This is a genomic window from Klebsiella aerogenes, from assembly GCA_029027985.1.
GTDB classification, from domain to species: Bacteria; Pseudomonadota; Gammaproteobacteria; order Enterobacterales; family Enterobacteriaceae; genus Klebsiella; species Klebsiella aerogenes_A.
This window is the reverse complement of the sequence record CP119076.1, coordinates 4264396-4725768: the sequence shown is the minus strand read 5'-3', so window position 1 is coordinate 4725768 and position 461373 is coordinate 4264396. Positions and strand designations below refer to the sequence as shown.

Below are 461373 nucleotides of genomic sequence, written 5' to 3'. Positions count from 1 at the left end.
CAACAGGCAATCCAGCGCCTGGCGCGGGGTTTTGAAGCTGGCGGCCAGCACTTTGCTGTCCGGCGCGTGCATTTCCAGCAGGGATTGCAGCTCTTGCACCATGCGGATGCCGTCGCCGCCCTGAGCATCGACGCGGTTGACGTATGGCGCGACGTATTTCGCCCCGGCCAGCGCCGCCAGCAGGCCCTGTGAGGCGCTGTAGACGGCGGTGCCGAGCGTCGGGATACCTTCTTTTTTCAGCAATTTGATGGCGGCGAGGCCTTCGGCGGTTACCGGAATTTTAACCACAATACCCGGCACGGCGTTGCTCAGGCGTTTGGCTTCTTCCACCATGCCTTGCGCATCGCGGCTCATGGTCTGAGCGAACAGAATCCCTTCCGGGCCGACGGCGTTTTGCAGGCGCGGTAGCACCTCCCAAACCGGGGTTTTGCCAGCAGCGATAATGCTCGGGTTGGTGGTGACGCCAGCCAGCGGATAAATACGGGCCAGACGTTCAACTTCAGCGACATTCGCGGTATCCAGATAGAGTTCCATAACCATTCCTCGATGTGTCATTCAGTGATGTTGAGGGAAGGATACGGCTTTCGTTTGCCCGCTCGCCAGATGACAAATTTGCCAAAAACTGGATAAATGTACGCATTACGGTTAAGGATGATTTAGATCACGTTTGTCCGTGTGCTGGAACATCCAGGCTGAAACAGCATGAAAGCAGAAAACAGGTACTTACAAAAATCTAGTTTTATGGCGCAGGGGATTTTTCTGTCAACTGGCTGTGGTACTGGCGGCGGTATTCGGAGGGGGAACGCTCGGTATTCTTGCGAAACAGGCGGCAGAAGTAATTGCTGTCGGCGAAGCCGCAGGCGTGGGCGATGTCTTTGACTTTCATATCATGGCCCTTCAGCAACATGCGGGCCTGTTCGAGACGGACATGATTGAGGTATTCGTTAAAGCCCATGGGCCCGCATTTCTGGAACAGGTGCGAGAGATAGTTAGGGGAGAGATAAAACGCCTGGGCGACAGATTCCCGGCTTAAGGGTTCAGCAAAATGGGTGTCGATGTGCTGACGGATCGCGTCAAACAGCGCCTGGCTGCGCGATGAGGTTTGCGCCTGGCTGCCGAGCAGATCGGCGCAGTGGCTGAGCAGGCTAATGACAATGCTGCGGGCGGTGTGTTGCTCCTGCGGCTGCATCCGTATTTCGTTGAGCGCCTGCAGCAGAAATGAACCAACCCGCGGCCCGCGACGCGGCACCTGCAGCTTTTCGACCACCGTGGCGGTTTCGCCATCCCAGCGCTGCAGCGCGAACTCCAGTTGCTGTTTGCCGAACAGGATGCCTAACAGCAGGCCGGGCGTTTGCCACTGCGGCCAGTTCCAGCTATCGGCTGGGATATACAACACGTCGCGCGCGCAAAGCGGAGCGGCGTTATCGCCGAGCGCACGATCGCGAAGTTGCCCGTCGATGAGGATCGCCAGGCGCGGGGAATCAGCCTGCACTGTCTGTTCAGCAGACAAACGCGGCTTGTCGGCAAAATGAACCTGACCGATGCCATTCTGTTTTTTTAGCAATAAATCAATAAATTGGCTGATGTTATTATCCATTGCCACCCCGCGAAATGCGCCATGGGTTTCATCATACCGGACATTTTTCCAGGAACAAAAGCGCTTGCTTACCGCTATTGCCTTGTTTTATTGTTATGTTATATCGTAACAAATTGTCGCAATTGATATCGAACTCAGGAGAGAGTGATGACCCGAAAGATCCCCATGTTAGCGTTTGGCTTCGGCATGGCGCTAGCCAGCGCCCAGACTTTCGCCCACGGCAACCATAGCCATGGCCCGGCGTTGACTGAAATAGAGCGTAAAGCCAGCGAAGGTATTTTTGCCGACAATGATGTGAAGGACCGCGCGTTAAGCGATTGGGATGGCATCTGGCAGTCGGTGAACCCTTATCTACTGAACGGCGATCTCGATCCGGTGCTGGAGCAGAAAGCGAAAAAGCCAGGCGCTAAAAGTGTGGAAGCGTACCGCGCTTATTATAAGAAGGGCTACGCCACTGATGTGGAACAGATTGGTATTGAAGATAACGTGATGGAGTTCCACGTCGGCGAAACCGTTAATCGCTGCCAATATACCTATTCAGGCTACAAAATCCTGCATTACGCCTCCGGCAAGAAGGGCGTCCGCTACCTGTTTGAGTGCCAGCAGGGCGATGCCAACGCGCCGAAATTCGTCCAGTTCAGCGACCATATTATTGGCCCGCGCAAATCGCAGCATTTCCATATTTTTATGGGTAATGAATCACAGGAGGCACTGCTAAAGGAGATGGATAACTGGCCGACCTATTACCCGTATGCGCTGCATAAAGAGCAGATCGTGGATGAGATGCTGCACCACTAATCTGTTTTAGCTATGGTGCGCGAATTTTTGCCGGGTGGCGGCTAGCGCCTGACCCGGCCTACAAAATCTGCCGTTTACGGACTGGTAGCCCGGACAGACGCAACGCGCCGCCTCCGGGGATAGCGCCGGGCTACCGGTTTCTCAAAGCAAATTAGCCGGTATTACGCATACCTGCCGCGACGCCGGCGATGGTTACCATCAGCGCTTGTTCAACGCGCGGATCGGGTTCCTTGCCTTCCACTTCGGCCTGACGCGAGCGGTGCAGCAGCTCGGCCTGCAGGACGTTCAGCGGGTCGGTGTAGATGTTACGCAACTGGATAGACTCGGCAATCCACGGCAGGTCGGCCATCAGATGGGAATCGTTAGCGATGGCCAGCACCACGGTGATATCGGCGGTCAGCAACTTACGCAGCTCTTCGCCGAGCTTCCACAGTTCTGGTTTCACCAGTCGCTGATCGTAATACTCCGCCAGCCACAGGTCAGCTTTCGAGTAGACCATCTCCAGCATGCCCAGACGGGTAGAGAAGAACGGCCAGTCGCGGCACATGCTTTCCAGCTCGCTCTGCTTACCACCCTCGACCACTTTCTGTAGTGCGGCGCCAGCGCCCAGCCAGGCGGGCAGCATCAGGCGGTTCTGGGTCCAGGCGAAGATCCACGGGATAGCGCGCAGGGACTCGACGCCGCCGGTCGGGCGACGTTTCGCCGGGCGTGAGCCAAGCGGCAGTTTGCCCAGTTCCTGTTCCGGGGTAGCGGAGCGGAAATAGGGGACGAAGTCTTTGTTTTCACGCACATAGCCGCGGTACATCTTGCAGGAGACATCGGACAACTCGGCCATGATCTCGCGCCACTGTGGTTTTGGTTCCGGCGGCGGTAGCAGGTTGGCTTCCAGAATCGCGCTGGTGTATAGCGACAGGCTGCTGATGGTCACTTCCGGCAGGCCGTACTTGAAGCGGATCATCTCGCCCTGTTCGGTGACGCGCAGGCCGCCTTTCAGGCTCCCCGGCGGTTGCGAGAGCAGCGCCGCGTGCGCAGGAGCGCCGCCGCGGCCAATTGAACCGCCGCGGCCGTGGAACAGTGTCAGTTCGATGCCTGCTTTTTCGCAGGTTTTAATCAGCGCGTCCTGGGCTTGATACTGCGCCCAGGAGGCGGCCATCACGCCAGCATCTTTGGCCGAGTCGGAGTAGCCGATCATGACCATCTGTTTGCCCTGAATAAAGCCGCGATACCAGTCGATATTCAGCAGTTGGCTCATGACGTCATTGGCGTTGTTGAGGTCGTCCAGCGTTTCAAACAGTGGCGCGACCGGCAGCGCAAAGCCGATGCCGGCTTCTTTCAGCAGTAGATGAACGGCGAGCACGTCGGACGGTGTTTTCGCCATCGAGATCACGTAGGCGGCGATCGATCCGCGCGGCGCTTCGGCGATCACTTTGCAGGTGTCGAGGACTTCGCGGGTCTCTTCGCTTGGCTCCCATTGACGCGGCAGCAGCGGGCGTTTGGAATTCAGTTCGCGGATCAGGAAGGCCTGCTTGTCGGCTTCCGACCAGCTTTCGTAATCACCGATCCCGAGGTAGCGGGTCATTTCACCCAGCGCTTCAGTGTGGCGGGTGCTTTCCTGACGAATATCGATACGTACCAGCGGTACGCCGAAAGACTTCACCCGGCGTAGGGTATCGAGCAGCTCGCCGTTGGCGATGATGCCCATTCCGCAGGCCTGCAGCGATTGATAACAGGCGTAAAGCGGTTCCCACAGCTGTTCATTTTGCGTAATCAGCCCCGCCGGTTTCGGCAGTTTCTGGCCTTTCAGGCGCGCTTCCAGCCAAGCCTGGGTTTCCATCAACTGGGTACGCAGTTTTTTCATCAGGTAGCGATACGGCTCTTGTGCGCCTTCCGCGCCAGCCAGATCGCGCAGCTCGTCGGTGCATTCGACCATCGACAGCTCAGAGATCAGGACGTGTACGTCTTTGAGGAACAGGTCGGTCGCTTTCCAGCGGCTGAGCAGCAATACGTGGCGAGTGATATCGGCGGTGACGTTCGGGTTGCCGTCACGGTCGCCGCCCATCCATGAGGTGAAGCGTACCGGCACGAAATCAACCGGCAGCTGATAGCCGAGATTGGCTTCCAGCTGTTCGTTCAGCTCGCGCAGATAGCCAGGCACGCCTTCCCACAGGCTATTTTCTACGACGGCGAAGCCCCATTTTGCTTCATCGACCGGAGAAGGGCGATGCTTACGAATTTCATCGGTATGCCAGGACTGCGCGATCAGCTGGCGCAGGCGGCGCATGAACTGATGGCGTTCATAGTCAGCAATATCGTTGTTATCGAGCTGCTTCAGGCAGTTGTTGATTTCACCCATCTTGTGGATCAGCGTACGACGCGTGATTTCGGTCGGGTGCGCGGTCAGCACTAGTTCCAGAGACAGGGATTCAACTGCTTGTTTAATAATTGTTTCGTTGAGATTGGGTTGGTCTTTGAGCTTTCTCAGGGTGCGGGCAATCACTTCAGGATTACTGGCCGCTTCGCCTTTTGGCGAAATGCTGTGGTATTGCTCTGCGGTATTCGCCAGGTTCAGAAACTGGCTAAAGGCGCGCGCCACCGGCAGCAGCTCGTCGTTGGACAAGTTTTGCAGCGTGGTGAGCAGTTCCTGGCGGTTGGCTTCATTGCCTGCGCGAGAAGATTTGGACAACTTACGGATAGTTTCGACACGATCAAGAATGTTTTCTCCTAGCGCATCCTTGATGGTGTCGCCCAGCACCTTACCGAGCATACTGACATTACTACGCAAAGCGGAATATTGTTCGTTCATGTTACCCCAGACACCCCCATCTCATTTTATTTTGTTATATCCGGCGCTCCGTAATTTGAGCAGTGGATAAGCAACCCGTCTTTTATAAAGCCACGTAAATATCCCCACGTCAATTGCTGCGAAATCGCTTCAGCAAACGAGTAAATGGCGATAATTTGCGAAATTTAACTCAGCGGTCGGCGGATAAGCATTGCTTATGGAAGTGTGACGATCGTCACCCTCCCGCCTCCTGATGCGGAGGCGGGAAAAATATGGCGTTTAATGCCAGCAGAAGTGATGGACAACCTGGGTTATCAGTTCGCGCGTCGGCTTAATAAACCGGGTCTCCAGATATTCATCTGGCTGATGGGCCTGATTGATAGAGCCCGGGCCTAATACCAGTGTTGGGCACAGCGTCTGGATAAACGGCGCTTCGGTGCAATAGTTGACGACCTCGGTCTGCGCGCCGAGCAGTTTTTCAACGACGGCGACCAGTTTGTGATCCGGCGGGCATTCATAGCCGGGGATTGGCGGATGCAGCTCGGAGACGGTCAGGCGACCTGGCCAGCGTTCGCTGACTGGCGCCAGCGCTTCATCCAGCAGACCGTTCAGGTCATTAAGCGTCATGCCCGGCAGCGGGCGAATATCCATATGCAGCTCACAGCAGGCGCAGATGCGGTTGGACGCGTCGCCGCCGTGGATCGCGCCAAGGTTGAGCGTTGGATAAGGCACGGTAAAGGCCTCGTAGTGATAGCGCTCTTTTAAAGTATCGCGCAGCTGCATGATGCGGCCGATGGCGTCGTGCATCAGTTCGATGGCGTTAACGCCGCGCGCCGGGTCGCTGGAGTGGCCGGACTGACCCAGTACGCGCACCGCCGTCGAAATGTGGCCTTTATGCGCCCGTACCGGCTGCAGTGAGGTCGGTTCGCCGATGATGGCACAATCCGGACGCAGCTGAGTGGTTTCGGCAAAGTAGCGCGCCCCGGCCATGCTGGTTTCTTCGTCGGCGGTGGCCAGAATATACAGCGGCTTTTTCAATGTGCTGACGTCAACGTCACGCAGGGCGTCGAGGATAAAGGCGAAGAAGCCTTTCATGTCGGCGGTGCCAAGCCCGTAAAGTTTGTTGTCGTGCTCGGTGAGGGTGAATGGGTCGCGGGTCCAGCGACCATCGTCGAACGGCACGGTATCGGTATGCCCGGCGAGCAACAGGCCGCCAGCGCCATGGCCGGTACTGGCCAACATATTGAATTTGTTACGCGTCTCCGGTACTGGTTGGATCTCGACATTAAAGCCCAGATCGCGGAACCAGCCGGCAAGCAAATTGATTAAAGACTCATTGCTTTGATCCAGCGCTTCTTCGGTCGCGCTGATGGAAGGTGTGGCGATCAATGCGCGGTAAATCTCGATAAAGGGCGGTAAATTGTTTTTCATTGTTGACACACCTCTGGTCATGATAGTATCAATATTCATGCAGTATTTGTGAATAAAAATACATTATCGTTGAGCGCAAGAAAACCCATCGAATGTAAGGAGATGCTCTTCCAATGCTAAATACGCTGATCGTGGGGGCCAGCGGCTATGCCGGCGCAGAGCTGGTGGCCTATGTAAATCGCCATCCTCATATGAACATAACCGCTTTGACCGTCTCCGCGCAAAGCAATGATGCAGGAAAGTTAATTTCCGATTTACATCCGCAGTTGAAAGGCATTGTCGACCTGCCGCTGCAACCGATGTCCGATATCAGTGAATTTAGCGCTGGCGTGGATGTGGTTTTCCTCGCGACCGCGCATGAAGTCAGCCACGATCTGGCGCCGCAGTTTTTGGCCGCGGGCTGCGTGGTGTTCGATCTATCCGGTGCGTTTCGCGTCAACGATGGCGCGTTCTACGAACAGTACTACGGCTTTACTCATCAACATCCTGAACTACTCGAACAGGCGGTGTATGGTCTGGCGGAGTGGAGCGCCGGAGCGCTGAAAGAGGCGAATTTGATTGCGGTGCCGGGCTGCTATCCGACGGCGGCGCAGCTGTCGCTCAAACCGCTGATCGATGCCGGCCTGCTGGATCTTAATCAGTGGCCGGTGATCAATGCGACTAGCGGCGTTAGCGGCGCCGGGCGTAAGGCGGCGATAAGCAACAGCTTCTGTGAAGTCAGCCTGCAGCCGTACGGCGTTTTTAATCATCGTCACCATCCGGAAATTTCCGTCCATCTGGGCGCTGAGGTGATCTTCACCCCGCATCTGGGTAATTTTAAGCGCGGTATTCTGGAAACCATTACCTGCCGTCTGCAACCGGGCGTCAGTCAAGAACAGGTCGCGGAGGTTTTCCAACAGGCGTATGCCGATAAACCTCTCGTCCGTTTATACGATAAAGGCATGCCGGCGCTGAAAAGCGTGGTTGGGCTGCCATTCTGCGATATCGGTTTTGCCGTCCAGGATGCGCATATCATCGTGGTGGCCGCGGAAGATAACCTGCTGAAAGGTGCAGCGGCACAGGCAGTACAGTGCGCGAACATTCGTTTCGGCTTCGCTGAGACGCAATCTCTTATTTAAGGTGTGATGATGAACAATCCATTGATTATCAAACTGGGCGGCGTGTTGCTGGATAGTGAAGAAGCGCTGGAGCGTCTGTTTACCGCGCTGGTTAATTATCGTGAAACACACCAACGTCCGCTGGTTATCGTTCACGGGGGCGGCTGCGTCGTGGATGAGCTGATGAAGCAGCTTAATCTGCCGGTGAACAAGAAAAACGGCCTGCGTGTGACGCCTGCCGATCAGATTGACATTATTACCGGCGCGCTGGCGGGAACCGCCAACAAAACGCTGCTGGCATGGGCGAAAAAGCACGGGATTTCCTCGGTAGGCCTGTTCCTCGGCGACGGGGATAGCGTGAAGGTGACTCAGTTAGATGAAGCACTGGGTCACGTCGGGAAAGCCCAGGCCGGTTCGCCGACGCTGATGAATACGCTGCTGGCGGGCGGTTATCTGCCGGTCGTCAGTTCTATCGGCGTCACTGACGACGGTCAACTGATGAACGTCAATGCCGACCAGGCGGCGACGGCGCTGGCGGCAACGCTGGGCGCGGACCTGATTTTACTGTCCGACGTCAGCGGTATTCTGGATGGCAAAGGCCAGCGGATTGCGGAAATGACCGCCGCTAAGGCTGAGCAGCTGATCGAACAGGGTATTATCACCGACGGTATGATCGTCAAAGTGAATGCGGCGCTGGACGCGGCGCGCGAGCTGGGCCGCCCGGTGGATATCGCCTCCTGGCGTCATGCCGAGCAGCTGCCGGCATTATTTAACGGTACGCCGATCGGTACGCGTATTTTGGCTTAAGATTTATTGCCCGGCGGCGTCTTGCTTGCCGGGCTGACGAGACTGTAGGCCGGGTAAGCGCAGCGCAACCCGGCGGAACTAACGAATAAAGGAAGCATGTTATGGCACTTTGGGGCGGGCGTTTTACACAGGCAGCGGATCAGCGGTTCAAACAATTCAACGACTCTTTGCGCTTCGACTACCGCCTGGCGGAGCAGGATATCGTGGGCTCCGTCGCCTGGTCCAAAGCGCTGGTCACCGTGGGCGTGTTGACCGCCGATGAACAGCTGAAGCTGGAAGAGGCACTCAATGCGCTGCTGGAAGAGGTGCGGGCGAATCCGCAGCAAATCCTCGAAAGCGATGCTGAAGATATCCATAGCTGGGTGGAAGGCAAACTCATTGATAAAGTCGGTCAGTTGGGCAAGAAACTGCATACCGGACGGAGCCGTAACGACCAGGTGGCGACCGATCTTAAGCTGTGGTGTAAAGAGACCATCGCCGAGCTGCTGTCGGCCACGCGTCAGTTGCAGAGCGCGCTGGTGGAAACCGCGAGCCATAATCAGGATGCGGTGATGCCGGGTTATACCCATCTGCAGCGTGCGCAGCCAGTGACATTTGCGCACTGGTGCCTGGCCTATGTCGAAATGCTGGCACGTGATGAAAGTCGTCTGCAGGATGCGCTCAAGCGCCTCGATGTCAGCCCGCTGGGCTGCGGCGCGCTGGCGGGAACCGCATATGAAATCGACCGTGAACAGCTGGCGGGTTGGTTAGGCTTCGCATCGGCAACCCGCAACAGTCTCGACAGCGTGTCCGATCGCGACCATGTGCTGGAACTGCTCTCCGATGCGTCTATCGGTATGGTTCACCTGTCACGTTTTGCTGAAGATCTGATTTTCTTCAATACCGGCGAGGCGGGGTTTGTTGAGTTGTCTGACCGCGTCACCTCCGGCTCGTCGCTGATGCCGCAGAAGAAAAACCCGGATGCACTTGAACTGATCCGCGGTAAATGCGGCCGTGTGCAGGGCGCGCTGACCGGCATGATGATGACGCTGAAAGGCCTGCCGCTGGCGTACAATAAAGATATGCAGGAAGACAAAGAAGGGCTGTTCGACTCGCTGGATACCTGGCTCGACTGCCTGCACATGGCGGCGCTGGTACTGGACGGTATTCAGGTGAAACGTCCGCGTTGTGCGGAAGCGGCGCAGCAAGGCTATGCGAATGCAACCGAACTGGCGGATTACCTGGTGGCGAAAGGGGTTCCGTTCCGTGAAGCGCATCATATTGTCGGTGAAGCGGTGGTTGAAGCGATTGCTCAAGGGAAAGCGCTGGAAGATCTGCCGCTCAGCGATCTACAAAAATTCAGCGACGTTATCGGTGATGATGTCTACCCCATCCTGTCGCTGCAGTCTTGCCTGGATAAGCGTGCCGCCAAAGGCGGCGTATCCCCGCAGCAGGTTGCGCAGGCGATTGCCGACGCCAAACAGCGTCTGGTGTAAGACATTTCACTGACGGTGAACCAGCCTGGGCTTCGCCCGGGCTTTTTTACGCAAAAAAAAAGCGGACACGAGGTCCGCAAAAGTTCACGTTGGCTTTAGTTGTTCGGGTAGGGAAACGGTGAGGCGACTCAACCATTTTCAGATGTTCACCTCGTTTCTGGACTTATTATTGAACAGAAAACTTGATAGGGATAATCGTTCGTTGCTATGCTATCTATCGCCATGGACTATCGTGGCGATGGAGGATGAATAATGAATATTCGCGATCTTGAATACCTGGTAGCGCTGGCTGAACATCGCCATTTTCGACGTGCGGCAGATTCCTGCCACGTCAGTCAGCCCACGCTCAGCGGACAAATTCGCAAGCTGGAAGATGAACTTGGGGTGATGTTGCTGGAACGCACCAGCCGTAAAGTTCTGTTCACCCAGGCGGGTTTGCTGCTGGTGGATCAGGCGCGTACTGTGCTACGCGAAGTAAAAGTGCTCAAGGAGATGGCAAGCCAGCAAGGGGAAACCATGTCCGGGCCGCTGCATATCGGCCTGATCCCGACGGTGGGGCCTTACCTGCTGCCGCACATAATCCCGATGCTGCATCAGACCTTCCCGAAACTGGAAATGTATCTGCATGAAGCGCAAACCCATCAGCTGCTGGCGCAGCTCGATAGCGGTAAGCTCGACTGCGCGATCCTCGCGCTGGTCAAAGAGAGCGAAGCCTTTATCGAAGTGCCGCTGTTCGATGAGCCGATGATGCTGGCTATCTACGAAGACCATCCGTGGGCGGAACGCGATCGCGTACCAATGTCGGATTTAGCCGGTGAAAAACTGCTGATGCTGGAAGATGGCCACTGTTTGCGCGATCAGGCGATGGGCTTCTGTTTTGAAGCGGGTGCGGATGAAGATACGCACTTCCGGGCGACCAGCCTTGAAACGCTGCGCAACATGGTTGCCGCCGGAAGTGGTATTACGCTGCTGCCAGCGCTCGCTGTGCCGCAGGAGAGAAAACGCGATGGCGTGGTCTACATCCCGTGCATTAAGCCGGAACCGCGACGCACCATCGGGCTGGTTTACCGTCCGGGTTCGCCGCTGCGTAGCCGCTATGAGCATCTGGCGGAGGCCATCCGCAGTACCATGGATGGCCATTTTGACAAAGCGTTAAAAGAGGCGGTTTAGGCCATTTAACGCGGCTACCCGATAGGCTTCCGCCATGGTCGGGTAGTTAAAGGTGGTGTTAACGAAGTACTCAATGGTGTTACCGCCACCTTTCTGCTCCATAATCGCCTGGCCGATATGAATAATTTCGGCTGCGCGCTCGCCAAAGCAGTGGATGCCGAGGATCTCTTTCGTCTCGCGATGGAACAGAATTTTCAGCGTACCCACGCTCATCCCGACGATTTGCGCCCGCGCCAGATGTTTAAACTGCGCGCGACCCACCTCGTAAGGCACCTTCATGGCGGTAAGTTGCTGCTCGGTTTTACCCACAGAGCTGATTTCCGGAATGGTGTAGATGCCGGTTGGAATATCCTCAATCAGATGCGCGGAGGCTTCGCCTTTGATCAGCGCCTGCGCGGCGATGCGCCCCTGATCGTAAGCCGCTGACGCCAGGCTCGGATAGCCGATAACGTCGCCGACGGCATAAACGTGCGGCAGGGCGGTCTGGTACATGCTGTTCACCTTCAGCTGTCCGCGGCTATCGGTTTGCAGGCCGATGTTCTCCAGCGCCAGCGTATCGGTGTTACCGGTACGGCCATTAGCGTACAGCAGACAGTCTGCTTTCAGCTTCTTGCCGGACTTCAGGTGCATGATCACGCCGTCATCCACACCTTCGATCTTCTCGTACTCTTCGTTGTGGCGGATAACCACGCCGCTGTTCCAGAAGTGATAGGAGAGCGAGTCGGACATCTCCTGATCGAGGAACGCCAACAGACGATCGCGGGTGTTGATCAGATCCACCTTGACCTCCATACCGCGGAAGATCGACGCGTACTCGCAGCCGATCACCCCAGCGCCGTAAATGATCACGTGGCGCGGTTCATGGTGCAGGCTAAGAATGGAATCGCTGTCGTAAATGCGCGGGTGGTGGAAATCGACGTCGGTCGGGTGGTACGGGCGCGAACCGCAAGCGATAACGAATTTCTCAGCGGTGACCGTTTCTACGGTGCCATCGTGACATTCCAGCGCGAGAGTATGCTCATCAATAAAGTGCGCGTTGCCCTGCAGAATTTCGCAGTGGTTGCGCTCATAGAAACCCTGACGCATATGGGTTTGCTGGTTGATGACGCTGTCGGCATGGTTGAGGATGTCGGCGAAGGAAGAACGGAGAAGACGGGAATGGTCGCTGTAAAGGGGGTTTTGGTTAAACTCGATAATACGGCTGACGGCATGGCGAAGCGCTTTTGACGGGATGGTTCCCCAGTGGGTACAACCACCGCCGACGTTATGGTAGCGCTCGATAACGGCAACGCGAGCTCCCTGTTTCACCAGTCCCATAGCGGCGCCTTCGCCGCCAGGACCGGAACCAATCACTATTGCATCATAATCCCAAGAATGTGACATGGCATTACTCACCTGTTTTATACACTAAATAAACACGATGATAACATTTGGCGCGCTTTAACCCAATTATCGTTGTGCTTTTTTGCGGCATAAAAGCAGAAACGGCTCATAAACAATCATTCACAATCCAGTACAAACCGATTAGTTTTAATCTCTGGTATAGTGCCAACAGGGCTATTGGAAGGATTCATACATCGTGATGGGCGTAAGAGCACAACAAAAAGAAAAAACCCGCCGTTCGCTGGTGGAAGCGGCATTTAGCCAACTTAGCGCTGAGCGAAGCTTCGCCAGCCTGAGCTTGCGCGAAGTTGCGCGGGAAGCAGGGATCGCGCCGACGTCTTTTTATCGTCATTTTCGCGATGTCGATGAGTTAGGCCTGACGATGGTAGATGAGAGCGGACTGATGCTGCGCCAACTGATGCGCCAGGCGCGTCAGCGCATTGCCAAAGGCGGCAGCGTGATCCGTACTTCCGTCTCCACCTTTATGGAGTTTATTGGTAACAACCCGAACGCCTTCCGCTTGTTGTTGCGCGAACGTTCTGGAACATCCGCGGCGTTTCGAGCCGCTGTAGCGCGGGAGATTCAGCATTTTATCGCGGAACTTGCCGACTATTTAGAGCTCGAAAACCATATGCCGCGCGCCTTTACTGAAGCGCAGGCTGAAGCTATGGTCACCATCGTATTCAATGCCGGTGCGGAAGCGCTGGACGTCAGTCCGGAGCAACGCCGACAGCTGGAAGAGCGGCTGGTGCTGCAGCTAAGAATGATTTCAAAAGGCGCGTATTACTGGTATCGCCGTGAACAAGAAAAAATGTCACATCATTCCGAATAACGTGAAGGACGAGCAATGAAACACTCAGTTCAAGATAAAGGTACGCTGCTGCTGGCGCTGATCGCGGGTCTGTCCATTAATGGAACCTTCGCCGCGCTGTTCAGTTCAATCGTTCCCTTTTCCATCTTCCCGGTTCTGTCGCTGCTGTTGACGGTTTACTGCCTGCACCAGCGCTACCAGAATCGCAGTATGCCGGTTGGCCTGCCGGGGCTCTCTGCCGCTTGCTTTATTCTCGGCGTCTTGCTGTATAGCACCGTGGTGCGCGCGGAGTATCCGGATATCGGCTCTAACTTCTTCCCGGCCGTGCTGTCCGTCGCCATGGTGTTCTGGATCGGCTACAAGGTGCGTAACCGTAAAGATACCGCGGCGGAATAATCCGCCAGACAATAACCCGGCAACGCTGCGTTCGCCGGGTTTTTTTACGCTTATTTCCGCGTCAACAGCACGCCGCATTCCATATGGTGGGTATACGGGAACTGATCGAAGAGCGCCAGACGGGCGACGTTGTGAGTCTGAGTGAGAGTTTCCAGGTTCTGGCACAGCGTGTCCGGGTTGCAGGAGATGTACAGAATGTGCGGGTACGCCTGCACCATTTTCTCCGTTTCGCTATCCAGCCCGCTGCGCGGTGGGTCGACAAAAATGGTCTCGCACTGATAGCTCTTCAGGTCGATGCCCTGCAGACGGTTAAATTCCCGCACGCCATTCATCGCCTGGGTAAATTCTTCTGCCGCCATACGAATGATTTGCACGTTATCGATATGGTTGGCGGCAATATTGTATTGCGCGGAGGCGACCGATGGTTTGGCGATTTCCGTCGCCAGTACGCGATCGAAGTTGCGCGCCAGCGCCAACGAGAAGTTGCCGTTGCCGCAGTACAGCTCCAGCAGATCGCCGGTGGATTCTTTGGTGACGTCCAGTGCCCACTCCAGCATCTGAATATTCATCGCCGCGTTCGGCTGGGTAAAACTGTTTTCTACCTGACGATAGATCATTTCGCGCCCGCCAACCGGCAGGCGTTCATCGACGTAATCCCTATCAAGCTCGATTTTGGTCTTAGTGGCGCGGCCAATTAGCTGCACGTTAAGGTTCTGCGCGCGCAGAGCGTCGCGCAGGGCTTCCGCCTGCTGGCGCCACTCGTCATCGAGCTTCTTGTGATACAGCAGTGAGACGATCGCCTGGTTGCTCATGGTCGTCAGATAATCAATCTGGAACAGCTTGTGACGCAGAACCGGGTTATTGCGCACGCCGTCGAGTATCGCCGGCATCAGCTGGTTGATCAGTTCGCTGGCCGCCGGGAAGGTATCGACGCGAATGCGCGATTTAGTCTGCTGGTCGAAAATGATGTGATACAGATCGTCGCCGTCGTGCCACAGGCGAAACTCAGCGCGCATCCGGTAGTGGCTGACCGGCGAACGAAACACCTCCGGAACCGGCGCGGCGAAAGGGGCCATCATTTTTTGCAAACGGACGACTTTTTCTGCCAGTTGCGCTTCGTATTGCTCGGTAGGAAGGTGTTCGGGGGTCATGATGCATCCTGAATAAAATAAGTACGCGGGGATTGTAGGGAAAGCATTGGGGATGTCCAGCCCTGGTTGCGGATGAAATATCGCTATAGCAGTCTGGACATCTATATGTTTCTAATTGTAGCATCTTGCAACCGGTCCTCTGAGTTAATAGGGAATCCAGTGCAAATCTGGAGCTGACGCGCAGCGGTAAGGAAAGGTGGGATAAGCGCATTATGCAAGACACTGCTGATAGTGAGCGGGAAGTCCTTGTCCATAACACACCCCGAGCCCGAAGACCTGCCGGATACGTCGCATTTGGTTTCTATCATCGCGAGCTATTGATAGAGCCGGCGGCATCCTCTCTATATTACGGATGCTTTTACAATGATTAAAAAAGCTTCGCTGATGACGGCACTCTCCGTCACGGCATTTTCCGGCTGGGCGCAGGACAGCAATTCAGACACGTTAGTGGTGACAGCAAACCGCGTAGAGCAACCCATCGAAACCGTTCTGGCTCCGGTCAGTGTGGTCACCCGCCAGGATATCGATCGCTGGCAGTCAACGTCCCTTACCGATGTGATGCGCCGCCTACCGGGCGTGGACATCGCGCAAAATGGCGGCATGGGGCAGCAAAGTTCCCTCTTCGTGCGCGGCACCAACTCCAGCCATGTTTTAATCCTGGTGGACGGTGTGCGCCTGAATCAGGCGGGCGTCAGCGGCTCTTCCGACTTAAGCCAGTTCCCCATTGCACTGGTGCAGCGTATTGAATACGTTCGCGGCCCGCGCTCGGCGGTGTATGGTTCGGATGCGATTGGCGGGGTGGTGAACATTATTACCACCCGCGACCAGGACGGAACGACGCTGAATGCCGGGGTTGGTTCAAATGGCTATCAAAATTACGGCGGTAGCACTCAGCAGACCTTTGGTGGTAATACCCGCGTTACCCTGGCGGGAGACTACACCTATACCAAAGGTTTTGATGTCGTGGCTGAAGGCAATACCGGCGGCGTCCGCCAGCCGGATCGCGATGGCTTCATGAGCAAAACGATTTACGGCGCGCTGGAGCACAGCTTCTCCAATGAGTGGAGCGGTTTCGTGCGCGGCTACGGCTACGACAACCGGACGGCCTATGACGGATCGCCATATGGCGGCGTATTAGTCGACACCCGCCAGCTGTATAGCCAGACCTGGGATGCCGGCCTGCGCTTTAATCACGATATCTTCCATTCACAGTTGACCTCCAGCTATAGCCACAGTAAAGACTACAACTACGATCCGCGACTGGGGCGCTATGACTCCTCGGCGACCCTGGACGAAGTGAAGCAGTATAATGTGCAGTGGGCGAATGCCGTGGATGTCGGCCAGGGTAACGTCGGCGCCGGTGTTGACTGGCAGAAGCAAACCACCGAGCCTGGCACCAGCTACGTCACCGATGGTTATGAGATTCGTAATACCGGCCTGTTTATCACCGGGTTGCAAAAGTTGGGTGATTTCACCCTGGAAGGGGCGGCACGCAGCGACGATAACTCGCAGTTTGGCCAACACGGTACCTGGCAGAGCAGTGCCGCGTGGGAGTTTATCGACGGCTACCGCTTTATTGCCTCTTATGGCACCGCCTATAAAGCGCCGAATCTCGGTCAGCTGTATGGTTTCTATGGTAATCAGAATCTCGACCCGGAAGAGAGCAAGCAGTGGGAAGGCGCGTTCGAAGGCTTAACTTCAGGCGTAACCTGGCGTCTGTCGGGATATCGTAATGATATCGATAACCTGATCGACTACGACTCGCAGTTGATGAAATATTACAACGTCGGTAAAGCGCGTATTAAAGGTATTGAGGCGACAGCGTCGTTTGATACCGGGCCGCTGGCGCACAACATCAGCTATGACTATGTCGATGCCCGTGATGCGAAAACTAACGAACTGCTGGTGCGCCGGGCAAAACAGCAGGTGAAGTACCAGTTGGACTGGCAGGTTTACGACTTCGACTGGAGCGTAACCTATCATTACCTGGGCACCCGTTATGACAACACCTACGATCCGGTAACCTATGCGCCGCAGAACGTTAAGTTGGGTGGTGTGAGTCTGTGGGATCTCGCCGTTTCGTATCCAGTCACCTCACATCTCACAGTTCGTGGTAAAATAGCCAACCTGTTCGATAAAGATTACGAGACAGTTTATGGCTACCAAACTGCAGGACGGGAATATACCTTGTCTGGCAGCTACACCTTCTGATCCACGTTCCACCGTGCTGGTGTTTGATTCCGGCGTCGGTGGGTTGTCGGTATATAATGAGATTCGGCAGTTGCTGCCGAATCTGCATTACATTTATGCTTTCGATAATGTCGCCTTCCCTTATGGTGAGAAGAGCGAAGAGTTTATCGTCGAGCGTGTTCTGGACATCGTCACTGCCGTTCAGCAGCGCTACCCTCTGGCGCTGGCGGTCATTGCCTGCAATACCGCCAGTACCGTTTCTCTTCCTGCGCTGCGTGAAAAATTCGCCTTCCCGGTTGTCGGCGTGGTACCAGCGATTAAACCTGCCGCGCGCTTAACGGCGAACGGTATTGTCGGCTTGTTGGCGACACGCGGAACCGTCAAGCGACCTTATACTCGTGAACTCATTGATCGTTTCGCGAATGAATGCCGCATCGAAATGCTCGGTTCCGCTGAGCTGGTGGAGCTGGCGGAAGCGAAACTGCACGGTGAAGTGGTACCGCTGGATGAGTTGCGTCGAATTCTGCGCCCGTGGCTACGAATGCAGGAACCGCCGGATACGGTGGTACTAGGGTGTACACACTTCCCGTTGCTTGCGGAAGAGCTACAGCAGGTGATGCCGGAAGGGACGCGGCTTATCGATTCCGGTGCGGCGATTGCTCGTCGCACTGCCTGGCTGCTGGAACATGAAGCGCCGGATGCGAAATCGAACGACGCTAATATCGCTTACTGCATGGCGATCACGCCCGACGCTGAACAACTTTTACCCGTTTTACAGCGTTACGGCTTTGAAACGCTGGAAAAACTACCGCTTTAACGGTGTTTTGCGCAAAAAAAAGACGGTTAAAAAGTTTTTTGAAAACAGGGCTTGTCAACGTCTCAGAACTCCCTATAATGCGCCTCCACTGACACGGAACAACGGCAAACAAGCCGCCGGGTCAGCGGGGTTCCACTGAGAACCTCGCAGAGAAAAGCAAAAATAAATGCTTGACTCTGAAGCGGGAAAGCGTAATATGCACACCCCGCGCCGCAGCGAAAAACGAAGCGGCACTGCTCTTTAACAATTTATCAGACAATCTGTGTGGGCACTCAAAGTGACATGGATTCTTAACGTCCTCGGACGAAAAATGAATACCAAGTCTCTGAGTGAACATACGTAATTCATTACGAAGTTTAATTCACGAGCATCAAACTTAAATTGAAGAGTTTGATCATGGCTCAGATTGAACGCTGGCGGCAGGCCTAACACATGCAAGTCGAGCGGTAGCACAGAGAGCTTGCTCTCGGGTGACGAGCGGCGGACGGGTGAGTAATGTCTGGGAAACTGCCTGATGGAGGGGGATAACTACTGGAAACGGTAGCTAATACCGCATAACGTCGCAAGACCAAAGTGGGGGACCTTCGGGCCTCATGCCATCAGATGTGCCCAGATGGGATTAGCTAGTAGGTGGGGTAATGGCTCACCTAGGCGACGATCCCTAGCTGGTCTGAGAGGATGACCAGCCACACTGGAACTGAGACACGGTCCAGACTCCTACGGGAGGCAGCAGTGGGGAATATTGCACAATGGGCGCAAGCCTGATGCAGCCATGCCGCGTGTATGAAGAAGGCCTTCGGGTTGTAAAGTACTTTCAGCGAGGAGGAAGGCGCTGAGGTTAATAACCTCAGCGATTGACGTTACTCGCAGAAGAAGCACCGGCTAACTCCGTGCCAGCAGCCGCGGTAATACGGAGGGTGCAAGCGTTAATCGGAATTACTGGGCGTAAAGCGCACGCAGGCGGTCTGTCAAGTCGGATGTGAAATCCCCGGGCTCAACCTGGGAACTGCATTCGAAACTGGCAGGCTAGAGTCTTGTAGAGGGGGGTAGAATTCCAGGTGTAGCGGTGAAATGCGTAGAGATCTGGAGGAATACCGGTGGCGAAGGCGGCCCCCTGGACAAAGACTGACGCTCAGGTGCGAAAGCGTGGGGAGCAAACAGGATTAGATACCCTGGTAGTCCACGCCGTAAACGATGTCGACTTGGAGGTTGTGCCCTTGAGGCGTGGCTTCCGGAGCTAACGCGTTAAGTCGACCGCCTGGGGAGTACGGCCGCAAGGTTAAAACTCAAATGAATTGACGGGGGCCCGCACAAGCGGTGGAGCATGTGGTTTAATTCGATGCAACGCGAAGAACCTTACCTACTCTTGACATCCAGAGAACTTAGCAGAGATGCTTTGGTGCCTTCGGGAACTCTGAGACAGGTGCTGCATGGCTGTCGTCAGCTCGTGTTGTGAAATGTTGGGTTAAGTCCCGCAACGAGCGCAACCCTTATCCTTTGTTGCCAGCGGTCCGGCCGGGAACTCAAAGGAGACTGCCAGTGATAAACTGGAGGAAGGTGGGGATGACGTCAAGTCATCATGGCCCTTACGAGTAGGGCTACACACGTGCTACAATGGCATATACAAAGAGAAGCGACCTCGCGAGAGCAAGCGGACCTCATAAAGTATGTCGTAGTCCGGATTGGAGTCTGCAACTCGACTCCATGAAGTCGGAATCGCTAGTAATCGTAGATCAGAATGCTACGGTGAATACGTTCCCGGGCCTTGTACACACCGCCCGTCACACCATGGGAGTGGGTTGCAAAAGAAGTAGGTAGCTTAACCTTCGGGAGGGCGCTTACCACTTTGTGATTCATGACTGGGGTGAAGTCGTAACAAGGTAACCGTAGGGGAACCTGCGGTTGGATCACCTCCTTACCTGAAAGAACCTGCCTTTGTAGTGCTCACACAGATTGTCTGATGAAATAACAGCAGTAAGTAATCTCTGCAGGCTTGTAGCTCAGGTGGTTAGAGCGCACCCCTGATAAGGGTGAGGTCGGTGGTTCAAGTCCACTCAGGCCTACCAAATTCTTCCTGATACCGCGTTGTGAAACGACTCGCATACCCAAGTATGCTTCGCCGCTCCACGCCTTGTCTCAGAAAGAATTAAGGTGAATGAGATAACTACGATGGGGCTATAGCTCAGCTGGGAGAGCGCCTGCTTTGCACGCAGGAGGTCTGCGGTTCGATCCCGCATAGCTCCACCATCCTTACTGCACACAACAAGAAAACTTCAGAGTGTACCTGAAAAGGTTCACTGCGAAGTTTTGCTCTTTAAAAATCTGGATCAAGCTGAAAATTGAAACGACACATCTTAAATGGTGTGTTCGAGTCTCTCAAATTTTCGCAATCAGAAGTGAAACATCTTCGGGTTGTGAGGTTAAGCGACTAAGCGTACACGGTGGATGCCCTGGCAGTCAGAGGCGATGAAGGACGTGCTAATCTGCGAAAAGCGTCGGTAAGGTGATATGAACCGTTATAACCGGCGATGTCCGAATGGGGAAACCCAGTGCAATTCGTTGCACTATCGTTAACTGAATACATAGGTTAACGAGGCGAACCGGGGGAACTGAAACATCTAAGTACCCCGAGGAAAAGAAATCAACCGAGATTCCCCCAGTAGCGGCGAGCGAACGGGGAGCAGCCCAGAGTCTGAATCAGCTTGTGTGTTAGTGGAACGGTCTGGAAAGTCCGACGGTACAGGGTGATAGTCCCGTACACCAAAATGCACAGGCTGTGAACTCGATGAGTAGGGCGGGACACGTGGTATCCTGTCTGAATATGGGGGGACCATCCTCCAAGGCTAAATACTCCTGACTGACCGATAGTGAACCAGTACCGTGAGGGAAAGGCGAAAAGAACCCCGGCGAGGGGAGTGAAAAAGAACCTGAAACCGTGTACGTACAAGCAGTGGGAGCACCTTCGGGTGTGACTGCGTACCTTTTGTATAATGGGTCAGCGACTTATATTCTGTAGCAAGGTTAACCGTATAGGGGAGCCGCAGGGAAACCGAGTCTTAACTGGGCGTTAAGTTGCAGGGTATAGACCCGAAACCCGGTGATCTAGCCATGGGCAGGTTGAAGGTTGGGTAACACTAACTGGAGGACCGAACCGACTAATGTTGAAAAATTAGCGGATGACCTGTGGCTGGGGGTGAAAGGCCAATCAAACCGGGAGATAGCTGGTTCTCCCCGAAAGCTATTTAGGTAGCGCCTCGTGAACTCATCTTCGGGGGTAGAGCACTGTTTCGGCTAGGGGGTCATCCCGACTTACCAACCCGATGCAAACTACGAATACCGAAGAATGTTATCACGGGAGACACACGGCGGGTGCTAACGTCCGTCGTGAAGAGGGAAACAACCCAGACCGCCAGCTAAGGTCCCAAAGTCATGGTTAAGTGGGAAACGATGTGGGAAGGCACAGACAGCCAGGATGTTGGCTTAGAAGCAGCCATCATTTAAAGAAAGCGTAATAGCTCACTGGTCGAGTCGGCCTGCGCGGAAGATGTAACGGGGCTAAACCATGCACCGAAGCTGCGGCAGCGACACTATGTGTTGTTGGGTAGGGGAGCGTTCTGTAAGCCTGCGAAGGTGGCCTGTGAGGGTTGCTGGAGGTATCAGAAGTGCGAATGCTGACATAAGTAACGATAATGCGGGTGAAAAGCCCGCACGCCGGAAGACCAAGGGTTCCTGTCCAACGTTAATCGGGGCAGGGTGAGTCGACCCCTAAGGCGAGGCCGAAAGGCGTAGTCGATGGGAAACAGGTTAATATTCCTGTACTGGGTGTTACTGCGAAGGGGGGACGGAGAAGGCTATGTTAGCCGGGCGACGGTTGTCCCGGTTTAAGCATGTAGGCGGGTGTTCCAGGTAAATCCGGAACGCTGTTAACGCTGAGGTGTGATGACGAGGCACTACGGTGCTGAAGTAACAAATGCCCTGCTTCCAGGAAAAGCCTCTAAGCATCAGGTAACATCAAATCGTACCCCAAACCGACACAGGTGGTCAGGTAGAGAATACCAAGGCGCTTGAGAGAACTCGGGTGAAGGAACTAGGCAAAATGGTGCCGTAACTTCGGGAGAAGGCACGCTGATATGTAGGTGAAGCCCCTGCGGGTGGAGCTGAAATCAGTCGAAGATACCAGCTGGCTGCAACTGTTTATTAAAAACACAGCACTGTGCAAACACGAAAGTGGACGTATACGGTGTGACGCCTGCCCGGTGCCGGAAGGTTAATTGATGGGGTTATCCGTAAGGAGAAGCTCTTGATCGAAGCCCCGGTAAACGGCGGCCGTAACTATAACGGTCCTAAGGTAGCGAAATTCCTTGTCGGGTAAGTTCCGACCTGCACGAATGGCGTAATGATGGCCAGGCTGTCTCCACCCGAGACTCAGTGAAATTGAACTCGCTGTGAAGATGCAGTGTACCCGCGGCAAGACGGAAAGACCCCGTGAACCTTTACTATAGCTTGACACTGAACATTGAGCCTTGATGTGTAGGATAGGTGGGAGGCTTTGAAGCGTGGACGCCAGTCTGCGTGGAGCCGACCTTGAAATACCACCCTTTAATGTTTGATGTTCTAACCTGGCGCCGTAATCCGGCGTGGGGACAGTGTCTGGTGGGTAGTTTGACTGGGGCGGTCTCCTCCCAAAGAGTAACGGAGGAGCACGAAGGTTAGCTAATCCTGGTCGGACATCAGGAGGTTAGTGCAATGGCATAAGCTAGCTTGACTGCGAGCGTGACGGCGCGAGCAGGTGCGAAAGCAGGTCATAGTGATCCGGTGGTTCTGAATGGAAGGGCCATCGCTCAACGGATAAAAGGTACTCCGGGGATAACAGGCTGATACCGCCCAAGAGTTCATATCGACGGCGGTGTTTGGCACCTCGATGTCGGCTCATCACATCCTGGGGCTGAAGTAGGTCCCAAGGGTATGGCTGTTCGCCATTTAAAGTGGTACGCGAGCTGGGTTTAGAACGTCGTGAGACAGTTCGGTCCCTATCTGCCGTGGGCGCTGGAGAATTGAGGGGGGCTGCTCCTAGTACGAGAGGACCGGAGTGGACGCATCACTGGTGTTCGGGTTGTCATGCCAATGGCATTGCCCGGTAGCTAAATGCGGAAAAGATAAGTGCTGAAAGCATCTAAGCACGAAACTTGCCCCGAGATGAGTTCTCCCTGAGACTTAGAGTCTCCTGAAGGAACGTTAAAGACGATGACGTTGATAGGTCGGGTGTGTAAGCGTAGCGATACGTTGAGCTAACCGATACTAATGAACCGTGAGGCTTAACCTTACAACGCCGAAGGTGTTTTGGCGGAATTGAGAAGATTTTCAGCGTGATACAGATTACATCGATGCGTCCCGGAGACGTGTTGATAACAGAATTTGCCTGGCGGCGATAGCGCGGTGGTCCCACCTGACCCCATGCCGAACTCAGAAGTGAAACGCCGTAGCGCCGATGGTAGTGTGGGGTCTCCCCATGTGAGAGTAGGGAACTGCCAGGCATCAAATAAAGCAAAAGGCCCGGTCGAAAGACTGGGCCTTTTGTTTTATCTGTTGTCTGTCGGTGAGCGCTCTCCTGAGGAGGACAAATCCGCCGGGAGCGGATTTGAACGTTGCGCAGCAACGGCCCGGAGGGTGGCGGGCAGGACGCCCGCCATAAACTGCCAGGCATCAAACAAAGCAAAAGGCCCGGTCGGAAGACCGGGTTTTTTGTCGTCTGCATTTTGCCGCTATGGCCGCCGCCACCTCCCCGGTGGCGCTGCGCTTACCGGGGCTACGGCTTTGATACCGGTACTCCCTCCGGGGAAAACGCCACCATACCGATCGCCCAGACATTCAGGCAAGCCTTCCCACGTTAGATACGGTAAACTAATGCTGATTTTGCATCAGGAAGCCACTATGAACCATTCCCTCAAACCCTGGAATACCTTTGGCATTAATCGTTCTGCCAAAGTAATTGTACTTGCCGAAAACGAACAACAGCTACTGGCTGCCTGGCAAGCTGCCGTTGCAGAACGTCAGCCTGCTTTGATCCTTGGCGAAGGAAGCAATGTTCTGTTCCTGAAAGACTATTCCGGTACGGTGATCATCAACCGCATCATGGGTATCGAGGTGAGCGAAACGGCTGAAGCCTGGCGTTTACACGTCGGTGCTGGCGAAAACTGGCATCAACTGGTGCAATTCGCGCTGGAAAAGGAAATGCCGGGGCTGGAAAATCTGGCCTTAATTCCCGGCTGTGCAGGATCTTCACCGATCCAAAACATTGGCGCCTATGGTGTCGAATTACAGCGAGTATGTGAATATGTTGACTGTATCGAGCTGGAAACGGGTCGCAAACAACGTCTTTCTGCCGCAGAGTGTCGTTTCGGCTATCGAGATAGCATTTTCAAACATGAATACCAGGATCGTTACGCGATAGTCGCCGTTGGGCTATCGTTGGCAAAAGCGTGGCAGCCCATTCTGACCTACGGCGATTTGACTCGTCTCGATCCGCAGACCGTCACACCGCGCCAGGTATTTGATTCCGTCTGTCATATGCGTATGACCAAGTTGCCGGATCCGAAGGTTAATGGTAATGCCGGAAGCTTCTTTAAAAACCCTGTTGTCAGCGCCCCGATCGCCGAGGCACTACTGGTCAGCTTCCCGAGCGCGCCACATTACCCACAAGCGGACGGCAGCGTTAAGCTGGCTGCAGGCTGGCTTATCGACCAATGCCAGCTGAAAGGCAAAACTATCGGCGGGGCCGCGGTTCATCGCCAGCAGGCGTTGGTGCTGATTAATGATAACCAGGCGACCAGCGATGATGTTGTCAGGTTAGCGCATTACGTCCGCCAGCAGGTAGGCGAGAAATTTAACGTCTGGCTACAGCCGGAAGTACGCTTCATCGGAGAGAACGGTGAAGTGAACGCGGAAGAGGTGATTGCATGAAAGACAATACGGTACCCCTGACGCTTATCTCTATTCTGGCAGACGGTGAGTTTCACTCCGGTGAACAACTGGGTGAGCGGCTGGGAATGAGTCGTGCGGCAATTAACAAGCATATGCAGACGCTCCGGGATTGGGGAGTGGATGTTTTTACCGTGCCAGGGAAGGGTTATAGCCTCCCTGAACCCATTGAGCTATTAGATGAGCAGAAGATTGCCAGCCAGGTTGCACAAGGGCGGGTAACAGTATTGCCGGTCATTGACTCTACTAACCAGTATCTGCTGGATCGCCTGAGCGAACTGGAGTCTGGCGATGCCTGTGTGGCCGAATACCAGCAGGCTGGGCGTGGTCGTCGCGGGCGTAAGTGGTTCTCGCCATTCGGTGCCAACCTCTACCTCTCGATGTACTGGCGACTGGAGCAAGGGCCTGCGGCCGCTATAGGCCTGAGCCTGGTAATTGGCATCGTGATTGCCGAAGTGTTGCAGAGCCTGGGGGCTGATAAAGTCCGGGTGAAATGGCCGAATGATATCTATCTGCAGGACCGCAAGCTGTCTGGTATCCTGGTTGAACTTACCGGAAAAACCGGCGATGCTGCGCAGATCGTCAGTGGTGCTGGTATCAACCTGGTTATGCGCCGCGTTGAGCCCGATGTTGTCAATCAGGGATGGATTAGCCTTCAGGAAGCGGGAGTTTCTATTGACCGTAACACGCTGACGGCGCGGTTAGTGAAAGAACTACGCACTGGTTTGCAGCTTTTTGAACAGGAAGGTTTAACACCTTACCTTCCACGATGGGAAAAACTGGATAACTTTATTAATCGCCCAGTGAAATTAATTATTGGCGATAAAGAAATATTTGGTATTTCACGTGGTATTGATGCACAAGGCGCGTTATTGCTCGATCAGGATGGGGTCATTAAACCCTGGGTCGGTGGCGAAATATCGTTGCGTAGCGCAGAATAAAAAAAGGGAGCCAACGCTCCCTTTTTTTATTTTCGTAAGCGGACCTGATCGACCGAATGATTCGCGCTTTTAGTCATGATTAGGCTGGCGCGTTCGCGAGTAGGTAGTATATTTTCTTTAAGATTCAGAAGGTTGATTTCATTCCATAATGAGGTGGCAATGTTTACCGCTTCCTCTTTTGAAAGTTTGGCGTAATTATGGAAATAAGAATCAGGGTCAGTAAAGGCCCCTTCACGGAATTTCAGAAAACGATTGATATACCATGTCTTTAATAGATCTTCTGGCGCATCGACATAAATAGAAAAGTCGACGAAGTCAGAAACAAATACATGATGTGGGTCGTGTGGGTAGTCCATCCCGCTTTGCAGAACGTTCAAACCTTCCAGAATAAGAATATCTGGTTGGGCGACAGTTTTATCGCCGTCAGGAATAACATCATAAATCAGATGGGAATAAACCGGAGCGGTGGCATTAGGTATGCCAGATTTCAGATCTGAAACAAACTTCACCAGTCGATGCATATCGTAAGACTGCGGAAAGCCCTTTTTCTTCATCAGACCACGTTCTTTTAATACCGAGTTAGGATGCAAGAATCCGTCGGTAGTAATCAGTTCCACATGCCGATGTTCCGGCCATCGGCTGAGCAGCGCCTGTAAAACTCGAGCGGTGGTGCTTTTACCTACCGCAACGCTTCCGGCAATACTGATGATGTAAGGAATACGCTGGCCATTCGTCCCCAGGAATTGCTCAAGTACCGCCTGGCGGCGCAGGTTGGAACTGATATAGAAATTGAGCAAACGTGACAGCGGCAAATAGATCTCGGCGACTTCTTCCAGTGAAAGATCTTCGTTGATGCCTTTTAACCGCGTGATTTCTTCCTCTGTCAGCGTCATCGGAACGGAATCACGAAGTGCAGCCCATTGGTTGCGGTTAAATTGTAGATAGGGTGTCATTAACGTCTGCTCTTTTTTGCTCATAAGCATGTTCTTACTATCACCGCAAAAGAGGTAGCGGTGATGCTTCACACTAGTTAATCAGGACAATGGGCAGGAGGGTAACACCAGAATGGTGGGAATAATAAGAAAAAAACTCATCGAATGGCGCTTTCTCGTAGAAGCATCACAAGTGATGAATAAGGAGAAAGAGGGGAGAAAGGCCGTCTGCTATCTTTGCAGGTTAGCGATCGCCCCCTCATCAGAACCAAATAAGAGTAAAGACAGCCCGCTGTCCCAGTAAAACAGCAACGGAAAACAAATTTTGCGTAGCGGAATGCGCTTTTTTTACTCTCCATTGTTTGAAATTACACCGTTTTTTCGCGTAAGAGCACAAAATGTGAGCAAGAGAACGTTTTATGCAAATTTTTAGTTGCATGAACTCGCAGGTCTCCCTAGAATGCGCGCTACTTGATGCCGACTTAGCTCAGTAGGTAGAGCAACTGACTTGTAATCAGTAGGTCACCAGTTCGATTCCGGTAGTCGGCACCATTAACAATTTGGGTGGGGTTCCCGAGCGGCCAAAGGGAGCAGACTGTAAATCTGCCGTCATCGACTTCGAAGGTTCGAATCCTTCCCCCACCACCACTTTCGGGCAACGTTTTGCGTCGCCGGAGTTGGTTGGGTAAACTAATCAGCTCAACATCAAAGAGAGTAATCTCTTTTTTGTTACAGAAAGAACTGGGTAGCCGAGTTTCAGGATGCGGGCATCGTATAATGGCTATTACCTCAGCCTTCCAAGCTGATGATGCGGGTTCGATTCCCGCTGCCCGCTCCAGACGTGCTGATATGGCTCAGTTGGTAGAGCGCACCCTTGGTAAGGGTGAGGTCCCCAGTTCGACTCTGGGTATCAGCACCACTTCTTTATCTCTCCTTCCCTGTTTCTCTCTGTTTATTGCATTCAACAAGTCGGGCATGTTGCCTGGTTGATGTGGTGATATCACCGATTTATCCGTGTCTTAGAGGGACAATCGATGTCTAAAGAAAAGTTTGAACGTACAAAACCGCACGTTAACGTCGGTACTATCGGCCACGTTGACCATGGTAAAACAACGCTGACCGCTGCAATCACTACCGTACTGGCTAAAACCTACGGCGGTGCCGCTCGTGCATTCGACCAGATCGATAACGCACCGGAAGAAAAAGCTCGTGGTATCACCATCAACACTTCCCACGTTGAATATGACACCCCGACTCGCCACTACGCACACGTAGACTGCCCGGGCCACGCCGACTATGTTAAAAACATGATCACCGGTGCTGCTCAGATGGATGGCGCGATCCTGGTTGTTGCTGCGACTGACGGCCCGATGCCGCAGACTCGTGAGCACATCCTGCTGGGTCGTCAGGTAGGCGTTCCGTACATCATCGTGTTCCTGAACAAATGCGACATGGTTGATGACGAAGAGCTGCTGGAACTGGTAGAGATGGAAGTTCGTGAACTGCTGTCTCAGTACGATTTCCCGGGCGACGACACGCCGATCGTTCGTGGTTCTGCTCTGAAAGCGCTGGAAGGCGAAGCAGAGTGGGAAGCGAAAATCATCGAACTGGCTGGCTTCCTGGATTCTTACATCCCGGAACCAGAGCGTGCGATTGACAAGCCGTTCCTGCTGCCGATCGAAGACGTATTCTCCATCTCCGGTCGTGGTACCGTTGTTACCGGTCGTGTAGAGCGCGGTATCATCAAAGTGGGTGAAGAAGTTGAAATCGTTGGTATCAAAGAAACCGCGAAAACCACCTGTACTGGCGTTGAAATGTTCCGCAAACTGCTGGACGAAGGCCGTGCTGGTGAGAACGTTGGTGTTCTGCTGCGTGGTATCAAACGTGAAGAAATCGAACGTGGTCAGGTACTGGCTAAGCCGGGCAGCATCAACCCGCACACCAAGTTCGAATCTGAAGTGTACATCCTGTCCAAAGACGAAGGCGGCCGTCATACTCCGTTCTTCAAAGGCTACCGTCCGCAGTTCTACTTCCGTACAACTGACGTGACTGGTACCATCGAACTGCCGGAAGGTGTAGAGATGGTAATGCCGGGCGACAACATCAAAATGGTTGTTACCCTGATTCACCCGATCGCGATGGACGACGGTCTGCGTTTCGCAATCCGTGAAGGCGGCCGTACCGTTGGCGCGGGCGTGGTTGCTAAAGTTCTCGGCTAATCGCTGATAACATTTGACGCAATGCGCAATAAAAGGGCATCATTTGATGCCCTTTTTGCACGCTTTCACACCAGAACCTGGCTCATCAGTGATTTTTTTTGTCATAATCATTGCTGAGACAGGCTCTGAAGAGGGCGTTAAGTCCGAAACGCAGCAGAGCATTTCGGTTTGGTCGCCTCGCATTTAATGCGGGGCGAAGATGTTTGTCTGAATTCTTGTGACAGGTTGGTTTATGAGTGCGAATACCGAAGCTCAAGGGAGCGGGCGCGGCCTGGAAGCGTTGAAATGGGTTATCGTTGCCGTGCTGCTGATTGTAGCCATCGTCGGCAACTTCCTTTATCGCGACATTATGCTGGCGATTCGTGCGCTGGCCGTGGTGATTCTTATCGCTGCTGCAGGTGGCGTCGCTCTGTTAACGACGAAAGGTAAGGCGACCGTCGCCTTTGCCCGCGAAGCGAGAACCGAAGTCCGCAAAGTGATCTGGCCGACCCGCCAGGAAACGCTGCACACCACGCTGATTGTTGCTGCCGTAACTGCAGTAATGTCACTGATCCTGTGGGGACTGGATGGTATTCTGGTTCGCCTGGTATCCTTTATCACTGGCCTGAGGTTCTGAGATGTCTGAAGCTCCTAAAAAGCGCTGGTACGTCGTTCAGGCGTTTTCCGGTTTTGAAGGTCGCGTAGCTACTTCGCTGCGTGAACATATCAAATTACACAACATGGAAGAGTTGTTTGGCGACGTCATGGTCCCGACCGAAGAAGTGGTTGAGATCCGTGGCGGCCAGCGTCGCAAAAGCGAACGCAAATTCTTCCCGGGCTACGTTCTGGTCCAGATGGTGATGAACGACGCGAGCTGGCACCTGGTGCGCAGTGTACCGCGTGTGATGGGGTTCATCGGCGGTACTTCTGACCGTCCTGCGCCGATCAGCGACAAAGAAGTCGATGCCATCATGAACCGTCTGCAGCAGGTTGGCGATAAGCCGCGTCCGAAAACGCTGTTCGAGCCGGGTGAAATGGTTCGCGTCAACGACGGTCCGTTTGCTGACTTTAACGGTGTGGTTGAAGAAGTGGACTACGAAAAGTCCCGTCTGAAAGTTTCCGTTTCTATCTTCGGTCGTGCGACCCCGGTAGAGCTGGACTTTGGTCAGGTTGAAAAAGCGTAAGCCGGCGATCAAAAAAGCAGCAATTTAATCGTTGCATAGGGCGTGAAATTGGAATACAATTTCGCGCCTTTTGTTTTTATGGGCCGAGTCCCGTAAAACGTATTTACCACGGGGAGCCTCTTCGAGGCGCTATAACCCAATTTGAGGATTTAAAGAATGGCTAAGAAAGTACAAGCCTATGTCAAGCTGCAGGTTGCAGCTGGTATGGCAAACCCGAGTCCGCCGGTTGGTCCAGCACTGGGTCAGCAGGGCGTTAACATCATGGAATTCTGCAAAGCGTTCAACGCGAAGACTGAATCCATGGAAAAAGGTCTGCCAATCCCGGTTGTTATCACCGTTTACGCTGACCGTTCTTTCACTTTCGTTACCAAAACTCCGCCGGCAGCAGTTCTGCTGAAAAAAGCGGCTGGTATCAAGTCCGGTTCTGGTAAGCCGAACAAAGATAAAGTTGGTAAAATTTCCCGCGCTCAGCTGCAGGAAATCGCGCAGACCAAAGCTGCCGACATGACTGGCGCCGACATTGAAGCGATGACTCGCTCCATTGAAGGTACTGCACGTTCCATGGGCCTGGTAGTGGAGGACTAAGAAATGGCTAAACTGACCAAGCGCATGTCCGTGATCCGTGACAAAGTTGATGCAACTAAACAGTACGACATCAACGAAGCCATTGCTCTGCTGAAAGAACTGGCGACCGCTAAGTTCGTTGAAAGCGTTGACGTTGCTGTAAACCTGGGCATCGACGCTCGTAAATCTGACCAGAACGTACGTGGTGCAACTGTACTGCCGCACGGTACTGGCCGTTCTGTTCGCGTTGCCGTATTTGCACAGGGCCCGAACGCTGAAGCTGCTAAAGCTGCAGGCGCCGAGCTGGTAGGTATGGAAGATCTGGCTGACCAGATCAAGAAAGGCGAAATGAACTTTGACGTTGTTATTGCTTCCCCGGATGCAATGCGCGTTGTTGGCCAGCTGGGCCAGGTTCTGGGCCCGCGCGGCCTGATGCCGAACCCGAAAGTGGGTACCGTAACTCCTAACGTTGCTGAAGCGGTTAAGAACGCTAAAGCGGGTCAGGTTCGTTATCGTAACGACAAAAACGGCATCATCCATACCACCATCGGTAAAGTGGACTTCGACGCTGACAAACTGAAAGAAAACCTGGAATCTCTGCTGGTTGCGCTGAAAAAAGCAAAACCGACTCAGGCTAAAGGCGTGTACATCAAGAAAGTTAGCATCTCCACCACCATGGGTGCAGGTGTTGCAGTAGATCAGGCTGGCCTGAACGCTTCTGCAAACTAATGCCTTTACGTGGGCGGTGATTTTGTCTACAATCTTACCCCCACGTTTCTGTTGAAATATACAGACACTATGCGAGTCATTCGAATTTGCAGCAAGGCGGCAAACGAGTGAATCACCAGGAGCATGGTTAACTATATGACTGGTGTGAACGAGAGCAGCCAACGCAGCGGCGGTTCGAAGGACGAAGACATAGACAAGATTTGTTCGTTGGAGCCTGGCCTATCCAGGCCTCCGTCGAAGACCGCAGGTGTTTCGCAAGAAACTTAATCCCCTGCGTAGACGGTGACAGAACGCTAAGATTATTTTTGGATACTCTGGCTTGTTTCTGCTCACCGTATTTAGACGCTCTATTCGTTGAATAGAGTGAAGTGAGTTCCAGGGCATAAGCCCTGGCAAACATCCAGGAGCAAAGCTAATGGCTTTAAATCTTCAAGACAAACAAGCGATTGTTGCTGAAGTCAGCGAAGTAGCCAAAGGCGCGCTGTCTGCAGTAGTTGCGGATTCCCGTGGCGTGACTGTAGATAAAATGACTGAACTGCGTAAAGCAGGTCGTGAAGCTGGCGTATACATGCGTGTTGTTCGTAACACCCTGCTGCGCCGCGTCGTTGAAGGTACTCAGTTCGAGTGCCTGAAAGACACGTTTGTTGGTCCGACCCTGATTGCATACTCTATGGAACACCCGGGCGCTGCTGCTCGTCTGTTCAAAGAGTTCGCGAAAGCGAATGCAAAATTTGAGGTCAAAGCCGCTGCCTTTGAAGGTGAGCTGATCCCGGCGTCGCAGATCGACCGCCTGGCAACTCTGCCGACCTACGAAGAAGCAATTGCACGCCTGATGGCAACCATGAAAGAAGCTTCGGCTGGCAAACTGGTTCGTACTCTGGCTGCTGTACGCGATGCGAAAGAAGCTGCTTAATCGCAGTTATCTTTGTAAAGCACTCGCTTACGTATAAACTTATTCTGATATTCAGGAACAATTTAAATGTCTATCACTAAAGATCAAATCATTGAAGCAGTATCCGCTATGTCCGTAATGGACGTTGTTGAGCTGATCTCTGCAATGGAAGAAAAATTCGGTGTTTCCGCTGCTGCTGCTGTAGCTGTAGCTGCTGGCCCGGCTGAAGCTGCTGAAGAAAAAACTGAATTCGACGTAATTCTGAAAGCTGCTGGCGCTAACAAAGTTGCTGTTATCAAAGCAGTACGTGGCGCGACTGGCCTGGGTCTGAAAGAAGCTAAAGACCTGGTAGAATCTGCACCGGCTGCACTGAAAGAAGGCATCAGCAAAGACGACGCTGAAGCTCTGAAAAAATCTCTGGAAGAAGCTGGCGCTGAAGTTGAAGTTAAATAAGCCAACCCTTCCGGTTGCAGCCTAAGAAATTAGGCTGAGGCTGGTGACTTTTTAGTCACCAGCCTTTTTGCGCTGTAAGGCGCCAGTAGCATTTCACACTGTTTGACTGCTGGTTTGCCTCACAATGCTTGTTTCTATCGACGACTTAATATACTGCGACAGGTTAGGGTTCCTGGGCTGTGTAAATCGCAATGAAATGGTTTAAGCGTGATAGCAACAGGCATTGCGGAAAGTGTTCCATTTTCCGGTCAACAAAATAGTGTTGCATAAAAAACTGCCCTGTCCGGGCAGATGGGTCGACTTGTCAGCGAGCTGAGGAACCCTATGGTTTACTCCTATACCGAGAAAAAACGTATTCGTAAGGATTTTGGTAAACGTCCACAAGTTCTGGATGTACCTTATCTCCTTTCTATCCAGCTTGACTCGTTCCAGAAGTTTATCGAGCAAGATCCTGAAGGGCAGTATGGTCTGGAAGCAGCCTTCCGTTCCGTATTCCCGATTCAGAGCTACAGCGGTAATTCAGAGCTGCAATACGTCAGCTACCGTCTGGGCGAACCTGTTTTTGATGTTAAAGAATGTCAGATCCGTGGCGTGACGTATTCCGCACCGCTGCGCGTAAAACTGCGTCTGGTGATCTACGAGCGCGAAGCGCCGGAAGGCACCGTTAAAGACATTAAAGAACAAGAAGTCTACATGGGCGAAATTCCGCTCATGACCGACAACGGTACCTTTGTTATCAACGGTACCGAGCGTGTTATCGTTTCTCAGCTGCACCGTAGCCCGGGCGTCTTCTTTGACAGTGACAAAGGTAAGACTCACTCTTCCGGTAAGGTCCTGTATAACGCACGTATCATCCCTTACCGTGGTTCCTGGCTGGACTTCGAATTCGACCCGAAAGACAACCTGTTCGTTCGTATCGACCGTCGTCGTAAACTGCCTGCAACCATCATTCTGCGCGCGCTGAATTATACCACTGAGCAGATCCTTGACCTGTTCTTCGAGAAAGTGGTCTTTGAAATTCGCGATAACAAGCTGCAGATGGAATTGGTACCGGAGCGTCTGCGCGGTGAAACCGCCTCCTTCGATATCGAAGCCGACGGTAAAGTGTACGTTGAGAAAGGCCGCCGTATTACTGCGCGCCACATCCGCCAGCTGGAAAAAGACGATATCAAACATATCGAAGTTCCGGTTGAGTACATTGCGGGCAAAGTCGCTTCTAAAGACTACGTTGACGAATCTACCGGTGAGCTGATCTGCGCGGCGAACATGGAGCTGAGCCTGGATCTGCTGGCGAAGTTGAGCCAGTCCGGCCACAAGCGTATCGAAACGCTGTTCACCAACGACCTGGACCACGGCCCGTATATTTCTGAAACGGTACGCGTCGACCCGACTAACGATCGTCTGAGCGCGCTGGTAGAAATCTACCGCATGATGCGCCCGGGTGAGCCGCCGACTCGCGAAGCAGCGGAAAGCCTGTTCGAGAACCTGTTCTTCTCCGAAGACCGCTACGATCTGTCTGCGGTTGGTCGTATGAAGTTCAACCGTTCTCTGCTGCGTGACGAAATCGAAGGTTCCGGTATCCTGAGCAAAGACGACATCATCGAAGTGATGAAGAAGCTCATCGATATCCGTAACGGTAAAGGCGAAGTCGATGATATCGACCACCTCGGCAACCGTCGTATCCGTTCCGTTGGCGAAATGGCGGAAAACCAATTCCGCGTTGGCCTGGTGCGTGTAGAGCGTGCGGTGAAAGAGCGTCTGTCTCTGGGCGATCTGGATACCCTGATGCCTCAGGATATGATCAACGCCAAGCCGATTTCCGCAGCAGTGAAAGAGTTCTTCGGTTCCAGCCAGCTGTCTCAGTTTATGGACCAGAACAACCCGCTGTCTGAGATTACGCACAAACGTCGTATCTCCGCACTCGGCCCAGGCGGTCTGACCCGTGAACGCGCAGGCTTCGAAGTTCGAGACGTACACCCGACTCACTACGGTCGCGTATGTCCAATCGAAACGCCTGAAGGTCCGAACATCGGTCTGATCAACTCCCTGTCCGTGTACGCACAGACTAACGAATATGGCTTCCTTGAGACGCCGTATCGTAAAGTGACTGACGGTGTTGTAACCGACGAAATTCATTACCTGTCTGCTATCGAAGAAGGTAACTACGTCATCGCTCAGGCGAACTCCAACCTGGATGACGAAGGCCACTTTGTTGAAGATCTGGTTACCTGCCGTAGCAAAGGCGAATCCAGCTTGTTCAGCCGCGACCAGGTTGACTACATGGACGTATCCACCCAGCAGGTGGTATCCGTCGGTGCGTCCCTGATCCCGTTCCTGGAACACGATGACGCCAACCGTGCATTGATGGGTGCGAACATGCAACGTCAGGCGGTTCCGACTCTGCGCGCTGATAAGCCACTGGTTGGTACCGGTATGGAACGTGCTGTTGCCGTTGACTCCGGTGTAACTGCGGTTGCTAAACGTGGCGGTACCGTTCAGTACGTGGATGCTTCCCGTATCGTTATCAAAGTTAACGAAGACGAGATGTATCCGGGCGAAGCGGGTATCGACATCTACAACCTGACTAAGTACACCCGTTCTAACCAGAACACCTGCATCAACCAGATGCCTTGCGTGTCCCTGGGCGAACCGATTGAACGCGGCGACGTACTGGCCGACGGCCCGTCCACCGACCTCGGTGAACTGGCGCTGGGTCAGAACATGCGCGTAGCGTTCATGCCGTGGAACGGCTACAACTTCGAAGACTCCATCCTCGTATCCGAGCGAGTGGTCCAGGAAGACCGTTTCACCACCATCCACATTCAGGAACTGGCGTGCGTGTCTCGTGACACCAAGCTGGGGCCGGAAGAGATCACCGCTGATATCCCGAACGTGGGTGAAGCTGCGCTCTCCAAACTGGATGAATCCGGTATCGTTTACATCGGTGCGGAAGTGACCGGCGGCGATATCCTGGTTGGTAAGGTAACGCCGAAAGGTGAAACCCAGCTGACTCCGGAAGAGAAACTGCTGCGTGCGATCTTCGGTGAGAAAGCGTCTGACGTTAAAGACTCTTCTCTGCGCGTACCGAACGGTGTCTCTGGTACCGTTATCGACGTTCAGGTCTTTACCCGTGACGGCGTAGAAAAAGACAAGCGTGCTCTGGAAATCGAAGAGATGCAGCTGAAGCAGGCTAAGAAAGACCTGTCTGAAGAACTGCAGATCCTCGAAGCGGGTCTGTTCAGCCGTATCTACGCGGTGCTGGTTGCCGGCGGCGTTGAAGCTGACAAGCTCGACAAACTGCCGCGCGATCGCTGGCTGGAACTGGGCCTGACCGACGAAGAGAAGCAAAATCAGCTGGAACAACTGGCTGAGCAGTATGACGAACTGAAACACGAGTTCGAGAAAAAACTCGAAGCGAAACGCCGTAAAATCACCCAAGGCGACGATCTGGCACCGGGCGTGCTGAAGATTGTTAAGGTATACCTGGCCGTTAAACGCCGTATCCAGCCTGGTGATAAGATGGCAGGTCGTCACGGTAACAAGGGTGTTATCTCTAAGATCAACCCGATCGAAGATATGCCGCACGATGCTAACGGTACGCCGGTAGATATCGTACTGAACCCGCTGGGCGTACCGTCTCGTATGAACATCGGTCAGATCCTGGAAACTCACCTGGGTATGGCTGCGAAAGGCATCGGCGATAAGATCAACGCCATGCTGAAACAGCAGCAAGAAGTCGCGAAACTGCGCGAGTTCATCCAGCGTGCTTACGATCTGGGTACCGACGTTCGTCAGAAAGTCGACCTGAATACCTTCAGCGATGAAGAAGTGCTGCGTCTGGCTGAAAACCTGAAGAAAGGTATGCCAATCGCAACGCCAGTATTCGACGGTGCAAAAGAAGCGGAAATTAAAGAACTGCTGCAACTGGGCGGTCTGCCATCTTCTGGTCAGATTACCCTGTTCGACGGCCGTACCGGTGAACAGTTCGAGCGTCAGGTAACCGTAGGTTACATGTACATGCTGAAACTGAACCACCTGGTCGACGACAAGATGCACGCTCGTTCTACCGGTTCTTACAGCCTGGTTACTCAGCAGCCGCTGGGTGGTAAGGCGCAGTTCGGTGGTCAGCGCTTCGGTGAGATGGAAGTGTGGGCGCTGGAAGCATACGGCGCGGCCTACACCCTGCAGGAAATGCTCACCGTTAAGTCTGATGACGTGAACGGTCGTACCAAGATGTATAAAAACATCGTGGACGGCAACCACCAGATGGAACCGGGCATGCCGGAATCCTTCAACGTACTGTTGAAAGAAATCCGCTCGCTGGGCATCAACATCGAACTGGAAGACGAGTAACTCTCGCTCAAACAGGTCACTGGTGCCGGGGTTAAACCCGGCGCCAGATTGTGCTAACTCCGACGGGAGCAAATCCGTGAAAGACTTATTAAAGTTTCTGAAAGCGCAAACTAAAACCGAAGAGTTTGATGCGATCAAAATTGCTCTGGCATCGCCAGACATGATCCGTTCATGGTCTTTCGGTGAAGTTAAAAAGCCGGAAACCATTAACTACCGTACGTTCAAACCAGAACGTGACGGTCTGTTCTGCGCTCGTATTTTCGGGCCAGTGAAAGACTATGAGTGCCTGTGCGGTAAGTACAAGCGCCTGAAACACCGTGGTGTTATCTGTGAGAAGTGCGGCGTTGAAGTGACCCAGACCAAAGTGCGTCGTGAGCGCATGGGCCACATCGAGCTGGCGTCTCCGACTGCCCACATCTGGTTCCTGAAGTCTCTGCCGTCCCGTATCGGTCTGCTGCTGGATATGCCGCTGCGCGATATCGAACGCGTACTGTACTTTGAATCTTATGTTGTTATCGAAGGTGGCATGACCAACCTCGAACGCAACCAGATTCTGACTGAAGAGCAGTACCTGGACGCGCTGGAAGAGTTCGGTGACGAATTCGACGCGAAGATGGGCGCCGAAGCTATTCAGGCCCTGCTGAAGAGCATGGATCTGGAGCAAGAGTGCGAGCAGCTGCGTGAAGAGCTGAACGAAACCAACTCCGAAACCAAGCGTAAAAAGCTGACCAAGCGCATCAAGCTGCTGGAAGCGTTCGTGCAGTCTGGCAACAAGCCGGAGTGGATGATCCTGACCGTTCTGCCGGTTCTGCCGCCAGATCTGCGTCCGCTGGTTCCGCTGGATGGCGGTCGTTTTGCGACTTCTGACCTGAACGATCTGTATCGTCGCGTCATTAACCGTAACAACCGTCTGAAACGTCTGCTGGATCTGGCTGCGCCGGACATCATCGTACGCAACGAAAAACGTATGCTGCAGGAAGCGGTTGACGCCCTGCTGGATAACGGTCGTCGCGGTCGTGCGATCACCGGTTCTAACAAACGTCCTCTGAAATCTTTGGCCGATATGATCAAAGGTAAACAGGGTCGTTTCCGTCAGAACCTGCTCGGTAAGCGTGTTGACTACTCCGGTCGTTCTGTTATCACCGTAGGTCCATACCTGCGTCTGCATCAGTGCGGCCTGCCGAAGAAAATGGCGCTGGAGCTGTTCAAACCGTTCATTTACGGCAAGCTGGAACTGCGTGGCCTCGCCACCACCATCAAAGCCGCGAAGAAAATGGTTGAGCGTGAAGAAGCTGTCGTTTGGGATATCCTGGACGAAGTTATCCGCGAACACCCGGTACTGCTGAACCGTGCGCCAACACTGCACCGTTTGGGTATCCAGGCATTCGAACCGGTTCTGATCGAAGGTAAAGCCATCCAGCTGCACCCGCTGGTTTGTGCGGCTTATAACGCCGACTTCGATGGTGACCAGATGGCTGTTCACGTACCGCTGACGCTGGAAGCTCAGCTGGAAGCGCGTGCGCTGATGATGTCTACTAACAACATTCTGTCCCCGGCGAACGGCGAACCGATCATCGTTCCGTCTCAGGACGTTGTATTGGGTCTGTACTACATGACCCGCGACTGTGTTAACGCCAAAGGCGAAGGCATGGTGCTGACTGGCCCGAAAGAAGCTGAGCGTATTTATCGCGCCGGCCTGGCCTCTCTGCATGCGCGCGTTAAAGTGCGTATCACTGAATACGAAAAAGATGAAAACGGCGAATTCGTCGCGAAGACCAGCCTGAAAGACACGACCGTCGGCCGTGCCATTCTGTGGATGATCGTACCAAAAGGTCTGCCGTTCTCTATCGTGAACCAGGCGCTCGGTAAGAAAGCGATCTCCAAGATGCTGAACACCTGTTACCGTATTCTGGGCCTGAAACCGACCGTTATTTTTGCGGACCAGACGATGTACACCGGCTTTGCTTATGCAGCGCGTTCAGGTGCATCCGTTGGTATCGATGACATGGTCATCCCGGAGAAAAAATACGAAATCATCAGCGAAGCGGAAGCGGAAGTTGCTGAGATTCAGGAACAGTTCCAGTCTGGTCTGGTAACAGCGGGCGAACGCTACAACAAAGTTATCGATATCTGGGCTGCGGCGAACGATCGTGTATCCAAAGCGATGATGGATAACCTACAAACCGAAACCGTGATTAACCGTGACGGCCAGGAAGAGCAGCAGGTTTCCTTCAACAGCATCTACATGATGGCCGACTCCGGTGCGCGTGGTTCTGCGGCACAGATTCGTCAGCTGGCGGGTATGCGTGGTCTGATGGCGAAGCCGGATGGCTCCATCATCGAAACGCCGATCACCGCGAACTTCCGTGAAGGTCTGAACGTACTCCAGTACTTCATCTCCACTCACGGTGCTCGTAAAGGTCTGGCGGATACCGCACTGAAGACAGCGAACTCCGGTTACCTGACTCGTCGTCTGGTTGACGTTGCACAGGACCTGGTCGTGACTGAAGACGACTGTGGCACCCTGGAAGGCATCACCATGACGCCGGTTATCGAAGGTGGCGACGTTAAAGAGCCGCTGCGCGACCGCGTACTGGGTCGTGTGACTGCTGAAGACGTACTGAAGCCGGGTACCGCGGACATTCTGGTTCCACGCAACACGCTGCTGCACGAGCACTGGTGTGACCTGTTGGAAGAGAACTCCGTTGACTCCGTTAAAGTCCGTTCCGTTGTATCCTGTGACACCGACTTTGGTGTATGTGCGCACTGCTACGGTCGTGACCTGGCGCGTGGCCACATCATCAACAAAGGTGAGGCTATCGGCGTTATCGCGGCACAGTCCATCGGTGAGCCGGGTACACAGCTGACGATGCGTACGTTCCACATCGGTGGTGCGGCATCTCGTGCGGCTGCTGAATCCAGCATCCAGGTGAAAAACAAAGGTAGCATCCGTCTGAGCAACGCGAAGTCGGTTGTGAACTCCAGCGGTAAACTGGTTATCACCTCTCGTAACACCGAGCTGAAGCTGATCGACGAATTCGGTCGTACTAAAGAAAGCTATAAAGTGCCTTACGGCTCCGTTATGGCTAAAGGCGACGGCGAGCAGGTTGCTGGCGGCGAAACCGTAGCAAACTGGGATCCGCACACCATGCCGGTTATCACCGAGGTGAGTGGTTTCGTCCGCTTCACCGACATGATCGACGGCCAGACCATTACTCGTCAGACCGACGAGCTGACCGGTCTGTCCTCGCTGGTGGTTCTGGATTCTGCAGAACGTACCGCAGGTGGTAAAGATCTGCGTCCGGCGCTGAAAATTGTTGACGCTCAGGGCAACGACGTTCTGATCCCAGGCACTGATATGCCTGCTCAGTACTTCCTGCCGGGTAAAGCGATTGTTCAGCTGGAAGATGGCGTACAGATCAGTTCTGGTGACACCCTGGCGCGTGTACCGCAGGAATCCGGCGGTACCAAGGATATCACCGGTGGTCTGCCGCGCGTTGCGGACCTGTTCGAAGCACGTCGTCCGAAAGAGCCGGCAATCCTGGCTGAAATCAGCGGCATCATTTCCTTCGGTAAAGAAACCAAAGGGAAACGTCGTCTGGTTATCACCCCGGTAGACGGTAGCGATCCGTACGAAGAGATGATTCCGAAGTGGCGTCAGCTGAACGTGTTCGAAGGTGAACGTGTAGAACGTGGTGACGTGGTTTCCGACGGTCCGGAAGCGCCGCACGACATTCTGCGTCTTCGTGGCGTACACGCGGTAACGCGTTACATCACCAACGAAGTCCAGGACGTTTACCGTCTGCAAGGCGTTAAGATTAACGATAAGCACATTGAAGTTATCGTTCGTCAGATGCTGCGTAAAGCGACCATCGAAAGTGCTGGTAGCTCCGACTTCCTGGAAGGCGAGCAGGTTGAATACTCTCGCGTGAAGATTGCTAACCGCGATCTGGAAGCGAACGGCAAAGTGGCGGCGACGTATTCCCGCGACCTGCTGGGTATCACCAAAGCGTCTCTGGCAACCGAGTCCTTCATCTCCGCGGCATCGTTCCAGGAGACGACTCGCGTGCTGACCGAAGCAGCCGTTGCGGGCAAACGCGACGAACTGCGCGGCCTGAAAGAGAACGTCATCGTTGGTCGTCTGATCCCGGCGGGTACCGGTTATGCGTACCACCAGGATCGTATGCGCCGTCGCGCTGCGGGCGAACAGCCAGCTGCGCCGCAGGTGAGCGTTGAAGAAGCCTCTGCCAACCTGGCAGAACTGCTGAACGCAGGCTTGGGCGGTTCCGACAACGATTAATCGTTGATTCGCTAAGCGCTTAAAAAGCCAGTCAGATTTCCTGACTGGCTTTTTTATTGTCTGTTGAACACTCCCGTCTATTTTTAATTACATTTATTTAATGTAATTACCGCAATTAATTAGCAAATAAAACATGTCTGATAATTATCTATTTGCTATTTCTTTACGCCGTCGCTAATTGATGGATAAAAACTCTACGTATATCAAAAAATAAGCTCTGCAAACTCTATATAGTCAAAAAACTCAAAGAATCATGTGATTACTTTTCCACATTCTTTTCGGTTTACCGCAACTGAGGGGATCACTACGTCTGTCAGCAGGCGATGGAGGAGGCGAGCAAATAAAAATAAAGCGGAGAGCATGGTCATTATTTAATGGATAGCTTCTGGGGGATACATGGAATTTGCTATACAACTTATCATTATCTTAATTTGTCTGTTCTATGGCGCGAAAAAGGGCGGTATTGCGCTCGGTCTGTTAGGCGGCATTGGGTTAGTTATCTTAGTTTTTGTCTTTCATCTTAAACCGGGAAAACCGCCCGTTGATGTCATGCTGGTGATTATTGCCGTGGTGGCCGCCTCGGCGACCCTACAGGCCTCCGGTGGTTTGGATGTTATGTTGCAGATTGCCGAGAAGCTCCTGCGGCGTAATCCTAAATATGTCTCGATCGTGGCGCCGTTCGTCACCTGTACGCTGACGATTTTGTGCGGCACCGGCCATGTGGTGTATACGATCCTGCCGATTATTTACGACGTGGCGATTAAAAATAACATTCGCCCGGAACGACCGATGGCCGCGAGTTCCATTGGTGCCCAAATGGGGATCATCGCCAGCCCGGTCTCGGTAGCGGTCGTCTCGCTGGTGGCCATGCTTGGTAATTTTACCTTTAACGGTAAGCACCTTGAGTTTCTCGATCTGTTGGCAATAACCATCCCATCAACGCTACTGGGGATCCTGGCGATTGGTATCTTCAGTTGGTTCCGCGGCAAAGATCTCGACAAAGACGAGACCTTCCAGGCTTTTATTGCCGTACCGGAAAACCGTCATTACGTTTATGGCGATACGGCCACACTGTTAGATAAAAAGCTGCCAACCAGTAACTGGATTGCGATGTGGATTTTCCTTGCCTCGATCGCAGTGGTCGCTTTGCTTGGCGCTTTCTCCGAACTGCGCCCGACATTCGACGGCAAGCCGCTGTCGATGGTGCTGGTGATCCAGATGTTTATGCTGCTCTCCGGGGCGCTCATCATCATCATTACCAAAACCAATCCCGCATCGATTTCCAGGAATGAGGTTTTCCGTTCGGGGATGATCGCTATCGTCGCGGTGTATGGTATCGCGTGGATGGCAGAGACCATGTTCGGTGCGCACATGACCGAGATTAAAGGTGTGCTCGGGGAGATGGTGAAGGAGTACCCGTGGGCTTATGCCATCGTTCTGTTGCTGGTGTCGAAGTTTGTTAACTCCCAGGCGGCGGCACTGGCGGCGATTGTGCCAGTGGCGCTGGCGATTGGCGTCGATCCGGCCTATATCGTTGCTTCCGCACCTGCCTGCTATGGCTATTATATTCTGCCGACCTATCCGAGCGATCTGGCGGCGATTCAGTTTGACCGTTCAGGCACCACGCATATCGGCCGCTTTGTCATTAACCACAGCTTTATCCTGCCGGGCTTAATTGGCGTCAGCGTATCCTGCGTGTTTGGCTGGGTATTCGCGGCGATGTATGGTTTTCTGTAAGTGAGGGCAGGCGCCGCTGGCGGCGCCTGTGTCATCATCGACATTATTGTGCGGGCGGCAGGCGGCGATAGAGCTCAATCATATCGGTTGCCAGATCCTGAATCACCATCGCATTCATCAGGTGATCCTGTGAGTGGACGGTAATCAGATTGACCGGCAGCTTACCGCTGCCTTCATCCAGACCAATAAGCTGGGTCTGGATTTTATGCGCATGTTTCACGAACTCATGAGACTCGGCCATGGCTTGTTCGGCCGCAGTGAAATCGCCTTTACGCGCCAGTTGCAGGGCGGTAAGAGCAGAACTACGCGCGGAGCCGGCGTTAACCAGCAGTTCCATGATAATCGTTTCTAAATCTTCCATGCCTTACTCCATTAACTTCAGGGCTTTTTCAAGGACGGCATCACCTTTCATCATGCCGTAATCCATCATATCGATAACAGCGACTTTCTTACCGACCGGGTCGGCTAGCGCCTGTAGTTTAGCTTGTTCATATTTCACCTGCGGACCGAGCAGAATAATATCCGCAGTCGCCAGGTTATCGTTGAACTCCGCTACCGGGACAGCCTTGATCGAGACCTCGACGCCTTTCTTTTGAGCGGCATCTTTCATGCGTTGCACCAGCATGCTGGTGGACATTCCTGCGGCACAGCATAAAACGATATTCTTCATAGTTTCATCGCCCTTATGTATGTTCCTTGATACGTCATCTTTATCGCGGGCGGCGATGTGGCACAACTGCTTCACCATGATTGTGTGTAAAGCATCACAAAAAATGAAACCGGTTTCAATTTTGCTACAATCGAGAAAAAAGCCCGTAGAAGCTGGCTATCAGGGGATTGTGTTCAGGCGCGAACGATTCGGTTCTTGCCCTGCTGTTTGGCCTTATACAACGCTTCGTCTACGCTAACGACCAGTTTTTCCAGCGGCTCCATATTCCATTCCCCGAGCCCTGCGCTAAAGGTGACGGTTAATCCCTCTTCGCGCCAGGTACGGCGGGCGACGTTAAGGCGCCAGTCTTCCAGAATGGCGCGGGCCTTATCGATATATTCAGCAGGAAAGATGACGGCAAACTCTTCACCGCCGTAACGATAAAGTGAAATCGCCTGCGGCTGCAGGATTTGTAGCCCTTCACGCGCGACGTTACGCAGCACGATGTCGCCATTGAGATGGCCCCAGGTATCATTAATCAATTTAAAGTTATCGATATCGACCAGCGCGAGGGCAAAGGGCTGGTGATCGTTCATCAGCGCGGCAATATCGCTATCAAAGGCTCGGCGGTTTTTACAGCCGGTCAGGGCATCGATGGTCGCCTGGCGGACATAGGTGAGCTCGCGTTGCTTATTGCTCTCAATCGCTTTGCTGAGCATGGCTTCCAGCCGCGGCGCGCGCTTGACGTCGCCGGTCTTAATGGCGTTGATGATGTTCATCAGCACGGTACGTGAAGCGTGGCGCAGATACAGCCCGAACAGAATGATGACGATGGCGGCGAGGACGAAGCCCCAGGCGACAATATCGGTTTCGTAGCGCGTCAGGTCGGCCAGGGTGGCGTCGGTCACGCGGAAAATAACAAACCAGTCAGGGTTGGTGAAGGAGTAGTAGTAATACCAGACCTCCTGTTCCGTATCGTAGAGCTGGCCTTCCGCACTGGTCATTTTGTCCATCAGCCCGGCGCTCACGTAGGGTTTAAACAGTGCGCCGGTATCGGGATGGAGCACTACTTTTCCGTCGCGCTGGACGACAAAAAACTCCCCCTGTACCGGGGAGACGATCTGCCGCAGTGCGAAGCCCATCGATGTCAGGTCCATATGGAACGCCAGACTACCTTTGAGCCGACCCTGTGGTGAAATGACCGGCCGGTAGACGGTGACGGTGGGGCGATGGGTGAAGTAATCCATGTAGGGACTGGTATAGAGACTAAAAGTGCTGGCTTCCGCCTGACGAATAAACCAGGGGCGCGTTTTGGGATCAAAGGCGCGGCTCTCTTCGCCCTCCAGTACCTCAGGGGCACGCAGATAGCGGCCGCGGGTATCGGCCAGCGAAATAGAGGAGACTGTCGGCATCAGCTCCTGCAGACGCATCAGGTCGTCCAACCCTTTTTGCGGATCGAGGTTAACGGCGTTATTGAGCGCGTCATCGCGAGCGAAGTATTTCGTTGCGCGCGCCAGAATGTAGTCATTCTCGCGCAGCAGCGATTCGGTGTAATTCACCGCAAGGTTGTGGGTAAAGTTGCGGTTAATATGATGATAGTCTTCAAGAAAATTTTTCTTTTGCGTCGCGATAACAAAGATCGCAATCAGCAAAAAACTGAGCAAAATCCCCGCAAACCCCACGACGATCGGCGTAGTAAAAGAGAGCTTTCTGTTGTGGCGTGCCATGAGTTGTTAATCGTCCAGGATCTATATACCCGTCATACTTCAAGTTGTTGTCGTTCAATTATAACGCTGAGCGCGCTTAGTATTGCGATTTATATTCGGTGGCAATATGTTCGCGGCAGTGCGGGCGAAAGAGGCAGGGCGAAAGTGAGGAAGGGATAATCCGCCCTGGTCAGCGTCCGCTGCTGACCCTGGCAGAATAGAAAAATGGCGGCGGTCGGGCGACCCTCCGTTTTTCATCTCTCGTGCAGGCACGCAAAATAATCAGGTGCTTGCAGCAGGTTTCATGATGATTGCGAGGCGCGTCCCAGCCAGCTATCCCAGTCTTTCCACACCGGCTGCAGCCCGCGGGCAGCCAGCGCGCTGGCAACCTCTTCGGGACGACGGTCGTCGTGCGGCGCGAATTGCTCGAGCTCCGGATGATCGTCAGCGTAACCGCCGGGCTGAGTTTTGGAGAACGCGCTGACGTTATTAATCGCCAGCGGGATCACCCGGTCGCGGAACCACGGTGATTCGCGGGTCGATAACGACAGTTCCACTTCCGGCGCCAACAGGCGGAAGGCGCAAATGGTTTGCACCAACTGACGCTCGTCCATGAGCGAAGCTGGTTCAATACCGCCGGCGCAGGGGCGCAGACGCGGGAAGGAGATTGAGTAGCGGCTGCGCCAGTAGCGTTGCTGCAGCCACAGCAGATGCTCAGCAACCATAAAACAATCCACCCGCCAGCTGTCGGAAAGGCCAATCAGCGCGCCGAGGCCGATCTTGTCGATCCCCGCCTCGCCTAAGCGATCCGGTGTATCCAGTCGCCAGAAGAAATCCTGTTTTTTGCCTTTCAGGTGGTGCTGGGCATACATGCTCTCATGGTAAGTTTCCTGATAGACCATGACGCCGTCGAGCCCCAGCGTTTTCAGTTCGGCATACTCTTCGGTCGCCAGCGGCTGTACTTCCATATGTAGCGAGGCAAACTGGCTACGGATGGCTGGCAGGTGCTGGCGGAAATAATCCATCCCGACTTTGCTCTGATGCTCGCCGGTGACCAGCAACAAATGTTCAAAACCCAGATCGCGGATAGCGGCGCATTCACGGGCAATCTCGACTTCATCAAGAGTCTTGCGTTTAATGCGGTTGCTCATTGAGAAACCGCAGTAGGTGCAGTCGTTAGCGCACAGGTTGGACAGATACAGCGGCACGTAAAAGCTAACGGTGTTGCCGAAACGCTGACGGGTGAGCCGTTGCGCGCGTTGCGCCAGCGGTTCAAGATACGCGGCGGCCGCGGGCGAAAGCAGGGCCATCATGTCGTCGCGGGTGAGCGGTTTCGCCACCAATGCTCGTTCGACGTCGGCGGCGGTTTTGCTGTTGATACGCAGGCGGATGTCATCCCACTCCAGCTGCCGCCAACGATCGCTGAAGGTCTTCATGCCAGCGCCTCCAGGAATCCAGTCAGCGGGCTGGTGGCCTGCGCCTGGCGACTGCGCGCGCCGGGTCCTGCCTGACGCGCCAGTAATCCGGCATCGACCGCCATGCGGAAAGCGCGAGCCATGACGACAGGATCGTCGGCTACGGCGATGGCGGTATTGACCAGCACCGCGTCAGCGCCCATCTCCAGCGCTTGCGCCGCATGGCTCGGTACGCCAATCCCGGCATCGACCACGACCGGTACCGTCGCCTGCTCAATAATAATCTCCAGCATCGCTTTGGTTTCCAGCCCCTGGTTGGAACCGATTGGCGCGCCCAGCGGCATCACCGCCGCGCAACCGACCTCTTCCAGCCGTTTGCACAGTACCGGGTCGGCGCCGCAATAGGGCAGAACGACGAACCCTTCACGGACCAGCAGCTCCGCCGCTTTTAAGGTTTCAATCGGATCGGGCAGCAGCCAGCGGGCGTCCGGGTGAATTTCCAGCTTCAGCCAGTGAGTGCCTAAGGCTTCCCGCGCCAGGCGGGCGGCAAATACCGCTTCTTCCGCCGTCTTCGCCCCTGAGGTATTCGGCAGCAGACTGACGCCCGCTGCCAGCAGTGGCGCGAGAATGGCGTCATTGTGTTGACGCAAATCGACGCGTTTCATCGCCAGCGTCACCAGCTGGCTTCCCGAGGCGCGAATCGCCTCGACCATCATCTCCGGGGCGGCGAATTTGCCGGTTCCGGTAAAAAGATGGGATTCAAATGTCTTATCGGCAATACGTAACATGTCAGCCTCCGGCGATGACCTGAAAAAGCAGGACCCGATCGCCTTCCTGCAGCAGATGATGTTGCCACCGCTCGCGCGGCAGAATGTGTTGGTTGAGCGCCAGTGCGACGCCCGGTTGTTGTTGTTCCAGTTGGGCGAGCAGAGCGCTTACGCTGAGATTGTCCGCGCACTCCAGCGGTTCGTCGTTAAACCAGATCTGCATCATGCCCTCCGCAAACCGGGCAGCCCTGGGCTTTTTGCAGCGCAAGATTGCGCCAGTTGCTGGTGCGGGCGTCGAACAGTCGCAGGGTGTTACGCGGCGTCGCCATGCCGCTGAGTAGCTTAATGGCCTCCAACGCCTGCAGCGTGCCCATCATGCCGACCACCGGGCCGACAATCCCGGCGGTGCGGCAGTTACGTTGCGGCTCAGCGGTATCCGGCCACAGGCAGCGATAGCAGCCCTGTGTCCAGGGAGGGGTTAGCACCATTAACTGACCACCGAAGCCGACGGCGCTGGCGGTCACCAACGGCGTTTCAAGAGCCACGCAGACGGCGTTGATCGCCTGACGGGTGACCATATTATCGGTACAGTCCAGCACCACGTCCGCTTTCGCCACTTCGACGCGCAATGCCTCGCCGCTTAAACGCCGTTGCAGCGCGACGAGATTGATTTGCGGATTCAACTGGGCGAGCCGTATTTTTGCCGCCGCCGCTTTGGGTTGGTCGATATCGTCGCTGGTGAACAGAATTTGCCGCTGTAGGTTGCTGAGATGCACGGCGTCGTCATCGGCCAGCGTCAGCGTACCGACGCCAGCCCCTGCCAGATACAGCGCTGCCGGGGAACCCAATCCGCCAAGGCCGATAATCAGCACCCGGCTGGCTAACAGTTTCTGCTGCCCCTCGATGGCGATATCCTCCAGCAGCAGCTGGCGGCTATAGCGCATGAAGTCGTGATCATTCATCGCCTGCTCCCGCCAGTTCCAGCAGCTGCGCGGTGGCCGCGCGCCAGTCTGCTGCCTGGGTAATGGCGCTGACTACCGCGATGCTGCCGACGCCGGTTGCCAGCACGCCCGGCGCTTTTTCCAGACTAATGCCGCCGATCGCCACCGTCGGGTAATCGGCCAGGCGCTGAATATGTCCGGCAAGCTGCTCAAGGCCTTGCGGCGCTGAAGGCATCTGTTTGGTTTGCGTCGGAAAGACATGGCCCAGTGCGACATAGGAAGGGCGTGCCGCCAGCGCGACGTCGATTTCCATATCATCATGGGTGGAGACGCCAAGGCGCAGCCCGGCTTTACGGATAGCGCTCAGATCGGTGGTTTCCAGATCTTCTTGTCCCAGGTGTACACCGTACGCCTGGTGCTTAATCGCCAGTTGCCAGTAATCGTTGATAAACAGACGCGCCTGATACTGACGACCTAACGCGATGGCGGCGATCACATCGTCCTCGACGTCGTTGTCGCACTTATCTTTGATACGCAGCTGAAGGGTGCGCACGCCCGCTTCCAGCAGGCGCTCAATCCACGCCACGCTGTCAACGACCGGATAAAGCCCGAGGCGAAACGGCACGGGCGGGAAGTCAGGTTGGTACATTAGGCATTTTCCTTTTTCAGGTAAATTTCGCCGCCGCGGGCGCGGAAGTTATTCGACATATCGGCCATACCGGCGGCGATCTCTTGCTTCGCCGCGTAGTCGCGGACTTCCTGGGTGATTTTCATCGAGCAGAATTTCGGCCCGCACATTGAGCAAAAATGAGCGACTTTGCCGGATTCCTGCGGCAGCGTTTCATCGTGATAGGCCCGCGCGGTAAACGGGTCGAGCGCGAGGTTGAACTGATCTTCCCAGCGGAATTCGAAGCGCGCTTTTGACATGGCGTTATCGCGGATCTGCGCGCCGGGGTGGCCTTTCGCGAGGTCAGCGGCGTGGGCGGCGATTTTGTAGGTAATCAGCCCCTGCTTCACATCCTCTTTATTGGGTAAACCGAGGTGTTCTTTCGGCGTGACGTAGCACAGCATGGCGCAGCCAAACCAGCCGATCATCGCCGCGCCGATACCGGAGGTGAAGTGATCATAGCCCGGCGCGATATCGGTGGTGAGCGGCCCCAAAGTGTAGAACGGCGCTTCGTGGCAGTGCTCCAGCTCTTCGGTCATATTGCGGCGGATCATCTGCATCGGCACATGACCGGGGCCTTCGATCATCACCTGCACGTCATACTCCCAGGCGATTTTGGTCAGCTCGCCCAGCGTGTGCAGTTCAGCGAACTGCGCCTCGTCGTTAGCATCCTGAATAGAGCCCGGGCGCAGTCCGTCGCCGAGCGAGAGTGAAACGTCATAGGCGGCGCAGATTTCGCAGATTTCGCGGAAATGTTGGTAGAGGAAGTTTTCCTGATGGTGCGACAAGCACCATTTAGCCATGATCGAGCCGCCGCGGGAGACGATACCGGTCAGGCGCTTTGCGGTCATCGGCACGTAGCGTAGCAGTACCCCGGCATGAATCGTGAAGTAGTCGACGCCTTGTTCGGCCTGTTCCAGCAGGGTATCGCGGAAGGCTTCCCAGGTCAGGTTTTCGGCGATGCCGTTCACTTTCTCCAGCGCCTGATAAACAGGGACGGTGCCGATCGGTACCGGGCTATTGCGCAGGATCCATTCGCGGGTTTCATGAATATAGCGACCGGTGGAGAGGTCCATCACCGTGTCGGCGCCCCAGCGGGTTGACCAGACCAGCTTTTCCACTTCTTCTTCGATAGAGGAGGTGACCGCCGAGTTGCCAATATTGGCATTCACTTTCACCAGGAAATTGCGGCCGATAATCATCGGCTCAGATTCCGGGTGGTTAATGTTAGCGGGGATGATCGCTCGCCCGGCGGCGACTTCATCGCGGACGAATTCGGCGGTAATGTTTTCCGGTAGGCGGGCGCCGAAGCCTTCTCCAGCATGCTGTTGGCGTAGAACCTCGCCGCGAATGCGCTCGCGACCCATATTTTCGCGAATAGCGATGAACTCCATCTCCGGGGTGATGATCCCCTGACGGGCGTAGTGCAGTTGAGTGACGCATTTTCCGGCCACGGCGCGCTTTGGCGTCAGCAGGCCGCTGAAGCGTAGTTCATCAAGACCGTCGTCAGCCAACCGCGCTTTGGTGTAAGCCGAGCTGCGTTCGCTGAGCGGGGCGCAGTCGTTACGCGCGTCGATCCATGGCTGGCGTAGCTTTGCCAACCCCTGGCGGACGTCGATGATGATGCCCGGATCGCCATAGGGCCCGGAGGTGTCATACACCGGAATCGGTTCGTTGGCTTCATATTGAGGATTGGCGCTATCGCCGCCGATGAGCGTCGGGCTAAGCTGGATTTCGCGCATCGGAACGCGAATATCCGCCTGTGAGCCGTGAATGTAGATGCGGTGTGAATTGGGAAAAGCGGTACCTTCCAGCGTATCGATGAATCGCTGCGCGTGTTCGCGTTGTTCCCGACGGGTCAGTTTGGTATTGGTAGTAGACATAGCGCATTCCAGATAAAAGGAGATGGCTTGTCAGACGACGGATGGAGTAACAGATGCGACCAATCCATTATGGACAGGTGCAACCAGCAGTTTACTCTTGTTCCCTTCGCAGGTATTAGCCTGATCAGGTTCCGCGGATCCCGAATAAACGGTCTCAGCCTTTTCCACTTCAGCCTTCGCATGGAAAATAGGCACTCCGACAAGATGAAATCCCTCCGCAGAGGGATAATGTATGTAAATTACTCGTTAACGGTTCACAACTCAAGCTGTCGGCGCGATATTGTCGCCGATGTTGTTTTTCTGCTCATGGGCGACGGCGAGGGCGAACAGCTTGTCCTCAAGCGCGAAGCGCGCCTCCAGCGATTCGCCGATATCCGACAGCGCCTGCTGAAATTCGAGATAGTTATCGTGGTCGATGGCGTTTTCGAGGCAGGAATCGTAGTAGTCCATCATCTGCTGGGTATTGGCTTCCAGCAATGGGTAGATTTTGGTGGCGGCTAAAAGAGGAGTACTCCCTTCCATTTCTCCGATAATGCGTTCATAAATATTAAAATGACCGGATGAGAGGTAATCCACCAGGCTTTGGCAAAAGTTATCCAGCGCCTTTTCATTAAGCCGCATAAATGACTCTTTGCCAGGTTTCAGTCCAACCAGGTTGTAGTAAGCGACGAGCAAATGCTTACGAACAAGCAGCCAGCGATCGACCAGTTTGTTATTGCCTCCAACGCGTTCCGTTAGGTTTTCCAGCTGGTTTAACATGATTGACTCCGCAAGATTAAGAAATAACGTTGCTCACCAAATGTAAATATAATGTTAAAAGTGCCAGTAAAACGAAGGTAGTGCAATAGATATGGATCGTATTATTGAAAAATTAGATCGCGGCTGGTGGATCGTCAGTCACGAACAAAAATTATGGCTTCCCGCTGGGGAATTACCACATGGCGAAGCGGTAAATTTTGATCTTGTCGGCGAGCGCGCGCTGCACCTCGGCGAATGGCAAGGCGAAGCGGTATGGCTGGTCCGTCAGGAGCGTCGGCAGGACATGGGATCGCTGCGCCAGGTATTGGATCAGGATCCAGGTCTCTTCCAACTGGCGGGGCGCGGGATCCAATTGGCCGAGTTTTATCGATCGCATCAATTCTGCGGATACTGCGGCCACCCGATGCATGCCAGCAAAACCGAGTGGGCGATGCTGTGCAGCCACTGTCGCGAACGCTATTACCCGCAAATCGCCCCCTGCATTATTGTTGCGATCCGTCGCGACGATTCCATTCTACTGGCGCAGCATACCCGCCACCGCAACGGCGTGCATACGGTGCTGGCCGGGTTTGTTGAGGTTGGTGAAACCCTAGAGCAGGCGGTGGCTCGTGAAGTGATGGAAGAGAGCGGTATTACAGTGAAGAACCTGCGCTATGTCACTTCGCAGCCATGGCCATTCCCGCAATCGCTGATGACGGCCTTTATGGCTGAATACGACAGCGGCGATATCGTGGTTGATAAAAAAGAGCTGCTGAACGCGGACTGGTACCGCTATGACGATCTTCCGCTTCTGCCGCCGCCGGGCACCGTGGCGCGTCGCCTGATTGAAGATACGGTGGCGATGTGTCGGGCAGAGTACGAGTGACATGTTACACTGGGCGCATCAACGCTAAAGGAATATAAAAATGACCGAACTGAAAAACGATCGTTACCTGCGCGCGCTGCTGCGCCAGCCGGTTGATGTCACCCCGGTGTGGATGATGCGCCAGGCGGGCCGCTATCTACCGGAATACAAAGCCACCCGCGCGCAAGCGGGCGACTTCATGTCACTGTGTAAAAACGCCGAGCTGGCCTGTGAAGTCACGCTGCAGCCGCTGCGTCGCTACCCGCTGGATGCGGCGATCCTCTTTTCGGACATCCTGACGATCCCGGATGCAATGGGATTGGGGCTGTACTTTGAAGCCGGCGAAGGCCCGCGCTTCACCTCGCCGGTGACATGTAAAGCCGACGTCGACAAGTTGCCGATTCCGGATCCGGAACAAGAATTAGGCTACGTGATGAACGCCGTGCGTACTATTCGCCGTGAACTGAAAGGCGACGTGCCGCTGATTGGTTTTTCCGGCAGTCCGTGGACGCTGGCGACTTATATGGTGGAAGGCGGCAGCAGCAAGGCCTTCACTGTCATCAAAAAGATGATGTATGCCGAACCGCAGGCGTTGCACGCGCTGCTGGATAAGCTGGCGAAAAGTGTCACCCTGTACCTGAACGCGCAGATTAAAGCGGGCGCGCAGTCGGTGATGATTTTCGACACCTGGGGCGGCGTGCTGACCGGCCGCGACTACCAGCAATTCTCGCTCTACTATATGCATAAAATCGTTGATGGCCTGCTGCGTGAAAACGAAGGCCGCCGCGTTCCGGTTACCCTGTTCACCAAAGGCGGCGGGCAGTGGCTGGAAGCGATGGCGGAGACCGGCTGCGACGCGCTGGGTCTCGACTGGACCACCGATATCGCCGACGCTCGTCGCCGTGTAGGCCACAAAGTGGCGCTGCAGGGCAATATGGATCCGTCCATGCTTTACGCGCCTGCCGCGCGCATTGAAGACGAAGTTGCGACAATCCTCGCAGGCTTTGGCCGGGGTGATGGTCATGTCTTTAACCTCGGTCACGGTATCCATCAGGACGTTGATCCGCAGCATGCGGGAGTCTTTGTTGAGGCGGTGCACCGCCTCTCTGCGCAATATCACCAATAGGAGATAAATCGTGATGGATTTAGCCGCGCTACGTACCCAACAGCAAAGTTTAGCCGCGTCGGTAGAACGCGCGGATCGACTGGATCGCGATCCACCGATGCTGATCGGCGGCGCGGATGTCGGGTTTGAGCAGGAAGGGGAAGTGACCCGGGCTGCAATGGTGCTGCTGAAGTATCCGACGCTTGAGCTGGTGGAGTATCAGGTGGCGCGTGTCGCCACCACGATGCCATATATTCCCGGCTTTCTCTCCTTTCGCGAGACACCCGCGCTGCTGGCAGCGTGGGAACAGCTATCGCAAAAGCCCGATCTGCTGTTTGTTGACGGCCACGGGATTTCACACCCCCGGCGGTTGGGCGTCGCCAGCCATTTCGGCCTGATGGTCGATGTACCGACTATTGGAGTGGCGAAAAAACGCCTGTGCGGCAAGTTTGAACCGCTCGGTCCCGAGCCGGGCGCGCTGGCGCCATTAAGCGATAAAGGCGAGCTGCTGGCGTGGGTCTGGCGCAGCAAAGCGCGCTGTAACCCGTTGTTTATCAGTACCGGTCACCGTGTGGGCATGGATAGCGCGTTAATGTGGGTGGAACGCTGCATGCAGGGGTATCGGCTACCCGAGCCGACGCGCTGGGCCGATGCTGTAGCTTCCCGCCGTCCGGCGTTTGTGCGTTGGCAAGCAAATCACGGCTGATTCAGGTACACTGCGCCTAATTTCTGACTTCGAGAATTCATCATGTTACAAAACCCGATTCACCTACGCCTGGAGAAGCTGGAAAGCTGGCAGCACGTCACCTTTATGGCCTGTCTGTGCGAGCGTATGTATCCCAACTACGCCATGTTCTGCAAGCAAACCGAGTTTGGCGATGGCCAGCTGTATCGTCGTATCCTTGACCTGATCTGGGAAACGCTGACGGTAAAAGATGCGAAGGTGAATTTCGACAGTCAGTTGGAAAAGCTGGAAGAGGCGATCCCATCGGCGGACGACTACGACATGTATGGCGTATATCCGGCCATTGATGCCTGCGTCGCGTTGAGCGAGTTAATTCACTCTCGCCTGAGTGGTGAAACGCTGGAACATGCCATCGAAGTCAGTAAGACATCGATTACTACCGTGGCGATGCTGGAAATGACTCAGGAAGGTCGCGAAATGACCGATGAAGAGCTCAAAGAGAACCCGGCGGTAGAACAAGAATGGGACATCCAGTGGGAGATTTTCCGCCTGTTGGCCGACTGCGAAGAGCGCGACCTTGAGCTGATCAAAGGGCTGCGAGCAGACCTGCGAGAGGCCGGTGAGAGCAATATTGGTATAAATTTTCAGCAATGAGACCACAAAACGTGATTTACCGCCTGAATTGTAGCGTCTGAACACTTCCATTCCGCCCCCTGTCTGGTCTACATTTGGGGGGCGAAAAAAAGTGGCTATCGGTGCGTGTATGCAGGAGAGTGCTTTTCTGGCATTTCCGTCGCACTCGATGCTTAGCAAGCGATAAACACATTGTAAGGATAACTTATGAACAAGACTCAACTGATTGATGTAATTGCGGACAAAGCTGACCTGTCTAAAGCACAGGCAAAAGCTGCCCTGGAATCCACCCTGGCTGCAATTACCGAGTCTCTGAAAGAAGGTGATGCTGTTCAACTGGTTGGTTTCGGTACCTTCAAAGTGAACCACCGTGCTGAGCGTACTGGCCGCAATCCGCAGACCGGTAAAGAAATCAAAATCGCTGCAGCTAACGTGCCAGCATTTGTTTCTGGCAAAGCGCTGAAAGACGCAGTTAAGTAAGACTGCGTGGCAGTGTCCAGTTTTAACGAAGGGGCTTTTAAGCCCCTTTTGTCTAACTGGCGTCGCACGCTGACGCTGGCAGGAGCGCTATTGCTTACTGCCTGCAGTCACAATTCCTCCCCTCCGCCTTTTACCGCCAGCGGTTATGCCGATAACCAGGGCGCAATGCGCATCTGGCGTAAAGATACCGGCGATGACGTGCATCTGCTTGCTGTCTTCAGTCCGTGGCACCATGGCGATACCTCGACCAGCGAATACCGCTGGCAAGATGGTCAGCTGACATTGATTGAGCTTAACGTTTACGGTAAACCGCCGGAACATATTCGCGTCCGCTTCGATGCGCAGGGCGAATTGAGCTTTATGCAGCGTGAAGTGGATGGCGAAAAACAGCAGCTTTCTAACGATCAGGTTGCGTTGTACCGCTATCGCGCACGGCAAATCCGCGAAACCAGCGATGCGTTGCGTCAGGGGCGGGTGGTATTACGTCAGGGGCGCTGGCATGCCGATCATACGGTGACTACCTGCGAAGGCCAGACCGTGAAGCCTGACCTTGATGAGCGGGCATTAGCGCATATTGCTCGCCGTCAGAATCACTCGTCCGTTGAGGTGAGTGTGGCGTGGCTGGAAGCTTCTGAAGGATCTCAGCTGCTGCTGGTGGCCAATGAAAACTTCTGTACCTGGCAACCGACCGAAAAATCCTTCTGAGCCTTACCAGTGGTTCATGCCCATATGACCGCCGCCATTACCGCGGCAACCGCCGAACCCCATTCCCTGGCCGCGAGGAATGCCTGCTTCAGCTAAGGCAATATCAAACTTCACCCGCTGCTGATCTAGCTTCTGGCTTAATGATTCCATCTCCTGAGCGATAGCCTCAATTTTCCCGCTTTCCGGCTTCTGCGCGGTCAGTAGCGCATTGTACTCATAACGTTTGGACTGCAGCTGCTGGCGCAGGGCGCGGGTTTGCGCGTAGTAATCGTCATGCAGCTTCTGCGCGGTCGCCTGTTGTTCCTGAGTGAGCTGGCTGTAACCCTGCGGGCCCATCCCATTGTTATCGCCCCAGTGATGTCCAGCCCACACGGCGCTACTGCCAAATGTCAGCGCGGCAAGAGCAACGAGGGCGAGAGGTAAAGTCGGGTTCCGTTTCATCGTGTTATCTCCAGTGTGGTTTCTCCCTGTATTGCATCTTCCATGCCAGCCTGAAAACGTGCGTGAAGACTGGCATGCCTGCAGCTGGCATCCGCCAGGCGAGTAAAAATGACCCGCTATGGCTGAGTCCGGTGAGTCATTTTTACTCGCTAAACTGTCGTCTCTATGTCTAAGGACAGGTTTGACGGTGTGGAAAAATGGCATGATTTCTGCTGATGGATCCTGCAGATAGCGAAAAAGAAATGACAAGGACCCGCTCATGCACCGCATTACACTTTTATCCCGGGACGCCGCGGCAGGCGCTCTGAGTTGGCTGCTGACCAGCACGATTGTGCTGTTGGTTATCCTGTTCTCCGCGATGATCGTTCGCGACTATGGCCGGGAAACGGCCGCCGCCCGACAAACTATCGCGGAAAAGGGGAGCGTGCTGATCCGCGCGCTGGAATCCGGCACACGTGTCGGCATGGGGATGCGTATGCATCACGCTCAGCTCCAGACGCTGCTGGAAGAGATGGCCTGGCAGCCCGGCGTACTGTGGTTCGCCGTCACCGATGAAAACGGTAAAACCATCGCCCATAGCGATCCGCGGCAGGTGGATAAAGCGCTGTACACTCCGGCGCAGATGCGTGAACTCGGGGTTGGCGAACAGGAACGTTGGCGCCGGCTTGCCGTACCGCAGCCAGCGCTGGAGATCTATCGTCAATTCCGCCCACTCAATCCTACCCGCTGCCATCATATGGGTATGATGCAGCGCTGTCGCAGCGTGCTGGCTCAGCCCAACGTCCCGCAGGTGATTTTTATCGCTTTTGATAGTCGTGTGCTGGATGCGGCGCAGGCCCGTGGACAGCGGAACATGGTGATCATGCTTGGCGCCGCCGCGCTGGTGGTGGCGGCGACGATCCTCGCCCAGTTCTGGTTCCGCCGTTACCGCCGCTCGCGCAAGCAATTGCTGGAGGCGATGGCGCGCAAAGAGAAACTCGTGGCGCTTGGGCATCTGGCGGCGGGGGTGGCGCATGAGATTCGCAATCCACTCTCTTCCATCAAAGGACTGGCGAAGTATTTTGCCGAGCGCACGCCGCCCGGCGGCGAAGCGCAGCAATTAGCACAGGTGATGGCAAAAGAGGCCGACCGCCTGAACCGGGTAGTCAGCGAGCTGCTGGAACTGGTTCGCCCCGCCCATCTGCATTACCAGCCGATCGATCTCAACGAACTGATCCGTCATTCATTGCAGTTGGTGAGTCAGGATGCGCAGAGCCGCGACATCGAACTGCAGTTTACCGCGCGTCCTGAACTAACCCGGATTGAAGCCGATGCCGACCGCCTGAACCAGGTGCTGTTGAACCTGTATCTGAATGCGATGCAGGCCATTGGCCGTGGGGGCGTCATCAGCGTGTCGGTAAGCGAAGCCGATCGTCAGCGGGTGAAAATCGTCGTCGCGGATAGCGGCAAAGGGATGACTGCTGAAGAGTTGCAGGCCATCTTCACCCCGTATTTCACCACTAAAGCGGATGGTACCGGGCTGGGGCTGGCGGTGGTGCAGAATATTATCGAACAGCATGGTGGTACGATCCGCGCCGAAAGTCAGCCGGGGGCCGGTGCGATATTTACGCTTTGGCTGCCGGTGGATGCTCAACGGAGGGAAGAGGAAGCATGAGCCTTGATAAGGTAGAGATCCTGGTTGTCGATGATGACATCAGCCACTGCACGATTCTGCAGGCGTTGCTGCGCGGTTGGGGTTATCAGGTGTCGTTAGCCCACACGGGTCTCCAGGCGTTGGAACAGATTCATCAGCAGGTCTTCGACCTGGTGCTGTGCGATATCCGTATGGCGGAGATGGACGGTATTGCAACGTTAAAGGGGATTAAAGCCTATAACCCGGCGATACCGGTGCTGATCATGACGGCGTTCTCCAGCGTCGGTACGGCAGTGGAAGCGATTAAGTCAGGGGCGCTGGATTATCTGGTTAAGCCGCTGGACTTTGATACCCTGCAGGAGACGCTCGCCCGGGCATTGGCACACACCTGGCAGAGCGAGCTAACCGCCGCGGCAGATTCGCGCTGGGGCATGATTGGCGATAGCCCGGCGATGCAGACGCTTATCAACAATATTACGCTGGTGGCGCCCTCGGATGCGACGGTACTGATCTGCGGGGAATCGGGAACCGGCAAGGAACTGGTGGCGCGCGCGATCCACGCCTGCAGCGAGCGCCGCGAAAAGCCGCTGGTGACGCTGAACTGCGCGGCGCTGAATGAATCGCTGCTGGAGTCTGAGCTCTTCGGCCATGAAAAGGGGGCGTTTACCGGCGCGGATCGGCGGCGGGAAGGGCGCTTTGTCGAAGCGGATGGTGGCACGCTATTCCTGGATGAGATTGGCGATATTTCACCGTTGATGCAGGTGCGCCTGCTGCGGGCGATTCAGGAACGTGAAGTGCAGCGCGTTGGCAGTAACCAGACGCTTGTCGTCGATGTGCGGTTGATTGCCGCCACCCACCGCAACCTGGCGGAAGAGGTGAGCGCCGGGCGCTTTCGCCAGGATCTCTATTATCGTCTGAACGTGGTTGCCATTGATATGCCGCCGCTGCGTCGGCGACGTGAAGATATTCCTCAATTGGCGCAGTATTTTCTCAAACGTTATGCCAAACGCAATCGCAAGGCGGTGCAGGGGTTTACGCCACAGGCGATGGATCTGCTGATCCACTATGCCTGGCCGGGCAATATCCGGGAACTGGAAAACGCAGTGGAACGGGCGGTGGTTCTGCTCACCGGAGACTATATCTCCGAACGCGAACTGCCGTTGGCGATAGCGGGCACGCCGTTGCCGAACAGCGGGAGCGAGGACGCATTGATTCAGCCGTTAGTGGCCGTCGAAAAAGAGGTGATTATGGCGGCGCTGGAAAAAACGGGCGGCAACAAAACCGAAGCCGCCCGTCAGTTAGGGATTACGCGTAAAACGCTGCTGGCAAAACTCAGCCGTTAGTTCTGTTCACGCTTGATGGCGCGCCAGCCGATATCGTTACGGCTAAAGCTGCCGTCCCAGTGAATATCGGTCAGCAGCTCATAAGCGCGCTGCTGCGCCTGGGCCACGGAATCGCCCAGCGCGGTCACGCACAGCACGCGCCCGCCGTTGGTGACGACGCGCTGGTCGTCAGACAGTTTGGTTCCGGCGTGGAAGACTTTGCCGTCAGCGGCTTCCTGCTGCGGCAGGCCGAAAATTTCGTCGCCGCTATTGTAGTTGCCAGGGTAACCGCCCGCCGCGACGACCACGCCCAGCGAGGCGCGCGGGTCCCACTCGGAGGTTTTCTCGTCCAGCTTGCCCGCGCAGGCGGCGAGGCACAGGTCTACCAGATCGGATTTCATGCGCAGCATGATCGGCTGGGTTTCCGGGTCGCCAAAGCGGCAGTTGAACTCAATCACCTTCGGGTTGCCCTGTTTGTCGATCATCAGACCGGCGTACAGGAAACCAGTATAGGTATTGCCCTCTGCGGCCATGCCTTTAACCGTTGGCCAGATAACCCGTTCCATGGTGCGTTGATAGACTTCATCAGTCACCACCGGCGCCGGAGAGTATGCCCCCATGCCGCCGGTATTCGGTCCAGTATCGCCGTTGCCGACGCGCTTGTGATCCTGACTGGTGGCCATCGGCAGCACGTGCTCGCCGTCGACCATCACGATAAAGCTGGCCTCTTCGCCATCGAGGAACTCTTCAATCACGATGCGGTGCCCCGCATCGCCAAAGGCGTTGCCGGCCAGCATGTCTTTGACCGCTGCTTCGGCTTCCTCAAGGGTCATCGCCACGATAACGCCTTTACCTGCCGCCAGGCCGTCGGCTTTGATGACGATCGGCGCGCCTTTTTCGCGCAGGTATGCCAGCGCAGGCTCAACTTCGGTGAAGTTCTGGTATTCCGCGGTTGGGATATGATGGCGTGCGAGGAAATCTTTGGTGAAGGCTTTTGAGCCTTCCAGCTGCGCGGCGCCTTCGGTTGGCCCAAAGATGGTTAACCCAGCGGCGCGGAACGCGTCGACTACGCCAATGACCAGTGGCGCTTCCGGGCCAACGATGGTCAGATCGATTTTCTCATCCTGGGCGAAGCGTAGCAGCGCCGGAATATCGGTGACGCCGATAGCGACGTTTTTCAGCGCAGGCTCCAGTGCGGTGCCCGCGTTGCCCGGCGCGACGTAGACGGTATCAACCAGCGGCGATTGGGCCGCTTTCCAGGCCAGCGCGTGTTCGCGCCCGCCGTTGCCGATTACTAATACTTTCATCTGCTGCTCCGTGAATTAATGGCGGAAGTGGCGCATGTCGGTGAAGATCATGGCGATACCATGTTCATCAGCGGCGGCAATCACTTCTTCGTCGCGGATAGAGCCGCCCGGTTGGATAACGCAGGTGATGCCTACGGCCGCTGCGGCATCAATACCGTCGCGGAACGGGAAGAAGGCGTCAGAGGCCATGGCGGAACCTTTTACTTCCAGCCCTTCGTCACCGGCTTTAATCCCGGCAATTTTCGCCGAGTAGACGCGGCTCATCTGGCCTGCGCCTATACCGATGGTCATATTGTCTTTGGCATAAACGATAGCGTTGGATTTGACGAACTTCGCGACTTTCCAGCAGAACAGCGCATCGCGTAGCTCTTGCTCGCTCGGCTGACGTTTGGTCACTACGCGCAGTTCACCGGCAGTCACCATGCCGAGATCGCGGTCCTGAACCAGCAGGCCGCCGTTCACGCGTTTGAAATCGAGACCGGCGACGCGAGCATCCCATTGACCGCAGATCAGCACGCGGACGTTTTGTTTAGCGGCGGTGATTTTCAGCGCTTCTTCGCTGGCGGACGGGGCGATGATCACTTCGACGAACTGGCGGGAGATGATGGCCTGCGCGGTTTCCGCATCCAGCTCGCGGTTAAAGGCGATGATGCCGCCGAACGCGGAGGTCGGGTCGGTTTTGTAAGCGCGATCGTAAGCGTCGAGGATCGAGTTGCTGACGGCAACACCGCATGGGTTTGCGTGCTTAACGATAACGCAGGCCGGTTCATTGAACTCTTTCACGCACTCCAGAGCCGCATCGGTATCGGCAATGTTGTTATAAGAGAGCGCTTTGCCCTGCAGCTGGGTTGCGGTAGCCACGGAGGCTTCTTTTACATTCTCTTCTATATAGAAGGCAGCCTGCTGGTGGCTGTTTTCGCCGTAGCGCATATCCTGCTTCTTAATGAAGTTCAGATTCAGGGTACGCGGGAAGCGACCTGCGGCTTCTTTGCTTTCGCCGTGATAGGCCGGAACCATGCTGCCGAAGTAGTTAGCGATCATGCTGTCGTAAGCAGCGGTGTGTTCGAAGGCTTTAATCGCGAGATCGAAACGCGTGTCGAGGGTCAGAGAACCGTCGTTGGCATCCATCTCTTTAATAATGGCGTCGTAGTCGCTGCTCTTTACAACGATAGCTACGTCTTTATGGTTCTTCGCCGCTGAGCGCACCATAGTCGGGCCGCCGATATCAATATTTTCCACCGCGTCTTCCAGCGAGCATCCTTCACGAGCGACGGTCTGGGCAAATGGGTAGAGGTTAACGACGACCATATCGATAGGCGCGATGCCGTGCTGCTGCATGATGCCGTCATCCTGACCACGACGACCGAGGATGCCGCCGTGTACTTTTGGATGCAGGGTTTTCACGCGTCCATCCATCATTTCCGGGAAACCGGTGTAGTCAGAGACTTCGGTTACCGGCAGGCCCTTATCTGCCAGCAGGCGAGCGGTGCCGCCGGTGGACAGTAGCTCAACACCACGAGCGGAAAGCGCCTGCGCGAATTCGACGATACCGGCCTTGTCAGAAACACTGAGCAGGGCGCGGCGGACTGGACGACGTTGTTGCATGGTATTAAATCCCCAGGATTTGAACATTACAGAGAGCGTTAGGTGAGTTTTTGCCTAAAAACTCACCTAACGCACCCAACCGGGCATCCGTGTCATAGCGCGGCATTGTAACGAAAACGTTTGCGCAACGCTCGCGAATTTTTATCTTTCTCTTTCAACCGGTCTTTCTCTCCTTATATAGCAGCTGATCCACCGGGCTTTTACCTGTGTTTTGCTGTGTTCCTGTGGATAATTCTGTGTGTAAAAGGGTATAAAGCGGGGTTTTGCTGTGGAATTCAGCAGTCAGTCATTTTTCTGCAATTTTTCTATTGCAGGCGCTCGAGAACTCCCTATAATGCGCCTCCATCGACACGGCAGATGTGAATCACTTCACACAAACAGCCGGTTCGGTTGAAGAGAAAAATTCTGAAATTCAGGGTTGACTCTGAAAGAGGAAAGCGTAATATACGCCACCTCGTGACAGAGCGCTAAAGCGCGTCGCACCTGCTCTTTAACAATTTATCAGACAATCTGTGTGGGCACTCAAAGTGACATGGATTCTTAACGTCCTCGGACGAAAAATGAATACCAAGTCTCAGTGAGTGAACATACGTAATTCATTACGAAGTTTAATTCATGAGCATCAAACTTAAATTGAAGAGTTTGATCATGGCTCAGATTGAACGCTGGCGGCAGGCCTAACACATGCAAGTCGAGCGGTAGCACAGAGAGCTTGCTCTCGGGTGACGAGCGGCGGACGGGTGAGTAATGTCTGGGAAACTGCCTGATGGAGGGGGATAACTACTGGAAACGGTAGCTAATACCGCATAACGTCGCAAGACCAAAGTGGGGGACCTTCGGGCCTCATGCCATCAGATGTGCCCAGATGGGATTAGCTAGTAGGTGGGGTAATGGCTCACCTAGGCGACGATCCCTAGCTGGTCTGAGAGGATGACCAGCCACACTGGAACTGAGACACGGTCCAGACTCCTACGGGAGGCAGCAGTGGGGAATATTGCACAATGGGCGCAAGCCTGATGCAGCCATGCCGCGTGTATGAAGAAGGCCTTCGGGTTGTAAAGTACTTTCAGCGAGGAGGAAGGCGCTGAGGTTAATAACCTCAGCGATTGACGTTACTCGCAGAAGAAGCACCGGCTAACTCCGTGCCAGCAGCCGCGGTAATACGGAGGGTGCAAGCGTTAATCGGAATTACTGGGCGTAAAGCGCACGCAGGCGGTCTGTCAAGTCGGATGTGAAATCCCCGGGCTCAACCTGGGAACTGCATTCGAAACTGGCAGGCTAGAGTCTTGTAGAGGGGGGTAGAATTCCAGGTGTAGCGGTGAAATGCGTAGAGATCTGGAGGAATACCGGTGGCGAAGGCGGCCCCCTGGACAAAGACTGACGCTCAGGTGCGAAAGCGTGGGGAGCAAACAGGATTAGATACCCTGGTAGTCCACGCCGTAAACGATGTCGACTTGGAGGTTGTGCCCTTGAGGCGTGGCTTCCGGAGCTAACGCGTTAAGTCGACCGCCTGGGGAGTACGGCCGCAAGGTTAAAACTCAAATGAATTGACGGGGGCCCGCACAAGCGGTGGAGCATGTGGTTTAATTCGATGCAACGCGAAGAACCTTACCTACTCTTGACATCCAGAGAACTTAGCAGAGATGCTTTGGTGCCTTCGGGAACTCTGAGACAGGTGCTGCATGGCTGTCGTCAGCTCGTGTTGTGAAATGTTGGGTTAAGTCCCGCAACGAGCGCAACCCTTATCCTTTGTTGCCAGCGGTCCGGCCGGGAACTCAAAGGAGACTGCCAGTGATAAACTGGAGGAAGGTGGGGATGACGTCAAGTCATCATGGCCCTTACGAGTAGGGCTACACACGTGCTACAATGGCATATACAAAGAGAAGCGACCTCGCGAGAGCAAGCGGACCTCATAAAGTATGTCGTAGTCCGGATTGGAGTCTGCAACTCGACTCCATGAAGTCGGAATCGCTAGTAATCGTAGATCAGAATGCTACGGTGAATACGTTCCCGGGCCTTGTACACACCGCCCGTCACACCATGGGAGTGGGTTGCAAAAGAAGTAGGTAGCTTAACCTTCGGGAGGGCGCTTACCACTTTGTGATTCATGACTGGGGTGAAGTCGTAACAAGGTAACCGTAGGGGAACCTGCGGTTGGATCACCTCCTTACCTGAAAGAACCTGCCTTTGTAGTGCTCACACAGATTGTCTGATGAAAAGTAAATAGCAAGGCGTCTTGCGATTGAGACTTACACGTCCCCTTCGTCTAGAGGCCCAGGACACCGCCCTTTCACGGCGGTAACAGGGGTTCGAATCCCCTAGGGGACGCCACTTGCTGGTTTGTGAGTGAAAGTCGCCGACCTCAGTATCTCAAAACTTACCTTCGGGTGACGTTTGAGATATTTGCTCTTTAAAAATCTGGATCAAGCTGAAAATTGAAACGACACACCGTTAATGGTGTGTTCGAGTCTCTCAAATTTTCGCAATCAGAAGTGAAACATCTTCGGGTTGTGAGGTTAAGCGACTAAGCGTACACGGTGGATGCCCTGGCAGTCAGAGGCGATGAAGGACGTGCTAATCTGCGAAAAGCGTCGGTAAGGTGATATGAACCGTTATAGCCGGCGATGTCCGAATGGGGAAACCCAGTGCAATTCGTTGCACTATCGTTAACTGAATACATAGGTTAACGAGGCGAACCGGGGGAACTGAAACATCTAAGTACCCCGAGGAAAAGAAATCAACCGAGATTCCCCCAGTAGCGGCGAGCGAACGGGGAGCAGCCCAGAGTCTGAATCAGCTTGTGTGTTAGTGGAACGGTCTGGAAAGTCCGACGGTACAGGGTGATAGTCCCGTACACCAAAATGCACAGGCTGTGAACTCGATGAGTAGGGCGGGACACGTGGTATCCTGTCTGAATATGGGGGGACCATCCTCCAAGGCTAAATACTCCTGACTGACCGATAGTGAACCAGTACCGTGAGGGAAAGGCGAAAAGAACCCCGGCGAGGGGAGTGAAAAAGAACCTGAAACCGTGTACGTACAAGCAGTGGGAGCACCTTCGGGTGTGACTGCGTACCTTTTGTATAATGGGTCAGCGACTTATATTCTGTAGCAAGGTTAACCGTATAGGGGAGCCGCAGGGAAACCGAGTCTTAACTGGGCGTTAAGTTGCAGGGTATAGACCCGAAACCCGGTGATCTAGCCATGGGCAGGTTGAAGGTTGGGTAACACTAACTGGAGGACCGAACCGACTAATGTTGAAAAATTAGCGGATGACCTGTGGCTGGGGGTGAAAGGCCAATCAAACCGGGAGATAGCTGGTTCTCCCCGAAAGCTATTTAGGTAGCGCCTCGTGAACTCATCTTCGGGGGTAGAGCACTGTTTCGGCTAGGGGGTCATCCCGACTTACCAACCCGATGCAAACTACGAATACCGAAGAATGTTATCACGGGAGACACACGGCGGGTGCTAACGTCCGTCGTGAAGAGGGAAACAACCCAGACCGCCAGCTAAGGTCCCAAAGTCATGGTTAAGTGGGAAACGATGTGGGAAGGCACAGACAGCCAGGATGTTGGCTTAGAAGCAGCCATCATTTAAAGAAAGCGTAATAGCTCACTGGTCGAGTCGGCCTGCGCGGAAGATGTAACGGGGCTAAACCATGCACCGAAGCTGCGGCAGCGACACTATGTGTTGTTGGGTAGGGGAGCGTTCTGTAAGCCTGCGAAGGTGGCCTGTGAGGGTTGCTGGAGGTATCAGAAGTGCGAATGCTGACATAAGTAACGATAATGCGGGTGAAAAGCCCGCACGCCGGAAGACCAAGGGTTCCTGTCCAACGTTAATCGGGGCAGGGTGAGTCGACCCCTAAGGCGAGGCCGAAAGGCGTAGTCGATGGGAAACAGGTTAATATTCCTGTACTGGGTGTTACTGCGAAGGGGGGACGGAGAAGGCTATGTTAGCCGGGCGACGGTTGTCCCGGTTTAAGCATGTAGGCGGGTGTTCCAGGTAAATCCGGAACGCTGTTAACGCTGAGGTGTGATGACGAGGCACTACGGTGCTGAAGTAACAAATGCCCTGCTTCCAGGAAAAGCCTCTAAGCATCAGGTAACATCAAATCGTACCCCAAACCGACACAGGTGGTCAGGTAGAGAATACCAAGGCGCTTGAGAGAACTCGGGTGAAGGAACTAGGCAAAATGGTGCCGTAACTTCGGGAGAAGGCACGCTGATATGTAGGTGAAGCCCCTGCGGGTGGAGCTGAAATCAGTCGAAGATACCAGCTGGCTGCAACTGTTTATTAAAAACACAGCACTGTGCAAACACGAAAGTGGACGTATACGGTGTGACGCCTGCCCGGTGCCGGAAGGTTAATTGATGGGGTTATCCGTAAGGAGAAGCTCTTGATCGAAGCCCCGGTAAACGGCGGCCGTAACTATAACGGTCCTAAGGTAGCGAAATTCCTTGTCGGGTAAGTTCCGACCTGCACGAATGGCGTAATGATGGCCAGGCTGTCTCCACCCGAGACTCAGTGAAATTGAACTCGCTGTGAAGATGCAGTGTACCCGCGGCAAGACGGAAAGACCCCGTGAACCTTTACTATAGCTTGACACTGAACATTGAGCCTTGATGTGTAGGATAGGTGGGAGGCTTTGAAGCGTGGACGCCAGTCTGCGTGGAGCCGACCTTGAAATACCACCCTTTAATGTTTGATGTTCTAACCTGGCGCCGTAATCCGGCGTGGGGACAGTGTCTGGTGGGTAGTTTGACTGGGGCGGTCTCCTCCCAAAGAGTAACGGAGGAGCACGAAGGTTAGCTAATCCTGGTCGGACATCAGGAGGTTAGTGCAATGGCATAAGCTAGCTTGACTGCGAGCGTGACGGCGCGAGCAGGTGCGAAAGCAGGTCATAGTGATCCGGTGGTTCTGAATGGAAGGGCCATCGCTCAACGGATAAAAGGTACTCCGGGGATAACAGGCTGATACCGCCCAAGAGTTCATATCGACGGCGGTGTTTGGCACCTCGATGTCGGCTCATCACATCCTGGGGCTGAAGTAGGTCCCAAGGGTATGGCTGTTCGCCATTTAAAGTGGTACGCGAGCTGGGTTTAGAACGTCGTGAGACAGTTCGGTCCCTATCTGCCGTGGGCGCTGGAGAATTGAGGGGGGCTGCTCCTAGTACGAGAGGACCGGAGTGGACGCATCACTGGTGTTCGGGTTGTCATGCCAATGGCATTGCCCGGTAGCTAAATGCGGAAAAGATAAGTGCTGAAAGCATCTAAGCACGAAACTTGCCCCGAGATGAGTTCTCCCTGAGACTTAGAGTCTCCTGAAGGAACGTTAAAGACGATGACGTTGATAGGTCGGGTGTGTAAGCGTAGCGATACGTTGAGCTAACCGATACTAATGAACCGTGAGGCTTAACCTTACAACGCCGAAGGTGTTTTGGCGGAATTGAGAAGATTTTCAGCGTGATACAGATTACATCGATGCGTCCCGGAGACGTGTTGATAACAGAATTTGCCTGGCGGCGATAGCGCGGTGGTCCCACCTGACCCCATGCCGAACTCAGAAGTGAAACGCCGTAGCGCCGATGGTAGTGTGGGGTCTCCCCATGTGAGAGTAGGGAACTGCCAGGCATCAAATAAAGCAAAAGGCCCGGTCGAAAGACTGGGCCTTTTGTTTTATCTGTTGTCTGTCGGTGAGCGCTCTCCTGAGGAGGACAAATCCGCCGGGAGCGGATTTGAACGTTGCGCAGCAACGGCCCGGAGGGTGGCGGGCAGGACGCCCGCCATAAACTGCCAGGCATCAAATAAAGCAAAAGGCTCAGTCGAAAGACTGAGCCTTTTGCTTTTGTATTTTTTGGACAACTGCGCCGCCACCTCCCCGGTGGCGCTGCGCTTACCGGGGCTACGGGCCCTGTAGCCCGGACAAGGTGCGCAGCACCGCCTCCGGGGAAAACTGTTCCTCACTAAACCTCGCCCAATTCCGAAACCCGACGTCGAACGTCTAAACCTGTCTTTCAGCTGTTATGATCCCTCCAGATCTTGCTGAAACAGGAAAGGATTCGTGACCACCTTATATATCTCTTTGTATAAAAACCGAATGACCGTGCGCAATCTCGATAATGGCCGTGAATTTAGCGGCAGCGGCGGATTTAGCAATCAACGTCTGCTCGTGGCGCAGTTTTTTGCCGCGCGTGACGTCTTATCCGCCCTGCTCCAACAACAAAAACCCGAAAATTGGCTAACGCGCGTGCTAAGGAAAAGACGTTTTCGCATTCTGGTTGATGCCATGGAACTAAATGAAGGCGGGCTATCGCAGGTAGAAGAGCGCGCGATAATGGAAATGGTCGCCGTTGCGGTATCGATGCGCTACCGTCAGTTGGAGGTTCGCTGCAGTAGCCATGTGCGCAGCGATGTTGAAGTTCATGCCCTGTTAGCTAATGGTGCAGCTTAGCGGCAACGGACGATATTGAAACTTTCTCACCTTCCGCTCGCAGACTCGACATTTTGCTTATTCCTGGTTATTGTCAGCTATCTGGATGTCTAAACGTTTATATGTATGTAATGAGGTAATACAGTTATGCCAATTCGGGTGCAGGACGAGCTACCGGCCGTCAATTTTTTGCGTGATGAAAACGTCTTCGTTATGACGGCAACGCGCGCGACGACTCAGGAAATCCGCCCGCTGAAGGTGTTAATCCTCAATCTGATGCCCAAGAAGATCGAGACGGAAAACCAGTTTCTTCGTCTGTTATCGAACTCGCCGCTGCAGGTTGATATTCAGCTGCTGCGCATCGACGCGCGTGAATCGCGCAATACGCCGACGGAGCACCTGAATAACTTTTACTGCAACTTTGATGATATCCGCGAGCAGAATTTTGATGGCCTGATTGTCACCGGCGCCCCGCTGGGTCTGGTCGAATTTAACGATGTCGCCTACTGGCCGCAGATCAAACAGGTACTGGAGTGGGCCAAGGATCACGTTACCTCAACGTTATTTGTCTGTTGGGCGGTACAGGCTGCGCTGAATATCCTCTATGGCATCCCTAAGCAGACCCGTACCGAAAAAATCGCCGGCGTTTATGAACATCATATTTTGCATCCGCATGCGCTACTGACTCGCGGATTTGATGATACCTTCCTGGCGCCTCACTCACGTTATGCCGACTTCCCGGCAGGGCTGATTCGCGACTATACCGATCTGGAAATTTTGGCCGAGACAGAAGATGGCGACGCCTATCTATTCGCCAGTAAAGATAAACGTATCGCCTTTGTCACTGGCCATCCTGAATATGATGCCAATACCCTGGCTAGCGAATTCTTCCGCGATCTGGAGGCCGGATTAGATCCGCAACTCCCGGACAATTACTTCCCCAATAACGACCCAAACAACAAACCGCGGGCGAGCTGGCGCAGCCACGGTAATTTGCTATTCGCTAACTGGCTTAACTATTACGTCTACCAGATCACGCCATACGATCTGCGCCATATGAATCCGACGCTGGATTAATCCTCCAGACTGTTCGATCCTAAAGCGTTTCAGCATCTCGTCTCAGGCACCCTCGGGTGCTTTTTTTATTTCCGAAAACCACTTCATCTTCCGTTTAAACTTTAATTTCATTGTTATCAATATGTTGTATGCATATTAAATTAAAAATGGAAATTGTTTTTGATTTTGGAAATTTCTTGAGTAGTCTTAATTGTGTTGAACGAAAAACAGACAACGATCTTTCGTTCGCGCCACTGGGATCAATCAAGAGGAGCTGCACAATGACGCAACAGGCGACAATGATCGATGAACTGGCCTTTAGCCAGCCTTATGGCGAGCAGGAGAAGCAAATTCTGACTCCTGAAGCGGTAGAATTCCTGACCGAACTGGTGAGCCGCTTTACGCCTGAGCGTAATCAACTGCTGGCCGCGCGTGTCCAGCAACAGCAAGCCATTGATGACGGCAAGCTCCCGGGTTTTATTTCGGAAACAGCTTCCATTCGTAATGGAGACTGGAAAATACGCGGTATTCCGGCGGATTTACAGGATCGTCGCGTTGAAATCACCGGCCCGGTTGAGCGCAAAATGGTAATTAACGCTCTGAATGCTAACGTCAAAGTCTTTATGGCGGATTTCGAAGACTCGCTGGCGCCGGATTGGCACAAAGTCATTGATGGGCAAATTAACCTGCGCGATGCGGTCAACGGCACCATCAGCTATACCAACGAAGCCGGGAAAATCTATCAACTGCAGCCTGATCCAGCGGTACTGGTCTGTCGCGTTCGCGGTCTGCATCTGCCGGAAAAACACGTCAGCTGGCGTAATGAGGCGATCCCCGGCAGCCTGTTCGATTTTGCGCTCTATTTCTTCCACAACTATCAGGCGCTGCTGGCGAAAGGAAGCGGCCCTTATTTCTATCTGCCGAAAACTCAAGCCTGGCAAGAAGCGGCGTGGTGGGGCGAAGTCTTCAGCTTCACCGAGGATCGTTTCGCGCTGCCGCGCGGCACCATTAAAGCCACGCTGCTGATTGAAACGCTGCCGGCGGTGTTCCAGATGGATGAGATCCTGCATGCGCTGCGCGACCATATCGTTGGCCTGAACTGTGGGCGCTGGGACTACATCTTCAGCTATATCAAAACATTGAAAAATCACCCCGATCGCGTCCTGCCGGACCGTCAGGTGGTGACGATGGATAAACCGTTCCTCAGCGCCTATTCGCGGCTGTTGATTAAGACCTGTCATAAACGCGGCGCCTTCGCGATGGGCGGTATGGCGGCGTTTATTCCGAGCAAAGATGCCGAACGTAATCGCCAGGTGTTGAATAAAGTCACTGCCGATAAAGAGCTGGAGGCGAACAACGGCCACGACGGCACCTGGATTGCCCATCCGGGCCTGGCGGACACCGCCATGGACATCTTTAACCGGGTGCTGGGCGAACATCCTAACCAACTTTTTGTCACTCGCCATGACGATGCGCCGATGACCGCCGAGCAGCTGCTGGCGCCCTGCGAGGGCGAGCGTACCGAAGCCGGCATGCGCGCCAACATTCGCGTCGCGGTGCAGTACATCGAAGCCTGGATTTCCGGCAACGGTTGTGTGCCGATTTACGGTCTGATGGAAGATGCGGCGACCGCCGAGATTTCGCGAACCTCCATTTGGCAATGGATCCACCACCAGAAAACCCTTAACGACGGCACCCCGGTGACGAAGGCGCTGTTCCGCCAGTGGTTAGCTGAAGAGTTGATGGTGATTCAGGAGGAACTGGGAGAACACCGCTTCAGCCATGGTCGCTTTGACGATGCGGCGCGCCTGATGGAGCAAATCACCACTTCCGATGAGTTGATTGATTTTCTGACATTACCGGGCTACCGCCTGCTGGCTTAATCGCCAGATTGTGTTGTTCGCCATTTAGTCCTTCACCAATGACGCCTGGGAAGCCAGGAAATTATATGGAGCATCTGCACATGAAAACTCGTACCCAACAAATCGAAGAATTAAACAAAGAGTGGACGAACCCGCGCTGGGAAGGCATTACCCGCCCGTACAGTGCGGAAGAGGTGGTGAAGTTACGCGGCTCGGTGAACCCGGAGTGCACGCTGGCGCAGCTTGGCGCGGCGAAAATGTGGCGTCTGCTGCACGGCGAAGCGAAAAAAGGCTACATCAACAGCCTCGGCGCGCTGACCGGCGGCCAAGCGCTGCAACAGGCGAAGGCGGGTATTGAAGCCATCTATTTATCCGGGTGGCAGGTCGCCGCTGACGCCAATCTGGCTTCCAGCATGTACCCGGATCAATCGCTCTATCCGGCCAACTCCGTACCGTCAGTGGTCGATCGGATCAACAATACGTTCCGTCGCGCCGATCAGATCCAGTGGTCGGCTGGGATTGAGCCGAACGATCCGCGCTTTACCGACTATTTCCTGCCGATCGTCGCCGATGCCGAGGCTGGCTTCGGCGGCGTGCTGAACGCGTTTGAACTGATGAAATCGATGATTGCGGCCGGTGCAGCGGCCGTTCACTTCGAAGATCAGCTGGCGTCGGTGAAGAAGTGCGGACATATGGGCGGTAAAGTGCTGGTACCGACGCAAGAGGCGATTCAGAAGCTGGTCGCCGCGCGCCTGGCGGCGGATGTGATGGGCGTGCCGACGTTGCTTATCGCGCGTACCGATGCCGATGCGGCTGACCTGATTACCTCGGATTGCGATCCTTACGATCGCGAGTTTATCTCCGGCGATCGCACCAGCGAAGGTTTCTACCGTACCCATGCCGGTATCGAGCAGGCGATCAGCCGCGGCCTGGCTTACGCGCCTTATGCCGACCTGGTGTGGTGCGAAACATCAAAACCCGACATCGAGCAGGCGCGCCGCTTTGCCGAGGCGATTCACGCCCGTTTCCCGGGCAAACTGCTGGCCTATAACTGTTCGCCATCGTTTAACTGGAAGAAAAACCTCGACGACAAGACCATCGCCAGCTTCCAGCAGCAGTTGTCGGATATGGGTTACAAATTCCAGTTCATCACCCTGGCGGGTATCCACAGTATGTGGTTCAACATGTTTGACCTTGCCCACGCCTACGCCCAGGGAGAAGGTATGCGCCATTATGTTGAGAAAGTGCAGCAGCCGGAGTTCGCCGCCGGGCCGGAAGGGTATACCTTCGTCTCGCACCAGCAGGAAGTGGGGACGGGATATTTCGATAAAGTCACCACCATTATCCAGGGCGGCGCCTCTTCGGTCACGGCGTTAACCGGGTCAACGGAAGAAGAGCAGTTTTGAGTAATGCCCGGTAGCGTCGCGCTTACCGGGCCTACGAAGTGATGTAGGCCGGATAAGCGAACGCGCCATCCGGCATGGCGTTGTGCCGGATGGGAGAAAGCGATGACACGTGGCCTGGAATTACTGATTGCCCAAACCATTTTGCAGGGGTTCGACGCCCAATACGGGCGCTTTCTGGAAGTGACTTCCGGCGCCCAGCAGCGCTTTGAACAGGCTGACTGGCACGCCGTGCAGCAGGCGATGAAACAGCGTATCCACCTCTACGATCACCACGTTGGTCTGGTGGTGGAACAGCTGCGCTGCATTACCGAAGGGAAAAGTACCGACGTTGATTTTCTCCTGCGGGTGAAAGAGCAGTACACCCGATTATTACCGGATTACCCTCGCTTTGAAATTGCGGAGAGCTTTTTCAATTCGGTCTACTGCCGACTGTTCGACCACCGCTCGCTGACTCCCGAGCGGCTCTTTATTTTCAGTTCTCAGCCGGAACGCCGCTTCCGCGCGATTTCTCGCCCGCTGGCGAAGGATTTCTTCCCCGAACGCGGTTGGGAATACCTGATGCATAATCTGCTTTCCGACCTGCCGCTACGCCTGCCGTGGCAAAACAAAGGGCGCGATATCGGTTATATCGTCAGTAGTTTACGTGAAGCGCTCGGCGGCGAGCTACTGTCACAATCGCATCTGCAGGTGGCGAATGAGCTGTTTTATCGCAATAAAGCCGCCTGGCTGGTTGGTAAACTGGTCACGCCGATGGCGACGTTGCCGTTTCTGTTGCCGATACATCGCACTGAGGAGGGCGAGCTGTTTGTCGATGCTTGCCTGACGACCCACGCCGAAGCGAGCATCGTTTTTGGTTTCGCCCGTTCCTATTTTATGGTTTATGCGCCGCTGCCTGCCGCACTGGTCGAGTGGCTGCGCGAGATTCTGCCGGGAAAAACCACCGCTGAACTCTATATGGCGATTGGCTGCCAGAAGCATGCGAAAACCGAAAGCTATCGTGAATATCTGCATTACATCGCCCGCAGCGATGAACAGTTTATTGAAGCGCCGGGCATCCGCGGTATGGTGATGCTGGTCTTCACCTTGCCGGGGTTCGATCGGGTCTTTAAGGTGATCAAAGACCGTTTCGCGCCGCAAAAAGAGATGACTGCCGCCCATGTTCGCGCCTGCTATCAACTGGTGAAAGAGCATGACCGCGTAGGGCGGATGGCGGATACCCAGGAGTTCGAAAATTTCGTCCTGGATAAGCGACAAATAGCGCCAGCGGTGATGGCGCTGCTACAGGCGGAAGCGGGGAACAAACTGACCGACCTCGGCGATCGCATCGTTATCAGCCACTTGTATATTGAACGGCGGATGGTGCCGCTCAATATCTGGCTGGAGCAGGTAGAGGGCCAGGCGCTGCGCGATGCGGTTGAGGAGTACGGCAATGCGATTCGCCAACTGGCGGCCGCCAATATTTTCCCCGGCGACATGCTATTTAAAAACTTCGGCGTGACCCGCCATGGCCGGGTCGTGTTCTACGATTACGATGAAATTTGCTATATGACCGAGGTGAATTTCCGCGCGATTCCGCCGCCGCGTTATCCCGAGGATGAGCTGGCAAGCGAACCCTGGTACAGCGTTTCGCCCGGTGATGTTTTCCCGGAAGAGTTTCGCCACTGGCTGTGCGCCGACCCGCGGATTGGGCCGCTACTCGAAGAGATGCACGCCGATCTACTGCGCGCCGATTACTGGCGCGAACTGCAGACGCGCATTAAAAACGGACATGTGGAGGATGTGTATGCTTACCGCCGCCGCCAGCGTTTCAGCGTGCGCTATGGCTGATGTAGCCCGGCCGAGCGGAGCGACGCCGGGCTACTTAATCTTTCTTTATTTAACCCCGCCGTAAGCTAATGTCACTTCCTTTGCGGCTTTAATCACCAGCGCGCCAAGCTCGGTAACCCGATCGTCGGTCATACGTGAAATCGGCCCGGAAATGGAGATGGCGGCAAACGGCTCGTGGTGTTCATCGTAAATGCAGGAGGCGATGCAGCGCAGCCCCAACGCGTGCTCTTCATCATCGAATGAATAGCCGCGCTTGCGCGTCTGAGCTAAATCTTCTTTCAGATGTACCGGCGAGACCAGGGTCGCGTGGGTGTAGGCATGCAGGCCTTTGCGATGCAGCAGCGTGGTGACCTCCTCCTCGCTCAGTTGCGACAGGAACGCTTTCCCCGCCCCCGAGGCGTGCATTGGCAGCTTGCCGCCAATCGGCGCCGACATGCGCATCAGCTGCGTACATTGCACCTGGTCGATAATAATCGCCTGGTGATCGCTTTTATCCAGCACCGCAAGGTTGACCGTTTCACCGGAATCTTCCATTAGCTGGCGCAGGATAGGATGGACGATGGCCAGCAGGTTGCGGCTTTGCAGGAAACTGCTGCCGACGACAAAAGCGTGCGCGCCGATCGCCCAGTGCCCCAGCTCGCCGACCTGGCGGACAAAGCCGAGCTGCTGCATGGTGGTCAGCAGGCGATGGGTGGTGGAGTTAGGCAGACCTGCCTGCTGAGCCAGTTCGGTAAGCGCGACGCTGCTATGAGATTCAGAAATCCATTCAAGCAGTTTCAGACCGCGGGTGAGCGACTGAACTTGCCCGCTGGCCTGCGCGGCGGGGGCGGCGGCAGCGGGTTTTCTGCCGCGTTTTGCGGGAACCGGGGTAGCCATGATGAACTCCTTTTTTCTGTATCGTGGAAATAATTTTCGTTTTATTTGGCGATAATGCAATCACAACCAGACTGATCGGAGGAGTGAAGTTGAACTTGTCTCATGTTGCAGCGGGTTTCCTTTTCCAGCAGGTCGGTTTATGCCAGTATGGTTTGTTGGCTTTTTGGCCTGAGTTGAGCGCTGTCGGGAGTCTGTGTGAGTAACAAAGTAGAGCAATTACATCAGCAGTTAAGAGAACGAATTCTGGTTCTGGATGGGGGCATGGGCACCATGATCCAGGGCTATCGTCTGAGCGAGCAGGATTTCCGCGGCGAACGCTTCGCTGACTGGCCGTGCGATCTGAAAGGCAATAACGACCTGCTGGTGCTCAGCAAACCCGAGGTCATTCGCGAGATCCACGACGCCTATTTCGCCGCCGGCGCGGACATCATCGAAACCAACACCTTCAACTCGACGACCATTGCGATGGCGGATTACCAGATGGAATCCCTGTCGGCGGAAATCAACTTTGCCGCCGCGAAGCTGGCCCGCGCCAGTGCCGACGCGTGGACTGCGCGTACGCCGGAAAAACCGCGCTACGTGGCGGGCGTGCTCGGGCCGACCAACCGCACCGCGTCTATCTCACCGGACGTCAACGATCCGGCATTCCGCAATATCACCTTCGATCAGCTGGTGGCTGCCTATCGCGAATCAACCAAAGCGTTGGTGGAAGGTGGTTCAGACCTGATCCTGATTGAAACGGTGTTCGATACCCTTAACGCCAAAGCGGCGATTTTCGCGGTGAAAGAAGAATTTGACGCACTGGGCGTCGAGCTGCCGATTATGATTTCCGGCACCATCACCGATGCGTCCGGCCGTACATTATCCGGCCAGACCACTGAAGCCTTCTATAACTCGCTGCGCCATGCTGATGCGCTGACCTTCGGCCTGAACTGCGCGCTGGGGCCGGATGAGCTGCGCCAGTACGTGCAGGAGCTGTCGCGTATCGCCGAATGCTATGTCACCGCGCACCCGAACGCCGGCCTGCCGAACGCTTTCGGCGAATATGATCTGGATGCCGACACCATGGCGGCGCAAATCCGCGAGTGGGCGCAGGCGGGTTTCCTCAACATTGTCGGCGGTTGTTGCGGTACGACCCCGGAACATATTGCCGCCATGAGCCGCGCGGTCGCGGATTTGCCGCCGCGTCAACTGCCAGAGTTGCCGGTCGCCTGTCGCCTGTCGGGCCTTGAGCCGCTGAACATCGGCGACGATAGCCTGTTTGTGAACGTCGGCGAACGTACCAACGTGACCGGCTCCGCTAAATTTAAGCGTTTGATCAAAGAAGAAAAGTACAGCGAAGCGCTGGACGTGGCGCGCCAGCAAGTGGAAAGCGGCGCGCAGATTATCGATATCAACATGGATGAGGGGATGCTCGACGCCGAAGCGGCGATGGTACGTTTCCTCAACCTGATTGCTGGCGAGCCGGATATCGCCCGCGTGCCGATTATGATCGACTCCTCCAAGTGGGAGGTTATCGAAAAAGGGCTTAAGTGCATCCAGGGCAAGGGCATCGTTAACTCCATCTCAATGAAAGAGGGGGTCGAGCTCTTTACCCATCACGCTAAGCTGGTACGCCGCTACGGCGCGGCGATGGTGGTGATGGCCTTTGATGAAGTCGGCCAGGCCGATACCCGCGAGCGCAAAATTGAAATTTGCCGTCGCGCCTACAAAATTCTTACCGAAGACGTTGGCTTCCCGCCGGAAGACATTATCTTCGACCCGAACATCTTTGCCGTCGCGACCGGCATTGAAGAGCACAATAACTATGCTCAGGACTTTATTGGCGCCTGCGAAGACATAAAACGCGAACTGCCGCATGCGCTGATTTCCGGCGGTGTCTCTAACGTCTCGTTCTCCTTCCGCGGTAATGACCCGGTACGTGAAGCTATCCACGCGGTGTTCCTCTACTACGCCATCCGCAATGGCATGGACATGGGGATCGTCAACGCGGGTCAGTTGGCGATTTATGATGACCTGCCGGGCGAGCTGCGCGATGCGGTTGAAGATGTGATCCTCAACCGCCGCGATGACAGCACCGAAAGAATGCTTGAGCTGGCGGAAAAATACCGCGGCAGTAAAGCGGACGACAGCGCCAACGCTCAACAGGCGGAGTGGCGCAGTTGGGAAGTGAAAAAACGCCTCGAATACTCGTTGGTGAAAGGCATTACCGAATTTATCGAGCAGGATACCGAAGAGGCGCGTCAGCAGGCCGACCGTCCGATCGAGGTCATTGAAGGGCCGCTGATGGACGGCATGAACGTGGTCGGTGACCTGTTCGGCGAAGGCAAGATGTTCCTGCCGCAGGTGGTGAAATCGGCCCGCGTGATGAAACAGGCGGTGGCCTACCTTGAGCCGTTCATTGAAGCCAGCAAAGAAAAAGGCTCCAGTAACGGCAAGATGGTGATCGCCACCGTGAAGGGCGATGTCCATGACATCGGTAAGAACATCGTCGGCGTGGTGCTGCAGTGCAACAACTACGAAATTATCGACCTTGGTGTCATGGTGCCAGCGGAAAAAATCCTCAAGACCGCGCGTGAAGAGAACGCCGACCTGATTGGCCTTTCCGGGTTGATCACGCCATCGCTGGACGAGATGGTGAACGTGGCAAAAGAGATGGAGCGTCAGGGCTTTACTATCCCGTTGCTGATTGGCGGGGCGACGACTTCAAAAGCCCACACGGCGGTGAAAATCGAGCAGAATTACAGCGGGCCAACCGTTTATGTACAGAACGCCTCGCGCACCGTCGGGGTGGTTTCATCGTTGCTTTCAGCGACTCAGCACGATGATTTCGTGGCCCGCACGCGTAAAGAGTATGAAACCGTGCGTATCCAGCACGGGCGTAAGAAACCGCGTACGCCGCCGGTTAGCCTCGAGGCGGCGCGGGAAAACGATCTGGCATTCGATTGGGAAAGCTATACCCCGCCGGTCGCCCATCGCCTGGGCGTGCAGGACGTTGAAGCCAGTATCGAAACGCTGCGTAATTACATCGACTGGACACCGTTCTTTATGACCTGGTCGCTGGCGGGTAAATATCCGCGCATTCTGGAAGATGAAGTGGTAGGGGAAGAGGCCCAGCGCCTGTTCAAAGATGCCAACGATCTGCTGGATAAACTCAGCGCCGAGCAAACGCTGAACCCGCGCGGCGTGGTCGGGTTGTTCCCGGCCAACCGTGTTGGCGACGACGTGGAAATTTATCGTGATGAAACCCGCACCCATGTGCTGACGGTCGGCCATCACCTGCGCCAGCAAACCGAAAAGGTTGGCTTCGCTAACTACTGCCTCGCTGATTTTGTCGCGCCGAAGCTGAGCGGCAAGGCGGACTACATCGGCGCCTTTGCGGTGACTGGCGGGCTGGAAGAAGATGCGCTGGCGGAGGCCTATGAGGCGCAGCACGACGACTATAACAAGATCATGGTGAAAGCCATCGCCGACCGTCTGGCGGAAGCCTTCGCCGAGTATCTGCACGAAAAAGTGCGTAAGGTCTACTGGGGTTATGCGGCCAATGAGAACCTCAGTAACGAAGAGTTGATCCGCGAAAATTATCAGGGGATCCGTCCGGCGCCGGGTTATCCGGCCTGCCCGGAACATACCGAGAAGGCGACGATCTGGGAACTGCTGGATGTGGAAAAGCACACCGGCATGAAGCTCACCGAGTCCTATGCGATGTGGCCGGGCGCGTCGGTTTCCGGCTGGTACTTCAGCCATCCGGACAGCAAGTACTTCGCTGTGGCGCAGATCCAGCGCGACCAGGTCGAAGATTACGCGCAACGGAAGGGCATGACGCCTGCGGAAATCGAACGTTGGTTAGCCTCTAACCTTGGCTATGACGCTGACTAAGCCGTGAAAAAATAGCGTTAGCGGTTATCTTTCGTTACAACAAACAAGGCGCACTTTGGGCGCCTTGTCTCTTTATTGAAGTTAACCCCTTATACTGAGGAAAGGTTCAAACCTCAGGAACACCTATAACGATAAGGAGACGCTGATTCTGTGTTAACTCTGCTACACCTACTTTCTGCCGTGGCTCTCTTGGTGTGGGGCACCCATATTGTGCGTACCGGCGTGATGCGCGTCTTTGGCGCGCGCCTGCGTACCGTTCTTAGCAGCAGCGTGGAGAAAAAACCACTCGCCTTCTGCGCGGGGATTGGCGTAACCGCGTTGGTGCAGAGCAGCAACGCCACCACCATGCTGGTGACCTCGTTTGTCGCCCAGGACCTGGTTGCGCTCGCGCCGGCGCTGGTGATGGTGCTGGGCGCGGATGTGGGTACCGCGCTGATGGCGAGGGTGCTGACCTTCGACCTCTCCTGGCTGTCACCGTTACTGATTTTTATTGGCGTGATTTTTTTCCTCGGACGTAAACAGACGCGTGCGGGCCAACTTGGGCGCGTGGGTATCGGCCTTGGGCTTATCTTGTTGGCGCTGGAGCTTATCGTTCAGGCTGTACACCCCATTACCCAGGCCAATGGCGTACAGGTGATTTTCGCCTCGTTGACCGGCGATATCATGCTCGATGCGCTGATTGGCGCGGTGTTCGCCATTGTCAGCTACTCCAGTCTGGCGGCGGTGTTGCTGACTGCGACCTTAACCGGCACTGGGGTGATCTCCTTCCCGGTGGCATTGTGTCTGGTGATCGGCGCCAACCTTGGCTCCGGGTTACTGGCGATGCTCAACAACAGCGGCGCCAACGCGGCGGCGCGGCGGGTTGCGCTTGGTAGCCTGCTGTTTAAGCTGGTGGGCAGCCTGATTATTTTACCGTTCGTGCATGTACTGGCGAATCTCATGCTCAAGTTGCCGCTGGAAGAATCGGAACTGGTTATCTATTTCCACGTCTTCTACAACCTGCTCCGCTGCGTGGCGATGGTGCCATTTGCTGAGCCAATGGCAAACCTGTGTAAGCGCCTGATCCGCGACGAACCGGAGCTGGATAATCACCTGAAGCCGAAGCATCTGGATACCTCGGCGCTGGATACGCCTGCGCTGGCGTTGGCTAATGCCGCTCGTGAAACCCTGCGCATCGGCGATGCCATGGAGCAGATGCTGGAAAGCCTGCGCAAGGTGATGCACGGCGAGCCGCGTGAAGAGAAAGAGCTGCGGCGGATGGCGGACGATATCAACGTGCTTTATACCGCGATCAAACTGTATCTGGCGCGAATGCCGAAAGACGAGCTGGCGGAGGAGGAGTCCCGCCGTTGGGCGGAGATTATCGAAATGTCGCTGAACCTTGAGCAGGCATCCGATATCGTCGAACGGATGGGCAGCGAGATCGCCGATAAATCGCTGGCGGCGCGGCGGGCATTTTCTGTCGAAGGGCTAAAAGAGCTGGATGCGCTATATGCGTTGTTGCTTAGCAACCTGCAGCTGGCGATGTCGGTCTTTTTCTCCAGCGACGTGCCAAGCGCCCGCCGTCTGCGGCGCAATAAGCATCGTTTCCGGATCCTCAACCGCCGTTACTCGCATGCGCACGTTGACCGTTTGCATCAGCAAAACGTACAGAGTATTGAAACCAGTACCCTACATCTGGCGCTGCTGGGCGATATGAAGCGTCTGAACTCGTTATTCTGCGCCGTCGCCTATAGTGTGATGGAGCAGCCGGACGAAGACGACGAGCGGGATGATTATTGAGCCATTCCCGGAGTGGCCTGGCGTTGGGTAACCCGGATAAGGCGCGAGGCGCCGCCATCCGGGAAACGCTCGTCAAACTCGCTTAGAAACGGTGGCCCGCTTCCAGGGTTACCGCTTCTTCCCCCGCTTTAAACAGCAGCGTCGGATTCGGGCCGCCGAGCGTGGCGTGGCCATTGGCGACCTGAATCCAGTTCCCCTCCGGCAAGCCAATGACCGTCAATTCCGGCGCAACGACCAGCAGTTCGCGAATACGTTGTTCGCGAGTCTCGCCCTGATGCCCGGTCGGCAACGCGTTGGTGAAATGCGGGTTAATTTGCAGCGGGAACAGCCCTAAGGCGTCAAAACCCTGCGGATCGACGATCGGCATATCGTTGGTGGTGCGAATGGTCGGGCAAGCGAGGTTAGAACCTGCGCTCCAGCCGATATACAACGCCCCACGTTTGACGACGTCGACAATCGGCGCCAGCAGCCCACGGCTACGGCATTCTTTCAGAAGCTGGAACGTGTTCCCACCGCCGACGATCACCATCTCGGTGCTTTCAATTGCGGCGATAGGGTCAGCGACGCTGTGGATCCCCGTCACGCTCACGCCCATCGGCGCCATGACCGCGGCGGCTTTGGCCGTGTAGTCATCCCAGGTTTGCGTCACCCCGGCGAAGGGGATAAACACCGCCGAGCGGCGGCCATTGATCTGGCTGGCAATCAGCGGCAGCGCGTGTTCCATCCAGGCTTTGCCCGGCAGCGTAGAGTTACTCAGTAGTAGCAGTTCCATCTTTTTTTCCCGTTAATAATAGCATTTGATGTCTGAATTCTATCATCAGCCCGATGTTGAGGCGCTGATATGGCTCACGGTGCAGGTAAGCTGAATGCTATCATCGCGATCAGGAAGCGTAGATGCTAATAACCCCCGGAGACGACCTATGAATAATGAAATACCGCTAAAATATTATGACATCGTGGATGAGTATTCGACGGAATGCGCCGACGCGGTGAAAGAGTCCGAGCGTGATTGTCTGGCGCATTACTTCCAACTGCTGATTACACGTTTAATGAATAACGAGGAGATCAGCGAAGAAGCGCAGCAAGAGATGGCCCGTGAAGCGGGGATTGCCGAATCGCGTATCGACGATATCGCCAATTTCCTCAATCAGTGGGGTAATGAATAGCGCCATCCTTATTTTTTATCGCCAGTAAGGTGAGGTATATTTCGCTGTCAAAGGAGAAACTATGCTGACCGACTCATCTACTCGATTAAATAAATACATCAGCGAAAGCGGGATTTGCTCGCGTCGCGAAGCGGACCGCTTTATTGAACAAGGCAACGTTTTTATCAATGGCAAGCGCGCCACCATTGGCGATCAGGTGAAGCCGGGCGACGTTGTGAAAGTAAACGGTCAGTTGATTGAGCCGCGAGAAGCCGATGACCTGGTGCTGATTGCGTTGAATAAGCCGGTGGGTATTGTCAGCACCACCGAAGATGGCGAGCGCGATAACATTGTGGATTTCGTTAACCACAGCAAGCGTATCTTCCCGATTGGCCGTCTGGATAAAGACTCTCAGGGCTTAATCTTCCTGACCAATCATGGCGATCTGGTGAACAAAATCCTGCGTGCCGGCAACGACCATGAGAAAGAATATCTGGTCACGGTCGATAAGCCGGTCACAGATGAATTCATTCGCGGAATGGGCGCGGGCGTACCGATTCTGGGTACGGTGACGAAGAAGTGTAAGGTGAAGAAAGAGGCGCCGTTCGTCTTCCGTATTACCCTGGTGCAGGGCTTAAACCGTCAGATTCGCCGCATGTGCGAGCACTTCGGTTTCGAAGTCACCAAGCTTGAGCGTACGCGCATTATGAACGTCAGCCTGACGGGTATTCCGCTGGGCGAGTGGCGCGATTTAACCGATGATGAGCTGATCGACCTGTTCAAGCTGATTGAAAACTCGTCTTCCGAAGCGAAACCGAAAGCCAAACCGAAGGCGAAAGCGGCGAGCGCTGGGATCAAGCGCCCGGTAGTGAAGATGGAAAAAACCAGCGATAAAGGCCGCCCGGCCTCGAACGGTAAACGTTTCACCCAGCCGGGGCGTAAAAAGAAAGGCCGCTAACGCCTGCCGCGAGTCGGCGTATTCGCCGACCAGGAAAACGTCGCTTCCTTGTCTACTTTATAAGCCTGCTGCTTTTTCACCTGGCGGGCTTTTTTCGCTTCCGCCTCACGCAGCGCCATCAGCTTATCGATATATTCCTTCTTCACGCTATTGGCTTCCGCATTGCTCAGCGGGCGGCCGTGCGCAATCCGCGCGCGGTCGAGCAGCGTTTTCAGTTCGCGCTGTTCGCGCTCGGTCATCTCTTTTTGTGTAATGCGGGGGAGTGCCATGGTGGTGCCCTCAGTTAGCCGATGACTTCAGTGTACGGTATTGGGATGGGGGTCTTACAGCAATTTCATCACCCGGCAAAATCCCGGAGGCGGTGCTTTGCACCTGTCCGGGCTACCAGACCGCAAACGGCTGTGGATCTGTAGCCCGGTCAGCGCAGCGCCACCGGGAGATTTTCATCAAAGTTACGTTTTATCTGCTCTTTTTTCCTGCCTTACGCAATTCATCCGCAATAACTTTCCCGGACCAGTAACCTGCCAGCAGCGAGCCGGAAAGGTTATGCCAGACCGAGAACAGCGCGCCAGGTAGCGCGGCCAGCGGGCCAAAGTAGATTTTCCCGAGAGCGGCAGCCAGACCGGAGTTCTGCATCCCCACTTCAATCGCCAGCGTGCGGCAGGTAGATTCATCAAAACCGAACAGCCGTCCGCCCCAGTAGCCGCCGAGCAGACCGATGGCGTTATGCAGAATCACCGCCACGATGACCACCAGGCCTACCGACGCGATATGCGATGCGGAACCGGCGACCACGGCGCTGATAATCGCCAGAATGCACAGCATGGAGAACGCGGGCAGGAAGGGTTCTACCGCCTTCACCACTTTTGGTAACAGATGGTGGACAATCAGCCCGAACCCGATAGGGATCACCACGATTTGCAGGATGCTCAGCAGCATACCCATCACATCGACCTGAATGTGCGCATCAACGTACAGGCGCGTCAGCAGCGGGGTTGCGATCACGCCAACCAGCGTGGAGACGGAAGAGATGGTCACCGACAGCGCGACATCGCCTTTCGCCAGATAAATCATGACATTGGATGCCGTGCCGCTGGCGACGCTGCCGACCAGCACCATCCCGGCGGACAGCTCCGGCGGCATATGGAAAAGCAGTGCCAGCAGCCAGGCGGCAAGCGGCATCACCAGGTAGTGCAGAAAAATCCCCGCCGCCACCGGCGCCGGGCGCGACAGTACGCGCTTAAAATCTTCCAGTTTCAGATGGACGCCCATGCCGAACATAATCAGCATCAGCAGGGTGGTGACCCACGGGCCGATGGGGGTAAAGGTGGTTGGCGTGTAATAAGCCAAAACGGAGAGCAGCAGCGCCCAGAGCGGGAACAGCCGGGTGATGACGGAGAGCATGTTGTATTCCTTGCGATGTATGTGTTTTTTGTTGTAGTTAGCCGGGTTCAAGCCCCGATCTATATCTATTGTTTATCGTGTGTAGTGAATGAATTCAAACAAATTATGCTCATGATCCGATGCGTGGGTACATTTCCGATTTTCTTGTGATGCTGATATCCCTCACAAAACGCAGCATTAAGTGTGCTGATGATTAAAGCAAAGTCACTGTATAGGGAATATATGATGAAGTGCGGTAACCGGGCGATCTCCTTTCTTTCTGGCGCTGTTTTATTTTCTTTGTTAGTGGCGTCTGTGCCACTACGAGCGGAACCCATGACAAACGCGCGATATGCGTATTCATTCAAGACGAATCGTAGCGCCTGCATGGCCAGAATAAATAATGTACCGCTGTTAGATAATTTTTCAGCCGGAAGCGGTATGACCACTGCGGGAGGGGATATCACAAGCTTTTCGGCAAATGGAAAAAATATGCTTGAACTGGTAATGGGGGCAATTGATCCGGATAATCCTGAAACGCTATATAAAGAGTCGTGGTGCGAGATAGTCGTGACAAAGGAGACCCGCAATGCCAGTGAAGCGGTTTCCACCATCCGGCTTACCGTTGATAGTGAGAAAAAAGTTGTTGCGTCATCCTCTTCTCACCCTGACGGGGCGGAAAACGAGAGTGCGGTCAGCGAGGTACAATCGCCGGGCGATAAGATCAACGGCCTGGTCGGCGCAGGGCGTCAGATTACGGTTAGTGATATTCCCACGTGGGCCTGGGAACAGGCGCGCCCCGTTACGCCGCAGGATATGTCAGCAATTAAAACCGCATACACAACAATATGGCAGGCAATGAATAATAAAGAAGTAGCGGTATTAAAATCGCTGGCGCAGATTTCGACAAAGGAATTTGGCATAGCGACCGGTTTCCCGCCAGATTTTATTTTTGAAACACTTGGTTTGGCGGAAAAAGTGCAGGACGCCGATCTGACGATGGCACCGCTGGATTGGGAGGGAAAAGAGTTAATTACCTATTGTGACGGCCGTATATTCCGTTTAGCTGCCGGTGTTTATCAAAACTCGCCATTAAAGATGAAGAATAAAGCGGGAAAAATCAAATTTACCTATAACCCCTATTTCGCCATTATTGATGGCAATGTGGTGATTGCCCGCTGAAAGGAAATACCCGGTGAGCATAAATCTCGCCGGGTGAAGACGAATTATTCAAATAAATTCTGATGCAGCTTTTGGACAACCTGCTCAGCATCGGCGCCCGGTACCAGGAAGCACAGATTGTGGCTGGACGCGCCGTAGCAAATCATGCGGATATTGAACGGCTCCAGTACGCCGAATACCTCTTTGCCGACGCCGCAGGCTTTCGATAGCTCGTTGCCGATCAATGCGACCAGCGCCAGGTTTTCTTCCACTTCCACGCGGCACAGCGAAGAGAGTTCGGTCAGCAGCGCCTGAGTCAACAGGCTATCGCCGGCGGAGGTGGAACCGGTGGTGTCCATGGTCAGCGCAATACTCACTTCCGACGTAGTGATCAGGTCGACGGAAATATTATGCCGCGCCAGAATACCGAACACTTCCGCGAGGAAGCCGCGGGAATGCAACATATGCAGGCTGTGCAGGGTCAGCAGTGTCTGACGACGACGCAGCGCTAGCGCGCGGAACAGCGGCGGATTTTCGGTCTTATGACAGACCATTGTGCCGCCGGCCTTAGGTTCTTTACTGGAACCGACAAAGACCGGAATATCGCTACGCACGGCTGGCAGCAACGTTGCCGGATGCAGCACTTTCGCCCCGAAGGTAGCCATCTCCGCCGCTTCGGCGAAGGCGATGACGTCGATACGTTTCGCCGCCGGCGCAACGCGCGGGTCGGTGGTGTAGATCCCCGGTACATCGGTCCAGATATCCACGCGGCTGGCGTTTAGGGCTTCGCCGAGCAGTGCCGCGGTGTAGTCGCTGCCGCCGCGGCCAAGCGTCGTCGTGCGGCCTTTGGCTTCGCTGCCGATAAAGCCCTGGGTAATCACCAGGCCTTCTTCCAGGCGCGGCGCCAGCTGTTGTTGCGTCAGTTCCGCCAGGGCGGCGATATCCGGTTCGGCGCGACCGAAACGATCGCTGGTGCGCATCACTTTGCGTACGTCGAACCACTGCGCCGCGATACCGCGCTCGCGCAGAATCTCAACGAACAGCAATGTGGACATCAGTTCACCGTGGCTCACCAGTTCGTCGGTCAGCGCTTCAGAGCTGGCCAGAGAGGCGGCTTCCGCCAGGGTGGTGATATTTTCCAGCAGGCGTTCGATCTCATCGCGGATAACGTTGGGATAGCGTAAACGCTCCAGAATATTGAACTGGATTTGGCGCATTTCATCGAGCTTAGCGAAACGTTCGGTGGGTTCCAGCCCTGCCGCTAAAGCAACTAAGATATTGGTAACGCCAGCCGATGCGGATAACACCACTACGCGGGTATTCGCATCCAGCAGCGCGACGTCGACGCTACGGTTCATGGCGTCGAAATCGGCCACGCTGGTGCCGCCGAACTTAGCAACAACTAAATCTGTCATAACAACCTCGTGTCAGGGGGCCTGACTTATTAAAACGATTCCTGGAAAACCGCTCCTGGTTCGGGCTGGAAATAACCGGAGCGCGACAAAATGTCTTAATAAGCCAGGCCAAATTAACTCAGCCATGGCACAAGGGAAGAGCGAAAAGTAGGGTGGGCGCAGAGCGATAAACAAACTACGATGTCACCCAGAAGTGCTCCACCTTGTAGACCCGTTTGCCGATGACGCGCATCGGTTCGCGAGTATGAAACGCCCGACTGCGAACGTTTCTGGTGACAACCCAGGGGATTCAGCCCCTGTGGCCGGCGACAGGCTTAACCAGACACCTGTGCGCCTCGGCGTTGCTCCCCCTCACGTATTTTCCCCGGACTGGTTCCTCCAATACGGTTACCTGGGCAACGCACCTCTTCTGGCAATTACTGACGTCTTTCACTATGCCTGGGGGGAGACTGGTCATTATACCCCCCAACGATACCCTTCGCTGTAGCGTGAAATGCGCGAGCAATACATACCTACAATTCCGTAGGCAGCCCAGCTATATAAAGGCTTCCGGGCAGGTATGTCAACGACAGGGTTATGCGGATTTTTCATGCGTCGGCGGATAACAGAAAAAAGCCTAATGATAGCTATAATATGGGAGCGCTTTAGCCTATTCCTGACTCCCGTCATGGGTACAACACAAAAATCATCACAATTTTCTGCCGCTGACGCTACAATCGACCGAAGTCACATTTTTCAAATCAGAAGAGTATTGCTAATGAAAAATATCAACCCAACGCAGACCGCTGCATGGCAGGCATTACAGAAACACTTCGATGAAATGAAAGACGTCACTATCAGCGAGCTTTTCGCCAAAGATAGCGATCGTTTCTCTAAATTCTCCGCCACCTTTGACGATCTGATGCTGGTGGATTTCTCCAAGAACCGCATCACTGAAGAGACGCTGTCTAAGCTGCAGGATCTGGCGAAAGAGACCGATCTGGCAAGCGCGATTAAGTCGATGTTCTCCGGCGAAAAAATTAACCGCACTGAAGACCGCGCGGTCCTGCATGTCGCGCTGCGTAATCGCAGCAACACGCCGATTGTGGTGGATGGCAAAGACGTCATGCCAGAAGTCAACGCGGTGCTGGAAAAGATGAAAGCGTTCTCGGAAGCGATTATCTCCGGCAGCTGGAAAGGCTATACCGGTAAACCGATTACTGACGTGGTGAACATCGGTATCGGCGGCTCTGACCTCGGCCCATTCATGGTGACCGAAGCGCTGCGCCCATACAAAAACCACCTCAACATGCACTTCGTTTCTAACGTTGACGGTACCCACATCGCGGAAGTGTTGAAAGCGGTCAACCCGGAAACCACGCTGTTCCTGGTCGCCTCCAAGACTTTCACCACCCAGGAAACCATGACTAACGCCCACAGCGCGCGCGACTGGTTCCTGGCGACCGCTGGCGACGAGAAACACGTGGCGAAACACTTCGCGGCGCTCTCCACCAACGGTAAAGCGGTCGGCGAATTCGGTATCGACACCGCCAACATGTTCGAATTCTGGGACTGGGTCGGCGGCCGTTACTCCCTGTGGTCCGCCATCGGCCTGTCTATCATTCTGTCCGTCGGCTTCGACAACTTCGTACAGCTGCTGTCCGGCGCTCACGCGATGGATAAACACTTCTCCACCACGCCGGCCGAGAAGAACCTGCCGGTACTGCTGGCGCTGATTGGTATCTGGTACAACGATTTCTTCGGCGCGGAAACCGAAGCGATTCTGCCGTACGATCAGTACATGCACCGCTTTGCCGCTTACTTCCAGCAGGGCAACATGGAATCCAACGGTAAGTATGTTGACCGTAACGGCAACGTCGTGGATTACCAGACTGGCCCGATCATCTGGGGCGAGCCGGGTACGAACGGCCAGCATGCGTTCTATCAGCTGATCCACCAGGGCACCAAAATGGTACCGTGCGATTTCATCGCCCCGGCTATCACTCATAACCCGCTGTCTGATCATCATCCGAAGCTGCTGTCTAACTTCTTCGCCCAGACTGAGGCGCTGGCCTTTGGTAAATCCCGTGAAGTGGTTGAGCAGGAATATCTCGATCAGGGTAAAGATCCGGCGCAGCTTGAGCACGTCGTGCCGTTCAAAGTGTTTGAAGGCAACCGTCCGACCAACTCCATCCTGCTGCGTGAAATCACCCCGTTCAGCCTGGGCGCATTGATCGCGCTGTACGAGCACAAAATCTTCACCCAGGGCGCGATCCTTAACATCTTCACCTTTGACCAGTGGGGCGTTGAGCTGGGTAAACAGCTGGCTAACCGTATCCTGCCGGAACTGAAAGATGGCGCGGATGTGAGCAGCCACGACAGCTCCACCAACGGTCTGATTAACCGTTATAAAGCCTGGCGCGCATAAGTATTAGCGCAGCGAAGCCTGAATGCCGACCGTTTGGTCGGCATTTCTATTTATAATCGCCGCAGCAGTCGGCGCAAACAATATCGTTATTGGCGGCTGCGCCCATGGCAGCGGTTGAGGCGGCACAGAGTGCAGGAAGGTGCGTATAACGAGAATGAACTGAGATTTTATTGAGATAGAATTGAGATAAAATTCGCGCTAACTAATAAGGTCTGCAGAAAAATATTATCTTCTGACGGTTTTAGAGACACAACTGTGTTAAATGGTTAATTCATTGAACTGCATTGGTTTAATCTTAAAATCTTTATATATAAGTTGGGATTTGGTTAACCTGCTCACTGCTTTTTTAGAAGTATAATTTTCTCTTTTTCGTATTTAATGCGTTGAAGCCTCTGTTGAGACACAAAGCTTAAGTAGATCTGGGTCACACTTTTGCGCTATACAGATCAATAACGTTTCTGCATTAGAGGTATCACTATGCCGTCGGTATATCGTCCGCTGGTTAATTTTATCGCGAAGGCCATGCAGGCTGTGCTGAACCTGGCGCTGCTGTGTCTGGGGATTATTCTGGTGGTCTTCCTGGGAAAGGAAACTCTGGATCTGGCGCATGTGCTGTTTACGCCAGATCCGGTCAGTAAGTACAAACTGGTTGAGGGACTGGTGGTCTATTTTCTCTACTTTGAGTTTATCGCACTGATCGTGAAGTATTTTGAGTCAGGCTTCCACTTCCCGCTACGCTATTTTGTCTATATCGGTATCACCGCGATAGTGCGTTTGATTATCGTCGATCACGAGTCGCCGATGGCGGTACTGATCTACTCTGCGGCGATCCTCATTCTGGTGATCACCTTGTGGCTGTGTAATTCCAACCGTCTGAAACGCGAATAAAAAAAGCGGCCTCCAGGGCCGCTTGACCGACAGTCACAAATTAAATTTATGTAGGGTCCAGTAGAGGATTGCAGTGGCATTTGCCCTACTTTTTCAGGGAGAGGCGGGGTGCCGTACCCGGTTGGGGTCGTGTACCGCATCCCACCCTCGCTGAAATTTGGGGCTGATAAAACAAGGGTATAACGTGATGAAACTTAACCTTTCACCCCGCCTGCCGTCAGTCCATTGACCAACCAGCGCTGAGCCAGCAGGAAGACCACGGTAATCGGAATCGCCGACAGCACCGCCGCGGCGGCAAAGTCGCCCCACAGGTAGTTCTGCGGGTTGAGATACTGCTGCATCCCGACCGCCAGGGTATAGCTGTTCACATCGCGCAACAGCAGCGAGGCTACCGGTACTTCGGTAATCGCGGCGATGAACGACAGAATAAACACCACCGCCAGAATCGGTACCGACAACGGCAGCAGCACCAGACGGAAAGCCTGCCACGGCGTGGCGCCATCCAGCGCGGCCGCTTCTTCCAGCGAACCATCGATGGTTTCGAAATAGCCTTTAATCGTCCATACATGCAGCGCAATGCCGCCCATGTAGGCGAAGATCACCCCGCCGTGGGTGTTAAGACCGACGAACGGAATATACTGACCGAGACGATCAAACAAGGCATACAGCGCCACCAGCGACAGCACCGCCGGGAACATCTGGAAAATCAGCATCCCTTTGAGCAGCGTCGCTTTACCCGGGAAGCGCATACGGGCGAAAGCATAAGCGCAGGTGGTGGAGAGGGCGACGATCCCGATCGCGGTAATCCCGGCGACCTTAATCGAGTTCCACAGCCACAGCAGGACCGGGAACGGCGGCGGCGTCACGCGGCCATCCGCATGTTCGACGCTGAAGCCTAAAGCCAACCGCCAGTGCTCCCAGGAGATGGTATCCGGGATCAGACTGCCGGTCGCGAAGTTACCCTCGCGCAGCGAGATGGCGATAACCATCAGCAGCGGGAACATAATCGCGGCGATGAAAATCAGCAGCAGCAGGTGCGTAGTGAAGAGACGCAGCTTCTGCGATTTGGGTTGGACCATAGCCATAATCGTTATCTCCCTTAATCAAACTTCATGCGCGTGGCTTTCAGGTTCACAATCGCTAACGCGCCAACCAGCAGGAAGATAAGCGTCGCGATAGCCGCCGCCAGGCCGAAGTCCTGACCGCCGCCGCCTTCAAAGGCGATGCGATAGGTGTAGCTCACCAGCAAGTCGGTATAACCGGCTGGGGTGGTGGTGCCGAGGCGATCCGGGCCGCCGTTGGTCAACAGCTGAATCAGCACGAAGTTGTTAAAGTTAAAGGCGAAACTGGCGATCATCAGCGGCGTGAGCGGTTTGATCAGCAGCGGCAACGTAATCTTAAAGAAGTTCTGGAATGGACCGGCGCCATCCATCGCCGACGCTTCGTACAGATCGTCAGGAATTGCCTTCAGCAGACCCATGCACAGGATCATCATGTACGGATAGCCCAGCCAGGTGTTGACGATGATAATCATCGTGCGCGCGGTGGTCGGGTCGCTAAACCAGGCTGGCTTAATGCCGAACAGCGCGCTCAACATCATGTTGATCTCGCCAAAACTCTGGTTAAACAGCCCTTTGAAAATCAGTATTGAGATAAACGACGGCACCGCATATGGCAGAATCAACAGCACGCGGTAAATCGCTTTACCCTTCAGCGCTTCCCACTGTACCAGGCATGCCAGCACCATTCCCACGGCGACGGTCAAAATCACCGTCAGTATCGAGAAGACTACGGTCCAGACGAAAATGGCGAAGAACGGTTTCTGAATGCCTTCGTCCTGGAAGACGCGGGTGAAGTTATCCCAGCCGATGGTCACGGTATAACCCGGACTCAACTTCTCATTGCCCCAGCTGCCGTCGGCATTAACGGATTGATAAAAGCCGACGTCGGCGTTCGGACGATATTTCACGCCGCTTTGGTTATTGGTGAGCGTGCCGTCGTTGGCCAGCGCGTACAGCGGCTGGGTGCCGGAGAACTGGCGCAGCGAACTCATGATTACTTTGCTTTCATCCGGCAGTATGGCGGTGAGTTGGTTCAGCGCGGCGCGGTTCTGGGTGATAACGCGTAAATTCGCGCGTTCGCCTGCCGGCAGGGCATCCGCCTCTTTTAACGCCAGTTTCTGCTCGCCGCCAAACTGGAAGGCATCAGAAAGATAGTTTTTGCCGCTCTCGCCGTCGGTCAGCGCTAGTTTCCACTCATTGCCCGCCGGATAGAGCGAGAAGTTATAGGATTTTCCGGCCTGGAAAGAACGGTCCATCAGCACCTGCTGCGCACGCTCGAAGGTCAGCTGGTTGGTGCTGCTGTAGTTGGTGAAGGCGATAGCGATGGTGCAGATCAGTGGGAACAGAACAAACAGTCCCATTCCGGCGAGACCCGGATAAACATAGCGCCAGGCATAAGCCTTGCGGTTAGAAAAAATATACAGGCCAACTGAGCTTAAAATCAGCGTCATGATGGCAAACAGGTACTCCCCCTGGGCGTACATTAAAACAACAAGGTAACCCACCAGCAGGCACAGCAAACCCATCACAGACCATGTGAGTGGCGGGCTTTGCCACCAGTGTTTCTTTTTAACGGCATCCATGGGGATCTTCCTCTTTACACTTTATCCTTCGCGCTACCTCTTTGTTGGCTGCGGATGCGCACCCCAGTCACTTACTTATGTAAGCTCCTGGGGATTTGCATCCTTGCCGCCTCGATGTAACGCGAATGATTCGTGTAACAACGTATTCAATAAACCTTATTTCCTAAGAAATAAGGGAAACCGTATTACTTGGTAATACGTCCCTGCGCATCCTTCAGCGCGGCGTCGACGGTTTGACGGCCGCTAGCGGCGTTGATAACCGCGGTACGAACGGCATACCAGAACGCAGACATTTGCGGGATATTCGGCATGATTTCACCTTTCTGCGCGTTTGCCATGGTGGCGGCAATGCGCGGATCTTTCTCCAGTTTCTCCTGGAAGGATTTCAGTGCAACGGCGCCCAGCGGCTTATCGTTGTTGACTGACTCCAGGCCCTGATCGGTCATCAGGTAGTTTTCGAGGAACTCTTTCGCCAGTTCTTTATTCGGGCTGGCGGCGTTAATACCGGCGCTCAGTACGCCAACGAACGGCTTAGATGGTTTGCCTTTGAAGCTTGGCAACAGAGTGACACCGTAGTTGATCTTGCTTTTATCAATGTTCGACCACGCCCACGGACCGTTGATGGTCATCGCAGTTTCGCCTTTGTTGAACGCAGCTTCCGCGATGGAGTAGTCGGTGTCGGCGTTCATGTGTTTATTCTTGATAAGGTCGACCAGGAAGCTCAGACCGGCTTTCGCCCCGGCGTTATCGACGCCGACGTTTTTCACGTCGTATTTGCCATTTTCAAACTTGAACGCGTAGCCGCCGTCTGCCGCGATCAGCGGCCAGGTGAAGTACGGTTCTTGCAGGTTGAACATCAGCGCGCTCTTACCTTTCGCCTTCAGCGTCTTATCCAGCGCCGGGATCTCTTCCCAGGTTTTCGGCGGGTTCGGTAACAAATCTTTGTTATAAATCAGCGACAGCGCTTCAACCGCGACCGGGTAGGCGATCAGCTTACCGTTGTAGCGTACGGCGTCCCAGGTGAACGGATAGAGTTTGTCCTGGAAGGCTTTATCCGGGGTAATTTCCGCCAGCAAGCCGGACTGTGCATAGCCGCCGAAACGGTCATGCGCCCAGAAGATGATATCCGGGCCGTCGCCGGTCGCCGCAACCTGCGGGAACTTCTCTTCCAGCTTATCCGGGTGCTCTACGGAAACTTTAATGCCGGTATCTTTTTCAAACTTTTTACCCACTTCAGCGAGGCCGTTATAGCCTTTGTCGCCGTTAATCCAGATAACCAGCTTACCTTCTTCAATCTTTGCGAGGGCAGAGGCGGAAAACATCATCGTCGTCAATGCAGACAGCGCGAGGATGCGAGCGCCAGTTTTGATTTTCATATACCCGTCCTATTTGGTGATGTGCTCGTGGATACACTTGAGTGGTTTAACGCTGATGAGTTTCCTTTTTTAACAACCTCTTTCCATCCTCCCCATGTCTACGCCCCAGCCGCCGTTTGTGTGATCTGCTTTGCAGAAACGCCAGTAATGGGCCCTGGAGCACATAAAAAAGCCGCCGATTTTGCCGCCTCGATCACGAAACGGCGTTTTGCCAGGGTGCCCCGGCGGCGAGAGCCAATCTCTCATCCTCCCGTCTCCTCCCCCATGAAAAAGCCGGGGGGCGGAGGATTTGCCCGCGTAATGAATGCCGCATAGTCAGCCCATCTTGAATGTGTCTTTACGTGACAGGTTGTAACGAAGGGAGAAGGGCATGGCGAGCGTACAGCTGCGAAATGTAACGAAAGCCTGGGGCGACGTGGTGGTATCGAAAGATATCAATCTCGACATCCAGGATGGGGAGTTCGTCGTGTTTGTCGGACCATCAGGCTGTGGCAAATCCACCCTGCTGCGAATGATTGCCGGACTGGAAACGGTCACCAGTGGCGATCTGTTTATTGGCGATACCCGGATGAATGACGTGCCGCCCGCCGAGCGCGGCATCGGCATGGTATTCCAGTCTTATGCGCTCTATCCCCACCTTTCCGTTGCCGAGAACATGTCTTTTGGCCTCAAGCTGGCCGGGGCGAAAAAAGAGGTGATTAACCAGCGCGTCACCCAGGTTGCCGAGGTTTTACAGCTGGCGCACCTGTTGGAGCGTAAGCCGAAAGCGCTCTCCGGCGGTCAGCGTCAGCGCGTGGCGATTGGCCGTACCCTGGTCGCCGAACCGCGTGTTTTCCTGCTCGATGAACCGTTGTCCAACCTTGATGCCGCGCTGCGTGTACAGATGCGTATCGAAATCTCCCGCCTGCATAAGCGCCTCGGGCGCACGATGATTTACGTCACTCACGATCAGGTGGAAGCGATGACGCTGGCCGACAAAATCGTGGTGCTGGACGCTGGTCGCGTCGCTCAGATTGGGAAACCGCTCGAACTCTATCACTATCCGGCGGACCGCTTCGTCGCGGGCTTTATTGGCTCGCCGAAGATGAACTTCCTGCCGGTGAAAGTCACCGCGACCGCTATTGAGCAGGTACAGGTCGAACTGCCGAACCGCCAGCAAATCTGGCTGCCGGTCGACAGCGCTCACGTTCAGGTTGGCGCCAACATGTCGTTGGGTATTCGCCCGGAACATCTGCTGCCGAGCGACATCGCCGATGTCACTCTCGAAGGCGAAGTGCAGGTGGTCGAACAACTTGGTCACGAAACACAAATTCATATCCAGATCCCCGCCATCCGTCAGAACCTGGTGTACCGCCAGAATGACGTGGTGTTGGTAGAAGAGGGAGCCACATTCGCCATCGGTTTGCCGCCGGAGCGCTGCCATTTATTCCGTGAGGATGGCACCGCTTGTCGTCGGCTGCATAAAGAGCCGGGCGTGTAAGGCTTCCCATTAAAAGAAGACGCGAACCCAGCGCGCAGCCAACCATGCGGCGGCCGAAGGGGAAGTGTTCAAAGAAAAGCAATGATCTCAGGAGATAGAATGATGATTACTCTGCGCAAACTTCCACTGGCGGTAGCCGTTGCGGCGGGCGTGATGTCTGCCCAGGCGCTGGCTGTCGATTTCCACGGTTATGCTCGTTCCGGTATTGGCTGGACTGGCAGCGGCGGTGAACAGCAATGCTTCCAGGCCACCGGCGCCCAAAGTAAATACCGTCTGGGTAACGAATGTGAAACTTACGCTGAATTAAAACTGGGCCAGGAAGTCTGGAAAGAAGGCGATAAGAGCTTCTACTTCGATACCAACGTCGCTTACTCCGTATCGCAGCAAAACGACTGGGAATCCACCAGTCCGGCCTTCCGTGAAGTCAATGTGCAGGGTAAAAACCTGATTGATTGGCTGCCGGGTTCAACCCTCTGGGCCGGTAAGCGCTTCTATCAGCGTCATGATGTTCACATGATCGACTTCTACTACTGGGATATCTCCGGTCCTGGCGCAGGTATTGAAAACATCGATCTGGGCTTCGGTAAACTCTCTCTGGCGGCTACCCGTTCTTCTGAAGCTGGCGGTTCCGCAACCTACGCCGATCGCGATCCTCTAACCGGCGAACGCGTATATGACCACCTGGTGCCGAACGACGTCTTCGACGTGCGTTTAGCGCAAATGGAAACCAACCCGGGCGGCACTCTGGAGCTGGGCGTTGACTACGGTCACACCAACATTCCTGACGACTACTATCTGCAGCCGGACGCGTCTAAAGATGGCTGGATGTTCACCGCTGAACATACCCAGAGTATCCTGAAAGGCTACAACAAGTTTGTGCTGCAGTACGCCACCGACGCCATGACCTCCAACGGTAAAGGCGTGCCGCAGGGCGGCAGCATTAATAACGATGGCTCCATGTGGCGCGTGCTTGACCATGGCGCGGTCTCTCTGGCTGACGATTGGGACATGATGTATGTCGCCATGTATCAGGACGTCAACCTGGACAACAACAACGGCACCAAGTGGTGGACCGTCGGCGTACGTCCTATGTACAAATGGACGCCGATCATGAGCACCTTGCTGGAAGTCGGTTATGACAACGTCAAATCGCAGAAAACCGGCGACAGCAACAACCAGTACAAAATCACCCTGGCGCAACAGTGGCAGGCGGGCGACAGCATCTGGTCCCGTCCGGCAATTCGTCTGTTCGCGACCTACGCGAAGTGGGATGAGAAGTGGGGTTACACCGACAGCGGCGTAGCCATGCGCGATACCTCCGGTACCGGCATCAACACATCCAGCCGCGGTGATAGCGATGAGTGGACCTTCGGCGCCCAGATGGAAATCTGGTGGTAATCCAACCTGAATCATCATGAGTAAAGAGGGGCGCCAGCCCCTCTATTTTCGGCCCAGCGCGCTATTGCCTGGCTAACGCTCGGCCATAGGAATGAGGTGATAACAATGAATATGAAGAAAAGTCTCGTTGCCCTCTGCCTGTCCGCCGGCCTGCTGGCCAGCGTACCCGCAGTCAGTTTTGCTGATGTGAATTTCGTGCCGCAGAACACCTCTGCCGCACCGACCATCCCGGTCTCCTCGCTGCAGCAGCTTACCTGGACGCCAGTCGATCAATCGAAAACTCAGACGTCTAAAGTCGCGATCGCCGGACAAACACTGAACGTACCGGGCATTACCGGGCCGGTCGTGGCGTATAGCGTACCGGCGAATATTGGCGAGCTAACCCTGACGCTGACCAGCGAAGTCGACAAACAAACTAGCGTCTATGCGCCAAATGTCCTGATCCTCGATCAGAGCATGACGCCGTCCGCCTTCTTCCCGAGCAGCTATTTCACCTATCTGGAACCGGGCGTGATGAGCGCCGATCGTCTGGAAGGGGTGATGCGCCTGACTCCGGCGCTGGGACAGCAGAAAATTTATGTGCTGGTCTTCACGACGCCGCAGGATCTGCAGCAGACTACGAAATTAATCGACCCGGCGAAGGCCTACGCCAAAGGCACCGGCAATGCGGTGCCGGATATTCCGGATCCGATCGCCAAACATACCACCGACGGCACGTTGAGCCTGAAAGTGAAAACTTCTTCCGGCTCCAGCGTATTGGTTGGCCCGCTGTTTGGCTCTTCCGGCCCGGGCCCGGTGACCGTCGGTAATACCGCCGCGCCGGTATATAACGCCCCAGCGGCTGCGCCAGCGCCTGTTGCCGCGCCGGTAGTCGCAGCGCCAGCGGCGAAAAGCGAACCGATGCTCGACGATACCGAAACCTATTTCAACAACGGTATCAAGAAAGCGGTTAAGCAAGGCGATATCGACAAAGCCCTGAAATTGATGAACGAAGCTGAGCGCCTCGGCTCGAAATCCGCTCGTTCCACCTTTATCAGCAGTGTAAAAGGCAAGGGGTGACCGTTTCCCCACAATGCTGATGTTTAGGCACAGCCTTTAGGTGCGTCCGTCTGGACGCGCCTTTTTTTATCGCGCAGCGGCGACTGTTGCACGCCTGTTGCGCGGATGATCGTATATTGACGTTTGCCCGCCCTCAAAACGCTATTCTGCGATACAATGCTTGCACGTTTTGTACCGGAGAATCAGGCATGCTACATCCTGCGCTTACGCAACTGCGTGCGCTGCGCTATTTTGCCGCCATACCCGAGCTGGAAGCGCCGCTGCGCGACTGGCTGTTGCTGGAAGACTCAATGACCAAACGCTTTGAGCAACAAGGGAAAAAGGTCACTGTGACCATGATTAACGAAGGTTTCGTCGGGCGTGACGCGCTGGCGGGCGAAGAAGCCCTGCTGCCGGATGAAGCGCGCTACTGGCTGCGGGAGATCATTCTTTGCGCCGACGGCGAACCCTGGCTGGCTGGGCGTACCATCGTACCGGAATCGACGTTATGCGGCCCTGAACTGGCGCTGCAACAACTGGGGCAGACGCCGCTGGGCCGGTACCTGTTTACTTCGTCGACGTTAACCCGAGATTTTATTGAGATAGGCCGTAATGCACAGTTGTGGGGGCGCCGTTCCCGCCTTCGGCTGAGCGGCAAACCACTGCTGCTGACAGAGTTGTTTCTGCCTGCATCACCATTGTATTAAGAGGAAGAGAAAATGGAGTGGAGTCTGACGCAGAATAAGCTGTTGGCGTTCCATCGCCTGATGCGTACTGACAAACCCATCGGCGCGCTATTGCTACTGTGGCCGACGCTGTGGGCGTTATGGGTTGCTTCCCCCGGGGTACCGCCGCTGTGGATCCTGGCGGTGTTCGTCGCGGGCGTTTGGCTGATGCGCGCCGCCGGTTGTGTGGTTAATGATTACGCCGACCGTAAATTTGATGGCCACGTTAAACGCACCGCCCGCCGTCCGCTGCCGAGCGGCGATGTGAGTGAAAAAGAGGCGCGCACGTTATTCGCCGTGCTGGTGCTGCTTTCCTTCTTGCTGGTGCTGACGCTCAATACGATGACCATCCTGTTGTCGGTGGCGGCGCTGGCGCTGGCCTGGGTCTACCCGTTTATGAAGCGCTATACCCATCTGCCGCAGGTGGTGCTGGGCGCGGCCTTTGGTTGGTCGATCCCGATGGCCTTTTCGGCGGTGAGCGAAGCGCTGCCGCTCAGCTGCTGGTTGATGTTCCTCGCCAATATCCTGTGGGCGGTGGCCTACGATACCCAGTATGCGATGGTTGACCGCGACGATGATGTCAAAATCGGCATTAAGTCGACGGCGATTCTGTTTGGCGAAAACGATCGTCTGATTATTGGTATGCTGCAGGTTGCCGTGCTGGTATTAATGGGCGCGGTAGGCTGGCTGAATGGCCTGAACTGGGAATACTACTGGTCGCTGTTTATCGCTGCGGGGCTGTTTGTCTGGCAGCAGAAACTGATTTTCAAACGCGAGCGCGATAGCTGTTTTAAAGCGTTTATGAACAATAACTACGTGGGGCTGGTGCTGTTCTTAGGCCTGGCGATGAGTTACCTACAGTAAGTTCTTTCCCCCGGCTAAGGCGTTAGCCGGGGGAAAACAGCCGCAATGTTACGCGTCGTCCTGAGCGGCGCTTTCAATCGTCAAACGCACATCCGACGTAATCAAATCCGCCAGCATCCGGTAGACTCTCATGGTCTCTTCCGGTTCGGCATCGCCGGTATCGCTGATGTAGCCTTCGTCACGCAGGGTCAGCACCAGGGTACTGAACACCGCCTTATCGAAGAACTCCGGCGCGTTGATACCGTGCAGCACCGACAGACGCTGCGCCATGGTGCGGCTTTCTTTTTCCAGCGTACTGCGGTTGATTGACGGGTTAGCGCTCAGCAGCCAGAAGGTGATGGCGTAGCGCTGCAGCGTTTCACGCGCGCCGGCGGCCAGCAGCTGCAGGGAGCGGGAGTGGGCTGGGTTGACGCTCATCTCGTCGCCATTCAGTACAATCAGCCCCTGACGCTGCATTTCAGCGATCAACGCATCGATAACGCTCGCCAGTTCCTCTTTTTCCCAGCGCAGGAACAGCTCCGCTTTGAGGAACGGGTAGAACATCTCGACGTGACGCTGCACTTCGCTACGGGAGATACGGCGATGCTGGGTGACGATGGCGGCCAGCAGCGACGGCATCACCAGCATATGGGCGATGTTGTTGCGGTAGTAGGTCATCAGCACCGCCTGCTCGCGCGGCAGAATGATGATATCGCCGATGGTATCCTTCTCGACTTCGAACTTGTTCATCTGCAGCGCGTGGTCGATAAGCTCGCTGGCGGAGGCCGTCGGCGCGGTTGAATCCGTGGCGTATGGCACGTTGCGCAGCAGATCGAGGTAGCACTCCAGTTGCTGAGTGAGCTGTTCGCGGGTCAATGAACGCTGACGCGACGCCAGAAGCGCCGTACAGCACAGGTTCATGGCGTTGGCTGCCCCGGCGTTGTTAATGCGCACCATCAGATCGGCGGCGATATTATTGACCGTCGGCGTCAGCCAGGAAGGACGAACGGCTTCGATCGGATCGATGGCTTCGCGCCACTCCGGCACGTGTTGGTTAAGGTAGGTCATCAGCGGCAGCGGTTCGCCGAAGTTGACGTAACCCTGGCCGAGATTACGCAGCTTGCTTAAGCCGCGCATCATCTGCGGCAGACTCTCTTTCTCTTTCGTCGCGCCGCGCAGTTCTTTCGCGTAGGTGCCGACTTCCATCACGTGCTCGTAGCCGATGTAAATCGGCACCAGGGTGATTGGGCGGCTACCGCCGCGCAGCATCGCCTGGATGGTCATCGACAGGGTGCCGGTTTTCGGATCCAACAGACGGCCAGTACGGGAACGCCCGCCCTCCACGAAGTATTCGACCGAATAGCCGCGGCTAAATAGCTCGCCGAGGTATTCGCGGAACACGGTGGAATAGAGCTTATTGCCCTTAAAGGTGCGGCGAATAAAGAACGCGCCGAGGCGGCGGAAAATCGGCCCTGCCGGCCAGAAGTTGAGGTTGATGCCGGCGGCGATATGCGGCGGCACCAGTCCCTGATGATAAAGAACGTACGAGAGTAGCAGATAGTCCATATGGCTGCGGTGGCAGGGCACGTAGACAATCTCATGGCCGTCGTGCGCCAGCTGACGCACGCGTTCGGCGTTATGCACGTTGATCCCCTGGTACAGACGGTTCCAGGTGAAGCCCAGAATACGGTCGGTCAGGCGGATCATTTCGTAGGAGAAGTTCGCGGCGATTTCTTCCATCAGGGCGATGGCATTCTGCTGAGCCTTCTCGTGAGAAATTTTCTTGCTACGCGCTTCGTCTTCTACCGCGCGGGCGATCGCTTTGGACGCCAACAGCTTGTTGAACAGATCCTGACGAGCCGGGAGGCGCGGGCCGACGGCGGCCAGGCGCTGACGAGCGAAGTGCATACGCGCCACGCGCGCCAGTTTCTGGGCGATAATTTTGTCGGTGCCGTGTTCATCCGCCATACGGCGCAGAGAAACGGACGGCGAGAAACGCACGAAGCTATCGCGGCCAAGCCAGGAGACGGCGAAGAACTTCTGAATGCCGTTGAGCATACGCAACGGCGGGTTTTCTTCGCCTTTTTCACGACCCGGCGCACGGCCGAACATCACCGACACCGGCACCATTTGCACGTCGAGGTCGGGATGGCTGCGGTGCAGATCCAGGTAATCGTGGAACAGCTTGATGGATTCTTCTTTCGGCGTGTAGTAGGTGAACACGCGCGGGCCGCCGTGGATGAAAACGTAGCGCGGCAGTAAGGTGCCGTCTATCTCCAACGGTTCAAAAGGATCGGGCAAATCGTGCGCCAGGCATTGGGCGCGCAGCGTCAGCAGGTCTGCCTTAGAGTTGTAGGGCAAGACGTACATTATAGGACGTGAGGTATCGAGCCCTAATTCCTGCGCAGGTTCTGCCGGAATAGACTTGCTTTTTACCAGTACCTGTAATGGTAAATTCAGTAATTTATAGTAAATTCGTTGCCAGCCGGACATAAACGATGTGAAGCCTCTGGTTAATCATGCAAATGCGCGGCAAGAATAACAGAAAGCGTACAAAATTTCCGTTGTCACACGGCAAACGCGTACACTCATCGACGTCATTTACAATAAAAGGTTCTTTTTGATGGCCAATAATACCACTGGGTTAACCAGAATCATTAAAGCGGCAGGTTATTCCTGGAAAGGATTCCGTGCGGCGTGGGTTAACGAAGCCGCTTTTCGTCAGGAAGGCGTCGCCGCGATTGTGGCGGTGGCGATAGCCTACTGGTTGGACGTGGATGCCATCACGCGAGTCTTACTCATTGGCTCGGTCCTGTTAGTGATGATAGTCGAAATTCTTAACAGCGCGATTGAAGCGGTGGTAGACCGCATCGGTTCTGAACACCACGAACTCTCCGGGCGCGCTAAAGATATGGGATCGGCGGCGGTACTGCTGGCGATTATCATCGCGTTAATCACGTGGGCGACGTTACTGTGGGCGCATTACCGCTGAGTCTTCCCGGCGATGCTCGCAAAACGGAAAGAATCTCCTGATTTTTATATGATATGTGGTTCCAAAATCGCCATTAGCTGTATATACTCACAGCATAACTGTATATACACCCAGGGGGCGGAATGAAAGCGTTAACGACCAGGCAGCAAGAGGTGTTTGATCTCATCCGGGATCACATCAGCCAAACGGGCATGCCGCCGACGCGTGCGGAAATTGCTCAGCGCTTGGGGTTCCGTTCCCCGAACGCGGCGGAAGAACACCTCAAAGCGCTGGCGCGTAAGGGCGCGATCGAAATCGTCTCCGGCGCTTCCCGCGGCATTCGTCTGCTGACCGAAGAAGAACACGGCTTGCCGCTGATTGGCCGCGTCGCCGCCGGTGAGCCGCTGCTGGCGCAGCAGCACATTGAAGGTCACTATCAGGTCGACCCGGCAATGTTTAAACCGAATGCGGACTTCCTGTTGCGCGTCAGCGGGATGTCGATGAAAGACATCGGTATTCTCGACGGCGATCTGCTGGCGGTACACAAAACGCAGGATGTGCGTAATGGTCAGGTGGTTGTCGCGCGTATCGACGAAGAAGTGACCGTGAAGCGTCTGAAGAAACAGGGCAATGTCGTCGAACTGTTGCCAGAAAACAGCGAATTTTCTCCTATCGTCGTCGATCTACGCCAGCAGAGCTTCACGATTGAAGGTCTTGCCGTCGGTGTGATCCGTAACGGAGAATGGCTGTAACTTCCGTCCCTACACAGCGTCATCTGATCTATGACGCTGTGCTGTTTTCTTTCTGTCTGGTTTCTCCTCATGCTGCTCAACGCTGCCGATAAAGCTCTGTGGCGCCTCGCGCTACCGATGATTTTCTCCAATATTACCGTTCCGCTGCTGGGGCTGGTTGATACCGCCGTTGTCGGCCATCTCGACAGCCCGGTATATCTCGGCGGCGTTGCCGTTGGCGCGACGGCCACCAGTTTCCTCTTTATGCTGCTGCTGTTCCTGCGCATGAGCACCACCGGTTTAACCGCTCAGGCCTATGGCGCCAAAGATCCGCGGCGACTGGCGCGCGCGCTGGTACAGCCGCTGATCCTCGCGCTGGCCGCCGGACTGCTCATTGTCCTGTTCCGTATGCCGTTGATTGACCTCGCGCTACGTATTGTCGGCGGTAGCGAAGCGGTGCTGGAGCAGGCAAGACGCTTCCTTGAGATCCGCTGGCTCAGCGCCCCGGCGTCGTTGGCCAACCTGGTGCTGTTAGGCTGGCTGCTTGGCGTGCAGTACGCTCGCGCGCCGGTCATTCTGCTGGTGGTCGGCAACCTGCTGAATATCGTGCTCGACCTGTGGCTGGTGATGGGCCTGCATATGAACGTGCAGGGGGCGGCGTTGGCGACGGCGCTGTCGGAATACGTCACCTTTATTATCGGTCTGCTGATGGCAAAACGCGTGCTGGCGCTGCGCGGCGTTTCACTGGCCATGCTGAAAACGGCCTGGCGCGGTAATATGCGCCGCCTGCTGGCGCTTAATCGTGACATCATGCTGCGTTCACTGCTGCTGCAACTCTGCTTTGGCGCGATCACCGTCTTCGGTGCCCGTCTTGGCAGCGATGTGGTTGCGGTTAATGCCGTGCTGATGACCATGCTCACTTTCACCGCCTATGCGTTGGATGGCTTTGCCTATGCCGTCGAAGCGCACTCCGGGCAGGCCTACGGCGCGCGTGATGGCAGCAAATTGCTGGAGGTCTGGCGCGCCGCCTGTCGACAGTCGGGGATGGTGGCGCTGGCGTTCGCGCTGGTCTACAGCGTGGCGGGCGAATACATCATCGCGCTCTTGACCTCTATTCCTTCACTGCAGCAACTGGCCGACCGCTATCTGTTCTGGCAGATGATCCTGCCGGTGATTGGCGTTTGGTGTTATTTGCTGGATGGGATGTTTATCGGCGCGACGCGCGGCGCGGAGATGCGTAATAGCATGGCGGTTGCCGCCGCGGGATTTGCGGTGACGCTGTTATCTGTGCCGATGCTCGGCAATCATGGCCTGTGGCTGGCGTTGGCGGTATTCCTCGCGCTGCGCGGACTTTCACTGGCGCTGATCTGGCGTCACCACTGGCAGCATGGCACCTGGTTTAGCTAGTCATTTCAGTTAACAACCGCTTTCCGTGCATTCCCCCGGTTGCGCTACGCTTACCGGGGCTACTATTGACTGGTAGTCCGGCTAAGCATAGCGCAAGCCGGGAACGGTGACGCAAGCTGACGTCGCCCGATTCAGCGGGCTTTCTTTTTAATCTGGATGGTATGATCGTGGTGGCAGTGCTCGCGGGTGCTGCAGGCTTCGACTTCCACGCAGGCCGCGCACAGGCCGTGCGCTTCAATCACATTATGGCGCAGGGCGAAGCCCATTCTGGCCGCTAGTGTATGCATAATATCTTCTACGCCTTCCGCACACTCTTCTTTGACCACACCGCAGCGATCGCAGATAAACATCGCCGAACTGTGGGTCGGCTGATCGAAAAGGTGGCACAGCACATAGCTGTTCGTCGATTCCACCTTATGAACGAAGCCTTGTTCCAACAGAAATTCCAGCGCGCGGTAGACCGTCGGCGGTTTTGCCTGCGGCTCTTTCTCACGTAGCAGATCCAGGAGATCGTAGGCGCTAATCGCGCCCTGCTGCAGGCTCATCAGACGCAACACTTCCAGGCGCTGTGGAGTCAGGCGTACGCCACGCTGCGCACAAAGCCTTTCAGCTTGCGCTAACATTTCTTGCGAAGTGGAGTTATCCATGAGCATCCTCTGGTTGCGTGATTTTGAAACTGTTACTTTATCACAAGCCAGGTAAAACGCCGAGAGCCCGCAAGCTTTGCTATACCTGATGTATCTCATTTTCGGGAGAAAACGATGAAACGACCTGATTGCATTCGACATTGGCGCGAACTGGAAGGTGCGGATGATTCCACCTACTCCGACAGTAACGAACGCTTTTCCATCGGCGCGCCGCTGGCTCGCGGTCTGCGTCTGAACCGGCTGGGCATTCATCATGAGCGTTTGCCGCCGGGACGACGGACCTCGTATCCGCATGCGGAAAGCGATGAAGAAGAGTTTGTCTATGTGCTGGAAGGTTTTCCGGAGGTCTGGATCAACGGCTATTTATGGAAGCTCGAACCCGGCGATAGCGTGGGATTTCCGGCAGGTACCGGCGTGTGCCACACTTTCCTGAATAATACCGAGCAGGAAGTGTGTCTGCTGGTGGTTGGCGAGGCGAATAAAAAGCACAATCGCATCTACTATCCGCTGAACCCGAGCTATGCCGCGACTCGTCAGGACCGCTGGGTCGATCACCCGCCGCAGTTTTTCGGTCCGCATGACGGTAAACCGCGTAAAAAATAGGCTGAGTGTTGGCCATGGCGCGTAGCGCTCGACGCTATGCGCCATGGTTTATCTTTGTGCTATAGTAGCGCCCCTTTTTACCCGGATGCTTATTTATTCGCCATGATGCCAGAATCAACGTCTACCGCTTTTGCCGCCCACCGCTTTTCTATTGCGCCGATGCTCGATTGGACCGACAGACACTGCCGTTATTTCCTGCGCCTGCTGTCGCGCCAGACTCTGCTGTACACCGAAATGGTGACCACCGGCGCGATTATTCACGGCAAAGGCGACTATCTGGCGTATAGCGAAGCAGAACATCCGGTGGCGCTGCAACTGGGCGGCAGCGATCCTGCGGCGCTGGCGCAGTGCGCGAAGCTTGCCGAGGCGCGCGGCTATGACGAGATTAACCTCAACGTCGGCTGTCCGTCCGACCGCGTACAGAACGGGATGTTCGGCGCCTGTCTGATGGGCAATGCCGCGCTGGTTGCGGACTGCATCAAAGCGATGCGCGATGTGGTGTCGATCCCGGTAACGGTGAAAACCCGTATCGGCATTGATGATCAGGACAGCTATGAATTCCTCTGCGATTTCATCGAGACGGTCTCCGGCAAAGGTGAGTGCGAGATGTTCATCATTCACGCCCGTAAAGCCTGGCTCTCTGGCCTGAGTCCGAAAGAAAACCGCGAAATTCCACCGCTGGATTATCCGCGCGTCTGGCAGCTGAAGCGCGATTTCCCGCACCTGACAATGGCCATCAATGGCGGCATTAAATCGTTAGCAGAGGCCAAACTGCAGCTTGAGCATATGGATGGCGTGATGGTGGGGCGCGAGGCTTATCAGAATCCGGGGATTCTGGCATCGGTGGATCGCGAGATTTTCGGCGTCGAAGGCGCAGACGCCGATCCGGTGGCGGTGGTGCGGGCGATGTATCCGTATATTGAGCGTGAGCTGAGCAACGGCACCTACCTTGGTCATATTACCCGTCATATGCTGGGCCTGTTCCAGGGGATCCCCGGGGCGCGTCAATGGCGCCGCTACCTGAGCGAAAACGCGCACAAAGCGGGCGCTGATATTAACGTGCTGGAACATGCGTTGAAGCTGGTTGCCGATAAACGTTAATTTTTTCGCTAAAACCTGGCGGATTTCACCACGCCCCGTAGCATCGCTGCGGGGCGTTTTGTTTCGATTCAATGAGTTATGTTTGGCACGATTCTTGAAATAACTAATCAGCTATTGGGTTATTTATTTCGGGAGAAGACCATGCTGGAACTCTTATTCGTCATTGGATTTTTTGTCATGCTGCTGGTCACTGGCATATCGTTGCTCGGCATTATCGCCGCGATGGTGGTGGCCACTGCGCTGATGTTCTTCGGCGGGCTGTTTGCATTAGTGATCAAGTTACTACCCTGGCTGCTGCTGGCGGTGGTTGCCGTGTGGGTGATTCGGGCGATTAAATCGCCAACGACAAATCGTTATCGTCGCGAAGATCGCTGGCGCTATTAAGTCTCTATTTGGGATTGAGCGGTGTGTCACAACCTGAACAATTTTGCATAAAACAGCGTAGGCATTGCTTATTAAATCTGTCACTATTAGCGCGGTAACGAATTCATCGCGCTGTACCCTACATACAGCCGAACAATAAAAAGTAAGGGCCTCCGTCAGGGGGCCCTAAACTTTTCCAGCTATCTCATCCTGTTACGGCAACAGCAGGCTCGAGCCCTCAGTGACCCGGCTTTCCAGAATCTCATGCGCGCGTCTGGCATCGGTCAGGGCGTATTTCTGATTTTCCGCGACATCGACGTTAATCACGCCGCTGGCTATCAGCGAAAACAGCTCACTACTGGCCGTTTCCAGTTCTTCCCGGTTGGTGATGTAGCCTTGTAGAGAAGGGCGGGTCACATACAACGAGCCTTTCTGGTTGAGAATACCCAGATTCACGCCGGTCACCGGGCCGGAAGAGTTGCCGAAACTCACCATCAGCCCGCGACGCTGCAGGCAATCAAGCGAAGCTTCCCAGGTGTCTTTACCCACGGAGTCATAAACCACCGCGACTTTTTTTCCACCGGTCAGCGCCTTCACGCGTTCGGCAATATTTTCGTCGCGATAGTTAATCGTTTCCCAGGCTCCGGCCTGTTTGGCGCGCAGCGCTTTTTGCGCGCTGCCGACGGTACCGATAAGCTTTGCGCCTAACGCTTTCGCCCACTGGCAGGCAATCAGCCCTACGCCGCCCGCCGCCGCGTGGAACAGGAACGTTTCGTTGGCTTTAATTTCATAGGTTTTGCGTAGCAGGTACCAGACTGTCAGCCCTTTCAGGAACGACGCAGCCGCTTGTTCGAAGGAAATCGCGTCCGGCAAAATGGCGACTTTATCGGCTGGCACGTTATGCGCCGAGCTATAGGCGCCCAGCGTGGACTGGGCGTACACCACGCGATCGCCAACCTTGATATGTTTGACGCCGCTGCCGACTTTACTGACGATGCCGGCGGCTTCGGTGCCCAAACCACTCGGCAGCGACGGCGGGGGATACAAACCGCTGCGAATATAGGTGTCGATATAGTTGATACCGATGGCTTTATTTTCTACCTGGATCTCCTGCTCCGCAGGATCGTTGGGCGTAAACTCGACCGCCTGCAGAACATCAGGGCCTCCATGGTGGGGAAATTCAATTCGTGTTGCCATGTGAACTCCTTTATAATTTTGTGTCTCTCATTTACAGGTAACTCCATTCACTATGGCAGGAAATAAACCCTTCAACAAACCACAGACAGAACCTCGCGAACGCGATCCGCAGCTCGCCGGGTTGAAAGTCCCGCCGCACTCGATTGAAGCGGAACAGTCGGTGTTGGGCGGTTTAATGCTGGATAACGAGCGCTGGGACGACGTCGCCGAACGGGTGGTGTCGGAGGATTTCTATACCCGCCCGCATCGTCATATCTTTACCGAAATGGCGCGACTGCAAGAGTCGGGTAGTCCGATCGATCTGATCACTCTCGCAGAATCGCTGGAGCGCCAGGGGCAACTGGATAGCGTAGGCGGCTTCGCTTATCTGGCTGAGCTGTCTAAAAATACGCCAAGCGCGGCGAACATCAGCGCCTATGCCGACATCGTGCGTGAACGCGCGGTGGTCCGCGAAATGATTTCGGTGGCTAACGAGATCGCCGAAGCGGGTTTTGATCCGCAGGGGCGCACCAGCGAAGATCTGCTGGACCTCGCGGAATCCCGGGTATTTAAAATCGCCGAAAGTCGCGCGAATAAAGACGAAGGGCCGAAAAACATCGCCGATGTGCTTGATGCGACCGTCGCGCGTATTGAACAGCTATTCCAGCAGCCGCATGACGGTGTCACCGGGGTCAATACCGGCTATGACGACCTCAACAAGAAGACCGCCGGGCTACAGCCTTCGGATCTGATTATCGTCGCCGCGCGTCCATCGATGGGTAAGACGACATTTGCGATGAACCTCGTGGAAAACGCGGCGATGTTGCAGGATAAACCGGTACTGATCTTCAGTCTGGAAATGCCATCGGAACAGATCATGATGCGTTCTCTGGCGTCGCTATCGCGCGTCGACCAGACCCGGATCCGTACCGGCCAGCTGGATGATGAAGACTGGGCGCGGATCTCCGGCACCATGGGGATTTTGCTGGAAAAACGTAACATCTATATCGATGATTCCTCCGGCCTGACGCCGACGGAAGTGCGTTCGCGCGCCCGTCGTATCGCCCGCGAGCACGGTGGTATCGGTCTTATTATGATCGACTACCTGCAGCTGATGCGCGTACCGTCGCTCTCCGACAACCGTACCCTGGAAATTGCCGAAATCTCCCGTTCTCTGAAGGCGTTGGCGAAAGAGCTGCAGGTGCCGGTAGTGGCGCTGTCGCAGCTGAACCGCTCTCTGGAACAGCGCGCCGATAAACGCCCGGTCAACTCCGACCTGCGTGAATCCGGCTCTATTGAACAGGATGCCGACTTAATTATGTTCATTTATCGTGATGAGGTTTATCACGAGAACAGTGACTTAAAAGGCATTGCTGAAATTATCATTGGTAAACAACGTAACGGCCCGATCGGGACGGTACGACTGACCTTTAACGGCCAGTGGTCGCGTTTCGATAATTATGCCGGACCACAATACGACGATGAGTAAATCTCCGTCAGTCTTTTTTTAAGGAATTCAAATGCAAGCGGCAACTGTAGTCATCAACCGCCGCGCTCTGCGACACAACCTGCAACGCCTGCGTGAACTGGCTCCCGCCAGTAAACTGGTTGCGGTGGTGAAAGCGAACGCCTACGGACACGGCCTCCTTGAGACCGCGCGAACGCTAACCGACGCCGACGCCTTCGGTGTCGCCCGCCTGGAAGAGGCGCTGTGCCTGCGCGAAGGGGGTATCACTCAGCCGATTCTGCTGCTGGAAGGCTTCTTCGATGCCGCTGACCTGCCGCTAATTTCCGCACAGCATCTGCATACCGTCGTGCATAGCCCGGAGCAGCTGGCGGCGCTGGAACAGGCGGATCTGGCTGCGCCGGTAACCGTATGGATGAAATTGGATACCGGCATGCATCGTCTTGGCGTTCTGCCGGAACAAGCCGAGGCCTTCTATCAGCGGCTGACTCAGTGCAAAAACGTCCATCAGCCGGTCAATATTGTGAGCCATTTCGCCCGCGCCGATGAGCCGGAATGCGGCGCGACCGAGCGCCAACTGGATATTTTCACCACCTTCAGTGACGGTAAGCCGGGGCTGCGTTCTATCGCTGCCTCGGGCGGGATGTTGCTGTGGCCGCAGTCGCATTTCGACTGGGCGCGCCCGGGCATTATTCTCTACGGTGTATCACCGCTCGAGAATCATTCCACCGGTGAAGATTTTGGTTGCCAGCCGGTGATGTCGTTGACGTCCAGCCTGATTGCGGTACGCGAGCATAAAGCAGGGGAGCCGGTAGGCTATGGTGGAACCTGGATTAGCGAGCGCGATACCCGGTTAGGCGTGGTGGCGATGGGCTATGGCGATGGCTATCCGCGCGCCGCGCCGTCCGGTACGCCGGTGCTGGTCAACGGCCGCGAAGTCCCGATTGTCGGCCGCGTGGCAATGGATATGATTTGCGTCGACCTTGGCCCACAGGCGCAGGACAACGCCGGCGACCCGGTTGTGCTGTGGGGGGAGGGACTCCCCGTTGAGCGTATTGCGGAAATAACGAAAGTGAGTGCTTACGAACTTATTACCCGCTTAACCTCCAGACTGGCCATTCGCTACCTCGATTAACCTCGCACAGTGGCAACATTCCCCGATTGCGCTACGCTTATCAGGGTAATGAAGACGGGCTGGCGCATGCCGCTTCGCCCGTCATTCAAGCGATCTTCGTCGATAACTCGCCAACATCCGCTCGACCTTCCCCAACTTCCGGTTTATTGTGTTAATACCTGCCTCTCGTAAACCTGGAGATACATCGCGTGTTTCAAAAAGTTGACGCCTACGCCGGCGACCCCATTCTCTCCTTAATGGAGCGTTTCAAAGAAGATCCGCGTAGTGACAAAGTGAACCTCAGCATCGGTTTGTACTACAACGAAGACGGTATTATCCCGCAGCTGCAGGCGGTGGCGGAAGCCGAGGCGCGCCTTAACGCGCAGTCGCACGGTGCCTCGCTGTATCTGCCGATGGAAGGACTGAATAGCTACCGTCATGCGATTGCTCCGCTGTTGTTCGGCGCCGATCATCCCGCGCTGGCGCAAAACCGCGTGGCGTCGATTCAAACGCTGGGGGGTTCCGGCGCGCTGAAAGTCGGCGCCGATTTCCTGAAACGCTACTTCCCACAGTCCCGCGTATGGGTCAGTGACCCAACCTGGGAAAACCACATTGCCATATTTGAAGGGGCTGGATTCGAAGTAAGTACTTACCCTTGGTTTGATGACGAGACCAACGGCGTGCGCTTTGAAGCCTTCATCGCGAAGCTGCAGACCCTTTCCGAGCGCGATATCGTGCTGTTGCATCCGTGCTGCCACAACCCGACCGGCGCCGACCTGAGCAACGCGCAGTGGGATGAAGTCGTTAAGGTACTGAAAGCGCGTAACTTAATTCCTTTCCTCGATATTGCCTACCAGGGCTTTGGCGCTGGCATGGAAGACGATGCCTACGCCATCCGCGCGATTGCCAGCGCTGGTTTGCCAATGCTGGTCAGCAACTCTTTCTCCAAAATCTTCTCACTGTACGGCGAGCGCGTTGGTGGTCTGTCGATTGTATGTGAGGACGCCGAAACTGCAGGTCGTGTGCTGGGTCAGCTGAAAGCGACGGTACGCCGCAACTACTCCAGCCCGCCGAATTTCGGCGCGCAGGTGGTGGCGGCGGTATTGAATGACGCTGCGCTGAAAGCCTCATGGCTGGCGGAAGTCGAAGCCATGCGTTCGCGTATTTTAACCATGCGCCAGACGCTGGTCGACGTACTGAAAGAAGCGGTTCCGGGTAAGAATTTTGACTATCTGCTGAAGCAGCGCGGCATGTTCAGCTATACCGGGTTCAGTTCGGCGCAGGTTGATCGTCTGCGTGATGAATTTGGCGTATACCTGATTGCCAGCGGTCGTATGTGCGTAGCGGGTCTTAACTCGCGCAACGTGCAACGCGTCGCTCAGGCGTTTGCTGCTGTAATGTAAGTACTTACTTACTAAATTCCCCTCGCCAGCGTTAAGGTGAGGGGAATATCCTGCCTGAAGTGTGATCATGCTCCTTTTATATGACATTTAAGTAGAAAATCCTTTCTATCTGTAAGGGCTGGCGTTAAGGTCTTGCTGCATTGATAAGCGCACTCATGATTAAAAATAATAACGAATCGATTATTTAGACCCTAAATAACTCAGGTTGCTGCTCTGCGGCCTGGCGCATAAGGGGCATAGGGATAAATATGCGTAAGTTAACGTTGGCCATTAGCGCCACTTGTCTGTTATTCGCTTTAAATAGCGCCGTTATCGCCCGAGCGTCTACCCCGCAACCAATTTGGGAAGGGACTAATGTCGCGAAACTCGCCGAACAGGCGCCGATCCATTGGGTATCGGTCGCTCAAATTGAAAATAGCCTGCTTGGGCGCGCGCCGATGGCGGTGGGTTTTGATATCGATGATACGGTGCTGTTTTCCAGCCCTGGTTTCTGGCGTGGGCAAAAAATCTACTCCCCGGGCAGCGAAGCCTATCTGAAGAACCCGGAATTCTGGGAAAAGATGAACAACGGCTGGGATGAGTTCAGCATGCCGAAAGAGGTTGGCCGCCAGCTGATCGCGATGCACATCAAACGCGGCGACAGTATCTACTTTGTGACCGGCCGCAGCCAGACGAAAACCGAGAGCGTCTCGAAAACCCTGCAGGATGATTTTCTGATCCCGGGCGCGAATATGAATCCGGTGATTTTTGCCGGTGATAAGCCAGGCCAGAACAGCAAAACTCAATGGTTGCAGGCGAAGAATATCAAAGTCTTCTACGGCGACTCCGACAATGATATTTCCGCCGCCCGCGATGCTGGCGCGCGTGGGATCCGTGTGCTGCGCGCGGCAAACTCGTCCTATAAACCACTGCCGATGGCCGGTGCGCAGGGGGAAGAGGTGATTGTGAATTCAGAATATTAAGCCGCGATCAATCCGGGGGTTCTGAATACCAGGAAGACAGCCCGCAGGCTGTCTTTTTTTTGTACTAAATTCAGCGTTTGAGGTTTTACCTTTTCACTTCTTGCTGCAAACTTAAAAGGATTCACACATTAAAAGGAGCCGTTTATGTGGCATCAGCAAACCCTGACATTGGGCCCGAAATCTCGTGGTTTCCATCTGGTGACTAACGAAATTCTTGGCCAAATTCGCGAACTGTCGCGGGTTAAGGTAGGCCTGCTGCATCTGTTGCTCCAGCATACTTCCGCTTCCCTGACGTTAAACGAGAACTGCGATCCCACCGTCCGTTTTGATATGGAGCAGCATTTTCTCAACGCCGTACCAGACAACGCGCCGTATGAACATGACTATGAAGGTCCTGATGATATGCCCTCGCACATAAAATCCTCGCTGCTGGGCGTTTCCCTGATGTTGCCGGTGCAGAACGGCGACGTCATGTTGGGGACCTGGCAGGGGATCTGGCTGGGGGAGCATCGTATTCACGGCGGTTCGCGGCATATTGTCGCAACGCTTACGGGAGAATAAAAAGATGACCCTATCGGATTTACTGCTGTACTGCATGGCGAAGCCGGGTGCGGAGCAAAGCGTACATAGCGACTGGAAAGCCACGCAAATCAAGGTGGCGGACGTGTTATTCGCGATGGTGAAAGAGGTGGAAGATAAGCGGCCAGCGGTCGCGCTGAAGGCTAGCCCGGAGCTTACCGAGCTGCTGCGGGAACAGCATCGCGACGTTCGCCCCAGCAGGCATCTGAACAAAGCTCACTGGAGTACCGTTTTCCTCGATGGCTCCCTGCCGGATTCGCAAATTTACTACCTGGTGGATGCGTCATACCAGCAGGCGGTCGAGCTACTGCCAGAGGATAAGCGTCGACTTTTACCGTAGAGACGCAGCAGTGTTGACTGCAGTCGCGTCTGGCGCGCGATACTTGGGTTGTTGGCGCGAAGACGGGCGATATCGCGTTGACCCTTCCAGCCGCAATCACAGGCTGTCTTCGGTCAGCCAGTCTCGGGCTGTCAACATCATTCCCCTCCTGGCCGCTGGCGTTCCCCAGCGATAGCTTGTTGATAAAGCTAAATAGTCTGTCGGGATAAATACGTCGCTTCAGCGGCGCTGAAGGGCGCATCTTGCATCGTGCGATGGGCGTAGACGCGCAGATAAGACGATGAGATGAAATAAGATGGGGCCTCTCCCGGCAGGAAGAGGCCTGGGAACTTACTTGAGCATAGGCTTCAGGAAGCGCGCCGTGTGCGAGGCTTCGCATTCGGCAACGGTTTCCGGCGTACCGGAAACGAGGATTTCCCCGCCGCCGCTGCCGCCTTCCGGGCCGAGGTCGACAATCCAGTCCGCAGTTTTAATGACATCGAGGTTGTGCTCAATCACCACGATGGTGTTGCCCTGATCGCGCAACTGGTGCAGTACATCCAGCAACTGCTGGATATCGGCAAAGTGCAGGCCCGTGGTCGGCTCATCAAGGATATACAGCGTCTGACCGGTACCGCGCTTGGAGAGCTCGCGAGCCAGCTTCACGCGCTGGGCCTCGCCGCCGGAAAGCGTGGTCGCCGACTGGCCAAGACGAATGTAGGTTAGACCGACATCCATCAAGGTTTGCAGCTTGCGCGCCAGCGCCGGGACAGCATCAAAGAACTCACGCGCTTCTTCGATGGTCATATCCAGCACTTCATGGATAGTTTTACCCTTGTACTTAATCTCCAGCGTTTCGCGGTTATAGCGTTTGCCTTTGCACTGGTCGCACGGCACATAGATATCAGGCAGGAAGTGCATTTCGACCTTGATCACCCCATCGCCCTGGCAGGCTTCGCAGCGACCGCCGCGAACGTTAAAGCTGAAACGGCCAGGCGTATAGCCGCGCGAACGCGATTCCGGCACCCCGGCGAACAACTCGCGCACCGGCGTAAACACGCCGGTATAAGTGGCCGGGTTAGAGCGCGGCGTACGGCCGATAGGGCTCTGGTCGATATCGATGACTTTATCGAAGTGCTCCAGCCCCTGGATTTCGCGATACGGCGCCGGTTCGGCAATGGTTGCGCCGTTCAGCTGGCGCTGGGCGATCGGGAACAGCGTATCGTTAATCAGCGTTGATTTACCGGAACCGGAGACGCCGGTAATGCAGGTAAACAGGCCGACCGGCAGCGTTAACGTGACGTCTTTCAGGTTGTTGCCGCGCGCGCCGGTGAGCTTCAGCACTTTTTCCGGGTCGGCAGCGACGCGCTGTTGCGGAACTTCAATTTTACGCTTACCGCTCATGTACTGCCCGGTGAGGGATTCCGGCACTGCCATAATGGCCTCCAGCGAGCCTTCCGCCACCACCTGTCCGCCGTGTACGCCAGCGCCCGGGCCGATATCGATCACGTGGTCGGCAGCGCGGATGGCGTCTTCGTCATGTTCGACGACGATCACCGTGTTGCCCAGGTTACGCAGGTGGATCAGCGTACCGAGCAGGCGTTCGTTATCGCGTTGGTGCAGGCCGATGGATGGCTCATCCAGTACGTACATCACGCCGACCAGCCCTGCGCCAATTTGGCTCGCCAGACGGATACGCTGGGCTTCGCCGCCGGAGAGCGTTTCCGCCGAGCGGGACAGCGTCAGGTAGTTCAGGCCGACGTTGACGAGGAACTTCAGGCGATCGCCAATCTCTTTCAGTACTTTTTCGGCGATTTGCGCCCGCTGGCCGGACAGCTTCAGATTGTTGAAGAAGTCCATTGCGTGGCCGATGCTCATATCGGAAATGGTCGGCAGCGGGGTGTTTTCCACAAACACGTGGCGCGCTTCACGACGCAGACGCGTACCGTCACAGCTGGCACACGGTCGGTTGCTGATGAATTTCGCCAGCTCTTCGCGCACCGCACTGGATTCGGTCTCTTTATAGCGACGCTCCATGTTGTGGAGCACGCCTTCGAACGGATGGCGGCGCACGGAGGTATCACCGCGGTCGTTCATGTATTTAAATTCAATATTCTCTTTGCCGGAACCGTACAGCACTACTTTCTGCACGCTGGCGCTGAGGGTACCCCACGGCGCTTCAACGTCGAACTTATAGTGCTCTGCCAGCGACTTCAGCATCTGGAAATAATAGAAGTTGCGGCGATCCCAGCCGCGGATCGCGCCGCCGGCCAGCGATAGCTCTGGATTCTGGATCACGCGATCGGGATCGAAATACTGCTGAACGCCGAGGCCGTCGCAGGTTGGGCAGGCGCCCGCCGGGTTGTTGAAGGAGAATAGCCGCGGCTCCAGCTCGCGCATGCTATAGCCGCAAATCGGGCAGGCGAAGTTGGCTGAGAACAGCAGCTCTTCCGCTTTGCTGTCATCCATATTTGAGACAATCGCGGTACCGCCAGAGAGCTCCAGCGCGGTTTCGAAAGACTCCGCCAGGCGCTGAGCGAGATCTTCACGCACTTTGAAGCGATCGATGACCACCTCGATGGTGTGCTTTTTCTGCAATTCCAGCTTTGGCGGATCCGAGAGATCGCAGACTTCGCCATCGATCCGCGCGCGGATGTAGCCCTGGCTGGCAAGGTTTTCCAGCGTTTTAGTATGCTCGCCCTTACGCTCTTTAATAATCGGCGCCAGTAGCATCAGGCGCTGGCCTTCCGGCTGAGAGAGCACGTTATCGACCATCTGACTGACGGTTTGCGCGGCGAGCGGCACGTCGTGGTCCGGGCAGCGCGGTTCGCCGACGCGAGCGTATAGCAGACGCAGATAGTCGTGAATTTCGGTAATCGTACCTACCGTCGAACGGGGGTTGTGGGAGGTTGATTTCTGCTCAATAGAAATCGCCGGCGACAGCCCCTCGATATGGTCGACGTCCGGTTTCTCCATCAATGACAGGAACTGTCGCGCGTAGGCGGAGAGTGATTCGACGTAGCGACGCTGGCCTTCGGCGTACAGAGTGTCGAAAGCGAGTGAGGATTTGCCAGACCCAGAAAGCCCGGTGACGACAATCAGTTTGTCGCGCGGGATGACGAGGTTGATGTTTTTGAGATTATGGGTGCGGGCGCCCCGAACTTCGATCTTATCCATTCACCTTTCCCGGTAGGTAGATACACGGATTGCCTGGTTTGTTTGAAGGACAAACGGCAGAAACGGCTAATTATGACACAACTTGACCTGTCTGGATATACAGTATTGGAATGGCGCAGCGGGAAGAGCGTGAAAATTTGCATAGCGACGGGATGTTTTCTGGAATTGGCTTCGCAGCTATCAAATTGCCCCTTTGTGGTGTTAGAATTCCCGGTTTACACTTATACAAAACGTATTATTCAGGAGATTCGATCATGGCCAGCAGAGGCGTAAACAAGGTGATTCTCGTCGGTAATCTGGGGCAGGACCCGGAAGTACGCTACATGCCAAGTGGCGGCGCTGTCGCCAACTTCACGCTGGCAACTTCCGAATCCTGGCGCGATAAGCAAACCGGCGAAATGAAAGAGCAGACTGAATGGCACCGTGTTGTGCTGTTCGGCAAGCTGGCAGAAGTCGCTGGCGAATACCTGCGTAAAGGTTCTCAGGTTTATATCGAAGGCCAGCTGCGTACCCGCAAATGGACCGACCAGTCCGGTCAGGACAAGTACACCACTGAAATCGTGGTGAATGTCGGCGGTACCATGCAGATGCTGGGCGGCCGTCAGGGCGGCGGCGCGCCAGCAGGCGGCGGCCAGCAGCAGGGCGGTTGGGGTCAGCCTCAGCAGCCGCAGGGCGGCAACCAGTTCAGCGGCGGTGCACAGTCTCGTCCGCAGCAGCAGGCTCCGGCAGCGCCATCTAACGAACCGCCGATGGATTTCGACGACGATATCCCGTTCTAAGGCTTGCCTTATTACGTACTGCCAGCGCAGTAAACCAAACAAAAGCCCCGATGTTTCGGGGCTTTTTCGTTTCTGCAGTCAGTGTGCCGGAGTTGACGTTTGAGGCGCTGTTGGCGGCAGCGTGTAAGGCTGAGGTTTACCTGTCCCTGGTTCAGGTAGCGGCGCGGCCGTCGCCTTTTGCTTGCGGGCGATGTCATCCATAATCAGCCGATAGGCGATGTAATACTTGTAGATATTGCTGACGTAGGTCACGGTTTCAGCGCCGATTTTCTCTGCCGCGAGATTTTCGACATTGCCAAACCAGACGTTCGGGTCAAAGCCACGCTGTTTGGTTTCCTCACGCAGGCGAGCAATGCGCGCCGGGCCGGCATTGTACGACGCGAATGAAAACAGCGCCTTATTGAGCGGCGTCATGGGTTCGTCGCCATAATAGTGGTCAATCATCCAGCGCATATACTTCACGCCAGCATGAATGTTGGGATCGATTTTCTTGATATCGCCCACCTCCAGCTCTTTACCGGTCGCTGGCATCACCTGCATCACGCCGATCGCGCCGACGTGGCTGCGCACCGACTGATTGAGCCGCGATTCCTGATAGCCCTGGGCGGCCATGAGCAGCCAGTCGACATCATAGCGTTCGCCATATTTTCTGAATATTTCCACCATCTGTAAGAACTTTGCCCGTTCTTTGTTGGCGGCGGCATTTTTAACGTAGGTCGCGCTTTTCAGGTAACGTAGCAGAATGGTATTCCCAAGCGTCGAACCCTGGCGATTACGCTTCACAAAGTCATTCAGCACCGCGAGCAACTGAGGGTTATCTTTGCGCACCGCCCAGGCGATATCGCCGCCATCCCGTAGCACAATGTCTTCATGTACCTGAATTTTTGGAAACACCTGTTTCCAGAAAAGCGCTTTATGGCGATCGACCACGATCAGCGGAATTAATCCGGCGCTAAGCATCTCAAGAAGATCTTCATCCTCGAGCGCTTCAGGGGCCTCTTGCAGGATGACCGGCGGGAGCGATGCTTTGGCAAAACGGGCATTGAGCGCTTGCAGGCTCTCGTAATAGCTGGAAGAGCGTCGAACAAAAACGGTTTTACCAGAGAGCTGTTCCAGGTTTTTCACCTCGGGTGAGGAGGGACCCGACACCAGCAGTTCTTTGACATTGCTGTATAGCGGAGTGGTGAAGGCGACCAGCCCCTGGCGGGTGGTGGTAATGGTCAGGTTGGCGGCGGCGATATCGCCTTTGCCTTCATTCAGCGCGGTGAACAGGTTATCGCGCGTAACCGGGATAAACACGATACGAACTTTGAGGTGTTTTTGTTTGAGTTTCTCCTCCTTTGCCAGTTTGCTATTGAGATCCTTTTCAAAAGCGATAAACAGATCGTGCGTAGCGCCGCGCTGGGTGCCTTTATCGATAAAAAAGAAAGTCTTGCTGTAGGTCGTTAACACCCGGATCGCTCGCCGGTTGATCATGTCCGGGAGGTCGCCTTTTTGCGGCTGCATGATGTAATCCATGTTGATGGCCAACGCCGTTTTATCATCCTGCGTGGACGGCGGTTTTTCTGTCGAGACGGCGAATGACGGGGCGGCAAAAAGCAGGGCGAGGAGACAGGCCGAAACCGTTGCCAGGCAACGGCGATAAACGAAGATGTTCATGATGCGGTACTCTGCAGGAAGATGGTTATATTTTAGTCAATTCATAGACTCGCCAGCGTCTTTTTCTTGCCAACCTCGATCTTGAGCTCAGCAACGTAGGCGGTACTGTCGCGCGCGCTATAATAAAAAAGGGGGATAGGTTTATGGTTCGCGGATATGTTTTTAATATGTGATCGCCCATCACTTTTTACCGATCGGCGACTATCAAAATGATATTTTTGTCTGCTCTTTAAAATCTATTGTAAGGTTATTTAAGATATCTGCATGGTTATGTATTTTTAGTATTAATACATAGTTCGTAGAATACCTGGATTAGCTTACTTAATAGGGGGTAATACCGTTTGTATGAGGATTGTCCTATATCACACTATTTATCTGCAACCTTGCAGTCTATGGGAAGGAGTGCTATCACTAAATTTCCCACAACAGACTTTTACTCGTAAGGATGGAAGATGAAATGGACTATTCTTAACACCCTTATCTGCCCGCACACTGGCGTTGCATTCTCATCTATTTCAGGATTACGCTTCCTGAAATTTATTATCTGGTATGAAGCCGACCTTTTATTACTACCTGGCGAAACCATCAAACTTTATTCCTCTAAAGTTTTAATTAATGAGCAATATCATTCATTAAAAATTTATAACATTACGCTTTATGATGAAAAACAATGGGAAAAGTTAAGGGAGCGACCAATCTGCCCGTATAATTTTGATATAGCGGACCCGGAACCCTGTGTTTATCAATCTCATTGCGCAGTGAAGCGTTGCCCGAACGATCGCCATCAGCGCATGTTCTGCGAAGAGTATTAGTTCGGGCCACTGACGACTATTCGACTAAGAGGGCGGTGAGCCGCGTCTGCACGTCCGGGCACCCCGCTAACACCAGGTTACCGTTTAACAGACCATTATCGGCAAGAAAATCATTGCTGGCGCCGCCGGCTTCAAGGATCAGCAGCATTCCTGCCAGCGCGTCCCAGCTGTGCATTCGCGCTTCATAATAGGCATGCACCTGCCCGGCGGCGACGTGCGCTAGCATGAGCGCGCCGGCGCCGAAACGGCGATACTCCATACCGTCATTCAGGACCGCGGCGAGTGTGCGGGCGTAATTTTCCACTGATGCGCGGCTGGAACGGCCTATGCCGATAATGACGGTATCAGGGGCGGGTTCGCATAGCGTCAGGGGTTGCTCATTCAGAAAAGCGCCTTTCCCCCGTTGGGCGAAGAAGAATTCATTACGGTCAGGGGCATAGATAATCCCGAGCTCCAGTTGGTTATCGACAACCCGCGCCAGCGAGATGCACCAGTAATCCATCCCCTGAATATAATTGGTGGTGCCGTCGATAGGGTCGATCACCCAGGTTCCCTGTGTGCCGCTTTCCAGCCCGCCCTCTTCGCCGAGGATGCCATCCTGCGGAAAGTGGACTTTCAGCCAACATCTGATTTCCTGTTCCACAAACCGATCGGCGTGGGAGACAAAATCCTGACGCGCTTTTTTATCAATCTGGAGCCCGGCATTGCGCAGTTCTTGCGCGTGGGTACCCAGTTGGCGAATGAGTTGGCATAGCGACTGCAGTTGTCCTTCCGGCATGTGATGTCTCTTCAGTGATTTTGGTCATGTCCAGAGCATACTGTACGCCGCGACTGTTGCAGAAAATAAAAAAGCTCCCCGTAGGAAGCTTTTTTATCAAGTCATCATCATTGGCCATTCGGGCGGCGTCTGGCTCATGACCTCAACCATCACGTCTTTAATGTTGCCCCAGATTTTCGCGACATCCATCAGGGTGATGCCCAGCAAACCGGTCGCAAACCAACAGGCGGCGGCCAGGCCCAGGCAGCTGCAAATAATCGCTAAGCCAGCGTAGTCGCTTTTACGTAATTGAATATTCAGCGAGCTGGCGAGGAACATCAATACCGCGCTCACGAGGGGCCAGCGCAATAGTACGACACTGGTAGTAATGGAAGCCATTAACCTTATCCTATCTCTCAAAGAAAGTCGGGAACCTTAGACAACCTGGCGTGACTATCGATAATGAGACGCTTTGGCTATCTGCGGGCATTCAAGGGAGTGATGAAACGACATTTTTGTTTCATCAACTTGTGTGAACTATATCACATTTGTTGGTTTATTCACCAGTCAAAAAATGACCTTTTCCGCCATTTTTAAACCATAAAATAAGCATGGTTAATATCGAGAGGAAGCGTGCTCACACTGCGCGACAGCTGTTTTTCTACCCTGTTCAGGGTGGTTCGCCGGTTGTTGATATTTGTTCTACGGGTTTTGTTACTTATTACAGGTAATTGTACGAAGAAACCGAATTAGTAAGTAGCGAGTGTCTTAATTATTACGAGAGTGTTTCTCGATTCATCTATAAGTAAGTATGATTCATCATTATTAGGTGTGAGGTTTTTACATTAATGTGTTCGTTGCTGAAATTCGCTGTTTTTTATAACAGTCGGCAATGGCTAATTTTTGCCCTTATACCTTGATTAAGGCGTATCGCATGGACAAAAAGCGGAAATGAATCGTAGTGCGCCGCATAAGGCGTTAAGAATATTCTTCATCATCCTGGTGGTTGTGCTGCCGGTGGTGTTGGCGTTGTGGTTCGCGCAAATTAGAGCCCGGGAAGACATATCGGATAGACTGCGGTCGTTTTCACAGTTGGCGTTGCAAAAAACGGAAATGGTCATCCATGAATCCGAGCAGGCGCGTGAAAAAGCCATGCAGTTTTCAGGGGTAATGTGCTCCCCGCAGCATCAGAGTTATATGTTGAATATTGTTCGCGGCCTGCTGTATGTCGATGACTTAATTTACACCAACGGCAATCAGTTTATCTGTTCGACGGCGGTGCATCCCGAGAAGAGCTGGCGCATACCGGCGGCGAATTATACTAAAAAGCCTGACGTCTCCATTTATTACTACCGCGACACGCCGTTTTATCCTGGTTATGCCATGAACTATATGCAGCGTGGACATTACGCCGTGGTGGTTAACCCGCTCTCTTATAGTTCGGTCATTTCCAGTGATAAAGATTTAGCCTACGGTGTTTTCGATACCAAAACGAACCTCTTTTTCTCCATCAGTAAAAATGTTGATGTTCAGGAACTGCATCGGCTCATTCGCCATGAAGACGCTTTTTTTAATCAGGATGGCCGGGTTTATATTGTCGCCCACTCGTCGATTCGCCCGATTGCGGTCATCATGTCCACCACGCGCGCCAGTTATTACGCCAGTCTGTATGACCAGGTCACGTTGACCCTGCCGCTGGGGCTGATTTGCAGTATTTTGATTCTGCTGGTCTGGTCACGGAGCCGTCAGCAGTACCATTCGCCGCGTAATAAACTACAACGGGCGCTCAGTCGTCGCCAGCTGTGCCTGCATTATCAACCGATTATCGATATTAAGAGTAACCGTTGCGTTGGCGCCGAGGCGCTGCTGCGCTGGCCGGGGTTCGAGGGGCCGGTCATGAGCCCGGCGGAGTTTATTCCGCTGGCGGAAAACGCGGGAATGATTGCTCAGGTTACGGATTATGTGGTTGATGAGCTGTTCAACGATCTCGGCGAGTATCTGGCCAGACACCCGCAACTCTATATTGCGATTAATCTCTCGGCGTCAGACTTTCACTCCGCGCGGTTAATTGCACAAATTAGCGAGAAAGCGCGCAGCTATTCCGTCTGCGTGAAGCAGATTAAAATTGAAGTGACCGAAAGGGGCTTTATTGATGTACCGAAAACCACGCCGGTTATTCAGGCTTTCCGTGAAGCGGGTTATGAGATTGCTATTGATGATTTCGGTACCGGTTATTCCAACCTGCATAACCTCTATTCGCTCAACGTCGATATTCTGAAGATCGACAAATCCTTTGTGGACACTCTGACCACCAACAGTACCAGCCACCTGATCGCCGAGCATATTATCGATATGGCGCGTAGCCTGCGCTTAAAGACGATCGCCGAAGGCGTGGAAAATAGGGATCAGGTTGATTGGCTGCTTAAGCGCGGCGTGCAATTTTGCCAGGGCTGGCATTTCGCCAGGGCGATGCCGCCGCAGGAGTTTATGCAGTGGCTGGCGAAGTCGCCCGTCTTATTGCGTGCGCCGCACGAAGGTTATCACGCGGAAATCTGATGGCGGTAATCGCTGGGGGTGCGATCGAACTCCCGGCGGAACACCCGCGAAAACGTCTGCTGCGAGACATATCCCAAATCCATCGCGATATCAAAAATAGGGCGTTGCGTGGTTCTCAGCGCTTCGGCGGCGAGCAGTAGTCGGCGCTGGCGAATGTAGTCGCCCAGCGTCTGGTGGGTGACGGTACGGAACATCCGCTGCAGATACCATTTCGAGTATCCCGATTTTTTAGCGACTACATCAATGTTAAGTGGTTGATCGATATGTTCATCAATCCATTCAATAAGCGTTTGGATAATATCCTGATGGGACATAAAGCGGCCTCTCTCAATTCTCGATTCGTCGTTTTGTCTGTCGGCGAGTATAATTCCTCAAGTTAACTTGAGGTAAAGTGCTTTTATGGAAAAGAAACCACCCCGTATCAAAATGCTGCTGTCCCCTGGGGAAGTGGCGAAACGAACCGGCGTCGCCGTCTCGGCGCTGCACTTTTATGAAAGCAAAGGGCTGATCCGTAGCCAGCGTAACGCGGGCAATCAGCGGCGATATCGCCGCGACGTGCTGCGTGCGGTGGCGATCATCAAGATTGCGCAACGTATCGGTATTCCGCTGGCGACGATCGGCGAGGCGTTCGGCGTATTGCCGGAAGGGCATAACCTGAGTGCTAAGGAGTGGAAACAGCTGTCGTCGCAGTGGCGGGAGGAGTTGGACCGACGTATTCATACCCTGACCGCGCTGCGCGATCAGCTCGACGGGTGTATTGGTTGCGGTTGTTTGTCGCGCCGCGACTGCCCGTTACGCAACCCAGGCGACAAACTGGGTGAAGAGGGGACCGGGGCGCGTCTGCTGGAAGAGGATTGAGCGTGAAACGCAGAAAAAACTAAAGCGCCACAACAGGGCGCTTTAGTTGTTTTCCGGTCTTTGTCTTTCGCATTATCCCGCTGGCTCGCGGGAGGGTTTCCCCCGACGTCGACTCCCCTCAGGTATTGCGCAATGTGTTGAAGGAGGTTCCGGATTGCGTCGACAATTTAATTGTGGCACAGCCCGCTGATTTTGCCTCTTTGGTTTGGCGAAATTTTTCCGCCATTGGCCGCCTGTTTCTATAGTTAATTTGAACGAACAACAGGAGAGTGCCATGTTGACGGTCCATCATCTCAATCAATCCCGCTCGCAGCGCGTACTGTGGGCGCTGGAAGAACTCCAGCTGTCTTATCAGGTCATCTGTTATCAACGCGAAAAAAGCATGCAGGCGCCAGCGGAACTGAAAAAAATTCACCCGTTGGGAAAATCGCCGGTGCTCGAAGACCAGGGCGTGGTGCTGGCGGAATCCGGGGCGATTCTTGAGTATTTGCAGGAAACCTATGATAGCCGCCAGCAGCTCAGGCCGCAGGGGCGGGAAGATAAGCTGCAATATCGCTTCTGGCTACACTACGCCGAAGGGTCGTTAATGCCGCTGCTATTAATGAAGCTTATCTTCGCCAGTCTCGGCAAACCGCCGGTGCCGCTGGGCATGCGCACATTCGGCGGCGCATTAGGCAAGGGGGTGCAAAAGGCGTGGCTGGATAAACAGCTGGCGACCCATGCGACTTACATTGAGCAACATCTGGCTCGCCAACACTGGTTTGCCGGCGCGGCATTGAGCATGGCCGATATCCAGATGAGCTTCCCGGTGATGGCGCTGCTGGCGCGCGGCGGGATTGACGACCTACCGCATACCCGACGCTGGCGGCAGCAGGTTGAGTCGCGTCCCGGGTGGCAAAACGCTATTGAACGCGGCGGCGCGTTTACGTTGCCGGGCGGTTGATGAGCTGAAAAGGTGTTTCTGACCTATAAAAATGTTAATGGATTGCGCATTGACGATAACGTTTGCGCATCGTTTGGCTATTTCCTGAGCTTTGGCGGCAAAATTTGGCCAAATACGACAAACTTCAGTTGAAAAGGGCCGTCTAAAGGCTGGATAATCGTTTGCCTTTTTACTTTGCTCGCTTTTTCCTCTGCCAACAGGGGGGAGCAAAGTCATTCCATACACCGCATGGTATGCGCGGAGTTAAACGTTTGCTTTTTCTCAGCCTCCCTCCTGGCGCCGGGGAAACAGCACAAGGAGATGGCGTTTAACTGGCAGTGGATGGTCCATCACGCATACGAGCGAACGATCAAAATTTTCAGGGGAAGTTTTCTATGTCTACGCCTTCAGCGCGTACCGGCGGTTCATTAGACGCCTGGTTTAAAATTTCAGCTCGCGGCAGCACCGTACGTCAGGAAATCGTTGCCGGGCTAACCACCTTCCTGGCGATGGTGTACTCCGTCATCGTCGTACCGGGAATGCTAGGGAAAGCCGGTTTTCCGCCCGCGGCGGTATTTGTGTCGACCTGTCTGGTGGCGGGCGTCGGTTCATTAGCGATGGGGCTGTGGGCTAACCTGCCGCTGGCCATCGGTTGCGCGATTTCGCTGACCGCCTTTACCGCCTTTAGCCTGGTGCTGGGGCAGCACATCAGTATTCCGGTGGCATTAGGCGCCGTCTTCCTGATGGGCGTATTGTTCACCGTTATCTCCGCCACCGGCATTCGTAGCTGGATCCTGCGCAACCTGCCGCAGGGCGTGGCGCACGGTACCGGTATCGGTATCGGCCTGTTCCTGCTGCTGATTGCCGCCAACGGCGTTGGCCTGGTGATCAAAAACCCGCTGGACGGCCTGCCGGTTGCGTTGGGTAACTTCGACAGCTTCCCGGTGATGATGTCGCTGATTGGCCTGGCGGTGATTATCGGTCTGGAAAAACTGAAAGTGCCGGGCGGTATCCTACTGACCATTATCGGCGTATCGGTGATTGGCTTGATTTTCGACCCTAACGTCCACTTCTCCGGTATTTTCGCCATGCCGTCGCTGAGCGATGAGCAGGGTCATTCGCTGATTGGCAGCCTGGATATCGTTGGCGCGCTGAACCCGGTCGTCCTGCCAAGCGTGCTGGCACTGGTGATGACTGCCGTCTTTGATGCCACCGGTACCATTCGCGCGGTAGCCGGGCAGGCTAACCTGCTGGATAAAGACGGGCAGATCATCAACGGTGGTAAAGCGCTGACGACCGACTCCCTGAGCAGCGTCTTCTCCGGCGTAGTGGGCGCGGCGCCAGCGGCGGTGTATATCGAATCCGCAGCCGGTACGGCGGCAGGCGGTAAAACCGGCCTGACGGCGGTGACCGTCGGCGTGCTGTTCCTGCTGATCCTGTTCCTTTCGCCGCTTTCGTATCTGGTTCCGGCCTATGCGACCGCGCCAGCGCTGATGTACGTCGGTCTGCTGATGCTGAGCAACGTAGCCAAAATCGACTTCAATGACTTCGTTGATGCGATGGCGGGGCTGATCACCGCGGTGTTCATCGTACTGACCTGCAACATCGTGACCGGCATTATGATCGGTTTTGCTTCGCTGGTGATTGGCCGCGTGGTATCCGGCGAATGGCGCAAGCTGAATCTGGGTACCGTGATCATCGCGGCGGCGCTGGTTATTTTCTACGCTGGCGGCTGGGCGATTTAACTTTTCCTGCTAACCACGGGCGGCTTCGGTCGCCCGTTTAATTTTTAAGCCACATCCTGTTTCCTTTTGCGTTAATCTGAGTAGCGTATCATTTCGAGACATGACGCCTCAGATGTAAAAAAAGAAAACGCAGCAAACAGGGAACACATGGAAATATTCTTCACCATACTCATCATGACCCTCGTGGTCTCTCTCTCCGGGGTGGTCACACGCGTACTGCCCTTTCAGGTTCCGCTACCTTTAATGCAAATCGCCATCGGCGCGCTGTTAGCCTGGCCGACCTTTGGTTTGCACGTCGAGTTTGACCCTGAACTCTTCCTTGTTTTGTTTATCCCGCCGCTGCTGTTTGCTGATGGCTGGAAAACGCCGACTCGCGAGTTTATCGAGCATGGGCGGGAGATCTTCGGTCTGGCGCTGGCGCTGGTGGTGGTCACTGTGGTCGGCATCGGCTTCCTGATTTACTGGATTGTGCCGGGGATCCCACTGGTACCGGCATTCGCCCTGGCGGCAGTACTGTCGCCGACCGATGCCGTAGCGCTTTCCGGTATTGTCGGCGAAGGGCGCATCCCGAAAAAAATTATGGGTATCCTGCAGGGCGAAGCGTTGATGAACGACGCCTCCGGTCTGGTGTCGCTGAAATTCGCTGTCGCCGTGGCGATGGGCACGATGGTGTTCACCGTCGGCGGCGCGACCGTCGAGTTCCTGAAGGTGGCGATTGGCGGCATCCTCGCCGGTTTCGTCGTCAGCTGGCTGTATGGCCGCTCGATGCGCTTCCTCAGCCGCTGGGGCGGCGATGAGCCGGCGACGCAAATCGTGTTGCTGTTCCTGCTGCCGTTCGCTTCCTACCTGATTGCCGAACACATCGGCTTCTCGGGGATCCTCGCGGCGGTGGCGGCGGGGATGACCATCACCCGTTCCGGGGTGATGCGCACCGCGCCGTTGGCCATGCGTCTGCGCGCCAACAGCACCTGGGCGATGCTGGAGTTTGTGTTTAACGGCATGGTCTTCCTGCTGTTAGGCCTGCAGCTGCCGGATATTCTGTCGAGTTCGCTGGTGGCGGCAGAGGCTGACCCTAACGTCGAAACCTGGATGCTGTTCACCGATATCGTGCTGATTTACGCCGCGCTGATGCTGGTGCGTTTCGGCTGGCTGTGGACGATGCGTAAGCTTAGCCAGCGCTTCCTGAAGAAGAAACCGATGGAGTTTGGCTCCTGGACTACCCGTGAGCTGCTGATTTCTTCCGTCGCCGGGGTGCGCGGGGCGATTACCCTTGCAGGTGTGCTGTCGATCCCGCTGCTGTTGCCGGACGGCAACGTCTTCCCGGCGCGTTATGAGCTTATCTTCCTCGCCGCTGGGGTGATCCTCTTCTCCCTGTTTGTCGGGGTGATTGCGCTGCCGATTCTGCTGCGCCATATCGAGTCCGGCGATCACGCGCAGCAGCGCAAAGAAGAGCGTCTGGCGCGCGCGGCGACGGCGGATGTGGCGATTGTCGCGATTCAGAAAATGGAAGAACGTCTGGCGACGGATACCAAAGAGAATATCGATAATCAGCTGCTGACCGAGGTGAGTTCGCGCGTCATCGGGAACCTGCGTCGCCGCGTCGATGGGCGCAACGATGTGGAAACCTCAATGCTGGAAGAGAGCCTGGAGCGCCGCTTCCGTCTGGCGGCGCTACGTTCCGAGCGCGGCGAGCTGTATCACCTGCGCGCAACGCGGCAAATCAGCAACGAGACGCTGCAGAAACTGCTGCACGACCTCGACCTGCTGGAAGCGCTGTTAATCGAAGATCAGTAACCTTAAGTCCCGGATGGCGCTACGGCTATCCGGGCTACCGTAAATGTGTCGCCCCGGTAAGCGTTAGCGCGACCGGGGAAACCCGCCACGTTACGTCAGCCAGAACGATTGACTGCACTCCAGCCACGCCTGCGCGCTGCGCGACATATACACCCCTTCGCGCCAAATCATCCCTAACTCCCAACGCAGTTCGCTCTCCAGCGGGATCCAATAAAAATCCTGTGCGTCCAGCCGCTGGCAAATTGGCTCCGGCAGGATCGCCACGCCAATTCCCGCCTGCACCATCGCCGCCAGAAAATCCCACTGGCCGCTGCGCACGGCGATACGCGGCTTCACCTCATGCTCGGCAAACAGACGCATCAACTGCTGGCTGAGGGCGAAGTCTTCGTTGTAGATAACCAGCGGGTGTTCCGCCAGGCTTTCCGGCGAAATAGACGTTCTGCCCTGCCACTGCGCCGTCTTCGGCACGAGAACGCAGAGCGGGTGGCTAAAGAGCGACAGCGTTGTCAGGCCGCTGGCCTCATCGACCGGCAGCGCGGTCATCGCCAGATCGAGCTCGCCGTTGCTGACGGCCTGTTGTACCGTCAGCCCGCCGAATTCGGCAATTTTCAGCTCCACGCCAGGGTAGCGCTGGCGAAAACGGCTGATGGGTTCAGCCATCAGCATACCGACCATCGGCGGGATCCCCAGACGTAGCACGCCGTTGTTCAGGTGGTTAATATCGCTGAGCTCGGCTTTTAGCTGACTGAATTCGCCGAGGATCGCCTGCCCGCGCTCGAAGACGACGCGGCCGGTATCGGTTAATAACAGCTTACGGCCATCGCGGATAAGCAGGGTGCAGTTCAGCTCGTCTTCCAGATTTTTGAGCATCTTGCTGATGGTCGGCTGCGTGACGAAGAGTTTTTCTGCCGCTCGGGTGAAGCTTTGCTGGCGGACCACTTCGACAAAATAACGCAACGTGCGTATATCCATGATTATTCCCTGAGACTATACCTGTGATGATTTTAATTCATTTCTGTCCGCAGGGGCGGCTCTCTATACTGCACGCCTGTCTTATTTTTCAGGAATTCCGCTCATGGCCTTCGCGCCAGCACGTGTTGCGCCTTTGGTGGTGCAACGTCTCCAGGTACCGGTCCAGGTACTGCTCTATGCCGGACTGTTCGTCTGTGCAGAATATCTGGTTAACTGGCTCCATTTGCCGCTTCCGGCCAACCTTGTCGGCATGCTGATGCTCCTGATGCTGATCGTCTGCCGGGTGATCCCGCTGAACTGGGTGCGCGCAGGGGCGCGCTGGCTGTTGGCGGAAATGCTGCTCTTTTTTGTCCCGGCGGTGGTGGCGGTCGTTAATTATGCCCAACTGCTGATGGTAGACGGTTGGCGTATCTTTCTCGTGATTGCGCTGAGCACCGTGATGGTGCTGGGTGCCACGGCATGGGTGGTGGATAAAGTCTATCGCTATGAAGTGAGCCGGTTGAAAAATGAGTGATTTTACCCTGAGCATGCTGTGCCTGGCGGTTACCCTGGGACTCTATTTCGCCAATAAACGGCTTTATCGCCGCTTCCACACACTGCCGTTGATGCCGCTGGTGTTGACGCCGGTGCTGCTGGTACTGATCCTCGTGTTTGGTCATATCTCCTACCAGAGCTATATGGGCGAGTCGCACTGGCTATTGTGGCTATTGGGACCGGCGACCATCGCCTTTGCCGTGCCGGTGTATGACAACCTGGCGATCATTAAGCGTCACTGGATGTCGTTGACCGCCGGCGTCGTCACGGCTTCCGTCGTCGCGGTGACAAGCTCCGTCTGGCTGGCGCGCTTGTTTACCCTTTCCGATGAAATTCAGCGCAGCCTGGCAGTACGCTCGGTAACGACGCCGTTTGCGCTAGCGGCGGCGAAACCGCTTGGCGGTCAGCCTGACCTGGTAGCGCTGTTTGTGGTGGTCACCGGCGTATTCGGTATGGCGATAGGCGATGTGTTGTTCTTACGCCTGTCGATCAGCGCTGGCATGGCGAAAGGGGCCGGATTCGGCGCGGCCTCGCACGGTGCCGGGACGGCTCGTTCTTATGAACTGGGTCAGCAGGAGGGGGTCGTCGCCAGCCTGGTGATGATGCTTTCCGGCGTGGTGATGGTACTGGCGGCGCCGTTGGTGCGGTTAGCGATGTTTTAGTTAACCCCATCCCCGGCGTTAAACCGGGGATGGGGAAGGTGCTTAATGCGCCTGGCCGCGTTCGATACCAATACCCGTTTGCGAACGGATGAACTGGGCGCGGAACTGCTCGCGCTCGCGCATCCCTTCGGCGGAATTATCGGTAATTGAGAACAGCCAAATACCGATAAAGGCGATGGCGATGGAGAACAGCGCCGGGTATTCATACGGGAACAGCGCTTTCTCGTGACCGAGGATCTGCACCCAGATAGTCGGGCCGAGGATCATCAGAATCACCGCGGTCAGCAGCCCCAGCCAGCCGCCAATCATCGCGCCGCGGGTGGTCAACTTCGACCAGTACATCGACAGCAGGATAATCGGGAAGTTACAGCTGGCGGCGATGGAGAACGCCAGGCCGACCATGAAGGCGATATTCTGGTTTTCGAACAACACTCCGAGCAGAATCGCCACCACGCCAAGGATCAGCACGGTAATTTTTGAGACCTTCAGCTCTTCACGCTCGGTTGCCCCTTTCTTAATGACGTTAGCATAGAGGTCGTGAGAGACTGCCGATGCGCCCGCCAGGGTCAACCCGGCGACGACCGCCAGAATAGTGGCGAAAGCCACTGCCGAGATAAAGCCGAGGAACAGATTGCCGCCGACCGCGTTCGCCAGATGCACTGCCGCCATGTTATTGCCGCCGATAAGCTGCCCGGCCGCGTCTTTAAACGCCGGATTCGATCCCACCAGCATGATCGCGCCGAAGCCGATGATAAAGGTCAGGATGTAGAAATAACCCATAAAGCCGGTAGCATAGAACACGCTCTTACGCGCTTCGCGAGCGTCGCTCACGGTGAAGAAACGCATCAGGATATGCGGCAGGCCGGCGGTACCGAACATCAGGCCGAGACCGAGCGACAGCGCCGATATCGGGTCTTTCACCAATCCGCCAGGGCTCATGATCGCCGCCCCTTTCGGGTGAACCGCCATCGCTTCGGTGAACAGGTTATTGAAGCTGAAACCGACGTGCTTCATCACCATAAAGGCCATAAAGCTGGCGCCGAACAGCAGCAGTACCGCTTTGATAATCTGCACCCAGGTGGTAGCGAGCATGCCGCCGAACAGCACGTACAGCACCATCAGCACGCCGACCAGCACTACCGCGACGTGGTAGTTCAGGCCGAACAACAGTTGAATGAGCTTACCGGCGCCGACCATCTGAGCAATCAGATACAGGGCGACCACCACCAGAGAACCACAGGCGGAGAGAGTACGGATCGGCCCCTGCTTCAGGCGATAAGACGCCACGTCGGCAAAGGTGTAGCGGCCGAGGTTACGCAGGCGTTCGGCGATCAGAAACAGAATAATCGGCCAGCCGACGAGGAAGCCGAGTGAATAGATCAGCCCGTCATAACCCGAGGTGTACACCAGTGCCGAGATACCGAGGAACGAGGCTGCCGACATAAAGTCGCCGGAGATCGCCAGCCCGTTCTGGAAGCCGGTAATATTGCCGCCCGCGGTGTAGTAATCGCTCCGCGAACGCACGCGTTTCGATGCCCAGTACGTAATGTACAGCGTCATAGCGACAAAAATAACGAACATGATAATCGCCTGCCAGTTGGTCGGCTGGCGCTGCACCTCGCCGGTAATGGCATCGGCGGCGTTCGCGGCGAAAGGGAGCGTGGCGGCAAGCGCCGTCAGGACTTTTTTCATGATGCTTGCACCTCGCTAATCACGCTTTTGGTCAACTTGTCGTATTCGCCATTTGCCCGCCAGACGTAGATGCCGGTCAGGATGAAGGAGATGATAATGACGCCGATGCCAATAGGGATACCGCGAGTGACGCTGGTACCTTCATGCAGCGGTGTTCCCAGCCAGCCGGGCGCGAAGGCGATAAGCAAAATAAAGCCCACGTAAATCACTAACATAATGACTGACAGAATGGCGGCAAACCGTTGCCGTGATGCAACTAACTCCCTGAAATTTTCACTATTTTCTATCCGCTGACAAATTTGTTCATTCATCTTTAGCGTCTCCAGAGGTAACCCTTGTGTCATCCATCGGCTATCCGTCGGCAACAGCGATCCGCTCGGCGTTTGCGCGTCGAGTAGAAGCTGATTTACCGCTTTCCTGCTGAATAGAATCCTTGGGGGGAGTTTATGTTTTTAACCTCTCCCCCGATCGAGGGAGAGGGGGTAGGGAATAAGTTAGGTTTATGACGGCATAGTAATGGCCTGCTTCTCTTCGAGCAGTTTGTCCACGACCCCCGGATCGGCAAGCGTTGAGGTGTCGCCGAGGTTGCTGGTATCGCCGGCGGCAATCTTGCGCAGAATTCGGCGCATGATTTTACCCGAGCGGGTTTTCGGCAACGAGTCGGTCCAGTGCAGCACGTCCGGCGTCGCCAGCGGGCCAATCTCTTTACGCACCCAGTTACGTACCTCGGCATACAACTCCGGCGTGGGGTCTTCGCCGTGATTCAGCGTCACGTAAGCGTAGATGGCCTGGCCTTTGATGTTATGCGGAATACCGACCACCGCCGCTTCGGCGATTTTCGGATGCGACACCAGCGCGGATTCAATTTCCGCGGTGCCCAGACGGTGGCCGGAGACGTTCAGTACGTCGTCGACGCGCCCGGTGATCCAGTAGTAGCCGTCTTCGTCGCGACGGGCACCGTCGCCGCTGAAGTACATGTTTTTAAAGGTCGAGAAGTAGGTCTGCTCGAAGCGCTCGTGATCGCCGAACAGGGTGCGCGCCTGGCCAGGCCAGGAGTCGGCGATCGCCAGATTGCCCTCGGTCGCGCCTTCCAGCGGCGTTCCTTCGTTGTCCACCAGTACTGGCTGGACGCCAAAGAACGGACGCGTCGCGGAACCGGCTTTCAGCTCGATGGCGCCCGGCAGCGGAGTGATCATGAAGCCGCCGGTTTCGGTCTGCCACCAGGTGTCCATCACCGGGCACTTCTCGTTGCCGATTTTCTTCCAGTACCACTCCCAGGCTTCCGGGTTAATCGGTTCGCCGACCGAGCCGAGAATGCGCAGCGAGGAGCGGTCGGTACCTTCAATAGCTTTGTCACCTTCCGCCATCAGCGCGCGGATTGCAGTCGGCGCGGTATACAGAATATTGACCTGATGTTTGTCCACCACCTGGCACATGCGCGCCGGGGTCGGCCAGTTCGGCACGCCTTCAAACATCAGCGTAGTGGCGCCACAGGCCAGCGGGCCGTACAGCAGGTAGCTGTGACCGGTGACCCAGCCCACGTCGGCGGTACACCAGTAGATATCGCCCGGATGATAATCAAAAACGTATTTGAAGGTGGTCGCCGCGTACACCAGATAACCGCCGGTGGTGTGCAGCACGCCTTTCGGTTTGCCGGTAGAACCGGAGGTGTAGAGGATAAACAGCGGGTCTTCGGCGTTCATTTCGACCGGCTGATGCTGGTCGTCGGCTTTTTCAATCAGATCGCTCCACCACAGGTCGCGACCTTCCTGCCAGTCAATATTGCCGCCGGTGCGTTTGAGTACCACCACGTGCTCGATGCTGGTGACGTTCGGGTTTTTCAGCGCGTCATCCACGTTTTTCTTCAGCGGGATGGCGCGACCGGCGCGCAACCCTTCGTCAGAGGTGATCACCAGGCGTGAGTTAGAGTCGATAATGCGCCCGGCTACTGCCTCCGGCGAGAAGCCGCCGAAAATGACGGAGTGGATGGCGCCGATGCGGGCGCAGGCCAGCATCGCGACGGCGGCTTCCGGCACCATCGGCATATAAATAGCGACAACATCGCCTTTTTTAATGCCCAGACTGAGCAATACGTTGGCAAAACGACACACATCGCGATGCAGTTGGCGATAGGTAATGTTTTTGCTCTGGCTGGCGTCGTCGCCTTCCCAGATGATGGCGGTCTGGTCGCCGCGCTCATGCAGATGGCGGTCGAGACAGTTAGCGGCGAGGTTCAGGGTGCCGTCTTCGTACCATTTAATGGAGACATTCCCCGGCGCGAAAGAGGTGTTTTTCACCTGTGAGTAAGGTTTGATCCAGTCGAGGATTTTACCCTGCTCGCCCCAGAAGGCATCTGGGTTGGTGACGGATTGTTGGTAGTTCTCCTGGTACTGTTGCGGATTCATCAGGCAACGTTCCGCAATGTTTGCGGGAATAGGGTGTTTATGTATTTGGCTCATGGCTTTTTTTCTCCTTTAACTTGTTAAATATATGTCAAATAACCGTTAATAATAGGGTCTTTGCCAGCTTTGTTTGCTATTTGGGGGGCAGATCACGCATTGATTAAACTGAATGAAAATCAATCAAATGAAACTTTGAAGTGAAATAATTTACCATGTGTATTTATAGAAACTGAATATGTTAAATATTTTTTATAACAAATACTTATGCAATGTAATGCGCCGAAATAGGTAGATTTATGCAAAAAACCAGAAGAAAGCCCTGTTCTTAAAGGCTTGCGCAGCATGCCGTGCAAATGATACTGATATCGCGCGTTAAATAACCCCATAAAGCAACGCAACACAATTCATACCCCTTTCAGTGGGAGCCATTACCTTCAGGAATGGCTCCTTTCATTGAGGAAGTCAGTAGTGATGAAAAAAACAAAAGTCAGCCTGGCCTGGCAAATTTTGCTAGCCCTGGTACTTGGCATACTTCTGGGCAGCTACCTACATTACCACGCCGAAAGTCGTGATTGGTTAATCTCTAACCTCCTGACCCCGGCAGGCGATATCTTTATCCACCTGATCAAAATGATTGTCGTCCCGATTGTCATCTCGACGCTGGTGGTGGGAATTGCAGGCGTCGGCGATGCCAAGCAGTTGGGTCGTATTGGCGCCAAAACCATCATCTATTTTGAAGTCATTACCACGGTGGCTATTGTGCTGGGGATTACCCTGGCGAACGTCTTCCAGCCGGGTAGCGGTATTGATATGTCGCAGTTGGCGGCGGTCGATATCTCGAAATACCAAAACACCACCGCGGAAGTGCAGAGTCACGCGCATGGCCTGATGGGAACTATCTTGTCGCTGGTACCGACCAATATTTTCGCGTCGATGGCGAAAGGCGACATGCTGCCGATTATCTTCTTCTCGGTGCTGTTCGGTCTGGGCCTCTCCTCGCTGCCAGCTACTCACCGCGAACCGCTGGTGACCGTTTTCCGCTCCGTGTCGGAAACCATGTTCAAAGTGACGCATATGGTGATGCGCTACGCGCCGGTCGGGGTATTCGCGCTGATCTCGGTAACCGTCGCCACCTTTGGCTTCGCCTCGCTGTGGCCGCTGGCTAAGCTGGTTATTCTGGTTTACTTCGCGATTCTGTTCTTCGCGCTGGTGGTGCTGGGTCTTGTGGCGCGCGTCTGCGGGTTGAGTATCTGGATCCTGATTCGTATCCTGAAGGACGAGCTGATTCTGGCCTACTCCACGGCGAGTTCCGAAAGCGTGCTGCCGCGTATCATTGAGAAAATGGAAGCCTATGGCGCGCCAGCTTCGATCACCAGCTTCGTGGTGCCGACCGGTTACTCCTTTAACCTCGACGGTTCGACGCTGTACCAGAGCATCGCGGCGATCTTTATCGCGCAGTTGTATGGTATCGACCTCTCCCTGTGGCAGGAAATCACTCTCGTACTGACGCTGATGGTGACCTCGAAAGGCATCGCTGGCGTACCGGGCGTCTCCTTCGTGGTACTGCTGGCGACCCTGGGCAGCGTGGGGATCCCGCTGGAAGGGTTGGCGTTTATTGCTGGCGTCGACCGTATCCTCGACATGGCGCGTACCGCGCTGAACGTGGTCGGCAACGCCCTGGCGGTACTGGTTATCTCCAAGTGGGAACACAAGTTTGACCGCAAGAAAGCGCTGGCGTATGAACGCGAAGTGCTGGGCAAGTTTGATAAAACTGCCCAATAAGATGCAGGAGCCCGGCCATCGCGCCGGGCTTTTTTTAGCCTTTCGTTATCTTATCGAACTCTTCACAACCGGTATCAAACCCCTCCTGACAGCTGACGTTGAGCCAGTGCAGCGCTTTTTGCGGGTTCGGATCGATAAAGCCTTTCTCTCCCTGTTGGAACATCATGCCTGCCCAGTATTCGGCATAACCGGTGCGTGAGAGCGCCGAGCTACCTTTGAAGTACTGCGCCGCTTTGAGGTCATCTCCCGGCGGCAGCACGCCGCTGGCGTAGATTAGCCCGAGCAACATCTGCGCATCGACGGCGGAGTCGCTCTCTTCATCTTTGGCCGCATCCTGTAACAGCCTGATGGCATACGCATAGTCGGTAGGGCCAGCTTGCTGATTGACCAGCACGCGGGCGAGGATAATCTCACCGGCCTTGCTGCCGACCTGCACGGATTGTTCCGCCAGTTGCCGGGCCTGCTGGTAATCGGCCTGCTGCGGGTCGCGGATTTTGAGCTGGGCCAGCAGCGCCAGCGCATCGCCGTCGCCCTGCGCCGCCGCTTTCTGCGCCCAGAATTCAGCCTGCTGGTAATTACCGGAGCTGACCCAGGTATCCGCCAGATAAAACTGCGCCCGCGGATCGCCGGCTTCAGCCTGTTGTTGGTACTGGCTGCCTGGATCTGCAGCGCCTGCGCCAAAGCTGGCGAGCGCCAGCAGTAAATAGAGGTATTTCATTTTTTATTATCAGTAAGGGAGACCCCTGCAGTATAAAGGGCGGCGAAAAAGAAGAAAATGGCGGGAATGAGTAGGGCCGCCCCGGTAAGCGTAAGCGCCACCGGGGGAGGGTTCCCGGATATCGGCTGACGCCTTATCCGGGCTAGCAAACGGCGCAGAACCGTAGCCCTGCTAAGCGCAGCGCAAGCAGGGATTGCCGGTCCTTAACCCATCGCGCTTTCGCGCAGGCGGGCTTTCAGCCTGTTGTACTCCTCGATAACGTACTGTTCCGCCTCACGCTGGTCGGCGATCCGCTCAACGTTGACCGCGCAGTACTTGTATTCCGGCGTTTTGGTTATCGGGCTCAGGTTCTCCGATACCAGCTCGTTACAGGCGCCGATCCACCACTGGTAGGTCATGTACACCGCGCCTTTATTCGGCCGGTCGCTGACCTGCGCGCGGGTGATGATGCGGCCCTGACGAGAATTCACCCACACCAGCGCTTCATCCTCAATGCCTAACCGTTCGGCATCGGCGGTGTTGATTTGCGCGTAGCCGGGTTCATCGGCCAGCGCCGCCAGCGCCGCGCAGTTGCCGGTCATCGAACGGCACGAGTAGTGACCGACTTCGCGCACCGTCGACAGCACCATCGGGTACTCTTCGGTGAGCTTATCGATAGGCGCCACCCAGTCGCAGGTGAAGAACTGGGCTTTGCCGTTCGGGGTATCGAACTTCTCTTTAAACAGATACGACGTCCCCTGGTCGGCGTCGGACTCATCGCGGCATGGCCACATGATATAGCCGAGCTCGCCCATTTTCTCGTAGGTCGCGCCGGTGAAGTCCGGGCACAGATGCCGCAGCTCATCCCAGATTTCCTGAGTGTTGTGGTAGTGCATCGGATAGCCCATCCGGGTGGCGATTTCGCTGATAATCTGCCAGTCGGTTTTCAGGTCCCACTTCGGCTCCACCGCTTTAAAGAAGCGCTGGAAGCCGCGGTCCGCCGCGGTGTAAACGCCTTCGTGCTCGCCCCACGAGGTGGACGGCAGAATAACGTCGGCCGCCGCCGCGGTTTTGGTCATGAAAATATCCTGGACGATAACCAGCTCCAGCTGTTCAAACGCCCTGCGGACCGCCGAAAGCTCGGCGTCGGTCTGCAGCGGATCCTCGCCCATAATGTACGCCGCGCGCACTTCGCCGTGTTCGGCGCGATGCGGCAGCTCGCTGATGCGATAACCGGTATGCTCCGGCAGGCTGTCAATGCCCCAGGCCCTGGCGAACTTCTCGCGGTTCTCCGGGAACTTAACGTACTGATAGCCCGGATAGGTATCCGGCAGGGCGCCCATATCGCAGGCGCCCTGCACGTTGTTCTGTCCGCGCACCGGGTTCACGCCGACGCTCGGTTTGCCGAGGTTGCCGGTGAGGATCGCCAGGCTGGTCAGCGAACGCACGGTTTCCACGCCCTGATAGAACTGGGTGACGCCCATGCCCCACAGAATGGCGGCGGATTTGGCCTTCGCGTACATCCGGGCGCAGGCGCGGATCTCCTGAGCGCTGACGCCGGTAATGGCTTCCACCGATTCCGGCGTGTAGCCTTCGACGATTTTGCGATACTCCTCAAAGCCTTCAGCACGACCGGAGACGAAGGCTTTATCGTACAGATCCTCTTCAATAATGACGTGGCCCAGGGCGTTGAGCAGCGCGATATTCGAGCCGTTCTTCAGCGCAAGGTGCATGTCAGCGATGCGCGCGGTTTCAATCTTGCGCGGGTCGCAGACGATGATTTTCGCCCCGTTGCGTTTAGCGTTAATGACGTGATTCGCCACGATAGGGTGGGAATCCGCCGGGTTGTAGCCGAAGATGAACACCAGATCGGTGTGATCAATCTCCGTGATGGCATTACTCATGGCGCCGTTACCGACCGACTGGTGCAGACCTGCAACCGAAGGGCCGTGTCAGACGCGCGCGCAGCAGTCGACGTTATTGGTGCCAATAACGGCGCGGGCGAATTTCTGCATCACGTAGTTGGTTTCATTGCCGGTTCCGCGCGAGGAGCCGGTGGTCTGGATAGCGTCCGGGCCATACTTCGCTTTAATGGCGCTGAGGCGGGCGGCGACGTAATCGAGCGCCTCGTCCCAGGAGACGGCTTCCAGTTTGCCGCCGCGCTGGCGGCGGATCATAGGGGTTTTGAGACGCGGCGTGAGGATTTGGGTATCGTTAATGAAGTCCCAGCCATAATAGCCTTTCAGACACAGGGTTCCCTGGTTGGTTTTCCCCTGCGCCGCCTCGGCCCGGACGATTTTGCCGTTATCGACCACCAGGTTGATTTTGCAACCTGATGCGCAATACGGACAAACCGTGACGACTTTTTTCATCGGTCTTGCTCCAGTTAATCAATCGGCGCTTACGCGCTATTGACCGTCACTATGCATCTTCTATGCCATGTTTTCATTGTGGGTATTAGCGGATAGTACGCAGCTTTTTTGGGCTAAATGCTGACGAAAAACAGCTCATCGTCAGTTTTGACGTGACGAAAAGCCCGGAGATGTGACGCCGATTATAAAAACGGCAGCGGAAAATGGATTTGTCGCCGCCAGTTTGCAGAATCGACCAGACTGACACTATTCCCGGCGGGCAGAGGCACACAATGAAACCAGTCATTTTGGTCGTTGATGACGACAGCGCGATTTGCGAGCTGCTGAGCGATGTGCTCGGGGCGCACGCGTTCGAGGTGATGGTCTGCCAGAGCGGCGGCGAGGCGCTGACGGCGGTGGCGCAACGGGCGGATATCGCGCTGATATTGCTGGATATGATCCTACCCGACACTAACGGATTGCTGGTGCTGCAGCAGCTACAGCGCACCCGACCTGAACTGCCGGTGGTGATGCTTTCCGGCCTGGGAAGCGAATCTGACGTGGTCGTCGGGCTGGAAATGGGCGCCGACGACTACATCGCCAAACCGTTTAACTCGCGGGTGGTGGTGGCGCGAGTGAAAGCGGTACTGCGGCGTAGCGGAGCGATCGGTGCGGAAAGCGCCGTGCCGAGTGTGTATAACGGCCTGTTATTTAACGGCTGGCGGCTCGATACCGGCCGCTGTGAGCTGTTTAACCCACAACAGCAAAGCGTGGCGTTAACCCAGGGGGAATATGGATTGTTGTTGGCGCTGGCGCAGAACGCCCGCCGGGTGTTGAACCGCGAACAGCTACTGGCGCTGACCCATAACGAAAGCATGGATGTTTTCGACCGCACGGTCGATGTGCTGATCATGCGCCTGCGGCGTAAAATCGAAGTCAACCCGCATCAGCCGACCTTGATTAAAACCCTGCGCGGGTTGGGTTATGTCTTTGCCGCCGATGTGACGCATAGCGACAAAGCCGCGTAGGGGCGAGGGAGCCCGGATGGCGCTTTGCGCGTTATCCGGGCCGATTTCGGTTTATTTCACCGTCCAGCCTTTGTAGCTGCTGACGTTGTTTTTGTCGATCATCGTCACCGGGATCAGCACCGGCGCGGTTGGCGCGGGTTTGCCTTGCAGAATGTCATAGCCGATTTCCACCGCCTTCGCCGCCATCACCTGTGGGTCTTGCGCCGGGGTGGCGACAAACAGTGAATTCTTCCGTTTCAGCGCCTCTTCGCCATCCGGGCTACCATCGACGCCGACGATAAAGAACTCGTTACGTTGCGCCTGTTTCGCCGCCAGATCGGCGCCAATCGCCGTCGGGTCGTTGATTGCGAACACGCCGTCAATCTTCGGATTCGCCGCTAACAGCGAGGTCATCACTTCCAGACCGCCTTCGCGGCTGCCTTTGGCGTTCTGGTTAGAAGAGAGGATCTTGATATCCGGGTGTTTTTTGAATTCCGTTTCGCAGCCTTCGACGCGGTTCTGCACCGCGGAAACCGGTGGCCCGTTGATAATCACCACGTTGCCTTTGTTGTTCAGGCGATCGCTAATGTATTTACAGGCCATCTCGCCGGCCTGGGTGTTATCGGAGGTGATGGTGGCATCGGCGCCATCGGCGGCGACGTCAACGGCGACGACCACAATCCCGGCCTGCTTCGCCCGTTTCACCGCCGGGCCGATCCCTTTCGAGTCGGCGGCGTTGAGGATGATCATATCGACTTTGGCGGCGATAAAGTTATCAATCTGCGCCACCTGCTGGCCCAAATCGTAGCCGCTGGAGACCAGCGTGACCTTCACGTTGTCTCCCGCCAGTTTACGGGCTTCCAGCTCCGCGCCTTTGGTGATTTGCACGAAGAACGGGTTGGCGAGATCGCCCACCGTCACGCCTATCGATTTCAGATCTTTGGCCGACGCAAAGGGAGAGGCGGCCAGCAGTGCGCCAGCACACAGCGCGGTCACTATCGGTTTTAAACGCATTCGCTTTTCCTCGCAGATAAGATGTTGTTGTTATGCACTTTGATGGTGTCGGGTACGGTATTTGTCGATCAGCACCGCTATGATGATCACCGCCCCTTTGATCACCAGTTGCCAGAAGTAAGAGACGCCCATCAGCGTCATGCCGTTATTCAGGGTGGCGATAATCAGCGCCCCCACCAGCGTACCGGTGATGGTGCCGATACCGCCGACGAAGCTGGTACCGCCGAGAATTACCGCGGCGATGGCGTCCAGCTCATAACCCACACCGAGGTTGCCGTTGGCGCTATATAGCCGCGAGGCGCTCATTACCCCGCCGAGCCCGGAGAGCAGCCCGCTCATACCATAGACGAACAGCAGCACCAGCCAGACTTTAATCCCCGTGAGGCGCGCCGCCTGCATATTGCCGCCGACGGCGTAGATATGAATACCGAGCGTGGTGCGGCGTAGGATGAACCAGCACACCGCAATCACCGCCAGCGCAATCACCACCAGCCACGGTACCGGGCCGAGATAGTCATTGCCGATCCATTCAAAGCTGATGTCGGAGTTAATGACCGTGGTGCCGTCAGCCAGCAGATAGGCGGCGCCGCGCAACGCGGTGTAGGTGCCGAGGGTGACGATAAATGGCGGCAGCCCGGCGAAGGCGACCAGCACGCCGTTGAACAAGCCGAGCAACATGCCGAGCATCAGCGCCGCCGGAATCGACAGTAAGGCGAACTGTGGGATAAGCGAGACCACCATCGCCGCCACGGCGGTGGTGCCGAGAATCGAGCCGACTGAAAGATCGATGCCGCCGGTGAGAATGATAAAGGTCATCCCCGCCGCCAGTACGATGTTGATGGAGGCCTGGCGGGTGATATTCAGCAGGTTGCTTTCAGTGAAGAAGTTCGGCGCGATAAAGCCGAAGACGGCGACAATCAGGATTAAAATCGGCAAGATGCCGACGGTCTGCATCAGGTCGCCCATCAGCATTTTTTTGGCCGAAGCGGACTTTGCCGTCGGCGGCGCGGAGGTATCTTTCGGTATGCTCATGCTTGCCCTGCCTTTAGGTGAGTATCGTTAACCCCGGTCGCCAGCGTCATAATGCTCTCCTGGCTAATTTCACCGACCTGTAGTTCGCCTGCGATGCCGCCTTCGCGCATCACGTACACCCGATCGCTCATTCCCACCACCTCAGGCAGTTCGCTGGAGATCATTAAAATGGCGACGCCCTGGCGGGCCATCTGGTTCATGATGCGGTAAATCTCGCTTTTGGCGCCGACGTCGACGCCGCGGGTAGGTTCATCAAGGATCAGAATGCGCGGGCCGATCGCCACCCAGCGCGAAATCAGCAATTTTTGCTGATTGCCGCCGGAAAGCCCGCCGGCGCGCACCTGCGCATGCGGGACGCGAATGTTAAGCAACTGGATCGCGTCATCGGAGATGGTTTGCGCCTTCTTGCGGTCGAGCATCCCCCAGTTGGCGTCGCGCTCCAGCGTCGCCATGGTGATGTTCTCCTGCGCCGCCAGTTCGAGAAATAATCCCTGCTCTTTACGGTTTTCGGTCAGAAAGCCGATTCCGAGGTCGATCGCTTCGCGCGGCGAATGAATGACGACCGGTTCGCTGTCGATTTCAATCACCCCGCCAGTAGCTTTGCGGACGCCGAAAATCAGCTGCGCCAGTTCGGAACGCCCGGCGCCGACCAGACCGGCAAGGCCGACGATCTCGCCCGCGTGCACCACCAGACTGCTGGGACGGACTTTGCCGCCGTCGGTGAGATCCTGTACCCGCAGACGCGGCTGGCCACGCGGAATATCGCGCGCTTTGTTGAACAGATCGCTGAGCGGGCGGCCGACCATCATGCGCACTAATTCGGGCGCGCTAAGGTGGTCGCGGGTCAGGCTGCCGACGTACTGGCCGTCGCGCAGCACGCTGACGCGATCGGAGAGTTCATACACTTCCGCCATGCGGTGGCTGATATAGATAATCGCCATCCCCTCATCGCGCAGGCGCAGAATCAGCTCAAACAGGCGCTGGGTTTCTCGCGAGGAGAGGGCGGCGGTGGGTTCATCCATCACCAGAATGCGGCTGTTGCGGTGCAGCGCGCGGGCGATTTCCACCTGTTGCTGCTCGGCGATAGTCAGTTTCATCACGCGATCGCTGGCTTTGAATTGCGCACCGAGCCGGTCGATGACCGCCTGCGCCTGCACCAGCATTTCTTTGCGCTGCGTCATCCCGCCGCGGGCGAGCTCACTGCCGAGGAAAATGTTTTCCGCGACGGTCAGATTCGGCGCTAACTGCATCTCCTGATAAATCAGCGTGATCCCCGCCGCCAGCGCGTCTTTCGGCCCCTTGATCGTCTGCGGTTTACCGTCGATCAGGATCTCGCCGCTGGTGGCGGTGTAAGCGCCGGCGAGGATCTTCATCAGCGTGCTTTTTCCTGCGCCGTTTTCGCCCATCAACGCGTGGATCTCGCCGGGCCAGACCGTCAGATCCACGCCTTTCAGCGCATAAAACTTACCGAAAGCTTTGGCGATGTTGCGCATGGACAGAACTGGTGTTCCTTGCATGCTGGCTCTCCTGGCTGAGTTGTCGATTTCGGCACTTCATCACTGCAACGTAAATGAATAATGTCATCGGCCATTCATAATTGTCATATACCCGTCATCCTTCGAGCTGTAGGTGCGTTGGCTACACTCGCTCACCCCAGTCACTGACTAGAGTCAGCTCCTGGGGATTCACTCTTTTGCCGCCTGCCTGCAACTCGAATTATTTTGGGTGTCATGTTGAATAGTTAACGCAGATCACAGTTACGCCGCTAAATTTTCTTCACCTCCGGGCGTTGTCCGGGAATGATGGGAGAAAACACCCGACCGGAGCCGCCATGTCCTCTCGCCACCTGCACTTTTTTGTTAGCGCCCGCGGACGCCTGCTGTCATTTAATCTGTTGATGGTGGCGGTGACGCTGATGGTCGCCGGCGTGGCGATCTTCGGTTTTCGTCACGCCAGCCAGTTGCAGGAACAGGTGCAGCAGCAGACGCTGAGCGATATGAGCGGCAGTATGAACCTGGCGCGCGATACCGCGAATGTCGCCACCGCGGCGGTGCGGCTGTCGCAGGTGGTGGGCGCGCTGGAGTATAAAAGCGAGGCGGAACGGCTACTGGAGACGCAGCAAGCGCTTAAACGCTCGCTGGCGCAGCTGGCTTCGGCGCCGTTAGCCCAGCAGGAGCTGGCGCTGGTGGCGAGCATTATTCGCCGTAGCAATGAGCTGCAACAGAGCGTGGCCGGGATGCTGGAGCGCGGGCAGCGCCGCCATCTTCAGCGCAACGAACTGCTGAGCGCGCTGTATCAAAACCAGAGCTATTTGCGCCATTTGCAGGATCTCAACGATCGTGTCGGGAGGCAGGCGATCGATCGTCAGCGACTCAGCGAAATGGACCGCTTGATCGTTGCCGCGATACACACCGCGACGCCGCGATCGATCGTGCTGCAACTCGACGCGGTAAGAACCTTTTTACCGCAGGGCAGCGCGGACCCGGCGTTGGCGTTTATCCTGCCGGATTTCAACGCCGAGCTGGCCAGGCTGGCGCCGTTGTCGGCACAGCTCGAAGAGAGCGATCTGGCGATCGGCTGGTATATGTTTCACATCAAAGCGCTGGTCGCGTTGCTGAATGGCGATATTAATCAGTACGTGGCCAAGGTCGCGCAGGCATCTGAGGCGCGGGCGGCGCTGAGCCATCAGCAGTTAAGTTCCATCAGTACCTTTATTCTGCTGGCCGCGCTATTGGCGCTGGCGATCACCGGCTGCGCCGGTTGGTACATCTACCGTAATCTCGGCCTGAACCTGAACGCCATTTCCGGCGCCATGTCGCGGCTGGCGCACGGTGAGCAGAACGTGACGGTTCCGGCCCTGCAACGGCGCGATGAACTCGGCGAACTGGCGCGCGCGTTTAACGTCTTCGCCCGTAATACCGCTTCGCTTGAGCACACGACGCGCCTGCTGCGCGAGAAGACCACGCAGCTGGAGATCGACCGCATTGAGCGGCAGGGACTTGAAGAGGCACTGCGGCACAGTCAGAAGATGAAAGTCGTCGGCCAGCTCACCGGCGGCCTGGCGCACGACTTTAACAATCTACTGGCGGTGATTATCGGCAGCCTCGAACTGGTGCAGCCGGATGAACGCGATGCGCCGCGGATCTCGCGGGCGCAGAAGGCCGCCGAGCGCGGCGCATTGTTGACTCAGCGGTTGCTGGCGTTTTCGCGCAAGCAGTCGCTCAATCCGCAGGCCGTCGCGTTACAGCCGTTGCTGGAAAATCTCAGCGAACTGATGCGCCATTCGCTGCCTTCGTCGCTGAGCCTGGAGATTGAGGCGCAGTCTCCCGCCTGGCCTGCGTGGATCGATGTCGGCCAACTGGAAAACGCGATAATCAATCTGGTGATGAACGCCCGCGATGCCATGGAAGGGCAGTCTGGGGTGATAAAGCTGCGTACCTGGAATCAGCGGGTCACCCGTAGCGATGGGCGGCGGCAGGATATGGCGGCGCTGGAAGTGATTGATCATGGCTGCGGGATGTCGCAGGAGATAAAAGCGCAGGTCTTCGAGCCCTTCTTCACGACCAAGCAAACCGGCAGCGGTAGCGGACTCGGGTTGTCGATGGTGTACGGCTTTGTGCGCCAGTCGGGCGGGCGTGTGGCCATCGACAGCGCGCCGGGGCAGGGAACCACCGTGCGGCTACAGCTGCCGCGTGCCACAACGGTGGCGGTAGACGAGCCGCCGCTGACGGATAGCGAACCGATGGCGGCAGGCGAGCGCTTGGCGCTGGTGTTGGAGGATGAAGCCGACGTGCGCCAGACGCTCTGTGAGCAGCTGCATCAGTTGGGTTGGCTGACACTGGAAGCGCAAAACGGCGAACAGGCGCTACAGATGTTGGCGGCCTCCGGGGAAATCGCGCTGCTGATCAGCGATTTAATGTTACCCGGCGGGCTGAGCGGCGCGGAGGTGATTCATGAAGCGCAGCGCCGCTTCCCGGCGGTGGCGCTGCTGCTGATTAGCGGCCAGGATCTGCGCCCGGCGCATAACCCGGCCCTGCCGGACGTGGAGCGGCTACGTAAACCTTTCACCCGTATACAGCTGGCGCAGGCGCTACGGGCGGCGAGTAGCGGACACGGGCCAGCGTCGCCGCCCCCTGAGCGCCGTTAAATGCGGATGATGAGGCATCAACAAAACGTACCGCCTGCCAGGGAAGCGGGCGACGCAGGTGCTGCCCGATCGCCGTCATCAACGTTTCACGCGGGAAATCCGCCATGTCCATGACGCCGCCGCCGAGAATTACCGTATCGGGGTCGAACAAATTGATGCTGGTGGCGATGGCGCGGGCGGCATGGCGCAATAATGTCTGGATGAAGGGCTCCTGCACCGCGTGGGTGAACAGTTCGTCGATCGCATAATCCCGCGGCTGCTGTTCGTACCAGCGTTTGAGCGCGATGCCGGAGCAGACGGTTTCCAGACAGCCGCGGTTGCCGCAGGCGCAGGTCAGCGCCTCGTCGCCTTGCGGAATATGCCCGAGCTCGCCAGCGACGCCATGGGCCCCGGTCCAGGGTTCGCCGTTAAGCCAGATGGCAAAACCCATTCCGGTACCAAGATAGGCGGCCAGTACCTGCTGGTGCTGGAGCCTGTTTTCCCGCACGTCAAAAGAGAGCTGCAAATTGACGTCGCGGTAAAATTCGACCGGGCAGCCGACGGCATGTTCGATGTCATCGGCGAGCGTCAGCAGCGTTTCCGGCGCCAGCGGGAGGTTCGGCGTTGAGATAATCGTGCGTTTATCTTTGCCGACCAACGCCGGCAAGCCCATGACCAGGCCGTAGCAGCGGGCCTGATAGCGCGTAAGCTGCTGTTGTATCTGGCGTGCGACGCCCGTCGCCACGCCACCGTCGGCAATGACCTCGGCGGTGCGCAACTTTTCGCAGTGCAGCGATTCACCGTGTTCCGTTTGCAGGCAAAAACGGATATGGGTGGCTCCCATATCCACGCCCGCGACGACCTTAAGCGCTTTTGGCATGAGGCAGTACCTCGTTTTTCGCGGCTAAAATTTGCTGAGTCATCACCTGCCAGGCTTCATCGATGCGCTCGGCATGGTTGAACAACCCTGAGGTGCCGACGATGAATACGTCCGCGCCTGCGGCGATCAGCGTTTCATAAGTGGCCTGGTTGCATGAGCCGTCGATTTCAATTTCGAAGCTCAACTCTTCGCGCTCGCGCCAGGCTTTCAGTTCGGCAATTTTATCCAGCATCTCCGGGATAAACGGCTGCCCGGCAAAGCCCGGATCGACGGTCATCACCGTAATTTTATCGGCTTTATGGAGGTAGTATTTCATCGTCTCAACCGGTGTTTCCGGGTTGAGAATGAAACCGACTTTCATACCGTGGCGGCGAATTTCGTCAATCAGGCGGAAAGCCTGGCCATTGATGGTCTCCGGGTGCAGGGTGATAAAATCCGCGCCGGCTTTTGCCAACTGGCTAATGTAATCCTGCGGACGGGTCACCATCAGATGGCAATCCAGCGGCTTATGAGCCAGCTTATTCACCTGGCTGACAAAAAAGGGCGACAGGGTCAGGTTAGGGACAAAATGGCCGTCCATGATATCAATGTGAAAATAGTCGGCATGCTGGTCGATAAACTCGATTTGTTCTTTAAATTTCAGCAAATCCATACACATTAACGACGGTGCAATTTTCATCATAAATTCCTTACTTACTGATAAGACGATCGAGGGCGACTGCCGCGATGATTAATCCGCCCATCACCACCAGTTGGTAATAGGTTTGTACTTGCAAAATATTCAGCCCGTTGTTGATGGTGCCGATAATCAGGCCGCCAATCACCACCGAGAAAATGCGTCCCTTACCGCCAAAGAAGCTGGTGCCGCCGATGATGGCGCTGGCGATGGCGTAAGTTTCAAATCCCATGCCCGCCAGCGGCTCGGCAGCCCCGAGGCGCGCGGTGGAGACGACGCCAGCCAGCCCGGCGCACACGCCGGAAATAATGAACACCAGCAGCATGTGGAACTTCACGTCAATGCCGGAGTAGAAGGCTGAGTTTTTGTTGCCGCCAAGGGCGTAGATATTGCGCCCCAGCCGCATGCGGGTGGTCAGGAACCACAGCAGCACCGCGACAATCAGCGAGAAGATAACCGGGACCGGGATGCCCAACACGCTGGCGGCGAAGAAATTGACGAAATCGAAGGAGAAGCCATATACCGAGTTGGCGTCGGAGATAACCAGCGTGATGCCGCGAAAAATCGCGTTGGTGCCAAGGGTGATAATGAAAGGGTGCAGACCTGTCCAGTTCACCAGGCAACCGTTGATCGCCCCCAGCGCGCCGCCGACCAGCACGCCGCCAATCAACGCGGCGAGGAATGGATCGACACCTGCCAGCATCAACTTGGCGGTGACCATGCCGGACAGCGCCAGGATCGCGCCGACGGAAAGGTCGATACCGGCGACCAGGATGGCGAAGAATTCCCCCATGCCAATCAGCACGGTCACCGAGCTTTGCACGAAGATTTGCGTGATGTTATTGGTAGTCAGGAAATACTCTGACGACAGCGTGCCGAAAATGGCGACAATCATCGCAAGGATAAAAAAGGTGCCGTATTTATCCCAGAACAGCGCGAAGTTAAACGGCTTTTTCTCGCCCATTTCGCCTTTTACTCTTGTGGTAGTGCCCATGCCATAATCTCCTCTTCGCGCATGTCTTCGCGATTGGTCAGGATTTGCGTCAGCCGCCCCTCGCAGAACACGGCAATGCGGTCGCAGACGGTGATAATTTCAGGAAGCTCGGATGACACCATCAGGATGACTTTTCCGTCGTCCGCGAGCTGGCGCATCACTTTGTAGATTTCGGCTTTGGCGCCGACGTCGATGCCGCGGGTAGGTTCATCAAAGATGATCACGTCGGGGTTGCAGCATAACCATTTGGAAATCAATACCTTTTGCTGGTTCCCCCCAGAGAGTTCGGTAATGTTTTGATCAACGCTATGGCATTTCAGCGCCAGCAGCTTGCGCTGCTCCTCGGCGATTTGGCGTTCGCGGTCCTCGTGGTACAGCCCGGTGGCGCCTTTGTAGCCGCCTAGCTTCAAGCTTTGGCTGATCGCCATGTTCTGGGCGATAGAGAAGTTGGCGAAGAAGCCGTTATCACGGCGGCTTTCGGTGATATAACCCATGCCTTTTTTCAGCGCGTCGAGTGGCGAGCGGGGAGAGATCTCCCGCCCATTGAGGCGGATTTCGCCGCTGGAGCGTTTATCAACGCCAAATAAGCAGTCCATGAGTTCGGTGCGCCCGGAACCCACCAGACCGGCAAAGCCGAGGATTTCGCCGCGGTTGACGCTAAAAGAGATATCGCGAACTTTCTTCTTATCGCGGCTGGTGACGTTTTTCACTTCAAACACCGTTTCCCGGGCGAGGTGGCCGGCGCTTTCTTTCATCGCGTTAAAGCGGTTTTGCAGCTCGCGACCGACCATCAGACGCACGATATCGTCATTGTTAACCTCGCTGACCATGCCGCTGCAGACGCTGCTGCCATCTTTCATCACCGTGTAGCGATCGCAAATACGCCGAATTTCCGCCAACTTGTGCGAGATATAAACGATGGCGGTGCCTTCATTGCGCAGCTGGTTCATAATCAGGAACAGGTAGTCCACCTCGTTGTTGGTGAGCGAGGAGGTGGGTTCGTCCATGATCAACACTTTGGCGTCGAGCATCAGGGTTTTAGCGATTTCCAGCATCTGTTTATGGCTGATGGACAGGTTCGCGACTTTTTCGTCTAAATCGACCTTTAAGCCGACGCGCAATAGCATCATTGCCGCACGCAGGCGCATTTCTTTCCAGTCGATAATATTAATGCCGCAAACTTTTTTCGTCAGATGACGGCCAATATAGAGATTCTCTAAAACCGTTAATTCATCAATAACGCTGAGTTCCTGGTAAATAATGCCAATACCGAGCTGGGCGGCTAATTTATGGTCCAGTTTGCGGTAGTCGCTATTATTTATCGTAATGGTGCCTTGCGTGGGCTCATGTATTCCTGATAACACTTTCATTAACGTTGATTTACCCGCGCCATTCTCACCTAATAACGCATGTATCTCGTGCGGATAAATAGTTAAATCAACAGATTTTAAGGCATGAACCGGACCAAAGGATTTGCCGATCCCCGCCATCGATATATATGGCATGACCATTATTACTTCCTTATCTTTTCACCCTCTCCCCATACGGAGAGAGGGGCGGGGCGAGGGCATCAGCGGGTACGAAAGGTAAATTATTTCGTCACCAGAATAGAATCCACCAGTTTAAATTCCGGCGCTTTATCCAGCGGGATCACATGGCCTGAATTTGCCGCATCGACCAGCAGTTTAAGCCCGCTGGCGCCGATATCGGTTGGGTTCTGCGCAATGGTGGCGGTCATCTGTCCGGCATTGACCATCTTACGCGCTTCGGGAATACCGTCGGTGCCGACGACCAGCACCTTGCCGGTTTTCCCGGCGTTAGCCACGGCCTGAGCGACGCCCATCGCCATGGTGTCGTTGGCGCAATAAATGGCCTTGAGATTGGGGTTTCGTTGCAGCACGTTGGTGGCGACGTCCAGCGCCTTAATGCGATCCCAGTCGGCAGGCTGGCTGGCGACCAGCTTAATTTGCGGGGCTTTTTGGAAGGTTTCCGCGGCGCCGCTGCGGCGAGCTTCGCCGGAGGCATTCCCGGCTTTCCCTTCGATAATCGCCACTTCACCGCCCTCGGCGCCCAGTTTATCGATAATGAAGGCCGCCCCTTTAGAACCCACCGCGACGTTGTCGGTTGTGACAAAACCTTCGACGTTGCCGCCTGCTTTCTTCAGGTTATCCATATCGATTTTTTCATCGAGATTGACCAGGTAAATCCCCTTTTTCCAGGCTTTGGCCACCGGCATCACCAGGTTGACGGAAGAGAGCGGGGCAAAGGCGATACCTTTATAATTCTTATTACTCAGGTCTTCAAATAACTGCAACTGAGATTGAAAATCCCCTTCTGAGGGGGAAGCAAAAATATCGACGCTGACTCCCAGCGTTTTTGCTTCATCTTCAATCCCTTTTTTCATATCCACCCAAAATGGATTCGATAATGTTTTTAACACCACTGCATAATCGGCGGCGGCAAAAGCGCTGGTGGATAACATTACGCCCATAGCCGCGCCGCTGAAAAGTTTCAGATATTTATTCATGGTCATATTCTCTGTGTAGGGTATTTATGTTGGCCCTATAAATACAGGGCCATGTTTTTAATTATTTGAGGGCGCCAGGCGAGAAAAGCTCAACGATGGCCCCGGTTTTCTGCATATTTTCTGTTGCCTGTTCAATATTCTGTTGTGCAACTGAGACAAAGAACGCATCTAATAATGTCAGTTGTAGTATTCGCGCCGAAGCGTTACGTCCCAGCAAAGGGGTATCGGGTGCTGGTGAACAAATAATAAAGTCGGCGAGTTTCGCGATGGGCGAATGGTAGCTATGAGTAATACAAATTATTTTAGCGCCATTCTTTTTCGCCAGCTCCACCGCCGATTTAATATCGCTGGTCCGCCCGGAGTGCGAGACCACCAGCACCACATCGCCCTCTTTCAGCAACGACGCGGACATCATCATGATGTGGGCGTCCGGGTAAGTCTGGCAGCGTACGCCGATACGTAAAAATTTATGCTGCACATCGGCGCAGATGGCGTTTGAACCGCCCGCGCCGTAGAGATCGCGCTGATTGGCCTGCGCGAAGTAGCGCGCGGCGCGGTGGATCTCGTCAACGTTAACGATCGACTGTCCTTCCATGATCGTACGCAGCGTAATATTAAAGACCTTATTCACCACATCCTGCGGCGCTTCATCAAAAGAGAGTTCCGCGGGGAGAACCTGCTCCGACTGAGAAAAATACTCTTCCAGCGCGCTGCGCAGATTTCGAAAACCGCTAAAGCCCAGCAGTTTTGAGACCTTAACAATCATCGCTTCCGAAACGGATAGCGCTTCTGCGACGTCTTTAATCGCTGGTGTATCGCTCATGTTCCCCGGCGTAAGCAACCATTCCACGATACGGCTTTCATTTTCGGTCATGCCTTCTTGCTTCATACGCAGCCAGGGCGCAAGACCGATACCGTTGGGGAGAGTGCTGGATTCTGACTGACTCATCGCTTTCTCGTTGTCCATCAATTGAAGACGACACTATATCACCACAGCGTGCGCAGAAAAGATGCTACAAACTTCACAAAAATATTAAATTTATAAAGTTTGTATTTTTGTGATGTTTGTGTGTTTTTGACTTCATTTTTATCACCTGTTTTCAGGTTAAAACAATAAGTTATATTGATACCGTGCTGTCGTGAAAACCTCATCTCCAGCCGATTGTTGCTTTTTGCTGCTTGAACCCTGGGCATCATGTGTGTAAAAAAAGCCCATTGATGGCGGTTTTTGCGCCATTTCAGGTGATTTAAATCACGAGTTATCATTTCTCGTAAAGTTAACTGTTAACGAGGTTGGTATGAAAAAAATTGCGTTCGGCTGTGATCATGTTGGATTTATTCTGAAGGCCGATATCCTTGCCTGGCTGCAGCAATGCGGCATCGAAGTGGTCGATAAGGGGACATGGTCTGAGGAACGTACCGATTACCCGCGTTATGCCAGCGCAGTGGCGCAAGCCGTCGCGGCTGGAGAAGTGGAGGGGGGAATTTTGATTTGCGGCACTGGCGTCGGGATCTCCATCGCCGCCAATAAGGTACCCGGCATCCGCGCCGTTGTGTGCAGCGAACCTTACTCGGCTCAGCTTTCTCGTCAGCATAATAACAGCAACATTCTGGCGTTCGGCGCCCGCGTGGTGGGCCTGGAACTGGCGAAAATGATTGTTGAAGCCTGGCTTCATGCTGAATTTGAAGGCGGACGTCACCAGGGGAGAATTGATGCGATAACCGCGCTTGAACAGACGAGGATTTGAGATTCCTCCGCTACTCGCGCCAGGCGTGGTTGATTAAGGTACAGCCAGTACCCTGACGAGACTGGCCCCGATGAAACATTACGCAACCGCTCTGCTTTTTAGCACCCTGGCGCTGAGCAGCCAGTTGGCCCATGCCGATGTTATTGATGATGCTATCGGCAATATTCAGCAAGCCATCAATGACGCCTATAACCCGAGCAGCAGTCGTTCCGACGATGATGACGGGCGCTATGATGACGGAAGCTACCAGGGCAGCCGTCAGCAGAGCAGGGATAACCAACAGCAATATAACGACCGTCAGCGCCAGCTTGATGACCGCCGCCGTCAGCTTGACGACCGCCAGCGCCAGCTTGATAGCGATCGCCGCCAACTGGAAAGCGATCAGCGCCGTCTCGACGACAATTACTGATCTTCCTCCGCGAAGAAACCGGTTAATCCAGCACGATTTCCATGCTGTCGTATCCCGCTTCGAAGCCTTTGGGGAGCGGGTTATCCATCATCCACAGGTCAAACTGGTGGCTGATGTGAGTCAGGATGACGCGTGGACAGCCAATCACCTGATTAAGGGCGCGGACGGTATTCAGATCGCTGTGGTTGCGCGGCGGCTGCGGCTGCGGCGCGTGGCTGCAATCGATGATGATCACCTGCGGCTGATTATTGAGTAAAAACTTCAGCGTTTTTTCCGGCAGCCCGGCGGTGTCTGACAGCCAGGCCACCCGACTGTGCGCCGACTCCAGCAGATAGCCGTAGGTCAGCTTCGAGTGTATCAACGGCAGCGGCGTGACCCGTAACCCCTGCAGTTCGAACATCACGAAGGGAGCAACGAGATGGCTGAAGTCCAGTATGCCGGGATGTTTAAACAGATCGTCGCAGCCCAGCTCGTCCGGCGGGCCGTATACCGCAATGGTGTCGCCCACGCCCCAGCGCAGCGGAAACAGCCCCTGCACGTGGTCCATATGGTAGTGAGTCAGCAAAATCTGCTGGAAGCTACCCGCCGGCTGATGTTCCGCTAGATCCGGCAGGCCAGCGTCGAGCAGCGTCACTGCGTGATTAAAGCGCACGACTGCGCTGCATGGGCGGCGGCGATGGCGTTCATCGGCGCGCGCGCGGCGGCAGGCGGCGCAGTCGCAGCCGAATACCGGCACCAGTTGAGCACCGCCGGTACCGGTTAAGCGGATGGTCAGACTCATCGCGACACCTCACGCTCAGGCATGTTGATTCTCTTCGCGCGCGGTATGGCTACGCAGCAAGTGAAAGAAGCTATCGACCGATTGCCCGAGGCTACCGTCGTTATTCAACGTCAGGCAATCAGCCGGTTTATAGCGTGCGGCGCGATCCAGACGCTGGGCGATTTCCACGGCGTTTTCCCGGCCGCGCTGCTCCAGCCGCTGGCGCAGCACCTGCGGCGAAACCTCAAGGCAAATTGGCACCAGCACGTCGTCATAGCGCTCCCGGGCCTGCGCCAGATGCGCGCGCGAGCCGTTGGCGACCACGTCGAAACCGGCGTGCAGCCAGAGATCGATCTCCACGCCGACGCCATAGTAATTATTATTGGCATGCCAGCTTAGCGCGAAGAGATTACGCTCGGCGCGGGTGAAAAACTCATGCTCGCTGAGCGCAATATGGTTCTCGCAACCCGCCTGGTGCGGGCGGGTGATATAACGGTGCGCAACCAGCAGTTGCGGATGTTCGCGCTGGCGTAGCTCGGCCAGCAGACTATCTTTTCCCGACCCGGATGGGCCGACCAACCAAATCAGTTTTCCCGGCATTAAAAGACCCTCTTACCCTGACGCCAGACATGGTCGATATGGATGTGCTCGCCGCGACGGTGCGCCAGCACCAGATCGGCGCGTTTGCCTTCGGCGATGATGCCGCGGTCGTGCAGACCCAGCGCCTGCGCCGGATGTTTACTGACCAGACGGATTGCCTGCGCCAGCGTGAAGGCGTTGTCGTCGGCATCGGCGATGCGGAAAGCCGCATCAAGCAGGCTGGCGGGGTAGTAGTCGGAAGAGAGAATATCCAGCAGTCCGTTGGCAGCCAGATGATGCGCGGCGATGTTGCCGGAATGCGAGCCGCCGCGCACGATATTCGGCGCCCCCATCAGCACGTTCATCCCATGCTGGCGCGAAGCCTGGGCGGCGGCGAGGGTGGTAGGAAATTCGGCGATCACGCTGCCAAGCTGATGTGATTCGGCAACATGTTCATGCGTCGCGTCGTCATGGCTGGCGAGGGCGATATGACGATCCCGGCACATCGCGGCGATGGTCTGGCGATTGGGTTGCGACCAGGTCGCGGCCAGCGCCATCTGTTCCTCTTCATAATGCCGCATTTGCTCGTCGCTGAGCTGATATTTTCCCTGATAGTACTCGCGATACTTTTCGCGGTTGGCGAACTGGCGCTGTCCAGGTGAATGGTCCATCAACGATACCAGCGTGACGGGTTCGCGATCGACCAGCTTTTCGAACAGCGGCAACGTGGTATGGTGCGGTAGTTCGCAGCGCAGGTGCAGGCGGTGCTCGGCGCGGTTGAGGCCGCGTTTCTGCGTCTCTTCCACCGCGTTGATCATCTTTTCCAGGTTTTCCAGCCGGTCGCCGCCGTCGCGTACGTCGCCAATCGCTACAGCGTCGAGGACGGTGGTGATGCCGCTGGAGACCATGAGGGCATCGTGGCTGCTCATCGCTGAGTGGGCGGGCCAGTCAACCTTCGGGCGCGGGGTGAAGAATTTATCCAGATTATCGGTATGCAGCTCGATGAGCCCCGGTAGCAACCAGCCGCCTTCGCCATCAAGGGCGGCTGGCAGTCGGCTTTGGCTTTCGGCGAAAGCGTAAATCCGCCCCTCCTGAACTTCGAGAGAACCGTCGATCACTTCGTCTTCCAGCACCAGCTTTACGTTGTTGATTATCATACTGTAATTCCCATTGGGTGCAGGCGATCGGCGACCTGGCTGCGTACCGCTTCATCATGGAAAATGCCGACAATGGCTGCGCCGCGCGCTTTGGCTTCGTGGATCAGCGCCACAACTGCGGCGCTGTTTTTGTCGTCCAGCGAGGCAGTGGGTTCATCGAGGAGCAAAATCGGGTAATCGACCGCAAAGCCGCGAGCAATGTTGACGCGCTGCTGTTCGCCGCCGGAAAACGTCGAGGGGGCGAGATGCCACAGACGTTCCGGCACGTTGAGACGCGTCAGCAGACGGGCTGCTTTCGCGGCGCTTGCTTCACGCGGCTGACCAAGGTCAAGCAACGGCTGCATAACCACTTCCAGCGCTGAGATGCGCGGGATCACCCGCAGGAACTGGCTGACCCAGCCGATGGTCGTCTTGCGTACTTCCAGCACCTTACGCGGCGTGGCGGTGACCAGATCCACCCATTCGTCGCCGTGGCGGATATGGATATGGCCGGTGTCCGGCAGGTAGTTGGCGTACAGCGAACGCAGCAGAGTCGATTTGCCGCTGCCGGAGTGACCATGCAGCACCACGCATTCCCCGGTGTTAACCGTCAGCGAGGCATCGGCGAGCACCGGCAGACGCACGCCGTGCTGCTGATGCAGGACAAAGGTTTTATGGATATTTTCAACGCGGATCGCGTTCATTTTTAGCCTCTTTAGCGTTTGAGCCTCCCCGGCGTCGCGTGGCTCGGCCGGGCTACTCTGAATTGGTAGCCCGGCCAAGCGCAGCGCCGCCGGGAACGGCACCGGGGGTTAGTTCTGCAACACCGACGACACCAGTAACTGGGTGTAAGGGTGGTGCGGATCGTCGAGCACCCGGTCGGTTAAGCCGCTTTCCACCACCTGACCTTGTTTCATCACCAGCAGACGGTTTGCCAGCAGGCGTGCGACGCCGAGATCGTGGGTAACAATCACCACTGCCAGACCCAGCTCCACCACCAGTCCGCGTAGCAGGTCGAGCAGGCGCGCCTGCACCGAAACGTCCAGTCCGCCGGTGGGTTCATCCATAAACACCAGCTTCGGTTGGGTCACGAGGTTGCGGGCGATCTGCAAACGCTGCTGCATGCCGCCGGAAAAGGTGGTCGGCAGGTCATCGATGCGTGAAGGCGGGATCTCCACCTCCTGCAGCCACTGTTCGGCGGTGGCGCGAATGTTGCCGTAGTGGCGGGCGCCGGTCGCCATCAACCGTTCGCCGATATTGCCGCCTGCCGAGACCTGGCGACGCAGGCCATCCATCGGATGCTGATGCACTACGCCCCATTCGGTGCGCAGCAGGCGGCGGCGTTCGGCTTCGCTCATGGCGTACAGCGAACGTTGTTGATACAACACTTCACCCTGCTGCGGTGCCAGACGGGCGGAAATCGCTTTCAGCAGCGTGGTTTTACCGGAACCGGATTCCCCGACGATGCCGAGCACTTCGCCCGGCCACAGTTCGAAAGAAACATCGCTAAAGCCTTTTCCCGGCGCGTAGAGATGGGTCAGGTTATTGACTGCAAGTAACGGCTGGCTCATTTTTTCTGCGCCTCGCTCTGTTGGCGGCAATAGTCGGTATCGGAGCAGACAAACATCCGTTGGCCGCTGTCATCCAGCACCACTTCGTCGAGGTAGCTGTGGCGCGATCCGCAAATGGCGCAGGGCTCATCCCACTCCTGCACGCTAAAGGGGTGATCGTCGAAATCGAGGCTTTCTACTGTGGTATAGGGCGGCACCGCGTAGATGCGCTTTTCGCGTCCGGCGCCGAATAACTGCAGCGCCGGCATCATGTGCATCTTCGGGTTATCGAATTTCGGGATTGGCGAAGGATCCATAACGTAGCGGCCATTGACCTTCACCGGATAGGCGTAGGTGGTGGCGATATGGCCGAAGCGGGCGATATCTTCATACAGCTTCACTTGCATCACGCCGTACTCTTCCAGCGCGTGCATGGTGCGGGTCTCGGTTTCGCGCGGTTCAATAAAGCGCAGCGGCTCCGGGATCGGCACCTGATAGATCAGGATCTGATCTTCCGCCAGCGGCGTTTCCGGGATCCGATGACGGGTCTGGATCAGGGTGGCGTCTTCGGTGCGCTCGGTGGTGGCGACGCCGGTGACGCGCTTAAAGAACTGACGGATCGACACCGCGTTAGTGGTGTCATCGGCACCCTGGTCGATGACCTTGAGCACGTCATTGTCGCCGATGACGCTGGCGGTCAGTTGGATCCCGCCGGTTCCCCAGCCGTAGGGCATCGGCATTTCACGGCCGCCGAACGGCACCTGATAGCCGGGGATGGCTACCGCTTTCAGTATCGCCCGGCGGATCATGCGTTTGGTTTGCTCGTCGAGATAAGCAAAGTTATAGCCAGTCAGTGGGTTAGCCACGTTCGTTCTCCCGTTGCAGGCGTTTCAGCAGCGCCAGTTCGGCCTGGAAATCGACATAGTGCGGCAGTTTTAAATGTGAGACGAAGCCAGCGGCTTCCACGTTATCGGCGTGCGCCAGTACGAACTCTTCGTCCTGAGCGGGACCGGCGATCTCTTCGCCGTATTCCGGCGCCTGCAGCGCACGGTCGACCAGCGCCATCGCCATCGCTTTGCGTTCGCTCATGCCGAAGGTCAGGCCGTAGCCACGGGTGAAGTGCGGCGGTTCATCCTGCGGGTCGACAAAGCCGTTGACCATCTCGCATTCGGTCAGCAGCAGTTCGCCGATATTGACGCTAAAGCCCAGTTCTTCCGGCACGAGCTCGACCTGTACGTAGCCGCTGCGGATCTCGCCGGCAAACGGGTGGTTGCGGCCATAGCCGCGCTGGGTCGAGTAGGCCAGCGCCAGCAGATAACCTTCATCGCCGCGTACCAGCTGTTGCAGGCGCGACGCGCGTGAGCACGGGTAGACCGGCGGAGTGCGGGTGATATCGTCAGGCGGCGTGCCGCGGTCGGCTTCCGCCTTCGCCAGCCCCTGCTGCGCCAGCAGGTTGAAGACGTGCGGCGTTGATTCCGCTTCGCCATCGGCCTTAGTCAGCGACGGCGGTTCGCCGTTGGCGAGTAGGGTAAAGTCGAGCAGGCGGTGGGTGTAGTCATAAGTCGGGCCCAGTAGCTGGCCGCCGGGGATATCTTTATACACCGCTGAAATCCGGCGTTCGAGGCGCATGTCGGCGGTATTAATTGGTTCGCTGACCGCCAGTCGCTGCAGGGTCGTGCGGTAGGCGCGCAGCAGGAAGATCGCTTCGACGTTATCGCCGCTGGCCTGCTTGAGCGCCAGCGCCGCCAGTTCGCGGTCGGCGATACCGCCTTCGGTCATCACCCGGTCTACCGCCAGGTTGAGCTGTTCGCCTATCTGGTCAACGCTCAGTTCGGGAAGCCGTCCATCGCCTCGTCGTTTCTGTTCCTGTAAGGCGTGAGCGGCGACAATCGCCTTCTCGCCGCCCTTGACGGCAACGTACATTTAGCAAACCTCCACGTGAGTGGTGCGCGGGATGGCCAGCAGGCGTTCGCCGCAGGTGAGGATCAGGTCGATGCCCAGCGGAAACGGGTGCGGGCGTTCGGTTAATTCGTCGATGATGCAGTCCGGCAGTTGGGGGGCGATCATGCGTTCCTCGGCAATGCCCGCGCCGGTCAGGCGTAGCATGCGTCCGCCGCTCAGGCTGGAGAGTTGAACAATCAGCGTGACGCCGGTTTCCGGCGTGGCAACGGTACCGGCGGAAAGCACGTTGAGCTGCTCGGCGCTGATGCTGTCGCAGGCAACGGCGAACACCGCCTGCTGCGGCTGATCGACAAGCGTTGCGCCGGTATGAAAGCGCAGATTCTGCCCGACGAGATCGTTATTCAGCGCGGCGGCCATCCATACCGGAGTGTCGTGGTCGGCCAGCGTCAGCAGCAGGCTGGTGGAGGCGATATTCAGCGGCTGCCAGCCGTGCTGGAGCTGCTGCAGGGAGACAATCACCCCGGGTTCGCTCATGGCTTTCAGCAGGCGGCGAAAACTGTGTTGGGCATCCTGCACCGGTAGGGTAAAGGCGGTTTGTAATGTCATGCGTTATCTCCGCGAACCAGAGTAAAGAAGTCGACCCGGCTGGCGTTGACTTCGGCGCGGCGCGCTTCAAGGCGCGTGCTGCGTTGTGCATCCAGCGGGTTAATGAGGGTTTCCATCAATGTGTGAAAATGGTGGGGCGATTGCAGTAGGGCGTCGATCGCCGCGCAGCGCTCGGCGTGCGCGCGGTCGCGGCCTAAAATCCAGCTGTAGCCGAGAGTGCCGTCGGCCAGGCGCACGGCGGCGCGGGTCAGGGTGGCGTCGCCGGCGAAGAAGCGATCGCCAATGCCGCCCATGCGCGCTTGTAGCTGCACCAGCCCGGTCTCCGGGGCGCGAATCAGTTCATACTGCGGCGCCAGCTGCAACGACTGCATGCGCGCCAGAAGATCGTGCGGTTCACTGTGGGCCAGCACGGACATCCAGCGCTGGCGGGTGGCGGTATCGAAGTGCATTCAGTGCTCCATGGTGAATTCAATCATGTCGGCGCGAGTCAGACTGACGGAATATTCGGTCGTGGTCTGTTCGTCCTGGCGGCTGTTGAGCGTGCGGACACAGAGCAGCGGCGCCATGTTAGGGATTTCCAGCAGCTTGCTTTCTTTCGCCTGCGCGCGGCGGGCGCTGATTTTGGTGCGCACGCGAGTCAGTTCGAGGGCGAGTTGGTCGCGCAGCAGGTCGTGCAGCGAGCCGTGGGTGAAGGTTTGCAACACTGGCCAGAAGCGTAGGTCGGCGAAGTAGTGGTCAATCAGACAGAGCGCGACGCCGTTCACCCGGCGTAGGGTACGCAGATGAATGACGTTTTCGCCTTCTGCGATGCAGAAGGCTTCGGCGACATGGCTGCTGGCCGGGCGCAGTACCGACAGCAGTTTTTCGCTGGTGGGGTGGCTGCCTTGTTCAAGCAGATTTTGGCTAAAACGCGCCTGGGCGTTGAGCGGGTAGTCGATGGGGCGCATCAGTACTAGCACGCCGACGCCCTGGCGGCGCTGGACCCAGCCGCGCTCAACCAACTGGTCGATGGCGCGGCGCAGGGTGTGGCGATTGACTTCGAACCGCGCCGCCAGCTGCTGTTCGGCCGGCAGGTAGTCGCCGCAGCGATAGTGATGGCGCAGCTCCTGTTCAAGCCTGGCGGCAATTTCCTGATACCGGGTGGGGTAACTGGTCGGATGTCTGGATAAGTACATGTTTATCGAGCCTCACTAAGCACCTTGGGGATTCCCCGTTGAGCGTGGGCCGATCCTGACGTGTTTTTGTTACAATCTGGTTAAGTCGTGATGACTGCGGGATGAAGAGTTGATGGTGTTGGGATGACAGGGCGGATAACCCGCCCGGAGGGATAACATCAGGATGCTTTTACGACGTTGATCATCCAGGGTACGCCGAAGCGATCGACCACTTTACCAAAGCCGTGGGCCCAAAAGGTTTCTTGCCACGCCATTTCGATGCGCCCGCCGACGGCGAGTCCTTCGAACCAGCGCTGGCCTTCCGTCACGTCCGCCGGGTTGAGCACCAGGGTAAACCCGGCGTATTGCACGCTATCGCCGAAGACGCTGTCGCTGACCATGATTTCGCTACCAGCGATACGCAGGCTGGCGTGGGCGATGGCGTCAGCCGCCATTTTCTGCCCGGAAGGGCAACCGTCCGCGGCATCCTGCGCTGGCGGCGGCATTTCGCCGAAGGTCATTTTGAACATCAGTTCCGCGTTCAGGGTTTGTTGATAAAACGCGATTGCCTCAGCGCAGTTACCGGCAAAGGCAATGTAGGGATTCAGGGACATAGAAGTAGCCTCAGGTAGAATCATCCCCTTAAGCGTAGATGGTGGCGAGCGAAATAAGCCAGGCGGCGGCGAGCACTAAATTTTTCTATCACATGACGGCCGGTCATGGCGACCAAATCAGGGGCTAAATGAGAATTGATTGCGGTGCTTGCCTCAGGCATTTGCGGAATAATTTCTACGGCTTAGCAGCGCATTATATTTCCTGCCGATGGGCGCATATTCTGGCCCATCGGCAGGTAAATGGCCAGCGCCTGAGGAAATATCAGCGCTGGCGTAAAGAAATTTAATTAGTTCTTTTTGACGAATTCAGATTTCAGCTTCATTGGGCCAAAACCGTCAATTTTGCAGTCAATGTTGTGATCGCCTTCGACCAGACGGATATTCTTCACTTTGGTGCCGATTTTCAGCATGGAAGAGCTGCCTTTGACCTTCAGATCTTTCACCACGGTGACGCTGTCGCCATCGGCGAGTAAGTTGCCGTTTGCGTCTTTGACGATCAGCGTGTCGTTGTCTTCATCTGGCTCAGCATTATTCCACTCATGGGCGCATTCCGGGCAGATGTACATGCCGTTGTCTTCATAAGTGTATTCAGAATGGCATTTTGGGCAGTGTGGAAGTTGCATGGCGTTCCTCGTGATTACTGGTGAAAACAGGACGTTGGTCCGTTAAGTCGCGGCTGTGAGCCGAAAGTGCGGCTGATTATAGCGCAATCACGCACTTTTGTCGGGTATTTTTTCCATAAAACAACACGAAGCTATTATTTTACATATTCAGGGAATATGTCGGGAAATAGACGTTAATAAAATCCAGAAATAAATGTCAGCGTTGAAACAAAGATTGAACTTATTCAGTTTATTTGGCTCTGTAATTAGGATGGGGGAGATTTTTGTGAAGTTGATCCCAAATTTAAACGCTGGTAGGGTAATAAGGGATATCAGTAAATTCGTCACTGCTTATTTGGAAAGTGAATTATTAATTTAAGGCCAGAGCAGGCGTCAACAGGTTCGGTTGTACATTCTGTCAGAAGGACAGTGCAGGCAAACCTGCTACGCTTGAAATGCGGAGCACAGCAATTCGTCGCTCCTAACGTACGTCGCGAATGACAGGGTTATTCGGCGAGGGATCGTGCGCTCAAGGCGATAGCACAGAGGAAATGTATGCTTAAAAGGAAAAAGATAAAACCGATTACGCTCAGGGATGTTACCATCATTGATGATGGTAAATTGAGAAAGGCCATCACCGCGGCATCGCTCGGTAATGCGATGGAGTGGTTTGATTTCGGTGTATATGGTTTCGTGGCTTATGCCTTGGGTAAAGTCTTCTTCCCCGATGCCGATCCCAGCGTGCAGATGATTGCTGCACTCGGTACCTTCTCAGTTCCCTTCTTGATTCGTCCGCTCGGCGGCCTGTTCTTCGGGATGCTCGGCGACAAATACGGTCGACAAAAAATCTTAGCGATAACCATCGTTATTATGTCGATAAGTACATTCTGTATCGGTCTTATTCCGTCGTACGCCACTATTGGTATTTGGGCGCCGATTTTGTTGCTGTTGTGTAAAATGGCGCAGGGGTTCTCGGTCGGCGGCGAATATACCGGGGCGTCGATCTTCGTTGCCGAATATTCGCCTGACCGCAAGCGTGGATTTATGGGCAGTTGGCTGGACTTCGGTTCGATTGCCGGCTTCGTGATGGGCGCAGGTATTGTGGTGCTGATTTCCAGCGTTGTGGGCGAAGATAACTTCCTCGATTGGGGCTGGCGCATCCCGTTCTTCCTGGCGTTGCCGCTCGGGATTATTGGTCTGTACCTGCGTCACGCGTTAGAAGAGACGCCAGCGTTCCAGCAGCACGTGGATACCCTTGAGCAGGGCGACCGCGAAGGTCTGCAGGAAGGCCCGAAAGTCTCGTTTAGAGAGATTGCCACCAAACACTGGCGTAGCCTGCTGACCTGTATTGGTCTGGTCATTTCCACCAACGTGACCTACTACATGTTGCTGACCTACATGCCGAGCTACCTGTCGCATAACCTGCACTATTCGGAAGACCACGGCGTACTGATCATTATCGCCATCATGGTCGGCATGTTGTTTGTCCAGCCGGTGATTGGGATGCTGAGCGACCGTTTTGGCCGTCGTCCGTTTATCCTCATTGGTAGCGTCGCGCTGTTTGCGCTGTCTATTCCGGCCTTCATCATGATTAACAGCGACGTTATCAGCCTGATTTTCTCCGGTCTGCTGCTGCTGGCGGTGGTGCTGAACTGCTTTATCGGCGTGATGGCGTCGTCGCTGCCGGCGATGTTCCCGACCCACATCCGCTTTAGTGCTCTGGCGAGCGCCTTTAACATCTCGGTGCTGATTGCCGGTTTGACGCCGACGCTGGCGGCCTGGCTAGTGGAAACGACCCAAAACCTGATGATGCCGGCTTACTATCTGATGGTGATTGCGGTCATTGGCCTGATTACCGGCCTGTCGATGAAAGAGACCGCGAACCGTCCGCTGAAAGGGGCGACGCCTGCGGCCTCCGATATTCAGGAAGCGAAAGAAATTCTTGGCGAGCACTACGATAACATCGAGCATAAAATCGAAGATATCGATCAGGAAATCGCTGAACTGCAGGAAAAACGCGCGCGTCTGGTACAGCAGCATCCGCGTATCAACGACTAACCGTTTTTTGCTGTGAAACATGCCGCCGCGGGAAACCCCGGCGGCATTTTTTATGCCTGTACCGGCGCCAGGCTGTGACGGCGCTGCTGGCTCAATTTGCGGTACCTGACGCTATTCCTACAAACTGAATGGCGATATGTTGCGACGTATTCAGATTCACCTGCTGGATAAATATCGTCAGGTACCGCAAAATAGCGCACAGCCGGAACGGCCCATTGTGGTGAGTCGAGAAGGGGTTTAAAGCGTTCGGATACCGATGCTGAAAGAGGGGAGGGAGCCTCTCTTTTTAGGCTAAAAATAGCATGTAAAACGAGTAAAAATGAAAATTTATAATTCTCTAATTTGTCTCAATAAATACTCAAGTTGAGTCATGGGAATTGTTAAATTCTCTTTTTGTTCTCACATAAAACTCGGAATTGTCTCTTTTTTGTGCTCTTGCGCTGCTTTTTAACTCTTGCTACTCTTTTTGGGTCTTACATTTTTCTCTTATTTGTCTCAGTGATGGAGCAACGCGATGCGCATTTTTATCGATGATGGTTCAACCAATATCAAAATGCTGTGGGAGCAAGATGGCGAAACTTTCACCCATATCAGCCCCAACAGCTTCAAACGAGGCTGGTCTGCCACCTTCGGTTCCGGGAAGCCATTTAACTACACCGTGGACGATGAAAAGTACTCTTTTGACCTGATCACCCCCGATGCGTTACCGACCAACAACATTGACTGGCAATACAGCCCGTTGAACTCCATCGCCGTCCATCATGCGCTGCTGACCAGCGGTCTTGAGCCGCAGGATGTCGAAATTGTGGTCACCCTGCCGTTGACCGAATTTTATGATGAAGATGCGCAATACCGCCTCGATAACATTGAGCGCAAGAAAAAGAGCCTGCAACGCGCGGTTAAGCTGAATAAAGGCGTGGTGTTCAATATCACCAAAGTGACCGTGCGTCCGGAATCCATCCCGGCGGGCATCAGCCTGTGCGACGAGCTGAAATCCTCGCACTCGGTGCTGATTGTCGACCTCGGTGGTACCACGCTGGATATTTCGATGGTCGCCGGGCAGATGACCTCGGTGTCGCGTATCTACGGCGACCCGAAACTGGGCGTTTCGCTGGTTACCGATGCGGTTAAGCTGGCGCTGGCGCGGGCGAATACCGATACCTCGAGCTATAACGTCGACCAGATTATCATCAACCGTCACGATGAAGAGTACCTGACCGACAATATCAACGATCCGGATGCGGTATCTGAGGTGAAAAAGGTTATCGCGAATAGCATCGAACGTCTGTCCACCCGCGTGCTGACGGCGATTGATAGCTTCAAAGGCTATTCGCACGTGATCGTGATTGGCGGCGGCGCGCCGCTGGTTGCGGAATCTATTCGCGAGCGCGTTGGCCTGCGCGAGGATCGTTTTGTGATAGCGGACGAGCCGCAGTTCGCGCTGGTTCGTGGTCTGAAAATTATTGGTTAAGGAGCGCCTATGACTCTGGAACGCAGAAAGGTTCTGATTTACCTGCGCCCGGATATCAGCGCCAGCGAGCGCTTTGCGGACGCGAAAATTGAAGCCCATCATCGAGGCGATCGCGGCGATATGTCGCGTACGGCGCTGTTGGCGGGGTTAGCGTTAGGTGAAATCGATAGCCGACTACCGTCGATGCTGGCCGCGCTGCTGGCGGAAGATACCAAACCGGAAACGCTGCGTAAGATGCTGGCCTCGTTCCTCGAGATCCAGCCCGCTTCTTCCGCATCGGCGCCCACGTCGGCAGCCGCGCCCGTGAGGGCGCCTGAGCCGCCTGCTCCGGTCGCCGCGAGCGTTTCGGCGCGCAATCTCGCCGGTTCGTTACCGGATTAAGCGGGTTCCCCGGCTTGCGCTGCGCTTAGCCGGGCTACTTGTCTGCACGGTATGTAGTATGTAGCCCGAGTGAGGCGGAACGCCGCCGCCCGGGAGTTCCCACTTAGCTATGGGTCAGAAAACGGGCCAGACGCTGTTGTAGCAGACGGTTTTCGCGGGTCAGGCGCGCGTTCTCATCCAGCAGCGTCAGCGCAACCGCAATCCCCGGCCAGTCCAATTCCAGCTCGTGACGCAGGCGCACCGCGCGATGAACGATAGTGACCGCGCTGTCGTCAAACAGCCAGATTTCGGCCTGCGGCTGGCGCGGCTCAATCATTCCCAAGCCGACGATCTCCGCCAATTCATCTTCCGACACCCCGGTACGCAGGCATAATTCGGTAATGGTAAACGTCACTGTTACTTTAGCCATCAGGCTTTCCCCCATGTCTTACGCGGCTCGAAGCGGGATTCAGTCTCGGCCAACTGCTGCCAGAGCTCGCGCGCTTTATCATCTGGTTTTGGCGGCATGACGATTTTTATCACCGCAAATAAGTCGCCGGTGTGGGTTTTGCTCACCAGCCCTTTGCCCTTGATGCGCAGTCGTTGCCCTGCCTGGCTACCCGGCGGAATGGTGAGCAGAATGCTCTCCTTCAGGGTCGGTATCGTGACTTTGGCTCCCAGGGCGGCCTCCCACGGCGCCAGCGGCAGCACGATCTCCAGGTTATGACCGTTGATATCGAATAGCGGATGCGGCGCGATATGAATCACCAGCCACAGGTCGCCGTTCGCACCGCCGTTTTCGCCCGGTGTACCCTGGCCTTTCAGGCGAATACGCTGGCCGTCGCTGACGCCCGCTGGAATTTTCACATTCAGCGTTTTCGGCGTTTCCCCCTCAACCATGCCGAAGACGTTATAGATCGGCAGGTTGTAGCTGATAGTGCGGGTCTGCTCGGCCAGGGTTTCTTCGAGGAATACCGCCACTTCGATTTCTAAGTCGTGGCCGCGTTCGGCGCGCTGTCGGCGAGCGTGGTGCGCCTGCTGGCCGAACATCGAGGAGAAGATATCGTCGAAGTCCTGTTGGCTATAGTTCTGCTCGTGGGCATGCTGCTGTTGTTGATTGAATTGCGGATCGTTGCGGTGCTGCCAGAGCTGGTCATATTCGGCGCGACGCTGTTCGTCTTTGAGTACCTCCCATGCTTCGGCGAGATCTTTGAATTTCGCTTCGGCATCGGTTTCTTTGCTGACGTCAGGGTGATATTTACGAGCCAAACGGCGGTAGGCGGTCTTGATGGTTTTCAGATCGTCCGTTGGCTTAACCCCTAGAATGGTATAATAATCCTTTAATTCCATGGTGTTATCTCATTTATGCTCAAAAATCTGGTCACAGAATCCCTGGATCAGGCGGCTTTATTAAGCGTAGGGCAAATGAGCAAGGGTGGCGGGGAAAAGTGGGGAAAACTTGACGCCGTCGGGGTTGACGGCGTTGAGAGATTATTCTGCGGAGCCGGGACGATAATTGCGTCGTAGCCCTTCCAACAGCACCAGCGCCGCGCCGACGATACCGGCAATGATATGCAGATAATCCGGGGCATCAGGGAATAGCTGAATAATGGTGGGGTCGGTCACCAGCATTGAACCGGCAATCCAGCCGATTAACGCGCCGCCGAGCAACACCACGGCAGGGAAGCGATTAAGGATCGCCAGCACCAGCTTGCTGCCCGCGACGATAATCGGAATGCTGATCAATACCCCTAGCGCCACCAGCAGCAAATGGCCTTTACCGGCGGCGGCGACGGCCAGCACGTTATCCAGCGACATGATCACATCGGCGACGGTAATAGTGACGGCGGTGCGCCACAGGCTGCTGGAACTGTCGACGTCGCTCTCTTCTTCCTGATTGGCGACCAGCTTGATGCCAATCCACAGCAGCAACAACGCGCCGACGATCTTCAGCCACGGCAGCGAGAGCAAATAAATGGCCACCGCCAGCAACACGACCCGGGCGATTATCGCGCCGAGCGTGCCGATAATAATCGCTTTGCTACGCAGATGCTCTGGCAACTTGCGGCAGGCCATGGCGATCACAACTGCGTTATCGCCGCCTAATAGCAAATCAATGGCGATGATTTGCAGCAAAATAACGGCGAAGTCCCACTGACTGAATATTTCGTTCATGGCTGACTCGTATTGCGAATAACGTCCATCAGAAAAAGATGGGCGCAGAGTACTCTCGTTCGTTGCACCTGACCACCCTTGCGGTTGCCGGGAGGCGCTGTGTCTGACAAATAAAGTTACGAATCAATGCGTAAACTGACAATGATTCCCCACTAAAGGATGATATTTTGTGCGATTAGGCCCACCTGCCGTCTACTTTTATCGTAAGGACTTTTCAATATGTCTGGCTTCAAGAATGTACTGATTCTCGCCCTGGCGGGCGCTTCTCTGCTGCCGTCGCTGGCCAGCGCCGCTGATGCGCCGGCCGCAACCTTTACGCCGGAGCAGGAAGCGCGCATCGGCAAAATCGCCGCTGACTACTTAGTCGCTCACCCGGAGGTGCTGCTGCAGGCCAGTCAAAAGCTGCAGCAAATTCAGGCCGAACAGCAGGCCAGCGCCGCGACGCAGGCGGTACTGAAGAACGCCGACAAGCTGACGCAGGATAAGGCCACCCCAACCTACGGCCCGGCGAACGGTAAAGTCACCGTCATCGAGTTCTTCGATTATCAGTGCATCTACTGCAGCCGCCTGGCGCCGGTAATGGAACAGGTTATCAAAGACCATCCGCAAACCCGTTTCGCCTTCAAAGAGTGGCCGATTTTCGGCAGCCGTTGGGAAACGTCGCTGGATGCGGCAAAAACCGGTTTGCAGATTTATCAACAGAAAGGGGCGGATGCCTACCTGACCTATCACAACGGCATTTACGCCACCGGGCATAACGAAGGTAAGCTGACGGCGGCGGATATTCAGCAGCAGGCGAAGAAGGTGAGCTTCGATGCCAAAAAAGCGGCTGACGTCGAACCGGCTCTGGAAAATATCAACCAGCTGGCGCAGGAGATTGGCTTAAGCGGTACGCCGGGCGTGATCGTGATGCCAACCACCGGCGCGACCGAAGCGACCATTACCGTCTTCCCGGGACTGGCCGATAAGGACTCGCTGGATGCGGCGATTAAGAAAGCTGGCGGCCAGTAATTCCTTCGCGCGTCATCGCCAAAAAGGCCGCATTGGATGCGGCCTTTTTGGTTGCGGGGATCAGCGTTCGTCTTCCGTGTCCGGGTTGGGTTTCAACTCAATAATTCTGCCGATATGGTCATGGTAAACCGTCAGCAGGTTATATTGGCTCATCTCGGAAATGATTTGCGGCGCGATATTAAAGCTCTCCGCCAGATCCTCATGACGTAGCGAGGCCATACTACCGTGCCGCCGGGCGTTATAGCGGCGCAGGTTGTACTGATACCACAAAATCAACAGCCAGCCGTTCAGCGCCGCCACCAGTAAATAGACCAGCACGGTATTAAACGACGCCATTACCACATCCCAGCTGTCGTTGCTGCGATCGGTAAACTGCATCAGCAGATTGGCATAGAGGAAAAAGATAAATCCCCCCCATGCGATGGCGGTCAGGATGCCGTCAAAGATCCGCGGCAGCATACGATGCTCGGTTAATATCAGGGTTTGTTCGTTCATGACATTCTCCCTTTTCCTCTGTCCGGGCTGACCCAGCGAGCCCTGGCGCGTTTACGTTTCAACATCACTTTGGGGAAGGCGACGATGGTGGTCAGCAGACCAATCATCCAGTACACCATTGGAAACCAGATAACCCAGAACAGCGACCCGGCGACGCCGCGTTCATAGCGCCGCTCGATGTACAGGCTGGCGATAAACTGCAACAGGCACATGACGCCCAGCAGTAGCCCGGTAAACTCCGGTGGAAACAGACTGCGGACGGCCAGATTCTCCGGCAGCGGCGCAAAATAGCTGGCGATGAATAGAAAAATGGTGACCGCATAGGCGAAGGCCCACAGGGTGGAGAGCGCATATTCAAGGAACAGCGGCCACATCCGGTGATGCTCCCAACGGAACAAACGGCGCAGGTTGACCAGGAAAACTTCGGCGCCGCCCTGCGCCCAACGCAGCCGCTGCTTCCACAGCCCTTTCAGCGTCTCCGGCATCAGGATCCAGCACAGCGCCCGCGGCTCAAAGAAAATCGCCCAGTGGCGCAGCTGGAGCTTCCAACTGATATCGATGTCTTCAGTGATCATATCCGGGCTCCAGTAGCCAACGTCCGCCAGCGCCTGGCGGCGAAAGGCGGCGATAACCCCGGAAACGGTAAATACCCGGCCATAAATGCGCTGAGTGCGCTTAATCAGCCCGATAATCGACGAGAATTCGCCGACCTGAATGCGGCCGATCAGCGTCGAACGGGTGCGGATTCGCGGGTTGCCGGTAACCGCGCCGACGTGGGGATACTGAATCAGCGGCGCGACCAGATAGGCCGCGGTATCGCGATCGAGCAGGGCATCGCCATCGATACAGACCAGTAAATCGCCGCGCGCGGCGGCGGCGCCAGCCTTCAGCGCCACCGCTTTCCCCTGATTTTCCGCCAGATGAATGACCCGCAGCAGGGCATATTCTTCCGCCAGTTGGTTGAGCACTGCGGCGGTGTTATCAGAAGAACCGTCGTTGATGGCGATGACCTCGATATTGCGATAGCGCTGCGCCAGCGCGGCTTCAATCGTCTCGCGGGCATTTTTCTCCTCGTTAAAACAGGGAATGAGGATAGAGATCAGCGGGTTGCCCGCAAGCTCCGGCGGCGGCGTCTCTTTGCTCCACGGCCAGTGGCGTTCCAACTGGAACCAGAAGTAGAGCCCGCCGGTGATCCACAGTACCGACATAAACAGTGGCCAGAAGAAGACGAAATCCAGTATCAGCTCCCCGGTAAAAACGGCGGCCACGCCCAGCGGTAGCCCGAAAACCAGGCATAGAATCGAAAATGCGATAATGCGATCAGTCATTGTTGGGGTACCAGTACGATGAGAACAAAGGCCTGATTTTCGATATATCAGGCTGATTATTAATAAAATCGTCAGGGTAATAGCCGTAGTTGTTAACGCCGTTGAGCTGCAGCGCGCGCATCCATTCCACCAACTGCTGGTCGGCGATGGCGTTTTGTTGCGGACGGTTCCAGTCCTTGGCCTGTAGCTCAAAAATGGTGCGTTTGAGCGCCCCCGGTCTGGCGTTGACCGCGCGTACCAGGCGAGCCAGCCAGGCGCTGCTTTCCGCCGCCGGGACTGACTCCATCAGCGGCATCGCCATCGGCACCGTCCAGTCGTAGGCCGCCAGAAAATCATCCAGATTTTGTGCGAACCAGGCCTCGCTTTCCGGTTGCAGAATCGGCAGGGCGAAGATATTGCGCGCCGTGCTTACCTGCGGGCCGCGTATCGCCTTCACGCTCTGGCTAAGCGTGCGGGTGAAGTCGATCAGCGCCTGGCTTTTAAAGCGCGTCCAGCTATGCAGCGTCTCGGGATTCGAGCGAATCTGCGCGATATCGTCCTGATGGCCCGTCGCCCGCCAGGCGGCCATGGCATCCGTGCTGGCATCCTCGTAATCCGTCAGTACCGCGTCGTCGTGGAACAGTACGCCGTCAAAGGTGGCGTAGCGGGCCAGGTCCTGGTAGATATCACGGATTTGATCGCGTACCTGAGCATTCCACGGTGACAGTCGCACATAAGGGCGAGCGGCCTGATGCAGCGTATGGGTTTGCGGATCCCAGCGCTGTACGCGCGGCAGCGAGCTGTCCAGATCGAACGCTAGTACCGGCATCCAGGCATACACTTTGGCGCCGCCGCGGGTCTGCAACTGCCAGGCGACAAAGTTGAACAGATCGGCGCGGACCGGCAGGCGGCGGTTGGGGAAGTACAGCGCTTTTACCGTGCCGTCGCCGAGCGGGTCGGAGAAGGCCTGCAGGAAGACGTGAGTGATTTTCATGTCGTAGACGCGCTGAATCAGCTTATCGATGTTCTTCGTCTGCTGAGCGGGATCTCGATCGTAGACGTAATCAAGATCGACGTGCATCACTCGTACCGGTTCGCGCTCCTGGATCTGCGTCACCGCATTGGAAAATGCTTTGATCGACGGATTGCCGGAGATCAATAAGCGCGGAATATTATCCAGATCGCGGACGTCGCCCAGGCCGTCACCGAGGGTAAATGCCAACTGATAGCCGCGTTTTTTGGCGATGGCGAGCGACGTGCCATTGGCCGCGCCGTAGGGCCACACCCAGGCGCGCGGCGCTTTGCCGGTGACCTCGGTGATTTTGTCGCTCACCTTGCGTACGTCAGTATCGATGCGTTGGCTAAACTGCCGATCGCTTTCGTAGCGCCCGGTGGCGGAATCGTAAAAACGGTTGGCGATCGCCGGTTCGCGACTACCCTGCGGGTTAGCCTGAATACCGTAGTGCGAAGCCCAGGTATGGGCGCCGATTTCGACCAGCGGCGATTGGCTGAGTTCGCGTACCATCCGCCAGGTGGCAAAGCGGTCGCGTGGGGTCATCAGGCCGCCGAAATCGACTTTTTGCTGGCCCGGCGTGTCGACCCAGCTACCGACCGGCGCCCACAGCGCCGGTACGTTCCAGGCTTTTAGCAACGGCCAGACGCGGGAGTAAAAACTGCTGTAGCCATCGTCGAAACTCAGTAGAAACGCTTTCGGCGGCAGGGTGATCAGCCCCGCGTGGGCATCAAGAATGTTTTGTACGCTGATGGCCTTATAGCCGTTGTGCAGCAGCCAGCCGATCTGATCGTTGAGCGCGCTGGTGCGTACCGCCAGATAGCGCTGATCGGCGACCTCGTCTTCAACATCGTGGTAGGCCAGCACCAGAAATTTATTCTGCGGCCAGGGGCGATTCGCCTCCAGCTGCGGCCGCGCATCCGGCGGCAGAAAAGGAACCGTCTCTGCGCGGACTGCGCAGGTCATCAGGAGCCAGCCGATAACCATCAGGCTGATGCGGATACTTTTGTTGAACATGTTTATCCTTAAAACCGTAAATTCGCATCAAGCGCAATGGAGAGATTGCTTTCGCGCTTGCCGTCATAGGGGCGTTTGTCCCAGTTGAGCATCACGCCGGTATCGATCACGTTGTTCCAGCGGATACGTTGGCCGTAGCCGAGCATGGCGATCGCGCCGGTCGAATACTCTTTTTGCCAGTAGGCGCCGCCGCCTGCGACGATCTGCTGGCTCCAGACGGTATCGTAGTGCTGGTACATCACGTGGTCGGCGACCAGCGCCGCGGTAGCGGAGAAGTCGCGTTTTGGGCTGTAGTACAGCGTATCCGCGTGGCTGTTAGCGCTGGCGGAGAGCCCGGGTTCGAGGTCGAGGGTGATGGTCGGCGACTGCCAAAGCCGTTCTTTGCCGGACAGCGTGTATTCCTGACGACGGTTGTGGTCGGAAAAGCGGCTGGCGGCGGCGCTAAAGCGATATTCGCGGCGCTCGTTCTGATACCAGCGTACCCAGCCTTCGCCACGGTTGGCGCTGATCCCGTTACGCAGGGCGCGCAATGGCGTCTGCCGCGACAGGCGTTCGACCTCGCCACCAATCTGCCAGCGGTCATTGAAGCTTCGCCAGGCGGAAAGCCGGACGCCGGGTTTGTTGTCGCCGGCAAAGTTATTGTTGGCGATTTCCAGTTCGGCCCAGGCGTCGCGCGGGCGCCACTCGATACCGCCAAACAGCTGGCGACTGGAGCCTTTGCCCTCATCAAAATTCCCCTTGGCGAAACGATTACCGGCGAACAGTCGCCAGCTATCCGCCAGAGGCGGGCCGTAAATCGCCGCATCCCAGCTAAAATCATGGCTGCCGCTGACCGGGTTATCCGAATGGATCCCCTGGCTACTGTTGAGACGCAATTCAGACATATGATGCACCTCGCGGGCGCGAACCAGCCTTTGTGTACTCAGGTCTTCAGGGCTGCGCGCCAGCACGTCGTCGGTTAACAGCTCCATCTGCCGCCACTCCTGAAGATCCATCGCTACATAGGCCTGTTGGCGTTCGAGAGGAATATTTGAGGGTTCCAGCGCCTCGGCTGCCTTGAGCTCTTGCTCAGCGGCGCGGGGCAGGCCGCGGGCCTGCAGGAGCGAGGCGTAGTCGATGCGTAACCCCTGATTGCCGGGCGCGGTTGCCGCCATGCGGCTGGAGAGCGCTTGCGCCTCCGGCAGCGCGTTGGTGCTCACCAGGTACTGCACTTTGAGCGACTGTGCGCTCAGCCACTGATCATTTGGCTGTGGCGTCGGGGAACCATACGTGTAGCGGGTATAGGGCGCGGCTTTGGCTACCTTGTCGAGATAGTCGCGGGCGGCTTGATACTGGCCGCTGTCCAGCAGGGCGTAGAACAGCTCGTGCTGATTATCCTGCGGGTCGGGGCGGTAAAGCGGGTGTTGACGGGCGATCGCCAGCGCGGCCTCGACGTTCTTTTGCGCAAGCCAGGAGGAGATAACCCAGCCGATAGCCCAGTCAGGAACCTGCTGCTGCGCGGCGGTTAGCGACTGATATTCTTCCGTCACCTGCGAATAATAGCCGCGGGCGTATAGGGCGCCGAGGCGGTCAATGCGCGCACGGGCAAGATCCTGCGCGGCCTGCGGATCCTGGCCCCAACGGGCGAACAGCGCGTCGTAGCGATCGAGTGCGGTTTGCGCCAGGCGGAAGCGTTCTTTTTCCCCGCGTGAGGCGGTGTCCGCCAGACGAACCCACTCCGCGGCGGCGTTGATTTCCAGGCCTCTGCGTTGCGCAGGGGTTAAGGCGCTGTTTTTCGACCACCGCAGGGCTGGGCTATTTACGCGGTTGCGGCTCAGGCTATCGATGAGGTCGTTGAGCGTCGCCCTATTTTCAGGCGCCAGATCCTGCGCGCGCATATCGATAAGCAACTGGTCCCAGCTTTTCCCCTGACGTAAATAGACGTAGGAGAGCGTCTGCAGGTGGGCGACGCTTTGCTCTCTGGCGACTAAGCGCTGGGCATCGCTCAGCGCCTGTTGGTCGTGTTTCGCGTCGGCCAGCGTTTTAATGCGCCCGATGTGGTAATCGTCGTTTTCCGGCTGCTGGCTGATTGCCCGATCCCATAGCGCCAGCGCGGATGGCCACTGCTGTTGATTACGGTAAGCCTGTGCCGCCGCGGCGGTACCGCGCGCGGGCAGCGGCATGTAGACCTGGTAACGCTGCCAGACCTGAATCACTTCGTCATCGCGTCCGGCCCACGAGGCAATTTGTAGCCAGTCGGCCACCTGCTCAGGCGTTAAGGCATGTTGTTGTTGATACTGCTGGAGATAATCGAGAAAAGGCGCGTAATTACCCTCACGCGCTTGCAGTACGTGCTGGTCATATATCGACTCAGCCCCTTGAGCCAGAATAGGCGTTAACAACAATAAACTAATTGAAAGTGAAAGTGTCGCGCGACGATAAAAGAATAACTTATTGAAACGAGGTGATCTTCCCATAACTATTTACCATATGTCCATCAAGAGTCCATTGCACAACGCGTCGGCCTTTTAGCTGAACGCAAAAGGATGGGGTAATGAGTTTTACCTGGCGGTACGCGGCTGTCGATTGCTTATAAAAAGGTAATAAAATATCTCCTCGCGATAACGGGGTGGTGATTAATGTACACCTGAAATGTTTACGCATAAATATGTCAAATAATAGCCCTTCGGTTTTAAGATAAATCTGTAAAATAGTTTTTTTGAGATTAATTAATTGTCTGGTGTTACGTATAACTAACTGAATTGGAAAAAATTAGTCAATAACCGGAATTCTGTTTTACTGTTTTCGGATCGGTTTTTCATGCTCTGGTGGTGGATTTTGTTGTGGATATTTAAGACGATTTTTGACAAAAATTCTTAATAATGAAAAAGCTTCTTTTTTGTGCAGGTTTTTTATTTATAATTGGCCTGTACGCAGATAATTAGGAAATCTCGTAAACATAGCAAGGCGGATGGTTCACGGCGGAGGGAGAGGGGGGAGGGATAACTAAAACGACAACGTGATTATTTATTTTGCTCGCCATAGTCGCACGCCAATCGCGGTGTGCCTATTCTCCCTGCAGGGGTTTTGTTGCTTTAATGTTAAAGGGATGATTTGTGGCAACAACAATGTTTTTAGTTACTCAGGATCATTATCTCTTTGAAGGGGTGAGGATTTTTTTTCCTGATATCATCCAGTTACATTCTGTCGAACGTTCGCTGTTCGATAGCGAGGCAGAAGAATTTTCGGTACTGGTGGATAGTCGGGCACCGCTTTGTTTTTATGATTACCTTATTCCCTATGCCGCTCAAGTGGGAAAACGTATTTGCTGCATTGTGCTGGATATGCGCCACCGGGAAGAGCATCTGCTGAGCTTAAAGTGGTTCCTGAACATGTCGCTAACGCCGACGGATATGGCCAATTTATTTAGTCTGTTTCTTGACGTGAAGAGTAAGCGGCTGACTCGAGAGTGGCTACGGAATTTCTACCTGAATCCGCAGGAACATATGACGCTGACACTACTGAGAGCGGGAATGACGATGGACCAAATAGCCGGGGTGCTTAATACGTCGGTAAAAAGCCTGTATCGCAAACGCATTGAGCTTTATGAACGTCTGGGACTAGCGAACTTTAATGAGGCCTGCCTGTTTATCTTTAAAAATAAATTGCTGGAGTGTCCTGCAAAGAAGCCATAAAAGAGATGGGTGAAGAAATTGAATGCAGAAATACATATCGACAGACAAGCCATTAAACAACGGTATTATGATAATTTAATCAACGATTGATAGGTATAACCGTAGTTCAGGAATAACCCAGGTGATAATCCGTGGGATATGATAAAAATGCTCTTTGGAAGTACTTACTGCTTCGGCGGTTTTAATGCACACAGCAATTAATATTATAAATGCCCTCTATATTGAGCAGGCATTGATTTATTCCGGATTCAATTATCAGGGGTGTTTTCGTTATTCCAGAGGATGGTGTGGTTATATTTTTGGATGCGCATTTTAGCTGGCACATGTGAGAGAATTTTCGAATGATAAAGGACAGTATCGCTGAATCTCTGGAAGCCCGAGGATTGTTTCGTCGGGCTGCTTCACGCTGGGTCGATGTGATGCAGATGTGCGTCGATGACAACGATCGCGAATGGATCAGGATGCACCGCAATAGGTGCCTGAAGAAAGCCAAACTGCCGCCAGCTCGTAAAGAGGAGTTTGCTGACCTTCACAAGGCGGCAAGAGAGACGCAGTATCGTATGGGGATTGCCAAGCCGAACGGCGAGGTGTTTCGCCTTCCTGCCAAAAAGAAAACCACGCGCTGCTAGCGCGGCGTGATGAGGTTCCTGAGCGTTAAGCTCTATCGCGCCGAATCAGGCCAAAAATCTATTGAGTGACAGGAGCGCGCTGGCCCCGTAGGGGTGAGCCGCTGTGCGGCGAATAATCGAACGTAGTTCGATGAAGAGTCCGGTTGTAGAAAAGCAAATGTAGAAAAGCAAAAAAACAGCCCGTAGGCTGGTTTCTTTAAATTAGTGGCGGACTCGGAACCATATCCACGATTAACACGCTGTTTGTTATTGGTTTTGTTGGTTTTTCTCGCGAACAGAGCCCCCACGAAGTCCCCCATAAAAAGTCGCTTTGGTTTTGTGATGGTTGTCACGAAAAATTGGAGTGTAATTGACCCACTCCCCCACTCTTACGACACGCGATTTGCTCCATACCATAAAACTCACCATTGTTATGAAGCAGAGTTGTTATTTTTATCGTAGGGAGTTAACACCATTTCCGCATTTTTCCACCACGCCTTTCAGCATCCTGTCTTGTAAAGTTATTACTAGATGTTATCAGTTCATGCATTAGCCCGAATTCATAGCACACAGATTCCGGGATTTTTTCTGATAATGGAGAAAAGTCACTGGGGGAAATATTGTGATAAAAATCACAAAGTAAGGCAGGCTACTGGAGAAAAAATCTGCAACGGCGAATTATCGTAGTCTGTGTACCTCAACTAGTATTTTGAAGGCTCTGCTACATGGAAGAAAACACAAGGCAGCGTACGGAAAATTATATTTCAGCAAAAAACCAGCATCCTGCCTGGATACTTCTTGCTACCCGTCGTTCCCCACTGATACTGAGTTGCCTGAAAACGCTGTTTGAAAAATCAAATGATGGTATCCCCCTTGAGGACGCGATTCAGTCCCTTACCGGTATTCTTGTCGAGCATGTGAGTCAGGAACAGTATGAGATTAATCAGGACAATCCGTCTCTTCAGGCCAGTCGTGAACTACGAGAATGGATAAAACGGCGTTTAATTGTCGAGCGGGATGGACGTATCTTCGCCACCGATGCGCTCGAGGTCGCGATTACGTTTGTTGAGTCACTGGATAATCGTTTCATGACCTCTACGGCTTCCCGTTTATCCACCGTACAGCGAGAAATTGAAAATCTGGAAACCCGGCTGAATCCTAATCCGGCAAACCGGGTTGCAACCTTACGTCGCCGTATTGCCGAACTGGAGCGTGAATTACAGGAGGTGGAAGCCGGGCATATTGAGGTGCTGGAAGCGCATCAGGCGGTTGAACATATTCGCGAGGTCTTCAATTTAGCGTCCAGCCTGAGGGCTGACTTTCGTCGCGTGGAAGACTCCTGGCGCGAGGCAGATCGCGCGCTTCGGCAATCCATTATCGGTGAGCAATATCACCGCGGCGATATAGTCGAACGCCTGTTAAACGATCAGGACGCGCTGCTTAATACGCCGGAAGGGAGAGTCTTCGACAGTTTTCAGCAACAGCTCCGCCAGTCCGCTGAGTTGAAGGCAATGAGCGAGCGACTGCGCGTCATCCTTAGCCATCCTTCTGCTTCCGATGCACTCAGCCGTCTACAGCGCCACGATTTGCGCTGGCTGGTTAAACGCCTGAACGATGAATCGCAAACCGTACTTCAGGCGCGCGCTCGTAGCGAGCGCGATGTTCGCGGTTTTATGAAAACCGGTCTTGCTGCTGAACACCACCGTGTTGGCCATCTGCTTAACGAATTTCTGAATCTGGCATTAAAACTCGACTGGCAGCGCCAGGTTATTCGCAAACAAGAGGTTCCACTTCCTGCCATTGGTGTGGCAGTAACGGGTGTCCCTGCTATTGAACGCTTGCGTTTTAAAGAAGTGGACGGTGAAGCGGAACAGACATTGGATCTCAGTAATCATGCGGCGGATTTAACGCAGATTGGTGATGATTTCTGGGATGCTTTCAATGGTCTCGATCGTGAGGCGTTGATTCAGCAGACGTTGCAGCTTCTGGCAAAAGAAAATCGTCCCATTGGTCTGGCTGAGTTGGCGGCGTTGTTGCCCCCGGCTCACGATCTCGAAACGTTCGCCGTCTGGATTGGCATGGCGAGAGAAGCGGGCATTGAGGTTATTGATTCACAGCGCGAATTTGCTGAGCTTAGTGATGGGGAAGGTCGTCGCTGGCGATTTAATTTGCCCATTACCGGTCTGGAAAGTCAGGCATTAATGGATATTGATTGGGAGTAGTTGGCATGGCGGGCTTTTTTGACAAACTGATTAACCGGAGCGTTACTGCAAATGCAGGCAGTGAATCAGAATCGTTGGATGAAGAAGTTGCCGAAGCATTGGTTGAGGAAACTGCAACCAATAGCGAAACGCGAACACTGAAAAAAATACGTGAAGCGACTCAGGAATTGCTCAAATACGGCCTGCTGGAAGAGACCAGTAAACCTAATCTGTACCGCGTGGCACTGACTCACCCTGAAGAGGTTACTCACATTTTGGAACCTCTCGATCTGGATATTGGCATTGATGAGATCCGCGGTCTGCTGTATGTCAAAGTCAGACTTGACGAAACGCCAGAGCAGGATGAGTGGTCTCACCCTCTGGTGAGACGGCAGCGGCTTAACCTGGAACAATCATTATTAGTTGCCATACTGCGTCAGCATTTTGTTGCCTGGGAGCAAGAAAGTGGAACCGGTGCCAGCCAGGCGCAGATCGCTATCGACGATCTCCTCCCTCAGCTCCAGATTTACCTTGGCGATCCGGGGAGTGAATCAAAAGAACGTACCCGGTTGCTTACCCTGTTGGATCAATTAAAGGGTCATGGGCTGGTCACGTCGCCGGATGCGCATGAGCGGATCGTGATTCGTCCGATTATTGCTCATCTTGCCGATCCGATGAATCTTCAGGCATTACTGGCATGGCTGCGGGAACAGATTGCCCGGCAAACCTCCCCGGATAACGCGTCAGAAAAGGATAGCAGCGAGGAGGACGTATGAATCAGATAGTTCGTCTGACTGGGAAGGAATCTTTCATTCTTACCCACATCGAGTTGTTCAACTGGGGCGGTTTTCATGGATTGCATCAGGCCGCAATCCATCATGAAGGGACTGCCGTTATTGGCCCAACCGGGAGCGGAAAAACCACGCTGGTCGATGCCTTGATGACGCTACTCTGCGCCAATCCCCGTTACAACCTGGCCTCAACCGGCGGTCATGAAAGCGACAGGGATCTTATCTCCTACGTGCGCGGCGTATCTGGCCCCGGTGATGGAGGAGAAAGCCAATCGCATATTGCCAGGCCGGGTAAAACCGTGACCGGTATTGCCGCTACGCTGAAGCGCGAAGGGCAACAAGTACGTCTGGGGGCACTGTTGTGGTTTGATTCCACCAGCTCCAGCGTGACGGATATGAAAAGGCTTTGGCTGTTCAGCGATAACCCCGGGCAGACGCTGGAGCACTGGTTGAATGTTTACCATGATGGCGGCATACGTTTGCTGCGGCAAATGGAAAAGGAAGTGACCGGCATCTGGACATACCTGAATAAAAAGCAGTACCTGGCTCGCCTGCGGGATTTCTTCGAAGTGGGGGAAAACGCGTTTACGTTGTTAAACCGGGCGGCAGGGTTAAAACAGCTCAACAGTATTGATGAGATTTTCCGCGAGCTGGTGCTGGACGACCATTCCGCCTTCGATCGCGCAACAGAAGTGGCCAATAGTTTTGATGGTCTGACTGAGATTCATCAGGAGCTGGAAACGGCGCGTAAACAGCAGCAGTCTTTGCAACCTGTCGCGCTGAGCTGGGCTAAGTATCAGGAGCAGCAGAGACACCTTACTGACAGACAGACGCTGGGAGCCTTGCTGCCGGTCTGGTTTGCGCAACAGGCAAGCCAGCTCTGGCGTGAAAAGATCAGCCATCTTGAAGTCGAACTTGGCGAGGCTCAGGCCTGCGAGGAACAGATCCAGTCACAGCTTGAGCTGCAAAAAAAGGTGGTGGCTGATTACATGCAGCGTTATTACCAGGCTGGCGGAGCAAATATTGATGATCTGAATGACCGCATCAATGACTGGCAAAAAACGCTCGGCAGTCGAGAAACTCTGGCGCGCCAGTATCAACAGCTGACCCGCAATCTTGGATTGCCGCCTGACCTGGGCCAGCCACAGCTGGAGGCGAATCAGCATGAAGCCGAGGCCCGACGTGAACAGCTCGCCGATGATATAAAGTTAAAACAGGAGGAGGCGTATCAAAAAGGCGCGCTCAGCCATCGCATTACCGAAGAACTGCGTGAGCGGGAAACTGAACGCGCCGAGATTGCGCGTCGTCCGGATTCTAACCTTCCCGCACATTATCAGGCGTTTCGCAGCGAGCTGGCAAAAGCGCTGAACGTTGATGAGTCTGAACTGCCTTTCGTCGCCGAACTGATTCAGGTTAAACCGGAAGAGGCGCAATGGCGCGGTGCGATTGAGCGTGCCGTTGGCAGTAACCGGCTGCGTATTCTGGTTTCACCAGAATCTGCACCGGAAGCGCTGCGCTGGGTAAATCAGCGCAATAACCGTCTGCATGTGCGGCTGCTGGAAGTCAAATTGCCGGACTCTTCCGCCCGGTTTTTCGACGATGGCTTTACCCGCAAGCTGTTGTGGAAAGATCATCCGTGGCGGGAAGCTGTCAAAGCATTACTGGCAGAAAGCGACAGGCATTGTGTCGAGAGCCCTGAACAGTTGCGCGACACGCCTCATGCCATGACGGTGCAGGGATTAATGTCCGGTAAACAGCGTTTTTATGACAAGCAGGATCAGAAACGCCTTGATGAAGATTGGCTGACGGGATTCGATAACCGCGATCGCCTGAACTTCCTTGCAAAAGAGATTGCTACGCTTCATGAGCGGCTTAAAACCGCAAGTCAGCAATTTGAGTTTGTGAAAGGTGAGGTAGGCCAGCTTCAAAGTCAGGAGGCTTTATTTCAGAAAATACAGCAGCTTGATTACGATAGCATTGACGTTCCCGGCGCAATGCGCCAGCTGGAACAACTCCGGGAGCGGCTGGATAATTTGACCCGCGCGGATTCTGACGCCAGCGTGGCGAAAGCAAAGCTTGAAGAGGCTCAAACGGTTGAATCTGAACTTGATACGCAGCTTAGAGCCGCCAATAAAGTCACTAACGGGCTGGATACAGAACTCACCTCAGCCCGGGCCACAGAACGTAAGGCCCAGCAAACCGCGCAACAAGCTATGCAGGATGAAGAGCGAGAGTTGTGCGCGTTACATTTTCCTGCGGTGACTCTGGAGCAACTGCCCGACATTCGCGATCTGGAACGTCAACATGAGCGGGGAATTCAGCAAGAAATTGAGGGGGTTAAAGGTGAACTGCATCGACTGAACATTGAACTGACCAAACGTATGTCTGAAGCCAAACGTGTGGATACCGGGGCGCTCGTTGAGGCAGGGGCTGATTTAGACGATATTCCTGTCTATTTACAGCGTTTGCAGGAACTGACCGAAGAAGCCCTGCCGGAAAAGCTCAATCGCTTTCTTGACTATCTGAATCGTTCATCTGACGACGGCGTAACGCAACTGCTCAGCCATATCGATCACGAGGTGCTGGTGATTGAAGCGCGACTCAGCGAACTCAATGAAACCATGTTCAGGGTTGATTTTCAGCCGGATCGCTACCTGCGTCTGGATACCAAAAAAGTTGTCCATGAAAGCCTGCGCACGCTTGAAAAAGCACAGCGTCAGCTAAATGCCGCCCGGTTTGTTGATGATAACGGCGAGAGCCATTATAAGGCCTTACAGGTGCTGGTGGCGCAACTGCGGGATGCCTGTGAACGAAACCGTACCCTGGGGGCGAAGGCGCTGCTGGATCCCCGTTTTCGTCTGGAGTTCGCCGTGTCGGTGATGGATCGTCAGAGCGGAAATGTGATTGAGTCACGTACCGGCTCGCAGGGCGGTAGCGGCGGAGAAAAAGAGATTATCGCGTCTTACGTGCTGACCGCATCACTTAGTTACGCGCTATGCCCTGCGGGGAGTCGTTATCCGCTGTTTGGCACTATTGTCCTTGATGAAGCTTTCTCCCGTAGCTCTCATGCCGTGGCGGGCAGGATCATTGCCGCGCTTAGAGAGTTTGGCTTACATGCGGTATTTATCACTCCTAATAAAGAGATGCGCCTGCTGCGCGACCATACTCGCTCGGCGATTGTCGTCCACCGGCGCGGTCAGGATTCGAATATGGCCTCGCTGAGCTGGGAAGAACTGGAACAACACTACCAGCGGCGGGAGAACGCGTAGAATGTATTCTCCTGAGGAACTGCGTAAAAAATTGGCCCGGCAGTGGGATAACGCAAAGCTTCGGACTGAGCGCTTACTTCCCCCAGGTAGCTGGCCGCTCTGCCTGCCCATTGGCAAACCTTCCGCCAGAATGTTTGCAGAGCAAACGCAGTACGTTTTGCAGCACGTGCAGTTATGGCGGCAAGTAACGGTTGGGCGTGTGGATTGGGAAGAGGTGAGTTATCGGGCGAGCGACACGCCAGTATTAATGCCGTTACGCTGGATACTGAATGGCCCTTCTGACTGGCTCAACGCAGCGGCGGATCCGGCGGTGAGTCGGGAATTTCGCTTGCTGGAGAGAATTATTGAGCAGGTTGATCCCATTTTTCATCCGCTGTTGGTCAGCCATCGTTCTCTCTGGCGGCACAAAGACCCACAAGACATCATCAGCGCAGCCAGGCTGGCCTGCCGATTAGCGCCAGGCTGCGCAAAAGGGCTACCGTTAAGGCTGCTTTCCGGGCAAGGGGTGGATACCAAATTTATCGAGAATAATATTTCGTTATTAACCCGACTGCTGGATGTGCGTTTTTCCGGCGAAGCCAGCGAGCAGGGATTAACGACCTTTCTTGATGCCTTTGATGAGTCCAGTCACTGGGTTTTGGTTGCACCGTTATCACCCGGATTGCTCCCTTTTAAAAAATGCCGGGTGACGACGGCGGAACTGGCGGAAACGACATTGCCCGCATCGCGTGTGCTGGTGATTGAAAATGAACAGTGTCTGCATCAACTTCCAGCGTTATCTGACACTATCGCGATCTTAGGGTGCGGCCTTGACGTGCAATGGTTATCCAGCGCTGTTCTGGATGAAAAACGCGTTGCCTATTGGGGGGACATGGATAGCTGGGGGCTACTGATGCTGGCGAGAGCCAGACGCTGTTGCCCGACGCTTGATGTTCTGCTTATGAACCGTGAGTTGTTTGAGCAATATGCCAGCCATAGCGCCGTTCCTGAACCGGTAAAAGCGCAGGAAGCAATACCTGATGGCCTGCTTAATGAAGAGGCTGATTTTTATCGTTACTTGATCTGCTTGCCGCGTGGTCGTCTGGAGCAGGAATTTTTGCCTGCGGGGATAGTTGAAGAGGCGCTCGTCATGTGGCGGAAAGGATTATAAATAAGGTTGAAAGATCCGTCAGTACCCTTAGCAACCTACCGGATATTCGGTAGATGCGGTATCATATAGCCGAATATTTTCAGCCAGAGGAACCTCTATGCCTTTGCAAATAAAAGACATTATAGATCTGCAAACCCTTGTTGAATCGGAACAGGTAGAGTTCAAGCTGGCAGGGGGAAAAGACGGCAAAGGCGAGTTACCGAAAGACTTCTGGCCCACCTATTCCGCAATGGCAAATGGTCGGGGCGGTTGGGTAGTTCTCGGTGTAAAAGAACAGGCTGGAAAATTTACACCAGTTGGGATTGCTGATCCCGAAAAGATTAAGACCGATCTGTTTAATCAGTTAAACGATCGCGATCGGGTCAGTGTGAATGTGCTGAGATCAGAAAACGATGTGCAACAGGTCTCTTTGCAGGGAACGGACGTTCTGGCGATCCATATTCCACAGGCGATGCGCAAACAAAAGCCGGTTCACCTGAAAAAGTCCCCATTTGGTAACACCTATCAACGTCTGCACGAAGGCGATCGCGTTTGTGATGATATGACCGTCAAGCGGATGCTTGCAGAGCAGATCCACGACAGCCGCGATAATGAAGTGCTTTCCGAACACTACACCTTTCAGGACGACATCGATCTGGACAGCCTGAAAGTCTATCGCAATCTGCTATCGGCAAATAATCCGCAGCATCCTTATCTGGCCTGTGAGCCGTTTGAACTATTTAAAATAGTTGGTGGATGGCGTAAAGACAGGGAAACCGGAAAAGAGGGCATCACGTTGGCTGGTGTTCTCATGTTTGGTAAATGGGATGCGATTATTGCCGCAGCGCCTAACTACATGGTGGATTACCAGGAACGCCCCGAAGCTAAAACGGAGTTGCGTTGGGTGGATCGGGTATGTCCGGACGGTACATGGTCAGGGAACTTGTTTGATTTTTATCGCAAGGTATACCAAAAGCTGGTCGCCGATCTGAAAGTCCCCTTTACGCTTGAAGAGGGGCTGCGCAGAACGGATACACCAGTACATATCGCACTGCGTGAAGCGCTGGTCAACACGCTGGTCCATGCTGATTTTACCGATCGGGTTTCTATTCTGATCGTCAAACGTCCCGACATGTTTGGCTTTCGTAATCCCGGCTTGATGCGTCTGCCGCTGGAGGATGTGATTGCGGGCGGAGTCAGTGATTGCCGCAACAGGTTGCTACACCAGATGTTTTTGCTGATTGGTCTGGGTGAACGTGCAGGTTCAGGAATGCCGAAGATTTTTAGCGGTTGGCGAACGACCAATTGGCGCATGCCGAGACTGAGAGAAAATCCCTTCCCGGCACAGACAATACTGGAGTTACCAACCGCCAGCCTGATCCCGCAGCACGTTCTGGATGATTTGCATCAACGATTTGGCGAGACTTTCGATCAGCTTGATGATTTTGAACAGGTGATTGTTGCAACCGCAGCGATTGAAGGTTGGGTCAATCATGAACGCGCCTGCCAGTTAACAACCCGTCATTCCCGCGAAGTCACGTTGACGCTTCCACGTCTGGAAAGTAAAGGTTTTCTGGTCGCTGAGGGTGAGCAGAAAAGCAAATATTACACCTTGCCTGGCGTATCGGTCATGACGCCGGATGAGGTTTTCTCGTTAGGTGCGGTTGTGAGCTCCACACATAACGAGCAGAGGTCCACACATAACGAGGGTAACTCCACATATAGCGAGCAGAGGTCCACACATAACGAGGATAGCTCCACATATAACGCCGGGGACGATCAGCCCGTGTCCAGAGATGAGCATGGACGTTTGCTTAACCGCTTTATCGACAGACCCTATATTGATGATGTTGATAATCTCACCGAATCCTTCCGGGATTCGTTGTTTACTTTAGCTGCGGTTCCACGTGAAAGGCTGCGTCTGGGGGATAAAGCGCTGATGAAGAGAGTGATCCTGAATGTGTGTCAGGGGCAGTATATTTCTGTTGCAGCGCTGGGGCAGATCCTTAGCCGTAACCCTAATGCGCTGCGTCAGCAGTACTTAAAACCGCTGGTAGAGCAAGGGGAACTGAAACTGGCGTTTCCGCAGTATAAGAATGACCCGAAGCAGGGGTATAGTGCGGTTTGAAAAATTGATATGTAATACCTTTAATAAGAGCTTATGGATATGAGTGAATTTGATTACGCAAAACAGGCTCAGCGTTTTTATCAGCAGGCCCCCACTATTATTTTAGGCAGTGGAGCATCTGCTGCATTTGGATTATCAGGTATGGGGGCTTTAGCTACACATTTATTGCAATCTATAGATCTTAGTCGTAGTGATGAGGCATCACGAGAAAAATGGCAGCAGTTTTCAGCAATGCTAAATAGCGGAAAAGATCTTGAAACAGCGCTACATGAAGTAAGATTACCAGTAGATTTAACAGAGCAAGTTGTTCATCTAACATGGAAGCTATTAAATCCACAAGATATTGATGTCTTTAATCAGTCAATTCAACAGTCAAATTATTTCCCATTGTCAGAGTTAGTTTCTTCTCTATTTAGAAGTGCGTTGAATGAAATAAATATCATAACAACAAATTATGACCGATTAGCCGAATATGCAGTAGAGCAAGCCGGGCATCATCACTACACGGGTTTTTCACATGGATTTTGTCGCACACAGAAAGGAACTGAACACATTAGATGCAATCGAATTGTTAAAATTCTGAAGGTGCATGGTAGCTTGGATTGGTTTACCAGCCCACTTAATGATATTGTAGGATATAGCCATTTAAATGTAATTCCTGATAATCATATCCCAAAAATTGTAACGCCTGGCATTGAAAAATATTCAGTGACATATCATGAGCCCTTTAGAACTATTATTAACTTGGCCGATAACGCAATACGAAATGCTACATCGTATTTATGTATAGGATTTGGGTTTAATGATGAGCATATTCAGGAAAAACTGGTTGAAAAATGTGTGCGAGAGAATGCTTGTATTACACTAATAACTCATGGTTTAACTGAATCCGCCCGTGATTTTCTTCTGAGCGGGAAAGTAAAAAACTTTCTTGCGATAGAGTGTGAAAAAGAGAATTCAGGATCGATTATTTATAGTTCGGAAGCTACAAGCCCAATTTTTGTTGATGATGAGTATTGGAGCTTAAAAGGATATCTAAAATTGGTGTGCTAACGGAGGGGATATGGCATTGTTTGAATTTGAGGATGAACAGGCATTAGGTAAGGTTGCTTCGGTTGATACTACAACAGTGATCATTGATGTGGCAGTACCTGAATATCTAAAACGGCTCCAGGTTAATCGACTTGTTGTATTGCAAAGTGCAAGGCCGGGGCAACATTTGATTGGTCTTATAACACAAGTAACAAGGAAGAAAATAAATAATATATTAGACTCATCTGAAGAAGAGGAGCATGAACTGAATCTATGTAAAATTGCATTGATCGGTACGTTACTTGATAGAGATGGATCTAGACATAATGTTTTTCGTCGTACTTTAGAAAGTGTTCCGGAAATCGATGCAAATTGTTTTGCTCTTGAAGGGGAAGAATTAACGGCATTTATGAGAGTTCTTTCAAATGCTACTAGCCAAGGTAATGCGTTAACTTTAGGAAAATATACGCTTGATGATAATGCTACTGCGTATTTGAATGGGAACAAATTTTTTCAGAGACACGCTTTTGTTGGCGGAAGTACAGGTTCAGGTAAGTCATGGACGACAGCAAAAATTATTGAGCAGATGGCTGGTTTGCCATCTGCCAATGGAATTGTCTTTGATATTCATGGGGAGTATTCTCCTCTTTCTTATCAAGGTGTTAAACACTATAAGGTAGCAGGTCCTTTAGAGGTAGAACAAAATAAGACCATATCCGATGGTGTTATTTACCTTCCTTACTGGTTACTCTCTTATGAAGCTCTAGTCTCTTTATTTGTCGATCGTTCCGACCAAAATGCGCCAAATCAGGCAATGATTATCTCCAGAGAAATAAATAAAGCAAAAAAAGATTATTTAGAAAAGGGAAATCATCAGAATATTCTTGATAGTTTTACAGTGGATAGTCCAGTTCCTTTTGATATGGATTTTCTTCTGAAAAGATTAAATGAAATAAATTCTGAGATGGTTGATGGTGCCAGAGGTCAAAAGATGGGCGAGTTTAATGGAAAACTTTCTCGTTTGATATCCCGGCTTGAGAATAAGGTGACAGATAGACGTCTTGGTTTTTTATTTAAAGGCGGAAATGATACTTTACGGTTTGACTGGTTATCTGAACTTGCTAATGTTCTGTTAGGGAGTACTGCAGAAAATGGTGAGGGAGGCATAAAGATAGTTAGTTTTTCAGAAGTGCCTTCTGATATCCTCCCTCTGATCGTTTCTTTAGTTGCACGATTAGCATTTTCTTTACAACAGTGGACGCCTTCTGATTCTCGGCATCCGGTGGCTCTTTTGTGTGATGAAGCTCATCTTTATATGCCCCAGAGGAATGACGCTAGTGCGGCAGACGATATTTCCATAGATGTTTTTGAGAGAATAGCTAAAGAAGGAAGAAAATATGGGGTTAGCTTGGTTGTTATTAGCCAGAGACCCTCAGAGGTCAATAAAACAATGTTAAGCCAGTGCAGCAATTTCGTCTCAATGCGTTTAACAAATTCAGATGATCAATCTGTTGTGAGAAAACTTCTTCCTGAAAGTTTAGGAGGATTCAGTGATATTCTCCCCACACTCGATACAGGTGAGGCATTAGTTGTTGGTGATGCTAGTTTACTTCCCAGTAGAGTCAGGATTGATGAACCGCTTCATAAACCAAATAGTGGTACTGTTGATTTTTGGGATGAATGGCAGAATAATGCGACGGCAGGACGGATATCTCAGGCAATTAATAACTGGAGGAAGCAGGGTATCCAGTAGAAATTTATAAGTAGAAATTAGCAACGCTTATTGAAAGTGGTTCTCTTTTATAAGCTCTTTGCCGCATTTCTTCGCCTGTTTTTCCTGTTGCTTCTTTATCCCCGGATCGTCGCCCGCGCTGAGTACGGCGCGAGCCTCTTCACGCAGCTTGCGTGCATTCGCCAGCGTGACGGTCGGGTAAGCGCCAAACGCCAGCTTCTTTTCCTTGCCGCCGAAGCGGTACTTGAGCTGCCAGAGTTTAGATCCGTTAGGTTTGATATCGCAGATATAGCCCTGCGCGTCGCTGAGTTTGTAGGGTTTATCACCAGGCTTTGCATTGCGGATGGCGGTATCGGTGAGTGGCATAGCGGGGGCTCCAGAGTTTACCGAACCAATAGGCCCCCAAATACTCTGGATGTTAAAAAACCTGACGGAACTTTTCAGCACCATCAGGTTTCTTTAACTTACTGATTTTTTTAACGTTTCAGGACTTATAGGAACGCCATGAAACTAAATTTTGGTGCCCGGACTCGGAATCGAACCAAGGACACGGGGATTTTCAATCCCCTGCTCTACCGACTGAGCTATCCGGGCAACGGGGCGCATTAAACCGTAATCCGCCCACTCCGTCAATGAAATTTCTCTATTTATTGTTCAATTGCTTATCTTTGCGGCAATTCTGCGCTCAACGGCGCATTTATGCTTAAAATCACATCACTCCATTATCGCCTTCACGGACTTTCCAGCCGCTGATGATCGAGATGGCATGTCGTACGCCGGAGATGTCGTAATCACCGATGATGTCTTCTTCATCTCGCGGAGAACTGATGGTTAAGATGGCGTCCACCCCATGTCGGTAGGCGCCGTGATGGCTGAAGATCGTGCCGATAAAGCATTTATCGTTGAGCCATACCGGGATCCACGCCACCGTCTCGACGGTGTAATGTCCCGCAACGCCGCCATAGTAACTGTCTGCATCGTCTTTAGTGGTGCCTGGGGGGATAGGGCAAATCGGCTCATCGTTATCGCCAGCGGGTTTATCCTTCAGCAGGCTGGCCTGCATGACGTCCAGCGACGTTAACAAACCCGCTTTGTCCTTATCGTTTAAGGCAGGCATGGATGACTGCCCGTTTTCCGCGGCGCGGATGATATTGAGGTTATAACGGTAGCGGATAGCGATCGCCGGGGTGAGGGCGCTCTGGCTGAACGGGCGCAGTAGATACAGATTATCTTCACCAAACACGCCGTTAAACCACAGCGCATAGACCTGGCCGTTGATTCTGACCCAGTGGTCCCATTGGTTCGCCCCGCGGTCGTTAATCGAGTAGAGGGCGCCGGGCACGCCGGCATCGAAATTATCGTCTTCATTGCCGTCGGTACCGTCGACTGGCTCAAAAGTATTATCGCTGCGTTTCAGCACGCCGGTATAGCTGAACAAACCGGTACCGCCGACGTAGCTATCGATGATGAGGTCGCGTTTGCCATCGCCATCGAGGTCGATAAGCGTGAAGCTGATCTTGCCGTTTTCCGAGTCGGCGCTGATATCAGAATGCAGAAACGCCTGCCACTCATCATCGCTGATATCCACTGCTGGCTTATTGGTCGAGACCGGCGTGTCGTCGGCATAGGCCAGGGTAAAGTGAGTGACGTGACCGGTGAGCGGGAACTGCTCCGCGATGTTCTGTAGCGCGAGTTCCGGATTACGTTTCTGCTCTTTTAATACGGCATCATGTAATACCTTCAACGCGAGAATGTCGGCATCTCTGAGTTGCCTGGGGATCACCTTGCTGACGAAGGTAGGAAGCTGCCAGGTGCCGCCTGGGGTAATTTCCCGGCACATACCGGTGCTGTATTTCAGGCTCTGCACGAAGGTTTTACCATCCCACACCCGCTGTTCGCCGCTGACGCAATCGGCGATGCCGCGCCCCTTATTGAAGAAGGTCACCACGCCATCGTTATAGCTGGAGGCATCGGTGGTGATGAGCTGTGGTTTGGCGGCCAGCGTGTTATCCGCGACCCACATCGCGTAACCGTCGTTATAGGCGGCGCGCCAGCACAAGGCCTGAACCAGAGCGTGGTTTTTATCCAGCGGCGTGGCGGTGATTTGCCGTTCGCTGGCCGGGATATCCGCGTTATGCCAATCATCGCATTGGCTGTTGAGCACCGCGTCCAGTTGCGGTAGCCATTTTTGCCGCTGTTTTGCGTTAAGCGCGACAGGCTGGGCATTGTGGATAAAGGGCGCGCTGAGGATTTCCGGTGCGGGAACGGCATTCAGAATGGCACTGTCATCGCCGTCGCCTTTGCGCAAAAGCGCGTCAGCGGTGCCAATGCGCCGCTGGAATTCATCGATCTTGAGAAATACCGCGCTGCTACCGGCGTTGGATAGCCGCTTACGCTGGCCATTGAGCGCTAACTCGATTTTACCGTTCTGTTCCAGCGCAGTAACGAGCGCGCTGGTTTGCGTGCCGTCGAAGTGAAAATGGCTGTCGTCGATAGCATCGAGCGTTCCACGATCGCTATCGTTGATAAACAGGTTAACGGTGGCATCTGCTGGGATGTCGTGCTCGGTCTGCGCAAAGGTGGCCTGCGCGGTCGCTTGTCGCCCGGCGCCTGCGCTGCGGGTTATCAGGACGCTGACTTCGCCCATCGTGGCGCCATAGCCTGCCGCCCGGCAGGTGCCGGTATTATCGCAGGCGACCTCCCAGTTTTTGTAGGCGAAGGAGAAGCCCTGGGGAGTGGCGGCCATCAGCGAGGTCGAGCAAAGCCCCAGCACGGCGGCGCAGAGAAGAGAACGCATATAAATCCCGGTCACAAAAGGTATGAAGGAAATTATATGCGCCTTATAGGGGTTCGGATATCTGAATTAGGTGAGCGCGCCGCCCATTCGGCAACGGGCAAAACGCAGGATATCTTCCGCCAGACGCTGGGCGGTATCGACGTCGGACTGGCTGCGCTTGATCAGCAGCCGGCTCAGACAGCCTTCGATGATTAACTCCATCTGTTTGGCGACCATCTCCGGGTCATCCACCTCTAACTGCGTCAACAGTTCGTGAGTGTAGGCCAGCGAGGCCTGTTTCTGCTGTTCCGCCAGTTGGTGAATCGGATGTTGGGCATCCGGATAGAAGGTACAGGCGGCGATAAACAGGCAGCCTGGATAACGGTGGTTGCTGACGCATTTAGTCAGCGCGGTATAACGCGCCAGCAGTTTTTGCTCGGCGGTGAGCGTTTCGTCCAGCAAAAGCTGGCGACGCCAGGCTTCTACCTGCTGGCTTAAATAACGCAGGGCGTCATAGAGCAGCGCTTCGCGGTCGGGCCAAAAACGCTTGAGGTTATCAAGCGGGTATGCGACGCGTTCGGCGACCATTTCCAGCGTGGTGTTAGCGATACCCTCGATTTCGAGAATTTGTATGGCTTCACCCAGGACATCTTCACGTTGCACGGTAATCTCCTCCATTAATCCTCCTCAAGTGTCGTTCACGGTTGCCAATCGCGCAAATGGGCGCTGAATGCCGCCGCATCCATAAACCCGGTGACGCGCTGCGCGGGCTGTTCTTCTCCCTGCGCATTAAAGAACAGAATGGTGGGCAAGCCGAGCACCTGTAAATGTTTCAGCAGGGCAACGTCTTGCGCACTGTTCTTCGTGACATCCACTTGCAACAGAACGGTCTCTTTTAGGGCCTGTCGCACTTCAGGAGCGCTAAAGGTATATTTTTCGAACTCTTTACAGGCCACGCACCAGTCAGCATACAGATCGAGCATGACTGGTTTACCGTTGGCCTGCGCCAGCGCCTGGTTGAGCTCATCAACGGTGCTGATACGGGTAAATTCCAGATGCGCCTGCGAGTGGGCGGCCGGCACGCCGAATGCCCAATCCTGTAGCGGACGCGCGCTGACCAGCGCGGCGCCCAGCATGACGATTTGCACCAGCCGCAGCCAGGGCCTGGTCGCGCCAAGCGAAGTAATAAACGCCCAACCGAAGAAGGCGACGCCAAGCAGCGACCACAGGCGTAAGCCCCAGGCTTCGCCGATAACACGCTCCAGCAAAAAGATCGGCAGCGCGAGGATCACAAAACCAAACGCGGTTTTCACATGGGCCATCCACGGGCCGCTTTTCGGTAGCAGACGGTTGCCGAACACGGTCACCAGGATCAGCGGTAGCCCCATGCCTAGCGCGTACAGATACAGGGTACCGCCGCCCAGCCACAGATTTCCGCTTTGGGCGATATACAACAGAATGGCGCTAAGCGGGGCCGTCGTGCAAGGGGAACAGATCAGTCCTGCGATCGCGCCCATCGCAAAGACCCCGCCCGGCGAACCGCCCTGACGCGTGTTGCTCATCAGCGTCAGACGGGTTTGCAGCGACGAAGGTAGTTGCAAAGTAAACAGGCCGAACATCGACAGCGCCAGGGCGATAAAGACCACGGACAGGCCAATCAACACATAAGGATGCTGCAGCGCGGCCTGGAATTGCAGACCGGCCGCGGCAACGACCATCCCCAGCGCGGTATAGGTGACAGCCATCCCCTGGACGTAAATCAACGCCAATAGCAGGGCGCGGGCGGTGGATAAGCGCTGCTTACCGCCGAGTACAATACCGGAAATCAGCGGATACATCGGTAATACGCAAGGGGTAAAGGCGATGCCGATACCAATGAGCAATGCCCAGAGCGCGGAGAACGGCAGCGCTGCCGGTACGGCGCCGGTTTGGCTGCCGCTGGCGGGAATCGCCGCTGGTGTCGCGGCGAGCGGACGCTTTTCGACCGGCAGCGGCGGATTGAGTTTCGGCGGTAGGATAGCGGCTGGCGCGGATGGTTGAGTGGGTTCCGCATTACTGGAGACGCCGAGCACCGCGCTGAGCGGCACGATTTTTGTTTCCGGCGGGTAGCAGAATCCAGCATCGGCGCAGCCCTGGTAGGTGACGGTCAGCGTCGCGTCTTTGCTGGCTTCGGTGAGGGTAATCGGCAGCGTCAGGTGCTGACGATAAATCTCGCTTTTGCCGTAAAACTCATCTTCATGCCATTCGCCGGACGGCAGCGAAGGGCTGACGATCGCGGCATCCGTGGCCGTCAGCTTAATCTGCTGGCGGTAGAGGTAGTAACCCTCCTTGATTCGCCAGCTCAGGTTGAGATCGTGTTGATTCTGCTGGAAATCAAAAGCGAAAGCCTGGTCAGCAGGCACGAAGTTCGAACGCCCGGGGGCGTCGAACAACCCGGCGGTGGCTGATGCGCTGCACAGCAGCAGGATCAGCGTAATGATGCGTTGAGCCATGAGAGGTAATCGTTGTCTCCGTGAGTAACCGGCAAGACCAGCAGTTCAGGGGTTTGATACGGGTGATGGGACTTCAGGCAGTCCAGTAACGCCTGCTGATGGGTCTGATTGGTTTTGAGCAGCATTTGCACTTCATACTCTTGCTCAAGTTTTCCTTCCCAGTAGTAGAGCGACGTCGCTCCCGGCAGGATGGTGGCGCAGGCGGCGAGTTTTTCCCCCAGCGCTTTGGCCGCCAGATCCTGGGCGGTCGCTTCATCCGGCGCGGTACAGAGTACAACAACAGCATCAGGCGTAGTCATCGTGAACCTCGTATCAGCGAAAAGAGGCACTATAGCATGCAAGATGCGGGGAGATTAACGAAACGGGCCAGTATCTGACCCGTTTTTAACGACCTTTACAGCATGATGCCGCCGAAAATGAATCCGAGGATCACGCAGAGGGTAATGGCGATAACGCCGGGGATCAGGAAGGCGTGGTTGAAGACGTATTTGCCGATGCGCGTAGAGCCAGTGTCATCCATTTCGACCGCCGCCAGCAAGGTCGGGTAGGTGGGCAGTACGAACAGCGCGGAGACCGCGGCAAACGACGCAATCGCCGTCAGCGGGGTAACGCCGAGCAGCAGTGCGGCAGGCATCAGCGCCTTGGTGGTGGCGGCCTGCGAATAGAGCAGCGTGGCGGCGAAGAACAGCACGACCGCCAGCAGCCACGGATAGTTATGCAGCAGATCGCCCGCGACCGTCTGGATATCAGCGATGTGCGCTTTCACAAAGGTATCGCCGAGCCAGGCCACGCCAAGCACGCAGACACAGGCGCTCATCCCGGATTTAAAGGTGCTGGCATTCAGCACTTCGCCGGTATCGATTTTACAGGTGATGCTAATCAGCGTAGCAATGGTCAGCATGAAGACCACGATCGCTTCGTTACGCGGCAGCACCGGGTTCTGGATCAGGCCGACGGTATCGCTGATGGCGGTGGCGTAGAACATCACCGCGATAATACCGACGAGGAACAGCAGAACGGAGCGCTTGGCGTGTGGTTTCAGTTCGAAGACCTGGCTGCCGCGCAGCTTCACTTCGCCTTTCGCCAGACGTTCCTGATACACCGGATCGTCTTTCAGCTCGCAGCCGAGGAAGTTACAGACCACGGCTGTCAGCATCACGGCAATCAGAGTGACCGGCAGGCAGATCGCCAGCAGCGTCAGGTAGCTGACGCCGAGCGGTTCAAGGATACCGGCAAAGAAAACCACTGCCGCGGAGATCGGCGAGGCGGTAATCGCAATTTGCGACGCGACGACGGCGATGGAAAGCGGGCGGGAAGGGCGGATACCCTGTTCTTTCGCCACCTCGGTAATGACCGGCAGGGTGGAGAACGCAGTATGGCCCGTCCCCGCCAACACGGTCATAAACCAGGTGACCAGCGGCGCAAGGAAGGTGATGTATTTCGGATGGCGGCGCAGCATACGTTCGGCGAGGCTGACCAGATAGTCCATTCCTCCGGCGACCTGCATGGCGGCGATAGCGGCGATAACCGCCATAATGATTTCAATAACATCAAAGGGGATGGCCCCGGGTGGAATTTGAAAAATTAAGGTCAGGACGAGGACGCCGAGGCCACCGGCAAAGCCGATACCAATGCCCCCGAGCCGGGCCCCCAAATAGATTGCCAGCAAGACAACCACGAGCTCTGCACCGAACATATATGCCTTCCTTGTTTTTTAACAAGTTGATATTGAATTGTTGTGGTTTCGTAAACCCAAAAAAGCAAAAAGGCATGTCATTGACATGCCTTTGGCTAGTTTACCCTGAAAGCTTACTGTTCGCTTTCATCAGTGTACCGTTTTGCTTTGTAAGCCGGATGCATCAGGTTATGCGGAGAGAAAATGTCATCCAGTTCGGCTTCCGTCAGTAGCCCGCGTTCCAGCACCACTTCACGTACGCTCTTACCGGTTTCGGCGCAAATCTTGCCGACGATATCGCCATTGTGGTGGCCGATGAACGGGTTGAGGTAGGTGACGATGCCGATGGAGTTGTAGACGTAGCTTTCGCATACCGATTTATTCGCGGTAATGCCGTTCACGCATTTTTCCAGCAGGTTGTAGCAGGCGTTGGTCAGGATGTGGATAGATTCAAACATTGCCTGGCCAATCACCGGCTCCATCACGTTCAGCTGCAGCTGACCGGCTTCGGAGGCCATGGTGACGGTAGTGTCGTTGCCGATCACTTTAAAGCATACCTGGTTGACGACTTCCGGCACCACCGGGTTAACTTTTGCCGGCATGATAGAGGAGCCTGCCTGCAGTTCCGGTAGGTTGATTTCATTCAGGCCAGCGCGCGGGCCGGAAGAGAGCAGGCGCAGGTCGTTGCAAATCTTGGACAGTTTCACCGCCAGGCGTTTCAGCGAGCTGTGAACCATCACGTAAGCGCCGCAGTCAGAGGTCGCTTCAATCAGGTCTTCCGCCGGCAAGACCGGCAGGTTGCTGACTTCCGCCAGTTTCTGCACCGCCAGCTGTTGATAGCCGTCAGGAGTGTTCAGGCGGGTACCGATGGCGGTCGCGCCGAGGTTCACTTCCAGCAGCAGTTCCGCGGTACGCAGAATGCTTTTGGTCTCTTCATTCAGCAGAACGTTAAAGGCATGGAATTCCTGACCGAGGGTCATCGGCACCGCATCCTGCAGCTGGGTACGACCCATTTTCAGGATGTCCTGGAATTCAACGGCTTTTGCCTGGAAGCCTTCGCCCAGTTGTTTAATCGCGTCGATTAATTTGAGGATTGAGGCGTAGACCGCGATGCGGAACCCGGTCGGGTAGGCGTCGTTCGTGGACTGGCACTTGTTGACATGATCGTTAGGGTTCAGATACTGGTATTCACCTTTCTGGTGACCCATCAGTTCCAGACCAATATTCGCCAGCACTTCGTTGGTGTTCATGTTGACGGAAGTTCCTGCTCCGCCCTGGAACACATCGACCGGGAACTGGTCCATACATTTACCGTTGTTCAGCACTTCATCGCATGCGGCGACAATCGTGTTTGCGACGCTCTTAGGAATGGTTTGCAGTTCCTTGTTAGCCAGCGCGGCGGCCTTCTTCACCATGACCATGCCCCGCACGAACTCAGGGATATCGCTAATTTTGTTGTTGCTGATGTAGAAGTTTTCAATCGCTCTCAGAGTATGAACGCCATAGTATGCGTCAGCTGGAACTTCCCTGGTGCCCAACAGATCTTCTTCGATACGAATGTTGTTTAACATGTGAACCTTCTTTTTCAAGCTGCCAATGAATTCACCAAATACACAGAATTTATAGGATTTAGCGTATTTTCAGACCGGAGATTATTTCCTTAACCGGCCCGGTGCCCACGATCATATGCTGATGATAGCGAAGTTCAGTAACCTTGATCACTTATTATGTAGCGCAGCGGATAAGAATTATTAATCTGTGAAATGAGTCACCGCTTTACTATTTTTGAAAAAAATGCTGCTGCAGTTGATTGAATAAGGGATGCGCCGACCCCACATCCGTGAGACGCGAATAGCAAATTTATCACTACGGGCGTCGACGACGACGGCCGAATGAAGGAGACGCCGGTGCGTTGGATTCCGTTTATTGCCTTTTTCTTATACGTTTATGTCGAGATTTCGATCTTTATTCAGGTCGCGCACGTGCTCGGTGTGCTGTTAACGCTGATCCTGGTTATCTTTAGCTCGGTAGTCGGCATGTCATTGGTGCGCAACCAGGGTTTCAAAAACCTGATGCTGATGCAGCAGAAAATGGCGGCAGGTGAAAGCCCGGCCGCAGAAATGATTAAAAGCGTGTCGCTGATTATCGCTGGCCTGCTGCTGCTGATCCCGGGTTTCTTTACCGACTTCCTCGGCCTGTTGCTGCTGCTGCCGCCGGTACAAAAGCTGATGACCTTAAAACTGATGCCGTATCTGCGTTTTAGCCGGATGCCGGGCGGCGGTTTTAGCGCGGGCGGCGGCAATGGGGACACCTTCGAAGGGGAGTTCCAGCGCAAAGACGACGAGCGCGACCGTCTGGATCATAAAGACGACCGCTAAGACGAAAAAAAACCGGCCTGCGCCGGTTTTTTATTACCTGCTGGTTGGTATGGGGCGTTCAGGCAGTAGGCGCCACAGCGCTGCCAGCACAATAATCGCGTACAAGCTTTTCCAACCGACCATCGCTAACAGCAACAGGCACAGCAGGCTTCCTGCCACCGCCAGTACGCGGTACTTACCCTGTAGCAGTCGGCAGCCCGCCAGCATGCACAGCAGATAAATCATGATGAAAATACCGTTGGCGTAAACGATCAGCGCATCGAGATTAATATTTAGCCAGTAAATGCACAGCGTACTGAGTACGCAGCAGCCTAATACTGCATTCAGCGCATTGCGCGGTACCTGGCGCGGCGACAGTCTGGCCAGATAGCTATTTGGCTTGAACTGCGCCTGCGACCAGACCAGGCGGGCAAAACTTTGAATATAGATGTTGAGGCTGGCGAAGCAGGCGAGATAGCCGATAACGCACGCCACCCACAGCGCCTGGACGCCGAACAGTTGTACCACGATGTTCGGTAGCGAGGCGGCAGCGGCCATGTCTGCGCCGTAGGCGTGAAAATGCAGCACCACCACGGTACAACCCCAGTAGACGGTTCCCGCCAGCAGTAAGCCAATCATCAATGCCCGCGGGAAGTCGCGTTCCGGGCGTTTAAACTCAGACGCCAGATGGGCGAAGGCTTCGAGACCGACGAAGCACCAGAACATCACCGATAGCGCGGAAAACAGTTGGAAAGCGTCAATATCTGTAGGCGCCGGGAAGGGGATCTGCGCCGGATGAATTCCACCACGCCACCAGATCGCGGCGATCAGCGCGACTATCAATACCGCGACCAGCGTCTGCAGATTGGCGCTGGAGCTGGCGCCGCGCGAGCCGACCCACCAGACCATCGCCAACGTAGCGAGTTCGGCAAGCAGCAATTGCGTATCGTGCCAGCCGAACAGCGCCTGGCCAAAGCCGGTGGCGATATGTAGGGCCGCCGGCAGCCCCACCGGGATGACTGACAAAAACAGCCAGCCGGTCACCCGCGCCAGACGCGGGCCGAATGCCATATCCACGAAATGGGCCACGCCGCCAGCGCTGGGAAAATGGCGGCCGAGGAGGGCAAAAACGATGGCGATGGGAAAGACCAGGATAATCAGCGCCGGCCATGCCCACAGGCTGTTGTCGCCCGCCACCAGCGCGGCCAGCGCCGGTACGGCGAACACGCCGGTTCCCAGTAATGATGTTGAAAGTAACCCGACGCCCTGTCCTAGCCCCAACTCCTGTTTTAAACCACTCATGATTCAACCCTGCGCGCGGCAAAAAAGGGATGGTATCACAACCTTTTGCGCCAGAAAGAGCCGCCATCAGGGGAATGTTTTTGCGCGTTAGCGCACAGGCGGAAATTTTTTTTTAATTTTCCCCTTGAAGCGGCAAATGGCCATCCCCATCTCTCTCTGCACTAGTCGGAAACCGTTTACGGCCCGGCGCTATCCATAACTGATAATGACTTTCTCGAAGGAGAGCTATCAATGAGTATTCGTCCGTTACATGATCGTGTGATCGTCAAACGTAAAGAAGTTGAAACCAAATCTGCAGGCGGCATCGTTCTGACCGGTTCTGCGGCAGCTAAATCAACTCGTGGCGAAATCATCGCTGTCGGTAAAGGCCGCATCCTGGAAAACGGAACCGTGCAGCCGCTGGACGTAAAAGTTGGTGACATCGTGATTTTCAACGATGGTTACGGCGTGAAGTCTGAGAAGATCGACAACGAAGAAGTGCTGATCATGTCCGAAAGCGACATTCTGGCAATTGTTGAAGCGTAATTCGCACGACCCTGAACGAATTTGAGGAATAAAAGAAATGGCAGCAAAAGACGTAAAATTCGGTAACGACGCTCGTGTAAAAATGCTGCGCGGCGTAAACGTACTGGCAGATGCAGTTAAAGTCACCCTGGGCCCGAAAGGCCGTAACGTAGTTCTGGACAAATCTTTCGGCGCGCCGACCATCACTAAAGATGGCGTTTCCGTTGCTCGTGAAATCGAACTGGAAGACAAGTTCGAAAACATGGGCGCGCAGATGGTGAAAGAAGTTGCCTCTAAAGCGAACGACGCGGCAGGCGACGGTACCACCACCGCGACCGTACTGGCGCAGGCTATCATCGCTGAAGGCCTGAAAGCCGTTGCCGCGGGTATGAACCCGATGGACCTGAAACGTGGTATCGACAAAGCTGTCGTTGCCGCTGTTGAAGAACTGAAAGCGCTGTCCGTACCGTGCTCTGACTCTAAAGCCATTGCTCAGGTTGGTACCATCTCCGCTAACTCCGACGAAACCGTAGGTAAACTGATCGCGGAAGCGATGGATAAAGTCGGTAAAGAAGGCGTGATCACCGTGGAAGACGGCACCGGTCTGGAAGACGAGCTGGACGTGGTTGAAGGCATGCAGTTCGATCGCGGCTACCTGTCCCCGTACTTCATCAACAAGCCGGACACTGGCGCTGTTGAGCTGGAAAGCCCGTTCATCCTGCTGGCTGACAAAAAAATCTCCAACATCCGCGAAATGCTGCCGGTTCTGGAAGCCGTAGCGAAAGCAGGCAAACCGCTGCTGATCATCGCTGAAGATGTTGAAGGCGAAGCGCTGGCTACCCTGGTGGTTAACACCATGCGCGGTATTGTTAAAGTTGCTGCGGTTAAAGCACCGGGCTTCGGCGACCGTCGTAAAGCTATGCTGCAGGACATCGCGACTCTGACTGGCGGTACCGTTATCTCTGAAGAGATCGGTATGGAGCTGGAAAAAGCGACGCTGGAAGACCTGGGCCAGGCGAAACGCGTGGTGATCAACAAAGACACCACCACTATCATCGATGGTGTTGGCGAAGAAGCGGCGATTCAGGGCCGTGTTGCTCAGATCCGTAAGCAGATCGAAGAAGCGACCTCCGATTACGATCGTGAAAAACTGCAGGAACGCGTTGCTAAACTGGCAGGCGGCGTTGCCGTTATCAAAGTCGGTGCTGCTACCGAAGTTGAAATGAAAGAGAAAAAAGCACGCGTTGACGATGCCCTGCACGCGACCCGTGCTGCGGTTGAAGAAGGCGTGGTTGCAGGCGGCGGCGTAGCGCTGGTTCGCGTGGCAGCGAAAATCGCTGGCCTGACTGCTCAGAACGAAGATCAGAACGTCGGTATCAAAGTTGCGCTGCGCGCAATGGAAGCGCCGCTGCGTCAGATCGTTTCCAACGCCGGCGAAGAGCCGTCTGTTGTGGCTAACAACGTGAAAGCGGGCGACGGCAACTACGGTTACAACGCCGCGACTGAAGAATACGGCAACATGATCGACTTCGGTATCCTGGACCCGACTAAAGTGACCCGTTCTGCTCTGCAGTACGCGGCATCTGTTGCTGGTCTGATGATCACTACCGAGTGCATGGTGACCGACCTGCCGAAAGGCGATGCGCCTGACTTAGGTGCTGCTGGTGGTATGGGCGGCATGGGCGGTATGGGCGGCATGATGTAATCGTGCGCTATACGCCATAAAATGCAGAAACCCCCGGCCAGAAATGGCTGGGGGTTTTTCTTTTTATTGGCTTTTTAGTATAAGATTTACATCCGGGCCAGTGCGTCCAGCTCATTGATCATGGGGAACAACATGCAGGTAAAATATTTAGCAGGGATTGTCGGCGCCGCATTATTGCTGGCAGGTTGTAGTTCCAGCAACGAATTAACCGCAGGCGGCCAGAACGTACGTTTTGTTGAAGACAAACCGGGAGCGGAGTGCCAGCTGTTAGGTACGGCCAGCGGCACGCAGAGCAACTGGTTGTCCGGTCAGAATGGCGATGAAGGCGGCTCAATGCGCGGCGCGGCGAATGCCCTGCGTAATCAGGCGGCGGCAATGGGAGGCAACGTGCTGTATGGCGTAAGCAGCCCAACGCAGAACCTGCTGTCGAGCTTTGTCCCAACCGATAGCCAAATGAACGGTCAGGTTTATAAGTGCCCGAACTGATGAGTGGCGCGCTCTCTGCTAATGCAAAGAGCGCTGTTCCGTTCTGCTGATGTCACGGGCGACGCTGCTGTTGATGCCGAACAGGGATGACAGGCAGCGCCGAAAGATGGCCCTAATGTTGTTGTTTTAAGCCTAAATCCAGCGGCGTTTTACTCGGCTCGCCGCCGATCTCCCGCGCCAGTCTTGGCACCATATATCCCGATACCAGCGTTAAGAGCTTACGCACGATGGCGCGAGCCTCTTCATCCTCTACCATAAAGTGGGCGGCGCCCTGAACTTTATCCAGTACGTGCAGGTAGTAAGGCATGACGCCAGCATCAAACAGCGCGTTGCTTAAATCCGCCAGGGTGTGCGCGTTATCGTTGACGCCGCGCAGCAGGACGCTCTGGTTAAGCAAGGTCACGCGGGCCTGCCGTAGTCGCGTCATGGCTGCGCGAAACTCCGGGCCAATCTCATTGGCGTGGTTAATATGATTAACCAGCAGGATCTGCAGTGAAGAGGTGTCAAATCGGGCCGCCAGCGTGTCGGTAATCCGAGCCGGGATCACAATCGGCAAGCGGCTATGGATGCGCAGGCGTTTGATATGTGGGATACCTTCCAACTGAGTGAGCAGCCAGTCCAGTTCGTGATCCTTGGCCATCAGCGGATCGCCGCCGGAGAAAATGATCTCATCCAGCTGCGGGTTAGCGGTAATGTAGTCCAGCGCGGCCTGCCAGTTGCGTTTATTGCCCTGGTTTTCGGCATAGGGGAAGTGGCGGCGGAAGCAGTAGCGGCAGTTGACCGCGCAGCCGCCTTTCACCAGCAGTAGCGCCCGGTTGCTATATTTATGCAGTAGACCAGGGACCACGCTATGCTGTTCTTCCAGCGGGTCAGTGGAAAAACCGGGTGCGGCGATAAACTCGTCTTGTGAAGTAAGTACCTGACGAAGAAGAGGATCGTTAGGATCGCCTTTCTTCATGCGCGCAATAAACGCGCGCGGTACGCGCAGCGCGAAGAGACGCTTTGCATCGCGTCCCGCCAATAGGTTTGCATCTGCGTCCAGATCTAAAAGATGCAATAGTTCATCGGGACTGGTCACAACATCGGCAAGTTGCGCGATCCAATCTTCTCTGGATGGGGTATTTAGGGTTACAATATGCGCCATTTTGTGGCTTAGCTACCAAGTTAAACAATTTCAGAGGGCCTTATGGCGACTTACTATAGCAACGATTTTCGTGCCGGTCTTAAAATCATGATGGATGGCGAACCGTATGCGGTTGAAGCCAGCGAATTCGTTAAACCAGGTAAAGGTCAGGCATTCGCACGCGTTAAGCTGCGCCGCCTGCTGACCGGCACCCGCGTAGAAAAAACCTTCAAGTCCACCGACTCCGCAGAAGGCGCAGACGTTGTTGATATGAACCTGACTTACCTGTACAACGACGGTGAGTTCTGGCACTTCATGAACAATGAAACCTTCGAACAGCTGTCTGCTGATGCAAAAGCTATCGGCGACAACGCTAAATGGCTGCTGGACCAGGCTGAGTGCATCGTGACCCTGTGGAACGGTCAGCCTATCGCAGTGACTCCGCCGAACTTCGTTGAGCTGGAAATCATTGAAACCGATCCAGGTTTGAAAGGCGACACCGCAGGTACTGGCGGTAAGCCGGCGACCCTGTCTACTGGCGCAGTGGTTAAAGTTCCGCTGTTCGTTCAGATTGGCGAAGTCATCAAAGTAGATACCCGCTCCGGCGAATATGTATCTCGCGTGAAGTAATTCATGCTGTGAGACGGTGGGCGCAGCCTTGCTGCTGCGCCTTCAGTTCAAATCAGGGATAATATGAACCGGACGCTCAAACTTCTCTCCTTGCTGCTGCTCAGCGGCGCTTTGCTTACGGGATGCAACACCGCTCGCGGGGTTGGTGAAGATATCCAGGGGCTCGGGCACGCTATCTCTCACGCTGTCAGCTAATCGCATTATCAGATATTCCTCATCTCTGAACTCGTCTCTTGCGTTCAGTCTGAACCTCTTTTTCTCTTAAAAAACGTCAGGATCCCTTCCTCATCGACCTGGTTGTCTATGCTTATAGAGCACGAAAACAAAAACTGCTCTTGCCCGTGATATTTCGACGCCGCAGGTGTGATAGCTCTCCTGCCGTTTGAACTATGTAGGGCATATAAGGATGATATTATGGTGAAAAAAGCAATTGCAGCATTCTTTACTGTGTTGGTCCTTTCCTCTGCACTGACGGCATGTAACACCACGCGCGGCATCGGCGAGGATATCTCAGATGGCGGTAGCGCGATCTCCGGCGCGGCGACTAAAGCTCAGCAATAAACATTAACGGTACGGCCTTGCGCCGTACCGTTCTTTCCATCCTCTGTGCCGTTGTTTATACTCTCTTCGTTTTTTCACCCACCTTGCGGGACGACCCGTAAGCGTATCTCATCTGGGGACGGCCCCATTAATGGAGCCTTATGTCCTGGTTAGTTCTGTTTATTGCCGGTTTGCTGGAAGTGGTGTGGGCCGTCGGCCTGAAATATACCCATGGGTTTAGCCGCCTGGCGCCAAGCGTGATTACGATTGTCGCCATGGTCGCCAGTATGGCGCTGCTGTCGTGGGCGATGAAGTCACTGCCGGTAGGGACCGCCTATGCGGTATGGACCGGGATCGGCGCCGTTGGCGCGGCGATAACCGGCATCGTGCTGCTGGGAGAATCCGCCAGCCCAATGCGTATCGCCAGCCTGGCGCTGATTGTGGTGGGGATTATTGGGTTAAAGATTAGCGCGCATTAAAAACATGTAGGCCGGGCAAGGCGTAGCCGCTGCCCGGCAATGCGCGCTGGAGCGCCAGTCGGTTAAATAAACAGCACGCCCACCAGGGTGACCACCGTCAGAATCGCCGCCAGGCCATAGAAGACCCATTTACCGTTCGGCACATGGATTTTCAGGTCATGCATCGCATGGTGAATACGGTGTAGCCCGCACCATAGCGGCAGGACGATCATCAGGAAGATGAACAGGCGGCCAATGAAGCTGTGGCCGAAGGCGTAGACGCGTTCGTAGCTGAAAGCATCGTCAGGGGCGAGCCCCAGCGGCAACAGCACGCCGACCAACAACACCATCACCGGCGCGATAATCGCGCCCCACATACCACCTGCGCCAAATAGCCCCCAGAATACCGGTTCATCGGAACGTTTTGGATTGGGATTAATCATGACCGTCTCCTTACCAGAACAGCGCGACAAACAGGATGACGACGCTGGCTACCGCCATCACCGCCCACAGCCCTTTAATCAGCGGCTCTGGCCCCATTTTTTCGCCCTTAATAATGATGTTGGCGGCCTTCGGCGCCAGCTCAAACCAGGTTTTGGTGTGCAGCAGCGCCGCCGCCAGCGTGATCAGGTTGAGGATCACCACAATCGGGTTTTGCAGGAACGCCACGTAACCGTCCCAGCTTTCCGCGCCGTGCTTGAGGGCAAACAGGCCGTATATGAGCACGATGCTGAACCAGACCGTCGGCACGGCCGTCCCTTCACGCAGCATATAGAAGCGATAAAACGGCAGCTTCTTCCACCAGGTGGCGGTCATTGGCCGCACGTAGGGTTTGCGTTTAGTCGTCATAGTGCACTCCTTAGCGTGGTTTCAGGGTGGCGATCAGGAAGTCTTTCGAACTTTCTACCTTACCCTGCTGAATGGCGGCCGCCGGATCGACATGTTTTGGACAGACTTCGGAACAGAAGCCGACGAAAGTACAAGTCCATACGCCGTTTTGGCCGTTAAGCTGCGCCATCCGTTCCTTTTTGCCGTGGTCGCGGCTGTCTTCGTTATAGCGGTGGGCGAGGGTGATCGCCGCCGGGCCGATGAACTCCGGGTTCAGACCAAACTGCGGACAGGCCGCGTAGCACAGACCACAGTTGATGCAGCCGGAGAATTGATGGTATTTCGCCATCTGCGCCGGGGTCTGCTTATTTGGCCCCTGATCCGGCGTGCGCGAATTACCGATGATGTACGGCTTAATCGCCTCCAGACTTTCGATAAAGTGGGTCATATCGACCACCAGATCGCGTTCGATCGGGAAGTTGGCCAGCGCTTCGACTTTCAATCCGTTGCTGTAATCGCGCAGGAAGGTTTTACAGGCCAGTTTCGGCACCTTGTTGACCATCATGCCGCAGGAGCCGCAGATCGCCATACGGCACGACCAGCGGTAGCTTAAATCCGGCGCAAGGTTATCTTTGATGTAGCCCAGTGCATCAAGCAGTGAGGTTTGTTCATCGTAGGGGACTTCATAGAAAGCGCTGTGCGGTGCGGTGTCCACTTCCGGGTTGTAGCGCACCACTTCAATCTTCAGTGTGTTCATCTCAGCCATTGGTCGTCTCCTTCTTCTCAGCGGCTTCCGCTTCGGCGCCATACACGCGTTTCGCAGGCGGCAGAGTGGTGATCTTCACATCGCCATACTCCAGTCGCGTGCTGCCATCGGCTTCGCGGAAGGCGAGCGTATGCTTGAGGAAATTGACGTCGTCGCGTTCGGTGCAGCCTTCATCGAGACGCTGATGGGCGCCGCGAGACTCTTTACGCGCAATAGCGGAGTGCGCCATGCATTCGGCGACGTTCAGACCATGGCCCAGCTCAATGGTGTAGAGCAGGTCGGTATTGAACACGCTGGAGGTGTCGGTGATACGCACGCGCTTAAAGCGCTCCTGCAGCTCGGCCAGCTTATCGATGGTTTTCTGCATGAGTTCCGGCGTCCGGTAGATACCGCAACCTTCTTCCATCGACATACCCATTTCGTCGCGAATTTTGGCCCAGTTTTCATCACCTTGCTGGTTCACGAGGTCTTTCAGACGGTTTTCGATGTCGCTGACCTGCGCATCCAGCGCCGCGCCGTTGCTGTCGCTGGCCTCCATGGCGCGCTGCATGGCTTGCTCGCCGGCGAGGCGGCCAAAGACCACCAGTTCGGCAAGCGAGTTGGAACCCAGACGGTTGGCGCCGTGCAGGCCGACGGAGGAACATTCGCCAACGGCGAACAGGCCCTTAATGCGGGTTTCACACTGCTGGTCGGTTTCGATGCCGCCCATGGTGTAGTGCGCGGTCGGGCGGACGGGAATCGGTTCTTTCACCGGATCGACGCCGACATAGGCTTTCGCCAGCTCGCAGATAAATGGCAGACGCTCAAGCAGTTTTTTCTCGCCGAGATGACGCAGGTCGAGATAAACCACGTCGCCGCGCGGCGTCGGGATGGTGTTGCCTTTGCGCCACTCGTGCCAGAAGGCCTGAGAGACTTTATCGCGCGGGCCGAGTTCCATGTATTTGTTCTTCGGCTCGCCGAGCGGCGTTTCCGGCCCCATCCCGTAATCCTGCAGGTAGCGGTAGCCGTTTTTATTGACCAAAATACCGCCTTCGCCGCGGCAGCCTTCGGTCATCAGGATCCCCGAACCCGGCAGGCCTGTCGGGTGATACTGGACGAATTCCATATCGCGCAGCGGGACGCCGTGGCCCAGAGCCATGCCCATCCCATCGCCGGTCACGATGCCGCCGTTGGTGTTATAGCGATAGACGCGGCCTGCGCCGCCGGTCGCCATCACCACCGCGTTGGCGCGGATTTGCACCAGTGTGCCTTCCATCATGTTCATCGCCACCAGGCCGCGAGCCTGGCCGTCATCGACCAGAATATCCAGTACGAAGTGCTCGTCAAAGCGTTGGATCTGCGGGAACTGGAGGGACGTCTGGAAAAGGGTATGCAGCATATGGAAGCCGGTTTTATCGGCGGCGAACCATGTGCGTTCGATTTTCATCCCACCGAAGCGGCGAACGTTGACGCTGCCGTCCGGGCGGCGACTCCACGGACATCCCCACAGCTCAAGCTGGGTCATTTCCGTGGGGCAGTGGTGTACGAAATAGTCTACGACGTCCTGTTCACAGAGCCAGTCGCCTCCAGCGACGGTGTCGTGAAAATGGTATTCAAAGCTATCGTGATCCTGCGCGACGGCCGCGGAACCGCCTTCGGCGGCGACGGTGTGGCTACGCATTGGATAGACTTTTGAAATCAGTGCGATTTTGGCTTTTGGATTAGCCTGCGCAGCGGCGATAGCTGCGCGAAGACCTGCTCCGCCTGCGCCAATGACGACAAGATCGGCTTGAAAAGTTTGCACGACATTCCTCCAGTTTTTGTGTATTTCGCCGCCGGGCTGGCGAAAAAGTATCACTGCTCCTTTATAGGTAAAGGAGTATAGCCATAGGGATGTTGGGGAAAATTGACGCGTTCGATTTTTTTATCAATCCGTGCGCCGATTTATCAATTTTGTTTATGCAATTTGGTTAGCAATAAATTATCAATATGTAATATCGCCACCGGATTGCACAAAATTTGTTTCACCCGTCGGTTACGAGTAGACTTCGTGCCCTTGTATGAAATCGGAGAAAAGTACCATGAGCGAAACGGCAACCTGGCAGCCGAGCGCATCCATTCCAAATCTGTTAAAACGTGCGGCTGTAATGGCGGAAATTCGCCGTTTCTTTACCGACCGCGGCGTGCTGGAGGTGGAAACGCCTTGTATGAGTCAGGCAACGGTGACTGATATCCACATGTTCCCGTTTGAAACCCGTTTCGTCGGCCCCGGCCACTCTCAGGGTCTGAATCTGTATCTAATGACCAGCCCGGAATACCACATGAAGCGGCTGCTGGCCGCCGGATGCGGGCCGGTCTTCCAGCTGTGCCGTAGCTTCCGTAATGAAGAAATGGGCCGCCACCACAATCCAGAGTTCACCATGCTGGAGTGGTATCGTCCGTGCTATGACATGTACCGTCTGATTAATGAAGTTGACGACTTACTGCAGCAGGTACTTGAGTGCCAGCCAGCGGAAAGTCTCTCTTATCAGCAGGCCTTCCAGCGTTATCTGGAGATCGACCCGCTGTCGGCGGATAAAGCCCAGCTGCGCGAAGTGGCGGCAAAACTCGATCTCAGCAATATCGCCGATACCGAAGAGGACCGCGATACGCTGCTGCAGCTGCTGTTCGTCATGGGCGTGGAGCCGCACATCGGTAAAGAGCGCCCGACTTTCGTCTATCACTTCCCGGCAAGTCAGGCGTCTCTGGCGCAGATCAGTACCGAAGATCACCGCGTCGCCGAGCGTTTTGAGGTGTATTACAAGGGCATGGAACTGGCGAACGGTTTCCATGAGCTGACCGACGCGCGTGAACAGCAGCAGCGTTTTGAGCAGGATAACCGCAAGCGCGCGGCGCGCGGTTTACCCGAGCAGCCGATTGACTATAACCTGCTGGCCGCGCTGGAAGCTGGCCTGCCGGACTGCTCCGGCGTTGCGTTGGGCGTCGACCGTCTGGTGATGCTGGCACTGGGCGTAGAAACCATCGGCGAGGTGATCGCTTTCACCGTCGATCGTGCCTGATCCGCCAGGCTTCTCTTTCTGTCTGGAAGGGGCTGGCGGTATTTCAGGGAAGAAGACGCCCGGGGAATCGCTCTCCGGGCTAGTTAGTGCTTACAAACCTCCAGGGGCTCGGCTGCTTTTACCCGCCGAGTTCAGCGGTTGGCTGCTGCGCAGGCCATCGAGGCTTTCCAGACGCATCTGGAACGGTGGGAACGGCATATCGATACCGTGCGCGCGGTAACCTTCCAGAATCAGCTGGTGCAGCTCATGACGCAGCGGCATACGGTGACCCATCTCGGCGGCATAGATACGCAGCTCGAAAATCTGAATCCCCTGCTGCAGGTCAACGAGAAATGCTTCCGGCGCTGGCGTGTCAATCACCAGCGAGCAGCGATGAGCGGCGGTCAACAGGACCTGTGTGACTTCTTCAGTATTGGCCTCCGCGGGCGCCGGGATGGTCAACACCACACGAGTGACCGAGTCCGACAACGACCAGTTGATGAACTGCTCGGTGATGAACGCTTTGTTCGGCACGATGATCTCTTTGCGGTCCCAGTCGCTGATGGTGGTGGCGCGGGTGTTAATTTTGGTCACGCTGCCGGTCAGGCTGCGGATAGTGACCGTATCGCCGATACGGATCGGTTTCTCAAACAGGATAATCAGGCCAGAGATAAAGTTGGCGAAGATTTCCTGTAAACCAAAACCGAGACCGACGCTGAGCGCCGCCACCAGCCACTGCAGTTTCGACCACTCAATACCAATCATCGAGAAACCGACCAACCCGCCGATGAGCATCAGCAGATACTTGGTGATAGTGGTGATGGCGTAGCCGGTACCTGGTGTCAAATCCAGATGCTGGAGGATCGCCAGCTCCAGTAGCGCCGGGAGGTTGCGTACCAGTTGAGTGGTAATAATCAGCACCAGAATCGCGATCAGCACCGCGCCGAGGGTGATGGGCTCAAGGCTTTCGACGCCCTGTACCGTGGAGGTCACATCCCACAGTGAGATGTTTTCGAGGAAGCCGAACGCCGAGTGAATTTCCGACCACAGGATAATCACCGACAGCAGGGCGATCAGCATCAGCAGCGAGCGGACTAAGCGCAGCGACTGGGTACTGATGGCATCGAGGTCGACTTCGCTGACCTCCGCTTCCATTGAGCCTTCCGTGCTGGTGGTGTGGGCGACATCTTCTTCGCCGCGGGCGCGCTGAGCGAGGATCTCCGCCCGTCGGTGTTTGGCTCGGTCAAAGGCCAGACGACGGCGCTGAATCAGCATCCAGCGGCGGATGATATGGTAGACCACCAACAGCAGGAACCAGATGGCGACCGAGGTTTCCAGGCGTGCCAGCAGCGCTTGCGAAGTAGCGAGATACCCCACCGCCGCCGCCAGCATCGCGACTAGCGGCGCCCCGAGCAGCAGGTTCCACAGCAGGCGGTTCACCATGTTCTCGCCGTCGCCTTCTTTATCGAGATACAACGGGATCCCGGCATGCTTCAGGCTCAGGGTGACCAGCGCCAGCGCGCCGCATATCAACATGAAACACAGGCGGCCAAGCGAGGCGGAGAATTCGCGGTCATTGAGGTTATCGAACATGATCAACGCCATAATCAGCGGCACGATCAGTCCGATGCTCATCAGGTAGTAGCGCATCGCTCTGGCGACGCGATTGCGCGGCCAGCCGAAGTGGGCGATGAACAACCCGTTCGGGCGGGCGAAGGTGGCGCAAATCATCACCACCCATAGCAGCGGCACGGTGGCGGTCACGCCATCGCCGATGGCGACTGCCAGCGGGAAGGGCCAGGCCGCCTGCAGGCCATAGCCGAGCGTCATCCACAATACCGGTAGCGGCGAAGCCACCAGAATTGACCAGAATACGGTACGCAGCGTCAGCCAGAAGTGATCCTGGGTGACCTTGCCGATGCGTGCGCTGGAGCGCTCAAGGAAGCGGGTAAAGTGGCGGCGCGAATAGATACTAAAGCCAACCAGCACCAGCGCGCCAAACAGCGGGAACAGCGTCTCTTTGCTGGTCAGCATCATGAGGCTGGCTTTGCCGAGCTGATTGACGGTATCGAGCGAAATCAGGCGGCGCAGGTCTTGCACCACCTCCAGCGGCCAGGAGAAGCCAATCGGGCTGACATCTGACGTCCAGAACAGGTAGCGGTGGGTCGCTTCGTTGATCTCTTTCAGCGCATCTTCCAACTGGCCGTTGACGACTTTCAGCTTGGTTAGCTCAAGCAGCAGAGTATCGCCGCCGCGCAGCAGTGAATTAAGGAGTTCCGTCTGCGTACGCAGCTGTGCCTGCAGGATGCGATCCTGTTCGCTGGTCAGCGCTTCGCCGTCGGCCTGGCGAATCAGTCGTAGCTGCGCCTGCTTGCTGAGCAGGTCTTCGTAATGCAAACGTTGCACGCGCAACTGAGCCGTTTCGGTATCTAACTGCTGCGGGCGCGGACGTTCCGGCAGGCGGGCGACCTGCGCGCGCAGCGCTTCGCCCAGCAGATTTGATGAACCCAGCCACTGCGACTGTTCGCGTAGCGTATTCAGCGCCTGACGTACCTGTAGCGTTTGATTGGTCGCCTGGCGCTGTTGCGAGGCCACCAGATCCAGACGCTGAGCCTGTTGATTGAGCGCCTGCGATAGTTCGCGGTTCACTTTGAACTGGGCGGTGATCCCCGGTGGCAGGTTTTCGCTGTTTTCCGCCAGCAGCTCGGTACTTTCCAGTGCTTTTTCCGCTTCCCGCTGGCGCTGGCTGTTCTGCTGATTGCGCAGCGCCTGCAGATAGGCATCGAGCTGTTCGCTTTGTTTTTGCGCCAGTTCCGAGCGGATACGTGACAGCTCCTGACGGTTATTGGCGGAGAGCTGGGCGAGATCCAGTTCATCGACCAACGCTTTCAGACGTGCGGATTCCGCTTGCAGACCAAGATTTTGCGCCTGCGCCAGCGGCGTATTGCCGGACTGCGCGCCGATACGGCGTTCAATTTCGTTAAGCTGACGACGGGCGTCGGTCTGCTGCTGCGGCAACTGGTTGAGGGAGTCGGCGATTTCCCGCGCCCGATCCTGCTCCTGTTGCGCCTGGCGGCTGGCTTCCAGCAACTGACTGCTGACCTGCAGGATTTCCTGGTTGAGCGCATCGGCGGTAAGGGCGGTAGGGACCTGGCGCGGCGTGTCGCTGATATTCGCTAACTGGGCGCGCAGAGTTTGAAACAGTTTGGGGAAATTATCGATGACGTCCTGGTACTGGCGGGTGCGCTCAACGGATGCGTTACGCTCATCGATCGCATTCAGCGCGGCTTGCAGGACTTCGACGGTTTCAGGCTGGGCGGGTTTAGCCGCCTTCGCCTGTTCCAGTTCCTGGTTAATTTGTTTGACGTCCGGGGCCGTCGCTGCGTACGCCCCGAAGCTGAGGCTCAAGGCCAACAGAAAAGTGTGTATCAGGCGCACGGCGTAACCCTTTGTCGTCAGGAATTAACCTTCGTCTTGTTTGTCGTCAGCCGCTTGGCTGGCATCGCTTTCCGCGCGCAGCGGCGCTGCGACTGGTTCTTCCGGTTCGGCTGGCGCGTCGACCTGCGGTACGGTCGCCAGCGGCTCGCCGATTTTGGTCGCCGACAGGCTTTGCAGCTGTTCAACCAGCTTCACCTGGCCCGGCGCAAACAGGTTAATCACCGTTGAACCCAGCTTGAAGCGACCCATTTCCTGGCCTTTCAGTAGCGCGACGGAACCCTCGCTATCGCCCGCAGGCCAGGTCCAGCGTTTGATGATGCCTTCGCGCGGCGGCGTCACCGTGCCGGACCAGACAGTCTCGATGCTGCCGACGATGGTCGCGCCGACCAGAATCTGCGCCATCGGGCCGAATTCAGTATCGAACAGGCAGATGACGCGCTCGTTGCGGGCAAACAAGTTCGGGACGTTTTGCGCAGTCAGGTGGTTTACCGAGAACAGATCGCCCGGTACGTAAATCATCTCGCGCAGGATACCGTTGCACGGCATGTGTACGCGGTGATAGTCGCGCGGCGACAGATAAGTGGTGGCGAAGCTGCCGTTGCGGAACAGGTCCGCCATCTGATAGTTGCCGGCCAGCAGCGCTTCCAGCGTGTAGTTGTGGCCTTTCGCCTGCAGAATTTTGTCGTCTTCGATTGCGCCAAGCTGACTGATGACGCCATCGGCCGGCATCACCAGTACGTTAGGATCGGTATTCAGCGGGCGGACGTCTTCGCGCAGCGGACGGACGAAGAAATCGTTGAAGGTGCGATAAGCGGCGGTATCCGGCTTCTGCGCCTCTTTCATATCGACCTTGTAGTATTTGACGAACAGATCGATAACCAGTTTAGTCAGCCAGCCTGCTCGTTTACTTGCCCCCCAGCCTGCGAGGCGGGTGAGCCACAGTTTAGGCAGAATGTATTGCAGCGAGAGTTTAAACGAGTTTAACAAGGTAGCCTCCAGGCCATTAATTGTCGTTCCTGACCCCGCTTTGGCGCGGGGTGCTGAAAAAGGGGGACGATTCTATACGTAAATCCTGGCGAATTGTATCCGCGGCCCCTTGCCGGATGACGGCAAGGATAAGACGTATAGCGATGACCAGCTTAAATGTCAGTCATCGGTTGATGAAAAGCTTTTACGCGTTTTTACCTGCACCTGCTCCATGCTTTCCAGAATGCGGTGATAATTCGTGAAGCGGCTTTCGGCGATAGCGCCTTTTTCTACCGCTTCGCGAATGGCGCAGCCCGGATCGGTATCATGCTTGCAGTCGCGATACTTGCAATGGCCTAAATAATCATGGAATTCGACAAAGCCGTTGGTGATTTGTTCCGCGTCGAGATGCCACAGGCCGAACTCGCGAACGCCGGGAGAGTCGATCACATCGCCGCCGTGCGGGAAGTGATACAGGCGCGCGGCGGTGGTGGTGTGCTGGCCGAGACCGGAAACATCAGAGACGTCGTTGGTCAGGATTTGCTCATCACGCAGCCCCAGCAGCGTATTCAGCAGGCTGGATTTCCCCACGCCGGACTGCCCGGCAAAGATGCTGATACGCCCGGTCAGGGCTTCTTCCAGCGGTTTCAGGCCATCCTGGGTATGGCTGGAAACCATCAGCACCGGATAGCCGATGCGGCGATAAATAGCCATTTGCTCGTTGACGAAGGCCATGCCGTCGTCGTCCAGCAGGTCTATCTTATTAAGTACCAGCAGCGGTTCAATATTCTGCGCTTCGCAGGCCACCAGATAGCGGTCGATAATATTGAGCGACAGCTCGGGTAAAATGGCTGAAACCACCACGATTTGGTCGATATTCGCCGCGATGGGTTTTACGCCGTCGTAGAAGTCCGGGCGCGTCAGCACCGAGGTGCGTTCATGCACCGCTTCCACGATGCCTTTTACGTTGACCCCGTCGGCTGCGTCTTTGCCCGGCCGCCAGACCACGCGATCGCCGGTCACCAGAGAGCGGATCGTCCGGCGAATGTTACAGCGGTGGGTGGTGCCGTCTGCGGATTCGACATCGGCATGCATCCCAAAACGGCTGATGACGGTTCCTTCAGAAGGCTCGCCAAACAGGTTGTCGTCGTAGTCGGCCTTCTCCGAAGTCGTTTTCAGGCGGCGCTGGTGGTTGGCCTTGACGCGGCGCTGTTGGCCTTTGGAGAGCTTATTTTTACTCAATCGAACTGGCTCCTGGTCGCCCTGATGGGGCAAAACCTCTATGATACACGCTATTTTAGATGAATATAGTCACGCAAGAAGGGTGGAAAATAGCATGAGTGCAGATGAAAACAACCTGATTTGGATCGATCTTGAGATGACAGGGCTGGATCCCGAGCGCGATCGCATTATTGAAATCGCCACCCTGGTCACCGACGCTAATCTTAATATTCTGGCGGAAGGCCCGACCATTGCGGTTCACCAATCTGATGCTCAACTGGCGCTGATGGATGAGTGGAACGTACGTACTCACACTGGTAGCGGGCTGGTCGAGCGCGTGAAGGCCAGTTCCGTGGGCGATCGTGAAGCGGAACTGGCGACCATTGCGTTTCTCAAGCAGTGGGTACCGGCGGGTAAATCGCCGATTTGCGGTAACAGCATCGGCCAGGACCGCCGCTTCCTGTTCAAATACATGCCGGAACTGGAAGCCTACTTCCACTATCGCTATCTCGACGTCAGCACCCTGAAGGAGCTGGCGCGTCGCTGGAAGCCGGAAATCCTCGATGGCTTTAAAAAGCAGGGCACTCATCAGGCAATGGATGATATCCGCGAGTCGGTCGCCGAGCTGGCCTACTATCGCGAGAATTTTATTAAGCTTTGAAGCGAAATATAGATTCGCGCTTATGTCGGGTGGCGCTACGCTTACCCGACCTACCCTGGTAAGCACAGGAACCGTAGCCCTGCTAAGCGCAGCGCAAGCAGGGAAAATCCCGGTTGTGCCGTTTTTGTCAGGTGGCGCTACGCTTACCTGACCTACGTTTTATGTCATTTGTCGCCCCGCAGTCTTTGCTGCGTTACTTAAACCATTTCTGTTCCATCTGCTGGAACTCCGGCGACGCCTTCACGACCTCCAGCGCTTCGTTAATCTGCTTGAGCAGATCCGGATCGTCTTTGCGGACCGCTATCGCGTATTGCTTGCCATAGTAGGCCGGGTCGGTGGCGCGTTCTTTCATCTCGGCGTAATCCGGGTTATCCGCCAGCCACTGGTCCATGGTGGGCAAGTCACCGATCGCGCCGTCGACTGTACCGTGTTTTAACGCCTCCAGCGCGCTGTTATCATTGTCAAAAACGACGGCCTGAATCCCTTTCTGCTTATCGCGGAGATAACGCTGATGGACGCTGCCTTTGACGACGGCGAGCTTTTTACCCTGCAGGTCGGCAAACCCGTGGGCGGCATTTTTCGCCGTGACCACCACGCCGGAGAGCTCCTGCCGATAAGGCTGACTAAATGCCACCTGCTTTTCGCGCATCGGCAGCACTTCAACGCCGGCGATGACGGCGTCGAACTTTTTAAAGCGCAGTGCCGGGATCAGCGTATCAAAGCGCTGCGGCGTGAATTTGCATTCGGCCTGCATCTGCTTACACAGCGCATTGGCCAAATCAATGTCGAATCCCGTCGGCTGGCCTTTGCCTTTGACGGTTTCAAACGGTGGATTGGCGGTAGTGGTGCCGAAATGTAGGGGGGCGGCCAAAGCCGTTCCCGTGATCGATGTGGTCAGCAGCAGGACGGAAAGCGCTTTTTTCATTCTGGTTCCCTGTTTGGCGTCATGGTGGACCTTTTCGCGGATACCCACCGCGGTTCAATGTGGGCGATTTTGCGCCATTCACGCGAGTGGAAAAAGATATTTTGCTAATTATGGCGGTTATTTATACAATTCAGTGGGCTGTATGGCGAGAAAATGTCCATTCAAACAAAAAACGAAAAAAAGTGCTCGCCAGGGGGTTGCAGGTAAATCGAATTCTCGTATAATGCGCCTCCCGTAACGACGCAGAAATGCAAATTACGACGCCATCGAAATATGGCAAAAAAAGCAGTAACGCGGGAATAGCTCAGTTGGTAGAGCACGACCTTGCCAAGGTCGGGGTCGCGAGTTCGAGTCTCGTTTCCCGCTCCAAAATTTGAAAGCTTCACCATACCAAATCGCAGTTTTCAGGTTACTAGCAGGTAGCTTGAAAGACGATAAGCGGGAATAGCTCAGTTGGTAGAGCACGACCTTGCCAAGGTCGGGGTCGCGAGTTCGAGTCTCGTTTCCCGCTCCAAAATTTGAAAGCTTCACCATACCAAATCGCAGTTTTCAGGTTGCTAGCAGGTAGCTTGAAAGACGATGTAAGCGGGAATAGCTCAGTTGGTAGAGCACGACCTTGCCAAGGTCGGGGTCGCGAGTTCGAGTCTCGTTTCCCGCTCCAAATTTCTTCCTTTATCCAATTTATCCACAGTGCGAAATCGCGCCAGTGATGATTTTCGTTGGATGTTCCAAAATACTGTAAACAGAGTTATCCACAGCTTGTCGCCAATCCATTGGCGAGGATAATGCTTCACTTTGTAAATAGTATTCTTATATCTAATTGAAATTTAACATCTAAATTTCATTTCAAACTGTTAATTTGATCACTTGACGTATGTCTGCCCGTTGAAACGCAATGTGTTTTTGTTTTTATTCACAGCCTGTGAATGAATTAGGCGTCGCGCGGCAACCCTTTCTCAACCACCCTGACCAGACGAAGTTTCTTCGGTAACTGCACCTCGACGACGTTGGCATTTCGCTTCTCGATTTGCTGCGCAACCGCCCATTCAATGTGTTCATCGAGAAGTGGGTGCTCACCTCGGCGGCTTTCCAGCGCCGTCAGATTGGCCTCATCCCAGGGGGCGTTACCGAGCGCGACGGCGATATTCCGCAGCCAGCGCAAATGCCCAATACGGCGAATCGCCGAACCTTCCGTCACTTTTAGAAACCAGGCCTCGCTCCAGGCGAACAGTTCAATCAGCTGCGGCGCATGCAGCGCTTTGCGCGGGCTGAAGTCTTCCTCCCCGGTGAGTTGCGAGAAACGGTTCCACGGGCAGATGAGCTGGCAATCGTCGCAGCCGTAGATACGGTTGCCGATAAGCGGGCGAAACGCTTCCGGAATTGCGCCTTCCAGCTCAATGGTCAGATAGGAGATGCAGCGTCGGGCGTCAACGGTATAAGGTTCAACAATCGCGCCGGTTGGACAGATGGTCATGCAGGCGACGCAGCGGCCGCACTCTTCGGCGACGGGCCGATCGATAGGCAGGGGGAGATCGATCAGCAGTTCGCCGAGGAAGAAGAACGATCCCGCGTCGCGGCTTAAGATAAGTGAGTGCTTACCTGTCCAGCCAAGGCCGGCTTTTTCTGCGATGGGCCGCTCCAGAATAGGCGCGGAATCGACAAACGGTCTAAAATTGAGCGAAGCACACTGTTCCTGAATCATCTCACCCAGTTTTTTCAGGCGGTTACGTAGCAGCTTATGATAATCACGCCCAAGGGCATAACGGCTGACGTAACCCAGCGCGGGATCTTTCAGGGTGCTGGCGAAGGCAGCATTGGCGGGCAGATAGTTCATGCGCACGCTAATCACGCGCAGCGTACCGGGCAAAAGTTCATGCGGACGGGCACGCATCATGCCGTGGCGAGCCATCCATTCCATTTCGCCATGGTATTGTTTATCCAGCCATGCCTGTAGCTTAGGCTCGCTGGCGCTGAGATCGGTATCGGTGATGCCGACCTGCTGGAAGCCAAGCTCTGTACCCCATTGTTTGATTTGCTGCGCTAACTGATTGAGATCGAGGGGCTGTGACATGATGGACCATACAATGACGAGAAACCCTGACAGTATACCACACATCGTGTGGCCAGCGGAGGCGCTGCGTCAGGCGGAAAAAGAGGCGGCGGATAGCCTCGGCCTGACGCTTTTTGAACTGATGCGTCGCGCGGGCGAAGCGGCGTTCCAGCTTGCTCGCCGCGGCTACCCCGCCAGCCGACACTGGCTGATCCTCTGCGGCCACGGTAATAACGGCGGCGACGGCTACGTGGTGGCGCGACTGGCGCAGGCGCAAGGCATCGCTGTGACGCTACTGGCGTTGGAAAGTGATAAGCCGTTGCCGGAAGAGGCGCAGGCCGCGCGTGACGAATGGCTCAACGCCGGCGGCGTTATCCATGCCGCCGACATCGTCTGGCCGGATGATATTTCGTTGATTATTGACGGCCTGCTCGGCACTGGGCTGCATCGCGCGCCGCGCGCCAACGTCGCCGGGCTTATTACACTGGCGAACGCTTATCCTGCGCCGATCATCGCGCTTGATATTCCCTCCGGGCTGAATGCGCACACCGGCGCGACGCCGGGCGAGGTGATTCACGCCGCCGATACCCTGACCTTTATCGCGCTTAAACCAGGGCTGCTGACCGGCAATGCCCGTGATGTCGTTGGGCGCTTACATCATCATGCGCTCGGGCTGGAGTGCTGGCTGGCGGGGCAAAATACCCACATCCGCCGTTTTTCCGCGGAACAGTTGGCAGGCTGGCTGCCGCCGCGTCGTCCGACCGCGCACAAAGGTTCGCATGGCCGTCTGGTGATTATCGGCGGCGATCGCGGTACCGCAGGCGCCATTCGCATGGCGGGCGAAGCGGCGCTGCGGACCGGGGCGGGATTAGTCCGGGTACTGACGCGGGCGGAAAATATCGCCGGTATGGTGACCGCCAGGCCAGAGCTGATGGTCCACGAGCTGAACAATGACAGCCTGACTGAAAGCCTGCAGTGGGCGGATGTGGTGGCGATAGGTCCTGGCCTTGGACAAAGCGAGTGGGCGAAAGCGGCGCTGCGGCAGGTAGAGAATTTTCGCAAACCGATGGTCTGGGATGCCGACGCGCTGAACCTGCTGGCAATCAATCCCGATAAACGTCACAATCGCGTGTTGACCCCGCATCCCGGCGAAGCCGCCCGCTTACTGAATACCAGCGTGGCAGAAGTTGAAAGCGATCGCTTATTTTCCGTACAACGTCTGGTAAAACGGTATGGCGGCGTGGTGGTGCTAAAAGGCGCAGGAACTGTGGTGGCGAATGACGTGGGCGAAATCGGTATTATTGATGCCGGTAACCCCGGGATGGCCAGCGGCGGTATGGGCGATGTGCTCACCGGTATTATCGCCGCGCTGTTGGGACAGGGGTTGACCCCGTATGATGCCGCATGCGCAGGCTGTGTGGCGCACGGCGAAGCCGCAGATCGACTGGCTGCCAGAGATGGCACCCGTGGCATGCTGGCGACCGATCTTTTTTGCACGCTGAGGCGTGTTGTTAACCCGGATGTGATTGACGTAGACCATGATTAACCGTGTGATTCCTTTACCCGACGAGCAGGCGACTTTAGACCTTGGCAACCGCGTAGCGCAGGCCTGTAGCGGCGCGACGGTTATCTATCTGTATGGCGATTTAGGCGCGGGTAAAACCACCTTCAGCCGCGGTTTTTTACAGGCCCTTGGCCACCGCGGCAATGTCAAAAGCCCAACCTATACGTTGGTGGAGCCGTACACCCTTGAAAATCTGATGGTGTATCACTTCGACCTGTACCGTCTGGCGGATCCTGAGGAGCTTGAATTTATGGGGATCCGCGATTACTTCGCTAACGATGCCATCTGCCTGGTGGAATGGCCGCAACAAGGCGCGGGTGTGCTGCCTGACCCGGATGTCGAAATTCACCTGGATTACCAGGCGCAAGGGCGTGAGGCGCGCGTAACGGCGGTCTCCTCATTGGGTGAGTCTTTATTGGCGCGTTTAGCCATTTAGCCTAAAGGATGACGGGATGAAGTATCGCATAACCAGTTGGCTGGCCGCCGCTCTGATGCTGTTCGGCACTCAGGCATCCGCGGCAAGTTTATCCGATATCCAGGTCTCAAACGGCGATCAGCAGGCCCGCATAACGTTAAGTTTTGTCGGCGATCCCGAGTATTCGTTCACCCCGCAGGGTAAGCGGGCGGTGGCGCTGGATATCAAACAGACCGGCGTGCTTCAGGGGCTGCCGCTGCAGTTTAGCGGTAATAATCTGGTCAAAAGCATTCGTGCAGGACAACCTCAGGATACGCAATCTTTGCGTCTGCTGGTCGATCTGACCGAAGATGGCAAAACGCGGGCCGTGAAGCAGCAAAGCGGCGCCAACTATACCGTCGTCTTCACCATTAATGCCGATGCCCCGCCGCCGCCTCCGCCAGTCGTGGCTAAACGGATCGAAGCGCCGGTGGTGGCGCCGCGTCCGACTACGCCGCCGCGCAACCCGTTCAGCACGTCCGGCAACGACAGAACCACGATGGTGACCCGCAGCCAGCCGGCGATGACCAATAACCAAACCGTCACCCGCCCGGCGACGCGCGCAGTGGCGACGGACGATAAAATTATTATCGCGATTGATGCTGGCCACGGCGGCCAGGATCCTGGCGCTATCGGGCCGAATGGTACCAAAGAGAAGAACGTCACTATCGCTATCGCCCATAAGCTACGGGCGTTGCTTAACGACGATCCGCAGTTTAAGCCCGTGCTGACCCGCAACGGCGATTACTTTATTTCGGTGATGGGGCGTTCGGACGTGGCGCGGAAACAAAACGCCAATTTCCTGGTCTCTATTCATGCCGATGCGGCGCCGAACCGCGACGCTACCGGCGCATCGGTGTGGGTGCTTTCCAACCGTCGCGCGAACAGCGAAATGGCTGGCTGGCTTGAGCAGCATGAGAAACAATCCGAGCTGCTGGGCGGGGCGGGTGACGTACTGGCTAATAGCCAGTCGGATCCTTATCTGAGCCAGGCGGTATTGGATTTACAGTTCGGCCATTCCCAACGCGTCGGTTATGATGTGGCGACGGATGTGCTGAGCGAACTGCAACGAGTCGGTAATCTGCATAAACGCCGTCCGGAGCACGCCAGTCTTGGCGTTCTGCGTTCGCCGGATATCCCGTCGATCCTCGTAGAAACCGGCTTTATCAGCAATACCGGCGAAGAACGCCTGCTGGGCAGCGAGGCTTACCAACAGCAGATTGCCGAGGCGATTTATAAAGGGCTGCGTAACTATTATATGCAGCACCCGCTGCAATCGGCGCCGCGCGGCGAGGCTGCGCAAACTGCCAGCGCCGGTTCGCCGGGCGGGACGTTGATTAACTAAGGAGAAGGTCATGCCGATTCAGGTTCTACCGCCGCAGCTCGCTAACCAGATTGCCGCCGGCGAGGTGGTGGAACGTCCGGCGTCGGTCGTCAAAGAGCTGGTTGAAAACAGCCTTGATGCTGGCGCCACCCGTATCGACATTGATATCGAACGCGGCGGCGCGAAACTTATCCGTATTCGCGATAACGGCTGTGGGATTAAAAAAGACGAGCTAGCCCTGGCGCTGGCTCGTCATGCCACCAGTAAAATCGCGTCGCTGGACGACCTTGAAGCTATTATCAGCCTGGGTTTTCGCGGCGAAGCGCTGGCCAGTATCAGTTCCGTCGCGCGCCTGACGCTGACTTCGCGTACCGCAGAACAGCAGGAGGCCTGGCAGGCCTACGCCGAAGGGCGCGACCAGGCGGTGACGGTGAAACCGGCGGCGCACCCGGTCGGCACCACGCTGGAAGTGCTGGATCTGTTCTACAACACCCCCGCACGGCGCAAGTTTATGCGCACGGAAAAAACCGAGTTTGGCCATATTGATGAAATCGTCCGGCGCATCGCGCTGGCACGTTTCGACGTGACGATTAATCTCAGTCATAACGGCAAGATCATGCGCCAGTACCGCGCGGCGGCGGAAGGCAGCCCGCGCGAACGGCGTCTGGGGTCGATATGCGGCGCGGTGTTTCTTGAACACGCGCTGGCGATCGAATGGCAGCACGGCGATCTGACGTTGCGCGGCTGGGTTGCCGATCCCCTGCATACCAATTCTGCGTTGGCGGAAATTCAGTATTGTTACGTCAATGGGCGTATGATGCGCGACCGGCTGATCAATCATGCCATTCGCCAGGCCTGCGAAGACAAGCTGGGCGCCGACCAGCAGCCGGCGTTTGTGTTGTATCTGGAGATCGATCCGCATCAGGTTGACGTTAACGTCCATCCGGCTAAGCACGAGGTGCGTTTCCATCAATCGCGGCTGGTCCACGATTTTATCTACCAGGGTGTGTTGAGCGTATTGCAGCAGCAGCTTGATGCGCCGCTGGCGGAAGACAGTGAAGAACCGGCGCCGCGGCAGATGCCGGAAAACCGGGTTGCTGCGGGCGGTAATCATTTCGCTCGCCCAGTATCGGCTCGTGAACCGGCGGCCCCGGGTTATGACGCCCGCGCTTCGCGCGAACCGGCGGCCTCCGGCAGCGGTTCTGGTGCAGGCGGCGCCAGCTGGCCGCATGCCCAGCCGGGTTATCAGAAACAGCAGGGGGCGCTCTATCGCCAACTGTTGGAAACGCCGGTGGCGGAAAAAAAACCGGCCGTGCCCGCGCCTGCGGAAAGCCTGGCGGCGCACAGCCAAAGCTTTGGTCGGGTGTTGACTATTGTCGGCGGCGATTGCGCATTGCTTGAACGTGGCGGCAAAGTGGCGCTACTGGCGCTGCCGGTGGCGGAACGTTGGCTGCGTCAGGCGCAGCTGACGCCGGGCGCGGAAGCGGTTTGCGCCCAGCCGTTGCTGATCCCGCTACGTCTTAAAGTGAACGAAGCCGAACGTAACGCGCTGGAAAAAGCCCAACCGGCACTGAGGGAATTGGGCATCGATTTACACGCCGATGCCCAGCACGTGACGGTTCGCGCGGTGCCTTTACCCTTAAGACAACAAAATTTACAAATCTTGATTCCTGAACTGATAGGCTACCTGGCGCAGCTAACGGCATTCGACGTCGGCGACATCGCCCAGTGGACGGCGCGTAATCTGGCGAGCGAGCACGCGCAGTGGAGCATGGCGCAGGCGATTTCCGTGTTGGCGGACGTCGAGCGTTTATGCCCGCAGCTGATTAACGCGCCGCCGGGTGGCCTGTTACAACCTGTTGATTTACATTCGGCGATGACAGCCCTAAAAGATGAGTGATGTAACTGAGGCGAGCCTGCCTAAGGCAATTTTTTTAATGGGGCCGACGGCCTCCGGCAAAACGGCATTAGCTATCGCCTTGCGTAAAGTTTTGCCCGTAGAGTTGATTAGCGTCGATTCCGCCCTCATCTATCGAGGAATGGATATCGGCACGGCCAAACCCGATGCCGCAGAGCTGAGCGCAGCGCCGCATCGGTTGCTGGATATTCGCGATCCGGCAGAGTCGTATTCTGCGGCAGATTTCCGCCGCGACGCGTTGGCAGAAATGGCGGATATCGTCGCTGCCGGGCGCATTCCGTTATTAGTCGGCGGAACCATGTTGTATTTCAAAGCGTTGTTGGAAGGATTATCGCCGCTGCCTTCGGCGGATCCTGCAGTCAGGGCCCGAATTGAGCAACAAGCAGCAGAGCAGGGGTGGCACGCATTGCACCGGCAGTTACAGGAAATCGATCCCGTCGCCGCCGCGCGTATTCATCCAAATGATCCGCAAAGACTTTCCCGAGCACTGGAAGTTTTTTTCATTTCGGGTAAAACTTTAACGGAACTGACGCAAACGTCAGGAGAGGCTCTGCCGTATCAGGTGCATCAGTTCGCCATCGCCCCGGCGAGCCGTGAACTGCTACATCAACGCATTGAGCAGCGTTTTCATCAGATGTTGGCTTCAGGTTTTGAAGCAGAAGTGCGGGCGCTATTTGCCCGTGGAGATTTGCATACGGATATGCCTTCCATTCGTTGTGTGGGATACCGCCAGATGTGGTCATACCTTGAAGGCGAGGTCCCGTATGATGAAATGGTTTATCGAGGTGTTTGCGCCACGAGACAGTTAGCTAAACGTCAGGTCACCTGGCTGCGCGGTTGGGAAGATGTTCACTGGTTAGACAGTGAGCAACCTGAACAAGCGCTCAACAAAGTATTACAGGTTGTTGGTGCTAGCCAGAACTGAACGTGTACAATTGAATGGTATCGTGCGTAATTTTTTAAGAATCGTAAGGTTCTGAGTACAAAACAAGCATACATATAAGGAAAAGAGAGAATGGCTAAGGGGCAATCTTTACAAGATCCGTTCCTGAACGCTTTGCGTCGGGAACGTGTTCCGGTTTCTATTTATTTGGTGAATGGTATTAAGCTGCAAGGGCAAATTGAGTCTTTCGATCAGTTCGTGATCCTGTTGAAGAACACGGTCAGCCAGATGGTCTATAAGCACGCAATTTCTACGGTTGTCCCGTCCCGTCCGGTGTCTCACCACAGCAATAATGCTGGCGGCGGTACAAGCAACTATCACCACGGTGGTAGCGCGCAAGGTTCTTCTGCGCCGCAGCAAGACAGCGACGACGCCGAATAAGGCTAATGCTGTTTTTCCACGTCGGGGAGCCAGGTTTTCTGCGTTCCCCGCTGGTATTTTATAAGGGGTTTACGCTTGTTTGACCGTTATGATGCCGGTGAGCAGGCGGTACTGGTACACATCTATTTTTCGCAAGACAAAGATATGGAGGATCTCCAGGAGTTTGAATCCCTGGTCTCTTCCGCCGGTGTCGAAGCAATGCAGGTGATTACCGGTAGCCGTAAAGCACCGCACCCGAAGTATTTTGTTGGTGAAGGTAAGGCTGTTGAAATTGCGGAAGCCGTAAAAGCGACCGGCGCCTCGGTCGTGTTGTTCGATCATGCCTTGAGTCCGGCCCAGGAACGTAACCTGGAGCAGCTATGCGAATGCCGGGTTATCGATCGCACCGGTCTGATTTTAGATATTTTTGCCCAGCGAGCGCGTACCCACGAAGGGAAACTGCAGGTTGAGCTGGCGCAGTTACGCCATCTGGCCACGCGTCTGGTACGCGGCTGGACCCACCTTGAAAGGCAGAAGGGCGGGATTGGTTTGCGTGGACCGGGTGAAACCCAGCTCGAAACCGACCGTCGATTGCTGCGTAACCGCATTATGCAGATCCTGTCGCGACTGGAAAAAGTAGAAAAACAGCGCGAGCAAGGTCGGCGGTCACGCGCTAAGGCCGATATCCCTACCGTATCGCTGGTGGGGTATACCAACGCCGGAAAATCAACGCTGTTCAACCAGATAACCGAGGCGGAAGTCTATGCCGCGGACCAGCTGTTCGCCACCCTGGATCCGACGCTGCGCCGCATTAACGTCACTGACGTTGGCGAAACGGTACTGGCTGACACCGTCGGCTTTATTCGCCACCTGCCGCATGATTTAGTGGCGGCGTTTAAAGCCACTCTGCAGGAGACGCGTCAGGCGACGCTGTTGCTGCATGTGATCGACGCGGCGGATGTTCGCGTGCAGGAAAATATTGATGCGGTGAATACGGTCCTGGCTGAAATCGAGGCCGATGAAATTCCGTCGCTGCTGGTGATGAACAAAATCGATGTGCTTGACGATTTTGAACCGCGCATCGATCGGGATGAAGAGAATAAACCGATTCGGGTCTGGCTCTCCGCCCAGACCGGGGTTGGCGTACCACTGCTTTTTCAGGCGCTAACAGAGCGTCTTTCCGGCGAAGTGGCCCAGCATACGCTGCGCTTACCGCCGCAGGAAGGCCGTCTGCGAAGCCGCTTCTATCAGCTTCAGGCGATAGAAAAAGAGTGGATGGAAGACGACGGCAGCGTAAGCCTGCAAGTGCGCATGCCCATTGTGGACTGGCGTCGCCTCTGCAAACAAGAGCCTGCGTTGGTCGACTACGTGGTTTGACCTGGCCTGAAGATATTAACCCCTGTGGGGATATCAAAAACAAATATGGAGCATATACATGGCGTGGAATCAGCCCGGTAATAACGGACAGGACCGCGACCCGTGGGGAAGCAGCAAAAACGGCGGCAACTCTGAGGGAAATGGCAACAAAGGCGGTCGCGAGCAGGGGCCGCCCGATCTGGATGATATCTTCCGCAAGTTAAGCAAAAAACTTGGCGGTCTCGGCGGCGGTAAAGGCGGTCAGGGTGGCGGTAATGTTACCCAGGGGCCTCGTGGCCCGATGGGCGGACGCATTGTCGGCATCGTTGCCGCCGCGGCGGTGATTATCTGGGCGGCCAGCGGTTTCTATACCATCAAGGAAGCGGAACGGGGTGTGGTGACACGCTTTGGTAAATTCAGCCATCTGGTTGAACCCGGCCTGAACTGGAAACCGACCTTTATCGATAATGTTCAGGCGGTGAACGTCGAGTCCGTGCGTGAACTGGCGGCGTCCGGCGTCATGTTGACCTCCGATGAGAACGTTGTACGCGTTGAAATGAACGTGCAGTACCGCGTGACCGATCCGGAACGCTACCTGTTTAGCGTGACCAGCGCCGATGATAGCCTGCGTCAGGCCACAGATAGCGCTCTGCGCGGCGTCATTGGTAAGTACACCATGGACCGTATCCTGACCGAAGGTCGTACCGTTATTCGTAGCGATACCCAGCGCGAGCTGGAAGAGACCATCCGTCCGTACAACATGGGGATTACCCTGCTGGACGTCAACTTCCAGACGGCGCGTCCGCCGGAAGAGGTGAAGGCCGCGTTTGACGATGCGATTGCCGCGCGTGAGAACGAGCAGCAGTACATCCGTGAAGCGGAAGCTTACACCAACGAAGTTCAGCCGCGTGCTAACGGTCAGGCGCAGCGTATCCTCGAAGAGGCGCGCGCGTATAAGACTCAGACCGTACTGGAAGCGCAGGGTGAAGTGGCTCGTTTTGCTAAGATCCTGCCGGAATATAAAGCCGCGCCGGAAATTACCCGCGAGCGTCTGTATATCGAAACCATGGAAAAAGTGCTGAGCCATACCCGCAAAGTGCTGGTAAACGACAGCAAGGGCGGCAACCTGATGGTTCTGCCTTTGGATCAGATGCTGAAAGGCGCCGGCGCACCGGCGGCAAAGAGCGATAGCAGTGGCGCAAGCGATCTGCTGCGCCTGCCACCTGCATCCAGCTCAAGCAGCGCCAGCACCTCATCAACCTCGAGTTCAACCGGGGGTACCATTATGGACCAACGCCGCGCCAACGCGCAGCGTAACGACTACCAGCGTCAGGGGGAATAACGATGCGTAAATCTGTTATCGCGATCATTGTCGTCGTGCTGGTAGTGCTCTACATGTCGGTTTTCGTCGTGAAAGAAGGCGAGCGTGGCATTACGCTGCGTTTCGGCAAAGTTCTGCGCGACGATGAGAACAAGCCATTGGTGTATGCGCCAGGCCTGCACTTCAAGATTCCATTTATTGAATCTGTGAAGATGCTGGATGCGCGTATCCAGACCATGGACAACCAGGCCGACCGCTTCGTCACTAAAGAGAAGAAAGACCTGATCGTTGACTCCTACATCAAGTGGCGTATCAGCGACTTCAGCCGTTACTATCTGGCGACCGGCGGCGGCGACGTCTCCCAGGCCGAGGTACTGCTGAAGCGTAAGTTCTCTGACCGTCTGCGTTCTGAAATCGGTCGTCTGGACGTGAGAGATATCGTTACCGACTCCCGCGGGCGTTTGACCCTGGAGGTTCGTGATGCGCTGAACTCAGGTTCTGCGGGCACGGAAGATGAAGTGACGACTCCGGCTGCTGATGACGCGATCGCGAAAGCGGCGGAACGTGTCGAAGCCGAAACGAACGGTAAAGTTCAGGTGATCAACCCGAACAGTATGGCGGCGCTGGGTATTGAAGTCGTTGACGTGCGTATCAAGCAGATTAACCTGCCGGCGGAAGTGTCTGAGGCGATCTACAACCGTATGCGCGCCGAGCGTGAAGCGGTTGCACGTCGTCATCGTTCGCAAGGTCAGGAAGAAGCGGAAAAACTGCGCGCGACGGCAGACTATGAAGTGACCAAAACGCTGGCGGAAGCCGAGCGTCAGGGCCGAATCCTGCGCGGTGAAGGCGATGCCGAATCAGCAAAACTGTTCGCTGACGCATTCAGTCAGGATCCGGGCTTCTACGCCTTTATCCGTAGCCTGCGCGCTTATGAGAAGAGCTTCCAGAGCAATCAGGACGTCATGGTCCTCAGCCCGGATAGCGATTTCTTCCGTTACATGCGGTCTCCGGATTCAGCACGTAAATAAGCTGAGTTTGCGTGAAAAGAGAAGGCGCCTTGTGAGAGGCGCCTTTTTTCATGCCGGTGAAGATGGCGCATTTAGCGCCGCGCTTGAACACGCGCAGAAATACATTAAGCTCTGATTTTTCTTTTATGCGGTGGTTTTGTTTTCCTATAAGGGTCATCAATAATGAATGCAACAATTTGGCTGGCATTGGCGCTGGTTTTAGTCCTCGAAGGCCTTGGCCCCCTGCTGTATCCTCGCGCCTGGCGCAAAATGGTGGCGACGATGAGCCAACTGCCGGATAATTTATTGCGCCGTTTTGGCGGTGGTCTTGTGGTGGCTGGCATTGTCATCTACTACATGTTGAAGAAATCGATTGGCTGATCAAAAAACAATCGTATTCGCGATGTTTTGAGTGCAAAAAGTGCTGTAACTCTGAAAAAGCGGTGGTAGAATCCATTTTTAAGCAAACGGTGATTTTGAAAAAATGGGTAACAACGTCGTCGTACTGGGCACCCAATGGGGTGACGAAGGTAAAGGGAAGATCGTCGATCTCCTGACTGAACGGGCTAAATATGTTGTGCGCTACCAGGGTGGCCATAACGCAGGCCATACTCTCGTAATCAACGGTGAAAAAACCGTCCTCCATCTTATTCCATCAGGTATTCTCCGTGAGAATGTAACCAGCATCATCGGTAACGGTGTTGTGCTGTCTCCGGCTGCGCTGATGAAAGAGATGAAAGGTCTGGAAGACCGTGGTATCCCTGTTCGTGAGCGTCTGCTGCTGTCTGAAGCCTGCCCGCTTATCCTCGACTATCACGTCGCGCTGGACGTGGCGCGTGAGAAAGCACGTGGCGCGAAAGCTATCGGTACTACCGGTCGCGGCATCGGCCCGGCTTACGAAGATAAAGTCGCGCGTCGCGGTCTGCGCGTTGGCGACCTGTTTGATAAAGCCACCTTCGCTGACAAACTGAAAGAAGTGATGGAATATCACAACTTCCAGCTGGTGAACTTCTACAAAGCAGAAGCGGTTGATTACCAGAAAGTGCTGGACGATGTCATGGCGATTGCCGACATCCTGACCGGCATGGTGGTTGATGTGTCCGATTTGCTGGATCAAGCGCGTCAGCGCGGCGACTTCGTGATGTTCGAAGGCGCGCAGGGCACGCTGCTGGATATCGACCACGGCACCTATCCGTACGTAACCTCTTCCAACACCACCGCGGGTGGCGTGGCGACCGGCTCCGGCCTGGGCCCGCGTTATGTGGATTACGTTCTGGGCATCATCAAAGCTTACTCTACTCGCGTAGGCGCGGGCCCGTTCCCGACCGAGCTGTTTGATGAAACCGGCGAGTTCCTGTGCAAGCAGGGTAACGAATTCGGCGCCACCACTGGCCGTCGTCGTCGTACCGGCTGGCTGGACTCCGTCGCGGTACGCCGTGCGGTGCAGATCAACTCCCTGTCCGGCTTCTGCCTGACTAAACTGGACGTCCTGGACGGCCTGAAAGAAGTGAAAATCTGCGTTGGTTACCGTATGCCGGATGGTCGTGAAGTCACCACCACTCCGCTGGCTGCCGACAACTGGGAAGGTATCGAGCCTATCTACGAAACCATGCCGGGCTGGTCAGAAACCACCTTCGGCGTGAAAGAGCGCAGCGGTCTGCCGCAGGCGGCGCTGAACTACATCCAGCGTATTGAAGAGCTGACCGGCGTGCCGGTTGATATCATCTCTACCGGTCCAGACCGTACTGAGACTATGATTCTGCGCGACCCGTTCGACGCGTAATCATCATCCAGGGGCGCCGTTCGGGCGCCCTTGTTTTTGCAGTTCGCCCGCCCCATTTCAAATAAATTAGCGGCCTGAGCGCTGGCTGGTTTATCATCAATAGAGTTAATACCCGCGGATTCACCGCTTTCCCCTTACCCTGAGGTTGATGTGCAGTTAACGAGTTTCACCGATTATGGGTTACGCGCGCTGATTTACATGGCGTCGTTGCCAGATGACCGAATGACCAGTATTTCCGAGGTGACGGATGTCTATGGCGTTTCCCGTAATCATATGGTCAAAATAATCAATCAGTTAAGCCGCGCTGGCTACGTGACAGCCGTGCGGGGAAAGAATGGAGGAATTCGCCTCGGTAAGCCGGCTAAAATGATTCGCGTGGGTGATGTTGTGCGCGATCTGGAACCGTTATCGCTGGTGAATTGCAGCAGCGAATTTTGCCACATTACTCCCGCTTGCCGCCTGAAACAGGCACTTGCTGAAGCCGCGCAAAGTTTTCTGAAGGAATTGGATAACTATACGTTGGCCGATTTGGTTGAAAAGAATCAACCGCTATATAAATTATTACTGGTGGAAGAAAAGCCCTGAGTGATTCGCGCCGCAGCGTAAAGAGAACCAACAAAGCGGCGGTGTGAACAACATTGAGACTTTCATCGGAGATGACTACGGAGGAACCGATATGTCACAAGATCCATTCCAGGAACGCGAAGCTGAGAAGTACGCGAATCCAATCCCAAGCCGGGAATTTATCCTCGAACATTTAACCAAACGTGAAAAACCGGCCAGCCGCGATGAGCTGGCGATCGAGTTAAACATCGAGGGTGAAGAACAAATAGAAGCGCTGCGTCGCCGCCTGCGCGCGATGGAGCGCGATGGTCAGCTGGTCTTCACTCGCCGCCAGTGCTATGCGCTGCCGGAACGCCTCGACTTAGTCAAAGGCATCGTTATTGGCCATCGCGACGGCTATGGTTTTTTACGCGTCGAAGGGCGTAAAGACGACCTGTATCTGTCCTCAGAACAGATGAAAATGTGCATTCACGGCGACCAGGTGCTGGCGCAGCCGTTGGGCGCGGACCGTAAAGGCCGTCGCGAAGCGCGCATTGTTCGCGTGCTGGTGCCGAAAACCAGCCAGATTGTCGGCCGCTACTTCACTGATGCCGGCGTGGGCTTCGTGGTGCCGGACGACAGCCGTTTGAGCTTCGATATCCTGATCCCGCCTGAAGATATTATGGGCGCGCGGATGGGGTTTGTGGTGGTGGTCGAACTGACCCAGCGTCCAACTCGCCGCACCAAGGCGGTCGGGAAAATTGTTGAAGTACTGGGCGACAACATGGGCACCGGGATGGCTGTTGATATGGCGCTGCGTACTCATGAAATCCCTTACGTCTGGCCACCAGCGGTAGAAAAACAGGTTTCCGGTCTCAAAGAACAGGTACCGGAAGAAGCGAAAGCCGGGCGTGTCGATCTGCGCTCTCTGCCGCTGGTCACTATTGACGGCGAAGACGCCCGCGACTTTGATGATGCGGTGTACTGCGAGAAGAAACGCGGCGGCGGCTGGCGTCTGTGGGTGGCTATCGCCGACGTGAGCTACTACGTGCGTCCTGGCACGCCGCTGGACGGCGAAGCGCGCAGCCGTGGTACCTCAGTCTACTTCCCTTCACAGGTCGTCCCGATGCTGCCGGAAGTGCTGTCTAACGGTCTGTGTTCGCTGAACCCGCAGGTTGATCGCCTGTGCATGGTGTGCGAAATGACGATTTCGTCAAAAGGCCGCCTGACCGGCTATAAATTCTATGAGGCGGTGATGAGCTCCCACGCTCGCCTGACTTACACCAAAGTGTGGCATATGCTGCAGGGCGATCAGGAGCTGCGTGAGCACTACGCGCCGCTGGTGAAGCATATTGAAGAGCTGCATAACCTCTACAAAGTGCTGGATGGCGCCCGCGAAGAGCGCGGCGGCATCTCATTTGAAAGCGAAGAAGCGAAATTCATCTTCAACGCCGAGCGCCGTATTGAACGTATCGAACAGACGCAGCGTAATGATGCGCACAAGCTGATTGAAGAGTGCATGATTCTGGCGAACATCTCCGCCGCGCGCTTTGTTGAGAAGGCGCAGGAGCCCGCGCTGTTCCGTATTCACGATAAGCCAAGCACCGAAGCGATCACCTCATTCCGTACCGTTCTGGCGGAGCTGGGGCTGGAGCTGCCGGGCGGTAACAAGCCGGAGCCGCGCGACTACGCTGAGCTGCTGACCTCCATCGCCGATCGTCCGGATGCGGAAATGCTGCAGACCATGTTGCTGCGCTCCATGAAGCAGGCGGTTTATGACCCGGAAAACCGCGGCCACTTCGGCCTGGCGCTGCAGTCATACGCCCACTTTACCTCGCCGATCCGCCGCTATCCTGACCTGTCGCTGCACCGCGCTATTAAGTATCTGCTGGCGAAAGAGCAGGGACACAAAGGCAACAGCACCGAGACCGGCGGTTGGCACTACAGCATGGAAGAGATGCTGCAGTTAGGCGAGCACTGTTCGATGACCGAACGCCGCGCCGATGAAGCGACGCGCGAAGTGTCCGATTGGCTGAAATGCGACTTCATGCAGGATCAGGTGGGTAACACCTTCTCTGGCGTGATTGCCAGCGTCACCGGCTTTGGTTTCTTCGTTCGCCTGAACGATCTGTTTATCGATGGCCTGGTGCACGTCTCTTCGCTGGATAACGACTACTATCGCTTCGACCAGGTCGGCCAGCGATTGATTGGCGAGTCTGGCGGCCAGACTTACCGTCTGGGCGACCGCGTGGAAGTGCGCGTGGAAGCCGTCAATATGGACGAGCGTAAGATTGATTTCAGCCTGATTTCCAGCGAACGCGGCCCGCGTAACGTCGGTAAAACTGCGCGTGAGAAAGTGAAAAAGGGCGCGCCGGGTAAAAGCGGCGGCGGCCGTCGTCGTCAGGTTGGTAAGCAGGTAAACTTCGAGCCGGATAGCGCCTTCCGCAAGGAAAAGGACAAGGCAAAAGCGAAGCCGAAAGGCGAGAAGAAAGCGAAAAAACCGTCGGCGAAAACGCAGAAAATCGCCGCCGCGACCAAAGCCAAGCGCGCGGCGAAGAAGAAAAACGCCGAGTGATTGACGTCCCTTCATCCTGATACCTGCTGACGCAGGACGGGGTGAAGGGGACGGATAACAGAACCTAAAACGAGTACATCAATGAGTGAAATGATTTACGGCATCCATGCGGTGCAGGCACTGCTGGAACGCGCACCTGAGCGTTTTCAGGAAGTTTTTATTCTGAAAGGCCGTGAGGATAAGCGTCTGCTGCCGCTGATCCATGCCCTCGAAGCGCAGGGCGTGGTGATTCAGGTCGCCAGCCGCCAGTACCTCGACGAGAAAAGCGAAGGCGCGGTACACCAGGGGATTATTGCCCGCGTGAAGCCGGGTCGTCAGTACCAGGAGAACGATCTGCCGGATCTGCTGGCGCAGTTCGATCAGCCGTTCCTGCTGATCCTCGACGGCGTAACCGACCCGCACAACCTCGGCGCCTGCCTGCGTAGCGCCGACGCGGCTGGGGTGCATGCGGTGATTGTGCCGAGAGATCGTTCCGCTCAGCTCAACGCGACGGCGAAGAAAGTCGCCTGCGGCGCGGCGGAAAGCGTACCGCTGATCCGCGTGACCAACCTGGCACGGACCATGCGTCTGCTGCAGGAAGAAAACGTGTGGATCGTCGGCACCGCTGGCGAAGCCGACCATACGTTGTTCCAGAGCAAAATGACCGGCCCGATGGCGCTGGTGATGGGCGCGGAAGGCGAAGGTATGCGTCGTCTGACCCGCGAGCATTGCGATGAACTGATTAGCATCCCGATGGCTGGCAGCGTCTCGTCGCTGAACGTTTCCGTGGCGACCGGTATCTGCCTGTTTGAAGCGGTGCGCCAGCGCAGCTAAGCCGCCGCTGGCGCGGTTAGCTAGTCATCCAGCGTGCGCAAATGGTCGTTCTTATTGAGCGTCATTAGCGCGGCGATACTGACGACAGCTGTCGCCATGACGTAATACGCCGGAATATCCAGGTTACCGGTCTGTTTAATCAGGCCGGTAATAATCAATCCGGCGCAGCCGGAGAACACGGCGTTCGAGAGCGAATAGGCTAATCCCAGGCCGGTGTAACGTACTCTGGTCGGGAACATCTCCGCCAGCATCGCGGGCCCCGGTCCTGCCAGAATCCCCACTAATCCACCCGCAATCAGCACCACAATACCTTTCACCAGCAGGGTACTGCTTTCCGCCTGCAATACTTTCAACAATGGCAACGCCAGCACCAGCAGTAATACGGCAGCAGCCACCATCACCCGACGGCGTCCCCACTTATCGCTGAGCATCCCGGCAGGCAGGATAGTGATGGCGAAGCCAATGTTGGAAATCACCGCAATTAGCAGCGCCTGATTAAAGCCGGTATGCAGCGCGGACTGTAAGTACGAGGGCATGATCACCAGATAGGTATAACCCGCCGCTGACCACACCATTAGCCGACCAATGCCGATGAAAATCGCTTTGATGGTTTGGCTCAGGTTGGCGCTGGTTGCGGCTGGCGATGCGCTCTCTTGTTGGCGCAAAAAGCCTGGCGTTTCTTCCATCTTCAGCCGTAGCCACAGCGCGACGATCCCCATCGGGATGGCGAGGAAAAAGGGGATCCGCCAGCCCCAGTCGTGGAGCGCTTCCGGGGTGAGCACGGCGGACATCAGCGCCACGACACCCGCGCCAGCCAATAGCCCTAGCGCGACGGTAAAGGATTGCCAGGCGCCATACAACCCGCGCTTACCTTTAGGGGCGAACTCGGTCATCAGCGACACCGCGCCGCCATACTCGCCGCCGGCAAACAGCCCCTGCAGAATACGCAACCCGGTCAGAATGAGCGGCGCGGCAATACCGATACTGGCGTAAACCGGTACCAGGCCGATGGCTGTCGTCGCCAGCGTCATCATTACCAGCACGATAATCAGCGTCGGCTTGCGGCCAATACGGTCGCCCAGACGGCCAAATACGACGGCCCCTAACGGGCGAAAGAAAAAGGCAATCGCGAAGGAGGCGTAGGTCAGAATGAGCCCCGTAAGCGGCGCTTCCCCCGTTAGCTGAAAGAAGTTTTTCGCGATCACCGTGGCCAGAAAGCCATAGACTGCGAACTCGTACCATTCAATAAAGTTGCCGATAGAACCGGCGATCAGCGCGCGTTTCTGCGCCGCCGACGTTGTGCTGGCGGTTTGCATAGGGAGTCTCGATTCGAACAAAGTAGTAACGAATGAATAAATTATTCCATACATTTCTGTAGAGAAAATTTTAAATTCTTATGCCTGTGATGGGCTTCACGAAGGCGTCGCGGTTTTTTTGTGACCGCTTTCGCGAGCGAGGTTTGGCGTGGGTGACCATACTTAATGCAACGCCATTGACGGAGGGAGACACCATGCACTGGCAAACGCATACCGTATTCAATCAACCGACGCCGCTGTGCAACAGCAATCTGTTTTTATCCGATACCGCGCTTCGCGAGGCGGTGGTGCGCGAAGGCGCCGGTTGGGACGGCGATCTGCTCGCCAGCATCGGCCAGCAGTTGGGTACCGCGGAGTCGCTGGAGCTGGGGCGGTTGGCTAATAGTAATCCGCCGGAGCTGCTGCGTTATGACGCCACCGGCGCTCGCCTGGACGACGTGCGTTTTCATCCTGCCTGGCACCTGTTGATGCAGGGGCTATGCGCCAACCGGGTACATAATCTGGCCTGGCAGGACGATGCCCGCAGCGGATCGTTTGTCGCTCGAACCGCTCGCTTTATGCTGCATGCGCAGGTTGAGGCGGGGACGCTGTGCCCGATAACCATGACCTTCGCCGCCACGCCGCTGCTCCAGCACGCGCTACCCGCCGCCTTTGGCGACTGGCTGCCGCCGTTGCTCAGCGATCGCTATGATCCGCACCTTGCGCCCGGCGATCAGAAACGAGGGTTGCTGATCGGCATGGGGATGACGGAAAAACAGGGGGGATCTGATGTGCTCAGCAATACCACCCGGGCGGAGAAAACGGCGGAGGGATACTATCGGCTGGTGGGGCATAAATGGTTCTTCTCAGCGCCGCAAAGCGATGCTCATCTGGTGCTCGCCCAGACGCCGGGCGGGCTCTCCTGCTTCTTTGTGCCGCGTTTTTTACCCGATGGTCAGCGTAATGGCGTCCGCCTGGAGAGGCTGAAAGATAAATTAGGTAACCGATCCAACGCCAGCGGTGAAGTCGAGTTCTTTGACGCCTGCGGATGGCTGGTGGGGGAAGAGGGCGATGGCGTGCGGCAAATCCTCAAGATGGGCGCGCTGACCCGCTTCGATTGTGCCGCCGGTAGCCATGCGCTGATGCGTCGCGCTTATTCGGTGGCGTTGTACCATGCGTTGCAACGCCAGGCGTTCGGTAAAAATCTGGTCGATCAACCGATGATGCGTCAGGTGCTGGGGCGGATGGCGTTACGCCTGGAAGGACAAACCGCTTTTATGTTCCGCCTGGCCCGCGCCTGGGATCGGCGCGTTGACGCGCAAGAAGCGCTGTGGGCGCGACTGTTTACGCCAGCCGCGAAGTTTGCCATCTGTCGCGCCGGTATGCCGTTTGTCGCTGAGGCGATGGAAGTGCTGGGGGGGATTGGTTATTGCGAAGAGAGCGAGTTGCCGCGCCTGTACCGTGAGATGCCGGTCAATAGCATCTGGGAGGGTTCCGGCAATATTATGTGCCTCGATGTCATGCGGGTACTTGGCAAGCAACCCGCAGCGCTGGAGCTGCTGGCGACGGAGTGTGCGGAAGTGAAAGGGCAGAACCGGCACTATGATCGCGCATGGCGGCAGCTTCAGCAGCTACTGCGACGACCGGCAGAGGAACAGGGGCGTGAAATAACCCGCCTGGTGTATCGCCTGGGGGCGGGGGCGCAGATGCTGCGCTTTGCTTCGCCGCCTTTGGCTCAGGCCTGGTGTCGGATGATGCTGGATACGCGAGGCGACATCCGACTCGATGTTCAGACGCTGGACGATCTGCTGCTACGGGCGATGGGACGCGGGCGTCAGGCGCCTCAGGCGTAGAGGATGGCCTGCACCCGCCAGTTATCAGGCTGCGGCTCTTCATACATCTGGACGATACGATACCAGGAAGCGCCCTGCTCATCGGCCTTCACGGCGATGGCATGCTCGACATCCTGCTGACTGCCGGAAATATTATTGACGGAAATCAGACCAATTTCGTTCAGGCCGGTGACGCAATCCGCACTGGCGAATTCGGCTGATTGAGCGGAAGTGTTGGCCGTCGCTGTGGTCAGCAACAGGCTGGGTAAGGTCAATGATCGTTTCATCGTCAGCTCCATTTCACGTAATCCCGAGGGCAGTCCGTTTGCTAACGTCCTGCCAGAAAGGCTGGCCGAACGTTATTATGCGCAGGAAAACGTGAATGGACGCAAAGCAGTGTAAAGCTGATTAAAAACGCATCGCACTGCTATTTATGGTACAGAATCGCTTGCGAATACCACTGGCCGGGCACCATGGTGTCATCAATCATAACGATGACGTAGTAATCCGCTCTGGCGGCTTCTGCTCTGGCTTTCAACGCGGTCTCGACGTCCATCGGCGAACCGTACATCAGCACGCTGACGGTGCCCATCTTCTGTAGACCCATCGTCTGATTGCGACGAATCTCCTGTGGATGGTCGCTTGCTGGCGGCGGTGCCTCCGGCGTACCCTGCAGGATGCTACATCCGCTTAAGACGAGAACCAGTAACCACGGTGTAAACCTACGCATAACCATATCTCGCTTCCTGATAGTGATAGTGTAGTGGTAGCCTGAACATCATTTCCGGGGAATGTTCCCGAATTGTTATCTGTCGCGCGATTTTCGAATGAAAATGTTATGAAAGCGTAACCGAGCTCTCAACATTATCATTCACGGTAAAACCAGCGCTCTGGTGATTGTTTTTTGTGCGCTGCGCCGTGCCACTATAAAGAAGGAAACGATAAATGATTACACTCGAAATGCGCAACCTGGCGGGCGGAGAAGTGATTCATGCCTGCCCGCAGGGAATGGCGGATACGCCTCTGCCGGTTATCGTCTTCTATCACGGCTTTACCTCTTCGAAGCTGGTTTACAGCTACTTTGCCGTCGCGCTGGCCGAGGCCGGTTTCCGGGTGATTATGCCGGACGCCGCCGAACACGGCGCCCGCTATCATGGCGACGACGCTGGGCGGATGCAGCGCTTTTGGCCAATACTACGGCAGAATTTTATTGAGTTTCCTCAGTTACGTGAAGCGATTATCGCCGAGGGCTGGCTGGACGGCGATCGGCTGGCGGTCGCTGGTGCCTCGATGGGCGGGATGACCGCGCTGGGCATCATGACCCATCATCCAGAGCTTAAATGCGTCGCCTGCCTGATGGGGTCGGGTTATTTCAGCTCGCTTGCGCAGACGCTGTTCCCGTCGCCTGACTTCGATACGGCGAGCCTGACGGAGTGGGACGTGGGTCATCAGCTGGCCGCGTTAGCTGAGAAGCCGTTGTTGCTGTGGCATGGCGATGCCGACGATGTGGTGCCGCCTGGCGACACCTTCCGCCTGCAGCAGGCGCTAACGCAGAACGGGCTGACGGAAAACCTGACCTGTCTGTGGCAGAAGGGGGTTCGCCACCGCATTACGCCGGAAGCGCTGGCGGCGACCTCAGCGTTCTTCCTGCAACATCTTTAAACGCGAATGACCTGCACGCCCTGATCCTCAAGCTGCTTGAGGATGGTTGCATCAGCCTGCTTGCCGGTAATCACCAGGTCAATCTGGCTGGCCTGGCTGAACAGCATCCCGGCGCGCTCGCCGACTTTGCTGCTATCAACGAGCACCGCCAGCTTGCCGACGACGTTAAGCATTTTCTGCTCGGCCATCGCCGTTAACATATCGGTTTTGTACAGTCCCTCGGCGGTTAGGCCCTTGCCGCTGGTAAACATCCAGTGCCCGGCATACAGACTATTTTCGCTGCCCTGCGGGCTGAGGGTGATGAAGTGGCTGTGGTTATATTGCCCGCCCATGATGATCACGCTGTCGTGTTCTTGATCTATCAGGTAGTTAGCCAGCGGCAGGTAGTTGGTGATGATCTGCACCGGTTTGCCGCATAATTCGCGGCCGAGCAGGAACGCGGTTGAGCCGCAGTTGATCACGATACTTTCGCCCGGCGACACTAACTGCGAGGCGGCGCGGGCAATCCGTACTTTCTCGTCGTGGTTTTGCGCCTGATGAATATTCATCGGCGACCAGCGTGGGCGCTGCTCGCTAATGGCTTCCGCACCGTTGCGGACTTTTTTCAGCTTGCCGTGTTCATCCAGCTTATTGATATCGCGTCTTGCCGTCGCCGGAGAGATGCCGAGGCGGGAAATTACCTGTTCGACGGTGACAAACCCCGTTTGCGCCAGCAAATCCAGTAAAATTTGATGTCTTTGCGCTTCAGTCATGAGCGAATCCGATTAAAAGTGACAAGCAAAGATGATATTTGAAATTAACGCTAAATACTAAAGCTATACCCAATAATCCTCAAGAACCATGATCTTGTCGCGGCTGATAGGCGTCGCGCCATCCGACACCTGGTGCCTGATGGCGATGAAAACTATTATCGCAAGGTTTCAGGCTGAAATTCAGGATCTGGTTCGTGGGTTATTCTGTTGCGTAAGTCTCGGCGAATAATTTCGATCGACCAGAACCACACCAGGTGGCCAAATATCTCTGATACATGTTCATACCAGGGGAGTGTCAACAGTGGTGGCGTTAACCCCATGAGTGGAAAGGAGATCATATGGACAAAAAGTTGGGCTAGCGCACCCGCTAATAACCCTTGCCAGAGCTTAATTTTGGGAAATACTTCAGCAACGACGCAGTATCCGACGGCGAAGACAATCGAGAAAATGATGTGTGTGACGCCTACCCAATTGAAGACATGCCCGGCAAAGGTATACACCGCCGCGTTAGGATCAACTATGCCAAGCCAGTCGCGGAGAAAAACATACGGCGGGTTAAGGAAATTTCTTGAGCAATCAATCTGTTCTGCTGCTCTGATGAGCGATTCCGGCCCACAGGCGGCGCTGAATATGTCTGTTGGGCTACGTGGTGGCAGTGGTACTTCCGCCCCCCATTTGACGAATGCGGAAACAATCCCTGCGACTAAGCCAATCAATGCGGCCAGAGTGTAACGCCTGTGTTCAGGCAGCGTTTTATCTAAGATATTCATATTACTACCTATTGTATAATTATTTTTGCGCCGGGCGTGCCCGGCGCGATGAATTTATAAAAATGATTTAAACGGCAGATCCGGCTCAATGGTAAAGCAGTCATCAAAGCCGCGCGGGTAGTGATATTCAAAGTTGTCTTTATCCAGCGGCCAGGTGAATTTGCCGCCAACCTGCCAGATAAACGGTTTAAAGCCGTATTTCAGACGATCTTTTTTCATCTCCCACAGCACGCGGATCTCCTGTGGATCGGCCTGGAAGTTGGACCAGATATCATGGTGGAACGGGATCACCACTTTGGCATTCAGCGATTCCGCCATACGCAAGATGTCGGCGCTGGTCATTTTGTCGGTGATACCGCGCGGGTTTTCCCCGTATGAGCCGAGTGCGACGTCAATCTGATGCTCGTTGCCGTGTTTCGCGTAGTAGTTGGAGTAGTGGGAATCGCCGCTGTGGTACAGATTGCCACCCGGGGTTTTGAACAGGTAGTTAACCGCGCGCTGGTCCATGCCGTCCGGCAGCACGCCTGCGGCTTTTTGATCCGCCGGCAGAGTGATCAGTGCGGTGCGATCGAACGCGTCGAGCGCGTGGATCTCAATGTCCTTGATCTTCACGACATCGCCCGGCTTCATCACGATGCAGCGCGATTCCGGCACGCCCCAGCCAATCCACAAATCGACGCAGGTTTTTGGCCCGATAAACGGCACATCGTCAGCGCAGTTCTGCATCACGGCGGCGGCGACGTTGACGTCGATGTGGTCATTGTGATCGTGCGTCGCCAGTACGGCGTCAATGTGGCGGATAGCGAAGGGGTCGAGCACGAACGGGGTTGTGCGCAGGTTTGGTTGCAACTTTTTCACCCCTGCCATCCGTTGCATCTGGTGGCCGCTTTTCATCAGCGGGTTGCCATGGCTCTGCTTGCCGGTACCACACCAGAAATCGACGCAAATATTGGCGCCGCCTTCCGATTTCAGCCAGATACCGGTGCATCCCAGCCACCACATGGCGAAGGTGCCCGGCGCAACCTGCTCTTGTTCGATCTCTTCATTCAGCCAACTGCCCCATTCCGGGAAAGTGCTCAAAATCCAGGATTCACGGGTGATGGTTTGCACTTTACTCATCGATCTATTCCTCGTTTATTTCAAATTTAATCAATTTATGATTTATTTTGATTGATATTGGCACCATTTTTTCAGGAATGCAATCGACTATTTTTGATGCAAAGCGGAGATATTGTAGCGCTAACGCACTGATTAGCCCTGACTTTAATGTCGTGTTTGTATGTATATTATTGATATTAGTGGGTTGTTTGGTGTCTTGTCGATGTGGTGATAAATACACGTATAAAAAATGTGATTATTTGCGTGATGCGTCACATTTAATCAAATTCAATCTTGTTGTGATTGTTTTTGATTATTAGAGTGAGGGCGACGACAACTGCTGAGCGTTATGCGCGTTCAAAGCCTTCCTCTTCTGGAGTGTGTTATGGAGATCCTCTACAACATCTTTACCGTCTTCTTTAATCAGGTAATGACTAACGCCCCGCTGCTGCTGGGTATCGTGACCTGCCTTGGCTATATCCTGTTGCGCAAAAGCGTGAGCGTGATTATCAAAGGCACGATCAAAACCATCATCGGTTTCATGCTGTTACAAGCTGGCTCCGGCATTCTCACCAGCACCTTTAAACCGGTGGTGGCGAAAATGTCAGAGGTTTACGGCATCAATGGCGCGATTTCCGACACCTACGCCTCAATGATGGCGACCATCGATCGCATGGGCGAGGCCTATAGCTGGGTGGGATACGCGGTGCTATTGGCGCTGGCGCTGAACATCTGTTACGTCCTGCTGCGCCGCATAACCGGCATCCGCACCATCATGCTTACCGGCCATATCATGTTTCAGCAGGCGGGGCTGATTGCGGTCTCTTTCTTCATCTTCGGTTACTCCATGTGGACGACCATCATCTGCACTGCGGTACTGGTCTCCCTGTACTGGGGCATCACTTCCAACATGATGTACAAGCCGACCCAACTGGTCACCGACGGTTGCGGCTTCTCTATCGGCCATCAGCAGCAGTTCGCCTCGTGGATTGCCTACAAAGTGGCGCCGTATCTGGGGAAAAAAGAGGAAAGCGTAGAAGACCTTAAGCTGCCGGGCTGGCTGAATATCTTCCATGACAACATCGTCTCCACCGCGATTGTGATGACCATTTTCTTCGGCGCCATTTTGCTTTCCTTTGGCATTGACGTCGTGCAGGCGATGGCGGGGAAAACCCACTGGACGGTCTATATCCTGCAGACCGGTTTCTCCTTTGCTGTGGCTATTTTCATCATCACCCAGGGCGTGCGCATGTTCGTCGCCGAGCTGTCTGAAGCCTTCAACGGTATCTCTCAGCGTTTGATTCCCGGCGCGGTGCTGGCGATTGACTGCGCTGCTATCTATAGCTTCGCGCCGAACGCCGTGGTCTGGGGCTTTATGTGGGGCACCATCGGCCAATTGATTGCGGTGGGTATCCTCGTGGGCTGTGGTTCCTCCATCCTGATTATCCCTGGCTTTATCCCGATGTTCTTCTCTAACGCGACGATTGGCGTCTTTGCCAACCATTTCGGCGGCTGGCGCGCGGCGCTCAAGATCTGCCTGGTGATGGGCATGATTGAAATCTTCGGCTGCGTGTGGGCGGTGAAACTGACCGGCATGAGCGCCTGGATGGGCATGGCCGACTGGTCGATTCTGGCGCCGCCGATGATGCAGGGCTTCGCCTCCGTCGGGTTGGCGTTTATGGCCGTCATCATTCTGATTTCACTGGCTTATATGTTCTTCGCAGGCCGCACGCTGCGCGCCGAGGAAGACGCGGAAAAACAACTGGCAGAAGCCTCTGCTCAATAAGGAGTTCTGATTATGACCGTACGTATTCTGGCTGTGTGTGGCAACGGGCAAGGTAGTTCCATGATCATGAAAATGAAGGTGGACCAGTTCCTGACTCAATCCAACATCGACCATACGGTGAACAGCTGCGCGGTAGGAGAATATAAAAGCGAGCTGAACGGCGCGGATATCATCATCGCCTCGACCCATATCGCGGGCGAAATCACCGTCTCCGGCAACAAACACGTGGTAGGTGTGCGCAATATGCTTTCACCTGCGGATTTCGGCCCAAAACTGCTGGAGGTGATCAAAGCCCACTTCCCGCAGGATGTGAAATAAGGAGCCGCCATGAAACTCCATGATTCACTGGCACAGAACCACTCCATTCGCCTGCAGGCGGAAGCGGAAAGCTGGCAGGAGGCGGTGAAAATCGGCGTCGATCTGCTGGTGGCCGCCGACGTGGTGGAACCACGTTACTACCAGGCGATCCTCGAAGGCGTAGCGCAACATGGCCCCTATTTTGTTATCGCGCCGGGGCTGGCGATGCCGCACGGGCGCCCGGAAGAGGGCGTCAAGAAAACCGGCTTTGCACTGGTGACGCTGAAAAAACCACTGATTTTTAATCACGAAGATAACGACCCGGTCGACATCCTGATCACCATGGCGGCCGTTGACGCCGCCACCCACCAGGAAGTGGGCATCATGCAGATCGTTAATCTATTTGATGACGAAGCGAATTTCGACCGTTTACGCGCCTGCCGCACCGAGCAGGACGTGCTGGATTTAATTGAAAACGCCACCGCGGCGGCTGTTTAAGAGGGAGTTTATACGATGTCTCAGTTACCAATGTTGCAGGTTGCGCTGGATAACCAAACCTTGTCTCACGCCTATGAGACCACCCGACTGATCGCCGAAGAGGTGGATATCATTGAGGTGGGCACCATCCTCTGCGTCGGCGAAGGTGTGCGTGCCGTGCGCGATCTGAAGGCGCTATACCCACACAAAATCGTGTTGGCGGATGCCAAAATCGCCGATGCCGGCAAGATTCTGTCGCGCATGTGTTTTGAAGCCAACGCTGACTGGGTCACGGTGATCTGCTGCGCCGATATTAACACCGCCAAAGGGGCGTTGGATGTCGCCAGAGAATTCAATGGCGACGTACAGATTGAATTGACCGGCTTCTGGACCTGGGAGCAGGCGCAGGCGTGGCGAGATGCTGGCATTCAGCAGGTGGTTTACCACCGTAGCCGCGATGCGCAGGCGGCGGGCGTCGCATGGAGCGAGGCGGATATTAGCGCGATTAAACGTCTGTCCGATATGGGCTTCAAAGTGACGGTAACCGGCGGCCTGGCGCTGGAGGACCTGCCGCTGTTCGCCGGGATCCCTATTCATGTCTTTATTGCCGGGCGCAGCATTCGCGATGCCGCATCGCCGGTGGAAGCCGCGCGCCAGTTTAAACGCTCTATCGCCCAGTTGTGGGGTTAAGGAGCGGCTATGTTGTCGAAACAAATTCCGCTCGGCATCTATGAAAAAGCACTCCCCGCCGGGGAGTGCTGGCTGGCGCGACTACAACTGGCCAGGGATCTCGGCTTCGATTTCGTTGAAATGTCGCTTGATGAAACCGATGCTCGTCTGGCACGGCTGGACTGGAGCCCGGAACAGCGTCTGGCGCTGGTGAAGGCGGTGGCCGAGACCGGCGTGCGGGTACCGTCAATGTGTCTTAGCGCTCATCGCCGTTTTCCGCTTGGCAGCGAAGACGACGCGGTGCGTAACCAGGGGCTGGAGATAATGCGTAAAGCTATCCAGCTGGCGCAGGATGTGGGGATCCGGGTGATTCAGTTGGCGGGCTACGACGTCTACTATCAGCAGGCGAATGATCAGACGCGCCGTCGCTTTCGCAATGGCCTGAAAGAGAGCGTCGCGATGGCCAGCCGCGCGCAGGTGACGCTGGCGATGGAAATCATGGACTATCCGTTGATGAACTCGATCAGCAAGGCGCTGGGCTATGCCCACTATCTTAATAACCCGTGGTTCCAGCTTTATCCGGATATTGGCAACCTGTCGGCGTGGGATAACGATGTGCAGATGGAACTGCAGGCTGGTATGGGGCATATCGTGGCGGTGCACGTCAAAGACACTAAACCCGGCGTCTTTAAAAACGTGCCGTTCGGCGAAGGGGTGGTTGATTTTGAACGTTGCTTCGAGACGCTCAGGCAGACCGGCTATTGCGGCCCGTATCTGATTGAGATGTGGAGTGAAACGACAGATGACCCGGCAGCGGAAGTGGCGAAAGCGCGTGATTGGGTGAAAGCGCGGATGGCCCGCGCGGGCCTGACGGAGGCGGCATAATGCAGCAGCTTAAACAGCAGGTGTTTGAGGCTAATATGGATTTGCCGCGCTATGGGCTGGTGACTTTCACCTGGGGCAACGTCAGCGCGATCGACCGGGAGCGCGGGTTGGTGGTGATTAAACCCAGCGGCGTGGCCTATGAGTCGATGCGCGTCGATGATATGGCGGTGATCGATCTGCAGGGCAACGTGGTGGAAGGGCGCTGGCGTCCTTCTTCAGACACCGCCACTCATCTGGCGCTATATCGCCGCTATCCTGGTCTTGGCGGGGTGGTACATACCCATTCGACGCACGCCACCGCCTGGGCGCAGGCGGGGCTGGCGATCCCGGCGCTCGGCACCACCCATGCGGATTATTTCTTTGGCGATATTCCCTGTACCCGAGCGCTCAGCGCGCAGGAGGTGGATGAAGCCTATGAGCTGAACACCGGGCGGGTGATTATCGACACGCTGGGCGAGGCTGACCCGCTGCATACGCCGGGGATCATCGTCTATCAGCACGGGCCGTTCGCCTGGGGTAAAGACGCTCACGAGGCGGTGCATAATGCGGTAGTGCTGGAAGAAGTGGCGCGAATGGCGTGGATTGCTCGCGGGATTAATCCACAGCTGCAACCCATAGATCGCTGGCTGATGGAAAAGCATTTTCAACGTAAACACGGGCCAAACGCCTACTACGGCCAGAAGTAAGTTACGCGCTCCGGGGTCTTTCACCATCACGGTGAAGTAACTGGTCTGGCCCCGGAGCCGTTTTTTTAGTCCTGACTATAAGCCGACGGCATGCAGCGCATGCCGATTAATGTCAGCAGGTAAATAATCGCGCCTGCATAAAATGTTGATGCGGCGCTGAAGGTTTCCCAGAGCACCCCCGCGACGCCAACCTTAAATCAGGTTGCAATGCCGCTGATAAGTCAGTTGGCAAAGTAATTCTCAATGGCATTTAGTGGCTGTATTTAGCTCCGCCCCCCATCTGATGAGAGGCGAAGAATCGACCTGGCGTTAGCGATAAATAGCGGCGCTGGCGTGGATAAGGCCATTGCTCTGCGGTTCGTGAATCAGGATCGGCTGGAAGTACTTCGCTCCCAGGGCATCGCTTTCCTGGTTCAGGGCCTGGTCGGCCTCTTGTTCGCTAGCCATATTGTGGTTGATATAGATAACGCCCAGACTCTGTACATCGTCCATGTTGCGAGCCTGTCGTCCATCGATTTTGATGGCTGCCAGCGCGTTGGCGCTAAGGAGTAGCGCAGCCATAACGGCGATGATGAGACTTTTCATATGACGCTCCTTACTGACAGTACGGGTAAAACGCTGGACTCCTCTTGCTGGTGTCTGGCTACTGATTTAAGTGTAATCGCTGGCTGAGCGGTCGATAGCGACCTTTTCTGATGCAGTTGTTCAAAAAAGTGCCGCATTCCTTATTGGTTAATTTTAAATCATCCACTTAGCCCAGTTTGGCGTTGAGTGCGAATTATTTGTGCAAATCCGCTTGTCTTCCTGGGGGTCCGTAAGTAGAATGACGCGTCAATTTTTCAGCCGCCCTTTAACACGTTCCTTGCCTCCATGGGCCGCGGCTGACCCAGACAGGAGGCTGAATAATCCGTAAGGAGCAATTCGATGCGTCATTACGAAATCGTTTTTATGGTCCATCCTGACCAGAGCGAACAGGTTCCGGGCATGATCGAACGTTACACTGGTGCAATCACTGCAGCAGCAGGTACGATCCACCGTCTGGAAGACTGGGGCCGCCGTCAGCTGGCTTATCCGATCAACAAACTGCACAAAGCTCACTACGTTCTGCTGAACGTTGAAGCGCCGCAGGAAGCGATCGATGAGCTGGAAACTAACTTCCGCTTCAACGACGCCGTTATCCGCAGCATGGTAATGCGTACTAAGCACGCTGTTACCGAAGCATCTCCGATGGTTAAAGCGAAAGACGAGCGCCGTGAGCGTCGTGAAGATTTCGCTAACGAAACCGCAGATGATTCTGAAGCTGGGGATTCTGAAGAGTAATCCTGATGACCAACCGTCTGGTGTTGTCCGGCACCGTGTGCAGGATGCCCCTTCGAAAGGTCAGCCCGTCAGGAATTCCTCACTGCCAGTTCGTGCTTGAGCATCGTTCAGTGCAGGAGGAAGCCGGTTTTCACCGGCAGGCGTGGTGCCAAATGCCCGTTATTATTAGCGGACACGAGAACCAGGCCATTACTCACAGTATAACGGTCGGTAGCGCAGTCACCGTTCAAGGGTTCATTAGTTGCCATAAGGCAAAGAACGGCTTGAGTAAAATGGTCCTGCATGCCGAGCAGATTGAATTGATAGATTCTGGAGACTAGCCATATGGCACGTTATTTCCGTCGTCGCAAGTTCTGCCGTTTCACCGCGGAAGGCGTTCAAGAGATCGACTATAAAGATATCGCTACGCTGAAAAACTACATCACCGAAAGCGGTAAGATTGTCCCGAGCCGTATCACCGGTACCCGTGCAAAATATCAGCGTCAGCTGGCTCGCGCTATCAAACGCGCACGCTACCTGTCCCTGCTGCCGTACACTGATCGTCATCAGTAATCGGTCACGGTCCATTAATACGACTTTGAGAGGATAAGGTAATGCAAGTTATTCTGCTTGATAAAGTAGCAAACCTGGGTAGCCTGGGTGATCAGGTTAACGTTAAAGCGGGCTATGCTCGTAACTTCCTGGTACCACAGGGTAAAGCTGTTCCTGCTACCAAGAAAAACGTTGAGTTCTTCGAAGCGCGCCGCGCAGAACTGGAAGCCAAACTGGCTGACGTTCTGGCAGCTGCTAACGCACGTGCTGAAGCAATCAACGCACTGGGCACCGTTACCATCGCGTCCAAATCTGGCGACGAAGGTAAACTGTTCGGTTCCATCGGTACCCGCGACATCGCTGACGCTGTAACTGCAGCTGGCGTTGCCGTCGCTAAGAGCGAAGTTCGCATGCCGAACGGCGTTCTGCGCACCACCGGTGAGCACGAAGTAGACTTCCAGGTTCACAGCGAAGTATTCGCTAAACTGGTTGTTAACGTTGTAGCTGAGTAATTTTTTACTCAACTCACGTCGAGACGCCGGCCTTGTGCCGGCGTTTTGCTTTTTAGCGCCAGCCTATTTTTATCTGGTATGGTAGCTATTTTGTCCGACTTTCTGGATAATAAAATAAAACGCGATTTTATTTTCGGTGAAGTCCATGGACGCTTCCTCTACTCCCCCCTCGGTTTTTGCTAATAAAAAAGTGGCTTACGCCTGCGCGACGTTGTGCTGTTTGCTGTGGGGCAGTTCTTATCCCGCCATTAAAAACGGCTATGAACTTCTGCAGATCGCCACCGATGATGTCCCCTCGAAAATTGTCTTTGCAGGCTATCGCTTTCTGTTCGCGGGCTTATTGCTGCTGCTGTTTGCGCTGGCGCAGCGCAAACCGATCGCGCGGCTCAGTGGCCGCCAGTGCAGGCAGCTTGCAGTGCTAGGCTTGACGCAGACTGCCATCCAGTATGCCTTCTTCTACGTCGGTCTGGCGTTCACCACCGGGGTAAAAGGTTCAATCATGAATGCCACCGGGACGTTCTTCAGCGTACTGCTGGCGCATTTTATCTATCAAAATGACCGACTCAGCTACAACAAAACTATCGGCTGCGTCCTTGGGTTCGTCGGCGTGATGCTGGTGAATTTCAACCCCTCGCTGGGGGATTTCAACTTTGTCTGGCAGGGAGATGGTTTCGTGGTGCTGGCGGCGTTTATCCTTTCGGCGGCGACGCTGTACGGTAAGCGTATATCGCAAACCGTCGACCCGACGGTGATGACCGGCTGGCAGCTGGCTTTCGGCGGCCTGGTACTGGTGGTCGGGGGATACCTGAGCGGCGGGGAGCTGCGAATGCACAGCCTGACCGCGGCCATGATCCTCGGCTATTTAACCTTGCTGTCGTCGATTGCCTTTGCGCTGTGGAGCGTGTTGCTCAAACATAACCGCGTCAGCATGATTGCGCCGTTCAACTTTGTCATCCCCGTCGCCGGGACGGTGCTGTCGGCCATCTTCCTTGGCGAGAATATTTTGGACGTGAAATACGCGATAGCGCTGGTGCTGGTGTGTGCGGGGATCCGCTGGGTGAACAAGAGCCAGCTGCGCTAAGCCGGGTTTGCGACCCGGCTTAAGCTGAATGTTTAACGCGCGCGCAAGAAGCTACCGTTAGACTGGCGGGTAAACAGCACCTGCTGTCCGCCGTCGATATCAATCGCCAGCCCGGTGACCACGCCATTGGCATTCTGACGAACCTGGATCGTTTGCCCGGTTTGCAGCGAGCTCAGAGGTTTACCTGCCCCTTCAACCTGCGCCATCGCATACACATCGGTGGCTGGCAGTCCGTGGTCACGGAACAGCTGCGCCAGCGTTTTGCCGGATTCAATCCGGTAGGTGCGCCACTGCTGCTCAATCCCCGGCGCAGACTGTTGCTGCTGCGCTGGCTGCTGATACGGCTGGGAAGCCGCGGACGACTGATGATTCTGCGCCTGATCCGGCTGTTCATCCTGAATAGCTTCAGGTGCCACCGGCGCGACCTGATCGGCGTCGCTGACCGTTGGCGTATTGGTTATCGGCGGCAGCGGTACCGCCTGGTTGCCGGCACCTTGCGGCTGGGACTGCGACTGCAGATCGAGACTGGCCTCGCGGCTGGTCTGCGTCGTCGGTGCGCTGTCGTCGCCGGATGGGAGCAGGATGCCGATAATAACCAGCAGGGCGCCGGCGATAATCCCGCGGCGGTGCATGGGCGGTAGCGGATCCATGAGACGAAGTTGATCCGGGGCGTGCCAGATCTTCGCCAGGGTAGATGTCAGTTCAAAGCGCCCGGGCATGGCTTTCCTCCTGCTCCGCATATTTTTATCCTGCTCATGAGTATAGTCGGCTAACATCCTGATGACAGAGGTTATAACCTGATACCGCCTATTGTTTCTGTTTCGCTGAGATTTGTCATCATCCGCCGACAAAGTTTTACCCATTCCGCCGGGGCTGTTATGCTTTTGGACGTTTTTCTCTTGATGTTTATCACCCAAAAAAGGAACAAAGATGGCAACCCCGACTTTTGACACTATCGAAGCGCAGGCAAGTTACGGTATCGGCTTGCAGGTTGGACAACAACTGAGCGAATCCGGCCTGCAGGGGCTGCTGCCGGAAGCGCTGGTTGCCGGCATCGCTGACGCGCTGGAAGGTAATCAACCGCAGGTGCCGGTAGAAGCCGTACACCGCGCGCTGCGTGAAATCCACGAACGCGCGGACGCCGTGCGTCGCGAGCGTTTCCAGGCGATGGCCGCCGACGGTCAGAAATACCTGGATGAGAACCGTGAAAAAGAAGGCGTGAACAGCACCGAATCCGGCCTGCAGTTCCGCGTCCTGACTCAGGGCGAAGGCCCGATCCCGGCACGTACCGACCGCGTACGCGTTCACTATACCGGTAAGCTCATCGACGGCACCGTCTTCGACAGCTCCGTCGCGCGCGGCGAACCGGCAGAGTTCCCGGTCACTGGCGTTATCGGCGGCTGGATTGAAGCGCTGACCCTGATGCCGGTGGGTTCCAAATGGGAACTGACTATTCCACACAACCTGGCTTACGGCGAGCGCGGCGCGGGTGCTTCTATTCCGCCATTCAGCACCCTGGTCTTTGAAGTCGAGCTGCTGGACATTATCTAAGCGCCAGGGGCTTCCTCTCCCGCCAGGGAGGGGAGGCCAATAAAAACAGCGTAAAATCCTTAAGTTAGAGATTTAATGGAATTTTGTATTGCATATAAGTTCGTTGAGTGTATTTTTGTGAGCTGTTTCGCGGTACATTGGTGATATAACACTCACTTTAAACATAAAATTAACATTATATCTAAATCATAGTATTCATCCCTCCGATTCTTACCTAATATCGATGAACCCTCTTGCCAGGGTTGCGACAAATGACAGGCCAATAGAGCCTGAACAACACAGACAGGTACAACAGGAAGAAAATCACATGGTAGATCAGGTCAAAGTCGTCGCCGACGAACAGGAGACGACTGAACAATCGCTACGGCGAAATCTCACAAACCGACATATTCAGCTCATTGCTATCGGCGGCGCGATCGGCACCGGACTGTTTATGGGTTCCGGCAAAACCATCAGCCTCGCCGGGCCATCCATCATTTTTGTTTATATGATCATCGGTTTTATGCTGTTCTTCGTCATGCGCGCGATGGGCGAATTACTGCTGTCGAACCTCGAATACAAATCGTTCAGTGATTTTGCCGCCGATCTGCTGGGACCGTGGGCAGGGTATTTTACCGGCTGGACCTACTGGTTCTGCTGGGTGGTGACCGGAATGGCGGACGTGGTGGCGATCACCGCCTACGCGCAGTTCTGGTTCCCCGGGCTCTCTGACTGGGTCGCTTCGCTGGCGGTAATCCTGTTGCTGCTGGGCCTGAACCTCGCTACCGTGAAGATGTTCGGTGAGATGGAGTTCTGGTTCGCGATGATTAAAATCGTCGCTATCGTGGCGCTGATCGTGGTCGGCCTGGTGATGGTGATGATGCACTTTAAATCGCCAACCGGCGTCGAGGCTTCTTTCTCCCATTTGTGGAATGACGGCGGCTGGTTCCCGAAAGGCCTGAGCGGCTTCTTTGCCGGCTTCCAGATAGCGGTGTTCGCCTTCGTGGGGATTGAGCTGGTTGGTACGACGGCGGCTGAAACCAAGGACCCGGAGAAATCGCTGCCACGCGCGATTAACTCGATTCCGCTGCGTATCATTATGTTCTACGTCTTCGCGCTGATTGTCATTATGTCGGTGACGCCGTGGAGCTCGGTCGTGCCGAGTAAGAGCCCGTTTGTTGAGCTGTTTGTCCTCGTGGGGCTGCCAGCCGCCGCCAGCCTGATTAACTTCGTGGTGCTGACGTCCGCTGCCTCGTCCGCCAACAGCGGCGTGTTCTCTACCAGCCGTATGCTGTTCGGCCTGGCGCAGGATGGACAGGCGCCGAAAATGTTCGCCAAGCTGTCGAAGCGTGCGGTACCGGCGAAGGGCTTAACCTTCTCCTGCATGTGCCTGCTGGGCGGGGTGGTGATGCTGATGGTCAACCCGAGCGTGATTGCCGCATTCACCATGATCACCACGGTATCGGCGATTCTGTTCATGTTCGTCTGGACGATTATCCTCTGCTCTTACCTGGTTTATCGTAAGCAGCGTCCGCAGCTGCACGAGAAGTCCAAATATAAGATGCCGATGGGTAAAGTGATGTGCTGGGTATGCATGGCCTTCTTCGTCTTCGTACTGGTGCTGTTGACGCTGGAAGACGATACCCGTGAAGCGCTGATGGTGACCCCGCTGTGGTTCATCCTGCTGGGCGCGGGCTGGTTGTTTGCCGGTAAGAAGCGTCTGGCGAAATAAAAAATCGCCGGGAGAGATTTTTAACGTTGCTTGCAACGGCCCGGCATAAAAAAAGGCCACCCGGAGTGGCCAATAAACTGACAATGTCGAGAGGGCGCCCGCGGGCGCCTTTTTTATTATTTTCCTGCGAGGGCACGCGGGAACAGAACGTTATTTTCCAGACTAATGTGTTCCATCAGATCGTCAATCATTTCGTTGATGCCGTTATACATTGCTTTCCAGGTCGTGCAGGCTTCCGGCGGCGGCGTCACGTTATTGGTGATGTGCTTGATGACTTCCAGCAGTTCGCCCGCTTCATCGTGCTCGCTTTCCATCACGCTGATTGGCCCGCCAGCTTGTGTGCCCATTCCCTGTTTGATCATCGGGAACAGGATCTGTTCTTCTTTCATCATATGGCTGGAGAGCTCCTGATGCAGCATCGTCAGGTATTTGGTCAACCCTTTCGGCACGTTCGGTTTGTCGGCATGGACGCGTTCAACCTTGGTGGCCTGCAGGATCAGTTCCGGCAGCTGTTCGCGGTGGCGATCGTGGTAGCGTACGATGATGTGGTCGATGATTTCGGCGAACGGCGCGACGCGCCAGTCGCGCTCGATCGGCTGCTCGGCCAGTTGAGCCAGTTCGGCTTCAATCACCGCGACATCCAGCTCTTTACGCGTCGCCGCGCGATCCAGGGTCTGTTTGCCGCCGCAGCAGTAATCCATATCGTATTTACGGAACAGCGCGGAGGCGCGTGGGATCGTCAACGCCAGCTCGCCTAAAGGTTGGTCACGGAAAGCCATAGCTATTACCTCGTCATCAAAAATATAAGATGTATTTTAAATGCATCTTTAACTCAAGGGAATACCCCTTTGGGATACCAGGCTATTTTTTTTGCTCGATGCTCAGTTCCTGCAGAGCCGGTTTTTCCGGACGAGCGCGAACCGCCGACACGACGCCGAGTACCAGCAGCAGGATCCCGCTAAGCGTCAGCAGCGGCGGTAGGCTCTGGCGCAACAGAAAGGTATACAGTAAACCTGCCAGGGTTTCGAAGACGATCAGTGGCCCGAGGATCACCGTCGGCAGACGCTGGCTGGCGATGTTCCAGCACAGCGCGCCAACCCACGAGCAGAGCACGGCAATCGCCAGCATCAGCGCGATGAATACTGCCGGACGTGGGCCGAAAGGGAGCGGGAAATCGAGGTGTTGTCCTTGTAGCCACCCGCAGGCGGCAATATAGCCGATGAACGATACTGGCAGGGTAACCAGCGCCTGCGCGGTGGCCCACATCATCGGCGGCTTATCCGGGTTTTCGCGCAGCCAGCGGGCGTTGCGTAAGGCATACCAGGCCCAGCAGACGACAGCGATCAGCGCGAGGGCAATACCCGAACCATAGCGCCAGGGGCTGAAATCAGGGAGTCCGTGCTGTAGTTCGGCGATGTTGACGCACACCAGCCCCAACGCGATGCAGATCAGCGCCGGGAACAGCCGCCGCCACGGTAGTTTGCCGTCGCGCTGGCTATATAACAGATTGGCGCACACCGGCAGCACCACTGGCAGCGTGCCGATGATCATCGTCGAGACCGGCGCGCCGGTGCGCTGGATGGCGCTGGCGAGACAGAAGTAATAAATCAGGTTGCCCATCATGGTCAGCGCCAGCGCGGTTCGCCAGTCGCGGCCGCTCAGCTGACGCAGACGCGTGCGGCCCAGCCACGCCAGCGGCAGGGCGATCAGCCCCAGCGCCAGATAGCGCCCCATCGACTGCAATACCGCCGGGTATTCCGGCACCAGCACCGGGCCGACGAAAATCAGTCCCCACATCAACCCCGCCAGCAGGGCATACAACACGCCGCTAACCATCATCACATCCATCGTCAATTTGCTTGTGAAAAGTGTAGGAGAGGCGCGAGGAAAGAATATTGTATGAGATTGCGCATTAGCGCCCGGCAACCTGCTTTTGATAGCGCACTGGCGTAATACCGTAGCGGTGGGTGAAGGCGCGCGTCAGATGCGACTGGTCGGTCAGTCCGGCGGCAACGGCAACCTCGGCGGCGGGCATGCCGTGGGTCAGAAACGCCTTGGCGCGCCACAGGCGGATAGCCATCAGCATCTGGTGCGGCGTCACATGAAAGTGGGCTTTAAACTGGCGCTGGAAATGATAAGGGCTGAGCGCTGCAACCTGCGCCAGTTCGTCGAGGGTGACGGCGCGCATGTAATTATCGTGCAGATAGTCGCGTACCCGATCGAAGCGGTGCGCGGACTCCGGGAGCACTGGCGCATGATGGGCCAGCGGACGGAAGGTATCGATCAGGTCGAGCAGCATCCCCTGCTGTGTCAGCGGGTCATCGGTGTGCCACAGGCCGTAAATCAGTTGGCCGAGCTGTCGGGAACGTAGCGGATCCTGGCGGACGACCTCACTGAACCACCAATCACGCACCCCGGTGATCGCTTGCAGGCGGTCTGGATCCAGATAAATCATCCGATAGCGCCAGCCGTCGGCGGTTTCCGCTTCGCCGGTATGTATCTCGTCCGGGTTCATGGTGACGATGGAATTGGCGGAGGCTACGTGCTGGCTACCGCGATAACGAAAGCGCTCGGCGCCGAGTTCAATGACGCCGACCCCAAAGGCCTCGTGGGTGTGCGGCTCAAAGGCGTAGCGGGAGATATGGGCATGGTACAGTTCAACGCCGGGCAGTTGTTCGAGGTGACGAAAGCGCGCGCGGTCTTTTTCATCGCTAAATTGTTGTGGGACGCCCTGCATGTCATGCCTCCTGACGATTCATCCCTTCATTATTAGAGATGAACCGCCGGGATGCTACCGCAAAAGATGACAGGTACGGTTACAGGATGCCTTTCACGCTTTCGGCAAGCGTGGTGGTGGGGCGGCCAATCAGTTTGCTCAGCGTACGGCTATCGTCAAACAGCCCGCCTTGCGACGCGCCGATATCGGAGTCCGCCAGCATATCGGCAAGCCCCGCCGGTAGGCCGACGCTTTTCAGCGCGGCGGCGAAATCCGCTTCGCTGAGATTCTGATACACCACGTTTTTCCCGCTTTGTTTACTCAACTCGGCGGCCAGTTCGCTCAGGGGCCAGGCGTGGTCGCCCGCCAGTTCGTAGACTTTCCCGGCATGACCTTCTTCGGCAATAACGCGCGCGGCAGCGGCGGCATAATCAGCGCGGGTGGCGGAGGCGATTTTGCCCTCACCGGCGGCGCCGATAAACACGCCATGTTCCAGCGCGGGAGGTGCGCTGGCCAGATAGTTTTCCGTGTACCAACCGTTGCGCAGCAGCGCATAAGCGATAGCGGAATCGGCAAGCATTTGCTCGGTTTCAATATGTTCACCCGCCAGACCCAGCGGTGATTGGTCGGCGTGCAGCAGGCTGGTGTAGGCGATAAATTTCACGCCAGCGGTTTTGGCGGCGTTGATAACGTTACGGTGCTGGACGGCGCGCTGGCCGACTTCGCTTGAGGAAATCAGCAGCAGTTTATCAACGCCCTGTAGCGCGGCGGCGAGCGCGGCTTCATCGCCGTACTCGGCCTGACGGACGACGACGCCCTGCTGGCTGAGGGCTTGCGCCTTCGCCGGGTTACGGACAATTGCCACAATCTGGCTGGCTGGAACGGTTTTTAACAGGTCTTGTAGAACGTGTTGGCCAAGCTGGCCGGTGGCGCCGGTAATCGCGATCATGGGTCTTCTCCTTCGGGTTCATTGGCAGTTGTGGTAAGCTAACACCTTAACTAACTTTTAGTAAGTACGCACAAAAAGGTAAGTATGAAAATAGCCGAACCGACGCTGAGCGATAAACTGCGCAACGGCAATCTGTTTGCGGAACAGTGTCCGTCGCGCGATGTGCTGAAACATGTGACCAGCCGCTGGGGCGTTTTGATTCTGGTGGCGCTGCGCGAGGGAACCCATCGCTTTAGCGATTTGCGCCGCAAGATGGGCGGCGTGAGCGAGAAGATGCTGGCGCAATCGCTACAGGCGCTGGAACAGGATGGTTTTATCGACCGCGTCTCTTATCCGGTGGTGCCGCCGCATGTTGAATATAGCCTGACGCCGCTCGGCCTGCAGGTGAGCGAGAAGGTGGCGGCGCTGGCAGATTGGATCGAGCTGAATCTCCCCGCGGTGCTGGCCAACCACGGGGAGTGAAAATGTATCACTCCCTGTCGCCCCGGACAGCGGCGCGATGCGCCTTATCCGGGCTACCAGTCTGCCCCGATTTGTAGCCCCGGTAAGCGCAGCGCAACCGGGGAGATGTTCCCGGCCAGCGGCACGACGCGCCTTATCCGGGCTACCGGTCTACCCCGGCTTGTAGCCCCGGTAAGCGTAGCGCAACCGGGGAGATGTTCCCGGACAGCGGCGCGATGCGCCTTATCCGGGCTACCAGTCAACCCCGACTTGTAGCCCCGGTAAGCGCAGCACAACCGGGGAGATGTTCCCGGACAGCGGCGCGATGCACCTTCTCCGGACTACCAGTCTGCCCCGGTTTGTAGCCCCGGTAAGCGTAGCGCAACCGGGGAGATGTTCCCGGACAGCGGCGTGACGCGCCTTCTCCGGACTACCAGTCTGCCCCGATTTGTAGCCCCGGTAAGCGCAGCGTAACCGGGGAGATGTTCCCGGGCAGCGGCGCGATGCGCCTTCTCCGGGCTACCAGCCTGCCCCGACTTGTAGCCCCGGTAAGCGCAGCGTAACCGGGGAGATGTTCCCGGACAGCGGCGCGATGCGCCTTATCCGGGCTACCGGTCTGCCCCGGTTTGTAGCCCCGGTAAGCGCAGCGCAACCGGGGAGATGTTCCCGGACAGCGGCGCGATGCGCCTTATCCGGGCTACCGGTCTGCCCCGATTTGTAGCCCCGGTAAGCGTAGGGCAACCGGGGAGATGTTCCCGGACAGCGGCGCGATGCGCCTTATCCGGGCTACCAGTCTGCCCCGATTTGTAGCCCCGGTAAGCGTAGGGCAACCGGGGAGATGTTCCCGGACAGCGGCGCGATGCGCCTTATCCGGGCTACCAGTCTGCCCCGATTTGTAGCCCCGGTAAGCGTAGGGCAACCGGGGAGATGTTCCCGGACAGCGGCGCGATGCGCCTTATCCGGGCTACCAGTCTGCCCCGATTTGTAGCCCCGGTAAGCGCAGCGTAACCGGGGAACAGGCATTACTTACTCAAATCCAACTGATAAATCGCAAAGCCGATATCGTCGGTGGCGACCTGACGCATCGGATACTGCGCTTTCTCTTTGATAAACGCCGCCGCTTTGTCGCCCGGCGAGGTCTCAAAGCGAATATCCAGCGCTGTTTTGCTGTGGATCGGCGCCAGACGCCAGTTGTTATCCGCTGCCGGATGGATTGCGCCATCCTTCTTCGATTGCGCGCCAATCCACGCCGCCAGCACCGAGCGGTTTTCATCCGGCGAAGCGAAGGCGATATGGCTGTCGCCGGTACCGGCGAATTTACCGCCGTAGGCGCGATAGTTATTGGTGGCAACCAGGAAGGTGGCTTGTGGATCGATAGGCTTACCGTTAAAGGTCAGGTCCTTAATGCGTTCTGACTGCGGGTGAATCATCTGGCATTCGCCGTCGTAGCGGGCCGGCTGGCTAACGTCGATCTGGTAGTTCACGCCGTCAATCACGTCGAAGTTATAGGTACGAAAGCCGTCCCAGTTAATCAGTGATTGCGGTTTGCTGCTGGCGGGATCAATTTGGTTAAACTGCCCGGCGGAGCACTCCAGCCACTCCTTGACCTCTTTACCGCTGACCTTCATTACCACCAGGGTGTTCGGGTAGAGATAGAGATCGGCAGCGTTGCGGAAGGTGAGTTGGCCTTTTTCCACTTCCACGAAGCTTGCCGGATCGTTTTTACGCCCGCCGACTTTAAACGGCGCGGCGGCGGAAAGCACCGGCAATTTCGCCAGATCCGGATCGCCCTGAATGTAGTGTTCGACGTAGGCTTTCTGCGCCATGTTGACGACCTGTACTGTCGGGTCATCCTGCACCAACGCCAGGTAGCTGTACATGTTGTCGGCGGACTTGCCGATAGGCTTGCTGACGAATTCGCGGGTGGCGTCGTGATCGGCTTTCAGTACGGACACCATCTGGCTGTCTTCCGCCGCCAGCGATTTTTTCGCTACCGCGTCATAGATAGGCCGCGCTTCGGCTTTGGACTGCGTCACCTGCCATTTACCGCTGTCGTTATTCAGCACCAGATCGACTACGCCGAGATGATCGCCCCACATTCCCGGCATTACTGCCGGAATACCGTTCAGCGTGCCTTTGGCGATATCCGCGCCTTTGATGGCGGCGAAGTCTTTGCCCGGGAACACCGCATGGGCGTGGCCGAACATGATGGCGTCAACACCGGGTACCTGGCTTAAGTAGTAGACCGAGTTTTCCGCCATCGCCTGATACGGGTCGGCGGAGAGACCGGAATGTGCGACCACCACCACCACGTCCGCACCTTTCGCGCGCATCTCCGGGATATATTTACGCGCGGTTTCAGTAATGTCGTTGACCGTCACTTTGCCGCTCAAATTCGCTTTATCCCAGGTCATGATCTGCGGCGGTACAAAGCCGATATAACCGATGCGCAGGGTGTGGGATTGCCCGTCGCTGTCCTGCACCTGGGTATCCTGAATCAGATACGGCGTAAACATCGGTTTGCCGGTTTTGGCATCGATAATGTTGGCGTTCACGTAGGGGAATTTCGCTCCCGCCAGTGCCTTATGCAGGAACTCGAGACCATAGTTGAATTCATGGTTGCCGAGGTTGCCGACGGCGTAGTTGAGCGTGTTCATCGCTTTATAGACCGGATGCACATCGCCTTCTTTGAGCCCTTTTGCCGCCATATAGTCGCCCAGTGGACTACCCTGAATAACATCACCGTTATCCACCAGCACGCTGTTTTTCGCTTCCGCACGGGCCTTTTCAATCAGGCTGGCGGTGCGCACCAGGCCGAATTTTTCCGTGGCGGCATCTTTGTAGTAATCGAAATCCATCATATTGCTGTGCAGATCGGTGGTTTCCATGATCCGCAGGTCGACCGTCGCCGCGTTGACGCTGGCCGCCACCAGCGTGGCCAGCAGCGTTGCACTAAACTTAATCATCAGAGGCGTCCTTTTTTATGAGCTATGGCACAAAAGAAAATGTATTTACATTCTGTTGCTTACAGAATTGTGAATTCTGCCAGAAAAGCGTGAATGGAAACCGCTTGTGTTATCACAGATAGCGGAACTGGTGATGATGCGATATAAATAAAACAACGAGTTAACGCCACTGTAACCAGAAGAGGTGGAGAATGTTAGAACAAGTATGTCAGCTTGCACGGATTGCGGGCGATGCCATCATGGAAGTCTACGATGGGAACCAGCCGATGGATGTGAGCAGCAAAAAGGATGATTCTCCGGTTACCGCGGCGGATATCGCTGCGCATAACGTCATTGTCAGCGGCCTGCAGGCACTGGATCCGACGATCCCGATCTTGTCGGAAGAAGACCCGCCAGCGTGGGAAGTCCGCCAGCACTGGCAGCGTTACTGGCTGGTCGACCCGCTGGACGGCACCAAAGAATTTATCAAGCGCAACGGCGAATTCACCGTGAATATCGCGCTGATTGAACACGGCAAGCCGACGCTTGGCGTGGTCTACGCGCCAGTGATGAAAGTGATGTACAGCGCGGAACATGGCAAGGCATGGAAAGAAGAATGCGGCGTGCGCAAGCAGATTCAGGTACGCGATGCTCGCCCGCCGCTGGTGGTGATCAGCCGTTCTCACGGCAACGATCCGGAGCTGCAGGAGTACCTTGAGCAGCTCGGCGAGCACCAGACGACTTCTATCGGTTCATCGCTGAAGTTCTGCCTGGTGGCGGAAGGCCATGCCCAGCTGTATCCGCGCTTTGGGCCAACCAGCACCTGGGACACCGCCGCCGGCCATGCGGTAGCGGTTGCCGCCGGGGCGCACGTTCACGACTGGCAGGGCAAAACCCTCGACTACACGCCGCGTGAATCCTTCCTTAACCCCGGCTTCCGGGTCTCTATTTACTAAGCAGCTTATGCAGCAGGCCGACGACCTGCTGCACCTCTTGTTGGGTCAGCGCGCCGTCTTTCGCCCACTGGACGCGGCCCTCTTTATCTAAGACGACGATCGCCGAACTGCCTTCATCAAGCTGCCAGGCTTTGCGGGCGAGGCCGTTGCTATCGACGATAAACTGCGACCACGGGTACAGCTGCTTATTGCTTTCGATGCTGCTGCGCACGAACATTCCGGATCCAGGGATAGCGTCGTCGGTATTGACGATAGTGGTGGTCTGATAGCGATCGTGCGGCAAGCCGGCAGCCTTAATGGCCTCAATCAGATTAGCGTTTTTCTCTTTTGCCGAGGTGCGTCCGGCAATATGCTGGATGACGCGCACTTTTCCTGCCAGTTGCGCGCTATTCCAGTTTTTGTAGCTAAACTTATCGTTATTCAACACCAGTTCTCCGCGGTCGGCGATGCCTACCGACGCGACGCGCTGACCGTCGACAAAATTATGCGCCGAAGCCATTAACGGCAACAGGAGGGCGGAAACCGCCAGCAACTTACGTAGGGTCATAAGATTTCCTTTTTTATGTGCAGGTGATCCGACCACTTGGTCTGATTTAATGATAAGTGCGATTTGTCGCCATTACCCGCAATCGTGATGCCAGTTTGCGTGCTAACGCACACATTCGAAGAAAAACGGAAACTTATACTAACAATTGCGTATGCCTGAAATGAAAATTCTGAATTATTGTCATCAAAGGGTAAAAAAACTTATACAGACTGGGTGTCTTCAATAATCTGGACTATAGTTTTAGGGCATTAAAATTTGCGCTCCCATTACGCGGGCTAACTGTGGCGCCGCAGGAGCGTAACCCTGGCAGGAGACAACAATGAAAATTTTCCAACGCTACAATCCGCTGCAAGTGGCGAAGTACGTGAAGATCCTGTTTCGTGGACGGTTGTATATCAAGGACGTTGGCGCTTTTGAATTTGATAAGGGCAAAATCCTTATCCCGAAGGTTAAGGACAAGCTGCACTTATCAGTGATGTCCGAAGTCAATCGTCAGGTTATGCGTCTGCAAACGGAGATGGCATAACGGGGTATGACGAAGCAAAAAAAAACGGCTCCTGATGGGAGCCGTTGATGTTTTCAGGGCCGCTTACGCGACGCCTTTCTCTTCTTTAGCCGCGCCTTCGATATCCGGCAGTTTTGGCACCAGCACCGTCGGTTTATTGTCGATGCGGGTAACCAGCAGCTGGTCGATACGGTAGTTATCGATATCCACCACCTCAAACTTGTAGCCTGAGAATTTCACCGCATCGGTGCGTTTCGGGATCTTACGCAGCATGAACATCATAAAGCCGCCGATGGTCTCGTAATTATCGGACTGCGGAAACTCATCGATATCCAGCACGCGCATTACGTCGTCAATCGGCGTACCGCCGTCAATCAGCCAGGAGTTCTCATCGCGCGCGACGATCTGCTCTTCCAGCCCCTGACCGACCAGGTCGCCCATCAGGGTGGTCATCACGTCGTTGAGGGTGATAATCCCGACGACCAGCGCGTATTCGTTCATGATAACCGCGAAGTCTTCACCGGCTGTTTTGAAGCTTTCCAGCGCTTCAGACAGCGTCAGGGTATCCGGCACGATCAGCGTATTGCGGATCTGTACGCCGCCGGTTAATACCAGGCTTTGGTTCGCCAGGACGCGGTTCAGCAGATCTTTTGAATCGACGTAGCCGATAATGTGATCGATATCCTCATTACACACCAGGAACTTGGAGTGCGGATGTTCGGCCACTTTGTTCTTCAGGCTCTGCTCGTCTTCATGCAGATCGAACCAAATCACGTTTTCACGCGGCGTCATGGAAGAGGGGACAGTACGCGATTCCAGTTCAAAGACGTTTTCAATTAATTCATGTTCCTGTTTACGCAGCACTCCAGCCAGCGCACCGGCTTCCACCACCGCGTAGATATCATCGGAGGTGATGTCATCTTTACGCACCATCGGAATTTTAAACAGGCGGAAGATGTTGTTCGCCATGCCGTTGAACAGCCATACCAGCGGGCGGAAAACCAGTAAACAGAAGCGCATCGGGTTGATGATACGCAAAGCCACGGCTTCTGGCGCAATCATACCGATGCGTTTCGGAGTCAGGTCAGCAAACAGGATGAACAAGCTGGTGACCAGGGTAAAAGAGAAAATAAAGCTCAGCTGCTCGGAAAGCTCAGCAGACATATAGCGGCTCAGCACGCTATGGAAAGCGGGCGAAAATGCGGCATCGCCAACGATACCCCCCAGGATGGCCACGGCGTTGAGGCCAATCTGCACGACGGTGAAGAAGGTACCGGGGTTTTCCTGCATTTTGAGCACGCGCTGCGCGTTCACATTGCCTTCATCAGCCAGCAATTTGAGTTTGATTTTGCGCGATGCGGCCAGCGAAATTTCAGAGATCGAAAAAAATGCACTGACGGCAATAAGGAAAAGTATTACTAAAATACTGTTTAACATATCTTTTCTGATCGTTGAGATCAGATCCTCGGAAGGGAAGTTGATAACTTTTTTAATGTGGAATACATAAAAAACCGGTCCGAAGGCGCTGGACCGGCTATGACACAGCGTAGTATAGCGTAAATCTCTGTAAGGCCACCAGAGCGATAATTATTCGCCCAGGCGGCTTCAGACGAAGGGATTACGCCTGCGGCGGGAGGCAAACGCCAATCCCGCCGATACCGCAGTAACCGTACGGGTTTTTGTGCAGATACTGCTGGTGGTCGTCTTCGGCATAGTAGAACGGCTTCGCCGCGACGATTTCGGTGGTGATGCCGCGCGTATCGTTAGCGTCGCGCATCGCTGCCTGGAAGCGCGCCAGGCTGGCTTTTGCCGCCTCAAGCTGCTCCGGCGTCAGCGGGTAGATCGCCGAGCGGTACTGGGTGCCGTGATCGTTGCCTTGCTGCATCCCCTGAGCCGGATCGTGGTTTTCCCAGAAGACCTGCAGCAGTTGCTCATAGCTGATGACCTGCGGGTCGAAGACCACGCGCACCGCTTCCGCGTGCCCGGTTTCACCGCTGCACACTTCGCGATAGGTGGGGTTTGGCGTATAGCCGCCGGTATAGCCCGCTGCGGTGCTGTAGACTCCTGGAAGCTGCCAGAACAGGCGCTCGACGCCCCAGAAGCAGCCCATCGCGAACAGCGCCACTTCCATCCCCTCAGGGACGTTAGTCATCGAATGATCGTTAACAGCGTGGAGCGTGGCCACCGGCATCGGCGTGTTACGCCCCGGCAGCGCATCCCCCTGGGCGACAAGATGCGTTTTATCAAATAGACTCACGGTTGGCCTCTCAATTACTCAATTTGTGGTTAAGGTTGTAACGAAGCGTGTCTTTTTAGACAATAAACACGCTCAATACGTCTAGATTTAAACATAAGAATTATTTGGGTTACCGTCACTTTTTCAACCCTTAGTTGTTAGGGTTTTGTTAAGCCGTGGAGCGGCACTTGCGTTTCCTTCGGGGGGAAACAAGGATATTCAGGAGAACACGTGCAACAAATCCGCCAGTTATGCGTTACCAGCCTTTTACTGGTCAGCGGGGTCGCCAGCGCAGCGAATGTGCGTTTGCAGGTTGAGGGGTTATCCGGGGAACTGGAAAAAAACGTCCGCGCCCAATTATCCACGATCCAGAGTGATGAAGTCACGCCGGACCGTCGCTTTCGCGCGCGCGTCGATGATGCCATCCGCGTGGGTCTGAAAGCGCTGGGTTACTACCAACCGACCATCGATTTTGATCTGCGTCCGCCGCCAAAGAAGGGGCGTCAGGTATTAATTGCCAAAGTAACGCCCGGCGAGCCGGTGCGTATCGGCGGCACCGAGGTGATTCTGCGCGGCGGCGCGCGCACCGACCGTGACTACCTGGATCTGCTGAAAACGCGTCCGGCGATCGGCACCGTGCTCAATCACGGGGATTATGACAATTTCAAAAGCTCGCTCACCAAGGTGGCGCTGCGCAAAGGCTATTTCGATAGCGAATTCAATAAAAGCCAGCTTGGCGTGTCGCTCGACCGTCACCAGGCCTTCTGGGACATTGATTACAACAGCGGCGAACGCTACCGCTTCGGCCCGGTGAGCTTTACCGGTTCGCAAATCCGTGAAGAGTATCTACAAAACCTGGTGCCGTTTAAGCAGGGGGATTACTACACCTCGCAGGATCTGGCGGAGTTGAACCGCCGCCTGGCCGCGACCGGCTGGTTTAGTTCGGTGGTTGTCGCGCCGCAGTTTGATAAATCGCGCAAAACCAAGGTGCTGCCTCTGCAGGGCGTCGTTTCGCCGCGCAAAGAGAACACCGTGGAAACTGGGGTCGGTTATTCCACCGACGTCGGGCCGCGCGTGAAAGCGACGTGGAAAAAGCCGTGGATGAACTCTTATGGCCACAGCCTGACCTCCAGTATCAGCCTTTCCGCGCCGGAGCAGCAGCTCGATTTCAGCTATAAAGTACCGTTGTTAAAAAGCCCGCTTGAACAGTATTACCTGATGCAGGGCGGCTTTAAACGCACCGATCTCAACGATACCAAAGCCGACTCCACTACGCTTGCCGTATCGCGATACTGGGAGATGTCGAGCGGCTGGCAGCGCGCCATCAACCTGCGCTGGAGTCTCGACCACTTTACCCAGGCCAACGTCACCAATACCACCATGTTGCTCTATCCTGGCGTCTCGGTGAACCGTACCCGTTCTCGCGGCGGCCTGATGCCGACCTGGGGCGATTCCCAGCGTTACTCGGTGGACTACTCCAACACCATGTGGGGTTCGGACATTAACTTTGTCGTTGTACAGGCGCAGGACGTGTGGATCCGTACCCTCTACGACCGTCACCGCTTTGTGGTGCGCGGCAACCTCGGCTGGATTGAGGCCGATGACTTTAACAAGGTACCGCCGGATCTGCGATTCTTCGCCGGTGGCGACCGCAGTATTCGCGGTTATAAATACAAATCAATCTCGCCGAAGGATGACGATGGTAAGTTGATTGGTGCCTCAAAGCTGGCAACCGGTTCGCTGGAGTACCAATATAACGTCACCGGTAAATGGTGGGGCGCCGTGTTTGTCGATGGCGGCGAAGCGGTTAGCGACATTCGCAACAGTGATTTCAAAACCGGCGCGGGCTTCGGCGTGCGCTGGCAATCGCCAGTAGGGCCGGTCAAGCTGGATATCGCCAGGCCTATCGGCGACAAAGATGAACACGGTTTACAGTTTTATATCGGTCTGGGGCCTGAATTATGAGTTTATGGAAGAAAATAAGCCTCGGCGTATTACTCTTTTTCGTGCTGCTGATCGGCGCGGTTGGCTTTTTAGTCGGCACGACTACCGGCCTGCATCTGGTGTTGAAAGCGGCGGACCGTTGGGTGCCGGGGCTGGAGATCGGCAAGGTTACCGGCGGCTGGCGTGATCTGACCTTACAGAATGTGCGCTTCGAACAGCCGGGCGTGGCGGTCACCGCCGGGCAGTTCCATCTCGGCGTCAAGCTGCGCTGCCTGTGGGACAGCAGCCTGTGCGTCAACGACATCTCGCTGCGCGATATCTACGTCGCTATCGATACCAAAAAAATGCCGCCGTCGGCGCCGGTCGCGGAAGAAAATACCGGGCCGCTGAACCTGTCGACGCCATATCCGATCACCCTCAGCCGCGTGGCGCTGCATAACGTCAACGTCAAAATCGACAACACTGCCGTTTCGCTGCGTGATTTCTCCACCGGTTTGCACTGGCAGGAAAAGAACCTGACTCTGACGCCGACCTCGCTGCAGGGGCTGCTTATCGCGCTGCCGAAGGTGGCGAAAGTGGCGCAGGAGCAAGTGGTGGAACCGAAGATTGACCATCCGAAACCGGAAGAAAAACCGCTCGGCGAGACGATGAAAGATCTGTTCTCGAAACCGGTGCTGCCGGAGATGGTCGACGTGCATCTGCCGCTGAACCTCAATATTCAGGAGTTCCGCGGCGAACAGCTGCGCCTGACCGGCGACACCGATATGACCGTCTACAACCTGCTGCTGAAGGTCAGCAGCATCGACGGACAGATGAAACTCGACGCGCTGGATGTTGATTCCGACCAGGGCAAAGTCAAGGCCTCCGGGACCGCGCAGCTGCAGGATAACTGGCCGGTCGATATTACGCTCGACAGTACGCTGAACATTGACCCGCTGAAAGGCGAGAAGGTGAAGCTGAAAGTGGGCGGCGAGCTGCGCAAGACGCTGCAGGTCGGCGTGGATCTGGCAGGCTCGGTGGCGATGACGCTGCGCGCCGAAGCGCAACTGGCGGAAGCCGGGCTGCCGCTGAATATGGAAGTGAAGAGTAAGCAGCTGTACTGGCCATTTACCGGCGAAAAACAGTTCCAGGCAGATGATTTATTGTTGAAATTCAGCGGTAAGATGACCGACTACACCATGGCGCTGAGCACCGCGGTGAAAGGCCAATCGCTGCCGCCAGCCAAAATTACTCTTAACGCCAAAGGCAACGAGCAGCAGGTCAATCTTGATAAGCTGACCGTGGCGGCGCTGGAGGGGAAAACCGAACTGAAAGCGCTGCTCGACTGGCAGCAGGCGATCAGCTGGCGCGGCGAGTTGACTCTCGACGGCATTAACACCGCTAAAGAGGTGCCGGATTGGCCCTCGAAGCTGAACGGGATTATCAAAACCCAGGGCAGCCTGTACGGCAGCAGCTGGCAGATGGCGGTTCCTGAGCTGAAGATCACCGGCAACGTGAAACAAAACAAAGTGGATGTCCACGGTTCGCTGCAGGGCAACAGCTATATGCAGTGGAAAGTGCCGGGTCTGCATCTGGCGCTGGGCCCGAACAGCGCCGACGTGAAAGGCGAGCTGGGGGTGAAAGATCTCAACCTTGACGCTACCATCGACGCCCCGCACCTCGATAACGCCCTACCAGGGCTTGGCGGTACGGCGAAAGGGCTGCTGAAAGTGCGCGGCACTATCGACGCGCCGCAGCTGCTGGCGGATATCACCGCCCGCGCGCTGCGCTGGCAGGAGCTGACGGTCGCGCAAGTCAATGTCAAAGGCGACGTCAAATCCAGCGATCAGATTGGCGGCAATCTCGATGTCCGCGTCGATCGCATCAGCCAGCCGGGGGTGAACATCAGCCTGGTGCAGCTGAACGCCAAAGGTACCGAAAAGCAGCACGATTTGCAGCTGCGCGTGCAGGGCGAACCGGTTTCCGGCCAGCTAACGCTGGCGGGCAGCTTCGATCGTAAAGAGGAACGCTGGAAAGGCACGCTGAGCAATACCCGCTTCCAGACGCCGGTCGGTCCGGTGGCGCTGACGCGTAACATGGCGTTGGATTACCGTAACCTGGAACAAAAAATCAGCATCGGGCCGCACTGCTGGAGCAACCCGAACGCTGAGCTGTGTGTGCCGCAGACTATCGATGCTGGCGCCAGCGGGCACGCGGTCGTCAACCTCAACCGTTTCGATCTGGCGATGCTGAAACCGTTTATGCCGGAAGCGACTCAGGCCAGCGGCGTATTTAGCGGCAACGCCGACGTCAGTTGGGACACTACCAAAGAGGGGCTGCCGCAGGGCAAGGTGACCCTCAGTGGTCGCAACGTCAAAGTTACCCAGGCGGTCAACGACGCGCCGCTGCCGGTAGCCTTTGATACCCTGAACCTCAGCGCCGATCTGCATAATAATCGCGCGCAGTTGGGCTGGTTGATTCGCCTGACCAACAACGGTCAGTTCGATGGTCAGGTGGAAGTGACCGATCCGCAGGGGCGACGTAATCTCGGCGGCAATGTCAACATCAGCAATTTCTCGCTGGCGATGATTAACCCGATCTTCGAGCGCGGCGAAAAAGCTGAAGGCAAGCTCAATGCGCGCCTGCGCCTCGGCGGCGATGTACAGAACCCGCAGCTGTTTGGCCAGATGCAGCTGAACGGCATCGATATCGACGGCAACTTTATGCCGTTTGATATGCAGCCGAGCCAACTGTCGATGAACTTCGACGGTACTCGCTCCACCCTGCAAGGGACAGTGAATACCAAACAAGGGCACATTGCGCTGAGCGGCAACGCCGATTGGACGCAAATCGACAACTGGCGAGCGCAGATTGCGGCGAAGGGCAGTCGGGTGCGCATCACCGTACCGCCGATGGTACGGCTGGATGTTTCTCCGGACGTGGTCTTTACCGCCACGCCAAGCGCGTTTAACCTTGATGGCAACGTTGACATTCCCTGGGCGCGTATCGTCGTGAATGAGGTACCAGAGAGCGCCGTTGGCGTGTCGTCTGATGAAGTGATGCTGGATAAAAACCTGCAGCCGATTCAGAAACAGAGCGCTGGGATCCCAATCAACAGTAACCTGACGATTCACGTCGGCAACAACGTGCGTCTGGAGGCGTTTGGCCTGAAAGCGCGTCTGACCGGCGATCTGAAAGTGGCGCAGGATAAACAAGGCCTGGGGCTGAACGGACAGATCAATATTCCGGACGGTCGCTTCCACGCCTATGGTCAGGATCTGATCGTCCGGAAAGGCGAGCTGCTGTTCTCCGGCCCGCCGGATCAGCCGTTGCTCAACATCGAAGCCATTCGTAACCCGGATGCCACCGAAGACGACGTGATTGCTGGCGTTCGCGTCACAGGATCTGCCGATCAGCCTAAAGCGGAGATCTTCTCCGACCCGGTTATGTCTCAGCAGGAAGCGCTTTCTTATCTGCTGCGCGGCCAGGGTTTGAGCAGTGGACAGAGCGATAGTGCGGCAATGACCTCAATGCTTATTGGAATGGGGGTTGCACAAAGTGGTCAGGTTGTGGGTAAAATCGGCGAGACGTTTGGCGTAAGCAATTTGGCGCTGGATACCCAGGGGGTAGGCGACTCCTCCCAGGTGGTGGTCAGCGGCTATGTGCTGCCAGGTCTTCAGGTAAAATACGGCGTCGGCATCTTCGACTCCCTGGCGACGCTCACCCTGCGTTATCGCCTGATGCCTAAGCTATATATGGAAGCGGTGTCTGGCGTAGACCAGGCTCTCGATTTGCTCTATCAGTTTGAGTTTTAGCAATGCGAATATTTGTTTACGGCAGTTTACGACGCAAACAAGGCAACAGCCACTGGATGACCAACGCCCAGTTGCTGGGCGCTCATAGTGTCGATGATTATCAGCTGTACAGCCTGGGCCACTATCCAGGCGCGGTGCCGGGAAAGGGCACAGTACATGGTGAAGTGTATCGCATCGACGCATCGACGCTGGCCGAACTGGATGCGCTGCGTTCCAAGGGCGGTGAATACGCACGTCATCTGATCCAAACGCCTTACGGCAGCGCATGGATGTATGTCTATCAGCGCTCCGTCGAGGGGTTTGCGCAGATTGAGAGCGGAAACTGGTTGGACAGAGACCAGTAATTGAAAACGGCAACGCCACCTTCGGGTGGCGTTGTTTTTTACCGACCGGCACAAATAAAAACACCGCCTTCGGCGGTGTTTTTATTCGCGGAGAAACAGAATTACTTCTGTTTAGCGCGCTCGAAGGAAGCAATGATTTCAGCTTTAGCGGCTTCAGCATTGTCCCAACCGTCGACTTTAACCCACTTGCCTTTTTCCAGATCTTTGTAGTGCTCGAAGAAGTGGGTGATCTGTGCTTTCAGCAGTTCCGGCAGGTCGTTCACATCTTTGATGTGATCGTATTCTTTGCTCAGCTTGGTGTGCGGTACCGCAACCAGTTTGGCGTCTTCACCGGATTCGTCGGTCATTTTCAGGACGCCAACCGGACGGCAGCGGATCACTGAACCAGGTTCCAGCGGGTACGGAGTCGGGACCAGTACGTCAACCGGGTCGCCGTCCAGGGACAGGGTGTGGTTGATGTAGCCGTAGTTGCACGGATAGAACATCGCAGTGGACATGAAACGGTCAACGAACAGTGCACCGCTCTCTTTGTCGACTTCGTATTTGATTGGGTCTGCGTTAGCTGGGATTTCGATAACGACGTAGATGTCTTCCGGCAGTTCTTTGCCCGCAGGTACGTTGAGTAAGCTCATGTCTGTTTCCTTTAAAATGTTTGGCAAACAAGTGCCCGGTATTATAGCCAACTCACATCGAATGTCTTCGCTTCTTTTTCCCCTGATGTGGGCGGAGATGTCTGAATTCCTCGTCGTCAGACACCCTTAAAATCCATAAACATAGCTACTTTCTGAATAAAATAATGTAAGCGTTTTCATTGGCGGGATTTGTGTTCACATTCTGCGCAAAATTTCGCCGTGCTATCAGGCCAATGCGCCGGGCGTGAAGCCTTACTAACGCTCAGCTCAGATACATCAGGGGAATTAACATTCCATTCACTTTTTCGAAGTGTGATGTAACGCATCCAGTTACACGACGAATTGTCTATAGTTTGTCCGCAGGTGAGGCTTTAACCAACAATAACCCTACGAGGATAACCTTATGTGGAAGCGCTTACTTCTTGTTACCGCTGTTTCCGCAGCTATGTCATCTATGGTCATGGCTGCCCCTCTAACCGTAGGATTTTCCCAGGTCGGCTCTGAATCCGGCTGGCGAGCGGCCGAAACCAACGTTGCCAAGGAAGAAGCGACGAAGCGCGGCATCACCCTGAAGATCGCCGATGGCCAGCAAAAACAGGAAAACCAGATTAAAGCCGTACGCTCGTTCATCGCTCAGGGTGTGGACGCTATTTTTATCGCGCCGGTGGTGGCCACCGGTTGGGAGCCGGTGCTGAAAGAAGCGAAAGAGGCCAACATCCCGGTCTTCCTTCTTGACCGCTCCATCGACGTCAAAGATAAGTCGCTGTATATGACGACCGTCACCGCCAACAATGTGCTCGAAGGCCAACTGATTGGCGACTGGCTGGTGAAAACCGTCGATGGCAAGCCTTGCAACGTCGTTGAACTACAGGGCACCGTCGGTGCCAGCGTCGCCATCGACCGCAAAAAAGGGTTTGCCGACGCGATAGCCAAAGCGCCAAACATTAAGATTATCCGCTCGCAGTCCGGCGACTTCACCCGCAGTAAGGGCAAAGAAGTGATGGAGAGCTTTATCAAAGCGGAAAACAACGGCAAGAACATCTGCATGGTCTTCTCCCATAACGATGACATGGTGATTGGCGCGATTCAGGCCATCAAAGAGGCCGGGTTGAAGCCGGGCAAAGATATTCTCACCGGTTCTATCGACGGTGTGCCGGATATCTATAAAGCGATGATGGCCGGTGAAGCTAACGCCAGCGTCGAGCTGACGCCGAACATGGCCGGCCCGGCGTTCGATGCGCTGGAGAAATACAAAAAAGACGGCACGCTGCCTGAGAAGCTGACCATCACCAAATCGACTCTCTACCTGCCGGATACGGCGAAAGAGGAGTTAGAGAAGAAGAAAAATATGGGCTACTAAGCCTTCATGAAAATGCCGGGGGCGCTGCGCTTGCCCGGCCTACATTACGCTCTTTTGTAGGCCGGATAAGCGTAGCGCCATCCGGCGTGATGCAGGGGGAACCATGACCACCGACCAACATCAGGAAATCCTCCGCACCGAAGGATTAAGCAAATTCTTTCCCGGCGTCAAAGCGCTGGATAACGTCAACTTCAGCCTGCGGCGCGGCGAAATCATGGCTCTGTTGGGCGAAAACGGCGCGGGAAAATCGACGCTGATTAAGGCGCTCACCGGCGTTTACCACGCCGAACGCGGAGCGATCTGGCTGGAAGGGCAGCAAATTTCGCCGAAAAACACCGCCCACGCTCAGCAGTTGGGCATCGGCACGGTCTACCAGGAGGTCAATCTGCTGCCGAATATGTCGGTGGCGGATAATCTGTTTATTGGCCGCGAGCCGAAGCGTTTTGGCCTGCTACGGCGCAAAGAGATGGAAAAGCGCGCCGCCGCGCTGATGGCCTCCTACGGATTCTCCCTCGATGTGCGCGAGCCGCTGAACCGCTTTTCGGTGGCGATGCAGCAAATTGTCGCGATCTGCCGGGCTATCGATCTGTCGGCAAAGGTGCTGATCCTCGATGAACCCACCGCCAGCCTGGATACCCAGGAGGTGGAGATGCTGTTTACTCTCATGCGCCAGTTGCGCGATAGCGGCGTCAGCCTGATTTTCGTCACCCACTTTCTCGACCAGGTCTACGCCGTGAGCGACCGCATTACCGTGCTGCGTAACGGCGGTTTCGTCGGCTGTCGGGAAACCCGCGAGCTGCCGCAGATTGAGCTGGTAAAAATGATGCTGGGCCGTGAACTGGATCACCAGGCCCTGCAGCGCGCCGGACGCACGCTGCTGAGCGATAAACCGGTAGCGGCGTTTGAAGATTTTGGCAAGAAGGGGACGATCGCGCCGTTCGATCTGCAGGTACGGCCAGGGGAAATCGTCGGTTTGGCCGGGCTGCTGGGATCCGGGCGTACCGAAACGGCGGAGGTGATCTTCGGCATCAAGCCCGCTGACAGCGGTAAAGCGTGGATCAAAGGCAAGCCGCAAACGCTGCGTTCACCGCACCAGGCCTCCTGTCTCGGTATCGGCTTTTGCCCGGAAGACCGGAAAACCGACGGCATTATCGCCGCAGCGTCGGTGCGTGAAAATATCGTACTGGCGCTGCAGGCGCAGCGCGGTTGGTTGCGGCCGATCTCGCGTCGTGAACAACACGAGATCGCCGAACGTTTTATTCGCCAACTGGGTATTCGTACTCCCAGCGCCGAGCAGCCCGTTGAATTTCTCTCCGGCGGCAACCAGCAGAAGGTGCTGCTATCGCGCTGGCTGCTGACTAAACCGCAGTTCTTGATCCTCGATGAGCCGACGCGCGGTATCGACGTCGGCGCTCACGCCGAGATTATCCGCCTGATTGAAACCCTCTGCGCCGATGGCCTGGCGCTGCTGGTTATCTCCTCCGAACTGGAGGAACTGGTGGGCTACGCCGACCGGGTGATTATCATGCGCGATCGCCGGCAGGTAGCGGAAATTCCGCTTGCCGAGCTATCGGTCCCGGCAATCATGAACGCGATTGCGGCATAAGGAGCCCTGCATGATGCCCAGAACCGTACCGCAAAGCGGACAGCCGAAACGGCGCTTTAACTGGCCAAAAGGCATGCCGCAAATTATCGCTCTGCTGCTGGTGCTGGCGGTAGATAGCCTGGTCGCGCCGCATTTCTTCCAGGTGGTGCTGCAGGAAGGACGGCTGTTTGGTAGCCCGATCGATATTCTTAATCGCGCGGCGCCGGTGGCGCTGTTGGCGATCGGGATGACGCTGGTAATCGCCACCGGCGGTATCGACCTGTCGGTCGGCGCGGTGATGGCCATCGCCGGGGCGACCGCGGCTTCGATGACCGTCGCTGGCCACAGCCTGCCGGTGGTGTTGCTTGCCTCGCTGGGGGCGGGGGCGCTGGCTGGCCTGTGGAACGGTATTCTGGTGGCGGTGCTGAAGATCCAGCCGTTTGTCGCCACCCTGATCCTGATGGTCGCCGGGCGCGGCGTCGCGCAGCTGATTACTGCCGGACAGATCGTCACCTTTGATTCGCCGTCGCTGGCGTGGCTCGGCAGCGGATCGCTGATGCTGTTGCCGACGCCGGTCATCATCGCCGTACTTACGCTACTGTTGTTCTGGCTGTTTACCCGTAAAACGGCGCTCGGCATGTTTATCGAAGCGGTGGGGATTAACATCCGCGCGGCGAAAAACGCTGGGGTGAACACCCGCATCGTGGTGATGCTGGCCTATGTGCTAAGCGGCATCTGCGCGGCGATTGCCGGTATTATCGTGGCGGCGGATATTCGCGGCGCCGATGCCAACAATGCCGGGCTGTGGCTGGAGCTGGACGCCATTCTGGCGGTGGTGATCGGCGGCGGGTCGCTGATGGGCGGACGCTTCAATCTGCTGCTGTCGGTGGTCGGGGCGCTGATTATTCAGGGCATGAACACCGGGATTTTGTTGTCCGGTTTCCAGCCGGAATTGAATCAGGTGGTGAAAGCGGTGGTGGTGCTGTGCGTGCTGATTGTTCAGTCGCCGCGCTTTATCAGTCTACTGAAAGGGGTACGCGGCCGTGATAAAACGTAATTTGCCTTTAATGATCACCCTGGCGGTGTTCGTGTTGGGCTATCTCTACTGCCTGACTCAGTTTCCTGGCTTTGCTTCGACGCGAGTGATTTGCAATATTCTGACCGATAACGCCTTCCTGGGGATCATCGCTGTCGGCATGACCTTTGTGATCCTCAGCGGCGGCATCGACCTGTCGGTGGGGTCGGTGATTGCCTTCACCGGGGTGTTCCTTGCCAAAGCGATCGGCTTTTGGGGGATTTCGCCGCTGCTGGCGTTTCCGCTGGTGCTGGCGATGGGCTGTGCCTTCGGTGCGTTCATGGGGCTGCTGATCGACGCGCTGAAAATTCCGGCGTTTATCATCACCCTCGCCGGGATGTTTTTCCTGCGTGGCGTCAGCTATCTGGTCTCGGAAGAGTCGATTCCGATTGACCATCCGCTATATGACAATCTGTCGGGGCTGGCGTGGACTATTCCCGGCGGCGGTCGTCTGAGCGCGATGGGGCTACTCATGCTGCTGGTGGTCGTGCTGGGGATGTTCCTTGCCCACCGCACCCGCTTTGGTAACCAGGTCTACGCCATTGGCGGCAGCGCGGCCTCGGCGAACCTGATGGGCATTTCAACCCGCAGCACGACTATCCGTATCTATATGCTGTCGACCGGTTTGGCGACGCTCGCCGGGATCGTCTTTTCCATCTATACCCAGGCCGGTTACGCGCTAGCGGGCGTCGGCGTGGAGTTGGATGCTATCGCCTCGGTGGTGATTGGCGGCACGCTGCTCAGCGGCGGCGTTGGGACAGTGCTGGGGACGCTCTTCGGCGTAGCGATTCAGGGGCTGATTCAGACCTACATTAACTTCGACGGTACGCTCAGTTCCTGGTGGACGAAAATCGCCATCGGCATCCTGCTGTTTATCTTTATTGCGTTGCAGCGCGGGCTGACGGTGCTGTGGGAGAATCGACAAAATGCGACGGTGACTCGCGTGGGCGGGGCGGTGAATCGCTAGCGGGAGGCGCTCCCTCCCCGCGAGGCGGGAAGGGAAGGTAGGGATTAAGCGTCCGGGAACTCTTTAATGAAGTTCTCGACGTCTTCTACCATGTGGTCGTTGCCGACGAAGAACGAACGACGCTGGTGCAGGCTTTCCGGGATGATATCGAGGATCCGCTCTTTACCATCGCTGGCCTTGCCGCCCGCTTGCTCCGCCAGCATCGCCATCGGGTTGCATTCGTACAGCAGGCGCAGTTTCCCTTGCGGGTGGCTGGCGGTGCTTGGATACAGATAGATACCGCCTTTCAGCAGGTTGCGGTGGAAGTCGGCCACCAGAGATCCGATATAGCGTGAGGTGTACGGGCGTTGGGTCTCTTTGTCTTCTTCCTGGCAGTACTTGATGTACTTCTTCACGCCCATCGGGAACTTGATGTAGTTGCCTTCGTTGATGGAGTAGGTCTGGCCTTTCGTCGGGAAGCGCATACGCTCCTGGCTCAGGCAGAACACGCCGAGCGAAGGGTCATAGGTGAAGGCGTGAACGCCGCAGCCGGTGGTGTAGACCAGCATGGTCGACGAGCCGTAAACCACGTAGCCCGCAGCAACCTGTTTGTTGCCCGGCTGCAGGAAATCTTCTTCGGTGACTGGCGTACCCACCGGCGTCACGCGGCGGTAAATAGAGAAGATAGTCCCCACGGAGACGTTGACGTCAATGTTGGAGGAACCATCCAGCGGATCCATCAGCACAACGTATTTGGCGTGTTCGCATCCTTCGAAGACCACGATTTCATCTTCTTCTTCAGAGGCGATCCCGGCGACGATATCACGTGCGCGCAGTGCAGCTTTTAATTTTTCATTCGCGAACAGGTCCAGCTTCTGCTGAACTTCTCCCTGAACGTTTTCCGCACCGCTGGCACCCAGGATATCGACCAGACCGGCCTTATTGATATCGCGGTGGATGATCTTGGCGCCCAATTTTATTGCCGACAACAAAGCAGTCAGCTCACCGGTAGCGTGGGAGAACTCGTGCTGCTTTTCGACAATAAATTCACCTAACGTTTTCATAACTCGTTCCCTGCATTTTTATGTTGAGTAAAACGAACGCAACAATCTTAACAAATAATAAAAAAACTGCGCACAGGTGAATCGCGCCAGCAAATACAGATTTGCCTGAAATGCGTTTCTCAGGGGGCGTACATATGGGTAAAATGCGTGTCAGATTAATGAGGGAAGCAACGAATGCGCATTCATATTTTAGGAATTTGTGGCACGTTTATGGGGGGGCTGGCAATGCTGGCACGTTCCCTCGGTCATCAAGTAACCGGCTCGGATGCTAACGTTTATCCGCCGATGAGCACCCTGCTGGAAAACCAGGGCATTGACCTGATTCAGGGCTACGACGCCAGCCAACTGGATCCGCAGCCGGACCTGGTGATTATCGGCAATGCCATGACTCGCGGTAATCCGTGTGTTGAAGCGGTGCTGGAAAACAACATTCCGTACATGTCCGGCCCGCAGTGGCTGCATGATTTCGTGCTGCGTGATCGCTGGGTGCTGGCTGTCGCCGGTACCCACGGCAAAACCACCACCGCGGGTATGGCGACGTGGATCCTCGAAGCCTGTGGTTACAAGCCGGGCTTTGTTATCGGCGGCGTACCGGGTAATTTCGATGTTTCCGCGCGTCTGGGTGATAGCCCGTTCTTCGTGATTGAAGCGGACGAATATGACTGCGCCTTCTTCGACAAACGTTCCAAGTTCGTTCACTACTGCCCGCGCACGCTGATCCTCAACAACCTTGAGTTTGATCACGCGGACATCTTTGACGACCTGAAAGCGATTCAGAAACAGTTCCATCACCTGGTGCGCATCGTGCCGGGCAAAGGCAAAATTATTCTCCCGGAAAGTGACATCAACCTGAAACAGGTGATGACGATGGGCTGCTGGAGCGAGCAAGAGCTGGTCGGCGAGCAGGTCCACTGGCAGGCGAAGAAACTCAACGCCGATGCGTCGCAATGGGAAGTGTGGCTGGATGGCGAGAAAGTCGGCGAAGTAAGCTGGGCGTTGGTTGGCGAGCACAACATGAACAACGGCCTGATGGCGATCGCTGCGGCGCGTCACGTCGGCGTGCTACCGGCGGATGCCGCCCACGCGCTGGGTAGTTTTATCAACGCCCGTCGCCGCCTCGAACTGCGCGGCGAAGCCAACGGCGTCACCGTCTATGACGATTTCGCCCACCATCCGACCGCGATCCTCGCCACGCTGCAGGCGCTGCGTGGTAAAGTTGGCGGCACTGCGCGTATTCTCGCCGTGCTGGAACCGCGCTCCAACACTATGAAAATGGGCATCTGCAAAGACGATTTGGCGCCATCGCTCGGTCGCGCCGATGAAGTCTTCCTGCTGCAACCGCAGCATATTCCATGGCAGGTTGCGGAAGTGGCGGAGGCCTGCGTTCAGCCTGCGCACTGGAGCGCCGATGTCGATACGCTGGCGGACATGATTGTCAAAACAGCGCATCCGGGCGACCATATTCTGGTGATGAGCAACGGCGGCTTCGGCGGCATTCATCAGAAGCTGTTGGATAAACTGGCGCAAAAAGCGACCGCGGCAGAATAAGCGCGAAGGCGTCCTGTATCTGCCCTCCTTGTGAGGGCAGTTTTGTTTTAGCTACCAGGGATTGTGCGATGCTTTTCTGTGAAAGACTGTTTTCTACCGATTCCCCCCATTTCTCCACGCTGGACGCGCTCTACGCCCGCGCCTTTCCGTGGCATGAGCAGCGCGAGCCCGGGGCCAAACTTCAGGCGTTGGGCAACCCGCACTATGCGCTGGAAGCGTGGTTCGATGACGGGGTATTTATCGGCTTGAGCGGCTGCTGGCAGTTTGCCGGCTATAGCTATATTGAACATCTGGCGATTGACGATACGCTGCGTTCGCGCGGCTACGGTAAACAGCTGCTGGCGCAGATCCTGACGCGCGCGCCGCTGACCATTCTGGAAATCGATCCGCTCACCACCGAGATCGCTCATAAGCGGCTGCGCTTTTATCAGTCGATGGGGTTCCACGCCAATGCGTGGGCGCATCGCCACCCGACCTATCATCAAGGGATCGACGATCATGAGTTGGTGGTATTGAGTTATCCTCAGCCGATTGATGAGGCGCCGTACCAGCGGTTTGCCGAGGATTTAGGGCGTGAGGTGATGGGGTAAGGTTTGCGAGCCCGGGAGATCTGCACCTCGCAACCGCACGGACTGTAGGTCAGATAAGCGTAGCGCCATCTGACAAAATAGCGGCACAACCAGGATTTTCCCTGCTTGCGCTGCGCTTAGCAGGGCTACGGCGCCGTACTTGAACTTCGCCTCGCAACCGCACGGACTGTAGGTCAGATAAGCGTAGCGCCATCTGACAAAATCGCGGTACAACCAGGAATTTCCCTGCTTGCGCTGCGCTTAGCAGGGCTACGGCACCGTACCCGAACTTCACCTCGTAGTCGCACGGACTGTAGGTCAGATAAGCGTAGCGCCATCTGACAAAATAGCGGTACAACCAGGAATTTCCCTGCTTGCGCTGCGCTTAGCAGGGCTACGGCACCGCACTCGAACTTCAGCTCGCAACCGCACGGACTATAGGTCAGATAAGCGTAGCGCCATCTGACAATATCGCGGTACAACCAGGATTTTCCCTGCTTGCGCTGCGCTTAGCAGGGCTACGGCACCGTACCCGAACTTCACCTCGCAGCCGCACGGACTGTAGGTCAGATAAGCGTAGCGCCATCTGACAAAATCGCGGTACAACCAGGAATTTCCCTGCTTGCGCTGCGCTTAGCAGGGCTACGGCACTGTACTCGAACTTCGCCGCCATCCGGGAGATGGCGGTGAGCGTCGGGAATCAGCCTTCGTTCTCGGCCAGTTCGCGCAGATACTGGAAGATCAGGCGCGCGGATTTCGGCGGCTTGTTGCCTTCTTTCTCTTTCTTCGCATTACGGATCAGCGAACGCAACTGCTGACGGTCGGCGTCAGGCCACAGGTTCAGAACTTCCGCGACCGCGTCATCGCCGTTATCAATCAGACGATCGCGGATCTGTTCCAGCTTATGGAACAACGCAACCTGCTGGTTGTGACGGTTCTTCAGTTTATCCAGCGCCTGGCGAATCGGGTCAACGTCGCGGTTACGCAGCATTTTACCAATCAGCTGCATCTGGCGGCGGCGGCCTTCCTTCTTGATACGCTGGGCGAGTTCAATGGCGTCACGCAGGTCGACATCGAGCGGGAGCTTATCCAGCGCGTTCTTACCCAGGTCTACCATCTCTGCGCCAAGACGCTTCAGTTCTTCCGCGTCGCGCTTAATTTCACTCTTACTGACCCAGATAATTTCATCGTCTTCATCTTCAACGTCATCACCGGGCACGTCGTCGAGCCAGTCTTCGGGCTGCTTTGTCATCTCAGGCTCCTTAAAAAAGAGGCTAATGTTACCAGTTAAGGCGCGCACTGAAAAACGGTTCTCTGTTAGACTTCAGTTAACTCCTTCTTACATTATGGCATTAGCAATGAAAGTCATCTCTCAAGTTGCACAGCAGCGTAAGACGCTGGAAGAAGCCGTTACCACGGCGTTGGAACTGGCGGCAGGCAAATCCGACGGTGCGGAAGTCTCCGTGAGCAAAACCACCGGCATCAGTGTCAGCACCCGCTACGGTGAGGTGGAGAACGTAGAATTCAATAGCGACGGCGCGCTCGGCATCACCGTCTACCACCAGAATCGCAAAGGCAGCGCCTCCTCAACCGACCTGAGCGCGGACGCCATCGCCCGCACGGTGCAGGCGGCGCTGGATATCGCACGCTACACGTCGCCGGATCCGTTTGCCGGCGTGGCGGATAAAGAATTGTTGGCCTTCGACGCCCCGGATCTGGACTTGTTCCATCCGGCGGAAGTTTCCCCGGACGAAGCCATTGAACTGGCCGCCCGCGCCGAGCAAATCGCGCTGCAGGCCGATAAGCGTATTACCAACACCGAAGGCGGCAGCTTCAATAGCCACTACGGTATTAAAGTCTTCGGCAACAGCCACGGCATGCTGCAAAGCTACTGCTCGACCCGCCATTCGCTCTCCAGCTGCGTGATCGCCGAAGAGAATGGCGATATGGAGCGTGATTACGCTTATACCATTGGCCGCGCGATGGGCGACCTGCAATCCCCGGAATGGGTCGGCAACGAGTGCGCCCGCCGCACGCTGTCGCGCCTGGCGCCGCGTAAACTGTCGACGATGAAAGCGCCGGTTATCTTCGCCAACGAAGTGGCGACCGGGCTGTTTGGCCACCTGGTCGGCGCGATCGCCGGCGGCGCGGTATACCGCAAATCCACCTTCCTGCTCGACTCCCTCGGCAAACAAATCCTGCCGGAGTGGCTGACCATCGAAGAGCACCCGCATTTGCTGAAAGGCCTGGCGTCCACGCCGTTCGACAGCGAAGGCGTGCGCACCGAGCGTCGTGACATCATCAAAGACGGCGTGTTGACCCAGTGGCTGTTGACCAACTACTCCGCGCGCAAGCTGGGGATGAAAAGCACCGGCCATGCGGGCGGCATCCATAACTGGCGCATCAATGGCCGCGGCCTGAGTTTTGAAAAGATGCTTAAAGAGATGGGTACCGGGCTTGTGGTCACCGAATTGATGGGGCAGGGTGTGAGTGGCGTGACCGGCGATTATTCACGCGGCGCATCCGGTTTCTGGGTAGAAAACGGCGAAATTCAGTATCCGGTAAGTGAAATCACCATCGCCGGAAATCTGAAAGATATGTGGCGTAATATTGTCACCGTCGGCGACGATATCGAAACGCGCAGCAATATTCAGTGTGGTTCCGTGCTGCTGCCGGAGATGAAAATCGCTGGTCAATAACCTGTGTGCCGGGCGCGTCCTGCCGCGCCTGCTTGATATCTTCATAATAAAAAGGAAGTGAGCAATGCGTAAAAAACTGTTAGCGATGCTGGCCGTCTCTGCTTTTGCACTCGGTTCTGCATCCGCGTTCGCCGATCTTGGCGAAGACATGGACACCCTGGCGGAAAATCTGCAGGTGGTACAAAAAACCTCAGACGCCGGCGAGCTGAAAGCGGCGCTGACTAAGATGCGTACCGCCGCGGTCGACGCGCAGAAAGAAACGCCGCCGAAGCTGGAAGGCAAAGCGGCCGACAGTGCGGAAATGAAAGATTACCGCCACGGTCTGGAAACGCTGGTTGGGCAGATCGACGGCGCGCTGAAGCTGGCTGATGCCGGTAACCTTAAAGGGGCGCAAGCCGCCGCGGACGAGTTTAAACTCACCCGTAATACCTACCATAAGAAATACCGTTAATTGCCTTTTTCAGGAGGCGTCAGCCGACGCCTCCTGCCTAAAACCCTATCCACATCACAATTTTCCCTTTTTTTGTTCCGGTCTTTCCGCTGCCTTTTTCCGCTAATGCGTTGCCATTGTTGTGATATTCATCACGTCAATTCGTCCATTTATTCATTTTTCCGGTGAATGTGTGGAGTCGATCACGCAGGACGTTTCTCTTTCCACTTCGAAGTGGAAAAGCACTCGCTACAAACTCCTGACCCCTGGCGCTACTTTTAATGCCAGAGACATCAGCGGGGTAACACAAGTGAATAACGGAGCGGTAATAAACGACGTAGGGGATCAGGCAGCGCAGACCGAACGCCTGGCTGACAAGATGCTGCAGCAGGTGTTCGCCTTGCTAAGCCGTCATGACATCGTCCCTAACGACGTTCAGGAGCAAATGCTGACTTCCCACGTGCGGGCCATGGCCCACCGGTCAATCAGCGGCGAACCGCTACCGGAAGTGGATGCTAGCCTGTTCGAAGAGATTTCAGAAGATTCAATGATGCTGGCCCGCGAAGTGGTCGCGCAGTTCGGCAACCTGCCCGATGAAGAGGCCTGGTTGCTGTCCGTTCACTTCGAAGTCGCAAAAGATAACCTGTAAGGAGCAAAACATGGAACAAATCACCGTAGTTATTGGCGACCGTCTGGGTAAAGGCCAAAAAGTCGCGGCAGGTGCAGAAAAAGCCGGCGCGCGCGCAGTGGTCGTCCCTGGCGTTGCGGCAGATATGAAACTTGGCGACATGATGAAAGCGGAAAACGCCACTTTCGGCATCTCCTTCTGCGGCAGCGGCGGCGCAGGCGCGATCACCGCGCAGACCAAGTACGGCTACAAAGCAAAATACGGCATGCGTTCTGTTGAAGAGGGCGTGACCGCCATCAACGAAGGTTGCAATGTGCTGGGCTTCGGCTTCATGGATAAAGAAGAGCTGGGCGAGCGCCTGGTAGAAGCCTGGAAAAAGAAATACGGCGCATAAGTATGAAAGAGCAATTCACCACCACGGTGAGGGTTGCAGGCAAAGGCGAAAGCAAATCACGGGCCTTCGCCGATGCCCTTAACCATGTGCAAGCAGCGGTGATGAAATCGTCATCGCACATCCTACTGCGTATTGAGCCACAGGACGTGACGGTTGTTCATGCGCGCGAAGCGGTACGAAAAGAGGCTTTTCTGTTCATCTTTTTACGCCGTGAACGACGGACCTACAGCGTGGAGCTGGATGTCACCGTCAACGTGACCGCCATCGATCTCGATAAAGTGGATTTCGTCACGCAAACCTGATTGTTACCAAAGGGTCAGATTATGTTCCTGATAATTTTAATAAAATCGCTCATCATCGGCGGCCTGGTCGGCGTCGGCGTGGGCGCCGGAGCGGCACGCATGTTTCACGCACCCACCACACAGGGGATGGGGGCGTTTCGTACGTTGGGCGAGCTGAATTCCTGTGAAGGCGATCCGGCTTCCCACTTCTCCTTTGGCCTTGGCTTCTTCTTTAACGCCTGGGCTTCTTCCGTTGCAGCAGGTTCCTTCACGCAGGACGTTGACCACCGCATTATCCCAAACTGGGGCGCGGCGGCGTTGATGCTGAAAAATCGTAACGTCGGCGAAACGCTGCATGATCCGAGAAAAATGGCAATTGCCTGCGGCATCATCGGCATGATCGTCGTCGCCTTCCTTAACCTGACCGCCTCTTCCGTTCCGGAAGCGCTGCAGGTCACCGCGGTTAAAGTGCTGGTTCCGGCGGCAAACCTGCTGGTGAACACCGTGATGCCGGTTATCTTCTGGCTGGCGGCTATCGATGCCGGTAAAAAATCAGGCTTCTGGGCGACCATTTTCGGCGGCGCGGCACAGCTGATTATGGGGAACGCCGTACCGGGTCTGGTACTGGGTATCCTGATTGGTAAAGGCGTTGAAGAGAGCGGCTGGAACCGGGTGACCAAAGTGATGATGATCGCCATCGTCGCGCTGTTCGTCCTCAGCGGCTTCTTCCGCGGCTTCGACATGAAGATGATTGAATCCTTCCATATGACCGTGCCGAACTGGCTGGACATGATCCACAACTCACTCAGCGGCAAATAACGGGAGCCTGATAATGGAACAGAATAAAGGTTTTTGGTATGCCGACTGGTCGTTCCCGATCTTTGTTGGCCTGCTCTCCGCCGGTGTTTTCGCCGGGACGCACATGTACTACCTGTACGGTATCGGCGCCTTTAACGAAGTGGCCTTCGTGTCGATGCTGCGTTCGGGGATTGATACGGGTTCTTACGGCGCGGTAGCGGCATTCGGCGCGAGCTTCCTGTTCGCCCGTATCATTGAAGGGTCGCTGGTAGGGATCCTGGATATCGGCGGCGCAATTCAGACCGGTATCGGCCTCGGTGTTCCGGCGCTGCTGCTCGGCGCAGGCTTTGTCTTCCCGGTGGCTAACTTCGCCGCTTCGCTGGCAACGGGCCTGATCCTGGGGCTGGCAGTCGGTTACATCATCATTCTGGCGCGTAAGTTCACCATCAACCAGAGCGATTCCACCTACGGTGCCGACGTGATGATGGGGGCCGGTAACGCCTCCGGCCGCTTCCTGGGTCCGTTGATCATCCTCAGCGCGATGACGGCCTCGATTCCAATCGGGATTGGTTCTCTGGTCGGCGCGCTGCTGTTCTACATCTGGCAGAAACCGATCACCGGCGGCGCCATCCTCGGCGCGATGATCCTCGGTTCCATCTTCCCGATTGCGATTAGCTAATCGCCTGATGGCGCTGCGCTTATCCGGCCGACGGGTCAGCACGACATGTCGGCCGGATAAGGGGCTTACGCCGCCATCCGGCAACAGAGACCCCCTTTTCACCAGGAGATAGCTATGTTTGATTTACTCCTGCGCCGTGCGCGCCTCGTCGACGATACCCTGACTGATATCGCCATCCAGGACGGGAAAATCGCGGCGCTGGGCGAGATTAGCGCGCCCTCCCGCAAAACCGTTGACCTGAACGGCAACTACTATGTCAGCGCTGGCTGGATTGACTCCCACGTTCACTGCTACCCGAATTCGCCGATTTATCACGATGAGCCGGATAGCGTGGGCATCGCCACCGGCGTCACTACCGTGATTGATGCCGGCAGCACCGGCGCGGACGACGTTGATGATTTCTATCAGCTAACCCGCACAGCGGCGACGGAGGTTTATGCGCTGCTTAATATCTCCCGCGTCGGGCTGATTGCGCAGAACGAGCTGGCCAATATGGCCAATATTGATGCCGATGCGGTGAAGCAGGCGGTACAACGTTATCCTGATTTTATCGTCGGCCTGAAAGCGCGGATGAGCAGCAGCGTGGTCGGCGAAAACGGCATTACGCCGCTGGAACGCGCCAAGGAGATTCAGCAGGAAAACGGCGATCTGCCGCTGATGGTACACATCGGCAATAACCCGCCGAACCTCGATGAAATCGCCGATCTACTGAGCAGCGGCGACATCATCACCCACTGCTATAACGGCAAGCCGAACCGTATTCTCAACCCTGCTGGCGAACTGCGCAGTTCGATCACCCGCGCCCTGCAGCGCGGCGTGCGCCTCGACGTGGGTCACGGCACCGCCAGCTTCAGCTTTGAGGTGGCGCGCCGGGCGATTGCGATGGGCATTCTGCCGCACACCATCAGCTCCGATATTTACTGCCGTAACCGTATCGACGGCCCGGTGCGCTCGCTGGCGCTGGTGATGTCGAAATTCCTCGCTATCGGCATGACGCTGCCGCAGGTCATTGATTGTGTGACCGTCAGCGCCGCCGAAGGGCTGCGTCTGCCGCGTAAAGGGCGGCTGGATGTCGGCTACGACGCGGATTTAACGCTATTTAGCCTCGAACATGCGCCAACGCTGCTGGTGGATGCGGAAAAAGAGAGCCTGCAGGCTGACAACATTCTGGTGCCGTTGGCCGCGATTCGCGCGGGCAAGGGCTATCTGACCGAACAAGGGAGCGCGGAAAATGCCTTCAATTTTTGAAAAATATCATTTAAAACAAGTTATTAATACTTCGGGCCGTATGACGGCGCTGGGCGTTTCCACGCCGCGTCCGGAAGTGGTCGAAGCCGCGATGGCGGGCATGAACCAGTACTTTGAAATGAAAGACCTGGTGAATAAAACCGGCGAGTACATTGCCAAACTGCTGGATGTAGAAGGGGCGACCGTCGTCTCTTGCGCTTCGGCGGGCATTGCCCAATCAGTGGCGGCGGTGCTGGTGAAAGACAGCGACTGGCTGCTGGAAAACCTGCACGTCACGCCGGTTGAGAACAACGAAATTGTTCTGCCGAAGGGCCACAACGTGAACTTCGGCGCGCCGGTCGGCACCATGGTGGCGCTGGGCGGCGGTAAGCTGGTGGAAGCGGGTTATGCCAACGAATGCTCCGCCGATCAACTGGCGGCGGCGATTACCCCGCGTACTGCGGCGATTTTGTATATCAAATCTCACCATTGCGTGCAGAAAAGCATGCTCAACGTGGCGCAGGCTGCGGAAGTGGCGCGTCAGCATCACTTACCGCTGATCGTCGATGCGGCGGCGGAAGAAGATCTGCACTGCTACTACCGTATGGGCGCCGACCTGGTGATCTACAGCGGCGCGAAAGCGATTGAAGGGCCGACCAGTGGGCTGGTTGTCGGGAAAACCCAGTATGTTGAATGGGTGAAACGCCAGTCGATGGGTATTGGCCGCGCGATGAAAGTGGGTAAAGAGGGGATTCTCGGCCTGACCTGCGCGATTGAGCATTATCTGACGGCGACCAAAGAGAGCGGCCAGGAGATGGTGGCGAAAATGACGCCGTTTATCGAGCAGCTCAACACCCTCAACGGCGTGAGCGCGCGGGTGGTGTGGGATAGCGCGGGCCGCGATATCGCTCGTGCCGAAATTAAATTTGATGAGGCGGTGACCGGCGTCAATACCGGCGATCTGGTCAACGCGTTGAAACAGGGCGAATACGCCATTTACTTCCGTGGCTATAAAGCCAATGAAGGCATTATCGAAGCCGATGTCCGCAGCGTGAACGCGCAGCAGCTGGAGGTGGTTTCCCGCCGCATCGCTGAAGTTCTGAACAAGGAGAAAAAAGCATGAAACTGACCCCTAATTTTTACCGTGACCGCGTGTGCCTGAACGTACTGGCAGGCAGCAAAGACAACGCCCGCGAAATCTACGACGCGGCGGAAGGTCACGTACTGGTCGGCGTGCTCTCCAAAAACTATCCGGATGTCGCCAGCGCGGTGGCCGATATGCGTGAATACGCGAAGCTGATTGATAACGCGCTCTCCGTAGGGCTGGGCGCGGGCGACCCGAATCAGTCGGCAATGGTGAGCGAAATTTCTCGCCAGGTGCAGCCGCAGCACGTCAACCAGGTATTCACCGGCGTGGCGACCAGCCGCGCGCTGCTGGGGCAGAACGAAACCGTGGTTAATGGGCTGGTTTCACCGACCGGCACGCCGGGCATGGTGAAGATTTCTACCGGTCCACTGAGCAGCGGCGCGGCGGATGGGATTGTTCCGCTGGAAACCGCCATTGCGCTGTTGAAAGATATGGGCGGCAGCTCAATCAAATACTTCCCGATGGGCGGCCTGAAGCATCGCGCTGAGTTCGAAGCCGTCGCCAAAGCCTGCGCCGCGCATGATTTCTGGCTGGAGCCGACCGGCGGTATCGATCTGGAAAACTACAGCGAGATCCTGAAAATCGCGCTGGACGCTGGCGTGAGTAAAATCATCCCGCACATTTACAGCTCGATTATTGATAAAGCCAGCGGTAACACCCGTCCGGCTGATGTTCGCCAACTGCTGGAGATGACCAAACAGTTAGTGAAGTAGCGTTACCCCCTCTCCCTCCCTCGAACGGGGGAGGGGAATTATCCCCCTACTGAATCATCAAGGAGTTGCTATGCCTGTCGCTCGTCACCTGCTTGTCGCTTCACTGTCCCTGCTTGCCGTCGGCGCCTCTGCCGCGCAAACCCACTACGCCTGGATTGGCACCTATAATCCCAATGGCGAAGGTCTGTACCGTTTTACCGTCGATGCCAAAACCGGCGCCCTGCACGATAAATCGCTGGTGAGTTCGTTGCCGAACGTCGCGCAGCTGACCATATCGCGCGATGGCAAAACGCTGTATGCCGCCAGTGAAGTCGAGAAAGGCGTGGTGCAGGCGTGGCGCATTGAGAAGAACGGCGAACTGACCGATCTCAACCAGGTCGCCTCAGGCGGCGCCGGGCCGGTTTATCTCTCCCTGACTCCGGATGGCAAATATCTGCTGGTGGCCAACTATGTTAGCGGCAGTACCGCCGTGCTACCGGTGAAAGAAGATGGTAGCCTGGGAGAGGCAGCCGATGTGCATCAGGATGAAGGTCCGGCAGGGGCGGAACGCCCGGCGGCGGCCGTCGAGGGCAGCTTTGCGGTTAGCGATCACAATGGCCCGCATGCGCATATGATCGCCACCGATCCCAGCGGGAAATATGTTTATTCCACCGATCTGGGATTGGATCGGATCTATCAGTACCGGCTGGATAGCGCCAGCGGCAAGCTGACGCCGAACGATCCGCCGTTTATCGCCGCCTCTTCGCCGGGAGCCGGCCCGCGTCACTTCGTCTTTACGCCGAAGGGCGACGGCATGTGGCTGATTAACGAAGAAGCATCGACGCTGACCTTCTATCATCTTGATAAGCAAAGCGGTCTGCTGCGCGAAGGCAAAACCGTCTCCGCGCTGCCGAAAGAGTATAAAGGCACCAGCTTTGCCGCTGGTCTGGTCCTGAGCAACGACGGTAAGCAGCTGTACGTCGCCAACCGCCTGCATAACAGCATCGCTCACTTTACCGTGCTGGCCGACGGCAGCCTGAGCCACCAGGAAGATATCTGGACGCGTGGGGATTACCCCCGCACGCTGACGCTGGATAATCAGGGGCAGTGGCTGTACGTCATGAACCAGCGTAGCGATAATATTACCCGCTTCAGCGTGGCGCCGAAGGATGGCAAATTGACCTTTGCCTCTGACTATACGCCGGTCGGCAGCCCGTCGCAGATGGTGATATCCGCTCAACCCTGAGCCGTAAGAACAAGGAACTGACATGCGATTTCCCAACCAACGCTTAGCGCAATTATTCACTCTGCTGCGAAATGAAACGCTGCCGCAGGATGAGCTGGCGCAACGCCTGTCGGTTTCTACCCGTACCGTGCGCGCCGATATTACCGCGCTGAATGCGCTACTGGCGCAATATGGCGCGCAGTTTATTCTCAACCGCGGCAGTGGTTATCAGCTAAAGATTGATGACCCATCGAGCTTCCAGGCGCTGGAAGAGACGGCGCCAAAGGCGCAGCACGTCCCGCGTACTGCCCAGGACCGTATCAACTTTTTACTGGTGCGTTTTTTGACTTCGCCGTTTTCCATCAAGCTGGAAGATCTGGCGGATGAGTGGTTCGTCAGCCGCGCCACATTGCAGAACGATATGGTTGAGGTGCGCGAGCGTTTCCAGCGCTATCAGCTGACCCTTGAAACGCGCCCGCGTCACGGCATGAAGCTGTTTGGCAGTGAGATATCGATTCGCGCTTGCCTGACCGATCTGCTGTGGGATCTGACCCAGCAGGGCGGAATTAATCCGCTGATCAGCGCCGAGGCGCTGGAAGCCGATGTGCCTGAGCAACTGGCGCCGGTGTTGCAAGAGACGCTCACTCGTCACCATATTCGCCTCACTGACGTTGGCGAGCGTTTTATCTGCTTGTACGGCGCGGTGGTCGTGCGCCGCGTCAGCGAAGGCTACCCGCTGGCGGATTTTAGCGCCGAAGACGTCGCGCAAAACGTCCGCGATGCCGCGCGCGATCTGGCAAACGAACTACAGCGGCTGGCCGGTAAACCCTTATCGCCCGCCGAAGAAGAGTGGCTGTGCGTGCATATCGCCGCTCGCCAGGTGCAGGATGTTGATCCGGAAACTATCAGCGCCGACGATGACGAGGCGCTGGTGAATTACATCCTGCGCTACATCAACAGCCAGTATAACTACAACCTGTTGGATGACGCCCAACTGCACGCCGATCTGCTGACCCACATTAAGACCATGATCACCCGCGTGCGCTATCAGATAATGATCCCCAACCCGCTGCTCGATAACATCAAGCAGCACTACCCGATGGCCTGGGATATGACCCTTGCCGCGATCTCCAGTTGGGGGAAATACACGCCTTATACCATCAGTGAAAACGAAATCGGCTTCCTGGTGCTGCATATCGGCGTTGGGCTGGAACGTCACTACAACATCGGCTATCAGCGCCAACCGCATGTGCTGCTGGTATGTGACACCAGCAATGCGATGGTGCGGATGATCGAAGCGATCCTGCAACGCAAATATCCGCAGCTGGAGATCGCCGCCACCCTTTCACAGCGCGAGTATGAACAACGGGAAGCGATCGATGAGGATTTTGTCATCTCGACCGTGCGCATCAGCGAAAAAGACAAACCGGTGGTGACCATCGCGCCGTTCCCGACCGACTATCAGCTGGATCAGATCGGCAAGCTGGTGCTGGTGGATCGTACCCGCCCGTGGATGTTGAACAAATACTTCGATGCCGCTCATTTCCAGGTGATCGATACACCGCTGGATCAGCAAACGCTGTTTGCCGAGTTGTGCCGGCAACTGGAGCAAGAAGGTTTTGTCGATGCAGAATTTCATGATTCGGTGGTCGAGCGTGAAGCGATTGTCAGCACTATGCTGGGCGATGGCATTGCGTTGCCGCACGCCCTTGGCCTGCTGGCGAAAAAAACAGTGGTCTATACCGTTATCGCCCCGCAGGGTATCGCCTGGGGCGATGAAACCGCGCATATCATCTTCTTGCTGGCCATCAGCAAGAGCGAGTACGAAGAGGCGATGGCCATCTACGATATTTTCGTCACGTTCCTGCGTGAGCGCGCCATGAGCCGCCTCGCCGCGACCCGCAGCTTCGATGAGTTTAAAACGGTGGCGATGGAGTGCGTCAGCCGGTTTTGAAGTGAAAGCCACTATCGCAAATGATGCACGACCTGGTTGCTGCTGCCGCGCCAGATAAGCGCCGGGTCTTTTAAATCCTGTACGAACTTACCATCGACCAGCACGTTGATCAGGTTAACTACCTGCATCTGCGCGTCGTTCAGCTCATCAAGCTTATAGCCAGTCCAGACCCAGATATCTTTACCTGGGCATTCGGCGCGCACGCGCTGTACCAGCTTGAGGATCTCCGCCACGTTCTGCGGATGCAGCGGATCGCCGCCGGAGAGGGAAATACCCTGGCGCTTGATGCGCGTATCGTTGAGGTCGGCGATGATACGGTCGGTCACCTCTGTGGTGAACGGCATGCCGGAATTAACCCGCCAGGTGCTTTTGTTGTAGCACCCGGGGCATTCGTGGACGCAGCCGGAAACAAACAAAGTGCAGCGAGTGCCGGGGCCGTTGACGATGTCAACGGGATAGTACTGGTGATAATTCATTGTTTCCTCTTCTCATTTGACGCTGTAGCGGCGTTGGCTGCGCTCGCTCGCCCGGGCTACGAAGGGCGGCTACGGTCGTTGTAGCCCGGATAAGGCGCTGTGCGCCGCTATCCGGGAGCGGCAATAGAGTGAGGGCTTTAACCGATCTGCCCATTCCCCAGATGCTTAACGCGGCGCTTCACTTCTTCCTGCTTGCCGGCGTTGAACGGACGCGCGTCCGGGCTGCCGAGATAACCACATACCCGGCGGGTCACCGACACGCGGGAGGCGTCATGGTTGCCGCATTTCGGGCAGGTAAAGCCTTTACTGGTGCACTCGAACTCGCCGGTATAACCGCACTCGTAGCATTCATCGATTGGCGTATTGGTCCCGTAATACGGCACATGCTGATAGCTGTAATCCCACACGTCCTCCAGCGCCTTCAGGTTGTGCTGGATATTCGGGTACTCGCCGTAGCAAATGAAACCACCGTTCGCCAGCGGCGGATACGGCGCTTCGAAATCGATTTTATCGTACGGGTTCACCTTCTTCTCGACGTCGAGGTGGAAGCTGTTGGTGTAGTAGCCTTTCTCGGTCACGCCTGGCACCACGCCGAATTCGGCGGTGTCGAGTCGGCAGAAGCGATCGCACAGGTTCTCGCTCGGCGTACTGTAAAGGCTGAAGCCGTAGCCGGTCTCTTCCTTCCACTGCTCAACGGCGTCGCGCAGACGCTGAACGATAGCGATGCCTTTTTCACGCAGCGCTTCGCTGTCGTACATATGCTGATTGCGGTACAGCGCGTTGATGGTCTCGTGAATACCGATGTAGCCCAGGGAAATCGACGCGCGGCCGTTCTTGAAGATCTCCGCGACATCATCGTCGGCTTTCAGACGCACGCCACAGGCGCCTTCCATGTACAGAATCGGCGCTACGCGGGCTTTCACCCCTTCCAGACGGGCGATACGGGTCATCAGCGCTTTACGCGCCAACTGCAGGCGCTCGTCCAGGCGTTGCCAGAAGGCGGCTTCGTCACCTTTCGCTTCCAGCGCGATGCGCGGTAGGTTGAGGCTGATGACTCCAAGGTTGTTACGCCCATCGTGGACCTGCTCGCCGTTCTCGTTTTCCCACACCCCGAGGAAGCTGCGGCAGCCCATCGGCGTTTTGAACGAACCGGTGACTTTCACCACCTGATCGTAGTTGAGGATATCCGGATACATGCGCTTGCTGGCGCACTCTAATGCCAGTTGTTTGATGTCGTAGTTCGCATCGCCAAACTTGTGGTTCAGACCGTCGCGAATGGCGAATACCAGTTTCGGGAACACCGCGGTTTTACGGTTTTTACCGAGACCGGCAATGCGGTTGCGCAGAATCGACTGCTGGATCAGGCGCGATTCCCAACTGGTGCCAAGGCCGAAACCAAAAGTGACGAACGGCGTCTGGCCGTTGGCGGTATGCAGCGTATTCACTTCATATTCCAGCGACTGGAAAGCGTCGTAGCACTCTTTTTCGGTACGTGCGTGCGCGTAGCCTTTGGCATCCGGGATCTGCCACTCTTCGGCAATTTTACGATGCTTTTTGAAGCTTTCAGCGACGAACGGCGCCAGCACTTCATCGATACGGTTAATGGTGGTGCCGCCGTAAATATGGCTGGCGACCTGGGCGATGATCTGCGCCGTCACCGCAGTGGCGGTAGAGATAGATTTCGGCGGCTCAATTTCGGCGTTACCCATTTTAAAGCCGTGGGTCAGCATGCCTTTCAGATCGATCAACATGCAGTTGAACATCGGGAAGAACGGCGAGTAGTCGAGATCGTGATAGTGGATCTCGCCGCGTTCGTGGGCCTGCACCACGTCGCGCGGCAGCAGGTGCTGGCGAGCATAGTGTTTCGCCACGATACCGGCCAGCAGATCGCGCTGAGTCGGGATCACTTTACTGTCTTTGTTGGCGTTTTCGTTAAGCAGCGACGAGTTGGTTTGCTCGACCAGACCGCGAATTTCCTGGTTGAGGCGGCCGCGCTTTTCACGCTCGATATCGCGGTCATGGCGATATTCGATATAGGCGCGGGCCAATTGTTTCCACGGGCCGGACATCAGCTGGTTTTCAACGGCGGTTTGGATATCGTTGATATCGACCTGAGCGCGGTCCTGCATTTGCTGGCTAACGACTTCTGCGACGGTGGCGCAATAGTCTGCGTCATCGACTCCCGCTGCTTTAGCTGCACGCAGAATTGCTTCTTTAATGCGCTCTGACTTGAACGGCACTTTACAGCCATCACGTTTCATCACATGCGGTGTCATGATCACTCCATATATAGAACAGGTTATCCACAGAGGCGGAAGGTTTCCCGAAAGCGCGGCGCGCTACGACTGGCAGCGTTTGCCTTCGAATCCGGCCCTTTTTATCCACATCTCATCACCGCCAACAACGACAAGATATGGTGACATAATAGACGATTAATACAATATGTAGGGCCGGGACGCATTTTAAGTTCTATATGTAGTGATTTGCATCAAAGATGTTTGCGATTTTATTGACCCAGAACAAGGTAAAAAGGTGAGAGTACGGATGGTGGGCACTGGCGTGAAATGTAAATTTAGATGCTTAAAATATAAGCAAAAATCGGGCCCGGCCGATAGCTGGCCGGGCAAAAAGTCAGGCAATCAAGGTATCATTAAGCAGATCCACCAGCAGTAGCAGTGCATAACGGGCCTGTTGTGGATTGGCGGGAAGCGGAAGAATGGCGGTGGCCATATTGGCAAGCGCGTGCTGTTCCGGCGTCAGGGCGATAATGGTCACCCCCTGCGTGCGCGCCTGCAGCGTCGCGCTCTGCAATACGGCGTTGGCCTCGGCGGTGGCCAGCACCAGCAGGAGGTGATCGTCATTGAGGGTGCAGGCGGTCATCCGCATTAGCGCGGCATCCTGGCAAAGATTGATGGCGATGCCGGACGGCAGCAACTGATGCTGTAGCAGCGCCGCCAGCGCCCCGTCCTGCGCGCCGAGGGCGAAGCAGTGCACCGCGCGGGCACTCAGCAGGCACGACTTGCACTTTTCTACCGCTGCTTCCGCGGTGTGGCCGAGCTGGCGGGTCAGCGTATCGCCCAGATAGCTTAGCTTGTCGCGCCAGGCGGCGGGCAGGGCGGCGCTATCCGGCGTCAGCCAACTGGCGCGCCGTTCGCTGGCCTGCGCCAGCTGCTTACGTAAATCGCGAATATCATCACAGCCCACCGAGCGGGCGAAGCGGGTGATGGTGGCCGGGCTGACCCCGGCGCTGGCGGCCAGTTCATCAATGGAGGCGCTGGCGGTAAAGCTAAGATTTTCCAGAATAAAGGCGGCGACGCGCGACTCCTGAGCGCTAAAGCGGACTAATCCTTCCTGTAACTGACCAACGATATCCATCCTGATGTTCCCTTTCTGCAGAACCCGGCTTTGAAAATATTTTTCACTTATCGAATGTCGTTCTTTATAGCACCAGTGCTGGATATTTCCTATGGCTGCCGCTGCTATTCAACAGTCGCGTGGTGTAATAATGCGCAAAAATTGAGCCTTGATCACATCGGTGAAAATTATTTTCATATAGCCTTCACTATCACACAATATTAACAATATAGTCATACAGGCCCTGAGGGCTGAAGCGATAAACAAGCAAAGGGGAAGCGTAATGCCACGAATCGTACTCTGTTGTGCCGCAGGTATGTCCACCAGCATGCTGGTGAATAAGATGAAAGCGGAAGCCCAGCAACGCGCGCTGTCGCTGGAGATCTATGCGGTGGCAGTGGCGGAATTTGAACGCGAGCTACCGAACGCCGACGTGATTCTGCTGGGGCCGCAGGTCAAATACGAAGCCGGACGCCTGACCGCGCTGGCGGCGCCGCAGGGTAAAGCGGTCGCGGTTATCGATATGGCCGACTACGGCATGATGCGCGGCGCCGCGGTGCTGGATAAAGCGCTGGCCCTGCTCGAACACTAATTTTCTCATCCCATTTTTATCATCATCACGCGCGGTCCTGACGATCGTGCGCGGTTCTCTGCATGCCGAAAAGATGCGAATAGAGGTCACTATGCAAGCACTGAAAATCGCCGTTATCGGCGGCGGCAGTAGTTACACGCCGGAGCTTATTGAAGGGATTATCGTTCGTTATGAACAGCTTCCGGTCACGGAGCTGGCGCTGGTGGATGTGGAATCCGGTAAGGAAAAGGTCGAGATCATTGCCGCGCTGACCCGGAGGATGCTGAAACATAAAGGGCTGGAACAGGTGGTGGTTAGCGTTCATTTTACGCTCGACGAGGCGATCCGCGGTGCCCGCTTTGTGCTGACTCAGTTGCGCGTCGGACAGCTGGCGGCGCGCGCCGCCGACGAACGACTGGGGCTTAAATACAACCTGCTGGGCCAGGAGACCACCGGCGTTGGCGGATTCGCTAAAGCGCTGCGCACGATCCCGGTGATCCTTGAAGTGGCGCGCAAAGTGGAACAGCTGGCGCCGGAGGCTTTTATTCTCAACTTCACTAACCCGGCAGGGATCGTCACCGAAGCGGTCAGCCGCTACAGCAAGGCGAAGATCATCGGGTTGTGCAACGTGCCGATCAATATGCAGCATATGATCGTTGGCATGCTGGGCGCGCGGGAGTCTGAGGTCAAACTGCGTTTTGCCGGGCTGAACCATATGGTCTGGGTGCACAAGGTGATGCAGGGACGCGAGGATGTGACCGGCAAGGTGATTGAGATGCTGTGCGACGGTAAGGCGCTGTCGATGAATAACATCAAAGAGCTGCCGTGGCCGGCGGAATTCTTGCGTGCGCTGAAGGCGATTCCGTGCCCCTATCACCGCTATTTCTGGCTGACGCCGGCGATGCTGGCGGAAGAGATCGCCGCGGCGAAAAGCAAAGGCACCCGCGCCGAGCAGGTGATGAAGGTCGAGCAGGAACTGTTTGCGCTGTACGCCGACCCACAGCTGGCAGAAAAACCAGAACAGCTGAGCTTCCGCGGCGGCGCGTACTACTCGGAAGTGGCCGTCGAGCTGATTAACGCCATCCATAACAATCTTGGCGCGGAGATGGTGGTGAATACCCGCAACAACGGCGCGATCCACGGGCTGGATGATGATGCGGTCGTCGAAACCAACAGTATTATCGATGCGCAGGGCGCGCGTCCGCTGGCGTTCGGCGCGCTGCCGCCAGCGATGAACGGCCTGACCCAGCAGGTGAAAGCCTTTGAGCGGCTGACGATTGAAGCCGCAGTACACGGCTGCCGCGATAGCGCGCTGTTGGCGCTGGTGACCAATCCTCTGGTCGGTAACGTCACCGATGCCCAGGCGCTGCTGGATGAAGTATTAACCATAAACCGTCAATGGCTGACGCAATTTAACTGACCGCATTTCCCTCGGGGAGCACACCATGTCGAATACAAGCTGGATTGAACGTTACGTCATGCCGGCGGCGCTGAAAATCGCCGGGCAAAAGCACGTCCTGTCGGTGCGCGACGGCATCATTCTGAATATGCCGTTTATGCTGATTGGCTCGTTTTTCCTGATTTTCGCCTACCTGCCGATTCCCGGCTATGCCGACATGATGAGCGGCCTGTTTGGCGATGTCTGGCGCGATAAAATGCTGTATCCGGTCAAAGCGACCTACGACATCATGGCGCTGATTTCCAGTTTCGGCATCGCCTACCGATTGGCGGAGAAGTACCGTACCATCGACCCGCTAAGCGCCGGGGCGATGTCGCTGGTGGCCTTCGTGATGACGATTCCGCAGAACACGTTGTTTACCCCGGTACACGGCGCGGCGGAGGTCATTAAAGGGGTGATCCCGGTGAGTATGGTCGGCAGCCAGGGGCTGTTTGTCGCCATCGTCATTTCGCTGCTGTCGACGGAAATTTATCGTTTCGTCGCCAGCCGCAACCTCGTTATCCGTATGCCGGACGGCGTACCACCAGCGGTGGCGAAATCGTTCCTGGCCCTGGTTCCCGGCTTCTGTGTGCTGGCAGTGGTGCTGGCGCTGCGTCTGGCGGTAGAAGCCTCGCCGTTCGGCGACATTAACAGCATGATTGCGACGCTTATCGGTATTCCGATGCACCACGTCGGCGGTACGCTGCCGGGGATGATTATCTCAGTCATTGTGATCGGTATTCTGTGGACGCTGGGGCTGCACGGCGATGCGATTGTGCTGGTGTTTATCCAGCCGGTGTGGCTGTCGAATATGTCGGAGAACCTGACGGCGTTTCAGAACGGCCAGCCGATCCCGCACATTATTACCCAACAGTTTTACGACCTGTGGATCGCGCCCGGCGGTACCGGCGCGTTGCTGGGGCTGGTGATTTTTATGTTACTGCGCAGCCGTAGCCAGCAGATGAAGCAACTGGGCAAAATCGCCGCGCCGGGAGCGCTGTTTAACATCAGTGAGCCCATGGTATTTGGCATCCCGCTGGTGATGAACCCGTACTTCTTCCTGCCGTTTATTTTGACCCCGGTACTGCTGGTGATTGTTTCGTATACCGCGATGGCGACCGGGCTGGTGGCGCCGCCTGCGGGGATTGCATTGCCGTTCACCACGCCGATTTTTATCAGCGGCTATCTGGCGACCGGCGGGCATATTTCCGGCACTGTACTGCAGGTGGTGAATCTCACCATTTCGCTGGTGGTTTATTATCCGTTCTTCCGCGCCTGGGATCGCCTGAAGGCGAAAGAAGAGCATGCCTCGACGCAGCCGGAAGCGAGCGTTGCCATTCCTGACGCCGACCGCGCATAAGGCCCAACCGTACGAACCCGTAGCCCCGGTAAGCGCAGCGCCACCGGGGAGCATGAAAGACACAATACTATGGCGTCCAGTGGAGCCCGGCACTGATAAACGCGGCTCCTGCAATGAGGCCTAACAGAATGGGGATTGCAGGTTTGCTTTTTGGTCGTGCAGCGGGTTCAGGCGTGTTGGGAATGATTTTCTGCGACAGTAGCGCCATTAGCGTATCGGCTGAAGTGGCGTTAAGTATCTGTTGGCGCAGACTATCGTCGACCAGCATTGAAGTGAGTTGTGTTAATAGCTGCATATGTGTACTCCCGGCTTCTGCGGGAGGGATAGCGAGTAGAAACACCAGTTTGACCTCTTCATCTCCTTCCAGGCCGGGCCACATAATCGGATCCTGAAACAACGCGATGCAAAAGGCCGCCTGGCCGACGCTGTCGCATTTTCCATGAGGAACGGCCAGCGTTTCCCCCAGCGCTGTCGGGCCTTCTTTTTCCCGGCGCATCACGCTGGCGATAAAATGATCGGCATGATGAACAATCCCTTGTTGCGCCAGAGATTGCGCCATTTGCTCAATCAATGCATTCGGCGATCGCTGTACTGGATTGATAAAGATCAGTTCGGGGCGTGTCAGTGTAGACAAATCCATGTTATGCCTCCTGAGGGGTATCGGTATTTAGCCAGAGAATTTGCCAGGCATTCAGTTCGCCGGTGCCGGAGAAGCATTCTCCCGTCAGAAGGTCGAGACCGGTTGCAGGCAGCGATAACGGTTGTGAAAAACCGGTAAGATTGACCACGCAATACAGTGTTTCGTGGGTTTGTGGATGATGGCGCACAAGACCGAAAAAGGTGTCGGGAAGGTCTAGTACCCGCTGAGTCGCCTGAGGTGAGAATGCGGCATATTTTCTGCGCAACGTTAACAGCGTCGCCAGGCGAGAAAAGATTCTCGCCCGCAGACTTTTCGGGTTAAGAAGTTCAGTATTCAACGTGGCGAAATCCAGCTTTTGACGATTAATTCGCCGGTTTACTCCTGTTTCAGCCAACCCAACTTGATCATTTTCACTGCCAAACAGACTGTGGTAGTAAATTGCCGGAACGCCGCGCAACATAAACAGGATGGCCTGTGAGGCGACGAATCGGTCTACCTGCGCATCTATGTTTTCTCCAGGCTCGCTTAGCGCACTCAGGTAGTTAATATTGAGTTCATAGGGCGACTGGCTGCCATCGGGATTTGTTTTCCATGAGACTCGCCCATGCTTTCGTTCCACTTCATTGATAAGAAATGCTTTTTCATCCCCATCCAATAGATGTTCCACAGGGCGCAGCCCAATACCGTCATGGCTGGCGAGAAAATTGAAGAATGTGGTGTTTTCGGGGAGAACTTCCTGGTCAAGCGACTGCGCCCACTGGCGTAGCCAGCGCGCATCGCCACGTAGGAATGCGTGTAGCGTCAACGGCGGCAGTGGGAACTGATATACCATATGGGCTTCGTCACCGTTGCCAAAATATTGGATGTTTTCCTGATGAGGAACGTTCGTTTCGGTTATTAACAGGCAGTCCGGGAAGGTCTCTTCCAGTATGACGCGCCAGAGCTTAATAATCTGATGAGTTTGCGCCAGGTGGATACAGCAACTATTTTTCTCCTTCCACAAAAAACCAATGGCATCGAGGCGAATGGCGCGGGCGCCGCAAGCGGCGTATTGAAGCAGGATATCAATGCTTTCCAGCAGTACTTCAGGTTCCCGAAAGTTAAGGTCGATCTGGTCGGCGCTGAACGTTGTCCAGATGTGTACCTTCTCTCCGGATTGCCGCGTGAAGGGGGTTAGCAACGGCAGCGTCCTCGGACGAGTCACCCGGTGGTAATCGGCGTCCGGGTCGGCGCTGATAACATAGTTTTCGTAACGAGGGTCACCCTGCAAGTATCCTTGAAACCAGCGGCTTTGTTGCGAGACATGGTTAATGACAAAGTCAAACATAAGGTTGAAATGGCATGCCAGATCGGCAATATCGTCCCATGTTCCCAGTTCAGGGGCAATTTTCCGGTAGTCCGTCACGCTGAATCCATCATCAGACGTCCAGGGGTACATCGGCAGCAGGTGGATATCGCTTATCACATTCTCGAGCCGGTTCTGTGAAAACCGGCATAACGTCGCGAGCGCGTGCTTATCCGGTGCCGTGATGCTGTCGCCGTAGGCGATCATCCAGACGCGGGTTTGATCGAGCAACGCCGGCTCTCGCGTCTTCTTTTTCCAGTGCTGACACAGTTGGTGAATACGCGTGATAAGCGCGGGGATCTGTGCGGCAGGATAAAGTTGCGCCAGTGTTTTCTCAACGATGTTATTGCGGGCGGATGGATTCATGGTGCTCCTGATGCTCATGATGGCGGAAAAGAAAGTCGCATGTGTTGGCGGGCATGATCGCCGCACAGGGGGAGATAAATTCTTCCAGGTAGTTAACCTGTGGGACACCCTTGAGTGATGGGGGAATGGCTACCGGGGTCGCGCCAGCGTTGAAAATGCGTACGATCGTACCGTCAACTGTCTGTGCATGAGGTATTGCTGACAAGATGAGCGGCTCCGGCAAAGCCAGAAAGCTGAAGTCTGTTGGCATTGAATGGGAATCGAAATTCAGAGTGAAACGATCGAGCCGGTGATCCAGGGTGTTCAGCGTCTGGTGCTGCCAGGCGACAGGCTGGCGTATCACTCTTTGCTCCAGCAGCCTTAAGGTTAGGTGATCGGCTCTTTCCGTCAGCGCTAAGGCCAGGGAAAAGTGCAGGGGCTTTAGTAACTGTGCATCCGGCGTGTGGACAACCGTGTTGTTAATTCCGGAGGCCCGGCCCGGCCGCCATTCAAGATCATCTCGCCCTAATACTCCGGTGGATTTAAAAAGCGTCAGGGCAATTTGAGCAGATGTGTTATGTAAAACCTGAAATTCTTTCATTCCCAGGCTGTTAATGACTAAGGCTTTTCCGGGGGCATCGATGGCGATAATACCGTCGCTGGTCTCTATATCAACGGGCTTTTCACGATAGCGATCGCGCCAGTTTGTCGGCGCATCGGCAATCGGGCGGCGTATGAGCGCAAAAGGTTGGGAGGCGATTGATTCGTGGGTCTGAATATCGCTGTTGATGAGAAGCCGCAGGCGATGATCGCATGCCGTATTGTCCAGATCGAGGTCAATGAACAGGTTTGGTTCGTCCTGGCGTAACTCACAGACGATTTGGACGTTGATGGCACACTTATCCGGCTGGTTTAGCGCAGTAGGTAGAGTCAGCGTCGCCCCCAGCTTCAGGCGTTCAATATGCGGGCTTTTCTCACAGTTGATTGGGTAAAACTCATGAAACAGTGTCGGGTTATTGTCGGGAAGAGGAGAGAAGTCATAGCTGTCGCCCGCATCGGCGCAGTCTTCAAATGCAAGAAGCCCTGTAAGGAGTCTCCCGCTGCGTTTTTCCAGAAGAGAAAGCGAACCAGAGTCCAGCGTTAATCGGTAATATTCATTATCGATGGTCTGTTCGGCCGAAACCTGCATAACAGAGAGGGGCTGTTGTGGCGTTTCATATACCTGAATACTCGTATGGCCCAGGGCGGGAAAAGCGGGTGCCTTAAACGCTATCTGCCAGCGATAGTAAGCCGGGAGTTCGGCTTCTTGCTCTCCTTCGACTGTCAGTTGAACAGTACGACCACCGGGGATTTCTGTTCGCTCAAGTACACTGAATGGCAAGGGTTGTTGGTGGTGATAAAGCGCGATGCTCGGGGTGCGACTATAGAGGACTGTTTTAAATGTTCCTGAATAGGGCGATGCTGTCGGATTAAGGATAAACAACTCTCCTTCCTGGCAACAAGAGAGCGCCATCTCCCTGATCACCAGGTTCCACAGGCTATGGTTCAACTGTTCCGCTTGTTCAAGGCGGTGAAGAATATCGCGATTTGTGGCGTCACTGTTGCAGCCGCCAATGGAGTCGTGCGCATGGCTGCGCAGCAGCTTTTTCCAGATAGTGTCCACCCATTGCAAATTGACGTAGACGCCATGCTGGCGAGCCAACGCGATAGTGGGCTCAAGTGTTCCCAGGAGATACTGCTCGACGTCGTAGTTTTTCTTTTTGATGTCATAACGAACCGAACCGATGGTTTTATGGATTCGGGTATGCCGCGGCGATTTTAGTTCTCCCGCCCAGCGAGCGAACCGATCGCTTTGTTGACGGAGAATGTTTATCCAGGCCTCCAGAGAGTTGATCTGAAAGCGATCGCCATTGGGGGATTGCTGACTGGCAATTTTTAGTATTTTGGGGAGATCCGGATCGATATTGACCTGATCGCCTCCGCAGGGAAGTAGCAAATCTTGCAGGCCGGATCGTTGGCGAATGTGATTCACGATCGGAAATATTTTGCCCTGCAGGTGTTCAGCATCGGGGCAGATGTGTTTTGCTGCGCCATAGCCGCAGGCCATGGCGCAAGCAATGATGCGCGCGCCGGAAGGCGCTTGCCATATAAACTGGCTTTGATTGATGTGAGAGTCATCGTTAACGCCGCGCCAGAATACGAGGTTATCAATACCGCAACCGCGCAGCAGAGTTGGCATTTGCGCGTTATGGCCGAAGGTATCCGGCAGATAACCAACCATCATCGCGTGCCCCAGACTACGCGCGGAGAGCATACCGTACTTCAGGTTGCGGATGATGGATTCGCCGTGAACATTGAAGGTATCCGTCTGGGTATACCACGGGCCGATGAATAGCCGTTTCTCTGTGACCAGGCGGGTTAATCTTTTGCGGTATCCCGGATTGATCGCGAGGAAGTCTTCAACCACGGCGGTCTGCCCGTCTAAGTGATAGCAGGTGTAGTCAGGAGTTTCCTCCAGGGTTTTTATCACATCGGCAAAATTCCAGGTTGCCAGAATGTTGCTGTCCTGGAGTGTGAAATACCATTCCTGATCCCAATGCGTGTGGGCAATGACATGGATCTTGTTCATTTACGTAGGCTCCCGAGTGATTCTGGGGCTGGCATAGAGCACGCCTAAGGCGCAAATGAAGGAACCCGCCAGGACGCTGATGAGATAGCCTGTGACGTTCGTCGCAAGCGGCCAGCCCCATATTGCAGGTAATGGCAAAGACTGTTTCACGCCAAGCGCGATGGCAATAAGCGCCCCGGATATGGCTCCGACCATGAAAACCGGTATCAGACGCGGATTTTTCAGGATGAAAGGGATTGCGCCTTCTGAAATTCCGATCAGGCCGAGTAACAGAGAGGTGCTGCCAACCGTTTTTTCCTCCGTATTAAAAACGACAGGGAGCCCGAAACGGCCGTTGAGAAACACGGCGATACCGACGCCAATCGAGGGGATGACAATCGCGAGCTCTCTGGCAGTTAAATCGAAGGTCTCGCTGACGCCGTTGAGCCCCAGCGCAACGGATCCTGCCGCTTTATTGATAGGCCCGCCGAGATCGAACGCGGTGCCTGCGGCGATCATCATGGAATAGAAACCGCGGCCGGTGTCGCCTGCCGATGTAAAAAAGGTCACCATGGCTTGGTTGATGGCGCCAAAAAAGGGATTTATCAAATACTGCATTACGATCACCAGCGTGATGCCCGTGCATAGTGGAACGAGTAGCATGGTTTTAATCGTAGTGAGCTGAGTGCGTACGTGGATGGTGTCGTTAAGCCACCGCACAAGGTAGCCGACAAAAAAGCCGATAGCGATGGCACCAAAAAAGCCGGAAGGCATAAAACTTTCAATGGCGAAAAAACGTTTGTAGACCTCATCGCACATGATACCGCCAATCAGGCCAGGGATGAGGGCGGGCTTTCCGGCGATAGAGAAGGCGAGATACATAGCGAATACTGGATACATAAACTTGATGACCATGAACCCCAATTTATCCAGCACCTCGAAAGGGGTGCCCGCAATGGGGATTATCTGACCGGTAATTTTAGCCACTGCCATCAACAGACCGCCAAGGACGACGACAGGCAACATATAGCTGATTGCCGCCATGATGTGTCCTATGAATATTTGATAAGCAGAGCGTTCTTCCTCGTTATCCAGAAAGACCTGTTCGCTGCTTTTCCCCATCTCCAGCGCTTTACGTAGATAGCGGTCGGTATGTTTGATGACTTCCTGAGTACGGATTTTCAGATGTGGGACGCTATCAAAACGATCTTCGTCCTGGAGAGGGACATCAGTGGCAAGGATCACCGCGTCCGCAGCCGCAATATCCTGTCGCGAAAGCTTATTTTTTACGCCGTCGCTTCCCTGAGTTTCCACTTTAACATTGATGTTGTTTTCTGTAGCCCAGGCGATGATTTTATTCGCGGCCATAAATGTATGAGCAATGCCTGTTGGGCATGCAGTCACCGCGACGATAGTTCGTTTCGACATATTAATATTCCTGATAATGAACGTGTATTAATTATAAAAACAAAGAAAAGCGGCGATGAATTGTTTGTTCGTACTAATTACGTATCGTGGTACGTAATTGAAAGGAGTGTGATTTTCATTCCAGTGGAAACCAAATTAATTCACTAAAATAAAACGATGTTTAAATAGGGTGGAAATCATTATGAACTCTTTTCAGGGAAGTGAAAGGCTAATATTTGAATATATTCAGTGCCATGCACATGAAATTTCTGATATATCAGCCAAAGTTATCGCGCAGGATACCTTTACCACAACGACATCGGTAAATCGGGTATGTAAAAAAATGGGATATCGTAGCTATACCGAGCTCCGTTATAATTTCTCGCGTGATAGATTGTCTGTGGAGTCACCACGTTCGATGATGTGTGATGAAGAGGAGGGGGTCATTACACGCTTGTGTAACTTATTAATGGATTCCAGCCATATTTATCTATATGCGCGTGGGGCATCATTAACGAGTCTGAATTATCTATCGCGCTTTTTATCACTGGCCAGTTTGCCACATTTAATCCTCAATGATGTTCATCAACTGACTCGGGTATCCCGGGGAACTTTAGTGTTGATTAGCAAATCCGGAGAAACGACATCACTGGTCGATATGGCAAGGAATGCCCTCCGTAAGGGAGTGAAGGTCATTGCCATTACCCGCCGTGATTCAACGTTGGCCTCGGTGGCGACGTTAGTCTGGTCACTGGATGTCGTAATTGACGCTATTTCGTTGTATCAGCGGGAAGGACAACTGGAGCTGTTGACTATCGTGGACCGCATCGGCTGTTATTTATTGCAGCCGATGCAGCGCGGGGAGTTATAGTTGCTTAACAATACCCAGACGAACCGCGTAATCATTTTCATGATGGCCGTCGTCGTTGATATATGTTTTGTCCAGGGACACGAGTTCGACGTAAGGTGTCCAACCATCCTCAAGTTTATAGTTAAACGATAATGTATGTTCCCAGTAGGTATCATCACCGGTACCTTGATCAACACCATCCTGCCAGCGGAAACGTGGATTATATGACATCCCAAACTTACCGATGTTATAGGCAAACCATAAATCAAATTGATGGGATTCACGACGCGTATAACCACTACCGTCTAATTCTCTATCGCTGTGGGAGTCATTCACGGTATTATAACGATAACGCGCTGAGATATTTAAGCCGTTATCAAAGGACTTCCAGCCCTGGATAAACGGTCGATAATGGGTATTGCTGGACGTAAATACTGTTACCAGCCCTGGCGCTACCGCATAGCCATCACCGAGATCAAAGCGCCAACGGGTTTCTATCTCCTCGGCCGCCTCTGTGACACCTTTATCATCCGGATTATTTCTATCGGTATCGCCAAAGAAGGTATCGTTATGGTTTTGTGCAGCTTCAACAGAAAAATAAAATCCGTTATCAGCTTGATGCATGACCTTGATTCTTGAATCATTAAGATCTGACGTTGTATTGTGGCCAAATCGTAGATCGACGGAGGTGTTGCCACACCAACCTTGAGCGCTAATAAGTAATATACTAATACAACCGGTTTTAATAATTGATTTTTTCATAATGCCCTGCTGAGGTAATTAAATTGGCAGGGCTATTTTTGTTTGAATACTTATATTCTGTAAAAGTTATTGTCGTACATTTTCAGTATCATAATACTCAATATGACATGAATAAGTAATGCGACCTTTTCGCCGCATTACTGGGGTGTTACCTTTACTCCTGTAGCCACCACACCGCTTCGAACGGTCGCAGCGTCATCGCTGCGGGTCGGTTGGCCGTTTCCGCATAGTTGCCCATCAGCGTTCGCCAGTCGCCGGGTATAGCCTGCGGCTGCCACGGCTGGAATTCGCGGCTCAGGTTGGCGGCGACGACCAGCGTCTGTCCTTGCCATTGACGGCGATAGCACCAGAGCGACGGATGTTCCGGCAGCAGATCCTGGTAATCGCCCCAGGTCAGCACTGGGGTGGTCTTACGCAGGCTAATCAGTTGCTGATAGGTATAAAACACGGATTCCGGGTCTGCCAGCGCCGCCTCGACGTTAATCTCACGGTAGTTATCGCCAGGGCTAATCCACGGCTTGCCTGCGCTGAAGCCGCCGTTCTCGCCGCCGTGCCACGGCATCGGCGTACGGCTATTGTCGCGCGACTTGCTGGCCAGAATCGCCAGCAGTTCATCCGGGCTCTGCCCCTGCGCCGCGCGCTCGATAAACATATTGTGGCTCTCGACATCGCGATAATCGCTGATGCTGCTGAAGTGCGGATTGGTCATGCCAATCTCTTCGCCCTGATAGATATAGGGCGTTCCCTGCATGCCATGCAGCACCATCGCCAGCATTTTCGCCGCCGGTACCCGGTACTCGCCCTCGTCGCCGAAGCGCGACACAATGCGCGGCTGATCGTGGTTACACCAGAACAGCGCGTTCCACGCCTGGTTGTGCATTCCCTGTTGCCAGTGACGGAATAACGCCTTCAGCGCCACGTAATCCGGGCGAGCCAGCGTCCACTTTTCACCGCCGGGATAATCGACCTTCAGATGATGGAAATTAAAGGTCATCGACAGCTCGCGGCTATCCAGCGAGGCGTACTGCTGGCAGTGTTCAAGCGAGGTGGAAGACATCTCGCCGACGGTCATCAGGTTACGCGGAGTGAAGACATCGCGGTTCATCTCCTGCAGGAACGCATGCGCCCGTGGGCCATCGGTGTAGAAGCGGCGTCCATCACCAATGGTATCCGACGGGAAGCGCTGGTCTTTAGAGATCAGGTTGATGACATCCAGGCGCAGGCCGTCGACGCCGCGGTCGGCCCAGAATTCGCAGACCTTTTTTAGCTCGGTGCGTACCGCCGGGTTTTCCCAGTTGAGATCCGCCTGTTCGGTGGCGAAAAGATGCAGATAGTACTGTTCGCTTTCCGCGTGCCACTGCCAGGCGTTACCGCCGAATTTTGAGCGCCAGTTGTTCGGCGGCGTGCCCGGTTCGCCGTCGCGCCAGATATAGAACTGGCGATAAGGGCTCTCTTTCTGCAATGACTGGCGGAACCATTCGTGCTCGGTTGAAGTATGGTTTAGCACCATATCCAGTACGACGCGGATACCGCGAGCTTTCGCCTCGGCGACCAGTTGGTCGAAATCCTCCAGCGTACCGTACGAGGGATCGATGGCGGTGTAGTTCGCCACATCGTAGCCGTTGTCCACTTGCGGCGAGACGTAGAACGGCGTCAGCCAGATGGCATCAATGCCGAGCTTTTGTAAATAGTCGAGACGGGTGGTGACGCCGCGCAAATCGCCAGTACCGCTACCGGTCGTATCCTGAAAACTCTTCGGATAAATTTGATAAATGACGCCGTTTTGCCACCAGTGGGGAAGGGTATTCATATTGCGTTCCTGCAAGAGCCACGGGGCGCAAACGGCGCCCCGAAAGAAGAAGTTAGATAATCTGCAAGGTGCCCTGACGGTACTTGCGCTGATAAACCACGGTGGTGAGGACAATCGGCACCACGACTGCGATGGCCATCGCCATGGCGTAAACCTGCCAGTAGCTTGGTTGAATGGAGAGGATGCCCGGCAGACCGCCGACGCCGATCCCGTTTGCCAGGACGCCGTTCAGACCGCACAGCAGTCCAGCGAGGCCGGAACCGACCATCGCGCATAGCATCGGGAAGCGGTACTTCAAATTGATGCCGTACATTGCCGGTTCGGTGACGCCGAGGTAGGCGGAGATAGCCGCCGGCACGGAGATTTCGCGTTCGTTCTGCTTGCGGCTGGCAATGATAATGCCGACCACCGCTGACGCCTGGGCAATGTTTGAGAGTGCAATCAGCGGCCACACCGGCGTACCGCCCATGCTCTGAATCATCTGCATGTCGATAGCGAGCGTGGTTTGATGCACCCCGGTGATTACTAGTGGCGCATAGAGGAAGCCGAACAGGGCGGCGCCGATGGGCGCGAAACTGCCGGTCAGTAGATGGCGAACCGCAAAAGCCACGCCGTCGCCGATCATGCGGCCGAATGGGCCGATCAAGGCATGGGCGAGGAATACCGCCAGAATCAGCGAGCAGACCGGCACTACCACCAGATAGAGATAATCAGGCACGATGCGCTTGAGGTGCGTTTCGATAAAGCCCAGCGTCAGCCCTGCCAGCAAGGCCGGGATCACCTGCGCCTGATAGCCGACTTTCGCAATGGTAAACAGGCCGAAGTTCCATACTTCCGGCACCTGCTGGCCGAGCATATAGGCGTTCATCAGTTGCGGAGAAACCAGCGTGACGCCCAGTACGATCCCAAGGATCGGCGTGCCACCCATTTTTTTCACCGCCGACCAACAGATCCCGACCGGCAGATAGAAGAAGATCGCTTCGCCGATCAGCCACAGGAAGTCGTAAATGGTTTTTAGCGACGGGTGCATCTGCGCCAGTGTCTGGCCGTTGCTCATCGGCAGGTCGCCGATGACGTTACGAAAACCGAGGATCAGGCCGCCGCTGATCAGCGCCGGCAGCAGCGGAAAGAAGATCTCGGCAAAGTGCGAGATCAGCCGCTCGTGCCACTTCATATTTTGCCGTGCGGCCTGTTTGGCCTGTTCTTTGTCGGCGGATGCCTGGCCAGTGGTCGCCAGCAGGGCTTTATAGTAATCGCCGACTTCGGTGCCGATGACTACCTGGAATTGCCCGGCGTTAGTGAAGCATCCCTTCACCATGCGCAGTTGTTCGATTTCTTTCGGTTTGGCGATGGCCGGGTCGTTCAGCACAAAGCGCAAACGGGTAATACAGTGGCTGACGGTGGCGATGTTGTCGAGACCGCCGACCAGTGCGATCAATTTATCGATGTCCTGTTGATTTACTTTGCTCATGATGAAGCCTCAAAACAGAGGAGAGAGATGCCGTTTTAACCTTGAGCGCATCCTAACCGTTCCGTGGATTACGTAAAATGGGAACGTTCCCGAAACTCGGCGAAGATCACATAAATCGCCCTGGGGAGGTTAATTCAGGGTGGCGGGGATCACTATCTGCCGCAGGTCGGCATGGCCGCCGATCTGTTCGATCAGCTGTTGCGCCGCCTGGCGTCCGGCCTCGGCGTAACCGGGATCGACGGTGAGGATTTCCGGATGTAGAAACTTCATCAGCGGCGTGCTGCCGACGCTGGCGAGCTGTAGATCATCAATGCGCTGTTCCTGCAGATATTTGCTGGCGCCGAGGGCAAGGGTATCGGTGGCGCAGACCAGCGCGCGGGTGTCAGCGTTGAGCACGCTGGCGACGCTTTCATAACCCTGCTTCATCGCCAGTCCCGGCAGAGCGGCGGTCGGCGTGAGTTTCTTCTGTGCGCAGAAATCGAGATACGCTTGATGGCGGCGCTGGCCGGTAGTGACGTCGCTGTGCGGCACGCCGAGGAAGCTGATATGCCGATGCCCGCGATCGTAAAGACGCTGCATCAGCAGTTTAATCGCTCCGTCGTCGTCGTAGCAAACCGAAGCGAAACCGGGAGCATCGCGCGCCAGCAGCACCAGCGTGTCGCGCCAGGGGTCGAGCATCGCTTCACTAATCCCGGTAAAGCCGAACAGCACCACGCCATCGATATTGCGCCGGGCGAGTATCCCCAGATGCTCTTCGACCAACGCTGGAGAAAACTGGCTCTCCATCATGATCGGGTCGTAGCCCTGCTGGTAGAACGCGGGCAGCATGGTCTGCACGGCTAAATTTTCCGACAGCGAATCCAGACGGGTGACGATGATCGCCACCACCTTATCGCTTTGGCCGCGCATCGCGCGGGCGGAGCGGGAAGGGGAGAAACCGTGTTGCAGCATCACTGCTTCCACCCGTTCGCGGGTGCGCTCGCTGACGCCGCTTTCATTATTCAGTACGCGCGACACCGTCGATTTTCCGACGCCGCTTAAGCGTGCGATATCTTTGATAGTAAGTCGGTTTTGCATACGAGGTTCTCGCCGTCATCCGATTGTCGTGAGCCTAATGCTACTCAACGAATCCTCAATGAGCAAAGGCTGGTTGACGTCTGGTTTAGTTGCGCGGCGGTATGATAGCCAGAATAGTCACAAATAGGTTCCCGGAAGCGGTATACTCCGCTCCGTTTTGGCTCACTTACCGGAGATTTTATGGACCCCGATCCCACTCCTCATCCTCGATGGAGCAACCTTTCTTTCCGGTAAGCCTGTTTAACACTGCTTTACCGGAAAGCGTAAAGCAGTGACGTCCACGATGTCCCTGCCATATAAAAATAATGCCTGACAGGTAAGGTTTTGCCGTGCCCGTCGGTAACGCTGCGTTCGCTCACGCGAGCGCGGAGGGACTGTTTATGTTGAAAAATTTTACCCGGCAGTTGTTCGCGCAGCTTAGCCGCCATCTGCCACGTCGTTTAGTCCAACGCGATCCGCTGCCTGATGCTCGTAACCTGACCAGCGCGCCGATCCCGGATTCGCTCGGCAAGCGCTGTCTGGACGTTGCGGCGATGGATGAGCAGGAAATCTGGCGTGCGTTCGATAGCCATCCGGAAGGGCTAAACGAGGCCGAAGTCGCGGCGAAAATCGCCCAGCATGGCGACAACCAAATTCCGGCGCAGAAGCCATCGCCGTGGTGGGTGCATCTGTGGAGCTGCTACCGCAATCCGTTTAACCTACTGCTGACGGTGCTCGGCATCGTCTCCTATTCCACCGAGGATCTGTTCGCGGCAGGTGTCATCGCGCTGATGGTCGGTATCTCCACGCTGCTTAACTTCATCCAGGAAGCGCGTTCGACGAAAGCGGCGGATGCGCTGAAAGCGATGGTCAGTAATACCGCGACGGTGCTGCGAGTGATCAACGAGCAGGGCGAAAGCCGTTGGCACGAACTACCCATCGACCAGCTGGTGCCGGGAGATATCATCAAGTTGTCAGCGGGGGATATGATCCCGGCGGACCTGCGCATCCTCCAGGCGCGCGATCTGTTCGTCGCTCAGGCATCGCTGACTGGCGAATCGCTGCCGGTTGAGAAAGTGGCGCGCAGCCGCGACCCGCTGCAAAGCAATCCGCTGGAGTGCGACACTCTGTGCTTTATGGGGACCAACGTGGTCAGCGGCTCGGCGCAGGCTATTGTCTACGCCACCGGCGGCAGCACCTGGTTTGGTCAGTTGGCTGGTCGTGTTAGCGAACAAGAAAGTGAACCGAACGCCTTCCAGAAAGGCATCAGCCGGGTCAGCATGCTGTTGATCCGCTTTATGCTGGTGATGGCGCCAGTGGTGCTGTTAATTAACGGCTACACCAAAGGCGACTGGTGGGAAGCGGCGCTGTTCGCGCTGTCAGTCGCGGTCGGCCTGACGCCGGAAATGTTGCCGATGATTGTCACCTCGACGCTGGCACGCGGGGCGGTGAAGTTGTCGAAACAAAAAGTTATCGTCAAACACCTCGACGCCATTCAGAACTTTGGCGCAATGGATATCCTTTGCACCGATAAAACCGGCACCCTGACTCAGGATAAAATCGTGCTGGAGAACCATACCGATGTCTCCGGCAAATCCAGCGAGCGCGTACTGCACACCGCCTGGCTGAACAGCCACTACCAAACCGGGCTGAAAAACCTGCTCGACACCGCGGTGCTGGAAGGCGTTGAGCTGGATGCCGCTCGTGGTCTGGCGGAGCGCTGGCAGAAAGTGGATGAGATCCCGTTCGATTTCGAACGCCGCCGCATGTCGGTCGTGGTGAAAGAGCATGGCGAAGTGCATCAACTGATCTGCAAAGGGGCGTTACAGGAGATCCTCAATGTTTCGACCCAGGTGCGCTACAACGGCGATATTGTGCCGATGGACGACACCATGCTGCGCCGCATCCGCCGGGTGACCGAGACCCTGAATCGCCAGGGGCTGCGGGTGGTGGCGGTGGCGACCAAATACCTGCCAGCGCGTGAAGGCGACTACCAGCGCGCGGATGAATCAGACCTGATCCTTGAGGGCTACATCGCCTTCCTCGATCCGCCGAAAGAGACCACGGCTCCGGCGCTGAAAGCGCTGAAGGCCAGCGGTATCACGGTAAAAATCCTCACTGGCGACAGCGAACTGGTGGCGGCGAAAGTGTGCCATGAAGTCGGGCTGGATGCGGGTGAGGTGGTAATTGGCAGCCAGATTGAAGCCATGAGCGACGACGAACTGGCGGCGCTGGCGAAACGCACCACGCTGTTTGCGCGCCTGGCGCCGCTGCATAAAGAGCGCATTGTAACGCTGCTGAAACGCGAAGGTCACGTGGTCGGCTTTATGGGCGACGGTATCAACGACGCTCCGGCGCTGCGCGCGGCGGATATTGGCATCTCTGTTGACGGCGCGGTGGATATCGCCCGCGAGGCGGCGGATATTATCCTGCTGGAAAAGAGCCTGATGGTGCTGGAAGAGGGGGTTATCGAAGGCCGCCGCACCTTCGCCAACATGCTCAAGTACATCAAAATGACCGCCAGCTCCAACTTCGGCAACGTCTTCAGCGTGCTGGTGGCGAGCGCCTTCCTGCCGTTCCTGCCGATGCTGCCGTTGCATCTGTTGATTCAGAACCTGCTGTACGATGTCTCTCAGGTGGCGATCCCGTTCGATAACGTCGATGATGAGCAGATCCGTAAACCGCAGCGCTGGAACCCGACCGATCTCGGGCGCTTTATGGTCTTCTTTGGGCCGATCAGTTCGATTTTCGATATCCTCACCTTCGGCTTGATGTGGTGGGTGTTCCACGCTAACAGCGTCGAGATGCAGACCCTGTTCCAGTCCGGCTGGTTTATTGAAGGACTGCTGTCGCAAACGTTGATTGTGCATATGATCCGTACCCGCCGTATTCCGTTCGTGCAGAGTCGCGCTGCCTGGCCGCTATTTGCGATGACGCTGGTGGTGATGGCGGTCGGTATCGCGCTGCCGTTCTCGCCGCTGGCGGGCTACCTGCAGCTGCAGGCGTTGCCGTTGGATTATTTCCCATGGCTGGTGGCGATCCTGGCAGGCTATATGGTGTTGACCCAGACCGTGAAAGGTTTCTATAGCCGCCGTTACGGCTGGCAGTAATCATGTCGCCTCTCTTCCGGTGGGAGAGAGGCGTACTGGTATTTCTCTTAAATCTCATCAAGTTGTGAAGCCCGTCATCGCGATGTATTGACGCACTTTTGCCTGCATGTTAACCAAATGTTTTGCTTTTTTTGGCCCGTCATAAAAGGAAAACTGATGCTTAACACCGTGCGTTACAGTCTGCTGACCAGCGGAATATTACTCAGCGGTATGGCGCTTGCCGCCCCGGCAGGGGAACTGCCGTTGATGCCGTGGCCCGCTCATGTCGAACGCCCACAGGCGCAGGGGGCGTTGGCGTTGAATAATCAGCTGACGCTCAATATCAGCGGTGATGATCTGGGTGATGCCGCTAGCCGCTGGCGTGAACGCCTCGCGCGGCAAACCGGTTGGATATTACATCCGCAGCTCACTCCGGCGAAAAACCCGACGATCAGCGTGATGATCGGCAAAAAGGTGCCTTTTCTGCCGCAGCCGGATAGCGACGAAAGTTATCAACTCACGGTCAACGCCAATGGCGCGATCCTGAAGGCCAATACCCGCTTCGGTGCGCTGCGCGGCATGGAAACGCTGCTGCAACTGGTGCAAAACGGCCCTGACGGCACGACGATCCCTTATGTCACCATTGATGATGCGCCGCGTTTCCCATGGCGTGGATTGCTGTTGGATTCCGCACGCCACTTTATGCCGCTGGCGGCTATTAAGCGGCAGATTGACGGCATGGCGGCGGCGAAACTGAACGTGCTGCACTGGCACTTGACCGACGATCAGGGCTGGCGCTTCGCGTCCAGCCGTTATCCGAAGCTGCAGCAACAGGCCAGCGACGGCCTGTTTTACACCCAGGCGCAGATGAAAGAGATTGTGCGCTATGCGGCCGAACGCGGCATCCGCGTGGTGCCGGAAATTGACATGCCGGGCCACGCCTCGGCGATCGCCGTGGCTTATCCGGAGCTCATGAGCGCGCCAGGGCCCTATTCGATGGAACGCCATTGGGGCGTACTGAAGCCGGTGCTCGACCCGACGAAGGAAGCGACCTACGCGTTTGCGGAAGCCATGGTCAGCGAACTGGCGGCGATTTTCCCCGATCCGTATCTGCATATCGGCGGCGATGAGGTCGATGACAGCCAATGGCGCGCCAACCCGGCCATTCAAAAATTCCTCAAAGAGAAAGGACTGGCGGATAGCCACGCGCTGCAGGCGTACTTTAACCGACGGCTGGAGACCCTCCTCGAAAAACACCACCGGCAAATGGTCGGCTGGGATGAAATCTACCACCCTGATTTACCGAAAAGCATTCTGATTCAGTCCTGGCAGGGGCAGGATGCGTTAGGCGAGGTCGCCAAAAACGGCTATCGCGGCATTCTCTCCACCGGTTTTTACCTCGACCAGCCGCAGTACACCGCCTACCACTATCGCAATGAAGTCATCCCGCAGGGGCTCAATGGTGTGGATACGATTACCGATAGCGACAGCGCCCAGAGCTGGCAGTTCTCGATGCCGCGCCTGAAGGGCAGCGCCGTTGAGGGCAGCTTTACGCTGGTCAAGGGCGATAGCGGTTGGCGAGGCTTTATTGATTTCAAAGGTAAATCTCGCCGTGCGGTGCAGGATATCGAATGGTTGAGCGACGATCAGGTGACGTTCAGCGTCGATACCTGGATGGGGGAAACGCGCCCGGTGCTGACCATCAACGCCGATAAGCTCGGCGGTTACTTCCTGCTTGGCAACACCCGCTATCCGATTGACGGCAAGCGCCTGGATGCTGTACCACAGGGCATCCAGCCGACAGTGCCCGACGCGCAGCAGCAGAAGAATCTGCTCGGCGGCGAGGCGGCGCTGTGGGCGGAAAATATCGCTGCGCCGGTGATTGACATCAAGCTGTGGCCGCGGGCCTTCGCGGTGGCGGAGCGGCTGTGGTCGGCGCAGGATGTCACAGATAGCGACAATATGTACCAGCGCCTGCAGGCGATAGACAGTTGGTCAACGGTCTCCGTCGGCCTGCAGCAGCATACTCAACAGCTGGAGCAGTTCACCCGTCTGGCGAACAGCAGCCATACGCTGGCGCTGCAGATCCTTGCCGAGGCGCTGGAACCGGCGCATTACTACACCCGCCAGCACCTGAAATTCCAGGCGGATCATTATCATCAGTTTGAACCGCTTAACCGGTTAGCCGATGCGCTGCCGGCGGAAAGCGACACCGTGCGCAGCCTGAATCGCTGGGCGGAGCGGCTCATCAGCGACGCCGAAGATAGCGAGAGCGCCGATGCGCTGCGCCACGTCTTTACCCGCTGGCAGAACAACGGCGGCGATGCGCTGGCGCTGACCGACAATAATTATCAGCTGGCGGCGATCAAACCGGTGGCGCAGCAGGTCGATAAGCTGGCGAGTTTGGGTCTGCGCTTGACCGATCTGGTAGCGCGACAGGGGACGCTGGACGATAAAGAGTACGCCTCGATTCAGGCACAACTGGATACGGCGGCGAAAACGCAGGATGAATTGGTGATTGCGGCGGTCTATCCGCTGGAGAAATTGCTGCGGGCAACGAAGATAAAATAGGGCATTTCCCTCACCCCGAGAAGGCCGCTCGCGCGCCTGGGGTGAGGGCAGAGAAGCGATTAGCGACGGATCGCGATAGCTTCAATCTCAATCTTCACGTCTTTCGGCAGACGCGCGACTTCCACGCAGGAACGCGCCGGGAAAGTGGCGTTATGCTCGGTGAAGAAGGCTTCATACGCGGCATTCACGGTGGCGAAATCGTTCAGATCTTTCACGAAAACGGTGGTTTTCACGATATCGCCCACTTTCAGGCCAGCGGCTTCAACGATAGCTTTCACGTTGTCCAGAGACTGACGCGCCTGCGCGGCGACATCTTCCGACACGCTGCCGGTTTTTGGGTCTACTGGGATCTGGCCGGAAGTGATGATCATGCTACCCAGATCAACACCTTGTACGTATGGGCCAATAGCTGCTGGTGCATTTTCCGTCGCAATAGTTTTGCTCATAATATCTCCAGATGAACTGCAGTAATTAGGTCGTAGCCATTATAGGGAGGCGTGTTATTAATACCAACCGCAATTAATTGGCCAGCACCACATAATGGGAAAACTCTTTTTCACAGTATTTGCATTTGAGTGCAATGTCATCGGCGCGTTTTTTCACTGCAAAACTGGAGGAGACTGGCTCAGCGTGGCTGATACAGTTGCTGTTCGGGCAGACCAGCACGCTGTTAATGCGCTCCGGCAGATTCGGGCGGGATTTACCCACCACTTCGTAATCGTCGATGCGGTTAACCGTCGCCTGCGGCGCATACAGCGCCAGCTGATTGACTTGCTCGTCGGTCAGGAAAGTATTCTCAATCTTGATCAAGTCCTTACGCCCCATCTCGCCGGATGGCAGGTTCAGGCCGATGGTAATGCGCTGGTCGGTTTCGGTGAGCTTGAACAGGGTTAACAGCTTGAAGCCGACCTGTGCCGGGATATGGTCGATCACGGTGCCGCGTTTAATGGCTTCTACTTGCAGTTTATTGTCGTGTGTCATTTCTCATTCCCCCTTACAGTGCCAGCTCGCTATTCAGTACCAGTGCCAGTAACGCCTGGCGGGCGAAGATGCCGTTGCCGGCCTGCTGGAAGTACCAGGCGTGCGGCGTTTTATCGACATCGGTGGTGATTTCATCAATGCGCGGCAGCGGGTGTAGCACCTTCATGTTGGCGCGCGCGCCTTCGAGGTCGGCGGCGCGCAGGATAAATTGCGCCTTCACGTTGGCGTATTCCGATGGATCCAGACGCTCTTTCTGCACGCGTGTCATGTACAGGATATCGACCTCTTCCATCACTTCGTCGATGGCGCTATGCAGGCTCCAGGCGATGCCTTTTTCGTCCAGCATATCGAGAATGTACTGCGGCATCGCCAGCGCGTCCGGGGCGATGAAGTAGAAACGGTTGCCGTTGAATTTCGCCAGCGCCTGGGTCAACGAGTGTACGGTACGGCCATATTTCAGATCGCCGACCATAGCCACGTTGAGATTCTCGAGGCGCCCCTGAGTTTCCTGAATCGTGAACAGGTCGAGCAGGGTTTGCGTCGGATGCTGGTTGGCACCGTCGCCAGCGTTGAGGACCGGAATGCCGCCGGAGAACTCGGTCGCCAGGCGCGCGGCGCCTTCCTGTGGGTGGCGCATCACGATGGCGTCGACGTAGGTGCTGATGACCGAAATGGTATCGGCCAGGGTTTCGCCTTTCTTGCCCAGCGACGTGTTGCTGCTGTCGGAGAAGCCGACGACGCTGGCGCCCAGGCGGTGCATCGCCGTTTCAAAAGAGAGACGGGTACGGGTCGAGGCTTCAAAGAAACAGCTGGCGATAACCTTATGCTTCAGTAGCTCGGGTTGCGGGTTGGCTTTCAGCTTTGCCGCCGTCGCCAGCACCAGTTCGAGGTCTTCGCGGCTGAGATCGTTTATGGAAATGATATGTTTTTGATACAGCGGGTTAGCCATGCTTATCTCCTGACGCCTGAGCAAAAAAAAAGCCCCTTAAATAAGGGGCTTCGAGAATTCATTGAGCAACGGAAAGAAAAACGCCAGGCCAGCGTCTGCTTTCAGACGCGGTAAGACACAGCAATGTCGTACGCAATTGGCCATATTTCCTCCCGGCAAAACGGCTGGCATTATACGCAGCTTTGATGAGCAATCAAGCGATTAATCCACAATCAGGAAAACGTTTGCTTTCCTGAGGCTGCGCCAGCGCAAAAAACCGTGATAAAAATATGGTATGGCAGCGCTAAGCGGCGTATAAAAACAAAAATGAAAAGCTGTTTTATATTTGAGGGGTCTTATGATCGTTGGCAATATTCATCATCTGCAGTCCTGGCTGCCGGACGCGCTGCGTCAGGCTATTGAGCATGTTAAAGCCCACGTCAGCGAGGCGACGCCGCTTGGCAAGCACGATATCGACGGCAATCATGTGTTCTATCTGATTTCTGAAGATACGACCGAACCGCAGGCCGAACGTCGCGCCGAGTATCACGCCCGCTATCTGGATATCCAGATTGTGCTGCGCGGCCAGGAAGGGATGACCTTCAGCACCTTACCTGCGGGTGAGCCGCAGACCGACTGGTTGGCGGACAAAGACATCGCCTTCCTTGCCGAAGGAGCGCAGGAGAAAACCGTTATCCTCAACGAGGGGGATTTTGTGGTGTTTTATCCGGGCGAAGTGCATAAACCGCTTTGCGCCGTCGGGGCTCCGGCGAAGGTGCGCAAAGCGGTGGTGAAGGTATTGATCGATTAAAACGTTCCGCTATCCCGGATAGGCGTCGCGCCATCCGGGAATCGACGGCAGGACAATCACGGTTTCCCGAGCGTCGCCACCATCACCGCTTTGATGGTGTGCATCCGGTTTTCCGCCTGATCGAACACGATGCTTGCGGGCGATTCAAATACTTCATCGGTGACTTCCATTCCGCCGTGCAGCCCATATTCCGCCGCCATCTGCTTGCCGAGGGTGGTTTGATCGTCGTGGAACGCTGGCAGGCAATGGAGGAATTTTACCTGCGGGTTGCCGGTCAACTGCATCATCGCTTTGTTCACCTGGAAACCGCGCAGCAGGGCGATACGCTCTGCCCATTTTTCCTTCGGCTCGCCCATCGACACCCACACATCGGTATAAATGAAATCGGCGCCGTTCACCCCGGCAGCGATATCTTCCGTCAGGGTAATATTTCCGCCGCGCTGCTTCGCGAGCGCGCTGCATTCAGCCACTAACCCGGCTTCCGGCCAGCAGGCTTTCGGCGCGACAAGGCGCAGATCCAACCCGGTCAGCGCGGCGGCTTCCAGCATTGAATTGCCCATGTTATTACGCGCATCGCCAGCATAGACCAGCGTCATCTCATTAAACGCTTTGCCCGGCAGATGCTCTTTCATGGTCAGCAGGTCAGCCAGCAACTGGGTGGGGTGAAACTCATCGGTCAGGCCGTTCCATACCGGCACGCCAGCGTATTCCGCCAGGGTTTCCACCAGCTCCTGGCCATAGCCGCGGTACTGAATACCGTCATACATGCGGCCCAGCACGCGGGCGGTATCTTTCATCGATTCTTTATGGCCGATTTGACTGCCGCTGGAACCGAGATAGGTCACGCGCGCGCCCTGGTCATATGCGGCAACTTCGAAAGAGCATCGTGTACGAGTGGAGTCTTTTTCGAAGATGAGCGCGATGTTTTTGCCCGTAAGTTTCTGGGCTTCTATGCCGTTTTTCTTATCGGCTTTCAACTGAGCGGCCAGATCGACCAGGCCGGTAATTTCTGCAGCAGTAAAATCAAGTAATCTCAAGAAATGTTTCTGATATAACGCGGTCATCATTCCCTCACCTGGCTAACGCCACTATTGAATTAAAATTCACTTTATATGTATGAATATTCATTTGCAACCCCGGGTAAGAAATCTTTTACACAGAAGGTGGAGGCAATCACGGCGGTATGTGACAATAGGAGTATCTGCCGCACATTATGAGGAACGAGCCATGGCAAACCCGGAACTACTGGAAGAACAGCGTGAGGAAACGCGTCTGATTATCGAAGAGCTGCTCGAAGACGGCAGCGATCCGGACGCGCTGTATACCATTGAGCATCATCTCTCTGCCGACGATTTCGAGACGTTGGAAAAAATGGCGGTAGAGGCCTTCAAGATGGGTTATGAAGTCACTGAGCCGGAAGAGCTGGAAGTAGAAGAAGGCGAGGTGGTGATTTGCTGCGATATCCTGAGCGAAAGCGCGCTGAACGCTGAGCTTATCGACGCCCAGGTTGAACAGCTGATGAACCTGGCGGAAAAATTCGACGTCGAGTATGACGGTTGGGGCACTTACTACGAAGACCCGAACGGCGAAGACGATGACGGCGAAGATGACGAAGATTTAATTGACGAAGACGACACCGGCGTACGCCACTAAGTCGTGCACGGATAAGTCGTATACGGATACGGCGGCGCCTGCCGCCGTATATACCCGTTGGAGCTTCAATGGATTACCCGCAAATACTCTCCCCGATTTTAGATTTTCTCCACTGCCGGACGCCGCAGGCGTGGATTGACGAAGCCCGTAAACCGCAAAACCTGCCACTGTTGCTGACCGACCACATGGTATGCGAGCTGAAAGCGGCGCAGAACGCCATGCTGCTGGTGCGTCGTTACGTCGCCGACAAAGACGGCGCCGACGAATTGCTTGAGTGCCTGAAGCCGTACGAAGACTTCACCTATCGTCGGGGGCCGGAACCCGATTTCGTCGCCCTGCATAAACAGATCAACAAAAGCACCATGCCGCGGACTGACGACCCGTGGGGTAATCAACTGCTCGACAGCATGATTTTGCTGATCAAAGAGGAGTTGCACCACTTCTGGCAGGTACGAGAAATTATGCTGGCGCGCGATATCCCTTACGTCAAAATCACCGCCAGTAATTATGCTCGCGGCATGCGTCGGGAGGTGCGTTCACACGAACCGGTCATGTTGATAGATAAGCTGATTTGCGGCGCCTATATCGAGGCGCGCTCCTGTGAGCGTTTTGCCGCGCTGGCGCCGTGGCTCGACGAAGACCTGCAAAAGTTTTATCTGTCGCTGTTGCGCTCTGAGGCGCGCCATTATCAGGATTACCTGGATTTGGCGCAGAAGATGGCCGGTGAGGATATCAGCGATCGCGTGCGCCAGCTTGGCGAAGCGGAGGCGGCGTTGATTCTCCGAGCGGAGAGCGAGTTCCGTTTCCACAGCGGCGTACCGACGGCGCCGTAGCCCGCGGAACTCAAACCCCGTAGCCCCGGTAAGCGCAGCGCCGCCGGGGACACCCACGGTACCAAAGCGCTACAGCGTTTTTAACATCCGCACTTCGCAATCGACGTGGCCGGTGCAGCCCAGCGGTTCGTCGATATGCTCAAAGCCCAGATGCTCATACAGGGCAATCGCTTCTTTAAGAAACGCGGTGGTTTCCAGATAGCAGCGTTTAAAACCCTGCTCGCGGGCGTGAGCCATTGCCAGCAGTGCCAGCTTTTTCGCCAGACCTTTACCGCGCGCCGAGGTCATAAAATACATTTTCTGCAGCTCGCAGATATCGGATTCGCTACATGAGAGCGGAGCCACGCCGCCGCCGCCGACCACTTCGCCATTCTGTTCGACGACCCAATAGGCGGCCCCCGGCTGGCTATAGAGCTCATAGAGTTCATCCAGGTTCGGATCGGCTACCGTATAACCTTTATCGGCGGTCAGGCCGTATTCTGCGGACACCTGGCGGATAACGTTGGCTATCGCCGGATTATCATTCGCCGTGATGCGGCGCAGGGATAGCGTTAGGGTTGCGCTCGTATTCATTCGAAGACTCATTACAAAATATGACGGATGTTGTTGTTAATAACACTGTGGGAGGGGAGAGCGCAAGCGAGGATCTTTCATAAAAAACGCCCCTTACCGGATGGGATAAGGGGCGAGAGGATTACAGCGCGGCGATGACTGCTTGCTGTTCAATCAGCTTGGCTTTCGCTTCTGCGTAACCGTCCAGCTTCTCACGCTCTTTGGCGATAACCGCTTCCGGCGCGCGAGCAACGAAACCTTCGTTGGACAGCTTGCCTTCGATACGGGCAATCTCACCTTCGATTTTCGCCACTTCTTTTGCCAGACGCGCCAGCTCATCGTCTTTGTTGATGAGGCCAGCCATCGGGATCAGCAGCTCGGCGCCGTCGATGATTTTGGTCACGGAGACCGGACCTTTGTCATCGGCTGGCAGCACGGTGATGCTTTCCAGACGCGCCAGGTTCAGCAGGAAGCTGCGGTTGTCGTTAACGCGACGCTCCGCATCTTTGCTGCAGCCGCGCAGCAGCAGTTCAAGCGGTTTGCCCGGAGCGATGTTCATTTCCGCGCGGATATTACGTACGGCAACGATCGCCTGCTTCAGCCATTCGGTATCAGAAGCCGCCGCTTCATCTACCTGAGCCGCGTTATATTCCGGGAACGGCTGCAGCATGATGGTATCTGCGGTGTTGCCACAAATCACCTTCACGCGCTGCCAGATGGTTTCGGTAATGAATGGAATGATCGGGTGCGCCAGGCGCAGCAGGCCTTCCAGCACGGTCACCAGCGTATTACGGGTGCCGCGCAGTTCAGACTCGGAACCACCGGTCATAACAGGCTTGGTCAGCTCCAGATACCAGTCGCAGAACTGGTTCCAGGTGAACTCGTACAGGATGCCCGCAGCAATATCGAAGCGGAAGTTATCCAGCGCTTCGCGGTACGCTTTAACGGTCTGGTTGAATTCAGCCAGGATCCAGCGGTCCGCCAGAGACAGGGTCATTTCGCCGCCGTTGAAGCCGCAATCCTGATCTTCTGTGTTCATCAGCACGAAGCGGCTGGCGTTCCACAGCTTGTTACAGAAGTTACGGTAGCCTTCCAGACGCTTCATATCCCAGTTGATGTCGCGACCGGTAGAGGCCAGCGCCGCCAGGGTAAAGCGCAGCGCGTCGGTGCCGTGCGGTTCGATGCCGTTCGGGAACTGCTTCTCGGTACGCTTGGCGATCTTCTCAGCCAACTGCGGCTGCATCATGTTGCCGGTACGTTTTTCCAGCAGGTCTGCCAGGGAGATACCGTCGACCATATCCAGCGGGTCAATTACGTTGCCCTTGGATTTGGACATCTTCTGGCCTTCGTCGTCACGAATCAGACCGGTCATGTAGACGGTCTTGAACGGAACCTGCGGCTTGCCGTTTTCATCTTTGATGAAGTGCATGGTCATCATGATCATGCGGGCAATCCAGAAGAAGATGATGTCGAAGCCGGAAACCATTACGCTGGTCGGGTGGAACTGACGCAGCGCGTCGGTGTTTTCCGGCCAGCCGAGGGTAGAGAAGGTCCACAGCGCGGAGGAGAACCAGGTGTCGAGAACGTCTTCGTCCTGACGCAGTGCAACGTCGGCGCCGAGGTTGTTTTCCTGACGCACTTCGTCTTCGGTACGGCCAACGTAGACGTTGCCGTCGTTGTCATACCATGCCGGGATACGGTGACCCCACCACAGCTGACGGGAGATACACCAGTCCTGAATATCGCGCATCCAGGAGAAGTACATGTTTTCGTACTGCTTCGGTACGAACTGAATGTCGCCGTTCTCAACCGCTTCTACCGCCGGTTTCGCCAGTACGTCAGCACGGACGTACCACTGGTCGGTCAGCATCGGTTCGATAACCACGCCGCCACGGTCGCCGTAAGGAACGGTCAGATCGTGCGGTTTGATTTCTTCCAGCAGGCCCAGCGCATCGATGGCAGCGACGATCGCTTTACGCGCGGCAAAGCGTTCCAGCTTCTGGAATTCAGCCGGGATAGTGTTGGAGTAAACGTCAGACTCTTCGCCTTTGGTATCATACACTTCCGCGGTTTCGCGGATGTCGCCATCAAAGGTCAGAATGTTGATCATTGGCAGGGCGTGACGACGACCGACTTCATAGTCGTTAAAGTCGTGCGCCGGGGTGATCTTCACGCAGCCGGTGCCTTTTTCCATATCGGCGTGTTCGTCGCCGACGATCGGAATACGGCGGTCAACCAGCGGCAGCATCACGAATTTACCGATCAGATCTTTATAGCGCGGATCTTCCGGGTTCACGGCCACGCCAGTATCGCCCAGAATGGTTTCCGGACGGGTGGTCGCCACCACCAGGTAATCTTTACCGTCTGCGGTTTTCGCACCATCGGCCAGCGGGTAGCGGATGTGCCACATGGAACCTTTCGATTCGCGGTTTTCCACTTCGAGGTCGGAAATGGCGGTGCGCAGTTTCGGATCCCAGTTTACCAGGCGCTTGCCACGGTAAATCAGGTCTTCTTTGTACAGACGGACGAAGACTTCTTTCACGGCGTTGGACAGGCCTTCATCCATAGTGAAGCGCTCGCGCTCCCAGTCTACGGAGTTGCCGAGGCGGCGCATCTGACGGGTAATGGTACCGCCGGATTCCGCTTTCCACTGCCAGATTTTGTCGATGAAGGCGTCGCGACCGTAGTCGTGGCGAGTTTTACCTTCTTCCGCGGCAATCTTACGCTCAACCACCATCTGGGTAGCGATACCCGCGTGGTCGGTACCCGCCTGCCACAGGGTGTTTTTACCCTGCATGCGCTGGTAGCGAATCATGGTATCCATGATGGTTTGCTGGAAGGCATGACCCATATGCAAACTGCCGGTGACGTTCGGCGGCGGGATCATGATGCAGAAGCTCTCCTGGCTTTCATCACCATTCGGTTTGAAATAGCCCTGCTTTTCCCAGTGCTCGTAAAGCGGCTGTTCGATATCTTGTGGGTTGTATGTCTTTTCCATTATTTCCAGGTTGCCGTGTTCAGGTTGAAACCAGCCATGCGGTACGCTTTATAGCGTTCGCGCGCCAGTTGTTTCAGAGAATCTTCGTAAGGGACAAAGTCTATCACTTCTGTGAAAGCGGTGGCAAAATCTGCAAAGTTTAGCCGCAGGCTGATGAGAATATCCCGCGGGCTGCTGTTGCGTTTTTGCGGCCAGGCAATCTCTACCGGCGCGCCGCCTCTCGGGCCTTCACCCGCCAGATTATGCGGCACAAAGCTTTCCGGCGGCCGCGTCCACAGTGCCTCGTCGAGGCGAATCGCCTGCTGCTCATCTTCACAGGCGATCAGTACACGCTTGCCGTTGCGCCAACGTTCTGCGGCAATGTCACACACCAGCTGTTCGACGGCGCTGAGGCCTTCGGCGGTGGTGTCATTGTCCAGAAGGTAGAACGTTGCATTCTTCATATATGGGGCTTCTTGTTGTGAATTTAAATCGCCCCCTGACCCCCTCCCCGAACACGGGGAAGGCCAGTCCCCTCTCCCCTGTGGGGAGAGGGTTAGGGTGAGGGGTTATGCCTTACTCTTCGCCGTTAAAACCCGCACGATTGAGCAGGAACTGCGACAGCAGGGCAACCGGACGACCGGTCGCGCCTTTGGCTTTACCAGAACGCCATGCGGTACCGGCGATGTCGAGGTGCGCCCAGTTGTACTTGCGGGTGAAGCGCGACAGGAAGCAGCCAGCGGTAATCGCGCCGCCAGGGCGGCCGCCGATGTTCGCCATATCCGCAAAGTTGGACTCCAGTTGATCCTGGAACTCGTCGGCCAGCGGCAGACGCCACGCGCGGTCGCCCGCCAGTTCGGAAGCGCCGATCAGCTCGTGAGCCAGCGGATTATGATTCGACATCAGGCCGGTGATGTGATGGCCGAGGGCAATCACGCAGGCGCCGGTCAGCGTCGCGACATCGATAACCGCTTCCGGCTCGAAGCGCTCAACGTAGGTCAGCACATCGCACAGCACCAGACGACCTTCGGCATCGGTGTTCAGCACTTCAACCGTCTGTCCGGACATGGTGGTCAGGACGTCGCCCGGGCGATAGGCGCGGCCGCCAGGCATGTTTTCACAGCCCGCCAGCACGCCAATCACGTTCAGCGGCAGCTGCAGCTCGGCAACCATTCGCATCACGCCGTATACCGCCGCCGCGCCGCACATGTCGTACTTCATCTCGTCCATACCTTCGGCAGGCTTGATGGAGATGCCGCCGGAGTCGAAGGTCAGGCCTTTACCGACCAGCACGATAGGGCGCGCGTCCTCAGACGGGTTGCCTTTATACTCGATGACCGACATCAGCGATTCGTTCTGCGAACCGTTGCCGACGGCGAGATAGGAGTTCATTCCCAGCTCGCGCATCTGCTGTTCGCCGATCACTCGGGTGATGACGTTCTTGCTGTAGGTGTCAGCCAACTGACGCGCCTGGGATGCCAGGTAAGCGGCGTTACAGATATTTGGCGGCATATTGCCTAGATCTTTCGCCGCTTTGATGCCGGCGGCAATCGCCAGGCCATGTTGAATGGCGCGTTCGCCGCTGGTGAGCTCGCGACGGGTCGGCACGTTAAAGACCATCTTACGCAGCGGGCGACGCGGCTCGCTTTTGTTGGTCTTCAACTGGTCGAAGCTGTACAGCGTCTCTTTGGCGGTTTCAACGGCTTGGCGTACTTTCCAGTAGTTGTTGCGGCCCTTGACGTGCAGTTCGGTCAGGAAGCAGACGGCTTCCATCGAACCGGTGTCATTCAGAGTATTAATGGTTTTCTGAATAACTTGTTTATACTGACGTTCATCCAGCTCGCGCTCTTTGCCGCAGCCGATAAGCAGAATGCGCTCAGACAGAATGTTCGGCACATGGTGCAGTAACAACGTCTGGCCAGGTTTGCCTTCGAGCTCGCCGCGACGCAGCAGGGCGCTGATATAACCGTCGCTGATTTTATCGAGTTGTTCGGCGATGGGGGAGAGGCGACGTGGTTCGAAGACGCCGACCACGATACAGGCACTCCGCTGCTTCTCCGGGCTACCGCTTTTTACACTGAACTCCATGCACTATGCTCCTGAATCTTAAAGACAACAGTGGTGGCTACGGCTATACTCGTCGCCTTTCCAGTTGCAGATGCGTTGGCTACGCCTGCTTACCCCTGACGCTGGCTAATGCCGCTCCGGGGCTTCACAGTCCTGCCGCCTTCCTACAACTCGAAATCCATTGAGTATATAATTGCAAGCTTTCGTAACTCATGTCCGCTGTTGCGGTGACTTCGTGTTAATCTTAACGTTATTACGGCCTTGGTTCGTCAGAAAAGATCCTGATACGCAGAACCGATGAGTCATTTAATCTTAGCGATGTTTTCGACGACCAAAGAGAATAAATGACGTTTAAGCCATGAAACAAGCAATTTTCCTGCAATAAGACGGGTTTTTACGGGCGTATTTATAGTGATAATCATAAGATATCTGGTTCGTGAGACGCTGAAAAGCCAGTTGGCGATCCTATTCATCCTGCTGCTGATTTTCTTCTGTCAGAAACTAGTCAGGATCCTCGGCGCCGCGGTAGATGGCGATATCCCGACAAATTTGGTGCTCTCGCTGTTAGGGCTGGGCGTACCGGAAATGGCGCAGCTTATCCTTCCCCTGAGTCTATTCCTCGGGTTGTTGATGACGCTGGGCAAACTGTATACCGAAAGTGAAATCACGGTCATGCACGCCTGCGGCTTGAGCAAAGCCGTACTGATTAAAGCGGCGATGATCCTCGCGCTGTTTACCGGCGCAGTCGCCGCCGTTAACGTGATGTGGGCGGGGCCGTGGTCGTCTCGTCATCAGGATGAAGTGCTGGCGGAAGCCAAAGCCAACCCCGGCATGGCGGCGCTGGCTCAGGGCCAGTTCCAGCAGGCCAGCGACGGTAGCGCGGTGATGTTCATCGAAAGCGTGAGCGGCAACCGCTTCCAGGATGTGTTCCTGGCGCAACTGCGGCCGAAAGGCAACGCTCGCCCTTCGGTGGTGGTGGCGGACTCCGGCGAACTGTCACAGAAAAAAGACGGTTCCCAGGTAGTCACGATGACTCAGGGCACGCGCTTTGAAGGCACGGCGATGCTACGTGATTTCCGTATTACCGACTTCAAAAACTATCAGGCGATTATTGGCCATCAGGCGGTTGCCTCAGACCCCAGCGACACTGAACAAATGAATATGCGCACTCTGTGGCATACCGATACTGGACGCGCGCGCGCCGAGCTGCACTGGCGCTTCACGTTGGTGGCGGCGGTGTTCATGATGGCGCTCATGGTTGTCCCGCTGAGCGTGGTGAACCCGCGTCAGGGCCGCGTGCTGTCCATGCTGCCGGCGATGCTGCTGTACCTGGTGTTCTTCCTGCTGCAAACGTCGATCAAGTCGAACGCAGACAAAGGCAAAATGGACCCGGCTATCTGGATGTGGGGCGTGAACCTGCTCTACTTCGGGCTGGCCGTGCTGCTTAACCTGTGGGATACGGTGCCGATGCGTCGTTTCCGTGCCCGTTTTAATAAAGGAGCGGTGTAATGCTGGCGTTTGGCGTACTTGACCGCTATATCGGTAAAACGATTTTCAACACCATCATGATGACGCTGTTCATGCTGGTATCGCTCTCCGGTATCATTAAATTTGTCGACCAGCTGAAAAGAGCTGGGCAGGGCAGCTATGACGCCCTGGGCGCCGGGCTCTATACCATCCTCAGCGTGCCGAAAGATGTACAAATCTTCTTCCCAATGGCGGCGTTGCTTGGCGCGTTGCTGGGGCTGGGGATGTTAGCGCAGCGCAGTGAGTTGGTAGTCATGCAAGCTTCTGGTTTCACCCGGCTGCAGGTGGCGCTGGCGGTGATGAAAACCGCGATCCCGCTGGTATTGCTGACGATGGCGATAGGCGAATGGGTTGCGCCGCAGGGCGAACAGATGGCGCGTAACTATCGTGCGCAGCAAATGTACGGTGGTTCGCTGCTGTCGACCCAGCAGGGGCTGTGGGCGAAAGACGGGCATAATTTTGTCTATATTGAACGCGTGAAGGGCAATGATGAACTGGGCGGCGTGAGCATCTATCAGTTCAACGATAATCGTCGTTTGCAGTCGGTACGCTATGCGGCTTCCGCTAAATTTGATAATGACACTAAGGTCTGGCGTTTGTCCCAGGTGGATGAATCCAACCTGACCGACCCGAAGCAGGTTACCGGAACGCAGATGGTAAGCGGGACCTGGAAGACCAAGCTGACGCCGGACAAACTCGGGGTGGTTGCGCTGGATCCGGATGCGCTGTCAATCAGCGGCCTGCATAACTACGTGACCTACCTGAAGTCCAGCGGCCAGGATCCGGGCCGTTACCAGCTCAATATGTGGAGCAAAATCTTCCAGCCGCTGTCGGTGGCGGTGATGATGCTGATGGCACTGTCGTTCATTTTTGGCCCGCTGCGTAGCGTGCCGATGGGCGTGAGGGTGATCACCGGGATTAGCTTCGGTTTTATCTTCTACGTTCTTGACCAGATCTTTGGCCCGCTGACGCTGGTGTACGGCATACCGCCGATAATCGGCGCGTTGCTGCCAAGCGCAAGTTTCTTCCTGATAAGCCTTTGGCTGATGATGAGAAAAGCGTAGTGATACTGATGACCCGGCCAAGCGCAAGCAACGCCGGGTTTTTTGTGTCTGCCGTTTTATTGGATTTCCCTGCTCGCGCTGCGCTTAGCAGGGCTACGGTTCTGCGATGTCCGGTAGCCCGGGTTCAGCCGCCACCCGGGAGTTTCCCTGCTCGCGCTACGCTTAGCAGGGCTACGGTTCTGCGCCGTCCGGTAGCCCGGGTAAGGCGTCAGCCGCCACCCGGGGATTTCCCCGCTCGCGCTGCACTTGGTGAGGTTACGGTTTTGCACCATCCGGTAGCCCGGGTCAGGCGTCAGCCGCCACCCGGGGATTTTCCTGCTCACGCAGCGCCTGGCAGGGCTACGGTTTTGCGCCGTTCGGTAGCCCGGGTCGGGCGTCAGCCGCCACCCGGGGATTTCCCTGCTCGCGCTACGCTTAGCAGGGCTACGGTTTGCGCCGTCCGGTAGCCTGAGCCAGACGTCAGCCGCCACCCGGGGATTTTCCTGCTCGCGCAGCGCTTAGCAGGGCTACGGTTCAGCGCCGTCCGGTAGCCCGGGTCAGGTGTCAGCCGCCACCTGGGGATTTCCTGCTCGCGCTGCGCTTAGCAGGGCTACGGTTGCTAGCGGCGTCTTCCGCCGAGCAGGCTTCCCAGCATGCCGCGGACAATCTGGTTGGTTACCTGGCGCACGGCGCTTTTCGCCGCGGTTTGCACAATACCGTCGCGCTTGCCGCCGCGTGGGCCGGTGGTGCCGAACAGAATATCTTTCAGCCCGCCGAGCAACCCGTCGTCATCGCCGCTTTGCTGGCCGCTTACCGGTGGCGCCGCTTGCTGTTCCGTGGCGACCTGTACCCCTTTTTGCAGCATTTCGAAGGCCGATTCGCGATCGATCTCTTCTTCGTACTTGCCGTACAGCGCCGAGTGGTTAATCAGGCCATTGCGCTCATCGTCGGTGACTGGCCCCATCCGTGAGCAAGGGGCGATAACCATCGCGCGCTCCACTATCGATGGGCTACCTTTCTCATCGAGGAAGGAGATCAGCGCCTCGCCGGTTCCCAGCTCCTGAATCGCCTGCTCGGTACTGAACGCCGGGTTAGCGCGCATGGTCTGGGCGGCGGTTTTCACCGCTTTTTGATCCTTCGGCGTGAAGGCGCGCAGGGCATGCTGCACGCGGTTGCCCAACTGGCCGAGTATCGCATCCGGAATATCCGACGGATTCTGCGAAACAAAATAAACACCAACGCCTTTAGAACGGATAAGGCGGATCACCTGCTCGATTTTATCCAGCAGCACCTGCGGCGCGTCGTTAAACAGCAGATGGGCTTCGTCAAAGAAAAACACCAGCTTCGGTTTTTCGAGATCGCCCGCTTCCGGCAAGCGCTCGTAGAGTTCGGAGAGCATCCATAGCAGGCTGGCGGCATATAGCTTCGGCATTTGGTAGAGTTTTTCGGCGCTGAGGATATTAATCACCCCTTTGCCGTCGGCATCGACGCGCATCCAGTCCGCAATATCCAGCATGGGTTCGCCGAAGAAGTGTTCTGCGCCTTGCTGCTCCAGAGTGAGTAACCCACGCTGGATAGCGCCAACCGAGGCGCTGCTGATGTTGCCGTACTGGTTTTGGAACGACTTTGCGTTATCGCCGATAAACTGGGTGATAGCGCGGAGGTCTTTGAAGTCGAGCAGCAGCAGGCCGCGATCGTCAGCGATGCGGAAAATGATGTTCAGCACGCCGCTCTGCACTTCGTTAAGGTTGAGCAGGCGAGAGAGCAGCAGGGGGCCGAGGTCTGACACCGTCGCACGTACCGGATGGCCCTTTTCACCAAAAATATCCCAAACCACAACCGGATTGCCGTGTGGCGCCCAGTCGGTGACACCGATCTTTTCCAGGCGCGCCTGAAGTTTCTCAGCGCTCTGGCCTGCTTCGGCGATGCCGGTCAGGTCGCCTTTGACATCGGCCATAAAGACCGGCACACCGATTTCTGAAAATGACTCCGCCAGCTTTTGCAGAGTGACGGTTTTACCGGTGCCGGTTGCGCCGGTAATCAGGCCGTGACGGTTAGCCATTGCAGGCAGCAGGTGTAGTTGTGTATCCAGCGTGCGTGCAATCAGCAGGGGTGAGCTCATGATCGATTCCTCCATTTATCCTGCGTCGATTATAGGCAACCTGCCAGCAAAAAGATGGAGGAAATCGATAACTCTCAACGTTTAATCTTATGCGCAGTGGTGCTGAATCAGCGCAATACTCTGCTCAATTTCACGACGAATATCCTCTTCGCGCCACGATGCCAGTTGCGGAGCGAACGGTTCAAAGGCGTAATCGCCCAGGTATCCGCGCACCTCAAGGTGTTTCACCTGCTGGCAGGTCAATAACCGGTCTTGCGGCGTCAGCATGATGCGCTCGTCGTCGGTCAATTGCTCGCGTGGGCGGGCATCGTCAACGCCGGAGAGATGCACCAGGCCTATTTCGGCAATATCGACCTGACTGAATTCCGCTTCGGCCTGTGGGTAAAGATGGTGGTGGAAGGTATCGATTAGCAGCTTAAACGGTACCTGCGCGTCACGAATAAGCGACTGTGCTTGCGCCGCCGAACGTAGCGAACTTTGTGGGAAGCCCAGCGGCTCGACCAGGCCCTGAATGCCGTATTGCGCGAACAGCGGCGCCAGGTCACGCATGGCGGCGAGCGTCTCTTGCGGCTCCACGGCAGTGCCATCATTTAATGGGCAAAGCACCAGCGATTTAGCGCCAACCGCCTGAGCTTCTTTCAGCAGAGATGCCGTCAGGCTGCGTACTTCAGCGGTGTGACAGTTAAAGGGGTAGACGGCGTTGATAGTCAGGATTTCAATCTGGTAGCGGTCCGCCAGCGCGCGTACCTGCTGATGCGTGAGCGCATCAGTGACCTTGCCGCCGGGCAAATCATTACGTAGCTCTACCTTATGCAGCCCGAGTTCGCTCACCAGACGGAAAAACGCCTCAATGCTGAGCGACGGTGCAATTTTACGGTTGATACAGAAACGCTGCAGTGCAATGGCCATTTGACACTCCTGACAAAAGATTGACTGGATTAGTTCGCTTGCCCATTAGTTAAAATGTTTATTTCATCATTGGCAATGGATGAAATAATGGTTGTTTGAGCACGATCGCAAAATAGTTTTCCTGCCCTTTCATACGTTACATCAGCAGTATCCGCAGTAAGCCTTGTCTTATCTCAGGTCGTGTTTTTATCCTGTGCAATGATGTGTTGCTGAAAAATGCGACAGTCATCACCAAAGTGGAATTTCATTTTATCTGTATATTGAAATATAAATTTCATTTTACTACGGTTATAGCACAGCAGAATCAGCGACGGGCCGTCACCTAAACGGCCTTCTACACTATGAGGCGAAAAGATGACTATCACAGGTAACTTTATTGGTGGGAAAACGGTAACCAGCAGCAGCCGCGAGACGATGCCGGTGTACGATCCGGCCACTGGCAGCGTGGTTCGCGAAGTCACGCTTTCAACCGCGCAGGAAGTCTCCGACGCAATTCAGGTCGCCCGCGACGCTTTTGACAGCTGGTCCCGCACCACGCCGTTGCGCCGCGCCCGCGTGCTATTCAATTTCAAAATGCTGCTGGAGCAGCACGTTGATGAGCTGGCGGGCATTATCGTCAGCGAACACGGTAAAGTATGGTCCGATGCCCTCGGCGAGCTGACCCGCGGCATGGAAGTTGTTGAGTTTGCCTGCGGTATTCCGCATCTCATTAAAGGTGAGTTTTCTTCAGATGTCGGCACTGGCGTCGACAGTTATTCGCTGATGCAGCCGCTGGGCGTGGTGGCGGGGATTACGCCGTTCAACTTCCCGGCGATGGTGCCGATGTGGATGTTCCCCATCGCACTCGCCTGCGGCAATAGCTTTGTCCTGAAACCGCCGGCGCTGGCGCCGACCGCGGCAGTGCGTATGGCCGAACTACTGAAAGAGGCGGGTCTGCCGGATGGCGTTTTCAACGTTGTGCACTGCAGCAACGAAGCTGCCGAGCAGCTTTATACCGACCCGCGTATCGCCGCTGTCAGCTTTGTCGGGTCCTCCGGAGTGGCGGAATATATCTATAAAACCGCCAGCGCTCACGGAAAACGCGTTCAGGCGTTTGGCGCGGCGAAAAACCATGCCATCGTGATGCCGGATGCCGATCTTGATGCAACCGTGAATGCCATCATGGGCGGTGCGTACGGTTCCGCTGGCGAACGCTGCATGGCGTTGCCGGTCGTGGTCGCCGTCGGCGACGAAACCGCGGATAAGCTGATTGCCCGTCTGAAACCGTTAGTCGAGGCGCTGAAAGTCGGCCCGGGCTGCCTGCGCGGCAAAGACGAAAACGAAATGGGGCCAGTTGTCTCCGAAGCGCATCAGAAAAAAGTGCTCGGCTATATTGATAAAGGCGTCAGCGAAGGGGCGTCATTGGTGGTGGATGGCCGCAGACTGCGCGTGGCCGGGCATGAAGACGGGTATTACGTCGGCGGGACGCTGTTTGACCACGTCACCCCAGAGATGACCATCTGGCGAGAAGAGATTTTTGGCCCGGTGCTGGGGATCGTCCGCGTTGCTGATTACCAGAGCGCGCTGGAGCTGGTGAACAGCCACGAGTTCGGCAACGGTAGCGCCGTCTTTACCAGCAACGGCCACACCGCGCGCGAGTTTGTGCATGACGTACAGGCCGGGATGGTCGGGGTGAATGTGCCGGTTCCGGTACCGATGGCTTTCCATAGCTTCGGCGGCTGGAAGCGTTCGGTATTTGGTGCGCTGAATGTCCATGGTCCGGACGGCGTTCGCTTCTATACCCGCATGAAAACCGCCACCGTGCGCTGGCCGCAGGGGCAGCAAACCGTATCTGAATTTAGCATGCCGACGTTAGGTTAATCGGCGAAGGAGAACGCCATGTCGTTATTGGCTAAAGCGCAAAAAGAGGGACATATCCAGCACATCACCCCGCAGAGCGCGGGGTGGCACTACATTGGCTTTGATGTCTGGATGTTAAAGCAGGGGCAAACCGTGACTCTGGAGTGCGGTGACCGCGAACTGTGTCTGGTGCTGGTCTCGGGGCTGGCCTCGATCAAAACTCAGCACGCCGATTTTCCTCATCTCGGCAAACGCATGTCGCCGTTTGAGCGCACGCCGCCGTGGTCGGTGTATGTGCCGCCTCAGGATAAGATCGAGGTCACGGCGGATTCCGATCTCGAACTGGCGGTCTGTAGTGCGCCGGGCAAAGGTCATTTCCCGGCGCGAGTCATTCGTCCCGAAGATGTCGGCGTAGAACATCGCGGTAAAGGGCGTAATCAGCGCCTGGTGCATAACATTTTACCGGATAACGCGCAGGCGGATTGCCTGCTGGTGGTGGAGGTTTACACCGAGGAAGGGGCGACCAGCTCCTGGCCGTCGCACAAGCACGATACCGCGCTGCCGGGGCAGGAAACCCAACTGGAAGAAACCTACTACCACCGCTTCGACCCGCCGCAGGGCTTTGCCTTCCAGCGGGTGTATACCGATGATCGCAGCCTGGATGCCTGTATGGCGCCCTATAACCACGATGTGGTGATGGTGCCGCGCGGCTACCATCCGGTAGCGGCGATAGCAGGTTACAACAGCTATTACCTGAACGTGATGGCGGGGCCCGATCGTAAGTGGCTGTTCACCTGGGAAGAGGATCACGCCTGGATCAACAGCGATCGCTATGCATAGCGCGTGAGAAATGAGAAAGCCGGGGAGTTTCCCCGGCTTTTCTATTCGTAGGTTGCGGCTATTTTCAATGCCGGCAACTAGGCGCGGTGCTGCTGCGGTTCTTTGCTACTATTCAGCGCCAGCGATACCGCTAACGTCTGCGCCAGACACAGTGAGGCCACCTGCGAACGGAAGCCGTCAACCTGCGCTTCGCGTACCACAAAGCAGACGTCGCTAAAGGCGGCGAGCGGGCTTACCTGGCTGTCGGTGATGGCGATTTGTCGCGCTTTACGCTGGGCGCCAAGCTCAACCAGTTCTACCACTTCGCGGGCATAAGGCGAGAAGCTCACGGCGACGACGACGTCCTTCGGCCCCACCAGGCTGAGCTGTTCGGTAAACATGCCGCCGAGGCCGTCAATCAGGAAAGCTTTGCGATCCAGATGGCGCAGAGCGTAGGTCAGGTAAGAGGCGACGCTGAACGAGCGGCGCAGGCCTATCACGTAGATGTTTTCCGCATCAGCCAGTAAATCTACCGCACGATTCAAATCTTCACCGGAGGTTTGCATCGCCAACTGCTGCAATGCCTGGGTATTGACCATACTGAACATGTTGAGGATTTCAGTCGGCGTTTCCGGAGGCGTTGTTTCGTCGTTAGTGGTCTGGCGGAACAGGCGCGCGCGTTCGGTGTAGTTAGCGGTCTCTTCCATCAGGTGCTGCTTGAACATCTGTTTCATTTCGTTAAAGCCGCTGAAACCGAAGGCGTTAGCGAAACGAATCAGCGTGGAGGGCGGAACGTCGGCCTGTTGGGCAATCGAGGCTACGGTATCGAAGGCAACGCTATTGCTGTTGTCCAGAATGTAGCGCGCCACCTGCTTCAGACGTTTGCTGAGCGTGTCGTAGCGGCGTCTGATTTCATCCTGCAGGATGGTCAGTTGAGTCGGATTATTAGCCATAAGTTACGCTCTGAGAAAATGGAAGGAATATGGCTTCCAGTGTACCAAATGAAGCGAATTTTTCATTTTTTGCGATGAAATACGCGATTCATTTCACGAAGAAACAGCAGGCCCGCCTCTTTAGAAGAAGATTCGGGCCTGTAGGCGGTTAGCCGCGCGCTTCGCGCCAGTAACCAATAAGCCGCAGATAGTTGCGCTTCACTTCGTCTATCAGTGCAGCATCATCCAGTTCACCCTGCATCCAACGGCGTGAAGGTTGGCCAAAGATGGTACGACCGACGGCGAAGCCCTTGATCATCGGGTGTCTGGAAGCTTCGGCAAAACCGGCGCGCAGACGATCCGATGGCGCATCCAGCCCGAGGAGCAGGATCCCGCGACACCATGGATCTTCGCGCTCGATAAGCGCTGAGATCCGATCCCACTGGGCACTGGCCAGCGGCGGAAGCTTCCACCAGTCCGGCTGAATGCCCAACTGATAGAAGTGTTCCAGCATGGTGTGGTAGTGGCGCTCGTCTTTATCCGGCCCGTTTTCCGGCAGGATTACTTCCAGCAGCAGCTCGTGTCCGGACTTATTACAGGCCTGCCATACTTCCAGCAGTAGCGCGTCCTGCTCGGCGCGCAGCGTTACCGGATCGTCCGGGTGGTAAAAGACCAGGCATTTAACGACGTGCTCCAGAGGCCAGTCGATCAGCTGCGAACCAATATTGCCATGCTCAAGGCGCAGCGGGCGCGAGCTGGGAAGTTCAATAGGCCGACCAATCCACCAGCCTTTGCCGGTAATGGCGTTGAGTGAACGCTGACCATAGGTGCCATCGGCCAGGATACCGCTGCGTTGCTCAAGCCCGGCCTCAGCCGCCGCCGTTTCGGCAGCCGCTAACAACAGCAGTTTGAGTTGAGGGATGCAGGCCGGATTGCGGCCGGTTTCTAACGCCAGATCCGACAGCTGTTTACGGTGATCAAAAGCGAAGATACACAGTTCCGGCCACTGCTGGCGGCGGCTGGTCACCCGGTGTAAATGGTTTAGCCGCGCGTCGGTATCCGGGCGAGGTACGGCTTCAGCCCGCGACAGATAATCATCAAGCTCTGCTTTCGTCGGCATCGCTGGCGCGCAACCGTGGCGTGAAACCACCAGCGCGCCGCAGGCGTTGGCGTAGCGGCAGGCTTGTTCCCATCCTTCATCGTTAAGCCAGCCGCGCAGCAGTCCGGACATAAAGGCATCGCCAGCGCCGAGCACGTTGAGCACATCGACGCGAACGCCTTGCTGTAGCGGGACGTCATCCCAGCTATCCGGGATTTCGCCTTCCAGTACGACACAGCCCATCGGCCCGCGTTTGCAGACCAACGTGGCTTTGGTGGCGTGACGAACGTTTTTCAGCGCGGTCAGGGTGTCGGTGCTGCCGCCGGCAATATGGAATTCCTCTTCGGTACCGACGACTAAATCGAACAGATGCAGGACTTCCTGTAGCTGGCGAGTCACCGGACCGGACTCAATGAAACGCGTTTCACCGTCGCCCAGCGAGGTGAGCCCCCACAGCACCGGACGATAGTCAATATCCAGTGCGGTGCGCAGGCCGTGACGGCGGGCGTACTCCAGCGCCTTCAGCACCGCGTCGCGGGTATTGGCATGTGAAAGGTGCGTGCCGGTTACCGCCAGAGCACGGGAAGAAGCGATGTACTGCTCATTGATATCGTCAGGCGTCAGCGCCATATCGGCGCAGTTGTCACGGTAGAAAATGAGCGGGAAGGTGTCCTGATCCTTGATACCCAGCATCACCAATGCGGTCAACCGGTCTTTATCGGTGATCAGATATTCGGTATCAACCCCCGCGCGGCTGAGGGTTTCACGCAGGAATCGACCGTTGTGCTCGTCGCCCACGCGCGCCAGCATCGCCGATTTCAACCCCTGAATAGCGGTTCCAAAGGCGACGTTGCCAGAGGAGCCGCCAAGATACTTGGCGAAACTGGCCACATCTTCCAACCTTGCCCCTATCTGCTGGGCGTAGAGATCGACGGCCACCCGGCCAATACAGATGACGTCGAGCCGCTTAACTGCTGCATTCATCGCTAGGGTTTCCTTTTGCATATCTGCTGCCAGGAGAAGGTCGCACGAGTGACGGTCTGCCATGAACAGCCTGATGGTTATTGGTTATCTCTAGTTTGAGAAATAAATATTTCATTTTCAAATCTAATCGAAATTAAAAAACCAAAAGTGTGAAGGATCTACCACTCTGCGCTGGCGGGCGCTCTCTTACGCGTTATCACTACAGGTACTTCCCGCACCCGTATTTTATCGTTCGTATCATTATAATTATCATTATTTTTCAATATGATAACTTCTTTTCCATCCCTCATTCCGGAAGGCTGCTCGCGAATGAGATGTAAGTGAAACGTGTGAAATGAGTAGAGAGTTTGATCCTTCTCGCAAAATGAAACATTTTTTCTGTATTGGTGTTTAATGAAAAAAATGTTTGCCTATAATCCAAAAATATTCCAGTGGACGTTAACGGCTTTCCTCACCGCTCGCCAGCCTCGCAGATGAGACAAAAGCGCTAACCCACACGGCAAATACTGAACGATAAGGATTAGGCAACATGGGCAAACTGAGACTCACAATGGCGCAGGCGCTGGTGAAGTTCCTTGATAACCAGTATCTGGAAGTGGATGGTGAAGCGCAAAAATTCGTGAAAGGGATTTTCGCTATTTTTGGTCATGGCAATGTGTTGGGTTTAGGCCAGGCGCTGGAAGAGAACAGCGGCGAGCTGCGGGTTTACCAGGGGCGCAATGAACAGGGAATGGCTCATGCTGCCACCGGCTTTGCCCGTCAGTCGCTGCGTCGGCAGATTATCGCCTGCACCTCTTCGATAGGCCCTGGGGCGGCCAATATGATCACTGCCGCGGCGACGGCGACCGCCAACCGTATCCCGCTGTTATTACTGCCGGGCGACGTTTTTGCCACCCGGCAACCGGATCCGGTACTGCAGCAAATCGAACAGAGTCACGATCTGAGCATCACCACCAATGACGCGTTTCGTGCGGTGAGTAAATACTGGGATCGCATTACGCGTCCGGAACAGCTGATGAGCGCCTGCATCAACGCCATGCGCGTGTTGACGGACCCGGCGGAAACCGGTGCGGTTACGCTGTGTTTACCACAGGATGTGCAGGGTGAAGCCTGGGATTATCCGGAATCCTTCTTTGCTCGCCGCGTCCATCGTCTGGACCGCCGCCCGCCAAGCGCGGCGCAACTGGCGGATGCGGTAACGGCGATTAAAGCTAGCCGCAAGCCGCTGATCGTTTGCGGCGGTGGAGTGAAATATTCCGCTGCGGGTGATGCGCTAGTGAGCTTTGCGGAGCGTTACGGTATTCCGTTTGCGGAAACCCAAGCCGGTAAGGGCACGGTTGTTTCATCGCATCCGCTGAATGTCGGCGGGGTTGGCGAAACCGGCTGCCTGGCGGCGAACTTGCTGGCGAAAGAAGCGGATTTAGTCATGGGCATCGGTACGCGCTTTAGCGATTTCACCACCGCTTCGAAATGGATCTTCCAGTCTCCGGACGTGCGCTTCCTTAATGTTAATGTCAGCAATTTTGATGCCTGGAAGCTGGACGGCATTCCGATGCTGGCGGACGCGCGTGAAGCGCTGGGCGCGCTCAACGATGTGTTGGCGAACGAGTCCTGGCAGGCTGGCTGGGGCGCGCAGATAGCAAGCGTGCAGAGCCGGCAGATGAAAGAGACTCAGCGCGTCTACCAGGCAGTCTGGCAGGAAACGGCTTTCGTACCGGAAATTGATGACCATATTGACCGCGAATCGGTATACCGCGAATTCCGCCAGATTACCGATTCCACCCTGACGCAAAGCAGCGTTCTTGGCTTGCTGAACGAATCATTAGCGGCAGATGCGGTGATCGTTGCAGCGGCGGGCAGTCTACCGGGCGACCTGCAGCGCGTCTGGCGCAATCGGGCACCGAACACCTACCACGTGGAGTATGGCTACTCCTGTATGGGCTATGAGGTCAACGCTGCGCTCGGCGTGAAGCTGGCACAACCGCAGAGCGAGGTCTATTCGCTGGTCGGCGACGGCTCCTTCATGATGCTGCACTCCGAACTGGTCACCTCCCTGCAGGAACGGGCGAAGATCAACATTATCCTGCTCGATAACATGGCTAACGGCTGCATCAACAACCTGCAACTGGAACACGGTATGGACAGCTTCGGCACCGAGTTCCGCTATCGTTCGGCGGAAAATGGCCAGCTCCAGGGCGGCCTGGTGCCGGTGGACTTCGCCACTATCGCCTCCGGCTACGGCTGCAAGACCTGGCGGGTGACCACCCTCGATGAGCTACGCCACGCGCTGGATGCCGCTCGCCGCGAAACTGTCAGCACGCTTATCGACATCAAAGTGTTGCCGAAAACCATGGTCCACAAATACGGCAGTTGGTGGAACGTCGGCGTGGCGCAGACGGCGCTATCGGAACGCATCCGTAAAGTCGCTGAAATGATTAATGAAAAACGTGCTCAGGCGCGGGATTACTAACAAAGAACACGAACCCTGAACCCTACAGAACTACGGAGAGAACCATCATGTCACTCAAATTAGGTGTCATCGGCGCAGGCGCCATCGGTAAAGAACATATCCGTCGCTGCACCCAGGTCTTACAGGGGGCGACCGTGGTCGCCGTTTCCGATATTAATGCTGATAACGCGCGAGCGGCGGTGGCGCTGCCGGGCGTGCAGGCGGAAGTTTACGCCGATGGTCATGATGTGATTAAGGCCAGTGACGTTGACGCGGTGCTGGTGACCTCCTGGGATCCGACCCACGAAGAATTTACTCTGGCGGCGATCGCCGCCGGTAAGCCGGTATTTTGCGAGAAGCCGCTGGCGATGAGCGCGGAAGGTTGTCGCCGTATCGTTGATGCAGAAATGAAAGCCGGGCGTCGCCTGGTGCAGGTTGGCTTTATGCGGCCGTACGATGAAGGCTATCTGGCGCTGAAGAAGGTGATTGATGACGGCGATATCGGCGCGCCGCTGATGCTGCGCTGCGCCCACCGTAACCAGTCAGTCGGCGAGAACTACACCACCGATATGGCGATCACCAACACCCTGATCCATGAGCTGGACGTGCTGCGCTGGCTGTTGAACGACGACTACCGTTCCGTGCAGGTGCGCTTCCCTCGCTCAACATCTCACACCCATGCGCGGCTGAAAGATCCACAGATCGTCTCGTTTGAAACCAAAAAAGGTACGCTGATCGACGTCGAAGTCTTCGTTAACTGTCAGTACGGCTACGACATCCAGTGTGAAGTAGTTGGCGAAACTGGTATTGCGCGCCTGCCGGAACCATCGGCGGTCGAGATGCGTAAAGCCGCCAGCCTGTCGACCGCCATCCTTACTGACTGGAAAGACCGCTTCATCAAAGCTTACGACGTCGAACTGCAGGCATTCATCAACGATGTTAAAGCCGGCAAGCTGCAGGGACCATCCGCCTGGGACGGTTACGCGGCATCGGTCGCTGCCGACGCCTGCCTGAAGGCACAGGAATGTGATGAACCGGTAGCCGTCACGTTGCCTGAATGCCCGGCGTTCTACCAGCGCTAAGTCATCCTTCACCGACGTAACGTATTAAGCAGGTAACGACGATGAAAATTGCTTTTGATGTGGATGTGATTCGAGACCTCGGGATTACCCGGATGGTCCAGCAGGTGGCGGAGTGGGGTTACAAGTATATTGAGCAGTCGCCGCACCCGCAGATTAACCCGTTCTATAAACACCCGCGCGCCAGCCGGGAGATCATGGCCGAGTATAAGCAGGCGCTGCGCGATAACGGCGTTGAGCTCTCCTCGTTCATCTGCGTTTATCGCTGGTCCGGCCCGGATGAGTTGCGTCGCCAGGCAGCGGTGAAGAACTGGAAACGGCTAATTGAAGTGGCGGTGGAGATGGGCGTACAGGTCATCAACACAGAATTCTCCGGCGATCCCAACCAGCCGGAAATTTGTGAAGAGATGTTCTATCGCTCGATGGAAGAACTACTGCCTATCTTCGAACGCGAAGGGATCCGCGTCGAAATCCAGGCGCATCCGTGGGACTTTTGCGAAGAAAACAACGAGACCGTCGACATCGTGAAGTCCTTCCGTAGCGACAACGTGAAGTACGTGTATAGCGTCCCGCATACTTTCTTCTATGACAAAGGCAAAGGCGAAGTCGAGAAGATGCTGCGCTACGCCGGTCAGGACTTGTCGCACGTGTTAATTGCCGATACCCGCAATCACACCAAACACTGCCGCTATATCGTCAATCCACCGGGCGTGGATGCCGCTGTGCATCAGCATGTCGGCGTCGGCGAAGGGGATGTCGATTTCGACGCTTTGTTCCGCACGCTACGCGATATGCGTTTTGCCGAACAGACCTTTAACGTTGGCGGCGAACCGATCGTCTGTACCTCGCTGTTCGGTTACCCCGAAAAGATGAAACATCAGGCCGTGGAAACGCGTGAACTTATTGAACGTGAATTGCTGCGCCGTTAAGGCGCGGCGGCAGGAGCACCAAGATGAACAAAGATAACGTCAAACTGGCTATCGCCCCTATCGGTTGGACTAACGATGATATGCCTGAGTTGGGGAGTGAAAACACCTTCCAGCAAACGGTTAGTGAAATGGCGCTGGCCGGGTTTACCGGTAGCGAAGTCGGCAGCAAATATCCGCGCGACCCGGCGGTGCTGAAGCCGATGCTGGATATCCGCGGCATGCAGATTTGCAACGCCTGGTTCAGTACTTTCTTCGCCAACGGCCAGCGGGAAAAAACCATTGATGAATTCGTTAACCACATGAATTTCCTTCATGAGATGGGTGCGAAAGTGATTGGCTGTTCTGAACAGAGCGGCAGCATCCAGGGACTCGATAAACCGATTCTCGGCGATGTGAAGCCGTGCTTCAGCGACGAAGAGTGGCAGCGTGTTGCCGAAGGTTATAACACGCTGGGTAAGCTGGCGGCGGAGAAGGGAATGCAGGTCTGCCTGCATCACCATATGGGGACCGGCATTCAGACTACCGCGGAGATCGACACGTTTATGTCGCTGGTGGATGAACGCGTCTTCCTGCTCTACGACACTGGCCACGCCTGGTATTCGGAAGGCGGTGAAGCGCCGATGCTGGCCATTCTGAAAAAGTATCTGCCGCGCATTAATCATGTGCACCTGAAAGACGTACGACCCGCGGTGATTGAACAGGTGCGTCGCGAAGGACTCTCGTTTCTCGACGGCGTTAAGAAGGGCACCTTCACCGTGCCGGGCGACGGCGCAATAGATTTTCGACCGGTCTTCCAACTGTTGGATGACTATGGCTACAAGGGCTGGATGGTCGTTGAAGCCGAACAAGATCCTGCGTTGGCGAACCCCTTCGAATACGCTGTGAAAGCGCGTAAATACATCCGCGAAACGGCAGAAATCTGATCGTTGATGCACTTCAGGCCACACAGCTGAGTGGCCTGCTTTTTCTCAGCCTCAATAGAACCACACGAGCACAACACGTCCGTGAGGCAGGAGGCCTCTGCATTCAGACAAGAGCATATCTTCCCCCTACAAGGTAGGTTACTGGAGTCTTTTATGTCACAGGAACAATATCTCACACTCAATAAAGCGTCGGGGCCGAATAGCGACGCTCCGGCAACGCCGTTTGTTAAGATCGTCGCGCTGATTGCGACCTTAGGCGGCTTACTCTTTGGCTACGATACCGGGGTGATTTCCGGCGCTTTGCTGTTTATGGGCAAAGAGCTACATCTCACGCCGTTTACCACCGGGCTGGTCACCAGTTCGTTGCTGTTTGGCGCCGCGTTCGGCGCGCTGCTGTCTGGTCATTTGGCCAGCGCCGCAGGCAGAAAGAAAATCATCCTTTGGTTGGCGGTTATTTTCGCCATCGGCGCGGTGGGCACGGCGCTCGCGCCGGACGTCAACTGGATGATTTTCTTCCGCTTGGTTCTCGGCGTGGCGGTCGGTGGTGCGGCGGCCACGGTGCCGGTGTATATCGCCGAAATGGCGCCTGCCAACAAACGTGGACAACTGGTGACGCTGCAGGAGCTGATGATTGTCTCCGGTCAGCTGCTGGCCTATATCTCCAACGCCACCTTCCACGAGTTGTGGGGCGGCGAGAGCACCTGGCGCTGGATGCTGGCGGTCGCCACGCTGCCTGCCGTACTGCTGTGGTTTGGCATGATGTTTATGCCGGACACGCCGCGCTGGTACGCGATGAAAGGCCGTCTGGCGGAAGCGCGCCGGGTGCTGGAGCGTACGCGGCGTAAAGATGACGTCGAGTGGGAGCTGTTGGAAATTACGGAAACCCTCGATGAGCAGCGTAATCTGGGCAAGCCGAAAATGCGCGAAATCATGACGCCATGGCTGTTTAAGCTGTTCATGATTGGTATTGGTGTGGCGGTTATCCAGCAGCTCACTGGCGTCAATACCATTATGTATTATGCGCCGACGGTCCTGACCTCGGTCGGTATGACCGATAACGCCGCGCTGTTCGCCACCATCGCCAACGGTGTGGTCTCGGTACTGATGACCTTCGTCGGCATCTGGATGCTAGGTAAAATCGGTCGTCGGCCGATGACGATGATCGGCCAGTTTGGTTGTACCGCCTGTCTGGTGTTTATTGGCGCTGTGAGTTATCTGTTGCCGGAAACGGTCAATGGGCAGCCGGACGCGCTGCGCGCTTATATGGTACTGGCGGGGATGCTGATGTTCCTGAGCTTCCAGCAGGGAGCTTTATCGCCAGTGACCTGGCTGCTGCTATCGGAAATCTTCCCAACCCGAATGCGTGGGATGTTTATGGGCGGAGCGGTGTTCGCGATGTGGATCGCCAACTTCCTGATCTCGCTGTTTTTCCCGATCTTACTGTCGTGGGTTGGCCTTTCAGGCACCTTCTTTATCTTCGCAGGGATTGGCATCTTTGGGGCAATCTTCGTGATCAAATGTGTACCGGAAACGCGTAACCGCAGCCTTGAGCAGATCGAACACTATCTGCGTGAGAAGCTGGATACCAGCGCAGCGGGAAAAGCCTACGCGCGTAAATCCTGGGCTTCGTCGCAGGCGGATAAAATCTAATCAGCCAGACGCTCATCGGCGGCTTGCCGATGAGCGGTTGAGTTCAACCAATCAGACAAACTGCCGCATTCTGGCAAACCCCTGCTCCAGATCCGCTTTCAGTTCTTCGACATCCTCAAGGCCAATTTGCAGGCGCAGCGTTAATCCTCCCGGCTGCCATTGCGTTACGCTACGATACTCCGCGCAGTTGAAAGGAATAATCAGGCTTTCAAAACCACCCCAGGAATAGCCCATTGCGAAGATCGTAAGGTTATCCAGCAGGCTATCGACCGCTTTTTTACTGAATTCCGGCTGCAGCACAATCGAGAACAACCCCGAAGAACCGGTGAAATCACGCTTCCAGATTTCATGGCCGGGACAATCCGCGAATGCCGGATGCAGCACCTTCTGAACTTCGGGGCGCGACTGTAACCAGGCCGCCATTTCCAGCCCGCGTTTTTCCGCTTCTTTCAGGCGGATAAACATGGTGCGCAGCCCTCGTAGAGCCAGGAAGCAATCTTCTGCCCCCGGTAACATCGCCATCAGGTCATAGGTTTCACGCAGCTTCGGCCACCAGGCGTCATTGGCTGAGACGATCCCCATTAATAAGTCGGAATGGCCGCTGAGATACTTCGTCCCGGCTTCGACGCTGATGTCGCAGCCGTGTTCGTGAGCGCGAAAGAAGATCGGCGTCGCCCAGGTATTGTCGATAATGGTGGCGATGCCGCGCTGTTTCGCCAGTGCGGTCATCGCGGGTACGTCCTGAATTTCGAAGCTTTGCGAGCCGGGGGATTCGAGAAACAGGGTCGTGGTATTGTCGCGGAAAAGATCTTCGATCCCGGCGCCGATGAGCGGATCGTAGTAAGTCGTTTCAATATTCATTTTCGCCAGCATACCAGCGCAAAATAACCGTGTTGGTTTATAGACGCTGTCAGGCATCAGCAGATGATCGCCAGCTTTGAGAGTAGTGAACAACGCCAGCGCAATCGCGCCAAGTCCGGAGGGGGAGAGTACCGTTCCCGCAGCGCCTGCCAACTCGCTCCAGGCATTCTCCAGATTAGCGATAGTTGGCGTCCCCATCGTACCGTAGTTGAATTCTGCGCGATTGTTTTCAATATCGCTGACGGTTGGGAAGACGACGGTAGAACCGCGGTAAATCGCTCCATTAACAAAGCCATGCTGCTTTTCGGGATCGCGACCCACCTGGGTAATACGGGTGCCGATACTGAATGTCTCTGTTTTTTTAGTGCTCATGCTAAACCTCGTCAAAAATAGCGCTTTTGTGGCGTCGTTTATTCGAAAAATTTAAAGAATGGAGAGAGGCACAGTAAAATGCCAAAGAAGATAATGAACCAGACGCTCGCTCCTTTTAGTTTATGCAATGCGGGAACTCTGTAAACCAGGTAGCAAGGAATGAGACAGGAAACCAGACCAAATAGCGGTCCACTTAACTGCATAAAAAAGAGAATAGAAAATCGTGTCGATATCCAACCCCATAATCCCAATACTACTGCAATACAAATTGCGATATGCAGAGTATTTTTATTAATTTTATCTTCAGGAATGAAGCGGCTAATAATATTGATGACGATACCTTTTACCGCTTCCTGGAATCCAAGGTAGATCCCCAGGAATGCTGTAAAGATGGCGAAAATATTGAGTACTGCACTCATCACCGCAATAATCGGGCCGGGAATAACTTTTGCCGCGATGGCGAGTGCGGAAATATTTTCATTAAACGCTTCAACGGCTTGATCGTGGCTGACCGAGAAAGTAAAAGAAAAAGCGAAGAAAAGTACGGATACAACCAGAATAATATAGGCAACACGGTTGGCGCGAATCGCCCGGAATGTTGCGATGCGCTTGTCTTTTTCTACCCGACGATAGGCGATGTTCATTGGGCTGAGAATTTGCACAAACAGGATCGAGAACAAAGTAAACGGCAGCGTCAGGAAGACATCGCGTAAAAAGGGCATCAGCGGTGGGAAGGCGGTGATGTTATTGAAGTTCCAGTGTGGAACCATCACCACGCCCAGCACGACGATGATGCCGAGCTTGACGCAGACCATCGGCCCGGAGATTTTAAACAACAAACGCTCCCCTTGCGAGGCGATACTGACCAACAAAATCAGTACTGCCAACCCGTACCAGACTGAATCTGACAACAGTCCTTTCGTCAGGCCGAAGGTCTGGATATAGGAGGCGCTGTCAAAGGTGACGACCAGAGAGTAGGAGAGGATCCCGTTGAGCAGCATCAAAAAATAGGCAAACCCTAACCATACTCCCCAGTTTTTACCAAGGTATTGGGTGATGACGCTGGTATAATCTTCGCAGTTTTCACTCTTTGACAGCGTTTTTAAATATAACGTTTGCATAAAATAAATTGCCGGGTAGGCAATAAATACGGATGCAATAAATACCCAGATTCCTTTTATTCCTATTTGTACTGGCATGAAAATAATTCCTGAGCCAATAGCCATACCGATGCAAAGTATTACCCATCCCACATCGTACTTTGTAAATGGAACATGATCGTATCCTTCTTGTGCATCCTGTTTATTTGTTGTGATCTCTGTCATGTTTTATTCCCGCATATAATTATTGGATGTGATGCGAATAGTGTATGGTAAGATGCTTTTACGGAATATTAGCCTTTTCAGTGCCATTAAATACTATGAATATTGCATGGGAATAGAAAGAGCCGAACGGTGCTAATAAATGAAAAGAATTTTGCATTTGACGCAAAAGTAGATCAGGGACGGTTTTATGGATACATAGCAGGTGAAAAAGATGACGTCGGTTAACCGTGGTGCCTTTGTATTTAAAACAAAAATTGATAACTATGCGATTTTCCGGCAGCTGGAAGTCTTCATTAAGGTGGTGGAATCAAACAGTTTTTCCGTAGCGGCTCATAAGCTGAATTTGACACCGTCATCAGTCAGCCGCAGCATCTCGCAGCTGGAAGAACATTTGGGGATTGTGCTGTTAAAACGTACAACACGAACGCTGGTGCTCACCGAGCCAGGAAAATATTTGCTTTTTCGCGCGCAACGGTTGCTCTCCGATCTTGATGATTCATTAATCACTACGGCCAGTTTTCATCATCACCCTCAGGGACAGTTAAAAATAACCTGTTCAATCGCCTTTGGTGTGTGCCATCTGATGCGGTTGTATGGCGAGTATCGCGAGGCTAATCCGGATGTTAGCCTTTCGGTCGATCTTAACGACCAGAATATTAATTTGAATGAAGAGAATGTCGATATTGCACTGCGTATTACACCGCATCCGCCAACGAACTTTGCATTACGGGAAATATGTAAGATTCATTGGGTCTATTGCGCCAGCAAGCCTTATTTTGAACGGCGTGGTATGCCGCAGACGCTGAAAGATCTGGAGTTGCATGACTGCTTAATTAACCCCAATGTCTCCAGTAATTGGGGATATCAGGATGAGCAAGGGCAACAACGTGCGCTCAATGTAAAAAATATCATTGAAGTTAATAGCAGCCTGGGGCTATTGCAGGCGGCCTTGCATCACCAGGGGATTGTTTGTCTACCGACTTATATGTTGGGCGATTATATCACCCGTGGCGAGTTGATCCCGGTGCTGACCGACCACGTTATTCAGGAAAATGATTATCGACTCTTTGCGCTTTATCACCCGAGCCATTATCAGGATCCGAAAATACGTAGTTTTATTGATTTCATCGTGGATAAAATTACCGATAATCCGCCGTGGGATACCTGGATGACAGCGCCGGTAGAGAAGTAAGGGGAGGGCCCCCGGGCGCGTTGCGCAAGCCGGGGTGCCCAACATCGAACGCTACTTCACTTCTGCCAGAGCGGTCTTATCGACATAAGGTTTCATCAGCGTGTCGGCCTCTTTCTGCGCTGCCTGCGCCGCTGCTTCCGGCGTCACATTGGCATCGTTCACCACCGCCGCCAGTTGGTTCTCCATCGCCTGACGCACGGCGACGGTCTCCCAGGTGGAGTACCACGGGTGCGCGTACTTCAGCTGCTCAAGGGCAATAGCCGCACGCGGATCCTGCTGCAGATATTCTTTCATTTCCGGCGTATCGTATGAAGCCTTACGCGGTGAGAAGTAGCCAGTAAAGCGGCTCCACGCGCCGTTCACCTGCGGGCTGACTAAATACGTCAGGAACTGGTACGCCGCTTTTTTCTGCGCGTCGTTGATGCCTTTAAAGCTCACCAGGCTGGCGCCGCCAATCGGCACCGCGCGTTGCTCTTTGGCTGGCAGCATCGCCACCCCGAGCTCAAAATCTTTGCTGTTTTCGCGCATAAAGCCCAGCGCGCCGGTACTGAGCATCGCCATCCCGACTTTGCCGGAGAAGAACGAGGCGCTGATTTGCTTCGAGTTCAGCACCCCGGACGGCATCACCTTGTCCCGGTAGATCAGGTTCTGCCAGAAGCGCAGGGCGCCGATGGCGGTCGGCGAGTTGTAATAAACTTCGCCCGGATAGTCTTCATTAAAGTATTTGCCGCCGTTGGCGCGCACCAGCGCCGAGAAGATCCAGCCGCCGTAATCGTCATTCGTCGACGGCAGCATGATCCCCCACTGGCCTTTGCTCTCGTTGGTCAGCTTTTTGGCATCAGCCAGCAGCTCGGCCCAGGTCTGCGGCGGTTGTTTGATCCCGGCCTGGTCGAACATCGTTTTGTTGTAATAGAGGATCGGTGTCGAGTTATGGAACGGGATCGCATAAGTGGTTCCCATCACCTGGGCGTTTTTGTGCATTGCTGGCCAGAATTCCTTCAGCAAAAAATCCCCGGCCTTTTGATCACCATATTTAAACAGCTCGTCCATCGGCAGGATTTCGTCCTTCAACGCCAGATCGGTGGTGAAGTTGGCGGACATGATCACTAATGCCGGCGGTTGCCCGGCCTTCTGCGCGGATTCTGCTTTGATCTTGGTGGTGTCGTAGTTGCCGGTGAAGATGCCGCGCACTTCGACATCCTGTTGCGACTCGTTGAATTCTTTAATGACGCGGGTCATCTCCATGGTCAGCTTGCCGTCTACCGGCGCCGGGAACATGAAGTCGATCTTCTCTTTTGCCAGCGCCGCGCCGCTCAGGGCGAGACTTAGCCCAACCGCAAGTGTTGTAAGAGGTTTAAACATGGTCTGTCTCCATCAGTAAATTATGCTGGGTTTCAGCATGAAAAAGATGAATGTCGGCAGGCGAGAAGCCGAGGATGAGCGATTCGCCTTTCTCCGGCACTGCGCCGCGATGGCGGCGGCTAAAGCGCAGGGTGCCGATCGGGGTGCTGACGTGGAGCAGGTAATCGGCTCCCATCAGTTCTCGTTGCAGGACGGTGGCGGACAGGCGCAGGTGGCCTTCTTCCACGCGGTCGCTGATATGTTCCGGGCGAATGCCCAACCAGACGCGGTGTTGGTCGCGGTGGCGCGGCGGTAGCGGATGGCGCAGCTCGCCGAGTTGTACCTCGCCATCGGCGCAGGGCAGCGACAGCAGGTTCATGGCTGGTGAACCGATAAAGCCAGCGACGAAGAGATTGGCCGGGTTGGCATACAAATACTCCGGCCGCCCCACCTGTTGCACATGGCCGCCGTTCATCACCACGATGCGGTCGGCCATCGACATCGCTTCCGTCTGGTCGTGAGTCACATAGACGGTGCTGGTTTTAAGCTGCTGATGCAGATCCATGATGCTGTCGCGCACTTCGCTGCGCAGGCGGGCGTCGAGATTGGAAAGCGGTTCATCCATCAGGAACAGACGTGGATTGCGCACGATCGCCCGCGCCATCGCCACCCGTTGACGCTGGCCGCCGGAGAGCTTCGCCGGTTTGCGATCGAGTAGCGTCTCCAGTTGCAGCATCTGCGCGACGGTATCTACCCGCGGCTGCCAGCTGCTTTTGTCTTCCTTGCGCACTTTCATGCCGAAGGTGATGTTGTCGCGTACCGATAGATGCGGAAACAGTGCGTAGTTCTGGAAGATCATCGCAAAATTACGCTCACGCGGCGTGGTGTCGGTGATGTTCTCATCATGCAGCCAGATTTCACCTTCACTCACCTGCTCCAGCCCGGCGAGCAGGCGCAGCAGGGTGCTTTTACCGCAGCCTGACGGGCCGACCAGCACCACGAATTCGCCTTCGTGGATATCCAGCGAGAGTGCGTTGAGCGCCGGTTTGCCGTCGAAGCATTTACTGATGTTTTGCAGACTGAGCATAGCGATTAGCGCTCTTCCGTTGGGCAACTGACGTTTTCATCGTACAGCCACGGCCCGGCGTAATGGGCCAGTGAGTGCTGATAGCTCACCCATTGCTCGCCGACCTGGCGATGCATCAGGCACGATGCCGGGGAGAGGTCGTAGTACGGGCGGGTATCTTCATGGCAATAAGGCACCTGATGTACGGTGCCGGGAATGGTAGAGATGATTGCCTGACGATACTGGGTCATGGTCAGGCTATGGTTGTGGCCGCAGAAAATGCGCGTCAGCGACGGGAAGCGCTCCACCAGCGCCAGTAGGCGATGGCCGTTCTCGCAGGCGATCGGGTCCATCTGTGCGTTGCCCAGCGGCAGCGGCGGGTGGTGCATAAATACCGTCGCTGGTTTATCACCGCTCTCAAACAACTGCGCTTCCAGCCAGTTAATGGTTTCATCGGTCAGCCAGCCCTTCGACGTTCCCGCGCAGCTGGAATCGATGAACAGCAGACGGGTTGCGAAGTCGTCCACCGCGTAACGCATGTTGTTGGCATCGCTGCCGAGCTGCGGGCACAGCGGCTGCAGGTATTCCAGAAACAGTGCTTTGTCATCGTGGTTGCCGGGGATCAGGTACAGCGGATAGTTCAGGCTGCCGAGGATTTGACGAGCGACCTGATACTCTTCCGGGCGGCCGCAGTTGACAATATCGCCGCTCACCACCACCGCGTCCGGGCGTTCGCTCAAGGCGTTCAACTGAGAGACGACATCGGCATTGGCGGCGTTGACGTCGATAAAGCCGTACAGCTTCTCGCCGCGGCTGCGGAAATGGGTATCGGAAATTTGCGCTAACAGCATGAGTAACTCCTTATTTGATCCCGGAGAAGCCGAAGCTTCGCAGGAACTGTTTCTGGAAAAGGATGAATGCCAGCATGAGTGGCAGGCAGACCATTAGCGTACCGGCGCCGATGGTGCCCCACTGGCCGCCGGATTCGGCGCCCATGGCGAAGGAGACCAGCCCGACGGTCAGCACCTGTTTATCGGGGTCGTTGAGCATCATCAGCGGCCACAGGTACTCGTTCCAGTGGTAGGTAATGCTGACGGTGGCGAAGGCCAGCACCGACGGCCAGGACATCGGCAGGAGCACGCGGAACAGCACCTGCCACCAGCGGCAGCCTTCCATCAGCGCCGCTTCCTCCAGCTCTTTCGGGATGGCGAGGAATGCCTGACGCATCAGGAATACGCCGAACGCCGAGGTGAAGTAGGGCATCATCACCCCGGTCAGGGTGTTGAGCAGGCCGAAGGTTTTCAGGGTCAGCATGTTCGGCACCATCATCACCACCGGCATGATCATCAACTGGACGAGGAACAGCAGAAACAGCGTTTTCTTGCCGCGAAACTCGTGACAGGCGAAGACGTAGCCAGCGGTGGTGATGGTGAATAGCTGCACGAAGAAAGTGCCGAAGGTGAAGATAATGGTGTTGGCGTACAGGCTCAGCCAGTCGGCGCTGTCCCAGGCGTCGCGGAAGTTATCGAGGGTCAGCGGCAGGCGCGGCAGCAGCGAGGCCATATCTTCGCCGAAGGTGGTGGCGCTGAACGAGGTCGCTAGCATCCAGATAAACGGGCTTACCCACAGCAACGCCAGGCAGCACATTAACACCGTCAGGGTGAACGGTTGCGAGCGGCGCAGGCGCAGCCACAGCGGGTGTGCGGCGGCAGGCGGGCGAACCATCAACGGCGAGATCTCAGCGCTCATAGTGGGCTCCTTTTTCCAGCAGTTTCAGGTTAATTAACGAGAAGGCGAACAGCCCGGCCAGCGTCAGAAAGGTGGCGGCGGAGGCTTTGCCCAAATCATGGGTATCCCAGGCAAGGTTCTGGATGTAATAGAGCAGCACGGTGGTGGCGTTGTCCGGCCCGCCACGGGTCATCACCGCCACGTGGTCAATCTGGGTGATGGAGTAAATCAGCGCGGTGGTGATAACGAAACTGAGCGTCGGGCGTAGCAGCGGTAGCGTCACCTTAAAGAACACCTGCGTTCGGGTCGCCCCTTCCATCAGCGCCGCTTCCCGCGTCGAGGCCGGTATGCTTTGCAACCCGGCGAGGAAAAACAGCATGTAGTAGCCAGCGAATTTCCACACGCCGATGAACGCCAGCGCCAGCAGCGCGCTGTTGCTGCGCCCCAGCCAGTTGTTGTTCATCGGCCCGAATAGCTTCGCCAGGTAGTGGTCGAGCAGGCCGAGACCGGGCATAAAGATAAACAGCCACAGCGCGGCGGCGCTGACCATCGGGATAATCATCGGGAAAAAGAAAGCGGTGCGCAGCCAGCGGTTGACGCGGTGGTTCTCGCTGAGTGCCACTGCCAGCAGCAGGGCGAGGGTCACGCCGGGCACCACCGTCAGCAGGATATAGAGCAGGTTATTGATCAGCGACTGCCAGAAGACGCTATCGGCAAACAGGCGGGCGAAGTTATCCAACCCGACGTACTGTGCCCCGTCGTTGGCCATGCGGGTATCGAACAGACTGTCGTAGACCGAACGTCCCAGCGGGAACCAGGTAAACAGCAGTAAAAACAGCAGTGAAGGCGACAATATCAGCCAGGGGAGCCAGCGCTTATTCATGGTGACGGGCGTCTCGTTCAGGCGTTTATGGAAGCCCGGATTGTGGGAAGCGATGACTACAGGGGCATGGCGGGGAGATGACGGTTTGATGAAGCAAGGCGTAATGTGCCGGGCAACGGAGCCGCCCGGCGCGGAGTATGGCTTAGAAGTCTGCTTTCAATACCACGCGATAGCGGGCTTTGCCCTCGCGTACGTGCTTCAGGGCTTCGTTAATTTGCGACATCGGGTACAGCTCGGTGGTCGGAGCCACTTTGCTGCGCCCGGCGAATTTCATCAGTTTGCGCAGTTCCGCCGGGTTACCGGTCGCCGAGCCGGAGATGCTGCGGTCGCCGCCGATGAGCGTAAAGGCCGGTACCGGGAACGGCTTCATTACCGCGCCGACGGTATGGAAGTTGCCGCCGTAAGCCAGCGCCTGGAAGTATGGCTGCCAGTCGAGGTCCACTGCCACGGTGTTGATGATCAGGTCAAACTGACCGGCCAGCGCGGTGAGGGCAGCTGGATCGCGGCTGTTGACTACGCGGTCGGCGCCCATCGCCAGCACTTCCTGTTCTTTAGCCGGGTTGGAGCTGAAGGCGGTGACTTCCGCGCCCATCGCCCGCAACAGCTTAATGGCGATATGGCCGAGGCCGCCGATACCGATCACGCCGACGCGGCTGGTGGCGGTGACGTGGTGGGTCAGCAGCGGTTTAAAGACGGTGATGCCGCCGCACAGCATTGGGCCGGCAGAAGCAACATCGATGCTCTCCGGCAGCGGGATCACCCATTGCCAGTCGGCGCGTAGTTTATCGGCGAAGCCGCCGCGATTCATGATGGTCGGCACTGAGCCTTCCAGGCAGTTGATCTGGTTGCCGCTGATACAGGCGTCGCAGTGGCCGCAGCTGCGTGCCGTCCAGCCGATGCCGACCTTCTGGCCAATCTTCAGCCCTTTACCCTGCGCGGCGCTGCCTAGCGCCGCGACCCGGCCAATCACCTCGTGACCGGCGACCAGCGGGTAGCTCGACATGCCCCATTCGTTGTCGATCATCGACAGGTCCGAATGGCAAATCCCGCAGTAGTCCACCTGCACTTCGACATCTTCCGGCTGCAGTTCGCCGGCATCGTACTCCCACAGCGACAGATCGGCGCCCGCTTCTTTGGCGGCGTAACTTTTAATGATGCTCATGTTAGTTTCCTTGGGGTTGGCGTTGTTACGAAGGAAGTGTAGAGCATGACAATCTGCGACGCTTGGCATTAGGAGGCGTCGTAAAGCGGGCGGGTCTATGCTGCGGCATACTGGAACGAAAAGAGCATAATGTGAGAATAATTTGAGAGGTATGTGAGTGAAGTTGAGCGCCGGCGACGCTACAGGTTGAATGGCGGGTCAGTTGAGGGAGGATAAAAGGGGGCACGGGAAGCGGTTTGCTGAGCCGGGATAGGTGAAAAATGTGACGCGAAACCGTCTGTTTTCGGGATTGCGCTGTTTTTTTCAACACTTAGCGCGCCTGACGCACGCTGTCGCTTGCATGGCGGCCGCTGACAGGTATAATCCAAAACGTTTTCCGTATCCCTTCAGTGCCGAAGTGGCGAAATCGGTAGACGCAGTTGATTCAAAATCAACCGTAGAAATACGTGCCGGTTCGAGTCCGGCCTTCGGCACCATCGGAACATCAATAGACGTCAATGGACGTCTTTTTTTGTGCCTGAAATCCTCGCCACACAAGGCTTTATGCGATTTTCCTTTCAACAGAAGTCAATCTGAGTCAACCCACATCAAGTCGCTTGTGAGTATAGAACCGAGTATATATGCTGGTTCGATAATGGTTGTATACTCACGGCGGCACATGAAAGGAGAACTTTTATGGCTCTGACAGATATCAAAGTGCGTTCTGCGAAACCGCAGGAAAAGGAGTACACCCTGGTCGATGGGGATGGCATGTTTTTGCTGGTTCACCCCAACGGCTCTAGATACTGGCGGTTCCGCTTTCGTTTTGGTGGTAAGCAGCACCTGATGGCGTTTGGGGTTTATCCTGAAACATCCCTGGCTGATGCTCGTCAAAAGCGGGAAGAGGCCAGAAGGCTTGTTGCTGCTGGAATCGATCCTCGCGAACACAAACGAGCTGTGAAAGAAGAACAGGCGAAAGAAGCCATTACTTTTGAGTCAGTTGCCAGAGAGTGGCACGCAGCAAATAAAAAATGGACAGAAGAACATAGTCGGCGGGTGCTGAAGAGCCTGGAAGATAATTTGTTCCCAGCGATTGGAAAGCGCAGTATTGATAGTTTTAGTACGCGCGATCTCCTTGTGCCTATCAAAGTAGTTGAGGCTACAGGGCGTCTTGAAGTGGCTTCGCGTCTTCAGCAGCGTACCAATGCGATTATGCGTTATGCAGTGCAAAGCGGTTTGATCGATTACAATCCTGCTCAGGAGATGGCTGGGGCAGTTGCTTCCAGTAATCGTGTCCATCGACCAGCACTTGAACTGAAACGCTTACCTGAACTACTCCACCGAATTGATAACTACACCGGACGGCCTTTAACCCGTCTGGCTGTTGAGCTAACGTTATTAATCTTTATTCGTTCCAGTGAGTTGCGCTTTGCCCGTTGGTCCGAGATCGATTTTGAAAGGGCAATGTGGACAATCCCAGCAGAACGAGAAGCTGTAGAAGGTGTTAAGCATTCGCAACGTGGTTCTAAAATGCGTACACCTCACTTAGTACCGCTGTCTCGCCAGGCATTAGAAATTCTGAAACAGGTTCACAAGTTTAGTGGCGAGCGTGATTTTGTTTTCGTTGGCGATCATAACCCTCGTAAACCGATGAGTGAAAACACGGTGAATAAGGCGCTGCGTGTTATGGGGTATGACACTAAGGTGGAGGTTTGTGGGCATGGCTTCAGGACTATGGCATGTAGCTCGCTGATTGAGTCAGGGCTGTGGTCAAGGGATGCTGTAGAGCGGCAAATGAGCCATATGGAACGTAACTTAGTACGTGCGGCTTACATTCATAAGGCTGAACACTTGGATGAGCGCCGTTTGATGTTACAGTGGTGGGCAGATTTTCTTGATGTGAATCGGGAGAAGGGGGTTAGTCCGTTTGATTTCGGTAAGAATACTTAAACCTAGTGCAGCCGGATATCTTTAAGCGGTTCCTCGAGAGCTGATTTTGGGCCCGCATTGATTGCTTTATGTACTTTTCTATGATCAAATCTTCCTGAAAGGAGTGAGCATAAATGTTACATAAGCGACTATCTCTAAGATTTATAGAGAACTTACTGTTTTTTGCAACATAAAAACAGGAGGTTGCGATCGATGCTAAGGCTCGACTGGTTGAAGGTTATTGTGTGATTAGTGCCCACATTTACCGTATGTAATGCTTAACCCAATCTACAACAATGCAGGTTGTTGTAAGAGAAAAAAATTGAAAGAGCGGAGAATCAAGAAGTGACAACGCCAAACAAGCCAAATCTTACATGCATCGATCTTTTCGCAGGATGCGGTGGCCTGAGTCTCGGGCTAAAAGAGGCTGGCTGGGCCGGTATTTTTGCAATCGAGCGCGATCCGATGGCGTTTGAAACCCTATCTAATAACTTCTTGGTACAAAATGCACCATACGCAAGTTTTGACAAATGGCCAAGTTGGCTGTCAAAAACTAACCATGACATAGTGGAGCTTCTAAGAAATGAGTCTAATAGGGCTCATCTTCTCTCATTACGTGGCTCTGTAACTATGATGGCCGGAGGACCCCCTTGCCAAGGTTTCAGTGTTGGAGGGCGGCGCGATGGTGCTGATGAACGGAATGATCTTGTATATCAAATGCTTGATATGGTTGACTTAGTTCGTCCACGCATTGTATTAATTGAAAATGTCGAAGGGATAGCTCGTCGCTTTGTAGCTCGCCCTGGTGAAGAGCGTACCTCAGTTGCTGACTCTGTAATTAAGCAACTCGCTGAGTTGGGTTATACGAGTATTTTAAATGTAGTAGATGCCAGTCGTTTTGGGGTGCCGCAATCGAGAAGACGGGTGGTTATACTAGGTATTCAAAATTGTCCAATATCTTCGCAAGAACTAAATATTGCATTTAATGATAATCTAAATGAAGCAGCTCTGGCAGTTCGTGAGCATTGGGGATTACATAAAAGCAAAAATATCACAGCAAAGGAAGCAATAGACGATCTCACTGGGGGTTTGCGAGTTATTTGCCCCGATTCTGAGAAATTTGAGTCATCAACCTATACTAAAGCTGTTTCTGCATATGCGCGTGCTTTAAGGAGAGGGCAAAAGACAGGGAATATTCCTAACTCTCATCGGTACTCAAAACATGGGGAGCGAATTCTTGATTTATACAACCTCGCTCATCAAACGCAGCCGCCTGGGAGACTGTCCAAAGCTTTCTTATTAGAAAACGGAACTAAAAAGGACAAAAAGGTCCTGATTGATTCTTCAGAGGCAGTATCAACTATTACGACGCATCCTGACGAATTTATCCATTATGCAGAGCCTAGGAACATTACTGTCCGTGAAATGGCTAGATTTCAGTCTTTTCCTGATGACTTCCATTTTTACGGCCGATATACCATCAATGGACCACGTCGGAAGTTTGATGTGGCTAGGTGCTCGCAAGTAGGAAATGCGGTTCCGCCTTTGATGGCTGAAGGTATAGGCTTGGCAGTACGAAACTTGCTTTTATTATTAGGAGATAAAGGTGTTTCGGAGTTAACTCTGCCGACCTCAGAAATTGAGGAAGATATTTCTGTCAATTTGAAAAATTGTGGTTAATAAAATGTTAGTGAAGTTATCGTCAAGGCGATAAATATTTGTAGGGACATTCAAACTATAATCTCAGATTGCAGTTTGAATGTCCCTCAAAAACTAACATCAAAATCATAAACTGTCTTGTTAGTTGTTAGGGGCGATTTTTCATATGATGACTAGAAGTAATCCGTTACAATGTTTACAATTGCGAACTATGTTTAACGCTGCATTCTAGCAATCACTTAGCAGCTTTTTTCAAGGAAATAAGAAATGGCACTTCTTGATCTTTTGAGTACAAATAGTGAAGAAAAATGCATTTTAGAGAAAGCTAGCTCTGTAGCGGAACTACATGAGGTGTTTCCTGATTCCGAATGGGGGATAGATACAGATTTCAACTTTTATACTCAAGCTAATATTGATAATATTTGGAATAATGAGCTACGTCGTGGAATTAGAAATAAAATTAAAATAGCTGGCCTTGGCGAAGATGACTATAAGTCTTGGTTAGGAGATGTGCATTTTCTTAATATCAGCATTTACCGTAAAAGCCTATTTGAGCGTTACAGAAGCAATGCAGGTTGGCGTTTAATCGTTATGGCGTTGCCGCGAGCAGGGGCAATTTTGCTTGGGATTGCTTCACATTATCAAAATGCTCAAAACCACAACAAACTATCGGAAGTTTCGAATCTCCTTTTTGATATTGCTTCAGATGCAGTAAAAAGAGAGGGACAATCCCATATGTTTGGTCGAAAAATATCAAGTATTGATTGGGACCAAAATGGATTATTTCCGTCTCCATTATCAACTGTGGCTGGTGTTTCTATTTCTCCTGATGTTGTATTTCTTAAGGATGTAAGAACAACAACCTTAAAGAAAATATTGGCATCATTTATTACTGTAAAGGTGTTACCAAATTCAGTAAGTAAGGCTGAATTATATAATGATTTATCCCAATTAGCAAAAACTGCAAAATTTCTTTCCTCAAATGTTTATCCGTTTGGCAGTTTGGAAGAGTTTGAAGCCCTCCGTGCACTAGCATTACAAGATCTCGCTGCTGCTGGAACTCGGTTACTTTTGCGGAAAAAAAGCTCAACCAGATCAATCGTTCGCATCTATTATGGTCCTCCAGGAACAGGGAAAACTTTGTCTGCAGTTCGTGAAGCAGTTAAATTGATAGAACCTAGCTTCGATGATAAAGGCGAGTTATCTTACTCTTTTGAAAGATTCAATGATTATCGGGATCAGTGCGCCTTTATAACTTTTCATCCCTCCTTACAATATGAAGATTTGGTCGAGTCAATTCGACCAGTAATAGTTAATGAAGATGAAGTTGATGAATCAATTGAAAATAATAATTTTGATTTAAAAAATGGACAACTGAGATATCGACTTCATGAAGGGTTATTACTCAGAATGATTAGACGTGCAATCCAATCACCTGAAAAAGAGTTCGTTATTGTTATTGATGAAATAAATCGAGGTGATGTAAGTAGGATTTTAGGCCCACTAATTTCTTCTCTGGATGCTGATAAGCGAGTTGGTGCGGAATTCCCTATCGGAATCGAGTTGCAATACCCTCGGGCTGAAGAGTTAGAGTCGCGGCTTTTCATGCCATCAAATTTGCATATAATAGGAACGATGAACTCTGCGGATAGAAATATTGCACTTGTCGATCATGCACTTAGACGTCGATTTGATTTTGTTAATATTCCACCAGATTCATCCCTATTACGTGACACCATTGATAGTCCATCTATTAATTGCGGACAGCTTTTACGGACAATAAATTCAAGGATAGAACATCTATTAGATGCAGATCATTGTATTGGACATGGTTACCTAGTAGGCTGTGATACGAACTCGAAAGTTATTGAACGGTTAGCAACTAGAGTTATTCCTCTACTGCGTGAATATTTTTATGGTAATGAAGGCTTGATACAGCTTGTCTTGGGAGACTCCGCGTCAAAAAATGCAAACTTCTTTAAAATAAATCCAGTGGAAAAACAGTTTGAAGTTTTATTCGGAGTAGATCAGGATACTGCTGCTTCATTTGGTTATAGGGCACATTCTGTAACTAAAAACTTAGAGTTAGATCCACGGTTTTGGAATCCAAAAAAAGTTATTCCGGGGCCAGATAATGAAGACTATGCTATCCATTGTGTTCTAAAAATATGTCAACCTATTCTCATTGACACCAATGTATTTAATTGAGAGCTTGAGAGGGGTCAGTGAAGCGTATACTGAAATGTGAGGAATGGGCCAAGCTAAGAATTGGCGAAGGCCTTGAGTTAAGCAGCTTTGACGAACTCACATCAATTCTCCATGCATGGAAAAAAAGCACAGGGAAAAATACAGATGCTTATTTCGATATTTATGCAGGAGCATTGGTGCCAAAATTTTGGACAGGAACCTTGGAAACATCTAAGCTAATTCTAGAGGTTGTTCCAATAGGTGCTAATTTGCTGGATCAGAAAAACAGAACCCTATTGGATAATAATTTATCTAGAATGCTTGAGAATGCTATATCATCTAGTTTCATCACCGCTGGATTAGCCCCTCTAAGTACTGATGGAAATAAATTCGATTCATTGTTGGGAATATTTTGTGATGAGTTACAGTTGGCACGCCGTCGCCAAGTCATTCGACGATATATATCTTCATCAGATAGCCTTTCCTCCCCTAGAGGTCGAATAACCTTTCCTGAGCAATGTTACGAAAATATTCGTAGGCCAGGGCGTTTTGCATCATCATGGGTTGCATTGACTGAAGATGTTCCGGAGAATAGAATTTTTAAAGAAGTTTTACTGCGCTACCGATCGAGATGTTCTGCCAATATAAGAGGAATTATTGATCTATGTTTATCCGATATGGATTCAGTCAATATCTCCCCAGATTATCGATTAGAATGGCCAAAGGTGCGTACTGACCGTTTATCCGCAACCTATCATTCCCTTCTTCGCCAAAGCCAATCACTCTTGGAAGAGAGGGGTATTGGAATATTTGTTGGTGATGAATTAGCTACATCAGAGATTATATTTACCTATCGTTTATTTGAAGCATTTATTGCAAAGGAATTGAATTGGATTGCTACATCCGAAGGTTTAATAGCGAAAACACAGGCAAGAGGGACTTTTGCGTGTTCTAGTAATGATGGTGAAGGTGTATTTGAGCTAATTCCTGATGTAAGGTTGATTAATAATGAAGGGGCTACTGAACTCATAATTGATACAAAGTGGAAGTTTCTTCACATGAATAAACGTAATTTAGGTATCTCACGTGAAGATATCTATCAAATGTTGACGTATGGCATGCGTTTCAATTGTATGGACATTGTGCTTTTATATCCAGATGTTACCAGTGAGACTGGAAATAAAGGGGGTTACCATAGATTTGATACTTTTCAAGAACAGGGTAAATATTCTTTACATGTAGTAAAAATTCCGATGCTCGCTAACTCGTTATTGGCGATTAGAGACGTGTTGAAAAAAGTGGTTATGATCAGCCGATCAAAAAATAAATAAACTACTTGTTAAGTTAAGCATGTAAGACAGCGGGTGGTTATGGACACTCCACTGTCTTTTTTGATACTAGTATAAAGCTTAAGAAGCAAGACCAATTGAATTTCTTGTCACAGTTGCTTTGACGCCTGTGCGAGGATTCCCCTCTAAATAAATTGTGTTAAGTAAGTGCTCATCCGGAAGGCTTGAGAATTTTTGCGCAAGATGTCGAGCCAAGCTGTCACTTGCAGTTGTCAGGATCAAGTTCATGTTCGGCATTGAGGTTGCCACAAGTCTGAAAATATCCAGCATGGCTACTCGATTTAGATCATCTAAATGAGCGATAGGTTCATCCAACAGGAAGCTTCCACCGGTATTCTTTGCCCTTGCAAGGTAGAGTGATAGTGCTAAGTCTTGTCGCTGTCCTTGGCTTAGCTTCTCTTCTGCTTCTAATGGTGTCTCATGACCTTCAGCAAGTACCATCCAATTCAAATCATCGCCAGAAACACTTAGTTGGTGATATACCTCGTTCGCGTGCATTCTGGAGAATAACTCCGTAGCAGGGACAAGGAGGGGGGCAAGGCTAGAAACAGTCGCATTACGAACATGATCGCCGTATTGTGTAATCGTATTATCAGCGACAAGTATGTGGCTTTGCCCCATCCTGAGCTTTTCTTCGACCGCTATTTTCTCACTACGGAGTCTTATTAACTGTTCAGTATCAGAGTCAACACTCAAGCATATTTCACAATCGCGAAGCTCTACTACATACCCCTCCGCTTTTAGAAGGTCTCGTTCAACCGCTGCTTGGGTTGAAGTGTGTATATTTTTGGCGACGGGAAGAGTTCCAATGACCTCATTCCATTGGCTTTGAAAATGATTTACCATTTGAGAAACTGTCGCAATGCTGGCGTTGACCTGATGTGATTCTCTAGTTTTTATTTCAATACTTTCCAGCTTCTCTTTGACAGAGAGGGTAAGGCTTGGCCGTATAGCATTGGCTGAGTCGAACTGTTGCTGGAAGCGCTGTGCATGCTGCACAAGCGCCTGAAGAGCTTTGGATACGCCGGTATTTACGGTCTGGGAGGTAGGCAGTTGAAAGAATTCTTCAACTTGCGATAATGCTTCTGCAATGCTTTTCGCACTAATCGCAGACTTAATGCGAGCCAATAAATGCGGAAGACTAGTAATGTCAGAATGTGAGAATTCAGATTTATCCATGATGCTCAGATAACTGGTTCTTTCCTCAATGGCCTTCAGTTTATCGTTTATAGATTTTACCCGAGTAACGTAATCCTCAAAAGAAGATTGCTGTAGCTTGGCGTTTTGTAGTGTCGTTACACAGATCTGTTCATTCGACTGTGCAACTACTAGTTTATGGCTTGCAGCCTGAAGTTCGGGCGATAAGTTGGCATCGGAAAGCTGTTTTCGCAGCACATCAGCTGATTTCCAGTCATGGTCGCATAACGGGCAGTGCCCACTCGAAAGGGAATGTGACGCTTCGTGCCCCAATGCCCTCAGGCGGTTGATGACATTTGAAAGGGCATCGAACTCTCCCTGTGCTGTAATACGCGCTTGCTTAGCTACATCTGCAGATTTTAATAGCTCCACTAGGTTGGCCGGTGGTTGGACTGGCTTGCTAGATAGATCCCGTTTGACGTTAAGAAGATCTAACAGAAGTTCTCTATTGCTGATCAGATACTCAATAGCATCTAACCAACGCTGTTGCCTGTCACTTTCCCAGCCATACTCGACAAAATTTTGCTCCAAGAACTGGAAACTTAGTTCAGTTTGAGGAAAGATCCGAACGAAGTCTGGATCCGAGATGATGCCTGTCCAGTCATTGAGAACATCGATGTTTTTTTGTGCCCACTCAATTCCTAATTTCCCTTGCAATATCTGGTTTTCGACACTAGCAAGTTGCTCAGCTAGCTGACGATGCTCATCGCTCAAGGCTGAGCTGGACTGGGTAATCTTTGTGAGTAAACTACGACTGCTTTCAAGCTGTTGCAGGCCGGATTCATACCCCAGCCATCCTTCCTGCAGTTGGTTCAGCAGGTTCTTTTTGCGCTGTGTGGTCTGCTGCAGTTTAGCGACTTCCAATTGTGCTGTTTTGAAGTCATCCAACAGATTTCCCGTTACCCGAGTGTTGGGAAATGTCTCTAATATAGATTTCAACTTGAGAGAGAGCTGTTCCCGTCCCAATTGGTTGGTGGAGAGCTTTTCTTCGAGTGTCTGAATCTCAATGGCAAGGCTTTGCAATCTTTTTTCCAGTCCCTGGACTCTAGGAAGATCACTTCTGTATTCCTTTAGATTGCTGAGCGTGTTTGTAAGATGACCAAGCCCCAATATGTCAGCAAAAATTTGTTGCCTTAGTTCTGACTTGCTATTGTCAACAAGGAGGGCTAATGAGTTTGCATACAACCATCGGCAATTGCGAAGCCAGTCGCGGCGGGCCTTAGTAGTAGCTTGAGTACTACTGCCCTTAACTGAGGATGGTGTGAGCATCTCAAGCAGTTCGGCATCCTTAATCTTCTTTTTGCGAGTCTCCCCATTTTTTTTTAATGCAGCTTTTCCATTGACCCGTTCTAGATAGCACGTCTCGCCGTTTATCTCACATTCAGCACTTACAGAAGTATCACCATCCCCCCACTGACAAGAAAAGTCTGAGGTGGTTGGAAGGTCATCCACTTTATTAGTAAGCAGCCACTCTAATGCATAGCAAATTGTACTTTTACCAGTGCCATTAGCTGCATGAATGATAGTTAATGGTGCATTGAGCGGGATTTGCAAAACATCGGGAACCCCGCGAAAATTCCGAATCTCCACCGAAAGAAACTTAATAGGAAGATTATTCATTTAGATCCCACTCCTTTCCATGATGACGAGCTAATTCCTTACCTGTAACGCTCCCAAGAGATGTCAAAAGCTCAGCCATTTGTTCATTTTCAGGTACAAATCCGGAAAATTCGGTTTGCTCAGATTTTCCACCCAGCCCAAGTGGAGTGATGCGCTGGCAACGCTGCCAGCCACTAGTATCTCGATAAACAACGTGTTTCCGCACAAAGCGGGTGTCCTTTTCCACATCATTGATGAACTGTCGGAAATCATCAGTGAACTGAGTCAGCGCCAGTACCAGATAACCATCAACAACTACCCCCTTTCTTTCGCGTTGTAAAAGTGCAGCATCCAGGAAAGCTTCAGCCTGTCTCGTCTGTATCCAAGCCTCTTTAGGCGTTTGGCAATCGACTTGTACAAGCAGTACTGATGCAAACTTAGTCGACCAGTACTTCACTTGAGTCTCCAAAGGCGGACCCGGCCAGTACGGCGTATCAGCAAACAACAATATATGGTCTTCAGGGGAAGTGAAGCCAGCTTCGACAGCACGCTCTTCAAGGAGATGAATCAGTTCATTGAGCATCTAATTTTTTCCTACGATTGGAAATATCATCCATGAACTCCTCTGCCGATTCATCATCAGACTCATCGTACATCGACTCAATTTCATTGAGAGCAAAAAAGTAGACGTTGTTTACCATTGCAACATCTGTGATGGAATCTTTCACACTTGGCCCCGTCGTAATATCAAAGCGTTCGCTGCTGGAACCATTGAGTTCACTGAGCTTACTAGGCTTTTCATCCTTCACTCTCCCAACACCATTGCCGAACACTACGAGCGGTGGATGATTGGCGGTATCTCTTGCCCACCGATAAAGATCATTTGACATGTGCCTTACGCGATACCCGTCATTAGCCCACGCGAGTACGTTGTAATCACCTTGGTTGGGGTCAGTGAACTGCAGATGGCCCTTTTTACCTGGCTCAGTAACCCAAGCCGAATCCTTGTGGGATTTTAGGTAGCTTAGAGCCTGCACCGCCTTCATCACATTTTTTCCAGAATTGGTCAATTCCTCCAATGTGAATCCGTGCGTAGATGTCACCCCATATCGGGTCTGGTAAGCAAAATCCTTGACGTCCTTGATTCCCCCATCCTGGACGAAGTTATCCAGTAATGAAAATTCCTTCTTCACCGATTCGGGGTAATCAGGGTCTGGAGGATGCCGGTTGAAGAGTTCATGAAACTCCAGCGCTGCGGGTGCTAGATCGTCTTGGACTACACCCCCCTGCAATCGCTGCCCTTTCGCACGTTCCAGTGTGAGATTCGCATCCCACGTCAACGTGAGGGTCAGTCCTCCGCTAGTGCTCCTGCGCATCACGCAGCTTGGGGGCTGCATCGCAGGCGGACTTGCTCGAGTATTATGTTCGCTATCGACGGAGGGGAATATCCCTGTGGCACTATGAAGCTGCATCTGACAACTTTGCAGACGTCCACTGTTAGCGGCTGCAACTGCAATCGGGGACACCAATCGCCGTGCATGATAATCCAAAAGAGCTTTCACGAACTCCGTAAGATCAGTAATATGCTGGGAGGCCAAAATCAGATTTGGACGTTTTAGCCTGTCCTCAACCTGACTAGCTATAATTCTTCGTAATAGGGAGTTATTACGGTGGATCGAGTTTGTAAAATCATTTCCCAAAGTTGGCCAAACGATGACATCTTTAAAAGCCAGTCGAAGCGAAACATTCCCGCGATCAAAGCCTGCATCCTTTGGCTCGTTTTCAACTAGTATGTAGCAGTTGATACTTTCGTTGTCAGGATCTTTTACCCAGCACCATCCAGCTTTAAATTTCTGTGCAGAAGCCGGTCGCCAAGTTGGATCTACCCAAGACATTCCGTCGACTGTCTTCCAATTGATAAGCATGGAACCAGTAACCTCTCCGCATCCGACCATGAAGACAAGTGGATACGGATAGGCTTTTACCAGCTCATTTATTTCGCTCCACTGTGTAGGAGTGGCAGCGGCTGCTCCGGCAGTGAGTACCACAGGGCGATTGCCAAAATGTTGTTCAAAGGTACCCACTTCTGTGGCAAGCATGCCCTTTAAAAATGGGATGAGTTCTGGACCTTGGATGAGGCTGATATTGAGGTGGTCTACCTCACACAACTCTCGGTCGATGTACTCTGTGCGGATTTTCTGAAGATAGGGTTGATCGGCTTCAGGAAATGCTCCGCCTTGGGATGCCAAATACTGCTTGATGACCTCGATTATCTGAGTCGCATCAGTATCCAGTTTGAAATAGGTATTCTTCACCTTTGAGTGTTTGGCCACCAAGCTTGATAAACTATCCTTCTTAAGGATTTTTGTATCTAAAAGGGGAGTCCACTGCCACACTATTTCACACAGTTGCTTGGGAGATAGATCTTTGAGCCGTGCATCTTTGTGAAGCGTTTTTGATTTTTTGAGTATTTTTCCGCATTCATCTTCAAATGACGAAATATTGTCGTCGAAACGTTTTTGACCTGATGCCTGTAGGAACTCGAAAGCTTCAGTGGTTACACCATCGGCAACCGCAAAGTAGTATTTAAAGGATGTTCCAGGATGTGGCGCGATCTGGGGTCTGATGTGCGCATACAGGAAGAACTTGCAGATCTCATAGATAACCGTACCTAAATCAAGATTTTTCTTGAGGCGCTTGCACTGTATTACCCCTGTTGGTATCCCATCATTGTACAGGACAACGTCTCGACCTTGGTCAGCACCGTCGTTTAAGCGGCTTACCCTGTCATACCAGTTTTCAGCGTTACTTTCATATTCAGCTCGATAGATGTCTGCCACCAGAAGCTCAAACTGAGCATCACCCATGCGTTCGAATGGAAGCTGTCCGCAGTCAAAAGTGAATAGCTCTGGAGCATTTGTCTTGTCTCCTCTAATCACTGCTTCTTCTTCAGGCGAGATGAAAGACACTTCTTCTTTTACAGCCAATTTTCGCTCCTAGCGTTGAGAGACTGGTATTGTGGAGACTACGCGCTATGTCGCACGCTTTGGTAAAGAAGCCGCGAAAGGCGGAGCCAAAATCAATATTGCTTTAAAAAAAACTTGTAGCTTTACGCACCTGTCTACTTTGCGAGAGCTATATCAAGCGATCTTAATCATAATCCGAGTAGTGCTGACTATCGAGGAGTTGTTTGTGGTTATGGAGGGTCTGTCGCCTTTCTCAGTGAGTCAGCATGGGGAGAAAGCACTTCGGCACAAATCGGAACTGATATCAGTGGCCGGTAAATAGCAGATATTCATCCATCATTTGCGTGAGAGATATGTTTTCCTCCTGCCGTCCAACCAGCCACAAGCCTAGAGCTTCAGGTGCCTTACGTTTCAGGTTATCCAGCCAGTCTTCCAGCGTCGCCCCCATCATCAGATCGTACCAACATAGCCAGACCAGTTTGTGGCGATGCTCTGGTGAGCTGAATTGTTGTAACAGGCTAATCAGCCTGTTTGCTAGCGGGCGTTGTTTCAGGCGGATACATTCACTTAGCAATATCCCTTCAAGCATTGGGTGGTGCAGTAAAGTTTTTTGCTTTGTCTCAAGGCTGATTTGCATATCAGTCACTACCGACACTGGCTCTGGATGCTGACTTCCGTAAATCAGTCGGTAAAGGCATTGAGGTACCACTGCAGTCATCTGCCCCGCGCCGGGAAAGTACAGACTGCCCACCATCAGATGGTGGCTGGCCTGAATATTGGGATGACACATGCCATTTATGATGGCCAGTTTTGTGAACCCGTTTAGCCAACGTTGATAGCTGACTAGCAAACTGTTATATCGCGTCTTTGTCTCTTTCATGGTGAATTATCTCTGAATACTGAATGACAGGCAGCCGCAAACCTATGCAATGAGCGGATAAAGAGTGTGTCTGTCAGGAAAGTGATATGTAAGGAGAGCTATCTAGCTGCGTGATTCGTCGATTCGAGCCTGCAGCCAGGCTTCGACTTCACTTTTACGCCAACGGGAACTGCGGCCAAACTTGGTCGGTTTTGGAAATTTACCGTCTTTAATCAGTTTGTAAAACCATTTGTCGGTCAACTGGGTGAGTTGCGTAATGAATGCCATATCGATGAATTGGTCTTCGAGCAGGGAAATTTGAATAGTCATGATTTGATTCTCCGGTATCTGAATGGAAACCGGAGAAGGTCTTATTCTTGTTACTTCCCGCTCCGGCATAGGTACCGGTGGTGCCGTAAAAAATAGTATTAGCCGGGTATATATTTTCTGGGTCTTCCCTGTCGTGCTGGTGGTGGCACCTCATTGCATCCCCAGATCAGGAAGCCATATTTCTGGTCTTCTTTTGTCAGATAACTCACTATGCGTCTCAAGCTGCTTACGGCATCGTTGTTTTGGTATCGGACAACATTGTTAATGTTGTCCTGATGATATTTTTGGGGCTTGCATCGCTGGTATTTCCCCTCTCCATGAGTAATCTGATGCCATAGTTCTCCTGCCTGTAAAATAAATGGGAATGATTTCTGATGTTCCTGACCATTAAGATAAAAAATGGCATGAGCATGAACAGCCCCTTCAGATGTCCATTCCACTACCCAAAAAACGCTGATAACTCCGGGAAGAGTGATCATTGCCTGCGTCAGTTCTCTAAGGTCATCCTGTATTTCGATGGAAGAGTTACGAATAAATCGGTTAGTGCCTCGCTGGTAATTAAAATCCATTCTAAAGGCCAGTACTTTGGAGTGACATGCCAGGACCTGATTAAGATGGTGATTAATCAAATTCAGCAGGAAGTCATTAGGGATGACTTTCTTTAAATGTGGATAATATCTTTGCATTGCGTAGTTCCTTTGTATGAATTCAAAGGAACTAGTGCATATGTTTTTTTGTCACTGACAGGATGCTTGCAAAGTAGGTTTTAATCGCTTTTGACGGATATGTATCATCCCATATGGGGATGGAAGATGGCTATCAATCGAGAACTACTATCTATAATACCAAATAACCTTAATTATTTTTAACCTGATAGCACTTATCGGTATCCGTGCTTTTTATATTCACATTGCCTTTCTGCCAGTGACAGCCGTTAGTGGCAACGAGTTAATTTTAGTGTTTTCGTAATGCGTATCTACATGATGTACGTTAATGTTTCTAAAAAGCCAATAAAAACAAGGTATGTGGTGCGGGTGGAGAGGTTTATGACAATAAAAATGGAACGTAGTATACTACGTAGAGTGATACGTTTTTTTCTACGATTGTTTTTACGTTTGAGGTTATGATGAGTTCAGGAAAACGAGTGGCCAGTCTCTGGACGAAAAGAGTAAATTTATGGCTTTACTGGAATATCTTTCGCTCAGCATTAATGCATGCTGATGAGTCTCGTGAATTAGTGGAAAGAATAGGTGATACCACTCTTTTCAAAGAGTCTTGCATTAAATATATGAATAAAAAAGAAATGGTTAAGTATTGGAGTGCGGAAGATTTCTTTGAAAAGAGTAGGCGAGAGGTTGAAGGTAAGTTAATACCTTTTAGTGAACTTGAGTGGATTGATTGTGAGCGTTCGTTGTCATTTGTTGCTAATTATATTCATGCCGAATATAAGTTATATACAAATAATAATACCCCCTCTCTTCTTGATATCACCTTACCTGAATGGAGCCTTGGTTCTGATAAGGGTGGCGTAAATTATGATGGGGTAATTCTTTTGATAGACTATCAATGTCGTGTATCAAGCCTTAATAATATCAGTTCCACCTTAGAACGTTTGAAGAGGTCATGGCTCCGTATCCAGAAAAAATTTGGCAATCCGTTTTGGTTCTCATCAGCCAGATATGATGCTAAATATTTGGCAGATTATCAGTGGGTGATGTCTTACTTCGATAAGAATAAAATGATTAATGGTAATGTGGATTTTTGGTTTGAAAAAAATTTGAATCTGAAAGTTCATTCAATCTTTGATCAATGGGTTGAGGATAAATCCGATGCTGAAGGTGAATTGTTTATTATAAAAACAAAAAAAGCATGGGGTCAGAAAAAATTCAGAGATAGTGTTGCAAACAAAAAAGTTCTCAATACCTATATTAGCAAAGATAGTAAGAGACAACTTGATTATCTAGCAAGCCAAAATGAAATGAAAATCAATGAATTGATTGAGATGCTGATCAATGATGCATACGCAAAAGCTAAACTGAAAAGTTGGGAAAATTAAAAAAGATCACAGATATATATCATCACTCTGAACATATCCCATTAACGGCAGAACCTCTTAGTTCTGCCGTTTTTGTATACTTTTTTCGGAGGAGCAGTAATGAAACAATTTGACGGTCTGCAGTCACTGCAGCAACCGCTTTCCGGCCTGCCCCAGTGGGTCTCTGAACGCATTCTGCAGCAGATAAATCAGTTAACCCACTACGAGCCTGTAATAGGCATTATGGGGAAAACCGGAGCAGGCAAGAGCAGCCTGTGTAATGCCCTGTTTGCTGGGGATATATCACCGGTCAGTGATGTGGCGGCATGTACTCGAAAACCACTGCAGTTTCGCCTACAGCTCGGCAAACGCTTTATGACAATTATGGACCTACCCGGTGTAGGAGAGTCCGAACTCCGGGATGCTGAATATGCCGCACTCTACCGTGAACAACTTCCCCGGCTCGACCTGGTGCTGTGGTTGATTAAGGCCGATGATCGAGCACTAGCGGTGGATGAACATTTTTACCGGCAGGTGATTGGTGAAGCATACCGGCATAAGGTGTTGTTTGTCATCAGTCAGTCCGACAAGGTTGAACCCACCAGCGGTGGTGAAAAGCTGTCTTCAGAGCAGAAACAAAATATCAGCCGCAAAATCTGTCTACTGCATGAGTTGTTCCAACCTGTAAACCCTATCTGTGTGGTGTCGGTACGCTTGCAATGGGGGCTGCGGGTAATGGCTGAACGGATGATTCATTGCCTGCCGCGGGAGGCCAGTAGTCCGGTGGCGGTACAGCTTAGTGATCCACTTCGTACCGATGCCATTAATAAAAAAGCCCTTGACGATTTTGGTGAAACGGTCGGCTCGGTGTTGGACACAGTAAGTTCCATGCCCCTGATACCGTCCCCGGTTCGGACTGTCATCCAGTCTGTACGCGACATCGTGGTATCGGTCGCTCGTGCAGTCTGGAACTTCTTCTTCTGAACATTAACCCTTCTAACCCGTAGTTTCCTGAGCCCTGCCGCGATTGAGCGGTAGGGCTTTTCTGTCTTTATTTTCCCATCATGAGGAGTCTGCTTATGACCCGTCTGGCTTCGCGCTTTGGTGCATCAAATCTTATCCGTCGTGACCGTCCGTTAACCCACGAAGAGCTATTTCGTGTAGTGCCCAGTGTTTTCAGTGAGGACAAACACGAATCTCGCAGTGAACGGTACACATATATACCCACGATTTCTCTCCTCGACAGTCTGCAGCGCGAAGGCTTTCAGCCCTTCTTTGCCTGTCAGACCAGAGTGCGTGACCCAGGTCGCCGCGAGCACACAAAGCACATGCTGCGCCTGCGTCGGGAGGGACAAATTACCGGCAAGCAAGTCCCGGAAATCATTCTGCTCAACTCTCATGACGGCACCAGCTCGTATCAGATGCTGCCGGGATTATTCCGCGCGGTATGCCAGAACGGGCTTGTCTGCGGTGAGTCGTTTGGCGAGGTGCGTGTGCCGCACAAAGGAGATGTCGTGAGTCAGGTGATTGAGGGAGCGTATGAAGTGCTGGGTATTTTTGACCGTGTGGAAGAGAAGCGGGATGCCATGCAGTCGCTGATGCTGCCGCCACCTGCACAACAGGCTCTGGCACAGGCTGCACTGACGTACCGTTTCGGTGAGGACCACCAGCCAGTGACAGCACCTCAGATACTCTCCCCACGCCGCTGGCAGGATGAGAGCAATGATCTGTGGACCACATATCAGCGTATTCAAGAGAACCTGATTAAGGGCGGGCTCAGTGGCCGGAGTGCGAAAGGCGGGCGAATGCATACCCGCGCCGTGCGTGGTATCGACGGAGATGTGAAGCTCAACCGGGCTCTCTGGGTGATGGCTGAAGCGATGCTGAGTGGGTTTCAGTCCTGAGCTTGTTATCAGCATGTTAGGAAAGGACACTCCCTGTCCGTTTTACCTCCACTGAATTGAGTGTTTTTTCACCGTATTTCACGATGTGCCGCGTCGGGCCTGCTTCCGGTGGCAGATAAAAAATAGTTCATTCCATGTCCATACCCTGTCCGCCCCCCTCTTTAGAATCATTTCATATTCAGTCAGTTAACTATTACGGAGATTTAAGATGACACAGGCAGAGCGCCGTCATGACCGGCTGGCTGTCAGGCTGTCACTGATAATCAGCCGCCTGGTTGCAGGTGAAACGCTGAACATGGCGCGGCTGGCTGCAGAGTTTGGTGTGTCAGTCCGTACCCTGCGACGGGATTTTCGCGAACGGCTGATGTACCTCGACCTTGAGTATCGACGGGGGCAATGCCGCCTGCGCAGTACCGGTGGAGGCGTACAGGGCGAGCTGGATGCGCTGACCTTTGCTCACCGGGCAGGACTGGCCGATATTTTTCCGGGGCTGGACCGGCGTCTGGCGGGCATGCTGCTCACTGCAGGAGGGATGCCCTGCCTGGTGTGGCAACCCCCACAGTCAGTGTCACCGGCCAGCTCGCTGGTGTTTTACCGCCTCGTCAGTGCCATTACCGCCTGCCAGCGGGTACTGCTGCTGGCCGAGGGAGAGCGCTGTGACGGGCTGGCCCCGTACCGACTGATTTCATTCGACGGCTGCTGGTACCTCACCGGTGAACTTAACGGGTATATCACCGTGCATCCTCTGGCGACCATCCATGCGGTGACAGTCCTCAACACAACGTTCACCCCACTAAAACGTCTCAGCCAGTTAACCACACAGGCGGGCTTTATCCGGGCCCTTCCGCACTTCAGCTGTATCCGTGAAGTCTTGTCTCCTGGGCCCTCTGAGGAGGAACCGGGCAACACACTGATTTAATTATCTCTGTTAAGAAGGAAAAACAATGATCTGGCATTACGAGAAAAATGGCATACGTCACGACAATGTGACCGAAGACGACATCACCAGCTTGATTATGCGCGGTGAACTGACTGCATCCACTCTGGTGTGGCGACAGGGAATGGCAGAGTGGCAGCCGGTCTCCGCTACTCCGCTTTCTTCGGCGCTGCTCCGGAGCACCACACCGCCAGCGCTGCCGGGGAACCGCATTCCGGGTGGCGTTGTGTGGACGCTGGCATTTGCTCCCTTCATTGGCTACGCGCTGGAGTTGTGGACTGCAGGATTGAGCGGGATGTCATTTGACGAGGCATATGAGGCCGTCTCGGGTGGGCAGTACTGGTTCATCACGCTGCTGCTCAATATCGCACTGGGGTATCTCGATGAACGACGCCTGCGTAAGGCCGGAGTGGATACCACCACGTTCGGCAAACTTGCCTGGCTGGTGCCGTTCTATTTGTGGCGGCGGGCGAAAACCCTTGGTCAGAAACCGGCTTACTTCTGGGTATGGCTGGTGATGCTGGGCCTGACTGTCTGGGCCTGAATCGTCGCTACCTGATACTTTCTCTGTTAAGGACCAACGTAATGAAAACGCTGATTAAAATACTGGGCATTACTGGCAGCCTTCTGCTCTGTGCAGAAGTTCAGGCCCAGCCTTATAACCGGACGCTGCCTGCTGTCGTCAATGACAACAACGGGAATATTTTCTGGTGTGATGCGCATCGTCAGGTTACTGGAAAATGTGAAGCCATGTCTGTTGATCGCCTGGGTGGGATGGTAACAGTTCGTTCAGCACCCTTTAAGGACTGCGAAGGTGGCCTGTGGGGCTGGATAACTATCATGCGCAACGATGTGTCGAAGGGATTCACCATTACTCCGGACAAGAAATTCGGTCTCACCGTAAAAGACCTGTGTCGTCCGGGCACGGTAGTGACCTTTAAGCCCAACCAGAAGAAGCCGGAATATGACGACCTGGTGGCGTTGTACCAGGGCAAAGAGCTGTTTCGCTACCGTCGTTTCTGATGACACCCGATATCAATTTCTCTCATTTTGCCCGACAGCGGGCTGGATTAATTCAGGAAGAAAACCATGCTGAAAATGATGACCTCTGCTGTACCCGCCCTCATTCTGTCACTTGCTGCATTCAGTGCCAGTGCAGCTCAACTTCCGGCAAGCCTGATGGATAAAGACAATCCCGGACAGGAGTACTGGTGCCAGGGAAACGACATCAACACCTCCATGTGTTCACTGACCGGTGTCAGCGACGACCATAAATTTGCTCTGATTCAGGATTTGCCCGGTCCAGCCTGTGAAGATTTAAGTTTCGGGATTATTGACCTGGTATTTAACACCGGACTTAACATCCTTTATGACGGTGGTGACTGCAAGGGAGATGTAAAGGCCGGGTTTGTTCGTGGCACAAAAGATAATGCCCTGTATGTGAAGATTGTCCGGGGCAGCAAAACTTTGCGCCTATATAAGGTGCAGACGGGTTTCTGATAATCACCCCACACCTGCATACTACCATAGCCCCTGACGCATCTGCGTCAGGGGCTGTTGCTTTTAAGGTACACCGAATGTCTGAATCTCATATGCTGCCACCGGGACCTTTCACCCGACAGCTGGCTGAAGCTGTTATCCGCCGGTATCACAACATCAGCATTGAAGATGACCAGGGTAGCCACTTCCGTCTGGTGGTTCGTGACTCTGAAGGTCGAATGGTCTGGCGGGCGTGGTGCTTTGAACCTGATGCCGGTGAAGAGCTTAACCGTTATATCCGCAAGTCAGGCATCCTCAGAGCATCCTCCTCCTGACCGCATCCATTCATCATCCCTGCATGTCCTTTATTTCCCATACGCCAGCCATCGTCGCTGGCGTTTTTATTGACGGAGAATATCCATGACGACACAAACGCAATGCGAATTGATGCCCGCTAATGAACCTCAATTTGACCTTACTGCAACACCAGTACCTGACGAACAGCGTCTTGATTTCTGGCCGCTGTACTTTGGCACTATCCCTCAGTGGATAACGCTGGAACCCCGTATTTTCGCCTGGATGGACCGCTTCTGTGATGAATACAGCGGTGGTATCTGGTCCTTTTACACGCTCAGTAATGGCGGCGCGTTTATGGCCCCTGATGCTGAGGGAGACGATAAATGGCATCTGTTCAACGGCATGAACGGCAATTGTGCGGAAATGAGCGCAGAAGCCGCAGGTATTGCTGTCTGCCTGATTGAATACAGCCATCACGCCTGTCGCACCGAATGCGATGCCATGACGGAGCACTATTACCGACTGCGGGATTACGCTCTGCAGCACTCTGAATCCAGCGCCATTCTGCGCATTATTGATTGAGGACACTCATGATGGAACAGTCACTTATCCCACCAGCTCCGGCACTACCACTAACCGCACAACGCACGGTAAAACGCGCCTTAACGCTGCTTGACCGACACCTGCGCGAAACAGGCGTGGCATTCACCTCCACTCAGGCTGCCCGTGACTGGCTGAAACTGAAAATGGCGGGACTGGAGCGCGAAGAGTTTATGGTGCTGTATCTGAACCAGCAGAACCAGTTGATTGCCCATGAAATCCTGTTTGCTGGTTCTATTAGCAGTACCGAGGTACATCCTCGTGAGGTGGTCAAACGCGCCCTGTACTTCAATGCGGCAGCAGTGATACTGGCGCATAACCATCCCTCCGGTGACACCACGCCCAGCCTGGCAGATAAGACCATCACGCAGCGTCTGGTGCAGGTGCTTCAGCTCGTTGATATCCGTGTGCCTGACCATCTCATCGTCGGTGGAGCGCAGATATTGTCGTTTGCTGAACACGGTCTGCTTTGAGGTATTACATGAAAATTATCAGTAAACGCCGGGCGATGACGATTTACCGCCAGTATCCGGCCTCCCGCATTTTTCGATACTCCACCGGTAAGTACCAGTGGCACGGCAGTGTCTGTCATTACAGCGGTAAGGTCGTTCCTGACATTTCCGGCGTGCTGGCGGTATACGCCGAACGCCGCCAGGACCGCAACGGGCCTTATGCCTGTCTGATGAGTATCACTCTGAACTGACAATAAAGGAGAAGCCCGATGAGAAGTCATGTTACATGGGGCCTGCAGCGGGATATCACGCCACGCCTGGGAGCTCGTCTGGTGCAGGAGGGCAACCGACTGCACTACCTGACTGACCGGGCCAGCATTACCGGTCAGTTCAGTGATGCCGAATGTCTTAAGCTGGATGTGGCATTTCCGCATTTTATCAGCCAGATGGAATCCATGCTGACCACTAGTGAAATGAATCCCCGCCATGCCCACTGTGTCACCCTGTACCACAACGGTTTCACCTGCGAAGCCGATACCCTTGGTAGTTGCGGCTACGTATACATCGCCATTTATCCCACTCAACGCTAACAAATTTCACGAGAGCAAACATGAAAAATCTACCTGCTACAATTTCGCGGGCGGCGGAGCCCTGTCTGTCGCCCGTGGCTGTCTGGCAAATGTTACTGACACGCCTGCTTGAGCAGCACTATGGCCTGGCACTGAACGACACGCCATTTAGTGATGAAACTGTGATTCAGGAACACATTGATGCCGGTATCACGCTGTCTGATGCCATTAACTTTCTGGTGGATAAGTACGAGCTGGTTCGTATCGATCGCAGAGGGTTTAGTTGGCAAGAACAATCACCTTATCTTCGGGCCGTTGATATTCTGCGAGCACGACAGGCAACTGGCTTGTTACGATGAAGTCTTAATGATGCTGTATTGTGAGAGCCCCGAGCAGTCTTCCTGACTTAAATCACCAGTCTTCACCAAAATTATATAACATACATCGTACCTGCCACTATTGGCAGGTGCGATTGTATTTACAAAGTATAGCTAATTTTAAGGATATTTATTATTAATGATTGAACTGAAATCCTCTTTATCGGTTTCAGCATCAATGACTGGTGGAACGTATGTGTTCAGTTTTTTACTGATGCCGAATATCTTGAGAGTACAGGATAACATCCAGAACCATGGAATAAGAGTAGCTAAGGTGATAGTTAGGAAGAAAATAAACTGACTGACATCTTCACGTGAATAGTTTTTAATTATCTCTGAACCCATAATGGTCAGTATAAAAATAAGCATGAGTGGTAGAGACCACTTCAAATGACTATGGGGGTATATCTTGCCATCGTTGATATCATATAATCCCGGCCAACGTAATACCGCTTTGAGTGATTGAATATAGGTTTGAGAGTGGCTGGAATGAAAAGCCACAAGCCTGTAGGATAAATCTCTGTCCCTATGTAGACCTAAAGATAGAAGGCGGAATTGTTGTTCAGCCACATCTAGTGGGTCTGAAGATGGTGGTTTTGAGTGCCTTAACCATTTAACAGCTTCGATCTGCTCTAAAGGAGAACGAGAAAAGAAATCCCGTCGGCTGAAGTGGACATACTTTTTCGCAATTGCGGCGAGAATGGCAAGGGTGACGCTTGTGATAACTGGAATATTGAGCAAATCTTTTACCAATGTGAACATCATCTTTCCCTTCTTAATCTTAAATGAACTGAAAATAACAGATTGATTTGTTTGCAGGAGTTTTTTTTCCAGAGTTAGGCAAGAAGCATTAGTATTGCTATGTAAGTGCTAGTTGTTGGATCTGTCTAGTAAAGAGAAATATTCCCAGCTGAAATTATTCAGGATGGTATGATTGCTGTGTCATCGTTTAGATGATTCAGGCGTTATGTTACTACGCTGATTTTCGAGGGGAAACAGTTGAGTATACATGTAAGTATATAACATCAATTATCCAAATGTTAATCACTTAAAATTCAGTTGATTAATGTTGAAATTCGAGTCCGGCCTTCGCACCATCGGAACATCAATAGACGTCAACGGACGTCTTTTTTTGTGCCTGAAATCCAGTATTTACCTATCTTTCCCGCTATAGTAACTCTCTCAAGGTCAACCGACTTCAACGTACATCTACCAACAGATGTTGGTACAGATGATGGTATTTCCGGTTCGATAATGCTTGTACCAACAGGGAGGGGATAAGCATGGCTCTAACAGATATCAAAGTCAGAACGGCCAAACCAACGGATAAGCAATATAAGCTGACTGATGGCAACGGTATGCATCTTCTCGTCCACCCAAATGGTTCAAGATACTGGCGTCTGCAGTACCGCTTTGGCGGAAAGCAAAAGATGTTGGCTTTAGGTGTTTATCCTGAAGTGTCTCTTGCAGATGCCAGAGCTCGCCGTGATGAGGCTCGTAAGCTTTTGGCGAACAGCATCGATCCGGGAGACAAAAAGAAAAATGACAAGGTTGAACAGAGTAAAGCACGAACCTTTAAAGAGGTAGCGATCGAGTGGCATGGCACCAATAAAAAGTGGTCTGAAGATCACGCCCATCGTGTGCTAAAAAGTCTGGAAGATAATCTCTTTGCAGCGCTTGGTGAACGTAATATCACTGAGTTAAAAACGCGCGATTTATTAGCGCCCATTAAAGCCGTAGAGATATCCGGACGTCTTGAGGTTGCTGCTCGTCTTCAACAGCGCACTACGGCCATCATGCGTTATGCAGTACAAAGTGGGTTAATTGATTATAACCCGGCACAAGAGATGGCTGGGGCGGTTGCTTCCGGTAATCGACAACATCGTCCGGCGCTGGAATTAAAGCGCATCCTGAGTTGCTTGAGAAAATAGATAGCTATACCGGCAGGCCGCTAACCCGCTGGGCGACAGAACCCACTCTGCTTATCTTTATTCGATCCAGTGAGCTGCGTTTTGCTCGTTGGTCAGAAATCGATTTTGAAACGTCAATGTGGACCATCCCACCTGAGCGAGAGCCCATTCCTGATGTGAAACATTCTCAGCGAGGTTCAAAGATGCGTACACCGCATCTGGTGCCGCTTTCAAAGCAGGCGCTGGCGATCCTGAAGCAGATAAAGCAGTTCTGTGGCGAACATGAGCTGATCTTTATTGGCGATCATGATCCGCGTAAGCCAATGAGTGAAAACACCGTAAACAGTGCGCTCCGGGTGATGGGCTATGACACTAAAGTTGAGGTTTGCGGTCACGGCTTCCGCACAATGGCCTGTAGCTCGCTAATTGAGTCAGGACTATGGTCGAAGGATGCGGTGGAAAGGCAGATGAGCCATATGGAACGCAATTCGGTGCGGGCTGCATATATCCATAAAGCGGAACATCTGGACGAACGCAAGCTGATGTTGCAGTGGTGGGCGGATTTTCTGGATGCGAATCGGGAGAGAGCAATTACGCCGTTTGACTATGTGAAGATCAACCGGGGTAATGGCGTGTGAAATGTTTGTCAGTTTGTATTTAAATTAAAAATATTGGACCAGCTTTTAATAACCCTAGTAGAGGACTTTTTTTCTTTGCTGTGGTCCTGCGCACTCAGATTACTGTAAAGACAACGTATTAATGTAATATATAATAACATTGCGGATGGTTTGTTGATTTTTCTAGATGCGGGTATCATTTGTTTTGAATATTGATAATACAGGTAAAAACTCTTAGCATATGAAAATATTGCTATGAGTTTTTTATTAAATGATAGTTCTTATCAGATTCTGTTCGTAGATAATAAATTTTTATTCACCAGATAACAATCTAAATTAAAAATTGATTTAAATAATTTAAGGCGCTGTCTACTGAATAAAATAACTTGGTTATTTGAGTATGCTGAATAGAAGGAATCACCACCAATGATACTTCAATTAAGCGTTGCCAGTAATGTTCTAATTATAGAACACTACTAGTATACAATACAAAGATCTAACCTGCTGATTTAATAATAAATATATTTATTGTTTATTGCATTCTCGATAATGTCTCTTTATTTCATTAAAACTGACATCTGGTTTAAAATTAGCTTTGATGATATCTGGAGAGTGTATGATAACTTCAGCCCCTTTATATTTGGTTTGTGCTGTGTATGTTAAACCAAATGGCTCAGGAGAAAATTCAGAATAAATGCCACGAATTTCAGGAGTATCATCATAAGTGACAATCCATGGATGAGTAATCCGTTTTACGCTTTCAAATAGACGATAATGATCGTTATGCTCAAAGAAGTTTTGATATAAACCTTTTCCTTTAATGTAATAAGGTGGGTCTATATTTATTAAAGCTTTATCTTCTACTACAGGAAGCACCTCATCAATAAAATGAGTTGCATCTAAGTTACTTAGGCGTATAGAGTCACGCATAGCAGCTATTGATTTTATTTGTTCGATAACCCGCTCTTTATTAAATCGGCAATCAATTTTATATCTTCCAGTTTGTTCTTTTCCGCCGATTACACCAGCCTTGATAATTCCAGAACGATTAGTTCTATTCAAGAAAAGAGTTGCAAAACCTAACTTAAGAAAATCAGATGTATTACTTCTGTATATTTCTCGCTGCTTATGCCACTCATCCATTGTAATGATACTTGAATCAATCAACGAGCAAAGTTCGTCAGTTCTATACAGAACACTGTGCCAAAATGCATGAATTGCTGGATCTAAGTCATTGATATACACTTTACGAACATGTTTATTAATCAGTAGATACCAAGCGATAGCACATCCCCCAGCAAAAGGTTCAACATATGTCCCACCTTCGAGGGTGTTCAGCTTCATGATCTCAAGAACATAAGCTGTAAGTTTTGATTTCCCACCTGGGTATCTCAAAGGAGAGTAAAACATTATATTTCCTTTAAACTAATCAATATACTGAATAACGGCAGTAACATATCCCAAAAACGATTTAAGAATTGGCGCTCAATTTTATGAACTTTTGTTCCATGAACATACTCATTCAAAGTATTCAGGCTAAAGTCGTTGCTATTGTGTAATAGCTGATCGATGATTTTGTCAGCTTCTTTATCGCCAATCAAGTCCCCGCGTAAGATACTCAGCTTTTGGCTCAGTGTTACCTCATTGTAAGGCCTCTTTGCCCGCTTAGACACGTTTTGTTGCAATTCACAATTGTTGATATATTCATCAACAGATAGTTCTAGGAAAATTCGAATCGATGCAGCAGAAACATTAGGATACTTACGAAGAGGTAACTTTTGCAACTCGTTAAAAAGTGCTCTAATTTTATAGCTTCTAACTTTTATTTCATGATATTCATCAGTTAGTTGCCCACGATTAGGGTTACCTTTCAAGGTAGGCTTCAAGTCTTCTGGCTCTCTTCCTTGTCCATTTAAATCTTGGCCTGAATCCGTTTTATCATCACCTTTTGGCTCATTTTCCGGAGGATTAGCCATAGGCGGTGTAACAGCGGCCTCATCTTGATCTTCCGCTGACGCTTGTCGAATTTTAGGCAAATACTCAAAAATTTGTTGGAAATGTGAATCAATAGTTCGGGTATTAACAACAATTCCTAGTTCATTATTCTTATTTAACATCAATTTTAAGAATTTAGCATACGCGACATAAAAATCGTTAAGGTTTGCATTAATGACAACACCGACATCGCTAAATTCTATATGCCATGCTTCTCTTACTTGGCTGTTACCAAACCAACGTTCAAGGACAGTCATATTTATGCGATGACTGTATACCTGCTCCCTTTCTTCTATTGATAAATAACTAGTAACTTCCTGTCGCGTAGCTATATCTCTGATTTTTACATAACGTAAAGCTTCAACAATTGAAGCTCTTTTAAATCCTGTTAACTCTATGGTCATATCAATATCTTGACCAACAGAGTCATATACGGTTATTATATAGCGTTGTTGCTGTAAACGTTGCCATCTAATTTGATTGCTGGCATTGGAATGTCGTTGCAAAATATACCAGCGAGCATCATCATAACTAGGTGATACACAAACTTTAATTTTTTCTATTGTATCCCTATCAATTGATTTTGATAGCTTACTTACGGCTCGACGAATCGTCATTGGGGCTTTTTCTGGATTTCTAAGTAACTTAAGTGCCATTACTCTGCGATTGCCTTCCGCCACATAAAAATTCTTATCAGCTTGATTTTGCCATACCACAATAGGGTCGAATGATACGAAACCACGGTTGGCTATTGATGTAATTAACTCGATAAAATCCTGTTTATCATTTACATCGGATATTAATTCTTCAACGAAATCTCGAACACGCACAGGTTGGCTAGATGGGTCTAGGCGAGGGTTATCCCTCCAAAGCTTTAAGTTATCAACTGAGCGTAGTACCCTGTTTTCCCACCATTTTTTATTTTCCTGAGCCATGTTATCCCCTGTGTATAAATATTGTCCGAATCCACTATCTTCTAGTTTACAACACGTTACTTTATCTTAGGAACACTAAATCATCACAGTTATGGGGGACTGTTTTCAGGGAGGAGATCACTATTTTTCATTGTCCGAGGTGTCGAATGTCTTCGAAAAGGAGTAAGACTGCGAGCGCACGCACCAAGTAAAATTTTCTTCATTTCCCACTCCCCTTAAATGTTCAACTCGAGGTAGGTCTGGTTTACTTCGTCCTGAATAATATCAAGATACGTCATAGTGACTGCTGGGCTGCTATGGTTCCGCATCTTGCTGATCGTCTCAATTGGTGTTCTTGCCTCCCACGGCGCACAGCCCCGACACCTACGGGCGCTATGGCTGCTGATATTCTTTTCTGCGACCATTTCCCCGGCATTCACTGAACGCACGGATTGCTGCCTCTCTAGTGATGGCTCTGGCTGGCTGATTCTTCACCCGGTTAGACTTTAACTGGAACAGGAATTTGTCTTCCGGATATGTAGCACGGTGACAGCGGGTAATCTCCCGCACCCGGTAGTTAATCGGGAATACCTTCTGCTTGCCCGTTTTCTTCTCCTTTATAGTAACCACATGCTCGGCGACATCATTACGTTAACTGGTTTTTGGAGTTGATTGTTTTTTACACTCCTGGCAATGGCGTTGTATATCAAAGTTAAATAAAAAAGGTAGATTCAGAGTGTGAATGACCGTCTGGAGTATCATTTTTAATAGAAAATACTGGTAATGAGTGACTATTCTATTACATACTTATAAAACAATAATATACTCTTAATGGTATAGTCAATGATTTATTATGATGCGCGGGTGATAAAAAAATTAGCCGAAGATGCTGAGAAATTTATTGTGTTTTTTCAGGGGTGGATTGATAAAGTAGAGATTGAACCAGCTTTGAATGTTCTCAAAATTTCAGCGCTTTACTATAATCGTTTTTCTGAACAATCTGAAGATGATTATACGTGTTATTTTGGTCAATGCATCTATCTGCTTTTAGTTCGTTTTCCCTCTCATTGTGATGAGATTTTAAAGATGGAGAAGGACTGCCGTACTATTCATGTGGCATATAATGATTTCTTTAGACGCATTAGGATTATGAATGAACGTTTTTACAGGAAAGAAGAATATAAGCTTAATGCATTTTTAATATTTTCTGAAATAAGCTTGAGCGTTATGTGCTCACTCCTTGATGGTATATCAAGCAGTCGGCTTGAGGCAATTTTCCCCATCGTATTTAGAATGCATGGACTTCCACTGTCGGAAGATATCACTCCACATAATGTAAAATCAATCAGTATGATATTTGACCAAGTGTGCAGTTATACTGGTAATATATTTAAAGAGTTACGGCATTCTAATTTTCTTGATCTTGAATATCATTGTTCAGAGAAAACAGTAAAAAATGCAGGTGGTTGGATAAAAGAGTGGGATGATTACGATTCACTTAATCGTATCAGCGATCTTTTCCGGTTTTGTAATGCAAAGGTTAGCTATTTAGATTTAAATAATATCTCCATAGAAGTGGATGAGGATTGTACTTATAAGGATTATGAGGTTGCACGCTCAAGATTTACCATGAGGGGTACTGGTGTCTATTATGAAACTCAGAAGGTTTTGGAAGAAAGTCCTAATTTCATTGAGCGGCTGAAGACAATAGTTCCTGAGTGGATTAATGAAAGCGATTTTTTCTCCATCGCTTATTTTAGTGAAATGGAAAATATGTCACCAGAGGATTTATATATTGAGTATGGGGGAGTTAATATTTATGCATGGATACATGCATATGGAATGTTAGTGGCGATAGCGAAACAGGAGATGGATGAACGTTTCCACAGAACAACTCCTGGGAACTTACAACTTAAAGATTGGGTTATTTATCATACTCGTGATGAATGGATACGACTTTTTGTTGAGGGTGGCCTTTGTTGGATTACTGCGGCATTGGTTACCGATTATTTTACATTTGATGATAAAGCATTAGATATAAATGATTGCCCGTTACTACCATGTAACGATGGTCTTTGTATGTTGCCTTCCATCGTTTCAATGAGTTGTGTGACTCGTTCTCTGTTGTCACTTTTTAGTGCAAGAAATATTTCAATTGATGATAAGGGGAAAATTCACGAACGAGAATTTATTCAGAGGATCAAGAATTCTAAAATTTGCGCTGCTCAACTTTCAGTACGAAAGGATTATGACTGTGACTGTGCAATGGTGATTCAAGACCATTTATTCTTTGTTGAGTTGAAATCTAATGGACATCCGGTACATTTTAATCGCTATTACCAGACGCTTGTGAATATTAATGGTGATAATGTTGGACTGAAAACTAAAACCTCTTGGATTAAACAAGTGACACGTTATGCCAATTATTATTCGACTCAATTAGACTTGGTCCGTGATGCTCTAGATTTACCCGCAGGATGGAAGCCAAAGGGTTTTCATAAAATGATTGTGACCACCTCAGTGTTTGGGGGCATTTATCATCAAGAGGGATGCTTTGTTGTCGATAAAACTGCAATTTATAGCTTTATTGAGCGTATGGTGAGTGTAACTACCGAAATGAAAAATGGAATACGTATACAGAACAGTCCTGAAAGTGATAGTTTTTACCATGGTGAAATTACTATTGAAAAAATGCTTGGCTTCTTGGATGAATTACCATCTATTACTGCAAGGCGTCGAAGAGTAAAGCAGCTTGCATATAATGTCCAGTGCGGAGAAATAAATTTCTCTTATCCGTTTTTTGATATATGGCCTGCATTTGAAACTGTACTAAAGGCAGATGGTACTGAAGCTGTTGCAATGCTATAGCTCTTTCGTACTTTTAATATTGGGTAACATGCAGGGTGAATAAAATTTAGATACAGGTACAGGTTTTTTTATTAAACAGCAATGGTTCTGGATAGAGATTATATTTTTTTAATGTCAATTATGAACTGTTGAAATGGATAGATACGAGGTAACTAGGAGAGTGTCCTTTTAAATGCATGCCCTTGCTTAAGGGCTTTATCGGTACTCTACTGATATGGCATTATATCCATTGGTAAAGTCTATTTTTTGTACGGATTTTAACTTGTGGGTACAAGTGCGGGTATAACCATTTATTCGTGCTTTTAAACTACATTGATATCAGTCTATTAGGTGTGAAATTCGAGTCAGGCCTTCGGCACTAAGTCACTTAATTTATTACGATACAGCAGGTTAGACAACAAAACCTGTCTCTTTTGCCTGTAAGGAATGCTCTGTTATGTCCCTTGAAAAAGCTGCTGATGAAGTCGCCGGAGGCTCCGCTTGCCTTTACCACCAATAGGACTATTGGGCTGTATTACCAGCCGTCTGGACTGGCTTAAAAATCATCGATATGATTCAGGTGGTTGATTGATACTCAGGGTAATGAAAATGCCAGCAAGTAATGCGCAAACGGAAGAAGGAACGCTGCGCCTGATGACTCCCGGAGAGATAGCTATGGCTCGGAGAGTGTACGGTGATTCAATTGTATATAGCCGGGTCTGGGTGCATTGCGACAGCTACCTTCCATTCGGTTTACAGAGTCCCCGATACGCCATGACACCTAATGGAGAGTTATGGTTCAGGAAAGAGATATACGCGCAGGACTATTCAGTTGCATCCGTAGCACTGGAGCATAAGTACGTGTTCATCCATGAGTTGGGGCATGTATGGCAGCACCAGACCGGGCAATGGGTTAGATTACGGGGATCGTTTAGTTGGGCGGCTGATTACACGTATCGCCTGGATAAAGAGAAGCTGACAGACTATTCCCTTGAACAACAGGCATCAATATTTGCAGATTATTGGCTATTACTGGTTTATGGTATGAAGAGTTGGCGGGACAATCAGGCTCCCGGCAGGATGGGCAAGTACAGGGGCGTAGATAATCTTAAAGACATTCCGTCGCTTTATAAAAAGATTATCACTGGGCGGGGTTGAACAATGAATCGATATATGTTATTGGGAGCTGTATTTCTGTTAACTGGCTGCCCTGGCCCGATGGATCCTGTACCGCTTGAGCATCTGGCAAAGGTTACCGTGAGCGATAATCGTGTCTGCATCACTGTCCCAGCTAGTGAGGGAGAAAAGATAGCCTCTGTACAATTTGGTAGCGATACCGGGCAGGAAGTGTACAAAACGTTTAGTGGCGCGGATGAGCAGATTCCTGCTGTTCGTGGGGAGTGCCTACCCGCTTTCGGCTTTGAGTTCAAGCCGAGCAATACGTATGCGGTTTTCTATCGACTGGAAAAAAGCAGCTCTGAACCGGGCCGGGTATTCGCAGCTCGATTCTCTCTGGAGCAGGATAGGAGCGGCAGACTCAGACTGATTGAGAAGCCGTAACCCTCGAATATTTTGATACTGGTTGGGTTGACCTGTGTTGCATTTTCCGAACTCCCGTCCCAAGCGGCTCTCAGGGGGCTGTGCTTATGAGTTAATGTGTTGGCACATTAACTAAAATTTATTATTAATTTGTTTTAAATCAAATTGTTAATTATGATTTTCGAGTCTGGTTTTCGTAACCCGCTATTTAAAATTCTCATTTTCCATCACCCCCTAAACACTTCCCTCCTGTGCCACTCCACGAACCCATCCTTCGGGTAATGCCCCTTCCCTTGCGGTAGCCCAAGCGGCTTACCATCAAAATCCCAGAACAGCTTGCCGACAATTCCGCCACCGTTAACTGCCGGAGAAACCTGTACTCGCATATGTTCATCCAGGCCAATTGAGCCTTTATCAAACGCCTTATGATGAATGGCGCACAGTGCCAGACCGTTGGGAATTTCACAGGGGCCGCCGTGTTGTTTCCATTTGATGTGGGCCGCTTCCAGCGCGACGGAGGTATTGTCATGGCGCATGTTGAAGCCGCAGATGGCGCATTCATAGTTATAGGCGCGCAGCACCTGCTGGCGAAAAAGCGGATCGCGTTCTTTGCGGATTTGCTGGATATCAAACTCCATTTCATCGGCGATCTCTTCCTGAATACTCTCCGGAAAATGCGCCTGCAGGATCTGATGCGCCAGGGTGTTAATCAGCTTCTTATTTCTGCTCAGGAGGGCGAAGTGCTCTTCGTCAAAGCCACCCGCGACATGATAGGTCTCCAGCTCTTTGGGTGGCGGTTGTCTACTGCCTTCAGTCGAGCATTGCTCAGCGTTGAACAATTCCCAAAAGCCGTCGCCTTGTAATCGCCAGAAGGGCATATCGGGGCGGTATTGCGCGCGCTGAGGGCCAAAACGTTCCAACAGGCTATGCAGGTCATCGCGTACCTCTGAGGCGTAATCGAACATCCGCAAATGCCCGCGCTGATAGTGCGACAGAACGTGCAGAAGCAGCAGGGGTTTATGCGGGGCGCGTTGTTCGCCCTTGCGCCAGATATTCATATCGGCGATCGCTTGTTGCAGAGTTTTACTGGAGGGCATCGCGTTACGTTTTTTGCCAAATAATTGCGATGATGCTCGCAAAACGACACCCGATCAAGCTATCAGGATGAGATATCAAACCCATGTCTCTTTTCAAATATCACCTGATTTATATATTCGAAATCTATTCCACTTTCTACGTATAATAAAGCGCCTTGCCATCAGATAGCTCAGCCATATGAAAAGGTTGCCGGACCATTTATCACGGGAATGTATTCTGAGTTTGTCGAAGGGGCGGTACTTCAGGTGATGGTTAATCGTTATGAACGCGATCGCCAGGCTCGCCAGGCTGCGCTATCATGGCAGTCAGTGCCAGGTGTTCGGCCTCGATATGGCGAAGCGCTATGGCGATATCGGTCGGGGCTTTATCCACATTCATCATTTGGTGCCGTTGTCGGAGATTAAACAGGACTATCGTCTGGATCCGAAAACTGACCTGATCCCAGTGTGCCCCAACTGCCATGCGATGTTGCATCGGCGAAATCCACCATATACGCCAGATGAATTAAAAACTCTGATACAATTATAGTAATATACAGTTATAAAAAGGATTTGAGTAATGGCATTGTATAATATTGCTGATAAAAATTTAGTTGCGTTGGAAAAAACCACCTACTCAATAGAGGGGCTTCAGGAACGTTACGATTTGCAAGAGGCTATAAAAAAGAATATTGATATTCTTGCACCTGATTGTCTTGTTATTGCTGAGGAGTTTTCCGATTGGGAGGACAGTAGAAGGCGGATCGATTTATTAGCAATTGATAAGCAGGCTAATCTTGTCGTTATAGAACTAAAGCGAGATGAAATCGGCGCTCATATGGAATTACAAGCATTGCGCTATGCGGCAATGATTTCTACAATGAGTTTTACTAAGGCATGTGAGTATTATCAGTCATATTTAGGTGCTGATTCAGATGTTAATGCTAAAGCAAAAATATTAGCGTTTATTGGCCTTGAGGAAAATGAACTCTCCGACTTTGGTAAGGATGTTAGAATAGTTCTTGCTTCAGCTGATTTTGGGAAGGAGTTGACCACTACAGCGATTTGGCTAAGAGATAAAGGCGTTGATATTCGTTGTGTTCGCCTTACACCTTACAAATTTAATGATGACATTCTAATTAATGCAGAGCAAATAATCCCGGTTCCTGAACTAGAAGAATATCAGGTTAAGTTCAGGGAAAAACTGGTTGAACAGAACATCAGTAGCCAGAAATCTGAAAAAGATTACTCTGAATATAGATATAATGGTGGTGTGTATAATAAACGTAAGTTAGCCCTTGAACTATTTACTGATTGGATAAGTAAGCATAACCCCCACAATCTTGATGAGATTTATGCTAAATTGGGTGATGTCCTTCGAAATCGCACAATCGTTTTGGCTGACCAAATTCCTGATGGGCGAAAGAATAGATATCATTTGAATGAGGATGCGGTGATAGAGCTTCAATCAGGTGAAGTCATCGCAATATCGAATCAATGGGGGCTTGGTAATATTCAGCGTGTGATTGATTTTTTACGTCATGATGGTTTTATTATTGAAAAGGTTGAATAATAGACGAAAATGAATATCGCTCAACGCTGCATTTGAAAACGTGACGTTGAGTATATTCATCGCGTATGCATTGATAATAATTTACATCTATCTTACTGCCCATAATTCCAATACAGCCAATATCCCCCAACCAGCGCTACAACATTCAGCACGATGCTAATAAAGAAGTACGTCCTGAACGGCTGTTTCTGGGTTTTATGCCGAAAGCAGCGCTGCCCGACCATTGCGCCAGGCCACCCGCCGAGCAGGCCGAATGTCAGCAGAGTAGATTCCGGGACTCGGCTCCAGGCCTTGCGGGCGGCTAATTTGTCGATACCGTAGATGAGCCAGGTCAGCACGTTCGCCAGCAGGAACCACATCGCAAAGGAATAGGGCAGGAATACGCAGCCGACGGCGGCGAGGGCCAGCAGGAAATAACAAAAGTAACCGAGCTTCATAGGATATCAACCGTGCTAAACAGGGAGCAGGGGCAACTATACCCATTTTGCCTGCCGGGAGTAAGACGTGCATGCGCCATGGCAGGCCGCGGCGACGTTGGTAAGGACTGCCGGGCGGCAACTTTACTATCCTGCCGCCGCCCGGCGTCAGCGATGCTCTCCGTCCATCACTTCAATAAACATGGCAGGCTATATCCGCCACCGTTACCTGATGGCCGCGATCGACCTGTGCTGCGTTATTCGCCCTGTTTGCGCCGATGTCGGTACAACCACATCAGCTTATACGCTGCCGGAATAATAAACAGCGACAGCAGCGGGGCGGTGATCATTCCGCCAATCATCGGTGCGGCGATGCGGCTCATCACCTCCGAACCGGCGCCGGTGCCCCACAGAATCGGCAGCAGGCCGGCGATAATCACCGCCACGGTCATCGCCTTGGGCCGCACGCGCAACACCGCGCCCTGATACAGCGCTTCGTCGAGCTTATCGGCGCTGAAGGTCTGCGGGTTCTCCAGCGACGGTTCCGCCTCGATGGCGTGGCGCAGGTACATCAGCATCACCACGCCAAACTCCGCCGCCACCCCGGCGAGGGCGATAAAGCCGGTGCCGGTGGCCACCGACAGATGGAACCCCATCCAGTAGAGGAACCAGATCCCGCCGACGAGGGCGAACGGCACGCTGGTGATAATCAGCAGCGCCTCGCCGACGCGGCGGAACGCCAGGTACAGCAGTACAAAGATGATCATCAGCGTCATTGGCACCATCAGCTTCAGCTTCTGATTGGCGCGCTCCAGCAGTTCAAACTGCCCGGAATACGACACGCTGATACCCGGCTTCAGCTTCACCTCTTTGCCGATGGCCTGCTGCAGATCGCGTACCACCGACACCATGTCGCGGTCGCGGGCATCGATGTAGATCCAACTGGTCGGGCGGGCGTTCTCGGTCTTCAGCATCGATGGCCCGCTGACGACCTTAACTTCGGCGACATCGCCCAGCACGATCTGCTGCTTCTGCGGCGTGAGGATCGGCAACTGGCGCAGGGTCTCCGGGCTGTCACGATAGCTCTGCGGGTAGCGGATGTTGATCGGGTAACGCTCGACGCCTTCTACCGTTTCACCGACCATCGCCCCGCCGATGGCGGACGAGACAAACAGCTGCACGTCGCCGATGGTCATGCCATAGCGGGCCGCCTTCTCGCGATGAATATCAATATTGAGATAGCGCCCGCCGACCAGCCGCTCGGCTAACGCTGACGTTACGCCTGGCACGGTGCGCGCCACCACTTCAATCTGCTCGGCGATGGCGTCGATATCGGCCAGGTTGGTGCCGGAAACCTTAATCCCAATCGGGCTCTTGATACCGGTGGAGAGCATGTCGATGCGGTTGCGGATCGGCGGCACCCACAGGTTCGCCAGCCCCGGTAGGCGTACGGTGTTATCCAGCTCCTCGACGATCTTCTCCATGGTCATCCCTGGCCGCCACTGATCCTGCGGCTTGAGCTGAATGGTGGTCTCCACCATCTCCAGCGGCGCCGAGTCGGTGGCGGTCTCAGCCTTGCCGGTTTTGCCGAACACCCGCGCCACCTCCGGTACCGTCATGATCAGCTTATCGGTCTTCTGCAACATATCCGCCGCCTGCGAGGCGGAGATCCCCGGTAGCGTCGACGGCATATACAGCAGATCGCCCTCGTTGATCTGCGGCAGAAACTCGCCGCCGACCCGGTTAAGCGGCCAGATAACCGTCAGGATCGACAACAGGGCGATCAGCAGGGTGGTCTTTGGCCAGTGCAGCACCTTCAATAGCAGCGGATGGTAAATGCGGATCAAAAAGCGGTTCAGCGGGTTGCTGTTCTCCGCCGGGATCCTGCCGCGGATCCAGAACCCCATCAGGATCGGGATCACCGCGATCGCCAGCAGCGCGGCTCCGGCCATCGACCAGGTTTTGGTGAAGGCCAGCGGGCCGAACAATTTCCCCTCCTGGCCTTCGAGGGTGAAAATCGGGATAAACGACAGGGTAATGATCAGCAGGCTGATAAACAGCGCCGGGCCGACTTCCACCGAGGCATCGGTAATGATTTTCCAGCGCGTGTCGTTGCCGAGCTTCTGCCCCGGATGCTGATGCTCCCACTCCTCCAGCCGTTTATGGGCGTTCTCAATCATCACGATGGCGGCATCGACCATCGCCCCCACCGCAATCGCAATCCCGCCCAGCGACATGATGTTGGCGTTGAGCCCCTGGAAATGCATCATGATAAAGGCGAAGCACAGGCCGAGCGGCAGCGAAATAATCGCCACCAGCGCCGAGCGCACGTGCCACAAGAACAGGGCGCAGACCAGCGCGACGACGATAAACTCTTCCAGTAGTTTGTGGCTGAGATTGTCGATGGCGCGGTCAATCAACTGGCTGCGGTCATAAGTGGTGACCACTTCGACCCCTTCCGGCAAGCTGCTTTGCAGGGCGGCCAGCTTCTCTTTGACCGCCGAGATAACCTGGCGGGCATTTTTGCCGGAGCGCAGGATCACCACGCCGCCAGCCACTTCGCCCTCGCCGTTAAGCTCAGCGATGCCGCGGCGCATCTCGGGGCCGATTTGTACCCGCGCGACGTCGCCGAGATACACGGGCACGCCGTTATCGCCGGTTTTCAGCACGATGTTTTTGAAATCGTCGAGGGTTTGCAGGTAACCGCTGGCGCGTACCATATATTCGGCTTCCGCCAGCTCGACGGAAGAACCACCTGATTCCTGGTTAGAGGCATCCAGCGCTGATTTTACCTCGCCGAGGCTGATGCCGTACTGGGTCAGCTTCATCGGATCGACGACAATCTGGTACTCCTTGACCACGCCGCCGACCGACGCCACTTCTGAGACGTCAGGAATGGTTTTCAGCTCATACTTTAAGAACCAGTCCTGTAGCGAGCGCAGTTCGGCGAGGTCGTGCTTGCCGCGGCGATCGACCAGCGCGTATTCGAAGATCCAGCCGACGCCGGTGGCGTCCGGGCCCATTTCGGCGCTGACCCCGGCGGGCAGTTTGCCCTGTACCTGGTTGAGATACTCCAGCACTCGCGAACGCGCCCAGTAGGGGTCGGTGCCGTCTTCAAATATCACATACACGTAGGAGTCGCCGAACTGCGAGAAGCCGCGCACCGTTTTGGCGCCGGGCACCGACAGCATCGTCGTGGTCAGCGGCCAGGTGACCTGGTTTTCGACAATCTGCGGCGCCTGTCCCGGGTAGCTGGTTTTGACGATCACCTGCACGTCGGAGAGATCCGGCAGGGCATCCACCGGGGTGTGAACGATAGTCCAGGTGCCCCAGATACTGAGAAACAGCGCTGCCATCATCACCAGAAAACGGTTGGCTACCGAGCGGCGGATAATCCATTCAATCATTGTTCCGTTCCTCAGTGCGCGTGGCCGACAGGGGCCGATGCCGTGGGAGCCTGCGCGCGCATGCGCTCCAGCGCGCCGGAGATATTGGCTTCCGAGTCGATCAGGAATAGCCCGCTGGCAACCACGTTCTCGCCCTCCTGCAGCCCGCTGCGAATGGCCGTGACGCCAGCGGATTCATGAAATACCTGCACGATTTTCGGCACGAAGCGGCCCTCGTTATCCACGGTAATAACCCGCTGCTCGCTGCCGCTGTCGATCAACGCTTTCGACGGGATCAGCAGCATCGGCGCGCTTTCAGTGGTCAGTTTCAGATACGCGTTCATCCCCGGCTTCAGCGCTTCATCCGGGTTGTTGACCTGCAGGCGCAACTGCAGGGTGCGGGTGGCGCTATCAACGCTGGGTAAAATCGTCCATTTGTTGATGCTGAAGGTTTTGTCCGGCCAGGCGGGAACCTGAATCGCGAACTGCGAAGGGTCTTTAATCCGCCAGGCGATGGATTCCGGAACCGCCACGCTGATCCACACCGGATCCATACCCTGAATTTTCGCCACCACGTTATCTTTGGCGATGTTCATTCCGGCGCGCAGATCGAAGGCGGTGATCACCCCGTCGATCGGCGCTTTGAGGGTAAAGCGGGTCTGGATTTTGCGTGTGGATTTCAGGCGGCGAATATCGTCATCCGGCATCCCGGCGAGGCGCAGACGTTCGAGGATCCCCTCGACCTGCGTGGCGGTACCGCCGGTTTCCAGCAACAGCAGATATTCGCTCTGTGCTTCCACCCAGTCGGGGATGGTCAGCTCAAGCAGCGGCGTGCCTTGTTTCACTTTGTCGCTGATGGTCAGCGGATAGACTTTATCGATGAAGCCCGCCGCCCGCGCCTGCATAATCACGTACTGGTATTCGTTATAGCTGACGCTAGCCGGGAATGTCTGGACGTAGCGCAGCGGCCCGCGCGTCACCGCGGCGGTTTTCACGCCGAGGTTCTGGGTCTGCGTCGGATCGATACGTACGCCCGGCGTACTGGCGGTGGCGGCCTCCTCATCGGCGTATTTCGGCACCAGATCCATATCCATAAACGGCGATTTACCCGGTTTATCGAAGCGGGTGTTTGGGTACATAGGGTCGTACCAGAACAGTACGTTGCGCTGTTGTTCGGATGTCGGGGCCGCGGTGTCGTGGGCCGGTGCCAGCCGGGCGTACAGCGCCACGGTTAGTGCGCCACCAATCACCATGCTGCCGAGGATCAGCGCCGTGTTTTTGAGTGTCAGGGATGCCATGTATCGTCCATTTCGTCGTTGAGGGGCCTACCGTTACCGGGCCGTTAGTTGGCGCGGATATCCTGCAACAGCGACAGATTGCCCTGCTGAACGAAGGTGAAGGCCACGCTGTCGCCGTCTTTCACATTGTTGAGGTGTGTCTGCGGCGTGATGGTGAAGCGCATGGTCATCGGCGGCCAGTTCACCGCCGGGATGGCATCGTGAGCGATGGTGATTTTTTGGCTATCCATATCAATCGCTTTAATCACGCCTTTGCCGTTGATGCGTTGCGCCTGTTCGGTGGCGGGCTGTTCATGCATCGCCATACCAGCGTGCGGATCGGCGGCTTGTGCGGCGAACATCACGCCAGAGAACAGGACGAACAGGGTGGTTTTAGACAGTGCATTCATGATCGAGACTCCTCGGGTTATTCCATCCAGCCGCCGCCAAGGGCGGTGAACAGGGTGATTTCATTCGCCTGACGGGAATAGTTGAGTTCCAGCAGGGTTTGTCGGGTGGTGAAAATGTCGCGCTGGGCGCTCAGCACTTCGATGTAGCTGACCGCACCGTGGCGATAGAGCGCGGTGGCGCGCTGCAGGGTGATGTCCAGCGAGGCGAGATAACGCTGCTGAGCGGCAATCTGATCGGCCAGGCTCTGGCGCAGGGCCAGCGCGTCGGCCACCTCTTTAAACGCGGACTGGATTTTTTGCTCATAGTTGACCACCTGCTGCTGTTGGCGGATCTCCGCCAGGTCGAGGTTGGCCTGGTTGCGCCCGGCGTTGAAAATCGGCAGCTCGATTTTGGGGATGAAGTTCCACATCGCGCTACCGGCGTTGAACAGGCTGGAGAGCTCGCTGCTGCTGCCGGAGAGCGAGCTGGTCAACGTAATCGACGGGAAAAAGGCCGCCCGCGCGGCGCCGATATTGGCGTTCGCCGCCTGCAGACTGTGTTCGGCTTCTAAAATATCCGGTCGCTGTAGCAGGATCTCTGAGGAGAGCGACGGCGGCAGGGTCACGCTTTTGAGGTCCGCGACGCGGCTGGCGCTATCGTCCGGCAGGCGCTGGTAGCTGCCGAGCAGCAGTTGCAGGGCGTTGTTAGCCTGCGCCAGCTGGCCTTGCCGCTTCGCGATATCGGCGCGGGTGCTTTCGATCATCCCACGCGCCTGCTCCAGCGCCAGCACGGTGGTGCTGCCGGTCAGCAGCTGTTTTTCGACGAACGCGTAGGACTGCTGATAGTTCCGCAGGGTGTCGTTGGCGACCTGCAACTGCGCCGCTGCCAGACGCTGGTTGAAGTAGCTTTGGGATACGTTTGCAATCAACAGGATATGCACCGCGCGCCGCGCCTCTTCGCTGGCGAAGAAGTTTTGTCGATCGGCTTCGCTGAGGTTTTTCAACCGGCCAAAGAAGTCGAGGTCATAGCTGAGATTTAACCCGGCGGCATAATCGCTGCTGGTGGAGGTGTCGCCTTTGAGTTTGCCGCCGTAGGTAGTGCTGGCATCGCCGTTAAGCTGCGGATAACGGTCGGCATCGGTCACCCGGTATTGTGCGCGGGCTTCCTGTACTTTCAGCGTCGCCATACGCAGATCGCGGTTATTGGTCAGCGCGGTGCTAATCAGGCTTTTCACCTGCGGGTCGACGAAAAAAGTCCGCCAGCCGGTCTCCTGATAACCCGCCGTCGCGGTGACCAGCTTATTCTGGCTGAGGGAGAACTGCTGCGGCACCGGCGCGGCGGGGCGCTGATAGTCCGGAGCGAGCGAGAGACAGCCGGTTAAGGCGAATACCACGCTGAGAGTAAGAAACTTTATTGGGCGCATGACGGCAGATGTTGTTCGGCGATTTATCAATGGCGGATACTTTACGCAGCGGGCTCTGTTCAGGGCGTGACAGGGAAATGACAAAGCTGTCATTTTCCTGATATTTCATTGCTATCCGGGGGCGCTCCTCTAAAATTGAATACCCGCACAGAACGCGCGTGAAGGAGCCTGCCGTGAAGATTTTGATTGTCGAAGATGAGAAAAAAACCGGGGAGTACCTGACCAAAGGGCTCACCGAAGCCGGATTCGTCGTCGACCTGGCCGACAACGGCCTGAATGGCTATCACCTGGCGATGACCAGCGACTACGATCTACTGATCCTCGATATCATGCTGCCGGACGTGAACGGTTGGGATATCGTGCGGATGCTGCGTGCCGCCAATAAAGGCATGCCGATCCTGCTGCTCACCGCGCTCGGCACCATCGAGCACCGGGTGAAGGGGTTGGAACTGGGGGCCGATGACTATCTGGTGAAGCCATTCGCCTTCGCTGAACTGCTGGCGCGGGTGCGTACGCTGCTGCGCCGCGGGGCGGCGGTAATGGTCGAAAGCCAGTTTCAGGCGGCGGATCTCAGCGTCGATCTGGTCAGCCGCAAGGTGACGCGCGGCGCGACTCGTATCACCCTGACCAGCAAAGAGTTCACCCTGCTGGAGTTCTTCCTGCGCCATCAGGGCGAGGTGCTGCCGCGTTCGCTGATTGCATCGCAGGTCTGGGATATGAATTTCGACAGCGATACTAACGCCATCGACGTGGCGGTGAAGCGGCTGCGCGCCAAAATCGATAACGACTTCGAGCCGAAGCTGATCCAGACCGTGCGTGGCGTTGGCTATATGCTTGAGGTGCCGGATGGCCGCTAAGCGCCCCTTTTCGTTGGCGACCCGGCTGACCTTTTTCATCAGCCTCGCCACCATCATTGCTTTCTTTGCCTTCACCTGGATCATGATCCATTCGGTGAAAGCCCACTTTGAAGAGCGCGACGTACACGATCTCAAACAGCTCAGCACCACGCTCGAGACGGTGCTCAACCATGCCGATTATCCGCAGGCGCGGCGGCTGGAGATCTTAAAAAACATTATTGATGGATACGCTAACGTCTTCATCTGCCTTGACGATACCCAGGGCAACATTTTGTTTCAGTCACCGAACGGACCGGACCTCAGCCATATTATGAGCGCGCCTGGGCTGGCGATGCAGTTGCGCGATGGTAATGTGATTTCATGGACCGACCCGCAACCGCGGGCGATGACGCACGATAATCATCAGATGGAGACCCGCTCCTGGCGGCTGATTATGCTGCCGCTCGGCAAGCAGGCGGACGGTAAACCGGCCTGGCATCTACTGATGGCTTTATCGATCGATTTTCACCTGCACTATATTAATGAGCTCAAGGCGAAGCTGATTTCGGCGGCGTCGATAATCAGCCTGTTGATCATCGCCATCATGCTATTTGTGGTGTATCAGGGGCATAAGCCGATTCGTCAGATTAGCCGCCAAATCCAGAATATCACTTCGCGGGATCTCGACGTGCGTCTTGATCCGCAGGCGGTGCCCATTGAGCTTGAACGGCTGGCGCTGTCGTTTAACCATATGCTGGAGCGCATGGAGGATGTGTTTACCCGTCAGTCCAACTTCTCCGCGGATATCGCCCATGAAATCCGTACGCCGATTACCAATCTGGTGACGCAAACCGAAATCGCCTTAAGCCAGAGCCGCAGTCCGCAGGAGCTGGAAGAGGTGCTTTATTCCAATCTCGAAGAGTTCTCGCGCATGTCGCGGATGGTCAGCGATATGTTGTTCCTCGCCCAGGCCGATAATAACCAACTGATCCCTGAACAACGGGCGCTGGATCTGGCTGATGAAGTGAATAAGGTGTTTGAGTTCTTTGAAGCGTGGGCGGAGGAGAAAGAGGTAACGCTGCGCTTTGCCGGCAGCCACTGCCGGGTGATTGGCGATCCGCTGATGTTGCGGCGAGCGATCAGCAATCTGCTGTCGAACGCGATTCGCTATACGCCGGCCGGGCAGGCGGTAACCATCCAACTGAGTGAAAGCGCCGAGAAGGCCCGCCTGGTGGTGGAGAACCCCGGCACGCCGATTGCCGCCGAGCACCTGCCACGGCTGTTTGACCGTTTCTACCGCGTCGACCCATCGCGCCAGCGCAAAGGCGAGGGCAGCGGGATTGGCCTCGCGATTGTGAAATCCATTGTCAGCGCCCACCACGGCAGCGTAGCGGTGCAGTCCGATCTGCGCTCTACGCGGTTTATTGTGGTATTGCCGAAATATGCGCAATATGGCTGAAAGCTTACGGGCAGCGCCAGGCGGCTGCCCGCAGTATTGCCGTTCTCTTACTCTTCGAAGTACCAGTAGCCCTGATTAATCAGGCGCGTCAGTTCGCTCACAAACGCCGGATTCTGTAGGCCGGTGCCGAGCTCTTCTTGACCTAATGAGGTATAGCGGCACAGCGCGTCCAGCGCTTCGGCATCGGTGGTGTCCAATTGCTCGCTATGTACGAAGAAGCTATCGCCGATATGCAGAACGCGCAGGCCGCTGAGGCGGGAAAGCTTTTCGCCGCCCATCAGCGCATCGACCACTTCCTCTTCTTCATATGCCGGTTCCGCCGGCGCAATATCCAGCTCGTGGCGCGGCGTGGTCACGAAACTGCCGAACCACTGCTTGAAGTCTTCCGGCTGGCGAATCATGTCGATCATCATGTTGCGCAGGCGTTCAAGCTCATACTCTTCAACCCGGCCGGGGTGTTCGCGGCAGGTGAGATCCGGGTCGCTGTAGTGCTCGCCGCCGAGATCGTTTTCCAGTACATAGTCGGCGAAGCTGCTGATCAGGTCGCGACCGTTTGGCCCACGGAAGCCGACAGAGTAGTTCAGCGCCGTTTCGTGGGTCACGCCGTCGTGCGGGAATCCTGGTGGAATATAGAGGATATCGCCCGGTTCCAGATCTTCATCAATGATTGGCGGGAACGGATCGACGTGCAGCAGCGCCGGATGTGGACAGAACTGACGCATTGGCAGCTTGTCACCCACGCGCCAGCGGCGGCTGCCCATGCCCTGAATAATAAAGACGTCATACTGATCGATATGTGGGCCCACGCCGCCGCCGGGGACGGAAAAGGAGATCATCAGGTCGTCTAAACGCCAGTCCGGCAGTACGCGGAAGGGGCGCACCAGCTCGGCGGCGGGCATATGCCAGTGGTTTACCGCCTGGGCCAGCAATGACCAGCCGGTTTCGCCCAACCCGTCGAAATGTTCAAAGGGACCGTTACTGGCCTGCCATTTACCGTTGACCAGACTGACCAGCCGGCTATCGACTTCCGGCTCCATGGCTAACCCGGCCAGTTCGTCCGGCGTGATGGGGTCGATGAAGTTCGGGAACGCCTTCTTTAATACGACCGGCTGCTTTTGCCAGTACTTCTCTAAAAACTCGGGCCAGTTAATGTTGAGTTGATAAGCCATAGATTATTACCAATAGGAAGAAACGGCTCTGATTATGAAAGGAGGGAGAGCAGGGCGCTTTGTCATGGGTCAAGAGTGATGCTTAATTCACCATTGGCGTGATGAGCGTGGTGGTGGAACGAGAAAAATCGCTTTTATGCAAAAAAATGGTTTTGGCAGTCGATGCGCTGTAGACCGCATGAATGCTGGGTTTGTTCGATTTTAGCTTTACGCGGAGAAATGGGATGAGTTTAATTAATGAGCGTTTGATAAGTTTTTTGTATTTTAAGGCTTGCTATATCTCAGCAGCTCCCTATAATGCGCTCCCACTGACACGGCAGATGTGAATCACTTCACACAAACAGCCGGTTCGGTTGAAGAGAAAAATTCTGAAATTCAGGGTTGACTCTGAAAGAGGAAAGCGTAACATACGCCACCTCGCGACAGAGCGCTAAAGCGCGTCGCACCTGCTCTTTAACAATTTATCAGACAATCTGTGTGGGCACTCAAAGTGACATGGATTCTTAACGTCCTCGGACGAAAAATGAATACCAAGTCTCAACGAGTGAACATACGTAATTCATTACGAAGTTTAATTCATTGAGCATCAAACTTAAATTGAAGAGTTTGATCATGGCTCAGATTGAACGCTGGCGGCAGGCCTAACACATGCAAGTCGAGCGGCAGCGGAAAGTAGCTTGCTACTTTGCCGGCGAGCGGCGGACGGGTGAGTAATGTCTGGGAAACTGCCTGATGGAGGGGGATAACTACTGGAAACGGTAGCTAATACCGCATAACGTCGCAAGACCAAAGTGGGGGACCTTCGGGCCTCATGCCATCAGATGTGCCCAGATGGGATTAGCTAGTAGGTGGGGTAATGGCTCACCTAGGCGACGATCCCTAGCTGGTCTGAGAGGATGACCAGCCACACTGGAACTGAGACACGGTCCAGACTCCTACGGGAGGCAGCAGTGGGGAATATTGCACAATGGGCGCAAGCCTGATGCAGCCATGCCGCGTGTATGAAGAAGGCCTTCGGGTTGTAAAGTACTTTCAGCGAGGAGGAAGGCGCTGAGGTTAATAACCTCAGCGATTGACGTTACTCGCAGAAGAAGCACCGGCTAACTCCGTGCCAGCAGCCGCGGTAATACGGAGGGTGCAAGCGTTAATCGGAATTACTGGGCGTAAAGCGCACGCAGGCGGTCTGTCAAGTCGGATGTGAAATCCCCGGGCTCAACCTGGGAACTGCATTCGAAACTGGCAGGCTAGAGTCTTGTAGAGGGGGGTAGAATTCCAGGTGTAGCGGTGAAATGCGTAGAGATCTGGAGGAATACCGGTGGCGAAGGCGGCCCCCTGGACAAAGACTGACGCTCAGGTGCGAAAGCGTGGGGAGCAAACAGGATTAGATACCCTGGTAGTCCACGCCGTAAACGATGTCGACTTGGAGGTTGTGCCCTTGAGGCGTGGCTTCCGGAGCTAACGCGTTAAGTCGACCGCCTGGGGAGTACGGCCGCAAGGTTAAAACTCAAATGAATTGACGGGGGCCCGCACAAGCGGTGGAGCATGTGGTTTAATTCGATGCAACGCGAAGAACCTTACCTACTCTTGACATCCAGAGAACTTAGCAGAGATGCTTTGGTGCCTTCGGGAACTCTGAGACAGGTGCTGCATGGCTGTCGTCAGCTCGTGTTGTGAAATGTTGGGTTAAGTCCCGCAACGAGCGCAACCCTTATCCTTTGTTGCCAGCGGTCCGGCCGGGAACTCAAAGGAGACTGCCAGTGATAAACTGGAGGAAGGTGGGGATGACGTCAAGTCATCATGGCCCTTACGAGTAGGGCTACACACGTGCTACAATGGCATATACAAAGAGAAGCGACCTCGCGAGAGCAAGCGGACCTCATAAAGTATGTCGTAGTCCGGATTGGAGTCTGCAACTCGACTCCATGAAGTCGGAATCGCTAGTAATCGTAGATCAGAATGCTACGGTGAATACGTTCCCGGGCCTTGTACACACCGCCCGTCACACCATGGGAGTGGGTTGCAAAAGAAGTAGGTAGCTTAACCTTCGGGAGGGCGCTTACCACTTTGTGATTCATGACTGGGGTGAAGTCGTAACAAGGTAACCGTAGGGGAACCTGCGGTTGGATCACCTCCTTACCTGAAAGAACCTGCCTTTGTAGTGCTCACACAGATTGTCTGATGAAAAGTAAATAGCAAGGCGTCTTGCGATTGAGACTTCACGTCCCCTTCGTCTAGAGGCCCAGGACACCGCCCTTTCACGGCGGTAACAGGGGTTCGAATCCCCTAGGGGACGCCACTTGCTGGTTTGTGAGTGAAAGTCGCCGACCTCAGTATCTCAAAACTTACCTTCGGGTGATGTTTGAGATATTTGCTCTTTAAAAATCTGGATCAAGCTGAAAATTGAAACGACACACCATTAATGGTGTGTTCGAGTCTCTCAAATTTTCGCGACACGAGCATGTTTTACGAAACATCTTCGGGTTGTGAGGTTAAGCGACTAAGCGTACACGGTGGATGCCCTGGCAGTCAGAGGCGATGAAGGACGTGCTAATCTGCGAAAAGCGTCGGTAAGGTGATATGAACCGTTATAACCGGCGATGTCCGAATGGGGAAACCCAGTGTGATTCGTCACACTATCGTTAACTGAATACATAGGTTAACGAGGCGAACCGGGGGAACTGAAACATCTAAGTACCCCGAGGAAAAGAAATCAACCGAGATTCCCCCAGTAGCGGCGAGCGAACGGGGAGCAGCCCAGAGTCTGAATCAGCTTGTGTGTTAGTGGAACGGTCTGGAAAGTCCGACGGTACAGGGTGATAGTCCCGTACACCAAAATGCACAGGTTGTGAACTCGAAGAGTAGGGCGGGACACGTGGTATCCTGTCTGAATATGGGGGGACCATCCTCCAAGGCTAAATACTCCTGACTGACCGATAGTGAACCAGTACCGTGAGGGAAAGGCGAAAAGAACCCCGGCGAGGGGAGTGAAAAAGAACCTGAAACCGTGTACGTACAAGCAGTGGGAGCACCTTCGGGTGTGACTGCGTACCTTTTGTATAATGGGTCAGCGACTTATATTCTGTAGCAAGGTTAACCGTATAGGGGAGCCGCAGGGAAACCGAGTCTTAACTGGGCGTTAAGTTGCAGGGTATAGACCCGAAACCCGGTGATCTAGCCATGGGCAGGTTGAAGGTTGGGTAACACTAACTGGAGGACCGAACCGACTAATGTTGAAAAATTAGCGGATGACCTGTGGCTGGGGGTGAAAGGCCAATCAAACCGGGAGATAGCTGGTTCTCCCCGAAAGCTATTTAGGTAGCGCCTCGTGAACTCATCTTCGGGGGTAGAGCACTGTTTCGGCTAGGGGGTCATCCCGACTTACCAACCCGATGCAAACTACGAATACCGAAGAATGTTATCACGGGAGACACACGGCGGGTGCTAACGTCCGTCGTGAAGAGGGAAACAACCCAGACCGCCAGCTAAGGTCCCAAAGTCATGGTTAAGTGGGAAACGATGTGGGAAGGCACAGACAGCCAGGATGTTGGCTTAGAAGCAGCCATCATTTAAAGAAAGCGTAATAGCTCACTGGTCGAGTCGGCCTGCGCGGAAGATGTAACGGGGCTAAACCATGCACCGAAGCTGCGGCAGCGACACTATGTGTTGTTGGGTAGGGGAGCGTTCTGTAAGCCTGCGAAGGTGGCCTGTGAGGGTTGCTGGAGGTATCAGAAGTGCGAATGCTGACATAAGTAACGATAATGCGGGTGAAAAGCCCGCACGCCGGAAGACCAAGGGTTCCTGTCCAACGTTAATCGGGGCAGGGTGAGTCGACCCCTAAGGCGAGGCCGAAAGGCGTAGTCGATGGGAAACAGGTTAATATTCCTGTACTGGGTGTTACTGCGAAGGGGGGACGGAGAAGGCTATGTTAGCCGGGCGACGGTTGTCCCGGTTTAAGCATGTAGGCGGGTGTTCCAGGTAAATCCGGAACGCTGTTAACGCTGAGGTGTGATGACGAGGCACTACGGTGCTGAAGTAACAAATGCCCTGCTTCCAGGAAAAGCCTCTAAGCATCAGGTAACATCAAATCGTACCCCAAACCGACACAGGTGGTCAGGTAGAGAATACCAAGGCGCTTGAGAGAACTCGGGTGAAGGAACTAGGCAAAATGGTGCCGTAACTTCGGGAGAAGGCACGCTGATATGTAGGTGAAGCCCCTGCGGGTGGAGCTGAAATCAGTCGAAGATACCAGCTGGCTGCAACTGTTTATTAAAAACACAGCACTGTGCAAACACGAAAGTGGACGTATACGGTGTGACGCCTGCCCGGTGCCGGAAGGTTAATTGATGGGGTTATCCGTAAGGAGAAGCTCTTGATCGAAGCCCCGGTAAACGGCGGCCGTAACTATAACGGTCCTAAGGTAGCGAAATTCCTTGTCGGGTAAGTTCCGACCTGCACGAATGGCGTAATGATGGCCAGGCTGTCTCCACCCGAGACTCAGTGAAATTGAACTCGCTGTGAAGATGCAGTGTACCCGCGGCAAGACGGAAAGACCCCGTGAACCTTTACTATAGCTTGACACTGAACATTGAGCCTTGATGTGTAGGATAGGTGGGAGGCTTTGAAGCGTGGACGCCAGTCTGCGTGGAGCCGACCTTGAAATACCACCCTTTAATGTTTGATGTTCTAACCTGGCGCCGTAATCCGGCGTGGGGACAGTGTCTGGTGGGTAGTTTGACTGGGGCGGTCTCCTCCCAAAGAGTAACGGAGGAGCACGAAGGTTAGCTAATCCTGGTCGGACATCAGGAGGTTAGTGCAATGGCATAAGCTAGCTTGACTGCGAGCGTGACGGCGCGAGCAGGTGCGAAAGCAGGTCATAGTGATCCGGTGGTTCTGAATGGAAGGGCCATCGCTCAACGGATAAAAGGTACTCCGGGGATAACAGGCTGATACCGCCCAAGAGTTCATATCGACGGCGGTGTTTGGCACCTCGATGTCGGCTCATCACATCCTGGGGCTGAAGTAGGTCCCAAGGGTATGGCTGTTCGCCATTTAAAGTGGTACGCGAGCTGGGTTTAGAACGTCGTGAGACAGTTCGGTCCCTATCTGCCGTGGGCGCTGGAGAATTGAGGGGGGCTGCTCCTAGTACGAGAGGACCGGAGTGGACGCATCACTGGTGTTCGGGTTGTCATGCCAATGGCATTGCCCGGTAGCTAAATGCGGAAAAGATAAGTGCTGAAAGCATCTAAGCACGAAACTTGCCCCGAGATGAGTTCTCCCTGAGACTTAAAGTCTCCTGAAGGAACGTTAAAGACGATGACGTTGATAGGTCGGGTGTGTAAGCGTAGCGATACGTTGAGCTAACCGATACTAATGAACCGTGAGGCTTAACCTTACAACGCCGAAGATGTTTTGGCGATTTGAGACGATTTTCAGCGTGATACAGATTAATCGATGCGTCCAGGAGACGTGTTGATAACAGAATTTGCCTGGCGGCGATAGCGCGGTGGTCCCACCTGACCCCATGCCGAACTCAGAAGTGAAACGCCGTAGCGCCGATGGTAGTGTGGGGTCTCCCCATGTGAGAGTAGGGAACTGCCAGGCATCAAATAAAGCAAAAGGCCCGGTCGGAAGACCGGACTTTTTGTCGTCTGCATTTTGCCGCTGTGACGGCCGCCTCCCCGGTGCGCTGCGCTTACCGGGGCTACGGGCCCTGTAGCCCGGACAAGGTGCGCAGCACCGCCTCCGGGGAAAACTGTTCCTCACTAAACCGCACCCAATTCCGAAACCCGACGTCGAACGTCTAAACCTGTCTTTCAGCTGTTATGATCCCTCCAGATCTTGCTGAAACAGGAAAGGACTCGTGACCACCTTATATATCTCTTTGTATAAAAACCGAATGACCGTGCGCAACCTCGAGGTGAATTTAACCAATGATGCGAGCAGAAAAATAATTATCAGTAGCTACGATTAACGCCATTTTTATATTTCATCGCCATTATTTAACCGACAGTGAAATAATAGCGCTGCAATCTTCCGCTATGAAAATAACCTCTCTTGTAGACTTGAAAAATTATTCCCGGCGCTAAATACTCCTCTTCCGTTTATTTCCACGATCGGCAGGTGTTATCCGCTCTTTTTGCGTGAATGAGATACATCATTAACACTTTGTTAACTTGATCTGGTTTAAGTGACAGTAAATTTGATATACAAATAGGGTAGATTGCCTGTATGGACGCTGCCCGGAATGTCTTGCGATGAATGTTGCAGGTCATCGGCTGGCAATATGAGAATATAAATGAAAATCCTGCTTAACTGGCCGCCGTTGCGCCAGCTCATTACTTACATTCAGAAGCGCTTTACCTTTCTGGTTCTGCTCTGCTGGCCGGCGATTATCTGGCTGTTTTGCCGGGTTGGCGTATGGTTGACCGATAGTGCCTACGAATTGTTGGGGAAATCACCCGCTCACTCCTTCACCGTCTACCTCCAGCCGTTTATGACTCCCGGTACGCTGCTGCGCATATCCATCAGTTGGATTGCGCTGCTGTTTATCCTTTTCAGCATGGCAATGGCTTTTACCTGGGGTCTGCGCCGCTTTATGAACCGCCACAAATAAGCCTGCGGGATCGTCGCCGGGCGATGGTTCTGGTGAATGCTTTATGCCATTTCGCCGATCGTCTTGCGAAAACGCAGTAACGCGATGGTAAAGAACGCCCCACCGATAGCCAACAAGGTTAAGAACTGCGGCCAGACGATGGCGAAGCTGGCGCCGCGGTACAATATCGCTTGCGCGAGACTGACGAAGTGAGTCGTCGGCATGGTCAACATAATATCCTGAACCAGTTGCGGCATGCTTTCCCGTGGCGTGGAACCGCCGGAGAGCATCTGCAGCGGCAGCAGCACCAGAATCATTAGCAGCCCCAGCTGTGGCATCGAACGGGCGAGGGTGCCCATAAAAATGCCGATCGAGGTGGTGGCGAACAGACTGAGCGCCACTCCCAGCATGAACAGTGGAATCGACCCTTCAATCGGTACCTGCAAAACCCCCTGTACCATCAGCAGCAGCGACAGGCCAGAAACGACCAGCACCACCAGGCCCATCGACCAGATCTTAGCCATCATGATTTCAAATGGCGTCACCGGCATCACCAACAGGTGCTCGATGGTGCCGTGCTCGCGCTCGCGAATAAGCGCCGAACCGGTAAGCACGATCGCCAGCATGGTGATGTTGTTGATGATCGCCATCACCGCGCCAAAACGCTCTTGTTCAAGATTAGGGTTAAAGCGCATCCTCACCGCCAGTTCGACCGGCAGCGTACTGTTATCGCGATAGCGGGCGACAAAATTGTTCACCTCGCCGCTGATAATATTCTGTATATACCCGTTGCCGGTGAAGGCCTGGCTCATTCGCGTGGCGTCGACGTTGACCTGCACTTCCGGCTGGCGGCTGGCTAGCACATCACGTTGGAAATTAGGCGGGATATTGATGGCAAAGGTGTAGCGCCCGGCATCCAGCCCGGCATCCATCTCATCGGCGGTAATCAGCTCTGGCGGTAAAAACCACGGTCGATAAAAACCGTTGATGATCCGTGATGAGAGCTGTGATTTATCCATGTCAGCAATGGCTATCGGCGCCAGGTGCAGCGAGCCGGGCATCACCGTGGCTGAAGAGTAAACCGACACGGTAAAAGCAAATACAATCAACGCCAGCATCGCTTTATCGCCCAGCAGGCTGCGCAGCTCTTTGATACCGAGGTTATAAATATTGCGTAATCCGCGCATCATCCCTCCTGTTTCTTCAGCAGCAACACGCTCAATCCGAGCACCAAGGGCACCGCAATCAAAAGTGGAATAAAGGAAACCCACAAATCGCTAATGTTCAGCGCTTTGGAGAAGGTCCCACGGGCGATGGTCAGGAAGTGACTGGTCGGGTAGATTTGTCCAATCCAGCGCCCTGGGCCTTCCAGTGAGGCCACCGGATCGATCATCCCGGAGAACTGGGTCGCTGGGATAAGCGTAATAATCGCAGTACCGAAAATAGCGGCGATTTGACTCTTCATAAAGGTTGAGATCAGCAATCCCAGGCCGGTGGCGATGGTGACATAAAGCAGCGCCGCCAGGGTAAGGGTCAGGAAGCTGCCTTTATGCGCTACGCCAAACACGAAGACCGACAGCGCGCACAGTAGGAAGAAGTTAAACATCCCTAACACGATGTATGGCATCTGCTTGCCGAGCAGGAATTCGCTGCGGGTGGTCGGTGTTACGTACAGGTTGATAATCGAACCAAGCTCTTTCTCGCGTACCACGCTTAGGGCGCTGAGCATCGCCGGGATCATCATCAGCAGTAACGGGATCACCGCCGGGACGATGGCCGGCAGGCTCTTCACGTCCAGGTTATAGCGGTAGCGGGTCTCGATGGAAATAAGCGAGGTATCGCGGTTTGGGCTGCTTTGCCGCCCGGCCATCTCCTGCAGCCAGGCCAGATGCATCGCCTGGACGTAACCGCGCACCGTTTCCGCGCGGTTTGGCATCGCGCCATCCACCCACACGCCAATTTGCACCGGCGTGCCGCGGGCGATATCGCGGCCAAAGTTCGGCGGGATTTCTATCGCCACCGCTAGCTCGCCGTTACGCATGCGGCGATCCAATTCATCGTAGCTATGTAGCGGCGCCTGTTCGATGAAGTAACGCGAACCGGCAATATTCTGCGACCAGCCCTGGCTGCTGACGGTTTGATCGCGGTCGAGTACTGCAAAGCGCAGATCCTCGACGTCCATGCTGATCCCATACCCCATGATGAACATCAGGATCACCGTTCCCAGCAGCGCTAATGTTGAACGCACCGGATCGCGGCGTAGTTCCAGCGCTTCGCGGCGGCTGTAGCTAAACAGGCGCCGCAGGCTGAAGGCGTGGCGTGGGGCGGCGCTGTGATGGGATGATGCGGCAGCGGGCGGCGTGAGTTCCGTCGGGGCCGCGGCAGACGGTTGCGCGGCATCCGCCGCTTCCTGCAGCCAGGCGATAAACGCGTCTTCGAGGCTGGCGGAGCCGCGTTGCTCAACCAGCGCCTGCGGTGTATCGCTGGCTAACACTTTACCCGCATACATTAACGAGATGCGGTCACAGCGTTCCGCCTCGTTCATAAAGTGGGTGGAGATAAATATGGTGACCCGATCCTGACGCGCCAGGTCGACCATTAACTGCCAGAACATATCACGCGCTACCGGGTCGACGCCGGAAGTCGGTTCGTCGAGGATCAGCATTTCCGGGCGATGGATCACCGCCACAGCCAGCGACAAGCGCTGGCGGATCCCCAGCGGCAGGGCGGTGGGGAGCGCGTCTTCAACTTCGGTGAGCATAAAGCGCTCGCTCATTTCGGCGACCCGGTCGGCTATCTGATGGTCCGGAATGTGAAACAGGCGAGCGTGCAGCTCAAGGTTTTGCCGCACGCTCAGTTCGCTATACAGCGAGAAGGCCTGCGACATATAGCCGACCCGGCGACGGGTGGCGATATCTTTCGGATCGACCGGCTGGCCAAACAGCCAGGCCTCGCCTTCGCTGGCGGGCAGCAGGCCGGTGAGCATCTTCATGGTGGTGGATTTGCCGCAGCCGTTAGAGCCGAGGAAGCCAAAAATTTCACCACGTGCGATGCGAAAGTTAACGTGGTCGACGGCGACAAAGTTGCCGAAGCGCATGGTCAGTCCGCGCGCTTCGATGGCGATTTCCTCCTCGCGGTCGTCGCGCGGCGGGATGACCACTTCTTTATGCGCCAGGCGCTGCGCTTCCGGCAGCAAGGCGATAAACGCTTGTTCCAACGTTTGGCTACCGGTTTGCGTTTTGAGTTCCGCGGCGCTGCCGGTCGCCAGGATTTCACCAGCGTTCATCGCCACCAGCCAGTCAAAGCGCTCGGCCTCTTCCATGTAGGCGGTCGCCACCAGTACGCTCATTTCCGGCTGGCGTAAGCGAATGCTGTCGATCAGGTCCCAGAACTGCGCGCGGGAAAGGGGATCGACGCCGGTGGTGGGTTCATCGAGGATCAGCAACTGCGGGTCGTGGATTAACGCGCAGCACAGGCCAAGCTTTTGTTTCATCCCGCCAGAGAGCTTACCGGCAGGGCGATCGCGAAATGGCGCCAGCCCGGTGCTGTGCAACAGTTCGTTGATACGCAGTTCGCGCTCGGCTTTATCATGGCCGAACAGACGAGCGAAGAAGTCGACGTTTTCATACACCGACAGCGTATGGTACAGGTTTTTCCCCAGTCCCTGTGGCATCCAGGCGATTTTTGGGCACACCTGCAGGCGGTGGCGAACGTCGCGCATATCGCCACCGAGCACCATGATGTTACCCTGCTCAATGGCCCGCGCGCCGGCGATCAGCGAGAGCAGGCTCGATTTGCCGACACCGTCCGGGCCAATCAGGCCGACCATGCGCCGCGCGGGGATCGCCAGGCTGATATCGCGCAGCGCGACGGTGGCGCCAAAATGCTGGCCGACATTTTCCAGCAGGGCGACGGGGGGCGAAGTATCCTGCTGCGTCAGTTTCATTGCGGCAACCTCACCGTCAGAGCTTCAGGCCAGCTTTGCTGTTTATCCAGCCGCACGTAGGCCATGCCGGGCAAGCCGGTTTTGACATATTCCAGATGCTGTTCCAGCAGTGCTGGCGGAATGCGCGCTTTGACGCGGAACATCAGCTTGAGGCGCTCGTCGCTGGTTTCTACCGTTTTCGGCGTGAACTGGGCGACGCTGGCGACAAAGCTGATATTGGCTGGGATCACCAGATCCGGGGCGGCATCGAGGATTAAGCGCGCTTCGCTGCCGATCGCCAGCAGGCCTGCCTGCTCGGTTGGCAGGAAGAAGGTCATGTAGACGTCGGCCAGGTCGACCATGTTCAGCACCCGGCCGCCAGCGGCCAGCACTTCGCCCGGTTCGGCGACGCGATACTGAATGCGGCCGTCGCGCGGTGCTTTCAGTTCGCTATCGTCAATATCGGCGAGGATTCGCCGCTCGGTTGCCTGGGCTGCTTCGACGCGGGTTTTAGCCTGAATAATACTGGTACGCGCGGCCTCGATCGCGGCGCGGGCGGCGGAGACCTGGGCTTTTGCGGATTCCAGCGCCGCGCGGGCGCTTTCGGCGGCGGCCCGATCGTCATCCAACTGTTGGACGGAGACGGCGCCGCGCTGCGAGAGGGTACTGGAACGGACATGGCGTTTGGCGCTGGAATCAAGTTCCGCCTGACGCTGTTTCACAACAGCTTCAGTGGCGCGCATCTCGCTTTGCCGTTGATCGAGCAGAGCAGTGGCGGCGGCGACCGCGCTTTGCGCCTCTTTAATTTGCGCGGCAGCTTCGAGACGCTGCTCGTTGAGCACCCGCGAATCCATGCGCGCCAGCACGTCTCCCTTGTGGACGAACTGACCCTCTTTGACCAGAATGGCCTCAATACGCCCGGCTATTTTGGTGGCGATATCGACTTCCGTCGCCTCGATGCGGCCATTACTGCCGGCAAAGCCTTGCGGCAGCCCGGCAGGACGTAACGTCCACCAGACAGCGACGGCGATCGCCACCGCTAAGCCCACTACGTAACCAGCCCAACGTCGTCTGTTCTTATCCATACGCTACTCGCTCTGTTCCATATTGCTGAGTGGTGCGCGTTTCTCTGCTTCGCCTGGCGAGGCGAGATAACAAGGGGAGATAAGGCCGTCCGGCGCAGTGTTCCTGTTGCGTTGCAAACCGGTGGGGAAGATGTGCTACTACAGTGGTCATCATCAGCAATCCAGGCCTTAAATGAAACACGCATATTTATAGCTACCGTTTATAGAATACTAACATCGGTGGCACTGAAGTCCATATGGAAACTATGGAATTGCGAAGGTCTGGTAATAAAGGCTGAACACTGCGAAATTTTAAGGAGTGGCTACCGCTGTATGCCGCCAGGCGTGACGGGCGGAACTGCGTGAAGATGCATAAAGGCAGGGTATAACACCGTAGCCCCGGTAAGCGTAGCGCGACCGGGGGAGGGCTCTGGGACTCAGAACAACACCGGTAATCCCAGCCCGCGCTTCACTTCATGTAATGTCCGCTGCGTAAGCTGGTGGGCGCGTTCGCTGCCCTGACGCAGCAGCTCCAGCAGCATCCCTTTATCCTGAATATAGGTGGCCCGGCGTTTGCGGATCGGCGCCAGTAGCTCCTGCAAACAGGCTTCCAGCTCATTCTTACACAGGCGATCGCCCAGCCCGCCGCGCCGGTAGTGCGTTTTCATCTCAGCAACCCGCGTCTTATCGTTGTGGAAAGCATCGAGATACGTAAACACCACGTTGCCTTCAACCTGCCCCGGGTCACTAACCCGCAGATGTGTCGGGTCGGTATACATCGCGCTGACCGCGCGGTGGATCTCTTCTTCGCTGGCCGACAACGTTAGGGTATTACCCAGCGATTTCGACATCTTGGCGTTGCCATCGACACCCGGCAGGCGGCTCACCTCGCTCAATAGCGCTTTGCAGTGGCGCAGTACCGGCTCGGTGGTCAGGCTATTCATCTTATGGACGACTTCGTTGGTCTGTTCAATCATCGGCAGCTGATCGTCGCCCACTGGCACCAGTTCAGCTTTGAAGGCGGTGATGTCGGCGGCCTGGCTGATCGGATAGGCGAGAAACCCCACTGGCAGCGAACGGGCGAAGCCCTTCTGGGTGATCTCATTTTTTACCGTTGGGTTACGCTCCACGCGGGCGACGGTGACGATATTCATATACAGCGCGCTGAGCTCCGCCAGCGCCGGTAGGGCGGACTGCAGGCAAATCGTAGTGTGTTGCGGATCGATACCGACCGCCAGATAGTCGGCCATCACTTCCAGGATATGGTGGCTGATTTTTTGCGGATTGTTGCCGTTATCGGTCAGCCCTTGCAGGTCGGCAATCAGGATAAACTGCTGGTGGTCGCGCTGTAGCGCCACGCGCTGGCGCAGCGAGCCGACATAGTGGCCGAGATGCAGCTGGCCGGTAGGGCGATCGCCGGTCAGGATAGTTTGCGGATGGTTCATCAGAGACTCCTTACAATGCGTTTAGGCCGGAAGACGTCACTGAGAAACCACAAAGCCGCCTTCCGGCGGCTTTGAAAATGGAAACGTATTATCGTGCCGCCTGTTATGCAGGCAGCCACCAACGGCGGGAAGGGGTAACGATAACGTTTCTGTTCATCTTTTTATCCTGCCACGAATTTACGGCGGGGTAAACCTGTTCAGCAAAATGCCCGGCGGCGCTGCTCGTGTAGGCCGGGTAAGTGCAGCGCCACCCGGCAGAATAAACAGACTCGCGTTACATGGTCGAGAAAACGTTCATGATCACGCCGCCGGAGATAATCAGCGCCATGGCGATAATGGCTGCCAGATCCGGTTTCTGCTTATAGAGAATCATTGAGCAGATGGTGACGCCGACGATACCGAAGCCGCACCACAGCGAGTAGGCCACACCGACCGGAATGGTGCTCATCGCGCGGGTGAGGGCGAAGTAACACAAGCCGTAGGCGCAGACCACCAGCACCGAGGGCGCCAGTCGGCTAAAACCGTTGGTTTTTTTGATCATCGAGGTGCCGGTGATTTCGGAGCCGATAGACAGCGCCAGCCATAAAAATCCGAGATTAAACATAGGGTATTCCTTTCCGGTTAGTTGGCGATTTTTTTATCCATAGACGCGATTGGCGCGGCGGGCGCAGCCTCTTCGCTCTCTTCGGATCCCATTTTCGAGAACAGATTCATGATAACGATGCCGCTGGCGATAACCGCCATGCCGATGATGGCGGCGGTATCCGGATGCTGGCCGTAGAACGCCATCCCCAGCGTCGAGACGACAAGGATGCCGGTACCGGACCAGGTGGCGTACGCCAGGCCGACGGGAATATCCTTCACCGCCCTTGAGAGCGAGTAATAACAGGTGCAGTAGAGCGCAATCAGCAGGCCGAGCAGCAGCATTTTGGTGCTGCCTTCACTGCTACCGAACATTTTTAATGTCGAGGTTGCCGAGGTTTCGGAGAGGATAACCAGCAGCATCCATAACCAGCATTTTGTTTTCGAAGACATCGTTAAGCTCCAGGGTCATAAGGGATAAGGTCATATCTTTCTGTTTTTTAAAAAATCGATTGCCGCGTCGGTCAGCTGCGCGTGCGGGGCCGCTGCCAGCGCTGGATTATTCTCCACGTCCGTGACGGTGAGATAACGGCGCGGCTCGCTGTTGGCGGCGGCAGGCGTGGCGGGCGTCTCCAGCTTTGCCAGCAGCGCATTCATGGTGCCGAGAAACACGCCGCAGGCTTCCAGACCAGCGAGGGTGGCCTGCAGGTGTCCGGCATAGGCGTTGTCGGCCCGCGCGCCGCGCAGTTGATTGAGCTCGCTGTGCGGATCGCAGTGATAGCGCAGCGCCAGAACCGGGATACCCGCCAGCAGCGCATCGTGCGTACGTCGGGCCACCGGGCTGCGCAGGGTACCGTTCAGCAGATCTGCTGCCAGCGAATAGTCGAGAAATGGCAGCAGTACCGCCCGCCACGGCGCCGTAGGCAACGCATCCCGCCAGACCGAAGAGGGGATAATCTCGCCCACCTCCTGCCAGGCAGCGGCATCGGTAAGGCCCTCTTCGAGGGCGATGCGCAGCGGATAACCACAGCTCGCCAGGCGCTGGCGGATCGCCGCGCGATAGCCGTCAGCGGCGGTCACCATCACCAGTACCGGCGGCTGCAGGCGCTGGATAATCCGCGCAACTAAACCTTCAATCTGTTCGTCGGTCATGGCGAACCTCCGTTAGCCGATGAGCGTCACCTGCGCGCCGTTTTTCAACCCGGCGGCATTGGCTTCTTCGGTATCGATATGGAACTCCAGCGCGAAGTCATCGCGCACGCGCACCACCACTTCGTCAAAGGTCAGTTGGCGTTCGCCATTGCTGCGTACGCTGACTTTCTGGCCGTTACTGACGTTAAGCTGACGCGCGTCCTGCGGCGACATATGGATATGGCGCCAGGCGCAAATCACCTGCGAATGGAGTTCGACGTGGCCAGCGGGACCAATCAGCAGGGCGCTGCCGGCATTCTCCAACTGGCCGGACTCGCGGACTGGCGCCTTAATGCCAAGCGCAAAGCAGTCGGCGCGCGACACCTCCAGCTGCGATACCGGGCGGGTCGGCCCCAGTACGCGCACGTTGGTCAGCGAGCCCTTCGGCCCGACGATGGTGACGCACTCTTCGGCAGCGAACTGCCCCGGCTGGCGCAGCGGCTTGAAGGGCGTCAGGCTGTAGCCTTGACCAAACAGCGCCTCAACGTCCTGTTGCGCGAGGTGCACATGGCGGTTGGAAATCCCGACCGGGATCGCTGGGGTGGTCGCGCTCAGGCGGGTGGTGATTTTTTCGCGAAGCAGGGTGTCAATCATCACTTCTTCCCTTTTTTCAGCGGCGGGTTTTTATCTTCCGCGACCAACGGAGAGGGCGGGGCGCTCGCTTCCGGCGCGACGACAACCGCAGGGGCAATGGGTTGTTTCGTCCGTGGCGGGTTGCCTTTGAGATTGCTCAATGCCTCAACCACGCAGCGTTCCGGGCGGGCGATAACCAGCGACTGCACGGTGTGTCCGGCGCCAGCCACCGCGACGCCGCGCTCAATCGCGGTGTGAATGGCGCTGATTTCTCCTTCAAAGCAGACGCTGACCAGGCCCGAGCCCACTTTGCGATAGCCAATGCAGGTGACTCCCGCGGCTTTACACGCGGCGTCGACGGCCTGAATGGCGGCGACCCATCCTCGCGTTTCAATTACGCCTAAACTTTTCATTGTCGGCTCCTGTTAATGGCGGACTAAGCGAATATCAAAATCAAATTGCTGGAAGAAGGTTTCCAGCCGGTCCAGTTCTTCCGGCGCGTAAGACGGGTCCTGGGTAATGGGATAGGGCATATCCAGACGCTCATATTTTTTGCGCCCCAGCTGGTGGTACGGCAGCATGTCGATGCGGCGGATATTTCCGCGCTTCGCCAGTTTCTGCACGTAATCAATCGCGCCGGTAATGGCGTCAAACGAGTCGTTGTAGCCGCGGATAAGCGGCATGCGCACAATCACGTTGGCGCCGGAATCCACCAGCCATTCGAGATTGCGGCGGATTCCTTCGTTGCCGATACCGAGCATCGCCTTGTGGTGTTCGCTGTTGATCTGTTTGATGTCGAATAAGAAGGTGTCGGTGACCGGCGCCAACTTCTGGTAGTTGGCAAGTGGGGTGGTACCCTGGGTTTCGACGGCGGTGTTAATCATCATCTTTTTGCATTCGCTGAATAAAGCGACGGCAAAATCGGTCTGCAGGCTCATCTCGCCGCCGCCGATGGTCACGCCGCCGCCGGAAGAGAGGTAGAAGTCATAGTCCTGCATGATGATGTCCATCAGCTCGCTGACGGTGACGTCCTTGCCCATAATATCCAGCGCGTTCTGGGTGCAAATTTCTTCGCACTGGCGGCAGCCGATACAATCCTTATTGCGGTCGACGAAGTGCTTCATTGTGCCGTTCTCTTCCGCCCGGTAATGTACCCCGGTCGGGCAGACGCTGACGCAATCGCCGCAGTTAATACATTTGTCGTGCGAGAACATCACCTGGAACTGGCTGCTCAGTCCTTCCGGGTTGGCGCACCACGGGCAGCGAATGTTGCAGCCCTTAAAAAACACCAGCGTGCGAATGCCATCGCCGTCATAAATCGAATATTTCTGGATATTGAATATGCGGCCGGTTAGTTCTTGATGATTTGCGATCACGCTTGCCTCCCGCTCCACCCCGTTACGGGGCGGAGAACTTCCTGTTATTTCTCAAATACGGATCATTTAGTTCTCATGCCGAGAGCTAAAACTTCTCAATCACCGTGCGGCTGATGATTTCGTCCTGGACCTCTTTACACAGCTCAACGAAGTAGGCGCTGTAGCCAGCGACGCGGACGATCAGGTCGCGGTATTTCTCTGGCTCCTGCTGCGCCTTCTTCAGCACTTCGTTATCGACGTAGCTGAACTGCATCTGGCCGTTGCCGAGAATCGAGGCGGTACGTAGCAGAGTAATCAGGCCGTGGCGACCTTCCGGGGTATCGAGCAGCCCTTTGAGGAACTTGAAGTTATGCACCATGCCGATGTTCATGGTTTCCACGTTCATCTTGCTGACTGACTTGATAATCGCCGTCGGGCCTTGTTTATCCGCGCCCTGGGTCGGGCTGATGCCGTCGGAGAGCGGCATCCACGCCAGGCGACCGTTTGGCGTGGCGTTGGTCAGCTCGCCGATTGGCGTGTTGTTAGAGATAGACAGGGTGCCGTGGCTGAGGGTCGAGTACAGCATCTTGTACTGACGGCACTCTTTCTCGGTCCATTCGGTGATATCCAGCGCGTACTGGTCGGCGTCGTTATCGTCGTTACCGTATTTCGGCGCGTTCAGGCAGTCGCGGCGCAGCGCTTCATAGCCTTCAAAGTTGGCCAGCAGCGCATCACGGATCTGTTCGAGGGTGTATTTCTTCTCTTCGAACACCAGTTTGCGGATCGCCGCCATCGAGTCGACGTAGGTCGCCAGACCAGAGAAAATCAGCCCCGGCCCGTGGTTGACCATCGCGCCGCCTGCGGCGACGTCTTTGCCGCTCTCCATGCAGCCTTCCACCAGCAGCGACATCAGCGGCTTCGGCGCCACGTCGCGGTGGACGCGCTGGCTGATCACGGTACCGATGGCTGACAGGCGCACGATATGAGCGATCTGCTGTTTCACCGCCGCATCGAAGGCTTCGAAGGTGCGCAGGTCGCGCAGGTCGCCGGTATCCAGCCCCTGATAGCTGTCGAACAGCACCATGCGGCCGCGGTTGAGCACGAATTCAATGGCGATAGGCCACTGGGTGTAGCCAGTGGAAGTCCACTGATAGATGCGCCCGGATTTCTGCGGTTCGACGCAGCCCATCAGGCAGTAGTCGCGGGCGTCTTCAAAATCGAAGCCCTTACGCAGCATCATCTTGATGTGGGAATCATCAAAGTGGCAGGCCGGGAAGCCCATTCCTGCTTTCACCACATCAACGATTTTCTCCATGTATTTCTGCGGCGACTGGTTGTGAATACGGCAGGCCAGCGACGGCTGGTAAACTTTCACGAAGCGCACGGCGTCCATAATCAGGTAGGTCAAATCGTTACAGGCATCGCCGCCGCTACGTTTCTGGCCGCCAACGGTGAGGTTGATAAACGGCTGATAGCCGGCGAAATATTTCGCCCCCAGTTCGCTCGACATCCACATCAGTTCGGCGCATTTGATGATGAACGCCTGCAACAATTCCAGTGCGGTGTCGTGGGTCAGGCGGCCTTCACGGATATCGGCTTCGAACATCGGGTAGCAGTACTGGTCGACGCGGCCCAGCGACAGCCCGGTCTGGTTCTCTTCGATTTCAAACAGTGATTCGACGGTCCAGATGCTCTGTAGCGATTCCTGCAGGGTCTTCGGCGGGTTGGCCGGTACGTTTTCGTTGACTTCGGCGATGGTCAGCAGCTCGGCGCGACGCTGGGCGTTTTGCTCTTTAGCCGCCAGCTCACGGGCGCGGTCAGCGATACGGCGGGCGTAGTTGACCACTCCTTCGCAGGTTTCGATTGCCGCTTTGTAGTAGTAAATGCGGTCGATATCTTCCGGGTTTTCCATGCTCAGGCTGGCAAGATGCGCCTCGGCATCGGCTTTAATGCCGTTCATCCCTTTGGTGAACAGCAGGACGTCGTAGCCCGGGCAGGTATCGCCGCCGCCGTTAATCTGGTGATAGGAGAGGTCGCTGACGAAGGTCTCGCCGCTGAAGGCCCAGACTCCGGCTTCACGGTATTGCGCTTCGCAAATCTCATCCAGCGAACGGCCTTCCCAGAACGGCACAATCTCTTCGCGAATGGTCTTTTTATCCGCTTCGCTGATTTCAAATGGATCCTGCGGGCGGGTGCTCATGGTATCGAGCTCGTCGCGCACCCAGCGCCAGGCGATATCCGGCGAGAAGGCGCCCGCGCGCGGTTTGCCGCACGGATGGCCGACGATCAGTTCATCGTCCTGAATCAGAATCGGCGCGGTTTCACAGGCGTGGCGGAAGGCTTTTGCCCGCAGCAGAATGGTGGGCATCCCCGGGTTGGCTTTGACCACTTCGGTAAAGGCCAGCGCGCGATAGATAGAGACGCTCGGACGCACCGTCAGGTAGTGGTTACGCAGGCGCTGCATGCGTGGGGTTAAGCCTTCCATCGCCGGTGTGTCGGCGCAGGCGGCGAACGGCGCGTGGCTGACCTGCTGCACGCCGCTGAACAGGCGTACCGGCAGATTCAGCGCGCTGAGGTTGTGCTGGGCGCTGATAAACATGGCGGAGAGTTCGTTAACTTCGGCCTGTTCAAAAGCGGCGCCGTGCAGCATGGCGTCGAGCATCGGGTAGCCGTCAATGGCGCAGGCGGCGCGGACTTCGCTCAGTTCCGCCAGCTTGAACCACAGGCACTCAACGATTTCATACGCCTGCCGGGCGTTCAGCGCGCCGCTGTTGATATCGCGCTGATAGTAAGGTAGCAGCACGTTGTCCGCCCCTTCCGGGTTAACCGCATAGCTGCCGTTATCGAGCTGCAGCGCCAGCTGGAACAGATAGAACGCCTGGCAGGCTTCTTTGAAATTACGCGCCGGATGGGCCGGAACGTGATGCAGAATGGCCGCGCTATCGAGCAGTTCGGCTTTGCGATAAGCATTGGTTTCCGCGGCGGCCAGCTGTTCCGCGCTGTTGGCCAGATTTTGCGCCAGCGCCAGCAGGGCGTCACAGGCGTAAATGGCGGCACGGCAGCCGTTGACTTCATCCATGCCGCTGCGGCTAACCGCGCTGCCAAGGGCGCGGGTTTTTTCTTCTAACTGGTGCTTAATCGCCAGCACGCCTTTTTCGACCACCAGTTTGTAATCCGGTGAATCCAGCTCACTATTGAGGTTGAGGAACTGGAAAGCAGACGGGCGGAGGGCGGCGCTGTCGTCGTGGAAAATCGCCCCGTGCGGTTTACGGGTCTGGTTGCCGACGATCAGCTCATCGGCGCTGATGGTCAGCGGCAACTGGCGCATCAGTTCATAGAAACGACGAGCCGGTTTGACGGCGGCGGGGATCCCGGCGATATCGCCATCCAGTGCGCTCAGTACCGCGGCGTGCTCGGTGCACAGGGTGCTGGTGTGTGAGAGTAGACGGTCTGCCAACACTTTGACGCGTGGCGTTAAGCTGTAGTGTGCCATGGGTAAGGTTCTCCAAATCTTGTTATCAGTGGCCCTGTACGGGGTTACCGGACCAGGCCCGGCGATAGAGTTCGGTTAACGCGCCGGCGTCCGGCGTGCGCGGGTTGGTCGGCGTACAGCTGTCGCGCAGCGCCTGGCCGACCATCTCCGGCAGTCGGCGTTCGAACTCAAGCGCCTCAATGCCGGTGTCGCTAATGCCGGAAGGCATGTCCATCTCGTCTTTTAAGGCCTGAATAGCGACCAGCAGGCTGGCGACGCCCTGACGCGGCGTGGCGGCAGGCAGATCCAGCAGATGCGCCAGACGGGCATATTTCTGCGCGGCGGGGTTGTCGCACTGGCCGTGGAAGTCGGCGTTCCAGGCCACCACGTCAGCCATCAGTAGGGCGTTGGCGCGGCCATGGGGCACGCGGAACACGCCACCGAGGGCGTGCGCCAGGCTGTGGGTTATCCCCAGCGAGGCGTTGGTGAAGGCCATGCCCGCCATGCAGGACGCGTTATGTATTTTTTCGCGGGCTGGCAGGTTGTCGCCGCAGCGCCAGCAGGTCGGCAGATAGCGGAACACCTGCTGAACCACTTTCTCCGCCAGCGCATCGGAAAAGTCGCTGGCGGCGCGGGAAACGTAGGCTTCGAGGGCATGACACAGTACGTCCATGCCGGTGTCGGCAGTAATGGCTGGCGGCACCGACGCCACTAGCGTCGGGTCAAGAATGGCGATATCCGGCAGCAGCGACGCGTCCACCAGCACCAGTTTTTCCGCGTTGGCTTTCACCACTGAAAAGGCGGTGACTTCCGAACCGGTGCCGCTGGTGGTAGGGATGGCGACGAAACAGGGACGCGGGCGGTCGGCCTGCGGACGGGTTTGCGCCAGGGAGAAAATAACCGCTTTGGCGGCGTCGATAACCGACCCGCCGCCGAGTGCGATAACCAGATCCGGGTAGCGGTTATCCATCAGCTTCATACCGCGTACCACGGTGGCGATATCCGGATCCGCCACCACGTCATCCCAGATCTGCCAGGCGATCCCGCGCTGGCGCAGCAGGGCGGTGACGCGCTCGGCGAGGCCAAACTTGACCATCGCTTTATCGGTCACCAGCAGCGCGCTGCGGGCGGAGAGTTCGCTCAGCGCCGAGAGGGCGTCCTGGCCGAAGCAAATCCGCGGTTTCAGTAAAAATTCACTCATTGGGTTATTCACTCCTGTTAGGCGTCCCGAAACACGTTCTCGACAATGGCGACCACCGACATCGCTTTGTAGCGGTCTTTATTGAGCGCGAAGTACGCCTCCGCCAGCACGATGTCGTGCATGCCGGCGCCGACGTTATCGACGGCGACCCAGGTCTGGTCCTTCATCGGTTGCTGGTTGTCATCCAGTCGGGTGACCAACAGCAGGTTGCTGCCGCGTAGCTCATCGCATTTCTGCGTGGCGACGACATGGCCGGTTACCTTTGCGAGAATCATCGTTTTATCGCCTTCTATCAGTGCGTTACTTAGCAAGGCGCTCCAGCACCTGGCGGATAACGCGTTCCACGTTTTGCTCGTTGATTTCGCCTTCCACATCGACCGCGGCGCCAGCGGCGGCGAAGCGGTCATCGCTGTCAGCGTGGTGCGTGACGGCGGCGCTGGCCGGGGCGTTGAAGCGCGCGTCATCGAGGATGCTGCGCTGTGGATCGCTTGCCGGAGTGATGATGGTTGGCTGCGGTTCCACGCGGCTGCCCGGTGCGCGCAGCTCGTCAATCGAGCGCACGCCGTAGCCGACTTTGCGGATATTGAGCAGGTTCATCGGGCCGACGTTATCGGAGCTGGAGCCGCCGCCGACCGCGCCGCAGCCGAGAGTCAGCGCCGGGGAAATGTTGGTGGTCGCGCCGATCCCGCCGAGCGCCGCCGGGGTATTAATCAGAATGCGGTTAACCGGTTTTTCGAGGCAGAACTGGCGGATGACGTCCTGGTTGCGGGTGTGGATCACCAGCGTATGGCCGAGCCCTTCGTTGGTCAGCAGTTCCACCACGCGGTGGCAGGCGGCTTTCCAGTCCTCTTCCACGTACAGGCCGAGTACCGGGCACAGTTTTTCGCGCGAGTAGGGGTTTTTTGGCGACACGCTGGTCTGTTCGGCGATCAGCACTTTGGTGCTGGCCGGGACGCAAAATCCCGCCATCTGGCTGAGATACAGCGCGGTTTTGCCGACCACTTTCGGGTTGATGGTGCCGTTCGGGCGCAACAGCAGCGCCGCCATTTTCGCCGCTTCATCGTCATTCATGAAGTAGACGCCCTGCGCTTCCAGTTCGCGGTGAACTTCATCGTAGATACAGCGTTCGACGATGATCGACTGCTCAGAGGCACAGATCACCCCATTATCGAAGGTTTTGCTGGTGATGATATCTTTCACCGCGTGGTGGATATCGGCGCTGCGTTCGATAAACGCCGGGCCGTTGCCCGGGCCGCCGCTGATAGTTGGGGTGCCGGAAGCGTAAGCTGCGCGCACCATGCCTTCGCCACCGGTGGCGAGGATTAGCGAAACATCTTTGCTGTGCATCAGTTCGGAGGTGGCTTCGAGAGTCAGTTGGGTGATGCCGTCGACGCTGCCTGCTGGCGCGCCTGCCGCTTCCGCCGCGCGTTTGACGATTTCAATCGCTTTCCAACTGCACTGACGCGCGCCCGGATGCGGCGAGAAAATAATGGCGTTGCCAGCCTTGAGGGCGATCAGCGTTTTGTAGATAACCGTAGAGGTTGGGTTCGTTGAGGGGACCAGCGCGCAAATCACGCCCAGCGGCACGCCCACGTCCATCACTTTTTTTACCGGGTCGTCATGAATGATGCCAACGGTCTTCATATCTTTGATGGCGTCATAGACGCGCAGCGAGGCGAAGCGGTTTTTCAGCACTTTGTCCTGCCAGTTGCCAAAACCGGTTTCTTCCGCGGCCATTTTCGCCAGCGTTTCGGCGTGGTGCGCGGCTTCCTGGGCCACGTTTTTCACGATGGCGTCGATTTGCTGCTGCGAAAAGGTGGCCAGAATCGCCTGCGCCTTTTTGGCGTTGCGCACCCGTTCCCGCGCGTTCTGCCGGGACTGCAAATCGTTATCCAGTTCAATCATGAGTCTATCCTTCATCAGACGAAAAGAGTGGGGACGGGGCGCGCCCTGTCAGGTCATGCTTTGTGCTGCGCCGCGATTTTTTCGATGTCGTTATGTGGACGCGCGATGACGCGAGAGCTGACGACTTCACCGATGCGTTTCGCCGCTTCCACGCCGGAATCGACCGCCGCGTTGACTGCGCCGACATCGCCTTTCACCATCGCGGTGACCAGGCCGGAGCCGACGTTTTCATAGCCGATCAGTTCGACGTTGGCGGCTTTGCACATCGCGTCCGCGGCTTCAATACAGGCCACCAGACCTTTGGTTTCGATAAGACCAAGCGCTTCTTTCATCAGGTTTCTCCGTTAGTCCGCAATCTTGTAATGCGAGACGATTTTGTTGATGTCGTTATGCGGACGCGCGATGACCAGCGAGGTCACCACTTCGCCGATGCGCTGCGCGGATTCGACGCCGGAATCGACCGCCGCTTTTACCGCGCCGACATCGCCTTTCACCATCGCGGTGACCAGCCCGGAGCCGACGTTTTCATAACCGATCAACTCGACGTTGGCGGCTTTACACATCGCGTCCGCCGCTTCAATGCAGGCCACCAGACCTTTGGTTTCAATCAGACCTAATGCATCACCCATTTGCGTTCTCCTGGCCTTCAGGCCTTGTGTTTAATGACGATTTTGTTGATGTCGTTATGCGGACGCGCGATGACCAGTGAGGTCACCACTTCGCCGATGCGCTGTGCGGATTCGACGCCGGAATCGACCGCCGCTTTTACCGCGCCGACGTCGCCTTTCACCATCGCGGTGACCAGGCCGGAGCCGACGTTTTCATAGCCAATTAGTTCGACGTTGGCGGCTTTACACATTGCATCCGCTGCTTCAATACAGGCCACCAGACCTTTGGTTTCGATAAGCCCCAATGCATCACCCATCGTGATCTCCTCCAGAACAGGTTTTGTGATTCGGGAAAACCGTCCGCGTAACGGCATCAACACGCGGAAGCGGCGTTCGGAACTCACTATAGGGAATGGATACGGAAGTGAAATTTAAATCCGCGGATAGATATGTTTTAGATTATTATTCTGTGATTTAGCGTTATTTAGCGGTCTATTTATCTGTTTATGCTGTTTGGCGGGTGGGGATTTGCTGGACGGTACGGCGGTTTTTTAGGTGATTTGTCGGCAGGATAAGAATGTTAATAAGATGCTAATTTCTTGCCAGCACGGCGTAATATATCCATGTATTAATTGCGGGTATGGTCATGTTTTTTCGCCGGGGCTAAATGCAAAACGTGCGCTTTTAGCATCGGGAAAAAGGGGGCGAAAAACGGATTGTGAGCGAGGGCGCATTTTCCTCGCGGCGGTGACAGGGGAAGCGGTGGGTCAATCGAGCGTGCTGCCGGACTTTAGGGTACAGATGTAAAGCGGCGAGTTAATCGAGCTCAGCAGAATGGCTTTGTCGTTAAGCTTTTGCGCATTGAGGAACAGGCCGTCATGGCTGTCGGACATCTCGCGCATGAAGTAATCGAAAATCACGTCCGGCGATTCATCGATCGACGAGGCGCTGGATTCCCACTGCTTGATGCGATAGTGCCGCTCGGTGGCGGAGATGCGCTTGCTGGTATAGCTGAATTTGACGTAGCGCTGCAGATAGAGCCAGCCAGCGGCGGAGTCGGTGTAGCCTTCCACCACCATCGAGCCGCTGCCGTTGGCGGCGAAGTTGAAATGGATATTGCCGTTAACGTTCTCTTTTTCCATGTTCTCAAAGCGCATGATCGCTTTGGTGGAACAGCTCATTGCGCCGTCGTTGGCGTCCGGTAGCAAACGCCAGGCGCTGAAACCGGCGGCGACGATAAACGCCAGAGCGGAAAAGGCGAAAAAGGAGCGGGGCGCGAGTTTCATTGCGGCTTCCAGGAGTAGTAAAAGTAGTTATCGCAATAGCTAAACGGGTTGTCTTCGTGCATCGCACAGTGGGCGAGGAACACCCGCCCCAGGCCGTTGGTCTCCAGCCGATCGCCGTAGAAGAAAACGAAGCGCTCACCCGGTTTGCAACTGAGCTTCAGCCGCTGGCGCACCTCATCGAAATTCTTGCCGTAGGCGTTGGCGGAAACCGAGCGCAGCATCTCGTCGCTGGCCAGCAGCTCGCACTGGCTGTGGTTCATTAGCGTCAGGTTGATAGGCCGCGCGACGTTGGCGCCGACAATACTGAACGTGACCAGCAGCAGTGCGATGATCAGCAGACAGGCGCCAGCGAGATACCAGCACATGCCGCGTGAATGCTGCACCGCGGCGGGGGGCGGCGTTGTCGCCGTCGGCGCCGCTGTCTCCACGGGCGTCCCGGATGGGGGAGGGGTATCGACGCCCGACGGTTCGACGTCGATTATTTCGATGCTGAGATCCTGATTCAGCTGCAGCATGCCGCGCGACACGGTGACGATAATGTTATCGATATCGTAGTGGCGGAGGGTTTTGCGCAGCATGCTCAGGTACTGGTTGAGGTTGCTGTTGGATGAGGTTAAGCCATTATCGTCCCAGACTTTTTTCAACACTTCATCGCGGCTGACGACGCTGGTATGGCGCAGGAAAAAATAGAGCAGGGCGCTGGCGGTGATGGATAGCTGGCTATCCGGTTCATCGCTGCCTGGTAGAGTCAGTGTGCCGTCCGTTGCGTCATAAATGAGACGGGCATTGATGTTGTAGCGCATCGCGGCCTCAATCTAATGGCTTCACGCGGGAAGCGTCATCTTCGTCAGATCGCTCACCAGCGACTGGCGGTGTTCGCTGTTCATGGTGCGCCCTTCGGTCAGTTCCGATAGCCAGATACCGTCGGCGGCATAGCGCACCAGCGTGCCGGTCGGGCCGTTATCGAGCGCATCGCCCTGCGCCAGATGCTCAAGCATCCAGTCGCGCCAGCACTTTCGCAGCACCGGTTCGTCCGGCATCGCCAGTGACAGCACCGTCAACTGGCGGCTTTCGTGGGTATCCGTCAACTCCGGGTTGGACAGATAGTGCAAATAGGCGCGGGTAAAACGCCCGTAAGCGATGTTATCGGCGGCCATCAGCTCGCTGATCGCCTTTTCCATAATCGCCAGCAGCCGGGCGAACAGGGCGAAAATCAGCGCCTGTTTATTGGGAAAGTGGTGCAGGAGCCCGCCTTTACTGACGCCAGCCTCGCGGGCGACAGCGTTCAATGAGAGGGCGGCGATACCATCCCGGCCAGCTATCATCGCTGCGGATTCAAGCAGCTGACGGTGCAGACGGACGGGATCTTTTTTACGGTGCAGGGCTTCCATGTTCATGGCCGGGATCATACCGACCAGACGGTATGATTATTCTTGATCGCTATCAATATGAGAGAGGGCTTAAGGCGGTGGGATGCGGTTATTGCGTGGAGGCTCACAATTCACCTTATGAATTGTGGCGGTATTTGTGCGCAACGCATACCGCCATCGGAGATTCACATAGAGTTCAAATGGATAGCCAGGCCGCTTTCACCCGGCGCCAGTTCCGGACGCAGAGCCAAAGAGGGGATCAGATAGTCGCCATGGTTCTGACGGCGGAAGGGAATCGGCGTGGTTTCAGATAAGGTATCCAGCCGTTGGGCCAGCTCATTGCGCAGCGTGGTGAAGCGCTGTTCATCGAGTTTGTCGGTGCGATAAAATACCAGCGGCGGCAACACCGCAAAGCCAGGATAGAACAGCATCCCGTGCTGAATAGGGAACAGGATATCGTCGATAGGACCGTTAATCCCGCGCGGCGCGTAGTGTTCCGCCCATCCCCCGGCGGTGACGATCAGCATCGCCCGTTTACCCGAGAAGGTTCCTTCACCGTAGCGATCGCCCCAGTGTTTTTCGCTATGTTCGCCGACGCCGTAGGCAAACCCGTAAGCGTAAACCCGGTCAATCCAGCCTTTCATGATGGCGGGCATGGAAAACCACCACAGCGGGAACTGAAAAATCACCGTATCAGCCCACAGCAGCTTCTCTTGTTCGCCAACGATATCCGCGCTTTGCGTGCCGTGGGCAAAGGCGTATTGCGAATCCCGCGTTGCCCGCCAGGCATCTTCGACCGGCAAAGCGCTGCTGTCGTCGGCATCAAATCCCGCCTTCCAGCGCATAGCGTAAAGATCGGAAACCTGTACTTCGTGACCAGACTTTTGCAGATGCTGCACGGCAAAATCTTTCAACGCGCCGTTAAGCGAACGCGGCTCGGGATGGGCATAAACCAGTAGAACTTTCATGAGAATCACCTCTGAGTCATGGAGAGCTGCAGAGTAGAGGGGGCGGAGTTATAGTAGAAATGAATTACCTTAATGATAGGTATAGTTATGATTAATGTTCAGCGTCTGGATCTTAACCTGTTGCGTACCCTCGACGTGCTGCTTAGCGAAAATAACGTGACCCGAGCAGCGCAGCGTCTCAATCTGTCGCAGCCGTCAGTTAGCGTCCAACTGGCGAGACTGCGTGAGATATTTGCCGACCCGCTACTGCTGCCGGGGCCGCGCGGGATGCAACCTACCGCCCGCGCCGATGAGTTACGCGGGCCGCTGCGCGATGCGCTGCTGGCCCTGGAACTGGCGGTAGCGCCGGTTCAGGCATTTGACCCGGCGACGGCGGCGCAGACCTGGCGAGTGGCGGCAACGGACTATATGGCGTCGGCGATTCTGCTGCCGGTGCTCAACGCGCTGCGTACTGCTTCCCCGGCCAGCCGTCTGGCGGTGTTCGAGCTACAGCCCTCGCGGTTGATTCAGCAGGCGGATCGCGATGAAGTGGATCTGTTTTTCCATACTCACGACGGTGCGCCGCCGGGGTTGCATCAGCGTCTGCTGTTCCGCGAACGCTATATGCTGGCGGGCAGAGTAGGGCATTCGGCGCTGCAATCTACATTGAGCCTGGAGCAGTTCTGCCAGCTGGATCAGGTGATCGTCTCGCCGGACGGCGGGGGATTCAGCGCGGCAACCGATACTGCGCTGGCGAACCTCGGGCTGGCGCGGCGGGTTGTCCTTTCGGTGCCACATTTCCTGTTTATGCTGGAGACGCTGCGTAATAGCGATCTGGTGGCGGTGCTGCCGGAGCGTCTGGTGCGCGGAACGAGTGGCCTGACGGTGGTCGAACCGCCGCTGGCGGTGGCCGGGTTTGATATGCTGATGCTGTGGCACGAGCGCTGGCACCGTGACCCGGCGCACCGGTGGCTGCGCCAGCAAATCGTCATGTCATTGGAAGATAAGCCATGTTAAGCGAATTCAGGAAGATAATTTGAAGATACATTGCGCGCGGTTCCCCGGAGGCGGCGCTTAACGCGCCTTGTCCGGGCTACCCAAGCCGCCACCGCGCGCGGGGGATTAATCGACCAGTTCCTTAACGATGCGCATCAGGGCATGCACCTCTTCCGGGCGAGTATTGCCGCTTTGCGGATCGATAATGGAGCTGTATACGTGCGGCATTACCCGTTCGACGCCTGCCTGCAGGCAGGTCTGCAGAATCACCGCGAAGTTATCGAGGTCGATCCCGCCGGTGGGTTCAATCAGGGTCATGCCGTTTTCCGCCGCGCTTTGGGCGAGCGCTTTCAGCTCCGCCAGCGACTGCTCACCGCCCATCGGGAAAAATTTAGCGGCATGCGCGCCCATATCCTGAATCATTCTGACCGCGGTATCGCAGGAGACCCGCGCCGGGGCGCCGCGGGCGCTGCGAACGCCGGTGGAAATGAGCACCTCGCCGGGCGTGCCGCTGGGGCTGACCAGCGCGTTGATATGGGTCTGCTGACCGCCGGTCGCCGCCAGCGCCCCGGCGGCGAATCCGCTGCCGGTGAAGGTCTGGTTGACGTGGGCGGGGTGAAGCTGAGCTGCAATCATCGCCGCTTTATAAAACTGCGCCGGGTCGCCGGCGCCGAGGCCGACGGAAATAGAAGGCACTTTCGCCATCCAGCGGCGCACTTCATCAACGCCTTGTTCTACGCTGGAAAATTGCGCCGAGAGCACGCCAATCACCGCATGCCCTTCGGCCGCGTCGTAAATTTCCCGGGCGTTGGCGATATCCTTCGCCAGCACGTTAATGGCTACTCGCTGGCGATAAAAGTTAATCCGCTGCATGCTGCGTAATCTCCTGTAAACGCGCGACGATGAGCGGCATTTCACCCTCGCCGACGGTGCGTGGGTCAAGGCTAAAATGGCCCTCGTGCAGATAGTAGCGGCGGGCGTAAATGGCGATATCGCCGCCGCGCAGCCGGGCTTCCACGTCGCGGGCGCTGAGTCCCAGTTCGCCTTGTTCGACGCTGACCCGAATGCGCCAGATCGCGCGCCCGGCTTCATCCTGCTCGATATCGGCGTGCAAACCGCGCAGCGCTGATATCGCTTCGGCGTACGGGCGCAGCGCGGTGGCGTCAGGCGCGGGTGCGGCCGTCTGGTAGCGATCCAGCGCGTAGACCAGGCCGACCATATTCTCTTTACCGATTTTCATCGCCCGCGCGATGCCATGGTGCTGGGCCTTGCAGGCGGCGATCCAGCGTCGTTTGCCGCTGATAAAACCTGAGGTTGGAGCGTTAAAGGCTTTCGCCCCGCTGTAGATAACCATGTCCGCGCCGCTGGCGACCCACTGGCGCAGATCCTCTTCGGCGGCGGCATCGACGATCAGCGGCAGATTATGCTGGCGGGCGACCTGCACGAAATCGTCAATGCCGAGCATCCCTTTTTGTACGCAGTGGTGCGATTTCACAAACAGCAGCGCCGCCGTGCGCGCGCTGACCGCGCTCTCCAGTTGCCAGCGCGCCGCCAGGTTGCTGGAGCCGACTTCCACGATACGCCCGCCGCCCAGACGAATAGCGCTGGTGATTGGCGCGCCGTAATCAACATTGTGCCCGCGCAGGATCACTATTTCGTTCGGCCACTGGCTGCTGTCCGGCAGCAGCGCCACCTTTTCCGGATCGCCGCGGGTGATCGCCGCCGCGACGGCGATGGCAATCCCGGCGGAGGCGCAGGAGGTGATATAGCTGTCTTCCGCGCCGGTGTGGGCGGAGACCAACTCGCCCGCGCGCTCGGTTAATCGATCGATTTCGACGAAGGCCCCCGCTGCCTGTGCGGCGGCCTGCATCACTTGCGGATCGACGGCGGACACGCCGAGGATGGTCATTTTGCCGCAGGCGTTAATCACCCGTTTCAGGCCCAGTTGCTGGTAGATATTGCCGTCCATGATTTACAGCACTCCCAGCAGCGAGCAGACGATACTGATAGCGACGATCGACAGTAAAATGGTGGTGTAACGCGGCCCTTTCTTCAGTAAGTAGAAGTAGATAGCGAACACCGCCGCCAGCGGCAGCAGGCCGGGGGCAATTGAGTCGAGGATCTGCTGCACCACCACTTCCGAGCCTTTCAGTGCGCTGATTTTCAGCGGGGTGGTGATTTTGACGTAGCTTGCCGACAGCGCGCCCATCATGATCAAACCCAGCACGTTGGCGCCGTAGATCAGCTCTTTAATTCGCCCCCCTTGCAGCAGGCCGATAATGGAGTCGCGGCCCAGGGTGTAGCCCTTATGTACCAGCCCGTAGCTTATTGCCATGGTGATCGCCGGGTAGAGGATCAGCGGGGCGATGCCACCGAACGCGCTGCCGCTGGCGGCGAAGGGGATGAAAATCGCAATCAGCAGCGGCATCACCGCAGCCCAGATAATCGAGTCGCCCATCCCGGCCAGCGGTCCCATCAGGCCGGTTTTTATCCCGGTGATAGAGGCGTCGCTGATTGGCTCGCCGCGAGTTTTCTGCTCTTCCATCGCAATGGAGATACCCTGAATAACCGAACCGAAAGTCTGTTCCGAGTTAAAGAAGTTAAGGTGGCGTTTGAGGGCCTCGGCCTGCTCTTCTTTTTCCGGGTACAGCTTTTTGATGATCGGCGTCATCGAGGCGCAGAAAATCAGGCTCTGCAGACGTTCGTATGAACTGGAGACTTCCGCCCCCAGCCAGTAAATCAGCCAGGCTTTGGTAATGTCGGCTTTGCTCAGCGTCCGGCTTTCGCGGGCGCGTTCAACCAGTTCATGTTCCATTACATCGCTACTCATCATGCAGCTCCTTCATTTTTGGCCAGGCCTTTAATCAGGAAGGCGACGCAGGTACCGAAAATCGCCATCGCCATGATGTCCACCTTCAGGTAGAGCACCGCGAAAAATCCGCCGATAAACCACGGCAGCAAGCTTTTTTTGCCGATCACCATGATGGTGATAGCAAAGCCCAGCGCCGGCAGAATACCGCCCATAATTTCAAAGGAGTGGGTCAGCCAGTGCGGCATCAACTTGAGGAATTTCTCAACGACGCTTTGTCCGAAGTAGTTGGCGGCGAAGACCACCGGGAAGCGCAGTACCAACCCCAGCAGCGCCGGGTAGATAAAGGCGCAACGCATGATGCCCGCCATATTGGCGCTTTCGGCGTGTTTGTCGGCCATATGCACCCACGCGGCGTTGAGCGTGCGGCGCAACTGATCGAGGAATACCCCGATGACGCCAAACGGAATCGCCAGCGCGATCGCCAGGTTGGGTTCCATACCGGCCTTCACGGCGATCGGAATGGCGATGCAGGCGGCCAGCGCCGGATCCGACGGCACGTTGCCGCCCGGCGTGGAGGTCACCCCAAGGTAGACCAACTGCATACCCGCGCCGATGATCATCGCGGTTTTCATATCGCCCAGCAGCAGACCGACGAAAACTGCGATCACCACGGGCTGCAGCAACATGGCGGAGAAGGTATAGCCTAAACGTAATCGGGCGAACCAGTAATACAACCCCATCAGGCTCGCAAAGAGTAAGGTATCCATAGTTTTTTTACCTTTTGATCAACTGGTTAGAATTTTTTCAGTATGTCGTCCAGTGACTGTGGCTTATCTTCCGGGATCGTCTGGAAGAACACCTGAATGCCGCTATTTTTCAGCTCGCCGAGGATGCCGACGTCTTTTTCATCGAGAGTGATATTCTGGAAAACCGCTTTACGGTTTGGCCCACCGCCCAGTCCGCCGACCTGAATCGTCTGTACGTCAAAGCCCAACTGAACGGCTTCCTGAATGGCTGACAACGACGGGAACAGCACCAGCACGTTGCCATCGCCAAGCTGATTCTCTTTCCAGGCGGCGGCGAAGCTGGCGTTGCCGTAGCAGTCGACTTTGATGTTCGGCGGCGCGGCCATTAAATAGATGTTCTTCATAAACGGATCGGCATCCAGCTCGTCGCTGACCACGGCGATGCGGTTGGCCTGCGACTGACCGACCCATTTGGTGACAACCTGGCCGTGGATCAGACGGCTATCGATACGACATAAAACGATTTTTGCCATGATGGGCTCCTTAAGGGTTTAACTGGTTCACGTGGGCGACGACGTCGCGGCAGCTGCTGCGTCCGGCCTCGACCAGCTCATTAACACAACCGGTGAGCGGGCCCTGTTCGCGCCGATCCAGCGCTTCCAGCAGCAGCGAGGCGTTGAGCCCGCAGACGACGGCGATGGGATAATCCGCGCTCAGGCGCGCGGCGACGTTGGAGGTGGTGCCGCCAAGAAAATCGGTCAAAATCAGCGAGCCTGCTGGCATCGCCTTTACCGCCTCTTCAACGCGCTGATAAAACTCGCCGAGGGTATCGACCGGCATGAGGGCGATTTCGCTGACGCCGACGATTTCGCCGGTCACCATGCGTAGGCTGTCGCAAAGTTGCGTGCCCCAGCCGCCGTGCGTAAGCAGCAGGATCTGGGGTAACGGGGATGTAGGTTCAGTGGATGACAAAGTGGCCTCCTGGCGCCGAATCGTTGACGCACTAATAAGAGCAAAGCGCGTGCCACAATTTGTGTCATCTACCGGAGGGAAGGGGGATGGCGGGCCGTGAAGCCGCGCCAGGACAGGTATTAACTAAATAATAATTCGTAGATATAAATGTACTCGGCATCAGATAAGCGGATGGCGTAGGCTTCCTCAACCGGATGGAAGGCCGATTTGATGACACTAAACGCCTGAGTGTCCATATCGGGCCGCGTTTCCAGCGCCATCTGTAACGGTTTACGGTTAATCACGATACGCTCGACCATACAGCAGCAGTGGATCAGGAAGCGTAGTGTCACCTGGCGGTTAGGCGTGATGGCTAGCGAGGTTCTGAGCTGGTTCAGGATCCCTTCCATCTCTTTTAATATGCGCTGCGGGTTGAGCACCGAAATATGGTTAATAATGCTTTCCATGGTCAGGGCGCTGATAAACCGGGAGGCGCTGCGCTCCATTTCCAGACGTCGTTCGCTGCTGGACAGATCGGGAGTCAGCAGGCTGAGCACCAGTTCCGGCCCCTGTTCGGAAAACAACTCTTCCAGCGAGATAAACGGGATATCGGGCAGCCCCGGCTGGAAGGTGCCGACAATCCCCGCCAGCCGCTCATGCGCTCTGATCGCCTGCTGTACGCGCTCGGGACTGCGAACTTCGTTGTAATCGAGGATCACCATACGGGTATCCTGCGACATCAGTTCACCGAAGCTCTCTTCCAGCACTTTTTTGATTTTCTCCGCCGTGCCCATGCCGGTGATGCAGGAGATCACCAGCACCTTGCCGGCGTTTTCCTGCTGCGGCGTACACAGCTGGCTGGCGATGCCTTTCTCCTGCATTAAGGCCGCCAGCCGCGGCAGATCGCCGGTTTCGTAGCTGAGATCGAGACCGATCTCCAGCAGGCTGGTCAGCGTGATATTCGGCATCAGCAGAACATCAATCTGGAACAGTTTGCTGATGGTGCTACCGAAATGCACCAACGATCCGATGTCGACCATCAGGATCAGCCGCTGCCAGCGTTTGCTGTGGATCAGTTGGATCAACTTGTCCAGGGTGTCGTGTACCGATTGTTCAAACGGCATGTCGATGGCGCTGAACAGATCGCGTTCCAGCACCCGGTTGACGTACTGCGCCATGCTGGTGGCCGTGGTGGCGCCATGGGCAATGAGGATCGCCCCGCAGTCCGGGCTGGCGCTGATGCGCTGGCGGTAATGGCGACACTCTTTGAGGAACAGGCACAGCCAGACGACTTCAGTGGCCGGGCACTGAATATGCAGCAGATCGTTGATCTTCTTGCACAGCAGCGTCGCGTTATCGTACTCATCTTTGCAGCGATCGAGGATCAGGCTGGAGGAGTAAAGCTGCGGGATCAGACCCCGCTGCACATAGCTGATTAAGGCGAGGAAATGTTTACGCAGCGGATTGACCAGGTTTTCCGGCAGAGCGAAGCCGAGCACCTGCTCGACGTAGCCGATCAACAGGGTCACGCGCTCTTCAATTTGATCGCCGTAACGCGGGGCGTGGCTGGCGTTGTCACGGCTATAGAGGCCGTATTCAAAAATCGAGCTGAGCTTGTTTTTAAGGATCGCCAGCGTTTCGGCGGGCGGTACGTTGCTGTTGCGCAGGTTGACGTATTCGCGGGTCAGGAAGCTGTAGAACAGATCGCTCTCCTCAACGCCGCCATCATCGGCCGCGGAGCTTTTCAACTGCGGCAGGGTGCGGGCATCGATACTCAGCAGAGTTCTGCCGTTAAACAGCGCATCGACCAACTGCCGCTGCTCGGGCGTGGCGTTGATGGGCCCCTCCGCCAGTTTACTATCCAGCAGCAACATTTCGTGATTCGCCGCCATCCCCGATGCCCACGCCTGGGCGCATAAAAACTGGATGTCGCTTTTGAGCTGGCCGATATTGCCTTCCAGCGGCTTATTCAGCAGCCATAGCAGCAGGGTTTTATCGATACTCACCGTGCGTTCGATCTTGCGGCTTTCGCGTTGTAAAAAGCCGATGATCAGTTCGATCTGCTCTTCCAGCGAACGCTGGCGAATGCCGGGCAAATCGATGGCGACCTGAATTCGCCGTTGGAAGGTGCGTAACAGCGATGAACTGACGGGCTCGGTGGTGGCGCAGATCAGGCGTACGGCGATATTGCGCGCCGGGCCGCTGGCGCCGAGCGGGCGATATTCGCCTTTATCCAGCAGCGAGAAGAGTTTTTCCTGTCCCTCATAGGGCAGACGATGCACCTCATCCAGCAGCAGATAGCCGCCGTCGGCCTGCTCGATCAGCCCGGCTTTGTTTTCCGTCGCGCCGGTAAACGCCCCCTGGCGATGGCCAAAGAGATGCGATGATAGTAGCTCCGGGTTGTTGGCGTATTCGGCGCAGTTGAAGTAGACCAGCGGCGGTAGTTTGTCCCCGGCGTGTCCACAGGCGTAGCGGTGCATCAGTTCGGCAAAAAAGGTTTTACCGACCCCGGAGGGGCCGGTCAGCAGGACGTGCAGGCCGTGGGGATACAGCACCGCGGCTTTCCCTTTTTCGACGGCATCATGCAGGCTGCGATCGTGGCCGATCAGCATGGCGAACGGATCGGCAACCTTATCGCTATCCTGCAACGGCAGGAGATCGGCGAGGGCCGTCGGTTCGCGTTCGTTTTCCGTCAGCGTGCGGTCGAGCAGCGTTTCCGTCGTCCGGCGGTGTAAAAAGTACACCGGGCGACCGCGGGTTTTGATAACCAGCCCATCACTCCACAGCTGATTGAGATCTTTACTCACCGAGTTGCGCGCCAGCCCGAGGTTAAAGCCGATTTGCTCTGCGGTGAAGGCGTTCGATCCCTTGGCTAAATCGTCCAGCGTGACGGCCTGGCTCAGCCGCTCCAGTTCCCGCAGTACTACCTCAATACGTCTCATCTCGTTACCGGGTTGTTCAATGTCGATAGTTGAGAACATACACTATTACGCGGCGTCAGAAAGAGACCGGGGGCGAAGTTGCGCGGTCTTAACGGGCTACCGGCCCGCAGACGAAGGGGAAGCCGTAGCCCCGCTAAGCGCAGCGCGAGCGGGGAAATACCCCGGAGGCGGCGCTTGACGCGCCTTGTCCGGGCTACCGGCCCGCAGACAAAGGGGAAGCCGTAGCCCCGCTAAGCGCAGCGCGAGCGGGGAAATACCCCGGAGGCGGCGCTTGACGCGCCTTGTCCGGGCTACCGGCCCGCAGACGAAGGGGAAACCGTAGCCCCGGTAAGCGCAGCGCGAGCGGGGAAATACCCCGGGGGCGGCGCTTGACGCGCTTTGTCCGGGCTACCGGCCCGCAGACGAAGGGGAAGCCGTAGCCCCGCTAAGCGCAGCGCGAGCGGGGAAATACCCCGGAGGCGGCGCTTGACGCGCCTTGTCCGGGCTACCGGCCTGCAGACGAAGGGGAAGCCGTAGCCCCGCTAAGCGCAGCGCGAGCGGGGAAATACTCCGGAGGTGGCGCTTGACGCGCCTTGTCCGGGCTACCGGCCCGCAGATGAAGGGGAAACCGTAGCCCCGCTAAGCGCAGTGCGAGCGGAGAAATACCCCGGAGGCGGCGCTTGATGCGCCTTGCCCGGGCTACCGGCCCGCAGACGAAGGGGAAGCCGTAGCCCCGCTAAGCGCAGCGCGAGCGGGGAAATCCCCCGGGGTGGCGCTTGACGCGTCTTGTCCGGGCTACCGGCCCGCAGACGAAGGGGAAACCGTAGCCCCGCTAAGCGCAGCGCGAGCGGGGAAATACCCCGGGGTGGCGCTTAAGCACCAGCCGCATGATGGCGTAATACACCACCCCGACAGCCAGCCAGCTCAGGCCAGGCCAGGCACTTTAGCTTCAATATCCATCTCATAAATAACAAGGTCGATAATGCACAACCCAATCACCGGGAAGAGCAGGTGCATCACCAGGTTGCGCGACTTTTATCGGATCAGGTAGTGGTTGATCACCGCCACGTGTAGCACCAGGAAACCCATCAATGCGCCAAAGTTCACCAGTCGGCTGAGGTTATCAATGTCGCCATAGAAGTAGAGGCCGGAAACCAGTGAAATCAGCGCGACAAATAAGGTACTGACGTACGGGGTTTCCGAATGATGTTGTTATGGTTTTTTAATGTTGGTTTTTAGACAGTAATAATATTTATCATTTGGAATTGTTCATTTTTTAATAATGATATTTCTGGTTATCAGTTATTTCGTAGAATATTGCACTATTTGAATGGTTCTCTCTTTTTAAGGATGAACAAGACGATGCAGAGCAGTAGAGGAAAGCTAAATCGGTAAACGTGATCCCGCTTACGTTTTTGCCCGCTGCAAGGGTGATAGCGAGACGTTTTACTATACTTCGGGGGCATTACTCTCCCGGCGACTTTTCTATGTCATTGAAAATATACAATCACATAGGCAGCGCCTACAGAATAAGGACCTCAACATGAAGCGAATGAAAAACTTCGTTGCCTCCTGTCTGTTGACCGCGCTGGTTGTCCCGGGCGTCGCGCTGGCAGAGGAGCCGTCTGCCACGCCGCTGGCCACCGGTATGGTAAGTTCGGGGACGGCGGAAGCGCAGGTGGTGGAAGCGATGCGCCATGGCGACATCCTGACCGTCAAAGTACGTTTTAAAGGCCTCGCGGATAACCTGACGGGTCAATCCTTGTATACCGGGATCGATAAAGAGGATCTTGCCAAATCTTTCTACCTGTTGGTGGACAACAAGAAATACCTGTTGCTGACCGACTCGAACGGTGTCCCGCTGGCGCCGAACAGCGTGATGTTTAGTTCGCGCACCGGCGTGCCGTACGTTGGTTCGTGGTACGGCAGCTTCCCGGCGCCGCCGAAGGACGTCAAGGAGGTTTATTTGACCATCGAAAACGTTGAGCCGCTCGGGCCCATCGCCATTACGGATCGTTAAGCGATGAGCGGCCTGCACAAACTCCTGTTCGCCAGCGGCCTGGCGCTGTGCTCCGCCGCCGGGGCGGAAGAGGCGCCAGCGCACGCCCCGCCGGTGATCCTCGACCTGAAAGCGACAACCCTGGATCTGGTGGGTTTCCCCTCGGATACTGGCGGCGCGGTGCTGGATTTGCAGAGTAAGGCGGCGGATCTGGCGAAGCAGTCGGCGGATATCTCTTTCCGCGATGGTAAAGACGCCGTGACGTTGTCGATGCGCAGCGACGTGTTGTTCGCTTTTGATAGCGATGCTATCGCCAAAAAAGCCGAGCCGACGCTGAAAAAGGTCGCGCAGCTGATCGCCGACGATCCTGGTGGCGTGGTGACGATCGAAGGGCATACCGATTCGGTAGGCAGCGATAAGTACAACCTCGATTTGTCACTACGCCGCGCCCGTTCGGTCGGCAAATGGCTGACGGCGCACGGCGTGGACTCCTCACGCTTGCGCGAGCAGGGCAAAGGCGAAAGCCAGCCAGTGGCGAGTAACGATGACGATGCCGGGCGCGCGAAAAACCGCCGCGTCGATTTCATCGTACCGAAGAAGAAAGGGTGAGTCTGGATAATCCCGGAGGCGGCGCTGGCCGCGCCTTGTCCGGGCTACCCTGTCTCTCATTCCATCGCCACCTTCACCGCTTCCCCCAGCTTCACCATCACCGCTTTATGTTTCTCGATCGGCGGCAGAGCGCAGTTGATCCGTAAGCAGTTGCGGTATTTTCCTGATGCCGAAAATAGCGAGCCTGGTGCCACCTGGATTTTCAGGCTGCACAGCTGCTTCGCGACGCAAACCATATCCACCTGTTCCGGTAGCTCGACCCACAGCATAAAGCCGCCTTTCGGGCGGGTGACGCAGATCCCGCAGGGGAAAAACTCCCGCAGCCAGCAGGTGTAGATCTCCATATTGCGCTGATAGATCTGCCGCATCCGGCGTACATGGCGGTGGTAGTGGCCTTCGCGAATAAAGTTGCAGGCTGCTAATTGGGTGGAGGGGACGTTGGTGCCGCTGGCGGCGTACTTCATCTGCAGCAGGCGATCGTAGTAGCGTCCGGGGGCTACCCAGCCGATGCGCAAACCGGGGGCGATGGTTTTGGTAAATGAACTGCAGAGCATTACCCGGCCGTCGATATCCCATGAATGGATGGTGCGCGGGCGCGGATATTCAGTGGCCAGTTCGCCGTAAATATCATCTTCAAAGATAACAATATCGTGGCGCTGGGCGAGGCTCAGTACCGCCCGTTTGCGGGCATCCGGCATGATAAATCCCAGCGGATTATTGCAGTTCGGCACCAGAAGCACGCCTTTAATGGGCCACTGATCCAGCGCCAGTTCTAAAGCCTCAATGCTGATCCCGGACTCCGGATCGGTGGGGATTTCGATGGCTTTCAGTCCTAATCCGCGCAGCATCTGCATGGTGCCATAGTAGCAGGGGGATTCGACGGCGACGATATCGCCGGGCTGGCACACCGACAGCAGCGCTAGCGATAGCGCGTTGTGGCAGCCGCTGGTGATCACCAGATCGTCGGCGGTAAGCACCGATCCACCGTCAAGCATCAGGCGGGCGATCTGTTCGCGCAGTTCGCGACGTCCGGCCAGCTCGTCGTAGTTCAGCACCTCGCTGAGGTTATGCTGGATTGCCCGGCTGAGCTCGCGCCAGATAGGCTTAAGACTTGGCTGACTGACGTCTGGCGAGCCGCCGCCGAAGGGGATGATCGATTTATCATTGCGCGCTTCGATCATGCTCAGTACCTGATCCCATTGGGTGATCTCCACCGGGCGCTGCACCGGACGCGACATTGGCGGCACCGGCGGCTGAGCGCGGCGTGGGGCGACAAAGTAGCCGGAACGCGGCTGCGGCACAATCAGCTGTTGCTGCTCCAGCGTCTGATAGGCCTGCTGGACGGTGCTGATACTGACGCCGTGCTCCTGGCTCAGGCTGCGCACCGACGGCAGCTTTTCGCCGTGACGATACAACCCTTGTTCGATACGTTCAGCCAGCAGGCTGGCCAGATGTTGATAACGAGTCATGCTGTATCCTTCATTGTCGCCATACAGATGGGTAAACCAGTACAGATGGGCGTTAAAAATGGGGCATAGTGTACGTTTTAGCTAATCTGTATGTTAAAGAAAAGTATTTTTTGAATCTGTATTGTTCAGGCCCGGATCCGTGAAGATAAAGCCTCTGGCAAGGTGAGGAGGTAGAGGATGGAATTTCATGAGAATCGGGCAAAACAGCCGTTTATCGGCTTGGTATTTCTGGCGCGGGCGCTTAAAAAATGGTGGCTTCGTGGTAAAACGCGCAAAACATTGCAGCGAATGAGCGACGAACAGCTGAAAGATGTCGGGCTGCGCCGGGATCAGATCAATTAAAATGTGCTCTTCCGTAGCCCCGGTCAGCGTCAGCGCTACCGGGGTTTTCCCGGAGGCGGCGCTTGACGCGCCTGTCCGGGCTACCAAACCGATACTCCATCGGGAATTTACATTCACAAAATTTATCAATTGATGCTTCTGCATCTGTCGTTTCTTGATACTTACCCTGATAAGTATTATTTTCCTCGTTGCCAAGTGAGGAAAATAAAATGACTGAAGACGAACTGTTTGCCCGCCGTCCGATGGGGATGCGCATGGCGATGGTGGTGCGCCAGTGGCGTGCGGTTATCGACAGCGCAATTACCGATACCGGCCTGACCCAGTCAAGCTGGACGGTGCTGATGCAGCTGCATCAGCTGGGATGCAATGTCTCGGTAAGCGAACTGGCGGAAGTGCAGGGCATTGAACTGCCGCCGCTGATGCGCACCCTCACGCAGCTGGAAAAGCAGGGCTACCTGCTGCGCTCAACATCGCCATATGACAAGCGCATCCGCCTGCTCACGCTGACGGCGGAAGGCCACGCTATCCTGGAAAAGCTGAACCGCGTCATTGAGACTTATCAAGACCGCGTGACGGAAACTATCCCCGAAGTGGACCTCGCCACCTTCAGCGCCACATTAAATCAAATCGCCTGCAACTTGCGGACAATCCGCGAAGAAGATAACAAGATCTAAAAAACTATGATGACGCCAGAACAAAAATTTGCCCGCTGGGTAAGGGTGAGTATTGCCGCTTTCCTGGCAATATTCGCCTGGTTTATCGTTGCTGATATCTGGATCCCGCTGACCCCGGATTCCACCGTGATGCGCGTGGTGACCCCGGTTTCGTCGCGCGTTTCCGGCTACGTTTCGCACGTGTACGTACACAACAATAGCCAGGTGAAAAAGGGCGAGCTGCTGTACGAGCTGGACCCGACACCATTCATTAATAAAGTTGAAGCGGCACAAATCGCCTTTGAGCAGGCGAAGTTGAGCAACCAACAGCTGGATGCGCAGATCGCTGCCGCCCGCGCCAACCTACGCACCGCGCAGTACACCGCGCGTAATGATAAGGTCACCCTTGACCGCTACCAGCGTCTGAGCACCCTGCAGAACGTGTCGCAATCGGATCTCGATAAAGTGCGCACGACCTGGCAGACCAGCGAACAGTCGGTCAGCGCCCTGAATGCACAAATCCAGAACCTGCAGATCCAGCGCGGCGAGCGTGACGATAAGCGTAACGTAACGCTGCAGAAATACCGCAACGCGCTGGAAGAGGCGCAGCTGAATCTCGGCTGGACCCAGGTTCGCGCCGAAACCGACGGCATGGTCAGCAACCTGCAGCTGAACCCGGGGATCTACGCCACTGCCGCTACCGCCGTGCTGGCGCTGGTGAACAATAACACCGATATCGTTGCCGATTTCCGCGAAAAAAGCCTCCGCCACACCGCGGTGAATACCGATGCGGCGGTGGTCTTTGACGCCCTGCCGGGTAAGGTCTTTCCGGCGCATGTGACAAGCAGCGATGCCGGTATTCTTGCCGGTCAGGAAGCGGTGAATGGCCAGTTGTCGCAGCCGGAGCAGTCCACTCGTTGGGTGCGCGATGCGCAGCGGATGCGCATCCACGTCGCGCTGGACCAACCGCTGGACAAGCCGCTGCCGACCGGCGCCCGCGCCACGGTGCAGCTGTACAATAGCGACGGGCCGTTCGCTCGTACCTTTGCCGGCCTGCAGATCCATCTGGTGAGCCTGTTGCACTATGTCTATTAATACCCTGGCGCGCGTCTTTACTCCGCACGGCAATATCGTCTACACGGCTAATGATTTTCGTCAGACGGTCCGTATCGCCGTCGCCGGGACTATCGCGCTGAGTATCTCGACCTTCTACGATGTGCAGTACGGCGTATTTTTCGTGGTTTATCCGCTGATGCTGCTGTCGCTGGTGCCGGTATTCAACCGCCATGTGGCGCGGCAGTTCGTGTTCAGCGCGGCGGTTAACTGCGTTGAAATGGTGCTGATCGTCGGCTATTTGTCGCAGTGGCCGGTGATCATGACGCTGGTGGTCTTCGGCTTGTATGTGATGCGTTTTCGCTTTATGAGCCAGGGGCCGCTGTTCCTTCTCGGGTCGATGGGCGTAGTTTGCCAGAGCACGATGCTCAATTTTATGAGTTATTCCACCAGCAATTGGCATACGTTGATGTTCTCCAATATGGAGGCTTGCGTGATGGCGGTGGCGTTGAGCGCGTTGTTGCACTATCTGATCCCGGACGTCGAGCCGCGTAAACCGCCGCTGCGTATTGAGAAAGACGCCGCGCGTATTCGCCATGAATCGCTGCTTTCCGGTACGGTGGCGACGATGATCTTCGTGATCTTCCAGGTCTGCGATCTGAGCGACTCGCTGTCAGCGCTGATGGCCGGAATTCTGATCCTGTTCCCGATGCACTATCGCGGCGCGGTGATTAGCTCGGTTTGGCGCGTGGTGGGTGTGGTATTAGCCTGCTTGTATATTCTGCTGGTACAACTGGTTATCTATAATTTCAGTAACCATATGGTCCTGATGATGCCGCTGATCGGCCTTGGACTGGCCTTTAGCGCTCGCCTGCATGTGATGGAAAAGGTGGGTGCCGGCGTGGGTTTCGCCAGTATCACCACCATCGGCATTATGTTCGGCCAGAACCTGCACCCGGATCAGGATCTGGTGTTCAGCGATCTGTACCGTATTACCTCGGTCACCGTGTCGCTGGTGGCGACGCTCACCATGGTGTTCCTCGTGCATCGCCTGCTGAACTGCTTTGCGCCGACGCGCTTCGTGGTTACCGATTAAGCCTTCTGCGGGAAGCTGGCGAGGCAGCGCCATGCTTCCCTGCGCGTTAATAGACCTTCTTCAAATCCATCTCTTCCTGGATCCGCTCGCTCCATGCGAGATGGGTGCGGATGGCCTCTTCAATACCGGCGTTGTAAAACAGCGGCCCGAGCTCTTTGGCGATAAAGTCGACAAAAAACTCGGCGTCGAACTGTTCCAGTTCAAGGCTAAAGGTTTCTTCGCAGTACTTACTTAGCTTTTCGCGCAGCAGGTCGCGCTGCGCCGGGCCGATCTCAATCTCGCTCATGCGTGGTTTTCTCTGTGGGGATTCAGGATTGCCGGACTCATACGCCACCTGTCAGCATGATGCTACCATTTTCAGCCAATATGCAGGTGCAGCAGCGACGGAATTTGCGATAGCAACCACAGGCCGAGGCCGATGGTGCCACCGACCAGCGTGCCGTTGATGCGAATAAACTGCAGGTCCTTACCGATGTTGAGTTCGATCTGCCGCGACATATCGCGCGCGTCCCAGCTTTTGACCGTGTCGCTAATATGGCGAGTCAGGAAGGCGGCGAATTCCGGCGCCACCCGATGCGCCGCTTGTTCCAGGTGTTCGTTCAGCGATTCACGCAGCGCCTCGTCGCGCACCAGCGTTTCGCCAAACCACTGACCGGCTTCAGCGATCCGCTGTTTGATACGCGAATCGTCGCTGTTGATATCGGTCTTCACCCAGCCGCGCAGGTCGGCCCACACCTCGCCGAGATAACGGTTAAAGGTCTCATCGTTCTTCAGATAAGCTTTGACGTTATCGGCTTTTTGGGCCATTTGCGGGTCGGCTTTCAGGTTGTCGATGAGCTTCTGCGCCGCGCGGTCGAAGGCCTGACGAATTTGATGCGTGCGGTCCTGGCTCACTTCATCGAGCAGCGTATTCACCGCATCAGTCACCATTTCGGCGCTGTGCTCGCCAAGCCACTCAGTCGGTAACAGTTTAGCTTTCAGCGGATGCTCGGTCTCCAGCCAATGAATAATGCCACGGGCGATAAAGGCGCGGGAGCTGTCGCGTTGCAACAGGCTGATAAGCTGGCTTATCAGCGAATCCAGCAGTTTTTGATGGCGGTTATCGCGGGTTAGCCCCTCCAGCATCATGGCGCTGGTTTGTGTCAGATCGACCTTATCGATAGCCTTATGCACCGCCCGCCGCAACAGGCGCTGAATACGGGTATCGTCGGTCAGTTCGAGAAAACCGCTCATCACCTGTAGCAGATGCTGGCCGACCCGCCGGGCATTGTCGGGTTGGCTGAACCAGTTGCCGAGCATCAGGGCCGGTTCGTAGCGGCGGATCAGCGCGACCAGCGAGGGCGTATCGAGAAACTTCTCCTGCACGAAGCGGCCAAGATTGTCGGCGATGCGATCTTTATTGCGCGGGATAATCGCCGTATGGCGGGAGACAAACGGCAACGGGATGCGGCGAAACAGCGCCACAACTGCAAACCAGTCGGCCAGCGCCCCCACCATCGCCGCTTCGGAAATCGCTTTCAACGCGCTGACCCACGGCGTCGGCGGCAGCAGGAGCGTGGTAATAAATAGCGCTGCGGCAATCAGCAGCAGCGACAGCGCCAGCAGTTTAGCGCGCTTTAATTCAGCAAGTTTTTCCATAAGTCTAAGCATATAACCTGACGGCGAGGTCATGCAAAAATCGCCAGAGCATCCTGAGCCTGAAGGCTAACTTGCGAGTGGGCTGCCAAAACGCTGGTGGATATCACGGTTATCCCGGACGATGAAATTGTGGGTCAGCGTCGCGCGGTCGGTTGTCTCCCCCTCGCTTGCCGCCGAGGGGGAGCGTCATTCAGTGTTTTAAGCTGGCAAATGCGGCGCGAATCTCATCTTCCGGCAGTTGAATGCCGATAAACACCAGCGTGCTGTGCGGCGTTTCGTCGCCCCACGGGCGATCCCAATCGGCGCTGTACAGGCGCTGCACGCCCTGGAACAACAGGCGATTCGGTTCGCCGTCGATCCACAGCATCCCTTTATAGCGCATCAATTGTTCGGCGAAGGAGAGCAGCAGGTTTTCCATCACTCGCGATACCTCGCTGATATCCACCGGATAGTCGAGTTCAACCACAATCGACGAGACGTCGTTTTGTTTTTCAGCAAGGAAATGAAAACGCGGTTTGGCGCTGACGACCTTCTCTTCCAGCATAAAACCGCGGGTATTGAACAGTTGGCTCAGGTCGATATCGCCATGGATGACGGTATAAATCGGCGCTCGGGCGTTGATGTGCGCCAGGCGTTCGCGCAGCTTTTCGGTATCACCGGCGACGTCGGTTTTGGTTAACAGAATACGGTCTGCGTAACCGACCTGCGACTGAGCGATGGTGAACTGATTCATCTGCTGGTCGGCATGGACGGCATCCACCAGCGCGATCACGCCATCCAGCAGGTAGCGTTCGCAAAGCACCTCATGGGAGAAAAAGGTCTGAATAATGGGCCCCGGGTCGGCCATGCCGGTGCACTCAATCACCAGTCGGTCGAACGCAATGTCACCGCGATCGCGGCTGTCGAGCAAATCGAGCAGCGCGTCTTCCAGTTCGTTGGAACGGGTACAGCAGATGCAACCATTGGTCAGCGTTTTAATTTGCGTGGCGCGATCGCCGATCAGCTGATCGTCTACCGACACTTCGCCGAACTCGTTTTCGATAACGGCGATTTTGAAGCCGTGTTGCTCATTGAGAATATGGCGCAGCAGGGTGGTTTTTCCTGCGCCGAGAAAACCGGTTAGTAGGGTCACTGCAATCGGTGCCATTATTGCCTCCATTAACAGCAGCGTACGCCGCCTTTGCCATCGCCGCCGTAGCGGGCCTGCTGGCGTTCGCGGAAGAATTCTTCATAAGTCATGTACGGCTGATCCGGATGGTTGGTTTGCATATGCGTGACGTAGTTGTCGTAATCCGGAATGCCAATCAGCATCTTCGCCGCCTGGCCGAGATATTTTTTTGCTTCGCCTAAGTTACCAAACATAACGCATCCTGATAAGAAAAAGCCCGGTGGCGCTACGCTTACCGGGCCTACAGAACCTTGTAGGGCGGGTTAGCGTAGCGCCACCCGCCATTTTTTTAATGATGTGACGAGGTCTTCACGCCGCCTTCCGGTACCGGCACGTACGGGGTCTCTTTGTCGGTGCGCACTTTATTGTTGCGGACATTAAGCCAGGTTTTGATGCCGTAGAAGATGATGCTGTACACCACTACCAGGAACAGAATGCTCAGGCCGGCGTTAGTGTAGTTGTTGACCACGATGTGGTTCATGTTGGCAACTTGTTGCGCGGTCAGCTCGCCGCCAGCGGCAATCTTCTCTTTATACTGCTGAGCCATAAAGAAGAAGCCTTCCATCTGCGGGTTGGTGCTAAACAGTTTCAGGCCCAGCGCCCAGGTGGTGCACAGCAGCAGCCACGCAGCCGGGATAACGGTGACCCAGATATACTTAGTGCGCTGCATTTTGACCAGCACCACGGTGCCGAGCACCAGCGCTACCGCGGCCAGCATCTGGTTAGAGATACCGAACAGCGGCCACAGGCTCTTCACGCCGCCCAGCGGATCGACCACGCCCTGATACAGCAGGTAGCCCCACAGACCGACGCAGCCCGCAGTACCGATAACCCCCGCGATCAGCGAGTCGGTTTTCTTCAGGAACGGTACGAAGTTGCCCAGTAAATCCTGCAGCATAAAGCGGCCTGCGCGCGTACCGGCATCCAGCGCGGTAAGGATAAACAGCGCTTCAAACAGGATACCGAAGTGATACCAGAAGCCCATATCCGCCATCGGGATGATTTTGTGGAACACGTGGGCGATACCGACAGCCAGCGTCGGCGCGCCGCCCGCGCGGTTCAGTACCGAAGGTTCGCCGATATCTTTCGCCGTCTGCAGGATCTGCTCAGGTGAAATCACAAAGCCCCAGGAACTGACGGTTGCCGCTGCGTGAGCCGTTACATCCTTCAGCTGCGCGGCGATCATTGCCGCGTTTTCACCGCCCATTTCATGCAGGTTCGGCATGGTGATACCCAGGCCTGCTGGCGGGGTATTCATCGCGAAGTAGAGGCCTGGTTCGATAATCGAGGCGGCGACCAGTGCCATTACCGCAACAAAAGATTCCATCAGCATCGCGCCGTAGCCGATAAAGCGGGCGTCAGTTTCGTTAGCCAGCAGTTTCGGCGTGGTGCCGGAGGCGATCAGCGCGTGGAAGCCAGAGACCGCGCCACAGGCGATGGTAATAAACAGGAACGGGAACAGCGCGCCTTTCCACAGCGGGCCGGTACCATCAATGTACTGGGTCACTGCCGGCATTTTTAGGTCCGGGTTGAGGATAACGATCCCCAGCGCCAGACCGACGATCACGCCGATTTTCAGGAAGGTTGCCAGATAGTCGCGCGGCGCCAGAATCAGCCATACCGGCAGCAGCGCGGAGATGAACGCGTAGCCAATCAGGGTAAAGGTGATGGTGGTGTCTTTAAAGGTCAGCGCCGGGCCCCAGTACGGATCGTGGGCAATGATGCCGCCGAACCAGATAGAGGCCACCAACAGCACGATACCGATAACCGAGACCTCGCCCACGCGGCCAGGGCGCAGGAAGCGCATGTAGATACCCATGAACAGCGCGATCGGCACGGTCGAGCAGACGGTAAAGACGCCCCACGGGCTCTCCGCCAGCGCTTTCACCACGATCAACGCCAGCACCGCGAGGATGATGATCATAATCAGGAAACAGCCGAACAGGGCGATAGACCCCGGAACCGGCCCCATTTCCTGTTTGATCATCTCGCCCAGCGAGGCGCCGTTACGACGCGAAGAGATAAACAGCACCATAAAGTCCTGTACCGCCCCTGCCAGCACCACGCCGGCCAGCAGCCACAGGGTACCCGGCAGGTAACCCATTTGGGCGGCCAGTACCGGGCCGACCAGCGGACCAGCCCCGGCGATGGCGGCGAAGTGGTGGCCAAACAGCACGTAGCGGTTGGTCGGCACGTAGTTCAGGCCATCGTTATTAATGACCGCCGGCGTCGCGCGCGTCGGGTCAAGCTTCATCACCTTCTGCGCGATATACAGGCTGTAATAACGGTAGGCGACGAGGTACACGGAAACCGACGCGACGACGATCCACAGCGCACTAACGTGCTCACCGCGGCGCAGTGCGACGACTGAGAGGCAAAATGCTCCGATGATTCCAAGAATCACCCAAGGGATGTGCTTGAATAGTTTTTTGGTATCCATAGTAAAACCTGGCGTTAATTAGATTAATCATTGGCCGAAGCCGTTGGGTTTTGTGTTTGGGTTGGTAGAGGTATTGATTAGCTAGGCTGCATCCGATCTTGCCAGAATGTCGCGCGCGTAAAGTTGGGTAAATCAGTGAGTGGTTGTATGCGGGGTTAAGCGGTCGCTAGCTGGGGTAAGCGGTTGGCCATGAAGTGAGCAGAAGATAAATATGTGATTGAGATCACAAGATATTTTTGAGAGTAAAAACGTAGGGATACTGGTGATATCGGGCCGGGAGGGCGCTGCTCCTCCCCGCGATACGGAGAGGAGCAGAAGAGGTCATTACACGGCGACTTCCATTTCCATCATCACCGGGTGGAAACGGCGTTTAAAGTAAATCAGGCCGTGCCCTTGCTGGCTCAGGGTAATGTTCCTGATCTCCACCAGATACACCAGATGGCTGCCGATGGTTTGCACCTGGCTAATTTCCCCCTCAAGACTGGCCAGCGAGCCTTTCAGCACCGGTTGTCCCAGCGCGCCTTGCTGCCAGCAGCTGAGAGCGAAGCGCTCTTCCATCGTCATCCCGGTCATCCCGGCGAAATGACGGGCCATGACTTCCTGTTCGTGGTTCAGCACGTTGATGCACAACTTGCCGTTCCCCTGAAATACCGGGTTCATCGCGCTGTTGGCGTTGATACAAACCATCACCGACGGCGGCGTATCCGTGACGGAGCAGACTGCAGTCGCGGTAATGCCGCAGCGGCCAGCTTCGCCTTCGGTGGTGACAACGTTCACCGCGGCCGACAGGCTGGCCATGGCATCGCGAAAACGCAGGCGTTGTTCATCTAATTGCATTATGACCTCCCGCTGTGAATTACTTCAGCAGCTTATCCAACATATTGATATCAGAGTTATTGTGCAGATGCGGCACCGTCCATCCGTGCTGGTCGTACTCGGACAGGCAGCGGTCGACCATCGCCATCATCTTGTCCATATTGCCGGAGCTCTGTGCCTGGCGCAGGCACTGCAGGCGAATCTCATCCTGGCTACCGGAATAGTTGATTTCATACAGCTCGTGACGGCCGCCGAATTCGCTGCCGATCGCATCCCACATCAGTTTCAGGATCTTGATGCGTTCAACGTGATCCATGCCGTTGGAGCCGCGCACGTACTTCGCCAGATACTGGTCGATTTGCGGGTTGTTCAAATCGCGGGCGCTGGACGGCAGATAAATCAGGCCGCTGGTGACGTTGCGCTCGATGATATTCTTAATCTTGGCGTAGGCCATCGGCGCCATCACGCGATAGGTTTGCAGCGCGGCGTGATCCGGCAACCATGCGCCGTTGACCCATGGCGTCGCTTCCGAACACATGGAATCGCTCAGCGCCCAGAACATATTGCGCCACGCGACCACTTCGCCGAGGTCGGCCTGCACGCCGCGGAATTCGAGGGTGCCGGTACATTCCAGAGAACGCTTCAGCAGGGCGGTGATAAAGTCCAGTTTCACCGCCAGACGCACGCAGGCCTGCAGCGGATACATGCGGGCGAAACCGCCTTCCATAGTCCAGCGGCGGCAGCGGTCGAAGTCGCGATAAATTAGCACGTTTTCCCACGGGATCAGCACTTTATCCATCACCAGAATCGCATCGTTCTCGTCGAAGCGGCTGGAGAGCGGATAGTCGTACGGGGAGCCGGTCGCGCCAGCGACCATTTCATATGAGGCGCGGGAGATCAGTTTGACGCCTTCGGCATCCATCGGCGCGACAAACATCAGCGCGAAGTCCGGGTTCTCGCCCATCACCTGCGCCGAGCCGAAGCCGATCATGTTGTAGTGGGTCAGCGCTGAGTTGGTGGCGACCACTTTCGCGCCGCTGACGATGATCCCGGCGTCGGTCTCTTTTTCCAGCTTGATGTAGACGTCTTTCACTTCATCGGCCGGTTTGTGGCGGTCGATCGGCGGGTTGACGATAGCGTGGTTAAAGTACAGGCCGGTTTCCTGAATACGGGTGTACCAGTTGCGGGCGTTCTGCTCGAACTGGCCGTAGAACGCCGGGTTAGCGCCCAGCGCGCAGCCGAAGGCGGCTTTATAGTCCGGGGTGCGTCCCATCCAGCCGTAGCTTAAACGCGACCATTCGGCGATGGCGTCGCGCTGTTGGCGCAGGTCGTCGGCGCTTTTCGCCACGCGGAAGAATTTGTGGGTGTAGCCGCCGCTGCCGGTGTCGGTACCCCAGCACAGAGAATCCTGCATGTCCGGTTTGTGCAGCGCATCGTACAACTGAGCGACAGAGGCCGCGGCATTACGGAAGGCCGGGTGAGTGGTGACATCCTTCACGCGCTCGCCGTAGATATAAATTTCGCGGCCATCCTGCAGGCTTTTTAAATACTCTTCGCCAGTTAACGGGCGTTTCGCATCGGCGCGGAAATCTTCAGGTTTCATAGGGGCCTCTTCAGTATTTATCGGAATAATAATGTTAAATATATGTTTTGTTTTTGTTGTTCAATTGAAGCGGTTATTGCGCTTTTCGTGAAGGGACGTTTGCGACAACGGCGGGTACTTTTCAGGTGGGTTTGGGTTTTGTGATCTGTGCTGCTTTTCGGCGGGCGGCGCTGCGCTTACCCGACCTATGGAGCGTCGCCCCGGTAAGCGTAGCGCCAGCGGGGAATTACGACACCGGTACTTTCTGCGCCCGGTAACTGCTGGGTGAACATCCCACTAAGCGATTAAAAAAGCGGGCGAAATAGGCGGGGTCTTTAAACCCCAGTTGCCAGGCAATCTCATTGACCGCGCTATCGGAGAACAGCAGCAGCCGCTTTGCCTCGCGTAACTGGCGGTCGAAGATCAGCCGCTTCGGCGGGCGGTTGGCGAAGCGGCGGCAGATATCGGTCAGCCGCGATTCGGTCAGGTGCAGCTCGTTGGCGTAATCCGGCACCGTCCAGTGCTGATGATAGTGGCTATCGATCATCTGGTTAAAGCGCTGGAATAATTTCAGCTCGCCGCGCATGCCGCTGGCGGCGTGATCGTCGAGCTTCGCATTACGCAGCAACAGGGTAAATACCGACTGCGCCAGCAACGCCAGAGTATGCTCGCGCCCCGGTAATTGGGCGGTAGATTCGCGCCTGATAAGCTGCCAGTAGTGCGCCAGCGCCGCCAGTTCGTCAGGTTTATCGGCCAGTGACAGGCAGATCCCCGGCAGGCCGAATGTTTCCCGCGTGCCGGGATAGAGTACCTCCAGCAGCGGCCAGATGAGCTCCTCATGTACCGTCAGCACGTGGCCATCGCTATCGGACTCGGTAATGAACGCGTGCGGCACCGAGGGCGGCGTTAATACAAATAGCGGCGCCTGTACCGAATAGCGATGATCATCGAGTTGGAGCTCAATCTGCCCGGTATCAAGAAAGTGCATCTGAAAATAGCGGTCATGGCGATGCGCCTGCATATCGCGGCCAAAAAAGGCCGCCATGCGGGCAAACGACTGATAGTGCACCTCTTCAGTGCCCAGACTCTCGTCGTAATCTTTATTAATATCGATATTGGCGATTGAATGCTGGCACATGTTCGCTCCTTAGTGGCCCTTTTGCGCCGCTAAACCAGGCGCGGCGGCGGCATTATCGCGCTGGCTCATCGGGATGCGGGTGAGTACCAGCGCGCCGACGATCAGCAACCCGGCGACAAACCACAACCCGGAGCTAAAGCTGCCGGTGGTATCGCGTAAAATGCCGATCAATAGCGGGCTGACGGCAGAGCCGACGTTGCCGATAGCGTTGATTACCGCCAGCGCTACCGCGCGCGATTGCAGGCTGATCACCCGATCCGGAGTGGTCCAGAAAATCGCCATCGCGGTGAAAGACCCCACCGAGGCCATAATAATGCCGATCAGCTGGACCAGGCTGTGATGGGTTGCCGAGGCCAGCAGCCAGCCCGCGGCGGCGAACAGGTAGGGCAGGATGGTGTGCATCTTGCGCTCTTTGCGCCGGTCGGAGCGGCGGCTCCACCAGATCATGCCGAAGATAGTACAGAATTGCGGGATTGCCGCCAGCAGGCCGATCATAATGTTGCTGCTGCCGGTGTTGAAGCTTTGCAGGATCTGCGGCGTCCAGATGTTAATGGCGCTGAGGGTATTGGTCAGGCAGAAGTAGGCGAGGGTATACATCAGCACCGCTGGCGTCAGCACTTCGCGTAGCGTCGAGCGCGGCGACGCCGGGACAATCGCCGCATTTTCTCGTTCGCGATCGATCATTGACTTCAGCGCCTGCTTCTCCTCGTTATCCAACCAACTGGCTTTATCCGGCGTGTCGTGGAGGAAGAACCAGGTGACGACGCCGAGCACCACTGACGGTAGGCCTTCCAACAGGAACAGCCACTGCCAGCCCTTCAGATTCCACACGCCGTCGAGCGCCAGAATATAGCCAGAAAGAATCGAGCCGAGCATCATGGTGACCGGCATGGCGATCATAAACAGGGCGTTGGCGCGGGCGCGATGGTAGGCCGGGAACCACCAGGTCAGATAGACGAGGATCCCCGGCAGGAAGCCCGCTTCGGCGATGCCGACCAGCATCCGTAGGATGTACAGCGTATGCGGGCTGGTGGCGAACATGGTGCAGGTCGAGGCTATCCCCCAGACTACCATAATCCCGGCGATCCAACGGCGCGCGCCGACCTTCGCCAGCATGATATTACTGGGGATCCCGCACAGCACGTAGGTGACGTAGAACAGCGTCGCCGCCAGGCCGAACATGGTGGAGGTCAGGCCGAGGTCTTTGCCCATCGTCAGACCGGCGAAACCGATATTAATGCGGTCCAAAAATGAGAATACAAAGAGAACAAACAGGAACGTGATCAGGCGGCGGAACAGCTTTTTGATCACCCGGTTTTCGACTTCAGAGGCTTTATTATCATTGTGTTGTAGGGTCATGGTGCGCTCCACATTATCCGTTTAGTAGACGGATTTATTGTTATCTGTTGTGGTGGTGGCTGTGTGGTTAAAGCGGGCGGCTAACGCTTCCGCGCCGCGGGCCAGCAGGGTGGTATCGACGCCGACCGCGACGAACAGCGCGCCCAGTTCGAGGTAACGCTTAGCGAGCTGCTCATTGGCCATCAGGATCCCCGGCGCTTTGCCAGCCTGGCGGATCTGCTGGATAGCGCTTTCGATGGCGGCCTGCACTTCCGGGTGCTGCGGATTACCGCCAAAGCCCATATCGGCGCTGAGATCCGCCGGGCCGATAAAGACGCCGTCCACGCCTTCGACATCGAGGATCTGCGGCAGGTTTTTCAGCGCTTCCCGGGTCTCAATCTGTACCAGCACGCACATGGCGTCGTTGGCCTGATGGATATAATCCGGGACGCGATTCCAGCGCGAGGCGCGGGCCAGGGCGCTGCCGACGCCGCGGATGCCCGCAGGCGGGTAGCGGGTGGCTCTTACCGCCAGCCGGGCTTCGTCGGCATTCTGCACCATCGGCACCAGCAGGGTCTGCGCGCCGACGTCCAGCAGTTGTTTAATCTGCACCGGATCGTTCCACGACGGGCGGACCACCGGCTGGCTGGGGTAGGGGGCGATAGCCTGCAGTTGGGTTAGCACCGTCTGCACGTTATTCGGCGCATGTTCGCCGTCGATCAGTAACCAGTCGAACCCGGCGCCGGCCAGCAGTTCGGCGCTGTAGCTGCTGCACAACCCCAGCCACAGGCCGATTTGCGGACGCCCGGCCTTGAGCGCTTCTTTAAAGGTGTTGTTCATCGTGTTCTCCTCAGACAAAACGGCAGCTGATCGCGCCCATGTTGCCGTAATCGACGTGGAAGGTATCGCCCTTACGCGCCGGTACCGGGCGGGTGAAAGAGCCGCCGAGGATAATTTGCCCGGCTTCCAGTTGAACGTCGTATGGCGCCAGTTTGTTGGCCAGCCAGGCCACGCCGTTCGCCGGATGGTTAAGTACGCCAGCGGCGACGCCGGTCTCTTCAATCACCCCGTTGCGGTACAGCAGGGCGGAGATCCAGCGCAGGTCGAGCTCATCCGGTTTAATCGGGCGGCCGCCGAGGATCACCCCGGCGTTGGCGGCGTTATCGGAGATGGTGTCGAACACTTTGCGCGGGCGCTGGGTTTCCGGGTCGATGTTGTGGCAGCGGGCGTCAATCAGCTCCAGCGCCGGGATGACATAGTCGGTGGCGTTGTAAACATCGAACAGCGTGCAGTTCGGCCCGCGCAGCGGTTTTGCCAGTACGAAGGCCAGCTCCACTTCAATGCGCGGCACGATGAAGCGGTCGGTCGGGATGTCGCTGCCGTCGTGGAAGAACATATCGTCGAGCAGCGCGCCGTAGTCCGGTTCGCTGATTTGCGAGCTGGCCTGCATCGCTTTCGATGTCAGACCGATCTTGTGGCCTTTCAGCACGCGGCCTTCGGCGATCTTCATTTCGACCCACTCACGCTGGACGGCGTAAGCGTCCTCAATGGTGATCGACGGGTAATCCAGCGAGATCGCGCGGATCTGTTCACGCTGCTTTTCGGCCTGATTCAGCCGCTGGGCGATCTGCGTGCGGGTCTGTTTATCGAGCATAATGGTTTCCTGTGGCTGTGTTTTCTCCCTCCCCTTGTGGGAGAGGGCCGGGGTGAGGGTATCAGGCCGCAGAGATCTCTCCCCTCACCCTAACCCTCTCCCCAAAAGGGCGAGGGGACTGACCGTGCCAATGTTTTATTTAAATAACGCGTGCACGTTGTTCTGTTTGTAGTTGAGCGTCGGATCCAGCTCTTCCATGGCGAACGACAGCGCCAGGTAGCGGCTTTCCATCAACGCGGCGAAGTGGGCCTTAATCAGCGTAAACAGCATTTCGCCTACTTCCTGTCGGCTTTCCAGGCTGCGCCCGGCACCGATCTTCAGCGTCATATGCACGAAAGCGTAATCATGCTTACCGTCGGCCATCTGCCAGGTATCCAGCCAATGGGCACGGCTGCGAATACCGCCAATCGGAAAGATGCCGGTGGCGGCCAGCGCCTCGTTAACTTTGGCGAACAGACCCGGTAAATCAGCCTGTTCGCGGATATTGTCGCTACATTCGGCGATAAAATGCGGCATGCGGCCTCCTTATGCCTGCGCCGGTAGTGGGAACACGGCGTTGACCTGGCCGGTACCGGAGCTGGCGAACAGCTCGGTGATAAACTCCACCTTGCCGTCGTATTTATCCCAGCCCAACAGGCCGAGCAGCATCACCGTGTCGTGCATGTTGCCCTCGCCGTAGCAGTAATCGGCATACTCCGGCAGCATGGTGCAGAACTCTTTGAATTTGCCCTCGCGCCACAGCTTCACCACCCGCTCATCCATTTGGTGATCGAATTCGCGGGTATAGCTGTTCATGCCTTCTTCGGCGCGTTGGTCGTCGATGAAGCGGTGCGACAGCGAACCGCTGGCCAGCACCGCCACGGTGCCGTCATATTTCTCGATAGCGGTGAGGATCGCCTGGCCCAATTTGCGGCTGTCGGCAAAGTCGTGAACCGTACAGAACGCGGAGATCGACACCACTTTGAAATGCTTATCGCTATTCATGTAGCGCATCGGCACCAGGGTGCCGTACTCCAGCTTCAGGCTCGGAATATTGTGCGCCTTGGCGCGCACGCCAAGCTTAACGGCCTCGTCGGCGATCAGGTGGCCCAGCTCCGGGTTGCCGTCATAGTCGTAGGTCATGTCGCGAATAAAATGCGGC

General features: G+C 55.1%; 394 protein-coding genes, 13 tRNA genes, 9 rRNA genes, 5 pseudogenes and 3 riboswitches (2 of these 424 cut by a window edge). Of the genes and pseudogenes, 222 read left to right on the top strand and 199 right to left on the bottom strand.

Features of this window, described 5'->3' with window-relative positions; genetic code table 11:
• Nucleotides 1-534, bottom strand: the 5' portion of a protein-coding gene (gene fsa / locus PYR66_22405) for a fructose-6-phosphate aldolase (GenBank protein WEF27976.1). Its footprint begins 129 nt before the window's first position; 534 of the gene's 663 nt are visible here — the first part of the coding sequence; it begins with the start codon at nucleotides 532-534; its stop codon lies beyond the left edge, outside the window.
• Between the two features lie 205 nt (nucleotides 535-739).
• The gene (locus PYR66_22400) at nucleotides 740-1597 is read right to left on the bottom strand and encodes an AraC family transcriptional regulator (protein WEF27975.1); all 858 of its coding nucleotides are present in this window, start codon (nucleotides 1595-1597) and stop codon (nucleotides 740-742) included.
• 147 nt (nucleotides 1598-1744) lie between these two features.
• Between PYR66_22400 and zinT the strand changes: the two genes are divergently transcribed.
• Nucleotides 1745-2395 (top strand): metal-binding protein ZinT, encoded by a 651-nt coding sequence (gene zinT / locus PYR66_22395; protein ID WEF27974.1) that lies wholly within the window; start codon nucleotides 1745-1747, stop codon nucleotides 2393-2395.
• Nucleotides 2396-2546: 151 nt separating this feature from the next.
• On the opposite strand, the gene ppc is transcribed toward zinT, so the two are convergent.
• Together ppc and argE are read right to left on the bottom strand one after the other, a co-directional pair.
• A complete protein-coding gene (gene ppc / locus PYR66_22390) occupies nucleotides 2547-5198 on the bottom strand; it encodes a phosphoenolpyruvate carboxylase (GenBank protein ID WEF27973.1) in 2652 nt (883 codons plus the stop codon).
• A gap of 258 nt (nucleotides 5199-5456) precedes the next feature.
• Nucleotides 5457-6608, bottom strand: coding sequence for an acetylornithine deacetylase (gene argE / locus PYR66_22385; GenBank protein WEF27972.1), 1152 nt, complete (start codon nucleotides 6606-6608; stop codon nucleotides 5457-5459).
• 113 nt (nucleotides 6609-6721) lie between these two features.
• Between argE and argC the strand changes: the two genes are divergently transcribed.
• The 4 genes from argC (at nucleotide 6722) to oxyR (ending at nucleotide 11157) form a co-directional block, all read left to right on the top strand.
• The gene (argC, locus tag PYR66_22380; GenBank protein ID WEF27971.1) at nucleotides 6722-7726 is read left to right on the top strand and encodes an N-acetyl-gamma-glutamyl-phosphate reductase; all 1005 of its coding nucleotides are present in this window, start codon (nucleotides 6722-6724) and stop codon (nucleotides 7724-7726) included.
• Between the two features lie 9 nt (nucleotides 7727-7735).
• Nucleotides 7736-8512 carry an acetylglutamate kinase gene (gene argB, locus PYR66_22375; GenBank protein ID WEF30527.1) on the top strand — a complete coding sequence of 259 codons (777 nt, stop codon included), beginning with the start codon at nucleotides 7736-7738 and terminating at the stop codon, nucleotides 8510-8512.
• A gap of 101 nt (nucleotides 8513-8613) precedes the next feature.
• Nucleotides 8614-9987: an argininosuccinate lyase gene (gene argH, locus PYR66_22370; GenBank protein ID WEF27970.1), complete on the top strand. Its 1374-nt coding sequence runs from the start codon at nucleotides 8614-8616 to the stop codon at nucleotides 9985-9987.
• A gap of 252 nt (nucleotides 9988-10239) precedes the next feature.
• Nucleotides 10240-11157, top strand: a complete 918-nt coding sequence (gene oxyR, locus PYR66_22365) for a DNA-binding transcriptional regulator OxyR (protein WEF27969.1) — start codon at nucleotides 10240-10242, stop codon at nucleotides 11155-11157.
• On the opposite strand, the gene sthA is transcribed toward oxyR, so the two are convergent.
• Nucleotides 11140-12540 (bottom strand): Si-specific NAD(P)(+) transhydrogenase, encoded by a 1401-nt coding sequence (sthA, locus tag PYR66_22360; GenBank protein ID WEF27968.1) that lies wholly within the window; start codon nucleotides 12538-12540, stop codon nucleotides 11140-11142. The two genes, oxyR and sthA, sit on opposite strands and share 18 nt — an antisense overlap.
• Before the next feature lie 196 nt (nucleotides 12541-12736).
• Here sthA and fabR point away from each other — a divergent pair, with 196 nt between their 5' ends.
• Nucleotides 12737-13372, top strand: coding sequence for an HTH-type transcriptional repressor FabR (fabR, locus tag PYR66_22355; protein WEF27967.1), 636 nt, complete (start codon nucleotides 12737-12739; stop codon nucleotides 13370-13372).
• Between the two features lie 15 nt (nucleotides 13373-13387).
• On the top strand, nucleotides 13388-13747 hold the full coding sequence (locus tag PYR66_22350; protein ID WEF27966.1) for a YijD family membrane protein: 360 nt from the start codon (nucleotides 13388-13390) through the stop codon (nucleotides 13745-13747).
• A 50-nt stretch (nucleotides 13748-13797) separates the two neighbouring features.
• On the opposite strand, the gene trmA is transcribed toward PYR66_22350, so the two are convergent.
• Nucleotides 13798-14898: a tRNA (uridine(54)-C5)-methyltransferase TrmA gene (trmA, locus tag PYR66_22345; GenBank protein ID WEF27965.1), complete on the bottom strand. Its 1101-nt coding sequence runs from the start codon at nucleotides 14896-14898 to the stop codon at nucleotides 13798-13800.
• A gap of 115 nt (nucleotides 14899-15013) precedes the next feature.
• Nucleotides 15014-15197, top strand: a riboswitch (cobalamin riboswitch).
• 64 nt (nucleotides 15198-15261) lie between these two features.
• Here trmA and btuB point away from each other — a divergent pair.
• The 9 genes from btuB (at nucleotide 15262) to birA (ending at nucleotide 25824) form a co-directional block, all read left to right on the top strand.
• The gene (btuB, locus tag PYR66_22340) at nucleotides 15262-17109 is read left to right on the top strand and encodes a TonB-dependent vitamin B12 receptor BtuB (GenBank protein WEF27964.1); all 1848 of its coding nucleotides are present in this window, start codon (nucleotides 15262-15264) and stop codon (nucleotides 17107-17109) included.
• Complete coding sequence (gene murI, locus PYR66_22335) at nucleotides 17054-17905, top strand: glutamate racemase (GenBank protein ID WEF27963.1); 852 nt, start codon at nucleotides 17054-17056, stop codon at nucleotides 17903-17905. Before btuB ends, murI begins: the two co-directional genes overlap by 56 nt.
• A 378-nt stretch (nucleotides 17906-18283) precedes the next feature.
• Nucleotides 18284-19823, top strand: a 16S ribosomal RNA gene (locus tag PYR66_22330).
• Nucleotides 19824-19894: 71 nt separating this feature from the next.
• Nucleotides 19895-19971 (top strand) — tRNA-Ile (locus PYR66_22325).
• Between the two features lie 105 nt (nucleotides 19972-20076).
• Nucleotides 20077-20152, top strand: a tRNA-Ala gene (locus PYR66_22320).
• A 171-nt stretch (nucleotides 20153-20323) separates the two neighbouring features.
• Nucleotides 20324-23228, top strand: a 23S ribosomal RNA gene (locus PYR66_22315).
• 95 nt (nucleotides 23229-23323) lie between these two features.
• Nucleotides 23324-23439 (top strand): 5S ribosomal RNA (gene rrf, locus PYR66_22310).
• The 16S, 23S and 5S rRNA genes sit together here with 2 tRNA genes alongside, the layout of an rRNA operon.
• A 397-nt stretch (nucleotides 23440-23836) precedes the next feature.
• The gene (gene murB / locus PYR66_22305) at nucleotides 23837-24865 is read left to right on the top strand and encodes a UDP-N-acetylmuramate dehydrogenase (GenBank protein WEF27962.1); all 1029 of its coding nucleotides are present in this window, start codon (nucleotides 23837-23839) and stop codon (nucleotides 24863-24865) included.
• Complete coding sequence (birA, locus tag PYR66_22300) at nucleotides 24862-25824, top strand: bifunctional biotin--[acetyl-CoA-carboxylase] ligase/biotin operon repressor BirA (protein WEF27961.1); 963 nt, start codon at nucleotides 24862-24864, stop codon at nucleotides 25822-25824. The genes murB and birA overlap by 4 nt, the downstream gene beginning before the upstream one ends.
• A gap of 26 nt (nucleotides 25825-25850) precedes the next feature.
• Here the strand turns inward: birA and coaA are convergent, their stop codons facing one another.
• Nucleotides 25851-26801, bottom strand: a complete 951-nt coding sequence (gene coaA / locus PYR66_22295; protein ID WEF27960.1) for a type I pantothenate kinase — start codon at nucleotides 26799-26801, stop codon at nucleotides 25851-25853.
• A gap of 431 nt (nucleotides 26802-27232) precedes the next feature.
• Between coaA and PYR66_22290 the strand changes: the two genes are divergently transcribed.
• The 14 genes from PYR66_22290 (at nucleotide 27233) to dcuB (ending at nucleotide 43166) form a co-directional block, all read left to right on the top strand.
• Nucleotides 27233-27308: transfer RNA gene (locus PYR66_22290), tRNA-Thr, on the top strand.
• 11 nt (nucleotides 27309-27319) lie between these two features.
• A tRNA-Tyr gene (locus PYR66_22285) sits at nucleotides 27320-27404 on the top strand.
• Between the two features lie 115 nt (nucleotides 27405-27519).
• Nucleotides 27520-27594 (top strand) — tRNA-Gly (locus PYR66_22280).
• Between the two features lie 5 nt (nucleotides 27595-27599).
• Nucleotides 27600-27675, top strand: a tRNA-Thr gene (locus tag PYR66_22275).
• Between the two features lie 115 nt (nucleotides 27676-27790).
• Complete coding sequence (gene tuf / locus PYR66_22270; GenBank protein ID WEF27959.1) at nucleotides 27791-28975, top strand: elongation factor Tu; 1185 nt, start codon at nucleotides 27791-27793, stop codon at nucleotides 28973-28975.
• 232 nt (nucleotides 28976-29207) lie between these two features.
• Nucleotides 29208-29591: a preprotein translocase subunit SecE gene (secE, locus tag PYR66_22265; protein ID WEF27958.1), complete on the top strand. Its 384-nt coding sequence runs from the start codon at nucleotides 29208-29210 to the stop codon at nucleotides 29589-29591.
• Nucleotide 29592: 1 nt separating this feature from the next.
• The gene (gene nusG, locus PYR66_22260; protein WEF27957.1) at nucleotides 29593-30138 is read left to right on the top strand and encodes a transcription termination/antitermination protein NusG; all 546 of its coding nucleotides are present in this window, start codon (nucleotides 29593-29595) and stop codon (nucleotides 30136-30138) included.
• 156 nt (nucleotides 30139-30294) lie between these two features.
• Complete coding sequence (gene rplK, locus PYR66_22255) at nucleotides 30295-30723, top strand: 50S ribosomal protein L11 (GenBank protein WEF27956.1); 429 nt, start codon at nucleotides 30295-30297, stop codon at nucleotides 30721-30723.
• 3 nt (nucleotides 30724-30726) lie between these two features.
• Nucleotides 30727-31431 carry a 50S ribosomal protein L1 gene (rplA, locus tag PYR66_22250; protein WEF27955.1) on the top strand — a complete coding sequence of 235 codons (705 nt, stop codon included), beginning with the start codon at nucleotides 30727-30729 and terminating at the stop codon, nucleotides 31429-31431.
• A 415-nt stretch (nucleotides 31432-31846) separates the two neighbouring features.
• On the top strand, nucleotides 31847-32344 hold the full coding sequence (rplJ, locus tag PYR66_22245; GenBank protein ID WEF27954.1) for a 50S ribosomal protein L10: 498 nt from the start codon (nucleotides 31847-31849) through the stop codon (nucleotides 32342-32344).
• Nucleotides 32345-32410: 66 nt separating this feature from the next.
• Nucleotides 32411-32776: a 50S ribosomal protein L7/L12 gene (gene rplL, locus PYR66_22240; GenBank protein WEF27953.1), complete on the top strand. Its 366-nt coding sequence runs from the start codon at nucleotides 32411-32413 to the stop codon at nucleotides 32774-32776.
• 324 nt (nucleotides 32777-33100) lie between these two features.
• A complete protein-coding gene (gene rpoB, locus PYR66_22235) occupies nucleotides 33101-37129 on the top strand; it encodes a DNA-directed RNA polymerase subunit beta (protein WEF27952.1) in 4029 nt (1342 codons plus the stop codon).
• A 76-nt stretch (nucleotides 37130-37205) separates the two neighbouring features.
• Nucleotides 37206-41429 carry a DNA-directed RNA polymerase subunit beta' gene (gene rpoC / locus PYR66_22230; protein WEF27951.1) on the top strand — a complete coding sequence of 1408 codons (4224 nt, stop codon included), beginning with the start codon at nucleotides 37206-37208 and terminating at the stop codon, nucleotides 41427-41429.
• A 396-nt stretch (nucleotides 41430-41825) separates the two neighbouring features.
• Complete coding sequence (gene dcuB / locus PYR66_22225; GenBank protein ID WEF27950.1) at nucleotides 41826-43166, top strand: anaerobic C4-dicarboxylate transporter DcuB; 1341 nt, start codon at nucleotides 41826-41828, stop codon at nucleotides 43164-43166.
• A gap of 43 nt (nucleotides 43167-43209) precedes the next feature.
• Here the strand turns inward: dcuB and PYR66_22220 are convergent, their stop codons facing one another.
• The 10 genes from PYR66_22220 to rsd form a co-directional block, all read right to left on the bottom strand.
• A complete protein-coding gene (locus PYR66_22220; protein ID WEF27949.1) occupies nucleotides 43210-43527 on the bottom strand; it encodes a PTS lactose/cellobiose transporter subunit IIA in 318 nt (105 codons plus the stop codon).
• 3 nt (nucleotides 43528-43530) lie between these two features.
• Nucleotides 43531-43836: a PTS sugar transporter subunit IIB gene (locus PYR66_22215; protein WEF27948.1), complete on the bottom strand. Its 306-nt coding sequence runs from the start codon at nucleotides 43834-43836 to the stop codon at nucleotides 43531-43533.
• A 173-nt stretch (nucleotides 43837-44009) separates the two neighbouring features.
• The gene (locus tag PYR66_22210) at nucleotides 44010-45542 is read right to left on the bottom strand and encodes a sensor domain-containing diguanylate cyclase (protein WEF27947.1); all 1533 of its coding nucleotides are present in this window, start codon (nucleotides 45540-45542) and stop codon (nucleotides 44010-44012) included.
• A gap of 281 nt (nucleotides 45543-45823) precedes the next feature.
• Nucleotides 45824-46957 (bottom strand): 2-iminoacetate synthase ThiH, encoded by a 1134-nt coding sequence (gene thiH, locus PYR66_22205; protein ID WEF27946.1) that lies wholly within the window; start codon nucleotides 46955-46957, stop codon nucleotides 45824-45826.
• Nucleotides 46954-47724 carry a thiazole synthase gene (thiG, locus tag PYR66_22200; protein ID WEF27945.1) on the bottom strand — a complete coding sequence of 257 codons (771 nt, stop codon included), beginning with the start codon at nucleotides 47722-47724 and terminating at the stop codon, nucleotides 46954-46956. The genes thiH and thiG overlap by 4 nt, the downstream gene beginning before the upstream one ends.
• A gap of 1 nt (nucleotide 47725) precedes the next feature.
• Nucleotides 47726-47926, bottom strand: coding sequence for a sulfur carrier protein ThiS (thiS, locus tag PYR66_22195; protein ID WEF30526.1), 201 nt, complete (start codon nucleotides 47924-47926; stop codon nucleotides 47726-47728).
• Nucleotides 47910-48665: a HesA/MoeB/ThiF family protein gene (locus PYR66_22190; GenBank protein ID WEF27944.1), complete on the bottom strand. Its 756-nt coding sequence runs from the start codon at nucleotides 48663-48665 to the stop codon at nucleotides 47910-47912. The genes thiS and PYR66_22190 overlap by 17 nt, the downstream gene beginning before the upstream one ends.
• Nucleotides 48658-49293 carry a thiamine phosphate synthase gene (thiE, locus tag PYR66_22185; protein WEF27943.1) on the bottom strand — a complete coding sequence of 212 codons (636 nt, stop codon included), beginning with the start codon at nucleotides 49291-49293 and terminating at the stop codon, nucleotides 48658-48660. Before thiE ends, PYR66_22190 begins: the two co-directional genes overlap by 8 nt.
• Complete coding sequence (gene thiC / locus PYR66_22180; protein WEF27942.1) at nucleotides 49293-51194, bottom strand: phosphomethylpyrimidine synthase ThiC; 1902 nt, start codon at nucleotides 51192-51194, stop codon at nucleotides 49293-49295. Before thiC ends, thiE begins: the two co-directional genes overlap by 1 nt.
• A gap of 84 nt (nucleotides 51195-51278) precedes the next feature.
• A riboswitch (TPP riboswitch) is annotated at nucleotides 51279-51403 on the bottom strand.
• Between the two features lie 52 nt (nucleotides 51404-51455).
• Complete coding sequence (gene rsd, locus PYR66_22175; protein WEF27941.1) at nucleotides 51456-51953, bottom strand: sigma D regulator; 498 nt, start codon at nucleotides 51951-51953, stop codon at nucleotides 51456-51458.
• Nucleotides 51954-52044: 91 nt separating this feature from the next.
• Here rsd and nudC point away from each other — a divergent pair, with 91 nt between their 5' ends.
• The 6 genes from nudC (at nucleotide 52045) to PYR66_22145 (ending at nucleotide 56405) form a co-directional block, all read left to right on the top strand.
• Nucleotides 52045-52818: an NAD(+) diphosphatase gene (nudC, locus tag PYR66_22170; protein WEF27940.1), complete on the top strand. Its 774-nt coding sequence runs from the start codon at nucleotides 52045-52047 to the stop codon at nucleotides 52816-52818.
• Nucleotides 52819-52858: 40 nt separating this feature from the next.
• Nucleotides 52859-53923, top strand: coding sequence for a uroporphyrinogen decarboxylase (gene hemE, locus PYR66_22165; protein WEF27939.1), 1065 nt, complete (start codon nucleotides 52859-52861; stop codon nucleotides 53921-53923).
• 13 nt (nucleotides 53924-53936) lie between these two features.
• Nucleotides 53937-54608, top strand: coding sequence for a deoxyribonuclease V (gene nfi / locus PYR66_22160; protein ID WEF30525.1), 672 nt, complete (start codon nucleotides 53937-53939; stop codon nucleotides 54606-54608).
• 42 nt (nucleotides 54609-54650) lie between these two features.
• On the top strand, nucleotides 54651-55241 hold the full coding sequence (locus tag PYR66_22155; GenBank protein WEF27938.1) for a YjaG family protein: 591 nt from the start codon (nucleotides 54651-54653) through the stop codon (nucleotides 55239-55241).
• A 186-nt stretch (nucleotides 55242-55427) separates the two neighbouring features.
• Nucleotides 55428-55700: a DNA-binding protein HU-alpha gene (gene hupA / locus PYR66_22150; GenBank protein ID WEF27937.1), complete on the top strand. Its 273-nt coding sequence runs from the start codon at nucleotides 55428-55430 to the stop codon at nucleotides 55698-55700.
• A gap of 12 nt (nucleotides 55701-55712) precedes the next feature.
• On the top strand, nucleotides 55713-56405 hold the full coding sequence (locus tag PYR66_22145) for a DUF1481 domain-containing protein (protein ID WEF30524.1): 693 nt from the start codon (nucleotides 55713-55715) through the stop codon (nucleotides 56403-56405).
• Nucleotides 56406-56408: 3 nt separating this feature from the next.
• On the opposite strand, the gene zraP is transcribed toward PYR66_22145, so the two are convergent.
• A complete protein-coding gene (gene zraP / locus PYR66_22140; protein ID WEF27936.1) occupies nucleotides 56409-56846 on the bottom strand; it encodes a zinc resistance sensor/chaperone ZraP in 438 nt (145 codons plus the stop codon).
• 259 nt (nucleotides 56847-57105) lie between these two features.
• On the opposite strand from zraP, the gene zraS reads away from it, so the two are divergent.
• Together zraS and zraR are read left to right on the top strand one after the other, a co-directional pair.
• Entirely contained in the window at nucleotides 57106-58500 is a 1395-nt protein-coding gene (gene zraS / locus PYR66_22135) for a two-component system sensor histidine kinase ZraS (protein WEF27935.1), read from the top strand.
• Entirely contained in the window at nucleotides 58497-59822 is a 1326-nt protein-coding gene (zraR, locus tag PYR66_22130) for a sigma-54-dependent response regulator transcription factor ZraR (protein ID WEF27934.1), read from the top strand. The genes zraS and zraR overlap by 4 nt, the downstream gene beginning before the upstream one ends.
• On the opposite strand, the gene purD is transcribed toward zraR, so the two are convergent.
• Both purD and purH read right to left on the bottom strand, forming a co-directional pair.
• Entirely contained in the window at nucleotides 59819-61108 is a 1290-nt protein-coding gene (gene purD, locus PYR66_22125; protein ID WEF27933.1) for a phosphoribosylamine--glycine ligase, read from the bottom strand. The genes zraR and purD overlap by 4 nt on opposite strands.
• Before the next feature lie 15 nt (nucleotides 61109-61123).
• A complete protein-coding gene (gene purH / locus PYR66_22120) occupies nucleotides 61124-62713 on the bottom strand; it encodes a bifunctional phosphoribosylaminoimidazolecarboxamide formyltransferase/IMP cyclohydrolase (protein ID WEF27932.1) in 1590 nt (529 codons plus the stop codon).
• Nucleotides 62714-63343: 630 nt separating this feature from the next.
• Here purH and PYR66_22115 point away from each other — a divergent pair.
• From PYR66_22115 to aceK, 9 genes are all read left to right on the top strand, one after another.
• Nucleotides 63344-64883: ribosomal RNA gene (locus PYR66_22115) — 16S ribosomal RNA — on the top strand.
• 85 nt (nucleotides 64884-64968) lie between these two features.
• Nucleotides 64969-65044 (top strand) — tRNA-Glu (locus tag PYR66_22110).
• 183 nt (nucleotides 65045-65227) lie between these two features.
• A 23S ribosomal RNA gene (locus tag PYR66_22105) occupies nucleotides 65228-68132 on the top strand.
• Between the two features lie 95 nt (nucleotides 68133-68227).
• A 5S ribosomal RNA gene (gene rrf / locus PYR66_22100) occupies nucleotides 68228-68343 on the top strand.
• A 430-nt stretch (nucleotides 68344-68773) separates the two neighbouring features.
• Entirely contained in the window at nucleotides 68774-69163 is a 390-nt protein-coding gene (locus PYR66_22095) for a YjaA family stress response protein (GenBank protein WEF27931.1), read from the top strand.
• Nucleotides 69164-69289: 126 nt separating this feature from the next.
• Nucleotides 69290-70219, top strand: a complete 930-nt coding sequence (gene metA / locus PYR66_22090) for a homoserine O-succinyltransferase (GenBank protein ID WEF27930.1) — start codon at nucleotides 69290-69292, stop codon at nucleotides 70217-70219.
• Nucleotides 70220-70479: 260 nt separating this feature from the next.
• Entirely contained in the window at nucleotides 70480-72081 is a 1602-nt protein-coding gene (gene aceB, locus PYR66_22085; protein ID WEF27929.1) for a malate synthase A, read from the top strand.
• A gap of 80 nt (nucleotides 72082-72161) precedes the next feature.
• On the top strand, nucleotides 72162-73466 hold the full coding sequence (aceA, locus tag PYR66_22080; GenBank protein WEF27928.1) for an isocitrate lyase: 1305 nt from the start codon (nucleotides 72162-72164) through the stop codon (nucleotides 73464-73466).
• A gap of 102 nt (nucleotides 73467-73568) precedes the next feature.
• Nucleotides 73569-75293: a bifunctional isocitrate dehydrogenase kinase/phosphatase gene (gene aceK / locus PYR66_22075; GenBank protein ID WEF27927.1), complete on the top strand. Its 1725-nt coding sequence runs from the start codon at nucleotides 73569-73571 to the stop codon at nucleotides 75291-75293.
• Between the two features lie 45 nt (nucleotides 75294-75338).
• Here aceK and iclR read toward each other — a convergent pair whose 3' ends face one another.
• The gene (iclR, locus tag PYR66_22070; protein WEF27926.1) at nucleotides 75339-76169 is read right to left on the bottom strand and encodes a glyoxylate bypass operon transcriptional repressor IclR; all 831 of its coding nucleotides are present in this window, start codon (nucleotides 76167-76169) and stop codon (nucleotides 75339-75341) included.
• A gap of 195 nt (nucleotides 76170-76364) precedes the next feature.
• Here iclR and metH point away from each other — a divergent pair, with 195 nt between their 5' ends.
• Together metH and PYR66_22060 are read left to right on the top strand one after the other, a co-directional pair.
• Complete coding sequence (metH, locus tag PYR66_22065; protein WEF27925.1) at nucleotides 76365-80048, top strand: methionine synthase; 3684 nt, start codon at nucleotides 76365-76367, stop codon at nucleotides 80046-80048.
• Between the two features lie 150 nt (nucleotides 80049-80198).
• Nucleotides 80199-81830, top strand: coding sequence for a Na/Pi cotransporter family protein (locus PYR66_22060; GenBank protein WEF27924.1), 1632 nt, complete (start codon nucleotides 80199-80201; stop codon nucleotides 81828-81830).
• A gap of 82 nt (nucleotides 81831-81912) precedes the next feature.
• Here the strand turns inward: PYR66_22060 and pepE are convergent, their stop codons facing one another.
• Complete coding sequence (gene pepE, locus PYR66_22055) at nucleotides 81913-82602, bottom strand: dipeptidase PepE (GenBank protein WEF27923.1); 690 nt, start codon at nucleotides 82600-82602, stop codon at nucleotides 81913-81915.
• Between the two features lie 148 nt (nucleotides 82603-82750).
• On the opposite strand from pepE, the gene PYR66_22050 reads away from it, so the two are divergent.
• Nucleotides 82751-82996 carry a YmjA family protein gene (locus PYR66_22050; protein WEF27922.1) on the top strand — a complete coding sequence of 82 codons (246 nt, stop codon included), beginning with the start codon at nucleotides 82751-82753 and terminating at the stop codon, nucleotides 82994-82996.
• 61 nt (nucleotides 82997-83057) lie between these two features.
• A complete protein-coding gene (rluF, locus tag PYR66_22045) occupies nucleotides 83058-83933 on the top strand; it encodes a 23S rRNA pseudouridine(2604) synthase RluF (GenBank protein ID WEF27921.1) in 876 nt (291 codons plus the stop codon).
• On the opposite strand, the gene PYR66_22040 is transcribed toward rluF, so the two are convergent.
• Both PYR66_22040 and panS read right to left on the bottom strand, forming a co-directional pair.
• Nucleotides 83930-84202: a DUF3811 domain-containing protein gene (locus PYR66_22040; GenBank protein ID WEF27920.1), complete on the bottom strand. Its 273-nt coding sequence runs from the start codon at nucleotides 84200-84202 to the stop codon at nucleotides 83930-83932. The genes rluF and PYR66_22040 overlap by 4 nt on opposite strands.
• A 190-nt stretch (nucleotides 84203-84392) precedes the next feature.
• Complete coding sequence (gene panS / locus PYR66_22035) at nucleotides 84393-85337, bottom strand: ketopantoate/pantoate/pantothenate transporter PanS (GenBank protein ID WEF27919.1); 945 nt, start codon at nucleotides 85335-85337, stop codon at nucleotides 84393-84395.
• Nucleotides 85338-85526: 189 nt separating this feature from the next.
• Here panS and PYR66_22030 point away from each other — a divergent pair, with 189 nt between their 5' ends.
• Entirely contained in the window at nucleotides 85527-86498 is a 972-nt protein-coding gene (locus tag PYR66_22030; GenBank protein WEF30523.1) for a hypothetical protein, read from the top strand.
• Nucleotides 86499-86542: 44 nt separating this feature from the next.
• On the opposite strand, the gene lysC is transcribed toward PYR66_22030, so the two are convergent.
• Nucleotides 86543-87892, bottom strand: a complete 1350-nt coding sequence (gene lysC, locus PYR66_22025) for a lysine-sensitive aspartokinase 3 (protein WEF27918.1) — start codon at nucleotides 87890-87892, stop codon at nucleotides 86543-86545.
• A gap of 183 nt (nucleotides 87893-88075) precedes the next feature.
• Nucleotides 88076-88309, bottom strand: a riboswitch (Lysine riboswitch).
• A 340-nt stretch (nucleotides 88310-88649) separates the two neighbouring features.
• Here lysC and pgi point away from each other — a divergent pair.
• Nucleotides 88650-90299, top strand: coding sequence for a glucose-6-phosphate isomerase (pgi, locus tag PYR66_22020; protein WEF27917.1), 1650 nt, complete (start codon nucleotides 88650-88652; stop codon nucleotides 90297-90299).
• Nucleotides 90300-90390: 91 nt separating this feature from the next.
• Here the strand turns inward: pgi and PYR66_22015 are convergent.
• Nucleotides 90391-90501: pseudogene (locus PYR66_22015) on the bottom strand (hypothetical protein).
• Nucleotides 90502-90776: 275 nt separating this feature from the next.
• On the opposite strand from PYR66_22015, the gene psiE reads away from it, so the two are divergent.
• Nucleotides 90777-91187, top strand: a complete 411-nt coding sequence (gene psiE / locus PYR66_22010; GenBank protein WEF27916.1) for a phosphate-starvation-inducible protein PsiE — start codon at nucleotides 90777-90779, stop codon at nucleotides 91185-91187.
• Nucleotides 91188-91381: 194 nt separating this feature from the next.
• On the opposite strand, the gene malG is transcribed toward psiE, so the two are convergent.
• From malG to malE, 3 genes are all read right to left on the bottom strand, one after another.
• Complete coding sequence (gene malG, locus PYR66_22005; GenBank protein ID WEF27915.1) at nucleotides 91382-92272, bottom strand: maltose ABC transporter permease MalG; 891 nt, start codon at nucleotides 92270-92272, stop codon at nucleotides 91382-91384.
• Between the two features lie 14 nt (nucleotides 92273-92286).
• A complete protein-coding gene (malF, locus tag PYR66_22000; GenBank protein ID WEF27914.1) occupies nucleotides 92287-93831 on the bottom strand; it encodes a maltose ABC transporter permease MalF in 1545 nt (514 codons plus the stop codon).
• A gap of 185 nt (nucleotides 93832-94016) precedes the next feature.
• On the bottom strand, nucleotides 94017-95207 hold the full coding sequence (gene malE / locus PYR66_21995; GenBank protein ID WEF27913.1) for a maltose/maltodextrin ABC transporter substrate-binding protein MalE: 1191 nt from the start codon (nucleotides 95205-95207) through the stop codon (nucleotides 94017-94019).
• A gap of 370 nt (nucleotides 95208-95577) precedes the next feature.
• On the opposite strand from malE, the gene malK reads away from it, so the two are divergent.
• The 5 genes from malK to ubiA all read left to right on the top strand — a co-directional run bounded on the left by malK (nucleotide 95578) and on the right by ubiA (nucleotide 100712).
• Entirely contained in the window at nucleotides 95578-96687 is a 1110-nt protein-coding gene (malK, locus tag PYR66_21990; GenBank protein WEF27912.1) for a maltose/maltodextrin ABC transporter ATP-binding protein MalK, read from the top strand.
• A gap of 99 nt (nucleotides 96688-96786) precedes the next feature.
• Nucleotides 96787-98085 carry a maltoporin gene (locus PYR66_21985; GenBank protein ID WEF27911.1) on the top strand — a complete coding sequence of 433 codons (1299 nt, stop codon included), beginning with the start codon at nucleotides 96787-96789 and terminating at the stop codon, nucleotides 98083-98085.
• Between the two features lie 105 nt (nucleotides 98086-98190).
• Nucleotides 98191-99144: a maltose operon protein MalM gene (gene malM / locus PYR66_21980; protein ID WEF27910.1), complete on the top strand. Its 954-nt coding sequence runs from the start codon at nucleotides 98191-98193 to the stop codon at nucleotides 99142-99144.
• Nucleotides 99145-99332: 188 nt separating this feature from the next.
• On the top strand, nucleotides 99333-99830 hold the full coding sequence (gene ubiC / locus PYR66_21975) for a chorismate lyase (GenBank protein ID WEF27909.1): 498 nt from the start codon (nucleotides 99333-99335) through the stop codon (nucleotides 99828-99830).
• Between the two features lie 12 nt (nucleotides 99831-99842).
• Complete coding sequence (gene ubiA / locus PYR66_21970; GenBank protein ID WEF27908.1) at nucleotides 99843-100712, top strand: 4-hydroxybenzoate octaprenyltransferase; 870 nt, start codon at nucleotides 99843-99845, stop codon at nucleotides 100710-100712.
• A gap of 48 nt (nucleotides 100713-100760) precedes the next feature.
• Here the strand turns inward: ubiA and plsB are convergent, their stop codons facing one another.
• Entirely contained in the window at nucleotides 100761-103184 is a 2424-nt protein-coding gene (gene plsB / locus PYR66_21965; protein WEF27907.1) for a glycerol-3-phosphate 1-O-acyltransferase PlsB, read from the bottom strand.
• 130 nt (nucleotides 103185-103314) lie between these two features.
• Here plsB and PYR66_21960 point away from each other — a divergent pair, with 130 nt between their 5' ends.
• From PYR66_21960 to dinF, 3 genes are all read left to right on the top strand, one after another.
• Nucleotides 103315-103683 (top strand): diacylglycerol kinase, encoded by a 369-nt coding sequence (locus PYR66_21960; protein ID WEF27906.1) that lies wholly within the window; start codon nucleotides 103315-103317, stop codon nucleotides 103681-103683.
• A gap of 122 nt (nucleotides 103684-103805) precedes the next feature.
• A complete protein-coding gene (lexA, locus tag PYR66_21955) occupies nucleotides 103806-104414 on the top strand; it encodes a transcriptional repressor LexA (GenBank protein ID WEF27905.1) in 609 nt (202 codons plus the stop codon).
• Between the two features lie 69 nt (nucleotides 104415-104483).
• Nucleotides 104484-105800, top strand: coding sequence for an MATE family efflux transporter DinF (gene dinF / locus PYR66_21950; GenBank protein WEF27904.1), 1317 nt, complete (start codon nucleotides 104484-104486; stop codon nucleotides 105798-105800).
• Between the two features lie 131 nt (nucleotides 105801-105931).
• Here the strand turns inward: dinF and zur are convergent, their stop codons facing one another.
• A complete protein-coding gene (gene zur / locus PYR66_21945) occupies nucleotides 105932-106447 on the bottom strand; it encodes a zinc uptake transcriptional repressor Zur (GenBank protein ID WEF27903.1) in 516 nt (171 codons plus the stop codon).
• Between the two features lie 114 nt (nucleotides 106448-106561).
• Here zur and PYR66_21940 point away from each other — a divergent pair, with 114 nt between their 5' ends.
• From PYR66_21940 to pspG, 3 genes are all read left to right on the top strand, one after another.
• Nucleotides 106562-107050, top strand: coding sequence for a cupin domain-containing protein (locus PYR66_21940; protein WEF27902.1), 489 nt, complete (start codon nucleotides 106562-106564; stop codon nucleotides 107048-107050).
• A 102-nt stretch (nucleotides 107051-107152) separates the two neighbouring features.
• Nucleotides 107153-108151 (top strand): tRNA dihydrouridine(20/20a) synthase DusA, encoded by a 999-nt coding sequence (gene dusA, locus PYR66_21935; protein ID WEF27901.1) that lies wholly within the window; start codon nucleotides 107153-107155, stop codon nucleotides 108149-108151.
• Between the two features lie 141 nt (nucleotides 108152-108292).
• Nucleotides 108293-108535, top strand: a complete 243-nt coding sequence (gene pspG, locus PYR66_21930; protein WEF27900.1) for an envelope stress response protein PspG — start codon at nucleotides 108293-108295, stop codon at nucleotides 108533-108535.
• 192 nt (nucleotides 108536-108727) lie between these two features.
• Here the strand turns inward: pspG and PYR66_21925 are convergent, their stop codons facing one another.
• Nucleotides 108728-109711 carry a quinone oxidoreductase gene (locus tag PYR66_21925; protein ID WEF27899.1) on the bottom strand — a complete coding sequence of 328 codons (984 nt, stop codon included), beginning with the start codon at nucleotides 109709-109711 and terminating at the stop codon, nucleotides 108728-108730.
• Between the two features lie 52 nt (nucleotides 109712-109763).
• On the opposite strand from PYR66_21925, the gene dnaB reads away from it, so the two are divergent.
• From dnaB to PYR66_21895, 6 genes are all read left to right on the top strand, one after another.
• A complete protein-coding gene (dnaB, locus tag PYR66_21920; GenBank protein ID WEF27898.1) occupies nucleotides 109764-111179 on the top strand; it encodes a replicative DNA helicase in 1416 nt (471 codons plus the stop codon).
• A 31-nt stretch (nucleotides 111180-111210) separates the two neighbouring features.
• Entirely contained in the window at nucleotides 111211-112290 is a 1080-nt protein-coding gene (gene alr / locus PYR66_21915) for an alanine racemase (GenBank protein ID WEF27897.1), read from the top strand.
• 188 nt (nucleotides 112291-112478) lie between these two features.
• Nucleotides 112479-113672, top strand: coding sequence for an aromatic amino acid transaminase (gene tyrB / locus PYR66_21910; protein WEF27896.1), 1194 nt, complete (start codon nucleotides 112479-112481; stop codon nucleotides 113670-113672).
• A gap of 248 nt (nucleotides 113673-113920) precedes the next feature.
• Nucleotides 113921-114634 carry an acid phosphatase AphA gene (gene aphA, locus PYR66_21905; protein ID WEF27895.1) on the top strand — a complete coding sequence of 238 codons (714 nt, stop codon included), beginning with the start codon at nucleotides 113921-113923 and terminating at the stop codon, nucleotides 114632-114634.
• Nucleotides 114635-114778: 144 nt separating this feature from the next.
• A complete protein-coding gene (locus tag PYR66_21900) occupies nucleotides 114779-115195 on the top strand; it encodes a secondary thiamine-phosphate synthase enzyme YjbQ (protein ID WEF27894.1) in 417 nt (138 codons plus the stop codon).
• 4 nt (nucleotides 115196-115199) lie between these two features.
• On the top strand, nucleotides 115200-115553 hold the full coding sequence (locus PYR66_21895; GenBank protein WEF27893.1) for an MmcQ/YjbR family DNA-binding protein: 354 nt from the start codon (nucleotides 115200-115202) through the stop codon (nucleotides 115551-115553).
• Nucleotides 115554-115883: 330 nt separating this feature from the next.
• Here PYR66_21895 and uvrA read toward each other — a convergent pair whose 3' ends face one another.
• Nucleotides 115884-118709, bottom strand: coding sequence for an excinuclease ABC subunit UvrA (gene uvrA / locus PYR66_21890; protein WEF27892.1), 2826 nt, complete (start codon nucleotides 118707-118709; stop codon nucleotides 115884-115886).
• Between the two features lie 254 nt (nucleotides 118710-118963).
• Here uvrA and ssb1 point away from each other — a divergent pair, with 254 nt between their 5' ends.
• Nucleotides 118964-119488 carry a single-stranded DNA-binding protein SSB1 gene (ssb1, locus tag PYR66_21885; GenBank protein WEF27891.1) on the top strand — a complete coding sequence of 175 codons (525 nt, stop codon included), beginning with the start codon at nucleotides 118964-118966 and terminating at the stop codon, nucleotides 119486-119488.
• A gap of 78 nt (nucleotides 119489-119566) precedes the next feature.
• Here ssb1 and PYR66_21880 read toward each other — a convergent pair whose 3' ends face one another.
• A complete protein-coding gene (locus PYR66_21880; protein ID WEF27890.1) occupies nucleotides 119567-121147 on the bottom strand; it encodes a lytic transglycosylase F in 1581 nt (526 codons plus the stop codon).
• A gap of 452 nt (nucleotides 121148-121599) precedes the next feature.
• Here PYR66_21880 and iraM point away from each other — a divergent pair, with 452 nt between their 5' ends.
• Nucleotides 121600-121959, top strand: coding sequence for an anti-adapter protein IraM (gene iraM / locus PYR66_21875; protein ID WEF27889.1), 360 nt, complete (start codon nucleotides 121600-121602; stop codon nucleotides 121957-121959).
• A gap of 16 nt (nucleotides 121960-121975) precedes the next feature.
• Here the strand turns inward: iraM and PYR66_21870 are convergent, their stop codons facing one another.
• Together PYR66_21870 and PYR66_21865 are read right to left on the bottom strand one after the other, a co-directional pair.
• Nucleotides 121976-122737, bottom strand: a complete 762-nt coding sequence (locus tag PYR66_21870) for an inositol monophosphatase (GenBank protein WEF27888.1) — start codon at nucleotides 122735-122737, stop codon at nucleotides 121976-121978.
• A gap of 96 nt (nucleotides 122738-122833) precedes the next feature.
• Entirely contained in the window at nucleotides 122834-123115 is a 282-nt protein-coding gene (locus tag PYR66_21865; protein WEF27887.1) for a YjcB family protein, read from the bottom strand.
• A gap of 552 nt (nucleotides 123116-123667) precedes the next feature.
• On the opposite strand from PYR66_21865, the gene PYR66_21860 reads away from it, so the two are divergent.
• Nucleotides 123668-125272 (top strand): EAL domain-containing protein, encoded by a 1605-nt coding sequence (locus PYR66_21860; GenBank protein WEF27886.1) that lies wholly within the window; start codon nucleotides 123668-123670, stop codon nucleotides 125270-125272.
• Here the strand turns inward: PYR66_21860 and soxS are convergent.
• On the bottom strand, nucleotides 125257-125586 hold the full coding sequence (gene soxS, locus PYR66_21855) for a superoxide response transcriptional regulator SoxS (GenBank protein WEF27885.1): 330 nt from the start codon (nucleotides 125584-125586) through the stop codon (nucleotides 125257-125259). The genes PYR66_21860 and soxS overlap by 16 nt on opposite strands.
• An 85-nt stretch (nucleotides 125587-125671) precedes the next feature.
• Here soxS and soxR point away from each other — a divergent pair, with 85 nt between their 5' ends.
• The 4 genes from soxR (at nucleotide 125672) to PYR66_21835 (ending at nucleotide 130591) form a co-directional block, all read left to right on the top strand.
• Complete coding sequence (gene soxR, locus PYR66_21850) at nucleotides 125672-126130, top strand: redox-sensitive transcriptional activator SoxR (protein ID WEF27884.1); 459 nt, start codon at nucleotides 125672-125674, stop codon at nucleotides 126128-126130.
• 274 nt (nucleotides 126131-126404) lie between these two features.
• Entirely contained in the window at nucleotides 126405-127073 is a 669-nt protein-coding gene (locus PYR66_21845; GenBank protein ID WEF27883.1) for a glutathione S-transferase, read from the top strand.
• A gap of 374 nt (nucleotides 127074-127447) precedes the next feature.
• Nucleotides 127448-128797 carry an NCS2 family permease gene (locus tag PYR66_21840; GenBank protein ID WEF27882.1) on the top strand — a complete coding sequence of 450 codons (1350 nt, stop codon included), beginning with the start codon at nucleotides 127448-127450 and terminating at the stop codon, nucleotides 128795-128797.
• Nucleotides 128798-128944: 147 nt separating this feature from the next.
• Nucleotides 128945-130591 (top strand): Na+/H+ antiporter, encoded by a 1647-nt coding sequence (locus PYR66_21835; GenBank protein ID WEF27881.1) that lies wholly within the window; start codon nucleotides 128945-128947, stop codon nucleotides 130589-130591.
• A 90-nt stretch (nucleotides 130592-130681) separates the two neighbouring features.
• Here PYR66_21835 and PYR66_21830 read toward each other — a convergent pair whose 3' ends face one another.
• Entirely contained in the window at nucleotides 130682-131563 is an 882-nt protein-coding gene (locus PYR66_21830; protein WEF27880.1) for a LysR family transcriptional regulator, read from the bottom strand.
• A gap of 103 nt (nucleotides 131564-131666) precedes the next feature.
• On the opposite strand from PYR66_21830, the gene PYR66_21825 reads away from it, so the two are divergent.
• Nucleotides 131667-132077, top strand: coding sequence for a CidA/LrgA family protein (locus tag PYR66_21825; protein WEF27879.1), 411 nt, complete (start codon nucleotides 131667-131669; stop codon nucleotides 132075-132077).
• Nucleotides 132070-132759: an LrgB family protein gene (locus PYR66_21820; protein ID WEF27878.1), complete on the top strand. Its 690-nt coding sequence runs from the start codon at nucleotides 132070-132072 to the stop codon at nucleotides 132757-132759. The genes PYR66_21825 and PYR66_21820 overlap by 8 nt, the downstream gene beginning before the upstream one ends.
• A 42-nt stretch (nucleotides 132760-132801) precedes the next feature.
• On the opposite strand, the gene actP is transcribed toward PYR66_21820, so the two are convergent.
• The 3 genes from actP to acs form a co-directional block, all read right to left on the bottom strand.
• Nucleotides 132802-134451 (bottom strand): cation/acetate symporter ActP, encoded by a 1650-nt coding sequence (gene actP, locus PYR66_21815; GenBank protein ID WEF27877.1) that lies wholly within the window; start codon nucleotides 134449-134451, stop codon nucleotides 132802-132804.
• The gene (locus PYR66_21810) at nucleotides 134448-134762 is read right to left on the bottom strand and encodes a DUF485 domain-containing protein (GenBank protein WEF27876.1); all 315 of its coding nucleotides are present in this window, start codon (nucleotides 134760-134762) and stop codon (nucleotides 134448-134450) included. Before PYR66_21810 ends, actP begins: the two co-directional genes overlap by 4 nt.
• 189 nt (nucleotides 134763-134951) lie before the next feature.
• On the bottom strand, nucleotides 134952-136910 hold the full coding sequence (gene acs / locus PYR66_21805; protein ID WEF27875.1) for an acetate--CoA ligase: 1959 nt from the start codon (nucleotides 136908-136910) through the stop codon (nucleotides 134952-134954).
• 414 nt (nucleotides 136911-137324) lie between these two features.
• On the opposite strand from acs, the gene gltP reads away from it, so the two are divergent.
• Nucleotides 137325-138635, top strand: a complete 1311-nt coding sequence (gltP, locus tag PYR66_21800; GenBank protein WEF27874.1) for a glutamate/aspartate:proton symporter GltP — start codon at nucleotides 137325-137327, stop codon at nucleotides 138633-138635.
• Between the two features lie 34 nt (nucleotides 138636-138669).
• On the opposite strand, the gene PYR66_21795 is transcribed toward gltP, so the two are convergent.
• Together PYR66_21795 and fdhF are read right to left on the bottom strand one after the other, a co-directional pair.
• Nucleotides 138670-139353: a tetratricopeptide repeat protein gene (locus PYR66_21795; GenBank protein ID WEF27873.1), complete on the bottom strand. Its 684-nt coding sequence runs from the start codon at nucleotides 139351-139353 to the stop codon at nucleotides 138670-138672.
• Nucleotides 139354-139556: 203 nt separating this feature from the next.
• On the bottom strand, nucleotides 139557-141704 hold the full coding sequence (gene fdhF / locus PYR66_21790; protein ID WEF27872.1) for a formate dehydrogenase subunit alpha: 2148 nt from the start codon (nucleotides 141702-141704) through the stop codon (nucleotides 139557-139559).
• A gap of 272 nt (nucleotides 141705-141976) precedes the next feature.
• On the opposite strand from fdhF, the gene PYR66_21785 reads away from it, so the two are divergent.
• Nucleotides 141977-142711, top strand: coding sequence for a response regulator transcription factor (locus PYR66_21785; GenBank protein WEF27871.1), 735 nt, complete (start codon nucleotides 141977-141979; stop codon nucleotides 142709-142711).
• A gap of 51 nt (nucleotides 142712-142762) precedes the next feature.
• On the opposite strand, the gene PYR66_21780 is transcribed toward PYR66_21785, so the two are convergent.
• Genes PYR66_21780 through PYR66_21770 form a run of 3 tightly spaced genes read right to left on the bottom strand, consistent with a single transcriptional unit; the run spans nucleotide 142763 to nucleotide 146253 of the window.
• Complete coding sequence (locus PYR66_21780) at nucleotides 142763-143704, bottom strand: ABC transporter substrate-binding protein (protein ID WEF27870.1); 942 nt, start codon at nucleotides 143702-143704, stop codon at nucleotides 142763-142765.
• 30 nt (nucleotides 143705-143734) lie between these two features.
• Complete coding sequence (locus tag PYR66_21775; protein WEF27869.1) at nucleotides 143735-144736, bottom strand: ribose ABC transporter permease; 1002 nt, start codon at nucleotides 144734-144736, stop codon at nucleotides 143735-143737.
• Nucleotides 144733-146253, bottom strand: a complete 1521-nt coding sequence (locus tag PYR66_21770; protein WEF27868.1) for a sugar ABC transporter ATP-binding protein — start codon at nucleotides 146251-146253, stop codon at nucleotides 144733-144735. Before PYR66_21770 ends, PYR66_21775 begins: the two co-directional genes overlap by 4 nt.
• A 314-nt stretch (nucleotides 146254-146567) precedes the next feature.
• On the opposite strand from PYR66_21770, the gene PYR66_21765 reads away from it, so the two are divergent.
• Nucleotides 146568-148883, top strand: a complete 2316-nt coding sequence (locus tag PYR66_21765) for an ATP-binding protein (protein WEF27867.1) — start codon at nucleotides 146568-146570, stop codon at nucleotides 148881-148883.
• Here PYR66_21765 and alsK read toward each other — a convergent pair.
• The 6 genes from alsK to PYR66_21735 form a co-directional block, all read right to left on the bottom strand.
• Nucleotides 148801-149742, bottom strand: coding sequence for an allose kinase (gene alsK, locus PYR66_21760; GenBank protein WEF27866.1), 942 nt, complete (start codon nucleotides 149740-149742; stop codon nucleotides 148801-148803). The two genes, PYR66_21765 and alsK, sit on opposite strands and share 83 nt — an antisense overlap.
• A complete protein-coding gene (alsE, locus tag PYR66_21755) occupies nucleotides 149726-150421 on the bottom strand; it encodes a D-allulose 6-phosphate 3-epimerase (GenBank protein ID WEF30522.1) in 696 nt (231 codons plus the stop codon). The genes alsK and alsE overlap by 17 nt, the downstream gene beginning before the upstream one ends.
• 10 nt (nucleotides 150422-150431) lie before the next feature.
• On the bottom strand, nucleotides 150432-151412 hold the full coding sequence (gene alsC, locus PYR66_21750; GenBank protein ID WEF27865.1) for a D-allose ABC transporter permease: 981 nt from the start codon (nucleotides 151410-151412) through the stop codon (nucleotides 150432-150434).
• Nucleotides 151391-152923, bottom strand: a complete 1533-nt coding sequence (alsA, locus tag PYR66_21745; GenBank protein ID WEF27864.1) for a D-allose ABC transporter ATP-binding protein AlsA — start codon at nucleotides 152921-152923, stop codon at nucleotides 151391-151393. The genes alsC and alsA overlap by 22 nt, the downstream gene beginning before the upstream one ends.
• Nucleotides 152924-153003: 80 nt before the next feature.
• Nucleotides 153004-153939: a D-allose transporter substrate-binding protein gene (gene alsB / locus PYR66_21740; GenBank protein ID WEF27863.1), complete on the bottom strand. Its 936-nt coding sequence runs from the start codon at nucleotides 153937-153939 to the stop codon at nucleotides 153004-153006.
• A 61-nt stretch (nucleotides 153940-154000) separates the two neighbouring features.
• On the bottom strand, nucleotides 154001-154888 hold the full coding sequence (locus PYR66_21735) for a MurR/RpiR family transcriptional regulator (protein ID WEF27862.1): 888 nt from the start codon (nucleotides 154886-154888) through the stop codon (nucleotides 154001-154003).
• Between the two features lie 349 nt (nucleotides 154889-155237).
• On the opposite strand from PYR66_21735, the gene rpiB reads away from it, so the two are divergent.
• Together rpiB and yjdP are read left to right on the top strand one after the other, a co-directional pair.
• The gene (gene rpiB, locus PYR66_21730; GenBank protein WEF27861.1) at nucleotides 155238-155687 is read left to right on the top strand and encodes a bifunctional allose-6-phosphate isomerase/ribose-5-phosphate isomerase RpiB; all 450 of its coding nucleotides are present in this window, start codon (nucleotides 155238-155240) and stop codon (nucleotides 155685-155687) included.
• Nucleotides 155688-155757: 70 nt separating this feature from the next.
• Nucleotides 155758-156096 (top strand): DDRRRQL repeat protein YjdP, encoded by a 339-nt coding sequence (gene yjdP, locus PYR66_21725; protein ID WEF27860.1) that lies wholly within the window; start codon nucleotides 155758-155760, stop codon nucleotides 156094-156096.
• 22 nt (nucleotides 156097-156118) lie between these two features.
• Here the strand turns inward: yjdP and phnP are convergent, their stop codons facing one another.
• The 12 genes from phnP to PYR66_21665 all read right to left on the bottom strand — a co-directional run bounded on the left by phnP (nucleotide 156119) and on the right by PYR66_21665 (nucleotide 165020).
• A complete protein-coding gene (gene phnP, locus PYR66_21720) occupies nucleotides 156119-156877 on the bottom strand; it encodes a phosphonate metabolism protein PhnP (GenBank protein WEF27859.1) in 759 nt (252 codons plus the stop codon).
• Nucleotides 156878-156892: 15 nt separating this feature from the next.
• Nucleotides 156893-157456, bottom strand: a complete 564-nt coding sequence (phnN, locus tag PYR66_21715; GenBank protein WEF27858.1) for a ribose 1,5-bisphosphokinase — start codon at nucleotides 157454-157456, stop codon at nucleotides 156893-156895.
• Entirely contained in the window at nucleotides 157456-158592 is a 1137-nt protein-coding gene (phnM, locus tag PYR66_21710) for an alpha-D-ribose 1-methylphosphonate 5-triphosphate diphosphatase (protein ID WEF27857.1), read from the bottom strand. Before phnM ends, phnN begins: the two co-directional genes overlap by 1 nt.
• Complete coding sequence (phnL, locus tag PYR66_21705; GenBank protein WEF27856.1) at nucleotides 158589-159275, bottom strand: phosphonate C-P lyase system protein PhnL; 687 nt, start codon at nucleotides 159273-159275, stop codon at nucleotides 158589-158591. The genes phnM and phnL overlap by 4 nt, the downstream gene beginning before the upstream one ends.
• 108 nt (nucleotides 159276-159383) lie before the next feature.
• On the bottom strand, nucleotides 159384-160142 hold the full coding sequence (gene phnK / locus PYR66_21700; protein WEF27855.1) for a phosphonate C-P lyase system protein PhnK: 759 nt from the start codon (nucleotides 160140-160142) through the stop codon (nucleotides 159384-159386).
• The gene (locus PYR66_21695; protein WEF27854.1) at nucleotides 160139-160987 is read right to left on the bottom strand and encodes an alpha-D-ribose 1-methylphosphonate 5-phosphate C-P-lyase PhnJ; all 849 of its coding nucleotides are present in this window, start codon (nucleotides 160985-160987) and stop codon (nucleotides 160139-160141) included. The genes phnK and PYR66_21695 overlap by 4 nt, the downstream gene beginning before the upstream one ends.
• Complete coding sequence (locus PYR66_21690) at nucleotides 160980-162044, bottom strand: carbon-phosphorus lyase complex subunit PhnI (GenBank protein ID WEF27853.1); 1065 nt, start codon at nucleotides 162042-162044, stop codon at nucleotides 160980-160982. The genes PYR66_21695 and PYR66_21690 overlap by 8 nt, the downstream gene beginning before the upstream one ends.
• Nucleotides 162045-162629, bottom strand: coding sequence for a phosphonate C-P lyase system protein PhnH (gene phnH / locus PYR66_21685; GenBank protein WEF27852.1), 585 nt, complete (start codon nucleotides 162627-162629; stop codon nucleotides 162045-162047).
• The gene (gene phnG, locus PYR66_21680) at nucleotides 162626-163078 is read right to left on the bottom strand and encodes a phosphonate C-P lyase system protein PhnG (GenBank protein WEF27851.1); all 453 of its coding nucleotides are present in this window, start codon (nucleotides 163076-163078) and stop codon (nucleotides 162626-162628) included. The genes phnH and phnG overlap by 4 nt, the downstream gene beginning before the upstream one ends.
• Nucleotides 163079-163804, bottom strand: coding sequence for a phosphonate metabolism transcriptional regulator PhnF (gene phnF, locus PYR66_21675; protein WEF27850.1), 726 nt, complete (start codon nucleotides 163802-163804; stop codon nucleotides 163079-163081).
• Between the two features lie 158 nt (nucleotides 163805-163962).
• A complete protein-coding gene (gene yjdN / locus PYR66_21670; protein WEF27849.1) occupies nucleotides 163963-164397 on the bottom strand; it encodes a VOC family metalloprotein YjdN in 435 nt (144 codons plus the stop codon).
• A 287-nt stretch (nucleotides 164398-164684) separates the two neighbouring features.
• Nucleotides 164685-165020, bottom strand: coding sequence for a zinc ribbon domain-containing protein YjdM (locus tag PYR66_21665; GenBank protein ID WEF27848.1), 336 nt, complete (start codon nucleotides 165018-165020; stop codon nucleotides 164685-164687).
• 534 nt (nucleotides 165021-165554) lie between these two features.
• Between PYR66_21665 and proP the strand changes: the two genes are divergently transcribed.
• From proP to PYR66_21645, 4 genes and pseudogenes are all read left to right on the top strand, one after another.
• A complete protein-coding gene (gene proP, locus PYR66_21660) occupies nucleotides 165555-167057 on the top strand; it encodes a glycine betaine/L-proline transporter ProP (protein ID WEF27847.1) in 1503 nt (500 codons plus the stop codon).
• Nucleotides 167058-167166: 109 nt separating this feature from the next.
• Nucleotides 167167-167298, top strand: a pseudogene (locus PYR66_21655) (hypothetical protein).
• 273 nt (nucleotides 167299-167571) lie between these two features.
• Nucleotides 167572-168528: a plasmid segregation protein ParM gene (gene parM, locus PYR66_21650; protein ID WEF27846.1), complete on the top strand. Its 957-nt coding sequence runs from the start codon at nucleotides 167572-167574 to the stop codon at nucleotides 168526-168528.
• A 9-nt stretch (nucleotides 168529-168537) separates the two neighbouring features.
• Entirely contained in the window at nucleotides 168538-168909 is a 372-nt protein-coding gene (locus tag PYR66_21645) for a plasmid partitioning/stability family protein (GenBank protein WEF27845.1), read from the top strand.
• 103 nt (nucleotides 168910-169012) lie between these two features.
• Here PYR66_21645 and cbpM read toward each other — a convergent pair whose 3' ends face one another.
• The 3 genes from cbpM to PYR66_21630 all read right to left on the bottom strand — a co-directional run bounded on the left by cbpM (nucleotide 169013) and on the right by PYR66_21630 (nucleotide 171063).
• Complete coding sequence (gene cbpM, locus PYR66_21640; GenBank protein WEF27844.1) at nucleotides 169013-169318, bottom strand: chaperone modulator CbpM; 306 nt, start codon at nucleotides 169316-169318, stop codon at nucleotides 169013-169015.
• Nucleotides 169318-170238: a curved DNA-binding protein gene (gene cbpA, locus PYR66_21635; GenBank protein WEF27843.1), complete on the bottom strand. Its 921-nt coding sequence runs from the start codon at nucleotides 170236-170238 to the stop codon at nucleotides 169318-169320. Before cbpA ends, cbpM begins: the two co-directional genes overlap by 1 nt.
• Nucleotides 170239-170379: 141 nt before the next feature.
• Entirely contained in the window at nucleotides 170380-171063 is a 684-nt protein-coding gene (locus PYR66_21630; protein ID WEF27842.1) for a TerC family protein, read from the bottom strand.
• 219 nt (nucleotides 171064-171282) lie between these two features.
• Between PYR66_21630 and PYR66_21625 the strand changes: the two genes are divergently transcribed.
• The gene (locus PYR66_21625) at nucleotides 171283-172074 is read left to right on the top strand and encodes a DsbA family protein (GenBank protein ID WEF27841.1); all 792 of its coding nucleotides are present in this window, start codon (nucleotides 171283-171285) and stop codon (nucleotides 172072-172074) included.
• A gap of 60 nt (nucleotides 172075-172134) precedes the next feature.
• On the opposite strand, the gene pgaD is transcribed toward PYR66_21625, so the two are convergent.
• The 4 genes from pgaD to pgaA are packed head-to-tail and all read right to left on the bottom strand — an operon-like array spanning nucleotide 172135 to nucleotide 178361.
• The gene (gene pgaD / locus PYR66_21620) at nucleotides 172135-172569 is read right to left on the bottom strand and encodes a poly-beta-1,6-N-acetyl-D-glucosamine biosynthesis protein PgaD (protein ID WEF27840.1); all 435 of its coding nucleotides are present in this window, start codon (nucleotides 172567-172569) and stop codon (nucleotides 172135-172137) included.
• A complete protein-coding gene (pgaC, locus tag PYR66_21615; protein ID WEF27839.1) occupies nucleotides 172566-173897 on the bottom strand; it encodes a poly-beta-1,6-N-acetyl-D-glucosamine synthase in 1332 nt (443 codons plus the stop codon). Before pgaC ends, pgaD begins: the two co-directional genes overlap by 4 nt.
• A complete protein-coding gene (gene pgaB, locus PYR66_21610; protein ID WEF27838.1) occupies nucleotides 173890-175905 on the bottom strand; it encodes a poly-beta-1,6-N-acetyl-D-glucosamine N-deacetylase PgaB in 2016 nt (671 codons plus the stop codon). Before pgaB ends, pgaC begins: the two co-directional genes overlap by 8 nt.
• Nucleotides 175906-175913: 8 nt before the next feature.
• Complete coding sequence (gene pgaA / locus PYR66_21605) at nucleotides 175914-178361, bottom strand: poly-beta-1,6 N-acetyl-D-glucosamine export porin PgaA (GenBank protein WEF27837.1); 2448 nt, start codon at nucleotides 178359-178361, stop codon at nucleotides 175914-175916.
• A 651-nt stretch (nucleotides 178362-179012) separates the two neighbouring features.
• On the opposite strand from pgaA, the gene PYR66_21600 reads away from it, so the two are divergent.
• From PYR66_21600 to PYR66_21560, 9 genes are all read left to right on the top strand, one after another.
• Complete coding sequence (locus PYR66_21600) at nucleotides 179013-179579, top strand: LuxR family transcriptional regulator (protein ID WEF30521.1); 567 nt, start codon at nucleotides 179013-179015, stop codon at nucleotides 179577-179579.
• Nucleotides 179580-179920: 341 nt separating this feature from the next.
• Nucleotides 179921-180208 (top strand): PerC family transcriptional regulator, encoded by a 288-nt coding sequence (locus tag PYR66_21595; protein WEF27836.1) that lies wholly within the window; start codon nucleotides 179921-179923, stop codon nucleotides 180206-180208.
• Between the two features lie 704 nt (nucleotides 180209-180912).
• Complete coding sequence (locus PYR66_21590) at nucleotides 180913-182409, top strand: DUF3375 domain-containing protein (protein ID WEF27835.1); 1497 nt, start codon at nucleotides 180913-180915, stop codon at nucleotides 182407-182409.
• Nucleotides 182410-182414: 5 nt separating this feature from the next.
• On the top strand, nucleotides 182415-183164 hold the full coding sequence (locus PYR66_21585) for a DUF4194 domain-containing protein (GenBank protein ID WEF27834.1): 750 nt from the start codon (nucleotides 182415-182417) through the stop codon (nucleotides 183162-183164).
• Complete coding sequence (locus tag PYR66_21580) at nucleotides 183161-186448, top strand: ATP-binding protein (protein WEF27833.1); 3288 nt, start codon at nucleotides 183161-183163, stop codon at nucleotides 186446-186448. Before PYR66_21585 ends, PYR66_21580 begins: the two co-directional genes overlap by 4 nt.
• A gap of 1 nt (nucleotide 186449) precedes the next feature.
• Nucleotides 186450-187598 (top strand): DUF3322 domain-containing protein, encoded by a 1149-nt coding sequence (locus PYR66_21575; GenBank protein ID WEF27832.1) that lies wholly within the window; start codon nucleotides 186450-186452, stop codon nucleotides 187596-187598.
• Nucleotides 187599-187695: 97 nt separating this feature from the next.
• Complete coding sequence (locus PYR66_21570; protein ID WEF27831.1) at nucleotides 187696-189705, top strand: putative DNA binding domain-containing protein; 2010 nt, start codon at nucleotides 187696-187698, stop codon at nucleotides 189703-189705.
• Between the two features lie 39 nt (nucleotides 189706-189744).
• Entirely contained in the window at nucleotides 189745-190758 is a 1014-nt protein-coding gene (locus PYR66_21565) for an SIR2 family protein (GenBank protein ID WEF27830.1), read from the top strand.
• A 10-nt stretch (nucleotides 190759-190768) separates the two neighbouring features.
• Entirely contained in the window at nucleotides 190769-192490 is a 1722-nt protein-coding gene (locus PYR66_21560; GenBank protein ID WEF27829.1) for a DUF87 domain-containing protein, read from the top strand.
• 66 nt (nucleotides 192491-192556) lie between these two features.
• Here PYR66_21560 and PYR66_21555 read toward each other — a convergent pair.
• The 8 genes and pseudogenes from PYR66_21555 to aspA all read right to left on the bottom strand — a co-directional run bounded on the left by PYR66_21555 (nucleotide 192557) and on the right by aspA (nucleotide 200983).
• Nucleotides 192557-192835, bottom strand: a pseudogene (locus PYR66_21555) (Arm DNA-binding domain-containing protein).
• 152 nt (nucleotides 192836-192987) lie between these two features.
• Nucleotides 192988-193063 (bottom strand) — tRNA-Phe (locus tag PYR66_21550).
• Between the two features lie 115 nt (nucleotides 193064-193178).
• Entirely contained in the window at nucleotides 193179-195266 is a 2088-nt protein-coding gene (locus PYR66_21545) for a DUF1176 domain-containing protein (protein ID WEF27828.1), read from the bottom strand.
• A 66-nt stretch (nucleotides 195267-195332) separates the two neighbouring features.
• Nucleotides 195333-195908 (bottom strand): transcriptional regulator, encoded by a 576-nt coding sequence (locus tag PYR66_21540; protein ID WEF30520.1) that lies wholly within the window; start codon nucleotides 195906-195908, stop codon nucleotides 195333-195335.
• Between the two features lie 35 nt (nucleotides 195909-195943).
• On the bottom strand, nucleotides 195944-197737 hold the full coding sequence (locus PYR66_21535; protein ID WEF27827.1) for a protein-disulfide reductase DsbD: 1794 nt from the start codon (nucleotides 197735-197737) through the stop codon (nucleotides 195944-195946).
• Nucleotides 197713-198036, bottom strand: a complete 324-nt coding sequence (cutA, locus tag PYR66_21530; protein ID WEF27826.1) for a divalent cation tolerance protein CutA — start codon at nucleotides 198034-198036, stop codon at nucleotides 197713-197715. The genes PYR66_21535 and cutA overlap by 25 nt, the downstream gene beginning before the upstream one ends.
• Nucleotides 198037-198131: 95 nt before the next feature.
• Nucleotides 198132-199433, bottom strand: a complete 1302-nt coding sequence (locus PYR66_21525; GenBank protein ID WEF27825.1) for an anaerobic C4-dicarboxylate transporter — start codon at nucleotides 199431-199433, stop codon at nucleotides 198132-198134.
• A 113-nt stretch (nucleotides 199434-199546) separates the two neighbouring features.
• Complete coding sequence (aspA, locus tag PYR66_21520; protein WEF27824.1) at nucleotides 199547-200983, bottom strand: aspartate ammonia-lyase; 1437 nt, start codon at nucleotides 200981-200983, stop codon at nucleotides 199547-199549.
• A 336-nt stretch (nucleotides 200984-201319) separates the two neighbouring features.
• On the opposite strand from aspA, the gene fxsA reads away from it, so the two are divergent.
• Entirely contained in the window at nucleotides 201320-201790 is a 471-nt protein-coding gene (fxsA, locus tag PYR66_21515; protein WEF27823.1) for a membrane protein FxsA, read from the top strand.
• Nucleotides 201791-201823: 33 nt separating this feature from the next.
• Here fxsA and yjeH read toward each other — a convergent pair whose 3' ends face one another.
• Entirely contained in the window at nucleotides 201824-203071 is a 1248-nt protein-coding gene (yjeH, locus tag PYR66_21510) for an L-methionine/branched-chain amino acid transporter (protein WEF27822.1), read from the bottom strand.
• Nucleotides 203072-203302: 231 nt separating this feature from the next.
• Here yjeH and PYR66_21505 point away from each other — a divergent pair, with 231 nt between their 5' ends.
• The 3 genes from PYR66_21505 (at nucleotide 203303) to PYR66_21495 (ending at nucleotide 205766) form a co-directional block, all read left to right on the top strand.
• Entirely contained in the window at nucleotides 203303-203596 is a 294-nt protein-coding gene (locus PYR66_21505; protein WEF27821.1) for a co-chaperone GroES, read from the top strand.
• A 37-nt stretch (nucleotides 203597-203633) separates the two neighbouring features.
• A complete protein-coding gene (gene groL / locus PYR66_21500; protein ID WEF27820.1) occupies nucleotides 203634-205280 on the top strand; it encodes a chaperonin GroEL in 1647 nt (548 codons plus the stop codon).
• A gap of 132 nt (nucleotides 205281-205412) precedes the next feature.
• Nucleotides 205413-205766 carry a DUF4156 domain-containing protein gene (locus PYR66_21495; protein WEF27819.1) on the top strand — a complete coding sequence of 118 codons (354 nt, stop codon included), beginning with the start codon at nucleotides 205413-205415 and terminating at the stop codon, nucleotides 205764-205766.
• Between the two features lie 112 nt (nucleotides 205767-205878).
• On the opposite strand, the gene epmB is transcribed toward PYR66_21495, so the two are convergent.
• Nucleotides 205879-206910 carry an EF-P beta-lysylation protein EpmB gene (gene epmB / locus PYR66_21490; GenBank protein ID WEF27818.1) on the bottom strand — a complete coding sequence of 344 codons (1032 nt, stop codon included), beginning with the start codon at nucleotides 206908-206910 and terminating at the stop codon, nucleotides 205879-205881.
• Nucleotides 206911-206952: 42 nt separating this feature from the next.
• Between epmB and efp the strand changes: the two genes are divergently transcribed.
• The 4 genes from efp to sugE all read left to right on the top strand — a co-directional run bounded on the left by efp (nucleotide 206953) and on the right by sugE (nucleotide 208538).
• The gene (gene efp / locus PYR66_21485; protein ID WEF27817.1) at nucleotides 206953-207519 is read left to right on the top strand and encodes an elongation factor P; all 567 of its coding nucleotides are present in this window, start codon (nucleotides 206953-206955) and stop codon (nucleotides 207517-207519) included.
• Nucleotides 207520-207582: 63 nt separating this feature from the next.
• A complete protein-coding gene (locus PYR66_21480) occupies nucleotides 207583-207714 on the top strand; it encodes an entericidin A/B family lipoprotein (GenBank protein WEF27816.1) in 132 nt (43 codons plus the stop codon).
• A 219-nt stretch (nucleotides 207715-207933) separates the two neighbouring features.
• A complete protein-coding gene (gene ecnB / locus PYR66_21475; GenBank protein WEF27815.1) occupies nucleotides 207934-208080 on the top strand; it encodes a lipoprotein toxin entericidin B in 147 nt (48 codons plus the stop codon).
• A gap of 140 nt (nucleotides 208081-208220) precedes the next feature.
• Nucleotides 208221-208538 (top strand): quaternary ammonium compound efflux SMR transporter SugE, encoded by a 318-nt coding sequence (sugE, locus tag PYR66_21470; GenBank protein ID WEF27814.1) that lies wholly within the window; start codon nucleotides 208221-208223, stop codon nucleotides 208536-208538.
• A gap of 62 nt (nucleotides 208539-208600) precedes the next feature.
• Here sugE and frdD read toward each other — a convergent pair whose 3' ends face one another.
• From frdD to frdA, 4 genes are read right to left on the bottom strand one after another with little or no spacing between them, the layout of a single operon-like run.
• On the bottom strand, nucleotides 208601-208960 hold the full coding sequence (gene frdD / locus PYR66_21465; GenBank protein ID WEF27813.1) for a fumarate reductase subunit FrdD: 360 nt from the start codon (nucleotides 208958-208960) through the stop codon (nucleotides 208601-208603).
• Between the two features lie 10 nt (nucleotides 208961-208970).
• The gene (frdC, locus tag PYR66_21460) at nucleotides 208971-209366 is read right to left on the bottom strand and encodes a fumarate reductase subunit FrdC (protein WEF27812.1); all 396 of its coding nucleotides are present in this window, start codon (nucleotides 209364-209366) and stop codon (nucleotides 208971-208973) included.
• A gap of 10 nt (nucleotides 209367-209376) precedes the next feature.
• The gene (gene frdB, locus PYR66_21455) at nucleotides 209377-210111 is read right to left on the bottom strand and encodes a fumarate reductase iron-sulfur protein (protein WEF27811.1); all 735 of its coding nucleotides are present in this window, start codon (nucleotides 210109-210111) and stop codon (nucleotides 209377-209379) included.
• Entirely contained in the window at nucleotides 210104-211894 is a 1791-nt protein-coding gene (gene frdA / locus PYR66_21450) for a fumarate reductase (quinol) flavoprotein subunit (GenBank protein WEF27810.1), read from the bottom strand. Before frdA ends, frdB begins: the two co-directional genes overlap by 8 nt.
• Before the next feature lie 277 nt (nucleotides 211895-212171).
• Between frdA and epmA the strand changes: the two genes are divergently transcribed.
• Nucleotides 212172-213149, top strand: coding sequence for an elongation factor P--(R)-beta-lysine ligase (gene epmA / locus PYR66_21445; GenBank protein WEF27809.1), 978 nt, complete (start codon nucleotides 212172-212174; stop codon nucleotides 213147-213149).
• Nucleotides 213150-213239: 90 nt separating this feature from the next.
• On the opposite strand, the gene mscM is transcribed toward epmA, so the two are convergent.
• From mscM to rsgA, 3 genes are all read right to left on the bottom strand, one after another.
• Complete coding sequence (gene mscM / locus PYR66_21440) at nucleotides 213240-216566, bottom strand: miniconductance mechanosensitive channel MscM (GenBank protein ID WEF27808.1); 3327 nt, start codon at nucleotides 216564-216566, stop codon at nucleotides 213240-213242.
• Nucleotides 216567-216590: 24 nt separating this feature from the next.
• The gene (asd, locus tag PYR66_21435) at nucleotides 216591-217553 is read right to left on the bottom strand and encodes an archaetidylserine decarboxylase (protein ID WEF27807.1); all 963 of its coding nucleotides are present in this window, start codon (nucleotides 217551-217553) and stop codon (nucleotides 216591-216593) included.
• Nucleotides 217554-217712: 159 nt separating this feature from the next.
• On the bottom strand, nucleotides 217713-218774 hold the full coding sequence (rsgA, locus tag PYR66_21430) for a small ribosomal subunit biogenesis GTPase RsgA (GenBank protein WEF27806.1): 1062 nt from the start codon (nucleotides 218772-218774) through the stop codon (nucleotides 217713-217715).
• A 94-nt stretch (nucleotides 218775-218868) separates the two neighbouring features.
• Here rsgA and orn point away from each other — a divergent pair, with 94 nt between their 5' ends.
• The gene (gene orn / locus PYR66_21425) at nucleotides 218869-219414 is read left to right on the top strand and encodes an oligoribonuclease (protein WEF27805.1); all 546 of its coding nucleotides are present in this window, start codon (nucleotides 218869-218871) and stop codon (nucleotides 219412-219414) included.
• 193 nt (nucleotides 219415-219607) lie between these two features.
• Here the strand turns inward: orn and PYR66_21420 are convergent, their stop codons facing one another.
• Nucleotides 219608-220339: an arginine ABC transporter substrate-binding protein gene (locus tag PYR66_21420; protein ID WEF27804.1), complete on the bottom strand. Its 732-nt coding sequence runs from the start codon at nucleotides 220337-220339 to the stop codon at nucleotides 219608-219610.
• A 293-nt stretch (nucleotides 220340-220632) separates the two neighbouring features.
• Between PYR66_21420 and PYR66_21415 the strand changes: the two genes are divergently transcribed.
• The 3 genes from PYR66_21415 (at nucleotide 220633) to PYR66_21405 (ending at nucleotide 221000) form a co-directional block, all read left to right on the top strand.
• Nucleotides 220633-220708: transfer RNA gene (locus tag PYR66_21415), tRNA-Gly, on the top strand.
• A 69-nt stretch (nucleotides 220709-220777) separates the two neighbouring features.
• Nucleotides 220778-220853 (top strand) — tRNA-Gly (locus PYR66_21410).
• A gap of 71 nt (nucleotides 220854-220924) precedes the next feature.
• Nucleotides 220925-221000, top strand: a tRNA-Gly gene (locus tag PYR66_21405).
• A gap of 270 nt (nucleotides 221001-221270) precedes the next feature.
• On the opposite strand, the gene queG is transcribed toward PYR66_21405, so the two are convergent.
• A complete protein-coding gene (gene queG, locus PYR66_21400; protein ID WEF27803.1) occupies nucleotides 221271-222410 on the bottom strand; it encodes a tRNA epoxyqueuosine(34) reductase QueG in 1140 nt (379 codons plus the stop codon).
• Between the two features lie 13 nt (nucleotides 222411-222423).
• Between queG and nnr the strand changes: the two genes are divergently transcribed.
• The 14 genes from nnr to rlmB all read left to right on the top strand — a co-directional run bounded on the left by nnr (nucleotide 222424) and on the right by rlmB (nucleotide 238350).
• Entirely contained in the window at nucleotides 222424-223935 is a 1512-nt protein-coding gene (gene nnr, locus PYR66_21395; GenBank protein WEF27802.1) for a bifunctional ADP-dependent NAD(P)H-hydrate dehydratase/NAD(P)H-hydrate epimerase, read from the top strand.
• The gene (tsaE, locus tag PYR66_21390) at nucleotides 223928-224389 is read left to right on the top strand and encodes a tRNA (adenosine(37)-N6)-threonylcarbamoyltransferase complex ATPase subunit type 1 TsaE (protein WEF27801.1); all 462 of its coding nucleotides are present in this window, start codon (nucleotides 223928-223930) and stop codon (nucleotides 224387-224389) included. Before nnr ends, tsaE begins: the two co-directional genes overlap by 8 nt.
• 16 nt (nucleotides 224390-224405) lie before the next feature.
• Nucleotides 224406-225752 carry an N-acetylmuramoyl-L-alanine amidase AmiB gene (amiB, locus tag PYR66_21385; protein ID WEF27800.1) on the top strand — a complete coding sequence of 449 codons (1347 nt, stop codon included), beginning with the start codon at nucleotides 224406-224408 and terminating at the stop codon, nucleotides 225750-225752.
• A gap of 10 nt (nucleotides 225753-225762) precedes the next feature.
• Entirely contained in the window at nucleotides 225763-227631 is a 1869-nt protein-coding gene (gene mutL / locus PYR66_21380; protein WEF27799.1) for a DNA mismatch repair endonuclease MutL, read from the top strand.
• Nucleotides 227624-228574 carry a tRNA (adenosine(37)-N6)-dimethylallyltransferase MiaA gene (gene miaA, locus PYR66_21375; GenBank protein ID WEF27798.1) on the top strand — a complete coding sequence of 317 codons (951 nt, stop codon included), beginning with the start codon at nucleotides 227624-227626 and terminating at the stop codon, nucleotides 228572-228574. The genes mutL and miaA overlap by 8 nt, the downstream gene beginning before the upstream one ends.
• Nucleotides 228575-228664: 90 nt before the next feature.
• Nucleotides 228665-228973, top strand: a complete 309-nt coding sequence (gene hfq / locus PYR66_21370) for an RNA chaperone Hfq (protein WEF27797.1) — start codon at nucleotides 228665-228667, stop codon at nucleotides 228971-228973.
• A gap of 75 nt (nucleotides 228974-229048) precedes the next feature.
• Nucleotides 229049-230329: a GTPase HflX gene (gene hflX / locus PYR66_21365; protein WEF27796.1), complete on the top strand. Its 1281-nt coding sequence runs from the start codon at nucleotides 229049-229051 to the stop codon at nucleotides 230327-230329.
• 58 nt (nucleotides 230330-230387) lie between these two features.
• Nucleotides 230388-231650: an FtsH protease activity modulator HflK gene (gene hflK / locus PYR66_21360; protein ID WEF27795.1), complete on the top strand. Its 1263-nt coding sequence runs from the start codon at nucleotides 230388-230390 to the stop codon at nucleotides 231648-231650.
• A gap of 2 nt (nucleotides 231651-231652) precedes the next feature.
• Nucleotides 231653-232657 (top strand): protease modulator HflC, encoded by a 1005-nt coding sequence (gene hflC, locus PYR66_21355; protein WEF27794.1) that lies wholly within the window; start codon nucleotides 231653-231655, stop codon nucleotides 232655-232657.
• A gap of 162 nt (nucleotides 232658-232819) precedes the next feature.
• The gene (locus tag PYR66_21350; GenBank protein ID WEF27793.1) at nucleotides 232820-233017 is read left to right on the top strand and encodes a DUF2065 domain-containing protein; all 198 of its coding nucleotides are present in this window, start codon (nucleotides 232820-232822) and stop codon (nucleotides 233015-233017) included.
• 103 nt (nucleotides 233018-233120) lie between these two features.
• On the top strand, nucleotides 233121-234419 hold the full coding sequence (locus PYR66_21345) for an adenylosuccinate synthase (protein ID WEF27792.1): 1299 nt from the start codon (nucleotides 233121-233123) through the stop codon (nucleotides 234417-234419).
• Nucleotides 234420-234569: 150 nt separating this feature from the next.
• Nucleotides 234570-235004 carry a nitric oxide-sensing transcriptional repressor NsrR gene (gene nsrR, locus PYR66_21340; protein ID WEF27791.1) on the top strand — a complete coding sequence of 145 codons (435 nt, stop codon included), beginning with the start codon at nucleotides 234570-234572 and terminating at the stop codon, nucleotides 235002-235004.
• A 91-nt stretch (nucleotides 235005-235095) separates the two neighbouring features.
• The gene (gene rnr, locus PYR66_21335; protein WEF27790.1) at nucleotides 235096-237537 is read left to right on the top strand and encodes a ribonuclease R; all 2442 of its coding nucleotides are present in this window, start codon (nucleotides 235096-235098) and stop codon (nucleotides 237535-237537) included.
• 81 nt (nucleotides 237538-237618) lie between these two features.
• On the top strand, nucleotides 237619-238350 hold the full coding sequence (gene rlmB, locus PYR66_21330; protein ID WEF27789.1) for a 23S rRNA (guanosine(2251)-2'-O)-methyltransferase RlmB: 732 nt from the start codon (nucleotides 237619-237621) through the stop codon (nucleotides 238348-238350).
• A 20-nt stretch (nucleotides 238351-238370) separates the two neighbouring features.
• Here the strand turns inward: rlmB and PYR66_21325 are convergent, their stop codons facing one another.
• On the bottom strand, nucleotides 238371-239666 hold the full coding sequence (locus PYR66_21325) for an MFS transporter (GenBank protein WEF27788.1): 1296 nt from the start codon (nucleotides 239664-239666) through the stop codon (nucleotides 238371-238373).
• Between the two features lie 194 nt (nucleotides 239667-239860).
• Here PYR66_21325 and PYR66_21320 point away from each other — a divergent pair, with 194 nt between their 5' ends.
• Nucleotides 239861-241498: an isovaleryl-CoA dehydrogenase gene (locus tag PYR66_21320; protein ID WEF27787.1), complete on the top strand. Its 1638-nt coding sequence runs from the start codon at nucleotides 239861-239863 to the stop codon at nucleotides 241496-241498.
• On the opposite strand, the gene yjfN is transcribed toward PYR66_21320, so the two are convergent.
• Together yjfN and bsmA are read right to left on the bottom strand one after the other, a co-directional pair.
• The gene (yjfN, locus tag PYR66_21315) at nucleotides 241489-241764 is read right to left on the bottom strand and encodes a DUF1471 family protease activator YjfN (GenBank protein ID WEF27786.1); all 276 of its coding nucleotides are present in this window, start codon (nucleotides 241762-241764) and stop codon (nucleotides 241489-241491) included. The two genes, PYR66_21320 and yjfN, sit on opposite strands and share 10 nt — an antisense overlap.
• A 140-nt stretch (nucleotides 241765-241904) precedes the next feature.
• The gene (gene bsmA / locus PYR66_21310) at nucleotides 241905-242213 is read right to left on the bottom strand and encodes a biofilm peroxide resistance protein BsmA (protein WEF27785.1); all 309 of its coding nucleotides are present in this window, start codon (nucleotides 242211-242213) and stop codon (nucleotides 241905-241907) included.
• A 209-nt stretch (nucleotides 242214-242422) separates the two neighbouring features.
• Between bsmA and yjfP the strand changes: the two genes are divergently transcribed.
• Complete coding sequence (gene yjfP / locus PYR66_21305; GenBank protein WEF27784.1) at nucleotides 242423-243139, top strand: esterase; 717 nt, start codon at nucleotides 242423-242425, stop codon at nucleotides 243137-243139.
• Here yjfP and ulaR read toward each other — a convergent pair.
• The 3 genes from ulaR to ulaG form a co-directional block, all read right to left on the bottom strand.
• A complete protein-coding gene (gene ulaR / locus PYR66_21300) occupies nucleotides 243136-243891 on the bottom strand; it encodes an HTH-type transcriptional regulator UlaR (protein WEF27783.1) in 756 nt (251 codons plus the stop codon). The two genes, yjfP and ulaR, sit on opposite strands and share 4 nt — an antisense overlap.
• 155 nt (nucleotides 243892-244046) lie before the next feature.
• Nucleotides 244047-244661: a YagU family protein gene (locus PYR66_21295; GenBank protein WEF27782.1), complete on the bottom strand. Its 615-nt coding sequence runs from the start codon at nucleotides 244659-244661 to the stop codon at nucleotides 244047-244049.
• A gap of 54 nt (nucleotides 244662-244715) precedes the next feature.
• Nucleotides 244716-245780 (bottom strand): L-ascorbate 6-phosphate lactonase, encoded by a 1065-nt coding sequence (ulaG, locus tag PYR66_21290; protein WEF27781.1) that lies wholly within the window; start codon nucleotides 245778-245780, stop codon nucleotides 244716-244718.
• A 364-nt stretch (nucleotides 245781-246144) separates the two neighbouring features.
• Here ulaG and ulaA point away from each other — a divergent pair, with 364 nt between their 5' ends.
• Genes ulaA through PYR66_21260 form a run of 6 tightly spaced genes read left to right on the top strand, consistent with a single transcriptional unit; the run spans nucleotide 246145 to nucleotide 250559 of the window.
• Nucleotides 246145-247545, top strand: a complete 1401-nt coding sequence (gene ulaA, locus PYR66_21285; protein ID WEF27780.1) for a PTS ascorbate transporter subunit IIC — start codon at nucleotides 246145-246147, stop codon at nucleotides 247543-247545.
• Nucleotides 247546-247557: 12 nt separating this feature from the next.
• Nucleotides 247558-247863, top strand: coding sequence for a PTS ascorbate transporter subunit IIB (gene ulaB / locus PYR66_21280; GenBank protein ID WEF27779.1), 306 nt, complete (start codon nucleotides 247558-247560; stop codon nucleotides 247861-247863).
• Nucleotides 247864-247872: 9 nt separating this feature from the next.
• Entirely contained in the window at nucleotides 247873-248340 is a 468-nt protein-coding gene (gene ulaC, locus PYR66_21275; protein WEF27778.1) for a PTS ascorbate transporter subunit IIA, read from the top strand.
• Between the two features lie 15 nt (nucleotides 248341-248355).
• The gene (gene ulaD / locus PYR66_21270) at nucleotides 248356-249009 is read left to right on the top strand and encodes a 3-keto-L-gulonate-6-phosphate decarboxylase UlaD (protein ID WEF27777.1); all 654 of its coding nucleotides are present in this window, start codon (nucleotides 248356-248358) and stop codon (nucleotides 249007-249009) included.
• 9 nt (nucleotides 249010-249018) lie between these two features.
• Complete coding sequence (locus PYR66_21265) at nucleotides 249019-249873, top strand: L-ribulose-5-phosphate 3-epimerase (protein WEF27776.1); 855 nt, start codon at nucleotides 249019-249021, stop codon at nucleotides 249871-249873.
• The gene (locus PYR66_21260) at nucleotides 249873-250559 is read left to right on the top strand and encodes an L-ribulose-5-phosphate 4-epimerase (GenBank protein WEF27775.1); all 687 of its coding nucleotides are present in this window, start codon (nucleotides 249873-249875) and stop codon (nucleotides 250557-250559) included. Before PYR66_21265 ends, PYR66_21260 begins: the two co-directional genes overlap by 1 nt.
• Before the next feature lie 309 nt (nucleotides 250560-250868).
• On the opposite strand, the gene PYR66_21255 is transcribed toward PYR66_21260, so the two are convergent.
• Nucleotides 250869-251144, bottom strand: a complete 276-nt coding sequence (locus PYR66_21255; GenBank protein ID WEF27774.1) for a DUF1471 domain-containing protein — start codon at nucleotides 251142-251144, stop codon at nucleotides 250869-250871.
• 339 nt (nucleotides 251145-251483) lie between these two features.
• Here PYR66_21255 and rpsF point away from each other — a divergent pair, with 339 nt between their 5' ends.
• The 5 genes from rpsF (at nucleotide 251484) to PYR66_21230 (ending at nucleotide 254003) form a co-directional block, all read left to right on the top strand.
• Nucleotides 251484-251879, top strand: a complete 396-nt coding sequence (gene rpsF / locus PYR66_21250) for a 30S ribosomal protein S6 (protein ID WEF27773.1) — start codon at nucleotides 251484-251486, stop codon at nucleotides 251877-251879.
• A 5-nt stretch (nucleotides 251880-251884) separates the two neighbouring features.
• Nucleotides 251885-252199, top strand: coding sequence for a primosomal replication protein N (gene priB, locus PYR66_21245; GenBank protein ID WEF27772.1), 315 nt, complete (start codon nucleotides 251885-251887; stop codon nucleotides 252197-252199).
• Nucleotides 252200-252203: 4 nt separating this feature from the next.
• Nucleotides 252204-252431, top strand: coding sequence for a 30S ribosomal protein S18 (gene rpsR, locus PYR66_21240; protein ID WEF27771.1), 228 nt, complete (start codon nucleotides 252204-252206; stop codon nucleotides 252429-252431).
• Between the two features lie 41 nt (nucleotides 252432-252472).
• The gene (gene rplI, locus PYR66_21235) at nucleotides 252473-252922 is read left to right on the top strand and encodes a 50S ribosomal protein L9 (GenBank protein WEF27770.1); all 450 of its coding nucleotides are present in this window, start codon (nucleotides 252473-252475) and stop codon (nucleotides 252920-252922) included.
• Nucleotides 252923-253067: 145 nt separating this feature from the next.
• A complete protein-coding gene (locus PYR66_21230) occupies nucleotides 253068-254003 on the top strand; it encodes a DMT family transporter (GenBank protein ID WEF27769.1) in 936 nt (311 codons plus the stop codon).
• A gap of 32 nt (nucleotides 254004-254035) precedes the next feature.
• Here PYR66_21230 and PYR66_21225 read toward each other — a convergent pair whose 3' ends face one another.
• A complete protein-coding gene (locus tag PYR66_21225) occupies nucleotides 254036-254722 on the bottom strand; it encodes a LysM-like peptidoglycan-binding domain-containing protein (protein WEF30519.1) in 687 nt (228 codons plus the stop codon).
• 211 nt (nucleotides 254723-254933) lie between these two features.
• Here PYR66_21225 and fklB point away from each other — a divergent pair, with 211 nt between their 5' ends.
• Complete coding sequence (gene fklB / locus PYR66_21220) at nucleotides 254934-255554, top strand: FKBP-type peptidyl-prolyl cis-trans isomerase (protein WEF27768.1); 621 nt, start codon at nucleotides 254934-254936, stop codon at nucleotides 255552-255554.
• A 307-nt stretch (nucleotides 255555-255861) separates the two neighbouring features.
• A complete protein-coding gene (gene cycA / locus PYR66_21215; GenBank protein ID WEF27767.1) occupies nucleotides 255862-257265 on the top strand; it encodes a D-serine/D-alanine/glycine transporter in 1404 nt (467 codons plus the stop codon).
• 116 nt (nucleotides 257266-257381) lie between these two features.
• Here the strand turns inward: cycA and ytfE are convergent, their stop codons facing one another.
• The 4 genes from ytfE to PYR66_21195 all read right to left on the bottom strand — a co-directional run bounded on the left by ytfE (nucleotide 257382) and on the right by PYR66_21195 (nucleotide 260930).
• Nucleotides 257382-258044: an iron-sulfur cluster repair protein YtfE gene (gene ytfE / locus PYR66_21210; protein WEF27766.1), complete on the bottom strand. Its 663-nt coding sequence runs from the start codon at nucleotides 258042-258044 to the stop codon at nucleotides 257382-257384.
• 82 nt (nucleotides 258045-258126) lie between these two features.
• Complete coding sequence (locus PYR66_21205) at nucleotides 258127-259101, bottom strand: DMT family transporter (GenBank protein WEF30518.1); 975 nt, start codon at nucleotides 259099-259101, stop codon at nucleotides 258127-258129.
• 76 nt (nucleotides 259102-259177) lie between these two features.
• The gene (locus tag PYR66_21200; protein WEF27765.1) at nucleotides 259178-260002 is read right to left on the bottom strand and encodes an AraC family transcriptional regulator; all 825 of its coding nucleotides are present in this window, start codon (nucleotides 260000-260002) and stop codon (nucleotides 259178-259180) included.
• 79 nt (nucleotides 260003-260081) lie between these two features.
• Entirely contained in the window at nucleotides 260082-260930 is an 849-nt protein-coding gene (locus PYR66_21195) for an SDR family oxidoreductase (protein ID WEF27764.1), read from the bottom strand.
• 90 nt (nucleotides 260931-261020) lie between these two features.
• Between PYR66_21195 and PYR66_21190 the strand changes: the two genes are divergently transcribed.
• Nucleotides 261021-261392, top strand: a complete 372-nt coding sequence (locus tag PYR66_21190; protein ID WEF30517.1) for a helix-turn-helix domain-containing protein — start codon at nucleotides 261021-261023, stop codon at nucleotides 261390-261392.
• 1001 nt (nucleotides 261393-262393) lie between these two features.
• On the opposite strand, the gene cpdB is transcribed toward PYR66_21190, so the two are convergent.
• A complete protein-coding gene (gene cpdB, locus PYR66_21185) occupies nucleotides 262394-264337 on the bottom strand; it encodes a 2',3'-cyclic-nucleotide 2'-phosphodiesterase (protein WEF27763.1) in 1944 nt (647 codons plus the stop codon).
• Between the two features lie 191 nt (nucleotides 264338-264528).
• On the opposite strand from cpdB, the gene cysQ reads away from it, so the two are divergent.
• Entirely contained in the window at nucleotides 264529-265272 is a 744-nt protein-coding gene (gene cysQ / locus PYR66_21180) for a 3'(2'),5'-bisphosphate nucleotidase CysQ (protein ID WEF27762.1), read from the top strand.
• On the opposite strand, the gene PYR66_21175 is transcribed toward cysQ, so the two are convergent.
• Nucleotides 265262-265819: a YtfJ family protein gene (locus PYR66_21175; protein WEF27761.1), complete on the bottom strand. Its 558-nt coding sequence runs from the start codon at nucleotides 265817-265819 to the stop codon at nucleotides 265262-265264. The genes cysQ and PYR66_21175 overlap by 11 nt on opposite strands.
• A 319-nt stretch (nucleotides 265820-266138) precedes the next feature.
• On the opposite strand from PYR66_21175, the gene PYR66_21170 reads away from it, so the two are divergent.
• Nucleotides 266139-266345: a DUF1107 domain-containing protein gene (locus PYR66_21170; GenBank protein WEF27760.1), complete on the top strand. Its 207-nt coding sequence runs from the start codon at nucleotides 266139-266141 to the stop codon at nucleotides 266343-266345.
• 63 nt (nucleotides 266346-266408) lie between these two features.
• Here the strand turns inward: PYR66_21170 and PYR66_21165 are convergent, their stop codons facing one another.
• Complete coding sequence (locus tag PYR66_21165; protein WEF27759.1) at nucleotides 266409-267761, bottom strand: hemolysin family protein; 1353 nt, start codon at nucleotides 267759-267761, stop codon at nucleotides 266409-266411.
• A 181-nt stretch (nucleotides 267762-267942) separates the two neighbouring features.
• Nucleotides 267943-268581 (bottom strand): peptide-methionine (S)-S-oxide reductase MsrA, encoded by a 639-nt coding sequence (msrA, locus tag PYR66_21160; protein WEF27758.1) that lies wholly within the window; start codon nucleotides 268579-268581, stop codon nucleotides 267943-267945.
• A gap of 210 nt (nucleotides 268582-268791) precedes the next feature.
• Here msrA and tamA point away from each other — a divergent pair, with 210 nt between their 5' ends.
• Genes tamA through PYR66_21145 form a run of 3 tightly spaced genes read left to right on the top strand, consistent with a single transcriptional unit; the run spans nucleotide 268792 to nucleotide 274642 of the window.
• Nucleotides 268792-270525, top strand: coding sequence for an autotransporter assembly complex protein TamA (gene tamA / locus PYR66_21155; GenBank protein ID WEF27757.1), 1734 nt, complete (start codon nucleotides 268792-268794; stop codon nucleotides 270523-270525).
• Complete coding sequence (tamB, locus tag PYR66_21150) at nucleotides 270522-274298, top strand: autotransporter assembly complex protein TamB (GenBank protein ID WEF27756.1); 3777 nt, start codon at nucleotides 270522-270524, stop codon at nucleotides 274296-274298. The genes tamA and tamB overlap by 4 nt, the downstream gene beginning before the upstream one ends.
• A gap of 2 nt (nucleotides 274299-274300) precedes the next feature.
• Entirely contained in the window at nucleotides 274301-274642 is a 342-nt protein-coding gene (locus tag PYR66_21145) for a gamma-glutamylcyclotransferase (protein WEF27755.1), read from the top strand.
• Between the two features lie 101 nt (nucleotides 274643-274743).
• On the opposite strand, the gene ppa is transcribed toward PYR66_21145, so the two are convergent.
• Nucleotides 274744-275274 carry an inorganic diphosphatase gene (ppa, locus tag PYR66_21140; GenBank protein ID WEF27754.1) on the bottom strand — a complete coding sequence of 177 codons (531 nt, stop codon included), beginning with the start codon at nucleotides 275272-275274 and terminating at the stop codon, nucleotides 274744-274746.
• Nucleotides 275275-275677: 403 nt separating this feature from the next.
• Between ppa and PYR66_21135 the strand changes: the two genes are divergently transcribed.
• From PYR66_21135 to yjfF, 4 genes are all read left to right on the top strand, one after another.
• Nucleotides 275678-276634 carry an ABC transporter substrate-binding protein gene (locus PYR66_21135; GenBank protein ID WEF27753.1) on the top strand — a complete coding sequence of 319 codons (957 nt, stop codon included), beginning with the start codon at nucleotides 275678-275680 and terminating at the stop codon, nucleotides 276632-276634.
• Between the two features lie 103 nt (nucleotides 276635-276737).
• Nucleotides 276738-278240, top strand: a complete 1503-nt coding sequence (locus PYR66_21130) for a sugar ABC transporter ATP-binding protein (GenBank protein WEF27752.1) — start codon at nucleotides 276738-276740, stop codon at nucleotides 278238-278240.
• 10 nt (nucleotides 278241-278250) lie between these two features.
• Complete coding sequence (locus tag PYR66_21125; protein WEF27751.1) at nucleotides 278251-279276, top strand: ABC transporter permease; 1026 nt, start codon at nucleotides 278251-278253, stop codon at nucleotides 279274-279276.
• Nucleotides 279263-280261, top strand: a complete 999-nt coding sequence (yjfF, locus tag PYR66_21120) for a sugar ABC transporter permease YjfF (protein ID WEF27750.1) — start codon at nucleotides 279263-279265, stop codon at nucleotides 280259-280261. Before PYR66_21125 ends, yjfF begins: the two co-directional genes overlap by 14 nt.
• A gap of 44 nt (nucleotides 280262-280305) precedes the next feature.
• On the opposite strand, the gene fbp is transcribed toward yjfF, so the two are convergent.
• The gene (gene fbp, locus PYR66_21115; protein ID WEF27749.1) at nucleotides 280306-281304 is read right to left on the bottom strand and encodes a class 1 fructose-bisphosphatase; all 999 of its coding nucleotides are present in this window, start codon (nucleotides 281302-281304) and stop codon (nucleotides 280306-280308) included.
• A 174-nt stretch (nucleotides 281305-281478) separates the two neighbouring features.
• On the opposite strand from fbp, the gene mpl reads away from it, so the two are divergent.
• Nucleotides 281479-282852 carry a UDP-N-acetylmuramate:L-alanyl-gamma-D-glutamyl-meso-diaminopimelate ligase gene (gene mpl / locus PYR66_21110; protein WEF27748.1) on the top strand — a complete coding sequence of 458 codons (1374 nt, stop codon included), beginning with the start codon at nucleotides 281479-281481 and terminating at the stop codon, nucleotides 282850-282852.
• A 68-nt stretch (nucleotides 282853-282920) separates the two neighbouring features.
• Complete coding sequence (locus PYR66_21105; GenBank protein WEF27747.1) at nucleotides 282921-283442, top strand: GNAT family N-acetyltransferase; 522 nt, start codon at nucleotides 282921-282923, stop codon at nucleotides 283440-283442.
• Nucleotides 283443-284121: 679 nt separating this feature from the next.
• Here the strand turns inward: PYR66_21105 and yjgA are convergent.
• Complete coding sequence (yjgA, locus tag PYR66_21100; GenBank protein ID WEF27746.1) at nucleotides 284122-284673, bottom strand: ribosome biogenesis factor YjgA; 552 nt, start codon at nucleotides 284671-284673, stop codon at nucleotides 284122-284124.
• Nucleotides 284674-284767: 94 nt separating this feature from the next.
• Here yjgA and pmbA point away from each other — a divergent pair, with 94 nt between their 5' ends.
• The 12 genes from pmbA (at nucleotide 284768) to PYR66_21040 (ending at nucleotide 295575) form a co-directional block, all read left to right on the top strand.
• Nucleotides 284768-286120 (top strand): metalloprotease PmbA, encoded by a 1353-nt coding sequence (gene pmbA / locus PYR66_21095; GenBank protein WEF27745.1) that lies wholly within the window; start codon nucleotides 284768-284770, stop codon nucleotides 286118-286120.
• A 64-nt stretch (nucleotides 286121-286184) separates the two neighbouring features.
• Entirely contained in the window at nucleotides 286185-286571 is a 387-nt protein-coding gene (gene cybC / locus PYR66_21090; protein WEF27744.1) for a cytochrome b562, read from the top strand.
• A 289-nt stretch (nucleotides 286572-286860) separates the two neighbouring features.
• Nucleotides 286861-287199 (top strand): PRD domain-containing protein, encoded by a 339-nt coding sequence (locus tag PYR66_21085; protein ID WEF30516.1) that lies wholly within the window; start codon nucleotides 286861-286863, stop codon nucleotides 287197-287199.
• Between the two features lie 10 nt (nucleotides 287200-287209).
• Entirely contained in the window at nucleotides 287210-287572 is a 363-nt protein-coding gene (locus PYR66_21080; protein WEF27743.1) for an SFCGS family glycine-rich protein, read from the top strand.
• A 2-nt stretch (nucleotides 287573-287574) separates the two neighbouring features.
• Nucleotides 287575-287874: a DUF4312 family protein gene (locus tag PYR66_21075; GenBank protein WEF27742.1), complete on the top strand. Its 300-nt coding sequence runs from the start codon at nucleotides 287575-287577 to the stop codon at nucleotides 287872-287874.
• Between the two features lie 21 nt (nucleotides 287875-287895).
• Nucleotides 287896-288672 carry a DUF4311 domain-containing protein gene (locus PYR66_21070; protein ID WEF27741.1) on the top strand — a complete coding sequence of 259 codons (777 nt, stop codon included), beginning with the start codon at nucleotides 287896-287898 and terminating at the stop codon, nucleotides 288670-288672.
• A 13-nt stretch (nucleotides 288673-288685) separates the two neighbouring features.
• On the top strand, nucleotides 288686-289330 hold the full coding sequence (locus tag PYR66_21065) for a DUF4310 family protein (protein WEF27740.1): 645 nt from the start codon (nucleotides 288686-288688) through the stop codon (nucleotides 289328-289330).
• A gap of 114 nt (nucleotides 289331-289444) precedes the next feature.
• The gene (locus tag PYR66_21060; GenBank protein ID WEF27739.1) at nucleotides 289445-290578 is read left to right on the top strand and encodes an amidohydrolase/deacetylase family metallohydrolase; all 1134 of its coding nucleotides are present in this window, start codon (nucleotides 289445-289447) and stop codon (nucleotides 290576-290578) included.
• Entirely contained in the window at nucleotides 290562-291680 is a 1119-nt protein-coding gene (locus PYR66_21055; protein ID WEF27738.1) for a DgaE family pyridoxal phosphate-dependent ammonia lyase, read from the top strand. Before PYR66_21060 ends, PYR66_21055 begins: the two co-directional genes overlap by 17 nt.
• Entirely contained in the window at nucleotides 291677-292417 is a 741-nt protein-coding gene (locus PYR66_21050; protein WEF27737.1) for a KDGP aldolase family protein, read from the top strand. Before PYR66_21055 ends, PYR66_21050 begins: the two co-directional genes overlap by 4 nt.
• 70 nt (nucleotides 292418-292487) lie before the next feature.
• Nucleotides 292488-293642, top strand: coding sequence for a lactonase family protein (locus PYR66_21045; GenBank protein WEF27736.1), 1155 nt, complete (start codon nucleotides 292488-292490; stop codon nucleotides 293640-293642).
• A 22-nt stretch (nucleotides 293643-293664) separates the two neighbouring features.
• A complete protein-coding gene (locus PYR66_21040; protein WEF27735.1) occupies nucleotides 293665-295575 on the top strand; it encodes a PRD domain-containing protein in 1911 nt (636 codons plus the stop codon).
• Between the two features lie 11 nt (nucleotides 295576-295586).
• Here PYR66_21040 and nrdG read toward each other — a convergent pair whose 3' ends face one another.
• From nrdG to PYR66_21025, 3 genes are all read right to left on the bottom strand, one after another.
• Entirely contained in the window at nucleotides 295587-296051 is a 465-nt protein-coding gene (gene nrdG, locus PYR66_21035; protein WEF27734.1) for an anaerobic ribonucleoside-triphosphate reductase-activating protein, read from the bottom strand.
• Nucleotides 296052-296188: 137 nt separating this feature from the next.
• Nucleotides 296189-298327, bottom strand: a complete 2139-nt coding sequence (gene nrdD, locus PYR66_21030; protein ID WEF27733.1) for an anaerobic ribonucleoside-triphosphate reductase — start codon at nucleotides 298325-298327, stop codon at nucleotides 296189-296191.
• 355 nt (nucleotides 298328-298682) lie between these two features.
• The gene (locus PYR66_21025) at nucleotides 298683-299426 is read right to left on the bottom strand and encodes a MurR/RpiR family transcriptional regulator (protein WEF27732.1); all 744 of its coding nucleotides are present in this window, start codon (nucleotides 299424-299426) and stop codon (nucleotides 298683-298685) included.
• Between the two features lie 307 nt (nucleotides 299427-299733).
• Between PYR66_21025 and PYR66_21020 the strand changes: the two genes are divergently transcribed.
• The 3 genes from PYR66_21020 (at nucleotide 299734) to celB (ending at nucleotide 302774) form a co-directional block, all read left to right on the top strand.
• On the top strand, nucleotides 299734-299997 hold the full coding sequence (locus tag PYR66_21020; GenBank protein WEF30515.1) for a PTS sugar transporter subunit IIB: 264 nt from the start codon (nucleotides 299734-299736) through the stop codon (nucleotides 299995-299997).
• A gap of 91 nt (nucleotides 299998-300088) precedes the next feature.
• Complete coding sequence (locus tag PYR66_21015; GenBank protein ID WEF27731.1) at nucleotides 300089-301396, top strand: 6-phospho-beta-glucosidase; 1308 nt, start codon at nucleotides 300089-300091, stop codon at nucleotides 301394-301396.
• Nucleotides 301397-301421: 25 nt separating this feature from the next.
• A complete protein-coding gene (gene celB / locus PYR66_21010) occupies nucleotides 301422-302774 on the top strand; it encodes a PTS cellobiose transporter subunit IIC (GenBank protein ID WEF27730.1) in 1353 nt (450 codons plus the stop codon).
• 67 nt (nucleotides 302775-302841) lie between these two features.
• On the opposite strand, the gene PYR66_21005 is transcribed toward celB, so the two are convergent.
• The 4 genes from PYR66_21005 to PYR66_20990 are packed head-to-tail and all read right to left on the bottom strand — an operon-like array spanning nucleotide 302842 to nucleotide 309140.
• On the bottom strand, nucleotides 302842-303414 hold the full coding sequence (locus tag PYR66_21005; GenBank protein ID WEF27729.1) for a fructose PTS transporter subunit IIA: 573 nt from the start codon (nucleotides 303412-303414) through the stop codon (nucleotides 302842-302844).
• 1 nt (nucleotide 303415) lies between these two features.
• On the bottom strand, nucleotides 303416-305125 hold the full coding sequence (locus PYR66_21000; protein ID WEF27728.1) for a sugar phosphorylase: 1710 nt from the start codon (nucleotides 305123-305125) through the stop codon (nucleotides 303416-303418).
• Entirely contained in the window at nucleotides 305103-307733 is a 2631-nt protein-coding gene (locus PYR66_20995; protein WEF27727.1) for a glycoside hydrolase family 38 C-terminal domain-containing protein, read from the bottom strand. The genes PYR66_21000 and PYR66_20995 overlap by 23 nt, the downstream gene beginning before the upstream one ends.
• On the bottom strand, nucleotides 307734-309140 hold the full coding sequence (locus PYR66_20990; protein WEF27726.1) for a fructose-specific PTS transporter subunit EIIC: 1407 nt from the start codon (nucleotides 309138-309140) through the stop codon (nucleotides 307734-307736).
• Nucleotides 309141-309321: 181 nt separating this feature from the next.
• On the opposite strand from PYR66_20990, the gene PYR66_20985 reads away from it, so the two are divergent.
• Nucleotides 309322-309990: a MurR/RpiR family transcriptional regulator gene (locus tag PYR66_20985; protein WEF27725.1), complete on the top strand. Its 669-nt coding sequence runs from the start codon at nucleotides 309322-309324 to the stop codon at nucleotides 309988-309990.
• On the opposite strand, the gene PYR66_20980 is transcribed toward PYR66_20985, so the two are convergent.
• The 4 genes from PYR66_20980 to treR all read right to left on the bottom strand — a co-directional run bounded on the left by PYR66_20980 (nucleotide 309985) and on the right by treR (nucleotide 315089).
• Nucleotides 309985-310731 carry an oligogalacturonate-specific porin KdgM family protein gene (locus PYR66_20980; GenBank protein ID WEF27724.1) on the bottom strand — a complete coding sequence of 249 codons (747 nt, stop codon included), beginning with the start codon at nucleotides 310729-310731 and terminating at the stop codon, nucleotides 309985-309987. The genes PYR66_20985 and PYR66_20980 overlap by 6 nt on opposite strands.
• A 154-nt stretch (nucleotides 310732-310885) precedes the next feature.
• The gene (gene treC, locus PYR66_20975; protein WEF27723.1) at nucleotides 310886-312541 is read right to left on the bottom strand and encodes an alpha,alpha-phosphotrehalase; all 1656 of its coding nucleotides are present in this window, start codon (nucleotides 312539-312541) and stop codon (nucleotides 310886-310888) included.
• Nucleotides 312542-312593: 52 nt separating this feature from the next.
• Nucleotides 312594-314012, bottom strand: coding sequence for a PTS trehalose transporter subunit IIBC (gene treB / locus PYR66_20970; GenBank protein ID WEF27722.1), 1419 nt, complete (start codon nucleotides 314010-314012; stop codon nucleotides 312594-312596).
• A gap of 129 nt (nucleotides 314013-314141) precedes the next feature.
• Entirely contained in the window at nucleotides 314142-315089 is a 948-nt protein-coding gene (gene treR / locus PYR66_20965) for a trehalose operon repressor TreR (protein WEF27721.1), read from the bottom strand.
• A 380-nt stretch (nucleotides 315090-315469) separates the two neighbouring features.
• Here treR and mgtA point away from each other — a divergent pair, with 380 nt between their 5' ends.
• Both mgtA and PYR66_20955 read left to right on the top strand, forming a co-directional pair.
• Complete coding sequence (mgtA, locus tag PYR66_20960; protein WEF27720.1) at nucleotides 315470-318178, top strand: magnesium-translocating P-type ATPase; 2709 nt, start codon at nucleotides 315470-315472, stop codon at nucleotides 318176-318178.
• Nucleotides 318179-318334: 156 nt separating this feature from the next.
• Entirely contained in the window at nucleotides 318335-320728 is a 2394-nt protein-coding gene (locus PYR66_20955) for a family 20 glycosylhydrolase (GenBank protein WEF27719.1), read from the top strand.
• A gap of 59 nt (nucleotides 320729-320787) precedes the next feature.
• Here the strand turns inward: PYR66_20955 and ridA are convergent, their stop codons facing one another.
• The 4 genes from ridA to PYR66_20935 all read right to left on the bottom strand — a co-directional run bounded on the left by ridA (nucleotide 320788) and on the right by PYR66_20935 (nucleotide 322802).
• A complete protein-coding gene (gene ridA / locus PYR66_20950) occupies nucleotides 320788-321174 on the bottom strand; it encodes a 2-iminobutanoate/2-iminopropanoate deaminase (protein ID WEF27718.1) in 387 nt (128 codons plus the stop codon).
• Between the two features lie 73 nt (nucleotides 321175-321247).
• Nucleotides 321248-321709, bottom strand: a complete 462-nt coding sequence (pyrI, locus tag PYR66_20945) for an aspartate carbamoyltransferase regulatory subunit (protein WEF27717.1) — start codon at nucleotides 321707-321709, stop codon at nucleotides 321248-321250.
• A gap of 13 nt (nucleotides 321710-321722) precedes the next feature.
• A complete protein-coding gene (pyrB, locus tag PYR66_20940; GenBank protein ID WEF27716.1) occupies nucleotides 321723-322658 on the bottom strand; it encodes an aspartate carbamoyltransferase in 936 nt (311 codons plus the stop codon).
• 36 nt (nucleotides 322659-322694) lie between these two features.
• Nucleotides 322695-322802 carry a pyrBI operon leader peptide gene (locus tag PYR66_20935; GenBank protein ID WEF27715.1) on the bottom strand — a complete coding sequence of 36 codons (108 nt, stop codon included), beginning with the start codon at nucleotides 322800-322802 and terminating at the stop codon, nucleotides 322695-322697.
• 193 nt (nucleotides 322803-322995) lie between these two features.
• Between PYR66_20935 and PYR66_20930 the strand changes: the two genes are divergently transcribed.
• A complete protein-coding gene (locus PYR66_20930) occupies nucleotides 322996-323448 on the top strand; it encodes a YhcH/YjgK/YiaL family protein (GenBank protein WEF27714.1) in 453 nt (150 codons plus the stop codon).
• Between the two features lie 56 nt (nucleotides 323449-323504).
• On the opposite strand, the gene argF is transcribed toward PYR66_20930, so the two are convergent.
• Entirely contained in the window at nucleotides 323505-324512 is a 1008-nt protein-coding gene (argF, locus tag PYR66_20925) for an ornithine carbamoyltransferase (GenBank protein WEF30514.1), read from the bottom strand.
• Between the two features lie 163 nt (nucleotides 324513-324675).
• Between argF and rraB the strand changes: the two genes are divergently transcribed.
• Both rraB and miaE read left to right on the top strand, forming a co-directional pair.
• Nucleotides 324676-325101, top strand: coding sequence for a ribonuclease E inhibitor RraB (gene rraB, locus PYR66_20920; GenBank protein ID WEF27713.1), 426 nt, complete (start codon nucleotides 324676-324678; stop codon nucleotides 325099-325101).
• Nucleotides 325102-325169: 68 nt separating this feature from the next.
• On the top strand, nucleotides 325170-325934 hold the full coding sequence (gene miaE, locus PYR66_20915; protein ID WEF27712.1) for a tRNA isopentenyl-2-thiomethyl-A-37 hydroxylase MiaE: 765 nt from the start codon (nucleotides 325170-325172) through the stop codon (nucleotides 325932-325934).
• Between the two features lie 69 nt (nucleotides 325935-326003).
• Here the strand turns inward: miaE and PYR66_20910 are convergent, their stop codons facing one another.
• The 4 genes from PYR66_20910 to pepA all read right to left on the bottom strand — a co-directional run bounded on the left by PYR66_20910 (nucleotide 326004) and on the right by pepA (nucleotide 331551).
• Nucleotides 326004-326507 (bottom strand): GNAT family N-acetyltransferase, encoded by a 504-nt coding sequence (locus PYR66_20910; GenBank protein WEF27711.1) that lies wholly within the window; start codon nucleotides 326505-326507, stop codon nucleotides 326004-326006.
• A 121-nt stretch (nucleotides 326508-326628) separates the two neighbouring features.
• Entirely contained in the window at nucleotides 326629-329484 is a 2856-nt protein-coding gene (locus PYR66_20905) for a valine--tRNA ligase (GenBank protein WEF27710.1), read from the bottom strand.
• Nucleotides 329484-329927 carry a DNA polymerase III subunit chi gene (gene holC / locus PYR66_20900; GenBank protein WEF27709.1) on the bottom strand — a complete coding sequence of 148 codons (444 nt, stop codon included), beginning with the start codon at nucleotides 329925-329927 and terminating at the stop codon, nucleotides 329484-329486. The genes PYR66_20905 and holC overlap by 1 nt, the downstream gene beginning before the upstream one ends.
• A 112-nt stretch (nucleotides 329928-330039) precedes the next feature.
• Complete coding sequence (gene pepA, locus PYR66_20895) at nucleotides 330040-331551, bottom strand: leucyl aminopeptidase (GenBank protein WEF27708.1); 1512 nt, start codon at nucleotides 331549-331551, stop codon at nucleotides 330040-330042.
• A gap of 390 nt (nucleotides 331552-331941) precedes the next feature.
• Here pepA and lptF point away from each other — a divergent pair, with 390 nt between their 5' ends.
• Nucleotides 331942-333039 carry an LPS export ABC transporter permease LptF gene (lptF, locus tag PYR66_20890; protein WEF27707.1) on the top strand — a complete coding sequence of 366 codons (1098 nt, stop codon included), beginning with the start codon at nucleotides 331942-331944 and terminating at the stop codon, nucleotides 333037-333039.
• The gene (gene lptG, locus PYR66_20885) at nucleotides 333039-334121 is read left to right on the top strand and encodes an LPS export ABC transporter permease LptG (protein ID WEF27706.1); all 1083 of its coding nucleotides are present in this window, start codon (nucleotides 333039-333041) and stop codon (nucleotides 334119-334121) included. Before lptF ends, lptG begins: the two co-directional genes overlap by 1 nt.
• 598 nt (nucleotides 334122-334719) lie before the next feature.
• Here the strand turns inward: lptG and PYR66_20880 are convergent.
• Nucleotides 334720-336222, bottom strand: a complete 1503-nt coding sequence (locus PYR66_20880; GenBank protein ID WEF27705.1) for a DUF853 domain-containing protein — start codon at nucleotides 336220-336222, stop codon at nucleotides 334720-334722.
• A gap of 87 nt (nucleotides 336223-336309) precedes the next feature.
• Complete coding sequence (locus PYR66_20875) at nucleotides 336310-337131, bottom strand: TIM barrel protein (GenBank protein WEF27704.1); 822 nt, start codon at nucleotides 337129-337131, stop codon at nucleotides 336310-336312.
• A gap of 354 nt (nucleotides 337132-337485) precedes the next feature.
• Here PYR66_20875 and PYR66_20870 point away from each other — a divergent pair, with 354 nt between their 5' ends.
• Nucleotides 337486-338991: a CoA-acylating methylmalonate-semialdehyde dehydrogenase gene (locus PYR66_20870; GenBank protein ID WEF27703.1), complete on the top strand. Its 1506-nt coding sequence runs from the start codon at nucleotides 337486-337488 to the stop codon at nucleotides 338989-338991.
• Nucleotides 338992-339009: 18 nt separating this feature from the next.
• Nucleotides 339010-339810 carry a 5-deoxy-glucuronate isomerase gene (gene iolB, locus PYR66_20865; protein WEF27702.1) on the top strand — a complete coding sequence of 267 codons (801 nt, stop codon included), beginning with the start codon at nucleotides 339010-339012 and terminating at the stop codon, nucleotides 339808-339810.
• A gap of 77 nt (nucleotides 339811-339887) precedes the next feature.
• On the opposite strand, the gene PYR66_20860 is transcribed toward iolB, so the two are convergent.
• Both PYR66_20860 and iolC read right to left on the bottom strand, forming a co-directional pair.
• Nucleotides 339888-340742, bottom strand: a complete 855-nt coding sequence (locus PYR66_20860) for a MurR/RpiR family transcriptional regulator (protein WEF27701.1) — start codon at nucleotides 340740-340742, stop codon at nucleotides 339888-339890.
• Between the two features lie 148 nt (nucleotides 340743-340890).
• Nucleotides 340891-342804, bottom strand: a complete 1914-nt coding sequence (iolC, locus tag PYR66_20855) for a 5-dehydro-2-deoxygluconokinase (protein ID WEF27700.1) — start codon at nucleotides 342802-342804, stop codon at nucleotides 340891-340893.
• Between the two features lie 529 nt (nucleotides 342805-343333).
• On the opposite strand from iolC, the gene iolD reads away from it, so the two are divergent.
• The 5 genes from iolD to PYR66_20830 all read left to right on the top strand — a co-directional run bounded on the left by iolD (nucleotide 343334) and on the right by PYR66_20830 (nucleotide 349834).
• Nucleotides 343334-345274: a 3D-(3,5/4)-trihydroxycyclohexane-1,2-dione acylhydrolase (decyclizing) gene (gene iolD / locus PYR66_20850; protein ID WEF27699.1), complete on the top strand. Its 1941-nt coding sequence runs from the start codon at nucleotides 343334-343336 to the stop codon at nucleotides 345272-345274.
• A 47-nt stretch (nucleotides 345275-345321) separates the two neighbouring features.
• A complete protein-coding gene (locus tag PYR66_20845; GenBank protein ID WEF27698.1) occupies nucleotides 345322-346335 on the top strand; it encodes a Gfo/Idh/MocA family oxidoreductase in 1014 nt (337 codons plus the stop codon).
• A 41-nt stretch (nucleotides 346336-346376) separates the two neighbouring features.
• Nucleotides 346377-347261 (top strand): sugar phosphate isomerase/epimerase, encoded by an 885-nt coding sequence (locus PYR66_20840; GenBank protein ID WEF27697.1) that lies wholly within the window; start codon nucleotides 346377-346379, stop codon nucleotides 347259-347261.
• A gap of 23 nt (nucleotides 347262-347284) precedes the next feature.
• Nucleotides 347285-348184: a myo-inosose-2 dehydratase gene (gene iolE, locus PYR66_20835; protein WEF27696.1), complete on the top strand. Its 900-nt coding sequence runs from the start codon at nucleotides 347285-347287 to the stop codon at nucleotides 348182-348184.
• Between the two features lie 153 nt (nucleotides 348185-348337).
• Nucleotides 348338-349834: a sugar porter family MFS transporter gene (locus tag PYR66_20830; GenBank protein ID WEF27695.1), complete on the top strand. Its 1497-nt coding sequence runs from the start codon at nucleotides 348338-348340 to the stop codon at nucleotides 349832-349834.
• A 51-nt stretch (nucleotides 349835-349885) separates the two neighbouring features.
• Here the strand turns inward: PYR66_20830 and metC are convergent, their stop codons facing one another.
• On the bottom strand, nucleotides 349886-351067 hold the full coding sequence (gene metC / locus PYR66_20825) for a cystathionine beta-lyase (protein ID WEF27694.1): 1182 nt from the start codon (nucleotides 351065-351067) through the stop codon (nucleotides 349886-349888).
• 38 nt (nucleotides 351068-351105) lie between these two features.
• Nucleotides 351106-352392: an amino acid permease gene (locus tag PYR66_20820; protein ID WEF27693.1), complete on the bottom strand. Its 1287-nt coding sequence runs from the start codon at nucleotides 352390-352392 to the stop codon at nucleotides 351106-351108.
• A gap of 211 nt (nucleotides 352393-352603) precedes the next feature.
• Here PYR66_20820 and PYR66_20815 point away from each other — a divergent pair, with 211 nt between their 5' ends.
• Entirely contained in the window at nucleotides 352604-353584 is a 981-nt protein-coding gene (locus PYR66_20815) for a LysR family transcriptional regulator (GenBank protein WEF27692.1), read from the top strand.
• Between the two features lie 51 nt (nucleotides 353585-353635).
• Here PYR66_20815 and PYR66_20810 read toward each other — a convergent pair whose 3' ends face one another.
• The 6 genes from PYR66_20810 to PYR66_20785 all read right to left on the bottom strand — a co-directional run bounded on the left by PYR66_20810 (nucleotide 353636) and on the right by PYR66_20785 (nucleotide 359764).
• Entirely contained in the window at nucleotides 353636-354946 is a 1311-nt protein-coding gene (locus PYR66_20810) for an ABC transporter substrate-binding protein (GenBank protein ID WEF27691.1), read from the bottom strand.
• A complete protein-coding gene (locus tag PYR66_20805) occupies nucleotides 354939-356012 on the bottom strand; it encodes an ABC transporter ATP-binding protein (GenBank protein WEF27690.1) in 1074 nt (357 codons plus the stop codon). The genes PYR66_20810 and PYR66_20805 overlap by 8 nt, the downstream gene beginning before the upstream one ends.
• 5 nt (nucleotides 356013-356017) lie before the next feature.
• Entirely contained in the window at nucleotides 356018-356842 is an 825-nt protein-coding gene (locus tag PYR66_20800) for a phosphodiesterase (GenBank protein WEF27689.1), read from the bottom strand.
• 10 nt (nucleotides 356843-356852) lie between these two features.
• The gene (locus PYR66_20795; GenBank protein WEF27688.1) at nucleotides 356853-357740 is read right to left on the bottom strand and encodes a carbohydrate ABC transporter permease; all 888 of its coding nucleotides are present in this window, start codon (nucleotides 357738-357740) and stop codon (nucleotides 356853-356855) included.
• On the bottom strand, nucleotides 357730-358602 hold the full coding sequence (locus PYR66_20790) for a sugar ABC transporter permease (protein ID WEF27687.1): 873 nt from the start codon (nucleotides 358600-358602) through the stop codon (nucleotides 357730-357732). Before PYR66_20790 ends, PYR66_20795 begins: the two co-directional genes overlap by 11 nt.
• 142 nt (nucleotides 358603-358744) lie before the next feature.
• Nucleotides 358745-359764, bottom strand: a complete 1020-nt coding sequence (locus PYR66_20785) for an NAD(P)-dependent alcohol dehydrogenase (GenBank protein ID WEF27686.1) — start codon at nucleotides 359762-359764, stop codon at nucleotides 358745-358747.
• 391 nt (nucleotides 359765-360155) lie between these two features.
• Between PYR66_20785 and PYR66_20780 the strand changes: the two genes are divergently transcribed.
• The 5 genes from PYR66_20780 (at nucleotide 360156) to PYR66_20760 (ending at nucleotide 366849) form a co-directional block, all read left to right on the top strand.
• A tRNA-Leu gene (locus tag PYR66_20780) sits at nucleotides 360156-360240 on the top strand.
• Nucleotides 360241-360439: 199 nt separating this feature from the next.
• Nucleotides 360440-361693, top strand: a complete 1254-nt coding sequence (locus PYR66_20775; GenBank protein ID WEF27685.1) for an integrase arm-type DNA-binding domain-containing protein — start codon at nucleotides 360440-360442, stop codon at nucleotides 361691-361693.
• 324 nt (nucleotides 361694-362017) lie between these two features.
• Nucleotides 362018-363352, top strand: a complete 1335-nt coding sequence (locus PYR66_20770; protein ID WEF27684.1) for a DNA cytosine methyltransferase — start codon at nucleotides 362018-362020, stop codon at nucleotides 363350-363352.
• A 246-nt stretch (nucleotides 363353-363598) separates the two neighbouring features.
• Nucleotides 363599-365539, top strand: a complete 1941-nt coding sequence (locus tag PYR66_20765; protein WEF27683.1) for an AAA family ATPase — start codon at nucleotides 363599-363601, stop codon at nucleotides 365537-365539.
• Nucleotides 365540-365556: 17 nt separating this feature from the next.
• Entirely contained in the window at nucleotides 365557-366849 is a 1293-nt protein-coding gene (locus tag PYR66_20760; protein WEF27682.1) for a hypothetical protein, read from the top strand.
• A 78-nt stretch (nucleotides 366850-366927) separates the two neighbouring features.
• Here the strand turns inward: PYR66_20760 and PYR66_20755 are convergent, their stop codons facing one another.
• From PYR66_20755 to PYR66_20730, 6 genes are all read right to left on the bottom strand, one after another.
• A complete protein-coding gene (locus PYR66_20755; protein ID WEF27681.1) occupies nucleotides 366928-369684 on the bottom strand; it encodes an AAA family ATPase in 2757 nt (918 codons plus the stop codon).
• Nucleotides 369677-370246 carry a hypothetical protein gene (locus tag PYR66_20750; GenBank protein WEF27680.1) on the bottom strand — a complete coding sequence of 190 codons (570 nt, stop codon included), beginning with the start codon at nucleotides 370244-370246 and terminating at the stop codon, nucleotides 369677-369679. The genes PYR66_20755 and PYR66_20750 overlap by 8 nt, the downstream gene beginning before the upstream one ends.
• Nucleotides 370236-372650: an ATPase gene (locus PYR66_20745; protein WEF27679.1), complete on the bottom strand. Its 2415-nt coding sequence runs from the start codon at nucleotides 372648-372650 to the stop codon at nucleotides 370236-370238. Before PYR66_20745 ends, PYR66_20750 begins: the two co-directional genes overlap by 11 nt.
• Nucleotides 372651-372933: 283 nt before the next feature.
• Nucleotides 372934-373509, bottom strand: a complete 576-nt coding sequence (locus tag PYR66_20740) for a hypothetical protein (protein ID WEF27678.1) — start codon at nucleotides 373507-373509, stop codon at nucleotides 372934-372936.
• Between the two features lie 102 nt (nucleotides 373510-373611).
• Entirely contained in the window at nucleotides 373612-373818 is a 207-nt protein-coding gene (locus PYR66_20735; GenBank protein ID WEF27677.1) for a helix-turn-helix domain-containing protein, read from the bottom strand.
• A 98-nt stretch (nucleotides 373819-373916) separates the two neighbouring features.
• On the bottom strand, nucleotides 373917-374504 hold the full coding sequence (locus PYR66_20730; GenBank protein ID WEF27676.1) for an inovirus-type Gp2 protein: 588 nt from the start codon (nucleotides 374502-374504) through the stop codon (nucleotides 373917-373919).
• 458 nt (nucleotides 374505-374962) lie between these two features.
• Here PYR66_20730 and PYR66_20725 point away from each other — a divergent pair, with 458 nt between their 5' ends.
• The 13 genes from PYR66_20725 (at nucleotide 374963) to PYR66_20665 (ending at nucleotide 382450) form a co-directional block, all read left to right on the top strand.
• Nucleotides 374963-375874: a hypothetical protein gene (locus tag PYR66_20725; GenBank protein ID WEF27675.1), complete on the top strand. Its 912-nt coding sequence runs from the start codon at nucleotides 374963-374965 to the stop codon at nucleotides 375872-375874.
• 99 nt (nucleotides 375875-375973) lie between these two features.
• Entirely contained in the window at nucleotides 375974-376837 is an 864-nt protein-coding gene (locus PYR66_20720; protein ID WEF27674.1) for a GTPase family protein, read from the top strand.
• Nucleotides 376838-376932: 95 nt separating this feature from the next.
• On the top strand, nucleotides 376933-377757 hold the full coding sequence (locus PYR66_20715) for a DUF932 domain-containing protein (GenBank protein ID WEF27673.1): 825 nt from the start codon (nucleotides 376933-376935) through the stop codon (nucleotides 377755-377757).
• A gap of 208 nt (nucleotides 377758-377965) precedes the next feature.
• Nucleotides 377966-378676 (top strand): DeoR family transcriptional regulator, encoded by a 711-nt coding sequence (locus tag PYR66_20710; protein WEF27672.1) that lies wholly within the window; start codon nucleotides 377966-377968, stop codon nucleotides 378674-378676.
• A 25-nt stretch (nucleotides 378677-378701) separates the two neighbouring features.
• Nucleotides 378702-379238, top strand: coding sequence for a DUF4339 domain-containing protein (locus tag PYR66_20705; protein ID WEF27671.1), 537 nt, complete (start codon nucleotides 378702-378704; stop codon nucleotides 379236-379238).
• Between the two features lie 41 nt (nucleotides 379239-379279).
• Nucleotides 379280-379717 (top strand): hypothetical protein, encoded by a 438-nt coding sequence (locus PYR66_20700; GenBank protein WEF27670.1) that lies wholly within the window; start codon nucleotides 379280-379282, stop codon nucleotides 379715-379717.
• 66 nt (nucleotides 379718-379783) lie between these two features.
• Nucleotides 379784-380194 (top strand): hypothetical protein, encoded by a 411-nt coding sequence (locus PYR66_20695; protein ID WEF27669.1) that lies wholly within the window; start codon nucleotides 379784-379786, stop codon nucleotides 380192-380194.
• A 77-nt stretch (nucleotides 380195-380271) separates the two neighbouring features.
• The gene (locus PYR66_20690; protein WEF27668.1) at nucleotides 380272-380508 is read left to right on the top strand and encodes a DUF905 domain-containing protein; all 237 of its coding nucleotides are present in this window, start codon (nucleotides 380272-380274) and stop codon (nucleotides 380506-380508) included.
• An 85-nt stretch (nucleotides 380509-380593) separates the two neighbouring features.
• A complete protein-coding gene (locus PYR66_20685) occupies nucleotides 380594-381052 on the top strand; it encodes an antirestriction protein (GenBank protein ID WEF27667.1) in 459 nt (152 codons plus the stop codon).
• Between the two features lie 8 nt (nucleotides 381053-381060).
• Nucleotides 381061-381543, top strand: a complete 483-nt coding sequence (gene radC / locus PYR66_20680; GenBank protein WEF27666.1) for a DNA repair protein RadC — start codon at nucleotides 381061-381063, stop codon at nucleotides 381541-381543.
• Nucleotides 381544-381551: 8 nt separating this feature from the next.
• The gene (locus PYR66_20675; protein ID WEF27665.1) at nucleotides 381552-381773 is read left to right on the top strand and encodes a DUF987 domain-containing protein; all 222 of its coding nucleotides are present in this window, start codon (nucleotides 381552-381554) and stop codon (nucleotides 381771-381773) included.
• An 18-nt stretch (nucleotides 381774-381791) separates the two neighbouring features.
• Nucleotides 381792-382112 carry a type IV toxin-antitoxin system YeeU family antitoxin gene (locus PYR66_20670; protein WEF27664.1) on the top strand — a complete coding sequence of 107 codons (321 nt, stop codon included), beginning with the start codon at nucleotides 381792-381794 and terminating at the stop codon, nucleotides 382110-382112.
• A 20-nt stretch (nucleotides 382113-382132) separates the two neighbouring features.
• Nucleotides 382133-382450 carry a TA system toxin CbtA family protein gene (locus PYR66_20665; GenBank protein WEF27663.1) on the top strand — a complete coding sequence of 106 codons (318 nt, stop codon included), beginning with the start codon at nucleotides 382133-382135 and terminating at the stop codon, nucleotides 382448-382450.
• 138 nt (nucleotides 382451-382588) lie between these two features.
• On the opposite strand, the gene PYR66_20660 is transcribed toward PYR66_20665, so the two are convergent.
• A complete protein-coding gene (locus PYR66_20660; GenBank protein ID WEF27662.1) occupies nucleotides 382589-383233 on the bottom strand; it encodes a hypothetical protein in 645 nt (214 codons plus the stop codon).
• 518 nt (nucleotides 383234-383751) lie between these two features.
• Here PYR66_20660 and PYR66_20655 point away from each other — a divergent pair.
• Nucleotides 383752-385016, top strand: a pseudogene (locus PYR66_20655) (integrase arm-type DNA-binding domain-containing protein).
• Nucleotides 385017-385520: 504 nt separating this feature from the next.
• On the opposite strand, the gene PYR66_20650 reads toward PYR66_20655, so the two are convergent.
• Nucleotides 385521-386405, bottom strand: coding sequence for a DNA adenine methylase (locus PYR66_20650; GenBank protein ID WEF27661.1), 885 nt, complete (start codon nucleotides 386403-386405; stop codon nucleotides 385521-385523).
• On the bottom strand, nucleotides 386405-387925 hold the full coding sequence (locus tag PYR66_20645; protein WEF27660.1) for a ParB/RepB/Spo0J family partition protein: 1521 nt from the start codon (nucleotides 387923-387925) through the stop codon (nucleotides 386405-386407). The genes PYR66_20650 and PYR66_20645 overlap by 1 nt, the downstream gene beginning before the upstream one ends.
• 822 nt (nucleotides 387926-388747) lie before the next feature.
• Between PYR66_20645 and PYR66_20640 the strand changes: the two genes are divergently transcribed.
• The 3 genes from PYR66_20640 to PYR66_20630 all read left to right on the top strand — a co-directional run bounded on the left by PYR66_20640 (nucleotide 388748) and on the right by PYR66_20630 (nucleotide 392311).
• The gene (locus PYR66_20640; protein WEF27659.1) at nucleotides 388748-390772 is read left to right on the top strand and encodes a hypothetical protein; all 2025 of its coding nucleotides are present in this window, start codon (nucleotides 388748-388750) and stop codon (nucleotides 390770-390772) included.
• Between the two features lie 588 nt (nucleotides 390773-391360).
• The gene (locus tag PYR66_20635) at nucleotides 391361-391909 is read left to right on the top strand and encodes a type IV secretion protein Rhs (protein ID WEF27658.1); all 549 of its coding nucleotides are present in this window, start codon (nucleotides 391361-391363) and stop codon (nucleotides 391907-391909) included.
• A 3-nt stretch (nucleotides 391910-391912) separates the two neighbouring features.
• Nucleotides 391913-392311 carry a hypothetical protein gene (locus tag PYR66_20630; protein ID WEF27657.1) on the top strand — a complete coding sequence of 133 codons (399 nt, stop codon included), beginning with the start codon at nucleotides 391913-391915 and terminating at the stop codon, nucleotides 392309-392311.
• A gap of 206 nt (nucleotides 392312-392517) precedes the next feature.
• On the opposite strand, the gene PYR66_20625 is transcribed toward PYR66_20630, so the two are convergent.
• Nucleotides 392518-393387 (bottom strand): HNH endonuclease, encoded by an 870-nt coding sequence (locus tag PYR66_20625; protein ID WEF27656.1) that lies wholly within the window; start codon nucleotides 393385-393387, stop codon nucleotides 392518-392520.
• 219 nt (nucleotides 393388-393606) lie between these two features.
• Here PYR66_20625 and PYR66_20620 point away from each other — a divergent pair.
• Both PYR66_20620 and PYR66_20615 read left to right on the top strand, forming a co-directional pair.
• Nucleotides 393607-393916, top strand: a pseudogene (locus PYR66_20620) (HNH endonuclease).
• 30 nt (nucleotides 393917-393946) lie between these two features.
• A complete protein-coding gene (locus PYR66_20615) occupies nucleotides 393947-394939 on the top strand; it encodes a hypothetical protein (GenBank protein WEF27655.1) in 993 nt (330 codons plus the stop codon).
• Nucleotides 394940-395031: 92 nt separating this feature from the next.
• On the opposite strand, the gene PYR66_20610 is transcribed toward PYR66_20615, so the two are convergent.
• The 5 genes from PYR66_20610 to PYR66_20590 all read right to left on the bottom strand — a co-directional run bounded on the left by PYR66_20610 (nucleotide 395032) and on the right by PYR66_20590 (nucleotide 401831).
• Nucleotides 395032-395376, bottom strand: a complete 345-nt coding sequence (locus PYR66_20610; GenBank protein WEF27654.1) for a DUF1294 domain-containing protein — start codon at nucleotides 395374-395376, stop codon at nucleotides 395032-395034.
• Nucleotides 395377-395612: 236 nt separating this feature from the next.
• Nucleotides 395613-398762 carry a CusA/CzcA family heavy metal efflux RND transporter gene (locus tag PYR66_20605; GenBank protein ID WEF27653.1) on the bottom strand — a complete coding sequence of 1050 codons (3150 nt, stop codon included), beginning with the start codon at nucleotides 398760-398762 and terminating at the stop codon, nucleotides 395613-395615.
• An 11-nt stretch (nucleotides 398763-398773) separates the two neighbouring features.
• Entirely contained in the window at nucleotides 398774-400039 is a 1266-nt protein-coding gene (locus PYR66_20600) for an efflux RND transporter periplasmic adaptor subunit (protein ID WEF27652.1), read from the bottom strand.
• A 44-nt stretch (nucleotides 400040-400083) separates the two neighbouring features.
• A complete protein-coding gene (cusF, locus tag PYR66_20595; GenBank protein WEF27651.1) occupies nucleotides 400084-400428 on the bottom strand; it encodes a cation efflux system protein CusF in 345 nt (114 codons plus the stop codon).
• 17 nt (nucleotides 400429-400445) lie between these two features.
• A complete protein-coding gene (locus PYR66_20590; protein WEF27650.1) occupies nucleotides 400446-401831 on the bottom strand; it encodes an efflux transporter outer membrane subunit in 1386 nt (461 codons plus the stop codon).
• 173 nt (nucleotides 401832-402004) lie between these two features.
• On the opposite strand from PYR66_20590, the gene cusR reads away from it, so the two are divergent.
• Nucleotides 402005-402688: a copper response regulator transcription factor CusR gene (gene cusR / locus PYR66_20585; protein WEF27649.1), complete on the top strand. Its 684-nt coding sequence runs from the start codon at nucleotides 402005-402007 to the stop codon at nucleotides 402686-402688.
• Nucleotides 402678-404126 carry a Cu(+)/Ag(+) sensor histidine kinase gene (locus PYR66_20580; GenBank protein WEF27648.1) on the top strand — a complete coding sequence of 483 codons (1449 nt, stop codon included), beginning with the start codon at nucleotides 402678-402680 and terminating at the stop codon, nucleotides 404124-404126. The genes cusR and PYR66_20580 overlap by 11 nt, the downstream gene beginning before the upstream one ends.
• Nucleotides 404127-404173: 47 nt before the next feature.
• On the opposite strand, the gene PYR66_20575 is transcribed toward PYR66_20580, so the two are convergent.
• The gene (locus PYR66_20575) at nucleotides 404174-405295 is read right to left on the bottom strand and encodes a cupin domain-containing protein (GenBank protein WEF27647.1); all 1122 of its coding nucleotides are present in this window, start codon (nucleotides 405293-405295) and stop codon (nucleotides 404174-404176) included.
• 594 nt (nucleotides 405296-405889) lie between these two features.
• On the opposite strand from PYR66_20575, the gene PYR66_20570 reads away from it, so the two are divergent.
• The 5 genes from PYR66_20570 to PYR66_20550 all read left to right on the top strand — a co-directional run bounded on the left by PYR66_20570 (nucleotide 405890) and on the right by PYR66_20550 (nucleotide 411908).
• Nucleotides 405890-407431: ribosomal RNA gene (locus PYR66_20570) — 16S ribosomal RNA — on the top strand.
• Nucleotides 407432-407515: 84 nt separating this feature from the next.
• Nucleotides 407516-407591: transfer RNA gene (locus tag PYR66_20565), tRNA-Glu, on the top strand.
• A 191-nt stretch (nucleotides 407592-407782) separates the two neighbouring features.
• Nucleotides 407783-410687: ribosomal RNA gene (locus tag PYR66_20560) — 23S ribosomal RNA — on the top strand.
• Between the two features lie 93 nt (nucleotides 410688-410780).
• A 5S ribosomal RNA gene (gene rrf / locus PYR66_20555) occupies nucleotides 410781-410896 on the top strand.
• Nucleotides 410897-411590: 694 nt separating this feature from the next.
• Nucleotides 411591-411908 (top strand): hypothetical protein, encoded by a 318-nt coding sequence (locus PYR66_20550; protein WEF27646.1) that lies wholly within the window; start codon nucleotides 411591-411593, stop codon nucleotides 411906-411908.
• Nucleotides 411909-411949: 41 nt separating this feature from the next.
• Here PYR66_20550 and PYR66_20545 read toward each other — a convergent pair whose 3' ends face one another.
• The 21 genes from PYR66_20545 to PYR66_20445 all read right to left on the bottom strand — a co-directional run bounded on the left by PYR66_20545 (nucleotide 411950) and on the right by PYR66_20445 (nucleotide 432832).
• Nucleotides 411950-413074: an ABC transporter permease gene (locus tag PYR66_20545; protein WEF30513.1), complete on the bottom strand. Its 1125-nt coding sequence runs from the start codon at nucleotides 413072-413074 to the stop codon at nucleotides 411950-411952.
• Nucleotides 413074-415833 carry a ribosome-associated ATPase/putative transporter RbbA gene (gene rbbA / locus PYR66_20540; protein WEF27645.1) on the bottom strand — a complete coding sequence of 920 codons (2760 nt, stop codon included), beginning with the start codon at nucleotides 415831-415833 and terminating at the stop codon, nucleotides 413074-413076. The genes PYR66_20545 and rbbA overlap by 1 nt, the downstream gene beginning before the upstream one ends.
• A complete protein-coding gene (locus tag PYR66_20535; GenBank protein ID WEF27644.1) occupies nucleotides 415830-416897 on the bottom strand; it encodes an HlyD family efflux transporter periplasmic adaptor subunit in 1068 nt (355 codons plus the stop codon). Before PYR66_20535 ends, rbbA begins: the two co-directional genes overlap by 4 nt.
• A 416-nt stretch (nucleotides 416898-417313) precedes the next feature.
• Entirely contained in the window at nucleotides 417314-418321 is a 1008-nt protein-coding gene (trpS, locus tag PYR66_20530; GenBank protein ID WEF27643.1) for a tryptophan--tRNA ligase, read from the bottom strand.
• 274 nt (nucleotides 418322-418595) lie between these two features.
• Nucleotides 418596-418925: a multidrug efflux SMR transporter gene (locus PYR66_20525; GenBank protein WEF27642.1), complete on the bottom strand. Its 330-nt coding sequence runs from the start codon at nucleotides 418923-418925 to the stop codon at nucleotides 418596-418598.
• A 17-nt stretch (nucleotides 418926-418942) separates the two neighbouring features.
• Nucleotides 418943-419356: a multidrug efflux SMR transporter gene (locus PYR66_20520; protein WEF27641.1), complete on the bottom strand. Its 414-nt coding sequence runs from the start codon at nucleotides 419354-419356 to the stop codon at nucleotides 418943-418945.
• A 30-nt stretch (nucleotides 419357-419386) separates the two neighbouring features.
• On the bottom strand, nucleotides 419387-420055 hold the full coding sequence (locus PYR66_20515) for a hypothetical protein (GenBank protein ID WEF27640.1): 669 nt from the start codon (nucleotides 420053-420055) through the stop codon (nucleotides 419387-419389).
• 12 nt (nucleotides 420056-420067) lie between these two features.
• A complete protein-coding gene (locus tag PYR66_20510; GenBank protein WEF27639.1) occupies nucleotides 420068-420688 on the bottom strand; it encodes a phosphate propanoyltransferase in 621 nt (206 codons plus the stop codon).
• Nucleotides 420688-421080, bottom strand: coding sequence for a BMC domain-containing protein (locus tag PYR66_20505; GenBank protein ID WEF27638.1), 393 nt, complete (start codon nucleotides 421078-421080; stop codon nucleotides 420688-420690). Before PYR66_20505 ends, PYR66_20510 begins: the two co-directional genes overlap by 1 nt.
• Before the next feature lie 12 nt (nucleotides 421081-421092).
• On the bottom strand, nucleotides 421093-422043 hold the full coding sequence (gene cutD / locus PYR66_20500; protein ID WEF27637.1) for a choline TMA-lyase-activating enzyme: 951 nt from the start codon (nucleotides 422041-422043) through the stop codon (nucleotides 421093-421095).
• Nucleotides 422044-422128: 85 nt separating this feature from the next.
• Nucleotides 422129-425515, bottom strand: a complete 3387-nt coding sequence (gene cutC, locus PYR66_20495; GenBank protein ID WEF27636.1) for a choline trimethylamine-lyase — start codon at nucleotides 425513-425515, stop codon at nucleotides 422129-422131.
• Between the two features lie 25 nt (nucleotides 425516-425540).
• Nucleotides 425541-426695 carry an iron-containing alcohol dehydrogenase gene (locus PYR66_20490; protein WEF27635.1) on the bottom strand — a complete coding sequence of 385 codons (1155 nt, stop codon included), beginning with the start codon at nucleotides 426693-426695 and terminating at the stop codon, nucleotides 425541-425543.
• A 17-nt stretch (nucleotides 426696-426712) separates the two neighbouring features.
• A complete protein-coding gene (locus PYR66_20485; protein WEF27634.1) occupies nucleotides 426713-426970 on the bottom strand; it encodes a EutN/CcmL family microcompartment protein in 258 nt (85 codons plus the stop codon).
• A 25-nt stretch (nucleotides 426971-426995) separates the two neighbouring features.
• A complete protein-coding gene (locus PYR66_20480) occupies nucleotides 426996-428600 on the bottom strand; it encodes an acetaldehyde dehydrogenase (acetylating) (GenBank protein ID WEF27633.1) in 1605 nt (534 codons plus the stop codon).
• A 53-nt stretch (nucleotides 428601-428653) separates the two neighbouring features.
• Nucleotides 428654-428932, bottom strand: coding sequence for a BMC domain-containing protein (locus PYR66_20475; GenBank protein ID WEF27632.1), 279 nt, complete (start codon nucleotides 428930-428932; stop codon nucleotides 428654-428656).
• A gap of 12 nt (nucleotides 428933-428944) precedes the next feature.
• Nucleotides 428945-429229: a BMC domain-containing protein gene (locus tag PYR66_20470; GenBank protein ID WEF27631.1), complete on the bottom strand. Its 285-nt coding sequence runs from the start codon at nucleotides 429227-429229 to the stop codon at nucleotides 428945-428947.
• 17 nt (nucleotides 429230-429246) lie between these two features.
• Nucleotides 429247-429525 carry a BMC domain-containing protein gene (locus PYR66_20465; protein ID WEF27630.1) on the bottom strand — a complete coding sequence of 93 codons (279 nt, stop codon included), beginning with the start codon at nucleotides 429523-429525 and terminating at the stop codon, nucleotides 429247-429249.
• Between the two features lie 450 nt (nucleotides 429526-429975).
• A complete protein-coding gene (locus PYR66_20460; protein ID WEF27629.1) occupies nucleotides 429976-430494 on the bottom strand; it encodes a FidL-like protein in 519 nt (172 codons plus the stop codon).
• Entirely contained in the window at nucleotides 430491-431297 is an 807-nt protein-coding gene (locus PYR66_20455) for a helix-turn-helix domain-containing protein (GenBank protein WEF27628.1), read from the bottom strand. Before PYR66_20455 ends, PYR66_20460 begins: the two co-directional genes overlap by 4 nt.
• Before the next feature lie 21 nt (nucleotides 431298-431318).
• Nucleotides 431319-431903 carry a TetR/AcrR family transcriptional regulator gene (locus PYR66_20450; protein WEF27627.1) on the bottom strand — a complete coding sequence of 195 codons (585 nt, stop codon included), beginning with the start codon at nucleotides 431901-431903 and terminating at the stop codon, nucleotides 431319-431321.
• A 146-nt stretch (nucleotides 431904-432049) separates the two neighbouring features.
• Nucleotides 432050-432832, bottom strand: a complete 783-nt coding sequence (locus tag PYR66_20445; protein WEF27626.1) for an NAD(P)H-dependent oxidoreductase — start codon at nucleotides 432830-432832, stop codon at nucleotides 432050-432052.
• A gap of 87 nt (nucleotides 432833-432919) precedes the next feature.
• On the opposite strand from PYR66_20445, the gene PYR66_20440 reads away from it, so the two are divergent.
• A complete protein-coding gene (locus PYR66_20440) occupies nucleotides 432920-433828 on the top strand; it encodes a LysR family transcriptional regulator (GenBank protein WEF27625.1) in 909 nt (302 codons plus the stop codon).
• 105 nt (nucleotides 433829-433933) lie between these two features.
• Here the strand turns inward: PYR66_20440 and PYR66_20435 are convergent, their stop codons facing one another.
• The 7 genes from PYR66_20435 to dagR form a co-directional block, all read right to left on the bottom strand.
• Nucleotides 433934-434680, bottom strand: coding sequence for a 2-dehydro-3-deoxy-phosphogluconate aldolase (locus PYR66_20435; GenBank protein WEF27624.1), 747 nt, complete (start codon nucleotides 434678-434680; stop codon nucleotides 433934-433936).
• Nucleotides 434667-435776 carry a DgaE family pyridoxal phosphate-dependent ammonia lyase gene (locus PYR66_20430; GenBank protein WEF27623.1) on the bottom strand — a complete coding sequence of 370 codons (1110 nt, stop codon included), beginning with the start codon at nucleotides 435774-435776 and terminating at the stop codon, nucleotides 434667-434669. Before PYR66_20430 ends, PYR66_20435 begins: the two co-directional genes overlap by 14 nt.
• A 3-nt stretch (nucleotides 435777-435779) precedes the next feature.
• Nucleotides 435780-436640 carry a PTS system mannose/fructose/sorbose family transporter subunit IID gene (locus PYR66_20425; protein ID WEF27622.1) on the bottom strand — a complete coding sequence of 287 codons (861 nt, stop codon included), beginning with the start codon at nucleotides 436638-436640 and terminating at the stop codon, nucleotides 435780-435782.
• Complete coding sequence (locus PYR66_20420; GenBank protein WEF27621.1) at nucleotides 436637-437386, bottom strand: PTS sugar transporter subunit IIC; 750 nt, start codon at nucleotides 437384-437386, stop codon at nucleotides 436637-436639. Before PYR66_20420 ends, PYR66_20425 begins: the two co-directional genes overlap by 4 nt.
• Nucleotides 437387-437412: 26 nt before the next feature.
• Complete coding sequence (locus PYR66_20415; GenBank protein WEF27620.1) at nucleotides 437413-437898, bottom strand: PTS system mannose/fructose/N-acetylgalactosamine-transporter subunit IIB; 486 nt, start codon at nucleotides 437896-437898, stop codon at nucleotides 437413-437415.
• A gap of 10 nt (nucleotides 437899-437908) precedes the next feature.
• Nucleotides 437909-438337 (bottom strand): PTS sugar transporter subunit IIA, encoded by a 429-nt coding sequence (locus PYR66_20410; protein ID WEF27619.1) that lies wholly within the window; start codon nucleotides 438335-438337, stop codon nucleotides 437909-437911.
• 119 nt (nucleotides 438338-438456) lie between these two features.
• Nucleotides 438457-441258 (bottom strand): transcriptional regulator DagR, encoded by a 2802-nt coding sequence (gene dagR, locus PYR66_20405; protein WEF27618.1) that lies wholly within the window; start codon nucleotides 441256-441258, stop codon nucleotides 438457-438459.
• A 1522-nt stretch (nucleotides 441259-442780) separates the two neighbouring features.
• On the opposite strand from dagR, the gene PYR66_20400 reads away from it, so the two are divergent.
• Both PYR66_20400 and PYR66_20395 read left to right on the top strand, forming a co-directional pair.
• On the top strand, nucleotides 442781-443257 hold the full coding sequence (locus tag PYR66_20400) for a hypothetical protein (protein WEF27617.1): 477 nt from the start codon (nucleotides 442781-442783) through the stop codon (nucleotides 443255-443257).
• A 3-nt stretch (nucleotides 443258-443260) separates the two neighbouring features.
• Nucleotides 443261-443845, top strand: coding sequence for an OmpA family protein (locus PYR66_20395; protein ID WEF27616.1), 585 nt, complete (start codon nucleotides 443261-443263; stop codon nucleotides 443843-443845).
• A 56-nt stretch (nucleotides 443846-443901) separates the two neighbouring features.
• Here PYR66_20395 and PYR66_20390 read toward each other — a convergent pair whose 3' ends face one another.
• The gene (locus PYR66_20390; GenBank protein ID WEF27615.1) at nucleotides 443902-445314 is read right to left on the bottom strand and encodes a PLP-dependent aminotransferase family protein; all 1413 of its coding nucleotides are present in this window, start codon (nucleotides 445312-445314) and stop codon (nucleotides 443902-443904) included.
• 177 nt (nucleotides 445315-445491) lie between these two features.
• Between PYR66_20390 and PYR66_20385 the strand changes: the two genes are divergently transcribed.
• The 4 genes from PYR66_20385 to PYR66_20370 all read left to right on the top strand — a co-directional run bounded on the left by PYR66_20385 (nucleotide 445492) and on the right by PYR66_20370 (nucleotide 448458).
• Complete coding sequence (locus tag PYR66_20385; protein WEF27614.1) at nucleotides 445492-445656, top strand: DUF1127 domain-containing protein; 165 nt, start codon at nucleotides 445492-445494, stop codon at nucleotides 445654-445656.
• A 209-nt stretch (nucleotides 445657-445865) separates the two neighbouring features.
• A complete protein-coding gene (locus PYR66_20380) occupies nucleotides 445866-446330 on the top strand; it encodes a MarR family transcriptional regulator (GenBank protein WEF27613.1) in 465 nt (154 codons plus the stop codon).
• Nucleotides 446331-446336: 6 nt separating this feature from the next.
• The gene (locus PYR66_20375) at nucleotides 446337-447404 is read left to right on the top strand and encodes an HlyD family secretion protein (protein WEF27612.1); all 1068 of its coding nucleotides are present in this window, start codon (nucleotides 446337-446339) and stop codon (nucleotides 447402-447404) included.
• Nucleotides 447394-448458 carry a DUF2955 domain-containing protein gene (locus tag PYR66_20370; GenBank protein WEF27611.1) on the top strand — a complete coding sequence of 355 codons (1065 nt, stop codon included), beginning with the start codon at nucleotides 447394-447396 and terminating at the stop codon, nucleotides 448456-448458. The genes PYR66_20375 and PYR66_20370 overlap by 11 nt, the downstream gene beginning before the upstream one ends.
• A 46-nt stretch (nucleotides 448459-448504) precedes the next feature.
• On the opposite strand, the gene PYR66_20365 is transcribed toward PYR66_20370, so the two are convergent.
• The 13 genes from PYR66_20365 to hpaD form a co-directional block, all read right to left on the bottom strand.
• Nucleotides 448505-448744 (bottom strand): DUF2164 domain-containing protein, encoded by a 240-nt coding sequence (locus PYR66_20365; GenBank protein WEF27610.1) that lies wholly within the window; start codon nucleotides 448742-448744, stop codon nucleotides 448505-448507.
• Nucleotides 448745-448815: 71 nt separating this feature from the next.
• Nucleotides 448816-450108, bottom strand: coding sequence for a DUF445 domain-containing protein (locus tag PYR66_20360; protein WEF27609.1), 1293 nt, complete (start codon nucleotides 450106-450108; stop codon nucleotides 448816-448818).
• Between the two features lie 178 nt (nucleotides 450109-450286).
• Nucleotides 450287-451243: a GTPase gene (yjiA, locus tag PYR66_20355; protein ID WEF27608.1), complete on the bottom strand. Its 957-nt coding sequence runs from the start codon at nucleotides 451241-451243 to the stop codon at nucleotides 450287-450289.
• Between the two features lie 11 nt (nucleotides 451244-451254).
• Nucleotides 451255-451458 carry a YbdD/YjiX family protein gene (locus tag PYR66_20350; GenBank protein WEF27607.1) on the bottom strand — a complete coding sequence of 68 codons (204 nt, stop codon included), beginning with the start codon at nucleotides 451456-451458 and terminating at the stop codon, nucleotides 451255-451257.
• 95 nt (nucleotides 451459-451553) lie between these two features.
• Nucleotides 451554-453704, bottom strand: a complete 2151-nt coding sequence (locus PYR66_20345) for a carbon starvation CstA family protein (protein WEF27606.1) — start codon at nucleotides 453702-453704, stop codon at nucleotides 451554-451556.
• A 324-nt stretch (nucleotides 453705-454028) separates the two neighbouring features.
• Nucleotides 454029-454541: a 4-hydroxyphenylacetate 3-monooxygenase reductase subunit gene (locus tag PYR66_20340; protein WEF27605.1), complete on the bottom strand. Its 513-nt coding sequence runs from the start codon at nucleotides 454539-454541 to the stop codon at nucleotides 454029-454031.
• Between the two features lie 19 nt (nucleotides 454542-454560).
• Nucleotides 454561-456123: a 4-hydroxyphenylacetate 3-monooxygenase, oxygenase component gene (gene hpaB, locus PYR66_20335; GenBank protein WEF27604.1), complete on the bottom strand. Its 1563-nt coding sequence runs from the start codon at nucleotides 456121-456123 to the stop codon at nucleotides 454561-454563.
• Nucleotides 456124-456349: 226 nt separating this feature from the next.
• On the bottom strand, nucleotides 456350-457240 hold the full coding sequence (gene hpaA / locus PYR66_20330) for a 4-hydroxyphenylacetate catabolism regulatory protein HpaA (protein WEF27603.1): 891 nt from the start codon (nucleotides 457238-457240) through the stop codon (nucleotides 456350-456352).
• A gap of 9 nt (nucleotides 457241-457249) precedes the next feature.
• On the bottom strand, nucleotides 457250-458599 hold the full coding sequence (gene hpaX, locus PYR66_20325) for a 4-hydroxyphenylacetate permease (GenBank protein ID WEF27602.1): 1350 nt from the start codon (nucleotides 458597-458599) through the stop codon (nucleotides 457250-457252).
• 21 nt (nucleotides 458600-458620) lie between these two features.
• On the bottom strand, nucleotides 458621-459418 hold the full coding sequence (hpaI, locus tag PYR66_20320; protein ID WEF27601.1) for a 4-hydroxy-2-oxoheptanedioate aldolase: 798 nt from the start codon (nucleotides 459416-459418) through the stop codon (nucleotides 458621-458623).
• 10 nt (nucleotides 459419-459428) lie between these two features.
• On the bottom strand, nucleotides 459429-460232 hold the full coding sequence (gene hpaH / locus PYR66_20315; protein ID WEF27600.1) for a 2-oxo-hepta-3-ene-1,7-dioic acid hydratase: 804 nt from the start codon (nucleotides 460230-460232) through the stop codon (nucleotides 459429-459431).
• 135 nt (nucleotides 460233-460367) lie between these two features.
• The gene (locus tag PYR66_20310; GenBank protein WEF27599.1) at nucleotides 460368-460748 is read right to left on the bottom strand and encodes a 5-carboxymethyl-2-hydroxymuconate Delta-isomerase; all 381 of its coding nucleotides are present in this window, start codon (nucleotides 460746-460748) and stop codon (nucleotides 460368-460370) included.
• A gap of 9 nt (nucleotides 460749-460757) precedes the next feature.
• A protein-coding gene (hpaD, locus tag PYR66_20305) for a 3,4-dihydroxyphenylacetate 2,3-dioxygenase (GenBank protein WEF27598.1) crosses the window boundary here: on the bottom strand, nucleotides 460758-461373 show its 3' portion. 242 nt of this gene lie beyond the right edge of the window; only the last 616 of its 858 coding nucleotides appear in the window; its start codon lies off the right edge, out of view — the gene reads right to left on this strand; it ends in the stop codon at nucleotides 460758-460760.

Excerpts from the sequence above, each read along its gene's own strand:
- PYR66_22400 (WEF27975.1), bottom strand. The coding sequence starts at position 1,597 with ATGGATAATAACATCAGCCAATTTATTGATTTATTGCTAAAAAAACAG.
- zinT (WEF27974.1), top strand. The coding sequence starts at position 1,745 with ATGACCCGAAAGATCCCCATGTTAGCGTTTGGCTTCGGCATGGCGCTA.
- ppc (WEF27973.1), bottom strand. The coding sequence starts at position 5,198 with ATGAACGAACAATATTCCGCTTTGCGTAGTAATGTCAGTATGCTCGGT.
- argE (WEF27972.1), bottom strand. The coding sequence starts at position 6,608 with ATGAAAAACAATTTACCGCCCTTTATCGAGATTTACCGCGCATTGATC.
- argC (WEF27971.1), top strand. The coding sequence starts at position 6,722 with ATGCTAAATACGCTGATCGTGGGGGCCAGCGGCTATGCCGGCGCAGAG.
- argB (WEF30527.1), top strand. The coding sequence starts at position 7,736 with ATGAACAATCCATTGATTATCAAACTGGGCGGCGTGTTGCTGGATAGT.
- argH (WEF27970.1), top strand. The coding sequence starts at position 8,614 with ATGGCACTTTGGGGCGGGCGTTTTACACAGGCAGCGGATCAGCGGTTC.
- oxyR (WEF27969.1), top strand. The coding sequence starts at position 10,240 with ATGAATATTCGCGATCTTGAATACCTGGTAGCGCTGGCTGAACATCGC.
- sthA (WEF27968.1), bottom strand. The coding sequence starts at position 12,540 with ATGTCACATTCTTGGGATTATGATGCAATAGTGATTGGTTCCGGTCCT.
- PYR66_22350 (WEF27966.1), top strand. The coding sequence starts at position 13,388 with ATGAAACACTCAGTTCAAGATAAAGGTACGCTGCTGCTGGCGCTGATC.
- trmA (WEF27965.1), bottom strand. The coding sequence starts at position 14,898 with ATGACCCCCGAACACCTTCCTACCGAGCAATACGAAGCGCAACTGGCA.
- btuB (WEF27964.1), top strand. The coding sequence starts at position 15,262 with ATGATTAAAAAAGCTTCGCTGATGACGGCACTCTCCGTCACGGCATTT.
- murI (WEF27963.1), top strand. The coding sequence starts at position 17,054 with ATGGCTACCAAACTGCAGGACGGGAATATACCTTGTCTGGCAGCTACA.
- murB (WEF27962.1), top strand. The coding sequence starts at position 23,837 with ATGAACCATTCCCTCAAACCCTGGAATACCTTTGGCATTAATCGTTCT.
- birA (WEF27961.1), top strand. The coding sequence starts at position 24,862 with ATGAAAGACAATACGGTACCCCTGACGCTTATCTCTATTCTGGCAGAC.
- coaA (WEF27960.1), bottom strand. The coding sequence starts at position 26,801 with ATGAGCAAAAAAGAGCAGACGTTAATGACACCCTATCTACAATTTAAC.
- tuf (WEF27959.1), top strand. The coding sequence starts at position 27,791 with ATGTCTAAAGAAAAGTTTGAACGTACAAAACCGCACGTTAACGTCGGT.
- secE (WEF27958.1), top strand. The coding sequence starts at position 29,208 with ATGAGTGCGAATACCGAAGCTCAAGGGAGCGGGCGCGGCCTGGAAGCG.
- nusG (WEF27957.1), top strand. The coding sequence starts at position 29,593 with ATGTCTGAAGCTCCTAAAAAGCGCTGGTACGTCGTTCAGGCGTTTTCC.
- rplK (WEF27956.1), top strand. The coding sequence starts at position 30,295 with ATGGCTAAGAAAGTACAAGCCTATGTCAAGCTGCAGGTTGCAGCTGGT.
- rplA (WEF27955.1), top strand. The coding sequence starts at position 30,727 with ATGGCTAAACTGACCAAGCGCATGTCCGTGATCCGTGACAAAGTTGAT.
- rplJ (WEF27954.1), top strand. The coding sequence starts at position 31,847 with ATGGCTTTAAATCTTCAAGACAAACAAGCGATTGTTGCTGAAGTCAGC.
- rplL (WEF27953.1), top strand. The coding sequence starts at position 32,411 with ATGTCTATCACTAAAGATCAAATCATTGAAGCAGTATCCGCTATGTCC.
- rpoB (WEF27952.1), top strand. The coding sequence starts at position 33,101 with ATGGTTTACTCCTATACCGAGAAAAAACGTATTCGTAAGGATTTTGGT.
- dcuB (WEF27950.1), top strand. The coding sequence starts at position 41,826 with ATGGAATTTGCTATACAACTTATCATTATCTTAATTTGTCTGTTCTAT.
- PYR66_22220 (WEF27949.1), bottom strand. The coding sequence starts at position 43,527 with ATGGAAGATTTAGAAACGATTATCATGGAACTGCTGGTTAACGCCGGC.
- PYR66_22215 (WEF27948.1), bottom strand. The coding sequence starts at position 43,836 with ATGAAGAATATCGTTTTATGCTGTGCCGCAGGAATGTCCACCAGCATG.
- PYR66_22210 (WEF27947.1), bottom strand. The coding sequence starts at position 45,542 with ATGGCACGCCACAACAGAAAGCTCTCTTTTACTACGCCGATCGTCGTG.
- thiH (WEF27946.1), bottom strand. The coding sequence starts at position 46,957 with ATGAAGACCTTCAGCGATCGTTGGCGGCAGCTGGAGTGGGATGACATC.
- thiG (WEF27945.1), bottom strand. The coding sequence starts at position 47,724 with ATGTTACGTATTGCCGATAAGACATTTGAATCCCATCTTTTTACCGGA.
- thiS (WEF30526.1), bottom strand. The coding sequence starts at position 47,926 with ATGCAGATCTGGTTTAACGACGAACCGCTGGAGTGCGCGGACAATCTC.
- PYR66_22190 (WEF27944.1), bottom strand. The coding sequence starts at position 48,665 with ATGAATGATCACGACTTCATGCGCTATAGCCGCCAGCTGCTGCTGGAG.
- thiE (WEF27943.1), bottom strand. The coding sequence starts at position 49,293 with ATGTACCAACCTGACTTCCCGCCCGTGCCGTTTCGCCTCGGGCTTTAT.
- thiC (WEF27942.1), bottom strand. The coding sequence starts at position 51,194 with ATGTCTACTACCAATACCAAACTGACCCGTCGGGAACAACGCGAACAC.
- rsd (WEF27941.1), bottom strand. The coding sequence starts at position 51,953 with ATGTTAAACCAGCTGGAAAACCTAACGGAACGCGTTGGAGGCAATAAC.
- nudC (WEF27940.1), top strand. The coding sequence starts at position 52,045 with ATGGATCGTATTATTGAAAAATTAGATCGCGGCTGGTGGATCGTCAGT.
- hemE (WEF27939.1), top strand. The coding sequence starts at position 52,859 with ATGACCGAACTGAAAAACGATCGTTACCTGCGCGCGCTGCTGCGCCAG.
- nfi (WEF30525.1), top strand. The coding sequence starts at position 53,937 with ATGGATTTAGCCGCGCTACGTACCCAACAGCAAAGTTTAGCCGCGTCG.
- PYR66_22155 (WEF27938.1), top strand. The coding sequence starts at position 54,651 with ATGTTACAAAACCCGATTCACCTACGCCTGGAGAAGCTGGAAAGCTGG.
- hupA (WEF27937.1), top strand. The coding sequence starts at position 55,428 with ATGAACAAGACTCAACTGATTGATGTAATTGCGGACAAAGCTGACCTG.
- zraP (WEF27936.1), bottom strand. The coding sequence starts at position 56,846 with ATGAAACGGAACCCGACTTTACCTCTCGCCCTCGTTGCTCTTGCCGCG.
- zraS (WEF27935.1), top strand. The coding sequence starts at position 57,106 with ATGCACCGCATTACACTTTTATCCCGGGACGCCGCGGCAGGCGCTCTG.
- zraR (WEF27934.1), top strand. The coding sequence starts at position 58,497 with ATGAGCCTTGATAAGGTAGAGATCCTGGTTGTCGATGATGACATCAGC.
- purD (WEF27933.1), bottom strand. The coding sequence starts at position 61,108 with ATGAAAGTATTAGTAATCGGCAACGGCGGGCGCGAACACGCGCTGGCC.
- purH (WEF27932.1), bottom strand. The coding sequence starts at position 62,713 with ATGCAACAACGTCGTCCAGTCCGCCGCGCCCTGCTCAGTGTTTCTGAC.
- metA (WEF27930.1), top strand. The coding sequence starts at position 69,290 with ATGCCAATTCGGGTGCAGGACGAGCTACCGGCCGTCAATTTTTTGCGT.
- aceB (WEF27929.1), top strand. The coding sequence starts at position 70,480 with ATGACGCAACAGGCGACAATGATCGATGAACTGGCCTTTAGCCAGCCT.
- aceA (WEF27928.1), top strand. The coding sequence starts at position 72,162 with ATGAAAACTCGTACCCAACAAATCGAAGAATTAAACAAAGAGTGGACG.
- aceK (WEF27927.1), top strand. The coding sequence starts at position 73,569 with ATGACACGTGGCCTGGAATTACTGATTGCCCAAACCATTTTGCAGGGG.
- iclR (WEF27926.1), bottom strand. The coding sequence starts at position 76,169 with ATGGCTACCCCGGTTCCCGCAAAACGCGGCAGAAAACCCGCTGCCGCC.
- pepE (WEF27923.1), bottom strand. The coding sequence starts at position 82,602 with ATGGAACTGCTACTACTGAGTAACTCTACGCTGCCGGGCAAAGCCTGG.
- PYR66_22050 (WEF27922.1), top strand. The coding sequence starts at position 82,751 with ATGAATAATGAAATACCGCTAAAATATTATGACATCGTGGATGAGTAT.
- rluF (WEF27921.1), top strand. The coding sequence starts at position 83,058 with ATGCTGACCGACTCATCTACTCGATTAAATAAATACATCAGCGAAAGC.
- PYR66_22040 (WEF27920.1), bottom strand. The coding sequence starts at position 84,202 with ATGGCACTCCCCCGCATTACACAAAAAGAGATGACCGAGCGCGAACAG.
- panS (WEF27919.1), bottom strand. The coding sequence starts at position 85,337 with ATGCTCTCCGTCATCACCCGGCTGTTCCCGCTCTGGGCGCTGCTGCTC.
- PYR66_22030 (WEF30523.1), top strand. The coding sequence starts at position 85,527 with ATGATTAAAGCAAAGTCACTGTATAGGGAATATATGATGAAGTGCGGT.
- lysC (WEF27918.1), bottom strand. The coding sequence starts at position 87,892 with ATGACAGATTTAGTTGTTGCTAAGTTCGGCGGCACCAGCGTGGCCGAT.
- pgi (WEF27917.1), top strand. The coding sequence starts at position 88,650 with ATGAAAAATATCAACCCAACGCAGACCGCTGCATGGCAGGCATTACAG.
- psiE (WEF27916.1), top strand. The coding sequence starts at position 90,777 with ATGCCGTCGGTATATCGTCCGCTGGTTAATTTTATCGCGAAGGCCATG.
- malG (WEF27915.1), bottom strand. The coding sequence starts at position 92,272 with ATGGCTATGGTCCAACCCAAATCGCAGAAGCTGCGTCTCTTCACTACG.
- malF (WEF27914.1), bottom strand. The coding sequence starts at position 93,831 with ATGGATGCCGTTAAAAAGAAACACTGGTGGCAAAGCCCGCCACTCACA.
- malE (WEF27913.1), bottom strand. The coding sequence starts at position 95,207 with ATGAAAATCAAAACTGGCGCTCGCATCCTCGCGCTGTCTGCATTGACG.
- malK (WEF27912.1), top strand. The coding sequence starts at position 95,578 with ATGGCGAGCGTACAGCTGCGAAATGTAACGAAAGCCTGGGGCGACGTG.
- PYR66_21985 (WEF27911.1), top strand. The coding sequence starts at position 96,787 with ATGATGATTACTCTGCGCAAACTTCCACTGGCGGTAGCCGTTGCGGCG.
- malM (WEF27910.1), top strand. The coding sequence starts at position 98,191 with ATGAATATGAAGAAAAGTCTCGTTGCCCTCTGCCTGTCCGCCGGCCTG.
- ubiC (WEF27909.1), top strand. The coding sequence starts at position 99,333 with ATGCTACATCCTGCGCTTACGCAACTGCGTGCGCTGCGCTATTTTGCC.
- ubiA (WEF27908.1), top strand. The coding sequence starts at position 99,843 with ATGGAGTGGAGTCTGACGCAGAATAAGCTGTTGGCGTTCCATCGCCTG.
- plsB (WEF27907.1), bottom strand. The coding sequence starts at position 103,184 with ATGTCCGGCTGGCAACGAATTTACTATAAATTACTGAATTTACCATTA.
- PYR66_21960 (WEF27906.1), top strand. The coding sequence starts at position 103,315 with ATGGCCAATAATACCACTGGGTTAACCAGAATCATTAAAGCGGCAGGT.
- lexA (WEF27905.1), top strand. The coding sequence starts at position 103,806 with ATGAAAGCGTTAACGACCAGGCAGCAAGAGGTGTTTGATCTCATCCGG.
- dinF (WEF27904.1), top strand. The coding sequence starts at position 104,484 with ATGCTGCTCAACGCTGCCGATAAAGCTCTGTGGCGCCTCGCGCTACCG.
- zur (WEF27903.1), bottom strand. The coding sequence starts at position 106,447 with ATGGATAACTCCACTTCGCAAGAAATGTTAGCGCAAGCTGAAAGGCTT.
- PYR66_21940 (WEF27902.1), top strand. The coding sequence starts at position 106,562 with ATGAAACGACCTGATTGCATTCGACATTGGCGCGAACTGGAAGGTGCG.
- dusA (WEF27901.1), top strand. The coding sequence starts at position 107,153 with ATGATGCCAGAATCAACGTCTACCGCTTTTGCCGCCCACCGCTTTTCT.
- pspG (WEF27900.1), top strand. The coding sequence starts at position 108,293 with ATGCTGGAACTCTTATTCGTCATTGGATTTTTTGTCATGCTGCTGGTC.
- PYR66_21925 (WEF27899.1), bottom strand. The coding sequence starts at position 109,711 with ATGGCAACACGAATTGAATTTCCCCACCATGGAGGCCCTGATGTTCTG.
- dnaB (WEF27898.1), top strand. The coding sequence starts at position 109,764 with ATGGCAGGAAATAAACCCTTCAACAAACCACAGACAGAACCTCGCGAA.
- alr (WEF27897.1), top strand. The coding sequence starts at position 111,211 with ATGCAAGCGGCAACTGTAGTCATCAACCGCCGCGCTCTGCGACACAAC.
- aphA (WEF27895.1), top strand. The coding sequence starts at position 113,921 with ATGCGTAAGTTAACGTTGGCCATTAGCGCCACTTGTCTGTTATTCGCT.
- PYR66_21900 (WEF27894.1), top strand. The coding sequence starts at position 114,779 with ATGTGGCATCAGCAAACCCTGACATTGGGCCCGAAATCTCGTGGTTTC.
- PYR66_21895 (WEF27893.1), top strand. The coding sequence starts at position 115,200 with ATGACCCTATCGGATTTACTGCTGTACTGCATGGCGAAGCCGGGTGCG.
- uvrA (WEF27892.1), bottom strand. The coding sequence starts at position 118,709 with ATGGATAAGATCGAAGTTCGGGGCGCCCGCACCCATAATCTCAAAAAC.
- ssb1 (WEF27891.1), top strand. The coding sequence starts at position 118,964 with ATGGCCAGCAGAGGCGTAAACAAGGTGATTCTCGTCGGTAATCTGGGG.
- PYR66_21880 (WEF27890.1), bottom strand. The coding sequence starts at position 121,147 with ATGAACATCTTCGTTTATCGCCGTTGCCTGGCAACGGTTTCGGCCTGT.
- iraM (WEF27889.1), top strand. The coding sequence starts at position 121,600 with ATGAAATGGACTATTCTTAACACCCTTATCTGCCCGCACACTGGCGTT.
- PYR66_21870 (WEF27888.1), bottom strand. The coding sequence starts at position 122,737 with ATGCCGGAAGGACAACTGCAGTCGCTATGCCAACTCATTCGCCAACTG.
- PYR66_21865 (WEF27887.1), bottom strand. The coding sequence starts at position 123,115 with ATGGCTTCCATTACTACCAGTGTCGTACTATTGCGCTGGCCCCTCGTG.
- PYR66_21860 (WEF27886.1), top strand. The coding sequence starts at position 123,668 with ATGAATCGTAGTGCGCCGCATAAGGCGTTAAGAATATTCTTCATCATC.
- soxS (WEF27885.1), bottom strand. The coding sequence starts at position 125,586 with ATGTCCCATCAGGATATTATCCAAACGCTTATTGAATGGATTGATGAA.
- soxR (WEF27884.1), top strand. The coding sequence starts at position 125,672 with ATGGAAAAGAAACCACCCCGTATCAAAATGCTGCTGTCCCCTGGGGAA.
- PYR66_21845 (WEF27883.1), top strand. The coding sequence starts at position 126,405 with ATGTTGACGGTCCATCATCTCAATCAATCCCGCTCGCAGCGCGTACTG.
- PYR66_21840 (WEF27882.1), top strand. The coding sequence starts at position 127,448 with ATGTCTACGCCTTCAGCGCGTACCGGCGGTTCATTAGACGCCTGGTTT.
- PYR66_21835 (WEF27881.1), top strand. The coding sequence starts at position 128,945 with ATGGAAATATTCTTCACCATACTCATCATGACCCTCGTGGTCTCTCTC.
- PYR66_21830 (WEF27880.1), bottom strand. The coding sequence starts at position 131,563 with ATGGATATACGCACGTTGCGTTATTTTGTCGAAGTGGTCCGCCAGCAA.
- PYR66_21825 (WEF27879.1), top strand. The coding sequence starts at position 131,667 with ATGGCCTTCGCGCCAGCACGTGTTGCGCCTTTGGTGGTGCAACGTCTC.
- PYR66_21820 (WEF27878.1), top strand. The coding sequence starts at position 132,070 with ATGAGTGATTTTACCCTGAGCATGCTGTGCCTGGCGGTTACCCTGGGA.
- actP (WEF27877.1), bottom strand. The coding sequence starts at position 134,451 with ATGAAAAAAGTCCTGACGGCGCTTGCCGCCACGCTCCCTTTCGCCGCG.
- PYR66_21810 (WEF27876.1), bottom strand. The coding sequence starts at position 134,762 with ATGAATGAACAAATTTGTCAGCGGATAGAAAATAGTGAAAATTTCAGG.
- acs (WEF27875.1), bottom strand. The coding sequence starts at position 136,910 with ATGAGCCAAATACATAAACACCCTATTCCCGCAAACATTGCGGAACGT.
- gltP (WEF27874.1), top strand. The coding sequence starts at position 137,325 with ATGAAAAAAACAAAAGTCAGCCTGGCCTGGCAAATTTTGCTAGCCCTG.
- PYR66_21795 (WEF27873.1), bottom strand. The coding sequence starts at position 139,353 with ATGAAATACCTCTATTTACTGCTGGCGCTCGCCAGCTTTGGCGCAGGC.
- PYR66_21785 (WEF27871.1), top strand. The coding sequence starts at position 141,977 with ATGAAACCAGTCATTTTGGTCGTTGATGACGACAGCGCGATTTGCGAG.
- PYR66_21780 (WEF27870.1), bottom strand. The coding sequence starts at position 143,704 with ATGCGTTTAAAACCGATAGTGACCGCGCTGTGTGCTGGCGCACTGCTG.
- PYR66_21775 (WEF27869.1), bottom strand. The coding sequence starts at position 144,736 with ATGAGCATACCGAAAGATACCTCCGCGCCGCCGACGGCAAAGTCCGCT.
- PYR66_21770 (WEF27868.1), bottom strand. The coding sequence starts at position 146,253 with ATGCAAGGAACACCAGTTCTGTCCATGCGCAACATCGCCAAAGCTTTC.
- PYR66_21765 (WEF27867.1), top strand. The coding sequence starts at position 146,568 with ATGTCCTCTCGCCACCTGCACTTTTTTGTTAGCGCCCGCGGACGCCTG.
- alsK (WEF27866.1), bottom strand. The coding sequence starts at position 149,742 with ATGCCAAAAGCGCTTAAGGTCGTCGCGGGCGTGGATATGGGAGCCACC.
- alsE (WEF30522.1), bottom strand. The coding sequence starts at position 150,421 with ATGAAAATTGCACCGTCGTTAATGTGTATGGATTTGCTGAAATTTAAA.
- alsC (WEF27865.1), bottom strand. The coding sequence starts at position 151,412 with ATGGGCACTACCACAAGAGTAAAAGGCGAAATGGGCGAGAAAAAGCCG.
- alsA (WEF27864.1), bottom strand. The coding sequence starts at position 152,923 with ATGGTCATGCCATATATATCGATGGCGGGGATCGGCAAATCCTTTGGT.
- alsB (WEF27863.1), bottom strand. The coding sequence starts at position 153,939 with ATGAATAAATATCTGAAACTTTTCAGCGGCGCGGCTATGGGCGTAATG.
- PYR66_21735 (WEF27862.1), bottom strand. The coding sequence starts at position 154,888 with ATGAGTCAGTCAGAATCCAGCACTCTCCCCAACGGTATCGGTCTTGCG.
- rpiB (WEF27861.1), top strand. The coding sequence starts at position 155,238 with ATGAAAAAAATTGCGTTCGGCTGTGATCATGTTGGATTTATTCTGAAG.
- yjdP (WEF27860.1), top strand. The coding sequence starts at position 155,758 with ATGAAACATTACGCAACCGCTCTGCTTTTTAGCACCCTGGCGCTGAGC.
- phnP (WEF27859.1), bottom strand. The coding sequence starts at position 156,877 with ATGAGTCTGACCATCCGCTTAACCGGTACCGGCGGTGCTCAACTGGTG.
- phnN (WEF27858.1), bottom strand. The coding sequence starts at position 157,456 with ATGCCGGGAAAACTGATTTGGTTGGTCGGCCCATCCGGGTCGGGAAAA.
- phnM (WEF27857.1), bottom strand. The coding sequence starts at position 158,592 with ATGATAATCAACAACGTAAAGCTGGTGCTGGAAGACGAAGTGATCGAC.
- phnL (WEF27856.1), bottom strand. The coding sequence starts at position 159,275 with ATGAACGCGATCCGCGTTGAAAATATCCATAAAACCTTTGTCCTGCAT.
- phnK (WEF27855.1), bottom strand. The coding sequence starts at position 160,142 with ATGAGCCAGCCGTTACTTGCAGTCAATAACCTGACCCATCTCTACGCG.
- PYR66_21690 (WEF27853.1), bottom strand. The coding sequence starts at position 162,044 with ATGTACGTTGCCGTCAAGGGCGGCGAGAAGGCGATTGTCGCCGCTCAC.
- phnH (WEF27852.1), bottom strand. The coding sequence starts at position 162,629 with ATGACATTACAAACCGCCTTTACCCTACCGGTGCAGGATGCCCAACAC.
- phnG (WEF27851.1), bottom strand. The coding sequence starts at position 163,078 with ATGCACTTCGATACCGCCACCCGCCAGCGCTGGATGTCCGTGCTGGCC.
- phnF (WEF27850.1), bottom strand. The coding sequence starts at position 163,804 with ATGTACTTATCCAGACATCCGACCAGTTACCCCACCCGGTATCAGGAA.
- yjdN (WEF27849.1), bottom strand. The coding sequence starts at position 164,397 with ATGTCCCTGAATCCCTACATTGCCTTTGCCGGTAACTGCGCTGAGGCA.
- PYR66_21665 (WEF27848.1), bottom strand. The coding sequence starts at position 165,020 with ATGCAACTTCCACACTGCCCAAAATGCCATTCTGAATACACTTATGAA.
- proP (WEF27847.1), top strand. The coding sequence starts at position 165,555 with ATGCTTAAAAGGAAAAAGATAAAACCGATTACGCTCAGGGATGTTACC.
- parM (WEF27846.1), top strand. The coding sequence starts at position 167,572 with ATGCGCATTTTTATCGATGATGGTTCAACCAATATCAAAATGCTGTGG.
- PYR66_21645 (WEF27845.1), top strand. The coding sequence starts at position 168,538 with ATGACTCTGGAACGCAGAAAGGTTCTGATTTACCTGCGCCCGGATATC.
- cbpM (WEF27844.1), bottom strand. The coding sequence starts at position 169,318 with ATGGCTAAAGTAACAGTGACGTTTACCATTACCGAATTATGCCTGCGT.
- cbpA (WEF27843.1), bottom strand. The coding sequence starts at position 170,238 with ATGGAATTAAAGGATTATTATACCATTCTAGGGGTTAAGCCAACGGAC.
- PYR66_21630 (WEF27842.1), bottom strand. The coding sequence starts at position 171,063 with ATGAACGAAATATTCAGTCAGTGGGACTTCGCCGTTATTTTGCTGCAA.
- PYR66_21625 (WEF27841.1), top strand. The coding sequence starts at position 171,283 with ATGTCTGGCTTCAAGAATGTACTGATTCTCGCCCTGGCGGGCGCTTCT.
- pgaD (WEF27840.1), bottom strand. The coding sequence starts at position 172,569 with ATGAACGAACAAACCCTGATATTAACCGAGCATCGTATGCTGCCGCGG.
- pgaC (WEF27839.1), bottom strand. The coding sequence starts at position 173,897 with ATGACTGATCGCATTATCGCATTTTCGATTCTATGCCTGGTTTTCGGG.
- pgaB (WEF27838.1), bottom strand. The coding sequence starts at position 175,905 with ATGTTCAACAAAAGTATCCGCATCAGCCTGATGGTTATCGGCTGGCTC.
- pgaA (WEF27837.1), bottom strand. The coding sequence starts at position 178,361 with ATGGGAAGATCACCTCGTTTCAATAAGTTATTCTTTTATCGTCGCGCG.
- PYR66_21600 (WEF30521.1), top strand. The coding sequence starts at position 179,013 with ATGTTTTTAGTTACTCAGGATCATTATCTCTTTGAAGGGGTGAGGATT.
- PYR66_21595 (WEF27836.1), top strand. The coding sequence starts at position 179,921 with ATGATAAAGGACAGTATCGCTGAATCTCTGGAAGCCCGAGGATTGTTT.
- PYR66_21590 (WEF27835.1), top strand. The coding sequence starts at position 180,913 with ATGGAAGAAAACACAAGGCAGCGTACGGAAAATTATATTTCAGCAAAA.
- PYR66_21585 (WEF27834.1), top strand. The coding sequence starts at position 182,415 with ATGGCGGGCTTTTTTGACAAACTGATTAACCGGAGCGTTACTGCAAAT.
- PYR66_21580 (WEF27833.1), top strand. The coding sequence starts at position 183,161 with ATGAATCAGATAGTTCGTCTGACTGGGAAGGAATCTTTCATTCTTACC.
- PYR66_21575 (WEF27832.1), top strand. The coding sequence starts at position 186,450 with ATGTATTCTCCTGAGGAACTGCGTAAAAAATTGGCCCGGCAGTGGGAT.
- PYR66_21570 (WEF27831.1), top strand. The coding sequence starts at position 187,696 with ATGCCTTTGCAAATAAAAGACATTATAGATCTGCAAACCCTTGTTGAA.
- PYR66_21565 (WEF27830.1), top strand. The coding sequence starts at position 189,745 with ATGAGTGAATTTGATTACGCAAAACAGGCTCAGCGTTTTTATCAGCAG.
- PYR66_21560 (WEF27829.1), top strand. The coding sequence starts at position 190,769 with ATGGCATTGTTTGAATTTGAGGATGAACAGGCATTAGGTAAGGTTGCT.
- PYR66_21545 (WEF27828.1), bottom strand. The coding sequence starts at position 195,266 with ATGCGTTCTCTTCTCTGCGCCGCCGTGCTGGGGCTTTGCTCGACCTCG.
- PYR66_21535 (WEF27827.1), bottom strand. The coding sequence starts at position 197,737 with ATGGCTCAACGCATCATTACGCTGATCCTGCTGCTGTGCAGCGCATCA.
- cutA (WEF27826.1), bottom strand. The coding sequence starts at position 198,036 with ATGACTACGCCTGATGCTGTTGTTGTACTCTGTACCGCGCCGGATGAA.
- PYR66_21525 (WEF27825.1), bottom strand. The coding sequence starts at position 199,433 with ATGTTCGGTGCAGAGCTCGTGGTTGTCTTGCTGGCAATCTATTTGGGG.
- aspA (WEF27824.1), bottom strand. The coding sequence starts at position 200,983 with ATGTTAAACAACATTCGTATCGAAGAAGATCTGTTGGGCACCAGGGAA.
- yjeH (WEF27822.1), bottom strand. The coding sequence starts at position 203,071 with ATGAGTGGTTTAAAACAGGAGTTGGGGCTAGGACAGGGCGTCGGGTTA.
- PYR66_21505 (WEF27821.1), top strand. The coding sequence starts at position 203,303 with ATGAGTATTCGTCCGTTACATGATCGTGTGATCGTCAAACGTAAAGAA.
- groL (WEF27820.1), top strand. The coding sequence starts at position 203,634 with ATGGCAGCAAAAGACGTAAAATTCGGTAACGACGCTCGTGTAAAAATG.
- PYR66_21495 (WEF27819.1), top strand. The coding sequence starts at position 205,413 with ATGCAGGTAAAATATTTAGCAGGGATTGTCGGCGCCGCATTATTGCTG.
- epmB (WEF27818.1), bottom strand. The coding sequence starts at position 206,910 with ATGGCGCATATTGTAACCCTAAATACCCCATCCAGAGAAGATTGGATC.
- efp (WEF27817.1), top strand. The coding sequence starts at position 206,953 with ATGGCGACTTACTATAGCAACGATTTTCGTGCCGGTCTTAAAATCATG.
- PYR66_21480 (WEF27816.1), top strand. The coding sequence starts at position 207,583 with ATGAACCGGACGCTCAAACTTCTCTCCTTGCTGCTGCTCAGCGGCGCT.
- ecnB (WEF27815.1), top strand. The coding sequence starts at position 207,934 with ATGGTGAAAAAAGCAATTGCAGCATTCTTTACTGTGTTGGTCCTTTCC.
- sugE (WEF27814.1), top strand. The coding sequence starts at position 208,221 with ATGTCCTGGTTAGTTCTGTTTATTGCCGGTTTGCTGGAAGTGGTGTGG.
- frdD (WEF27813.1), bottom strand. The coding sequence starts at position 208,960 with ATGATTAATCCCAATCCAAAACGTTCCGATGAACCGGTATTCTGGGGG.
- frdC (WEF27812.1), bottom strand. The coding sequence starts at position 209,366 with ATGACGACTAAACGCAAACCCTACGTGCGGCCAATGACCGCCACCTGG.
- frdB (WEF27811.1), bottom strand. The coding sequence starts at position 210,111 with ATGGCTGAGATGAACACACTGAAGATTGAAGTGGTGCGCTACAACCCG.
- epmA (WEF27809.1), top strand. The coding sequence starts at position 212,172 with ATGAGCGAAACGGCAACCTGGCAGCCGAGCGCATCCATTCCAAATCTG.
- orn (WEF27805.1), top strand. The coding sequence starts at position 218,869 with ATGAGTGCAGATGAAAACAACCTGATTTGGATCGATCTTGAGATGACA.
- PYR66_21420 (WEF27804.1), bottom strand. The coding sequence starts at position 220,339 with ATGAAAAAAGCGCTTTCCGTCCTGCTGCTGACCACATCGATCACGGGA.
- queG (WEF27803.1), bottom strand. The coding sequence starts at position 222,410 with ATGTCACAGCCCCTCGATCTCAATCAGTTAGCGCAGCAAATCAAACAA.
- nnr (WEF27802.1), top strand. The coding sequence starts at position 222,424 with ATGACGAGAAACCCTGACAGTATACCACACATCGTGTGGCCAGCGGAG.
- tsaE (WEF27801.1), top strand. The coding sequence starts at position 223,928 with ATGATTAACCGTGTGATTCCTTTACCCGACGAGCAGGCGACTTTAGAC.
- amiB (WEF27800.1), top strand. The coding sequence starts at position 224,406 with ATGAAGTATCGCATAACCAGTTGGCTGGCCGCCGCTCTGATGCTGTTC.
- mutL (WEF27799.1), top strand. The coding sequence starts at position 225,763 with ATGCCGATTCAGGTTCTACCGCCGCAGCTCGCTAACCAGATTGCCGCC.
- miaA (WEF27798.1), top strand. The coding sequence starts at position 227,624 with ATGAGTGATGTAACTGAGGCGAGCCTGCCTAAGGCAATTTTTTTAATG.
- hfq (WEF27797.1), top strand. The coding sequence starts at position 228,665 with ATGGCTAAGGGGCAATCTTTACAAGATCCGTTCCTGAACGCTTTGCGT.
- hflK (WEF27795.1), top strand. The coding sequence starts at position 230,388 with ATGGCGTGGAATCAGCCCGGTAATAACGGACAGGACCGCGACCCGTGG.
- hflC (WEF27794.1), top strand. The coding sequence starts at position 231,653 with ATGCGTAAATCTGTTATCGCGATCATTGTCGTCGTGCTGGTAGTGCTC.
- PYR66_21350 (WEF27793.1), top strand. The coding sequence starts at position 232,820 with ATGAATGCAACAATTTGGCTGGCATTGGCGCTGGTTTTAGTCCTCGAA.
- PYR66_21345 (WEF27792.1), top strand. The coding sequence starts at position 233,121 with ATGGGTAACAACGTCGTCGTACTGGGCACCCAATGGGGTGACGAAGGT.
- rnr (WEF27790.1), top strand. The coding sequence starts at position 235,096 with ATGTCACAAGATCCATTCCAGGAACGCGAAGCTGAGAAGTACGCGAAT.
- rlmB (WEF27789.1), top strand. The coding sequence starts at position 237,619 with ATGAGTGAAATGATTTACGGCATCCATGCGGTGCAGGCACTGCTGGAA.
- PYR66_21325 (WEF27788.1), bottom strand. The coding sequence starts at position 239,666 with ATGCAAACCGCCAGCACAACGTCGGCGGCGCAGAAACGCGCGCTGATC.
- PYR66_21320 (WEF27787.1), top strand. The coding sequence starts at position 239,861 with ATGCACTGGCAAACGCATACCGTATTCAATCAACCGACGCCGCTGTGC.
- yjfN (WEF27786.1), bottom strand. The coding sequence starts at position 241,764 with ATGAAACGATCATTGACCTTACCCAGCCTGTTGCTGACCACAGCGACG.
- bsmA (WEF27785.1), bottom strand. The coding sequence starts at position 242,213 with ATGGTTATGCGTAGGTTTACACCGTGGTTACTGGTTCTCGTCTTAAGC.
- yjfP (WEF27784.1), top strand. The coding sequence starts at position 242,423 with ATGATTACACTCGAAATGCGCAACCTGGCGGGCGGAGAAGTGATTCAT.
- ulaR (WEF27783.1), bottom strand. The coding sequence starts at position 243,891 with ATGACTGAAGCGCAAAGACATCAAATTTTACTGGATTTGCTGGCGCAA.
- PYR66_21295 (WEF27782.1), bottom strand. The coding sequence starts at position 244,661 with ATGAATATCTTAGATAAAACGCTGCCTGAACACAGGCGTTACACTCTG.
- ulaG (WEF27781.1), bottom strand. The coding sequence starts at position 245,780 with ATGAGTAAAGTGCAAACCATCACCCGTGAATCCTGGATTTTGAGCACT.
- ulaA (WEF27780.1), top strand. The coding sequence starts at position 246,145 with ATGGAGATCCTCTACAACATCTTTACCGTCTTCTTTAATCAGGTAATG.
- ulaB (WEF27779.1), top strand. The coding sequence starts at position 247,558 with ATGACCGTACGTATTCTGGCTGTGTGTGGCAACGGGCAAGGTAGTTCC.
- ulaC (WEF27778.1), top strand. The coding sequence starts at position 247,873 with ATGAAACTCCATGATTCACTGGCACAGAACCACTCCATTCGCCTGCAG.
- ulaD (WEF27777.1), top strand. The coding sequence starts at position 248,356 with ATGTCTCAGTTACCAATGTTGCAGGTTGCGCTGGATAACCAAACCTTG.
- PYR66_21265 (WEF27776.1), top strand. The coding sequence starts at position 249,019 with ATGTTGTCGAAACAAATTCCGCTCGGCATCTATGAAAAAGCACTCCCC.
- PYR66_21260 (WEF27775.1), top strand. The coding sequence starts at position 249,873 with ATGCAGCAGCTTAAACAGCAGGTGTTTGAGGCTAATATGGATTTGCCG.
- PYR66_21255 (WEF27774.1), bottom strand. The coding sequence starts at position 251,144 with ATGAAAAGTCTCATCATCGCCGTTATGGCTGCGCTACTCCTTAGCGCC.
- rpsF (WEF27773.1), top strand. The coding sequence starts at position 251,484 with ATGCGTCATTACGAAATCGTTTTTATGGTCCATCCTGACCAGAGCGAA.
- priB (WEF27772.1), top strand. The coding sequence starts at position 251,885 with ATGACCAACCGTCTGGTGTTGTCCGGCACCGTGTGCAGGATGCCCCTT.
- rpsR (WEF27771.1), top strand. The coding sequence starts at position 252,204 with ATGGCACGTTATTTCCGTCGTCGCAAGTTCTGCCGTTTCACCGCGGAA.
- rplI (WEF27770.1), top strand. The coding sequence starts at position 252,473 with ATGCAAGTTATTCTGCTTGATAAAGTAGCAAACCTGGGTAGCCTGGGT.
- PYR66_21230 (WEF27769.1), top strand. The coding sequence starts at position 253,068 with ATGGACGCTTCCTCTACTCCCCCCTCGGTTTTTGCTAATAAAAAAGTG.
- PYR66_21225 (WEF30519.1), bottom strand. The coding sequence starts at position 254,722 with ATGCCCGGGCGCTTTGAACTGACATCTACCCTGGCGAAGATCTGGCAC.
- fklB (WEF27768.1), top strand. The coding sequence starts at position 254,934 with ATGGCAACCCCGACTTTTGACACTATCGAAGCGCAGGCAAGTTACGGT.
- cycA (WEF27767.1), top strand. The coding sequence starts at position 255,862 with ATGGTAGATCAGGTCAAAGTCGTCGCCGACGAACAGGAGACGACTGAA.
- ytfE (WEF27766.1), bottom strand. The coding sequence starts at position 258,044 with ATGGCTTTCCGTGACCAACCTTTAGGCGAGCTGGCGTTGACGATCCCA.
- PYR66_21205 (WEF30518.1), bottom strand. The coding sequence starts at position 259,101 with ATGGTTAGCGGCGTGTTGTATGCCCTGCTGGCGGGGTTGATGTGGGGA.
- PYR66_21200 (WEF27765.1), bottom strand. The coding sequence starts at position 260,002 with ATGCAGGGCGTCCCACAACAATTTAGCGATGAAAAAGACCGCGCGCGC.
- PYR66_21195 (WEF27764.1), bottom strand. The coding sequence starts at position 260,930 with ATGATCGCGATTACCGGCGCCACCGGCCAGCTTGGCCAACACGTTCTA.
- cpdB (WEF27763.1), bottom strand. The coding sequence starts at position 264,337 with ATGATTAAGTTTAGTGCAACGCTGCTGGCCACGCTGGTGGCGGCCAGC.
- cysQ (WEF27762.1), top strand. The coding sequence starts at position 264,529 with ATGTTAGAACAAGTATGTCAGCTTGCACGGATTGCGGGCGATGCCATC.
- PYR66_21175 (WEF27761.1), bottom strand. The coding sequence starts at position 265,819 with ATGACCCTACGTAAGTTGCTGGCGGTTTCCGCCCTCCTGTTGCCGTTA.
- PYR66_21170 (WEF27760.1), top strand. The coding sequence starts at position 266,139 with ATGAAAATTTTCCAACGCTACAATCCGCTGCAAGTGGCGAAGTACGTG.
- PYR66_21165 (WEF27759.1), bottom strand. The coding sequence starts at position 267,761 with ATGTTAAACAGTATTTTAGTAATACTTTTCCTTATTGCCGTCAGTGCA.
- tamB (WEF27756.1), top strand. The coding sequence starts at position 270,522 with ATGAGTTTATGGAAGAAAATAAGCCTCGGCGTATTACTCTTTTTCGTG.
- PYR66_21145 (WEF27755.1), top strand. The coding sequence starts at position 274,301 with ATGCGAATATTTGTTTACGGCAGTTTACGACGCAAACAAGGCAACAGC.
- ppa (WEF27754.1), bottom strand. The coding sequence starts at position 275,274 with ATGAGCTTACTCAACGTACCTGCGGGCAAAGAACTGCCGGAAGACATC.
- PYR66_21135 (WEF27753.1), top strand. The coding sequence starts at position 275,678 with ATGTGGAAGCGCTTACTTCTTGTTACCGCTGTTTCCGCAGCTATGTCA.
- PYR66_21130 (WEF27752.1), top strand. The coding sequence starts at position 276,738 with ATGACCACCGACCAACATCAGGAAATCCTCCGCACCGAAGGATTAAGC.
- PYR66_21125 (WEF27751.1), top strand. The coding sequence starts at position 278,251 with ATGATGCCCAGAACCGTACCGCAAAGCGGACAGCCGAAACGGCGCTTT.
- fbp (WEF27749.1), bottom strand. The coding sequence starts at position 281,304 with ATGAAAACGTTAGGTGAATTTATTGTCGAAAAGCAGCACGAGTTCTCC.
- mpl (WEF27748.1), top strand. The coding sequence starts at position 281,479 with ATGCGCATTCATATTTTAGGAATTTGTGGCACGTTTATGGGGGGGCTG.
- PYR66_21105 (WEF27747.1), top strand. The coding sequence starts at position 282,921 with ATGCTTTTCTGTGAAAGACTGTTTTCTACCGATTCCCCCCATTTCTCC.
- yjgA (WEF27746.1), bottom strand. The coding sequence starts at position 284,673 with ATGACAAAGCAGCCCGAAGACTGGCTCGACGACGTGCCCGGTGATGAC.
- pmbA (WEF27745.1), top strand. The coding sequence starts at position 284,768 with ATGGCATTAGCAATGAAAGTCATCTCTCAAGTTGCACAGCAGCGTAAG.
- cybC (WEF27744.1), top strand. The coding sequence starts at position 286,185 with ATGCGTAAAAAACTGTTAGCGATGCTGGCCGTCTCTGCTTTTGCACTC.
- PYR66_21080 (WEF27743.1), top strand. The coding sequence starts at position 287,210 with ATGGAACAAATCACCGTAGTTATTGGCGACCGTCTGGGTAAAGGCCAA.
- PYR66_21075 (WEF27742.1), top strand. The coding sequence starts at position 287,575 with ATGAAAGAGCAATTCACCACCACGGTGAGGGTTGCAGGCAAAGGCGAA.
- PYR66_21070 (WEF27741.1), top strand. The coding sequence starts at position 287,896 with ATGTTCCTGATAATTTTAATAAAATCGCTCATCATCGGCGGCCTGGTC.
- PYR66_21065 (WEF27740.1), top strand. The coding sequence starts at position 288,686 with ATGGAACAGAATAAAGGTTTTTGGTATGCCGACTGGTCGTTCCCGATC.
- PYR66_21060 (WEF27739.1), top strand. The coding sequence starts at position 289,445 with ATGTTTGATTTACTCCTGCGCCGTGCGCGCCTCGTCGACGATACCCTG.
- PYR66_21055 (WEF27738.1), top strand. The coding sequence starts at position 290,562 with ATGCCTTCAATTTTTGAAAAATATCATTTAAAACAAGTTATTAATACT.
- PYR66_21050 (WEF27737.1), top strand. The coding sequence starts at position 291,677 with ATGAAACTGACCCCTAATTTTTACCGTGACCGCGTGTGCCTGAACGTA.
- PYR66_21045 (WEF27736.1), top strand. The coding sequence starts at position 292,488 with ATGCCTGTCGCTCGTCACCTGCTTGTCGCTTCACTGTCCCTGCTTGCC.
- PYR66_21040 (WEF27735.1), top strand. The coding sequence starts at position 293,665 with ATGCGATTTCCCAACCAACGCTTAGCGCAATTATTCACTCTGCTGCGA.
- nrdG (WEF27734.1), bottom strand. The coding sequence starts at position 296,051 with ATGAATTATCACCAGTACTATCCCGTTGACATCGTCAACGGCCCCGGC.
- nrdD (WEF27733.1), bottom strand. The coding sequence starts at position 298,327 with ATGACACCGCATGTGATGAAACGTGATGGCTGTAAAGTGCCGTTCAAG.
- PYR66_21025 (WEF27732.1), bottom strand. The coding sequence starts at position 299,426 with ATGGATATCGTTGGTCAGTTACAGGAAGGATTAGTCCGCTTTAGCGCT.
- PYR66_21020 (WEF30515.1), top strand. The coding sequence starts at position 299,734 with ATGCTGGTGAATAAGATGAAAGCGGAAGCCCAGCAACGCGCGCTGTCG.
- PYR66_21015 (WEF27731.1), top strand. The coding sequence starts at position 300,089 with ATGCAAGCACTGAAAATCGCCGTTATCGGCGGCGGCAGTAGTTACACG.
- celB (WEF27730.1), top strand. The coding sequence starts at position 301,422 with ATGTCGAATACAAGCTGGATTGAACGTTACGTCATGCCGGCGGCGCTG.
- PYR66_21005 (WEF27729.1), bottom strand. The coding sequence starts at position 303,414 with ATGGATTTGTCTACACTGACACGCCCCGAACTGATCTTTATCAATCCA.
- PYR66_21000 (WEF27728.1), bottom strand. The coding sequence starts at position 305,125 with ATGAATCCATCCGCCCGCAATAACATCGTTGAGAAAACACTGGCGCAA.
- PYR66_20995 (WEF27727.1), bottom strand. The coding sequence starts at position 307,733 with ATGAACAAGATCCATGTCATTGCCCACACGCATTGGGATCAGGAATGG.
- PYR66_20990 (WEF27726.1), bottom strand. The coding sequence starts at position 309,140 with ATGTCGAAACGAACTATCGTCGCGGTGACTGCATGCCCAACAGGCATT.
- PYR66_20985 (WEF27725.1), top strand. The coding sequence starts at position 309,322 with ATGAACTCTTTTCAGGGAAGTGAAAGGCTAATATTTGAATATATTCAG.
- PYR66_20980 (WEF27724.1), bottom strand. The coding sequence starts at position 310,731 with ATGAAAAAATCAATTATTAAAACCGGTTGTATTAGTATATTACTTATT.
- treC (WEF27723.1), bottom strand. The coding sequence starts at position 312,541 with ATGAATACCCTTCCCCACTGGTGGCAAAACGGCGTCATTTATCAAATT.
- treB (WEF27722.1), bottom strand. The coding sequence starts at position 314,012 with ATGAGCAAAGTAAATCAACAGGACATCGATAAATTGATCGCACTGGTC.
- treR (WEF27721.1), bottom strand. The coding sequence starts at position 315,089 with ATGCAAAACCGACTTACTATCAAAGATATCGCACGCTTAAGCGGCGTC.
- mgtA (WEF27720.1), top strand. The coding sequence starts at position 315,470 with ATGTTGAAAAATTTTACCCGGCAGTTGTTCGCGCAGCTTAGCCGCCAT.
- PYR66_20955 (WEF27719.1), top strand. The coding sequence starts at position 318,335 with ATGCTTAACACCGTGCGTTACAGTCTGCTGACCAGCGGAATATTACTC.
- ridA (WEF27718.1), bottom strand. The coding sequence starts at position 321,174 with ATGAGCAAAACTATTGCGACGGAAAATGCACCAGCAGCTATTGGCCCA.
- pyrI (WEF27717.1), bottom strand. The coding sequence starts at position 321,709 with ATGACACACGACAATAAACTGCAAGTAGAAGCCATTAAACGCGGCACC.
- pyrB (WEF27716.1), bottom strand. The coding sequence starts at position 322,658 with ATGGCTAACCCGCTGTATCAAAAACATATCATTTCCATAAACGATCTC.
- PYR66_20935 (WEF27715.1), bottom strand. The coding sequence starts at position 322,802 with ATGGCCAATTGCGTACGACATTGCTGTGTCTTACCGCGTCTGAAAGCA.
- PYR66_20930 (WEF27714.1), top strand. The coding sequence starts at position 322,996 with ATGATCGTTGGCAATATTCATCATCTGCAGTCCTGGCTGCCGGACGCG.
- argF (WEF30514.1), bottom strand. The coding sequence starts at position 324,512 with ATGACCGCGTTATATCAGAAACATTTCTTGAGATTACTTGATTTTACT.
- rraB (WEF27713.1), top strand. The coding sequence starts at position 324,676 with ATGGCAAACCCGGAACTACTGGAAGAACAGCGTGAGGAAACGCGTCTG.
- miaE (WEF27712.1), top strand. The coding sequence starts at position 325,170 with ATGGATTACCCGCAAATACTCTCCCCGATTTTAGATTTTCTCCACTGC.
- PYR66_20910 (WEF27711.1), bottom strand. The coding sequence starts at position 326,507 with ATGAATACGAGCGCAACCCTAACGCTATCCCTGCGCCGCATCACGGCG.
- PYR66_20905 (WEF27710.1), bottom strand. The coding sequence starts at position 329,484 with ATGGAAAAGACATACAACCCACAAGATATCGAACAGCCGCTTTACGAG.
- holC (WEF27709.1), bottom strand. The coding sequence starts at position 329,927 with ATGAAGAATGCAACGTTCTACCTTCTGGACAATGACACCACCGCCGAA.
- pepA (WEF27708.1), bottom strand. The coding sequence starts at position 331,551 with ATGGAGTTCAGTGTAAAAAGCGGTAGCCCGGAGAAGCAGCGGAGTGCC.
- lptG (WEF27706.1), top strand. The coding sequence starts at position 333,039 with ATGCTGGCGTTTGGCGTACTTGACCGCTATATCGGTAAAACGATTTTC.
- PYR66_20880 (WEF27705.1), bottom strand. The coding sequence starts at position 336,222 with ATGAGCTCACCCCTGCTGATTGCACGCACGCTGGATACACAACTACAC.
- PYR66_20875 (WEF27704.1), bottom strand. The coding sequence starts at position 337,131 with ATGGCCATTGCACTGCAGCGTTTCTGTATCAACCGTAAAATTGCACCG.
- PYR66_20870 (WEF27703.1), top strand. The coding sequence starts at position 337,486 with ATGACTATCACAGGTAACTTTATTGGTGGGAAAACGGTAACCAGCAGC.
- iolB (WEF27702.1), top strand. The coding sequence starts at position 339,010 with ATGTCGTTATTGGCTAAAGCGCAAAAAGAGGGACATATCCAGCACATC.
- PYR66_20860 (WEF27701.1), bottom strand. The coding sequence starts at position 340,742 with ATGGCTAATAATCCGACTCAACTGACCATCCTGCAGGATGAAATCAGA.
- iolC (WEF27700.1), bottom strand. The coding sequence starts at position 342,804 with ATGAATGCAGCAGTTAAGCGGCTCGACGTCATCTGTATTGGCCGGGTG.
- iolD (WEF27699.1), top strand. The coding sequence starts at position 343,334 with ATGGGCAAACTGAGACTCACAATGGCGCAGGCGCTGGTGAAGTTCCTT.
- PYR66_20845 (WEF27698.1), top strand. The coding sequence starts at position 345,322 with ATGTCACTCAAATTAGGTGTCATCGGCGCAGGCGCCATCGGTAAAGAA.
- PYR66_20840 (WEF27697.1), top strand. The coding sequence starts at position 346,377 with ATGAAAATTGCTTTTGATGTGGATGTGATTCGAGACCTCGGGATTACC.
- iolE (WEF27696.1), top strand. The coding sequence starts at position 347,285 with ATGAACAAAGATAACGTCAAACTGGCTATCGCCCCTATCGGTTGGACT.
- PYR66_20830 (WEF27695.1), top strand. The coding sequence starts at position 348,338 with ATGTCACAGGAACAATATCTCACACTCAATAAAGCGTCGGGGCCGAAT.
- metC (WEF27694.1), bottom strand. The coding sequence starts at position 351,067 with ATGAGCACTAAAAAAACAGAGACATTCAGTATCGGCACCCGTATTACC.
- PYR66_20820 (WEF27693.1), bottom strand. The coding sequence starts at position 352,392 with ATGACAGAGATCACAACAAATAAACAGGATGCACAAGAAGGATACGAT.
- PYR66_20815 (WEF27692.1), top strand. The coding sequence starts at position 352,604 with ATGACGTCGGTTAACCGTGGTGCCTTTGTATTTAAAACAAAAATTGAT.
- PYR66_20810 (WEF27691.1), bottom strand. The coding sequence starts at position 354,946 with ATGTTTAAACCTCTTACAACACTTGCGGTTGGGCTAAGTCTCGCCCTG.
- PYR66_20805 (WEF27690.1), bottom strand. The coding sequence starts at position 356,012 with ATGCTCAGTCTGCAAAACATCAGTAAATGCTTCGACGGCAAACCGGCG.
- PYR66_20800 (WEF27689.1), bottom strand. The coding sequence starts at position 356,842 with ATGCTGTTAGCGCAAATTTCCGATACCCATTTCCGCAGCCGCGGCGAG.
- PYR66_20795 (WEF27688.1), bottom strand. The coding sequence starts at position 357,740 with ATGAGCGCTGAGATCTCGCCGTTGATGGTTCGCCCGCCTGCCGCCGCA.
- PYR66_20790 (WEF27687.1), bottom strand. The coding sequence starts at position 358,602 with ATGAATAAGCGCTGGCTCCCCTGGCTGATATTGTCGCCTTCACTGCTG.
- PYR66_20785 (WEF27686.1), bottom strand. The coding sequence starts at position 359,764 with ATGAGCATCATTAAAAGTTACGCCGCCAAAGAAGCGGGCGCCGATCTG.
- PYR66_20775 (WEF27685.1), top strand. The coding sequence starts at position 360,440 with ATGGCTCTGACAGATATCAAAGTGCGTTCTGCGAAACCGCAGGAAAAG.
- PYR66_20765 (WEF27683.1), top strand. The coding sequence starts at position 363,599 with ATGGCACTTCTTGATCTTTTGAGTACAAATAGTGAAGAAAAATGCATT.
- PYR66_20755 (WEF27681.1), bottom strand. The coding sequence starts at position 369,684 with ATGAATAATCTTCCTATTAAGTTTCTTTCGGTGGAGATTCGGAATTTT.
- PYR66_20750 (WEF27680.1), bottom strand. The coding sequence starts at position 370,246 with ATGCTCAATGAACTGATTCATCTCCTTGAAGAGCGTGCTGTCGAAGCT.
- PYR66_20740 (WEF27678.1), bottom strand. The coding sequence starts at position 373,509 with ATGAAAGAGACAAAGACGCGATATAACAGTTTGCTAGTCAGCTATCAA.
- PYR66_20735 (WEF27677.1), bottom strand. The coding sequence starts at position 373,818 with ATGACTATTCAAATTTCCCTGCTCGAAGACCAATTCATCGATATGGCA.
- PYR66_20730 (WEF27676.1), bottom strand. The coding sequence starts at position 374,504 with ATGCAAAGATATTATCCACATTTAAAGAAAGTCATCCCTAATGACTTC.
- PYR66_20720 (WEF27674.1), top strand. The coding sequence starts at position 375,974 with ATGAAACAATTTGACGGTCTGCAGTCACTGCAGCAACCGCTTTCCGGC.
- PYR66_20715 (WEF27673.1), top strand. The coding sequence starts at position 376,933 with ATGACCCGTCTGGCTTCGCGCTTTGGTGCATCAAATCTTATCCGTCGT.
- PYR66_20710 (WEF27672.1), top strand. The coding sequence starts at position 377,966 with ATGACACAGGCAGAGCGCCGTCATGACCGGCTGGCTGTCAGGCTGTCA.
- PYR66_20705 (WEF27671.1), top strand. The coding sequence starts at position 378,702 with ATGATCTGGCATTACGAGAAAAATGGCATACGTCACGACAATGTGACC.
- PYR66_20700 (WEF27670.1), top strand. The coding sequence starts at position 379,280 with ATGAAAACGCTGATTAAAATACTGGGCATTACTGGCAGCCTTCTGCTC.
- PYR66_20695 (WEF27669.1), top strand. The coding sequence starts at position 379,784 with ATGCTGAAAATGATGACCTCTGCTGTACCCGCCCTCATTCTGTCACTT.
- PYR66_20690 (WEF27668.1), top strand. The coding sequence starts at position 380,272 with ATGTCTGAATCTCATATGCTGCCACCGGGACCTTTCACCCGACAGCTG.
- PYR66_20685 (WEF27667.1), top strand. The coding sequence starts at position 380,594 with ATGACGACACAAACGCAATGCGAATTGATGCCCGCTAATGAACCTCAA.
- radC (WEF27666.1), top strand. The coding sequence starts at position 381,061 with ATGATGGAACAGTCACTTATCCCACCAGCTCCGGCACTACCACTAACC.
- PYR66_20675 (WEF27665.1), top strand. The coding sequence starts at position 381,552 with ATGAAAATTATCAGTAAACGCCGGGCGATGACGATTTACCGCCAGTAT.
- PYR66_20670 (WEF27664.1), top strand. The coding sequence starts at position 381,792 with ATGAGAAGTCATGTTACATGGGGCCTGCAGCGGGATATCACGCCACGC.
- PYR66_20665 (WEF27663.1), top strand. The coding sequence starts at position 382,133 with ATGAAAAATCTACCTGCTACAATTTCGCGGGCGGCGGAGCCCTGTCTG.
- PYR66_20660 (WEF27662.1), bottom strand. The coding sequence starts at position 383,233 with ATGATGTTCACATTGGTAAAAGATTTGCTCAATATTCCAGTTATCACA.
- PYR66_20650 (WEF27661.1), bottom strand. The coding sequence starts at position 386,405 with ATGTTTTACTCTCCTTTGAGATACCCAGGTGGGAAATCAAAACTTACA.
- PYR66_20645 (WEF27660.1), bottom strand. The coding sequence starts at position 387,925 with ATGGCTCAGGAAAATAAAAAATGGTGGGAAAACAGGGTACTACGCTCA.
- PYR66_20640 (WEF27659.1), top strand. The coding sequence starts at position 388,748 with ATGATTTATTATGATGCGCGGGTGATAAAAAAATTAGCCGAAGATGCT.
- PYR66_20635 (WEF27658.1), top strand. The coding sequence starts at position 391,361 with ATGCCAGCAAGTAATGCGCAAACGGAAGAAGGAACGCTGCGCCTGATG.
- PYR66_20630 (WEF27657.1), top strand. The coding sequence starts at position 391,913 with ATGAATCGATATATGTTATTGGGAGCTGTATTTCTGTTAACTGGCTGC.
- PYR66_20625 (WEF27656.1), bottom strand. The coding sequence starts at position 393,387 with ATGCCCTCCAGTAAAACTCTGCAACAAGCGATCGCCGATATGAATATC.
- PYR66_20615 (WEF27655.1), top strand. The coding sequence starts at position 393,947 with ATGGCATTGTATAATATTGCTGATAAAAATTTAGTTGCGTTGGAAAAA.
- PYR66_20610 (WEF27654.1), bottom strand. The coding sequence starts at position 395,376 with ATGAAGCTCGGTTACTTTTGTTATTTCCTGCTGGCCCTCGCCGCCGTC.
- PYR66_20605 (WEF27653.1), bottom strand. The coding sequence starts at position 398,762 with ATGATTGAATGGATTATCCGCCGCTCGGTAGCCAACCGTTTTCTGGTG.
- PYR66_20600 (WEF27652.1), bottom strand. The coding sequence starts at position 400,039 with ATGGCATCCCTGACACTCAAAAACACGGCGCTGATCCTCGGCAGCATG.
- cusF (WEF27651.1), bottom strand. The coding sequence starts at position 400,428 with ATGAATGCACTGTCTAAAACCACCCTGTTCGTCCTGTTCTCTGGCGTG.
- PYR66_20590 (WEF27650.1), bottom strand. The coding sequence starts at position 401,831 with ATGCGCCCAATAAAGTTTCTTACTCTCAGCGTGGTATTCGCCTTAACC.
- PYR66_20580 (WEF27648.1), top strand. The coding sequence starts at position 402,678 with ATGGCCGCTAAGCGCCCCTTTTCGTTGGCGACCCGGCTGACCTTTTTC.
- PYR66_20575 (WEF27647.1), bottom strand. The coding sequence starts at position 405,295 with ATGGCTTATCAACTCAACATTAACTGGCCCGAGTTTTTAGAGAAGTAC.
- PYR66_20550 (WEF27646.1), top strand. The coding sequence starts at position 411,591 with ATGAAAATCCTGCTTAACTGGCCGCCGTTGCGCCAGCTCATTACTTAC.
- PYR66_20545 (WEF30513.1), bottom strand. The coding sequence starts at position 413,074 with ATGCGCGGATTACGCAATATTTATAACCTCGGTATCAAAGAGCTGCGC.
- rbbA (WEF27645.1), bottom strand. The coding sequence starts at position 415,833 with ATGAAACTGACGCAGCAGGATACTTCGCCCCCCGTCGCCCTGCTGGAA.
- PYR66_20535 (WEF27644.1), bottom strand. The coding sequence starts at position 416,897 with ATGGATAAGAACAGACGACGTTGGGCTGGTTACGTAGTGGGCTTAGCG.
- trpS (WEF27643.1), bottom strand. The coding sequence starts at position 418,321 with ATGAACCATCCGCAAACTATCCTGACCGGCGATCGCCCTACCGGCCAG.
- PYR66_20525 (WEF27642.1), bottom strand. The coding sequence starts at position 418,925 with ATGTTTAATCTCGGATTTTTATGGCTGGCGCTGTCTATCGGCTCCGAA.
- PYR66_20520 (WEF27641.1), bottom strand. The coding sequence starts at position 419,356 with ATGTCTTCGAAAACAAAATGCTGGTTATGGATGCTGCTGGTTATCCTC.
- PYR66_20515 (WEF27640.1), bottom strand. The coding sequence starts at position 420,055 with ATGACCGACGAACAGATTGAAGGTTTAGTTGCGCGGATTATCCAGCGC.
- PYR66_20510 (WEF27639.1), bottom strand. The coding sequence starts at position 420,688 with ATGATTGACACCCTGCTTCGCGAAAAAATCACCACCCGCCTGAGCGCG.
- PYR66_20505 (WEF27638.1), bottom strand. The coding sequence starts at position 421,080 with ATGAAAAGTTTAGGCGTAATTGAAACGCGAGGATGGGTCGCCGCCATT.
- cutC (WEF27636.1), bottom strand. The coding sequence starts at position 425,515 with ATGGCACACTACAGCTTAACGCCACGCGTCAAAGTGTTGGCAGACCGT.
- PYR66_20490 (WEF27635.1), bottom strand. The coding sequence starts at position 426,695 with ATGAGTGAATTTTTACTGAAACCGCGGATTTGCTTCGGCCAGGACGCC.
- PYR66_20485 (WEF27634.1), bottom strand. The coding sequence starts at position 426,970 with ATGATTCTCGCAAAGGTAACCGGCCATGTCGTCGCCACGCAGAAATGC.
- PYR66_20480 (WEF27633.1), bottom strand. The coding sequence starts at position 428,600 with ATGATTGAACTGGATAACGATTTGCAGTCCCGGCAGAACGCGCGGGAA.
- PYR66_20475 (WEF27632.1), bottom strand. The coding sequence starts at position 428,932 with ATGAAAGAAGCGCTTGGTCTTATCGAAACCAAAGGTCTGGTGGCCTGT.
- PYR66_20470 (WEF27631.1), bottom strand. The coding sequence starts at position 429,229 with ATGGGTGATGCATTAGGTCTGATTGAAACCAAAGGTCTGGTGGCCTGC.
- PYR66_20465 (WEF27630.1), bottom strand. The coding sequence starts at position 429,525 with ATGGGTGATGCATTGGGGCTTATCGAAACCAAAGGTCTGGTGGCCTGT.
- PYR66_20460 (WEF27629.1), bottom strand. The coding sequence starts at position 430,494 with ATGAAACTCGCGCCCCGCTCCTTTTTCGCCTTTTCCGCTCTGGCGTTT.
- PYR66_20455 (WEF27628.1), bottom strand. The coding sequence starts at position 431,297 with ATGCGCTACAACATCAATGCCCGTCTCATTTATGACGCAACGGACGGC.
- PYR66_20450 (WEF27627.1), bottom strand. The coding sequence starts at position 431,903 with ATGATCCCGGCCATGAACATGGAAGCCCTGCACCGTAAAAAAGATCCC.
- PYR66_20445 (WEF27626.1), bottom strand. The coding sequence starts at position 432,832 with ATGAAAGTTCTACTGGTTTATGCCCATCCCGAGCCGCGTTCGCTTAAC.
- PYR66_20440 (WEF27625.1), top strand. The coding sequence starts at position 432,920 with ATGATTAATGTTCAGCGTCTGGATCTTAACCTGTTGCGTACCCTCGAC.
- PYR66_20435 (WEF27624.1), bottom strand. The coding sequence starts at position 434,680 with ATGCAGCGGATTAACTTTTATCGCCAGCGAGTAGCCATTAACGTGCTG.
- PYR66_20430 (WEF27623.1), bottom strand. The coding sequence starts at position 435,776 with ATGGACGGCAATATCTACCAGCAACTGGGCCTGAAACGGGTGATTAAC.
- PYR66_20425 (WEF27622.1), bottom strand. The coding sequence starts at position 436,640 with ATGATGAGTAGCGATGTAATGGAACATGAACTGGTTGAACGCGCCCGC.
- PYR66_20420 (WEF27621.1), bottom strand. The coding sequence starts at position 437,386 with ATGGATACCTTACTCTTTGCGAGCCTGATGGGGTTGTATTACTGGTTC.
- PYR66_20415 (WEF27620.1), bottom strand. The coding sequence starts at position 437,898 with ATGGCAAAAATCGTTTTATGTCGTATCGATAGCCGTCTGATCCACGGC.
- dagR (WEF27618.1), bottom strand. The coding sequence starts at position 441,258 with ATGAGACGTATTGAGGTAGTACTGCGGGAACTGGAGCGGCTGAGCCAG.
- PYR66_20400 (WEF27617.1), top strand. The coding sequence starts at position 442,781 with ATGAAGCGAATGAAAAACTTCGTTGCCTCCTGTCTGTTGACCGCGCTG.
- PYR66_20395 (WEF27616.1), top strand. The coding sequence starts at position 443,261 with ATGAGCGGCCTGCACAAACTCCTGTTCGCCAGCGGCCTGGCGCTGTGC.
- PYR66_20390 (WEF27615.1), bottom strand. The coding sequence starts at position 445,314 with ATGACTCGTTATCAACATCTGGCCAGCCTGCTGGCTGAACGTATCGAA.
- PYR66_20385 (WEF27614.1), top strand. The coding sequence starts at position 445,492 with ATGGAATTTCATGAGAATCGGGCAAAACAGCCGTTTATCGGCTTGGTA.
- PYR66_20380 (WEF27613.1), top strand. The coding sequence starts at position 445,866 with ATGACTGAAGACGAACTGTTTGCCCGCCGTCCGATGGGGATGCGCATG.
- PYR66_20375 (WEF27612.1), top strand. The coding sequence starts at position 446,337 with ATGATGACGCCAGAACAAAAATTTGCCCGCTGGGTAAGGGTGAGTATT.
- PYR66_20370 (WEF27611.1), top strand. The coding sequence starts at position 447,394 with ATGTCTATTAATACCCTGGCGCGCGTCTTTACTCCGCACGGCAATATC.
- PYR66_20365 (WEF27610.1), bottom strand. The coding sequence starts at position 448,744 with ATGAGCGAGATTGAGATCGGCCCGGCGCAGCGCGACCTGCTGCGCGAA.
- PYR66_20360 (WEF27609.1), bottom strand. The coding sequence starts at position 450,108 with ATGCTTAGACTTATGGAAAAACTTGCTGAATTAAAGCGCGCTAAACTG.
- yjiA (WEF27608.1), bottom strand. The coding sequence starts at position 451,243 with ATGGCACCGATTGCAGTGACCCTACTAACCGGTTTTCTCGGCGCAGGA.
- PYR66_20350 (WEF27607.1), bottom strand. The coding sequence starts at position 451,458 with ATGTTTGGTAACTTAGGCGAAGCAAAAAAATATCTCGGCCAGGCGGCG.
- PYR66_20345 (WEF27606.1), bottom strand. The coding sequence starts at position 453,704 with ATGGATACCAAAAAACTATTCAAGCACATCCCTTGGGTGATTCTTGGA.
- PYR66_20340 (WEF27605.1), bottom strand. The coding sequence starts at position 454,541 with ATGCAATTAGATGAACAACGCCTGCGTTTTCGCGATGCCATGGCCAGC.
- hpaB (WEF27604.1), bottom strand. The coding sequence starts at position 456,123 with ATGAAACCTGAAGATTTCCGCGCCGATGCGAAACGCCCGTTAACTGGC.
- hpaA (WEF27603.1), bottom strand. The coding sequence starts at position 457,240 with ATGTGCCAGCATTCAATCGCCAATATCGATATTAATAAAGATTACGAC.
- hpaX (WEF27602.1), bottom strand. The coding sequence starts at position 458,599 with ATGACCCTACAACACAATGATAATAAAGCCTCTGAAGTCGAAAACCGG.
- hpaI (WEF27601.1), bottom strand. The coding sequence starts at position 459,418 with ATGAACAACACCTTTAAAGAAGCGCTCAAGGCCGGGCGTCCGCAAATC.
- hpaH (WEF27600.1), bottom strand. The coding sequence starts at position 460,232 with ATGCTCGATAAACAGACCCGCACGCAGATCGCCCAGCGGCTGAATCAG.
- PYR66_20310 (WEF27599.1), bottom strand. The coding sequence starts at position 460,748 with ATGCCGCATTTTATCGCCGAATGTAGCGACAATATCCGCGAACAGGCT.